Source organism: Thermococcus henrietii (assembly GCF_900198835.1).
GTDB lineage: Archaea > Methanobacteriota_B > Thermococci > Thermococcales > Thermococcaceae > Thermococcus > Thermococcus henrietii.
In genome coordinates, this window is the sequence record NZ_LT900021.1 from 1,765,489 (window position 1) to 2,155,760 (window position 390,272).

Annotated in this window: 418 protein-coding genes, 8 tRNA genes, 1 rRNA gene, 4 pseudogenes and 4 CRISPR repeat arrays (1 of these 435 running past the window's edge); of the genes and pseudogenes, 195 read left to right on the top strand and 236 right to left on the bottom strand. The window is 55.0% G+C overall.

What is annotated here, in order from left to right; translation table 11 throughout:
* Positions 1 to 723 carry the 5' portion of an ATP-dependent helicase gene (locus tag CS910_RS09670; RefSeq protein ID WP_099211562.1) on the bottom strand. It extends 1,872 nt beyond the left edge of the window, so the window shows 723 of its 2,595 coding nt (coding positions 1–723); it begins with the start codon at positions 721 to 723; the stop codon falls past the left edge of the window.
* A 90-nt stretch (positions 724 to 813) separates the two neighbouring features.
* Here CS910_RS09670 and CS910_RS09675 point away from each other — a divergent pair, with 90 nt between their 5' ends.
* The 5 genes from CS910_RS09675 to CS910_RS09695 all read left to right on the top strand — a co-directional run bounded on the left by CS910_RS09675 (position 814) and on the right by CS910_RS09695 (position 5,432).
* Positions 814 to 1,104, top strand: coding sequence for a hypothetical protein (locus tag CS910_RS09675; protein WP_099211564.1), 291 nt, complete (start codon positions 814 to 816; stop codon positions 1,102 to 1,104).
* Positions 1,105 to 1,202: 98 nt separating this feature from the next.
* Positions 1,203 to 3,401: an elongation factor EF-2 gene (locus tag CS910_RS09680; RefSeq protein WP_099211566.1), complete on the top strand. Its 2,199-nt coding sequence runs from the start codon at positions 1,203 to 1,205 to the stop codon at positions 3,399 to 3,401.
* 290 nt (positions 3,402 to 3,691) lie between these two features.
* The gene (tuf, locus tag CS910_RS09685; protein WP_099211568.1) at positions 3,692 to 4,978 is read left to right on the top strand and encodes a translation elongation factor EF-1 subunit alpha; all 1,287 of its coding nucleotides are present in this window, start codon (positions 3,692 to 3,694) and stop codon (positions 4,976 to 4,978) included.
* 46 nt (positions 4,979 to 5,024) lie between these two features.
* Positions 5,025 to 5,333, top strand: coding sequence for a 30S ribosomal protein S10 (gene rpsJ, locus CS910_RS09690; protein WP_042690543.1), 309 nt, complete (start codon positions 5,025 to 5,027; stop codon positions 5,331 to 5,333).
* Positions 5,334 to 5,345: 12 nt separating this feature from the next.
* Positions 5,346 to 5,432, top strand: a tRNA-Ser gene (locus CS910_RS09695).
* 764 nt (positions 5,433 to 6,196) lie between these two features.
* On the opposite strand, the gene CS910_RS09700 is transcribed toward CS910_RS09695, so the two are convergent.
* The 6 genes from CS910_RS09700 to CS910_RS09725 all read right to left on the bottom strand — a co-directional run bounded on the left by CS910_RS09700 (position 6,197) and on the right by CS910_RS09725 (position 13,246).
* Positions 6,197 to 7,030 carry a restriction endonuclease subunit S domain-containing protein gene (locus CS910_RS09700; RefSeq protein ID WP_099211570.1) on the bottom strand — a complete coding sequence of 278 codons (834 nt, stop codon included), beginning with the start codon at positions 7,028 to 7,030 and terminating at the stop codon, positions 6,197 to 6,199.
* Positions 7,027 to 8,727, bottom strand: a complete 1,701-nt coding sequence (locus CS910_RS09705) for an N-6 DNA methylase (RefSeq protein WP_099211572.1) — start codon at positions 8,725 to 8,727, stop codon at positions 7,027 to 7,029. The genes CS910_RS09700 and CS910_RS09705 overlap by 4 nt, the downstream gene beginning before the upstream one ends.
* 313 nt (positions 8,728 to 9,040) lie before the next feature.
* Positions 9,041 to 10,195 carry a hypothetical protein gene (locus CS910_RS09710; protein ID WP_099211574.1) on the bottom strand — a complete coding sequence of 385 codons (1,155 nt, stop codon included), beginning with the start codon at positions 10,193 to 10,195 and terminating at the stop codon, positions 9,041 to 9,043.
* A 631-nt stretch (positions 10,196 to 10,826) separates the two neighbouring features.
* Entirely contained in the window at positions 10,827 to 11,750 is a 924-nt protein-coding gene (locus tag CS910_RS09715) for an integrase (protein WP_099211576.1), read from the bottom strand.
* A gap of 138 nt (positions 11,751 to 11,888) precedes the next feature.
* A complete protein-coding gene (locus CS910_RS09720; RefSeq protein WP_099211578.1) occupies positions 11,889 to 13,097 on the bottom strand; it encodes a DEAD/DEAH box helicase in 1,209 nt (402 codons plus the stop codon).
* A gap of 71 nt (positions 13,098 to 13,168) precedes the next feature.
* Positions 13,169 to 13,246: transfer RNA gene (locus tag CS910_RS09725), tRNA-Lys, on the bottom strand.
* Positions 13,247 to 13,327: 81 nt separating this feature from the next.
* Between CS910_RS09725 and CS910_RS09730 the strand changes: the two genes are divergently transcribed.
* Together CS910_RS09730 and CS910_RS09735 are read left to right on the top strand one after the other, a co-directional pair.
* Positions 13,328 to 14,098, top strand: coding sequence for a DUF835 domain-containing protein (locus CS910_RS09730; RefSeq protein WP_099211580.1), 771 nt, complete (start codon positions 13,328 to 13,330; stop codon positions 14,096 to 14,098).
* A 37-nt stretch (positions 14,099 to 14,135) separates the two neighbouring features.
* Positions 14,136 to 14,223: transfer RNA gene (locus CS910_RS09735), tRNA-Leu, on the top strand.
* Positions 14,224 to 16,066: 1,843 nt separating this feature from the next.
* Here the strand turns inward: CS910_RS09735 and CS910_RS09740 are convergent.
* From CS910_RS09740 to CS910_RS09760, 5 genes are all read right to left on the bottom strand, one after another.
* Positions 16,067 to 16,175: transfer RNA gene (locus CS910_RS09740), tRNA-Met, on the bottom strand.
* A gap of 52 nt (positions 16,176 to 16,227) precedes the next feature.
* Entirely contained in the window at positions 16,228 to 16,842 is a 615-nt protein-coding gene (locus tag CS910_RS09745; RefSeq protein WP_099211582.1) for a rhomboid family intramembrane serine protease, read from the bottom strand.
* Positions 16,832 to 17,602, bottom strand: coding sequence for a bifunctional fructose-bisphosphatase/inositol-phosphate phosphatase (locus CS910_RS09750; RefSeq protein WP_099211583.1), 771 nt, complete (start codon positions 17,600 to 17,602; stop codon positions 16,832 to 16,834). Before CS910_RS09750 ends, CS910_RS09745 begins: the two co-directional genes overlap by 11 nt.
* Positions 17,603 to 17,612: 10 nt before the next feature.
* Complete coding sequence (locus tag CS910_RS09755) at positions 17,613 to 18,422, bottom strand: DUF63 family protein (protein ID WP_099211585.1); 810 nt, start codon at positions 18,420 to 18,422, stop codon at positions 17,613 to 17,615.
* A 31-nt stretch (positions 18,423 to 18,453) separates the two neighbouring features.
* Positions 18,454 to 19,707: an ATP-binding protein gene (locus tag CS910_RS09760; protein ID WP_099211587.1), complete on the bottom strand. Its 1,254-nt coding sequence runs from the start codon at positions 19,705 to 19,707 to the stop codon at positions 18,454 to 18,456.
* Between the two features lie 185 nt (positions 19,708 to 19,892).
* On the opposite strand from CS910_RS09760, the gene CS910_RS09765 reads away from it, so the two are divergent.
* Both CS910_RS09765 and CS910_RS09770 read left to right on the top strand, forming a co-directional pair.
* Entirely contained in the window at positions 19,893 to 20,945 is a 1,053-nt protein-coding gene (locus CS910_RS09765) for an NAD(P)-dependent glycerol-1-phosphate dehydrogenase (RefSeq protein ID WP_099211589.1), read from the top strand.
* A gap of 34 nt (positions 20,946 to 20,979) precedes the next feature.
* On the top strand, positions 20,980 to 21,414 hold the full coding sequence (locus tag CS910_RS09770) for a UPF0179 family protein (RefSeq protein WP_042690696.1): 435 nt from the start codon (positions 20,980 to 20,982) through the stop codon (positions 21,412 to 21,414).
* On the opposite strand, the gene CS910_RS09775 is transcribed toward CS910_RS09770, so the two are convergent.
* From CS910_RS09775 to CS910_RS09785, 3 genes are read right to left on the bottom strand one after another with little or no spacing between them, the layout of a single operon-like run.
* On the bottom strand, positions 21,415 to 22,407 hold the full coding sequence (locus CS910_RS09775) for a 5-oxoprolinase subunit C family protein (protein ID WP_099211591.1): 993 nt from the start codon (positions 22,405 to 22,407) through the stop codon (positions 21,415 to 21,417). It lies immediately after the preceding gene.
* Entirely contained in the window at positions 22,400 to 23,086 is a 687-nt protein-coding gene (gene pxpB / locus CS910_RS09780) for a 5-oxoprolinase subunit PxpB (protein ID WP_099211594.1), read from the bottom strand. The genes CS910_RS09775 and pxpB overlap by 8 nt, the downstream gene beginning before the upstream one ends.
* Before the next feature lie 4 nt (positions 23,087 to 23,090).
* A complete protein-coding gene (locus CS910_RS09785) occupies positions 23,091 to 23,858 on the bottom strand; it encodes a LamB/YcsF family protein (RefSeq protein ID WP_099211596.1) in 768 nt (255 codons plus the stop codon).
* A 58-nt stretch (positions 23,859 to 23,916) separates the two neighbouring features.
* Between CS910_RS09785 and CS910_RS09790 the strand changes: the two genes are divergently transcribed.
* The gene (locus tag CS910_RS09790; RefSeq protein ID WP_099211599.1) at positions 23,917 to 24,402 is read left to right on the top strand and encodes a type II toxin-antitoxin system VapC family toxin; all 486 of its coding nucleotides are present in this window, start codon (positions 23,917 to 23,919) and stop codon (positions 24,400 to 24,402) included.
* Here the strand turns inward: CS910_RS09790 and CS910_RS09795 are convergent.
* Positions 24,387 to 24,920: an adenylate kinase family protein gene (locus CS910_RS09795; RefSeq protein ID WP_099211601.1), complete on the bottom strand. Its 534-nt coding sequence runs from the start codon at positions 24,918 to 24,920 to the stop codon at positions 24,387 to 24,389. The genes CS910_RS09790 and CS910_RS09795 overlap by 16 nt on opposite strands.
* 57 nt (positions 24,921 to 24,977) lie before the next feature.
* Between CS910_RS09795 and CS910_RS09800 the strand changes: the two genes are divergently transcribed.
* Positions 24,978 to 26,057, top strand: a complete 1,080-nt coding sequence (locus tag CS910_RS09800; RefSeq protein WP_099211603.1) for a DUF512 domain-containing protein — start codon at positions 24,978 to 24,980, stop codon at positions 26,055 to 26,057.
* A gap of 145 nt (positions 26,058 to 26,202) precedes the next feature.
* Here the strand turns inward: CS910_RS09800 and CS910_RS09805 are convergent, their stop codons facing one another.
* The 5 genes from CS910_RS09805 to CS910_RS09820 are packed head-to-tail and all read right to left on the bottom strand — an operon-like array spanning position 26,203 to position 28,271.
* A complete protein-coding gene (locus tag CS910_RS09805) occupies positions 26,203 to 26,598 on the bottom strand; it encodes a hypothetical protein (RefSeq protein ID WP_099211605.1) in 396 nt (131 codons plus the stop codon).
* Positions 26,595 to 26,939, bottom strand: coding sequence for a hypothetical protein (locus CS910_RS09810; protein WP_099211607.1), 345 nt, complete (start codon positions 26,937 to 26,939; stop codon positions 26,595 to 26,597). The genes CS910_RS09805 and CS910_RS09810 overlap by 4 nt, the downstream gene beginning before the upstream one ends.
* A gap of 31 nt (positions 26,940 to 26,970) precedes the next feature.
* Positions 26,971 to 27,129 (bottom strand): hypothetical protein, encoded by a 159-nt coding sequence (locus CS910_RS12000; RefSeq protein ID WP_173866250.1) that lies wholly within the window; start codon positions 27,127 to 27,129, stop codon positions 26,971 to 26,973.
* A 21-nt stretch (positions 27,130 to 27,150) separates the two neighbouring features.
* Positions 27,151 to 27,996: a DNA-3-methyladenine glycosylase family protein gene (locus tag CS910_RS09815; protein WP_099211609.1), complete on the bottom strand. Its 846-nt coding sequence runs from the start codon at positions 27,994 to 27,996 to the stop codon at positions 27,151 to 27,153.
* Positions 27,963 to 28,271: a hypothetical protein gene (locus CS910_RS09820; RefSeq protein ID WP_099211611.1), complete on the bottom strand. Its 309-nt coding sequence runs from the start codon at positions 28,269 to 28,271 to the stop codon at positions 27,963 to 27,965. The genes CS910_RS09815 and CS910_RS09820 overlap by 34 nt, the downstream gene beginning before the upstream one ends.
* 98 nt (positions 28,272 to 28,369) lie before the next feature.
* Between CS910_RS09820 and CS910_RS09825 the strand changes: the two genes are divergently transcribed.
* From CS910_RS09825 to CS910_RS09850, 6 genes are all read left to right on the top strand, one after another.
* Positions 28,370 to 29,701 carry an NfeD family protein gene (locus CS910_RS09825; RefSeq protein WP_394346620.1) on the top strand — a complete coding sequence of 444 codons (1,332 nt, stop codon included), beginning with the start codon at positions 28,370 to 28,372 and terminating at the stop codon, positions 29,699 to 29,701.
* Positions 29,698 to 30,510 (top strand): slipin family protein, encoded by an 813-nt coding sequence (locus CS910_RS09830; protein WP_099211615.1) that lies wholly within the window; start codon positions 29,698 to 29,700, stop codon positions 30,508 to 30,510. The genes CS910_RS09825 and CS910_RS09830 overlap by 4 nt, the downstream gene beginning before the upstream one ends.
* Positions 30,511 to 30,642: 132 nt before the next feature.
* Positions 30,643 to 31,422, top strand: a complete 780-nt coding sequence (minD, locus tag CS910_RS09835; RefSeq protein ID WP_099211617.1) for a cell division ATPase MinD — start codon at positions 30,643 to 30,645, stop codon at positions 31,420 to 31,422.
* Positions 31,422 to 31,670 (top strand): hypothetical protein, encoded by a 249-nt coding sequence (locus tag CS910_RS09840; RefSeq protein WP_173866252.1) that lies wholly within the window; start codon positions 31,422 to 31,424, stop codon positions 31,668 to 31,670. Before minD ends, CS910_RS09840 begins: the two co-directional genes overlap by 1 nt.
* An 87-nt stretch (positions 31,671 to 31,757) precedes the next feature.
* Entirely contained in the window at positions 31,758 to 32,006 is a 249-nt protein-coding gene (locus CS910_RS09845; RefSeq protein WP_099211621.1) for a hypothetical protein, read from the top strand.
* 113 nt (positions 32,007 to 32,119) lie between these two features.
* A complete protein-coding gene (locus CS910_RS09850) occupies positions 32,120 to 33,631 on the top strand; it encodes an AMP phosphorylase (RefSeq protein WP_099211623.1) in 1,512 nt (503 codons plus the stop codon).
* A gap of 5 nt (positions 33,632 to 33,636) precedes the next feature.
* Here the strand turns inward: CS910_RS09850 and CS910_RS09855 are convergent, their stop codons facing one another.
* From CS910_RS09855 to CS910_RS09865, 3 genes are all read right to left on the bottom strand, one after another.
* Positions 33,637 to 34,149, bottom strand: a complete 513-nt coding sequence (locus tag CS910_RS09855) for a hypothetical protein (protein WP_099211625.1) — start codon at positions 34,147 to 34,149, stop codon at positions 33,637 to 33,639.
* Positions 34,150 to 34,197: 48 nt separating this feature from the next.
* Positions 34,198 to 34,662 carry a cyclic pyranopterin monophosphate synthase MoaC gene (gene moaC / locus CS910_RS09860; protein ID WP_099211627.1) on the bottom strand — a complete coding sequence of 155 codons (465 nt, stop codon included), beginning with the start codon at positions 34,660 to 34,662 and terminating at the stop codon, positions 34,198 to 34,200.
* 88 nt (positions 34,663 to 34,750) lie between these two features.
* Positions 34,751 to 35,917: a CRISPR direct-repeat array (repeat unit 28 nt; unit sequence GTTTCCACTCTTCTAGAGGTTCGGAAAC).
* Positions 35,918 to 35,964: 47 nt separating this feature from the next.
* Positions 35,965 to 38,847, bottom strand: a complete 2,883-nt coding sequence (locus tag CS910_RS09865; RefSeq protein ID WP_099211629.1) for an intein-containing RctB family protein — start codon at positions 38,845 to 38,847, stop codon at positions 35,965 to 35,967.
* 99 nt (positions 38,848 to 38,946) lie between these two features.
* On the opposite strand from CS910_RS09865, the gene CS910_RS09870 reads away from it, so the two are divergent.
* Complete coding sequence (locus CS910_RS09870) at positions 38,947 to 40,350, top strand: flippase (protein ID WP_099211631.1); 1,404 nt, start codon at positions 38,947 to 38,949, stop codon at positions 40,348 to 40,350.
* Here CS910_RS09870 and CS910_RS09875 read toward each other — a convergent pair.
* The 5 genes from CS910_RS09875 to CS910_RS09895 are packed head-to-tail and all read right to left on the bottom strand — an operon-like array spanning position 40,347 to position 42,844.
* Positions 40,347 to 40,787 carry a methyltransferase RsmF C-terminal domain-like protein gene (locus CS910_RS09875; RefSeq protein ID WP_099211633.1) on the bottom strand — a complete coding sequence of 147 codons (441 nt, stop codon included), beginning with the start codon at positions 40,785 to 40,787 and terminating at the stop codon, positions 40,347 to 40,349. The two genes, CS910_RS09870 and CS910_RS09875, sit on opposite strands and share 4 nt — an antisense overlap.
* Positions 40,784 to 41,719: a tRNA (cytosine(49)-C(5))-methyltransferase gene (locus tag CS910_RS09880; RefSeq protein ID WP_099211635.1), complete on the bottom strand. Its 936-nt coding sequence runs from the start codon at positions 41,717 to 41,719 to the stop codon at positions 40,784 to 40,786. Before CS910_RS09880 ends, CS910_RS09875 begins: the two co-directional genes overlap by 4 nt.
* Before the next feature lie 9 nt (positions 41,720 to 41,728).
* Positions 41,729 to 42,154: an archease gene (locus tag CS910_RS09885; RefSeq protein WP_099211637.1), complete on the bottom strand. Its 426-nt coding sequence runs from the start codon at positions 42,152 to 42,154 to the stop codon at positions 41,729 to 41,731.
* Positions 42,151 to 42,615 carry a type II toxin-antitoxin system VapC family toxin gene (locus CS910_RS09890; protein ID WP_099211639.1) on the bottom strand — a complete coding sequence of 155 codons (465 nt, stop codon included), beginning with the start codon at positions 42,613 to 42,615 and terminating at the stop codon, positions 42,151 to 42,153. The genes CS910_RS09885 and CS910_RS09890 overlap by 4 nt, the downstream gene beginning before the upstream one ends.
* Positions 42,584 to 42,844, bottom strand: coding sequence for a ribbon-helix-helix protein, CopG family (locus CS910_RS09895; protein ID WP_099211641.1), 261 nt, complete (start codon positions 42,842 to 42,844; stop codon positions 42,584 to 42,586). The genes CS910_RS09890 and CS910_RS09895 overlap by 32 nt, the downstream gene beginning before the upstream one ends.
* A gap of 89 nt (positions 42,845 to 42,933) precedes the next feature.
* Here CS910_RS09895 and panB point away from each other — a divergent pair, with 89 nt between their 5' ends.
* Together panB and CS910_RS09905 are read left to right on the top strand one after the other, a co-directional pair.
* Complete coding sequence (panB, locus tag CS910_RS09900; protein ID WP_099211643.1) at positions 42,934 to 43,785, top strand: 3-methyl-2-oxobutanoate hydroxymethyltransferase; 852 nt, start codon at positions 42,934 to 42,936, stop codon at positions 43,783 to 43,785.
* A 138-nt stretch (positions 43,786 to 43,923) separates the two neighbouring features.
* The gene (locus CS910_RS09905) at positions 43,924 to 44,340 is read left to right on the top strand and encodes a hypothetical protein (protein WP_099211645.1); all 417 of its coding nucleotides are present in this window, start codon (positions 43,924 to 43,926) and stop codon (positions 44,338 to 44,340) included.
* On the opposite strand, the gene CS910_RS09910 is transcribed toward CS910_RS09905, so the two are convergent.
* Both CS910_RS09910 and CS910_RS09915 read right to left on the bottom strand, forming a co-directional pair.
* A tRNA-Thr gene (locus tag CS910_RS09910) sits at positions 44,341 to 44,417 on the bottom strand. It abuts the gene before it with no gap.
* A gap of 39 nt (positions 44,418 to 44,456) precedes the next feature.
* The gene (locus CS910_RS09915) at positions 44,457 to 45,272 is read right to left on the bottom strand and encodes a phosphatase PAP2 family protein (RefSeq protein WP_099211648.1); all 816 of its coding nucleotides are present in this window, start codon (positions 45,270 to 45,272) and stop codon (positions 44,457 to 44,459) included.
* 103 nt (positions 45,273 to 45,375) lie between these two features.
* Here CS910_RS09915 and CS910_RS09920 point away from each other — a divergent pair, with 103 nt between their 5' ends.
* Together CS910_RS09920 and CS910_RS09925 are read left to right on the top strand one after the other, a co-directional pair.
* A complete protein-coding gene (locus CS910_RS09920; RefSeq protein WP_099211650.1) occupies positions 45,376 to 45,822 on the top strand; it encodes an HAD family hydrolase in 447 nt (148 codons plus the stop codon).
* 1 nt (position 45,823) lies between these two features.
* The gene (locus CS910_RS09925) at positions 45,824 to 46,447 is read left to right on the top strand and encodes a YigZ family protein (protein ID WP_099211652.1); all 624 of its coding nucleotides are present in this window, start codon (positions 45,824 to 45,826) and stop codon (positions 46,445 to 46,447) included.
* 95 nt (positions 46,448 to 46,542) lie between these two features.
* On the opposite strand, the gene CS910_RS09930 is transcribed toward CS910_RS09925, so the two are convergent.
* The 3 genes from CS910_RS09930 to CS910_RS09940 all read right to left on the bottom strand — a co-directional run bounded on the left by CS910_RS09930 (position 46,543) and on the right by CS910_RS09940 (position 47,776).
* Positions 46,543 to 47,109, bottom strand: a complete 567-nt coding sequence (locus CS910_RS09930; RefSeq protein WP_099211654.1) for a zinc metalloprotease — start codon at positions 47,107 to 47,109, stop codon at positions 46,543 to 46,545.
* 118 nt (positions 47,110 to 47,227) lie between these two features.
* Positions 47,228 to 47,464 (bottom strand): hypothetical protein, encoded by a 237-nt coding sequence (locus tag CS910_RS09935; protein WP_145955408.1) that lies wholly within the window; start codon positions 47,462 to 47,464, stop codon positions 47,228 to 47,230.
* A 45-nt stretch (positions 47,465 to 47,509) separates the two neighbouring features.
* Positions 47,510 to 47,776 (bottom strand): hypothetical protein, encoded by a 267-nt coding sequence (locus tag CS910_RS09940; protein ID WP_099211658.1) that lies wholly within the window; start codon positions 47,774 to 47,776, stop codon positions 47,510 to 47,512.
* A gap of 245 nt (positions 47,777 to 48,021) precedes the next feature.
* Here CS910_RS09940 and CS910_RS09945 point away from each other — a divergent pair.
* Positions 48,022 to 48,099 (top strand) — tRNA-Pro (locus tag CS910_RS09945).
* 398 nt (positions 48,100 to 48,497) lie between these two features.
* Here CS910_RS09945 and CS910_RS09950 read toward each other — a convergent pair.
* The 4 genes from CS910_RS09950 to cas6 (CS910_RS09965) form a co-directional block, all read right to left on the bottom strand.
* Positions 48,498 to 49,955, bottom strand: a complete 1,458-nt coding sequence (locus tag CS910_RS09950) for a hypothetical protein (protein WP_099211660.1) — start codon at positions 49,953 to 49,955, stop codon at positions 48,498 to 48,500.
* 4 nt (positions 49,956 to 49,959) lie between these two features.
* Positions 49,960 to 51,240, bottom strand: coding sequence for a hypothetical protein (locus CS910_RS09955; RefSeq protein ID WP_099211662.1), 1,281 nt, complete (start codon positions 51,238 to 51,240; stop codon positions 49,960 to 49,962).
* Between the two features lie 11 nt (positions 51,241 to 51,251).
* On the bottom strand, positions 51,252 to 51,977 hold the full coding sequence (gene cas6 / locus CS910_RS09960) for a CRISPR-associated endoribonuclease Cas6 (RefSeq protein WP_099211664.1): 726 nt from the start codon (positions 51,975 to 51,977) through the stop codon (positions 51,252 to 51,254).
* A 211-nt stretch (positions 51,978 to 52,188) separates the two neighbouring features.
* Positions 52,189 to 52,932, bottom strand: a complete 744-nt coding sequence (gene cas6 / locus CS910_RS09965; RefSeq protein WP_099211666.1) for a CRISPR-associated endoribonuclease Cas6 — start codon at positions 52,930 to 52,932, stop codon at positions 52,189 to 52,191.
* Positions 52,933 to 53,710: 778 nt separating this feature from the next.
* Positions 53,711 to 54,606: direct repeats of the CRISPR family, unit length 28 nt; unit sequence GTTTCCGAACCTCTAGAAGAGTGGAAAC.
* Between the two features lie 151 nt (positions 54,607 to 54,757).
* Here cas6 (CS910_RS09965) and CS910_RS09970 point away from each other — a divergent pair.
* The 3 genes from CS910_RS09970 to cas1 all read left to right on the top strand — a co-directional run bounded on the left by CS910_RS09970 (position 54,758) and on the right by cas1 (position 58,308).
* Positions 54,758 to 56,050: a hypothetical protein gene (locus CS910_RS09970; RefSeq protein ID WP_145955409.1), complete on the top strand. Its 1,293-nt coding sequence runs from the start codon at positions 54,758 to 54,760 to the stop codon at positions 56,048 to 56,050.
* Positions 56,051 to 57,163 (top strand): hypothetical protein, encoded by a 1,113-nt coding sequence (locus CS910_RS09975; protein WP_099211671.1) that lies wholly within the window; start codon positions 56,051 to 56,053, stop codon positions 57,161 to 57,163. It begins immediately after the preceding gene.
* 185 nt (positions 57,164 to 57,348) lie between these two features.
* Complete coding sequence (gene cas1 / locus CS910_RS09980) at positions 57,349 to 58,308, top strand: CRISPR-associated endonuclease Cas1 (protein ID WP_223211957.1); 960 nt, start codon at positions 57,349 to 57,351, stop codon at positions 58,306 to 58,308.
* A gap of 58 nt (positions 58,309 to 58,366) precedes the next feature.
* Positions 58,367 to 58,854: direct repeats of the CRISPR family, unit length 28 nt; unit sequence GTTTCCACTCTTCTAGAGGTTCGGAAAC.
* A 665-nt stretch (positions 58,855 to 59,519) separates the two neighbouring features.
* On the opposite strand, the gene cas2 is transcribed toward cas1, so the two are convergent.
* Genes cas2 through cmr1 form a run of 8 tightly spaced genes read right to left on the bottom strand, consistent with a single transcriptional unit; the run spans position 59,520 to position 68,816 of the window.
* A complete protein-coding gene (gene cas2 / locus CS910_RS09985) occupies positions 59,520 to 59,786 on the bottom strand; it encodes a CRISPR-associated endonuclease Cas2 (RefSeq protein ID WP_099211675.1) in 267 nt (88 codons plus the stop codon).
* Between the two features lie 25 nt (positions 59,787 to 59,811).
* A complete protein-coding gene (cmr6, locus tag CS910_RS09990) occupies positions 59,812 to 60,855 on the bottom strand; it encodes a type III-B CRISPR module RAMP protein Cmr6 (RefSeq protein ID WP_223211980.1) in 1,044 nt (347 codons plus the stop codon).
* A 5-nt stretch (positions 60,856 to 60,860) separates the two neighbouring features.
* On the bottom strand, positions 60,861 to 61,298 hold the full coding sequence (gene cmr5, locus CS910_RS09995; protein WP_099211677.1) for a type III-B CRISPR module-associated protein Cmr5: 438 nt from the start codon (positions 61,296 to 61,298) through the stop codon (positions 60,861 to 60,863).
* A 10-nt stretch (positions 61,299 to 61,308) separates the two neighbouring features.
* Positions 61,309 to 62,175, bottom strand: a complete 867-nt coding sequence (cmr4, locus tag CS910_RS10000; RefSeq protein WP_099211679.1) for a type III-B CRISPR module RAMP protein Cmr4 — start codon at positions 62,173 to 62,175, stop codon at positions 61,309 to 61,311.
* On the bottom strand, positions 62,175 to 63,617 hold the full coding sequence (csx1, locus tag CS910_RS10005; RefSeq protein ID WP_099211681.1) for a CRISPR-associated CARF protein Csx1: 1,443 nt from the start codon (positions 63,615 to 63,617) through the stop codon (positions 62,175 to 62,177). The genes cmr4 and csx1 overlap by 1 nt, the downstream gene beginning before the upstream one ends.
* Positions 63,617 to 64,654 carry a type III-B CRISPR module-associated protein Cmr3 gene (cmr3, locus tag CS910_RS10010; protein WP_099211683.1) on the bottom strand — a complete coding sequence of 346 codons (1,038 nt, stop codon included), beginning with the start codon at positions 64,652 to 64,654 and terminating at the stop codon, positions 63,617 to 63,619. The genes csx1 and cmr3 overlap by 1 nt, the downstream gene beginning before the upstream one ends.
* The gene (gene cas10 / locus CS910_RS10015) at positions 64,651 to 67,551 is read right to left on the bottom strand and encodes a type III-B CRISPR-associated protein Cas10/Cmr2 (protein WP_099211685.1); all 2,901 of its coding nucleotides are present in this window, start codon (positions 67,549 to 67,551) and stop codon (positions 64,651 to 64,653) included. The genes cmr3 and cas10 overlap by 4 nt, the downstream gene beginning before the upstream one ends.
* Entirely contained in the window at positions 67,548 to 68,816 is a 1,269-nt protein-coding gene (gene cmr1 / locus CS910_RS10020) for a type III-B CRISPR module RAMP protein Cmr1 (RefSeq protein WP_099211687.1), read from the bottom strand. Before cmr1 ends, cas10 begins: the two co-directional genes overlap by 4 nt.
* A 244-nt stretch (positions 68,817 to 69,060) precedes the next feature.
* Between cmr1 and CS910_RS10025 the strand changes: the two genes are divergently transcribed.
* The 7 genes from CS910_RS10025 to CS910_RS10055 all read left to right on the top strand — a co-directional run bounded on the left by CS910_RS10025 (position 69,061) and on the right by CS910_RS10055 (position 78,306).
* Positions 69,061 to 70,830 carry a ribosome biogenesis/translation initiation ATPase RLI gene (locus CS910_RS10025; RefSeq protein ID WP_099211689.1) on the top strand — a complete coding sequence of 590 codons (1,770 nt, stop codon included), beginning with the start codon at positions 69,061 to 69,063 and terminating at the stop codon, positions 70,828 to 70,830.
* 44 nt (positions 70,831 to 70,874) lie between these two features.
* Complete coding sequence (locus CS910_RS10030) at positions 70,875 to 71,954, top strand: cell wall-binding repeat-containing protein (RefSeq protein WP_158523834.1); 1,080 nt, start codon at positions 70,875 to 70,877, stop codon at positions 71,952 to 71,954.
* A gap of 6 nt (positions 71,955 to 71,960) precedes the next feature.
* Positions 71,961 to 72,956, top strand: coding sequence for an AIR synthase family protein (locus tag CS910_RS10035; protein WP_099211693.1), 996 nt, complete (start codon positions 71,961 to 71,963; stop codon positions 72,954 to 72,956).
* A 128-nt stretch (positions 72,957 to 73,084) separates the two neighbouring features.
* Positions 73,085 to 74,461, top strand: coding sequence for an acetate--CoA ligase family protein (locus CS910_RS10040; protein WP_099211695.1), 1,377 nt, complete (start codon positions 73,085 to 73,087; stop codon positions 74,459 to 74,461).
* A 40-nt stretch (positions 74,462 to 74,501) separates the two neighbouring features.
* Positions 74,502 to 76,448, top strand: a complete 1,947-nt coding sequence (gene iorA / locus CS910_RS10045) for an indolepyruvate ferredoxin oxidoreductase subunit alpha (protein WP_099211697.1) — start codon at positions 74,502 to 74,504, stop codon at positions 76,446 to 76,448.
* A 5-nt stretch (positions 76,449 to 76,453) separates the two neighbouring features.
* Positions 76,454 to 77,062, top strand: a complete 609-nt coding sequence (locus tag CS910_RS10050; protein ID WP_099212508.1) for an indolepyruvate oxidoreductase subunit beta — start codon at positions 76,454 to 76,456, stop codon at positions 77,060 to 77,062.
* 119 nt (positions 77,063 to 77,181) lie between these two features.
* Positions 77,182 to 78,306, top strand: a complete 1,125-nt coding sequence (locus tag CS910_RS10055; RefSeq protein WP_099211699.1) for an AAA family ATPase — start codon at positions 77,182 to 77,184, stop codon at positions 78,304 to 78,306.
* A gap of 1 nt (position 78,307) precedes the next feature.
* Here CS910_RS10055 and CS910_RS10060 read toward each other — a convergent pair whose 3' ends face one another.
* From CS910_RS10060 to CS910_RS10070, 3 genes are all read right to left on the bottom strand, one after another.
* Positions 78,308 to 79,309 carry a histone deacetylase family protein gene (locus tag CS910_RS10060; protein WP_099211701.1) on the bottom strand — a complete coding sequence of 334 codons (1,002 nt, stop codon included), beginning with the start codon at positions 79,307 to 79,309 and terminating at the stop codon, positions 78,308 to 78,310.
* A gap of 6 nt (positions 79,310 to 79,315) precedes the next feature.
* On the bottom strand, positions 79,316 to 79,888 hold the full coding sequence (locus CS910_RS10065; protein WP_042691874.1) for a TATA-box-binding protein: 573 nt from the start codon (positions 79,886 to 79,888) through the stop codon (positions 79,316 to 79,318).
* A gap of 102 nt (positions 79,889 to 79,990) precedes the next feature.
* Positions 79,991 to 81,694, bottom strand: a complete 1,704-nt coding sequence (locus CS910_RS10070; RefSeq protein ID WP_099211703.1) for a DUF505 family protein — start codon at positions 81,692 to 81,694, stop codon at positions 79,991 to 79,993.
* 137 nt (positions 81,695 to 81,831) lie between these two features.
* Between CS910_RS10070 and CS910_RS10075 the strand changes: the two genes are divergently transcribed.
* Positions 81,832 to 82,260, top strand: a complete 429-nt coding sequence (locus CS910_RS10075; protein ID WP_099211705.1) for a DUF356 domain-containing protein — start codon at positions 81,832 to 81,834, stop codon at positions 82,258 to 82,260.
* Between the two features lies 1 nt (position 82,261).
* Here CS910_RS10075 and CS910_RS10080 read toward each other — a convergent pair whose 3' ends face one another.
* Positions 82,262 to 82,795: a multiprotein bridging factor aMBF1 gene (locus CS910_RS10080; protein WP_099211707.1), complete on the bottom strand. Its 534-nt coding sequence runs from the start codon at positions 82,793 to 82,795 to the stop codon at positions 82,262 to 82,264.
* Between the two features lie 67 nt (positions 82,796 to 82,862).
* Here CS910_RS10080 and CS910_RS10085 point away from each other — a divergent pair, with 67 nt between their 5' ends.
* Both CS910_RS10085 and CS910_RS10090 read left to right on the top strand, forming a co-directional pair.
* Positions 82,863 to 83,360 carry a GNAT family N-acetyltransferase gene (locus CS910_RS10085; protein WP_394346621.1) on the top strand — a complete coding sequence of 166 codons (498 nt, stop codon included), beginning with the start codon at positions 82,863 to 82,865 and terminating at the stop codon, positions 83,358 to 83,360.
* 17 nt (positions 83,361 to 83,377) lie between these two features.
* Positions 83,378 to 83,668 carry a hypothetical protein gene (locus CS910_RS10090; protein WP_099211709.1) on the top strand — a complete coding sequence of 97 codons (291 nt, stop codon included), beginning with the start codon at positions 83,378 to 83,380 and terminating at the stop codon, positions 83,666 to 83,668.
* Between the two features lie 67 nt (positions 83,669 to 83,735).
* Here the strand turns inward: CS910_RS10090 and CS910_RS10095 are convergent, their stop codons facing one another.
* From CS910_RS10095 to CS910_RS10120, 6 genes are all read right to left on the bottom strand, one after another.
* Positions 83,736 to 84,140, bottom strand: a complete 405-nt coding sequence (locus CS910_RS10095; RefSeq protein ID WP_099211712.1) for a Zn-ribbon domain-containing OB-fold protein — start codon at positions 84,138 to 84,140, stop codon at positions 83,736 to 83,738.
* 2 nt (positions 84,141 to 84,142) lie between these two features.
* Entirely contained in the window at positions 84,143 to 85,303 is a 1,161-nt protein-coding gene (locus CS910_RS10100; protein WP_099211714.1) for a thiolase domain-containing protein, read from the bottom strand.
* Positions 85,304 to 85,313: 10 nt separating this feature from the next.
* Positions 85,314 to 86,366 carry a hydroxymethylglutaryl-CoA synthase gene (locus CS910_RS10105; RefSeq protein ID WP_014123187.1) on the bottom strand — a complete coding sequence of 351 codons (1,053 nt, stop codon included), beginning with the start codon at positions 86,364 to 86,366 and terminating at the stop codon, positions 85,314 to 85,316.
* A gap of 99 nt (positions 86,367 to 86,465) precedes the next feature.
* Positions 86,466 to 87,146 (bottom strand): fibrillarin-like rRNA/tRNA 2'-O-methyltransferase, encoded by a 681-nt coding sequence (locus tag CS910_RS10110; protein ID WP_014123188.1) that lies wholly within the window; start codon positions 87,144 to 87,146, stop codon positions 86,466 to 86,468.
* A gap of 5 nt (positions 87,147 to 87,151) precedes the next feature.
* Positions 87,152 to 88,420 (bottom strand): C/D box methylation guide ribonucleoprotein complex aNOP56 subunit, encoded by a 1,269-nt coding sequence (locus CS910_RS10115; protein ID WP_099211717.1) that lies wholly within the window; start codon positions 88,418 to 88,420, stop codon positions 87,152 to 87,154.
* A gap of 79 nt (positions 88,421 to 88,499) precedes the next feature.
* A complete protein-coding gene (locus CS910_RS10120) occupies positions 88,500 to 89,468 on the bottom strand; it encodes a ribose 1,5-bisphosphate isomerase (RefSeq protein WP_099211719.1) in 969 nt (322 codons plus the stop codon).
* A gap of 268 nt (positions 89,469 to 89,736) precedes the next feature.
* Between CS910_RS10120 and CS910_RS10125 the strand changes: the two genes are divergently transcribed.
* Positions 89,737 to 90,993, top strand: a complete 1,257-nt coding sequence (locus CS910_RS10125; RefSeq protein ID WP_099211722.1) for an aminotransferase-like domain-containing protein — start codon at positions 89,737 to 89,739, stop codon at positions 90,991 to 90,993.
* 48 nt (positions 90,994 to 91,041) lie between these two features.
* Positions 91,042 to 91,881: a gamma-glutamyl-gamma-aminobutyrate hydrolase family protein gene (locus tag CS910_RS10130; RefSeq protein ID WP_099211724.1), complete on the top strand. Its 840-nt coding sequence runs from the start codon at positions 91,042 to 91,044 to the stop codon at positions 91,879 to 91,881.
* Here CS910_RS10130 and CS910_RS10135 read toward each other — a convergent pair.
* Positions 91,811 to 92,650: an SPL family radical SAM protein gene (locus tag CS910_RS10135; RefSeq protein ID WP_099211727.1), complete on the bottom strand. Its 840-nt coding sequence runs from the start codon at positions 92,648 to 92,650 to the stop codon at positions 91,811 to 91,813. The genes CS910_RS10130 and CS910_RS10135 overlap by 71 nt on opposite strands.
* A gap of 56 nt (positions 92,651 to 92,706) precedes the next feature.
* Here CS910_RS10135 and CS910_RS10140 point away from each other — a divergent pair, with 56 nt between their 5' ends.
* Positions 92,707 to 93,117 (top strand): OsmC family protein, encoded by a 411-nt coding sequence (locus CS910_RS10140; RefSeq protein WP_099211729.1) that lies wholly within the window; start codon positions 92,707 to 92,709, stop codon positions 93,115 to 93,117.
* A 30-nt stretch (positions 93,118 to 93,147) separates the two neighbouring features.
* Here the strand turns inward: CS910_RS10140 and CS910_RS10145 are convergent.
* The 9 genes and pseudogenes from CS910_RS10145 to purS form a co-directional block, all read right to left on the bottom strand.
* A pseudogene (locus CS910_RS10145) lies at positions 93,148 to 94,457 on the bottom strand (RNA-guided endonuclease InsQ/TnpB family protein).
* A gap of 178 nt (positions 94,458 to 94,635) precedes the next feature.
* Complete coding sequence (locus tag CS910_RS10150; RefSeq protein WP_099211731.1) at positions 94,636 to 95,202, bottom strand: GMP synthase subunit A; 567 nt, start codon at positions 95,200 to 95,202, stop codon at positions 94,636 to 94,638.
* Complete coding sequence (locus tag CS910_RS10155; protein ID WP_099211733.1) at positions 95,199 to 95,645, bottom strand: type II toxin-antitoxin system VapC family toxin; 447 nt, start codon at positions 95,643 to 95,645, stop codon at positions 95,199 to 95,201. Before CS910_RS10155 ends, CS910_RS10150 begins: the two co-directional genes overlap by 4 nt.
* Entirely contained in the window at positions 95,642 to 95,851 is a 210-nt protein-coding gene (locus tag CS910_RS10160; protein ID WP_042691927.1) for an antitoxin family protein, read from the bottom strand. The genes CS910_RS10155 and CS910_RS10160 overlap by 4 nt, the downstream gene beginning before the upstream one ends.
* A gap of 41 nt (positions 95,852 to 95,892) precedes the next feature.
* Positions 95,893 to 96,816 (bottom strand): glutamine-hydrolyzing GMP synthase, encoded by a 924-nt coding sequence (gene guaA / locus CS910_RS10165; RefSeq protein ID WP_099211735.1) that lies wholly within the window; start codon positions 96,814 to 96,816, stop codon positions 95,893 to 95,895.
* Between the two features lie 62 nt (positions 96,817 to 96,878).
* Positions 96,879 to 97,874, bottom strand: a complete 996-nt coding sequence (locus CS910_RS10170) for a formate--phosphoribosylaminoimidazolecarboxamide ligase (RefSeq protein ID WP_099211737.1) — start codon at positions 97,872 to 97,874, stop codon at positions 96,879 to 96,881.
* A complete protein-coding gene (gene purL / locus CS910_RS10175; protein ID WP_099211739.1) occupies positions 97,871 to 100,009 on the bottom strand; it encodes a phosphoribosylformylglycinamidine synthase subunit PurL in 2,139 nt (712 codons plus the stop codon). The genes CS910_RS10170 and purL overlap by 4 nt, the downstream gene beginning before the upstream one ends.
* Before the next feature lie 4 nt (positions 100,010 to 100,013).
* Positions 100,014 to 100,685, bottom strand: coding sequence for a phosphoribosylformylglycinamidine synthase I (purQ, locus tag CS910_RS10180; RefSeq protein WP_099211741.1), 672 nt, complete (start codon positions 100,683 to 100,685; stop codon positions 100,014 to 100,016).
* Position 100,686: 1 nt separating this feature from the next.
* Positions 100,687 to 100,929 (bottom strand): phosphoribosylformylglycinamidine synthase subunit PurS, encoded by a 243-nt coding sequence (gene purS, locus CS910_RS10185; protein ID WP_099211743.1) that lies wholly within the window; start codon positions 100,927 to 100,929, stop codon positions 100,687 to 100,689.
* Positions 100,930 to 101,413: 484 nt separating this feature from the next.
* On the opposite strand from purS, the gene CS910_RS10190 reads away from it, so the two are divergent.
* Both CS910_RS10190 and CS910_RS10195 read left to right on the top strand, forming a co-directional pair.
* The gene (locus tag CS910_RS10190) at positions 101,414 to 102,478 is read left to right on the top strand and encodes a hypothetical protein (protein ID WP_145955411.1); all 1,065 of its coding nucleotides are present in this window, start codon (positions 101,414 to 101,416) and stop codon (positions 102,476 to 102,478) included.
* An 11-nt stretch (positions 102,479 to 102,489) separates the two neighbouring features.
* A complete protein-coding gene (locus CS910_RS10195; RefSeq protein ID WP_099211747.1) occupies positions 102,490 to 104,325 on the top strand; it encodes a hypothetical protein in 1,836 nt (611 codons plus the stop codon).
* A 44-nt stretch (positions 104,326 to 104,369) separates the two neighbouring features.
* Here the strand turns inward: CS910_RS10195 and CS910_RS10200 are convergent, their stop codons facing one another.
* On the bottom strand, positions 104,370 to 105,512 hold the full coding sequence (locus CS910_RS10200) for a formate--phosphoribosylaminoimidazolecarboxamide ligase family protein (protein WP_099211749.1): 1,143 nt from the start codon (positions 105,510 to 105,512) through the stop codon (positions 104,370 to 104,372).
* 10 nt (positions 105,513 to 105,522) lie between these two features.
* Positions 105,523 to 106,839, bottom strand: coding sequence for a phosphoribosylamine--glycine ligase (purD, locus tag CS910_RS10205; protein ID WP_099211751.1), 1,317 nt, complete (start codon positions 106,837 to 106,839; stop codon positions 105,523 to 105,525).
* Positions 106,840 to 106,987: 148 nt separating this feature from the next.
* On the opposite strand from purD, the gene CS910_RS10210 reads away from it, so the two are divergent.
* From CS910_RS10210 to purE, 3 genes are all read left to right on the top strand, one after another.
* Positions 106,988 to 107,650: a hypothetical protein gene (locus CS910_RS10210; RefSeq protein WP_099211753.1), complete on the top strand. Its 663-nt coding sequence runs from the start codon at positions 106,988 to 106,990 to the stop codon at positions 107,648 to 107,650.
* Positions 107,651 to 108,412, top strand: coding sequence for a hypothetical protein (locus CS910_RS10215; RefSeq protein WP_099211754.1), 762 nt, complete (start codon positions 107,651 to 107,653; stop codon positions 108,410 to 108,412).
* A gap of 67 nt (positions 108,413 to 108,479) precedes the next feature.
* On the top strand, positions 108,480 to 108,914 hold the full coding sequence (purE, locus tag CS910_RS10220; RefSeq protein WP_099211756.1) for a 5-(carboxyamino)imidazole ribonucleotide mutase: 435 nt from the start codon (positions 108,480 to 108,482) through the stop codon (positions 108,912 to 108,914).
* A gap of 307 nt (positions 108,915 to 109,221) precedes the next feature.
* Here purE and purT read toward each other — a convergent pair whose 3' ends face one another.
* On the bottom strand, positions 109,222 to 110,511 hold the full coding sequence (gene purT, locus CS910_RS10225; RefSeq protein WP_099211758.1) for a phosphoribosylglycinamide formyltransferase 2: 1,290 nt from the start codon (positions 110,509 to 110,511) through the stop codon (positions 109,222 to 109,224).
* A 240-nt stretch (positions 110,512 to 110,751) separates the two neighbouring features.
* On the opposite strand from purT, the gene CS910_RS10230 reads away from it, so the two are divergent.
* The 5 genes from CS910_RS10230 to CS910_RS12005 all read left to right on the top strand — a co-directional run bounded on the left by CS910_RS10230 (position 110,752) and on the right by CS910_RS12005 (position 116,298).
* Positions 110,752 to 112,005: a DUF4855 domain-containing protein gene (locus CS910_RS10230; protein ID WP_099211760.1), complete on the top strand. Its 1,254-nt coding sequence runs from the start codon at positions 110,752 to 110,754 to the stop codon at positions 112,003 to 112,005.
* On the top strand, positions 111,990 to 113,939 hold the full coding sequence (locus tag CS910_RS10235; RefSeq protein ID WP_099211762.1) for a CGP-CTERM sorting domain-containing protein: 1,950 nt from the start codon (positions 111,990 to 111,992) through the stop codon (positions 113,937 to 113,939). Before CS910_RS10230 ends, CS910_RS10235 begins: the two co-directional genes overlap by 16 nt.
* Before the next feature lie 96 nt (positions 113,940 to 114,035).
* Positions 114,036 to 115,040 (top strand): phosphoribosylformylglycinamidine cyclo-ligase, encoded by a 1,005-nt coding sequence (gene purM / locus CS910_RS10240; protein WP_099211764.1) that lies wholly within the window; start codon positions 114,036 to 114,038, stop codon positions 115,038 to 115,040.
* A gap of 32 nt (positions 115,041 to 115,072) precedes the next feature.
* Positions 115,073 to 116,137, top strand: a complete 1,065-nt coding sequence (locus tag CS910_RS10245) for a DUF835 domain-containing protein (protein WP_099211766.1) — start codon at positions 115,073 to 115,075, stop codon at positions 116,135 to 116,137.
* The gene (locus CS910_RS12005) at positions 116,134 to 116,298 is read left to right on the top strand and encodes a hypothetical protein (RefSeq protein ID WP_173866253.1); all 165 of its coding nucleotides are present in this window, start codon (positions 116,134 to 116,136) and stop codon (positions 116,296 to 116,298) included. The genes CS910_RS10245 and CS910_RS12005 overlap by 4 nt, the downstream gene beginning before the upstream one ends.
* Here CS910_RS12005 and purC read toward each other — a convergent pair.
* Entirely contained in the window at positions 116,270 to 116,977 is a 708-nt protein-coding gene (purC, locus tag CS910_RS10250) for a phosphoribosylaminoimidazolesuccinocarboxamide synthase (protein ID WP_099211768.1), read from the bottom strand. The genes CS910_RS12005 and purC overlap by 29 nt on opposite strands.
* A 154-nt stretch (positions 116,978 to 117,131) precedes the next feature.
* Here purC and purF point away from each other — a divergent pair, with 154 nt between their 5' ends.
* Complete coding sequence (gene purF, locus CS910_RS10255) at positions 117,132 to 118,466, top strand: amidophosphoribosyltransferase (RefSeq protein WP_099211770.1); 1,335 nt, start codon at positions 117,132 to 117,134, stop codon at positions 118,464 to 118,466.
* Here purF and fdhF read toward each other — a convergent pair.
* A complete protein-coding gene (gene fdhF, locus CS910_RS10260; protein WP_099211772.1) occupies positions 118,456 to 120,441 on the bottom strand; it encodes a formate dehydrogenase subunit alpha in 1,986 nt (661 codons plus the stop codon). The two genes, purF and fdhF, sit on opposite strands and share 11 nt — an antisense overlap.
* Before the next feature lie 198 nt (positions 120,442 to 120,639).
* Between fdhF and CS910_RS11935 the strand changes: the two genes are divergently transcribed.
* Together CS910_RS11935 and CS910_RS10265 are read left to right on the top strand one after the other, a co-directional pair.
* Complete coding sequence (locus CS910_RS11935; RefSeq protein ID WP_158523835.1) at positions 120,640 to 120,804, top strand: hypothetical protein; 165 nt, start codon at positions 120,640 to 120,642, stop codon at positions 120,802 to 120,804.
* Positions 120,805 to 120,819: 15 nt separating this feature from the next.
* A complete protein-coding gene (locus CS910_RS10265) occupies positions 120,820 to 121,806 on the top strand; it encodes a CGP-CTERM sorting domain-containing protein (RefSeq protein ID WP_145955412.1) in 987 nt (328 codons plus the stop codon).
* On the opposite strand, the gene pdxT is transcribed toward CS910_RS10265, so the two are convergent.
* The 11 genes from pdxT to guaB all read right to left on the bottom strand — a co-directional run bounded on the left by pdxT (position 121,776) and on the right by guaB (position 133,534).
* Positions 121,776 to 122,369: a pyridoxal 5'-phosphate synthase glutaminase subunit PdxT gene (gene pdxT, locus CS910_RS10270; protein ID WP_099211776.1), complete on the bottom strand. Its 594-nt coding sequence runs from the start codon at positions 122,367 to 122,369 to the stop codon at positions 121,776 to 121,778. The genes CS910_RS10265 and pdxT overlap by 31 nt on opposite strands.
* A 33-nt stretch (positions 122,370 to 122,402) precedes the next feature.
* Positions 122,403 to 123,410 (bottom strand): pyridoxal 5'-phosphate synthase lyase subunit PdxS, encoded by a 1,008-nt coding sequence (gene pdxS, locus CS910_RS10275; RefSeq protein ID WP_099211778.1) that lies wholly within the window; start codon positions 123,408 to 123,410, stop codon positions 122,403 to 122,405.
* Positions 123,411 to 123,520: 110 nt separating this feature from the next.
* Positions 123,521 to 124,357 carry a carboxylating nicotinate-nucleotide diphosphorylase gene (gene nadC, locus CS910_RS10280; RefSeq protein WP_099212512.1) on the bottom strand — a complete coding sequence of 279 codons (837 nt, stop codon included), beginning with the start codon at positions 124,355 to 124,357 and terminating at the stop codon, positions 123,521 to 123,523.
* Between the two features lie 2 nt (positions 124,358 to 124,359).
* Entirely contained in the window at positions 124,360 to 125,655 is a 1,296-nt protein-coding gene (locus tag CS910_RS10285) for an ATP-binding protein (protein ID WP_099211780.1), read from the bottom strand.
* A gap of 85 nt (positions 125,656 to 125,740) precedes the next feature.
* Positions 125,741 to 126,649, bottom strand: coding sequence for a quinolinate synthase NadA (gene nadA / locus CS910_RS10290; RefSeq protein WP_099211782.1), 909 nt, complete (start codon positions 126,647 to 126,649; stop codon positions 125,741 to 125,743).
* Positions 126,650 to 126,727: 78 nt separating this feature from the next.
* Positions 126,728 to 126,916, bottom strand: a complete 189-nt coding sequence (locus tag CS910_RS10295) for a hypothetical protein (RefSeq protein ID WP_197704281.1) — start codon at positions 126,914 to 126,916, stop codon at positions 126,728 to 126,730.
* A gap of 57 nt (positions 126,917 to 126,973) precedes the next feature.
* Entirely contained in the window at positions 126,974 to 128,371 is a 1,398-nt protein-coding gene (locus CS910_RS10300) for an L-aspartate oxidase (protein ID WP_099211784.1), read from the bottom strand.
* A 51-nt stretch (positions 128,372 to 128,422) separates the two neighbouring features.
* On the bottom strand, positions 128,423 to 129,586 hold the full coding sequence (locus CS910_RS10305) for an ABC transporter permease (RefSeq protein ID WP_099211786.1): 1,164 nt from the start codon (positions 129,584 to 129,586) through the stop codon (positions 128,423 to 128,425).
* Positions 129,579 to 130,328, bottom strand: a complete 750-nt coding sequence (locus CS910_RS10310; RefSeq protein WP_099211788.1) for an ABC transporter ATP-binding protein — start codon at positions 130,326 to 130,328, stop codon at positions 129,579 to 129,581. The genes CS910_RS10305 and CS910_RS10310 overlap by 8 nt, the downstream gene beginning before the upstream one ends.
* Positions 130,329 to 130,422: 94 nt before the next feature.
* A complete protein-coding gene (locus tag CS910_RS10315; protein WP_099211790.1) occupies positions 130,423 to 131,964 on the bottom strand; it encodes a DUF4932 domain-containing protein in 1,542 nt (513 codons plus the stop codon).
* 112 nt (positions 131,965 to 132,076) lie between these two features.
* The gene (guaB, locus tag CS910_RS10320) at positions 132,077 to 133,534 is read right to left on the bottom strand and encodes an IMP dehydrogenase (RefSeq protein WP_099211792.1); all 1,458 of its coding nucleotides are present in this window, start codon (positions 133,532 to 133,534) and stop codon (positions 132,077 to 132,079) included.
* Between the two features lie 303 nt (positions 133,535 to 133,837).
* On the opposite strand from guaB, the gene CS910_RS10325 reads away from it, so the two are divergent.
* The 3 genes from CS910_RS10325 (at position 133,838) to taw3 (ending at position 137,031) form a co-directional block, all read left to right on the top strand.
* The gene (locus CS910_RS10325) at positions 133,838 to 134,098 is read left to right on the top strand and encodes a hypothetical protein (protein ID WP_223211958.1); all 261 of its coding nucleotides are present in this window, start codon (positions 133,838 to 133,840) and stop codon (positions 134,096 to 134,098) included.
* Positions 134,099 to 134,229: 131 nt separating this feature from the next.
* Positions 134,230 to 136,368 carry an IGHMBP2 family helicase gene (locus CS910_RS10330; RefSeq protein WP_099211794.1) on the top strand — a complete coding sequence of 713 codons (2,139 nt, stop codon included), beginning with the start codon at positions 134,230 to 134,232 and terminating at the stop codon, positions 136,366 to 136,368.
* A gap of 63 nt (positions 136,369 to 136,431) precedes the next feature.
* The gene (gene taw3, locus CS910_RS10335) at positions 136,432 to 137,031 is read left to right on the top strand and encodes a tRNA(Phe) 7-((3-amino-3-carboxypropyl)-4-demethylwyosine(37)-N(4))-methyltransferase Taw3 (protein ID WP_099211796.1); all 600 of its coding nucleotides are present in this window, start codon (positions 136,432 to 136,434) and stop codon (positions 137,029 to 137,031) included.
* Here the strand turns inward: taw3 and CS910_RS10340 are convergent.
* The 4 genes from CS910_RS10340 to thsB all read right to left on the bottom strand — a co-directional run bounded on the left by CS910_RS10340 (position 137,015) and on the right by thsB (position 141,463).
* Positions 137,015 to 138,160 carry a hypothetical protein gene (locus CS910_RS10340; protein WP_099211797.1) on the bottom strand — a complete coding sequence of 382 codons (1,146 nt, stop codon included), beginning with the start codon at positions 138,158 to 138,160 and terminating at the stop codon, positions 137,015 to 137,017. The two genes, taw3 and CS910_RS10340, sit on opposite strands and share 17 nt — an antisense overlap.
* Before the next feature lie 47 nt (positions 138,161 to 138,207).
* A complete protein-coding gene (locus CS910_RS10345; protein ID WP_099211799.1) occupies positions 138,208 to 138,891 on the bottom strand; it encodes a multidrug transporter in 684 nt (227 codons plus the stop codon).
* Positions 138,875 to 139,756, bottom strand: coding sequence for an ABC transporter ATP-binding protein (locus tag CS910_RS10350; RefSeq protein ID WP_099211801.1), 882 nt, complete (start codon positions 139,754 to 139,756; stop codon positions 138,875 to 138,877). Before CS910_RS10350 ends, CS910_RS10345 begins: the two co-directional genes overlap by 17 nt.
* Positions 139,757 to 139,822: 66 nt before the next feature.
* On the bottom strand, positions 139,823 to 141,463 hold the full coding sequence (gene thsB / locus CS910_RS10355) for a thermosome subunit beta (protein ID WP_099211803.1): 1,641 nt from the start codon (positions 141,461 to 141,463) through the stop codon (positions 139,823 to 139,825).
* A gap of 150 nt (positions 141,464 to 141,613) precedes the next feature.
* Here thsB and CS910_RS10360 point away from each other — a divergent pair, with 150 nt between their 5' ends.
* Positions 141,614 to 142,336 carry a hypothetical protein gene (locus CS910_RS10360; protein WP_099211804.1) on the top strand — a complete coding sequence of 241 codons (723 nt, stop codon included), beginning with the start codon at positions 141,614 to 141,616 and terminating at the stop codon, positions 142,334 to 142,336.
* On the opposite strand, the gene CS910_RS10365 is transcribed toward CS910_RS10360, so the two are convergent.
* A complete protein-coding gene (locus CS910_RS10365) occupies positions 142,279 to 143,025 on the bottom strand; it encodes an anaerobic ribonucleoside-triphosphate reductase activating protein (RefSeq protein ID WP_099211806.1) in 747 nt (248 codons plus the stop codon). The two genes, CS910_RS10360 and CS910_RS10365, sit on opposite strands and share 58 nt — an antisense overlap.
* Before the next feature lie 22 nt (positions 143,026 to 143,047).
* The gene (locus CS910_RS10370; RefSeq protein ID WP_099211808.1) at positions 143,048 to 144,892 is read right to left on the bottom strand and encodes an anaerobic ribonucleoside triphosphate reductase; all 1,845 of its coding nucleotides are present in this window, start codon (positions 144,890 to 144,892) and stop codon (positions 143,048 to 143,050) included.
* 315 nt (positions 144,893 to 145,207) lie between these two features.
* Here CS910_RS10370 and CS910_RS10375 point away from each other — a divergent pair, with 315 nt between their 5' ends.
* Positions 145,208 to 146,230, top strand: a complete 1,023-nt coding sequence (locus CS910_RS10375; protein WP_099211810.1) for a tetratricopeptide repeat protein — start codon at positions 145,208 to 145,210, stop codon at positions 146,228 to 146,230.
* On the opposite strand, the gene CS910_RS12200 is transcribed toward CS910_RS10375, so the two are convergent.
* From CS910_RS12200 to CS910_RS10390, 3 genes are all read right to left on the bottom strand, one after another.
* Positions 146,227 to 146,421 carry a DUF2283 domain-containing protein gene (locus tag CS910_RS12200; RefSeq protein ID WP_197704292.1) on the bottom strand — a complete coding sequence of 65 codons (195 nt, stop codon included), beginning with the start codon at positions 146,419 to 146,421 and terminating at the stop codon, positions 146,227 to 146,229. The genes CS910_RS10375 and CS910_RS12200 overlap by 4 nt on opposite strands.
* A gap of 86 nt (positions 146,422 to 146,507) precedes the next feature.
* Positions 146,508 to 146,783, bottom strand: coding sequence for an elongation factor 1-beta (locus CS910_RS10385; RefSeq protein ID WP_099211812.1), 276 nt, complete (start codon positions 146,781 to 146,783; stop codon positions 146,508 to 146,510).
* A gap of 17 nt (positions 146,784 to 146,800) precedes the next feature.
* Positions 146,801 to 146,974 carry a zinc finger domain-containing protein gene (locus tag CS910_RS10390; RefSeq protein ID WP_050003902.1) on the bottom strand — a complete coding sequence of 58 codons (174 nt, stop codon included), beginning with the start codon at positions 146,972 to 146,974 and terminating at the stop codon, positions 146,801 to 146,803.
* A gap of 152 nt (positions 146,975 to 147,126) precedes the next feature.
* Here CS910_RS10390 and CS910_RS10395 point away from each other — a divergent pair, with 152 nt between their 5' ends.
* Positions 147,127 to 147,489, top strand: coding sequence for a hypothetical protein (locus CS910_RS10395; RefSeq protein ID WP_099211814.1), 363 nt, complete (start codon positions 147,127 to 147,129; stop codon positions 147,487 to 147,489).
* Here CS910_RS10395 and CS910_RS10400 read toward each other — a convergent pair.
* Positions 147,476 to 149,398, bottom strand: coding sequence for a helicase C-terminal domain-containing protein (locus CS910_RS10400; RefSeq protein WP_223211959.1), 1,923 nt, complete (start codon positions 149,396 to 149,398; stop codon positions 147,476 to 147,478). The two genes, CS910_RS10395 and CS910_RS10400, sit on opposite strands and share 14 nt — an antisense overlap.
* A 46-nt stretch (positions 149,399 to 149,444) precedes the next feature.
* Between CS910_RS10400 and CS910_RS10405 the strand changes: the two genes are divergently transcribed.
* Positions 149,445 to 149,702: a hypothetical protein gene (locus CS910_RS10405; protein WP_099211819.1), complete on the top strand. Its 258-nt coding sequence runs from the start codon at positions 149,445 to 149,447 to the stop codon at positions 149,700 to 149,702.
* Here CS910_RS10405 and CS910_RS10410 read toward each other — a convergent pair.
* The 3 genes from CS910_RS10410 to CS910_RS10420 all read right to left on the bottom strand — a co-directional run bounded on the left by CS910_RS10410 (position 149,652) and on the right by CS910_RS10420 (position 152,857).
* Positions 149,652 to 150,353, bottom strand: coding sequence for a hypothetical protein (locus tag CS910_RS10410; protein ID WP_099211821.1), 702 nt, complete (start codon positions 150,351 to 150,353; stop codon positions 149,652 to 149,654). The genes CS910_RS10405 and CS910_RS10410 overlap by 51 nt on opposite strands.
* A 65-nt stretch (positions 150,354 to 150,418) precedes the next feature.
* A complete protein-coding gene (locus CS910_RS10415; RefSeq protein WP_099211823.1) occupies positions 150,419 to 151,465 on the bottom strand; it encodes a M42 family metallopeptidase in 1,047 nt (348 codons plus the stop codon).
* 36 nt (positions 151,466 to 151,501) lie between these two features.
* Positions 151,502 to 152,857 (bottom strand): ATP-binding protein, encoded by a 1,356-nt coding sequence (locus CS910_RS10420; RefSeq protein ID WP_099211825.1) that lies wholly within the window; start codon positions 152,855 to 152,857, stop codon positions 151,502 to 151,504.
* 83 nt (positions 152,858 to 152,940) lie between these two features.
* On the opposite strand from CS910_RS10420, the gene sfsA reads away from it, so the two are divergent.
* Genes sfsA through xerA form a run of 3 tightly spaced genes read left to right on the top strand, consistent with a single transcriptional unit; the run spans position 152,941 to position 155,432 of the window.
* Positions 152,941 to 153,651 carry a DNA/RNA nuclease SfsA gene (gene sfsA / locus CS910_RS10425; protein ID WP_099211827.1) on the top strand — a complete coding sequence of 237 codons (711 nt, stop codon included), beginning with the start codon at positions 152,941 to 152,943 and terminating at the stop codon, positions 153,649 to 153,651.
* Positions 153,652 to 153,694: 43 nt separating this feature from the next.
* On the top strand, positions 153,695 to 154,585 hold the full coding sequence (locus CS910_RS10430) for a toprim domain-containing protein (protein WP_099211829.1): 891 nt from the start codon (positions 153,695 to 153,697) through the stop codon (positions 154,583 to 154,585).
* Between the two features lie 10 nt (positions 154,586 to 154,595).
* Positions 154,596 to 155,432 (top strand): site-specific tyrosine recombinase/integron integrase, encoded by an 837-nt coding sequence (gene xerA, locus CS910_RS10435; protein ID WP_099211831.1) that lies wholly within the window; start codon positions 154,596 to 154,598, stop codon positions 155,430 to 155,432.
* Here the strand turns inward: xerA and CS910_RS10440 are convergent.
* The 3 genes from CS910_RS10440 to CS910_RS10450 form a co-directional block, all read right to left on the bottom strand.
* Positions 155,410 to 156,699 carry an ATP-binding protein gene (locus CS910_RS10440; RefSeq protein ID WP_099211833.1) on the bottom strand — a complete coding sequence of 430 codons (1,290 nt, stop codon included), beginning with the start codon at positions 156,697 to 156,699 and terminating at the stop codon, positions 155,410 to 155,412. The genes xerA and CS910_RS10440 overlap by 23 nt on opposite strands.
* A gap of 153 nt (positions 156,700 to 156,852) precedes the next feature.
* A complete protein-coding gene (pfkC, locus tag CS910_RS10445) occupies positions 156,853 to 158,235 on the bottom strand; it encodes an ADP-specific phosphofructokinase (RefSeq protein ID WP_099211835.1) in 1,383 nt (460 codons plus the stop codon).
* A gap of 102 nt (positions 158,236 to 158,337) precedes the next feature.
* Complete coding sequence (locus CS910_RS10450) at positions 158,338 to 159,051, bottom strand: maleate cis-trans isomerase family protein (RefSeq protein ID WP_099211837.1); 714 nt, start codon at positions 159,049 to 159,051, stop codon at positions 158,338 to 158,340.
* A 94-nt stretch (positions 159,052 to 159,145) separates the two neighbouring features.
* On the opposite strand from CS910_RS10450, the gene CS910_RS10455 reads away from it, so the two are divergent.
* The 7 genes from CS910_RS10455 to CS910_RS10485 all read left to right on the top strand — a co-directional run bounded on the left by CS910_RS10455 (position 159,146) and on the right by CS910_RS10485 (position 163,772).
* Positions 159,146 to 159,754, top strand: coding sequence for a nitroreductase family protein (locus CS910_RS10455; protein ID WP_099211839.1), 609 nt, complete (start codon positions 159,146 to 159,148; stop codon positions 159,752 to 159,754).
* A gap of 38 nt (positions 159,755 to 159,792) precedes the next feature.
* The gene (locus CS910_RS10460; protein ID WP_099211841.1) at positions 159,793 to 160,116 is read left to right on the top strand and encodes a hypothetical protein; all 324 of its coding nucleotides are present in this window, start codon (positions 159,793 to 159,795) and stop codon (positions 160,114 to 160,116) included.
* Between the two features lie 4 nt (positions 160,117 to 160,120).
* Positions 160,121 to 161,263: a tRNA uracil 4-sulfurtransferase ThiI gene (gene thiI / locus CS910_RS10465; RefSeq protein ID WP_099211843.1), complete on the top strand. Its 1,143-nt coding sequence runs from the start codon at positions 160,121 to 160,123 to the stop codon at positions 161,261 to 161,263.
* Positions 161,264 to 161,273: 10 nt separating this feature from the next.
* Positions 161,274 to 161,822, top strand: a complete 549-nt coding sequence (locus CS910_RS10470) for a DUF998 domain-containing protein (protein ID WP_099211845.1) — start codon at positions 161,274 to 161,276, stop codon at positions 161,820 to 161,822.
* A gap of 41 nt (positions 161,823 to 161,863) precedes the next feature.
* Positions 161,864 to 162,436, top strand: coding sequence for an adenine nucleotide alpha hydrolase family protein (locus tag CS910_RS10475; RefSeq protein WP_099211847.1), 573 nt, complete (start codon positions 161,864 to 161,866; stop codon positions 162,434 to 162,436).
* Between the two features lie 155 nt (positions 162,437 to 162,591).
* Entirely contained in the window at positions 162,592 to 163,377 is a 786-nt protein-coding gene (locus tag CS910_RS10480; protein WP_099211849.1) for a PLP-dependent cysteine synthase family protein, read from the top strand.
* A gap of 38 nt (positions 163,378 to 163,415) precedes the next feature.
* Positions 163,416 to 163,772: a hypothetical protein gene (locus CS910_RS10485; RefSeq protein ID WP_099211851.1), complete on the top strand. Its 357-nt coding sequence runs from the start codon at positions 163,416 to 163,418 to the stop codon at positions 163,770 to 163,772.
* Here CS910_RS10485 and CS910_RS10490 read toward each other — a convergent pair.
* The 3 genes from CS910_RS10490 to CS910_RS10500 form a co-directional block, all read right to left on the bottom strand.
* On the bottom strand, positions 163,769 to 164,530 hold the full coding sequence (locus tag CS910_RS10490; protein WP_099211853.1) for an acetate--CoA ligase family protein: 762 nt from the start codon (positions 164,528 to 164,530) through the stop codon (positions 163,769 to 163,771). The two genes, CS910_RS10485 and CS910_RS10490, sit on opposite strands and share 4 nt — an antisense overlap.
* 24 nt (positions 164,531 to 164,554) lie before the next feature.
* Positions 164,555 to 165,979 (bottom strand): acetate--CoA ligase family protein, encoded by a 1,425-nt coding sequence (locus CS910_RS10495; protein WP_099211855.1) that lies wholly within the window; start codon positions 165,977 to 165,979, stop codon positions 164,555 to 164,557.
* A gap of 87 nt (positions 165,980 to 166,066) precedes the next feature.
* Positions 166,067 to 166,840 (bottom strand): sugar phosphate isomerase/epimerase family protein, encoded by a 774-nt coding sequence (locus CS910_RS10500; protein ID WP_099211857.1) that lies wholly within the window; start codon positions 166,838 to 166,840, stop codon positions 166,067 to 166,069.
* A 109-nt stretch (positions 166,841 to 166,949) separates the two neighbouring features.
* Here CS910_RS10500 and CS910_RS10505 point away from each other — a divergent pair, with 109 nt between their 5' ends.
* Positions 166,950 to 167,555 (top strand): potassium channel family protein, encoded by a 606-nt coding sequence (locus CS910_RS10505; protein ID WP_099211859.1) that lies wholly within the window; start codon positions 166,950 to 166,952, stop codon positions 167,553 to 167,555.
* Positions 167,548 to 168,123: a potassium channel family protein gene (locus CS910_RS10510; protein ID WP_099211861.1), complete on the top strand. Its 576-nt coding sequence runs from the start codon at positions 167,548 to 167,550 to the stop codon at positions 168,121 to 168,123. Before CS910_RS10505 ends, CS910_RS10510 begins: the two co-directional genes overlap by 8 nt.
* An 8-nt stretch (positions 168,124 to 168,131) precedes the next feature.
* Here CS910_RS10510 and CS910_RS10515 read toward each other — a convergent pair whose 3' ends face one another.
* From CS910_RS10515 to CS910_RS10530, 4 genes are read right to left on the bottom strand one after another with little or no spacing between them, the layout of a single operon-like run.
* Positions 168,132 to 168,845, bottom strand: coding sequence for an endonuclease III domain-containing protein (locus tag CS910_RS10515; protein ID WP_099211863.1), 714 nt, complete (start codon positions 168,843 to 168,845; stop codon positions 168,132 to 168,134).
* Positions 168,814 to 169,242, bottom strand: a complete 429-nt coding sequence (locus tag CS910_RS10520) for a DUF6849 domain-containing protein (RefSeq protein ID WP_099211865.1) — start codon at positions 169,240 to 169,242, stop codon at positions 168,814 to 168,816. Before CS910_RS10520 ends, CS910_RS10515 begins: the two co-directional genes overlap by 32 nt.
* A gap of 38 nt (positions 169,243 to 169,280) precedes the next feature.
* Complete coding sequence (locus CS910_RS10525; RefSeq protein ID WP_099211867.1) at positions 169,281 to 171,044, bottom strand: glycosyl hydrolase family 18 protein; 1,764 nt, start codon at positions 171,042 to 171,044, stop codon at positions 169,281 to 169,283.
* 36 nt (positions 171,045 to 171,080) lie between these two features.
* Entirely contained in the window at positions 171,081 to 175,880 is a 4,800-nt protein-coding gene (locus CS910_RS10530) for a glycosyl hydrolase family 18 protein (protein WP_145955413.1), read from the bottom strand.
* A 263-nt stretch (positions 175,881 to 176,143) separates the two neighbouring features.
* On the opposite strand from CS910_RS10530, the gene CS910_RS10535 reads away from it, so the two are divergent.
* The gene (locus tag CS910_RS10535; protein WP_223211960.1) at positions 176,144 to 176,563 is read left to right on the top strand and encodes a 4Fe-4S dicluster domain-containing protein; all 420 of its coding nucleotides are present in this window, start codon (positions 176,144 to 176,146) and stop codon (positions 176,561 to 176,563) included.
* 43 nt (positions 176,564 to 176,606) lie between these two features.
* On the top strand, positions 176,607 to 177,083 hold the full coding sequence (locus CS910_RS10540) for a PadR family transcriptional regulator (RefSeq protein WP_099211871.1): 477 nt from the start codon (positions 176,607 to 176,609) through the stop codon (positions 177,081 to 177,083).
* Here CS910_RS10540 and CS910_RS10545 read toward each other — a convergent pair.
* Positions 177,065 to 178,285, bottom strand: coding sequence for a phosphoglycerate kinase (locus tag CS910_RS10545; protein ID WP_099211873.1), 1,221 nt, complete (start codon positions 178,283 to 178,285; stop codon positions 177,065 to 177,067). The two genes, CS910_RS10540 and CS910_RS10545, sit on opposite strands and share 19 nt — an antisense overlap.
* A gap of 124 nt (positions 178,286 to 178,409) precedes the next feature.
* Between CS910_RS10545 and CS910_RS10550 the strand changes: the two genes are divergently transcribed.
* Entirely contained in the window at positions 178,410 to 180,530 is a 2,121-nt protein-coding gene (locus CS910_RS10550) for a restriction endonuclease (protein ID WP_099211875.1), read from the top strand.
* On the opposite strand, the gene CS910_RS10555 is transcribed toward CS910_RS10550, so the two are convergent.
* From CS910_RS10555 to CS910_RS10570, 4 genes are all read right to left on the bottom strand, one after another.
* Positions 180,531 to 181,142 carry a hypothetical protein gene (locus CS910_RS10555; RefSeq protein WP_099211877.1) on the bottom strand — a complete coding sequence of 204 codons (612 nt, stop codon included), beginning with the start codon at positions 181,140 to 181,142 and terminating at the stop codon, positions 180,531 to 180,533.
* Between the two features lie 167 nt (positions 181,143 to 181,309).
* Positions 181,310 to 182,998: an acyl-CoA mutase large subunit family protein gene (locus CS910_RS10560; RefSeq protein WP_099211879.1), complete on the bottom strand. Its 1,689-nt coding sequence runs from the start codon at positions 182,996 to 182,998 to the stop codon at positions 181,310 to 181,312.
* A gap of 86 nt (positions 182,999 to 183,084) precedes the next feature.
* On the bottom strand, positions 183,085 to 183,855 hold the full coding sequence (locus CS910_RS10565) for an ABC transporter permease (RefSeq protein ID WP_099211881.1): 771 nt from the start codon (positions 183,853 to 183,855) through the stop codon (positions 183,085 to 183,087).
* Positions 183,852 to 184,790, bottom strand: coding sequence for an ABC transporter ATP-binding protein (locus CS910_RS10570; RefSeq protein WP_099211883.1), 939 nt, complete (start codon positions 184,788 to 184,790; stop codon positions 183,852 to 183,854). Before CS910_RS10570 ends, CS910_RS10565 begins: the two co-directional genes overlap by 4 nt.
* A 202-nt stretch (positions 184,791 to 184,992) precedes the next feature.
* Here CS910_RS10570 and CS910_RS10575 point away from each other — a divergent pair, with 202 nt between their 5' ends.
* From CS910_RS10575 to CS910_RS10600, 6 genes are all read left to right on the top strand, one after another.
* Positions 184,993 to 185,280, top strand: coding sequence for a hypothetical protein (locus CS910_RS10575; protein WP_099211885.1), 288 nt, complete (start codon positions 184,993 to 184,995; stop codon positions 185,278 to 185,280).
* Between the two features lie 30 nt (positions 185,281 to 185,310).
* A complete protein-coding gene (locus CS910_RS10580) occupies positions 185,311 to 186,168 on the top strand; it encodes an MBL fold metallo-hydrolase (protein WP_099211887.1) in 858 nt (285 codons plus the stop codon).
* Between the two features lie 96 nt (positions 186,169 to 186,264).
* Positions 186,265 to 186,747, top strand: coding sequence for an Hsp20/alpha crystallin family protein (locus CS910_RS10585; RefSeq protein WP_099211889.1), 483 nt, complete (start codon positions 186,265 to 186,267; stop codon positions 186,745 to 186,747).
* A gap of 96 nt (positions 186,748 to 186,843) precedes the next feature.
* Positions 186,844 to 189,234: a CDC48 family AAA ATPase gene (locus CS910_RS10590; protein ID WP_099211891.1), complete on the top strand. Its 2,391-nt coding sequence runs from the start codon at positions 186,844 to 186,846 to the stop codon at positions 189,232 to 189,234.
* A gap of 56 nt (positions 189,235 to 189,290) precedes the next feature.
* On the top strand, positions 189,291 to 189,749 hold the full coding sequence (locus tag CS910_RS10595; protein WP_099211893.1) for a transposase: 459 nt from the start codon (positions 189,291 to 189,293) through the stop codon (positions 189,747 to 189,749).
* A gap of 4 nt (positions 189,750 to 189,753) precedes the next feature.
* On the top strand, positions 189,754 to 189,999 hold the full coding sequence (locus CS910_RS10600; protein ID WP_099211895.1) for a hypothetical protein: 246 nt from the start codon (positions 189,754 to 189,756) through the stop codon (positions 189,997 to 189,999).
* A 115-nt stretch (positions 190,000 to 190,114) separates the two neighbouring features.
* On the opposite strand, the gene CS910_RS12010 is transcribed toward CS910_RS10600, so the two are convergent.
* Together CS910_RS12010 and CS910_RS12015 are read right to left on the bottom strand one after the other, a co-directional pair.
* Positions 190,115 to 190,264 carry a hypothetical protein gene (locus CS910_RS12010; RefSeq protein WP_167728081.1) on the bottom strand — a complete coding sequence of 50 codons (150 nt, stop codon included), beginning with the start codon at positions 190,262 to 190,264 and terminating at the stop codon, positions 190,115 to 190,117.
* 176 nt (positions 190,265 to 190,440) lie between these two features.
* Positions 190,441 to 190,590 (bottom strand): hypothetical protein, encoded by a 150-nt coding sequence (locus tag CS910_RS12015; RefSeq protein WP_173866255.1) that lies wholly within the window; start codon positions 190,588 to 190,590, stop codon positions 190,441 to 190,443.
* A 64-nt stretch (positions 190,591 to 190,654) separates the two neighbouring features.
* Between CS910_RS12015 and CS910_RS10605 the strand changes: the two genes are divergently transcribed.
* Positions 190,655 to 191,140 (top strand): M67 family metallopeptidase, encoded by a 486-nt coding sequence (locus CS910_RS10605; protein ID WP_099211897.1) that lies wholly within the window; start codon positions 190,655 to 190,657, stop codon positions 191,138 to 191,140.
* On the opposite strand, the gene mobB is transcribed toward CS910_RS10605, so the two are convergent.
* The gene (mobB, locus tag CS910_RS10610) at positions 191,137 to 191,871 is read right to left on the bottom strand and encodes a molybdopterin-guanine dinucleotide biosynthesis protein B (protein WP_099211899.1); all 735 of its coding nucleotides are present in this window, start codon (positions 191,869 to 191,871) and stop codon (positions 191,137 to 191,139) included. The genes CS910_RS10605 and mobB overlap by 4 nt on opposite strands.
* 9 nt (positions 191,872 to 191,880) lie before the next feature.
* Positions 191,881 to 192,096: an LSm family protein gene (locus CS910_RS10615; protein ID WP_099211901.1), complete on the bottom strand. Its 216-nt coding sequence runs from the start codon at positions 192,094 to 192,096 to the stop codon at positions 191,881 to 191,883.
* Between the two features lie 265 nt (positions 192,097 to 192,361).
* On the opposite strand from CS910_RS10615, the gene CS910_RS10620 reads away from it, so the two are divergent.
* Together CS910_RS10620 and CS910_RS10625 are read left to right on the top strand one after the other, a co-directional pair.
* Positions 192,362 to 193,189 carry a hypothetical protein gene (locus CS910_RS10620; protein ID WP_099211903.1) on the top strand — a complete coding sequence of 276 codons (828 nt, stop codon included), beginning with the start codon at positions 192,362 to 192,364 and terminating at the stop codon, positions 193,187 to 193,189.
* A gap of 128 nt (positions 193,190 to 193,317) precedes the next feature.
* On the top strand, positions 193,318 to 194,625 hold the full coding sequence (locus CS910_RS10625; RefSeq protein ID WP_099211905.1) for an ATP-binding protein: 1,308 nt from the start codon (positions 193,318 to 193,320) through the stop codon (positions 194,623 to 194,625).
* Here the strand turns inward: CS910_RS10625 and CS910_RS10630 are convergent.
* The gene (locus CS910_RS10630) at positions 194,622 to 195,335 is read right to left on the bottom strand and encodes a 6-hydroxymethylpterin diphosphokinase MptE-like protein (RefSeq protein ID WP_099211907.1); all 714 of its coding nucleotides are present in this window, start codon (positions 195,333 to 195,335) and stop codon (positions 194,622 to 194,624) included. The two genes, CS910_RS10625 and CS910_RS10630, sit on opposite strands and share 4 nt — an antisense overlap.
* 157 nt (positions 195,336 to 195,492) lie before the next feature.
* Between CS910_RS10630 and CS910_RS10635 the strand changes: the two genes are divergently transcribed.
* The 5 genes from CS910_RS10635 to CS910_RS10655 are packed head-to-tail and all read left to right on the top strand — an operon-like array spanning position 195,493 to position 200,947.
* Positions 195,493 to 197,082 carry an ABC transporter substrate-binding protein gene (locus CS910_RS10635; RefSeq protein WP_099211909.1) on the top strand — a complete coding sequence of 530 codons (1,590 nt, stop codon included), beginning with the start codon at positions 195,493 to 195,495 and terminating at the stop codon, positions 197,080 to 197,082.
* A gap of 36 nt (positions 197,083 to 197,118) precedes the next feature.
* The gene (locus CS910_RS10640; RefSeq protein ID WP_099211911.1) at positions 197,119 to 198,141 is read left to right on the top strand and encodes an ABC transporter permease; all 1,023 of its coding nucleotides are present in this window, start codon (positions 197,119 to 197,121) and stop codon (positions 198,139 to 198,141) included.
* Between the two features lie 10 nt (positions 198,142 to 198,151).
* The gene (locus tag CS910_RS10645) at positions 198,152 to 199,000 is read left to right on the top strand and encodes an ABC transporter permease (protein WP_099211913.1); all 849 of its coding nucleotides are present in this window, start codon (positions 198,152 to 198,154) and stop codon (positions 198,998 to 199,000) included.
* Between the two features lie 5 nt (positions 199,001 to 199,005).
* Complete coding sequence (locus tag CS910_RS10650; protein WP_173866288.1) at positions 199,006 to 199,965, top strand: ABC transporter ATP-binding protein; 960 nt, start codon at positions 199,006 to 199,008, stop codon at positions 199,963 to 199,965.
* Positions 199,958 to 200,947 carry an ABC transporter ATP-binding protein gene (locus tag CS910_RS10655; protein ID WP_042690774.1) on the top strand — a complete coding sequence of 330 codons (990 nt, stop codon included), beginning with the start codon at positions 199,958 to 199,960 and terminating at the stop codon, positions 200,945 to 200,947. The genes CS910_RS10650 and CS910_RS10655 overlap by 8 nt, the downstream gene beginning before the upstream one ends.
* On the opposite strand, the gene CS910_RS10660 is transcribed toward CS910_RS10655, so the two are convergent.
* Positions 200,941 to 201,402, bottom strand: a complete 462-nt coding sequence (locus tag CS910_RS10660; RefSeq protein ID WP_099211917.1) for a Mut7-C RNAse domain-containing protein — start codon at positions 201,400 to 201,402, stop codon at positions 200,941 to 200,943. The two genes, CS910_RS10655 and CS910_RS10660, sit on opposite strands and share 7 nt — an antisense overlap.
* Positions 201,403 to 201,476: 74 nt before the next feature.
* Here CS910_RS10660 and CS910_RS10665 point away from each other — a divergent pair, with 74 nt between their 5' ends.
* Entirely contained in the window at positions 201,477 to 202,226 is a 750-nt protein-coding gene (locus CS910_RS10665) for an MBL fold metallo-hydrolase (RefSeq protein ID WP_099211919.1), read from the top strand.
* Here the strand turns inward: CS910_RS10665 and CS910_RS10670 are convergent.
* A complete protein-coding gene (locus CS910_RS10670; RefSeq protein ID WP_223211961.1) occupies positions 202,223 to 203,050 on the bottom strand; it encodes a hypothetical protein in 828 nt (275 codons plus the stop codon). The two genes, CS910_RS10665 and CS910_RS10670, sit on opposite strands and share 4 nt — an antisense overlap.
* Before the next feature lie 134 nt (positions 203,051 to 203,184).
* Here CS910_RS10670 and CS910_RS10675 point away from each other — a divergent pair, with 134 nt between their 5' ends.
* From CS910_RS10675 to aroC, 14 genes are all read left to right on the top strand, one after another.
* On the top strand, positions 203,185 to 204,033 hold the full coding sequence (locus tag CS910_RS10675) for a hypothetical protein (protein ID WP_145955414.1): 849 nt from the start codon (positions 203,185 to 203,187) through the stop codon (positions 204,031 to 204,033).
* Between the two features lie 98 nt (positions 204,034 to 204,131).
* Positions 204,132 to 204,695: a nitroreductase family protein gene (locus CS910_RS10680; protein WP_099211923.1), complete on the top strand. Its 564-nt coding sequence runs from the start codon at positions 204,132 to 204,134 to the stop codon at positions 204,693 to 204,695.
* A 109-nt stretch (positions 204,696 to 204,804) separates the two neighbouring features.
* Entirely contained in the window at positions 204,805 to 205,965 is a 1,161-nt protein-coding gene (locus CS910_RS10685; RefSeq protein ID WP_099211925.1) for an aminotransferase-like domain-containing protein, read from the top strand.
* A 209-nt stretch (positions 205,966 to 206,174) separates the two neighbouring features.
* Entirely contained in the window at positions 206,175 to 206,438 is a 264-nt protein-coding gene (locus CS910_RS10690; RefSeq protein WP_223211981.1) for a hypothetical protein, read from the top strand.
* Between the two features lie 409 nt (positions 206,439 to 206,847).
* A complete protein-coding gene (locus CS910_RS10695) occupies positions 206,848 to 207,162 on the top strand; it encodes a hypothetical protein (protein ID WP_099211927.1) in 315 nt (104 codons plus the stop codon).
* On the top strand, positions 207,155 to 207,811 hold the full coding sequence (locus tag CS910_RS10700) for a thiamine pyrophosphate-dependent enzyme (protein ID WP_099211929.1): 657 nt from the start codon (positions 207,155 to 207,157) through the stop codon (positions 207,809 to 207,811). The genes CS910_RS10695 and CS910_RS10700 overlap by 8 nt, the downstream gene beginning before the upstream one ends.
* Positions 207,808 to 208,725, top strand: a complete 918-nt coding sequence (locus CS910_RS10705; RefSeq protein ID WP_099211931.1) for a transketolase family protein — start codon at positions 207,808 to 207,810, stop codon at positions 208,723 to 208,725. The genes CS910_RS10700 and CS910_RS10705 overlap by 4 nt, the downstream gene beginning before the upstream one ends.
* The gene (gene aroF, locus CS910_RS10710) at positions 208,726 to 209,514 is read left to right on the top strand and encodes a 3-deoxy-7-phosphoheptulonate synthase (RefSeq protein WP_099211933.1); all 789 of its coding nucleotides are present in this window, start codon (positions 208,726 to 208,728) and stop codon (positions 209,512 to 209,514) included.
* A complete protein-coding gene (gene aroB / locus CS910_RS10715; RefSeq protein WP_099211935.1) occupies positions 209,502 to 210,485 on the top strand; it encodes a 3-dehydroquinate synthase in 984 nt (327 codons plus the stop codon). Before aroF ends, aroB begins: the two co-directional genes overlap by 13 nt.
* Entirely contained in the window at positions 210,482 to 211,123 is a 642-nt protein-coding gene (locus tag CS910_RS10720; RefSeq protein WP_099211937.1) for a 3-dehydroquinate dehydratase, read from the top strand. Before aroB ends, CS910_RS10720 begins: the two co-directional genes overlap by 4 nt.
* Positions 211,113 to 211,931 (top strand): shikimate dehydrogenase, encoded by an 819-nt coding sequence (locus tag CS910_RS10725; protein WP_099211939.1) that lies wholly within the window; start codon positions 211,113 to 211,115, stop codon positions 211,929 to 211,931. The genes CS910_RS10720 and CS910_RS10725 overlap by 11 nt, the downstream gene beginning before the upstream one ends.
* Positions 211,906 to 212,727 (top strand): shikimate kinase, encoded by an 822-nt coding sequence (locus tag CS910_RS10730; protein WP_099211941.1) that lies wholly within the window; start codon positions 211,906 to 211,908, stop codon positions 212,725 to 212,727. Before CS910_RS10725 ends, CS910_RS10730 begins: the two co-directional genes overlap by 26 nt.
* Before the next feature lie 4 nt (positions 212,728 to 212,731).
* On the top strand, positions 212,732 to 213,928 hold the full coding sequence (aroA, locus tag CS910_RS10735; RefSeq protein WP_099211943.1) for a 3-phosphoshikimate 1-carboxyvinyltransferase: 1,197 nt from the start codon (positions 212,732 to 212,734) through the stop codon (positions 213,926 to 213,928).
* Positions 213,925 to 215,001, top strand: a complete 1,077-nt coding sequence (gene aroC / locus CS910_RS10740; RefSeq protein WP_099211945.1) for a chorismate synthase — start codon at positions 213,925 to 213,927, stop codon at positions 214,999 to 215,001. Before aroA ends, aroC begins: the two co-directional genes overlap by 4 nt.
* A 5-nt stretch (positions 215,002 to 215,006) precedes the next feature.
* On the opposite strand, the gene trpA is transcribed toward aroC, so the two are convergent.
* The 8 genes from trpA to CS910_RS10785 all read right to left on the bottom strand — a co-directional run bounded on the left by trpA (position 215,007) and on the right by CS910_RS10785 (position 222,172).
* Entirely contained in the window at positions 215,007 to 215,753 is a 747-nt protein-coding gene (gene trpA, locus CS910_RS10745) for a tryptophan synthase subunit alpha (protein ID WP_099211947.1), read from the bottom strand.
* Complete coding sequence (gene trpB, locus CS910_RS10750) at positions 215,746 to 216,909, bottom strand: tryptophan synthase subunit beta (protein ID WP_099211949.1); 1,164 nt, start codon at positions 216,907 to 216,909, stop codon at positions 215,746 to 215,748. Before trpB ends, trpA begins: the two co-directional genes overlap by 8 nt.
* Complete coding sequence (locus CS910_RS10755) at positions 216,896 to 217,522, bottom strand: phosphoribosylanthranilate isomerase (protein WP_099212520.1); 627 nt, start codon at positions 217,520 to 217,522, stop codon at positions 216,896 to 216,898. Before CS910_RS10755 ends, trpB begins: the two co-directional genes overlap by 14 nt.
* Complete coding sequence (locus tag CS910_RS10760) at positions 217,522 to 218,094, bottom strand: aminodeoxychorismate/anthranilate synthase component II (protein WP_099211951.1); 573 nt, start codon at positions 218,092 to 218,094, stop codon at positions 217,522 to 217,524. The genes CS910_RS10755 and CS910_RS10760 overlap by 1 nt, the downstream gene beginning before the upstream one ends.
* On the bottom strand, positions 218,091 to 219,386 hold the full coding sequence (locus tag CS910_RS10765; RefSeq protein ID WP_099211953.1) for an anthranilate synthase component I: 1,296 nt from the start codon (positions 219,384 to 219,386) through the stop codon (positions 218,091 to 218,093). The genes CS910_RS10760 and CS910_RS10765 overlap by 4 nt, the downstream gene beginning before the upstream one ends.
* Positions 219,368 to 220,348 (bottom strand): anthranilate phosphoribosyltransferase, encoded by a 981-nt coding sequence (gene trpD, locus CS910_RS10770; RefSeq protein ID WP_099211955.1) that lies wholly within the window; start codon positions 220,346 to 220,348, stop codon positions 219,368 to 219,370. The genes CS910_RS10765 and trpD overlap by 19 nt, the downstream gene beginning before the upstream one ends.
* Positions 220,345 to 221,031, bottom strand: a complete 687-nt coding sequence (gene trpC, locus CS910_RS10775) for an indole-3-glycerol phosphate synthase TrpC (protein WP_099211957.1) — start codon at positions 221,029 to 221,031, stop codon at positions 220,345 to 220,347. Before trpC ends, trpD begins: the two co-directional genes overlap by 4 nt.
* A 691-nt stretch (positions 221,032 to 221,722) precedes the next feature.
* A complete protein-coding gene (locus tag CS910_RS10785) occupies positions 221,723 to 222,172 on the bottom strand; it encodes a protein-tyrosine phosphatase family protein (protein ID WP_099211961.1) in 450 nt (149 codons plus the stop codon).
* 161 nt (positions 222,173 to 222,333) lie between these two features.
* On the opposite strand from CS910_RS10785, the gene CS910_RS12205 reads away from it, so the two are divergent.
* From CS910_RS12205 to CS910_RS10795, 3 genes are all read left to right on the top strand, one after another.
* Entirely contained in the window at positions 222,334 to 222,603 is a 270-nt protein-coding gene (locus CS910_RS12205) for a hypothetical protein (protein WP_317450604.1), read from the top strand.
* 44 nt (positions 222,604 to 222,647) lie between these two features.
* On the top strand, positions 222,648 to 223,082 hold the full coding sequence (locus CS910_RS12210; protein WP_317450607.1) for a DUF2202 domain-containing protein: 435 nt from the start codon (positions 222,648 to 222,650) through the stop codon (positions 223,080 to 223,082).
* 324 nt (positions 223,083 to 223,406) lie between these two features.
* A complete protein-coding gene (locus tag CS910_RS10795) occupies positions 223,407 to 224,615 on the top strand; it encodes an ammonium transporter (protein ID WP_099211963.1) in 1,209 nt (402 codons plus the stop codon).
* Here CS910_RS10795 and CS910_RS10800 read toward each other — a convergent pair.
* From CS910_RS10800 to CS910_RS10820, 5 genes are read right to left on the bottom strand one after another with little or no spacing between them, the layout of a single operon-like run.
* A complete protein-coding gene (locus CS910_RS10800) occupies positions 224,600 to 225,307 on the bottom strand; it encodes a carbon-nitrogen hydrolase family protein (RefSeq protein WP_099211965.1) in 708 nt (235 codons plus the stop codon). The two genes, CS910_RS10795 and CS910_RS10800, sit on opposite strands and share 16 nt — an antisense overlap.
* Positions 225,304 to 225,903 carry a class I SAM-dependent methyltransferase gene (locus tag CS910_RS10805; protein ID WP_223211982.1) on the bottom strand — a complete coding sequence of 200 codons (600 nt, stop codon included), beginning with the start codon at positions 225,901 to 225,903 and terminating at the stop codon, positions 225,304 to 225,306. Before CS910_RS10805 ends, CS910_RS10800 begins: the two co-directional genes overlap by 4 nt.
* A gap of 13 nt (positions 225,904 to 225,916) precedes the next feature.
* Positions 225,917 to 226,240, bottom strand: coding sequence for a hypothetical protein (locus tag CS910_RS10810; RefSeq protein ID WP_099211969.1), 324 nt, complete (start codon positions 226,238 to 226,240; stop codon positions 225,917 to 225,919).
* A complete protein-coding gene (locus tag CS910_RS10815) occupies positions 226,237 to 227,439 on the bottom strand; it encodes a TldD/PmbA family protein (RefSeq protein WP_099211971.1) in 1,203 nt (400 codons plus the stop codon). Before CS910_RS10815 ends, CS910_RS10810 begins: the two co-directional genes overlap by 4 nt.
* Positions 227,440 to 228,768, bottom strand: coding sequence for a TldD/PmbA family protein (locus CS910_RS10820; protein ID WP_158523837.1), 1,329 nt, complete (start codon positions 228,766 to 228,768; stop codon positions 227,440 to 227,442). It lies immediately after the preceding gene.
* Between the two features lie 70 nt (positions 228,769 to 228,838).
* Between CS910_RS10820 and CS910_RS10825 the strand changes: the two genes are divergently transcribed.
* Genes CS910_RS10825 through CS910_RS10835 form a run of 3 tightly spaced genes read left to right on the top strand, consistent with a single transcriptional unit; the run spans position 228,839 to position 231,613 of the window.
* Positions 228,839 to 229,561: a class I SAM-dependent methyltransferase gene (locus CS910_RS10825; protein WP_099211975.1), complete on the top strand. Its 723-nt coding sequence runs from the start codon at positions 228,839 to 228,841 to the stop codon at positions 229,559 to 229,561.
* A gap of 37 nt (positions 229,562 to 229,598) precedes the next feature.
* A complete protein-coding gene (locus tag CS910_RS10830; protein ID WP_099211977.1) occupies positions 229,599 to 230,693 on the top strand; it encodes an AAA family ATPase in 1,095 nt (364 codons plus the stop codon).
* Positions 230,690 to 231,613, top strand: a complete 924-nt coding sequence (locus CS910_RS10835; protein WP_099211979.1) for a hypothetical protein — start codon at positions 230,690 to 230,692, stop codon at positions 231,611 to 231,613. The genes CS910_RS10830 and CS910_RS10835 overlap by 4 nt, the downstream gene beginning before the upstream one ends.
* Here CS910_RS10835 and CS910_RS10840 read toward each other — a convergent pair.
* A complete protein-coding gene (locus CS910_RS10840; protein WP_223211983.1) occupies positions 231,594 to 232,433 on the bottom strand; it encodes a CPBP family intramembrane glutamic endopeptidase in 840 nt (279 codons plus the stop codon). The genes CS910_RS10835 and CS910_RS10840 overlap by 20 nt on opposite strands.
* A gap of 70 nt (positions 232,434 to 232,503) precedes the next feature.
* Between CS910_RS10840 and CS910_RS12085 the strand changes: the two genes are divergently transcribed.
* From CS910_RS12085 to CS910_RS10860, 5 genes are all read left to right on the top strand, one after another.
* Positions 232,504 to 232,731 (top strand): hypothetical protein, encoded by a 228-nt coding sequence (locus tag CS910_RS12085; RefSeq protein WP_223211962.1) that lies wholly within the window; start codon positions 232,504 to 232,506, stop codon positions 232,729 to 232,731.
* A gap of 2 nt (positions 232,732 to 232,733) precedes the next feature.
* Entirely contained in the window at positions 232,734 to 233,039 is a 306-nt protein-coding gene (locus tag CS910_RS12090; protein WP_262926575.1) for a GNAT family N-acetyltransferase, read from the top strand.
* Positions 233,032 to 234,177 (top strand): M1 aminopeptidase family protein, encoded by a 1,146-nt coding sequence (locus CS910_RS10850; RefSeq protein WP_099211983.1) that lies wholly within the window; start codon positions 233,032 to 233,034, stop codon positions 234,175 to 234,177. The genes CS910_RS12090 and CS910_RS10850 overlap by 8 nt, the downstream gene beginning before the upstream one ends.
* Positions 234,178 to 234,566: 389 nt before the next feature.
* A complete protein-coding gene (locus CS910_RS10855; protein WP_099211985.1) occupies positions 234,567 to 235,214 on the top strand; it encodes a tetratricopeptide repeat protein in 648 nt (215 codons plus the stop codon).
* 123 nt (positions 235,215 to 235,337) lie between these two features.
* A complete protein-coding gene (locus CS910_RS10860; protein WP_158523839.1) occupies positions 235,338 to 235,610 on the top strand; it encodes a class I SAM-dependent methyltransferase in 273 nt (90 codons plus the stop codon).
* Positions 235,611 to 235,957: 347 nt separating this feature from the next.
* Here CS910_RS10860 and CS910_RS10865 read toward each other — a convergent pair whose 3' ends face one another.
* Genes CS910_RS10865 through CS910_RS10880 form a run of 4 tightly spaced genes read right to left on the bottom strand, consistent with a single transcriptional unit; the run spans position 235,958 to position 237,737 of the window.
* Entirely contained in the window at positions 235,958 to 236,167 is a 210-nt protein-coding gene (locus CS910_RS10865) for a hypothetical protein (protein ID WP_099211989.1), read from the bottom strand.
* Entirely contained in the window at positions 236,164 to 236,661 is a 498-nt protein-coding gene (locus tag CS910_RS10870) for a hypothetical protein (protein ID WP_099211991.1), read from the bottom strand. Before CS910_RS10870 ends, CS910_RS10865 begins: the two co-directional genes overlap by 4 nt.
* Entirely contained in the window at positions 236,633 to 237,109 is a 477-nt protein-coding gene (locus tag CS910_RS10875; RefSeq protein WP_099211993.1) for a winged helix-turn-helix domain-containing protein, read from the bottom strand. Before CS910_RS10875 ends, CS910_RS10870 begins: the two co-directional genes overlap by 29 nt.
* A 25-nt stretch (positions 237,110 to 237,134) precedes the next feature.
* Positions 237,135 to 237,737 carry a class I SAM-dependent methyltransferase gene (locus tag CS910_RS10880; RefSeq protein WP_099211995.1) on the bottom strand — a complete coding sequence of 201 codons (603 nt, stop codon included), beginning with the start codon at positions 237,735 to 237,737 and terminating at the stop codon, positions 237,135 to 237,137.
* Between the two features lie 60 nt (positions 237,738 to 237,797).
* Between CS910_RS10880 and CS910_RS10885 the strand changes: the two genes are divergently transcribed.
* Positions 237,798 to 238,964 (top strand): MFS transporter, encoded by a 1,167-nt coding sequence (locus CS910_RS10885; RefSeq protein ID WP_099211997.1) that lies wholly within the window; start codon positions 237,798 to 237,800, stop codon positions 238,962 to 238,964.
* Here the strand turns inward: CS910_RS10885 and CS910_RS10890 are convergent.
* Entirely contained in the window at positions 238,936 to 239,436 is a 501-nt protein-coding gene (locus tag CS910_RS10890; RefSeq protein WP_099211999.1) for a hypothetical protein, read from the bottom strand. The two genes, CS910_RS10885 and CS910_RS10890, sit on opposite strands and share 29 nt — an antisense overlap.
* A gap of 67 nt (positions 239,437 to 239,503) precedes the next feature.
* On the opposite strand from CS910_RS10890, the gene CS910_RS10895 reads away from it, so the two are divergent.
* Genes CS910_RS10895 through CS910_RS10905 form a run of 3 tightly spaced genes read left to right on the top strand, consistent with a single transcriptional unit; the run spans position 239,504 to position 241,999 of the window.
* Positions 239,504 to 240,307, top strand: coding sequence for a GNAT family N-acetyltransferase (locus CS910_RS10895; RefSeq protein ID WP_099212001.1), 804 nt, complete (start codon positions 239,504 to 239,506; stop codon positions 240,305 to 240,307).
* Positions 240,308 to 240,320: 13 nt separating this feature from the next.
* Entirely contained in the window at positions 240,321 to 240,782 is a 462-nt protein-coding gene (locus tag CS910_RS10900; protein WP_099212003.1) for a GNAT family N-acetyltransferase, read from the top strand.
* A 32-nt stretch (positions 240,783 to 240,814) separates the two neighbouring features.
* Positions 240,815 to 241,999: an MFS transporter gene (locus CS910_RS10905; protein WP_099212005.1), complete on the top strand. Its 1,185-nt coding sequence runs from the start codon at positions 240,815 to 240,817 to the stop codon at positions 241,997 to 241,999.
* A gap of 161 nt (positions 242,000 to 242,160) precedes the next feature.
* Here the strand turns inward: CS910_RS10905 and CS910_RS10910 are convergent, their stop codons facing one another.
* The 11 genes from CS910_RS10910 to CS910_RS10950 all read right to left on the bottom strand — a co-directional run bounded on the left by CS910_RS10910 (position 242,161) and on the right by CS910_RS10950 (position 249,168).
* On the bottom strand, positions 242,161 to 242,916 hold the full coding sequence (locus CS910_RS10910; protein ID WP_099212007.1) for a nucleotidyltransferase domain-containing protein: 756 nt from the start codon (positions 242,914 to 242,916) through the stop codon (positions 242,161 to 242,163).
* Positions 242,917 to 242,922: 6 nt separating this feature from the next.
* Positions 242,923 to 243,810, bottom strand: a complete 888-nt coding sequence (locus CS910_RS10915; RefSeq protein ID WP_099212009.1) for an ABC transporter ATP-binding protein — start codon at positions 243,808 to 243,810, stop codon at positions 242,923 to 242,925.
* Between the two features lie 9 nt (positions 243,811 to 243,819).
* Positions 243,820 to 243,987, bottom strand: coding sequence for a hypothetical protein (locus tag CS910_RS11940; RefSeq protein WP_158523840.1), 168 nt, complete (start codon positions 243,985 to 243,987; stop codon positions 243,820 to 243,822).
* Positions 243,988 to 244,067: 80 nt separating this feature from the next.
* Complete coding sequence (locus CS910_RS10920) at positions 244,068 to 244,499, bottom strand: hypothetical protein (protein WP_099212011.1); 432 nt, start codon at positions 244,497 to 244,499, stop codon at positions 244,068 to 244,070.
* A gap of 126 nt (positions 244,500 to 244,625) precedes the next feature.
* Positions 244,626 to 245,336, bottom strand: a complete 711-nt coding sequence (locus tag CS910_RS10925) for a hypothetical protein (protein WP_197704283.1) — start codon at positions 245,334 to 245,336, stop codon at positions 244,626 to 244,628.
* Positions 245,329 to 246,174, bottom strand: a complete 846-nt coding sequence (locus CS910_RS10930) for an ABC transporter ATP-binding protein (RefSeq protein ID WP_223211985.1) — start codon at positions 246,172 to 246,174, stop codon at positions 245,329 to 245,331. The genes CS910_RS10925 and CS910_RS10930 overlap by 8 nt, the downstream gene beginning before the upstream one ends.
* Positions 246,111 to 246,251: a hypothetical protein gene (locus CS910_RS12095; RefSeq protein WP_223211963.1), complete on the bottom strand. Its 141-nt coding sequence runs from the start codon at positions 246,249 to 246,251 to the stop codon at positions 246,111 to 246,113. Before CS910_RS12095 ends, CS910_RS10930 begins: the two co-directional genes overlap by 64 nt.
* 494 nt (positions 246,252 to 246,745) lie before the next feature.
* Positions 246,746 to 247,414 carry a hypothetical protein gene (locus tag CS910_RS10935; RefSeq protein ID WP_099212013.1) on the bottom strand — a complete coding sequence of 223 codons (669 nt, stop codon included), beginning with the start codon at positions 247,412 to 247,414 and terminating at the stop codon, positions 246,746 to 246,748.
* 112 nt (positions 247,415 to 247,526) lie between these two features.
* On the bottom strand, positions 247,527 to 248,093 hold the full coding sequence (locus CS910_RS10940; protein ID WP_099212015.1) for a nicotinamide-nucleotide adenylyltransferase: 567 nt from the start codon (positions 248,091 to 248,093) through the stop codon (positions 247,527 to 247,529).
* A 53-nt stretch (positions 248,094 to 248,146) separates the two neighbouring features.
* Positions 248,147 to 248,353, bottom strand: a complete 207-nt coding sequence (locus CS910_RS10945) for a hypothetical protein (protein WP_099212017.1) — start codon at positions 248,351 to 248,353, stop codon at positions 248,147 to 248,149.
* Positions 248,354 to 248,397: 44 nt separating this feature from the next.
* Positions 248,398 to 249,168: an SAM hydrolase/SAM-dependent halogenase family protein gene (locus CS910_RS10950; protein WP_099212019.1), complete on the bottom strand. Its 771-nt coding sequence runs from the start codon at positions 249,166 to 249,168 to the stop codon at positions 248,398 to 248,400.
* 49 nt (positions 249,169 to 249,217) lie between these two features.
* Here CS910_RS10950 and CS910_RS10955 point away from each other — a divergent pair, with 49 nt between their 5' ends.
* Genes CS910_RS10955 through pgsA form a run of 3 tightly spaced genes read left to right on the top strand, consistent with a single transcriptional unit; the run spans position 249,218 to position 251,933 of the window.
* Positions 249,218 to 250,822, top strand: coding sequence for a transglutaminase domain-containing protein (locus tag CS910_RS10955; protein ID WP_099212021.1), 1,605 nt, complete (start codon positions 249,218 to 249,220; stop codon positions 250,820 to 250,822).
* A complete protein-coding gene (locus CS910_RS10960) occupies positions 250,822 to 251,358 on the top strand; it encodes a tRNA (cytidine(56)-2'-O)-methyltransferase (RefSeq protein ID WP_099212023.1) in 537 nt (178 codons plus the stop codon). The genes CS910_RS10955 and CS910_RS10960 overlap by 1 nt, the downstream gene beginning before the upstream one ends.
* A gap of 5 nt (positions 251,359 to 251,363) precedes the next feature.
* The gene (gene pgsA / locus CS910_RS10965; protein WP_099212025.1) at positions 251,364 to 251,933 is read left to right on the top strand and encodes an archaetidylinositol phosphate synthase; all 570 of its coding nucleotides are present in this window, start codon (positions 251,364 to 251,366) and stop codon (positions 251,931 to 251,933) included.
* Between the two features lie 70 nt (positions 251,934 to 252,003).
* Here pgsA and CS910_RS10970 read toward each other — a convergent pair whose 3' ends face one another.
* Positions 252,004 to 252,708: a TIGR02253 family HAD-type hydrolase gene (locus CS910_RS10970; RefSeq protein WP_099212027.1), complete on the bottom strand. Its 705-nt coding sequence runs from the start codon at positions 252,706 to 252,708 to the stop codon at positions 252,004 to 252,006.
* A gap of 142 nt (positions 252,709 to 252,850) precedes the next feature.
* On the opposite strand from CS910_RS10970, the gene CS910_RS10975 reads away from it, so the two are divergent.
* A complete protein-coding gene (locus CS910_RS10975) occupies positions 252,851 to 253,141 on the top strand; it encodes a hypothetical protein (protein ID WP_099212029.1) in 291 nt (96 codons plus the stop codon).
* Here CS910_RS10975 and CS910_RS10980 read toward each other — a convergent pair.
* Together CS910_RS10980 and CS910_RS10985 are read right to left on the bottom strand one after the other, a co-directional pair.
* The gene (locus tag CS910_RS10980; RefSeq protein WP_099212031.1) at positions 253,122 to 253,691 is read right to left on the bottom strand and encodes an ASCH domain-containing protein; all 570 of its coding nucleotides are present in this window, start codon (positions 253,689 to 253,691) and stop codon (positions 253,122 to 253,124) included. The two genes, CS910_RS10975 and CS910_RS10980, sit on opposite strands and share 20 nt — an antisense overlap.
* Positions 253,688 to 254,026, bottom strand: coding sequence for an ASCH domain-containing protein (locus CS910_RS10985; RefSeq protein ID WP_099212033.1), 339 nt, complete (start codon positions 254,024 to 254,026; stop codon positions 253,688 to 253,690). Before CS910_RS10985 ends, CS910_RS10980 begins: the two co-directional genes overlap by 4 nt.
* Positions 254,027 to 254,082: 56 nt before the next feature.
* Here CS910_RS10985 and CS910_RS10990 point away from each other — a divergent pair, with 56 nt between their 5' ends.
* Positions 254,083 to 254,259: a class III signal peptide-containing protein gene (locus CS910_RS10990; RefSeq protein WP_394346609.1), complete on the top strand. Its 177-nt coding sequence runs from the start codon at positions 254,083 to 254,085 to the stop codon at positions 254,257 to 254,259.
* A gap of 9 nt (positions 254,260 to 254,268) precedes the next feature.
* On the top strand, positions 254,269 to 255,486 hold the full coding sequence (locus CS910_RS10995) for an A24 family peptidase C-terminal domain-containing protein (RefSeq protein ID WP_099212035.1): 1,218 nt from the start codon (positions 254,269 to 254,271) through the stop codon (positions 255,484 to 255,486).
* A gap of 135 nt (positions 255,487 to 255,621) precedes the next feature.
* On the opposite strand, the gene CS910_RS11000 is transcribed toward CS910_RS10995, so the two are convergent.
* The 17 genes from CS910_RS11000 to CS910_RS11945 all read right to left on the bottom strand — a co-directional run bounded on the left by CS910_RS11000 (position 255,622) and on the right by CS910_RS11945 (position 270,455).
* Positions 255,622 to 256,242, bottom strand: a complete 621-nt coding sequence (locus tag CS910_RS11000) for an HAD-IB family phosphatase (protein WP_099212037.1) — start codon at positions 256,240 to 256,242, stop codon at positions 255,622 to 255,624.
* A gap of 39 nt (positions 256,243 to 256,281) precedes the next feature.
* Entirely contained in the window at positions 256,282 to 256,932 is a 651-nt protein-coding gene (locus CS910_RS11005; protein WP_099212039.1) for a protein-L-isoaspartate(D-aspartate) O-methyltransferase, read from the bottom strand.
* Between the two features lie 41 nt (positions 256,933 to 256,973).
* Positions 256,974 to 258,947 (bottom strand): COG1470 family protein, encoded by a 1,974-nt coding sequence (locus CS910_RS11010; protein ID WP_099212041.1) that lies wholly within the window; start codon positions 258,945 to 258,947, stop codon positions 256,974 to 256,976.
* Complete coding sequence (gene flaJ, locus CS910_RS11015) at positions 258,944 to 260,689, bottom strand: archaellar assembly protein FlaJ (RefSeq protein ID WP_099212043.1); 1,746 nt, start codon at positions 260,687 to 260,689, stop codon at positions 258,944 to 258,946. The genes CS910_RS11010 and flaJ overlap by 4 nt, the downstream gene beginning before the upstream one ends.
* A gap of 10 nt (positions 260,690 to 260,699) precedes the next feature.
* On the bottom strand, positions 260,700 to 262,340 hold the full coding sequence (locus CS910_RS11020) for a type II/IV secretion system ATPase subunit (protein ID WP_099212045.1): 1,641 nt from the start codon (positions 262,338 to 262,340) through the stop codon (positions 260,700 to 260,702).
* Position 262,341: 1 nt separating this feature from the next.
* Positions 262,342 to 263,040, bottom strand: coding sequence for an ATPase domain-containing protein (locus CS910_RS11025; protein WP_099212047.1), 699 nt, complete (start codon positions 263,038 to 263,040; stop codon positions 262,342 to 262,344).
* A gap of 46 nt (positions 263,041 to 263,086) precedes the next feature.
* Positions 263,087 to 263,542, bottom strand: coding sequence for a flagellar protein G (locus tag CS910_RS11030; RefSeq protein ID WP_099212048.1), 456 nt, complete (start codon positions 263,540 to 263,542; stop codon positions 263,087 to 263,089).
* On the bottom strand, positions 263,542 to 264,063 hold the full coding sequence (locus CS910_RS11035; RefSeq protein ID WP_099212050.1) for a flagella: 522 nt from the start codon (positions 264,061 to 264,063) through the stop codon (positions 263,542 to 263,544). The genes CS910_RS11030 and CS910_RS11035 overlap by 1 nt, the downstream gene beginning before the upstream one ends.
* A gap of 20 nt (positions 264,064 to 264,083) precedes the next feature.
* Positions 264,084 to 265,517 carry a FlaD/FlaE family flagellar protein gene (locus CS910_RS11040; RefSeq protein WP_099212052.1) on the bottom strand — a complete coding sequence of 478 codons (1,434 nt, stop codon included), beginning with the start codon at positions 265,515 to 265,517 and terminating at the stop codon, positions 264,084 to 264,086.
* A gap of 3 nt (positions 265,518 to 265,520) precedes the next feature.
* Positions 265,521 to 266,000: a flagella accessory protein C gene (locus CS910_RS11045; RefSeq protein WP_099212054.1), complete on the bottom strand. Its 480-nt coding sequence runs from the start codon at positions 265,998 to 266,000 to the stop codon at positions 265,521 to 265,523.
* Positions 266,001 to 266,012: 12 nt separating this feature from the next.
* Complete coding sequence (locus CS910_RS11050) at positions 266,013 to 266,789, bottom strand: flagellin (protein ID WP_099212056.1); 777 nt, start codon at positions 266,787 to 266,789, stop codon at positions 266,013 to 266,015.
* Positions 266,790 to 266,799: 10 nt separating this feature from the next.
* Positions 266,800 to 267,465 carry a flagellin gene (locus CS910_RS11055; RefSeq protein ID WP_099212059.1) on the bottom strand — a complete coding sequence of 222 codons (666 nt, stop codon included), beginning with the start codon at positions 267,463 to 267,465 and terminating at the stop codon, positions 266,800 to 266,802.
* 54 nt (positions 267,466 to 267,519) lie between these two features.
* A complete protein-coding gene (locus CS910_RS11060) occupies positions 267,520 to 268,155 on the bottom strand; it encodes a flagellin (protein ID WP_099212061.1) in 636 nt (211 codons plus the stop codon).
* A gap of 13 nt (positions 268,156 to 268,168) precedes the next feature.
* Positions 268,169 to 268,804, bottom strand: coding sequence for a flagellin (locus CS910_RS11065; RefSeq protein ID WP_099212063.1), 636 nt, complete (start codon positions 268,802 to 268,804; stop codon positions 268,169 to 268,171).
* A gap of 146 nt (positions 268,805 to 268,950) precedes the next feature.
* Positions 268,951 to 269,904: a class I SAM-dependent methyltransferase gene (locus CS910_RS11070; RefSeq protein WP_099212065.1), complete on the bottom strand. Its 954-nt coding sequence runs from the start codon at positions 269,902 to 269,904 to the stop codon at positions 268,951 to 268,953.
* A gap of 9 nt (positions 269,905 to 269,913) precedes the next feature.
* The gene (locus tag CS910_RS11075; RefSeq protein WP_042690868.1) at positions 269,914 to 270,243 is read right to left on the bottom strand and encodes a helix-turn-helix domain-containing protein; all 330 of its coding nucleotides are present in this window, start codon (positions 270,241 to 270,243) and stop codon (positions 269,914 to 269,916) included.
* On the bottom strand, positions 270,240 to 270,455 hold the full coding sequence (locus CS910_RS11945) for a hypothetical protein (protein WP_158523841.1): 216 nt from the start codon (positions 270,453 to 270,455) through the stop codon (positions 270,240 to 270,242). The genes CS910_RS11075 and CS910_RS11945 overlap by 4 nt, the downstream gene beginning before the upstream one ends.
* A gap of 84 nt (positions 270,456 to 270,539) precedes the next feature.
* Between CS910_RS11945 and CS910_RS11080 the strand changes: the two genes are divergently transcribed.
* Entirely contained in the window at positions 270,540 to 271,586 is a 1,047-nt protein-coding gene (locus tag CS910_RS11080) for a hypothetical protein (RefSeq protein WP_099212067.1), read from the top strand.
* Here CS910_RS11080 and CS910_RS11085 read toward each other — a convergent pair.
* Both CS910_RS11085 and CS910_RS11090 read right to left on the bottom strand, forming a co-directional pair.
* Positions 271,583 to 272,023: a chemotaxis protein CheW gene (locus CS910_RS11085; RefSeq protein WP_099212069.1), complete on the bottom strand. Its 441-nt coding sequence runs from the start codon at positions 272,021 to 272,023 to the stop codon at positions 271,583 to 271,585. The genes CS910_RS11080 and CS910_RS11085 overlap by 4 nt on opposite strands.
* 4 nt (positions 272,024 to 272,027) lie before the next feature.
* Positions 272,028 to 273,236, bottom strand: coding sequence for a methyl-accepting chemotaxis protein (locus CS910_RS11090; protein WP_099212071.1), 1,209 nt, complete (start codon positions 273,234 to 273,236; stop codon positions 272,028 to 272,030).
* A 245-nt stretch (positions 273,237 to 273,481) separates the two neighbouring features.
* On the opposite strand from CS910_RS11090, the gene CS910_RS11095 reads away from it, so the two are divergent.
* From CS910_RS11095 to CS910_RS11140, 10 genes are read left to right on the top strand one after another with little or no spacing between them, the layout of a single operon-like run.
* A complete protein-coding gene (locus tag CS910_RS11095; protein ID WP_099212073.1) occupies positions 273,482 to 274,345 on the top strand; it encodes a CheR family methyltransferase in 864 nt (287 codons plus the stop codon).
* The gene (locus CS910_RS11100; RefSeq protein WP_042690875.1) at positions 274,320 to 274,682 is read left to right on the top strand and encodes a response regulator; all 363 of its coding nucleotides are present in this window, start codon (positions 274,320 to 274,322) and stop codon (positions 274,680 to 274,682) included. The genes CS910_RS11095 and CS910_RS11100 overlap by 26 nt, the downstream gene beginning before the upstream one ends.
* Positions 274,683 to 274,693: 11 nt before the next feature.
* Positions 274,694 to 275,803 carry a protein-glutamate methylesterase/protein-glutamine glutaminase gene (locus CS910_RS11105; protein WP_099212075.1) on the top strand — a complete coding sequence of 370 codons (1,110 nt, stop codon included), beginning with the start codon at positions 274,694 to 274,696 and terminating at the stop codon, positions 275,801 to 275,803.
* Entirely contained in the window at positions 275,778 to 278,135 is a 2,358-nt protein-coding gene (locus CS910_RS11110; RefSeq protein ID WP_099212077.1) for a chemotaxis protein CheW, read from the top strand. Before CS910_RS11105 ends, CS910_RS11110 begins: the two co-directional genes overlap by 26 nt.
* A complete protein-coding gene (locus CS910_RS11115; RefSeq protein ID WP_099212079.1) occupies positions 278,125 to 278,757 on the top strand; it encodes a chemotaxis protein CheC in 633 nt (210 codons plus the stop codon). The genes CS910_RS11110 and CS910_RS11115 overlap by 11 nt, the downstream gene beginning before the upstream one ends.
* Positions 278,754 to 279,527 (top strand): chemotaxis protein CheC, encoded by a 774-nt coding sequence (locus CS910_RS11120; RefSeq protein WP_099212081.1) that lies wholly within the window; start codon positions 278,754 to 278,756, stop codon positions 279,525 to 279,527. Before CS910_RS11115 ends, CS910_RS11120 begins: the two co-directional genes overlap by 4 nt.
* 9 nt (positions 279,528 to 279,536) lie before the next feature.
* Positions 279,537 to 280,022, top strand: a complete 486-nt coding sequence (locus CS910_RS11125) for a chemotaxis protein CheD (protein ID WP_099212083.1) — start codon at positions 279,537 to 279,539, stop codon at positions 280,020 to 280,022.
* 25 nt (positions 280,023 to 280,047) lie between these two features.
* Positions 280,048 to 282,291: a methyl-accepting chemotaxis protein gene (locus CS910_RS11130; protein WP_099212085.1), complete on the top strand. Its 2,244-nt coding sequence runs from the start codon at positions 280,048 to 280,050 to the stop codon at positions 282,289 to 282,291.
* A gap of 40 nt (positions 282,292 to 282,331) precedes the next feature.
* Positions 282,332 to 283,072, top strand: a complete 741-nt coding sequence (locus CS910_RS11135) for a hypothetical protein (RefSeq protein WP_099212087.1) — start codon at positions 282,332 to 282,334, stop codon at positions 283,070 to 283,072.
* A gap of 18 nt (positions 283,073 to 283,090) precedes the next feature.
* Positions 283,091 to 284,116, top strand: a complete 1,026-nt coding sequence (locus CS910_RS11140; RefSeq protein ID WP_099212089.1) for a CheF family chemotaxis protein — start codon at positions 283,091 to 283,093, stop codon at positions 284,114 to 284,116.
* On the opposite strand, the gene CS910_RS11145 is transcribed toward CS910_RS11140, so the two are convergent.
* Complete coding sequence (locus tag CS910_RS11145) at positions 284,109 to 285,380, bottom strand: outer membrane protein assembly factor BamB family protein (protein WP_099212091.1); 1,272 nt, start codon at positions 285,378 to 285,380, stop codon at positions 284,109 to 284,111. The genes CS910_RS11140 and CS910_RS11145 overlap by 8 nt on opposite strands.
* A gap of 69 nt (positions 285,381 to 285,449) precedes the next feature.
* Between CS910_RS11145 and CS910_RS11150 the strand changes: the two genes are divergently transcribed.
* Complete coding sequence (locus tag CS910_RS11150; RefSeq protein WP_099212094.1) at positions 285,450 to 286,193, top strand: PH0542 domain-containing protein; 744 nt, start codon at positions 285,450 to 285,452, stop codon at positions 286,191 to 286,193.
* Here CS910_RS11150 and CS910_RS11155 read toward each other — a convergent pair.
* Together CS910_RS11155 and rrf are read right to left on the bottom strand one after the other, a co-directional pair.
* On the bottom strand, positions 286,173 to 287,207 hold the full coding sequence (locus tag CS910_RS11155; RefSeq protein ID WP_099212096.1) for a coiled-coil domain-containing protein: 1,035 nt from the start codon (positions 287,205 to 287,207) through the stop codon (positions 286,173 to 286,175). The genes CS910_RS11150 and CS910_RS11155 overlap by 21 nt on opposite strands.
* Before the next feature lie 73 nt (positions 287,208 to 287,280).
* Positions 287,281 to 287,402 (bottom strand): 5S ribosomal RNA (gene rrf, locus CS910_RS11160).
* Positions 287,403 to 287,455: 53 nt separating this feature from the next.
* Between rrf and CS910_RS11165 the strand changes: the two genes are divergently transcribed.
* Together CS910_RS11165 and CS910_RS11170 are read left to right on the top strand one after the other, a co-directional pair.
* The gene (locus tag CS910_RS11165; RefSeq protein ID WP_099212098.1) at positions 287,456 to 288,943 is read left to right on the top strand and encodes a hypothetical protein; all 1,488 of its coding nucleotides are present in this window, start codon (positions 287,456 to 287,458) and stop codon (positions 288,941 to 288,943) included.
* Position 288,944: 1 nt separating this feature from the next.
* Positions 288,945 to 289,307 carry a ribonuclease P protein component 4 gene (locus CS910_RS11170; protein WP_099212100.1) on the top strand — a complete coding sequence of 121 codons (363 nt, stop codon included), beginning with the start codon at positions 288,945 to 288,947 and terminating at the stop codon, positions 289,305 to 289,307.
* Here CS910_RS11170 and CS910_RS11175 read toward each other — a convergent pair whose 3' ends face one another.
* Together CS910_RS11175 and CS910_RS11180 are read right to left on the bottom strand one after the other, a co-directional pair.
* On the bottom strand, positions 289,308 to 290,468 hold the full coding sequence (locus CS910_RS11175) for a cell wall-binding repeat-containing protein (protein ID WP_099212102.1): 1,161 nt from the start codon (positions 290,466 to 290,468) through the stop codon (positions 289,308 to 289,310).
* Positions 290,469 to 290,691: 223 nt separating this feature from the next.
* The gene (locus tag CS910_RS11180; RefSeq protein ID WP_099212104.1) at positions 290,692 to 291,264 is read right to left on the bottom strand and encodes a cyclase family protein; all 573 of its coding nucleotides are present in this window, start codon (positions 291,262 to 291,264) and stop codon (positions 290,692 to 290,694) included.
* Positions 291,265 to 291,317: 53 nt separating this feature from the next.
* Between CS910_RS11180 and CS910_RS11185 the strand changes: the two genes are divergently transcribed.
* A complete protein-coding gene (locus tag CS910_RS11185; RefSeq protein ID WP_099212106.1) occupies positions 291,318 to 292,583 on the top strand; it encodes an adenosylhomocysteinase in 1,266 nt (421 codons plus the stop codon).
* A gap of 33 nt (positions 292,584 to 292,616) precedes the next feature.
* The gene (gene tsaA / locus CS910_RS11190) at positions 292,617 to 293,273 is read left to right on the top strand and encodes a tRNA (N6-threonylcarbamoyladenosine(37)-N6)-methyltransferase TrmO (RefSeq protein ID WP_099212108.1); all 657 of its coding nucleotides are present in this window, start codon (positions 292,617 to 292,619) and stop codon (positions 293,271 to 293,273) included.
* Here tsaA and wtpC read toward each other — a convergent pair.
* From wtpC to wtpA, 3 genes are read right to left on the bottom strand one after another with little or no spacing between them, the layout of a single operon-like run.
* Positions 293,245 to 294,279: a tungstate ABC transporter ATP-binding protein WtpC gene (gene wtpC / locus CS910_RS11195; protein WP_099212110.1), complete on the bottom strand. Its 1,035-nt coding sequence runs from the start codon at positions 294,277 to 294,279 to the stop codon at positions 293,245 to 293,247. The genes tsaA and wtpC overlap by 29 nt on opposite strands.
* Complete coding sequence (gene wtpB / locus CS910_RS11200; protein ID WP_099212112.1) at positions 294,266 to 295,018, bottom strand: tungstate ABC transporter permease WtpB; 753 nt, start codon at positions 295,016 to 295,018, stop codon at positions 294,266 to 294,268. Before wtpB ends, wtpC begins: the two co-directional genes overlap by 14 nt.
* Before the next feature lie 37 nt (positions 295,019 to 295,055).
* A complete protein-coding gene (gene wtpA / locus CS910_RS11205; RefSeq protein WP_099212114.1) occupies positions 295,056 to 296,114 on the bottom strand; it encodes a tungstate ABC transporter substrate-binding protein WtpA in 1,059 nt (352 codons plus the stop codon).
* A 150-nt stretch (positions 296,115 to 296,264) separates the two neighbouring features.
* On the opposite strand from wtpA, the gene CS910_RS11210 reads away from it, so the two are divergent.
* Positions 296,265 to 297,581, top strand: a complete 1,317-nt coding sequence (locus CS910_RS11210; RefSeq protein ID WP_099212116.1) for an ATP-binding protein — start codon at positions 296,265 to 296,267, stop codon at positions 297,579 to 297,581.
* Positions 297,582 to 297,613: 32 nt separating this feature from the next.
* Here CS910_RS11210 and CS910_RS11215 read toward each other — a convergent pair whose 3' ends face one another.
* Both CS910_RS11215 and CS910_RS11220 read right to left on the bottom strand, forming a co-directional pair.
* Positions 297,614 to 298,171, bottom strand: a complete 558-nt coding sequence (locus tag CS910_RS11215) for an HD domain-containing protein (protein WP_099212118.1) — start codon at positions 298,169 to 298,171, stop codon at positions 297,614 to 297,616.
* 2 nt (positions 298,172 to 298,173) lie between these two features.
* The gene (locus tag CS910_RS11220) at positions 298,174 to 298,482 is read right to left on the bottom strand and encodes a GTP-binding protein (protein WP_099212120.1); all 309 of its coding nucleotides are present in this window, start codon (positions 298,480 to 298,482) and stop codon (positions 298,174 to 298,176) included.
* A 49-nt stretch (positions 298,483 to 298,531) separates the two neighbouring features.
* Between CS910_RS11220 and CS910_RS11225 the strand changes: the two genes are divergently transcribed.
* On the top strand, positions 298,532 to 299,089 hold the full coding sequence (locus CS910_RS11225) for an Era-like GTP-binding protein (protein WP_099212122.1): 558 nt from the start codon (positions 298,532 to 298,534) through the stop codon (positions 299,087 to 299,089).
* On the opposite strand, the gene CS910_RS11230 is transcribed toward CS910_RS11225, so the two are convergent.
* Genes CS910_RS11230 through CS910_RS11240 form a run of 3 tightly spaced genes read right to left on the bottom strand, consistent with a single transcriptional unit; the run spans position 299,090 to position 301,051 of the window.
* On the bottom strand, positions 299,090 to 299,512 hold the full coding sequence (locus CS910_RS11230; RefSeq protein ID WP_099212124.1) for a secondary thiamine-phosphate synthase enzyme YjbQ: 423 nt from the start codon (positions 299,510 to 299,512) through the stop codon (positions 299,090 to 299,092).
* Positions 299,513 to 299,517: 5 nt separating this feature from the next.
* A complete protein-coding gene (locus tag CS910_RS11235; protein ID WP_099212126.1) occupies positions 299,518 to 299,799 on the bottom strand; it encodes a hypothetical protein in 282 nt (93 codons plus the stop codon).
* Positions 299,753 to 301,051, bottom strand: coding sequence for a prenyltransferase (locus tag CS910_RS11240; protein WP_099212128.1), 1,299 nt, complete (start codon positions 301,049 to 301,051; stop codon positions 299,753 to 299,755). The genes CS910_RS11235 and CS910_RS11240 overlap by 47 nt, the downstream gene beginning before the upstream one ends.
* Positions 301,052 to 301,120: 69 nt before the next feature.
* On the opposite strand from CS910_RS11240, the gene CS910_RS11245 reads away from it, so the two are divergent.
* Complete coding sequence (locus tag CS910_RS11245; RefSeq protein WP_099212130.1) at positions 301,121 to 302,221, top strand: TRM11 family SAM-dependent methyltransferase; 1,101 nt, start codon at positions 301,121 to 301,123, stop codon at positions 302,219 to 302,221.
* On the opposite strand, the gene CS910_RS11250 is transcribed toward CS910_RS11245, so the two are convergent.
* From CS910_RS11250 to cgi121, 4 genes are all read right to left on the bottom strand, one after another.
* Positions 302,218 to 303,411 (bottom strand): MFS transporter, encoded by a 1,194-nt coding sequence (locus CS910_RS11250; RefSeq protein WP_099212132.1) that lies wholly within the window; start codon positions 303,409 to 303,411, stop codon positions 302,218 to 302,220. The two genes, CS910_RS11245 and CS910_RS11250, sit on opposite strands and share 4 nt — an antisense overlap.
* A gap of 11 nt (positions 303,412 to 303,422) precedes the next feature.
* A complete protein-coding gene (locus CS910_RS11255; protein ID WP_099212134.1) occupies positions 303,423 to 303,689 on the bottom strand; it encodes a TMEM165/GDT1 family protein in 267 nt (88 codons plus the stop codon).
* Between the two features lie 9 nt (positions 303,690 to 303,698).
* The gene (locus tag CS910_RS11260; protein ID WP_099212136.1) at positions 303,699 to 304,877 is read right to left on the bottom strand and encodes a pyridoxal phosphate-dependent aminotransferase; all 1,179 of its coding nucleotides are present in this window, start codon (positions 304,875 to 304,877) and stop codon (positions 303,699 to 303,701) included.
* Between the two features lie 88 nt (positions 304,878 to 304,965).
* Entirely contained in the window at positions 304,966 to 305,373 is a 408-nt protein-coding gene (cgi121, locus tag CS910_RS11265) for a KEOPS complex subunit Cgi121 (protein WP_099212138.1), read from the bottom strand.
* A 159-nt stretch (positions 305,374 to 305,532) separates the two neighbouring features.
* On the opposite strand from cgi121, the gene CS910_RS11270 reads away from it, so the two are divergent.
* The 4 genes from CS910_RS11270 to CS910_RS11285 all read left to right on the top strand — a co-directional run bounded on the left by CS910_RS11270 (position 305,533) and on the right by CS910_RS11285 (position 308,133).
* A complete protein-coding gene (locus tag CS910_RS11270) occupies positions 305,533 to 305,724 on the top strand; it encodes a ribbon-helix-helix domain-containing protein (protein WP_099212140.1) in 192 nt (63 codons plus the stop codon).
* A gap of 68 nt (positions 305,725 to 305,792) precedes the next feature.
* Positions 305,793 to 307,028, top strand: a complete 1,236-nt coding sequence (gene ftsZ / locus CS910_RS11275) for a cell division protein FtsZ (protein WP_099212142.1) — start codon at positions 305,793 to 305,795, stop codon at positions 307,026 to 307,028.
* A gap of 27 nt (positions 307,029 to 307,055) precedes the next feature.
* Positions 307,056 to 307,826: a ParA family protein gene (locus CS910_RS11280; protein WP_099212144.1), complete on the top strand. Its 771-nt coding sequence runs from the start codon at positions 307,056 to 307,058 to the stop codon at positions 307,824 to 307,826.
* Positions 307,813 to 308,133 (top strand): CopG family transcriptional regulator, encoded by a 321-nt coding sequence (locus CS910_RS11285; RefSeq protein ID WP_099212146.1) that lies wholly within the window; start codon positions 307,813 to 307,815, stop codon positions 308,131 to 308,133. Before CS910_RS11280 ends, CS910_RS11285 begins: the two co-directional genes overlap by 14 nt.
* A 57-nt stretch (positions 308,134 to 308,190) precedes the next feature.
* Here the strand turns inward: CS910_RS11285 and CS910_RS11290 are convergent, their stop codons facing one another.
* The 7 genes from CS910_RS11290 to CS910_RS11320 form a co-directional block, all read right to left on the bottom strand.
* On the bottom strand, positions 308,191 to 308,643 hold the full coding sequence (locus CS910_RS11290; protein WP_099212148.1) for an adenylyltransferase/cytidyltransferase family protein: 453 nt from the start codon (positions 308,641 to 308,643) through the stop codon (positions 308,191 to 308,193).
* A 1-nt stretch (position 308,644) separates the two neighbouring features.
* Entirely contained in the window at positions 308,645 to 309,163 is a 519-nt protein-coding gene (locus CS910_RS11295) for an RNA-binding protein (RefSeq protein WP_014122395.1), read from the bottom strand.
* Positions 309,154 to 309,795: an orotidine-5'-phosphate decarboxylase gene (gene pyrF / locus CS910_RS11300; protein WP_099212150.1), complete on the bottom strand. Its 642-nt coding sequence runs from the start codon at positions 309,793 to 309,795 to the stop codon at positions 309,154 to 309,156. The genes CS910_RS11295 and pyrF overlap by 10 nt, the downstream gene beginning before the upstream one ends.
* A gap of 4 nt (positions 309,796 to 309,799) precedes the next feature.
* The gene (locus CS910_RS11305) at positions 309,800 to 310,393 is read right to left on the bottom strand and encodes a DUF4443 domain-containing protein (protein WP_099212152.1); all 594 of its coding nucleotides are present in this window, start codon (positions 310,391 to 310,393) and stop codon (positions 309,800 to 309,802) included.
* A 46-nt stretch (positions 310,394 to 310,439) separates the two neighbouring features.
* Complete coding sequence (locus CS910_RS11310; protein ID WP_099212154.1) at positions 310,440 to 311,588, bottom strand: inositol-3-phosphate synthase; 1,149 nt, start codon at positions 311,586 to 311,588, stop codon at positions 310,440 to 310,442.
* 130 nt (positions 311,589 to 311,718) lie between these two features.
* Complete coding sequence (locus CS910_RS11315; RefSeq protein WP_099212156.1) at positions 311,719 to 313,026, bottom strand: RNA-guided endonuclease InsQ/TnpB family protein; 1,308 nt, start codon at positions 313,024 to 313,026, stop codon at positions 311,719 to 311,721.
* A gap of 69 nt (positions 313,027 to 313,095) precedes the next feature.
* A complete protein-coding gene (locus CS910_RS11320) occupies positions 313,096 to 314,400 on the bottom strand; it encodes a bifunctional L-myo-inositol-1-phosphate cytidylyltransferase/CDP-L-myo-inositol myo-inositolphosphotransferase (RefSeq protein ID WP_099212158.1) in 1,305 nt (434 codons plus the stop codon).
* 92 nt (positions 314,401 to 314,492) lie between these two features.
* Between CS910_RS11320 and CS910_RS11325 the strand changes: the two genes are divergently transcribed.
* Genes CS910_RS11325 through CS910_RS11335 form a run of 3 tightly spaced genes read left to right on the top strand, consistent with a single transcriptional unit; the run spans position 314,493 to position 315,843 of the window.
* On the top strand, positions 314,493 to 315,176 hold the full coding sequence (locus CS910_RS11325; RefSeq protein WP_099212160.1) for a diphthine--ammonia ligase: 684 nt from the start codon (positions 314,493 to 314,495) through the stop codon (positions 315,174 to 315,176).
* A 32-nt stretch (positions 315,177 to 315,208) separates the two neighbouring features.
* Positions 315,209 to 315,397, top strand: coding sequence for an antitoxin family protein (locus tag CS910_RS11330; protein WP_099212162.1), 189 nt, complete (start codon positions 315,209 to 315,211; stop codon positions 315,395 to 315,397).
* A complete protein-coding gene (locus tag CS910_RS11335; RefSeq protein ID WP_099212164.1) occupies positions 315,394 to 315,843 on the top strand; it encodes a type II toxin-antitoxin system VapC family toxin in 450 nt (149 codons plus the stop codon). The genes CS910_RS11330 and CS910_RS11335 overlap by 4 nt, the downstream gene beginning before the upstream one ends.
* Here the strand turns inward: CS910_RS11335 and CS910_RS11340 are convergent.
* Positions 315,827 to 318,352 carry a hypothetical protein gene (locus CS910_RS11340; protein ID WP_099212166.1) on the bottom strand — a complete coding sequence of 842 codons (2,526 nt, stop codon included), beginning with the start codon at positions 318,350 to 318,352 and terminating at the stop codon, positions 315,827 to 315,829. The genes CS910_RS11335 and CS910_RS11340 overlap by 17 nt on opposite strands.
* A 156-nt stretch (positions 318,353 to 318,508) precedes the next feature.
* Between CS910_RS11340 and CS910_RS11345 the strand changes: the two genes are divergently transcribed.
* A complete protein-coding gene (locus CS910_RS11345; protein WP_099212168.1) occupies positions 318,509 to 319,270 on the top strand; it encodes an ABC transporter ATP-binding protein in 762 nt (253 codons plus the stop codon).
* The gene (locus tag CS910_RS11350) at positions 319,270 to 320,724 is read left to right on the top strand and encodes a hypothetical protein (RefSeq protein WP_099212170.1); all 1,455 of its coding nucleotides are present in this window, start codon (positions 319,270 to 319,272) and stop codon (positions 320,722 to 320,724) included. The genes CS910_RS11345 and CS910_RS11350 overlap by 1 nt, the downstream gene beginning before the upstream one ends.
* On the opposite strand, the gene CS910_RS11355 is transcribed toward CS910_RS11350, so the two are convergent.
* The 4 genes from CS910_RS11355 to CS910_RS11370 all read right to left on the bottom strand — a co-directional run bounded on the left by CS910_RS11355 (position 320,714) and on the right by CS910_RS11370 (position 323,160).
* Positions 320,714 to 321,070, bottom strand: a complete 357-nt coding sequence (locus tag CS910_RS11355) for an Mth938-like domain-containing protein (RefSeq protein WP_099212172.1) — start codon at positions 321,068 to 321,070, stop codon at positions 320,714 to 320,716. The genes CS910_RS11350 and CS910_RS11355 overlap by 11 nt on opposite strands.
* On the bottom strand, positions 321,060 to 321,743 hold the full coding sequence (locus CS910_RS11360; protein WP_099212174.1) for a nuclease-related domain-containing protein: 684 nt from the start codon (positions 321,741 to 321,743) through the stop codon (positions 321,060 to 321,062). The genes CS910_RS11355 and CS910_RS11360 overlap by 11 nt, the downstream gene beginning before the upstream one ends.
* A gap of 4 nt (positions 321,744 to 321,747) precedes the next feature.
* Complete coding sequence (locus CS910_RS11365; protein WP_099212522.1) at positions 321,748 to 322,251, bottom strand: NUDIX domain-containing protein; 504 nt, start codon at positions 322,249 to 322,251, stop codon at positions 321,748 to 321,750.
* Positions 322,252 to 322,329: 78 nt separating this feature from the next.
* Positions 322,330 to 323,160, bottom strand: coding sequence for a carbohydrate kinase family protein (locus tag CS910_RS11370; RefSeq protein ID WP_317450608.1), 831 nt, complete (start codon positions 323,158 to 323,160; stop codon positions 322,330 to 322,332).
* A 118-nt stretch (positions 323,161 to 323,278) separates the two neighbouring features.
* On the opposite strand from CS910_RS11370, the gene CS910_RS11375 reads away from it, so the two are divergent.
* Genes CS910_RS11375 through CS910_RS11385 form a run of 3 tightly spaced genes read left to right on the top strand, consistent with a single transcriptional unit; the run spans position 323,279 to position 325,010 of the window.
* Complete coding sequence (locus CS910_RS11375) at positions 323,279 to 323,602, top strand: Gar1/Naf1 family protein (protein ID WP_099212178.1); 324 nt, start codon at positions 323,279 to 323,281, stop codon at positions 323,600 to 323,602.
* A 5-nt stretch (positions 323,603 to 323,607) separates the two neighbouring features.
* The gene (locus CS910_RS11380) at positions 323,608 to 324,519 is read left to right on the top strand and encodes a transcription initiation factor IIB (protein WP_042693272.1); all 912 of its coding nucleotides are present in this window, start codon (positions 323,608 to 323,610) and stop codon (positions 324,517 to 324,519) included.
* Between the two features lie 2 nt (positions 324,520 to 324,521).
* Complete coding sequence (locus CS910_RS11385; RefSeq protein ID WP_099212180.1) at positions 324,522 to 325,010, top strand: metallophosphoesterase; 489 nt, start codon at positions 324,522 to 324,524, stop codon at positions 325,008 to 325,010.
* A gap of 26 nt (positions 325,011 to 325,036) precedes the next feature.
* Here the strand turns inward: CS910_RS11385 and hpkB are convergent, their stop codons facing one another.
* A complete protein-coding gene (gene hpkB, locus CS910_RS11390; protein WP_011251239.1) occupies positions 325,037 to 325,240 on the bottom strand; it encodes an archaeal histone HpkB in 204 nt (67 codons plus the stop codon).
* 352 nt (positions 325,241 to 325,592) lie between these two features.
* Between hpkB and rbcL the strand changes: the two genes are divergently transcribed.
* Positions 325,593 to 326,927, top strand: a complete 1,335-nt coding sequence (gene rbcL, locus CS910_RS11395) for a type III ribulose-bisphosphate carboxylase (protein ID WP_099212182.1) — start codon at positions 325,593 to 325,595, stop codon at positions 326,925 to 326,927.
* A gap of 96 nt (positions 326,928 to 327,023) precedes the next feature.
* Complete coding sequence (locus CS910_RS11400) at positions 327,024 to 327,602, top strand: thymidine kinase (RefSeq protein ID WP_099212184.1); 579 nt, start codon at positions 327,024 to 327,026, stop codon at positions 327,600 to 327,602.
* On the opposite strand, the gene thrC is transcribed toward CS910_RS11400, so the two are convergent.
* Positions 327,582 to 328,763 (bottom strand): threonine synthase, encoded by a 1,182-nt coding sequence (thrC, locus tag CS910_RS11405; protein ID WP_099212186.1) that lies wholly within the window; start codon positions 328,761 to 328,763, stop codon positions 327,582 to 327,584. The genes CS910_RS11400 and thrC overlap by 21 nt on opposite strands.
* Before the next feature lie 113 nt (positions 328,764 to 328,876).
* Between thrC and CS910_RS11410 the strand changes: the two genes are divergently transcribed.
* Positions 328,877 to 329,470, top strand: a complete 594-nt coding sequence (locus tag CS910_RS11410; protein ID WP_099212189.1) for an ArsR/SmtB family transcription factor — start codon at positions 328,877 to 328,879, stop codon at positions 329,468 to 329,470.
* Positions 329,471 to 329,497: 27 nt separating this feature from the next.
* Here CS910_RS11410 and CS910_RS11415 read toward each other — a convergent pair whose 3' ends face one another.
* Entirely contained in the window at positions 329,498 to 329,701 is a 204-nt protein-coding gene (locus CS910_RS11415; RefSeq protein WP_042691737.1) for a 30S ribosomal protein S17e, read from the bottom strand.
* Positions 329,702 to 329,809: 108 nt separating this feature from the next.
* Between CS910_RS11415 and CS910_RS11420 the strand changes: the two genes are divergently transcribed.
* From CS910_RS11420 to CS910_RS11440, 4 genes are all read left to right on the top strand, one after another.
* Positions 329,810 to 330,235, top strand: coding sequence for a DUF371 domain-containing protein (locus CS910_RS11420; protein ID WP_099212191.1), 426 nt, complete (start codon positions 329,810 to 329,812; stop codon positions 330,233 to 330,235).
* Positions 330,236 to 330,271: 36 nt separating this feature from the next.
* The gene (locus tag CS910_RS11425) at positions 330,272 to 330,940 is read left to right on the top strand and encodes a TIGR00703 family protein (protein ID WP_099212193.1); all 669 of its coding nucleotides are present in this window, start codon (positions 330,272 to 330,274) and stop codon (positions 330,938 to 330,940) included.
* A gap of 29 nt (positions 330,941 to 330,969) precedes the next feature.
* Entirely contained in the window at positions 330,970 to 332,289 is a 1,320-nt protein-coding gene (locus CS910_RS11430) for a glycerate kinase type-2 family protein (protein ID WP_099212195.1), read from the top strand.
* A gap of 468 nt (positions 332,290 to 332,757) precedes the next feature.
* Entirely contained in the window at positions 332,758 to 333,321 is a 564-nt protein-coding gene (locus tag CS910_RS11440; RefSeq protein ID WP_223211964.1) for a diacylglycerol/polyprenol kinase family protein, read from the top strand.
* Here CS910_RS11440 and CS910_RS11445 read toward each other — a convergent pair whose 3' ends face one another.
* Positions 333,322 to 334,122: an SPL family radical SAM protein gene (locus CS910_RS11445; protein ID WP_173866256.1), complete on the bottom strand. Its 801-nt coding sequence runs from the start codon at positions 334,120 to 334,122 to the stop codon at positions 333,322 to 333,324.
* 37 nt (positions 334,123 to 334,159) lie between these two features.
* Between CS910_RS11445 and CS910_RS11450 the strand changes: the two genes are divergently transcribed.
* Both CS910_RS11450 and CS910_RS11455 read left to right on the top strand, forming a co-directional pair.
* Positions 334,160 to 334,807, top strand: coding sequence for a M48 family metallopeptidase (locus CS910_RS11450; RefSeq protein WP_099212199.1), 648 nt, complete (start codon positions 334,160 to 334,162; stop codon positions 334,805 to 334,807).
* Positions 334,804 to 335,202 carry an NfeD family protein gene (locus CS910_RS11455; RefSeq protein WP_394346610.1) on the top strand — a complete coding sequence of 133 codons (399 nt, stop codon included), beginning with the start codon at positions 334,804 to 334,806 and terminating at the stop codon, positions 335,200 to 335,202. The genes CS910_RS11450 and CS910_RS11455 overlap by 4 nt, the downstream gene beginning before the upstream one ends.
* Here the strand turns inward: CS910_RS11455 and CS910_RS11460 are convergent.
* Entirely contained in the window at positions 335,159 to 335,593 is a 435-nt protein-coding gene (locus tag CS910_RS11460) for a hypothetical protein (RefSeq protein WP_099212201.1), read from the bottom strand. The genes CS910_RS11455 and CS910_RS11460 overlap by 44 nt on opposite strands.
* A 64-nt stretch (positions 335,594 to 335,657) precedes the next feature.
* On the opposite strand from CS910_RS11460, the gene CS910_RS11465 reads away from it, so the two are divergent.
* Positions 335,658 to 336,089 (top strand): CoA-binding protein, encoded by a 432-nt coding sequence (locus tag CS910_RS11465; protein ID WP_099212203.1) that lies wholly within the window; start codon positions 335,658 to 335,660, stop codon positions 336,087 to 336,089.
* 947 nt (positions 336,090 to 337,036) lie between these two features.
* Here CS910_RS11465 and CS910_RS11470 read toward each other — a convergent pair.
* Positions 337,037 to 337,124, bottom strand: a tRNA-Leu gene (locus CS910_RS11470).
* 101 nt (positions 337,125 to 337,225) lie between these two features.
* On the opposite strand from CS910_RS11470, the gene CS910_RS11475 reads away from it, so the two are divergent.
* Genes CS910_RS11475 through CS910_RS11495 form a run of 5 tightly spaced genes read left to right on the top strand, consistent with a single transcriptional unit; the run spans position 337,226 to position 340,200 of the window.
* Entirely contained in the window at positions 337,226 to 337,606 is a 381-nt protein-coding gene (locus CS910_RS11475; RefSeq protein ID WP_099212205.1) for a DUF2178 domain-containing protein, read from the top strand.
* Positions 337,607 to 337,972 carry a hypothetical protein gene (locus CS910_RS11480; protein ID WP_099212207.1) on the top strand — a complete coding sequence of 122 codons (366 nt, stop codon included), beginning with the start codon at positions 337,607 to 337,609 and terminating at the stop codon, positions 337,970 to 337,972.
* Positions 337,972 to 338,181, top strand: coding sequence for a helix-turn-helix transcriptional regulator (locus CS910_RS11485; protein WP_042691776.1), 210 nt, complete (start codon positions 337,972 to 337,974; stop codon positions 338,179 to 338,181). Before CS910_RS11480 ends, CS910_RS11485 begins: the two co-directional genes overlap by 1 nt.
* Positions 338,171 to 338,926, top strand: coding sequence for an ABC transporter ATP-binding protein (locus CS910_RS11490; RefSeq protein ID WP_099212209.1), 756 nt, complete (start codon positions 338,171 to 338,173; stop codon positions 338,924 to 338,926). Before CS910_RS11485 ends, CS910_RS11490 begins: the two co-directional genes overlap by 11 nt.
* The gene (locus CS910_RS11495; protein WP_099212211.1) at positions 338,923 to 340,200 is read left to right on the top strand and encodes an ABC transporter permease; all 1,278 of its coding nucleotides are present in this window, start codon (positions 338,923 to 338,925) and stop codon (positions 340,198 to 340,200) included. Before CS910_RS11490 ends, CS910_RS11495 begins: the two co-directional genes overlap by 4 nt.
* Before the next feature lie 10 nt (positions 340,201 to 340,210).
* A CRISPR array of direct repeats spans positions 340,211 to 340,977; the repeat unit is 30 nt; unit sequence CTTTCAATTCTCCTAGAGTCTTATTGCAAC.
* Between the two features lie 465 nt (positions 340,978 to 341,442).
* Here the strand turns inward: CS910_RS11495 and CS910_RS11500 are convergent.
* Complete coding sequence (locus CS910_RS11500) at positions 341,443 to 341,859, bottom strand: RNA-binding domain-containing protein (RefSeq protein ID WP_099212213.1); 417 nt, start codon at positions 341,857 to 341,859, stop codon at positions 341,443 to 341,445.
* Between the two features lie 70 nt (positions 341,860 to 341,929).
* On the opposite strand from CS910_RS11500, the gene CS910_RS11505 reads away from it, so the two are divergent.
* Complete coding sequence (locus CS910_RS11505; RefSeq protein ID WP_099212215.1) at positions 341,930 to 342,736, top strand: ZIP family metal transporter; 807 nt, start codon at positions 341,930 to 341,932, stop codon at positions 342,734 to 342,736.
* Here the strand turns inward: CS910_RS11505 and CS910_RS11510 are convergent.
* The 4 genes and pseudogenes from CS910_RS11510 to CS910_RS12225 all read right to left on the bottom strand — a co-directional run.
* Positions 342,705 to 343,277 (bottom strand): dephospho-CoA kinase, encoded by a 573-nt coding sequence (locus CS910_RS11510; protein WP_099212217.1) that lies wholly within the window; start codon positions 343,275 to 343,277, stop codon positions 342,705 to 342,707. The two genes, CS910_RS11505 and CS910_RS11510, sit on opposite strands and share 32 nt — an antisense overlap.
* Before the next feature lie 45 nt (positions 343,278 to 343,322).
* Positions 343,323 to 344,492, bottom strand: a pseudogene (locus CS910_RS12215) (helix-hairpin-helix domain-containing protein); the annotation flags it as partial.
* Between the two features lie 180 nt (positions 344,493 to 344,672).
* Positions 344,673 to 345,698 (bottom strand): annotated as a pseudogene (locus CS910_RS12220) (LAGLIDADG family homing endonuclease); the annotation flags it as partial.
* Positions 345,681 to 346,694, bottom strand: a pseudogene (locus CS910_RS12225) (DEAD/DEAH box helicase); the annotation flags it as partial. The pseudogenes CS910_RS12225 and CS910_RS12220, both read right to left, overlap by 18 nt.
* Before the next feature lie 44 nt (positions 346,695 to 346,738).
* Here CS910_RS12225 and CS910_RS11530 point away from each other — a divergent pair.
* Positions 346,739 to 347,389, top strand: a complete 651-nt coding sequence (locus CS910_RS11530; protein ID WP_145955415.1) for a hypothetical protein — start codon at positions 346,739 to 346,741, stop codon at positions 347,387 to 347,389.
* Here CS910_RS11530 and CS910_RS11535 read toward each other — a convergent pair.
* Genes CS910_RS11535 through CS910_RS11555 form a run of 5 tightly spaced genes read right to left on the bottom strand, consistent with a single transcriptional unit; the run spans position 347,356 to position 353,813 of the window.
* The gene (locus CS910_RS11535) at positions 347,356 to 348,330 is read right to left on the bottom strand and encodes an ABC transporter ATP-binding protein (protein WP_099212221.1); all 975 of its coding nucleotides are present in this window, start codon (positions 348,328 to 348,330) and stop codon (positions 347,356 to 347,358) included. The genes CS910_RS11530 and CS910_RS11535 overlap by 34 nt on opposite strands.
* 7 nt (positions 348,331 to 348,337) lie before the next feature.
* Positions 348,338 to 349,318, bottom strand: coding sequence for an ABC transporter ATP-binding protein (locus CS910_RS11540; protein WP_099212223.1), 981 nt, complete (start codon positions 349,316 to 349,318; stop codon positions 348,338 to 348,340).
* Complete coding sequence (locus CS910_RS11545) at positions 349,311 to 350,516, bottom strand: ABC transporter permease (RefSeq protein ID WP_099212225.1); 1,206 nt, start codon at positions 350,514 to 350,516, stop codon at positions 349,311 to 349,313. Before CS910_RS11545 ends, CS910_RS11540 begins: the two co-directional genes overlap by 8 nt.
* Before the next feature lie 10 nt (positions 350,517 to 350,526).
* Positions 350,527 to 351,528 (bottom strand): ABC transporter permease, encoded by a 1,002-nt coding sequence (locus tag CS910_RS11550; protein ID WP_099212227.1) that lies wholly within the window; start codon positions 351,526 to 351,528, stop codon positions 350,527 to 350,529.
* Between the two features lie 56 nt (positions 351,529 to 351,584).
* Positions 351,585 to 353,813 (bottom strand): ABC transporter substrate-binding protein, encoded by a 2,229-nt coding sequence (locus CS910_RS11555; protein ID WP_099212229.1) that lies wholly within the window; start codon positions 353,811 to 353,813, stop codon positions 351,585 to 351,587.
* A 194-nt stretch (positions 353,814 to 354,007) separates the two neighbouring features.
* Here CS910_RS11555 and CS910_RS11560 point away from each other — a divergent pair, with 194 nt between their 5' ends.
* Positions 354,008 to 354,250 (top strand): Lrp/AsnC family transcriptional regulator, encoded by a 243-nt coding sequence (locus CS910_RS11560; protein WP_042691796.1) that lies wholly within the window; start codon positions 354,008 to 354,010, stop codon positions 354,248 to 354,250.
* Here CS910_RS11560 and CS910_RS11565 read toward each other — a convergent pair whose 3' ends face one another.
* The gene (locus CS910_RS11565; RefSeq protein WP_099212231.1) at positions 354,251 to 354,583 is read right to left on the bottom strand and encodes a signal recognition particle protein Srp19; all 333 of its coding nucleotides are present in this window, start codon (positions 354,581 to 354,583) and stop codon (positions 354,251 to 354,253) included.
* Between the two features lie 57 nt (positions 354,584 to 354,640).
* On the opposite strand from CS910_RS11565, the gene CS910_RS11570 reads away from it, so the two are divergent.
* Together CS910_RS11570 and CS910_RS11575 are read left to right on the top strand one after the other, a co-directional pair.
* The gene (locus tag CS910_RS11570; RefSeq protein ID WP_099212233.1) at positions 354,641 to 355,261 is read left to right on the top strand and encodes a DUF257 family protein; all 621 of its coding nucleotides are present in this window, start codon (positions 354,641 to 354,643) and stop codon (positions 355,259 to 355,261) included.
* Positions 355,254 to 356,015: a tRNA (adenine-N1)-methyltransferase gene (locus CS910_RS11575; protein ID WP_099212235.1), complete on the top strand. Its 762-nt coding sequence runs from the start codon at positions 355,254 to 355,256 to the stop codon at positions 356,013 to 356,015. The genes CS910_RS11570 and CS910_RS11575 overlap by 8 nt, the downstream gene beginning before the upstream one ends.
* Here the strand turns inward: CS910_RS11575 and CS910_RS11580 are convergent.
* Complete coding sequence (locus CS910_RS11580) at positions 356,002 to 356,220, bottom strand: hypothetical protein (RefSeq protein ID WP_099212237.1); 219 nt, start codon at positions 356,218 to 356,220, stop codon at positions 356,002 to 356,004. The genes CS910_RS11575 and CS910_RS11580 overlap by 14 nt on opposite strands.
* A gap of 168 nt (positions 356,221 to 356,388) precedes the next feature.
* Between CS910_RS11580 and CS910_RS11585 the strand changes: the two genes are divergently transcribed.
* From CS910_RS11585 to CS910_RS11600, 4 genes are all read left to right on the top strand, one after another.
* Entirely contained in the window at positions 356,389 to 357,255 is an 867-nt protein-coding gene (locus CS910_RS11585) for a sulfide/dihydroorotate dehydrogenase-like FAD/NAD-binding protein (protein ID WP_099212239.1), read from the top strand.
* The gene (gene gltA, locus CS910_RS11590; RefSeq protein ID WP_099212241.1) at positions 357,255 to 358,697 is read left to right on the top strand and encodes an NADPH-dependent glutamate synthase; all 1,443 of its coding nucleotides are present in this window, start codon (positions 357,255 to 357,257) and stop codon (positions 358,695 to 358,697) included. The genes CS910_RS11585 and gltA overlap by 1 nt, the downstream gene beginning before the upstream one ends.
* Before the next feature lie 86 nt (positions 358,698 to 358,783).
* The gene (locus tag CS910_RS11595; protein ID WP_099212243.1) at positions 358,784 to 359,089 is read left to right on the top strand and encodes a nucleotidyltransferase domain-containing protein; all 306 of its coding nucleotides are present in this window, start codon (positions 358,784 to 358,786) and stop codon (positions 359,087 to 359,089) included.
* Complete coding sequence (locus CS910_RS11600; protein ID WP_099212245.1) at positions 359,082 to 359,462, top strand: HEPN domain-containing protein; 381 nt, start codon at positions 359,082 to 359,084, stop codon at positions 359,460 to 359,462. The genes CS910_RS11595 and CS910_RS11600 overlap by 8 nt, the downstream gene beginning before the upstream one ends.
* On the opposite strand, the gene CS910_RS11605 is transcribed toward CS910_RS11600, so the two are convergent.
* The 3 genes from CS910_RS11605 to gcvH form a co-directional block, all read right to left on the bottom strand.
* Positions 359,455 to 360,555, bottom strand: a complete 1,101-nt coding sequence (locus tag CS910_RS11605) for an AAA family ATPase (protein WP_099212247.1) — start codon at positions 360,553 to 360,555, stop codon at positions 359,455 to 359,457. The genes CS910_RS11600 and CS910_RS11605 overlap by 8 nt on opposite strands.
* Before the next feature lie 233 nt (positions 360,556 to 360,788).
* Positions 360,789 to 361,127, bottom strand: a complete 339-nt coding sequence (locus CS910_RS11610; RefSeq protein ID WP_099212249.1) for a DUF7132 family protein — start codon at positions 361,125 to 361,127, stop codon at positions 360,789 to 360,791.
* Positions 361,128 to 361,184: 57 nt separating this feature from the next.
* Positions 361,185 to 361,589: a glycine cleavage system protein GcvH gene (gene gcvH / locus CS910_RS11615; protein WP_099212252.1), complete on the bottom strand. Its 405-nt coding sequence runs from the start codon at positions 361,587 to 361,589 to the stop codon at positions 361,185 to 361,187.
* 110 nt (positions 361,590 to 361,699) lie between these two features.
* Between gcvH and CS910_RS11620 the strand changes: the two genes are divergently transcribed.
* Together CS910_RS11620 and CS910_RS11625 are read left to right on the top strand one after the other, a co-directional pair.
* The gene (locus CS910_RS11620; protein WP_099212254.1) at positions 361,700 to 362,827 is read left to right on the top strand and encodes a cation:proton antiporter; all 1,128 of its coding nucleotides are present in this window, start codon (positions 361,700 to 361,702) and stop codon (positions 362,825 to 362,827) included.
* A 72-nt stretch (positions 362,828 to 362,899) separates the two neighbouring features.
* Positions 362,900 to 363,373 (top strand): pyruvoyl-dependent arginine decarboxylase, encoded by a 474-nt coding sequence (locus CS910_RS11625; RefSeq protein ID WP_099212257.1) that lies wholly within the window; start codon positions 362,900 to 362,902, stop codon positions 363,371 to 363,373.
* On the opposite strand, the gene CS910_RS11630 is transcribed toward CS910_RS11625, so the two are convergent.
* Positions 363,367 to 363,843, bottom strand: coding sequence for a hypothetical protein (locus tag CS910_RS11630; RefSeq protein WP_099212260.1), 477 nt, complete (start codon positions 363,841 to 363,843; stop codon positions 363,367 to 363,369). The two genes, CS910_RS11625 and CS910_RS11630, sit on opposite strands and share 7 nt — an antisense overlap.
* Positions 363,844 to 363,936: 93 nt before the next feature.
* Between CS910_RS11630 and speE the strand changes: the two genes are divergently transcribed.
* Genes speE through CS910_RS11660 form a run of 6 tightly spaced genes read left to right on the top strand, consistent with a single transcriptional unit; the run spans position 363,937 to position 368,087 of the window.
* On the top strand, positions 363,937 to 364,782 hold the full coding sequence (gene speE, locus CS910_RS11635) for a polyamine aminopropyltransferase (protein ID WP_099212263.1): 846 nt from the start codon (positions 363,937 to 363,939) through the stop codon (positions 364,780 to 364,782).
* A 5-nt stretch (positions 364,783 to 364,787) separates the two neighbouring features.
* Positions 364,788 to 365,663 (top strand): lysylphosphatidylglycerol synthase domain-containing protein, encoded by an 876-nt coding sequence (locus CS910_RS11640; protein WP_158523842.1) that lies wholly within the window; start codon positions 364,788 to 364,790, stop codon positions 365,661 to 365,663.
* 42 nt (positions 365,664 to 365,705) lie between these two features.
* Positions 365,706 to 366,437, top strand: coding sequence for a creatininase family protein (locus CS910_RS11645; protein WP_099212268.1), 732 nt, complete (start codon positions 365,706 to 365,708; stop codon positions 366,435 to 366,437).
* Positions 366,415 to 367,095 (top strand): hypothetical protein, encoded by a 681-nt coding sequence (locus CS910_RS11650; protein ID WP_099212271.1) that lies wholly within the window; start codon positions 366,415 to 366,417, stop codon positions 367,093 to 367,095. The genes CS910_RS11645 and CS910_RS11650 overlap by 23 nt, the downstream gene beginning before the upstream one ends.
* On the top strand, positions 367,085 to 367,897 hold the full coding sequence (locus CS910_RS11655) for a hypothetical protein (RefSeq protein ID WP_099212274.1): 813 nt from the start codon (positions 367,085 to 367,087) through the stop codon (positions 367,895 to 367,897). Before CS910_RS11650 ends, CS910_RS11655 begins: the two co-directional genes overlap by 11 nt.
* 46 nt (positions 367,898 to 367,943) lie before the next feature.
* A complete protein-coding gene (locus CS910_RS11660; protein WP_099212277.1) occupies positions 367,944 to 368,087 on the top strand; it encodes a C2H2-type zinc finger protein in 144 nt (47 codons plus the stop codon).
* A gap of 74 nt (positions 368,088 to 368,161) precedes the next feature.
* Here CS910_RS11660 and CS910_RS11665 read toward each other — a convergent pair whose 3' ends face one another.
* Genes CS910_RS11665 through CS910_RS11675 form a run of 3 tightly spaced genes read right to left on the bottom strand, consistent with a single transcriptional unit; the run spans position 368,162 to position 370,811 of the window.
* Entirely contained in the window at positions 368,162 to 369,178 is a 1,017-nt protein-coding gene (locus tag CS910_RS11665) for a cell wall-binding repeat-containing protein (RefSeq protein ID WP_099212280.1), read from the bottom strand.
* A gap of 45 nt (positions 369,179 to 369,223) precedes the next feature.
* Entirely contained in the window at positions 369,224 to 369,898 is a 675-nt protein-coding gene (locus CS910_RS11670; RefSeq protein WP_099212283.1) for a metal-dependent hydrolase, read from the bottom strand.
* Positions 369,899 to 369,947: 49 nt separating this feature from the next.
* Entirely contained in the window at positions 369,948 to 370,811 is an 864-nt protein-coding gene (locus tag CS910_RS11675; protein WP_099212287.1) for a type I restriction endonuclease, read from the bottom strand.
* Between the two features lie 60 nt (positions 370,812 to 370,871).
* On the opposite strand from CS910_RS11675, the gene CS910_RS11680 reads away from it, so the two are divergent.
* The 3 genes from CS910_RS11680 to CS910_RS11690 are packed head-to-tail and all read left to right on the top strand — an operon-like array spanning position 370,872 to position 373,608.
* Positions 370,872 to 371,675 (top strand): class II glutamine amidotransferase, encoded by an 804-nt coding sequence (locus CS910_RS11680; protein ID WP_099212289.1) that lies wholly within the window; start codon positions 370,872 to 370,874, stop codon positions 371,673 to 371,675.
* Between the two features lie 4 nt (positions 371,676 to 371,679).
* Positions 371,680 to 372,087, top strand: coding sequence for a CBS domain-containing protein (locus CS910_RS11685; RefSeq protein ID WP_042690647.1), 408 nt, complete (start codon positions 371,680 to 371,682; stop codon positions 372,085 to 372,087).
* 6 nt (positions 372,088 to 372,093) lie between these two features.
* Positions 372,094 to 373,608, top strand: a complete 1,515-nt coding sequence (locus CS910_RS11690; RefSeq protein ID WP_173866257.1) for a metallophosphoesterase family protein — start codon at positions 372,094 to 372,096, stop codon at positions 373,606 to 373,608.
* Here CS910_RS11690 and CS910_RS11695 read toward each other — a convergent pair.
* On the bottom strand, positions 373,580 to 374,440 hold the full coding sequence (locus CS910_RS11695) for a 2-phosphoglycerate kinase (RefSeq protein WP_099212291.1): 861 nt from the start codon (positions 374,438 to 374,440) through the stop codon (positions 373,580 to 373,582). The genes CS910_RS11690 and CS910_RS11695 overlap by 29 nt on opposite strands.
* On the bottom strand, positions 374,437 to 375,738 hold the full coding sequence (locus CS910_RS11700; protein ID WP_099212294.1) for a 2,3-diphosphoglycerate synthetase: 1,302 nt from the start codon (positions 375,736 to 375,738) through the stop codon (positions 374,437 to 374,439). The genes CS910_RS11695 and CS910_RS11700 overlap by 4 nt, the downstream gene beginning before the upstream one ends.
* A 136-nt stretch (positions 375,739 to 375,874) precedes the next feature.
* On the opposite strand from CS910_RS11700, the gene CS910_RS11705 reads away from it, so the two are divergent.
* Positions 375,875 to 376,054 carry a hypothetical protein gene (locus CS910_RS11705; protein WP_099212296.1) on the top strand — a complete coding sequence of 60 codons (180 nt, stop codon included), beginning with the start codon at positions 375,875 to 375,877 and terminating at the stop codon, positions 376,052 to 376,054.
* Between the two features lie 62 nt (positions 376,055 to 376,116).
* Complete coding sequence (locus CS910_RS11710) at positions 376,117 to 376,992, top strand: MBL fold metallo-hydrolase (protein ID WP_099212299.1); 876 nt, start codon at positions 376,117 to 376,119, stop codon at positions 376,990 to 376,992.
* Here CS910_RS11710 and CS910_RS11715 read toward each other — a convergent pair.
* The 3 genes from CS910_RS11715 to CS910_RS11725 all read right to left on the bottom strand — a co-directional run bounded on the left by CS910_RS11715 (position 376,926) and on the right by CS910_RS11725 (position 379,460).
* Positions 376,926 to 378,251 carry an ATP-binding protein gene (locus CS910_RS11715; protein ID WP_099212301.1) on the bottom strand — a complete coding sequence of 442 codons (1,326 nt, stop codon included), beginning with the start codon at positions 378,249 to 378,251 and terminating at the stop codon, positions 376,926 to 376,928. The two genes, CS910_RS11710 and CS910_RS11715, sit on opposite strands and share 67 nt — an antisense overlap.
* 87 nt (positions 378,252 to 378,338) lie before the next feature.
* The gene (gene cas4, locus CS910_RS11720; RefSeq protein WP_099212302.1) at positions 378,339 to 379,004 is read right to left on the bottom strand and encodes a CRISPR-associated protein Cas4; all 666 of its coding nucleotides are present in this window, start codon (positions 379,002 to 379,004) and stop codon (positions 378,339 to 378,341) included.
* Positions 379,005 to 379,124: 120 nt separating this feature from the next.
* Positions 379,125 to 379,460 (bottom strand): hypothetical protein, encoded by a 336-nt coding sequence (locus CS910_RS11725; protein WP_099212527.1) that lies wholly within the window; start codon positions 379,458 to 379,460, stop codon positions 379,125 to 379,127.
* An 89-nt stretch (positions 379,461 to 379,549) separates the two neighbouring features.
* Between CS910_RS11725 and taw2 the strand changes: the two genes are divergently transcribed.
* Both taw2 and CS910_RS11735 read left to right on the top strand, forming a co-directional pair.
* The gene (gene taw2 / locus CS910_RS11730) at positions 379,550 to 380,395 is read left to right on the top strand and encodes a tRNA(Phe) (4-demethylwyosine(37)-C(7)) aminocarboxypropyltransferase Taw2 (RefSeq protein ID WP_099212305.1); all 846 of its coding nucleotides are present in this window, start codon (positions 379,550 to 379,552) and stop codon (positions 380,393 to 380,395) included.
* A gap of 28 nt (positions 380,396 to 380,423) precedes the next feature.
* On the top strand, positions 380,424 to 381,668 hold the full coding sequence (locus tag CS910_RS11735; protein WP_223211966.1) for an ATP-binding protein: 1,245 nt from the start codon (positions 380,424 to 380,426) through the stop codon (positions 381,666 to 381,668).
* Here the strand turns inward: CS910_RS11735 and CS910_RS11960 are convergent.
* The 4 genes from CS910_RS11960 to CS910_RS11750 form a co-directional block, all read right to left on the bottom strand.
* On the bottom strand, positions 381,651 to 381,812 hold the full coding sequence (locus CS910_RS11960; protein ID WP_158523843.1) for a hypothetical protein: 162 nt from the start codon (positions 381,810 to 381,812) through the stop codon (positions 381,651 to 381,653). The genes CS910_RS11735 and CS910_RS11960 overlap by 18 nt on opposite strands.
* Before the next feature lie 33 nt (positions 381,813 to 381,845).
* Positions 381,846 to 383,765, bottom strand: a complete 1,920-nt coding sequence (locus CS910_RS11740) for an aldehyde ferredoxin oxidoreductase family protein (protein ID WP_099212312.1) — start codon at positions 383,763 to 383,765, stop codon at positions 381,846 to 381,848.
* A 908-nt stretch (positions 383,766 to 384,673) separates the two neighbouring features.
* Positions 384,674 to 384,751: transfer RNA gene (locus CS910_RS11745), tRNA-Gly, on the bottom strand.
* 13 nt (positions 384,752 to 384,764) lie between these two features.
* Positions 384,765 to 385,397: a class I SAM-dependent methyltransferase gene (locus CS910_RS11750; protein ID WP_099212314.1), complete on the bottom strand. Its 633-nt coding sequence runs from the start codon at positions 385,395 to 385,397 to the stop codon at positions 384,765 to 384,767.
* A gap of 58 nt (positions 385,398 to 385,455) precedes the next feature.
* On the opposite strand from CS910_RS11750, the gene CS910_RS11755 reads away from it, so the two are divergent.
* Positions 385,456 to 386,091 carry a hypothetical protein gene (locus CS910_RS11755; RefSeq protein WP_099212316.1) on the top strand — a complete coding sequence of 212 codons (636 nt, stop codon included), beginning with the start codon at positions 385,456 to 385,458 and terminating at the stop codon, positions 386,089 to 386,091.
* On the opposite strand, the gene CS910_RS11760 is transcribed toward CS910_RS11755, so the two are convergent.
* From CS910_RS11760 to CS910_RS11775, 4 genes are all read right to left on the bottom strand, one after another.
* Positions 386,056 to 387,465 (bottom strand): DUF2079 domain-containing protein, encoded by a 1,410-nt coding sequence (locus CS910_RS11760; protein ID WP_099212528.1) that lies wholly within the window; start codon positions 387,463 to 387,465, stop codon positions 386,056 to 386,058. The genes CS910_RS11755 and CS910_RS11760 overlap by 36 nt on opposite strands.
* Before the next feature lie 28 nt (positions 387,466 to 387,493).
* Positions 387,494 to 387,790, bottom strand: a complete 297-nt coding sequence (locus tag CS910_RS11765; protein WP_042693335.1) for a DUF2103 domain-containing protein — start codon at positions 387,788 to 387,790, stop codon at positions 387,494 to 387,496.
* 30 nt (positions 387,791 to 387,820) lie between these two features.
* Complete coding sequence (arcS, locus tag CS910_RS11770) at positions 387,821 to 389,527, bottom strand: archaeosine synthase subunit alpha (protein ID WP_099212319.1); 1,707 nt, start codon at positions 389,525 to 389,527, stop codon at positions 387,821 to 387,823.
* A 5-nt stretch (positions 389,528 to 389,532) separates the two neighbouring features.
* The coding region (locus tag CS910_RS11775) for a coiled-coil protein (RefSeq protein ID WP_099212322.1) at positions 389,533 to 390,272 on the bottom strand (740 nt) is incomplete at its 5' end.

Consider the following 390,272-nt stretch of genomic DNA (forward strand, 5'->3'; position numbering starts at 1 on the left):
CGGCCTCGGCTCCCCGTCGTCATCGAAGCCGAAGACGAACTTCGCTATCTCTTCGAGCGGGTGTATCGTCGCGCTGAGACCGATTCTCACGAACCTCTCCTCGGCCATCTCCTGGAGTCTCTCAACGCTCAAAGCCAAGTGGGAACCGCGTTTGTTTTCAGCCAAGGCGTGAACCTCGTCTATGATGAGGTATTTAACCGTCTTCAGCCTCTCGCGGAACTTGGGGGCGTTTAGAGCTATCGCAAGGCTTTCCGGGGTGGTTATTAGAATGTGGGGCGGTTTCTTCACCATCTTGCTTTTCTCGTAGCTCGACGTGTCGCTCGTCCTTATGCCGACGCGGATTTCGGGTAAATCGTAGCCGAGCTCCTTAGCCACTTCCTTGATTTCGGCCAAGGGCCCCTCCAGGTTGCGCTTTATATCGTTGTTCAAAGCCCTCAGCGGTGAGACGTAGAGGACGTAGATTTTATCCTCAAGCTTTCCCTCCTTTCCGAGGAGAATCAACTCGTTTATGGCCGAGAGGAAAGCGGAGAGCGTTTTTCCAGAGCCAGTCGGCGAGGAGATGAGCACGTTCTCGCCTTTGTGAATCTCAATGACCGCGTAGCGCTGTGGGGGCGTGAAACTCCCGAACTTTCGCCTGAACCACTCCCTAACCGGCTCGCTGAGGATTGAGAATATCTCCTCGTCAGAGTATTCCTTTCTCGCCCACCTTATACGCCTCGCCATCGGCCACCCGTTGGACTTTCGGTTTTTAAACTATTCGGTTGGTTAAGCAAACTTTTTAAGTGGGCTTAGCGAACTAAACCCGGTGGGAGAATGGAGGTCGAGGAGAAGCTCAGGAAGGTTCTCGACGAGTTCAACCGCCTCCACGGTAGTGAGGCCAGCGCGAGGATTCTAAAGCTCGAGGGAGACGAGGTAATCATAGAGTTTGAGGGTTCCTTCTGCGCCACCTGCGGGCTGTACGACTACTTCGACGACATCAAGTGGGAGGCGATGGATTTTGGCCTTGAGCTTGAGCCGGTCGAGGTCCTCGAGGCCGAGGAAGACTATTTCGAGCACGGTCGCTACGTAGTGAGGTACCGGCTCCCACCCAAAAGGCTTAAGTAGTTTGACCGCCCAGAGTCCGGCTTCATTCTCGACCGGGAAAAGCTTTATAACCGGGCCTTTTAAGTTAAGCCGACAAGCTCATCCAAAGGTGGTGCGTTATGGGAAGAAGGGAAGAGATGATTGCGAAGATTAAGGAACTCATGACCCAGCCTGAGAGAATCAGGAACATGGGTATCGCCGCTCACATTGACCACGGTAAGACCACGCTGAGCGATAACCTGCTCGCCGGTGCCGGAATGATAAGCGAGGAGCTCGCCGGAAAGCAGCTCGTCCTCGATTTCGACGAGCAGGAGCAGGCGAGAGGTATTACAATCAACGCGGCCAACGTTTCGATGGTCCACAACTACGAGGGCCAGGACTACCTCATCAACCTCATCGACACCCCGGGTCACGTTGACTTCGGTGGTGACGTTACCAGGGCCATGCGTGCCATAGACGGTGCCATCATCGTCGTTGACGCCGTTGAGGGTGTCATGCCCCAGACCGAGACCGTTCTCAGGCAGGCCCTTCGCGAGTACGTCAAGCCGGTTCTCTTCATCAACAAGGTTGACCGTCTCATCAAGGAGCTCAAGCTCGGCCCGAATGAGATACTCAACCGCTTCGCCAAGATAATCACCGACGTTAACAGGCTCATCAAGCGCTACGCCCCCGAGGAGTTCAAGAGCGAGTGGATGGTCAAGGTTGAAGATGGAAGCGTCGCCTTCGGAAGCGCTTACTACAACTGGGCCCTCAGCGTTCCGTACATGAAGAAGACCGGCGTTTCCTTCAAGGACATCGTCGAGCTCACCAACGCCGGTGACCTCAAGACCCTCAGGCAGAAGGCCCCGCTCCACGTCGTCGTCCTCGATATGGTCGTCAGGCACCTTCCGAACCCGCTCGAGGCCCAGAAGTACAGGATTCCGCACCTCTGGCAGGGCGACATAAACAGTGAGGTCGGCCAGGCCATGCTCAAGTGTGACCCGAAGGGCAAGATGGTCATGGTCGTCACCAAGATAATCATCGACAAGCACGCCGGTGAGGTTGCTACCGGCCGTGTCTGGAGCGGTACCGTCAAGAGCGGTAAGGAAGTTTACCTCATCAACAGCAAGAGGAAGGCCAGAATTCAGCAGGTTGGTATCTACATGGGTCCCGAGAGGATTAACATGGAGGCCGTTCCGGCTGGAAACATCGTCGCCGTTACCGGTCTGAGGGACGCCATGGCCGGTGAGACCGTCGCCGAGGAGCCGATTGAGCCGTTCGAGGCCCTCCACTACGTCAGCGAGCCGGTCGTTACCGTTGCCATCGAGGCTAAGAACGTCAAGGACCTCCCGAGGCTCATCGAGGCCCTCCGCCAGCTCGCCAAGGAGGACCCGACCCTTCACGTCAAGATTGACGAGGAGACCGGCCAGCACCTCCTCAGTGGTATGGGTGAGCTCCACCTCGAGGTCAAGCTCGTCAAGCTCAAGGAAGACTGGAAGATTGACGTCGACGTTTCCCCGCCGATAGTCGTCTACCGCGAGAGCGTCACCAAGCAGAGCCCAATCGTCGAAGGAAAGTCCCCGAACAAGCACAACAGGTTCTACATCACCGTCGAGCCGATGCCCGACGAGATTTACGAGGCAATAAGGGAGGGCATAATCCCCGAGGGCAGGCCCAAGAACCCGAAGGAGGTCGCCAAGAAGTTGGCGGAGCTCGGCATGGACTACGAGATGGCCAAGGGCATCGTCGACGTCTACAACGGCAACATGTTCTTCGACAACACCAAGGGTATCCAGTACCTCAACGAGGTCATGGACCTCCTGGTTGACGGATTCCACATGGCGATGGACGAGGGACCGCTCGCCAAGGAGCCGGTCATGAAGGTCATCGTCAGGCTCCACGATGCCAAGATACACGAGGACAACGTCCACCGCGGTCCGGCCCAGATTTACCCGGCCATCAGGACTGCCATCCACTGCGCCATGATGAAAGCCAACCCCGTCCTCTACGAGCCGTACCAGAAGGTCATCATCAACGTTCCCTACGAGTACATGGGTGCCGTCAGCAGGGAAATCAACCAGAGGCGCGGCCAGCTCATTGACATGCGCCAGGAGGGCGAGGTCATGATTATCATCGCCGAGGCCCCAGTCGCCGAGATGTTCGGATTCGCCGGCGCGATTCGTGGAGCGACCAGCGGAAGGGCCCTCTGGAGCACCGAGCACGCGGGCTTCAAGCGCGTCCCGAGCGAACTTGCAGTCAACATCATCAGGCAGATACGCCAGAGGAAGGGCCTCGACCCGAACCCGCCAACCGAGAAGGACGTCTGCCCGCAGCAGTAAAGCCGTCCCGCTTCCCATTTCTTCACCTTTCTTGAATTTTGATGTTGGTTCGCATTTCGGTCCGTTCTCCAGCCCAATCCCTTCGCTCCGAGAATAGAAGGCCCAATTTTGACAGATACGCGTTCAAGGGCGATTAGTTAACTTTTTAAACTCGCCCCTCAAGTTAGGGTCAGAACTCATGAGGTCCCCCCGTAAACGGCGGGTTCCCCGCCCGAGGGGACCGAGGTTCGAAAGATTTAAAAAGCCATCCTACTCAGCCCGAGTAGACCAAAAACTGGAGGTGTTTGAAAATGGCTAAGGAGAAGCCGCACGTTAACATCGTCTTTATAGGCCACGTCGACCACGGAAAGAGCACCACCATCGGTAGGCTGCTCTTTGACACCGCCAACATACCGGAGAACATCATCAAGAAGTTCGAGGAGATGGGTGAGAAGGGTAAGTCCTTCAAGTTCGCTTGGGTCATGGACAGGCTCAAGGAGGAGCGCGAGAGGGGTATCACCATCGACGTCGCCCACACCAAGTTCGAGACCCCGCACAGGTACATCACCATCATCGACGCTCCGGGCCACAGGGACTTCGTTAAGAACATGATTACCGGTGCCAGCCAGGCTGACGCCGCCGTTCTCATCGTCGCCGCCACCGACGGTGTCATGCCCCAGACCAAGGAGCACGCCTTCCTTGCCAGGACCCTCGGTATCGGCCACATCATAGTCGCCATCAACAAGATGGACATGGTCAACTACGACCAGAAGGCCTTCGAGAAGGTCAAGGCCCAGGTCGAGAAGCTCCTCAAGATGCTCGGCTACAAGGACTTCCCGGTCATCCCGATTAGCGCCTGGGAGGGCGACAACGTCGTCAAGAAGAGCGACAAGATGCCCTGGTACAACGGCCCGACCCTCATCGAGGCCCTCGACCAGATACCCGAGCCGCCGAAGCCGACCGACAAGCCGCTCCGCATTCCGATTCAGGACGTCTACTCCATCAAGGGTGTCGGTACCGTCCCGGTCGGCCGTGTCGAGACCGGTATCCTCCGCGTTGGCGACGTCGTCATCTTCGAGCCGGCCAGCACCATCTTCCACAAGCCCATCCAGGGTGAGGTTAAGTCCATTGAGATGCACCACGAGCCCATGCAGGAAGCTTACCCGGGTGACAACATCGGATTCAACGTCCGTGGCGTTGGTAAGAACGACATAAAGCGCGGTGACGTTGCCGGACACACCAACAACCCGCCGACCGTCGTCAGGCCGAAGGACACCTTCAAGGCCCAGATAATCGTCCTCAACCACCCGACCGCCATCACCGTCGGATACACTCCGGTCCTCCACGCCCACACCACCCAGGTCGCCGTCAGGTTCGAGCAGCTCCTCGCCAAGCTCGACCCGAGGACCGGTAACGTCCTCGAGGAGAACCCGCAGTTCATCAAGACCGGTGACTCCGCCATCGTCATCCTCAGGCCGACCAAGGCCATGGTCATCGAACCGGTCAAGGAGATACCGCAGCTCGGCAGGTTCGCCATCCGTGACATGGGCCAGACCGTCGCTGCTGGTATGGTTATCTCCATCCAGAAGGCCGAGTGATTTCTTCGGCCTTTCCTTTACTTCCTAAACTTTAGGAGGGACGGAAATGCAGAAGGCGAGGATTAAGCTTGCGAGCACCAACATTAAGGCCCTCAACGAAGTCACCGACCAGATTAGACAGATTGCCGAGAGGACCGGCGTTAGGATGAGCGGCCCAATCCCGCTCCCGACCAAGAGGATAAGGATTACCACCAGGAAGAGCCCGGACGGAGAGGGCTCGGCAACCTTCGACCGCTGGGAGCTTCGCGTTCACAAGAGGCTCGTTGACATTGAGGCCGACGAGAGGGCCATGCGCCAGATTATGCGCATCCGCGTTCCCGAGGATGTCACCATCGAGATTGAGCTCATCTCCTGATTTCCTTTATGCGCCGGGGTAGCCTAGCCTGGGAAGGCGCGGGCCTGGAGAGTCCGTGGGCGCATGCCCGCCAGGGTTCAAATCCCTGCCCCGGCGCCAAACTCCTTCTATCGAATGTGAATGGCGCCGAAATGTTATTTGCGATTCTATGGGGCCCACATTTCCCACGTCCTCTCCAGCCCCGCCCCTTCCCAGGCTAAGGCTCCTCCTGCTCTGTACAGAACTCTGTACAGATTGAGCGGATGGTTCGGCAACGTAGAGGATGATGGCCTCTTTTCCTCCAAGAACCGTCCGTTCCATGCTTACCTCTTTCCCTATCAAATCGGCCCACTCTTTAGGCATCCTCAAAATAGGATACACATTCCCCTTCCCATCCTTCAACTTCCCGATTCTCCGTCCCTTCATAACATCACCTTTCATACTCTGAACTTCAACATCCTTAACATTTTCTGGGAAGGGTTTATTTCTTTAGTTAGACAACATAGGAGACAGGAACTTTTGTCATACCTGATTTTTGATTGGAGAATTTGGCTGAAAATTCTTAAAATCCCGAAATTAGAATTGTCCCAATTTCCTATTAAGCCTTAGACAATCTTTATTTTGTTTTTATCTCTTCTTAGAATCCATAAAATCAAGAATGGGGCCCTATACTGCATTTTCGTTCATATCTGTTAGACAAAGGTTCCCACGGATGTTGGCATTTTGGTTACCCAATAGTGCACTATCACCATATCAGGTTCAACTTTAAAATCACACATTTTTATTATCCCATCACTCTTGGCTTTATTTTCCTTTTCGTCTGTGATTCCTTTGGTTTTAGCATTCCATACTCACAGTTTAATTTAAAAAGAAAAAATACTAGTTTATTTCACCTTAAGGGTAGATTGTATGTTTGCTATGTCGTTTTCCTTTTCTTTAATTAGTTTTTGTATCGTGTAATCTTTTATAATAACCCCACATACCTCTTTCGCAATTTCTTGTCTCAAACTGGCACTCTCGGGAACTGGCACAGGTAAATGTTTAAGTTGCTCCCATTTTACTCTGTGCCTACCTGTTACTCCCTTCATTAGCCCTTTTACGTATGATCTGACAAAGTTACTCCGTAGATATATCCATAGATACCATGAGGTAACCATCTTAGAATCAATTTGTAAATTAACATCGGGATACTCATTCTCAATAAGTTCAATTAATTGTTTGTCTTCTATTATTTTCTTTTTTGGCCTTAGCACCATGAACTCTTTGGTCACATAATGATCATTGAGATCTTCGGGTATAATAGCTACTGCACCGTTAACGATGTCTATTCTGGATAACACAACATCCCATGCTGAAACTTTGAGCAGAGTTGGATATTTTGTTGTTATTGGACTCATCCGTGATTTTTTGTGGAGCTTTTCACTTCTCCTAATAGCTTTTCCTTCAAATGTTATTGAGAGTAAAGGTATCCCCTCTTTCCCCTGAATCGTGCTAGTCTTAACGACATTATTCACATTCCTAATGACATGTCCTAGAGGTAGTATTTCAAAGCCTAATTCTTCCCAATCCTTTTTGAGGTCATCTAATTGTTTTTTTCTGATAACTAACTCCGCATGTTTTACATCAATCCTACCCAATTCACGTAGCGTATCCCACTCAATCAAAAAAATTAATGGGGAATCAGAGAGCAATTGGAATTCTAGAGCATCCTCTTTCATTTTGAATCCCCCCAAAATCCAATGTCTTTCACGAATTTTCTCCACTCTTGGACAATTATAGGAAGGTCGTTCTTTGAGATTCTTTTTCCAGATGTGTCAAATCCAACAAATTCAGCCTCAGCCATGAATACCTTTTTCGTTTCTGGTATCTCTGGACTAGGTTTCTGTATTATCAAAATATTAGTTTTTGAATTGGCTCCATAAGGCTTGAAGGCGTCCCTAGGTAGGCTTATAATTCCTCTAACGTAGGCATTATTGTTTAGGAATTCAATGAATCTCTCATTGTTTTCTAATGCATCCTCTGACATTATTGTTACCATTAATCCTCCCGGCTTAAGAAACTCTAGCCCTCTCTCAACAAACAAGACTTGGGATAATTGTCTAGGTAGTCCCTTTCCTGTTTCGAATTGGTCCAAGATTTTCCTGTCCTCTTCATACAGACCCAGTGGGGGATTTGTTAGTATAATATCAAACATTTCCTTCTCTAATCCATAAGACTTTAGTTCCTTCCAGGGGGCTAAAGCATTTGCTATTTTTATATTACTATGTGAATCATCACTGAGAATCATTGAAGAAATAGCAGCTTGGGCTACTTCTGGTGAAACTTCAATTCCGTAAATTTGATAATGGGCGACTTCAAATAGCCTCTCTCTAAGTGCTATTGAATTTAGGCCATACTTCTTGATCATCTTTTCCCTCACATAAAATAACGAGTACAATAAGAAACCTCCAGTACCACAAGCGGGATCTAGTATTTTATGGTCCTCTCCAGGATCCGCAATCTCTACCATGGCCTTAGTAATTTCTCTAGGCGTAAAATACTGACCGAGATCTCCACGCATATTAGAATCCAGAAAATGCTGGTATGCTTCTCCTTTTATGTCTAGATCAGTATCCCTAAGGGAATATTTGCCAAGTAGTTTTGCTATTTTGAAAAGGGTCAGATCATTTGATACTTCCAAATCTTCCGGGAAAATACTTGGTTCCCGTTTTCTAGCACGTGAGTATAACTTTCTTATTCTGTCCGCAACATCCGTTATGCTCTCTGCATACCCAGCTTGGAATGAATAATACTCTTCTCTTCCAGTAGTTTTCTCATCATAAACTTTTGCATATATTAACCGTGAAGCTACCTTAAAAGCTTCATGTAGTGCTTTCTTTTCGACATTTCTAATTATATCATGGACATGCTTCATTAACTTCTTAAATTCATCTGAATCTCTGATTGGAACTAGAGGCATTCCAATACCATTCCCATATTTCAGTTTTTTCCCGTACTTGTGGGCCAATGGGATATCAGATATTGGTTCTTCAACATGAGTGTCTTTGGTGTATTGGATGTACACAACTTCAAAGTCATCCCCATTAGTCCATTTTGCATATTTTGCGCCTAAAGATACCGCATATGAAATAGCTTGCTTTAGTCCCTTTTTCTTATCAGGTGATTTAGTCTCTATCACTATTAGGGGAACCTTCTTAGAGGTGGACTTGTAAACCACTATATCAGCCTCTTTAATCGAAGAGCCCATTTGAACTGGAACAAAAGCTTCTATCTGGGTAGGATCATATCCGTACTCATTTACCAACGTTTTTATTTCCTTTATCATTACGGTTTTTTCTTTTTTTATTCCTTTCTTTGATGCTAGAGAATCAACTTTTTTAATCAGCTTGTCTAATGTACTCCCCCTAACAACCATGAGTTCCCACCTTAATTAACATCCAGCTTCACATTTTAATGCTTTTCTCTCGGATTATATGGTTAGTGACTTCTTAATACCCTCTTCTCTATATTCTGCTAGTTATCGCTAACTAAGAACATTTTATCTTAGTAGTCGTCTAATTTACACCGTGTTTTTGAACACCACATCCTTCTTTTCCCCCTTTTATACTTTTATACTATCCTTTACTTATACCCTCGTCCCTCCTTAAGAAGGGATTAACCCATGCTGACTTTGTTACTGTCATCACCGTCAAAAAATTGGGAAAAACTGGAGGGCCTGATGACAACCCTCACATTGCACTTTCCACTTCGGGTTCTGTTGTCTCGATGCCGTCCCACATTTCAAAGGGCTGAAATCCAAGTACGTTCTGGTCTCTGTCCACCACCAATACTCCTTTGCTATCAATTTCGAGTGTTTTAATTCTCCTTCCTTCGTCGCTATACACAACATACAAAATCTCCTGGATGATTTGTTTCATGAATCGTTTGTTTTCTGGCGTGTAATAAAGTGGCTTGTTCACAAAGACTCTCAATATTTCGATACCATATTTCTTTTCAAATTCATCTAACTTTACTTCCAGCATGTCCACCTGCTCTCCCGCATGAAGCCATACGTAAACTTTTCTGAATCCGGATAAATGTTTCAAGGCCTCAACATGCATCTGATATTGTATTTCCGCCTCTCTCTTTCCACATAGGATTTCCCATCCTGTTTTTATCAAATTTCTACTAAGCTTTCTTCTCTTTCTGCCTGGTATTCTTCCACTCTTTACTCGGGAAAGGATTATATCGAGCCCCTCATCGCTAACAGTTGCTGGTAATTTTCTTGCTTGCTCCTCCACGTCGTATTGGCCAGAATAGTGTTCCCAGAAATTTTTGAGTTCAATTACAATTAGTGTTCTACTGCTCCAATCTATTACAAGAACATCTGCTATTTTATCGGCATCTGATTTTCTGCCCCTCCTCTCTTTCTCATCTGTTCCTGGCCTCGTTCGTATTTTGTAAATAGGAAGTACAATGATGTCTTTGCCTCTCTCTATATGTTCCTCTAACATTTCTTCCAGACTCTCATATACCAAGTCTTCTAAGAACCGTCCTTTCCAAAACGCGGTTTTGTTCTTGGGAAGCTCTCGATTTTCAATACGTTTTCTTAAGGCTTCATAGAACTCTTCCTTTATCTCAGAATACATGTCTAAAATATCGCTTATGTAATGGTACATAGTTTTCGTGTCTTTTATCTCCACTTCCATTTCTTTATCTCTCTGGAACTCTTCAATCATTTCCTCGGGTAACATTCCCTCTCTTAACATCTCCAGCATTGCATGAACTAACACTTCCCAATGTTTGAACATCTTGTGTCTATATCTTTTCTTAACACATTCTTCAAGTTCTTCTCTACTCCCTTCTCTAATCCTACTCTCCACTAACCCTCCACTTCTAACCATACTACCACCTCAGGAAGGAGTTTTCAAGAAAAGGGGCCGCTGTATCCAGACTTCACTACCACAGTATTTTGAATCTTCTTGAATCTTATTTAATTAATAAGTTCCATTAATATCATCCCTGTCCGCTGGGCTTCATCCTTCTCATAAGGGAAAAGTGAAAGTGAGTGTGTATAGAGATGGTAGTGTAAGTAGAGTGTAGTATGTGTGAGTGTATGAGTCATAAGAAAGTTAAAGATTCATAGTGCCCCATATATAATAGGGAAGAAATAAAGCAAATTAGTTAATTTTCGTTTTTTGTTACCTTTAAATGCTTTATGGTTCTAATCACCCTATTCGTTACTTATATCCTCCTTTCTATACCTTACCGTCTTATTTAGTTCTTATACTCGTACTCACTCTCATTCCATCAATCCTTCTTACCTTGTTACTTATACTCCCTTTAACCCCTACTTCACCTTACTTACTATCCTCTCATTCTATCTCTTTCTACTTACTCTCTTCCTCTCTTATCTACCATTCATTAAACACCTACATGGATATACGTTCCAAAATTTCAAATATAGGAAGGGGACAGTGAAACCATTCGAGAAATGGTCGAATGAAAACTTGAAAGAAAGTGAGAATTTGGAATTCAAAAAACAACCTTCTTCCCCATGATTTCTGGGAGGGTGGGATTCAAAGATTGTTCAAGGTACTTGTATGAACGAGCGTATTCCCTTTTGGCCTGGTTGAATAAGTCGAGATAGTGAAGACTCATTATCGAACCCGTCGAATGGCCGACCATGTACTTAACCACACTCTCCGGAACTCGGGCCTCGAACATCTTGTTGATGAACCATTTTCTGGCGTACTTGAGACGAACGCCCTTCCTTTTGGATAGGTAGGAGCGTAGAGTTACGTAGGTAGTGTTGGGAAATGGTTTGAGGAGTGAGGCAACGTAGGGAGGCATGAAGGCAACGAAGGAGTTTTTAGTTCTGCGAGTCCATGATAGTTGGTAGTATGAGATGGTGGTTCTGTTTACCTTTTCCGTCTTTAGACGGTTCTCATCGAATTCCGTTACTATCTTCAATGCTTCCTTTATCCTTATCCCTCCAAAAACCACCAACAACGCAACCAATAACGCATCTTCCCTCTTGCTTACCGCTCTAAGCCAGCTCTGAATCTCATCGTCCGTCGGGAAGTACAAATCCGGCTTTGCATCGTGAGTCTTAAGGAGTCTCTTCAACTTTATGGCCGTCTCCTCCGACATCCAGTCGTTTTCAAGGTAGAAGTTTATCAGGTTCCTTATCGCCAAACTCAAATGATGCTTTCCGACCTTCGTGTTGTCCATCAACCTTCTCAAATCCTCGATTCCCCAAATCTCGGTGTCTCCAAAATATCTATCAAGGGAAGAGATATACTTCCTTCTTGTCTCCTCTGTTACTCTATTCTCAAGCCATTTTGCGAATTCTCTTCTGATAGGGCTGTATATCAAAATTGGAGCCCCTGGAGAGTCCGTGGGCGTTAGCCCGCCAGGGTTCAAATCCCTGCCCCGGCGCCAAACTCCTTTTGTCATCTCCCCTCATTGGGGCTGTTCTCGTGTGGTGATTTACTGAGCAAATACCAAACACAGAAAAGTACGTTTTCGGATTCAACATTCTCAATGGAGTGGAGTTAATAAGTGTGAAGATAAAAGAACAGAGACCAAGTGGACTCAGTAGCGCCTTCTCCTCTGTCTCGGCCTCTTCTTGCCCCACCTGTGCCTATACTCGTTCTCAAGCTCGTCGCGCCGAACCATTTCCCTGTACTCCTTCGGAAGTTCTTCGCTCAGCTCCGACTTCCTGACGTCAACTCCGGCCTGCCTCGCTATGTACCTGAGTCTCCTGAGCTCACCGGGCGCGATGAAGGTTATGGCCTTCCCCTTCTTCCCCATTCTACCTGTTCTTCCAATCCTGTGAATGTACTGCTCTGCGTTCATGGGGATTGAGTAGTTGACAACGTGGCTTATCTCAGGGACATCAATTCCCCTCGCGGCAACGTCCGTCGCCACGAGAATCTCGGTCTTCCCGCGCTTGAACCTTCCGAAGGTCCTCTCTCTTGAGGGCTGGCTCATGTCCCCGTTGAGGGCCTCGGCCTTAAAACCGTCCCTCCTGAGCCTCTCCGCGAGCTCCCGCGTCTCGACCTTTGTCTGGCAGAAGATTATGCCGTAGAAGTCCTCGCTCAGGATTTTCTTGAGGATTCCGTAGCGCCTCGCCGGGACGGCCTCTATGAACTCCTGCTCAACCTCTCCTGGAACCAGCTCGTCCCTGCTCACGATGACAACTTCGGGGTTCTTCATGTACTTCTTGGCGAGCAACAGAACGTCCATCGGCATCGTCGCCGAGAACATCATCACGCGCTTTTCCCTGGGAGTGGCCCGGAAGATTGCTTCAATGTCCTCCTGAAATCCCATGTCAAGCATTCTGTCGGCCTCGTCGAGGACGAAGAAGCGGAGCGAGTCGAGCCTGAGCGTCCCGCGCCTTATGTGATCGAGCACCCTGCCGGGCGTTCCGACGACGATTTGAGCCCTCTCAAGGGCCCTTATCTGGGGTCCTATTGGCTGGCCTCCGTAGATGGCGTAAATGTCTATCTTCCGCTTCCCGCGTAGCGAGCGGAGTTCCTCGCTTACCTGTATTGCCAGCTCTCTCGTCGGCGTTAGAATGAGTGCCTGAACTTCCTTTCTGCTCTCATCAACAAGGTCGAGGATTGGGAGGCCAAAGGCCGCGGTTTTACCGCTTCCGGTCTTTGATTGACCAACGACGTCGCTCTTTCCGTCGAGAATGAGCGGTATAACTTCCCTCTGAACGTCTGTGGGTTCTGAGAAACCCTTTCTCTCAACGGCCTCAACGGAGGCCTTCGATAAGCCAAGCTCCTTAAAACTCATTTTTCAAGTCTCCTTAACGCTGAAGTCTCAAACGCGCTCCTTCTCAGAACGCGCCGAGGAGAAACGCGTTTTGGCGGGCCGGGGGGGATTCGAACCCCCGACCTGCGGATTAAGAGTCCGCCGCTCTAACCAGGCTAAGCTACCGGCCCACGACCCGAAACCATAGAGGGGAAGTGTATTTATAAATTTTTCGGTTCGCAACCGTTATTAGTCCCAAAAACAAAGAGAACATGGGGGCGGAGTGGTTGGCTGGGGAATTTCAAACGGTTAAGCTTCTTGCCGAGATTGTTGCCTTCGCCACCCTTACCTCCGCCGTTGTGGTAGCCTACTCGCTCCGCGACATTCTAGCAAGCTACGTGGATAGGAAAACTCTGAGGGGAGTTTTTCTAGGAATATTTATCTTCTGGCTCGGCTACCTTGAGAACGTTTTTAACGACCTGTACAAGACGGAGCTCACGAAGGTTCTTGACGACGTTCTCGTTGCCGTTGGTATGACAATCATCGTCGTGACGGCGTTTCAAATGAAGAAACAAATCAGAGCGGTAAGACCAAAAGTCGTGACCAAAGGACCGAGTTTTCTAAAACCTGGAGCGTACATAACAGGTCTTGTGGTGCCATCGAAGATACTACCTCTCCTCCAGGGAAAACAGCTTCTTGCAATCACGAGACACCCAAAACCGTACGAAGAGCATGGTATCCCTTATATCTGGATTAGCAACGTTCCCGCTGAAAACACCGTAAGGCCGACGGAACTTGCCCCCCTCCTTCACAGGGTGCTCTCAAACGCAGATGAGAACACGTTCATAATCGTGGACGGGCTTGAGTACTTAATCCTGAACAACGGCTTTGAGCCAGTTATGAAGTTCCTCATGAACCTGAAGGACAACCTTCTCACGAGGAATGCAGGAATGGTCGTGATAGTTGACCCGAAGACCCTCGATGACAGACAGATGAACATGCTGATGAGGGAGTTCGAGAGGTTGCCCCTCCAGAAACCGTAAAATTTATAAAGGCCCCAACGCCCTTATATCTGGCAACGCGGGGGTTGCCGAGCCTGGTCAAAGGCGCGGGATTGAGGGTCCCGTCCCGTAGGGGTTCCGGGGTTCAAATCCCCGCCCCCGCACCACAACAGCCCTTGCTTGCGCAAGCGCTGGCGGAAGGTTAAGTGCCTTTTTTAAGAGTGCAAGTTTTGAAGGGGTTTCTGTCAAATTTGCTTCATTTCCAAGAGTTTCACTCTGAGAAGGCGCCCGAAGGGCGCCGATGGTAAGTTGAAACTATCTCAAGGAGTTTTGGTGTAGTGTTAAACCCCCGCTGGTTGCTCTTTTGTTAGTGCACGACTGACCTCTTGCTCTTTGGTAAGAAGGGCGCTTATTTCGCCAGCCTTTCTTAAAGGCTGTGGGCAAAGTTTCATCAAAGTGAAGCATGCTTTTTTAAAGGGTTCATTTTCGGGTGGGTTTGCTCTTAAATTTGCCATTCTTGAACGTGTTTCCTTCATTAGCGCCCTTTGGGCGCGTTTCGAGTTTAAACACCTTTTCCAAGAGCCCTTGTTAAAGCAAACCCAAAAACCAATGAGTTACTTTAAGAGGCATGCACTCTATCTTTACCCCCTGTGAGGGTTTAACCATTTTGGTCAAGCTTTCCCAAAGCTTGCTCGTGAGTGTTTCGCTCTTTGAAGGCGCCCTCGGGCGTCGATGATAAGTTGAAACTGTTTGAAAAAGGTTTGTTTGGGGGATTAACCCCATTCCACATTTGCAGTAGTTAATTAGTGCATGACTGACTTTTTGCCCGTTGGTAAGAATGGCGTTCTTTTCGCCGGCCTTTTTCAAAGGCTGTGTAAAAGTTTCATCAAAGTTTGTGATTCTTTTTGTAGGGGCTCCGTTGGGAATGTTTGCGCTTTTAACGGCTTTTTGGAATGCGAATTCCTAAATTTTAGAAGCTTTCTCGCTTGGGTTTGCTTTTTTTCTCGCGCTCCGGAGGAGCGCTTCTCAGAGAAACCCCTTCCAGAGGGTTCCTTGAAGAGAATTCTTTGAGAGCACTGGCACTTGAGAGTGCAAACTTCTTAGAATTGCATTCTTAGAAGAGAATCACCGACCTTGGTCAAACTCTGCGGGACTTTCATCCCTCGCGTCGAGCAGAGCTCGACGTCGCACAGGCGAACAAGCTTTAAGAAAGCTTGACCAAAGAGTGTCCTCCTTACTCATAGGCAAAAAGTCAGTCGTGCACTGTTCGAATGCAAGTTTAGAAGGGGTTTAATATCAAACAGGGTTTTTCAAGCAGTTCCAACTTTGTTATTGGCGTCCGAGGGACGCCGTTTAAAGAATGGAACACTCACCAAAAAGCAAGTGAATGAGAAACCCACTTGGAAATGAATACTTCAAAAAAGGCACTTACTCTTCCGCCAGCGCTTGCGAAGGAAGCTTTTGGAAAAAGCTTCACCAAAAGCTCGTAGCTCTCGCTCAAAGGCTCAAATAGAGCGGATTTTACTGGAAAAATCGAGCTTTACAAGAGAGAACCAGCCAAAACAGCCCTTTCAAAGGGTTTATTTTCCTTTGACGCCCTTCGGGCGTCGATTTTAAATGTAAACCCATACAAAGGGAGTAATTTGAAAAGTTCTCACACTCAAAACAATCAATTAGAGGGGAAATCACTCGAAATATCGCTTTCCAAAAGGAGCTACGAACTTTGATGAAACTTTGCAACAGCCTTTGGAAAAGGCTGGCAAAAAGAGCGCCTTTCTCACCAACGAGCAAAAAGTCAGCAGTGCACTAACCAAACGGCAAATTCATAGGGGTTTAGCTTCAAGCCTCTCTCTCCAATAGTTTCAACTTCATATCGGCGCCCGAAGGGCGCCTTCAAAGAGAGAAACACTCACCAAAACATACAAGTGAACGGAAAACCTCTTCTAAAACCTACAATTTTTAGAGAAGCACCTAACCTTCCGCCAGCGCTTTCGTCAGAAAGGGCTGTTATGGTGCCGGGGCGGGGCTTTGAACCCCGGACCTCTCGGTTTCTCAGGCTCCCCCGAAGGGGGAGCGGCCCTATGAGCCGAGCGCTCTGACCAGGCTAAGCTACCCCGGCACTGCCCGAGCGCTCGACCTATACCTTCCGGCGGGCGTTTTTAAATCTTTCGCTAATAGTAGTCGTACGCGTAGGCCCACGTAAGCTTCCTCTTTATGACCTTGCCGTAGTAGTAGCCTATGAGGATTCCGGCGAGAAGTCCGCCGAGGTGGGCGTAGGCGTTAACCCCAGGCAGAAAGCTGTTGATTAGGAACAGCACGAAGGCGTTCATAAGGGCCATCTGCATGTTTCCGCCGACGACACCTGTGATGGTTATCAGCGCCCCCGCGATACCGAAGAGCGCCCCGCTCGCGCCTGCACTGACGACGTTGGGGGGCATGAGGAACAGCGTCAGTAGGTTTCCAGCCAAGCCAGAGACTATGTAAATCATGGCGACCCGCTTGGGCCCGAGTATTCTTTCGAGCTGGCTCCCCATGACGAGGAGGAAGTACATGTTGAAGAAGATGTGAATTATGTTCACGTGGACGAACATCGCCGTGAAGGGTTGCCACCAGGCCCCGAGGTGCAGAACCGCGTAGTTCCACTGGCCGAGGGTCGCTAAGACGTTCCCGCTGATGCTTATCGGGTTCCTGCTCAGGATTGCCTCGACGGCGTAGACGGCGACGTTTATGAGGAAGAGCGTGAAGGTTGCCTTTCCGTAGCGGTTGAAGTAGCGCTCAAGGCTCATTCTCCAGCTCCTCCAGGATTATTTTAAGGATTCTCTCGTTCGCGACGGCGATAACGTTGGTGTTAACCTCAGCCTTCAGCTCGAACTCAAGAGGCTTTCCCTTCTCGTCGGTCACCAGTCCACCGGCTTCCCTCACGAGCATAACCCCGGCCGCTATGTCCGTCGGCCTCACGTAGTTCCTTATGTCGAAGACCCCGTCGAGCGAGCCCTTGGCGGTGTAGGCCATCTCTACTGCTATCGCTCCGAGAACACGGACCCGCTTAACTCTTCTCACGAGTCCGAGGCATCTTCCGCGCGTGTAGAAGCTTATCGCCTCCTTCCCCGGCTCTGGCTCGTTGACGTGAATCCGCCTTCCGTTGAGGTAAGCCCCCTCACCAGGAATCGCTTCGTAGAAGGCCTTCGGGAAGAACTCGTAGATTGCCCCGTAAATGGGTTCCCTTCCCCTGAAGACGGCGAAGCTGAAGGCGAATATCGGGATTCCCATCGAGAAGTTGTAGGAGCCGTCGAGGGGGTCAACGACAACTGTATAGTCGCTTCCGACGTCTATCTCCCCGACCTCCTCGCTCACTATGTTGACGCCGAGCGGTTTGAGGTGCCTTATAATCAGGTCTTCCGCGACCTTGTCAACGTATTTCGTCACGTCACCGCTCACGTTCGTTCCAACGTTTTCCCCGGCCTTCTTCGTGCCGAAGAGGGGCATTATCGTTTTCTCCAAATCCTTCGCCATGTTGAGGGCAATCTCGTTCCAAGCGAACTCCATATTCACCACCTCAGCTTAACAGGGCTATGAGCAGATTCCTCGTTCCCGGGCCGAATCCGAGGATGAAGACCGTCAGCTTGACGAAGTTTATAAGCTCGGGGTCTTCCTCGGTCATCAGCCTGTCGAGAACGTAAACCACGAGCGTGATTATAACGAGCTTCTCGAGGTACATAACGGCGGGCGTTCCAAACAGGTTCATCAGCGTCCTCGCGAGAACGTGCTGTTCCCAGAAGCCGAAGAACTGGATTCCAACGAATGTCGTTGTCGCGTCATAGAAGTGGGTGTAGAAGAGTATCCTGTTGTTCCTAACGAGCTCGAACTTCCTTGAGAGGAGCCAGATGAAGGATTCCGCAACGAGGAGGCTTGGGATGAAGTACTTGAAGTAGTCCCACCTGACCGAAAACTTCTCCCAGTTGATGACCGCTATGAAGAGCAGTCCCCCAACGAGGACCCACCCGAAGTCGCGGTAGATTGGGTAGAGCCTGTCGTCCGGTCCGAGATGCCTCCAGACGGCGAATAGGGACGCTATCGCGAAGCCCGCTATGACGAAGTAACCGCCAGGGCTGACGGTCAGGTAGGTTCTTGGGAGAGCACCGAGGTCAGTTATGCTCCTCATCAGCGGGCCGAGGAGTATGTAGGGCATCAGGGCGACGAAGAACCGCTCGTCTACCTTTATCCCCATCTTTTTGAGCATCTTATACAGGAGCAGAACGGCGACGCCGAGGATTATGGCGTAAACGAGGGTGTTCACGACGTTGTAACCCTGATTGTACTTTATAGGTTCAACGAAATAGCGGTAAAAAAACTCCCCAAAGCTCATTCGACCACCATAGACGGTTGTTCCGATAGCCTTAAAGCTTTTCCGTGAGGAAGCACCAGAGCGGAACGAAGCGGATTCCATCTTTCTCGTCTCTGTAGTCCCACGTTATCACCGTTAGGCTCTCCACGCCCAGTTTTCTGCCGGCGGACTTCAGGGCCTCGACTTCCCTCGACCTTACGTCTCCAGCGTCCAGCGCGTACGTGACCTGAATCAACTCGACGGGCTGGCCTCTCTTAGCTACCACGAAGTCAACCTCCCTGTGGTTCTTGTAGTGATAAACCTCCGCTTCCCGTCTCTTCAGTTCGAGGAACACCGCGAGCTCCATGAGCCTACTTGTGTCGGGTGTGAACGAGAAAAGCCGCGTAAAGCCGGCGTCAACCGGGTATACCTTTGGAATCGAAAGCTCCGAGGTTTTTAGGGAATAGCTGAACTTCTTCACCAGAAAGACGCTCATTGAATCCTCAAGGTAGCCGAGGTACTCGTAGAGGACTCCCTTGCTGACCTTTATCCCCTGGGACTTGAGGGCATTGTAGAAGGCGTGAACGCTGAACTCCTTGGCGAAGGAACGCATCAGCGAGCGGAGGAGGAGCTTCATCACGTGGAGGTTTCTAACGCCGTAGCGCTCCACGACGTCCTTGTAGAGAACCATGTCAAGATACTCTTCGAGGAGCTTCTCCCTAATCATCTCGTTATCCTCAAGGACGACCCTTGGAAAGCCCCCCCACTCGAGGTACTCTCTGAGGAGGGCCTTAAGCTCAGCTTCCCGCTTTGAACTCAGGGGTCGTCTCACACGGTATTCCCTCGCCCTCAGGAACTCCCGAAACGAGAAGGGGAGTATAGTGTATGTCAGCGTTCTTCCCCTCAGCCTTGAGGCTATCTCCATGGAGAGGAGCTTTGAGGAGGAGCCGGTTACGAAAACTGAATACCCCTCGTCGTGGAGATACCTGACCATTCGCTCCCAGCCCTTGACAGCCTGAACCTCGTCGAGAAAGACGTAAGCCGGCTCGCCAAAGGCCTCACGATGGAGTTTAAGGACGTCCATGATGTCCCTTGACTCAAATCCCTCGAAGATGGGATGCTCGAAGTCTATGTAGAGAACGTCCTCGCGCGGGAGTTCTTTAATGAGCTGGTAGAAGTAGAAGGTTTTTCCGCTCCGCCGCGGCCCGATTAGGGTTATGATTTGCCCGCTCTTTAGGGGAACTCTCAATTCACGCTCAACGGCTTCTGGGAGCTTTTTCTCTTGGAAGTCCGCCAGGTACTGGAGGGTTAAATCTTTGTCAATCATAGTCTTTTATGAGAGGAAATATTATTTAAATATTTCCTTATGTGGAAGACCAAAATTGAACTCTTGAGCAAGCCACGCTGGGTCTCCAAAGGGACTCAAGAAGTCTCTGGACTTTTTAAGGTCGCCATAGACGGTTGTTCCGATAGCCTTAAAGCTTTTCCTTCCGAGAGGTTAGGGGTGGGAGAATGAAGGGACTTCACCTGATGCAGCTTCCCCGCGAGGTTCTGCTGGGCGAGGACCTTAAAGGGGAAGTTGTGAACGTTGCGAGACGGCTGGGCCTCGGCGAGAAGGCCCTCATACTCTACGGGCCGAGAACGAAGGAGATAGCTGGTAAGGACGTTGAGGAGAGCCTTAAATCCGAGTACGAAGTCGTTCCACTCACCGTCAGAAAGGGCGCGACGATGGAGGAAGTTGAGAGGACGATAGACCTGATAAAGGACGAGAGCGTCGACTGGGTCATAGCGGTTGGCGGGGGGAGCATAATAGACGTCGCCAAGCTCGCCTCGTTCAAAACGGGCGTTCCCTTCATCAGCTTCCCGACTACGGCCTCCCACGACGGCATAGCGAGCGCCAACGCCTCGATAAGGGATTTGGGCGCCAAAACTTCAGTCAAGGCCGTCCCGCCGATAGCGGTCATAGCGGACGTCAAGGTTATCAAAACTGCACCATACCGCTACCTCGCGGCGGGAGTTGGCGATACGATAAGCAACCTGACGGCCGTAAGGGACTGGCAGTTAGCGCACAGGATTCGTGGCGAATACTACAGCGAGTACGCGGCCTCGCTCAGTCTAATGAGCGCGAAGATGGTCATGAGGAACGCCGACATAATACGGCTCGGCAACGAGGAGAGCGTTAGGAAAGTTATAAAGGCCCTAATTTCCACGGGCGTCGCCATGAGCATAGCCGGCTCTTCAAGACCCGCGAGCGGTGCGGAGCACCTCTTCAGCCACGCCCTTGACATGCTCCTCGACAAACCGGCTCTGCATGGTGAGCAGACGGGACTCGGGACGATTATAATGGCCTACCTTCACGGCATGAAGTGGGAGCGCGTTAGGGAAACCTTAAAGAGGGTCGGCGCACCAACTACAGCATACGAGCTCGGAATCGAGCCGGAAATTATAATTGAGGCCCTAACTATCGCCCACACAATAAGGCCCGAGCGCTACACAATCCTTGGAAAGGACGGCCTCACCCGCGAAGCGGCCGAGAAAGCCGCTAAAATCACCGGAGTTATCTGACTATCATCTCTCACAACCTTAGGAGGTGTTTGGAATGGCCATAATCACGTTAGTCGGTGAAAAGCTTGCGAAACCGGGTGTTGAGTTCATATTCTACGGACCGGCCGAGCCGTGCAAAACCTGCAAGCTGGCTGGAGTCTGCGTTGGAAACCTTGAACCGGGCAGGAGGTACAAGATTCTGCGCGTGAGGAGCATGCCGTCGCACTCCTGTCCACTGCACGAGGGCAAAGTTCGCGTCGTTGAGGTCGTCGAGCCGAGCGTCGAGGTGGCGATAGAGCCGAGATTAGCCATAGTCGGCTCGATAATCCAGCTGAAGTTCGAGGAGTGCAGTGACCCCAAGAAGAGGGACCTCTTCAAGCCGGAGGGCCTCTTTGAAGGCGACCACGTGAAAATCATTGAGATAACGGGAGAAATCGAGTGCGACGGAAAGACCTACAAGATTGCCAAGGTAATGCGCAAGAAGGAGTGATTACTTCCCTGCGAATGCTATCGTCTCCGCTTTTTCGGTTTTTATTCTGTAGACCCTCATTCTCCCGGCAAGGAAAAGCCTTATCGCCTCAAGCGTCTTCTCCTTCTTCAGGAGCTCGTTTCTGGCATCTTCGACGCTCGTCTCCCTAAAGCGCACCCTAAAGCCCGGCCTCAGCTGGGCGAGCCGGTGCAGATAAGCGCTCGCAACGACGCCAATCCTCGCGTAACCGCCGGTGGTTTGAGCGTCGCGCATCATCACGATTGGCTTTCCGTTGGCCGGAACCTGAACCGTCCCGGGGACGAGCGGGCCAGTGACTATCCCCGCTCCCCTCTCGGAGTGCTCTATCGCTTTTCCGTCGAGGCGGTAGCCCATCCTGTCCGATTCCGGCGTTACGGTGTAGGCCTCGCTCAGGAACGTTTCAATTCCCTTCTCTGTGAAATGGTCCAAATCCGGGCCGAGAACGACACCGATGGTTATCTCCTCCGCCGAGTAGTCCGGTCTCAGCTCCTCAGGAAGTCTGCGCCCTTCTCTGCCAGTCAGTATCGCGTAGCCGAGAGTAAGTTTATCGCCGGCTTTTAAAGGCCGCCCTAAACCCGCTTTGGCGTAGGTCGAACAACTGCCCAAGAGCTTTTCGCACTTTATCACCCCGGCGAGGGCGATGTAGCCGTAGAGACTGCTCTTCAGCGTCCCGACCTCGAGGACGTCTCCCCTCTTCGCCCAGTGGCTCGTCCAGGGTTCGATGGGAACGCCGTTGAGTCTCACCTCAACGTCGCCGGCAACGGCGAAAACGGCAGAGGAATTGAACCTCAGCGTTGGTCCCCTCAGGAGGAACTCCAAAAGCGGGGCATTGCCGGGGTTTCCAACGAGGTAGTTGGCTATTCTCGCGGAATAGTCGTCCATGTATCCGGAAACAGGGGTGCCGAGCTTTCTGTAGCCCCTTCTGCCGGAGTCCTGAACCGTCAGCAACGAGGGAACGCGGAGGAGTTCAATCATTTTCGTGCCCCCATTCGGCTTTGTATAGCTCCTCGAACTCCTCCTCGCCAATCGGCGCAAACTTTACCCTGTCGCCGGGCCTCAGGAGCGTTGGCGGTTCCTTCGATGGGTTGAAGAGCCTCAGCGGTGTTCTGCCGATGAGCCTCCAGCCCCCGGGGCTTTCGAGGGGATAGATGCCTGTCTGCTTCCCCGCTATCCCAACGGAGCCTGCTGGCACCTTCAGTCTGGGCTTCTCAAGGCGCGGCGTCTCTATGCGCTCGTCCATTCCACCCAGGTAGGCAAAGCCGGGCAGGAAGCCGAGGAAGTAGACGCGGTAAACCGGTTTTGAGTGGATTTCGATGACCTCTTCAGGGGTTAGGCCATTGTATTCCGCTACGAACTCCAAATCCGGGCCGTGCTCACCGCCGTAAAGAACTGGAATCTCAACGAGCCTCCCCTCGAACTTCTCGGCCGAGAACTCAAGCCCCTGGATTGCCCGCTTGACCCCTTCGAAGTCGATGAGCCCGGGGTCGTAGATTACCGCGAGGGAAGAGTAGGCCGGAACGACTTCAATTAGCCACTCGAAGTTGGCTTTTTCTATCGCCCCAGCGAGGGCGTGAACGCGGTCGTTTGTCTCTTCGTCGATGACCTCTCCGAAGGAGACGAGTAACGCCGAGTCGCCGAGGGGTTTGAAGTTCATGGTCTCACCTGATGAACTCTTTCATAGGCACTACCTTAACTCCTTCCCGCTCAAGGACCTCCCGGATGTGCTTCGCTATCTCAACGGCCTTCGGGTTGTCGCCGTGAACGCAGATTGTATCGGCTTTAAGCTCAATCCACTCGCCGTTGATTGCTCTAACCCCACCGTCCTTGACCATCGAGATAACGCGCTCCGCTATCTCCTCCTTGTCGTGGATTACAGCGTTAGGCTTCGAGCGCGGGACGAGCGTTCCGTCGGGGTTGTAGGCCCTGTCGGCGAAGACCTCGTGGGCAACCTTGACGCCCATCTCCTCCGCTATTTCTGCTGGTTTCGAGCCTGAGAGCGTTACGAATATCAGGTTCTTGTCAAAATCAGCTATTCCCTCTATCAGGGCCCTCGCAAGCTCCTCCTCTTTAACGAGGGCGTTGTAAAGTGCCCCGTGCGGCTTGACGTGCTGGAGTTCGAGGCCTTCAGCCATCGTGAACGCGTAGAGCGCTCCAATCTGGTAGAGGATGTAGTTCCTCGCCTCCTCGGGTGTGAGCTTCATGTACCTCCTTCCGAAACCCATCAAATCGGGGTAGCCAGGATGAGCCCCAACTGCAACCCCTTTCTCCTTCGCGAGCCTGACTGTCTTTCTCATAACCAGCGGGTCGCCGGCGTGCCAGCCCGTAGCGACGTTGGCGCTCGTGATGTAGTTCATGACCTCCTCGTCGAGGCCCAGCTTGTATCTGCCAAAGCTCTCCCCGAGGTCGGAGTTCAAATCCACCCTCATGCTCCCACCGGCCTCATTTCGACGGAAATCTAAAAAAGGCTTTCCCGGAGCTTGAACCATGCAGGTAATAGACACCGCCATCTTCATCCAGGGGATGGACGTCGAGGGCTTCACGACGCCAAAGGTCGTTGAAGAGGTCAAGGATCCCGAGTCGAGGCTCTTCCTCGAGGGACTGATAAGCGCGGGGAAGGTTAAGGTTCTCGTCCCTTCAAAGGGGAGCGTTGAGGCCGTTAAGGAAGCGGCTAGGAAAACGGGTGAGCTCAACGAGCTCAGCGAGGCTGACGTTGAGGTTCTCGCCCTGGCGTACGAGCTTAAGGCTGTCCTTCTCACCGACGACTACAACCTCCAGAACATAGCTAGAACCCTCGGGATTCCCTTCAAGACCCTAAAGCGCGGAATTAAGCGCGTGATACGCTGGAACTACGTCTGCATCGGCTGCGGGAAGCACTTTTCAGAGATGCCCCCTGAAGGAGTCTGCCCTGACTGTGGCAGTCCCGTTAAGCTCATACCGAGGAAAAAGAGGAGGCGTCAGAGGCGCAGGTAGGGAATCACCTCGTCGTAGACCTCGCTCCAGTCCACAACGCCGACTCTTTTCCTGACACCTTTTTCAATCAGCCCTAAAATCTCGTTCACAACCTCTTCCGGCGTCTTTCCGGTCGTGTCAACCTCTACGACGTTCTCGTTCTCCTCAAGGGCCTCGACAAGAATGACATCAACTAACTCGGCCTCGACGTTTTCTCCAATTTTCTCCTTCGAATAGCCCCTCTCCTTCAGCCTTTCACCGATTAGCTTCGGATGTGCCCTAAGCACAACCACGAGGTCTGCGTTGAGGAAGTGGCTCAGATGTCCGTCAACGACGACGTTCCTCCCCTTGAAGTCCCGCTCGAAGTTGTAAGCAAGCTCGTCAACCTCGACCTCGAGCTCGTCCCCCTTCATCTCACCGATGCCCTTTTCCATCGCATAGTCCCTTAAACTGACGTACTCGTAGCCGAGCCTTTCCGCCAAAAGCTTCGAAATCGTCGTCTTCCCGGCCCCCGGCGTTCCGGTTACCGCTATTATCATGCCACCACCGTACCGGGTTCACATTAAGCTTTTAAAAACCCAGCCCGAGTTTCGAGCATGTACGAGTTCACCGAGGACTTCAAGCTAAGGAGAATCACCAAGTACGAGCTGGACGGCATTGATGAGCGGGACGATTTAGTCGTCATTCCGCCATCGAGCAGGGCCGGCCCGTGCGGGAGCCACTGCCTCTTCTGCTACCTCCGGCAGAATCCGCCCGAGATGATTTACCGCGTTTCCTTCCACGACACCCTGAACGACCCGGAGCTTGAGAAGAGGATTGCCTACGTGAGCGAGCACTATCCCGAGCTATGGATTCGAGTTACCGACACTGCCGGAAACGTCGGGCTCGACGAGAAAAGGATTGAGAGCCTTCAAAAGGCCGGCCTCGATGAGATGCAGATTTCCGTCCACACGACGAAGAAGGAAAAGAGGATTGCCCTCATGAGGAGCCCGCTCGCCGGTAAACTGATAGACCTCCTTCCCCTCGTGGCAGAGACTTTCAGGGTAATAGCAGACATAATCCTGACGCCCGGCTACAACGTCGACGACATCGGGGAGATAATCCGGGATCTGGCCTCGACGGGCGTTGCCGAGGTCAGGCTTTTCCCCGTTGGGGTGACGAGATACAACCGGGACGTTAGGCCCCTAACGAGGGACGAGCTAATCTTCGTCAAGGAAACGGCTCTCGATGTCGGAAATGAGACCGGAATAAATGTCGTAATTCCGCCAATCTTCAAGGCTTTACTCGGGGAGTTCCGGCTCGACCTTGGCCCCTTTGAACTTGAGCCAGAGATGCCGACCTACATACTGACGGGCGAGCTGGCCTATCCTGAGCTGAGGCGAATCTTCCCGAGGATTCCGGTTGTGGCGGTTAAAAACGAGTTCTTCGGTGGGAACATAGGAACGGCGGGCCTGCTCACGGGCAGGGACGTTCTCAAGACCGTTGAAAAGCTTCCGGAGGTCGACCTCGGCCTGCTTCTTCTGCCGGAGCTGATGTTCTACGGCGACAGAACACTGGACGGCTTCACGCGGGAGGAGCTCGTTTCGAGAATCCTCGTGGAGAAGGGCTACATCGTCGAGAGCGCCCTCGAGCCGGTTGAGATACCGCGCGTTCTTGAGAAGGTTGGGGCTATTTAGCGCCCCGGACCGGCTCGGCGCTCATAGGGTATATCATCGCCTCTGCTCATCCCGTCTTGGATTCCTCACGGCCGGCCCGGGACGGCGTCAGGGCCAGTCCTCGTCATCACAGCGTTCGGTGCAATTCGCTGTCATCATCCGCGCTTCAACCTTGAAGGTAGTAGGATATAAGCTTTCTCAGCTCGATGTTCCTGTTCGGGGGGAGCCTCAAGAAGCGTCTCAGCCCGTTGTTCTCCGCTATCAGGCCGGAGAGCTCGATTGCGAGGATTTTATTATCCTCACTCAGGCCGTAGGCTTTGTAACGGAGCGGAGCGTACTCCTTTTCGAGCTCCCAGACCTTCTTTTCAAGCTCCTCGGCCTTTCTCTCGAGCTCTTCAAGCTCCCCCTTCGACTCCCTGAACTCTCCTGTAAGGGCGAGTTCAATAATCCTCTCTGGAGGGACGCCGTAGCGCTCCGCAAGCTTCTCAATCTCGGCCGAGAGCTCGCCGAGCTCGACCTCAACCTTTCCGAAGCCCCTATCTGGTTTGATTGTGAGCTTCATATTCGTTCACGCTCCGTGAACGAGTCGTTCACAGTTTGTGAACTTCTCTTCTCATCCAACTTTTTCCTGAGTTCCTCGTTCTCCTTTCTCAGCTTATCTCGCTCGGCTATCATGAGTTCCTTGTCATTCAAGGCCTTCTCGTAGAACTCCCTCAGCTCGCCGAGCTGGTTCTCCATTTCCCGGAGCTTCTCCTCGAGCTTCCCAATTTTCTCCCGAAGGAACTCCTCCCGCTCGGCCTTGAGGGTTTCCTCGACTTTAGGAAGGTTCTCCTCGATTAGGGCCCTAACGTCCCTTCCCTTCAGGGACTTGAACTTCTCGCGGGGCAGGATAATCTCAACCATTCTCTCACCGCGTCAAAATTGTTAATGCCTCTTACTCTTTCCTCAGTTTCCTAATCAGCTCCACGCTGGTCATGCCCTCGGGCAGTTTTCCCTCGAGTATGCCCAGCATTCTCTTGGCGGAGCCCTTCTTTGCCCTCTTCTTGGCCCGCACTTCCATCAAAACGGAGAGGGTCTTCATGTCAACGAGCATTGTCCCACCGCCTTATTTTCCTCAAATCCGTATTTTAACCTTCCTCTCCATCTCGGTCTTCCTGTCGTAGCAGAGAATGTAAAAGGCCAGAAGACCCTTCCACTTTCCATAGGGTTCAATGATTTCCCTAACGTCCCTCTCCTTAACCTCTTTCGGCCTTTTGCCAAAAATCTTCGCGATTCCCCGCCTCAGCCCGAGGTCTCCCGCGGGATAGACGTTCTTCCTCAGACCGTAGGCCAAGAACAGCTCGGCACTCCACTTCCCTATCCCGCGAAACCTCGTGAGGTACTTGATGGCCTCATCAACATCCCGGTCCCAGAGTTCGAGGTTCAGCTCGCCCTTCAAGTAGGACTCCGTGAGGGACTTTATATAGCCGGCGCGGTAGCCGAGTCTGGCTTCCTTTAGCTCCTCCTCGCTCAGCCTGGCAATCCGCTCGGCGGTCGGAAAGGCGTAGAGCTCTCCAACGGGTTCTCCGGCGAGTTTGACGAGGTTTCTAATCGTCCGCTGGGCAAACTCGTAGTTAACCTGCTGTTGAGCTATCACCTCGACAAGGGCCTGATATGGGCTCGGTGATGCGGGAATCGTTAGGCCGTAGAACTCCTCGATGAGGAACGCGAAGGGCGAATCGCCTATCTCGGCGTAGAATGAATCCAAATCTGTGTCGAGGCCGAGAACGAAAGTTAGCTTTTCCCTCGCTTCCTTCCTCTCGCTCCTTCCCCAGTCCTCAGGGAAGCGGAAGTCACCGTCGTAGGCGACCACTCCAATCTTTCCGTTACTCAGCCTCAGGGCCTGGTAGAACGTGCCGTCCCTGAAGGTCCAGGTGCCGTTGCGTATCATTTCCTTTGCGGTTTTTTCAACGCTAACCATCGGTCGAGCTTTACGGGGTTGCGCCTTATATCCCTTAGGGTCAAGATCCAGAGTCTCTTCCCGTCGGATGAGCGCCTTATCTCGATTTCCCCGTTCTCTTCGAGGAAGAGCATTACCTCTTTAACCTTCTCCGGCTTCAGGTTGAGCTTTCTCACCTCGTCCCAGAACGGCTCTCTATGGGAGTACCTGGAGAGTTTCATCACGAGTTCTCTGGCGAGCTTTCTCTTTTCGTCACCCTTCGCAAGGCGATAGCGCCTGTAAGTTTCTGCCAGCATGTTCCCCGTTGGAGATTTGGTCTATAAATGGCTTTCCTAACTCTAACCCGCAGGCAAAAGTTTTAAACGTTTAAGTGGTATCACCTTTGATGAGAGCCATGAGACGTGCCCTGCTCGTAGTCCTGTTCGTTTCAATGTTGCTTCTCCCCGGCGTTTCCGCCGACAAGAAAGTTGTCTACGTGGGTAAGGTAGAGGGCACGATAACTCAGTACACCGCCGACCAGTTCGCGAGCTACATAAAGACTGCAGAAGGACATCACGCGGAGGCGCTGATTGTCGAGCTCAACACACCCGGCGGCCAGGGAGACGCGATGATGCGCATCGTTTCCCTGATTCAGAACTCGACGGTCCCCGTGATAATCTACGTTTATCCAAGGGGGGCAATAGCGGCCTCCGCTGGAACTTACATCGCGATGAGCGCTCACCTTATAGCCATGGCCCCCGGAACGAGCATAGGGGCCTGCGAGCCAATACTCGGCTACGCCGCAAACGGAAGTATAATCCGAGCTCCTGCAAAGATTAGGAACTTCTACACCGCTTACATGCGTTCTCTGGCAGAGGAGAGCGGCAGAAACGTTACGGCCGCCGAGAAGTTCGTTATGGAGGACCTAAGCCTAACGCCCGAGGAGGCTCTGAAGGCCCACGTGATTGAGGTGATTGCGGACGACGTTCCCGACCTCCTTCGGAAGGCCAACGGGATGAGGACAAAGGTTCCCGTGGCTGGAAAAGGCTACGTCACGTTAAACTTTACGAACGTCGAGATAAGGGAGCTTAACCCCTCAATAAGCTACCGCATAGTCACGTTCCTCGCCAACCCTGCCGTTTCTTATCTCCTCTTTGTCGTTGGAATGCTCGGCCTCGTCTTCGGCTTCCTGACTCCCGGCTGGCACGTTCCGGAGACGCTCGGTGCAATCCTGCTCGTTCTCGGCATCATTGGAATGGGCTACTTCGGCTACAACGAGGCAGGTCTCGTGCTGGTAATCCTCGGCATGATTTTCTTCATCGCGGAGGCGCTGACACCGACGTTCGGACTCTTCACGATTGCTGGTCTCGTTAGCTTCATCCTTGGGGGCCTAATACTCTTCGGCAAAGGTGGAGGAGGTGTCTACCTCGTGAGCGCTTCAACCTTCGAGACCCTTAGGATTGCAATCATAGTCACGGGCGTCTTGCTGGCGCTGTTCTTCCTCTTCGGAATGGCCGCAGTTGTCAGAGCTCACCGCAGAAAGCCCGAAACCGGAAGGGAAGAGCTCGTAGGAGAAATCGGAAAGGTCGTTGAGGACCTCAACCCCGAGGGAGTCATAAAGGTTCGTGGGGAGCTCTGGAAGGCCGTCTCAAAGGACGGTTCGACGATTAAGGTCGGGGAAAGGGTTAGGGTCCTTAAGGTGAAGGGGCTGACTCTCATAGTTGAGAAGGTTAGGGGTGGTGAATGATGGCGATTGGAACCATCGTTTTGGGAATAGTTTTGCTTTTTGTTTTGATTATACTGGCGAGCGCAATAAAAATCGTCAAAGAGTACGAGAGGGCCGTTATCTTCCGTCTCGGTAGGGTCGTCGGTGCCAGGGGCCCTGGGCTGTTCTTCATCATACCGATTTTCGAAAAGGCCGTTATAGTTGACCTCCGTACGAGGGTTCTCGACGTTCCTGTCCAGGAGACCATAACCAAGGACAACGTCCCGGTCAGGGTAAACGCGGTCGTTTACTTCAGGGTTATTGACCCGATTAAGGCCGTCACCCAGGTCAGCAACTACATAATGGCAACCAGTCAGATTGCCCAGACCACCCTGAGGAGTGTCATCGGACAGGCTCACCTCGACGAACTGCTCAGTGAGAGAGAAAAGCTCAACCTCCAGCTCCAGAAGATTATAGACGAGGCCACAGACCCGTGGGGCATCAAGGTGACCACGGTGGAGATAAAGGACGTCGAGCTTCCGAGCGGAATGCAGAAGGCTATGGCGAGACAGGCCGAGGCAGAGAGGGAGAGGAGGGCGAGGATTCTACTCGCTGAGGCCGAAAGGCAGGCGGCCGAGAAGCTCCGCGAGGCTGCGGAGATTATCAGCGAACACCCAATGGCACTCCAGCTCAGGACGCTCCAGACGATAAGCGACGTCGCGGGAGACAAGAGCAACGTCATAGTCCTGCCGCTTCCGATGGAGATGCTGAAGCTGTTTCAAGCCGTCGGGGATGCAGCGAGGACGTACACGGCTAAGGTAAAGGAAGAGAAGGAAGAGACCGCCGAATGAACATTTCTGGCGATTACTTCTTTTTATTTCCACCGCAAAAGCTAAAAGCACTTTTCCTTAAGCGATAATCGCAGTGCACCATAGGCCTTAAATTAGAGCATGCCTGTCATGATTTTACCGGAGGTGTCGGCTTTGGAAGGGCGTTCAATAGTTTTTGCATCCGGAAAGGGTGGAACGGGTAAAACGACAACGGTCGCCAACTTAGGTGTGGCTTTAGCCCAGTTCGGCAAGGAAGTGATTCTCCTCGACGCTGACCTGACCATGGCAAACCTCAGCCTCGTCCTCGGAATGGAGGACATACCAATCACGCTCCACGACGTCCTCGCGAGGGAGGCCGACCTTAAGGATGCCATCTACGAGGGGCCAGCGGGAGTCAAGGTTATACCCGGTGGATTGAGCCTGGAAAAGGTCAAGAAGGCAAAGCCGGAGAGACTCAGGGAACTCATGAGGGAAATCGGCCAGATGGCTGACTTCGTACTCATTGACGCGCCAGCGGGACTTGAGATGACCTCTGTTACCGCTCTCCTCATCGGTAAGGAGCTCATCATAGTTACCAACCCGGAAATCTCCGCTATAACTGACTCGCTCAAGACCAAGCTAATCGCCGAGAAGCTTGGAACCCTCCCGCTCGGCGTCGTTCTCAACAGGGTCACCAACGAAAAGACCGAACTCAGCAAGGAGGAAATAGAGGCCATCCTCGAGGTTCCTGTTCTTGCTATGATTCCTGAGGACCCCGAAGTGAAGAGGGCCAGTGCCTACGGTGTCCCACTCGTCATCAAGAACCCAACCAGTCCAGCGGCCATCGCCATCAAACAGCTCGCGGCCAAACTCGCCGGAATCAAGTGGCAGCCGCCCGAGCCGGAGAGCCCGATTAAGAGGGTCTTCAAAGCCATATTTGGAGGGAAGAAGTGATGGCTGAGGTTATCCTTTACGGACTCGTTATAATCCTCCTGATACTCGTCATAATACTTGCAATGCTCTACATGTCCGCCAAGAGCAACCCATACTACGTCGTCTACGATGAAGAGACCAAGACTGCCCTCAAGAGGCGTGTCATGAGCCTTAAGGAGGAGCTCGAGGGCGAGCTGGAGCAGTTCGACGTTGACGACTGGGAGAGGACCCTCGAGGAGTCAATAGACGAGGAAGTCAGGAACCTCTGACCTTCTCTCACCCATTGTTATTAAACTTTTTTTGAGCGTTAAATTTTAAAACCTCCATTATACTTCCTATTCTGGAGGTGGGGGGCGATGAGAACCAAGTTAGGATACGAAGACAAACTCGTGGAGATAAACGGGGGCGAGGTTCTAGTCTTTGCCGGAAAGCTCTACACCGCCCCCCTGGAGGAAGTTGTCAAGTACTACCTCTCAGGCTCGGGGGTTCTACCCTCCGCCATCAGGGACGTGAGCCATGACGTTATCCGGCTCCTTTTAAGAACCGGCGAGCTCGAGACGATAATACACTCCAAGGTTCAGTACGGTGAGAGCCTCTCGGACTAATTCTACAAGTCCCTGGCTATTGAAATTTTCACATCGTTTTCTTTTGGCGCGCTCTTCTCGAAAACATTTAAGTAAGCTTTGACAGAGAAGATAAATTCACAGGGGGTGAAAGAATGAGGGCAAAGGTCAGGATTCTCGACTTCTACAGCGGCCGGTACTCGGTTCTCATAAACGAGGAGGACGCCAAGGAGGCCAAGCTCCACCCGGATGACCTCGTGAAGCTCGAAGCCGGGAAGAAGACGGTCTACGGAAGCGTCGTCATAAGCAACCTCGTGGAGAGGGGAGAAGTTGGAGTTAGCAGGGACGTCCTTGAGCTCCACAGCTTTTCCGAAGGGGAAACCGTTGCAGTTATCCCCGCTGGAACCCCGGAGAGCGTCCGCTACATAAAGAAGAAGATGAACGGCGAGAAGCTCAGGAAGGTCGAGATTGAGGCCATAATCAGGGACATCGTCGACAGGAAGCTCAGAGACATTGAGATAAGCGCGTTCGTGACCTCACTTGAGATAAACGGCCTCGACATGGACGAGATTGCGGCTCTAACCATAGCGATGGCCGAAACCGGTGACATGCTCGACATCGACAGGAAGCCGATAATGGACGTCCACAGCATCGGTGGCGTTCCTGGTAACAAGACCAACATACTCGTCGTTCCGATTGTGGCCGCCGCCGGTTTAACAATCCCGAAGACCAGCTCAAGGGCCATAACCAGCGCCGCAGGAACGGCCGACGTCGTTGAGGTCTTCGCCGACGTCAGCTTCTCCCTCGACGAAATCAAGAGGATAGTCGAGAAGGTCGGTGCGTGCCTCGTCTGGGGAGGGGCTTTGAACCTCGCCCCCGCCGACGACATCACAATCAAGGCCGAGCGCGCGCTCAGCATCGACCCGACCGGGCTTATGCTCGCGAGCATAATGTCCAAGAAGTACGCCATGGGAAGCCAGTACGTTCTCATTGATATACCAACCGGAAAGGGCGTCAAGGTCGAGACCGTCGAGCAGGCAAGGACCCTCGCGAGGGACTTCATAGAGCTCGGCAAGAGGCTCGGTCAGTACGTTGAGGTGGCCATAACCTACGGTGGCCAGCCGATAGGACACACAGTCGGCCCGGCGCTCGAGGCTAGGGAAGCCCTGATGACGCTCATGACCGGAAAGGGCCCGGGAAGCCTAATCGAGAAGGCCACCGGACTGGCTGGAATCCTGCTCGAGATGGGTGGAGTTGCCCCGCAGGGACTGGGCAAGAAGATGGCCAGGGAAATCCTCGAGAGCGGAAAGGCCTGGGAGAAAATGAAGGAAATCATCGAGGCCCAGGGAGGGGACCCCAACATCAAGCCCGAGGAGATTCCGATAGGCGACAAGACCTACACATTCACCGCCCCGACTAGCGGCTACGTCACCGCGATAGACAACAGGGCGATAACTGCCATCGCGAGGGCCGCCGGAGCTCCTGAGGACAAGGGAGCCGGCTTGGAGCTCTACGTCAAGGTCGGCGAAAAGGTCAAGGAAGGCGACCCGCTCTTCACGATTCACGCCGAGCACGAGGCGAGGCTCGACCAGGCGATAGTCCTCGCAAGGAGGGCCGAGCCGATAAGAATAGAGGGAATGGTCCTCCAGCGAATCGGAAACATCTGAACCTTTCATTCTTTCAGCTTTTCCAGCTCTTTTCTGAACTCCTCCCGACTCATGCAGGGCTGGTTCCTCTTCAGCCTGACCGCGGCAATCTTGTAATTACCCTTTCCGACGAACCTGCAGACTTTGTCCGGCTCGTCCACGAGTCTCGCGACCGCGTAGGTGATTCCGTCCCTTTCAACGTAGTCTATAACCGTGTCTTGGAAGCCGGTGAAGATTACGACGCACTTCCTGCTCGGGTTGAAGGGCTTCAAATCCTCGTCTATGGGTGGCAGTCTCTTTACCACGCACTCGCTCGGAAAATCGTGCGCTTTAACGCGCCTTATCAGTTCGGGCATCTCGCCGGTTTCCTCGAAGCGCTCGAGCTCCTCCCTCGAAATCTCGACGGGCTTCGGCGAGTAGCAGAGGAACTCCTCGTCGTGGAACATCATGTAGGTTCCGTCCTTCAGGAACATGAAGGCTATCCTCTCCCTCGGAAGGTCGAAGACGTAGCCTGACTTGCTCTTCTTGACCTCGTACATTTTCCTCACCGGACCAACTCCACAGGTGTCATTTATAACCCTTACTGGTCATTTCTGTTTAATCTTTTCCACCACATGGACGTCTTCGATTCTGGTCACCGGGTACTGGCCGTTCTCGTCCTTCTCGACGGCCTTCACCATGTCCCATATCGTGAGCAGCGCGACCGTTACGCCGGTTAAGGCCTCCATCTCGACGCCGGTCTTGTAGTACGCCCTGACCTCACAGGTGGCCTCTATGTAGTCCTCGCCGAACTCGAAGGAGATGTCAACACCGGTCAGCGGTATCGGGTGGCAGAGGGGAATCAACTCGGGCGTCTTCTTGACAGCGAGAATCCCCGCAATCTGGGCCGCCGCTATCACGTTGCCCTTCTTTGTCTTGCCTGCCTTAATGAGCTCTATCGTTTCCGGTTTGAGTTTAATCCTCCCCTTCGCAACGGCCTTTCGGAAAACGACGTCCTTATGCCCGACCTCGACCATCTTCACGCCCTTCTCATCAACGTGCGTCAGCTCCATGGGACCACCCTCGGAGAATTGGTTTGGAAGCTTATAAGAATAGTCAAGCCGTTTACCAGCCAGACCCGAAAGGGCCTCAGTTCCACCAGTTCCCGCTCTTCTAGAGGTTCGGAAACTAATAAGTTGATAAAACACCCGGTAGGGGATACGGAGATGGCCCGACGGTTTCCACTCTTCTAGAGGTTCGGAAACACGAGGTGCTTGCTCGCCCAGAGAACAGGGAAATACTGAAGTACGTCCTCAAGTTTCCACTCTTCTAGAGGTTCGGAAACTTGGCTCCGCATTGAAAGCGCGGATAGAGGGGTCTTCGATTTTCTCCGTTTCCACTCTTCTAGAGGTTCGGAAACAGTGACTCCCTACCCCACTTTTCTTGGTACAGTTCTATTTCGGGTGTTTCCACTCTTCTAGAGGTTCGGAAACGGTTTGTAAAACCAATATATCTTGAGTGATTTTTCTCTTTTACTTCCAAGTTTCCACTCTTCTAGAGGTTCGGAAACTGGTGCAGCGTTCGGAATAATTGACAATGTCTTCATGAAGAGCACGGCACCCGGTGAGTTTCCACTCTTCTAGAGGTTCGGAAACCGAACTCCTGAAGACCGGGTACGCCCTTACGAACAAGACATTGGTTTCCACTCTTCTAGAGGTTCGGAAACATCTCATCCATATTGTCCGTTGAAACGGCGGACATAAAGGCTTCGTGAATGTTTCCACTCTTCTAGAGGTTCGGAAACTTAGCGTGAACAAGACACAATTACCGAGGATTGTTGCATGTTTCCACTCTTCTAGAGGTTCGGAAACCTCGACGCCACAGACTTCCCGATAAGTAAGATACTCTCCCTCGTGAACAACGTTTCCACTCTTCTAGAGGTTCGGAAACGCAGATGGTTTTCACGCTGACAACCTCGGCGATGGTGTTTCCACTCTTCTAGAGGTTCGGAAACTTTGAGGAAGGAGAATTGACTGGGAACTTCCTCAGTGTGGATTACAAGTTTCCACTCTTCTAGAGGTTCGGAAACGGGCTACAAAATCCACTTCGACCCACGTGGACGCGTTTCCGAACCTGTTTCCACTCTTCTAGAGGTTCGGAAACCATCCGCAAGTATAATCATCTCAATTATACACATAATTTTGCCCTGGTTTTTGTGTTTCCACTCTTCTAGAGGTTCGGAAACCGAAGAGAACACTATAACCACATCCGTGCTGTCTATGCCAGCATACATATTCCTTGTTTCCACTCTTCTAGAGGTTCGGAAACATTAAACGCTGCTAGGCGATTTTTTAATACAACAAAAATGGGGGAAATCAGCCCTTCGCGACGCCCATCGGGCGCATCCTCGCGACGAGCTTCGCTATTCCCGCCTGGTGGACGACGTTGACAACGTTATCAACGCTCTTATACGCGCCAGGCGCCTCCTCCGCGACGACTCTGAGAGAAGCCGCGCGGACGTAGATTCCCCTTCTCATGAGCTCGTTCCTGAGCCTGTCACCGCGGTACTGCCTCGTTGCGGCCTTCCTGCTGAGCAACCTTCCGGCGCCGTGGCAGGAGCTTCCGAAGGTTTCTCTCATCGAGCCCTCGGCTCCGGCTAAAACGTAGCTCGCGGTTCCCATCGAGCCCGGAATGAGGACCGGCTGTCCTACATCGCGGTAAGCTTTTGGAATCTCCGGGTGGCCGGCCGGGAAGGCCCTCGTCGCTCCCTTCCTGTGGACGACGACCTTGACCTTCCTCCCATCGACCTCGTGCTCCTCTACCTTCGCTATGTTGTGGGCGACGTCGTAGACGATGTGCATCTCCATATCTTCCGCCTTACGCTTGAAGACCTCCTCAAAGCTCTCCCTGACCCAGTGGGTTATCATCTGCCTGTTGGCCCAGGCGAAGTTCGCGGCGGCTTTCATCGCGGAGAAATAGCGCTGCCCCTCCTCGCTCCCGAAGGGAACGCTCACCAGTTCGCGGTCAGGCCAGGGGATTCCGTACTTCCTGTTGGCCTTCTCCATTATCCTGAGGTAGTCGCTCGCCACCTGGTGGCCGAGACCGCGCGAACCGGTGTGGACCATTACCACGACCTGCCCCTCGAAGAGGCCGTACGCCTTGGCTATCTCCTCGTCGTAGATTTTGTCAACGACCTGAACCTCAAGGAAGTGGTTTCCGGAGCCGAGGGAGCCAAGCTGTGGCGCCCCCCTCTGCTTCGCCCTCTGGCTGACGGCGTTCGGGTCGGCACCTTCCATCCTCCCGCCTTCTTCAAGGTGCTCCAAATCCTCCTTCCAGCCGTAGCCGTTGTCAACGGCCCACTTGGCGCCATCGGCGAGGACGTCGTCGAGCTGGGTCCAGTGGAGCCTCACCCTTCCCTTGCTTCCAAGCCCGCTCGGGACGTTCTTGAAGAGGGTGTCAACGAGCTCCTTGATGCGGGGTCTTACCTCCTTCTCGGTGAGGTTGGTTCTGATGAGCCTGACGCCACAGTTGTGAACAACCACTCCGTTGGCTATGAAGTTGTGCGCCCTGTGGTAGACGCCGATGTCATAGAACTTCTCATAGCTTGGCCTGACTCTCTCGACTTTAACGACCTTCTCGGCGACAAAACCACCGTCGTAACCCCTCTCGCGCGCGAACTCCTCAAAGGTCGGGAAGTCCTTGGGGACGCGCGGTTCTTTCTCACCCTCATATATTGCCCTCTCGACAAAGCGCTTGTTGACGACGTCCTTGACGGCCTCGTGGGCCTTTGCTACGCTTCCGGTCTCGGCGTAAACCCTTCTCGAGATTTCAGCGGCTCTCTTCCTCTCGGCCCTAACGCGCTCCTTGAACTTCAGGTAGGCGTAGGCGATTAGGCCTTTCGCCTTCTTCTCGAGGTCGTACTCGTAGTTTATTCTTCCGAGGAAGTTCCTGATGCTGTCCTCTCCAACAAGGGCCAGCCGGTATGTTATGCCCTTCTTCGACTTGACCCTGTAAACCGTCGTCCTGACGCCGAATTCCGCTAAAAGCCCCGCTATCTCGTCCATGAACTCTCTAAGGTTTTCTTCAAGTTCCTTGGTCTTCGACTGTGTGAAGTTTATCGGCAGTGGCGTGTTACCCTTGAACTCGATGATGCTTCCGTCGGCCGCGAAGAGTCCTGCCAAGAAGTTCCTCTTCACCCAGAGGGGGGCTCTCTTAATCCACTCTGGAACGCTGTAAGCGGTTTCCGCTTTTCTACCTCTCGGCATTCCAAGCTTCTCCATGAGCAGGGCGAAGCTCCTCGAGGTGACCCTCAGCTCCGCCAAAACGCTCCTGCCCTCGTACTCGCCGCTCACAGTTTCGATGTGGTAGTCCCTCTCGCGCACGTAGAGGTTCGCGCTGATGCCGAGCCTCTCAAGGTCTTTCTTGAGCTCCTTCAGCGTCTCCTCCTTTCCGTAGAAGCTCAGGTAGAGCCTTCCGTCCATCTCGCCGAGGTGACCATCGCCGAAGGCGAAGCCGAGGATTCTCGCGAGGGTTCCTATCCTCGGGTCCTCCCAGCGAAGCGGCAGTAGCTTCCTCTCGCGCAGGAACTTCACTATTTGTCCGTCCTCGCCCTTAAAGTCCTCCTCGCTTAGGAGAACGCCCCTCCGCTCCTCAAACTCAACGCCCTCGAACGGATAAACGAGAACCTCATCTCCCTCACTGACGTTGCCGAGGTAAACGTATCCCAGAGGGGTTAGAACCGGGTGGTCCTCGCTGCCCTCGATGACCTTTCCTGACTCGGTGACGATTCTCACCGCGAGCTCGTTCTCATCAACGTCCCTCTCGGCCACGAAGGCAACCTCTGAAAAATCATTGTGGCCCTCGTCAACGTCGTAGACTCTCAGTCCCTGGAGCTTGAACTTTTCGGGCATCTCCTCAACCTTAACCCAGTATCCGTGCTCCGTGAGAACTTTTGAGCCCGGAGCAAGGCAGTTGATGTCGTATCCGACGCCTCCGGGGCTTATTACGCCCTCTTTAACGTCAAAAGCGGCCACTCCGCCGATTGGGAAGCCGTAGCCCTGATGACCGTCGGGCATGACGATTGAGTACTTGTATATGCCGGGGAGCATGGCGACGTTGGCGGCCTGCTCCAGCGTCCTGTCCTGACGCATCTTCTCGATGAGCTGGTCGTCAGCGTAAACCCTTCCCGGAACGCGCATCCGCCTGTCAAACTTTGGAATCTCCCAGCGGATTTTGTCAATTCTCTTCAACGGCACCATGGTTCTCACCCTTAGGGTATTCTAACGCCGGAACTTTAAAACCTTAGCACCGAATTTCCAACCGCTACCCCTTTATACCACCTTCCCGAAAATCCTTCGATGGCCGGGAACCTGCTCAAGAACATCGGACACCTGATGGCGGGTAGCTTCGCGAGAAGCATGATAATGGTCGTCTTCACGATTTACATAATCAGGGTTATCAGCGTTCAGGACTTTGGAATCTACTCGACGGTTCTCGCTTTCTCGGCCATAACAACGGCCTTCGTCAACTTCGGCCTCGACACTTATCTCACCCGCGAGGCCAGCAGGGAGAGGGATGTTTTTATCCCACTCCTCAAAGCGGTTACGAAGGCCCGCTTTCTGCTCTTCGCCCTCTCCGAGGTTCTCCTCTACGCGCTCCTGAAAGTCCTCGGCTATCCAGAAGAGGTTATCCTCCTCACCCTCGTCTTCGCCTTCGACCCCCTCCTCTGCTTCCTCCTCGATTCCATCTACTCAATCCTCTACATCGAGGGCAGAACGCACCCGGTGGCGCTGGCCGAGTTTGGAAAAAGGGCCCTTCTCCTCATCTTCGTGCTCTTCACTGCTCGCTACGGCCTCTTCTGGATTGTTGTTTCGTACATCGTGGCCGACCTCATAGTCCTCGCCTTCCTCTACATTGACTACAGGAAGCTCGTGAAGAACTTTCCGCGGGGAAGCGGGGTCCCCCTGAGGGAGGTCCTCCGGAAGAGCCTTCCCTTTTCCCTCCAGACTTTAACCGGCCTCTTCTTCTGGAACGTGGACATAATGATGGTGTCAAAGCTCCTCGGAGCCGTCGCGACGGGATTCTACAACGTCGGCGCGACGATTTTCAAGGCGATATACTTCATTCCCCAGTCCTTCGGCTCGGTCCTCTTCCCCAAGATGAGCGAGGCCCACCACGAGGGCAACCTCGAAAGGCTCCGCGGGCCAATCCTTGAGTCCACCAAGAGCCTTCTCTTAATAGCGGTCGGCATCGTGCTCTACTCCCAGACGAGCCTTCCCTACTACATTCCCCTGCTCTTCGGCGATAAGTACGCGCCGGCGATGAAGCTCATGGGGCCGATGTCTCTCATAGTGCTCTTCTACTTTCCGGCCTTCATCGGTCAGAACCTCCTCATGGCAATCGGGCGCGAGAAGGAAGCCGTCAACACGCTGGTCTTCGCGAACATCGCCAACTTCGTCCTGAACCTGATTTTCATAAGGCTATTCGGACTTCTCGGTGCCGTCTACGGAACGGTGGTCAGCCAGGCCCTCTTCCTCGGGGCGACGGTCTACTACCTCCGCGACGTCCTCCCGAAGGTTCTTCCCCCGATGGAGCTCGCGAGGGGTCTCGTCTGGGGGACCCTTGCGTGGGTTCTCACTGCCCTGGCCGTCCTCTGGCTGGAGAACTACGTAAAGCCGGACTGGGCCGACAACCTGTACTTCCTGACGCTCTACCTGCTCTACAAGACGGGGATCATAAAGGTAGAGGGTTTCAGAATCTAATCCCGCCTTAGCCTCCTCTCCTTCGGGACGTAGTTGAGTAGCCTGCTGTTTTTCGCCTTGGCGGAGCCGAGGTAGTAGGAGCGCCATTTGAGGAGCACCCAGCCGTCCGGCGCGTCAACCTCGACACTCTCTCCAGCTAAGTACCGCTTCGCCCCCTCATCGTCCAGCTCGACGAGGTTTTTGGTTGCCTTCGGTCCAACGAGGAAGGCACCCTCAATCGTCAGCCTTATGCCGTCGCTCTCTATCCTGCCGAAGTAGATTCCCCTCCTGCCGGTGTCGCTTATCTTCAGCCCACAGGGCTTGTAGGCGTAGACCTTGCTGTGGTTGCCCCTTATCTCGTAGATTAGCTCCGGGGCATAACCGTAGTTCTCGAGGAGGAGCCTTTTAACGAGCTCGGCATCGCCGGTTTTCCCAATCTCGTCCCTCGGGTTGCTCATTTCCCATCACCCGGCTTGACTATCCTAGCTATGAAGAACGCCTCTGTGTCGTTGTCGTTCGGGTGTATGCGCAGAGCCTTTTTCAGCTCGTCCGAGTAGGTCTTCCCCTCCCACTCAAGGACGGGCTCGCTCGTCTTCACGGGCAGGTTTATCTTTTCAAGCCTCGCGTCGGTCTTCCTCAGGAGGTAGTCAACGACTTCCTCGTTCTCCAGCGGGTCTATCGTGCAGGTCGAATATACCATGACCCCTCCGGGCTTCAGCGCCTTGTAACCGGCCAGGATGAGCCTCTTCTGAATGTTCATGTACTTGACGACTGCCTTCTCACGCCACTCCCTCAGGAAGCGCCAGCTCTTTCGTATCATTCCGACAGAGGAGCACGGTGCATCTAATAGAACCCTGTCGAAGGTATTCTCGAAGCGCGCGAATTTGGCCCCGTCCCTCGTCGTTACCCTCGCTATCAGAACCCCCATCCTGTTGAGGTTCGCTATCAGGACGTTGGCCCTGTCCCTGTTGGGGTCGTTTGCTATTATACAGCCTTCGTTCTCCATGTACTGGGCTATCTGGCCGGTCTTCGAGCCCGGCGCGGCGGCCATATCCAAAACCAGCTCCCCCGGCCTCGGTTCGAGAACCACCGGCGGAATCATTGAGCTGGCTTCCTGGCCGAAGATTAAGCCGAGGCCGTGCTCCGGAACCTTCGCGAGGTTGTCAACGTTGATGAAGAACCCCTCCCTGACCCAGGGAATCGGCTCGAGCTCGAACTCCTCTTTGAGTCTCTCAACCACAACCTCCAGCGGTGCCTTGAGCGTGTTCACCCTGATGCTCTGCCTGAGGGGTTTAACCATGAACTCCCAGAACTCGTCCGAATCATCGAGCTTTGAGTAGCGCTCGTAAAATGCAGGATTGGTTTCCCTGATAACGTCCCTCGCGCTCATCCAATCACCTCACAGGTCGGGGACGAACTGCGCCATCCAGCGCCCGTCCGGCAGTTTCTCAATCCTCATGTCGTGGTAGGTTATCGCCTTAACTTCCTCCTTCGGCTCGTGCTTCTCGCTCAAAGGTTCGCCGCAGGCCTTCGCTTTGAGGCGGTAGCCGTCCTCGGTTTTCTCTATCTTGAGCCTGATGTCGCCGAAGACCAGCCCCTCCATGTCGTGAAGCACCAGGAGTTCCTCAAGGAAGCTGTACAGGAGCGCCTCCAGGTCCTCTTCCTCAACCTCAATCTCGCGACACTCCCTCGGCTCGACCTTCCTCACGTTCACCATCACGTCAAAGAGTCCCAACGCGACCGCCTCGAAGGCCTCCTCCAGCGTTGAGCCGTAACCGCGAACGCCTATGTCAGCGGTGTGCTCGTAGTGCTCCCAGGTTCTCATTCTCTCACCCCCAGGAGGATTGAGTTCAGGCCCTCTCTAAGGGCCACCTCGTGAAGCCTCTTATCTGCGGTGTAAAAGGCATCGGCCTTTACGTACTTCGCCGAAACTATTTGCAAGGCGTCTGCCTGATAAATGTGATACCTCTCAATCAGCTCCCACGCATCGGCGAGGAGCAGGGAATGGACGGGAACGACCTCAAGGACACCCAGCCTCGTGAACCGCTTTACCTCCGCCAGGAAGCCCCTTTTCAGGAAGTTGAACTCCTCCTCGGTGAGCTGGCCTCTCCTCAGCTTTTTGTCGAATATCCCGATTACCTCACCTATATTCCAGAAGCTGAAGGCCAGCTTCACCTCACCCCTGTAGGCGTCCCTGAAGGCTTTCTTCACGACGTCACTTCCGTTTTCGTTCAGATACCTCTTCAAGATTGCGCTACTGTCCAAGTAAACGCTCCTCGCGCTCATCCCTCATCTCCCTCAGGAGCTTTTCACTGCTCTCGCCACCAACGTCGAGTGGCTCGAACCACAGGGGAACTTCGGAGTCGTCAACATCCTTCAAGACCTCGTTTATGAGGTAGTTCATCAGCGCCTCCTCCAGCAGTCTGCTGACCTCGCTCCCCTCCCGGACGGCCAGCTCTTTAAATTCCCTCCACAGCTCCTCATCGACGTAAACGCTCGTTTTTACCCTGCCCATGTCACCACCTGTAGGTAATTACCGATGTCGGTATAAAACCCTATCGAAACCGTTAATTAGACCGCCGTCGAAACGAAGGCGGTGGTGGCATGAGGGAGGTAACGCCCAAGAAAATCCGCGAGATGAAGGGGAAGGAGAAAATCACGATGGTGACGGCCTACGATTACCCCTCGGCGCTCCTGGCGGATAAAGCGGGAATTGACATCGTTTTCGTTGGCGATTCCCTTGGCATGGTCGTTTACGGCGAGGAGAACACGCTTAACGTGACGATGGAGCAGATGGTATTCCACACGAGGGCCGTTGCAAGGGCCGTTAAGCAGGCGCTCGTCCTGGCAGATATGCCCTTCTCCAGCTACGAAGTCAGCGTCGAGGAGGGCGTTAAGAACGCCGTTCGGTTGATTCAGGCCGGTGCCGATGCTGTGAAGATTGAAGGCGGTGCCGACCACGAAAAGCTCGTCAGGAAGCTCGTCAGGATGGGAATTCCGGTTATGGGGCACACCGGTTTAACTCCCCAGCGCTATCTAAGGCTCGGTGGCTACAGAATCACCGGCGAGACGGAGGAGGAAATCGAGGAAATCCTGCGCGACGCGAAGGCCCTTGAGCGGGCAGGGGCCTTCGCGGTCGTTCTGGAGTTCGTTTTGGCCGATGTTGCGAAGCTCGTAACGGAGGAGGTCTCGATTCCGACGATAGGAATTGGGGCGGGTCCGTACGTTGACGGTCAGGTTCTGGTCTGGCACGACCTTCTTGGAATCTATGAAAACTCACCGCCCTTCGCCAAGCGCTACGCCGAGCTGGGTGGGATTATCTTGGAGGCCCTAAATCAGTACAACCGCGAGGTCAAGGCTGGAGAATTCCCGAGCGAGGAGTACTACTGGGAGTACGGGGACAAGGAAGACTTTGAGAGGAAGGCAAAAAACGCCCTCAGAAGGCTTGACTTCTGAGTTCTTTCGGCGACTTTTTGGATTCCTTCCAATTTTGTGTGTTTCCAGCCCTTCTTTGTAACCACTCCGTAGTTTTGGATTGTTTAAACTTCAAGGTTTATAAGGGATTATTGTGGAATATTCAATGGGGGCAGTGGAATGTTCAACGTAACGAGGGGTGCAAGGGGCAACAAGCGGCTCTTAGCGATGGTCTTCGCGTTCTCAGTGGTGGCAGGGGTGTTCATCGGTTTCGTAGCGGCCACTGGCTCAAGCGTCACTTACCATGTGACTCTAAGCCCCAATTCTCCTTACTATTTTTCAATTTCTGGAAGCTTTCTAACGGTCTCCGTAGAGGTTTCCTCTTCTGAACCTGTTACGGTCTGTATAACTGACGCCACGGGGCTTGCAAAGTTAAAGGCGGGCGAAAAAGCCCTGTGCTACATGTACGCGGGGAACGTGAAGGACCTGAAGAGGGTTTGGAGAAGTCCCAACGACGGCCAGTTCTACCTCGTGATACTATCTGACAAGCCCGCAGAAGCGACGGTTACCATAGAGCGCGGAATCCTCGTAAAATGATGGAGCCGGGACCGGGATTTGAACCCGGGACCTGGGGATTACGAGTCCCCCGCCCTGCCGAGCTAGGCTACCCCGGCACCGTTCTAAGGAACAGGCCCGGGATTTATAAGCTTTTCTCAGGGCTGGCCGAGGATGCTCCGGATTACCATCAGCCACTTCTGGGGGTCGAGGGCAACGAGGAAGGCAAGCGTGGCAAGTAGGACGTTGAAAGCCGTTATCGCCCCAAGGGACTTGAGCTCCCACCGGTAGAAGCACTCTGGAACGCGCGCCATCCAGCCATCGGTCGCCCTTGAAACCGCCCACGCCAAGAGGAATCCGGTGAGAACATCGTATATCCAGTGGTGAGCCAAGAACACCGTCGCAAAGGGAATCAGAGTGTTTATCGCTATCAATGCTTTTCCACCTATGCGCTTTCTGTACTTCCAGATTGTTATGATGTTTATCGCCGCAAAGGTGTTGTGGAGGGAAGGCAGCACGAACTCCTGCCTCGTCAGCAGGGTATTGTCAACCGAGTAGCCGGGGATGTGGTAGACGTAGTGGGGAGCGTGGATGTGGAAGATTAAGTAGACTGTCCCAGCCCCAGCGTACGCCATCAGATACCTCGCAAGGAGTTCGTCCGAGGTTTTAAGGTCACGCAGGTAAAGCAGAACGTAGAGGACCATGAACCCTATTGAACCGGCAAAGCCGAAGTAGTAGACCCACCTCAGGGTCATGTAGAGAGGGGGTATCGACTTTGTAAAGCTCAACAAGCCGAGAACGAGGGAGCGGGAAGTCAGAGGAAGCTTAAGGAACTCCCTGGTCGCGTCGATGCTCCACCTGCCGAGGTAGCCGTACAGGATTCCAAAGGCTATCCACCCGAAGTAGCTGAGAATGAAGGCGTTCAACCTCACGAGAACTTCCCTGTCGCGAAGCCTCGCAAGGAGTGGGTTCATTTCTTATCCCCCGAAGTGATTGCTTAACTCGTCCGTTATGTATCGGGATGTATTGGGACCAACCCTTTAAAAACTTTGCACTTAACCCCGGAAGGGTGGTATCATGGAAGTACCCGGCTACGGAAAGATTGAGTTCAACGCCGTCCTCTTCGACCTGAACGGCACACTGGGGGTCGAGGGGAAGGTCCCCGACGACGTGAAGGAACTTCTTGCGAAACTCGCCGACCGCTACACGGTGGTTGTTCTCAGCGCGGACACCTTCGGAACCCTGGAGGAGGAGTTCAAAGGTTTACCCGTTAGAATCGAGAGGGTCTCAAGCGGTGTCGAAAAGGCCGAGATTGCTGAAGGCTACGCACCCTACGCCGCCGTTGGAAACGGAAACAACGACGTTGCCATGCTTGAGAAGGCGGAGCTGGCCTTCTGCGTGATTGGGCGGGAAGGGGCGAGCGTTGACGCGCTACTCGCGAGCGATGTAGTAGTCACGGATGTCAAGGACGCGATAGAGATGCTCCTCAACGAGAAGAAGCTAATAGCGACGCTGAGGAGGTAGCATGAGGACTCTAAAAGGCGTCGGGACGGCCAGACTCGTTGTGAAGAAGTCGGTCTTCATCGGCTACGCCTCGCCCGCTAAAAATGAGGAGGAAGCCAAGGCATTTATCGTAAAAATTAAGGCCCACCACAGCGACGCTAACCACAACGTCTCCGCCTACGTCATAAACGACGGGCGGAACTTCGCGGTCCGCTACGATGACGACGGCGAGCCGAAGGGGAGCGCCGGAAAGCCCGTCCTAAAGGTCATTCAGAACAAAGGCCTGAGCAACGTGGTCGTAGTGGTCACGCGCTACTTCGGCGGGATAAAGCTCGGCTACGGCGGCCTAGTTAAGGCCTACAGCGAGGCCGCCAGCAGGGCCATAGAGAACGCGGGAATCGTTGAGGTCTACGAGACGGAGCGCTTTCAGGTTACCTTTTCCTACAGCCTGTTCCACACCGTTAGGGAAACCATCGAAAAAGCCGGCGCGAGGGTCGTCGGCGAGGACTACTCCGGGAGCGTCACCTTCACCGTCGAGACGAGAAAAGGGGACGCGGAAGGACTGATGAGGCTCCTCGTTGAAAAAACGAGGGGAAAGGCAAGGGTAAGGAGGCTGTTCATGGGGACCTTTAACGGAAAGCTCTAGAGATAAGTAGAAAACACGGAAGACGTAACTCTGCCGTTTAGTAGGGTCATCGAGAAGTACCCAAAACAACAGAGGGGAGCATACTATACGCCCCCTCACAGCCAGGCGATTAGGAACAGCGCCAGACCGTACGCGACTACGAGCGCATAAACCCGCTTGCTCCACGATAGAACCTTACCCCCGTCGAAAAACCTGAAGGGAAGAAGGTTGCACAGCCCCATGAGCGTGTTGATGCCGTACACTGCCGCGATTTCCATGCTACTGTTGAAAAACGCCAAGACGAAGAACACCGTTGCAAAGGCGAGGTTGGCGAGAGGACCCGCGAGGGCTATTTTCCCCACTTCCCCCACATCGTAATGGGGCTTCCAGGTTGTCCCATCCACCTTGGGGGCTACCTCAAAAACCCCCGGTGCAAAAAAGATTGCACTCCCAAGGGTTGCCAGATACAGGAGTATAGAAACCACGATTACAGTCGGAGAGAGCCGATACCCCCCAGCGTACCCAAACTTATTCCCAACGTACTTGTGCCCCAGTTCGTAAAGAGCGAACGCCGTCAGAAGGGGTATTGCGTAGAACTCGGCACTTGAAAGGCTCGTCCACGACAGCATGCCGAGAATCAAAAAGTAGGCAACCGTTAGATGTACCATCTCTACCATGTCCATGAAACCACCGAAGTACCATCGGCGTTAAGCACAAAAATTTTTCTCCTAAAGGGTCTGCTGAGACCAACCCTTACCATTCGAAGGCCCTCAAGGGACCTCAAAGGGGAAATAAAGGAAGTCAAATTAGACGGTTTATCTCTTCCTCCATTCTTACCCTCTCTGCGAAAGCCCGAAGAAGCTCGTAGAGGGCTTTGGCGTTCTCCCGCGTGTAGGAGACCCTGACCGGTTTGAACATGGGTGGTGCAAAGCTGACCGCGTCTTTTTCAAACACGAACTCGGCAGGATACTTTATCGGCGAGAACGTGAAAGAGTCAAAACATTCCAACACGACACGGGTTTTCTTAACCCTTTTCACACCCACAAGAATCACCTCCCAGCTTCTTGAAAAGAAAAGAAAGCTTCAGAGGGCGGGAACGGGGTCGGAAACCTCGCGGGGAACGTTCATACCTTCAACGTGTCTCATATACTTCCAGTAAAGATATGCCAGTTTCTGAACGTTCTCGCGGGTGTATTTGATGAGAAGCTGGCTCGAAAAGTTCTCGCTCGTAATTGTGAGTTTCAGGTACTTGGGTTCAAACTCGGCTTTTATTGTTACAGTTTCAGAAGGGCCGTCAAGCTCAAGAAGGTAGCAATCAAACTCGTATCCAAAATTAAGGGCACGCACCATTCCGCACCACCAGAAACGCTACCTCCAGTCCCGAGGAGGTCCGGAAACGGCGAGAGTAATAAAGCAAGTTTAAATTTATAAATCTTTCGGTCCATGGAACATGCCACCAAACTCATGTGAAGATGTAGCTTTCAAAAAGGTGTCCTCTTAGGGTTCCTAGAACGCATTAATCCTTTGATTCATCGTTCAACATCCGCATCCAGGAAAAAGTTTAAAAGGTTCCGTCATGAGTAGACCGCGGGTTAGGGGCCGTAGGGTAGCTTGGCCCATCCTGCGGGCTTTGGGAGCCCGTGACCCGGGTTCAAATCCCGGCGGCCCCACCACACTCTTCACGTTTCTACGTTCCAGTCCCATCGGTAACGTCTCGCGTGAGAAACTAACGCGGGTTACAATATTGGGGTCAGTATAGTCCCAGTGCAAGTGTTGGCATGCAACGAAACGCGAAACACTTGAATGAAAGGGAGGCGTAGGTACCTGTATCACCCCCCAATCGAGATATTACCGTTTCAGGTGTTGCACGACTGTTTCATGGATGAAACAAACGCATCTACTTGTTGGTTTTTGTTTTCGTTTTTCTGTTCCACGAGAGGATACGGTGTTATGATGCCAGAACAAACGTCTGGAATTCGCACTTGGGAATGCAACAAAATAATAAAAATGAACCCCTACGGTGTTGCACAGATGCAACGATGCAACGTCCTGCACCGAACGTCTTGATGTTCTATGAGTTACTTTCAAAAATCCTAAGCAATCGACCGTACTCGAAGCCGTTCAGCCGAAGTCTCTCCGTCTCCCAGTCCTCCGTTTTCTTGCCCTTCCATACACCGTACAGCTTGTAGTGGGCAAAGTTAAGCTCGCCGAGAACTACGGCGAGGGTATAGAGTGTATCCCTGAGGTCCTCCCAGCGCCCCTTAAGTGTCTTTCCAAAAACATCCTCCCACTCAAGCTTGAACGGTATCAGTCCAGAGCCGCTCAGGGCTTTCATCTCGGCGTAGGCCCTATCGTCCAGGGTAACGACAAGAACGTTCACGTCCTTCCTCTCGGCGTAGCTTCTGTAATCAAGGGCTATCCTTGTATCCCCCTCCTCATTTCCCCCACTGTCAACTAGTTCCGCACCGCTTGACTTCAACTTCTGAAGCTCCACCAAGCCCAGCGTTGCAAACCTTGCCAGCGGGGTTGGCTGGTTGGAGAACACTCCCAAAGCGGTGTTGTAGCGTAGCTTTTTGTTCAGGTGTCTTCCAACTTCATCCATGACACCCTTGGCGTACAGGAAGTCGAAAATCAAGTTTCCGTTTCTGTAAAAGTCATCCTCAGCTAGAATCTTCGAGGGAACTCTGAAGTAGAGAGCGTTCGTGTCAAAGCCCACGTAGAGGGGTCGTCCATCCTCAAGGAGAGAGAAGACTTTTTTCCTGAGCTCGTCCCAGTTCCTGAACTTGGCCATTCCTCCGGCCACTATCGCCTCGCGGACCTTCGAGGGGTCACCGTGAACGGTATCATTGACATGAACCCTCTGGGAGACCTTGAGCTCCGCTTTTTCACCGAGCCTAACTTTTCCTATTGGAATGCTCCTCAACGAGACGTCGAACGCGGTTTTACCATCGAGGTAGAGGGAGTTGAGAACCCTCATGAGGGCTCCCCGGGTTATGAAGTAGCTACCTGAAGACTCCTTTCCAGACCTCCTCGGTCTGAGAAAACCCTTATTCCCGGTGAGTTCTCTCGTTGTAAAGAGCTTTTGTTTCACCATTGGGACGTCAAAGAGAAGCCTCCCCGTGTAGCTTAAATCGTCTAGATGGAGGTACGTCACCTCGTCGGCGTTCTCTGACATGGCCGCGCTGAGGAGGAGGGCGCTCATGAACTTCCTGCCTGGAGTGATGTCCACAACAACCTCGTAACCCTTACTCTTCAGTGAGTTGATGAGGGAGCCGGCTTTTTCCCTGAACTCGACGGGGTTCTCCTCGTTGAACCTCAGGTTCTCTCCCGCAACAACTTTTACGCCAGCCCCGTACGTCTTAGATAGTTCTTTGATTAGCTCCTTTGCTTTTTCTAACTGTTCCCTGACGTCATCGTTCCAGAGAAGGTACACCATATTCGGTAACCAGGAGTAAACCTCGGAGAGATACCAGAGTGGATTGATAACGGCCTCAACGCTCGTTCCAACTGTTGTTATGTAAGCCCTCATGCAATCACCCCGCTATCCAGCCGATTCCAAAACCGACCCAGAGACCCGATAAGAAAGCGGAGATGATTAGGAACCACGAGTATGGAACCGTGAGACCAAGGGCCATGACCCTTGGAAGCCCCAGTAATCCATTGATTTTGTCCTTCAGTATATCCCAGAGGAACACGGCGTAGTACCAGACGGCCAGCAAGAGGGCCATTCCAAGGGCGAGCCTGTGGTGGTCGAGGACGCTCCACAGCTTGAAGAGGAGGAGCAACGAGACGGCATCCGCGAGAAGGAAAATCCCGCTCTCCCAGCGCTCGAAGTCTATGGAGCTCCGCCTCTCGTAGTGCAGTCTTGGGACCCTCAGGGCCTTCCAAGCCAGAACTATAAGACCCACAAAACCGGCGAGGGTGACTAACATTGACAAGTTCGTGTAACCAGAGTCGGAGAGGACCTCCACAACGACGGCCAGCAGGGAGAGCCCGAAGAGTGGGGCTATTACAGCCGTCATCACGCCTGCAACAATCTCCACCGCGTTCATGCCTTCGTTTGAGAGCACTCTAATTAGATGGAAACCCAGCCAGAATAACGTCAGGAGCCCCACAATAACTCCAAGGCTTGAATGGGGGACGCCGTGGTACTGAACGTAGAGAAGCCAGTCCGGCAGTTTGGAGTCCCACTGGTCGAGGATTGGCTTGAAGAGGGGAACCGCGACCGTAAACATTGCGGGGCCGACCGGCCAGCGGTTCTCCTTCGCAAAGAGGGTTCTTCCGGTTACGTTCTGGAAAGCGAAGGGCACCAGCGCTAAGGGTCCAAGGGCCATGAAGTAGAGGGCTATCATTATCGGGTCTCCCTCCGCCATCTCCTCCACAACGGCATTCTCAACGATTCCCGCCATGAGGCCAACGACCATCCAGGCGATTGCACTCGAAGGGGGCACCAGGTAAGAGTTCACCAGTGCGAGCGGGACAGATAGCACGAAGAGAAGCGTCGCGAGCCTCTCACTGTTCCTCCTCATCAGGTATATGAACACTAGATAGAGGATATCCATAGGAATGGCGTAGAACACACCCTCTAAATCCGCGGCGAGGAAGCCTATCAGTATCGCCAGTCCGTATGTTATGTCAATGGCGAAGTAAACGTAGTCCGTCCACGCGTAGAGCAGGAGGACCAGCCCGACGACAGCCGAGAACGGCAGGTCACTGCCCGAGCTCATCACGGCACCAACGAAGGACAGGAAGGTGAAGCTCGCGAACAGGAGAACGAAAAACCCCACGGTTCTTCCGACTCTGTACCTGTCCAACCTTCCACCCCCTACTCTCTCAGGGGATTGAGGAAGCCAAAGCCGAGGCTGTTAAGAACTCCCAATCCGGCGTCCATGAGGAAGGCGTAGAAGTCCCTGTTGTTATCGTTCAGGTCCACTTCGAGCCTCTCCCAGTTCGAGCCGGGAACGTCGAAGTGCTTGCCCCTAACGCTGACCCTGACGTAAACGTCAATCCATCCGTTCCGCCTCACCTTGGGAACCATCTTCCTGAAGAGGGGGCCTTCGAGCTCAAAATCTTCCCCTGTAAAAGCCCTGTACTTGCTGAGGGCGTTCTCCTTCAGCCGTTCCCTGAAGTACTCAACGTCCCCGTGCTCGTGGAAGGTGAAGTACCTTCCTGCTCCCTCGGGTGCCCTGACGACGACGGGTGAACCAGTTGCGAACGTGCTCCTTGGCTTCAGCCTGAACTTCTTTAGTTTCTCGACGGTCAGCGTGTACCGTCCCAGAACGACCTTTTCCACACCGCTCAGCCTCTCGTAGAGGGTCTCTATGAAGGCCTCATCAGGGGAACTTATCAGAAGGTTTTTCGGCTTCTCCCTCCTGAAGTCACCCCCGGGGAACAGGTCAGAGAAGCAGAAGAACTTGAAGCCGGGCCTGTCGTTGATGTCCTCGTACTCGGTTCCACGGAGGTGGTAGTAAATCATCGACTGGATTGAGTGCTTTCCAACGGCCCACCGGGGGAAGTTCCTTTCAGGCCTGAGCGTCAGGAGAAGCCTCATATCAACACCTCATTGCAATCCCTGAAAATTCAACCCAAAGGTTTAATAAAAAACTTTTGCCCGGGAGGAACCCCCTAATCGGCAACACGTGTCGCATCCCCGCAACGTTCGGACGCAATATACATGCAACGGGTTGGTCGTTATGAATTTCCCGGGTGAAAACCAGTACACCCCAAAGTTCCAGTAATCTGAAGGGGCCGTTTTGCACGGTTCATCGACGCTGGGAACGTTGCTTATCATTTACAGGGTTGATGAAGCCAAAGCCAAGGCTGTTTAGAACGCCCAAACCCGCGTCCATCAGGAAGGTGTAGAAGTCACGGTCCCCATTACGGGGCACCTCAAGGTACTCCCAGTTGGTCCCCGGGACATCGAAGTACCTCCCACGAATGTTAACGCGAACGTAGACGTCGAACCAACCTTTCCGCCGTATCCGAGGAACCATTCTCGTGAACAAAGGACCGTCGAGCTGGAAGGGTTCGCCAATAAAGGCAGAGTACTTCGCGACGGCGTTCTCGGTGAGCCTATCCACGAAGTAGGCGAGGCTGTTGAAGTGGTGGAACGTGAAGAACCTTCCCTTTCCTTCGGGAGCATTGAGGACGATGGGGGAGCCCGTTATGAAGGCCCTCCTCGGCCGGAGTTTGAGCTTTTTAAGGGACCTCAGGTTAAGGGAATGCTTTCCAAGGTAAATCCTCTCGTTTGGAAAGAGCCTCTCGTAGAGCACCTCTATGAAGCTATCGTCTGGGGAGCTCACTATCAGCCTCTTAACAACGCCCGGCTTGTACGGCCCGCTGGGGAACACGTCAGAGAAACAGAAGAACTTGAAGCCCCTTCCATCGTGCACCCTCTCGTAGGGCGTTCCTGTTAGGTGGGTGTATATCATCGCCTGAAACGCGTGCTTTCCGAAGGCCCAGTCCGGAAACTCTTCGTCGGATTCGAGCTCGAGGAGGAGCCTCATGTTGACACCTCCAGCTGTAATGGGCTTCGGACTATTAAGGGTTTTGGTCCGGCCATCCGAGTGAAGCTTTGCCGTCCACACGAGAAGCGCCCCAAACCCATTAAACATGAGTTGAACCGGCGAGCCCGCGGGGTTTGTTTGGTTGTTGGTTTGTAGGCCTGTTTTCCGGCTGAAAGCCCCTGATTTTTCTGGTTTTTCAGTTGTGTTCATTGTGGGTGGGCGGTTCTCGTGGTTTTTAAGACGGAATGAAGGGTTTACACGGCTTGCGGATGGTTGAATGGGGGTGGATTCGCCTTGAAGGGTTTTTTAGAGCTCTTAAATCGGATATCTGGTTTCCATAATTTCCCATGGTAATTTGATGTACGTGTTTGAAATCCAGGGCGTTTGGTGCCGGTTTTAACGAGCTACAGGTACATTGAAGCTTTTTCGGGTCAGAGGAGGTAGATGCGCTGGTTTTTGGGTTGGGTGTTAATGGAGGTTTTTGAGGGGCTTTTCTGGGGTTTGGGGGCTTTTCCGCGGAGTGCGGTGGATTGAAAATGATGGACAAGCGAGTGTGGGCTGAAATGAATTGTTATATGGCTTTTAGGGGTTTTTCCGGGCTTTTTGATGGTTTTTTGCGGGTTACGGCCTCTCGGGATTGTCCGTTGGCATGTTTAGAACTAACGGTGGTAACAAATTGGCCTTGGCGGGGGTGTTTTTAGGGGGTTTTCCGGGCGAAAAATTTATATAAGGCTTCCTGGTTAAGGTTTATTGTTGGAATGAAGGGAATTTCCGGACCGTTTCCGAACCTCTAGAAGAGTGGAAACCCCGAAAGCCTTTCCCCGATAGTGGCACCCGTGATCTCATTCGTTTCCGAACCTCTAGAAGAGTGGAAACGTCTTTGTCCCTCGGGTGGGGCGGAAATTCATCTATAAGCCACTGGTTTCCGAACCTCTAGAAGAGTGGAAACCCCGTCTCTATTTCTGCAACATCGGTTTTGATGCGGATTATATCTCCATCGGTTTCCGAACCTCTAGAAGAGTGGAAACACACCCAATAAATTTCTCCATCTGTTGAATTTACATATTGTCCAGTTTCCGAACCTCTAGAAGAGTGGAAACCTTGTACTTGCTTTCGGACTTCCTGACAAGCTCATCGAGTGGGATTATGTTTCCGAACCTCTAGAAGAGTGGAAACCTCGGGGCGCTCGAAGGCGGCCCCTTTTCTTACGGCCGCCACCACAGTTTCCGAACCTCTAGAAGAGTGGAAACGCTCTTTGAATCATTGAAAATCACCTCTCGTACAGGGGTTGCGGCTGAAGTTTCCGAACCTCTAGAAGAGTGGAAACATGGGAGGAACAATCCCAGCGGGTCGGGCGGCAGTTCGCAAATCAAGTTTCCGAACCTCTAGAAGAGTGGAAACCTGGTCCGCAGCCTTTTGAGCGGCAGACCAGATTGAGGCCGCGCCCTTCGCCTGTTTCTGAACCTCTAGAAGAGTGGAAACGCGGAGAAGAAAAGCACGTAGGGCAAAAATGCGGAAGAAAAGAAAGCGGTAGTGGTTTGAAAAAAGAGTTTCCGAACCTCTAGAAGAGTGGAAACCTGGCACTGCCCAGAAGTTACCCTCCTCGTCCATAACATATACTGGGAGTCCCATTACTGAATCTTTGAGTTTCCGAACCTCTAGAAGAGTGGAAACTGGCTGTTCCCGTGGAGCGTTCTGGGGGAGTTCTGTGTTATTCTCACTGTTGCTGAGGTTTCCGAACCTCTAGAAAACTGGCTTGATTTGGATTGTGAAATGAGGAACTCCTGCATAACGTTAATAAGGTCGAGTTGTGGAAAAGCTCACCATGTCAAATGAAGGGCTGTCCCAGGACCAGAGGAAGTGGGTTGTCTTCTTCCTCCTGAACCTTGGGTTGGTTCCCCTTATAGTTGTAAGAGCCGAGAGCGTTTACTCGGGCGACTACATGCCCTTCCTTGGAGTCACCACGCTCCTGTTCCTTCTCTCCGTGGCCCTCGCGTTGGGGGCGGGCTGGGGCCTGTGCGGGAAATCCATGGGACGGAATAATGAAAAGGGGGATGAGCCCAAACTCCTCGACTTCCTTCGCTTCTTCCTCCTCCGGTACTTCGTAGGTGAGGCCCTCCGCTCAATCTACGGCCTCTACATCTTCGTTCTCTTCGCCGTTACACTAACGGCTTGGCTCCCGGATGGTTTCGAGAACGGCAACGTGCCGTTTATCCTCGCATCTGTGCTGTACTTCCTCTCGTCGGTTTTCTTCACGGCGTGGGTCTATGGTCCGCCGGAGAGGAAGGGCTCTGATGTCGAGGTTCTTGTGTTTCCCCTGAGTATTCCAAACTGGACGCCAGAGGACCTTGACCCGCAAAAAGACCCCCGCGTGTGTGAGAAGCTCTGCAGGAACGAGGGGACGAGGAACATCGTGGTTCCCCTACTGGCGCACCTTGCAAGGCACCCAACAATACGTACCGTCGTCTTCCTCGTTACGGACACGGTTTATAACGGTGCCAGGAGTTTTCCCGGGCTGAAAACCGAGGAGGGGAGGGAGTACATCAGGGCTCTCGTGAAGGTCATTGAGACGTGCAGGTTCTGTTGGTCGAATTGCATCAAAACCGGCGCGGAACTAACGAAATCAAAGACGTTCAACTGCGGTGGATTTGACTGGGACATCAAATGGGATGACCTTGAAGATGACGACGTTGGGATAGACTTACCTAACGATGGAAAAAACGGCCTAACCGTGCGGTTCGTTAGGATAGGGAAGGCCAACAACCTTCACGAGATAAAGAGAAGGATAAACCGGGCGTTTTCTAAAATTGAAGACAAAAACAGTTCAAAGGTTCTCTTCGATATAACGGGAGGGACCGCCGTCGTGAGCGCCGCCATAATCCTTGAGGCCATTAAAGGCGACTACCGAGCCGGCTACGTGGCCCTCCCGCAGGGTACCGTTGGCGTTGAAGAAGCCAGGAAAAAGCTCAAGTCCAACGGCATCAACCCACCCGAGGAGCTCGTGGATAAGTGCCCCATAGCAGGAATGGTAGAGGAGATTCCGATAAGCGTGTTCAGCTTTGAGGATATTGCCAACGAACTGCAAAAATACTTTGAAAGGGCCTACGGAGGGAGGTGAATGGATAAGAAGGTGCTCCTCGCGACGCTCCTCCTACTCATCCCGATTTCCTTCCAGTTCACGAACCAGCTTTCCAAGTGGAGGCTCGTGGCTGTTGTCCTCGTCCTTCTGCTGTCCGCTTTGCTCTTCTGGAGGAAACTCAAGAAGGGCGAAAGAAGGGTCAGCCTCTCAGCCTTCGTCCACGCCTACTTCATAAACCTGATAATAGGGAACGTGAAGTCCCTGTTTGGAATATTCGTCTTCATCCTCCTAGCGGCGGTTCTGACCCAGTGGCTTCCCGACGCCATAGAGTCGGGCTCCCTCTACTGGGCAAGCTGGAACCTCGCCTACCTGCTCTCAATACTACTCCTGACATACTGGGTGGCCGTTCCAGAGGAGAGGAAAGAGGAGGGCCTTAGGAAGACCAAGTACCTCGTCTTCGCCCTGAGCTGGCCGAGCTGGAGCCCCAGCTCCGTGACCGGGGCGAACTGCAACGAACTTTTCACGAACTCCCCCGCCCTGGCGGGGGGTGGGGGAAAGCCCCCCAACGTGGCCCCCCTCTTCGTGGCGGTGAAGTACCACCTCGAAAGGCTCGAACGCGTTTACCTTCTGGTTTCCAGCTCGGAGATGGGCTACAGGTTCAAGAATGAGGGCGAAAGGGAATACGTCAGAACGTACCTGACCTCGAAAGGGATAAGTCCCGAAGGCCACGACTTCAGGGACCTGGTCAGGCTACTGCTCGTAAAGCTCTCCGAGTGCACGGGGAGGGGCATCACCGTTGAATGGACCGACGGAACCGCCGAGGAGCTAACCGGAAAGGATGTGACGTTTAAGCTCGCGGTGGCGGGTGACTTCGACGACGTGGACAAGTGCAGGGAAGTGATAAGAAGTCTAACTGATGAAATAATAAAGCGTGAGAGTGAGGAGCTGACGTTCGACCTTACCGGCGGAAAAACGCTGGTTAGCGTTGCGATGGCGCTGACCGCGATAAGGCGGGACTGTCAGGCCGAGTACCTGAGGCAGAACGTCTACGGCAGGGAGCCAGAAAAGCTACTCAAGAAAGTGAACCTGGACATATTCACGGTTGAGGACATCCTTGAGGAGCTCAGGGATGCGTTTGAGTACGGAAATTAACGGTTCCTGACTTTTGCACTCCCCATTTAAGGCCTGTGTAAAAGACTCAGTGCAAATGATTCCTATTCCTAAGTTGACAATCCTCTAAAGGACAAGAAACGACCTTGAATGGTTGCTCACATCGAGGACTTCATAAGGTCCAATTCGCCGAAAAACGTTTTAATTCACGTTCGTGATTAACGAGGGTGGCCATCGTGAAAAAGCCCCTGTTCATAACCCAGCACGGAAAGCTCGAGAGGGAGAAAGGAGCCCTCGTCTTTACCGGCCAGCTCGCCAAGAGGCCGGTCCCCCTGGCCCAAGTAAGCGAAATCCACTGCCTAGCCCGCGTTTCTCTGACGAGCGGGGCCATAGAGCTCCTCAGCGAGAGGAGGATTCCTGTCCATTTCTACACAACCAGGGGCGATTACAGGGGCTCCCTAATAAACGACGCCTCGCCGAGGGGAAAGCTTCACCTGGCACAGGCCGAGCACCACCTAATTCCTGAGAAGAGGCTTTTCCTGGCCAAAGCAATCGTTGAAGGGATACAGAACGTCATGGCATTCGTTCTGGCCGGGTGGGGTATTAACCCGGTGAAGCTCAACTCCATCAGAGTTGATGGAAAAACCGTCGATGAAATCATGGGGAAAGAAGCCGAGCTCTGGAGCAACTTCTACCGCTACTTTGGGGAAGCCATAGGTCTCGACGGTTTCAGGAGAACTAGACGGCCTCCAGAGGACGAGGTGAACGCGCTGATAAGCTACGCCAACGCCGTGACATATGGATTGGCATTTTCTTCGGCCATAAAAGCCGGTCTTGACCCCGCGATAGGCTACCTCCACGCGGTTAACGACAGGAGACACTCGCTTCCACTGGACTTAGCCGACATCTTCAAGCCGCTCTACGTCTTTACGACGATTCACAGGCTCTACACCGGAGGAAAGCTCAGAAAGGGACACTTCTCGAGGAAGGGAAAAGCCGTTTACCTGAGCAGGGAGGGGAAAAGGTTGCTCCTCGGCGAGCTGACTGCCACGCTCATGACGACGGTTTACTATGGGAGGTGGAAGAGGAATGTGAGCTACCGCTCCATGCTCGACATGGAGGCGAGAAGGCTCAAGAAGCACGTCCTCGGCGAGGAAACCTACAGGCCCTTCAGGCCGTGGTGGTAGGCCCCGGAAATTGATGAGCACGCCTCTGGCCCGGCTTCAGACCGGTTACATTTTTTCAGTTTCCACTCTTCTAGAGGTTCGGAAACTTGACATATTTCTGGAGAAGTTCAGGAAGAAAAATCCAAGTGTCAGGTTTCCACTCTTCTAGAGGTTCGGAAACCCTGTCATCACCATCAAGGGAGGAAGGTACATCATCGGCAACGAGGAGCTCTGTTTCCACTCTTCTAGAGGTTCGGAAACTCCAAATTCATCACTACCACCATAATAGTTATTCTTTTGTGCACTTGTTTCCACTCTTCTAGAGGTTCGGAAACCTGGAACGTATTGAACTATCTTGTCAATCCACTTATTCACGCCCTTTCACCAGTGTTTCCACTCTTCTAGAGGTTCGGAAACGGCCATAAAGAACGGGGGTCTCATTCTGGAGACCCCACAGGGTAGTTTCCACTCTTCTAGAGGTTCGGAAACTCATACCTCTCTCCATAAACCGCCCCTCAACACAAAACGAAAACCTCTTAGTTTCCACTCTTCTAGAGGTTCGGAAACGGTCCGGAAATTCCCTTCATTCCAACAACAAACCTTAATCAGGAAGTCTTATATAAATTTTTCGCCTGGAAAAGCTCCTAAAAAACAAAAACCACACCACTCCCCTCAAACCACTAACAATAGTAAAAAGGCAAAGTAACCAACCAAAAAACCCGAAAAAGCCAACAGAAGAATCACAAGCAATAACCAGCCCAACCAAAAGACTACAAAACTCGAAACTAAAAACAAAGCCTCTTACAGAATTTTTAACCCACCGCAAAGGCCAGAAAACCCACCATCAGCTAAAAGAAACCCGTCAGAACCCCCCGAAAACACCCAACTCAAAAACCAGCACATACTAACTTTTAAGCCTCAAATCGACCGTTACGCCCTTCTTCAAGCATTCAAACGAATATCCTAACTCTTTTGCAAAACATGTACATGCTAACACTCTTATGTAACGTAAAAACCAAATACCCCGTTTAAGGGCTTTAAACTGCTCTTCAAGACGAATCCACCCCCATTCAACCATCCGCAAGCCGTGTAAACCCTCCATTCCGTCTTAAAAACCACGAGAACCGCCCACCCACAATGAACACAACTGAAAAAACAAAAACCTCCAAGGAGTACTGAACTAAAACCCAAACTCAAAACGCCCAACCACCAACAGAGGCCAGCTCACCGGCTCAAATTACGTTATCGAATTCCTCCGCTGGTTTTCCTAGGTGGAAAGTTGTGAAGCATTTGTCGTCAGGCAGGGAGTAGAAGAGCACGCTGTCTTCCTCCTCTTTTATGACCCGGGACAGCTTCCTCTTCAGCTCCGCCACTTCATTCCGTCCAAGCCATCCCTCGAAGACGCTTCTCTGCCTCCACTGGAGGTACTGTCTGAGTACGTCGTGCACCTTTTTAACGCGCTTCTCGTTCACGTCGTAGACGACGATGTAGTACCTCATGGCCACCACCAAGGGAAAAAAGAGATCAGTGGAACCTCCCGTATCCCAGACTGGTCTTCGCACCCACGCCGTGATGTCTCAGGGCAAGGCGCAGGAGTTTCTCCGCGACGCCCCTTTCATCCCCTCCGACCGCGAAGACGAAGGGAACGCCTTTCCTCACGGTCAGGAAGAGAACCGGCACAGGACTGTGCCAGTCCCCGGGTGCTTCGCCCTTCTGGTAGTAGGGACCGTAGTGGGGGTTCATTATATCGAACTCTATGGCGTCCTTAAGCTTGCCCCTGAGCTGCGAGATGAGCTTCTCTCTGTCCGTCGGAGCCTTCACCGGGCTCGGCAGGGCGTCGAAGAAGACGGCCGAGCCTCCTTCCGTTGTTGTCCCGAAGATTCTCACCAGGCGCTCTGCAAGCTCGCGGGCGTTAACGACTGAGCCGGGTTTGGCCTCAACTCCGAGTGCATTCAGGAATTCCACGAGGTGTCTCGAGGGGTTTATTAGCCCCACCGCCTCCGGAAACTTTTCGGTTTCCCCCGCGTTGAGCAGTCCTTGAACTTCCTTGGCCCTCTCAAAGGAGTCCCCTTTAAAACCATCGGCCCCGCCGAGGAGTTCCGTCATCATCTCCACTGCCCAGGCTTTGGTTACTCCCTTCAGGGCTGAGCCCGGTATGTACGGAACGCCATAGTTCCTCAGGAGCCTTATACTGGTTTCATAGACGCTCTCGTCGCCGAGGCCAGCCACAAGCCTCGACCTCGTTTCAAGCACGAAGGTTCTCCCTGCCTTCGCCACGACCCTAAGATAGGTGTCGAGGTAAACCGCGTAGTCCTCGATGACGTTCTCAAGGGACGGCTTGAAGTTGAGCCTCTTCAGCATGGACACCGTTGCCTTGTATGCCCCCTTCTCCCTCACAAACGGTGCGTACTTCTGGAGCAAAAGGGATAGGTTGCTGACATTCTCTATTGGATTCCTAATCGCGGTTATGCTGTCCTTTGGCACCACGTACCTCGGTGGCTCGGCGTTTTTACTCCTCCGCTTGTACTTCCTGGGCGGGCGGTTCCCGTGTCCACCTCCGGGCCTCATTTCACTCACCGCTGCTCCTTTTCCTTCCTCAGCATTGCGTCGGCGAAGCGCTTGAGCCAGCTGAGGAGCGCTATCGTCTCGTCGGTCAGCCTTATCGCGCTCATTCCGTCATGCTCCATGTAGTACTTAAGCGGGTCCTCGCCGTTGGTCACCCTCTTGGCGAGCCACTCCGCTATGTGCCTGTAAAGGTAGGCGTACGCCATCTTGTCGCCCTTTGGAAACCCTTTGGGGTTTATGGCTTTGTAGTCAACGTTTATCGGCTTGTCAAGCTTGGACAGGTAGAACGCGAGCGCCTGTCCGAGGCCGTTGGTGAGGATTAACACGGGAGCACTCTTGACGTAGGAGACGTAGCGTCCCTGGGTGTCCTCGTCCTCTCTCCTGACTTCACTGACCTTCTCGTAGGCGAACTTTGCCCTCTCCTGCTCCAGGGTTCTGAAGTCCATCTTCACCACCTCAGACGAGTTTCGCCAGGACGAATCCTTTTCCAACGGTTTCGTCCCCACCAATCTGGAGATAGCCGGCCGATTCAATGAAGTTCCTGAGCTCAGTTGAAACCTCCTCCGCGCTACTGAGCGTTCCCCCCTTAGGCTTGCCCACGGCTATGACCGAGTACAACAACGTCTCGCTCGGAAGGAACTCCTCGTACCAGAGGCCACCCCTCTTGACGGTTCCCGTCCCCGCGTCTATCGCGACCCTCGCAACCACCTCCGTCGAGAATCTGACGAAGGCCGAGAAGACATCGTCGGGAACTATCGCGAGCCTCTTCTTCACATCAACGTCCCCGGGAAGGAGGGGTTCTATTGCACCAACAACTTTGCTCAGGTCCCTTGGTTCAGCCTTGAGCGCAACCTCTTCAAAGACCACGGAATCCTTAAGCTTCAGGACACTGGAAACATCGACGATGGCCCTTCCTTCACCGGGTACTAGTTCCTTCGGGTTAAAGCCCACTGATTTCCCGGCAAGCTCCATATCACGTTTGAATCTCTCAAGCACGAAGGGGCTGGTAACGTAGGCGAAGACCCCCCTAGCACTCCTGACCGGGAAGAGCAGGACCCTTGCGTCTCCAACCGCTATCGCCCCCGCGTGCTCGTGGGCCTTATCCGTGTCCGGGCCGAATATCGAACGCACTATGCCCTTATCCTTCCCCGCCTTTTCAAACGCATGCCTCAGGACTCCTTTGAGGCTCTGGCCCCATACAACCGGAAAGCCCGTGTGGCGCTCCCTCTGAATGGGGAGGTCTATTACGCTAACCTCAGAGCCGCTACCCGCGTGGACGGGCGAAACCGCGTATATTCCCAAAACGAGTTTTTCCGCATACATCAACAAGTCACCTCCTCGTCCCTGTAACTCAGCGCTTCTATTGAGAGCCGCATAACAGCTTCAGGGTCCGAGTAAGAGAAAACGAAAACCTTCTCCACATTACTTCCCCTTATAACGTCCTCGACCTTAACCCGGGTCAGGTTGAACTCGAAGCCCGAGTGGGCTATGAAATTCCTGACCTTTAGCTTGGGGTTGTGGCTCCTGCCCCCAGAGCTATAACGGAACTTTACCCCGTCGTAGAGCTCCGCTAGGGAAATTCCACCATTCTCAAGCTTTCTCCTGACCTCTTTTCTAATCATGCTCCTACCCCTTTTCTTAAGCTCAAAGTTCACCTTTTCCTGTAGCCTTTTCAAGTTACACAGCTGGTCCTCGACAACTATGCCAATCCTGGGCATGTTCACGAAGAGCGTTCTCGTTATCCGGAACAGGTCGTCGAGGGTAACGCTTTTCTTCGGATACTCGCCATCTAGCACTCCCTTGAAGACCCTGAGCATGTAGTAGAGCTTTACCGCCGTCCTGAAGTCCTCGCTTAAGGCCGTTTTTCTTTTTATATGTGCCTTTTTCACCTTAGCCTTATCGTTTTTTACCTCAATGTCAATTTCCTCCAGAAACTTCGAAAACGCATTGTCAACGTACTTCTTTACCTTGTTCACATCGGGGTAGAACGTCGCAAACGCCAGAGGAAAGCCGTTCGTCACGGAGCTTATGAAGGCGCTCCATTCGGGCTTATCCGACACGGTGGAATAAAGGGGCTTTGGCATTATCTCAACTGTCTCAACGGGCCTTATGTGGAGCACGAGGTTTTTGAGAATCTTCTCCTTCCACTCTCTATCTCCCTGCGGGAACGGCTCGGAATTTACTACGTAGAGCTTCGTCTTTCTAACGTAAGCTAAGAGACCGAGGAGGTTCTTGAGGGCCCTGTAAGTCAGGACGGGCATGAAGTTTATGCCGTGCGTTAGGTCGAGGAACACCTCAGTGTCTCCAGTAGGCAACTCCTCGGCGAGAACCCTGAGGACACTGGAATAGAAGTCGAGGACGTCCCCCTCGACGCTCACGTTGTTGAACTCCCCCACACCAGGCAAAACTACGATTTTTACACTGTCAAGGAGTCCCCGGTCCTTCTCTTCCATGAGCGGCTTAACCCGGTTCTCAATGAACCACCTAACCCTCTCCTCAATGTCCCCAACAACGTCCTCATAGGAGTTCAGTTCATTGGGCTTAACGTCGTTTTTCAACGTTAGGTTGACAAGCGTGTCCAGGACGAGGATTATTGTTTTACGTGGCTTAAGTGCCTTCAGCAAGACAGGTAGCGTGCTAACGTTGCCCCGCTCCCCATCGACGTTCTCACAATCTTTGGCTCCCAACTGCGAGCAGTCAACACTGTATCTGACCTCCTCCCACTGGAATGGATTCCCCCAGGTAGCCACGAGGACCCGCTCCATCAAAACTCCCCCGCAATGGTTAACCCATACCCGAACTCCCTCATGAGTCCAGCCTTTTGCACCCTCTCAACCTCAAGGTCCTCAATAGCCCTGAGCCACACCACCGTTCCAGCGGGATATGCGTAGAGCGTTGCCTTGGGCATCTTCGCCATCATATCCCATCCGGTAACGCGAACCTTCCTATCCGTAAACACCCGCACGACATCGGCGTTAATCCCCATCTCCCTTAGCAGGGACTCCAGAGAGCCGTTGGGTATCAACGGAGTGGCGAAGTAAAGTCTCATCATGGAGCCCTTTTCAACGTGAAGCGTTCCCGAGAATGGAAAATCCCTCTCAACGTGAACGAACCTCGCGAACCTCGATTCACCACCGAGCTTGATGAGTCCCTCTTTCCCAATTGCACTGATTAGACCCTCCTCGTTTTCCTCAAAGTAAACCTGAATGCTCGCTTCCTTGCTCATCCTGAGGTTCAAAGTGCGGTACAGTAACCCCTCCTCGGTGACCTTCCCTTCGGTGAGGCCTATGCCAATGCGTTCCTCTAGGGTGTAAACTCTCCCCACGTCAATTTCCGTGAACTCTCTCAGTTTTCCAGCAAGGTACCTGGAGAGCTCACTTGCAGAGACGAAACACCTTGCAGGTTTGAAATGGAGCGTTCTGGTTTCATCCGATACGGGTGCAACGACGACCTCCCCAACGGGGGTTTCAGCCGGTTCTACTGGAACGAGGTGCTCAATCCCGTCCTCACCTTTAACCGACACCACGTCCTTTGGGAGCGAAAAGACCGGAGAGCCGTTAAGGGCGAAGAACGTTCCGAGTATTGAAAACCCCGGCCTCCAGTTCTCTGGTTTTCTCACCTCATCATTGCTCCCCTCAAGGTTCAAAATAGCAAAGGCCCCACTTTCAAAGGCGACCGCCATGAGAGCCCCCGCTATCGTGTGGGGAAGCGGTTCGGTGGTAACGGCTACGTGACCCTCCCCGGCGGAGAAGTCCCGACTCTCCCTAAAGAGAAGAACGTCGTTGGGGTAAATCTCAATCATGCTCTCACCCCCGTTTCCAGGAAAATCTTGAGTAGCCTGGACGCCCCTTTAATCTGTTTTTTAACGATAATACCCGCTATCTCTGCCGAAACGTCCGGCAGGTTGAGAGCCTGAAGCGTTGAGGATAGCCTTTTCCTAAGCTCCTCAAACCAGGTAACCCTTTCAGTTTCCACGTTGGTTAAAATAGCCTTTGCCAGCCCCTTAACGTCCTCAAACGAATCGCTGGGCTCTTCATTCTCAGGGTCGTCCACTACAACCTCACGTATCGTCTCATTGATTCTCCCGACGACGTCTTTGTTTTGGGTAACTCCCAGTTCCTCAAGTTCATTGGCCGTTATCTCGCTCCTAACGTTCCTCACCAACCATAGGAGTTCGGCGAAGTGCTCTAGCCTTTTGGCATCTTCACCTTTCTTGTAGTTGGAGTGCCTCAGAAACTCGTACTTCAAGAGCATTAAAGCCGCGTAGGCATCGTTTGGCCAGGTTTCAGTGTTCAACTCGTAGATAAACTTGGTACTGATTTTGCCATTTCTCACACCTTCAAGAAAGTCCGCGTAGTGCCCATCTTCAAGCGCCCTCCAGTTGAGTACAACCCTGTGATAAGAGCCGCTGTGCTTGAGGTAGCCTATTGCGATAGCGTTCCTTCCAGATTCCTTGGCTAGATGCTCTAACTCGTTAACACGTCTCACAGCGAGATAAAACGGCTCCTTGTAGTGGAGTATTAGCACTCCCGCACTCATGCTCCTAGTTTTACCCTGGAGGTAACTGAAATCCTTCCAGTCCTCACGGAAGGAATCCTGTATCTCAAACGCCAGACTGAAGACCCTATCAGTCGGCACTATGGCAAAAACGTCATCACCACCCGCATAAAGGAGCTCCCCTCCGTGCTCTTCGGAGAGTTTTGGTACGAAATTGACGGCAAACTCGCTGAGGGAGCGGGTTATGGCTATGTGCACCGTTGGAGTTACTGGCCTCTTAACGTCACTCTCAAGTCCTTTCACGGCCAGATAATCAGTAAGTGGCTTAACGGACTTACTTCCACTTATCACCTTCCCCATGTTGTCCCCATCCATCTTGAGGATGGCGTAGTACTTAGGAGCGTCACCGAGGATTCCAGAAACGTTGGATAGCTCCTTAGCAATAACCTCCGGCGAGGTTCCAGAAGGCAGTTCACTCTCCGGAACACCGTAGACCTTAGCCAGGGCTTTTTTATCCCTCAGGTTTTCGGGGTAGAGAACCTCACTGTTGGGGCCGAGTTTCCTGAACGTGGGCATCAAGGCAGATGACAGGGCCATGAGTCCCTTGATGAACTCCCCTGCTTTGGTGCCCTTGAACTTCGGCTCCTCAACCTCCCCCCTCCATTCATTCCTTGCCCCAGTGTGGAATACGGTGTAGAGAAAGACGTCGTGCCAGGTAACGGGCTTTCCATCTGTGTTGAGTTCCCCCTTATCCTTCAGTTGCAGGGCTTTCTCGGTAGGTCTCCTCATGGCAACCTCACTCACCGAAGCGAAGCGCTTGAGCCTCACCGAGCCCCGCCTGTGTTCTTCCCTGGCCTCGTAGTTTATCTCCTCGGGGGACCTTGAGAGCCAGCCGTAATCATCCTTCCACAGGGAGTAAAACCTCGGGTAGAAGCGCTTTGCAAGACAGAGTGGGCAGAGCCTTTCGCCCTCCTTTATGTCGTATACTCCTCTTTTTCTAAGTTTATCCCTGATGGAATCCCACCTATCCTTAACAACACTGTGGTCATCGTTTCCCCCGATAGCCAAGTTCTCACCGCACAGAGTGCACTTGAAGCCCATCGGCTGTTCAGGCGGGAAGTGCTGGGCCGATTTGAAATCGGTTCTCTGGTCGAGTATCGTAAAGAGCTCGGAATAATAATGAACATCGCCTTCGAATCCATCCGGAAGCTCGAAAAGGTATTCCTTCAAGCCCTTCTCAATGACGTCCGGGAGTTTTGTAAGGGGAACTGTCTCAACCGTTATCGAGAAGTACTCCCTGATAGTTTTCACGTACTCCTTCCTTAGGTTCAAAACGGCCCCTAAACCGTAGAATTCCCACGCAGAGCGGAACAGTCTCTCCAACAGGTCTTGGATTTTGGCTCTGATATTACTTGAGAGCGAATCGACGTTGGCATCCTCAGGAATTAGGGCAAGGACTTTGTTGGGTATGTTCGCCACGTCGAGTTTATCTGGGTCTTCAATCTCCCCCAACTCATGCTCGAAGAAGGGTTGGCCGCGGAGGTGTGGGAATATCAAGGCGTTTGGACCATAGAGCTTCCAAATTTCCGATATCGCGGTGTAAGTAAGGAGGCCGAGCATGTGGCTTCCAGCCCACAAATCCTTCTCGGTCCTCGCGTTGCCAATGAACCCCTGAACCGGAGAAATCTTGAAGCGAAGGAGTTTAACTTTTCCGTTTTTTAGCTGAGCGTAAACGTCAAGTCTGCTGAGCCAGTCGTGGTCTGGCACGTAGGGGTCCGCAGGGAAGTGAACGAGTTCTCCCGCGATTGCCGGGCTCAGTCCAATCCCCTCAAGAGCCTTTTCGTACTCCTCCCGCAAGAGTTCCGGCAGATTGTTCCAGAGCTTGGCGAACTTCTCCACAGACCCAGAGTCTTTGAGTTTCCTTGCAACGCTCTCTTCAGCTTTTCTCAGTGCATCTATGAACTTCAGCTTTTCCTCGTCAGTTGAATTGAACCAGAAACTGCTGAGCTTTTTGAGAGGTTTCTCCTTCGCGCTTATCGGGTGCTTGAGGACGAACTTTTCAAGAGTAAACTTCCCTGTAACAGGAAAACTCGACAGATGCTTCCACCTTTCTGGAAGTTCGTACTCCCCGAGCAGGGAAGCGAGAATTCTCGACGGGGCAACCTCAAGAAGGGCCCAAGTGTAAGATTCCCACGGGTTCATTGGAACACCTCCTCGGAGCCGTAAACGGGGGTAAACTTAGTGGAGAGAGATAAGGAGAGCTCTCTCAAGTACTTCAGGTATTCAACTTCACCATCCTGCCCCCTCTCGATGATAAAGAGGGCTCCCGCGGCGTTGGCAACTTTCTCCCTTCCCTTGTACACTCCCCCTCTGTACCTCACTGGGCCCTCGTAACCCGGCAAGAACTTGTACCTGAAGAGGGTTATCACTGGGTAGTATTCAGTGGCGTTCTGGCTTTTCACGGCGTTTACCGTGAACAGTAAACAGGATGCCCTTCTATCGGCATTCCAATGGTCAACTGTGAATTTAACGGATTCCGTCCCAAACGACTTGTAGAACGGGATTGGCAAGCCTAAGAAAGGCCTCCTCTCGGGAGCTACATCTATGCTCCCGATTCTCTCCTCCCCCTGCTGGTACTTTTCATGAATCTTGTGGGGAATCCTCCTGTTGGCGTACTTGAACCTGAAGCCTCCCTCGAACTTACCTCCCTTCCCCACAGTTCCGAGGTACCATTCACCAACGTCTTTTATGGCCTCGCTGACGTCCCCCTTAGGGTCGCCAACTACGATCAGTGAGTGCTCTCGATTGAGTACCGGGTACTCGGGTAACCTCCCGTATCGGGGTCCCGGCTTGAAGCCCATATCCCTCAGTATCTTGGAGAACTCTGACGTGATGTTTCTTTCCCCCTCGAACACCCCCTTGTAGAATTCCTCAACGTCCTGCCCCGGAACAAAGGATATATCAAGGTTCACGTCTCCTCCTGGTTCCTTTTTGGGGAACAGCGAACCCCCAAACTTCCTCGACCTAGAACCGAACCCACCGAGGTGTAGAGCAGTCCACAGGGAGAGGACAGCAAGTTTCAGTGAATCCTCATCGCGACCCTCCAACGTAATGGTGAGGGTAAGTCCGGGGAGAACGGCACCCCGTGAATTACGGCCCGTTTGAGAGAACCAGAAGTAACTCTCATACTCGTTCTTCGGGGAGTACTCACCATTAGACTCAACGGGTTCCACCTCAACGATCACTGCGCTCCTCCTCGTCCCGCCACCTCCAGCGCACCCGAAGACCCTGCACTCGGCTTCCCTAAGCTTTGCAATGTTGTTTCCAAAGTAGCTCCCGGCTAAAGCCCTGAACCACCAGCGCATGACGCCTTTGATGCTTGCGGAGCGAAATTCAGCTTTTCTCTGGTCTGCACCACGCATAAAAAGAGGAGTTATAGTTTCAAGCTCAAATGTGGCTTCGTACATACGAGCACCCCCGTACTAAATAAAGAGGAGTCCTCAAATTAACCCTGCCTAAAATGACAATTGGCATGTATAAAAATTTTGCGGGATGATTCAGTAATGACGTGAACGAACACATCAACTCGTGGATGAGACATTTCCTGACACTACCTCAAAACAAGGGAAACAACAGAAGATTAGTACCCTTCAAAGAGTAAACCCCGCAACCCTTTAAAATCCTCGCCCTCAGCTTAGCCCGGTGGTGAAGATGCGCGTTGCGGTCATCGACTACGACAAGTGCAACCCGGACAAGTGCGGTCACTTCCTCTGCGAGCGAGTCTGCCCTGTCAACCGAATGGGCGGTGAGGCGATAATCATAGACGAGGAGAACTACCGGCCGGTCATACAGGAGGCCAGCTGTACGGGCTGTGGAATCTGCGTCCACAAGTGCCCCTTCAACGCGATAACAATCGTAAACCTTCCAGAACAGCTCGACGAGGACTGCGTCCACCGCTACGGAATCAATGGCTTCGTCCTCTACCGCCTCCCGGTTGTCAAGGAAGGAATGGTCGTCGGAATCCTCGGTCCCAATGGAACCGGTAAGACGACCGCCGTTAAGATACTCTCCGGCCAGCTCCTGCCGAACCTCTGCGGCGACAACGACTCCTGGGACAACGTGATTAAGGCCTTCCGAGGAAACGAGCTCCAGACGTACTTTGAGAGGCTGAAGAACGGGGAGATTCGACCCGTCGTGAAGCCCCAGTACGTTGACCTGATTCCCAAGGCCGTTAAGGGAAAGGTCCGCGACCTGCTCAGGAAGGCCGACGAGAGCGGAAGGTTCGACGAGGTTGTTAAAGAGCTGGAACTTGAGGGAATCCTCGACAGGGACATAAGACAGCTCTCCGGCGGTGAGCTCCAGCGCGTTGCCATAGCCGCGGCCCTGCTCAGGAACGCGGAGTTCTACTTCTTCGACGAGCCGTCGAGCTACCTCGACATAAGGCAGAGGCTCAAGGTCGCCAAAATCATCAGGAACCTCGCCGACTCGGGAAAGAACGTCCTGGCGGTCGAGCACGACCTTGCTATCCTCGACTACATGAGCGACATAATCCACGTCGTCTACGGCAAGCCCGGTGCCTACGGTATCTTTTCACAGCCCAAGTCAACGAGAAACGGCATAAACGAGTTCCTTAGGGGCTATTTGAGGGACGAGAACGTCCGCTTCAGGCCCTACGAGATAAACTTCAGCAAGAAGAGCGAGCGCAAGAGCCAGGAGGGAGAAATACTCGTCGAGTATCCGAGGCTCGTCAAGGACTACAGCTCCTTCAAGCTCGAGGCCGAGGGTGGGGAGCTCTACATCGGCGAGGTCGTCGGAATCGTCGGCCCGAACGGAATAGGTAAGACGACCTTCGTGAAGATGCTCGCCGGAGTCGAGAAGCCAACGGAGGGCGAGATAGACTGGTCGCTGACAGTCTCTTACAAGCCCCAGTACATAAAGACGGACTACGACGGAACGGTTTACGAGCTCCTCAGCAAGATTGACGCGAGCAAGCTCATGAGCAGTTTCTACAAGAGCGAGCTCCTGAACCCGCTGGGCATTCCGGAGCTCTACGACAAGCGCGTGGACGAACTGAGCGGCGGTGAGCTCCAGCGCGTTGCCATAGTGGCCTGCCTGATAAGGGACGCCGACCTGTATCTCCTCGACGAGCCCTCGGCGCATCTCGACGTCGAGCAGAGGCTGGCGGTTTCGAAGGCAATCCGCTCGCTGATGGCCAAGAACGAGAAGACGGCACTGATAGTCGAGCACGACGTCATGATGGTTGACTACCTGAGCGACAGGCTGATTGTGTTCGAGGGTCAGCCCGGCAAGTTCGGTAAGGCAAGCAAGCCGATGGGTATGCGCGAGGGAATGAACCGCTTCCTGGCCTCGGTTGGCATAACCTTCAGGCGCGACCCCGACACAGGAAGGCCGAGGGCCAACAAGGAAGGCTCCGTAAAGGACAGGGAGCAGAAGGAGAGGGGCGAGTACTACTATGCGTGAAATCCTCGGAACCCTTATATAATTTTACGTTTTACATTCCCTGGGTGAGTGGTATGAAGAAGTTGGCCTCATTCGTCATCATGCTGATGTTGCTCACTTGGGGAGCCGCGTTCAGCACGGCCACAGCGTCCGGGAGCGGTTCTGATACCGTAATACTCGTCAGCGACAATCCGGCCGACCTTGTGATGGCCGAGCTCGTCTCGAATCTAACGGGATATCCAATTGTCGTTGCCCCCTGGGGCATATACGACCCTGGTGTAACCGCGAAGGTTCTCTCGAAGTCCCCGCGGAAGGTCATAATAATCGGCGGACCCCTGGCGGTTCTCCCTGACTACGCGGCGGATTTGAACGCCTCAAACGTTACTGTTATAAGATGGGGCGGCAGGACGAGGTACGACACGAACAGAGACGTCATCAAAGGACTGGAGGAGCTTGGGATAAACCTCAAAAAGCAGGTTTTTGCCGTCGGTTCTGACCCGGCCTGCGTTCAAACGGCCCTCAAGCTAGCCCTCGAGGAAAGGGCCGCGGTGGTCTACCTGACGAAACCCACCGAAAACACCAGCGACGGAAAGCTCGTCGTACCCCAGTGGGTCAACGTCTCAGGCCCGGAGGTAGTGAAGGTGAAGGTAACGAACTGGACCGCGGAGATGAGGATTAAAGAGGTTGAGGGAAAGCTGAACTTCCTCCTAAGCTTCATCAACGGAACACCAGGAAAAGTTCTGGGGAAGTACGTTGATAGCGCCAAGAAACTGCTCGCGGAGGCAAAGGAGGCATACACAAGGGGGGACTACGCTGAGGCTTACAGACTCGCGAACCTTGCCGGGGAAAAGGTTGAACTTGCGATAAAGCAGGCCGCCCTCGACCCAAACGTGAAGGCTGACTTTGATGTATCGCTCATGGAGTTCTACATGCATGGAATGAAGCCCCTAACCCCGGAACAGCAGGAGGAGCTCCAGAAGCTCATGACGGAACTCGAAGAGGCCCTCAAAAACCATGACTACGAAAAGGCGAGGAGAATCCGCCTGATAATCATAACGAGGTTCCTTCGCGTTTACGGGCGGTTCGGAGGGGTTATATCTCCGATTATATCCCCAAACCTCAACGACCTAAACCTTGACAAGTGATGACCCATGCATCCAGGAAAACTTCCTCCGGAACTCCTTGAAAAGCTGGTCCTCTCCAGGCTCCCGACAGGAGGGAAGGGGGTTATCTTAGGCCCGGGAACCGGAATAGACGGCGCAGCTGTGAACGTCGAGGGTACCCTCGTCGCTTCCAGCGACCCCATAACGGGTGCAACGAAGAGAATCGGCTTCTACGCCGTCCACGTCAACGCGAACGATGTGGCAGTAATGGGCGCGGAGCCGAGGTGGTTCCTGACGACGGTGCTCCTTCCAGGGAACACCGATGAGGAGCTTTTAGAAAACATCATCGAGGAAATCTCACGCGAAGCTAAGAAGCTCGGCGTTGCGGTCGTCGGTGGGCACACGGAAGTAACTCCCGGTCTCGACAGACCGATAGTCGTTGGAACGATGCTCGGCGAGGCTGAGAGGCTCGTCAGAACCGACGGAGCGAAGCCCGGTGATGCCATAGTGATGACGAAGTGGGCGGGCATCGAAGGAACCGCCATAATCGCGGAGGAGCTCAGGGGGAGGCTCGCCCCGATACTCGGTGAGGAGTTCCTTGAGGTTGCCTCGTCTCTGATTGAGTACCTGAGCGTCCTTCCCGAGGCGAGGATTCTCAGGAAGGTGGCCAACGCAATGCACGACCCGACCGAGGGAGGAATACTCAACGGTCTCCATGAGATGGCCGACGCTTCCGGTTTGGGTTTCAGGCTTTACGCCGAGAGGATTCCAATCCGGGAGGAAACGAAAACCCTCTGCAACTACCTCCACCTGAACCCGCTCGGTCTGATAAGCTCGGGCGTTCTTCTCGCCTCTGTTCCAAGGGATTACGCGAAAAAGGCCGTTGAAGAGCTTTTGAGCCATGGCATAACCGCGAGCATCATAGGGGAGTTTTTGGCCGAAGAGAAACGCGTCATAGTCGAGGAGAACGAAGAGAGGCCCGCGTGGAGACCAGAGAGCGACGAGCTGTGGAAGGTCGTGGGTAGCCAAAAAAGCACTCAGTGAGACATCTTCACTAACGTCTTTTTTCGAGCATTGTAACCATAAGATGGTCTCTAATGCCCGTATCTACCTCGATGTAGCTTTTGGGAAAGCTTATATACGATTCCACGGAGATTTTAACGGTGAGGTTCATGAACCTGGACTACTTCTTCAAACCGAAGGGTATAGCCGTCATCGGTGCATCGAACGACCCGATGAAGCTCGGCTACGAAGTTTTCAAGAACCTCAAGAAGTACAAGGAGGGCAAGGTTTACCCCGTCAACGTCAAGGACGAGGTCGTTCAGGGCGTTAAGGCCTACAAGAACGTCAAGGACATCCCCGACGAGGTTGACCTCGCGATAATCGTAGTTCCCAAGCGCTTCGTGAAGCAGTCGATAATAGACTGCGGTGAGAAGGGAGTTAAGGGAGCGGTCATCATAACGGCCGGCTTCGGCGAGACTGGTGAAGAGGGCAAGAAGGAGGAGAGGGAACTCGTTGAGATTGCCCACAAGTACGGAATGCGCCTGATAGGCCCGAACTGCGTCGGCGTCATGAACACCCACAACGACATGAACGCGACCTTCATAATGGACGCCAAGAAGGGGAGCATAGCCTTCGTGAGCCAGAGTGGAGCTTTGGGAGCTGGAATCGTCTACAAGACCGTCAAGGAGGGAATCGGCTTCTCCAAGTTCATCAGCGTCGGCAACATGGCGGACCTCGACTTCGCGGAGCTCATGGAGTACCTGGCGGACACCGAGGAGGACAAGGCAATCGCGCTTTACATCGAGGGAATCAAGGACGGAAGGAAGTTCATCGAGGTCGCCAAGAAGGCCACCAGGAAGAAGCCCGTCATAGCCCTTAAGGCTGGAAAGAGCGAGAGCGGAGCGAGGGCAGCATCAAGCCATACGGGTTCCCTTGCCGGAAGCTGGAAGATTTACGAAGCCGCTTTCAAGCAGAGCGGAGTTCTCATCGCCGAGACAATCGACGATATGCTCAGCATGGCGCGGGCTTTCACCCAGCCGTTGCCGAAAGGCAAGCGCGTCGCGATAATGACCAACGCCGGAGGACCGGGCGTTTTAACCGCCGACCAGATTGACAAGAGGGGCCTTAAGCTGGCCGACCTCGAGGAGAAGACGATAGAGGAGCTCCGCTCGTTCCTCCCGCCGATGGCGGCAGTGAAGAACCCCGTCGACATGATAGCTTCCGCGAGGGGTGAGGACTACTACAGAACCGCCAAGGCCCTCCTCCAGGACCCGAACGTCGACATGCTCATAGCGATATGCGTCGTCCCGACCTTCGCGGGAATGACTCCAACGGAGCACGCTGAGGGCGTTATCAGGGCAATCAAGGAAGTCAACAACGGCAAGCCAGTTCTCGGCCTATTCATGGCCGGCTACGTCAGCGAGAAGGCGAAGGAGCTCCTCGAAGAGAACGGAATCCCGAGCTATGAGAGGCCGGAGGACGTTGCCGCTGGAGCTTACGCGCTCGTCCAGCAGGCGAGGAACGCTGGTATCTTGGAGGATGAGTGACTTTCATTTTTCATTGACTTAATTTCGGAGGTGTTGTTTGATGGCGAAGGTGACGGACATAGTGCTGTGGGATAAGCCCGGGGAGAGGGTTCTCCTCCTCGGAAACCAAGCAATAGCGCGCGGAGCTTTGGAGGCCAACATAGCAGTTTTCGCGGCTTATCCCGGAACCCCGAGTTCGGAACTGACCGATACGATGGCGATGGTGGCCAAGAAAGCAGGAGTTTACATGGAGTACTCCACCAACGAGAAGGTCGCCTTTGAGACCGCGCTCTCAGCTGCCTGGAGCGGTCTCAGGGCCATGACGGCCATGAAGCACGTCGGACTGAACGTTGCAGCGGATACGTTCCTCAGCGCAGTCGGCATGGGCGTTGAGGGCGGTTTCGTCATAATGGTCGCCGACGACCCGAGCATGTGGAGCAGTCAGAACGAGCAGGACACGAGGGTTTACGCCAAGTTCGCCAACGTGCCGGTTTTTGAGCCGATTTCACCCCACGAGGCCAAGGAGATGACGAAGTACGCCTTCGAGCTCAGCGAGAAGTTCAAGCACTTCGTCATCCTGAGGACGACCACGAGGAGCTCCCACGCGAGGGGCGATGTCGTTCTCGGAGAGCTTCCGGAGGAGATAAAGACCGGCAAGAGGAAGTTCGGGAACTTCAAAAAGAATCCGGAGAGGTTTGTTGACATTCCCGCCCATTCACGGAAGTTCCACCCGCAGATTCTCGAGAAGATTGAGAAGATTCGCGAGGAGCTCAACAACTGCCCCTTCAACTGGATTGAGGGCGACGAGAACGCGAAGGTCGGTATAATCGCTCCGGGTCTCGCCTACGCCTACGTCAAGGAGGCCTTGGCCTGGCTCGGCGTCGAGAACGTCAAGATACTCAAGCTCGGAACGCCCTTCCCCGTCCCCTACGGACTGCTTGAGAAGTTCCTCGACGGACTTGAGAAGGTTCTCATCGTTGAGGAGCTTGAGCCGGTCGTTGAGGAGCAGGTAAAGACTTGGGCCTACGACAAGGGCTTAACGATTCCGATTCACGGCAAGGACCTCGTGCCGAGGGTTTACGAGATGACCACGAGGAGGGCGGTAACGGCCATAGCGAAGTTCCTCGGCCTCGAAACCCCTGTGAACTTCGAGGAGCTCGACCAGAAGTACGAGAAGGTAAAGGGCATGGTCCCGCCGAGGCCCCCCTCGTTGTGCCCGGCCTGTCCGCACAGGAACACCTTCTACGCGATTAGAAGGGCCGCAACTCCGAGGGCAATCTTCCCGAGCGACATAGGCTGTTACACCCTCGGCGTCCTTCCACCGCTCAAGACCGTTGACACAACCGTTGCGATGGGCGGTTCGATTGGAGTTGCCCACGGCCTCAGCATCGCCCTGAACGGTTCCGTTGCCGAGGAAGAGCACAAGACGGGCAAGGAGAAGAAGGTAATCGTCGCCACGATAGGCGACTCAACGTTCTTCCACACGGGACTTCCGGCTTTGGCAAACGCCATCTACAACCGCTCCAATGTCGTCATAGTCGTCCTCGACAACCTTGTCACGGCCATGACCGGCGACCAGCCCAACCCGGGAACCGGCGAGACTCCACACGGTCCGGGCAAGCAGATTAAGATTGAAGAGGTCGCGAAGGCCCTCGGTGCCGATTACGTCGCCGTCGTTGACCCATACGACATAAAGGCCGTCGAGAGGACCATAAAGGAGGCCCTGGCCGTTGAAGGCGTGAGCGTCGTCGTCGCTAGGCGCGTCTGTGCGCTCTATAGGATAGGCCAGCTCAGGCGCGAGGGCAAGCAGTGGCCGCTCTACCAGGTCAACGAGGACAAGTGTACAGGCTGTAAGATCTGTATCAACGCCTACGGATGTCCGGCAATCTACTGGGACGCCGAGAAGAAGAAGGCTAAGATTGACCCGACGATGTGCTGGGGCTGCGGCGGCTGTGCCCAGGTCTGTCCGTTCGACGCCTTCGAGAAGGTGAGGGAGGGAGAGCTATGAGCGAGATGAGGGAGTACAACATCGTTATCACCGGAGTTGGCGGTCAGGGAATCCTTACCGCGGCGAATCTGCTCGGCTGGGCGGCCCTTCACGCCGGCTACAAGGTGCGCGTTGGTGAGGTTCACGGCATGAGCCAGCGCTTTGGAAGCGTTATCGCCTACGTCCGCTTTGGAGAGGACGTCTACGGCGCGATGGTTCCCGAGGGCAAGGCGGACGTCATACTGAGCTTCGAGCCTGTCGAAGCTTTGCGCTACATCAACTACCTCAAGAAAGGCGGTCTGGTCTTCACCAACGCGAGGCCGATTCCGCCGGTTCAGGTCTCGATGGGCCTCGCCAAGTACCCGAGCCTGGAGGAGATTAGAAAGGTCGTCGAGGAGGACTTCGAGGCCAAGTTCATGGCCTTCGACGCCGAGAAGCTCGCTATGGAGGCCGGCAACATCATAACCACCAACGTCGTCCTCATCGGAGCGCTGACTCAGACGCCGGGCTTCCCGCTCTCAGCGGAGCACGTCAGGGAGGTCATAAAGGTCAGTGTGCCGAAGAAGGCCGTTGACGTCAACATGAAGGCCTTTGACCTCGGAATCAAGGCCGCGAAGGAGATGCTGGGGCTTTGATGCCCTCTCTTCCTTTTTGACGTGTTTTTAGTCCGTAGATGTAACTAGCTACTGTACCTGTAAGAGACAGGGAAACCCTTATAACTTACCCCGGGGTAAGTAACTTACGGTGGGGTAAGTTGCTGTTCGACCTCCAGCCCAAGAGGAGAAGAGAAGACCTCTACGATAGGGAAGACGAGCTCAGGGAGTTTTCTGAAGCCGTTGAACTCGGAGAAACGCTCGTTCTTCTGCTCGGCATCAGGAGACTCGGTAAAAGCTCCCTCCTCAACGTTGCCCTTTCCGAATCGGGAAAACCTTTCTCCAAGATTGACGTTCGCTCGCTCTACTTTACCCACGGCTCGATTCCTCAAGAGTTGCTCGCGAGAAAACTCCTCGAAGGTCTCCTCAAGTCCCTGAAGGGAACGGACAAAGTGCGGGTAGAACTCATGAAAGCCCTCTCAAGGATTAAGGGGGTTAGAGTTTCGGGTCTTCAGGTGGAGTTTGATGAAAAGCCCGACCTTGCGGAGCTCCTTGAGAGGCTCGACCTCTGGGCCGAGAAAACTGAGAGAAGAGTTATAATCGCCTTCGACGAGGCCCAGTATCTGAGGCTTTCGGGGATACAGTACGATGGGCTCATAGCGTACGCCGTGGACAACCTGCCGAACCTGACGTTTGTGCTGACCGGCTCCGAGGTCGGAATGCTCCACGATTTTATCGGACTCGACAACCCCAAAAAGCCCCTCTTTGGCAGGTACGCGAGGGAGATAACGCTGAAGAGGTTTTCGAAGGAGCAGAGCATGGACTTCCTGAGAAGAGGATTCGACGAGCTTGGAGTAAAGGTTCAGGAGGAGGAAATTGAGAGGGTCGTTGAGAGGCTCGACGGAATTGTCGGATGGCTGACCCTATACGGCTACCTCAGGGGAGTTAGAACGCTCTCCGAAAAAGAGGCACTCAACGAGCTCTTTGAGAGGGCCAAAGCGCTTGTCCTCGACGAAATTTCGACCCTTACGAAGTACAGCGCGAGGTACTGGTTCATCTTGAAGGCCGTTGCCCTCGGAAACGATTCATGGAGCTCCATAAAGGAGTACGTGGAGTTCAAGGCGGGAAAGATAAACGACGCAAAATTCTCGGGCCTGCTGAAGAACCTCGTCAAGTACGGCTACCTTGAAAAGACAGAGGATGGCTACTCCATCCCCGACCCAGTCGTTAAGGAAGTCATAAAGAAGACCAACTTACCCCCGGGTAAGCTACTTACCCTCCCGTAAGTCAAAACTTCCACCACTCTGACTGTATCTCTTTCACCCTCGCCACCGTTCTAAGGGCCTCGTACGATGGACTGACCGGAACCTCGCGGATTTCCCCGCTGAGGTAGCCCCTGATGAACGCAGGAAGGCCTTTGTCAAGACCGACCGAGTAGCCACCCTCAAAAATCACCGCGAGCGGATAGCGCGAGAGCGTTGAACCCGCGTAGGCGAAGAAGAGTTCACTGAGACGAAGCGTCGTCAGGTTCTCGCCGAGGAAGCCGTCAAATCCCGCCGAGACGACCACGAGCTTCGGCCTGAACTGGGCAAGAACTGGGAGAACAACCTCGTTCCAGGCGTAGATGAAGTCGTCGTCTCCGGAGTAGTGGGGCATCGGCAGGTTGATTTTCGTCCCCTCGGCATTCTTCCCGCCGACGTCGTGCTCGTAGCCACTCCAGGGGTAAATATCACGCTCGTGAAGGTCTACATGCACCGCGTTGGGGTCGTTCCAGAGTATCTCCTGCGTCCCGTTGCCGTGATGGGCGTCAAAGTCTATGACCAGAACCTTTCCAGCGAGCTCCTCAGCCGATTTGGCCGCGTAGGCCGCGTTGTTGAAGATGCAGAAGCCGAGCGTTGAGGCGTTGAAGGCCCTTCCAGATTTTCCGGCGTGGTGGCCAGGTGGCCTGACGAGGGCAAGGTGGAGGCCTCCAAACTTCAGGGCCAGCTCAACGGCGAGCCTTGACGCCCCGAAGGCGAGGAGCGAGGCCTCCCACGTGCCGGGGGAAACGTAGGTGTCCGGGTCGAGGTACGAGAAGGTTCTGCTGCTCTCGCGGACGAGTTCAACGTAGTCCCTTGAGTGGACCTTCAGGAGTTCCTCCTCCGGAACGGGAACCGGCTCGATGGGCTTCCACAGGTCCAACCGCTGGAGGGCCTTTACTGCCCTCAACAACCGGTCTGGGTTTTCAGGGTGATAGTTCTCGGGTCTGTGCTCGAGAAAAACGGGAGAATAGATAACGGAGAAGGCCAAGCCCCCTCACCACTCCTCCTCTTCCTCGATTAGACCGTACTTCTCAAGCTCGCGGAGGAGCTTTCTAACGGCCTCCCAGGCATCGTGCTCGCTCTTGGCGCCGGAGCAGACGATTTTACCGGAGGAGAAGAGCAGTATGACAGCTCTCGGCTCCTTTACACGGTAGATGACGCCGGGGAACTGCTCGGGCTCGTACTCACAGTTGGGCAGGCTCAAAGCGACTGCGTCGAGGTTGAACTCCATGCCGATGTCACCGCTGAAGACCATGTTCTGTATGTCAATCTGGGGAGCGCGGTGGAACTTGGCGCCGATTTTCTTGAGCATCTGGATGAGCTTGTTGACGGCCCTCTCGATGTCCTCGACGCTTTTAGCACCTGTAACGACGAGCTTCCCGGAGCTGAATATAAGCAGGGCAACCTTTGGCTCATCGAAGCGACAGATGATTCCGGGGAACTCCTCCGGGTTGTACTTCGAGTTGGGGCATATTTCAATAACCTTCTCAAGGTTCAGCTCCGTAAAGAGGTCAACAGAAGCGACGATGTTCTCAATCCTGAGCTTTACATTGCTCATGTCCACCAAGGTTTACACCTCCGGATGGTGGGTTTAAAAACCCCTTTATAAATGAGGGCCGTCGCTTTTTAAAGCTTTATGCTCAAAAGGGAACATCGAAGAAGAAAAAGTTCAAAGGTAGGCCTCAACGAGGACCTTTCCAGCTTCGGTCAGGCTCTTGCTTCCGAGGAAGCCGAGCTGGCGGAGCATCGTCAGGGCCTTCTTTATCTCGTCGTCGCTGAGGCTGAGGTGCTTCCTGATAACGTCCACTTCCTCCATCTTGTAGCCCTTGACCTCTCCCTTCTCCTTCCAGATTCTGTTGAAGGTCTCGATGTTGTCGTAGATTACCTTGAGCACGTTGTAGAGGGTCGGCGTGACGCTGAACTTGACCTTGACTATCTCCTGGAGCTTGGCGTTCTCGAGGGCGGTCTTAACTTTATCTCCGAGTTCGGTCAGCTTGACCATACCGTTCTGGAGCTCAACGACAAAGCCCTTCGCTTCCGCCTCGCCGATTGCCCTGATGATTTCCTTCTCGTCTCCGCCGACGTAGTCCTTAACCAACTCGACGAGCTCATCCCTGTGGATGTACTTCTTCCTCGGGGTCTTGGCGAGTATAGCGGCGTCGTATCTTGTGAGGAACGGCTTCCTCTTTATGCTCCTGCTGAGCTTGAGGTAGAACCTGCCCTTGTCGGTGACGCCGGCCTTGACGACTCCCTCCTCCTGGGCCCTGATGACCCACTCGGCTATTGGCACATCGCCGCTTTCGGCGTAGGTTACCGCCTTCATGGCATCGGGACTGACGGTTCCGAAGGTTATGGCCTCTTTACCCCACTCGGTGAGCCAGTAGGTGTCCTTGTTCTTGACGAGCTTCCTCTCGACCAGCTCCTTGCTCTCGAGGAGATGCAAGATAGCTCCAAGGTCCTCGACCTTAACGCGCCTGGCGATTTCCTTCTCCGTTGGCAAGATGTCGGGGTTGGTCTCGTACTTCTCCTCAATCTCCTTGATGGCCTTGAGGACCGCAAGTCCGTCGTCGAGCAGGTAAATCGGGAGAACCTTCTCCTCAACCCTGCCCATCGCCTCGTAGGTCTCCATCACGGCCTTTCCGAACTCGGTGGTTCCCTTCTCGTCGGTGAGCCCCATGCTCTCCAGCTCGGCGTTGCTCCTTCCGGCCTTCAGGGCCTCGAAGTCCTCCTTCCTGAGGACTATCGCCCTCGCAAATACCGGAATCATGCCCACGGCTTTGAGGGCGAGCTTCGCCGCGGGAGTGGTTGCGAAGGCCCTTCCCTTCTCGGTCGGCGGTGAAATCAGGAGCAGGCGCATCGCCTGGAGGGCGTTCACGATGTTGTCGCCGTAGAGCTTGGAGTTCTTGTAGGTTACAAGCTCGTCGAGGGTGCCGATTTTTGGCATTCCCCTGAGGAACGAGACTATCTCAGGGGTCAGGTAAACGACGGGGTGGGTCTCGCGGTAAAGCACAAGAAGCGCCTTTCCGAACTCGGTGAGGCCGTTCTCATCGGCGAGCTTTCTCTCCTTCAGCTTCTCGAGCCAGCTCTCGGGGACCTTTCCGGTCTCCTCGAGGAGCTCAAGCATCTTCATTATCTCGGTATCGGCTATGACCTCCGGAAGCTCGTCGAGGTTCAGGGAGTCGCTTATCTCGAGGAGATTCCTTCCGGCATCGGTAAGCTTAATCTTTCCACCATCAAGCTCGGCAAACCCGAGAATGTAGAGCTCGATTGCCCTTATCTGGAACTCCTCCGGCAGTTTGGCCTCAATCTCGGCCTGGCTCTCGGTCTTCTTCATTTCCCTGAGTATCTCAAGGTGCCTCTTCTTCAGATACATGTTATCACCCCTCCACTTCCGTTTTGATGCTTAAAAAGCCTCCGACATTTTTAGAAACGCAAAGTTTTTAAAACTTTCGGTAACTAAAATCGGCTAAGGTTTAAAAGGCAACCCGTTGAGTGGGGGGTGGTGAGAACATGAGAAACACGATTGTCTTAGTTAGAACCGACAACTTTCAGAAGGCGAGCGTGGCTTTGGCCGACCTCGTGAGATACGGGGGCATGAGAATTCGCGGTGACCCGAGGATAATCCCGCCGGCCCTTTCGGACTGGGCTTTCGAAAAGATTAGCGGAGAGAAGCCGAGAAAGCGCTTTAAAGCCCACGTCGTGGCTCAGATTGACCTCCCTCCGAAGAAGGCCATAGGCAGGCTGATGGACATTCACCCGCCGGCCCATGTCCTCGTAATTCCGCCGGATTCTGAAGTCTGGGAGGAGTTAATGCGCCTCTGGGGGGGTTTTGAGAAGCTCCGCGGCTTCCACCCGCCCAAGAGAACACGGGCCGAAGAAGCCCGGCGGAAGGCCGAGAAGAGGAGAGAGAAGGAAGAGTGGGGGTTCGAGGAGGTTTAGTTCACTTCTTCCTCTTCCGTATCCTGATGTTGGCGATGTCGCCGAGGGTTGGCTCGTAGTCCTTTGGAATCGTCTTCTTCTCCTTTACCTCCTCCTCCTCGACGCGCTCGATGAGCGTAATCTTGAAGTAGCGCTCGAGCTTCTTGGCTTCCTTAATCGTCGGCTCGCGGTAACCGTGCGCTATGGCTCTCAAATCGTTCACCGAAAGCCCAATCTCGTGGGACAGCTCCTCGTAGCTTTTACCGCTCCTCTGTATAGCTTTGTAAACCCTCTCGGCGAAGTCCTCGACTATTTCCTCGGTGTAGAGCGGTCTCTCGCGGTAGGGCTTCGGCTCCCTCTTCGGCCTCGGAGCTGGAGCTCTTCTCCTCGGCTCCCTTCCGGTGGGCATTATGCTGAAGCCGGACTTCTTTCGGCCGTACTTCTCGTAACAGCGGTCGCAGACGAGGACCTCGGCGCCTTCGAGCCTTATCCTGTGGCCCGGGCCCCTTATGGGCGCACCACAAATCTCGCAGTAGCGTGGCTTGGCCTTGCTCATAGCTACCACCTTCTCTACCGCTCAAAGCTCGGAGTCAGGCTTTTTAAACCCGACGATGAGGGTATGGATGATGACGGAAGTGAAGATAGAGAAGCTACAAAAGCTCGACCAGGAAACGCTGGAGAGGCTGATAGAGATTTACATGAACGCCTACGAGGGAATGCGCGAGTACGGCGGGGAGGGCGAGAGCTACGCGAAGCGCTACCTGCGATGGTGCTGGAGCAAAGCTAAAGACGGCTTCTTCGTTGCCAAAATCGACGACGAGATAGTCGGTTTCATCGTCTGCGACGACGACTGGTACAGCAAGTACGAGGGAAAAACGGTTGGGGCCATACACGAGTTCGCCGTGGACAAAAACTATCAGGGGCACGGAATCGGGCGGAAGCTCATGGAGAAGTGCCTCGAGTACCTGAAGGGAAAGAAAATCGAGCTCTGGGTCGGCGAGAAGAACGAGAGAGCAAAGAGGTTTTACGAGGAGTACGGTTTCAAAGAGGCTGGAAAGCATGGTATCTGGGTGAGAATGGTTAAGCCTGCCGAAAAGGTGATAAGCGCGGACGAGAAGTAGGTTTATTGGTGGTTGCAATGCCCTGCATTCATCCACCCGGCACAGACAGGGTGAAGGAAATGAAAGAGGAGAGCTTCATAAGGGAAGGAAAGGGAAAGCTGAAGGTCACGATAGAGGGAAGTGAGACCCTCGAAACTACGATGAGCGGAAGGCTGAAGAGCGTCGAGGAAGTTGCCGAGATGCTCGGCGTCGAAGCGAAGGACGGGAAGATAGAGGCCGTAGTTGACGGAGTTAAGGTGAAGATGGAGAAGGGCAAGCTCGAGCTTGAGTTCGAGAGCGGGGACAGGATGAGGATTGAGAAGGCCTGACGGCATTCAATGCCTAATTCTTTTCTGAAGCCAAAACAGGTTAAAAAGCAGAGTAAGAGAAAGGAAATCACTTCAAAACGGGCCTGAACTTGTAGCCGTAGAGGATTATGCCATCCTCCTCAAACTCTCTGACCTTTCTGGTCACGACCTCAACTTCCATGCCCTCGTGGATTTCCTCCGGGTCAACGTCCGTCAGCTGGGCCAGAACAACGGGCCCTTCCTCGAGCTGAACCAAGGCCAATGGATAGGGCTTGTAGTACTCGAACCCGCTCGGCGGGTTTCTCACTATCGTCCAGGTGAGCACCTTGCCCCTTCCGCTGAACTCGTATTCCTCGACGTTCTTTGAACCGCAGACGGGGCAAACCTGCCTGTAGGGGAAGAAGACGTGGCCGTTCTCGCACTTTCCGCCTATGAGCCTGTACTTCTCGCGGAAGTGCCTCCAGTAGCGGGAAACCTGCATCGGACGGGCCATCTTCACACCCTCCTGAAGATGCTAACGGTTATGTTCGAACCGGTCCCACCGATGTTCTGGGTCAGGCCGACCTCCGCATCTGGAACCTGGTTCGGCGCCTCACCGCGGAGCTGGAGAACCGCCTCGACCGTCTGGTAAACTCCAGTAGCTCCAACGGGATGACCGCGAGCTTTGAGTCCTCCCATCGTCTGTATCGGATAATCTGCGTCAATCGCTATCTGGCCCTCCCTGGCGAGCTTCGCTCCTTCTCCTTTCTTCGCGACGCCGAGGGCTTCCAAGCTCAGCGCGGCCATGACAGTGAAGGCGTCGTGAACCTCGAAGAAGTCTATGTCCTTTGCCTCGACTCCGGCCATCTTGTAGGCTTTCTCTGCTGCTATCTTCGCCGCCTTGAGGGTGAGCAAATCTTCCCTGTTGGCGAGGTTTATGGTGTCTATGGCGCGCGCCATTCCAGCGACCTCAACCCACTTCTCCTTCGGAACGCCGAGCTCCTCGGCCTTCTCGGGGGTGGTTATTATCACCGCCGCTGCTCCGTCGCAGACCGGGGAAGCATCGAAGAGCTTGAGCGGGTCTGCTATGTAGGGGCTCTTCAGGACGGTCTCAACCTTGATGGGCCTCTTGAACATCGCGTAGGGGTTCTTGGCGCCGTTGGCGTGGGCGTTGACGGCGAAGAGGGCCAAATCCTCCTCGGTGTAGCCGTAGGTCTTCATGTAGTGCCTCATGATGAGCGCGTTCAAAGCTACGAAGCTGGCCCCGTGGAAGAGCTCCCACTCGGCATCGGCGGCGTAAGCCAGGTAGCGGGTCGCGTCGCTCGGCCAGGCGTCGGTCATCTTCTCGACGCCGACGACGGCGACAACATCCTCCAGTCCGCTGAGGACGGCCTTAACACCCTCCTGAACGGCGGCACCACCGGAGGCGCACGCTGCCTCAATTTTAACCGCCGGAATGTTCCCGAGACCTGCCCAGTCCGCTATGAGCGCGCCGAGGTTCTCCTGCTCGACGAAGGGGCCTGAAACCATGTTGCCGACGTAGAGGGAGTCAACCTTATCAACGCCGGCATCGTCCATCGCCTTGAGAAGGGCCTCAACGGCCAAATCCCTGAGGGAGAGCTTCCAGTGCTCGCCAACGGGCGTCATGCCAGCCCCAATTATGACCGCCTTCCTCATCTCCACCACCTCACAGTATGAACTTCCTCCTCGCCTTGGCGTAGAGGGCGTAGTCTATGTACTTCTTCCTCTCGACGTAGTCCCTAACCTTCGGCGCGAGGTCCCTCTTCTCCTCTATGGCGTCCTGAACGACGATGCTGAAGGCGTCGCTTCCGGCTCCGGAACCGAAGGAAACCCACAGAATCCTGTCGCCGGGCTTGGCTATGTCGAGAACCGCTGAAACGCCGACCATCGTTGCACCGCTGTAGGTGTTTCCAATCTTGCCGGTGAGAAGTCCCGGAAGAACCTTCTCCTTCGGGATTCCAAGGATTTTAGCAGCGGTGAGCGGGAACTTGACGTTGGGCTGGTGGAAGACCGCGTAGTCGAAGTCGTTGACGGTAAGACCGAGCTCCTCCATCAGCGTTTTTGCCGCGTTGATTATGTGGTGGAAGTATGCCGGCTCTCCTGTAAAGCGGTTTCCGTGCCTCGGGTAGTGCTCGTGTTGCCTTCTCCAGAAGTCCGGAGTATCGGTAACGTATGAGTAGCTTCCCTCGAAGTAGGCAACCGTCTCGGAGCTCTTGGGACCAACTATGAAGGCAGCTCCGCCCGCTCCGGCGGTGAACTCGAGGTGGTCGCCGGGCCTTCCCTGGGCGGTATCGGCTCCGATGGCCATCGCGTAGTCGGCCATCTCGGAGCCAACGAAGCCGATAGCTGTTTGCAGAGCCTCGGTTCCGGCCTTGCATGCGAACTCGAAGTCGGCAGTGCTAACGTCGGGAGTTGCTCCGATTGCCTCGGCTATGACCGTTCCGGTCGGCTTCACAGCGTATGGCTTGCTCTCCGAGCCGAACCAGACCGCCCTTATGAGCTTGGGGTCAATTCCTGCCCTCTTGAGCGCGTTTCTGGCAGCTTCAAGCCCTATGGTGAGCGCGTCCTCGTCGAGACCGGGAACGGCCTTTTCCTCTATTGGAAAGCTCGAAACGCCCCAGACCCTTCCTATCTCCTCGGCCTTGATTCTATACATCGGAACGTAGGCACCGTAGCCGACGATGCCCACTTCCCTCTTCGGCTTCAGTAGCTTCCTCATGGGCATCACCTTGAGAACTGACTGCCGGGGGTTGGAACGGGCCTTATAAAAGCCTTTCGGTAAAAGTGAAAAAGAGTTTAGACGATTGACGAGGAAAGCTCAGGGTTTCCTCACGACGAAGAGCGCGTGGTCCTTCTCGTAGGGCTCCAAACTAAGGCGCTCGACGACCTCAAAGTACTCGGAAAGCTCCCTCTCGACCTCCTTGAAGACCTCCTCAGGCTCCTTGGTAACGTCGATGCTCCTGCTCTTGACCGAAATCATGCCATAGCCGCCGCTCTTCAGGAAGACCTTTGCGTTGTCGATGAGGATTTTCGCCTGCGTCGGCTGGGCGACGTCCTCGAAGATGACGTCAACCTTCGGGACGAGGGCGCGGTAGCCTTCGGGCTTCGTTGCGTCGCCGAGTATAGGAACGATGTTCCTCCTCTCTTCAACGATTGGAACTAGCTCCCTCAGAACCCTCGGCGAGAACTCGACGCCGAATATCTTGCCCTCCCAGCCGACGATGTCGCTGACGTGGGAAGCGGTTGTTCCGCTCGCTATTCCGAGGTAAAGAACGGTTGAGCCGGGCTTAATCGGGAAGTTCTTGAGGCCGTTGAGTATTGCCGCGCCGAGCTTTGAACGGCTCGGGTTCCAAATCCTGTACTCCTCGCCCTCGAACTTGATGACCCTCTCCCCGTAAACCCTCTGGCCGGGGACGAGGTTCTTGGTTGCAATCTTCTCGCTCCCGTCGTCATCGATGACGATGTAAACGCCCGGGAACCTGTGCTTCTTAACCTTCATCTACCTCACCTCTTGCCCTTCTTTTTCTTCTTACCCCTCTTATCGGGCTTGCCCTTACCCTTCTTCTCCTTCCTGCCCTTCTCGTGCTTCTTGCCCTTCTTGTCCTTGCCCTTGAACTTCTTCTTTTTCTTCTTCTCGGGCTTGGCCTCCCTCTTGGGCGGGTTCGGGTACTTCTCCTTGATTTCCTTGATTCTCTGCTCGAGCTCCTTCTTGAGCTCCTCGCCGATGTATTCACCCGAGAAGTAGTCAACCCTCGCCGCTATGGCCAGCTTTCCGGCCAAAGCCCTCGCAATCTTACCCCTCTGCCACCAAGGCGAGCGGTTTATTGCAGGGTACTGGAAGATTACGCCGTGCTTGGGTGGCTTGGCACCAGTTCTTAAGTGTCTGAAGAGGGCCTTTTCAGCGCCAAGAACCTGTATCGTTGAGGCAGGCATCATGGCGAGCTCCTTAAGGCCTCCAGCGAGGCTCATGAGCCTTGCGGCGAGCTTCGCACCGACGAGGGCCTTCAGGTTCGGAGCAACTTCACCAACCGCGGTCTCAAGGTAGTCCTCAATCTGCTCCCTCAGCTTGTAGAGGTCGGAAATCTCGCTGGCGAGCTTCCTTATGATTTCACTGTCGAACTTGCCGAGCGGTGCTCCCATAGACTTCTCGGCCGCCTTGAGAATCTTCTCAACCTTGCCCTCCGAGAAGCCGAGCTTTTCAAGCTTCTCCCTGCTGACGTTCTCCCTCGGGCCGATTTCCTTGACGAAGGCAACGTACTGCGGGTGCTTGGGCAGGATTTCGTCCAGCTCGGGGAAGTGAAGGCCGTACCACTCCCTAAGGCGTGAAACGAGCAGGTTAATGACTTTGTCGATGTCATCGAGCGCCTCTATCGCCTGTATAATCATCTTGTCGCGCGCACCGCTCTGCTCCTGTATGCGGAGCCTCGTCAAAGCGACGCCGACGGTGTAGTACTCGTCGAACCAGTTCTCGCCGAGGAACTCTTCCGGGCTTGAGCGGAGCTTTTCTCCCGCTAAGTTCGGGAACTCGGCGGTGGCGTTGTAGCCGAGCTCCTTGAGCTTCCTGCTCAGCTCGGTGTCCTCGACGACGAATTCCTCGTAGCCCTCTCCGCCCAGCTCGTCGAGAAGAACTAAAAGCTCGTCGCTCGGTTCGCCTTTCAAAAGCCTGTCGAGGCTTACCTCCGGCTTCCCGCTGAAGGGTTTGCTCGCGATGAGCTTCCCGCTCTCGTCGAAGGCGTAAACCCCCCTGACGTTCTCGGCAATGTAAACCTTCATGAGCATCACCTTCCTTTCTTTCCTCAGGTATAGAAGGGCGAGGAGTTTTAAACGGTATCGGTGGAAAAAGAGGGAAAAGTCAGTCCTCCCAGGGCTCGCGGTACTTGAGCGCCCAGCCGAACTCCTCCTTGAGGATGTCTATGGCGGCACTCGGTGGAATGACCCCGCGCTCGGTGATGATGACGTCAACGTACTCGGGCGGAGTAACGTCGAACGCCGGATTCCACACCTCGATGTTCTTCGGCCAGGTCTTGAGTTCTTCCTCGGGAATGACCTCCGTTGGATCGCGCATCTCAATCTCGACGAGCTGGCCGAGCATCGTCTCGGGGTGGAACTTGTAGGTTTCAGCGGCAATCATCGTCCAAACCCTGTGCTCCTTAGCGGTAAGCGCTATCAGGGCCGTTCCAATCTTGTTTATCACCGCGCCGTTGACCGTTATGCTGTCTGCCCCCATGACGACCTTGTCCGTCATCTTCATGTAGTGCCTCGCCGCCGAATCGACGACGTATATGACCGGAATTCCGTAGGAAGCCAGCTCCTTGGCGGTAATCTTGCCCTGCCACTTGGGCCTCGTCTCGGTCACGATGACCTTGATGTCTTTGCCCTGCTCCCAGGCAGTCTTCATGACGCTTATCGCGGCCTTGCTGTGGCAATGGGTCATTATGACGTCGCCGTCCTCTATGCGCTTCGCCCCTATCTCGCCTATCCTCTTGACCGCGTTCTCGGAGTTGTGTATGAACTCCTTGGCGGCGTTGATGACTATGAAGCGGAGCTGTTCGAGGTCGGCACCGCTTGAGTAGGCAATCTTACCCCTGTGCATAACGTAACGGAGGGCGTTGGGCAGGGAAACCGCGGTTGGCCTCGTCTCGTAGAGTATCTTCGCGGCCTGCTTCATCTCCTTCCAGAACTCGTCAACGGTCTTGGCCTTACTTTTTTCTGCCTGTATCTGAAGCGCGTAGGCCGCTGAACGGGCTATCTTTCCGGCACCGCGTATCTCCATGTTCCTTATCTTCTCCGCTATTTCAAGGACTTCCTTCACCACTGGCATCGCTATCACCTCCCGGTAAACTCAGGTTTAGGAGACAGGGTTTATATTCTTTCTGAAAAGACAGGAGAATTCCGAAGGAGCTTTAAGGTGTTTTTAGTGCATCAATGTCACCAAAAGTCCTTCAGTGTCCTTAAATTGCCGAGGAAAGCCGTGTTTACCTTTGTAAAGGCCAAATCTGGGCGTTGGGAAAGGTTTATAACGAAAGACCCGAAGTTCTTAGTGTATAGATTTGATGACGTGCTCAGGCATGTTCATTGGGGTGGTGGCTATGCAGGAGAAACTAGAAAGGAAACTCGCATCCGAACCGTTGAACTTCGAGTCATTCTTCTCCGAGAAGGCCCTTCAGATGAAGGCTTCGGAGATTAGGGAGCTCCTTAAGCTTGTCGAGACGAGCGATGTTATCAGCTTGGCCGGCGGTTTGCCCGCTCCCGAGACCTTCCCGGTTGAGATTATCAAGAAGATTGCCCAGGAGGTCCTCACGGAGCACGCCGACAAGGCCCTGCAGTACGGAACGACCAAGGGGTTCACCCCGCTCCGCCTCGCCCTCGCGAAGTGGATGGAGAACCGCTACGGCATCCCGATGAGCAAGGTCGAGATAATGATGGTTGCCGGCTCACAGCAGGCCCTCGACCTCATTGGTAGGGTTTTCATAAACCCCGGGGATGTTGTCGTCGTCGAGGCTCCGACTTACCTCGCGGCGCTCAACGCGTTCAAGTACTACGAGCCCGAGTTCGTGAGCATTCCTATGGACCACGACGGAATGAGGATTGACCTCCTCGAGGAGAAGCTTGAGGAGCTGAAGAGGGAAGGAAAGCGCGTTAAGTTCGTCTACACCGTCTCGACCTTCCAGAACCCGATGGGCGTCACCATGAGCCTCGACAGGAGGAAGAGGCTCATAGAGCTCGCCAAGGAGTACGACTTCCTCATCGTTGAGGACAGCCCCTACAGCGAGCTCCGCTACTCTGGTGAACCGATTCCGCCGATAAAGCACTTCGACGACGAGGGCAGGGTCATCTACCTCGGAACGTTCTCGAAGATACTCGCCCCCGGCTTCCGCCTCGGATGGGTTTCAGCTCACCCGCACTTCATAAGGAAGATGGAGATAGCAAAGCAGGCCGTTGACCTCTGCGCCAACACCCTCGCCCAGGTTATAGCGTGGAAGTACGTTGAGGCAGGCTACCTTGACGAGCACATCCCGAAGATAATCGAGTTCTACAGGCCGAGGCGCGATGCAATGCTCGAGGCCCTTGAGGAGTTCATGCCGGAGGGCGTCGAGTGGACCAAGCCCGACGGAGGAATGTTCGTCTGGGTCACCCTGCCGGAGGGAATCGACACCAAGCTCATGATGGAGAAGGCCGTCGCCAAGGGCGTCGCCTACGTTCCCGGTGAGGCCTTCTTCGCCCACCGCGACGTCAAGAACACCCTCAGGCTGAACTTCACCTACGTCCCGGAGGACACCATCAGGGAGGGCGTTAAGCGCCTTGCGGAGGTCATTGAGGAAGAAATCAAGGCCCTCAAGAAGTGAGGAAAAGCTTTTTACCCTTTTCTTTCTCAGATTTCCATCGGTGGTGGCATGAAACCCCTGATAGCAATCATAGGTTCTCCCTGGAGCGAGTCCCTTTCAGCCGGCAGGGCGCACATAAAGCGTGTTATAGAGGCCGGCGGACTTCCAGCAGTGTTCAGCCCCGAAATCGAGCCCGAGGACATCATAGAAGTCGCCGACGGGATACTGCTCATTGAAGGACCCGACGTCCATCCGCGTTTCTACGGGGAGGACCCCTCGCCGAGCCTCAGGGAAGTCGACGTTCTTCGAGACGAGTTCGAGATTGGGCTGGTAAAGCTTGCCGTCGAGGCTGGAATTCCAATCCTCGGGGTAGGAAGGGGAATGCACGTAATCAACGTCGCCCTCGGCGGAACGCTCTATCAGGACATCTACGACATCCCCAAGGCGATAAAACACGACTGGAGCTTTGGAAGCACAAGACCGGAGCAGAGGCTTCATACCATTAGAATAAAGGCGGACTCAAGGCTATACTCCATCCTGCGCGAGAGCCTGAACATCGAGGGAACCAACGAGGGATGGGCGTGGGTAAACAGCTTCCACCACCAGGCCGTGAAGAGGGTTGGAGAAGGACTCAGACAGGTTGCCTTTGCCGTTGATGGCCTGATAGAAGCCATAGAGGGCAAAGAGGGCTTCGTTCTCGGCGTCCAGTGGCAGCCGGAGCACCTGCCCGAGATGCTTTCCCTGTACAGGGCCCTGGTTGGGGCCTCATTGAAGAGGCACAAGGAAAACGATGAGATGAGGAGAAGGGCCATTGAAGCCGAAATCCGCGAGGAGCTCGCTAAGGAACAAGATGAGAGCCGTCACAGCTCGGAAACGAGTGATAACTCTCCCGACACGAACCAAACGTGATGCCCCTCTCGGTTATCTTTTTCTCAGCCTCGCGTAAAATCTGGAAGCGTAGCTCCCTCGGAAGGTAATAGTAACCACCAATCCTCTCGCCCCTCTCGTAGAGTGGCCACAGCTTTTCCATAAGCTCCGGAAACTTCGCAAACATTCTCTTCTTGGAGTCTGGCCTCAGCTTGAGGGTTGAAACTGTGATATGGCTCACAAAGCTTAGAGCGTCGAGAGTCTCGTCAAAATCCTCCCAGGTGTAGAACGGAATTATCGGGTCTATCCTCGCGTAAACAGGAATCCCCGCTTTATTAGCCTTCTTAAGAGCCCTTATCCGCGCCTTCGGCGATGGGGCGTTGGGCTCAAGGAGCCTCGCCTTCCTCTCGTCAACCGTAGTCACGGTGACTCCGACGGCACAGCGGAGCTCGCTCAGAACCTCTATGTCGCGCTCGAAGATGTCTGACTTGGTGAGGAGCAGACAGCGGACGTCGTAGCGTTTGAATAGCTCAAGGACCTTCCGCGTTATCCCGAGCTCGCGTTCCACCGTCGGATAGGGGTCGGAGGAGTAGGAGAGGGCTATGATGTAGCGCCGGTCGAACTTCCTGAGTTCCTTCTCCAGCTTTGGTAAGAGGTTCTCCTTCGTTCTCACGCGGAAGGCGTTGGGAATATAGCTCGTTATGTAGCAGTAAACGCATGCATGATTGCAACCGGTGTAAACGTTCAGCGTGTACTTGAAAGGGCACGTGCAGAGCTTCGCCTTCCAGGGGTCGAAGGGTCGAATGTACATACCGGACGTTAAGGAAAGGGCTTTAAAACTCACGCGGTAGGGACTACGGTGATTGCATGAGCGTGAAGGGTCGTGTCAAGTGGGTTGAGGGGATGCAGTTCGTCGGCTCGATGGAGGACGGTGGGTGCTCGATAATCCTGGGGAACGGTGGGATAAGCCCGATGAGGCTTCTCCTCCTAAGCGTCGCTGGATGTACCGCCTACGACGTCGTCATGATTCTCAAGAAGATGCGCGAGCCGATTGAGGGTCTTAAAGTCGAGATTTCCGGCGAGAGAAGGGAGGAATACCCGAAGGTCTACACCAGGGTCCACATTCACTACAGGATTTACGGAAACGTTAAGGAGGAAAAGGCGAGAAGAGCCATAGAGCTGAGTCAGGACAAGTACTGCTCCGCCTCGGCCCAGGTCAAGCTGAGCGGTGCCGAGCTGACTTACTCCCTTGAGATAGTGCGGGGCGATGATGACTGACCTCCTCCTCTGCCAAGGCGAGGGTTCGGCTTAACCCCTCGCCAACGGCAGGGAGGTTCGAGGAGTCTCATTTAGACCCAAGATAAAGTGGTCTTCAACCCCTCCGGCCGGGTCTTCGGCCAGTTACCCCTCCTCTGAGCGTAAAGCCCGCTCAGATTCGGGGTTATGGTTTTCACAACCCTCTTCAAAATATTAAACGCTCCAACAAGGTCAGCGTTGAAGACAAGCCCCGTTGCGGGACACGAATAAAGACCACGAACAAAGCGAGCCCCATCGTGGGGCTTCCCGCAAACGGGACAAGTCTTAGAAGTGAAAGCCTCATTCACAACCAAAACCCGAATACCATACTCCTCCGCAACCTCAGTCAAGCGTTTGATAACGTAATTAAACCGCCAAACGTGGGATAAAAGGAAGTTTTGCTTACTGCCCTTATCAGAGTTCCGGGCTATTCCCTTTGGGTAACCAATCACAATCTTAGAAACCCCCAAATCGTAAAGCTTCCTCACGGTTTGCCTTACTGCCGTGTTAAGGTAGTGTTTAGCCTGAAGTTTGGCCTTCTCATGCATTCTCTTGAGCTTCCTACTCTTTTTAGCCCCAGACTTGTTAAGTTTTGATTGGTACTCGGCGATTCTTCTCCGCCAGTAGAAGTCGATGCTTTTAAGCGGTCTTCCATTCACGAGGAAGCTTTCCCCGTTTTCCACATAAACAGCCATGAGATTGTTTACTCCCAAGTCAATTCCCGCCGAAAGGCTTCCTTTTGAGGTTCTCGGGAGTTTAACCCATTCTCCGCCCTCAAGCTTTTCTTCAACCGTGAAGCTTAGATAAGCATACCATTTCCTCTTAACGTCGTCATAAGTGATTTCTAAGCGTCCTTGCTTTCCCTTTAAGTGGATTCTTCCCTTGAATTGAATTTCAAGGCGTCTGAACTTTCCAAGGCCTTTTAGAATTAGTTTGTTACCTTCAATCTTGTACTGGTCGTTTCTCAGGACGATTAAGGGTTTTCTCATTCCGTCTTCTTTCAGATAGTTTGGTGGTTTGGGCTTAAGCCAGTTGGGGAGTTCTCCGTTGCGCTTTTTGCGAAGGAGGGAGAAGAAGCTCCGCCAAGCTTCCGCATTTTTGCGACATATTTGCTGGACGGTTGCAGAGCCGATTTCCCGTTTAAACTCCTCGTAAGCGGTCTTCTCAGTTTTATTGAAGTCCACGATTTGCTCTTGGAAGTATTGTTGCCTCCTCAGGTAGTTTACTCGGTTCCAGACTTTGGCTCCAGTGTCGGCTAACTGGTGGAGAATTTTCGCCTGTTCTTTTGAGGGCTGGAGTTTAACCGTTACTGTCCGCTTCATTGTTCCTCACTTTCAACTTTTTTAATCCAGAGTTTCATTGCTTCCGTTACCGCAACGCCTAAGGCCCCTCGAATCTTCCCGTATTTCTTCTCCACGAGTTCCCTGAACTTTTTTCAACATCATCAACGGAGACTGTAAATCCGTTGCGGAAATGTGAAGAGAGGACCGACTAGCTGAGCTAAAGCTCCCCGCAGAGCCTCGCGAAGTTCCTGTAGACCTCGGCCCCGCGTTCGGTGTGCGCCACCTCCGGATGGAACTGGACGCCGTAGATTGGAAGGCTCTCGTGTTTCATAGCTTCAACCGGGCAGGTCTCACTCCTCGCGAGCAGTTTAAAGCCCGGCGGGAGCTCCTTCACCTCGTCCATGTGGCTCTCCCACACCTTCAGCCTCTTCGGGAAGCCTTCAAAGAGGTCGTTCTCCTCGATTATTTCAATCTCGACAAGGCTGTACTCGGCCTTCTCGCCCCTGCCGACCTTCCCGCCGAAGTGCCTCGCTATGAGCTGGTGGCCGAGGCAGATTCCGAGGATTGGGACGTTGAACTCGTCGTAGTGCTCCAGAATGGCCTCACAGTTGCCGGTTCTGTTTATGTCGGGGCCACCTGAGAAGATTATTCCTTTCGGCTCCATCGCCTTGATTTCCTCGAGCGGGGTGGTGTTGGGGATTATCTTCGCCTCAACACCCAGATAGCGGAGCGTTCTCCAAATCCTGTGGACGTACTGCCCTCCGTTGTCCATTATAACTATCATGAGCCCACCTCCAGGAGTTTGAAGAATGCATCTGATTCCTCAACGAGATAAAACGCCCTCAAACCGAGGGACTTGGCCAGCCCGGCCATCTTCCTGTCGTTAGTAACAAGAACCGCGTCAAGGTAACGGGCGGTCGCGATGAAATAGATATCAGAAGCCTTGTGATGCGTCTGAAAAGCCACTTCTCGAAGCTCCTCGATGAGCAGTTCCTTAGGAACCCACGCAACTATTTCGCTGTAATACCTTAGCGCCTTCTCAACCTGCTCCCGCTCAAAATACCTTGAGAGAACAGCAACGAACTCAACTTCCCCCAAGCGGGGAGCGTAAAGCTCGAGCGAGCCCAACTGTGCATGCTCTATGATTCTTTCGGCGACTTCTGCCCTCTCAGGGTAGAAGCTGGAAAACAGATGGAAAACAACGGAGGTGTCAACCACGACCCTCATGTTTCCTCCTCCCTTAAGCGAAGGAGATAGTCCGTCGGGTCTTCCCTGAACTTTTCGGGCGTTACCTGCTTCCTCATCTCCCTCGCCAGCTCAAGGAAGTCCTCGTGGTAAATCCTCACCCTGAGCCTCTGCCCCTCCTTCAGCTTGAGGGGCCTGAGGGGCTTCAGCACGCCGTTCTCGTAAATCACCTCGATAATCTCGCCCATGCTCCCACCGCTTAAAGTTGGAAACGAAGGTAAATAAGCCTTCACTCGAACTCAATCGTTGCCGGAGGCTTGTTGGTGATGTCGTAGAGAACCCTTCCGACCTCGGGAATCTCGCTGGTTATGCGGAATGCTATCCTCTGAAGGACGTCGAAGGGGACGTTCATGGCATTAGCGGTCATTCCGTCGAGGCTCTCAACCACCCTAACCGCTATCGTTTCCTTGTAGGCCCTTATGTCGCCCTGAACGCCAACTGTCTTGACGCCCAAAAGCACGGCAAAGGCCTGCCAGGGTTTTAAGCCGGCTTTCTCGATTTCCTCCTCGACTATCGCGTTGGCTTCTCTGACTATCGCTATCTTCTCCGGCGTGACCTCCCCAAGGACGCGAACGGCCAGCCCCGGTCCCGGGAAGGGCATTCTGTTGTAAATCTTCTCCGGAAGGCCGAGCTCCTTCGCCAGCTCCCGAACCTCGTCCTTGTAGAGGTCGCGGAGCGGTTCTATGAGCTTGAGGTTGAGCCTCTCCGGCAGGCCTCCAACGTTGTGGTGGCTCTTGATTTTCCCCTTGCTCTCAATCCAGTCCGGGGCGATGGTTCCCTGAATCAGGAAGTCGGCGTTGATTTCCTTCGCGACCTCCTCAAAGACCTCGATGAAAACGCGGCCTATTATCTTCCTCTTCTCCTCGGGGTCGGTAACGCCCTTCAAAGCCTTGAAAAAGCGCTCGCTCGCGTCAACGTAGTGCAGGTTGAGCCCGAACTCGTCGCGGAAGGTCTTGACAACGAACTCGGGCTCGCCTTTCCTCATGAAGCCGGTGTTGACAAAGACGGCGTGAAGCCTGTCGCCTATAGCCTTGTGCGCGAGTATCGCGGCGGTTGAGCTGTCAACGCCACCGCTGAGCGCTATTATCGCCTTCCCGTCGCCGACGGTCTTCCTAATCTCCTCAACCTTCTCCCTGATGAAGTCCTCCCACATGAGCACCACCTTTTACACCCGCTTTGGAATCCGCTTTATAAACCTAACCCGCTTAAACACTTTCACGTCAAAATCTCGTCAAGCCTGTCCTCCTCAAGCCCCTGCCTCAGCTCCATCGCTATCCTCCTGCCGGTGCTCACCGGGAAATCATAGCGGAGCCAGCTGTAGGGGGAGCCGTGGACGAAGGGGTTCGTTCCGGCAACTATCCTCGCCGAAATCTCGAAGACTACAAACTCCAGCTCCTCGGTGAATACACCTTCAAGGCAGAAAGGACCCCAGAGACCGCCCATGAGCTTTTCGGCAGTCTGTACTACCCTTTCACCGGCCTCAATGACGTCCATGAGCAGGCTCTCGCGCAGGACGAGTGGAATGTTGCCGATAACAGTGTAGTTCGTGGCCAGCTCGATGTCCAGTTGCTCTTTCGCGGGAATCCTGCCTACCGCGTCGGCGTTCGACTCATAACGACGGTCGATGCTCATCAATTCGAGCTCGCGGTTCAGCTTTGAGTAGAAGTAGTGCGGATAAACCGGAACTCCAATCACGTACTCCTGAATCTGGATTCCGCCCAGGTCTTCCTTGTCCCTGATGCCGAGCCTCTCGGCCTTCCTCCAGAAGTCCTCAGGGCTTTTTGCCAGAAAATAACCCTTTCCTCCCTTCGCCCCGAAGGGCTTGACTATCACAGGGCCGTCTATATCGTCGGGGTCGTCGTAGACCCTCGGAAGGCGTAGCTTCGCCTCTTCGAGCCACTTCCTCTCGAGCGAGCGGTCGCTCTCCCACCTCAGCACCTCTTTGTTGCCGTAGTAGGGGACGCGCATCTTCTCGACGAGCTCAACGCCGAGGTGCGCCACAAAGGAGCCGGTGGGGATAACCACAGCGTCAAGATTAAGGAGTTCTTCCTCGGGGTAGCTCCCCTCGATGAAGTAATCGGCAACCGGAAAGTACTTCGTGTAGAGCGGTCTAACCCGGGCCTTTCCGAAGGCTACTGTCTCAAAGCCTTCCTGCTTCGCCCCCTTCAAAATCTGAAGGGCCGAGTGGGAGGCATACGTTGCTACTCTCATTCCTCCTCACCCAAAAGCCTTGGTAGGGACTCGTGAACGGCTCTGAGCTCCGAAATGGGTTTTCTGAGGAGTTCCCGCCCGTTCCAGAGGAAGACCGCATCGCTCCCGCCGGTCCTTCCGATGATGGTAAAGTGCTTGAATAGACCCTTGAGCTCCTCAAGGTTTTCCTCTGGGAACGTCACGATGTATCTTGAGTGGCTCTCGCTGAAGGCGACTTCGATTGGGCTGGAGGTTTCAGAGGGAACCTTCGAGAGGTCGGCCGTGAAGCCTGCATTTCCGGCAACGGCCATCTCCGTCAAAGCGACCGCCAGGCCACCCCTACTAACGTCGTGGACGGCCCTGACGAGGCCCCCCCTTATCGCCTCAAGGATTCCATTCGCGTTGGCTTTTTCCTCCTCAAGGTCTACGCGCGGTGCGAGGCCACCTTCAACGCCGAGCCTCGCGAAGAGCTCGGAACCGCCGAGTTCGGGCTTCGTGAGGCCGACTACCCCGATGAAGAGGCCCTCCTCGAAAGCCCCGTGCGGAATACCCTCAAGCTTCACCTTCCCGAGGCCGGCAACGACGGGAGTCGGCTTTATCGGCCTGTCAACGACCTCGTTGTAGAAGCTCACGTTCCCGCTGACGTACGCCAGGCCGAAGGCCCTCGCCGCGTCCGCCAGGCCTTTAACAGTTTCGGCAAAGCTCCAGTAGACCTCGGGCCTCTCTGGCGAGGCGAAGTTGAGGTTGTCAACCAGGGCCAGAGGCTCGGCCCCAACGCTGACGAGGTTCCTCACCACCTCTGCAACGGCCCCCATCGCGCCGTGGTAGGGGTTCAGGTAGCTGTGGTTCGGATTCCCGTCGGCGACGAAAGCCAAACCGTACTCGTCGTTTATCTTAAGAACCGCCGCGTCCCTGCCCGGTTTAAGGACGGTTCTCCCCTGGACCTCGTGGTCGTACTGCTCCCAGACCCAGCGTTTGCTCAAGATGTTCGGACTGCCCCAGACGAGGTCGAAGGCTTCTCCAAAAGAAACGTCCGGCGTCTCGACCGGTCTCTCGGCGCTGTAAGGTTTCAGCTCCCACTCTATCGTAGGAACGTCAGTTAAGAGCTCTATCGGCAAATCCGCAACTTTCTCGCCCCTCCAGTAGACGACGAAGCATGGCTTCTCAATCGTCTCGCCGACGACGGTCCACTCGAGCTCGTACTCCTCGAAAATTCTGCCTATTTCCTCGATGTCCTCTGGCCTAACCGCGAAGAGCATCCTCTCCTGGCTCTCTGAAATCATAACCTCGGTCGGACTCATTCCCGGCTCGCGGAGAGGGACCCTGTCCGCGTATATTACTGCACCAAAGCCCTTCTTGCCCGCCATTTCAGAGGAGGCGCAGGCCAGTCCCCCGCCTCCCAAATCCTTGAGCGCCTTAACTTTGCCGGTGTAAACGGCCTCGAGGGTGGCCTCGATGAGGAGCTTCTCGGTGAAGGGGTCTGGAATCTGAACGGCCGAGCGGTCTTCTTCGGTCTTCTCGCCCAGCTCCTCGCTCGCGAAGGTTACGCCGTGAATCCCGTCCCTGCCGGTCCTGTTGCCGACGAGGATTAGCTTGAGGCCAGGTTCGGTCACGTAGCTGTGGATGAGGTACTCCGGCCTCATGATGCCAACGCAGGCGACGTTGACGAGCGTGTAGTTATCGAGGCTTTCGTCGAACTCGGTCTCGCCTCCAACGGTCGGAACGCCTATCCTGTTGCCGTAATCGGCTATTCCCTTAACAACCCCCTCGAAGAGGTAACGGTTTCTCTCCTTCTCCAGCGGGCCGAAGCGTATGGGGTCGAGAAGCGCTATTGGCCTCGCGCCCATGCAGAGTATGTCCCTCACTATCCCGCCGACTCCGGTTGCAGAACCGCCATAGGGCTCGACCGCGCTCGGGTGGTTGTGGCTCTCGATTCCAACGACTATCCACATCTTGTCGTCGAACCTCACTATTCCTGCGTCTTCGCCGGGGCCTAAAATCACGTGCTCGTTCTCCGTCGGGAGGAGCTTGAGCCAAGGCCTGCTTGATTTGTACGATGCATGCTCGCTCCACATAACTTCGAGCATCGCCCACTCGAGCTCGTTCGGCTCCCTCTTCAGGCGCTCACGGATGAGCTTCTCCTCGTGCGGGAACATTTCCTCACCTCCTCGCCCACTCAACCATGCTCCTGAACAGCCTCAGGCCGTCCTCACTCCCCAGAAAGCGGTCGCTCGCGCGCTCAGGATGAGGCATCGTCCCGAGAACGTTGCCACGCTCGTTGGCTATCGCCGCTATGTTCAGAACCGAGCCGTTGGGGTTGGCTTCTTCGCTCACGTTTCCCTTTTCGTCGCTGTACTGGAAGACTATTCTGACCTTTGAGGGGTCGTCGGTGTAGTAATTGCCCTCCGCGTGGGCAATCGGCATCCTTATGACCTCTCCCGGCTCGTAGAGGGAAGTGAAAGGAGTTTCCGTGTCGTTTACTCGGAGGTGAACCCACCTGCAGAGAAAGCGCGGAACCCTGTTGGGTCTCAAAGCCCCGGGCAGAAGGCCCGCCTCGGTGAGGATTTGAAAGCCGTTGCAGATTCCAAGGACCGGCCGTCCCTCCTCGGCGAACTCCTTCACTTCCTCCATTATCTCCTGACGGGCGGCTATCGCACCGGCGCGAAGGTAATCGGCGTAGCTGAAGCCACCCGGCAAAACCACGCCGTCGAAGTCCCTAAGGCTCGTTTTATACCAGACGCGCTCCGCCTCGGCTCCGGCCTTCCTTATGGCCCGCTCCGTCTCGAAGTCGCAGTTGGTTCCAGGGAACACCACCACAGCAAAGCGCACCATCTCAGCTCACCGGCTCTATCCTGTACTCCCAGCTGTGGATGAGCGGGTTGGCGAGGAGCTTCCGGCACATCTCCTCCACCTCTTCCTCCGGTCTCTCACTTTCAAGCTCAAACTCGAAGCACTTCGGAACGCGCAGGCCTTCAACGGCGTAACCGAGGTTTCTGAGGGCCTTCCCTATGACCCTCCCCTCAGGGTCGTTGAGTCCCTCCTTGAGGCGAACGGTAACGGTAACCCTCCACTTCATCTCCACCACCTTGTCAGAAAAGTGTAAAAATTGGGAGTTTTTAAGGCTTATTTTGACAGAAAAATGTCAATATAATCCCTTCACTTTTTAATACCTTAGAGCACAAATTTTATAAAATCTTAGAATACCCAACATTGGTGATTTAAATAAAAAACTATAGTACGTATATTTATCGTTATGTTAATACTTGAATTGACTGTAAATCATGCACTTGTGTCAGGAGAAGCAACACAAGGTATAGAACAACAACTGGGAACATCAGAAGGGTATCATGTCGTAGTAAAGGGGGTCCCCTTGTCGTATTTGCACTCCCCGGAGAAGACGGAAAAGTGCCGACCAAAGAAGAAGTTATTGCAATAACATCTTGAGGACCTGATTGCATATTGAGCCCATTTGAAGGATGATGCTGTCAATTTACTGTCGATTTCTAGTCTTTTCTTTTTTAGGAATAAAATTTATAAGTTATATTATCAGAACTAATCTGGTGATTTGCTTGAAAAGAGCTGTAGGAGCAATTATATTAATTTTAATATTCGGGCTAACAGTAAATCCGGCACTTGCCACAGGGAGTGCAGTTCAGCGGACAGAAGAGGGGATAATCACATATGAAATTGAAATTTATGAAGTTCCGACAAAGGTAACTATAGCAGAAAACTCAATCCTGAAAACCCCCGAGGAAGTTAAAGCCTTCATCGAAAGTCATCTAAGTAAGGAAGAGTTCATAAACGGCGCTGTAGTTGATGTTTCAGAGGCCCCCTTGAAAAAACAGAGGCAAAATGAGATTATCACTGCGAATTTTTATAAGCCTATCAGCACTGCCTCGATTGGTACAGTTATTTCGGGAATTGTGGAAGTTTTCTCTGTGGGATGGTTCATCTTAACAGGACCATACGCTCTGTTTGCGATGGCAATAATAGTAGCGGGCATCGCAGCCGCATATGCCGTCTATAAATACAGTGATGAAATTCGTGAAAAGCTCGACAGCGCTTATCAGTACTTCTATAACTACGTAGAAGAGAGAAAAATGGATGAGAAGACAATCCACATCTATGAAAGGAGCTTTTATGGTGGACTCCCTAAAAGAATTTATGTGAAAGACTTTGTTCATAAAAGAGACTTTAAGGTTACCATTGGAGAATTGGTTGAAGTCATTGTTGATGTTCCTTCTGGTAAGCTTGCCCTTAATGCAACCGTGAAAAATTTAAAGGAAGGCAACTGGAAATTAGCGGCTTTAAAGGGGATCAGGTTCATCATTGGGGCTACTGGAGAGGCCGTGGCATATCTTGCAATGATAAAACCCGAAGCATACGGGCCATCAGTTATAAACATAACGCCCCGCTCGAATGCAAAAGGTCCAGATTTTATTTATGTAAAAAGCACAAAGATTCCCTCCGATTTGACTAAATGGGAAGCAAAAGGAACCACAGTTTTCAGGGTCACCTCATTAATTCGAGACGGATACAACCGTAATTTGGAAGGTCAGCCAGGTATCGTTTCCGTTTACAGGATGAAAGGATCAAATCTTTATGTGGCATTCATACACGGGTAGGAGGAATAAAAATGCACATGCACACGATACGGATGCAGGCTGTGCTGTTCAACTACACCTCCAGAAAGCGGTTGCTCGAGGAGATCCTAAGCAGGAAAGCGGATCATCCGCTACGTGGGATTATTGAGGAGCTTTTTCAAGCGGTCATAGGATTCTTTGGTGCTGGGGAGTGGGAACTCTGCTCAGAGGCATGCTCCTATCTCAGACGCCTTGAAGATCATTTAAAAAATAAAGGAGAGAACTTAGAAGACCACATGGATCAGTTCCTTGGACCATATCCTGAACTTGTCAGGCTCCTCTGCAGGATACTCCCCGTCATGAGATGCGAGGGCGTTCCCGAAAAAGAGGATCTGGAACGATTGAAGGAACTGTCTAGAAGCAGATATCTTATCTTCCCTGACCTCGTTAGAGATGCCTTTGTAGCCCTCCGAAAGCACCTGAAAGAAAAGGCACCAGATGAGGTTCTTGAGGAAATAGAAGTTCCTCCAGTTCCTCAGCCAACGGAAGCCCCCGAAATGACTCTCAACATGCAAATTACAAGCCTTAGGCTGGAGTTTAGCACTGCAAAACTATGGATGGAAAAGCTTCTCTCAGGGGATGTAGATGAGGCAGAGATTGGTTACTACATCCTTAAACTTACAAGAGACTTTTCCCGCGCCTTTGAACTGTTCTTTGCACTTGGAGAAGACGAAAGCACGAGGAAAACGTGGGAGGTCATCGAGAGGCTCAAAAAATTGAGCAGGGAGCATTCTCTAAGCCTGACCATAGACCCAGCTGTCTATTGCCCCCTTCAAAAGGCCGAGGCACTCCACGAACTCTGGTCCTTCATGGAAAAGTCTATGCCGGTTCCAAGTGAGACGCTGTCCCGAGTTCTTGCCGTTCTTTATGGTAGGACACCGCTCCAAAGGGAGGCTCTCCTCCGAATCAAAGAGTACCTTGAATCCCAAGGCTATGAAGTTCCAGAAGAACTCATGGAAGCTTTGGACAGGTTCCCCAAACCCAGAGAGGTTGATTACTGGGAGGAATACCAGAAAACGCTGAAAGAATTCGAGGAAAAGGGTGAAAAGTTCCATAAGAAGGCAAAGAAGGGGTGGGAGCTCGTGGAGAGCGGAAGCGCTGAAGATCCAACAGGCTCCCTCCAGGAGATAATCTGGAACCTGAGCGAGGCCGTTGTTTACAACTTTGCCATGCGAAAGTTTAAGCTGGTGAAGGAAGCTTATGAAATCTTTCTTAAAGCATACGAATTTGCGAAAGAAAACAACCTGTTCATGTTCAAGGCAAGGCTCAGCGAAGATATCTGGCTCGGAAAGCTCAAACGCGTGAACCTCAAGTGGGGCAACGACGTAAAATGGTACGAAGATTACCGGGTCATCTCCAACAGGATAATCCGGCTGACAAGAATTGCGGAATTTATGATGTGGAAGCGCAGGATTCCGGAATTCCTATATGCCAATCCCTACACCAACCTCGGTGGGGATTACGAGGAGAACGACCCCCCGCTGTGGGCTCTAACCAGAGGGCTTATGATGATACTGAACTACAACCGCTCCAGAGGAGTTCTCCCAAGTGCAGGGCTCCAAGAGGAAGTCCTGAACTACGCCCTGAGGCTCAACCTTCTGTGGCCCGAAAAAACCGAGGTCTGGGAGTGCAGGGATGGAATCTGCGCCGTCTTTAGAGGAGAGCTCAACGGGGAAGCGATTAAAAAGTTAGAGAGGGACGTCTGGGATGACGACATCGTGTTCTACCATGGAAAGGACATCGTGATAGGTTACTCAAGGAAAAGAAAGCTTGGGTACGTGTGCACAAAAGGTGAAGATGAAAAAGAACTGACGTACTTCATACCCTAAAAGAAAACGCAAGGGCGCTGGGAGCTTCCCCCTCATTTTGCCCGTCAGGTTACCACCTTCTCAAGCTCGTCGAGCTCGATAGCGCGCTTTATCTCCAAGGCAATCCTCCGTCCGGTGCTCATGGGCTTCCTCCAGAGGGCGTTGCCGTAGGGGTGTCCCATCGCCATGTGGATGTTAGTTCCACCGCCGGTTCTCGGGGCGACGTCGTAGATGTAGAAGTTCAGGTCTTTGTCAACCGCCGTCTGGAGCGTGAACGGCCCGATTATTCCCGGCTTGTAGTATTCCTGCGTCGCCTTAACGTACTTCTCGGCCATGTCGAAGACCTTCTCCAAAAGCGACTCGCGGAGGGTCGATGAAGCGTGGCCCGTTACGGTGTATTCCGGCTCGAACTGCCACTCGGGAAGGGTCAACTGCTGGGAAGCGGGAAGCCTTACGTGGCCGTCCAAGCTCGTTTCGAAGCGCCAGTCTATTCCCAGGAGCTCAATCTCCCCGTCAATAGGCGAGTAGAAGAAGTCGAAGTTGAACACAGGCCCGATGATGTAGCGCTCGATTCTGGCTTTAGCGAGGTCCTCCTCCGTGATTACGCCGAGTTTAATGAGCTTCTCAGCCTTCTCGCGGAACTCTTTATATGATGCCGCCGTGAAGAATCCGCGCTCAAGCCTCTTCTTGGCGTGCGGAAGCTTGACTATGACGAGGCCGACCTCGTCAATCTCCTCCGGCTCAACCGGCTCGGGGTAGGGGAGTCCAGCCTTCTCAAGCAACCAGTAGTAGCTCTTCTCCTCGCTCCTCTCCTCGCTTCTGAGCAGGTTCCTGCTCCCGAAGAGCGGAACCCTGAACTCGTTCTCCACCCTGCCTATGCCGGTGTAAACCACGAAGGAGCGGTTGGGGACGAAGATAACGTTTCTCCTAATGAGCTCGTCTTGAACGTCTATTATCTGGGCAAACTTTTCAAGAACGATGACTTCATCGATGAAGCCCTTGGTCAGGCCGTCCTTCGTCTTCCTCAGCCTGAAGTACTCGGCGTAAGTCCTGTGCCTGCCTCTCTGGGCGACGACGAGGACGGGCAAACCTTCCTCCTTAGCCCCATCGGCTATGTCAAGAGCTGAATGGCTTCCAAGGACGCCGACTGTTATCTTCTCGGGGTCGTACCTCTCGAGTATTCCCAAAATTTCATCGCGGCTTATCATTCCCATCACCTCAGCACGGGTTCGGCTCGAACTCCTTTCCAAACTCCTTCATCAGCCCAATCCTCTTCTCGACGCTCTCCCTGGTTCCAACGTCGCGCCTGTAGAACAGCTCACCCTTTATGTGGGGAATCGCTCCCTGAGCTATCCTCTCGGCCTCTTCCAGAGTCTCCGCAATTCCGACGACGGCTATGGCCCTCGAGCCGAGTAGCGTGAAGTTCTCGTCAATTGAGGCGTAGTAGAGCCTCGCACCGACCTCTTCAACGGCCTTCTCGTCGACTTCTACCTTCACGCCCCTGACTGGGTTCGTTGGATAACCTTTCGGCGCGAGGTACTTGACGACCGTCGCTTTACTTTCGAACTCCGCCCTCTGGAGGTTGCCGTCAACTATTCCCTCGGCTATTTCGAGGAGGCTCGTCCTGAGGAGCGGAAGGACGTTTATCGCCTCGGGGTCGCCGAAGCGGGCGTTGTACTCTATGAGAACCGGCCCGTCCTTGCTGAGCATGAACTGGCCGTAGAGGATTCCCTTGTAGGGTGTCCCCTCCTTCCTCATGGCCTCGACGGTGGCTTTAAGCGTTTCAAGGGCCTTCTCGTAGTCTTCCCGCATCACGAAAGGAAGCAGGCCGTTGGAACAGGAGTAGCTCCCCATCCCACCGGTTATCGGGCCCTCATCGTTCTCGTAGGCGTGGGGATAGTCCTGAACGAGGGGCATGGGAAGGATTCTCTTCCCGTCGCTGAAGACCTGTAACGTGAACTCGACGCCGTCTGTCCTCTCCTCGATGAGAACCCTTCCGTCGCGCCTGATTAGCTCCTCGGCGTAGGCTTTGGCTTCCTCGTTGTCCCTCAGCTGATAGCCGACGACCTTAACGCCCTTCCCGCCGGTCAGGCCGATGGGCTTAACAACGACGGGCCTTCCGAAGTCGTCAACCCACGAGCGCATCTCCGAAACGTCGGTAAAAACGCGGAAGACCTTTCTTCCGGGGATTTCGTTGCGCTCCATGAAGGCCCTCGCGAAGGCCTTGTCGGTTTCGAGCTTAGCGGCTTCCCTGCTCGGCCCGACCGTTGGAATGCCGTTTTCCTCGAGGGTGTCAACGATACCCTTCTCCAGGGGCGCCTCGGGGCCGATGAACGCCAGCTCGACGCCGAATTTTTCGGCGTACTCAAGAACCTTTTCGATGTCCGTCTCCTTCGCCAGGCCGTAGCCCTTCGCGAGCCTCGCGAGGCCGGGGTTTTTGTGCTTCGAGACGACGTAGAGCTCGGCACCTCCTCTCACGAGGGCCTCCCCAATCGCGTGCTCCCTTCCTCCTCCGCCGACGAGCAGAACCTTCATGAGCTTCACCATTTATCTGTCAAAAACTTAGCTTTTTAAGGTTTATTTTTAGTTTTTTATGTTAATCAAATTAGTGGCCAGCAGTGGACATTAACGGTCTGGAAAGGCATTTATAATCCAAAGGTGTATACCCTACAGGGGATGAACCATGGGCGGGGCCGAGCAAGTACTTAGGATGCTCCCAAGGGGAGGTGTGCTCTCACTGATTCAAGCTGACCTAGAGTCCAATGGAGAGCTCTTCTCACTCATGGCACTCCGCTGGCTACTTGAGCGGGGGGACTCCGTTTTTTTATTCCTCTATGAGCCATTCAGGGTCTTCGAGAACAACGCAAGGAACGTTGGACTTGACGTTAAGGAGTACTTGGGAAGAAACCTCCACGTGTTTGATGCGTTCGGGAGCGTATACCACATTCCCCGTGAGGAGGAGGGAATTCATCAACTCTCAGGCTACCTTGACGACTCTGTTTTTATAATAAAGCTGCGGGAGTGGGCATTGAGAACCCTCGAATCAAGGGAGTGGCGGAACCTCTGGATTTTCACGTACACATCAACTGGAGTATGCAAACTGTTCAGAAGGCCGTACCTCGTGTACAGGATGATTTGGGCAATGAGGGAGCTCTTACTCAACAGTGCCGACAACAGGGGGACCGTTTTAACACTGTCCGAGCCGGAGTGTCCAGAGATAAGTAGCCTAGCATACATAACCTCGGACGTTGTTATTGAAACACACGTGGTCGGCGGCAGAAGGGTCGGCATAGTGACCAAGGGGCCGAACGAGGGGAGGGTGTTTGAACTGTTCGGGGGTGAGTGAATGCCATCATGGGAAATCCCAGCACTCGACGAAACGCTTGGAGAACTCAAGAAGTACTCCTTCGTTTTAATACATGAAGTGGACCCGAGGGCAAGGGGAAAGGAAATCCTCCTACACATCCTCAGGGAAAAGCTCAAGCGAGGAGACCTCGTGGGGTACTTTAACATCTCCTATCCCATACACATCCTCATGAAGGCCTTTGAAGTCTCTGGAATAGACGCAAGAAAGTACCTGAATGAGGAAAACCTAGCGATAATAGACACCTTCGGAAGTTTTTACGACGTCGTCAGCAACCTTGGCGGTGTCTGGTACCTAAGGGGGTCCCTCTCGGCGGACGTTCTTCCAGCCAAGTACGTAGAGGTTGTTGAGGCCCATAAGAAGCGATGGGCTAAGCTCAAAATGTTCCAGGGGCGGGAGCTCTACGGGTTCGCAATGGACGTATCGGACTACATAGACATGCTCGGTGGAGAGTCCGAGACCTTGCGCTACCTCGAAATCTCGGCCGAGCTGAGGGCCAACGCGAGGGCCTACAGAGAATACCCAAAGGGAACGAACTTCTGGCTTTGGGGAAGGAAGGGAGGTTTAAGGGTGCTCGCCTCGGTTTACAGGCGCGCAACCTACGTCCTGCGCGTGAGGAGCGAACTCAGCGGGGACAGAGTGGTAAGGTACCTGGAGGTCCTTAAGGCACCGGACATTGGAGGAGAAGTCATCAAGTTTGCATATCACTTTGAGAACGGTGTTCCTGTCCTAAGAAGGGTTTAACCCAAATCTGATAATTTTTTAGGAAATTTTTTAAAGTTTTAACTTTTTTATGTCAACGGTGGTGACCGTGAAGGTTCTGGTTGTTATGGGAAGCAAGAGCGACGGCCACATAGCCGAAAAGGTTACGGCGGTCCTCGACGAGTTTGGTGTTGAGTACGACGTTGAAGTTGCCTCCGCTCACAGAAACCCGAAAAAAGTTGAGGAGCTGGCAAAGAAGGACGACTACGACGTCTTCATAGCCATAGCAGGTCTCAGTGCCGCCCTGCCCGGGGTTATAGCGGCACACACGATTAAGCCCGTTATTGGCGTCCCCGTCTCGGCAAAGCTGGGTGGACTCGACGCGCTCCTCAGCATAGCACAGCTCCCACCTGGAGTACCCGTTGCCACGGTGGGGATAGACAACGGCAAGAACGCCGCCCTGCTAGCAATAGAAATTCTCGCACTGAAGGATGAGGGACTCAAGAAGAAACTTGAGGAATACCGGGAGAAAATGAGAGGCTGATTCTCAACAACATCAGCTTGATTCCCAGTGTTTTCTTAATTTTAAAATCAGAGAAGCCTGATTCAAAACGGGGGATGAAGGGAAACCCCCCGATTCTTAATTCCACCCCTTCTTTATTCGAGCCCTCTCCTCGATTACAACTTCCTTATTCTCAACCCTCAGGCCTGATTTCATCCCAAGGGTTCACGCCATATTGATGGCCATAGGATTTTTTAAATTTTTCGGATATCCTCCAACGAATTAGAACGAATCCGCACATGTGCTCAATGTACGGAATTTAACATAATGAACAAATGAAAACAAAAGGTCAGAGGAGGTGCTTCCTCTTCTCGTAATCCTGTCCGTGCCAGTCAGAGGAGCGCGTTCTGAGCTCTATCATGTGGGCAACCATCTCGGCCTTCCTCTTGGCTTCCTCCACATCCTTATCCCAGGCTATCGCAACGCCTAAACGCCTTCCCGGATAAGCCTCTGGCTTACCGAAGAGCCTCACCGTCGCGTTCGGGACGCTCAGGGTCTTGGTCAACCCGCGGAACCTCGGCGAGTAGCCGGAGACGTTGGCCTTGATGACGTGCGTTGCCGCGGGAGTCAGGAGCGGGAACAGACGATAGCCGTCGACCCACTCGCCCGGAATCGGGAGGCCGAGAACGGCCCTTAGGTGAAGCCCGAACTCGGAGAAGCCGGTCGGGTGGGAAGCCAAAGTCACCATTCCGGTGTCGTGGGGCCTCGGTGAGACCTCGTTGGCCCAGACCCTATCGCCCTTCACGAACATCTCGACGCCAAACAGTCCGAGACCGCCGAGGACGTCGGTGATGCGCTTCGCTATCCTGTAAACCTCGCGCTCCGCCTTCTCCGATATTTCAGCAGGCTGCCAGCTGGAGTGGTAGTCGCCGTCGATCTGGTAGTGGCCGACCGGCTTCGGGAAGGTGGTAACTACCTCACCGTTCTCGTCGTAGTGCCTCACCGCGAGCTCCGTAACCTCGACGTCGAAGTCTATGTGCTCCTCGACGATTATCTTGTCGGCGCTGCCGCGGGCTTTCTTCTTGGCAACTTCCCAGGCCTTGGGTATGTCTTCGGGACCTTTAACGAAGTAGGAGCCCTTGCCCGAGGAGCTCATTATGGCCTTGGTGTGGCAGGGGTAGCCTACCTTCTCGCAGGCCTCGTAGAGTTCGTCGAGCGTGGTCGCGTAGGCGTAGCGGGAAGTTGGAACCTTCGCTTTCTTCGCCAGCGTTTCCCTCGTCCTCTCGCGGTGCATGGCTATCCACGTCGCCTTCGCGTTCGGAACCACGAAGTAGCCGTCCTTCTCGAGCTCGAAGAGGGCATCAAGGTTAATCGCCTCAATCTCAGGGATTATCGCGTTGGGCTTCTCCCTCTCGACGACCGAGAATAGAAAGTCCGCGTTCCTCATGTCTCCCACGTAGGAGCGGTGGGCGACCTGCATAGCTGGAGCGTTGGCGTAGCGGTCAACGGCTACAACCTCCACGCCGAGCCTCTGGGCCTCAATCGCTATCTCCTTTCCGAGTTCTCCACTCCCGAGGAGGAGTATCTTTTGAGCCGAATCAGTCATGGCTGTTCCGAGCTCATCACGGGGCTTAATCATCCGCACCACCTCAAACGTCACAGTGTTTGACGTTTTGATGTTAAAAACTTATGGTATTTAAGCCTTTTTTTAACAGAAAAATGGTGACAATCACACACTTCTTCATGGATACCGAGGAGTAATCGGTTACCACCATTATAATTTCAACCAATTTTGGAACTTTTAGAACGTTTTTAGTGGTTTTATTTAACCAAAAGGTTTTTATATGGGTGCCTAACTACTTGAAATTGGTTGTTCCTTATGTCAAAGTTTGGATTGTGGTGGATTAAGTGGAACGGTTCCGGGTACGAGTCGAGGATGACCCGGGGAGGGAGGAGACTGTACGACAGCAATGAGGTTGTGGATGAGTTTGCGAAGAGGGGTTTTGACAGGATTGTGTTCCTTGGGTCATTGGGCTTCGGCGGCCCCCACGTCCCAGAAAGCGGTACTAACCAAGATAGGTACGACAAGCTCAATGAGTACGTTCGTGCTCTCTGCGAAGGGCGCTACGACTGGGGCATAGATAAGGACAATCCTAACTGGGGGGAGTCAAGATACAAAGTTGGTCGCTCCGATGGGCGTCACTTCGCGCGATGGGCTTCCACAAAAACAGGTTCCATGAAATACTACGTTCCGATACCTTTCTCCTATGACCTGCAAAACAAGATAATCTATAAGGACAAGAAGGACAAGGAGTACCCTGCCCCCCCAAGGGACTGCCCGATGAACGGTTTTGACGATTCCTACTGGCAGGGCTGGATTGACGGTGTTCTTGACATCTCTGACAACAACAGAATCGGCTTCTACTGGAGTTACGAGAGCTGCTTTCAGGGCACTAATTATGACTCAAACTTTTATGATTGCTTTGGACCAATGTGCAAGATCAACTCAGAGAAGTGCGTAAATAAATACATAAAATTCATTAAAAACATGTCAGATTACATCCACGACCACAACCTAGAATTCATCTGGATTCCTGCAACAGGTGGCAGGGGTGTAACGTACTTGCATAAGGATGCTTTTGACGGAATTCTCAAAATTGGAGGTTGCTTTGATTACGTTTTTGTACAGCCGAACTATTATGAGTACCCTGAATGCGTAGAATACATTAACGGCACTAAACAATCATTTCCTTACTCGTATGAAAAGTTAGTTGAGAAAATTCGGTTCATTCACGGAGAACTCACAGAAACAGTGAGAGAACAAAATCCCAACACAAAAGTCTCAATAGAAATGGAAGCCGACAATGCTGTCCTTCCGGGTCAAAATGGACATTGCGCCTCGTGCAAGCATGGAAACCAGTACAAATGCAACGAAGAAGATAACGAAAAGTGCCTTGAGCGTGCTTGTCAATACGTTTGGGCGATACTGGAAGTGTACTCGGAGGTTTTTAATAGGCGGCCACCCATTCCCCCAGACCGTGCCATCAACACACTCTTCCCGGACAGGGCCTACTACTTTGGCACGGACTTCACGGTAATTGACAAGGTGAGGGAAACATGTCCAGAGTGGTAGCGGTTCTTTTAACTTTCCTTCTCCTGGCTCCAATTTTTCTTCATGAGGTCAACGCCGCAAACATTCAGAGCTTCCAAGCTTATCAAATCACAATCAAAGGATTAACTTACCCCGACGTAGGAGTCTTCCTAATCCCATCAATAACTCCCTACTGGCGGGTGAATGGTTCGTTTCCGGGCGAGTACCGCCTCCTCTACTTCGCGTACCCCTCTTACCATAACATCACCAACTGGACCATCAAGTACATGAACCTCACGAACCTCCCCGGAATCACGCACAAACTCAAAAACACAACACTCCCCTGGCCAACAAACAGATTCGACGTGTTCACATACCGCATGGATTCAATTCTCCACTGGTGGGCAAGAAACGGCACAACCTACGACTACCTCTTTGAAATGGGGGGAACAATTACGTCCAATGAAACAGTGCTACCCATAATCGCCAAGTACGGGCCAGTCAATCACCAACTGGTTGGACGTGTGGAAGGCGAGTACATCATTTTCAATGGCTCACAAGGATTCAAAATTCCAGTCAGTGGGCTCTTGAGGTATTATCCGAAGCAACTCCTGAACGACCTCGTGGGAGTGCTTTACCAAGACGTGATCACAACTTCCTCTGACATGACCATCCACAGGGAAGCCCTCCTCATCTACCCCCGCCACTTAAGCTACTGGAAAACCAACGGAAAAATTTACGTGGGCGTTAACTTTTCGACTGGCGTTGAACTGAACGCTAATCAATCAATCCCAATCCTCCTCTACTCGAAGGGAAAGTTGAAGCCAATAGTAGACGTTCTAAGGTTAATTACTCCCCAAGGCGACCCCCTCAGAAACCTGAAAAACCCAATCATCACACTAACATCCCAAACATGGATAACCCCAGCAACCGAGAGCAAGCTCGTTGACATCCTCTATGACAACATCTCTGAATTCTACGAGCTTCAATACTCCCTCGTCTCGAACGGGACTTCTGCAATCCTAATCGTTACAAGCGGTGATGCCTTCGTTCCTCCTTTAGGTGAAGAACCCCCCTCAGTGATTCCCTCCTACTACCCTTACCTTGTCGTGAACGGTGTTCCGCGGTTTTTGAACCTTTCACCCACTGTTAGGCAATTCAATCTCTCAGACTGGTCACTCTACCAATTCAAGTTCAGCGTTTGGAGGAGTCATTATGAGCTCCTCTGGGAGGAGTCTCCTCCAATGTTGAACTCTTCCATTGCTTACGTTCTCAACGGAACTTGCTGGAGGTTAATTAACAACTTTCACAACTCTCCCGGCTTCGTCGCCAACGGAACCGTTGAAGGAAACTATATGGTTTTCCGGTTTAACAGGACCACTCTAAGGATTCCACTCAGAGAATTAGCAAAGTATTACCCGCCAAAGGTTTGGGAGTGGCAGTTAGCCGCGGCGAAAGACGGGAACGGCTACCTAATAATCCCAACCGCAGGATTTGATTATGGTGTTGTTCCCCTGATATTCGGTCCAGGAAATTTTCTCCTGCCGGTGGATACTTCCTCCGAGGTTTATACATCGGGTGTTTATGCTCTTTATTATGTGGATGGGAGTTTGAAGCCGGTTTTTGATTTGCTTAGGCTTATGAGCCCCCAGGGAGACTTAGTCAGGAACCTGCCGAACCCGTTTAACTCCAGCGTGAGTTTTGGGTTGTGCAGTGCTGAAAGGAGGGGGAATGCCAATAGCTCAACGATAAGGGTGAGCAGAAACACGACCACGACCATTCGGGAGAATACGACACTCCCCAGCACGAACACCACAGGGGGAGCAAATGAAACGCCCGTACACTCAAACAAAACACGAACAAACACAACCACAACCCCAACATCAACAACCACAAAAGAAAAAAACATCTGCGGACCCGGACTCGTAGTCATAACTGCCATCTTGCCCCTCCTTCTGAGGCGTCCTCAGAATTAACATCAATCTGTCTAATTCTTGAGCTTTTATCTTCTCTTTTACCACAAACACGGCAAACCTTTTAAGCCCCCGGTGGAACTCCCACCGGTGATGCTCATGCTGACCTACGCCCAGGCCGGAGTTGATGACGAGAAAACTGCTAAAGCTTTGGGAAGCATAATAGGCCTTGCGAGGGAGACGTTCAGGTTCAGGAGGGGAAAGCCCGGGAAGCCAGCGGAGAACCTCGGCCACTACTCGGCCCTGCTCGACTTCGGGAGCTTCTACCTCGCCATCACGACAGACGGCGTCGGAACGAAGGTTCTCGTCGCGGAAGCGGTTGGAAAGTTCGACACGATAGGGATAGACATGATAGCGATGAACGTGAACGACCTCCTCTGCGTTGGCGCTGAACCGGTCGCGCTCGTTGACTACCTCGCAGTGAAGGAGCCGGACGAGAAAATCTTTGCCGAGATAGCGAAGGGCCTCTACGCTGGAGCGGAGCAGGCGGGGATAGCGATAGTGGGCGGGGAAACGGCTGTGATGCCTGACCTCATAAACGGCTTCGATTTGGCCGGAACGGCAATCGGAATCGTCGAGAATGGGAAGGTAATCACGGGGGAGATGATAAAGCCCGGCGACGCTGTAATAGGAATTTCGAGCTCGGGAATCCACTCAAACGGCCTGACCCTCGCGAGGAAGCTCCTCATTCCGAAGTACGGCCTCGACTACGAGTACGGGGGCAGGAAACTCTGGGAGTGGCTTTTGGAGCCGACAAGGATTTACGTGAAGGCGGTTCTTGAACTGCTCGAAAGGGTGGAAGTCCACGGTCTGGCCCACATAACCGGCGGCGGCCTTACAAACCTCAAGCGCCTCACGAACTACGGCTTCTCCCTTGAGATGCCCCCGATTGAGGGGATATTCAAGCTCATCCACGAGAACGGCGTTCCGCTGGAGGAGATGTTCAGGGTCTTCAACATGGGTGTGGGCTTCGTCGCGATTGTTCCCCAGGAGGAGAAGGAAGAGGCCCTGGAGATTCTCAACAAGCATTACGAGAGCTTTGAGCTCGGAAGGGTTACGGAGGGGCCCGGAATAAGGGTCGAGAACTTCGGCGTAAGACTTTAATTTAGGCAGACCAAAAGAGACCAGGTGGTGGAATGAACCCCCTGCTCGCGGGCCAGCTCTTCAGTTTTTCCCTCAAGGTGACGGCGGGGTTAGTCCTGCTTGCAGGCTGGAGGCGATACCGGAGGAACTCACTCCTCCTCTGGTCGCTCTTCTTCCTGAGTTCATCTCTCTCAATAGTCTCAGAGCTCCTTGGCTTCAATCTGGGGGTTCCCCTTTTCCAGGCAATCGGCGTTTCGTTCCTGGCAGGAGGCGTTGTTTCCCTCCTCGATGAGGAGGCCGTTGGGTTCCCCATACACTCCCTCAGGCTCGCGGCGCTAACGTTGCCGTTTCTGGTTTCCGTCTATATCGTCCTATACGCCAAAGTGGTGGCGGACCCAAAGCCAATATACCTGTCCTACGGTGTAGCCGGAATCTTCTACGCCTTTGCAGGAGTTGTCCTCTGGGGTGTTAGGAGGTTCTATCCCCGCTCTGGAACGCTCCTGAGTGCCATAATAACCCTTCACGGAATTCACAAGATGGACTACCCATTCCTCAGGCCCGTCGAGTGGTTCGCGCCCATCGGGTTCACCCTCGGGGCAACGCTGAACGCCCTTGAGGTTATAGCCTTCATCCACGTCGTCCTCTCCGAGAGGTTCAGGAACGTCGTCGAAGCCGAGAAACCGGAGGTCGTGAAAAAAGGCATCTTCATAGTGTCCCCGGATAGGTTCAGGACGTACGTCGAGGCGCTCTCCGACTTCCCGGTTCTGGCCTTCGCGAGAAGAAGGGACTTTCCGGAGAGGTGGGAGGTTCACCTGCTGACGACCGTCGAAGGGCCTGGCAACATCGGGCCGACCCAGCTTCACAGAATAATCGAGAGAACCCGCTCCTATCTGGCGGAGGCCCACCGCGAGAACGTGACGGGAGTGGTCGTCATCGAAGGGCTGGAGTATCTGATGATGTACAACGACTTCCGCTCGGTGCTGAAGTTCCTCGCGACGCTCGCTGACTACATAGCCCTCTACGGTGGAATGCTGGTCTTAGTTCTCGACGAGAAGAGCTTTGACGAGAGGCAGCTTAAAACCCTCAGGCAGGTTCTCAACGTGGGGGAGGTCGGATGATTCTGACCGCGAAGAAAAAGGCCTTCCTTGAGGAGCTTCCAAGGGTTGTAGGGGAGGCCGTTGAAACTTACGGAATCCGGCTGAGGAAAATAGAGATAGAGGAGGACGAGAAGGGTTGCTACACGGTTTTAATCACTTACGATTCGGAGTTCCACCTGTGAGCCTCTCGTAGAGCTTCTCGTAGGCTGAAATCAGGTCCCCTTTGTCAAAGCGGAAGACGTCCTTATCAAGGCTCTCCTTCGTCTCTGCGTCCCAGAAGCGGCAGGTGTCCGGGCTAATCTCATCCCCGAGGACTATCTCTCCCCTCTCGTTCTTCCCGAACTCGAGCTTGAAGTCCACGAGAATTATCCCGCGCTCGGCGAAGTACTTCCTGAGAACCTCGTTAACCTTGAGGGCGATTCTCTCTATCTCCCTGACTTCCTCCTCGCTTATCCCCAAGACCTTGGCGTGGTAGTGATTAATCATCGGGTCGCCGAGGCTGTCGTCCTTGTAGTAGAGCTCAACTATCGGCTCCGGAAGTTCAGTTCCTTCCTCGAGCGGGAGGCGCTTCTTCAAACTTCCTGCGACGACGTTCCTGACGACGACCTCGAGGGGGTACATCTTGAGCCTCTCAACGATGAGCCTGTTGTCGCCGGCGACGCCTATGAAGTGGGTCTTGATTCCGTTCTCCTCAAGAACCTTGAAGAGAACCGCGCTAATCTGGGCGTTGAGCCAGCCCTTACCCTTGAACTGGGCCCTCTTCTTGCCGTCGAAGGCGGTGGCATCGTCTTTGAACTCCATTATCGCCTTCCCATTGTCGAGCGGGATTACCTTCTTGGCCTTACCCTCGTAGACCTCCACCCGAATCACCAGTTTTATGTAAAACTAGCCCACTTTTAAGGATTTTTTTGCCATTTTAATGTCAAAACATGGGCAAAGCTTTTAAACACGGATGACTAAATTCGACCGGCTTAACGGAATGCCATTAACTTTCACATGTCAACCGGTGGTGGCGATGCGAGAGAAGTGCGGAATCTTTGCAACGCTCTCAGAGAACTCCGCAAAGAAGGCCTACTACGCCCTGCTCGCCCTCCAGCACCGCGGACAGGAGAGCGCGGGAATAAGCGTCTGGCGGGGCAGGATAAGAACGGTTTCAGGCCTCGGTCTCGTCACCGACGTTTTCAAAGGAAAGGAGCTCGCAAAGCTCCGTTCAAACCTCGCCATAGCCCACGTCCGCTACTCCACCTCCGGCTCGCTCAACGAGACCCAGCCCCTTGAGACGGAGTGCTGTGGAATGAGAATCGCGGTGGCGCACAACGGGACGCTCACCAACTTCAGGCCCCTCCGCGAGAGGTATGAAAAGCTCGGCGTCAGGTTCCGCCACTCGGTTGACTCCGAACTGCTCGGGATTTCCTTTCTCTGGCACCTCCGCGAGACGGGAGACGAGTTCGAGGCCATGAAGGAGGTTTTTAACGAGGTTAAAGGTGCATACTCCGTTGCACTCCTCTTCGACGGCAAAATCCTCGTGGCAAGGGACCCCGTTGGCTTCAGACCCTTGAGCTACGGAACTGGAGATGGCCACTACTTCGCGAGCGAAGATTCGGCATTGAAGCTCTTCGTGGAGGAAACGAGGGACGTGAGGCCTGGTGAGGTGTTCCTTCTCTCGGAGAATGGTGTTGAGAGCAGGGTCCTCGTCAGGGAAAGTCACCACCACTGCGTTTTTGAGTACATCTACTTCGCAAGGCCGGACAGCGTCCTTGATGGGACAAACGTTTACAGCGCGCGGGTCAGGATGGGACAGGAGCTGGCGAGGGAGAGCCCGGCTGAGGGCGACGTCGTCATAGCGGTTCCCGACTCCGGAAGGGCCGCCGCTCTGGGCTTCTCGCAGGAGAGCGGGATTCCCTACGCTGAGGGCCTGATAAAGAACCGCTACATCGGGAGGACCTTTATAATGCCGGGCCAGTTCAACCGCGAGCTGAAGGTTAAGCTCAAGCTCTCGCCGGTTAGGGAAGTCGTCGCCGGGAAGAGAGTCGTCTTAGTTGACGATTCCATAGTCAGGGGCACGACGATGAAGAGAATCGTCGCGATGCTGAGGAAGGCCGGCGCGAGGGAAGTCCACGTCAGAATCGCCTCACCGCCGATAAGGTACCCCTGCTACATGGGCATCGACATCCCCACGAGGCACGAGCTCATAGCGGCCTTCGGGGGAGTTGAAAAGGTGAAGGAAGCGATAGGGGCAGACAGCTTAGCTTACCTCAGCGTTGAGGGCCTGAAGAGGGCCGTCGGCAGGGAAGACCTCTGCACGGCCTGTCTAACCGGCGAGTATCCCGAGTGGGCGTTCAAGTTCTGACTTTCCTAACCCGGCACGCCGAGAACTTGAACGCCGGGGTTCCAGCCTTGTTGAGCGCTGAACTCGTGAGCCTGTTCGCCTTGAAGTGGAAGGGAACCACGACGAGGCCCTCCTGAACCTTCCCGACCTTCGCGCGCATCCTTATCCTTCCGCGCCGTGTTTCAATCTCCACCCAGTCACCGTCGCGGATTCCGAGCCTTTCCGCGTCGCGCTTGCTTATCAGCGCCCTAGGCTCGCCCATGAGCTTCACGAGGGAGGGACTCCTCCGCGTCATCTCGCCGGTGTTGTAGTGGCTTATCAGCCTGACGGTCGTTAGAACCATCGGGAACTCCCCGTTCGGCTCCTCCCAGGGTGAGATTCTCTCGACGGCCATGAAGTGGGCCTTTCCATCGGGCGTTGCGAACTCCCAGGTGTGAAGTCTCTTCCTGGGCAGAAAGATTCCATCGCCGTTCTTGAGTTCCTCAACGTCCCTCTCCTCAAGCTCCGGGAAGAGACGGAAGTACTCTGCCGTTATCTCCTCAACCTTGGTGTAGTCGAAGCCCGGAAGTCCGAGCGCCCGACCGAGCATCGTCAAAATCTCCCAGTCGGGCCTTGAGTCGACGTAGGGCTCGCAGACTTTGTGGCTCCACTGGATTCTCCGCTCGCTGTTCATGTAACTGCCGGCCTTCTCGCAGAAAGCCGATGCCGGGAGGATGTAGTGGGCGTAGCGCGCCGTTCTCGTCATGAAGATGTCCTGAACCACGAGTAGGTCGAGCTTTCTGAGGGCTTTTCTTACGTGGTCAAAGTTCGCCTCGCTCACAGCCGGATTCTCGCCGACGATGTAGAGGGCCTTAACGTCACCCTCTTCTATTGCCTCCCACAGCTCGGTGAGGTAGAGGCCCCTGTCCGTTGGTATGTCCTCGACTCCCCACACGTCGGCAACGCGCTTCCGGAAGCGTTCGTCAGTCAGCGGGACGTAGCCCGGCAGAAACTCACTCAGCGCGCCCATGTATGCCGCTCCCTGGACGTTGTTCTGCCCGCGCATAGGATAGAGGCCACCGCGCTCGCCGATGTAGCCGAGGAGCAGAGCGAGGTTTATCACCGCTAGAACGTTCTCAACTCCAGAAACGTGCTGGGTTAGGCCCATCCCCCACATTATCGCCCCGCTCCCTGCCAGCGCGAAGGCCCTCGCAACTTCCCTTATCGTCTCCGCTGGAATTCCAGTTACGCTCTCGGCGTACTCGGGGGTATACTTCGTAACCCCCATCCTGACCTCGGAGAACCCGCTCGTCCTCATCCTGATGAACTCCTCGTTGTGGAGACCCTCCTTGATTATAACGTGGGCAATCGCGTTGGCCAGGACTATGTCTGTCCCGGGCTTTATGACGAGTTTGTAATCCGCAAAGGCCATCGTCCGCGTTTCCCTGACGTCCACGACGATTACCCTGGCCCCTCTCCTCTTGGCCCTCAGAATGTAGTCCATGACGACGGGGTGCGTTTCAGCGGGATTGTAGCCCCATATCAGGACGGCGTTGAAGCGCTCGATGTCCTCGTAGGGGTTCGTCTGCGCCCCGGTTCCAACGGTCAGCTTGAGCGCGTGAACGCTCGCCTCGTGGCACAACCTCGCGCAGTTGTCTATGTTGTTCGTGCCGAAGAGGCGGGCAATCTTCTGGAGGAGGTAGTTCTCCTCGTTGCTCACCTTCGAGGACGAGAGGAACGCCACCGCGTCGGGGCCGTAAAGCTCCCTTATCTCGAGCAGTCTGTTGGCTATCTCCTCTATAGCAACCCCCCAGCTGATTGGGACCATCGCCGAACCAACCCTCTTGAGGGGTCTCTTCAGCCTTCCAGGGGAGCGGACGAACTCGAGCGAGTAGAGGCCCTTGGGGCAGAGCTTTCCCCTGTTCGGCTCGCCGGGATAGGGCTTGACCCTCATGCTCTTCTCGTCAACGAGGAGCCTGCACCCAAAACCGCAGAAGGGGCACACAACAGTCTTCACGCTACCACCGTATTGGCAAGAAAAAGTCAAAATTAAAAAGTTTTCTGGCCAAAATTGAGTAGAATTCGTTAATTACGAGGATGCTAATTAAAGTCTACAATTAGTTATATAACTATATACTAAATCACTTAACAATAAACAAATGCAAAAATTAAAGACAAAAACTTTAAATATAAATTTAATAAGTAAAACGTGGTGATGCATGTGACTGCATTTGGACTATGGTGGATTGGTTGGGATGAAGGGAAAGAAGGGTATTTCTCCAGGATGAAAAACGGAAACGAAAACCTAACAACAAATGATTTTAAAAAGAGAGGCTTTGAATACGCAATAGTAGCAGATAGCGCCCGTGGACAAAGTTAGGGAGGCGTGCTTAGAATGGTAAGAAAGACACTTTTGTTTTTTCTGATATCTATTTCTGTTCTCTCTGTAATTCCATACATCTCGGCCGACGTCGTTGTAATCCCGGGAAAGAGTGATGCCTTTATCGTGCACTGGTGGGCCGGCGAAAACGGGGAACTCGGGATGGACTTCTACCACTTCATCAACGGGACCCTTCAGCCCTTTTACCGCACCTGCCTCTTCTGCAACGGCAACGGAATTATAAACGACTGGGCTAGGCTCATTCCGAACGGGAGTTCGTGGATATTCCTGCGGAGCTTCTACGTTCCCAAAAACGATACGCGGGTTGTTGAGGCCTACCGCGTTCAGGGAAAGGACTGCGCCCTCATTGGAAGGGTTTCGTTCCTCCTGCCCCCAGAAACGGAGCCGAGGATTGTGGTTTACTACCAGAGGAAGGCCTTTGCAGTGTATTTTGAAAACGGGAGCGAAATTATTTCAAAGAAGTTCCTGATTCGAGATTCGCTCACACCGGTTAACTTCTCCGGTTTTCCAGAGGAGACGCCCGTCTATTACGCGATGGAAGAGGGCGTCCCCTTGGGTGGATTCTACGTCAGAGGGGACGGCTATGCCTACAATGGGAGCAGGATTGTTCTCGTTCCGTTGAACGTCGTCGGGGAAGTCGTATCGCTCCTGAAAGTCAAGGGAGACATCAGAGGTTTTGCATCGGCCGTTCTGAAAGACGGGGTTATCCTGTACTATCCTTACAGCTATCATGTCAACGGTTCCCCTGTAACATACAAGGAGCTTCGCCTCTTCTACTATCCAACCAACGGCGGGAAGCTCAAGGTTTTCAAGCTCGAAAAGTTTCAGAACGGCTCGGGCTTTGCCCCAGGAATCGTCTGCTCAGAGAAGCCAGAAGAGAAAAGGCCGGAAAAGGGAAACTCCGGGATATGTGGTCCTGCGAGCTTAGTGGTGCTGACCCTGATACCAGCTTACAGGGCTTTCCGCAGGAAGTACTCGTGAACCCTCGTGTCGTCCGTCAGCTCGGGATGGAACTCGAGGCCGATTAAATTGCCCTGCTCGACGCCGACAACCCTGTCGCCGAGCCACGCGATGGGCTTCACATTATCACTGAGGAGCTCCACTATCCTCGGGGCGCGTATGAAGACACCGGGAAACGGCTCGTCGCTGAAGGCAAGCTTTATCGGCGCCTCGAAGCTGTCCACCTGCCTTCCGTATGCGTTTCTGTTCACTTTAACGTCGAGGAGTTCAAGGAACCTCTGCTCCGGCGTTGCCCCGATGACGTCTTTGGAGAGCATTATGAGACCGGCGCACGTTCCCATTATGGGCAGTCCCTCTTCGCCGAGCTTCTTAACCGGCTCGAGGAGGCCGTTCTTAACCATGAGCCTCGAGATTGTTGTGCTCTCGCCACCGGGGATTATTATAGCAGAGATTCCCTCGAGCTGTTCCGGCTTTCTGAGCCAGATTACTTCACCAGTGACGCCAAGGTTCTCAAGGGCCCTTTTGCTCGCCTCGATGTGCTCACTGACGTCTCCTTGGAGGCCTATAACGCCTACCTTGACCATTTCAATCCCCCCAAGTGTGAAAAAGGAGAAGAGTCAGACGCCCCTCTCCTCAAGGCGAACCTCAAGCTCCTCGATGTCCTGACCCTTCATGGGCTCGCCGATTTCCTTGCTTATCTCGACGAGAACGTCGGGCTCGTCCCAGTGGTTGACGGCCTCGACTATAGCCCTGGCCATCTTCTCAGGGTTGGAGCTCTTGAAGATTCCAGAGCCGACGAAGACGCCGTCCATGCCCATCTGCATCATCAGTGCGGCGTCAGCTGGAGTCGCGACTCCACCCGCCGCGAAGTTAACGACTGGCAACCTGCCGAGCTTCTTTATCTCAAGGAGAACCTTGTAGAGGCCGTCAACAATCTCGCGGTAGGTGTAGTGGCCGTAAACAGGCTCGTTCTCGAGAACCCTTACCGGAAGCCCGGCTATCTCCTTGACGTTGAGGGCAAGCCTGAGGTAGGGCTCCGCGAACTTTTCAGCCACTCCGTAGACCTGCTCGTCGGTCATGGCCTGAATCTGCCTTATTCCCTCCGCAACGAGGCGGACGTGCCTGACGGCCTCGACGATGTTGCCGGTTCCGGCTTCGCCCTTGGTTCTAATCATGGCCGAGCCTTCCCATATCCTCCTCACGGCCTCACCAAGGTTCCTGGCACCGCAGACGAAGGGAACGGCAAATTCCCTCTTGTCGATGTGGAAGAACGGGTCCGATGGCGTTAGAACCTCGCTCTCATCAATCATGTCAACGCCAAGGGCTTCGAGTATTTTCGCCTCGGCGACGTGGCCGATTCTGACCTTAGCCATGACAGGAATCGTAACCGCGTCCATTATCTCCTGAATCTTCTCAATTGGCGCCATCCTCGCGACTCCACCGGCTTTCCTGATGTCGGCCGGAACGCGGTGGAGGGCCATCACCGAAACGGCTCCCGCCTCTTCCGCAATCCTCGCCTGCTCGGCGTTGGTGACGTCCATAATGACTCCGCCCTTGACCATCTTGGCGAAGCCCCTCTTGAGCCTCTCCGTTCCCTTGGCTTCGATAACCTTCAGCTTGTCCATCCTCACCACCTCATTCAGATGAACGTTTTAGTGGATTATAAGCCTTGCCACCAGCAATGACGGATTTTCGTAAAAAATGTTCAAAAAATGGCACGAAAAGCCGAAAAGGTTCACTCAAGTTTTGACAGAACCTCAAGGCTCACGTCGAAGTTCTTAACCGAGTGGGTGAGGTAGCCGAGGCTTATGACGTCGATGTCGAGCCCTGCATACTCCTCAATGTTCTCCGGCGTTATGCCCCCAGAGACCTCGATTTTCACCCTATCGCGCAGGCCTTCGCGCTTTAGAGCCTCAATCGTCTCCACTATCTCGGCTGGACTCATGTTGTCGAGCATTATCACGTCCGCCCCGGCCCTTGCCGCTTTGAGAGCATCTTCAAGGCTCTCGACCTCGACCTCCACGACCTTGTAAACGCTGAAGGCTTTAGCGCGCCTTATTGCTTCTTCCAGCGGGACTAAAGCGAGGTGGTTGTCCTTGATGAGTATCGCGTCGCTCAGCGAGAAGCGGTGTGGCTCGCCGCCGCCGATGAGTATGGCCCTCTTGTCTATCGGCCTGAGAAGGCTCTTCCTCGTGCCAGCTACACGGACCTTCGGGTTCACGGCTCTAACTTTCTCGACGAGGTTTCTAACCTCGGTCGCGATACCGCTCATCCTGCCCATGACGTTTAACGCTGTTCTCTCGACGAGCAGAATGGCTCTCGCGTCCCCCTCAAGCTCGAGGATTACGTCTCCCCTATTCACAGCCTCGCCGTCGCGTTTTCTGACCGAAACCTTAACGCTAAAGTACTCGAAGAGGGCTTTAGCTTCTTCAACGCCCGCTATAATTCCGTCCTCCTTGGCTATGATTACGGCCCTGGCTTTAGTTCCCTCGGGAATCACCGCCTCGCTCGTCACGTCGCCAAAGGGTGCATCCTCCTCGATGAACCTGAGGAGGTATGAAACATGTATCATCCTCATTCACCTCCCAGCAGGAACTTCCAGAGGGGCACGAGCCGAACCTTCTTCCCCTCCACCTCGATTGTATCGTCGCGCTCCCAGTTTATTATCGTTAGGTTATCACAGTTGAGCTTCTCAGAGGCGCTCATGAGCGCCGAAACCTCCCGCTCAAACGTTTCGGGTTCATCAATGGAATAGCTCACCTGTATCAGCCCGGAAACAATGCCGTCCTCAACCACCACGAAATCAACCTCCCCTCCCCGCTCGTCCTTGAAGTAGTAAAGCTCCTTCTCCTGCCTCCTGAGTTCAAGGAAAACGGCATTCTCCATCAGCCTGCCGATACTCCCTCCCGAACGGGGGGAGTAGGCGTTTATCAAACCAGAATCAATTATGTAAACCTTTGGAAGGCTCTTCTCAATCTCCCTAAGGTTGTGGGAGAACTTCCTGAGCGGGAAAACGAGATAGGCCTCTTCAAAGTACTCGAAGTAGCTGTAGAGGGTGTTTCTGCTCACCTCGACCCCCATTCCCTTCATGTATCTGGCCGTTTTGTTTACCGAAAACTCCTTGGCAAAGGATGCCATGAGGAGCTTCAAAAACAGTCGAATTGCCTTCAGATTCTTCACGTTGTGCCTCTCGACCACGTCGCGGTAGAGCATCACATCAATGTACTCCGAGAGGGTCTTCCTCTTGAGGAATGGGTCATCGAGCAGAACGACCTCGGGGAAGCCACCGAACTCAAGGTACTCCCTCAGAAAGGCCTTTATCCTTGCCTCGTCTCTCGTGGAGATGTATCTGCTCGGGGTAAAGCCCTTCGCCCTCAGGAACTCACGGAAGGAGAATGGAAACATCTCGAAGGTGAGCGTTCTTCCACGCAGTGCCGTTGCGATTTCCCTGCTCAGGAGCTTTGAAGAAGAACCCGTTAGATAGACCCTGAAGCCGTCCCTCTCAAGGGCTCTCTTGACGAAGAGCTCCCAGTTTTCAACCTCCTGGACCTCATCAAGGAAGAGGTACTTCTCCTCGGCATCGGGAAAGAGCTCGTAGAAGACCTTTACAAGGGTTGAGAGGTCGTCAAGGCTCGGGGGATATATCCTGTCGTCGTCGAGGGGGAAGAAAACGGCCGCCTTACCTTCATTTCTCAGCTTGGAGAACTTTTGTAGGATGTAGAATGTCTTTCCAGCTCTCCTCGGCCCGATTATAGCTACTGCCTTGTTCACCGCCAGCTCATCGGGAACGCTAAGCTCACGTTCGATACCATCAACGCTGAGATTGAGGTAGTCCATCACTACCTGTGCTATGACTCCCTCACGGCTCATGTTAAGTGAAAAGGTAAAAATCCTTAAAAAGTTTCCCTCTTAACTTAACAAAAATCCAGGAATCTTGCACTCTCAACTTAACACCTCAGCTCATCTCAAGCATTTTCTCGATGGCCTTCCTGGCCTTCTCGGCTATCTCAGCTGGAACCTCAACGCGGTATTTCACCTCCCTGAGAGACTCGTAGACACTCTGGAGCGTTATCGCCTTCATTCCAACGCAGACGGCGTCCTCCCTCGCGGGATAGAACTTTATGTTCGGGTAGAGCTTGCTCAGCCGGTAGACCATCTCCCTCTCGGTGAAGACGACCCACTCGTCGTGCTCGGGCGCGTGCCGTATCATTCCGCCGGTTGATACGATTATGTTGGCCCTTTCCTGAACTTCTGGCTCGCACTCTGGGTGAACCATCAGCTTGGCGTTTGGGTGGAGCTTCCTCGCGCGCTCAACGTCTTCGACGGTGAACTTCCTGTGGACGTAGCAGTGGCCGTTGGGAGGGACTGGGATTACCTTCTTCCCGGTCATCCTCGCCACGTAGCTCGCCAGGTTCTTGTCCGGGCCGAAGATGACGACGTCGGAATCGAGCTTTTCGACGATTTTGACAGCGTTGGCGGAGGTAACGGTCACGTCGGCGTAGGCCTTCGCCTCGGCGGTTGTGTTTACGTAGAGGACGACGGGAGCGTCTGGATACTGCCTCTTAGCTTCAAGTATGTGCTCGACCTTGAGCATGTTGGCCATCGCACAGGTGGCCCTTCTCTCGGGCAGGAGAACGGTCTTCTCCGGGTTGAGGATTTTAGCGGTCTCGGCCATGAAATCAACGCCCGCGAAGACTATGACGTCGGCATCAACGTTTATGGCCTTCCTCGCGAGCTCGAGGCTGTCCCCAAGGAAATCCGCCACGTCCTGAACCTCGGGGAGCTGGTAGTTGTGGGCCATGATTATCGCGTTGCGCTCCTCCTTAAGCCTCTCAATCTCGGCAATCAGCTTCTCCTTATCCATTTCACACCCCTCAGCGGGGGTAGAAAAGGGGAATTAAAAGGGTTTTTGAACACCTTTGGTTATGGGGGACTCAGAACATCAGTGAGATGCTCTTCTTTGGTCTCCCCTCACAGAATCAAGGGTTTCATCAACGTTCTCCCTTGCCTCAAGCTCCAGCTCATCAATGAGCTCAGAGAACTTTTTCTCTTCAATGTAAATCACTATTCGCTTTGATGGAAGCGAGAGGGGTTTGAGAGGCTTTATAACACCATTCATAAACGGCCTCAATCACCTTAGGCAGTTTCTCACCATCAAAACTTCGACTTGAATTTAAAAGGTAAATGGTCACAGCCTGCACTTCCCATCGAAGAAGCTCGGTCTCTCGAAGGTCTTTCTCATAGCTGGAAAGTCCTCGCGGTAGTGGCTTCCCCTGCTCTCTTCCCTCGCGAGTGCGCACTCGAGAACGCCTCTCGCGACCAGTTTCAGCCTCGGGTCGGCCTCGATGTCCTCGAGTTTCTTGAGACCTTCTCTCAGCGTTTTGGCGCTCCTGATGATTCCAGCGTGACTCCAGAGCAGTTCCCTCAGCGCGTCAACGTCCCCGGGCTCGTAGCCGTGGTAGGCCGGCTCCTTGACTTCTCTGCACCTCGGCCTTTCCCTCGCTATCGTCCTCGCAACTTCAAGGCCGGAAACAAGGCACTCGAGGAGGGAGTTGCTGGCCAGTCTGTTCGCCCCGTGGAAGCCGTTGCAGGAAGCTTCACCTATCGCGTAGAGGTTCCTCACGGGCGTTCTGTACCAGAGGTCAACCGCTATTCCTCCCATAGTGTAGTGGGCTATCGGCGAGACTGGGATTGAGTCCTTCGAGGGGTCTATCCCGTCCTTCCGCAGGAAGGCGTATATCTGCGGGAAGCGCCTCTTGAAGTTCTCTATCCCGGTCGCGTCGAGGAAGACTTTCTTCCCCTCTTGCATCTGGCGGTAGATTGCCCTCGCCACGATGTCCCTCGTCGCCAATTCGTTCACGAAGCGCTCTCCCTCGTCCGTTACGAGCTTGGCACCGGCTCCCCTAACGGCCTCGCTTATCAGGAAGACGCCGTTCTTTCCGATGTACCCGGTTGGGTGGAACTGGACGAACTCCAAATCCCTCGCCGGAGCGCCTTTCATGAGCGCGTCGCCGATGAGAAGGCCGGTGTTCTCCGGGGAGCCCGCTGTAAACTTGAAGAGCCCCGAGAAACCGCCGGAAGCTATAACAGTCGCGTCGAAGCGGAGGAACTCACCCTCGACGAAGACGCCGTAGGCCTTTCGGTGTTTAACGGCAAGCTCATCAACTTTCCCCCTGACGAAGTTAACGCCGAGCTCCCTAGCACGGAGCTGGAGGAGCTTCGTAACGTGCTTGCCGGTCTCGTTCCTAATCGTGAAGACCCTGCCGAACGAGTGGCCCCCTTCGGTCTCGCTCGCCTCGAACTTCAGGCCGAGGGAGAGCAGGAAGTCGTAGGCCTCGCTCCCCTTCGAGATTACGTTCCAAACAACCTCGCGGTCGTTGATGTACTTTCCGGCTTTGATTGTGTCGAGAACATGAGCTTCAAGCGAATCCCCTTCGAGAACAGGAAAGGCTATCCCAGCTTGAGCAAGGTAGGAGTTGCTCCTCCTGATTCCGGGGCCTATGAGAGTGACCTCAAAGCCCCTCTTGGCGAGCGCTATGGCCGAGGTCAGACCGGCTATTCCATCGCCAACGATTCCAATTTTCATCCCACCACCCAGGAAAAGAAGAGATTGAGAGCTTAAACGGTTTTTGCACCCTCAAATCTTCACCCTCACCAGCCACCTGAGCTTGCCCGCGTCTATGCTCTTCGTCATCAGAGCACCGCTCTCGAAGACCCACACCGCGAGCCTGAGCACCACCGCGTTCCACAGGAGGAGGTAGAAGAGCGCCCCGAGGGCCGTTATGTAGTTGCCACTCGTTGCGCTCAGGAACGCAAGTATCGGGGCGTAGCCGGGGTCGGCCTTCACGAGCAGACCGGCAACGCCGGAAACGTCGAGCCCGAAGAAGATGACGAAGATGGGGGCAAGATAGAGCACCTCGACGAGCCCGGCCACGCTGAGGGCGCTCCTGACGTCGAGGGTGAAGAGGGAAACTAAGAGGCTCGTCAGGAGCATCAGGACGAAGAGCAGAAAGGTCCCGGCGGAGAGGAAGATTAGGGGAACTGCCCCGACCGAAACGCCGGCGGAGTGCCCTGAAGAATGCTTTGAAAACAGTGAGGCCAGACAGAACGAAGCCGATAGGGAAGCGAGCACGAGCAGGCTAAAAACCACAGAGGCGAGGATTTTTCCAAGGATTATTGACCTGCGCGAGACCGGGAGCGTGAGGAGGGTTTCAAGGGTCTTGCCCTCCTTCTCCATCGCGACCGAGGCCGCTATCGCCTGGGCAGCGTAGATTCCAATGGCAAAGAGCACGAAGGGGACCGCGAGGGCGCCCCTAAGGAGGGCTGAGACGTAGCGGGATGGCTCTATGCTGAGGACATCGTTTCCGACGTAGAGCCTGAACTCGGGCCGTATCGAGGGCAGAACGCCCTCCCCAAAGCGCAGGACCAGCGCCTTCAGCGTGCCGGCGAGCTTGACAGTCTTGAAATCAAAAACGGACGAGAGCCTCGTTCTTATGAGCAGGTGCGGGGAGCGACCTTCTTCAATCGCCTCGGAGAAACCCGCGGGGATTACGAGCGTAACCGGCGAGTTCTCGTCGATAGCGATTCCGTTCCTCTCGAGGAACGCGACGAGGGCCTTTGAGTACTTCCCGGAGTCCTCGTTGATAACGCTGACGGCAAGCTGGGAGGAGTGCGAGGAAGACTGGAAAACCCCAAACATAGCTGGTAGGAGGATTAGGGGAAGGATTACGGCCGTGACGAGACGCCTGTCCCGGAGGATGTCCATAAGCTCCTTCTGGAACATAATCCACAGCTCACTCATAGGCGACCCTCCGAGAGGCCCTTACAAAGACCTCTTCGAGGTTTTCGGCGTTGTGCCTCTCCCTCAGCTCCTCCGGCGTCCCGGCTTCCACAATCAGCCCCCTGTGTATTATCGCCACCCTGTCGCATAGGAACTCGACCTCGAGCATGTTGTGGCTCGAAACGAGGACTGAAACGCCTTCTTCATTGGAGAACTCCTTTATACGCTTCCTGATTTCATAGGCGTTTGCCACGTCGAGGCCGCTCGTCGGCTCGTCGAGGATGGCCAGCTCCGGTTTGACCATTAAAGCCCGCGCGAGGAGGAGCTTCCTCACCATTCCCTTCGAGTACGTCGCGACCCTGTCGTAGAGCCTCGCTCCGAGGCCCGCTATCTCGATTCCGAGCTCGAGCATCTCATCGGCGTCTTTTCCTGTCGCCCGGGAGTACAGCCCGGCCATGAAGCGGAGGTACTCGTAGCCCGTCATGCTCCTGTAGGCCCCCGCCTCCTCCGGCAGGTAGCTTATCAGCTTCCTGACCTTCTCGGGCTCCTTAACGACGTCGTGCCCCATCACTTCAGCTTTTCCCCTGTCCGGCGGGAGAAGCGTGGCGAGAATTTTCAGTGTGGTGCTCTTCCCTGCTCCGTTCGGCCCGATGAGGCCGAATATCTCGCCCTCCCGGATGGAGAAGCTCACACCCTTCAGAGCCCAAACGCGCCCGTAGGCCTTTTCGAGGTTTTTCACGAGGACCGCAGGCTCGCTGGACACTCCGCCCACCTCTGGGGGTTCCAAAGATGTCAGACTGAGAGTTGGATAGGATTACTTATAAGAATTGCGTTTCTTGTGTGTCCGCTTCCCTTTTTCACCCGAACGCGACGGTCCGCTTTAGGCTTGTTAGATAGACGAAGTAGTGGTAGTTCATCAGGTCCTCGCCGCTGTTTTCCGAGGGCTTTTTGTTGAAAACATCAGGCGTCCCGGTTATCAGCAGGATATAACCCCCTCCCTTCGGGTTCCTCAGGGCCTCAACGAGGAAAACTCCTTCAGAATATTCAACCCCATCAAGAACGACGGAGCTGTTCCTCATCTCCACGTATCTGCTGAGCCCGCGGACAGCGGGGGAGTTCAGCGGTGCGATGACAATAACGTTGCCGCTTTCGAGCCCCTTCGTGAAGGTTACCTTAAAACCAGCCTTTTTGAGCATCTCAACGTAGCTTTTAACGTATTCGCTGTTCGAGAGATTTCCGGCAACGTACAGCTTAACGCCCTCCGTTTTAAACGCCATAAAGGCCATTCTAATGGTCGGTTCCGGGGAAACGTTCTTCCAGAAGCCCTCCTTATACCAGTTGCCCATCAATCTCGCGAGCTCGGGCATGAAGCTCTCGAAGGTGGGGTATTTTTCTTTATTGGGTATGTATTCCGTTAGGTACGCCCGATAAACCCTCCCAACGAGGTAGAACCCAAGGGCTTCCTGGCCCTTTATGAACCTCTCAGCGCTCTGGTTTCCCTCCGTTTTGAGGATGTAGTAAGCTTCAAACGCCCGGACAAAGGTCTCATCAAGGTAGGTCTTCCAGCTGGCGTATCCCATAGAAGTCATGACATCTTTCACCGGCGAGAACATTTCCTCATACTCCTTAAACTCCCGGTAGTGTCTCCCCACCGCGGGATTGACGAAGCTGTGGGCAAGCTCGTGGGTGGAAGCACTGCAGTAGGAATAAGTCCCGTTGGAGAACGAGCAGACGCCGAGGAACGCGTAAACGGTATCGTTCGTCCACCCGCCGTAGCTGTAGTACACTTCCAGAGGCTGAAGGACAAAAATCCAGCGGCTCTTTTTCTCCCCAAAGAAATTCTCCTCGAAGCGGGGGAGGCTGAAAACGTCCGGATTCTCCTTAAGGAACAGCCCTATCTGCTCCCTGTAAAACTCTTTGTGGCTCTCGTAGAAGGCTGAAAAGTTCGAGTCCTGGGCGAAATCTTTTATGGCTGTGGCGAGTTCGTTGAGGAGCTTTTTATCCCCGTGAACTCTTCTCACTAGGTATGCACTCCACTCCGTGGAGTTCAGCTCCATTGCAAACTTGGGAATGGCGTCGTACCCCAAACCCTCCCTCAGGGCGTTTTTAGCGAGGAGCACCGCCCTGTGGTTTCTGTAAGGAGAAAAGTAAGACCCAGCCTCCCGGGAGTAGGGAGTAGCGTTGTTGGAGTTCCAGCCAGCGAGGTGGAAAACAACGTTTGTCAGCTCGGTGTAGGGGTTCACCTCGACACAGACGTTGCCGGAGCACTCGGAAACCGGGGAGAGGTTGAGCTGAAAGTCCGGCTTCGGTGGAACGTGCGATTGGGCAAGGTAAAAGGCGAAGAGGAGCGCAAGCAGAGACAGGGGGACGAGCACGTGTTTGGCCCGGGGCATTCTCATTCCTCCTCTCTGGCGTTTGAATTTCTTAGCATGCCCATGATTCTTGAATTGTTTTTCTTTTAATCTTTTAAGACTTCCAGAGAAAAGAAGTGGAACAAAGCGGGATTGAGAATCACTTCCCAAGCGGATAGTTCGGGGCCTCGTTTGTGATGAGTATGTCGTGCGGGTGGCTCTCCTTAACTCCCGCCTGCGTTATGATGACGAACTCGCCCTTCTCCTTCAGCTCTTCGATGTTTCTCGCCCCGACGTATCCCATTCCCGAGCGCAGGCCGCCGACGAGCTGGTAGAGAACGTCGCTCACGCTTCCCTTGTAGGGAACGACGCCCTCAACGCCCTCCGGAACGAACTTCCTGGTCTTCATGTGGCCCTTCTGGTAGTACCTCTCGGCCCCGCCCTTCATCATGGCCCCGAGGGAACCCATTCCGCGGTACTGCTTGTAGCGCCGTCCGTTGATTACGACCTCCTTGCCCGGCGCCTCCTTGGTTCCGGCTAAGAGGGAGCCCAGCATGACCGCGTCTGCTCCGGCCGCTATGGCCTTGACTATGTCGCCGGAGTAGCGGATTCCGCCGTCGGCTATAACGTGAAGCCCGTACTCGCTAGCTTTGTCCGCTACGAGCGCTATCGCTGTAACCTGAGGGACGCCAACGCCGGCCACGACGCGGGTGGTGCATATACTTCCGGGCCCGATTCCGACTTTAACAGCGTCGGCGAAGGTTAAATCATCGACGGCCTTCGGGTTGGCGATGTTTCCAACGATAAGGTCTGCATCGACAGCTTTCCTTATTTCCTTCATGGCCTTGATGGCCTTGAGGTTGTGAGCGTGAGCTGTATCGATGACGATGACGTCAGCCCCAGCCCTGTCGAGGGCCTTGGCCCTTTCAAGGTCAAATGGACCAACGGCAGCAGCAACCACCAAATCGCCGTTCTCGTCCCTGACGGCGTTCTTGTACTTTCTTCTCCTCGCCAAATCGCTCATCGTGATTATGCCAACGAGCTTCCCTTCCGAGTTCACAACAGGAAGCCTGTCAATCCTGTGCTCGAACATTAGATTGAGGGCTTCCTCTGCCGTTACGCTCTCGGGAACCGTTATCGGCTCGCCGGTCATTACTTCCCTCACGAGCTTTCCAGGCTTGACGGCTATGTCCTTCTTGCTGATGACACCAACTACTTTTCCGTCCTCGACGACGGGCAGGCCGTCGATGTCGTTTTTCTCCATCAGAAAGAGGGCGTAGTCAATCGTCTCGTCGGGTGAAATCGAGATGACGTCCTCAACGATGAAGCGCTCGGCGCGCTTGACCTTCCTGACCTGCTCGACCTGTTCGCTTATGCTCATGTTCCTGTGGATTACCCCCAGTCCCCCTTCCCGGGCCATCGCGACGGCCATCTCCCACTCCGTCACAGTGTCCATCGCGGCGCTGAGAATCGGAATGTTGAGCCTTATCTTCGGCGTAATCCTCGTCGAGACGTCAACGTCCTTCGGCTCGACCTCGGTCGGCTGGGGTATGAGAAGAACGTCGTCGAAGGTGTAGCCCTTAATAGCATTAACAAGTTTGTGTTCAAACTTTCCCATTTTCGCCGGACCTCCGCGTCCTTTTTAACATGAACTTGGAGGGCATTTTTAAGGGTTTCGAGCGAGTGATGGCCTGTAAATTCGTCACGTCTGACCGCAGTAATGTGACATTATGACAAAGGAGTAGGGATTTCCGGTGAAGATTCCGTCTAGTGTACAAAAAAGCTCCCGAAAAGCCAATATAGAACATTGTAGTCCGCTCTACGGTGATTGCCATGAGGAGGGGTTACGAAATTCAAAGGAGGGCTTCAGAAAAGCTCAGGGGGGAGGGCCAAACCATTCGTTAGCGCAAGGTCCGAGGAGTTGCTTTTCGAGATTCTAAAGGAAGGTCTCTTCTGGGCCGCCCTCGGGAAACCGTCGGAGGTCATGCCGTTTCTGAGGGGGAAGTTGCTGGGCAACGGATTGAGCGAAAGCTCCAAGAGACAGCTTGAGTGGCTTCTCGACGAGCTTGAGAGGTTCTACGAGCGCGTCGCCTGCTGTGGCAGGGTCGAAGAAAAGCACGTCAGGGCAATCAGGTCCTTCCACAGGGACATCGTCTCGGTGATAGAAACGGACAGGGCTTAGCTTTTTAACCCCTTCCTTCTACCCTCTCAGGGATGATGAGGGAAGTTTCGTCCGAGCGGTGAGGAAACTCGCATGGGCTGACCACCCTCAACCTTTTAAACGGCTCTTCTCTTCGCCCTTCGGGAAGAAAAATGAGCGAAAACGAGAAGCTTTCAAAGTTCATCGCCAAGCTCAAGGTTCTCATCGAGATGGAGCGGAAGGCCGAGATAGAGGCCATGAGAGCAGAGATGAGACGGCTCAGCGGTCGCGAGAGGGAGAAGGTTGGAAGGGCCGTTCTCGGCCTCAACGGAAAGGTAATCGGCGAGGAGCTCGGCTACTTCCTCGTCAGATACGGGCGCGAGAGGGAAATCAAGACGGAGATAAGCGTCGGCGACTTGGTCGTGATAAGCAAACGAGACCCGCTGAAAAGCGATTTGGTTGGAACCGTCGTCGAGAAGGGGAAGCGGTTCATAACAGTGGCTTTAGAGACCGTCCCGGAGTGGGCGCTGAAAAGCGTTAGGATAGACCTCTACGCCAACGACATAACCTTCAAGCGCTGGCTTGAGAACCTTGAAAACCTCCGGGAGAGCGGGAGGAAGGCTTTAGAGCTCTACCTTGGCAGGGGGGAGCCTGAAGAGGGCGAGGAAGTAGAGTTCATGCCCTTTGATAAGAGTTTAAACGCGAGCCAGAGGAGGGCAATAGCGAATGCCCTCGGAAGCCCGGACTTCTTCCTGATTCACGGGCCGTTCGGGACCGGAAAGACAAGGACACTCGTCGAGCTGATACGGCAGGAGGTGGCGAGGGGGAACAGGGTTTTAGCAACTGCCGAGAGCAACGTGGCCGTTGACAACCTCGTCGAGAGGCTGGTTGATTCCGGTCTGAAGGTCGTCCGCGTCGGACACCCGAGCAGGGTCTCCAAAAAGCTCCACGAGACGACCTTAGCTTACCTAATGACCCAGCACGAGCTCTACGGCGAGCTGAGGGAGCTTCGCGTAATCGGGGAGAACCTGAAGGAGAAGCGAGACACCTTTACCAAACCGGCTCCGAAGTACAGACGCGGGCTGACCGATAGGCAGATTCTCCGCCTGGCAGAGAAGGGTATAGGGGCAAGGGGCGTTCCAGCCCGGTTAATCCGCGAGATGGCCCAGTGGCTCAAAATCAACGAGCAGGTGCAGAAGACCTTCGACGATGCGAGAAAGCTGGAGGAAAGGATAGCGAGGGAGATAATAAGGGAAGCCGACGTCGTTCTGACTACGAACTCTTCGGCCGGGCTGGAAGTGGTTGACTACGGCTCCTATGACGTTGCGATAATAGACGAGGCCACGCAGGCGACGATACCGAGCGTGCTCATCCCAATCAACCGCGCAGGGCGCTTCGTTTTGGCAGGCGACCACAGGCAGTTGCCCCCCACGATACTCAGCGAGAAGGCAAAGGAGCTGAGCAAGACTCTCTTCGAGGGCTTAATCGAGCGTTATCCCGGAAAGAGCGAGATGCTTACAGTTCAGTACAGAATGAACGAAAGGCTCATGGAGTTTCCCAGCAGGGAATTTTACGAGGGCAGAATCGAGGCGGACGAGAGCGTCAGGGGAATAACGCTGGCCGATTTGGGGGTAAACTCGCCGGAAGAGGGAACTGCGTGGACCGACGTGCTTAAACCGAAGAACGTGCTCGTCTTCATAGACACGGCCGGAAGAGAAGACCGCTTCGAGAGACAGAGGTATGGAAGCGAGAGCAGGGAGAACCCGCTCGAGGCGAGGCTCGTGAAGGAAGCCGTTGAAGGTCTCCTGAGACTCGGGGTTAAGCCCGAATGGATTGGCGTCATAACACCCTACGATGACCAGCGCGATTTGATAAGCTCGCTTTTGCCTGAAGAAATAGAGGTCAAGACGGTGGACGGTTACCAGGGCAGAGAGAAGGAAGTCATAGTTCTCTCCTTCGTCCGCTCGAACAGGAAGGGTGAGCTGGGCTTTTTGAAGGATTTGAGGAGGTTGAACGTCTCGCTGACGAGGGCGAAGAGAAAGCTGATTCTGATAGGCGACTCCTCGACGCTGAGCTCGCACCCGACTTACAGGAGACTGGTGGAGTTCGTGAGGAAGATGGGAACTATTGTTAATGCAAAAGAACTAATCGAACCCCCAGCAGGTATGTCCGCAGACAATGTGAGGAAGATTCTCGGGATTTCGGAGACGAAAGACTCAATAGACGTTCCAGAAGATGCTGAAAAAGTCAGGGAAAAGGACAGGGGCAGAATGCGGTCAATATATGGGGGCACATCCTACAATCCTTTTTAATGGATACCCCCGGAACATGTTTCGAGGGTACACTCTGACAAAATAGACGGGCAGGTGTGAAAAATGTTCCTCTACACCAAGAACTTCGACGAGCAGAAGGCGAAGGCGATGGAGAGCCTCAGGCAGGCCTTGGCGGAGGGCAAGGTTGACGAGGACATAATCGCCCTGCTTGAGAAAATCAACGCGCTTGAGAACTACTTCACAACGAGCTCTTGCTCGGGCAGGATTTCGGTCATGGAGATGCCCCACTTCGGCGACAAGGTCAATTCCGCCTGGCTCGGCAAGTGGCACAGGGAAGTCACCGTCGAGGAGGTCCTTGAAGCGGTTGGAAGGCACTCGACCGGTCAGCTCTGGTTTCTTGTCCGGAGTCCTATCCTTCACGTCGGGGCGAGAACGCTTGATGATGCCGTTAAGTTGCTTAACCTCGCGATAGGGCTGGGCTTCAAGTACAGCAACATCAAGAGCGTGAGCCACAAGAAGCTCCTCGTCGAGATTCGCTCGACCGAGAGAATGGACGTCCCGCTCGGCGCGGACGGCGAGTTGTGGGTGAGCGAGGACTACATTGAGAGAATTGTAAACATAGCGAACGACCAGCTGAGAAGGTTTAAGAGAAAGCTCAAGAGGCTGGAGGAAAAGGTCGAAAAGCTTAGCCAGAGCCAGTAAGAAGGGCCATGATTACGCTTATCGCTATCGAAACGAGTTCCAGTAGCTCATCGGAGCGCAGGGGAATTGCCCTTATCGTTTCAAGAGCCCTCTCAATTTCATCGAGTAGCTCGTAGGCCTTCTCGTTCCCACCGGAGTTTATTAAGCCAATCCTGATTTTGTGAAGGTAAGTAATGGTCTCTTCTTTTATCGCGGAGACAAAACTCGACGCCATGTGCATTAGCACCCCAAAGAGTACTAAAGAACCCAACAGAAAGCCCCAACCGGAGATTAGTCCTGCATCGTTTTGGGGTATGCTTGTATACTCTGTAACCACCACGTAAACAGCCGAGAGTACTGAAACGGCGAGCAGAGCGGAAGCCACCGAGAGCCCGGGTCCGAACAGCTCTTTAACGTGCCTCCCAAGCTCAACAAAACTCCCGGCGATATTCGTCAAATGTCGGATACAGTTGGTGGGAGCCATCAGACAGGGGCTGTTCTTTGAGTCAGCAAGTTTACCGAGCTCCACAACGGGTGAAACCTTTGTCGAGTTCAGGGACAGTATGACAGAGAGGTAACCAACAAAATACGCCATAAATGAGGCCCAGTATGCGTATATCCACACCAAAAGGGCGTAGTAGGTTAGACTTAGGACAACACGAAGATAAAACGCCCAAGGAGCGTGGGCCCTAACGTACGGGGAAAGGTAACCAAGAAAGTCCACCCAGCCGCTGAGACCCAAACGAAGGATGTCAAGAAGGATAACCCCAATCATTACGAGTACAGAACCCAGGACAATTTTATCATGGTACTCCCATGTTTTTAAACGTTCCTTGGGGATACCTAAGAGCTCAACGCCTCGATTGGCCTCTCTAGAACGTGAACCTTCATTTTTCCAGCGCTCCAGATTCTCAATGAGGTTAGTTGCGGGCTTGGAGAAGATTATAATTCCGATGATTGTGACGAGAATAGGACCGTAGGGAGTGTCTAGGTTCAATTTGATAAACGGGAAGTGCGGCTTACCCGAGGAGAGCACCGAGAGAACGAGCGAAATAATAAGTTCAATCAGGACAATCCTCCAGTACCTTTTGGAAAGACCAAACCATTTGGGGTCTCCTGTGGATATATCCTTGAAATTCGGCACGGACATCCACACACCTCCAAACTTCAATTGGAAAAGCGGTTTTAAAGCCGTTTTCACTCCTCAAGCCCTGCAAACCTAAGGAGGAGTGACAGACCAAGAACTCCCCAGAGGAACGTTGTTATGAGGGATGCACTTCCTCCCGTCCCAGAAAGGACCTGGGAGGCACTCACGGTCGGGAGGAATACCAAGATTTTTGCAAGCCACCCCGGGAGAACGCTCGCGGGATAGTAAACCGGCGGAAAGACCGTCAGTCCAGTAACGAGGAGGTTTGAGAGCCTCATCACCTGAACCGGCTCTTTCCCCTTAACCCCCAGGAGGAAGCCAATTCCAGCGCTCCAGAGCCACAGCGCCACTACCGCCGCGAGCATTCCTGGAAAAGCCCCAACTCCGAGCCTCCAGACAAGTATCGCCGTTAACAGGACGACGTAGGGGAAGGCCGGAACGCTCATTCCGACTGAGATTCCGAGGGCCTTCCTCCAGTTGCTCCCCGGCAGGCTCATGATGACGTCGTAGAACCGCGAGCGGGTCTTCATCCCGACCAGCTCTATCGCCAAATCCGCTACGCCAACTCCAACGACGAAGCCCACCAGCGCACCGGCCAAGGCGGTGTTCAGGAACCTTCCCCCGCTGACGACGTAGACTATGAAGATGAAGGAGATGGGCTGGAGTGCGAAGCTGATGAGCGAGAACCTGCCCCTCGTCAGTGCCCTCGCGTAGTACTCAACGATGGCCACCATCAAGACCCCCCGCAATGAAGACGTCCTCTATGCTGAGTTCCTCTACTTTGAAGGGCACGCCGGCCCTTTCAAGGGCCTCAATGGCTTCCCTCTCCTCAGCCCCCGAGCGGGTGTAGACGTAGGTGTTCCTCCCCGCTTTTCTCGTCAGGAAACCATCAAGGCGAACCTCGCCGAAGGCGACGACCTTTGAATGAAGCCCCCTCAGGTATTCGCCCGCAATCCTCTCCGGCCTTCCGAAGGCCTTTATCTTCCCGTCCTTCAGGAGGAGGACGCGGTCGCAGACGCTTGATACCTCGTTGAGGTAGTGGCTGGTGAGAACTATCGTCGCCTCCTTGGCCCTCTCTCGGAGAGCCTCCCAGAGTCTGAGCCTGCTCTCCACGTCGAGGCCGACGGTCGGCTCGTCGAGGAAGTAAAGCCCGGCATCGGCGGATAGCACCATCGCGAGGAGGACCTTCCGCATCATGCCCCCGGAGAGCGTTGAGACCTGCTCGTCAGCGTAGCCTATTTCGAACTCTTCAAGCGCCCTTCCGGCCCTTATTCGAGCCTCACTCCGCCCAAGGCCGCGCATCCTGAGGTAGTGGTAGACGTAGTCCCTTGGCGTGAGCGTGTAGAAGTGGGCCTTGACGTCCTGAGGAAGGAGGGCGAAGAGTTCTTTCGCCTCGCAGGGGTTCCTTCCAAAAACCCTGACCTCGCCGGAGTCGGGCTTCAAAAGGCACGTCAGAATTCTTATCAGCGTCGTCTTTCCGGCCCCGTTCGGCCCGATTACGCCGACTATCTCGCCCTCGTTAATCGAGAAGGAAACGCCCTCGAGGGCCACCTTTGGGCCGTAGGACTTCGAAAGGCCTTGAACCTCAACGGCGGACATACGAGAAGAGTCCCCGCGGAACTAAAAAAGGGTTTCGGGAATTAAAGGGGAGAGGAATCAAAGCCTTCAGTCGAGGTCGCTACCGAAGTCGCTGCTTCCGCCCTTCTCGCCCTCCTTGTCCTTCTCGAGCTTGCTGGCGGCTATGACGTCGTCGATGCGGAGTATCATTATGGCAGCTTCGCTGGCGCTCTTGATGGCCTGCTTGGTAACCCTGAGCGGGGCGATGACTCCCTTCTCCATCATGTCGGCCGGCTCGCCCTCGAAGACGTCGACACCGACGCTGGCACCCCTGTCCTTGTGGGCGGCGATGACCTTGACGAGGGTCTCGACCGGGTCGAGTCCGGCGTTCTCGGCGAGGGTCCTCGGTATGACCTTAAGGGCCTCCGCGAAGGCCTCGATGGCGAGCTGCTCCTTGCCGCCGACCTCCTTGGCGTACTCGTCGAGCCTTATGCTCAGCTCAATCTCAGGAGCACCGCCGGCCGGGAGTATCTTGCCGTCCTCAACGATGTCCTTGACGACCTTGACGGCGTCCTCGAGGGCCCTCTCGACCTCGTCAACCACGTGCTCGGTACCGCCCCTGATGAGTATTGTCACGGCCTTCGGGTTCTTGCAGCCCTCGACGAATATCATGTTCTCGCCGGCGACCTTCCTCTGCTCGACGAGCTCGGCCTCACCGAGGTCCTCCGGGGTGAGGTCGCGGACGTTGGTGACAATCTTTGCTCCGGTGGCCTTGGCGAGCTTCTCCATGTCGCTCTTCTTGACCCTTCTGACTGCAAGGATGCCGTACTTGGCGAGGTAGTGCTGGGCGAGGTCGTCGATGCCCTTCTGGACGAAGACGACGTTCGCTCCGACCTCCTTGATCTTGTCAACCATCTCCTTGAGCATGCGCTCCTCCTGCTCGAGGAAGGCCTGGAGCTGCTCCGGGCTGGTGATCCTTATCTCGGCGTCGGTCTCGGTCTCCTTGACCTCGAGGGCATCGTTGATGAGAGCAATCTTGGCGTTCTCAACCCTCTTCGGCATGCCGGGGTGAACGACCTCCTTGTCGATGACGACACCGCGGATGAGCTGGGTCTCCCTAACGCTCGCTCCCTCCTTCTTCTCGAACTTGATGTTGTCGAGGTCGACCTTGTACTTGTCGCCGACCTTCTCGGCGACCTGCCTGACGGCCTCAACGGCTATGCCCGCGAGGTACTCGCGCTCCTCCTCGGCGGCCTTTCCGGTGATTGAAGTCACAGCGGCCTTCTTGAGGGTCTCAACGTCGTCCGGGCTGACCTCCTTGGCGATGCCCTCAAGAATCTCCTGGGCCTTCTCGGCGGCGAGGGCGTAACCCTTGATGATTATGCTCGGGTGAATGTTCTGGTCGAGAAGCTCCTCAGCCTTCTTGAGAAGCTCACCGGCGATGACGACGGCAGTGGTGGTTCCATCACCAGCCTCCTTGTCCTGGGTCTTCGCAACCTCAACCATCATCTTCGCGGCCGGGTGCTGGATGTCCATCTCGTCAAGGATGGTGGCACCGTCGTTGGTGATGACGATGTCCCCGAGGCTGTCAACCAGCATCTTGTCCATACCCTTCGGGCCGAGGGTGGTCCTTATGGTCTCGGCAACGATTCTAGCGGCGAGGATGTTGAGCCTCTGGGCGTCCCTTCCGACGTACCTCTGGGTCCCCTCAGGCAGAATAACGACCGGCTGTCCAGCGAGCTGGGCCATCTCCCCTCACCCCCTCCCTTTTTCTTTTTTACGGGATGAGGTCTTTTAATAACCTTAAGTGCTTCCGCGTTATCATTCCTTTGGCCTATTTATAAAGTTTTCGGTGAACTGTCAGACAAGACTTATAAATCCCTACTAGAAGGAGTAATCATGAGCATGAGGAAGCTAATCCCAATTGTGGTACTCACCCTCGCCGTGGCATTGGTAGCGTATAGCCAATTTCAAGCTGGCGGGCTGGAAAAATACCTTGAGGACATCAACCAAAACCTCGACTACGTAGCCGTCGTCAGAGTAGACAACTTCACGACCCTCGTCCTCAAAGAGGAAAATCACTATCTCGTGGTTGAAGAACCCGACGCATCGGGAATGTGGAGCCTGTTCAACGGGACCGGGAAGACAGTCAGGTGGACGATATGTGGCAGGGGCGGCCAGAACAACGGAACCCAAGAGATTCTGGGGCCGATTGTCTTTATGAACTACCTCCTTCCGATCCTCAACGGAAGTCCACTCTACGACAGGAACGTCACTTGGGGGAACCCGATTGAGGTCACGCTCGTCAGAAAACCCGGAGTTCCACCTTACAAGAACGTCACAATAAATGACACCAAATACGGCCCTCAGACGTTGCAAATCCCAGTGAATGACTGGATTAGGGCCAACTTAACAGTCTCGGACGGGAGGCTGAAGAAGGCAGTGATAACCTCAAAGTACCCCGACTACTTCAACTTCAGCACAAGCACCGTCAAGGTCGAGATAGAAATCGTGTATCGGGGAGAAAAAGACTACGAAAAGCTGAAAGCGCGCGTTGTGGAGCGCTACATGGAACTGCTAAGGGCCTGTCCGGGCGAACCCTCCATAAACTGGTTAACATGAACGGCAATGCCAAGTTCCTCAAGCCTCTCCCGCAGTTCCTCAACCTCTCTCCCCGGCCAGCAGTGTTCCGAGCACCAGTCCTCGTCCCTGGGGTTCGTTAAAGGCCTTCCAACGAGTGGATTCAGGACAACGTAGAAGTCAGTCTTCACCCTCCTAAGACCCTCTTCAATGTAAGGCCACGCGTCAAAGCCCTTCGCCACAGGAATTCTGAGTTCGAGAGGGATTCCGTAGTCCGAAACGACCTCAAGACCCCTCAGGAAGAGCCTCCAGAGCTTTTCCGCGGGCTTTTCGGGGAGACCATATAGTACCGGAGGAGCCTTGAGGTCGGTAGCTATATGGTCCACCAGGTCAGCCTTCAGGAGCTTTTCAAGAGGTCCAACGAGGGTCAGGTTCGTGTTGAGGCTCACGGGAACATTGAGGAGCTTACCCTCCGCGAAGAGCGAGCTTAGCTCCCTCCACTGCATCAGCGGTTCACCGCCGGTGACGTGGAAGTAGTCGACGAGAAACGCGCTCGCCTCAAGCTCGTCGAGGAGGGCTTTTCTGTCGAGGGGAAAGCAGTCAAGGCCTTCAGCTATGCGCCAGTTGTGGCAGAAGGGACATTTAAGGTTGCATCCGCAGAGCCATAGCGTAAAGGTAACCTTTCCATGAACGTCGACCATGCTGACGCTCTTCCACCCGCTCGTGAGCATGGGAACACCCCCAGAAAAGGAATCAGGAGGAGTAGTGCCTCCTCGTCCAGAACTCCTTCTTCCTGAAGGGGTTCCAGTTCTTGAGGGGCCTGTAGTAGCCGATTATCCTGCTCCACACCTCGACGTTCTCGCTCCCGCAGCGCGGGCAGTGGGTGTGCAGACCGGTAGTTGAGTACCCGCAGGCGTTGCAGACGGTTATTGCGGGAGTGTAGCTCCAGTAGACGAGCTCCGTCCTCATGAGCCTCTTAGTGAGCTTTGCAAGGGCTTCGGGGTCCGGCTCCTCCCCAAGGAAGATGTGCATCATCACTCCACCGGTAAAGCTTTTCTGGACCTTCTCCTCCACCCGTATCCTGTCTGCCAGCTCAAGTGCTCCGTAGTAGGGCGCCACGCTGGTCGAGTAAATGGGGTTCTCGGGGTCGCTGAGGTACTCTTTAAGCTCCGGGAACTCGCGGAGGTCCTTTATAGCCAACTTCGCCGCGGCGCTTTCACCGGGCACCTCTTCCACGTTCCAGGGTGTTCCGGTTTCCTTCATCCACTCCCTCGCTTTGGCCGTCGCGAACTCCACCATCTCCTTCATCAGCTCGGCCGCTTTCAGCCAGTCCTTTCTCGTTCCCTCCTCCCAGAGCTTCGGCTCGTTGAGGTAAATCGAGGCCGCCTCTGGAAGGCCGAGGATTCCGACGGTGTTGAAGTGACTGCTCGGAAACTCCTCAAGGTATAGGTGAATCATGCTGTACATATGCCGGTAAGCCGTGATAAGCCTCACGTAGCGCTCCCTGAACCAGTCCGTTGTTCTCCTCACGACCTCGAGAACCCTCTCGTACTCCTCCCAGAACCTGTCGTCGTCCCCCCTGGCCTTAAGGGCGAGCCTCGGGAGGTTCACGGTTGTAACGTTCACCGAGCCGGTGACGTCGGGCATCGCCCAGAGCCCGCCGAAGCGTCCCCTCTCAAGCCTCTCCAGCGCTTCCTCCTCGGCGCTCTTCCCGGAGACGCCGAAAGCAAAGGCCATCTCCGTCTTGTCGATGGCAATCCTGCAGCACATCGCGTAGCTCGCGTCCGGGTCAACGACGTTCGTGTTCAGCCAGTAGAAGCTCCCGCGCTTCGACGCCGTTCCAAAGACAGCCTCAAAGACCTCCGGGTAGTCCCAGAGCATCTTGGCAGTGACCATCAGTGTCGGAATCGGGAAGGTGAAGGGCTGGCCGAGCGCGTCTCCCTCGCGGAGAACCTCAGTTAGGGCTATGAAAAACTCCTTGGCTTCCCTCTCGTACTCGCCGAGCGGTTCGACCTTCTCTCCAGCGTAAACCGCGTGGTCGCCCTCGAGCATCTTTTTGGGGGCGTCGAGCGTTACGGTGAAGTTTGTAAATGGAGTTTGAAGGCCTATTCTCGTGGGGTAGTTGAGGTTATAAACCAGCCTTTGAATCTGCTGTCTGATTTTACGCCTGTCCAGGCTTTCTTTCCTTATGAACGGCCCAGCGTACCACTCGACCGAGCTTAAGGCCTGGGCACCGCTGAAGTAGTGCTGCATAGTAATGAGGTAGTTCGCTATGTGGTCCACGTAGGTGTCGAAGTGCCTCGCCGGCCGAGAAACAATCGTCGGCGTCTTGAGGCCCTTTTCGAGTAGCCTCGCGGTGCTGTGACCGGTGCAGTAGGGGATGTAGAGGCTGTAGGGGAGCTTGTGGATGTATATATCGCCAGAGAAGTGCGCCTCCCTGCCCTCCTTTGGGACGAGCGAGATGCTCTCTTTCAATGCCTCCTCCATCACATAGGCGAAGAAGCCCGTCGGGCCAGGGTATCGGTTGGCGTTCTCCAGAACGTCCAGACTGCTCCAGCCCGCGTACTCATGAATGATATCACGCTTTACCGTTTCCATCTTAATCACCTGGATAAATTGTCCATATCTGTGAAAGCCGTTAAGTCCCTATAACAGTTCCCGTTGGACAAGTGGTCGTATTGACTGGTAACTTGCGATACTTGTGGACAAACGACAACTGGATAAAAAATCCAGAGAAGAACGACGAACAAGATGACGGAGACAGTTACCCACCCAAACAAATTCGACGATGAATCGTCGCTTGTCCAAAAGATTATTGACGATTTTAGCGAAATTTCCCCAGGTTCTGGATTCCGGGATTGAGATACCATACGTTTTTAACCCGTCCTGCCAACCGAAGGGCGGTGATGTGAAATGGACATCAAGAAAGAGTGGGAAAAAGCTTTGAGCGAGAAGGACTGTGAGAAACTGCTCGAGCTCTTTGACGATTACATCGACTCGATAGAGACCGAGGAAGAGCTCAGGGAAGAGCTCAAGAGGCTCGGAGAGGTTGCCGTTCAGTGCGACGACCCCTACGACCTGCTCCACGAGATTGGACACGTTTACGCTCACCTCGACGACGTCGAGAGCGCGATAGAGCTCCACAAGCGGGTCGTTGAGAGGAAGAAGGACGACCCCGAGGAGTACGCGACGGCGCTCTACTATCTCGCCGATGCCTACGAGCACTTCGGAATGCCGGAGAAGGCGATAGAGACGTACCAGAAACTCCTTGAGCACGAGGAGAACGTCCTGAAGAACGACAGGGAGATAGCGCTGACTTTAGCGAACCTCGCGGTGAACTACGACGAGCTCGGCGAAACGGAGAAGGCCATAGAGCTGATGGAGCGTGCGAGAGAAATATTCGAGCGCATAAACGACGAAAAGAACAGGCTCATAAGCCTCCTCGACTTGGCACACTTCCACTACGAGCTCGGGGACTACGACACCGCCGAGGCGCTGATTAAGGAAGTCTTAAGGAACCCGCACGACGACGAGATTGAGATAAACGCCAAGCTTGTCGAGGCCGAGATTCACGCTGGCAGGGAAGACTACGACAAAGCCTTCAAGGCCCTCCGCGAGGCCCTGCTCAAGGCAATCAACGTGAGCGACGATATATTTGGCGTCGTCTTCGACACGCTGGTTGACTTCATCGAGGGGCTGTTCAACGAGAACGCCTACGACACGATAGCGAGGAACATGGAGGCCTTTGCCGAGCTCTTCGAGGACGACACAAGGCATTTCTTCAGGGCGATAGCAGAGCTGGCGCGCTGGCGCGCCGGAGACGAAGAAGCAAAGAAGCGCTTCGACGAGCTTTACGCGAAGGTGGAAAACGAGGAGCTCCGCTCGATACTCAACGAGTGGAAGAGGCCGAAGCTGAGCCTGAGTTTGGGGCTTTAAGTTTTTGCCTCTTCTTTCAATCCCTTTGTATAACGCTCTATCTCAAGGAGACTCCTCCGAATTACGTTCTCGCCGGCGTTCAAAATCTCCATCCCGATTACGTTTCCCTGCTCATCGTACTCGAACCAGATGTCCTCATCTACCTCATCGGTATCCGCTACAGGACTCTCCTTGAGGAGAATGTAGAGAATATCGGCCTTGGGTCATATCTAATCTTCATAACGAGCAAATCACAAAAAGAGCTCAAAAATGTTACTCAATAAGAAATAGAGGGAATTCAAATCCTCGAAACGGTCTCGACCTCGGCGCTCTCGACGTTCTCGACGTTCCTAAAGGCCTCAAGGACCTGGTCGAGGTCGTAGCCCTCCTCGTCCTTAGCCAGGACGTAGAACTTGAGGGCGACGAGACCGAACGCTATGGGCTCACGCTCGACCTTGGCGAGGCCGAACCTTTCGGGAAGAGCCTCCTTGAGCTTGGCCTCGAGCTCGTCGAGGTTGACCTCGGGGTCGGTTGGCATGACCTTAACAACCGCAACCATGTTGTAGTCGCTCATCTTCTTCACCTCCTAATTCACGGCCCCTCCCATCCGCACTTGGGGCACTTGTAGGGAACGCTAAGGACCCTGCAGGATTCGCAGCGCCAGATGATAGCTTCGCCGCAGTTCGGGCAGACGAAGTGAGTGGCGTGCTCCCTTGGGGTTATCTCCTTTCCGCATGAGGTGCATACGGGTATCTCGAACTTCATTTCCTCAGCCACTGCAAACACCTCCAAGAAAGGTGGTTTTAACCTCTGGTGAGCGTTGCCAGACTGATTTATAAGCTTTTCCCATTGAAATGCCGTTTGAACCGTGGAACTTAGAAAATTATTTAAGTAACGACGTAGCACAAAAATGTTTGATGAAGATTGTTAAAGTACCCTCCGATGACAAAGTCGGTGTCATAAACGTCGGCGCACCACCGGAGGTCGAGCTCGACATCGACGTCAAGCCCCGGAAGGGAGAACTCGTCGTCTGGGTAACGAACCCAAACACCTTCAAGGTCGAGACGGACAACGAGATTGAGCTCTACGAGTACGTCGGTTTCTGGCAGAGGCTTGACCCGGGGATAGTGTTTCTAAACCGCAAAATCGTCCTAATCCCCGGTGAAACGATAGAGCAGAAGTTACCAGTGGAGCTCCCGCCGGGGAGATACAAGGTCGTCAAAGTGGCCTACGTGAATGGTGCCAAGGTCAGGGTCGAAAAGGAGTTTACGGTCCGCTGAGCCAGAAGCGTTTCAGGTACAGCCGCATCCTCGCCAGGTCAACGGGCCTCATGGTTTCCACCATCCAGTCCGGGAAGTCCTTCCTGACGTTCCTCCAGAGGACGCGGTAGTCGAGGATTATTATCGAGCCCTTCTCCTCCGCAGAGCGGTGAACCCTGCCCGCTGCCTGAACCAGTTTCCTGTGGGCCGGCAGGTAGTAGCCGTAGTAGCGGCCCTTCCCCGGGAACTTCCGCTCGAAGTACCTTATCTGGGCCTGAACGCGCGGAGTTGGCCTCGCGTAGGGAATCCCGACCAGGATAACCCCGTTCATCTCATCACCGCTGTAATCCTGTCCCTCGCTGTTCCTCCCGCCCATGACGCCGAGCAGAACCGCCCCGTTGCCCCTCGCGTGGGCTTTAAACGAGGCAACCATCGCGTCGTTCTCGGCAGAGCTTACTCCCTGCCTCTCGATGAATATCGCCTTTCCCGTTCCCTCAAGCCGAACCTCAAGGTTGGCCGAGAGGAGGCCCTGGAGAACCTCATAGGAGGCCGTAAAAACGCCAACGTTCTTGGGAATTAGCTTAACGGCCTCGACGATATAATCGACCATCTTCCTGTAAACCTGGAGCGAGCGCTCCTCACCGCGCGTCGATACATCTTTGGCGACCAGAACCTGCGCGTTTTCGCGCTTTACCATCCTCGGAAACTTCTTCAGCCTGGCATTCTCGATGCCCATGACGTCGCGGAAGGCCTCGAGCGGGGTGAGCGTTCCTGAGATGAAGAAGGCGCTGTGAACTTCCCTGAGAAAGGTCAACGCCTTCGACGGGTCCAGGGCAACAAGCTCAAGGCTCAAACCCTTCTCCCTGCTGAGCAGGAAGAGGTAGTCCTCCCTTCCGATTAGCGAGAACCAGAGGAGCAGGAACTCGCCAACGCGACCGATGTAGCTCCTTGGAGGTTTGCCCTTCTCTATCCTGTCCTCCCTTATCGCCTCGCCGATTGAGACCATCTCGTTGAGGGTCTTTACCAGCCAGCGCTCGCTTATCCCGAGGGTTCTCATGAGGTGAACGAAGACCAGCTCCGGCTGAATCGGCGTTTCCTGAATTTCCCTGTCGGCGAGCTTCTCGCGGAAGAGCAACTCAAGGCCCCTGCCGAGTATGCTCAGAAAGTTGGCTATCTCGTTCTCTTTGTACTCGTCGGCCTCCTTAATGGCCCTGTTGATTGTATGAATGCTCAGCCTGTCGCTCAAAGCCGAGATGGCCTGGTCCGGCAGATTGTGGGCCTCGTCGAAGACGATTATCAGGTCCGAATAATCCACGCCGAGTGAGCTTATCAGGCTCTCCCTTATGCTGGGGCTTATCGCGTAGAGGTAGCTGGCGACGATGACGTCTGCCTTCTCGGCTATCTTCCTCGTCAGGTCGTAGGGGCAGAGCTCGAGCGTCTCCGCGTAGCTCAGGATTTCAGAGGGGTGGGACGGACTCTCGAGGAAGAAGTTGACCAGCTCGTTGAACTCGGCCTTTTTCTTCTTCTCGTTCTCGTAGAAGGGGCACTTTCCAAGCTTCTTCAGGTTCTTGCAGACCACCATGGCTGTGTAGGCGTCGCTCGTGAACTGGGTGAGGTAGTTGTGGAGGCACAGCTCCTTCCTGCTCCTGAGCTCAACCCCGGAAACCCTCGCCTTCCGGTTTATCGCCTTGAGCTCCTCTATAACTCTGTCCATCTGCCTGTGCGTTCGGGCTAAGTAGAGAACCTTGAGGCCGAGTTCCTCGGCAACTGGAAGAACGCCGGCCAGAACGCTCACGGTCTTACCGAAGCCTGTAGGTGCCTCGACTATGGCGTTCTCTCCCCTCTCGGCAGTTTCGCGCACGAGCTCGATGAACTCCGCCTGATTGGGCCTGAGGGTGTCGTAGGGAAAGTACTGGAGGTCTGGTTGCATGGGAAGAGTTTTTAACGGGTCGCTTTTAACCTTTCCCGTGGTGAAGATGGAAGAGCGAGAGAAGAAGCTGGTCGAATACAGCATCGAGGCGGTTATTATAGCGTGGCTCGGCTACCTGTTCCTCTACCAGAACTACTTGCTCCACGAATGGCACCGCGGGCTCCCACTGCCGAGCAAATGGCCCTTCGCCTTAGGGGGGATAGCAATCGGATTGGCCTTTCTGGTCTACGAGCTGTGGAAGCTTGAGAAGAGGTCACCGACGGAGAACACTGAGGAAGTACTCTCCCCCGAGCTCGAGGCCTGAGAAGTCATCTTCACCGACGCCAAGCAGGGGCTTGTTAACTTCGACTATCGCGCTTCCACCCGAGCTCTCGTGCTCGATGCTTTTCACCACGTCGTTCTCGACGGTTATCCTGAACTCCTCGCCGTTGCCCTTTCCGCAGAGGGAGAACGTCCCGTTCCCGAGGCTGAAGCGGAGGTACCTGAGAAGGTGGGGAAGGTCATCAGATGCCATGTCCTTTGTATAAAACGCCCCCTCCCCCGTCGGAAGGATTTTTCCGACGATTCTTCGGTAGCTTTCCGAGAAACGACAGACCGCCAGAGCGAAGCCGTTGACGAGGGCTTCCAGCTTTCGGCCGAGAAAGCGCTCGACGAGGTCGGCGGAGGCCCTCGACAGGAGGACATCCCCGTCAACGCTTGCCGAGAGAATCAGTAGTCCCTTCGGGCCCTTCATCACGTAGGTGGCCGTTGAATCTGCAAATGCCACGTTCATTCGGCCGGAGAACTCAAATTTAAATAATCTTCTCCTGATTCGTATTTGAACGTCGAACGGCTCTTCTCCCGATACCTCGGCCTCGAAGGGCAGGGACTTGAAGAGTTCCCTCGGCTTCGATGTCACCCACCTAACGGCCTCCCAGTCCGCCGAGAAAGGCATCTCTGCCGTCCTTGATTCCATCGCTGGACACCCTTGAGCAGTGCTGGAGAAAATTTGAAGGGAGGCTTATAAAATTTAAGGGAGAATCAGAACTTCAGGTTCGGAATCTCCTCGATGACCTTGGTCGTCAGCTTGACCGCGGCATCGACGTCGCGCTCGTCAACGACCTCGGTGTTGGAGTGGATGTATCTTGCTGGAATGCTTATGCCACCGCTCGGAACGCCGGCCTTGTTGAGGTGTATGGCTCCTGCGTCGGTTCCTCCGCCAGTTAAGATGTCCCACTGGTAGGGTATCTCGTACTTCTTCGCGAGCTCCTCCATCCACCTCACAATCGTCGGGTGGCAGATGACGGAGCGGTCCATTATCTTAATCGCAACGCCCTTTCCGAGCTGGGTTATCTGCTTGTGCTCCGGGGTTCCTGGAACGTCGGCCGCTATGGTGACGTCGAGGGCAAAGCCGTAGTCCGGGTCTATGCCAAAGGCCGAAACCTTCGCTCCCCTGAGTCCGACCTCCTCCTGAGCAGTTGCGACGAAGTAAACATCCGCATCGGTCTCGCTTAACTGCCTGGCCGCCTCAACGAGGGTGTAAACGGCTATCCTGTCGTCGTGGGCGATGCTGACGAGCCTGTGCTTCCCGAGCCTCTCCAAGCGACCGTCCCAGGTGATGACGGTGCCTATCTTCACACCCATCTCCTCGGCCTCTTCCTTGCTCTCGGCACCGATGTCGATGAAAATCTGGTCCCAGGTCGGGGCCTTGTTCCTCTGCTCCGGCTTCTGAATGTGGGGCGGAACGCTTCCACCGACGCCGTAGATGAACTCGTTCGGGCCAATCCAGACCTTGAAGCGCTGGGCTATGAGCGTCCTCGGGTCAACACCGCCGACCGGTGCAACGCGGAGGAAGCCGTTCTTCTCGATGTGGGTCACCATAAGGCCAATCTGGTCCATATGTCCAGCGAGCATGACCTTAGGACCCTTTCCTTCCTTGTGCGCTATGACGTTTCCGAGCTTGTCAACCCTAATCTCGTCGACGTAGGGCTTGAAGGCCTCGATTACAACGTCCCTGACGCCGAGAAACTCAAAGCCGGAAACACCCGGGGCTTCAACGATTTTCTTGAGCAGTTCGAAGTCCACCATCGGCACCACCGTTTAGATAGTCATCGTAATGAGCTTTTAAGGGTTTAGGTGGGTGAGCAGTTCCTCAACCGTTACGCAGTCCTCGCACCTGCGCCGGAAGCCCCTCGCGATCAGCAGGTAATTCCTCTCACCTTTCCACGGGGCCAAGCTGGCCTTGGCAATTAACCTGCCAAGCTCCCTCGGACCGTCGAGGGATGTTCCCCACTTGGTCTCTATGAAAGTTGCCCTCCTCTCGGCCCTGTTGATTGCCACGAGGTCAATCTCGTAGTTTCTTCCCCACTGGGGGCCGAGCTCGTCGAAGGTCAGAAACTCTCCGTTCAAATCCCACAGGACGTCGGCAACCGCCCTTTCGAAGGCCCTTCCAAGGAACGAGGTCAGGTTTTCATCGAGAAAGCGTTCGAAGGAACCGATGTCGCCGGCTTCAATGTTCTTGAGCTGGGGTTCAATCATGCTGAACCAGAAGTTGAGGAAGTTGTCCCGTATTACGTATCTCGAGCGCCTGCCTCCCAGCACCGGAACCTCGCGGGCAACGATGCCGTAGTAGCCGATGAGGGAGTCGAGGTACTTCGAGAGGCTACCCGGTTTTGTCCCGAGAACGTTTGCAATCTCCACGAGCCGGTTCTTTCCGCTCGCTATCGCCCGAAGTATCGAGTAATAGGTCCTGTACGCCCGTCCGAACTCGTCCATTAGAAGGCCTTCGCCCTCCGAAACAAGGAACGTGGAGTACCGAACCGCCTCAAGGAGGAGCCCCCGAAGGGTCTTCTTTCCGAGGAGCTCAACGAGCTCGTAATATTTTGGGACCCCTCCGAAGACCGAGTAGAACGCCAGCTTCTCCCCAGAATCCTCAACGCCGAGGTCGTCGAGCATCTGGAAAACGTGGCGCGGTCGAAGGGGCTTCAATTCCATGAAAACGGTGCTTCTCCCGTAGAGGGGCGCCTTCCTCGATGCAAAGAGGCGCTTCATCATGCCGATGTACGAACCGGAAATCACCATGAGTAACGGCTTGGACTCGTTACGGTCTACGAACCTCTGGAGGTCAAAGGCCATCGCAGGGTTCACCCTGAGAACGTTCTGGAATTCGTCGAAGAAGACCGCCCTCACATCGAGGCGCTCTAAATATTTCAGGAACTCTCCAAAGTTCTCAAACCTCGGCGAATAGCCAGTTAGTCGCTCGACTTCACTGGCAAAGTCTTCTATAAGGAGCTTTTCGCTTTTAACGCTGACGAACAGGTCCAGGAAGTCTATCCCCTCCCGCCTGAAGAACTCCCTCACGAGCCTCGTCTTTCCAACCCTTCTCCTGCCCGTGAGGACGACGAGGACGAGCCTTGAATCCGAAAGTGCGAGGGCTTTCCTCAACGTTTCCATCTCGCTGGCCCTGTCGTAGAACTTCATTATTATCCACCAACTGGATTATCCTGTTTCTGGATAAAAATGTAGCGGTCAAAGTTTATATCCCACCCCTCAAAGAGTGAAGCATGAAGGAAGTCCTGCTGAAGCTCAACGTGGTTCCCTGCAAGTTCGTGGAGAGGCTCAACCGCTTCGTTGCTCTGGTCGAGGTGAACGGCGAAATCAGAAAGGCCCTTCTCACCAACACCGGTCGCCTGGAGGAGTTTATGATTCCGGGACGAAAGGTCTTCTGCACGCCTAAGAGCGGGGGAAAGACAGACTTCGTTCTAATAGCCTTCGAGGATTTAGGGGGGAAGGGAGCGATAGTGGACACGAGGACTCAGGCGAAGGCCTTTGAAAGGGCGGTTGAGCTCGGCCTCGTCCCCTGGCTGAAGGACTGCTCGATAAAGCGGAAGGAAGTTCGCGTTGGCAACTCCCGCCTCGACTACCTCTTCGAGTGTCCCGGTGGAGAACTCTACGGCGAGATGAAGAGCGCCGTCCTGAGGGGAGGCGAGAGGGGCGAATACGCGATGTATCCCGACTGTCCGACTTTACGCGGACAGAGGCATGTTAGGGAGCTAATCGAGCTCGCCAAAGCCGGAAAGGACGCGATAATCTTCTTCATCGGTGCGATGCCCGGCGTCGAGAAGTTCAGGCCCTACGAGAAGGGCGACCCGGAACTCGCGAGACTTTTGAGGGAGGCGAAAAAGGCTGGAGTGCGAATTGAAGGCCTCTCGATTTCGCTCCTGCCCGACGGAAGGGTAATCCTCGAGAGGCCCAAGCTGAAGGTCGAGCTATGAGAACGGTTTTAAACCGGGGCGAGAATTATTGACGGTGGTGAGCATGGCGATAGTTGACGTTAGGATTCTCGTTGAAGGGGCGAGCGACGTTGAGGTCGTCAGCAAGGCCCTGCAGGGGCTCGCGTTGGGGAGCGAGTACAACATCACAATCTCCGCCATAATCCCGACGACCAACGTGGACATAGCCAAGAGTGCCGCGGCAGGCGCCGACCTTCTCATCATAGCGACCGACGCCGACCGCGTGGGAAGGGAGCTCGCGGAGAGACTCTTCAACGAGCTCGGCGAGATGGTCGGGCACATCGAGAGGATGAAGCTTCCCCTCGGCCACGACCTTGAGCACGTCGATGTGGAGCTCGTGAGGAAGGAACTGAAGAACACCCTCGTCAGGGCAGGACTGAAGAGCCTGCAGGTCCTTCCGGAGTACATGGAGCTCAGGAAACAGCTCCTCGACGTGAAGGGCAAGTACGACCAGCTCGCGAACGAGTACGAGAGCCTTTACAAGGAGCACGAGGAGCTCCAGAAGAAGTACGAGGAACTGCACGCCGAGTACGTCAGGCTGAGGAACGAGAACGAAGGCCTGAGAGAGCTCCTCGACAAGAAGAGCAGGCCGGTTAAGATTGAAGAAGCGTGGACAAACCTCTTCCCGGCCGAACCCGTTCCGGACGAGAGGATTTTTGCCATAGCGGTTGAGAAGCTCGGCCTTGCCGGAAAGGTCGTGGTCGGCCAGGGCTACGTATTCGCCGAGGAGAAGGAGCTCGTGGAGGAACTCATGAAGACCGTTTACCTGAGCCTCGCCATAAAGGAGGGCCTTGAGGAGAAAGCCGAGAGCGAGGAAACCGTTGAGCGGAAGGAGGAAAAGCCCGAACCCGGGGAGAAAGCCGGGGAAGAAATCGAAATCATCGAGGCAGAGCTCAAACCGGACGAACTGCTCTAAGGGCTGAGCGATGGACGAGGTTATAGAGGAGTTCGAGACATACCTCGACCTCGAGGGCAAGAGCCCGAACACGATTAGGATGTACTCCTACTACGTCAGGCGATACCTCGAATGGGGTGGAGCTTTGAACGCGCGCTCCGCCCTCCGCTTCTTGGCGAGGTTAAGGAGGGAGGGCTACTCCAACAGGAGCTTAAACCTCGTCGTCCAGGCTTTGAGGGCCTACTTCCGCTTCGAGGGCTACGATGAGGAAGCGGAGAAGCTGAAGCCACCGAAGGTGCCGAGGAGCCTGCCGAAAGCTTTGACGCGCGAAGAGGTCAAGAAGCTTCTCTCCGTCATTCCACCTACGCGAAAGAGGGACAGGCTGATAGTTCTGTTACTCTACGGGGCGGGTCTTCGTGTCAGCGAGCTCTGCAACCTGAAGAAGAGTGAAGTCGACTTGGAGAGGGGCATAATAGTCGTCCGCGGTGGAAAAGGGGCCAAGGACAGGGTCGTGCCGATTCCGGAGTTCCTGGTGGAGAAAATCCGTTCCTACCTCGAAACGCGCTCCGATTCGAGCGAATATTTACTCGTAGAGGAGTGGAGGAAGAACAAGGACAAACTGTCAACGAAAACCGTCTGGTACCTTTTGAAGAAGTACGGGAAGAGGGCGGGCGTTGAAGTCACGCCCCACAGGCTTCGCCACAGCTTCGCAACGCACATGCTCGAGCGCGGGGTTGACATAAGGGCCATTCAAGAACTTCTCGGCCACTCCAACCTCTCAACAACTCAGATTTACACGAAGGTCACCGTCGAGCACCTCAGGAAAGCCCAGGAAAAGGCGAGGCTCATGGAGGGGCTGGTGGAGTGAGCCCAAGCAGGAACTTCCAGAGGGGAACTACCCTTATCTTCCGCCCCTCAAACTCCAGCACGTCTTCTTCGTCGAGAGTAACGACCGTGAGGTTCTTGCAATTGAGCGTTTTGGACGCGCGGATAAGGGCTGAAATCTCTCGTTCCCTGGCATCTTCAAGGCTTAGGGTGACCTGAATCAGTTCAACGACTCTCCCGGATTCAGAAACCACGAAATCAACCTCCTTCTCGCCGGAACCGCCATAGTAGTGAATCTCCAGGAGAGGATTGAAGTAGTGCTTCCTCCTGAGTAGCTCAAGGAAGACCGCGTTTTCCATGTCCCTTCCGGCCTCTTTACGCGAGAAGAGGGCAAGGCCAGTGTCCACGAGGTAGACCTTCTTCGGCGCCCTGAGGGATTCCTTCTCGGAGCGGGCGAACTTGGGGAGGAAGAAAACGAAGAACGAGTCTTCCAAAGCCCTGAGGTACTCAAGAACGGTCGTCTTCGACGTCCCGAACTCCGACTTGAGGAAGCGGTGTATCGCGCTGTACGACGTGTACTTGGCGTAGCTCGCCAGGAGAAGCTTGACTATGGCCTCAACGAGGGCCACGTTCCTTATCCCATGCCTCTCAACGACGTCCCTCGTTATCATCACCGAGAGATACTCTTCAAGGATTCTAACCCTGTCCTCGAACAGCGCCACTTCCGGAAAAGCGCCATAATAAAGGTACTCGTCGAGCAGTTTCCGCACTCGATTGGCGGTTCTGCCGTAGAGGTCCTTCCGCTCAAAGGATAAGCCCCTGAACCTCAGGAACTCCCTGAAGGATAGGGGAAGCAGAGTGTACGCTACCCCCCGTCCCCTGAGCTGGGTGGCAACTTCCCTCGACAGCAACCGCGACGAAGAGCCGGTAACCGCCACGAGGAAACCCTCATCAAGGAGGTATCTAACGCCGATTTCCCAGTCAGGGACGTTTTGAACCTCGTCGAGCAAAAAGTGAACCTTCTTCCCGATGTTTTCGGGGTAGAGGTCGAAGTAAGCATCAACGAGTTTTGGAAAGTCACGTCCGGTTATTCCAAAGAGAAAGGGATTTTCAAAGTTCAGGTAAACATAGCGCTCCCGTTCTTCACCTATAAACGAGTAGAGGAGGTACGTCTTCCCCGAGCGCCTCGGGCCGACAATCGCGGTTGCTTTGCCTGGAATGAACGTGAGCTTGAGTTCCCTCTCGATTACCTCAGGAAGTTCACGCTCGTGGAAGAGCCTTATGTATCGCTTGACGTCCTCGGGGTTCATGGTACTATACACTGTACCAATACTTAAAAGGGTTTGGTACTCTTTACTGTACCAAAAACAGCTTTTCTTGGTACATCGCACAGTACCAATCAAAGGCATGTCTAAAGGTCCCCTAGAGAGCCCTAGAGAGAACAAGAAAACATTAAGAAGACGTCAAAGCGCGCCCTTCTCCCTCAGAAGCGCGAGGTAGCTCGTGAAGGCTCCCGTCGAGATTGTATCGCCGAGGCCGACCGTCGAAACAGGGTTCTTAACGAGCCTCGTCGGGATTATCACGACCTTGTACTCCCTCGTGCGGAGCCTCCTCTTGGCCTCCTCAAAGCGGAGCTTGACGTACTCCCCGCGCTCGTTGTAGGGGACGCTCAGACCGACCTTGAAGTCCTCGGGCGAGCGGACGTCGCCGAGCGAGGCCCTCGCGGCCGCTAAAGTCGTCGCCAGCTCAAGACTCTTTCTGAGCTCGTCCTCGCTCAACGGGTTGTCGGCGTGGGTGATGTACATGAGGTAGTAAATCGTGTGGATTTGCAAAACTTCGAGGTTCATCTCGTCTATGAGGATTTTTCCGCCCAAGACAGTGTCCTCGATGCGGTTGTAGGTGAATATCCTGTCGGCGAGCTTGGAGTAACCGAGGGCACTCAGGACGTAGGCTATCTCAGACTCGTCCATACCGACACTGTCAACGAGCGGGAAGAGGTTGTAGATGACCTTCTTCCTGAGTTCCCTGCTCTGTATCGAGGCGAACTCGAGGTGGACCTTGACGTCCTTCTCGCGCTTGAGCAGGAGGATGTCCTTCTTCGCCTCCCTAAGGTAGTAGTTCGCGTCCTTCCCGTCGGAATAGCGAAGCCTTATCCCCTGATAGCCTGAAAGAATAGCGCCGTCAACCTGGAGGCCAATCTCTGGTAGGAACGGCTTAAGCTTCTCCTCCGTGTAAATCCTTATGCTCTCGAAGCGGGCCGAAACGATGAAGCGACCAGAGTAAGGAACTGTAATAGTCTCGTCGCCCAGCCTGAAGGTCGTTCCGGCGCGGAACTCGAAAATCCTGTTCACCTTGACCGGGTCGTTCTCGCGGTAGGCCTCGCGGGGGTGCTTCAGAACGAGCTTTCCGTTCTCAACGACGGGGTAGAAGAGGTTCTTCTTTGGAACGAACATCTCGGCCTGCCTCTTCGCGAGGTGTGGGGTGTAGACGATTACCTTCCTGAAGTCGAGGTTGGCCAAGAGGTTCGCTATTATTCCCGCCTGACCTCCGATTCTCTCAACGTCGTACTTGAAGTGGGTGTCAAACCAGCCCTGGAGCTCCTCGTTGACGAGTGGAACCGCCATCGGCTTACCCGTCTTGAGCGCATGAACGAGCCTCGCAACGAAGTCAATCGGCTCCTCAATCTGCCTGGGGAACTCTTCCATCCTCCTCCTGACGGCATCGGCGCCGAACTCGTCTATGAGCCTCTGAACGGTTTCGCCCTTGAGGTAGACTATCGCGTCAACGTTAGCGTTGTAGGCCGTGAAAATCGACAGCTTCCTTGCCTCGTCGAGGAGCTCCATCATTTGTATCACCCTCAGTGACTAACTATGGAGGAGTTGAGGGAGGACTCTTAAAAGGGTTTCGTTTTAAATTAGGAAAGCAAAAAAGAGTTAGGGGAAGCCGGGTCAATACTCGGTGAAGAGCCTCCCGAGGCTCGGAATCCGCTCCATGACGTCCATCTCCCTTAAAGCCAGCCAGAGGGAGGCCTGGTTGCTGGTAACGACCGGAACGCCAAGGTCGTTCTCAAGGGTCTCGATGATTTCGAAGGTCCTCCAGTTGGTGCAACTTATGAAAATCGCCTCCGCCTCGTCGGTGAAGCTCGCCTTCGCGAGGCGGTAAGCGGTGTAGGGCTCAAGCTTGCCGATTGCCCCGTTGTCCTCGAGGCCGAGACCTCTGATGTCGAGAACCGTGAACTCGTTGGCCTCAAGGAACTCCTTCTCGCGCTGGTTAATCTCGTCGGTGTAGGGCGTTACCACGAGTATTTCTCTCGCGTCGAGCATCTTGAGGGCCTCTATCACCGCGGTGCTCGTGCTTATCACCGGGACGTTCACCTCGTCCTCGATTTCCATCTCAAGCTTTTTCTCGTAGTCCTTTCCGCCGATGAAGGAACCGCTCGTGCACCCGTAGAGTATCAGCTCAACGCCCGCGTCTCTGAGCAGTCTGGCGCTCTCGACTGCCAAAGTGTTCATCTTCACGAGCTCCTCTTCGGTGACGTTCCTGAGCGGAACCCTGGCGGTGTGAAGCGAAACGCCCTCCGGCAGGTAATCGTGAAGCTCCATCTCCATCGTGGTGTTCGAGGAGGGAACTATAAGGCCAAGCCTTCCTCTCCATCCGTACATACTTTCACCCTCCGGGGTTTCTCGGCGCTTCTATTAAACCTTTGGTTTCGAAAAGGGATTAATAAAGGAATCCCCAACGGTGACCGGTGGGAACATGGAACTGGACGAGGCGATAATGAAGAGGACCTCCGTGCGCTACTTCCTCGAAAAGCCCGTGCCGGAGGAAGATGTGAGAAAGCTCATCGAGAGCGCAATAAGGGCCCCAACCGCGAGCGGACTTGAGAACTGGCTCTTCGTTGTTTTCAGGAGCGAGGAGGCGAGGAAGAAGCTCTACGAGCTCATAGCGGAGGGTATGGAGGTTTATTACCGCGCCGTCAACCTGCCGGAGGAGAAGATAGAGAAGCTCAGGAAGAGGATGTACGAGGAGGGCATGTTCAGGGCGCCGGTTTACATAGCAGTCTTCATAGACAAGAGGGTTCGCTTCCTTCCGGGAAAGGAGTTCGACGAGGTTGAGTTCATCTGGAGCGTCGAGAGCGCATCGATGGCCATTCAGAACCTCATGCTCAAGGCGGTGGAGCTCGGCCTCGGCACGGTCTACATCGGCGTGACGAGCTTCAGGGGAATCGAGGAGAAAGTCAGAGAGCTCGCGGGTCTCGACGAGAATCACTACCTCGTGGGAGTCATTCCCGTCGGCTATCCGAAGAGCGAGCCCAAGCCGAGGAAGAGGAAGAAGGGCGTCGATAACGTAACGAGGTTCATCTAAACTTTTTTATCCCCTTTATCCAAGCAAGGACGATAGCCATGATAGAGTTCGTAATCCTCCTCGGGGTCATCGGTGGCTGGCTCGTGATGACGTCAACGCTCTTCCTCATGCTCGCCTTCGGCAAGATGTGGGGATTAGTCGGGGTGCTCTTCCTCGTGGGGTTCATCGTCATGAACCAGAGCTGGAAGGTCCGCTACATGCGCGCCATAGTCGACGCCACCCCGAGGGCGAAGGAACTGGCGAGGCACATCTTTGAGATGAACGAGCTGATTCTGCTCTCATCTTACCTGATGTCCCTCGTGCTCTACACGGTCATCCAGAAATACATAGAGATTGTTGTCAAGTTCCCGGTGGCGAGGTGATTCCATGAACGTCGTCATAGTCCGCTACGGTGAGATTGGAACGAAGTCGAGGCAGACGAGGAGATGGTTCGAGAACATACTCATGAACAACATACGCGAGGCTCTCGTGAGCGAAGGAATCGAGTTTAAAAAGGTCGAGGCCAAGCACGGGAGGATTCTCGTGAGGACGAACAAAGCCAAAGAGGCCGTTGAGGTCCTTACGAGGATTTTTGGCATAGTCTCGCTCTCGCCGGCGATGGAAGTCGAGGCGAACCTTGAGAAAATAAACAAAACCGCGCTAAAGCTCTTCAGGAGGAAGAAGAGGGAGCTTGGCCTTGAGAGGCCGAAGTTCCGCGTCACGGCGAGGAGAATCACCAAGGAGTTCCCTCTGAAGAGCCCCGAGGTTCAGGCCAAGGTTGGGGAGTACATACTCGAGAACGAGGAGAGCGAGGTTGACCTTCACAACTACGATATCGAGGTCGGCGTCGAGCTGATGGAGGGCAAAGCGTACGTCTTCGTTGACAAGGTTAAAGCCTGGGGGGGACTGCCGATAGGCACGCAGGGCAAGGTCGTTGCGCTCCTCAGCGGGGGCATAGACTCGCCGGTCGCCGCTTTCCTGATGATGAAGCGCGGTGTCGAAGTGATTCCAGTCCACATTTACATGGGCGAGAAGACCCTTGAGAAGGTCAGGAAAATCTGGAACCAGCTGAAGAAGTACCACTACGGCGGAAAGGCCGAGCTTATAGTTGTCAAGCCGAAGGAGCGCGAGAGAATCCTCGAGAAGCTGAAGGAACTTAAGAAGGAAAAGTACACCTGCGTGTTCTGCAAGTTCATGATGGTGAGGCACGCGGATAAGATAGCCAAGGACTTCGGCGCGAAGGGCATCGTGATGGGCGACTCCCTCGGGCAGGTTGCCAGCCAGACGCTCGAAAACATGTACATCGTCAGCCAGGCGAGCGACTTACCGATTTATAGGCCGTTGATAGGCATGGACAAGGAGGAGATAGTCAGGATAGCGAAGAGAATCGGAACCTTCGAGCTTTCAACGCTTCCCGAGGACGAGATACCCTTCATTCCAAAGCACCCGATAATTAGGGGCTCGTGGGAGGAGTTCAGGAAGCTCTACAGGGTGGTCTTTGGCGAGGAGCCGAGGAAGAGGGAGTGCTGAGGTGGTCGTGGTGGAACTCGAACGCTTCGCTTCCTACGTAGCCCTCTCCCTGCCCATCATCTTCATCGTGGGCCTTGCAATAGTCATCCACGCCAACCCGTGGTTCTCCTTCACGAACAACGCGCTGAGCGACATGGGCTCGCTCAAGAACCCCAACCGCTGGCTCTTCAACGGATTCCTGATGTTCTTCGCGGTAGTTGCAATGGTTCCGTCCGTTGTAGCCTTCAAGCACGGCCTATCCTACCTGATGCCCTTCGCTCTGGTATTCCTGTTCCTCGTCGGGGTTTTTCCGGAGGAGACCCCTTACCACACCCCCTCGGCGGTTCTGTTCTACGTTCTGGCTTTAGCTGATATAGCGCTCGTCGGGATAAAGCTCGGGCGGGAAAACCCTATCAACTACCTCTGGAGTGTCCTCTCGGTTGTCGTGTTCCTCACGATGCTCTACCTGATTAGGGCGAGGGTCTTCAAGGGGCTGGCGATTCCGGAGTTGATAGGGGCATCGCTAATCCTCGCGTGGTTCGTCTACATCGGCCTTCTCCTCAAAGGTTTAAAACCCTGAGTTGAAGAAAGCCTCATAAAAGCCCGCCCGAAGTTCCAGTCATGAAGACCGTCGCACTGCTCAGCTCGGGCATCGACTCACCCGTGGCAATCTACCTGATGCTCCGGAAGGGTGTGGAAGTAGTTCCGGTTCACTTCAGGCAGGATTCCATCAAGGAGGAGAAGGTCCACGAGCTCTGGGAGGTTCTGAGTAAATACGGGGAGCTCGACGAGTTAATCACGGTGGACTTCACGGAGGAGCACGTGCCGGTGTTTGAGAGGCTGAAGGAGCTCAAGAAGGAGCGCTGGACCTGCGTCTTCTGCAAGTGGCTGATGCTTAGAAGGGCCTGCAGGATTGGGCACGAGGTCGGGGCGAGCGCGATAATAACCGGCGACTCCCTCGGACAGGTCGCTTCACAGACGCTCGATAACCTCCTAATCGTCAGCCGGGCGAGTGATTTGCCGGTTCTGAGGCCTTTAATCGGACTCGACAAGGAGGAAATCGTCAGGATAGCGAAGAAAATCGGAACCTTCGAGATAAGCGCCCGCGAGGAGCCTGGCTGTCCATTCACGCCGAGGTATCCGATAGTCAGGGGTTCGGCGGGCGAGTTCGAGAGGATTAGGGGCCTGCTGTGATTACCCATTTTTGTCCACAACTGAACGTTTTAGGAAGGTTTTTAAGGAAACCCCCAAACCCCTCCCGGTGACGGCCATGAACGTGTTCGAGAACAGTATCGAGCTGTTCGAGAGGTACAAGCCGACGCCCCTCCTCAGGCTGAGGACGAGGGGGGATGTCTTTTGCCAAGTTAGAGTTCTTTAACCCGTTCAGCAGGAGCATAAAGGACAGAACGGCCTACAAACTGCTCTTCTCGGCCCTTGAAAACGGAAACGTTGGGAGCGTTTTTGAGGCAAGCTCCGGCAACACGGCAATAGCACTCGCCTCGCTGAGCAACGTGCTCGGTGTAAAGTTCAGGGCCTACCTGCCGAGGCCAACGCCAAAATCTACACGCGTTCTGCTCGGCGTTCTCGGGGCGGAGGTCATTCTAACGGACTTCGAGACGATAGACCGGGAGATGGTGGAGTTCGTCAGGGGAGAAGCTGAGAGGAGCGGAGCTCTAAACCTGAACCAGTACGAGAACGAGAACAACTTCATGGCCCACAGGGAAACCGGAAGGGAGATAGCAGAGCAACTGGAGAGCATCGGGAAGAGGCCCGACCTCCTTATAGCGGGAGTTGGCACCTCTGGGCACATCGCCGGGATTGGGAGCTACCTGAAGGAGCGCTACGGAACGAGGGTCGTGGGCGTCGTTCCTGCGAAGGGTGAGAGGATTCCCGGGATAAAAGGCCTCGACACCGGGCCGAAGTGGATAAGCTATGTTGACGAGGTCGTCGAGGTTACCCTTGAGGAAGCTATTGCCGGGGTCAGGGAAGTTGCAAGGCTCAACGGAATCCTCGTTGGGTTGAGCTCCGGCGCAGTTTACCGGGCGATGAAGGAGCTAAAGCCGGAAGGAACGACTGTCCTAATCTTCCCGGACGACGGCTTCAAGTACGTCGAGATTTTTGAGAGGTTCTCCTGACGGAGGAAAGGCTTTAAAGGCCCCCTCCAACTTTTTCCATGCTCAACCTCAAGCCACCAAGGCTCGCCACGTACCTGCTCACCATCAACGGAATACTCCTCCTCGGCTACGCCTACTACTGGAGCTCGGTTACGTACCTGTTCTTCGGCCTGCTCAACCTCGTCCTGGCTTACGGCGTCGGGCGGGAGAACAGGAGGGCGATAAAGGTTGCACTGGTCTATATAGCGATAGAGTTCTTCTTAGCGTTGTTCTACTTAATCTCCGGCGACATATACTCGGCTGTGGACGCGGCGATAAGCTTTTTCATAATGCACGACATACTGAGCTACATCGAGCTCGTCTACAAGGAGGAAAAAGAAGCTGAGGAAATGGGAGAAAAGACGGAAAGCGATTAAGCGCACCTCTCATTGTACTCCGAGCTTACCTCAGGCTTCTTCTCCTTCGGCTCCTTGAGGATGATTCTCGCGTCGACCACAACCGCGCCCTTGCCCTTCTCGTAGAGGAAGACGGGGTTGAGGTCCATCTCCTTGATGTAGTCCCTGAGCTCGTCGACAAGCTGGCTGACCTTGAGGAGCAGGTCAACGATGGCGTCTATGTCTGCCGGCTCCTCTCCACGCGCCCCAGCTAAAATCGGGTAGCTCTTGATTTCTTTAATCATCTTCCTCGCATCGCGCTCGGTTATTGGGATAATGCGGAAGGTGACGTCCTTGAGAACCTCGACGAAGATTCCGCCGAGACCGAACATTATCGCGTGGCCGAACTGCGGGTCCTCGGTGACGCCTATGATTATCTCCCTGCCGGGCTTGAGCATCGGGGCGACCAAGACGCCGAGGATTTCGGCGTCGGGACGGTATCTCCTTGCGTTCTCGTGTATCTCCCCCCACTTCTGCCTGAGCTCCTCGGGGCTCTTGATGTTGAGAAGGACTACCTTCGCGTCGCTCTTGTGGAGTATCTGAGGCGACATCAGTTTCAGGGCAACGGGGTAGCCTATCTCCTCCGCGTACTTCAAAGCCTCATCGAGGGTCTTGGCGAGCTTCTCCTCCGGCACTGGGAGGCCGTAAGCTTTTAAAACCTGCTTGGCCTCGAACTCAACCATGGCCGTCCTGCCCTGGGACAGGACGGACTCAATAACTTTGAGCGCCTCCTCCCTCATGGTATCACCACCGGTGAGTAAACATCATTCCTCTTTAACTTTTTTCACATATTGGGCGTATCTAACGAGACCTGCTAAAGCGCGGACGCCCCTCTCGGGGGTCGGGTAAACTGGAACGCCCTTCTCCTCCAGCATTTTGGCGTAGCGGTCGGTCTTCTTACCGCCCATCGCAACGGCCACAATCGGCTTGTCGCTCTTCTTCTGGTAGTCGGCTATGATGTTGATGACCTTCTCCTCCTCGAGGAGTGGAACCTGGAAGAGCACTATGACGAGTATAGCGTCAACGTTCGGGTCCTTGGTGAAGGCTTCAAGGGCAAGCCTGTAGCGCTCCGCGTCGGTATCTCCAACGACGTCAGTGGGGTTGCCGACGACCGCGTGCGGTGGGAACTTCTCCTTGAGGAACTTGACGGTTTCCTCGCTGAGGTCCGCCATCTTGAGGCCGAACTTCGCTACCGCGTCGCTGGCCATGACTCCAGCGCCACCGCCGTCGGTGATGATGCCTATCCTATCGCCCTTTGGAAGCTTGTCCTTGAGCTCGGCGAAAGCCTTGGCCAGGTCGAACATATGCTCGAAGTCCTCGGCGCGGATTATACCCGTCTGCTTGAAGACGGCATCGTAAATCGTGTCGGCTCCAGCGAGAGAGCCGGTGTGGCTTGATGCCGCTTTGGCTCCGTACTCGGTCCTTCCGCTCTTGAGGGCTATCACCGGCTTGACCTTCGTTATCCTCTTGGCCGCCTCTATGAACTTCCTTCCGTCCTTGACGCCCTCGATGTAGAAGGTGACGACGTTTATCTCGTCGTCGTGGATGAAGTAGTCCATCAAATCGGCGTCATCAACGTCGAGCTTGTTTCCGTAGCTGACCATCTTGCCGATTCCTATGCCCGCTCCGGCGGCCCAGTCGAGCATCGCAGCGGCGAAGGCACCGCTCTGGCTGACGAACGCTATCGGCCCGCTCTCGGGCCTGTCCATCTTGCTCTCCGGCAGGAAGACGGTGTCAACGCCGGTGTCTGGAACGTAAACGCCGACGCAGTTCGGGCCGATGACGCGTATGCCGTTGGCCTTGGCTATCTCGTAGATTTCCCTTTCGAGCTTCTTTCCTTCCTCGCCAAGCTCTCCGAAACCGCCGGTGATGATGATGACGGCCTTTATGCCCTTCTCCGCTATGTCCCTCATCGTGGCCGGGACGTAGGGAGCTGGAATCGATATAACGGCCAAATCGGTATCGTCCGGGAGCTCCTTAACGCTGTGATAAACCTTGTATCCGTCAATCTCGTCGAGTTTGGGGTTCACGGGATAGACCTTCCCCTTGAAGACCCCGCGCTCCCTGTTCATCCTGAAGTTCTCGAAGATGACGTTACCAACCTTCCCCTTCTTGTTGGTTGCACCGATGATAGCGACCGCCTTCGGGTCGAAGAAGGGCTTCAGTTCCTCCACTATCTTCTCAGCCATGCTCGTCCCTCCAGAAGTTATCCGGGAGTTCCTTCGGTGGGGATGTATAAAAGGGTTGCGTTTTGTAAAAGTGGACCTCAATGAACTTCAAAGCTCACCAATGTCTCTGAGAAAGGTCAGACTAACCCGAGCGTCGTTGAGGCTCGAGACCTCGAGGGCACGGCTGAACTTCATAAGCCGGGGCAGGACCTTCCGCCAGGGGACGGTTCCCTTCCCGAGGGGCAGGTGCTCGTCGCTCTTCCCGGAGTTGTCATGAAGGTGGACGTGAACGATTCTATCGCCGAGGAGCTCCGTAAAGCGCTCGAAGGGAAAGCCGACGGTGTTGAGGTGGCCGACGTCGAGGGTGACGCCGAGGCCGATGCCATCCAGAAGTTCGGCCAGTCTCTCGGGGGTTTGGGCGTCGAGTATCGGAAAGCTCGGCATGTTCTCAACGCCAACCTTAACGCCGAACTCCTCGGAAAGCCCCTCAAGTTCCCGAAGGGACTCCCTGTGGACGCGGTTGTAGTCGTCGCGGAACTTCCTACTCGCCGGCGAGCAGTGGCCGGGGTGAACCGTAACCACGAGCGCGTTCAAGCGGGAAGCAACGTCAAGCGTCTCCCGCAGGACTTCGATGGAAGCCCTCCTGAGCCTCTCGTTGAGCGAGCCTATGTTGACGTCGCTGAAGGGAGCGTGGACGGTAACCCCAAGCTCGAAGCTACCGAGAACGTCGGCATAGGCCCTCCACGTTTCCCCCGTTAGGAAGTTCGGCCACTCGCTGACCAGCTCGACGAAGTCGAAGCCAAGCCCCTCCGCTTCCTCAAGCCAGCGTTCGAACTCCTCAGGAGTCCTACCCGTGTAAGACGTCATCGAGAGCCCTATCATGCTCCCACCACTGCAGTGGTATCCACCACACCAAAAGGCAACTCCACTTAAATGCTTTGGCCGAAAAATTAAATAGGCTTTCTTCAAAGCTTTAAACGGTGACGCTGAGGTGGAGGAGTGGGATGAGGTAGAGGTTCCAGACAACGTCAAGGACATATTCATCGAAATGAAGAACACTGCAGAGCTGATGGTTGATTTAGCCTATTCAGCCGTTCTCTTCAAGGAGAAAGAGATGGCTGAGGAGGTTCTCGAACTCGAAGAGTATCTCGACATACTCAATTACAACCTCGCGGTGAGGGCTGTTTTAGCTGCGAGAAACATGAGGGAGGCGGAGCAGATAACTTCCATCCTCCAGATGGCCCGCTCCATAGATGACATCTCAAACGCGGCGGGCGATTTGGCTAAGATGGTACTTGAGGAAAAGCTCCACCCGCTGATTACCGAGGTAATCCTCGAGAGTGAGGAGACGATAGGCAAAATCGTTGTTTCGCCCGAGTCCGCCCTCGTTGGAAAGACCCTTGAAGAACTCGACCTTGCGACTAACACTGGGGTCTGGGTGATAGCGATAAGGCGTGGCAAGCGGTGGATTTTCGACCCCGACGAGGACACAAAGATACTTCCAAACGACATCCTCATCGGCAGGGGAACGAGGACGGCCCTAGACTACCTGAAGGAGATAGCGAGGGGCAACATCAAGGTGATGCCCAATGAGTGAGGAAGAAATCCGCAACTGCCTCGTTGAGATGAAGGACCTGTCCGCCCTCATGATTGATTTGGCTTTCTCGTCAGTCATGTACAACAGCGAGGACATAGCGGAGGAAGTCTATCTCTTGGAGGAGAAGATGGACGACCTCACGCTGAAGGTCAAGAAGCTCGCCCTGAGACTCGCCAAGAAGGAGGAGGACCCCGAGAGCCTGCTGAGCATCATAGATTTGGCGGACATCAACGAGCGCATAAGCGATGCCGCCTACGGAATAGCGGACATAATCCTCCGCGACATCGAGCCCCACCCGATTATTCAGAAGATAATGGAGGACACCGAGGAGGAGCTGGGAAGGGTAACCGTCAGGCCCGGTTCGGTTCTAATCGGCAGGACCCTCGAACAGCTCAAGCTTCCGAGCAAGATAGGCACGAGGATTCTGGCAATAAAGCGCGGCGAGCGCTACATCTACAACCCCGGAAGGAAGGACACGATTGAAGAAGGCGACGTCCTCATAGCGGTCAGCTCAGACATGGACAAGCTGAGAAAGCTGGCGGGCGAGGAAGTGGAAGAGGAGGAGTAACCCCTTTCTCATTTTATATCCTCGTCCCTGACGAGTCCCTTCGCGTAGGGGCACAGCTCCTTCAGCGGACAGCTTTCGCACTTCGGCCTTATCGGCTTGCATATGCTCCTCCCGTGGTCGACCATCGCGTGGTTCACGTAAATCCACTTGTCCCCCGGAATCAGCTCCATCAGGTACTCCTCGACCTTCTCAGGGGAAACCCTCGGAGGAGCGAGGCCGAGGCGCTTGCTTATCCTGTTCACGTGAGTGTCAACCGGAATGGCCCGCTTTCCAAAGCCGTAAGCCAGAACGATGTTGGCGCACTTCCGGCCTATGCCCGGCAGTTTCATCAGCTCGTTGATGTCGTCCGGAACCTTTCCACCGTACTTCTCAAGGATTATCCGCGATGCCTTCACAATCCACTCGCCCTTCGTCTTCCAGAGGCCGACGCCCCTCTTTCTGAGGAACTCGCGCATCTCGTCAACCGGCGTGCTAGCTATTGTCTCGATGTCCTTGTACTTCTCGAAGAGCTCCTCCCAGACGCGGTAGGTGACCTCGTCCCTCATGCGCTGCGAGATTATGCAGTGAACCAGCGTCCTGTAGGGGTCGCCGATTAGGAGCTTCTCCCTCGGGTGGGTCTTCATGAGGATTTCAACGATTTTTTCGGCCCTTCTCCTCTTCTCCTCCCAGCTCTCCTCGAAGGTGAAGCCCTCAAGGCTCAACGACAGTGACTTTCTCGCCATGCACTACCACCACCTTTTCCCCGGCGGCTCTAACCTTTTTCAGGTTCTCGAACTCCCTGCTATAAACCTTTTGCCCGCTCCAGTTGTAGATTCGAACCTCGCTCCCGATGACGAGGACGAGGCCCTTTGCGAAGGGAATGGCGTCATCTACCTCCCCCTCGAACTCAAGCGTGAACTCCTCGACCTCCCCAGCGGAGAACTCGATTTTCGTCCCCTTGTCCACCTTCAGGGGGCTCGGCTCGGCCAAGAGAACCTTAAACGGCAGGGGCTTTCCGAGGAGTTCCACCTCGACGGTCTCTCCAGTCTTCAGCTCCCTGCCCCTGAGCTTCTCCCTCACTATATCCTCGAAACCGGCTGGAAGTTCAGCCTCGAAGAGCGGCTTTAGGACGACCTTCATGGAACCACCAAAAGGGATTGGGAAGGGAGGAAAAAAGGTTAGCGCCTCCGCGTGGTTAGCGGAAGGACTGCAAGGGCAAGGAGCAGGACTGCACCGGGTCCGCAGATTCCGCTGGACGTCTCTGGCGGCGAGGCCGTCGTCGGCCGCTGAACCTCGACGTGAACCTGCCTGCTGACTCCAAGGACGTGCTCATCGGGAATCCACGCCGGAGGCTTCTCGCCGAGCGTTCTGAGAATTGCGGCGAGGAGAGGATGGCTCTTGGTCTTAGGCTTCCTGTCCGCAGTGATTTCCCAGACCATAACACCCCCCAGAGTGTGGTTGAGGGCGTAGCTCACTTTTATGGCTATGCTCTTAGGGTCGTCGTAGGTTATGAAAACGCCCCTGCAGTAGGCCCAGGGCACCCTTGAGACGTTGCTCCAGTAGCGGGTGCACTTTCCGCTCGCTATCCTGCCGGCTATGTCCCAGTAGTCCATGACGCCGTGCGTCTCGCTCGCGGGTCCCCACGTTCCGGCAGGGGTGCCGCTGAACCTCTGGTAGAGACCGTGATTTGCCGGCGGAACGTTGGCAAAGGCCCTACCGTAGAAGGGAACCCCGAGGACGAGCTTCTCGCCGGGAACCCTCTTCAGGTACCAGCTTATCGTTTCATTGACGCTCCCGAGCCCAGGCCCGTTGGGGTCCTGGTAGAGGGGCGCGTTGAAGTAGGTAACGTTCAGCCAGGGTCCCGCGTAGTCGTAGGCCATGACGTCTATGAAATCAACGATTTTGGAAACCTCCTCCCAGTTCACCCGAGACGCTATGGTCGTGTTGGCAGGGGCGGCGACCGTTAGGAGGTAATGCTTCCACGTGCTCGCGTTGTCAAGGGCTTTCCTGATGGTTTTGAGGAGGAGGACGAAGTTCTTTCCGTCGTCGGGTCTGACGTGGTTCCCCTCCTTACCCCCACCTCCGGGGTACTCCCAGTCGATATCAACGCCGTCGAAGCCGTACTTTTTGAGTATCCCCACGACGCTCCTCGCGAAGTTCTCACGCTTGACGGGGTCGGCGGCTATGTCGGAGAAATACTTGCTCAGAGTCCAACCACCAACGGAGACAAGGATTTTGACGGCCGGATACTCCTTTTTGAGTCTCTTAAAGGCCTCAAAGTTCATTGGGTCCGCATACGAGTCGGCCCACGTGACGGTTCCGTTCGGAAGGGGCTTCAGGAAGGCGTAGAGCACGTGGGTGACGTTCTCGAAGGGAATGTCATAGGGTGAGAACGCCCTCGCATAGATGCCCCAAGAGATGTAGTAGACGACGATGCGGTACGGCTGGGGAGGTGTTTTCACTATTAAGACGTTGGAGGGCCTTCCAAGCTTGCCACCCTCGAAAACCGGCCGGATGAAGTAGTAGTAGGTCGTGTTTCCGTGGAGGGAGTCATCAACGAAATTAGTGGCCGGGATTATCGGACCGAGCCTCTCCCAGTCTCCGCTCCCAGGAGGACTGGACGTGACGCGCTTGGCCCTCCAGAGTGAGCCGTTGTACTGAACGACCTCACCCTTAAGGTACGCCTCGCCCGGCGTAAAGCTTGAGTAGTTGCTCCAGTTCACGGTCACTATGGGACTATCAGTCACGTTGTCTCGGGAAGTACTCCGGTAAACGCGGTACGCTATTGCACCTTTAACGGGACTCCACGTGAGGTTCACTGCGTCCCAACCGAGTATCCCAGCCTTCAGAGAGGGACCCGACCCAGCATAGACGGGACGGTTGGTCATGGGAAGAACGCCGATGAGGAGGATAACGAGAAAGGGCACGAGAATCCGCCTCATGAATCTCACCTCGAGGGGAGGATAAAAGAAAAGAACTCAAATGGGGACCACGGCCGCCTCTGCGGCTCCCGAGTGAACTTTGACAAAGGCGTTCATGAACTCCACGAAGACGTGGCTGTAAGCCCAGTCCGGGTTGCTGGTACCGCTGTTGGTCGGCGAAACCTGTCCTTCCTGCCCGGGGTGGTCACGGTCGACGCTCCAGAAGGAGAGGGAGCGTATCTTGTGCTCTATGGCCCACTCCACGAGCTTCCTAGCGTCGCTGAGAGTGAAGACGCTGTGGTCGTCGTTTGTTCCTATCATCGGGGTGAGGCCAATCATGCCCCAAATCTCCGAGTCGCTCTTGTTTGGATAGAGCTTCTTAAGCTGGCTGAACAGGTGCTCGGCCACCTTTATGGCATTGTCTGCGTTCGATGGGGTCCAGTAGTAATCCATGGTCATGGCGTTCACCCGGTCAATTCTGACGCCTTTCTCAACCATCGTTTGGATTATTGAGTAGCCGCTTCCAACGAGACCCGCTCCAGGGTCTGTGGGTAGGGTGAAGCTTATCCGTATCCCCGGCCTCTCGCGCTGAACGATGAGCAGTGCATCCGCGAGGAGGTCTGCGTTTATTGAGGATTCAATGTCAAAATCAATGTAGCTGACGTTGTAAGTGTCAATCACCTGGAGGTACCACTTTGCGAGCTGTTCGGCACTCTGAGCCTGCTGACAGAGGTAGGGGCCAACGGCGCCACCGAAGCTTATTATCACATCGCCACCGGCCTTCCTAAGCTGTTTGACCTCGTCAACGTACTTGTCAAGCGGTAGCTTTCCTCCCCAGCTCGGACCGTTGTACGCGGAGCCGTAAAGGACGAAGGCGAGGGTGAAATATGGAGTTCCCGTGAGCTTGTAATACTCGACCAGCGGCTTGTGGACGCCAGTGAGGGTCATGTCTATGTAGGGCGCAAAGAAGTGCTCCGGAAGTCCAGGACCTGCAGGAACGTAGGTGTTGTTGCCCGGAGCAGGAGTCGGAGTCGTGTTGTTGCTCGGCGTGCCGTTTCCTGGTGACGGTGCGGGGGTTGAGTTGCTCTGGTTCTGCGCCGGAACGGAGCTTCCCTCTGGCCAGACGTCCCAGACCTTGCCGTTTACCTCGAGAACCATCTGCTCAACGGGCTTGCTCCCACTTGCTATGAAGCCGAAGGTCGCTGTGGGGCCGCGGTTCCAGCTCACGGGTGTCAGGACTATCCAGCCGTCTTTCTTGGCTTTATTCACACTCCATATGCTGGTTATTCTGGAGCCATCCCTGAGCTTAACCTTGACGACCCAGTCGTACTGACCGCCGAGGTTCAGGGTAACATCGTACTCGGTGCTTCCCCAATCCGTAACGCGAACGCTTATCGCACCAGGCTTCAGCACGCTACCGTTGCTCGGAGAGGGAGTTGGTGCTGGAGTGGTGTTGTTGGCCGGTGTGGTGTTGCTCTGGTTACCCGGAGTGGGAGCGGTTCCGTTGCTCGGGGCCGTTTGGTTCTGAGAGGGAGTCGAGTTTGTTTGATTGCCAACGCCCGGGTTCGTAACGTTGCTGGGCATCGGAATCGGACCGAGCTCGGGCGTGAAGTTCAAGGGAGGAAGGCCGCTCTGGTTTGTGTACCGGTTGAATATCCTGCTGAACTCGTAGTCCTGGATGTTGGGAAGGCTTGAGTGGTGGGGTGAAACGCCACTGCTTCCCGGGTGGTCCCTGGTCATTGACCACATTGAAAGCATTCCGACCCCGGTTTTGTTCGCCCACGCGAGGAGCTTCCAGGCATCACTTGGGTAGAAGACCTCGCTGGTGACGTCGTTGACGCCAATCATCGGCGTTATGCTAATCATTTCCCAAATCTCGGCGTCGCTCTTGTTGGGGAACAGCTCCTTGAGCTGTTTGAAGGTGTTTTGAGCGGCTTGAATGGCGTAGTCGCCCATCTTGCCGTCCGGATTTGGAGCCGCCCAGTCACCGTAGTCCATGGCCATTATATCAACCCTGTCAATCCTGACGCCGTTCTTGATGGCGTCCTTGAGGAGGTCTATTCCAGGCTGGGTAAGACCACTCGGGAGAACGGGAAGGGTAAAGCCTATGTGGACGTTCGGGAAATCCTTCTGAACTATCGCCAGAGCCTTGGCACGCCTGTCGTTCTCCTGGGCGTTCTGGAGGTAGGCACCCTCGACGTCGAAGGTGAGCCACGTGGCGTTGTACGTCGTGATGACTTCCTCGATGGCCTTCGCGAGCTCCTCTGGGGTTGAACACTTCTCCGCGAGGTACGGCCCGTTGGCGCCGCCGAATGCTATCTCGACGTCGCCGCCCATCTCGCGAACCTTGTTGATTTCATCAACGTAGAAGCCACTGCTAACCGGATAAGCACCCGCCCAAGCCGGCGTGCAGGTACCGTTGTTCGAGGCAATGATAAAGGCGAGGTTGAAGAACCTTACACCGGTCTTCTTCATCATTTCACTTATCGAGGGCGTTGGCCAGAGGGTTATGTCCACGTAGGGCGAGAATACACGGTTCGGCCACTGAACCTTCGAGGCAACGGCAACCTTGGAGTTCGTCGGCGTTGTTGGGGAGTTGTCGGTCGAACCACCGCCCAATCCGCGGAACTCGGATGGAACGGGGGTCCCCTTGGGCCAAACGTCCCAAACGGCGTTGTTAACGACGAGAACCATGACGGCGCTCTTAACGCTTCCGGTGTACGTGAACCCAAAGCTCGCCGTTGGTCCCCTGTTCCAGCTCCGCGGTGTGAAGACCACCCAGCTTCCGTTGGCTGATTTGTAGGCGCTCCAGTAGCTGGCGACCGTTGCCCCGTCAAGCTTAACGTAGAGCTTCCAGTCGTACTGGCCTCCAAGGTTGAGCGTAATGTCGTACTCGCCGCCAGTTCCCCAGCTGGAGTGGTGAACCTCGATTGCGCCCGGCTTCAGAGGGGTGGTGTTGGTGCCGTTTGAGGGAGCAGGAGTCGGAGTCGTGTTTGTTTGATTCTGGGAGGGAGCAGGATTTGTCTGGTTCTGGGAAGGTGTCGAGTTGGTCTGGTTACCCTGAGAGGGGAAGGTTTCATTGCTCGGTGTAGTGTTCGTCTGGTTGTTGCCTGGAGTTGTTCCGTTGTAAACCGGAACGGGAACGGTGAGGTTTGACGGAACGTTTGAGCCTATGTAGTATATGTCGGGAATCCATGCCGGCGGCTTCTCCCTGAGGTGCTCGAGGATTGCGTCGAGAAGCGGGTGGTTGCTGGTTCCTGGCTTCCTGTCCGCGGTGATTTCCCAGACCATAACGCCCCCAAGGCTGTTCTTCAGCATGTAATCGACTTTTATCCCGATGCTCTTGGGATTGTCAAAGGTTATGAAGACCTTGCTCGAGGGACAGTACGCGTAGGGCTCCATTGTAACGTTGTCCCAGTAGAGATGGCAGCTTCCGCTCGCTATCTTGTCGGCTATGTCCCAGTAGTCCATGACGCCGTAGGTCTCGCTCGCAGGTCCCCAGGTACCGTCGGGAGTGCCTTTGAAAGGCTGGTACAGTCCATTGTTGGTGGACGGAACGTTGGCGAAGCTCCTACCATAGAAGGGCAGGCCGATTACGAGCTTTGTCCTGTCGGGAACATGCTTGAGGTACCAGTGGACGGTGTAGTTGACGTTGAACTCCCACTTTACAACGGGGTCCTTGTAAGGGGCGTTCGGGTCGGCGTAGAGCGGGGCGAGGAACCCGGTAACGTTGTCCCATGCACCGTGGTAGTCATAGGTCATTATGTCTATGAAGTTAAGGTACTTGCTAGCCTCGGTCCAGTTGATGCGGGCCGCTTTGACTGGGTCCGCGGGGGCCGCGACGGTGACAAGATAATCCTTGTGGTCGTGCTTGCTGGCGTTGTTAAAGACCTCCCTTATGGTCTTGAGGAGGAGAACGAAGTTCTTCCCGTCATCGGGCCTAACGTGGTTGCCGGTAAGCCCGCCCCCACCGGGGTACTCCCAGTCGATGTCAACTCCGTCAAGGTCGTACTGGCGGATTATCTTAAGGACACTCTCGGCAAAACGGAGCCTCTTCGCAGGGTCTGCGGCTATGTCGGAGAAGTACTTGCTTAGCGTCCAGCCGCCAACGCTGACGAGGACTTTAACCGCTGGGTATTTTTGCTTGTACTTCTTCAGCTCCTCAAGGTTGAGCGGGTCAGCGTAGGTGTCGTAGAATGTGACGCTACCGTTCTCGTTCGGCTTCAGAAAGGCGTAGAGAACGTCGGTAACCTTGGTCCAGGGGATGTCGCTCACGTAGAACTTCCTCGCGTAGCGACCCCAGGAGATGTAGTAAACTACGACGCGGTACGGTTGCTCGGGAGTTCTTAACTGGAGCACGCCGGAGGGGGTTCCAGTGGAACCATCTTTGAGTACCGGAACGACCGCGTAGAAGTACGTTGTATTGGCCTTAAGGTGGTACTGGTCAAGGTAGTGGGTCGTGGGAGTTGCATCGCCAACGAGCTCCCATGCATCCCCGCCCGGAGCGCTCTGGGTCCAGTACTTGGCGCGCCAGATTTTACCGTTGTACTCAACCATGTCACCCTGGAGATACGTCTTACCCGGCTCATATGGAGGGTAGCTACTCCAGTTGACGACAACGAGGAGGTTGTCAGGGCTGATGATGTTCGTCGGGTCCGTGGAGCGGTAGATTTCATAAGCCTTGGCATTCTCAGCCGGTGTCCAAGTTAGGTTAACCACGTCCCAAGCAATCGCTTTTCCGCTCAGCTGGATTTGAGACGATGCCGAAACAAACCCAAAGAAGGGCACAACTGCAGGCACCACCGCCAACAGCATAACGGCCACGACGGCCATGCTCAAAAACTGCCTCCGGTTCAAATGTGGTCACCTCCCCATGGGTGCTCATTATTTATCAACAACGTACACTTTATAAATTTCCCGGTTTTTGTAATCTTGTCAAAACTTGGAAATCTTCTTAGATTTGTGTACATAATCCTACCCGGTCGACGGTTAAATGCTCAAATTCTTCCAATACCTTGGAAAATCCACAAACACAGAAACCACAAGCCTTTTAAGCAATATATCACTCGATATGTCACAACAAAACATGTTTAAAAAATGAATATTTGGGGGTCACAGGAGTGGCTGCGGATAAGGATAAACTTGAGAACGCACCGGACTGGAGGGAGTACTACGAAAAAATGAAAGAGACCGCCCCACTCATCATACATTACCCCCTCTGCGGTGGGGGAGAGGAATGCATCTTCGTATGTCCGTTCAGCGATAAAATCTGGGAAGTCGTCCCGATGAAGGTTAGCCTCTTCGGCTTCAAGTACAAGGTAAGGCTCAGGCCCTTCATGGCCAATCCGGAAAACTGTAAGAAGTGTTACATCTGCGTCCAGGCATGCCCGACCGGAGCGCTGAGGCCCGTCGAGAAGCCCGTAAGGCATCCTGCCCTCGTCCTGCTGTACAATACCCTAAAACTGCCCTTCAAGAAGAAGTACGGCATCAAGTTTGTGTTCCGGAAGGAGCACGGAGAAAAGTTCAGGAAGAACAACTGAAAGCTTTTAAACCAACATGTCGAACGATATATCGGTGAATTAAATGGAGAGACCGAACTTCAGGGGTCAGCTCAAGCTCCTAATCCTCAAGATGCTCGAGGAGAAACCGATGCACGGTTACGGGATAATGGCCGAGCTCGAGAAGCGCTACGGCGTTCCTCACCCCAGCCCGGGAACCGTTTACCCGATTCTGGCATCACTCCGGAGGGCAGGACTAATCGAGACCGTTGGCTCGGGTAAGCGGGAGAAAAAGCTTTATCAGACCACTGAGAAGGGAAGAGAATACCTGCGGGAGCACGAGGAGGAACTCCAGAACGTCCTGAGCCTTGCTGAAAAGTTCATAGAGTTCAGAAAGATTGGAGGTTTTGAGCTCGCCAGGGCGCTGAAAGATGTATTTAACTCGGTTAACGAGCTGAGCGAGGAGCAGAAGAGGGCCCTCGCCGAGGAGTTCATTGACTTCACCAAGCGGGTCAGGCTGATTCTCCTCGGGGAAACAAAGGGTCAGGAAAAGAGCTCGTAGCTTATCCTGAAGGCCTCAAGAACGGGAAGCTTTTCCCCTGCGAAGAAGCTTAGCATCGCCCCACCGCCGGTCGAGACGTGGCTTATGCCCTTTATGTTGTACCTGTAGATGCTCGCTATCGAGTGGCCACCGCCGACGACGCTGAACGCTCTGCTCTCGGCTATCGCCCGGAAAACGCCCACAGTCCCGACCGCGAACTCTTCCCTCTCGAAGACGCCCATCGGGCCGTTGGCAACGATGATTTTCGCGTTCAGGAGAATCTCGCGGTACTTCTCCACCGTCCGGGAACCGATGTCAAGGATTGGGTAGCGGTCGAAGAGCCACTTCTCGTCGCTCAGCAGGTCAACCTCGAAGCGCTCCCCACCGCGGTCAACGGCAAAGTCAACAGGGGTTCTCACGTAGGGATAGAACTCGTCGAGTATCCTCTCGGCCCAGTCAACAAGCTCGAGGAGGCCCTTCTTTTCCATGAACTCAAGGTTGGCATCTCCAAGGTTGAAGCCCTTCGCGAGGGTAAACACGTGGCCGACGAGACCGCCTGTGAGGATTAGGTCAGCCTTTCCCTTCCGAAGGACGTTTTCCGCCACCCTGAGCGAGTCGTCAACCTTCGCACCGCCGAGCACGTAAACCCTTGGCCTCTCGTCGCTCTCGTAGGCCTTGCTGAGGGCATCTATCTCCTTTTCCATCAGGTGGCCCATCACCATAGGCTTCAGCCGGGCGAAGCCAACGAGAGAGGGCTGACTCCTGTGTGCCGCGGCGAAGGCGTCGTTGACGACGTAGTCTATGAGCGGGGCGAGCTTTCTCACGAAGAACGTCCTCTCGCACTCCTCAAGGGGCCGGTAGAAGACCTCTTCGGCCGAGAAGCGGAGGTTTTCAAGCATGAGAACTTCTCCGGGTTTCATGGCCCTTATTCTATCCCTCGCGAGCTTCCCAAAGATGTCCTCGACGTACTCAACGTTCACCCCGAGAAGCTCACCGAGGATTTGGGCGTGTTGCTCCGTTGTTATGTAGTCGCCCTTGTAGGGCCTGCTCTGGTGGGTTCCTATTACGACCTTCGCCCCGTCTTCGACGAGGTGCTTCACCGTCGGAAGAACTGCCCTGAAGCGCGCGTCACTCGTAATCCGTCCGTTCTCAACCGGAGAGTTCAAATCCACCCTCAGAAACACCGTTTTGCCGTGAAAGTTGAAGTCGGTGAGCCTGAACATTGCATCACCGGGAAAATGTTAAATATGGCCATTAATAAAGCTTATTTGGACACTCCCAGTGAATAATGGGGCTCAAGTAAGTTCTTAAGGGGAACCCCTTATTCGGTATGGGAAGGTGAACGCTATGACTTGGACGGCTGAACTCGTGAGAAAGCTTCCCCGCGAGACGCTCATCGATTACATAATCGAAGTTCTAGGGAGGATGGGCTTCAAGAACTACGAACGCGTCAGCGATCGAGGACGGTGGGGTATAGACATAGTCGCAATTAGAGACGACCCCATAGCGGGGATGGAAAAGCTAATTATAAAAGTTCACACGGACTCCCTTGCCTCTGCCAAGGACATCAACGTCTTCGGCGACCTTCTTGACAAGTACAAAGCCGACAGGGGAATCCTGGTGGCCCCGATAGGCTTTACGAAGGACGCGAGGAGCACCGTTGCGAAGGAGTACCGCGGGAGAATCGTCATGTGGGACGCCGACAAGCTCGCCGTTACATTCTCAAACTACGGCCTAGAGGCTCCGAAGATTGAAGAGGAGAAGGACGAGGAAGAGGAAAAGAGCCCGCTCGAAGAGTTCGAGCTTGACGCACCGCTCCTCTACGAGTTCTCGCCCGAGGAGATAACAAGGCTCATAGCAAAGAAGGCGAGCACCGAGTACCCCGTCAAGCCCGCCGAGCTGAGGATAAAATCAATGAAGGTCGTTCTCACGAGCGCTTACATACTCTCCTGGAGCGTTGACGAGAAAAACGAACGCGATAAAGCCGTCGTGTTCTCGAAGGAGAACGTGGTTCCGAAGGCCCTCTCAAGCGAACTCGCCACCCCGGTTAAGAAGGCCCTCCTCAACGACAGTTCTACGATAAAAGCCACCGAGAGGGAAATAATAAACCAGATAAGCCCCAGCGAGTCCGTGATAATCCTCAAAGAGAGGCTCGCGAAGGAGCTCGGCGTTACAGAGGGACAGGTCAGGATACAGGACCGAAAGAAGGTGTACATCCCGGAGAGCGTTGAAGTCGAGCTCCAGGTCGGGGAGAACGAGGGGAAGGCGAGGGTCAACCCCGTCACCGGTGAAGTGGAGTTCGAGATGAAGCCCCTGCCGGAGGAGTTCTTTGAGGAGAAGGTAAGAGAAATAGTGGAAAATCGCATTGGCGAGAGTCCTGAAACGATGGAGCTCACCAGGGAGGGCTGGAAGGTAAAGGTAACCGGAAAAACAAAGCGCTTTACCTTCGAGTTCAAGTTCAACGCCTACACCGGAAAAATATTGATAGCAGAGACTGTTTTAACAGACGAAGCGCTGAAAGAACTTCTCACAAGGACGTATCCTGAGGGCGAAATCCTGAGCCTTGAGAAGGGCAAGAAGGTGGCCGTCGCCGACGTCAAGCTCAGGGACGGGATAGCGGTCGTTGAGGTCAACCTCGAGAACGGAAGCCTGAAGGAGGTCAGAAAGCTCCCCTCACCTGAGGAGGCCCTCGACAACGCAAGGAGGGTCATCGAGGAGAACTTCCCGCTGAGAAACCTTGAGATGAAGGGAAGCAGGGTCATAGAGCACAAGTTCCTTGAACTCGAACTTGAGGGCGAAGGTGGGAAGGCCCTCGTAAAGGTTGACGGCGCGACGAGGGACGTTCTTGACTACATCGTCGAGATAACCCCGGAGAAGGCTAAAGAGCTGGTGAAGGAGAAGTATCCGGACTTCAAGGTAAGGGACGTTGAGGAGAAAGAGGCTTCCTACCTCGTCACCGCAGAGAACGAAAGGCACGCGATAAAGGTTAAGGTCAGCAAGGACGGCAAGCTGATAGAGGAAACCGACCGCGTTCTGCTCGAGGACGTTGCGAGGGAAATAGCGGTTGAGAAGGTTAAGCAAATCGACGAGACGGCGGAGCTCAAGTCGTTAAAGCTTGAAAACGACTGGGTTGCAGAGTTCCAGGGCGGAACGAAGGTCGGAAAGCTAATCCTCGACAGGAAGACCGGCGAGGTCAAGGAGGAAGACGTCCGCTTCACGGAGGTTGCCCTCGAGAACAGCTTCCACGAGCACATACGGAAGATTTACGGCGAAACCGAGCTGAGAACCGAGAGGCTGACCCACTACAAGGAGCAGAATTACATCCACATAAAGGTCGCGGGCAAAGACCACCTCTACTACGCGAGGATTGACACGAGAACGGGGAAGATAATAAGCGAGGACAGGGCCCCGGCGAAGGGCCTGACGGCGAAGCTCAAACAGCTCCAGCTGGAGAGCAAGTACAAGTGACTACGCCATCAGCATGTTCTCTATCATCTTTATTGCTTCCACTATCTTTTTCTCGGGCTTGTCCTCGTTGCGCGGTATCTCAAGGTTTATTACCAGCCTCTCCTCCTTGCCGTCGTCGAAGTCGTAAATCTCAAGCTCCTCAACCTCAACGTCCTCAAAGATGCTCTCGAGTTCGGGACTGAGGATTTTGCCCTCGTTGCCGTAGACTTCCACGCGGACGACGTCGTCGGTCGTTGAAGCCACCACGACAATCTCGTAGGGGCCGACCTTCTTGACGAAGCGGAGGACGCTTCCGTAGCCCTCGACCGCCTCTTTGAAGCCGAGCTGGAGCATCGTCGAGCGTATCGCCTCGGTCTTGCTCCTAATCCTGTTGAGTATTCTCTCGCGGAGCTTGTAGCTCTCCTCAAGGGCCTTCTTTATGCCCTCTCCGGCCCTCTCAACGGGCCCCTCCCATATGCCGATGACCTTTATGCCAGATGAGGTCGGCTTGAGCTCAATCTTGAGGGAATCAACGTCAAAGTCTCTCAAATCATCAATCTTAAGCTCGCCGAGGGTGAGTATATCGAACTCAATCCTCACGACGTTTCCGAAGGCCTTGCCTTTGAACTTCACCCCCATCACCAAGGGACGCTCAAAGCTACGGTTTAAAAACCCTTCCATGCCGGTCGGGTGAAAGCTACCTCTTCCGAAGGTTTTTCGAGAAAAATCGGGAAAACGGCGGGGTTTGGAAAGGCCATACAGGTTTGATTTTTCTGAAAATAAAGATACGGGGGAGAACCTCAGAATATCAATGGCGCCCTGTACTCGCCCCAGACCTCGCGAAGGACATCGGTGACCTCGCCGAGGGTCGCGAGGTGCCTGTGGGCCTCGATGATGTAGGGCATGAGGTTCTCGTCGTCGGTTTCGGCCGCGTTTCTGAGCTTATCGAGAGCTTCTTCAACCTTCTTGCTGTCCCTCTCGGAGCGAAGCTTCTTGAGGCGCTCAATCTGCTTCTCGCGGATGCTCGGGTTGACCTTGAGTATCTCGACCTCAAGGGGTTCATCCGTCTGGAACTTGTTGACGCCGACGATTATCCTCTTGCCCTCCTCGATTTCCTTCTGGTACTTGTAGGCGGCATCGGCAATCTCCTTCTGAATGTAGCCCCTCTCGATTGCCCTCATCATTCCACCCATCTTCTGAATCTTCTCGATGTACTTCAGAGCTTCTTCGTAGATGTGGTCGGTGAGCCACTCGATGTAGTAGGCACCTCCGAGCGGGTCAACGGTGTCAACGACACCGCTCTCGTAGGCGATAATCTGCTGGGTCCTCAGGGCAATCCTTACGCTCTTCTCGGTCGGGAGCGAGAGGGCCTCGTCGTAGGAGTTGGTGTGTAAACTCTGGGTTCCGCCGAGAACCGCCGCGAGGGCCTGAATGGCAACGCGGATGATGTTGTTCTCAGGCTGTTGAGCCGTAAGGGTTGAACCTGCCGTCTGGGTGTGGAAGCGGAGCATCATGGAGCGCGGGTTCTTGGCGTTGAACCACTCCTTCATGATGTAGGCCCAGAGCCTCCTCGCGGCCCTAAACTTCGCAATCTCCTCGAGGAAGTTGTTGTGAGCGTTGAAGAAGAAGCTCAGCCTTCCGGCGAACTTGTCAACGTCCATACCGCGCTCGATGACGGCCTTGACGTACTCGATACCGTCAGCCAGGGTGAAGGCAACCTCCTGGACCGCGTTGGCTCCGGCCTCTCTGATATGGTAACCACTTATGCTTATCGAGTTCCACTTCGGTATGTTCTCGGCACAGTACATTATGATGTCCGTTGTAAGGCGCATGCTCGGCCCGGGCGGGAAGATGTAGGTTCCCCTCGCTATGTACTCCTTCAGGATGTCGTTCTGAACCGTTCCGCGGAGCTTCTCCTGGGGAACGCCCTGCTCTTCGGCAACCAGAATGTACATCGCGAGCAGGTTTGCCGCGGTCGAGTTAATCGTCATGCTCGTTGAGACCTTGTCGAGAGGAATGCCGTCGAAGAGAATCCTCATGTCCCAGAGCGAATCAATGGCAACGCCGACCTTTCCGACCTCTCCCTCGGCCATGGGGTGGTCGGAATCGTAGCCGAGCTGAGTCGGCAGGTCAAAGGCGACGCTCAAACCGGTCTGCCCCTGCTCGAGGAGGTACTTGTAGCGCTTGTTGCTCTCCTCGGCGGTGGCGTAGCCCGCGTACTGCCTCATCGTCCAGAATCTGCCACGGTACATCGTTGCGTAGACACCGCGCGTGAAGGGATACTCGCCGGGGAATCCGAGCTTCTCAAGGTAGTCCCAGTCCTCGCCGAGGTCAGCGGGAGTGTAGAGCCTCTTAATCTCGAAACCGTCATCTGTCATGAACTTCTCCTTTCTCTCTGGTCTCTTCTCGATGAACTTCTTGACAGTGGTCTCCTCCCAGCGCTTCTCCTCCTCGCGAATCTTGGCGAGCTTCTCCTTATCGAAGGTCATATCAACCACCGCTTAGGGTAGGGCGGGGAACTATAAAAACCTTTTACATAGCGAAAGGAAGCATTTGGCATTGGATAAAAAGTCCATCAGTCCGGAAACTCCCCTTTGACGAGGAGGAGCCACGTGGCGGAGAGCAGGCCGGCGGAGGCAACTGCAAAGGCCACCACAGTCTTCCAGGGCGTTCCGGCCACGCTCAGGTTTTCAAAGCTCATCTTCAACATCACGAGGGCCTGATAGCCGAGGGTCAGCCTCTCGGGGTGCTCGAAGTAGGGAACCTGCGGAAGGAGGAACTGGCCGAGGAAGAGTATCCCGAACGTGGCGAGGGTTGCGTAGAGGGGCCTCCTGACGAGGACCGCCAAAAACATCGAGAGCGCCCCGAGAAAGGCCAGGATTACGGCGGTCGAAGCGAGGACCGCCCCAAAGTCAACGGCGAGGGCCTTAACCCCGGCCAAACCCGCGCGGTAGGGAAGGGGAGCGTAGAGCCAGACCACCGCGTAGGGGATTCCGAAGAGCACGAGGAGTGCAGATAAACCCGCGAGGAACTTCCCGGCAAGGAACTCGCCGATTCCGATGGGCCTCGCGAGGATTAGCCTTATCGTGCCCCTGTCAATCTCTCCGGCGATGAGGTCGCTCATTATTATGACCGCTATGAGCTGGCCGATTATCCCGAGCCAGTAGTTTGGAAGCAGGTCGGCGAAGATGCCCTCAAAGCCCTTCTTAAGAGGTTCAACCCCCGTCCCGCTCGCGTTGGGGCTGAGCAGGTAGATTACCGCCGGGAAAATCGTAACGAGGAAGAGCAGCTTGAACTTCCGCGAGCGGATTAGCCTTAGAAACTCGGTCTCGAAAACCGGCGTCATTCCTCCCACCCCGCGTTGAAGCGCTTCATGAGGATTCTCTCCAGCGGACTCGTGTGGGGCTTGAAGAGCTTCAGCGCGAGGCCGTTCTCGCCTATAAACCGAGGAACCTCCGTGAAGAACCTCTCCGCGAAGCGCTCGTCGAGGCGAACCCGCAGGATTCCCTCTTCCTCCCAGACCTCGCGCACGTAAACCTTGTCGCGCAGGAACTCCATCAGCCGGGCGTTGTCCGAGACGACCACGTCGTAGTCGTTGCTCTCGAACCTCGTCAGGTCTTTGACGCGCCCCTGCTCTATCATCTGGCCGTCCTTGATTATGCCCACGTAGTTGCACGTCCTCTCGATTTCGCTGACTATGTGGCTCGACAGGAAGACCGTCTTTCCAGCCTTCGCCAGCTCGAGAACCTTTCCTATGAACTCTATCCTGCCGATGGGGTCGAGGTTGCTGGTCGGCTCGTCGAGGATGAGCAGTTCGGGGTCGCCGATTAGGGCGGACGCGAAGGAAACCCTCTGCCTCTGCCCGCTCGAGAGCTCCCTCACCCTGTTGAAGGCGAGCCTTCCGACGCCGGTGTAGGACATCAGCTCCCTCGCCCGCGCCCTCGCCTCCTCCCGCCCAAGGCCGGAGAGCCTGCCCATATAAACCAGAAACTCGAAAACAGTCATGTCCTCGTATGCCAAGGGCTTCTCGGGCATATAGCCGACCTTCCTCATGATTTCAACCCTCTCACGGGGCATCTCAAGGCCCAGAATCCTAATCTCACCGTAGGTCGGCTTCAGCGCGCCGGTGAGCATCTTGATTGTCGTCGTCTTTCCTGCCCCGTTCGGCCCGAGGAAGCCGTAAACGACCCCCTTCGGAACCCTAAGGTCGAGGTTGTAGACGACGTTGCGCTTTCCGAAGAACTTGGTGAGCCTGAGGGTCTCAATGGCGTAGTCGGCCATCTTAACACCTAAATTGAAATCGAAGCGATGCTAATAAGCTTTGTGCCGACGTCCCGACAAAATTGGCGGGTTTGATTATCATTTTGACAAAGAGCCAGCCGGGGGCGCTCTCTCAGTTGAACATTTTACAAAAACCCACCCGAAATCCTAATAATCTTCGAATACTACCCCAAATTTCGAAAAACTTTGCGGAGGTGATGGCGTGCAGAGCGTAGCCAGGAGGGCGCGCTCCAAGTGGGTCACTGGGTTGAGGCCCCGGCTGGAGGAAGCCTTTTCGCGCGGGGCCTTCGAGGGGACCCTCTTTGGCAGGGCCGAGCTCAAGGGGCTCGACATGCTGGAGGTCGTTGAGATAAAGCTCGTCCCCGGAAAGCCCGAGGGACCTTCCTTCGAGGTCTCGGGTAGAATCGTGACGTTCAAGTTCCCCGTGGAGAAGGGGGAGAGCCTTGACGACGTTTACTACCCCCTGATGGGCATGCTCAACAGGGTTTAAAGCTTTAAGCTCCCTCCCCAAGTTTTTCTGATGCTCGTCAAAGGTATCGGCCTCGACAGCTCGGCTCGCTTCACCTTCCAGAGCCACGCCCACAGTGACCACTTCGTTAGCGGGGAGGTTATCTTCGCGACCAGGGCGACGAAGTTCCTCAGCCACCTCCGCAAGGGCGGGTTCTACCGCGAGGTCGGGTTCAGGAAGACCTTCTACATCGGCGATGTTAAGGCGAAGCTCTATCCAGCTGGACATATGCTCGGTTCGGCCGGAATAAAGCTCTGGCTCGATACCGGAACGCTCTTCTACACCGGCGACACCAAGTGGTTCAAGCTGAGAACGGCAGAGAAGAGTCGCTTCCCGAGGGCAGACTTCCTGATAATCGAGGCCACCTTCGGCGTTCCAGCTTTCACGTTCCCAACTCCAAGGGAAGCGGAGAAGAAGCTGGTCGCCTTCGTCGAAGAAGCGCTTGACAGGGGAAAGAGGCCCGTTCTCTACGTGAACCAGACCGGGAAGGCGCAGGAGGTTATGAAGATACTCGACGTCCACGGGATAACCGTAAGGCCCTCGCGCGAGATGATAAAAGTGGCGAGGGTTTACTCCAAGTTCGGAGTTCGCTTTGGCAACATCGAGAGGGATGGGGAGGTAATCCTCCGCTCCTACCGCTCGCCGAGGGTCGAGAACTCTTTAAGCCCCTGGGAGCTAACCGTTTCCGGCTTCGGGAGGCTGAGACTCAGCAACCACGCCGACTTCTGGGAGCTGGTGAGGATAGTGGAAAGGGTGAAGCCTGAGAGAATCTTCACCGTCTACGGCTTTGCCCGGGAGTTCGCCGAAATCCTCAGGGGGCTCGGCTACGATGCCGAACCCGCGGAAAGAACATCAGAGCTCACAGTTTAACTAACCTCATGGAACTAAAATCGAAAAGTTTATAAAGGGTTGACTTTTTAGTAACTACTGGTAACCAAAATAAAGGCCGTCGGGAGGTGATGCCCGATGGTCTGGAGGAGGGACCGCTACTGGGACCCGTTTGACATAATGAGGGAAATCCAGGAGGAGATTGACGCCATATTCCGCGACTTCATGAGGGGCCCAAGGCTCTGGAGCTACCGCGAGCCGGAGCGCATTGAAATCAGCGAAACCTGGAGAGAGCCCTTCGTGGACATCTTTGACAGGGGAGACAGGTTCGTCATCACCGTCGAGCTCCCCGGAGTCAGAAAGGAGGACATCAAGCTCAGGGTTACGGAAGACACCGTCTACATCGAGGCCCAGATAAAGCGCGAGAAGGAGCTCGAGGAGGAGGGCGCGATAAGAATCGAGCGCTACTACAGCGGTTACAGAAGGGTCATCAGGCTTCCTGAGGAGGTCATCCCCGAGAAAGCCAGGGCCCGCTACAACAACGGCGTCCTCGAAATCGAGCTTCCCAAGAAGGCCCCGAAGAAGACCGAGGACGAGGGCTTCGAGGTCAAGATTGAGTGAAATTGGCTCTTTCGTTGTTTTTCATTTGAAGGGGCTCCGCCCCCAGGTAAAATAAAGCCCATCACAATCATCGCTCACAAAACGGAGGTGGTGTATATGAGCGAGAGGAAGGAAATCAAGCTTAAGGTCGCGTCCGCTTATCAGAGGGACGTTGGAAGGGGAATCGTCAGGATTGACAGGACCGCCATGCGCGAGCTCAACGTCCAGCCGGGCGACATAGTCGAGATTATCGGAACCAAGAACACCGCAGCGGTCGTCTGGCCCGCTTACCCGGAGGACGAGGGACTCAACATCATCAGAATGGACGGAACCATCAGGAAGAACGCCGGCGTCGGACTCGGCGACGAGGTTACGGTTAGGAAGGCCGACGTTAAGGAGGCTAAAAAGGTCATCGTTGCCCCGACCGAGCCGATTAGGTTTGGAAGGGACTTCGTCGAGTGGCTCCACAGCAGGCTCGTCGGCAGGCCCGTCGTCAGGGGAGACTACATCAAGATAGGAATCCTCGGTCAGGAACTCACGTTCGTCGTCACCGCGACAACTCCGGCCGGAATAGTCCAGATAACCGAGTTCACCGACTTCCAGGTCAGCGAGAAGCCCGTCAAGGAGGTCGCCAAGACCGCAACGCTCGGCGTTACCTACGAGGACATCGGTGGCCTGAAGGACGTCATCCAGAAGGTCAGGGAGATGATTGAGCTCCCGCTCAAGCACCCGGAGATATTCGAGAAGCTCGGCATCGAGCCTCCGAAGGGTGTCCTGCTCTACGGTCCTCCGGGAACGGGTAAGACCCTCCTCGCGAAGGCCGTCGCCAACGAGGCAAACGCCCACTTCATAGCCATCAACGGGCCGGAGATAATGAGCAAGTACTACGGTGAGAGCGAAGAGAGGCTCAGGGAGGTCTTCAAGGAGGCCGAGGAGAACGCACCGGCGATAATCTTCATCGACGAGATTGATGCCATCGCTCCAAAGAGAGAGGAGACCCACGGTGAGGTTGAGAAGCGCGTCGTCAGCCAGCTCCTGACGCTGATGGACGGTCTCAAGAGCAGGGGCAAGGTCATAGTCATCGGTGCCACCAACAGGCCCGACGCCATCGACCCGGCTCTCAGGAGACCCGGAAGGTTTGACAGGGAGCTTGAGGTCGGCGTCCCGGACAAGCAGGGCAGAAAGGAGATACTCCAGATACACACCAGAGGAATGCCCATCGAGCCAGACTTCAGGAGGGACAAGGTGATAGAGATACTCGAGAAGCTCCGCGGTGACGAGAGGTTCAGGGACGTTATCGACAGGGCTATAGAGAAGGTCGAGAAGGCGAAGGACGAGGAGGAAATAAAGAGGGCCCTCAGGGAGCTCGACGAGAGGCTCTACGACGAGGTCAAGGCGAGGCTCATCGACGCGCTCCTCGAGGAGCTGGCCGAGGTCACCCACGGCTTCGTCGGAGCGGACCTCGCGGCTCTGGCGAGAGAGGCGGCGATGGCGGCGCTCAGGAGGCTCATCAAGGAGGGCAAGATTGACTTCGAGGCCGAGCACATACCCAGGGAAGTCCTCGAGGATCTCAAGGTCACCAGGAAGGACTTCTACGAGGCCCTCAAGATGGTCGAGCCGTCAGCGCTCAGGGAGGTCCTCCTCGAGGTGCCGAACGTCCGCTGGGAGGACATCGGAGGTCTCGAAGACGTCAAGCAGGAGCTCCGCGAGGCAGTAGAATGGCCACTCAAGTACCCGGAGGCCTTCATGGGACTCGGAATCACCCCGCCGAAGGGAATCCTGCTCTACGGTCCGCCGGGAACCGGTAAAACGTTACTCGCCAAGGCCGTGGCGAACGAGAGCGAGGCCAACTTCATCGCCATCAAGGGTCCAGAGGTGCTCAGCAAGTGGGTCGGCGAGAGCGAGAAGAACATCAGGGAGATATTCAGGAAGGCCAGGCAGGCGGCTCCAACGGTGATATTCATCGACGAGATTGACGCAATAGCTCCGCGCAGGGGAACCGACGTCAACCGCGTAACCGACAGGCTCATCAACCAGCTCCTCACCGAGATGGATGGAATCCAGGAGAACAGCGGTGTCGTCGTCATAGGTGCCACCAACAGGCCGGACATCATCGACCCGGCCCTGCTCAGGCCAGGAAGGTTCGACAGGCTGATACTCGTGCCAGCGCCGGACGAGAAGGCCAGGCTGGAAATATTCAAGGTGCACACCAGGAAGGTCCCGCTCGCGGAGGACGTGAACCTCGAGGAGCTCGCCAAGAGAACAGAGGGCTACACCGGTGCCGACATCGAGGCCGTCGTCAGAGAGGCCGCGATGCTCGCCATGAGGAGAGCGCTCCAGGAGGGCATCATCAAGCCCGGCATGAAGGCCGACGAAATCAGGAGAAAGGTCAAGGTCACCATGAAGGACTTCGAGGAGGCCCTGAAAAAGATTGGGCCGTCGGTGAGCAAGGAGACGATGGAGTACTACAGGAAGATACAGGAGCAGTTCAAGCAGTCCCGCGGTTGACCGCGTGGCACCTTCACATTTTTAACTTCTTCCTTTCTACCCTCTGAGGTGGTTCGATGAGGAGGAAGCTTGCGGTTTTGGTTTTTCTGGCGGTATTTCTGATGATGTACCTCTACCCCCTCTCGATAGTCCCGCTCCTGCTCCTCGCGAGGGAGTGGGAGGAATTCCGGGAGGAGTGGAGAAAGTCTGTCCTCTTCATAGGGCTCTCGATACCGCTCTACGGGGCGAAGATTGCCCTCGGCATCTCAGGCTGGGCCAAGACCCTTGGAATAACGCCGGTTCACGTTTCGCCTGCAATATGGTGGGCGGTTTATCTGGCCTTCACGGCACTCCAAACGCTGGCGGTTTACTACGTCTACCGCGTCGGAAAGGGGCTGGGCGACTACGCGAGAACCGGTGGGCTCGTAATGCTGATTGCCGTTCCGCTACACCTGCTCAGCCTCAAGCTGTACTTCATCCTCACGTGGACCGGGTTACTCCTCTTCCTGCTCGGTCTTGAAAAGGAAAGGAGGTGATAGGATGATTTACGGAGTCCTGCTTAGCATACCCGCGAAGTTCGTGACCAAGTATGAGGACGAGGTCAGGAAGACCATCGGCTACGGCATAGCGAGGGGCGACATAATAAGCTTCACCGAGGCCCGATACAAGGGCGACGTCGCCTTCGTGATGCTCGCCCGCTCCAACAGGGCCGCGGAGAGGGTAGCAAACGAGCTCAAGGAACTGCCAATAAACGTCAAGGTCATTGAGATTGAAGGCGAGAGCTGATTTGCCCCCTACTTTTTATTGCGCTCGTTTTCTTTTTGGACAATCCGGGAAAGAGAACGGGAAAAGTTCTGGCTAGACCAAGGGGCATGAAGGACGGCCGGTTCAACAGACTTGATTAAGCAACCCATTCGAGCTCGTAGCCCCTCGCGCGGAGCTTTACCATTTCCTCCCTCGCTATTCTCTCGGCCTTCTTTATGTCGTTGGTGACGACTATCTTTTCCTTGGGCAGGGTGTTGTTCATGTAGTAGACAATCCTCACAAGCATGCCATCACCCCTATGTATCACTGACAGTGAGGAGTTGATGCATGGTTTTAAAAACATTATTGACCATAATAAAACATCAGTGAACATAATAGTGCGAACAAAAAAGTGCAATAGAGAACATTTAAAAACATGAGAACCAATGTGCTGAGGTATGCAGGGAAGTTAAGAAATAGAAGTCACTCGAGCTTCTCAAGCTCGTAAACCACAGCGTCCTTCCGCTTAAGTTCCCGAACGGCTATTCTCCTCGCCTCGTCGGCCGTTTCGGCCTCGAACACTATCGTCTTCCCGCTCTCCTCCCCGCCGTGGAGGGTGAGGGCCCACCTCATGGTATCACCGCAAGGTTTGTCATATTGTCAAACTTTATAAGTTTATTGGGGTCAGATTTGTCACATGAGGCTCATCATAAGGCGTGAGATTATCAAAATGCTCATCGAGATGGCCAAAAACGCCAACGTTGAGGTCTGCGGCTTCCTGCTTGGACAAAAGGAGAGCCTAAATGAGATAAACCTTTCGGTCATCGAAGCTAGACAGATACGGAACAGGCTCAACTCCCCAAACGCCTTTGGGATGGAACCGGAGGAGATGGTCAGGGTTCTCGATGAGGCAGAAACGAGGGGCCTCGAAGTCGTCGGAATCTTCCACTCCCACCTCAAATGCCCACCAGTGCTGAGCGAGCGCGACTTGGAGGGAATGAAGAACTGGCCGGTTGTGTGGCTCATTGTCACACCGGAAGGGGAAGTTAGGGCGTGGGTTCTGGGGAAGGGAGGAGTGGAGGAAGTTGAAATCATAGATGAAGCTAATAACGTCCGGGAAGGGGGACGAACGAGGAATTCAGAAAACGGAGACTTGAGACACTCACACAGAGGGACCCGTTAATCCTCCCTAATCACTATCTCTATCCTCCTGCCCTCGCGGTAGCCCTTCATGGCCGAAAGCATGCCCTTTATCGTCTTCTCTACCAGTTCCTGAACCCAGTCCTTCATCGGCAGAACCTGTCCGTCTATCTTGACCGTGACTTTGGGCTTCGAACTCAGCACAACGCAGTCCTTGAGAGTTTTCTCGCCCCTAACTATCATCCTCGCCATCTCGGCGCACTTGAAGCCACAGAGGCCACAGTCTATGTTGGGAAGCATGAAAGCCTTTTCCTCAACGAGGTCTGCGAGCCTTTCGGGTTCCTTCGTCGCATCAATGACGGGGAGACCGTCAATTTCCTCAACCCCCGTCGAAGCTATGACCCCGCTCACCGCTATGGCAAGGCCGTCGTTGAGCTCCCTAACGTCCTCCTCGCTCCTCGCGCATATCACCTTGGGGACGTGCTGTATCGATTTGAACCCCTCAAGCAGGAGGAAGTCTGCCGAAACCATTGAGAAGAGCGCGTTTATGTCCTTGGCCTTGAAGAGCACCGCGTCGGTGTCGTGGGCGTGAACTATAACCTCATCGGCAACCTTCGAGAACCGCCAGGTGTCGCTTCCCTCCCTGTCGAAGTCGGCATGCATGCTCTTCGCTATCGCGACGCGATAGTTTCTCTCCTTCAAAACCCTCGCGACGGCCTCAACCGTAGTCGTCTTTCCGCTCTTCTTGAAGCCGACGAAGGCAACGGCCTTCATGCTCTCACCTCACAGCAGGGTTATCCAGTTGAGGTCGTCTATCTTGACTATCAGCTCCTTGGCCCTGTTGCCGGCGTAGTCGTTGACGTCCCTTAGGAGGATTACCTCTTCGTCGAAGTCCTCGAGGATTCCCGAAAAGCTGGTCTCGCTTCCAACGCCGACCGCTACTCTCTTACCCTTCCAGCGCTCCAGCGTCTTGTCGAGCAGGTACTGCTTCTCGCTCATAGCCATCCCTGCCGTTGCTATGTTAGGGGCTTTTAATACTTTCCCGGGTGCCAGACACGGTAACAAGACACTATGACGAGAGGAGAACGGAAAAGTTTATTAACCTCAATGGTCGCCGATAATATGGTACCACTGTCAGTGATACCAAAGGCCGCGGCCAGGTACCGTCACCCGCCTCCCCTTTCTTTTCCCTGCCATTTCTACCGTGAAAGACAGGTTTCAAAAAGGATATAAACAAACCACCGTTCCCCCTTCAGGTGGTTGTATGAGACTCGTCACAAAGAACGAAGCCATCAGAAGGTCGCTCATCGAAGAGCTCAGGAAGGAGGGGATACGCTTCGAGGTCCGCTCAAGGGAGGGCTACGAGGCCTTCGTCGGCTATCTCATTGAAGGAACGCTCAGGGAAATCGAGGAGAAGATTGAGAACCTTGAGGGGGCCGACGTCGAGGCGATAAAAGAGGGCTTCCTCTCGTTCAGGGAGAGCCTCAACCACGTCCTTGAGCACCTCAAGGCCGGCGAGAAGGCCGACGAGCTCCTCAAAGAGGGCCTCTGGGTTGCGGAGCTTCTCGACCAGCTCTACCGCAACGGGGCGATAGAGTACGACGGCGTCAACGTCAGGCTCAAGGAGGGAATCAACGTCGATGAACTGAAGTTCGAGTTCAAGTTCCCCTTCAACCTCGTCCACAACCCAGAGGCAGTGGAGAAGCAGGTGAAGCAGTTCGCCTTCGTTGATTTGGTCATAGAGCACGAGTTCGAAATCCTTGAGCTGAACATCGCCAAGGTGAACGCCCTCGGAAAGATAGCGAGCAAGTACTTCCCCGAGGACTACCTGCTGAGGGTTTACTTCGCCCTCGTCGGCAGGGCAATCCTCGCTGAGGAAATCCTGAAGGCCCTCGGCGACAAGAAAATCCCAGAGGAGGAGCTCGTCAGGGGCTTCCTAAGGGCGTCGCCGATAGCGGTGCCAACGCCGAAGGGGACGCTCGTCATCAACTACTCGCGCGACTCCTTCGAGGAGACCCTCAGGCTCCTCAAGAGGCTCGGCTACGTCGAGATAAAGGGCGGAAAGGTCAGGAAGCTCAAGGATTTGAGCTGATTTTCCCGTCTCTGATTTTAGAGCAAAAACAGCCTTTTCCTGTTCTTATTCCTGCCCTCGCACTTCAGCTTGTCCATTGGGGCAACCTTTATAAGTTTGGTCATTCAAATGACCAAAATGGTGGTGCTATGGTTCAACCTGATGACTTTATTTTGGAGCACCTCCTCAACACCCAAAACCTGCTCGCTCCGTACAACAAGCCTCACAGAAGGGAGCTGTATCGCTGGCTTTCCTCAAAACTGAAAGCGTATCTTGAAAATGAAACTCCGGACACGGTTCTTCTGCTCGGCATAAGGGGAGTTGGGAAAACAACCCTTCTCGCCCAGCTGTACTTTGAGGCCATAAAGAGAACGAGCCCAAACAACATACTCTACCTCTCGCTCGACAGGCTGAAGGCCCTTGGTCTGGAACTGTTGGAGGTAATTGACGCCTACCGGCGTCTTGTTCGACCAAAGAACGCGGTGCTCCTGCTCGACGAGGTGCAGTACGAAAGGGACTGGGATTTAAAGCTCAAACTCCTCCATGATGAGAGGCGGTTCCTCATAATTGCCACCGGTTCATCGGCGATAAAGCTCAGGGAGAGCCCGGACCTTGCGAGACGGGCACTGCACAGGGAGCTGTTCCCGATGACGTTCAGGGAATACCACCTCCTCAAAACCGGTCGCAAACTTCCCGAACTAATTGGGAGAATCCTTCGGGGGCAGGGGGTTTCAATGCCCCCAATAACGGAAGATGTGGAACTCTACGTAAGGGCCGGCTCGATGCCACTGATTCTCGAAATGGAAGAGTGGGAGGTCTACGAGCGCCTGACCGCGATGCTCGACAGGGTTATCTACCGCGACCTCAGGGACGTGCACGAGTTCGATGCAGAAACACTTGACAAAACCCTTGACCTCCTCCACCTGCTTGCAACGCCAAAAGGAGAACGCTTCAGCTACGAGAGGCTCTCAAAGACCCTTGGTCTTGCCAAGGGAACCGTTATGAAGCTGATTGATGCCCTTGAGAAGGCAGGCCTCGTGCAGAGGATTCTCCCGTGCGGTTCTCTCTCAAAAGCAAAGAGGAAAAGCCCGAAAATCAAGTTTATAGCGGTTCCGATAAAGTCAGCCCTGCTCTTTGGCTCCGGCTTCAGCCTGGGGAAGAAGGAAGTCTTTGCCTCGTTGCTTGAAGATATCGTGGCGTTCTATCTGTTCCTCCTCGCAAAGTCCAGAAACGGCAAACTCTGCTACGAACCCGGCAAAGGAGGAGCAGACTTTGTTCTCGAGGTGGGTGGAGAGAAGGTCGTAGTGGAAGTCGGTCTCGGCAAGGTCAGAAAAGACCAAGTTGAAAGGAGTATGGAGCGTCTAAATGCAAAGAAAGGCATCGTATTGGGTAGCAAGTACGAGGTGGGCGATAGGATAGTGTTTTATCCCTGGCAGATGTTCGTGGCAGGATTTTAATCCATGAGCTCCGGGGAAAGGTACTCAATCCTCGCCCTTCCGTTTTTCTCCAGCCACTCCAACAGTTCCCTCGCGAACTCGAACTTCTTGCGCTTGCTCTCCCAGACCGGCGAGTGCTCCTTCAGCGAGGGCTTGCTCCACTTCCCAACGGTCTCGCCGAAGTCGAAGCCGACCAGCGTTATCTCCCTGGCCCCGAGCTCTTCCGCCAGAAAGACCGCCCTGTCTCCGTCGGTAAAGCCCCCGAAGTTGTAAATTATGTCCAGAGGCTCGGTCTGGCAGGTGCCGAGGATTCTCGACAGGAACGGGACGTAGGAGACGAGCTTATCCCGGTTGTCCCCGTGGGCGTGGACGACGAGGAAGGAACCTCTATCGTTGGTGAGCTTTATGTCCGAAATCCTTCCGTCGAGGTCCGTGACGATTACATCGGGGACGAGGCCGAAGTCAAGCAAAGCCGTCGTCGCGCCGTCAGCAGATATGAGCGTCCCGTCCGAGAAGTCGAACTCTTTCAATGCGTTTTCAAGACTTGGACCCGCTCCAAAGACGTAGGCTTTCCGCCCAATTACCGCCTCAAGCTCCTCGCGGAGGAGGTACTCATCACCTTCAAGAAGGAGTGAGCGGAGTAGCTCGGCCGACTTCCGGTCTTCCTTGATTGAATAGCCCATCTCCCTCACGATGCGGAGGTAGAAGGGTTTCCAGTCCTCCCACCGCATGGGTGCAATTTTGACTTCCCGCTTATGAAGGTTTCTTTATAAATAGAACCAAGTTCAAGTTACAGGTTTGTAAAACAAAGTGCATTGTCGTTTGAACAAAGCCATTCACGAAAGGTTTAAAACATTAACGAACATAAAAGAACACTCGGTGACAACCATGAGACGGTCAAAACTGGGACTATTGATTGCGTTTTTGGTTCTTTTTTCGGTAGTGGCCAGCGGCTGTATAAGCAGTGGTGGTAGCTCTTCAACGAGCCCATCTTCGGCCCCAACTGCAGCGAGCTCCGAGAAGGACACGATAATAATCGGCGTCACAGATAAGGTGACCGACCTCGACCCCGCAAACGCCTACGACTTCTACACGTGGGAGGTTCTCAACAACGTTATGGAAGGCCTCGTCAAGTACAAGCCGGGAACGCTGGAGATAGAACCTGCCCTCGCGGAGAACTGGACAGTAAACAAGGACTCAACCGTTTGGACGTTCCACCTCAGAAAGGACCTCAAGTTCGATGACGGGACGCCTCTAACAGCGAAGGACGTCGTCAGGAGCATCGAGAGGGTAATGACGATTAAGGGCGACCCCTCCTGGCTCGTCACGAGCTTCGTGAAAAAGGTCGAGGCCAAGGACGACTACACGGTCGTCTTCTACCTCAAGCACCCGACCGCTTACTTCCTCGCGCTCCTCACAACCCCGCCCTACTTCCCAGTCAGCCCGAAGTACGACAACAACAAGATTGACAGCGATGCAACCTACGGAGGCGTTGGGCCCTACAGAATAGTCAAGTGGGTCCGCGACCAGGAGCTCGTCCTCGAGGCGAACCCCTACTACTACGGCCCCAAGCCAAAGACCAAGAAGATAATCATCAAGTTCTACAACGACGCCTCAACCATGCGCCTTGCCCTCCAGAACGGCGAGATTGATGTAGCTTGGAGGACGCTGAGGCCGACCGACATAAAGAGCCTCAAGGAGAGCGGAAAGTTCAACGTCATCGAGGTTCCCGGTGGATTCATCCGCTACGTCTGTTTGAACACTAAGATTGACCCGACGAAGGAGGTAAAGGTCAGGCAGGCCCTCGCGGCGGCCGTTGACAGGAACGAGATTTCCAAGATAGTCTACCAGGGAACCGTTGAGCCCCTCTACAGCCTGATTCCGAACGGAATGTGGAGCCACCTCGACGTCTTCAAGGAGAAGTACGGCGACGGCAACATCGAGCTGGCGAAGAAGCTCCTCCAGGAGGCCGGCTACTCAGAGAGCAACCCGCTCCAGATAACCCTCTGGTACACACCGACCCACTACGGCGACACCGAGGCATCGCTCGCGCAGGTTCTCAAGAGCGAGTGGGAGAAGACCGGAATGATTAAGGTCACCATCAAGAGCGCCGAGTGGAACACTTACACAGACTACGCGAGGAAGGGCCAGATGATGGTCTACCTCCTCGGCTGGTACCCAGACTACCTCGACCCCGACGACTACACCACGCCGTTCCTTGACAGCGATGCCAACGGCTGGGCCGGAACCGGCTACGAGAACGAGCAGGTGAACGAGCTCCTCAGGAAGGCCCAGACCATAACCGACAAGAACGAAAGGGCCAAGCTCTACGAGCAGGTTCAGCAGATACTCGCCCAGGACGTTCCCTACATACCCCTCGTCCAGGGCAAGCTCTTCGTCGTTACCCAGAAGAACGTCAAGGGCGTTGTAATCGGCCCGGACATGATATTCCGCTACTCCACCCTCTACAAGGAGTGATTTCCTTTTCTTTTCCCACTTTGGTGAGGTGATAGAATGGCAAGGGGACTCGGCAGGTACATCCTTATCAGGGCTTTAATGATAATCCCGATGATACTCATTCTCTACACAATCGTATTCTTTTTCCTGAGAATCCTTCCCGGAAACCCGATTTTGGCGGTCGTCGGAACGAAGAATATTCCACCGGAGCAGTTGAAGCACCTCGAACACCTGGCCGGTCTCGATAAGCCCCTCTACGTCCAGTACTTCGACTACCTCTGGAAGATGCTTCACGGCGACCTCGGCGTTACGCTCGCCTCCCCGATGGGCAAGCCCGTTTCGAGCTACATAGCGCTCCGCCTTCCCGCGACGATAGAGCTGACCATATTCGCCTTCACAGTCAGCGTGCTCCTCGGAATAGCCACAGGCGTTCTCGGCGCGGTCAGAAAGGGCACAAAAACCGACACCGCGATGAGGGTCTACAGCATAGTGGCTTACACCCTCTTCATTCCCTGGTTCGGCATGATGCTCCAGTACCTCTTCGGCGTCAAGCTCCACTGGTTGCCGACCTCGGGCAGGATTGACCCCTCGATAACGTCGTTCCACCCGATAACGGGCCTCTACATCCTTGACAGCATAATCCAGGGCAACTGGACGGCCCTCGGAAGCGTGCTCGAACACCTGATTCTGCCGAGCCTCACCCTCGGAATAGTGCTCAGCGGTGCCTACACGAGGCTCGTGAGAAACAACCTCGTTGACGTCCTCAGTCAGGACTTCGTGAGGGCCTACAAAGCGAGGGGCGTCCCCGATAGAAAGGTCCTGCTCTACGCGCTCAAGAACGCCTTCATTCCCGTCGTCACGCTCATGGGCCTCCAGTTCGCGATACTCCTCGGCGGAGCCGTTCTGACCGAGACGACCTTCAACTGGCCGGGGATGGGAACGTTCATAATGGACAGGATAAGCTACCGCGACTACAACTCGATACAGGGGGCGGTGATAGTGTTCGCCTTCTTCGTCGGCGTAATCAGCCTCATCGTCGACGTCATCTACGCCCTCCTCGACCCGAGGGTGGAGTACTGAGGTGGTAACGATGATGGTCATCGAAGGGTTCGTCAAGCTCCTCCGCGAGAGGAAGCCCGGGAGGGGTCTCTTCATATTCGGCTTCTCCATAGTGCTCATCGTAATCCTGATGGCGATTTTTGCGCCCTGGATAGCGCCCCACAACCCGACTGAGATAAGCGCCGACATATTCCAGCCCCCGAGCTGGAAGCATCCGATGGGCACCAACAACCTCGGCCAGGACGTCTTTTCAAGGATAGTCTGGGGCTCGCGCGTAATCCTCTACGTCGTCGCCGTTGCGACAACGCTCTCAATCGCCATAGGCGTCCCCCTCGGCCTGCTCTCTGGCTACCGGGGAGGCAAGATAGACAGGACGCTCAGCATGATTATGGACAGCATCTACTCCTTCCCGTCGCTCATCCTAGCCATAGTCATCGCCGTCGTCCTCGGCCCCAGTCCAATAAACACCGCCGTCGCGATAAGCTTCGTCTACGTGCCAACGTACTTCAGAATGGTTCGTGGGCAGACCCTCAGCCTTAAGGGCCAGCTCTTTGTCGAGGCCGCAAGGGCCCTCGGCGTCAAGGACTGGGAGACCATGAAAAAGTACATCCTCCCCAACGTCCTGCCGACGGTTCTCGTCGTCTTCACTCTCAGCGTAGCGGATGCCATACTGACGGAAGCAGGCCTGAGCTTCCTCGGGCTCTCTGTAACCCCACCAACGCCCGACTGGGGCTACGACCTGCGCGTTGGACAGCCATTCCTGCTCGACGGCTACTGGTGGCTGGCCTTCTTCCCGGGAGTCATGATAATGCTCCTCGCGATGGGCTTTGCCATGATCGGAGAGGCCATCAACGAGAGGCTCTCCCTTGGAACGAGGTGATGAGGATGCTCCTTGAGGTCAGAAACCTTAGCATTTACTACTATACCCTCTCCGGAGTCGTCAAGGGGGCGGAAGGGGTCAGCTTCAACGTCGAGGAGGGAGAGTGGATAACATTCGTCGGCGAGAGCGGGAGCGGGAAGTCAACCGTTGCCCACGCCGTCATGAACCTCGTTCCGTCGCCGGGAAAGGTTGTCTCCGGAGAGGTAATCTTCGAGGGGAAGGACATACTCAAGCTCTCCAAGGAGGAGCTGAGACAAATCAGAGGAAAAGAGATGACGATGGTCTTCCAGGACCCGATGACGAGCCTCGACCCCCTGCGGACGATAGACGACCAGATGATTGAGGCCATGACGGTCCACGGCGTCCCCGAGGACGAGGCGAGGGAGAGGGCCAAGGAGCTCCTCCAGAGAGTTAATCTGCCTCCCGACAGGCTCGATTACTACCCGCACCAGCTCTCCGGTGGTCAGAGACAGCGCGTTAGCATAGCTATCGCGATGGCCTTCAGGCCAAAGCTTCTCATAGCGGACGAGCCGACGACTGCCCTCGACGTCATCGTCCAGGACTCGATAATGGATTTACTCGACGAGATGAAGGCCGAGGGGACGAGCATCTACTTCGTAACCCACGATATATCGCTCGCGGTCGAGAGAAGCGATAGGATAGCGGTGATGTACGCGGGCAAGCTCGTTGAACTCGGAACGGTTGAGCAGATAGTTGAGAACCCGCTTCACCCCTATACGAAAGCTCTCATAGACGCGGTTCCCGACCTGTGGAGCGAGAAGCCGGTTAAGGCGATACCAGGCTATCCGCCGGACCTCAGGAACCCGCCGAAGGGATGCCGCTTCCACCCGAGATGCCCGCTCGCAAAAGCCGGCATCTGCGACGCGGAGGAGCCGGAGCTGAGGGAGGTCGAGCGCTATCACTTCGTCGCCTGCCACTTCCCAGGGGGTGCAAAGGATGAGTGAGCCACTCCTAAAAGTCGAGAACCTCAAAAAGTACTTCCCTGTCAGGAGAAGCCTCATCGAGTCACTGAAGAAAGTCCCACCGAAGTACGTGAAGGCCGTTGACGGAATAAGCTTCGAGATAGCGAGGGGAGAGGTCTTGGCTCTCATCGGCGAAAGCGGTTGCGGAAAAACCACCGCCGGGAGGACGGTGCTCAGGCTGATAGAGCCGACAGACGGGAGGGTAATCTTTGATGGGACCGACATAACGAAGCTGAGCCAGGAGGAGCTGAGGCCTTTCAGGCGGAGGATGCAGATTATCTTCCAAGACCCATACTCAAGCCTGAGCCCGAGGATGAAGATTGGCGACGCCATAGCGCACCCGCTCCTCGTTCACGGCCTCGCGGAGAAGGAAGAGGCCAAGGAGATGGCCCTGAAGATGCTCAAGCGCGTCGGATTAACCCCGGAGGAGGAGTTCTACGAGCGCTATCCGCACCACCTCAGCGGCGGCCAGAGGCAGCGCGTCGTCATAGCGAGGGCGATGATACTCAAGCCCGAGTTCGTGGTCGCCGATGAAGCGGTCTCGATGATAGACGTCTCGATGCGCGCCTCAATCCTTGAGCTCCTTGAGTCCTTCAGGGAGGAGTACAACCTCAGCCAGCTCTTCATAACCCACGACATAGCGGTCGGAAAGCTCATAGCCGACAGGATAGCTGTGATGTACCTCGGGAAGATAGTCGAGATTGGGCCGACCGACGAGGTGCTGAAGAACCCGGCTCACCCATACACGAAGGCCCTCATAGACGCCGTTCCCTCGATAGCGCGCAGGAAGAAGGGCAGAAAGTTCAGGGTGAAAGGCGAGGTCCCAAACGCGGTGGACGTTCCGCCCGGATGCCGGTTCCACCCGAGGTGCCCGTTCGCGACCGAGGAGTGCAGAACCAAGGAGCCGGAGCTCGTTGAGGTTAGCCACAACCACTTCGTCGCCTGCCACCACCCGCTTCACTGACCCCTCAGCTTTTTATCCATTTTCAGCATCTCCCGCCACTGTTTTCCGGGCCAGTAGATTTGTCCACAGTTCTGACAGACGTAGAATTCGTTGTAATCCTCGTAGACCCCCGGTGGAACCTTGCCCTTAACGGCTTCCTTTGGAACCGCTTTTATGGGCCCGTTGCACTTCGGACAGCGCGCGTTAGCTGGAAAGAGCTCCTCAAACTGGACGCCAAGGCGCTTCAGTTCTTCAACCTGTCCCTCAAGCGAGTTGGAGCGGAGGAGAAAAGCTTTGGCGCCGAGCCTTTCGGCTCTCCGGGCGAGAGCGACGTCCTTGGTGAGGACTACCCTGCCCTCTTTCTGGGCAACCTCGATTATCTCATCGTCGTCCTCGATTCCGTAGAGCGTATCGTAGCCGTAGAGGCGCAACCAGCGGGCGAGCCTTCCGAGCATCATGTCGGCGATGAACTTCATCGGAAGGGGTTACGGGAGAACCCTTATAAACTCAGCCACTATTTCACGACCATAAAATAAAACCGGTGATTGCTATGCTCGTCTACTTCATCGGCACCGGGGGGAGCGAGGGAATTCCTGCTCACCTCTGCACCTGCTCGACCTGCAACGAGGCGAGAAAGTTCGGCTTCGCCCAGAGGAAGCCCTCAACGCTCGCGGTAATTACTGACAACAGGAAGGCCGTTCTCTTCGACGTCGGGACCGATATAAGGGACTTCCTCAACGTCCCGCTTGAGGCCATCTTCCTGACCCACTGGCACCACGACCACATCTACGGCCTCTACAAGCTCCGCTGGATGGCGAGGAAAACGGTTCTTTATGCACCGGAAGGGAGCGCCGACGCGCTAATCCTGCAGGACCCGAAGAACCTCCGCCCGAGAACGCTCAGGCCCTTCGAAACGGTCGAGCTCGACACGCTGAGGATTACTGCGTTAAAGCTCAACCACGGCGTTGAAACCCTCGGCTACCTCATCGAGGAGGACGGAAAGGGCGTGGCTCTGCTCTACGACACCAAGGGCCTTCCTGAGGAGACGTGGGAGTTTTTGGAAGAGAGGGCCCCGCTCAGGCTGGCGATTGTAGATGCCACCTATCCACCCGGCTTCGACGACCCCTACCACAACAACGTTGACGAAGCGGCCGAACTCGGGCTTAGATTAGCTGAGAGAACCGTTCTGAGCCATATCTCTCACAAGAACCTGCCGTTCCTTGAGCTGACCGACTACGTGCGGAAGAGGTGGGGAAACAAAGTTCTCGTCGCATACGACGGCATGGTGTTCTACGTTTAGTCACCCTCCGGAACCCCGAGAAAGGCTATCGCCGTCATGGAAGTCGTCTCGGTGTTCGGGTCTCCGACGGGAATTATCCTCCCATCTTTGACCTCATAGCCCGTCACAATCCCGCCGTCCTTCGACTGGAGCGCCGTCAGAATCCGGGAGCAGGATAGGTAAACGCTTCTTCCCTCCCCCGGCTCTCCAAGGGCACGGTAGAGGTAGACGAAGAGGGCGCACTTGTAGGACTGGTAGACGCCGGAGAAGGCCCTGTCCCTGAAACCGCTGCCGTCCCACATGGAGAGCAGACGGGAGTAGAGGCGAAGGGCCCCACTCCGGTTTCCCCAGAGGAGGTCGCTCAGAGCACCGTAAACGACCAAATCGGCGTAGGAGCGCCAGTCACGCATAACGCACGAGTGGTTCGCGGTTTCGAGCTTCAGCGTGAAGGTCGCGTTGAACTTCCAGGAGTAGACCTTTCCAAGGGTTCTGACCTCGGGGCAGTAAAAGCCGTTGAGCGGTCTGCCGAGGAGGGGGTCAACCCTGCCGTTGTAGGAGACGCAGTAGGCCGCGAGTGAACGGCTCACGTTCCTCCAGAGAGTTGAGTTGAGGAGTTTCAGTGCCCTAACGGCCAGAATGTTGTCGTTTGCGAGCCATATCGTCTCGTTGTCCGGATATGAGGTTACTGAAGCCCTCAGGAGGCCCGCTTCGGGGACGTACTGGGACTGGAGGAAGGCCCTCATCGCGGAGGCATCGGGAGTAGGAGCTCGGGCTGGGGGCTCGATTAGGGGGATGGCAACGAGGAGGATGAATAAGAGCGCGAGCAGAGCGAGCTTCCGGGTCATCAAAGGCAATTGGGGTGGGAGAATAAAGGGCTTGCGGTCGCTGACTTTACACCACGACCAAAAGATTATTAACTACCGCAGAGCTATGTGCGAATAACACTTTTTAAAGTACTACGGGGAATCACAAAATCCGGGTGACGAGGATGGGGGTTGGGGAGCTTATAACCGCAGGAAGGCTCGAAGATGCGGAGACAATGCTCCGGAGCGTGAACCGAGCGGGACTTGACGAAATGAAGCTGCTCAACTACACCCATAACGTTGTGGAGCTTGCACTCGCTTTCCTTCAGAGGGATGGGCTTGAAAGGGCCGTCAATACGGTTCTATCACTCATCGATGCCCCCGATGACATTTCATGGGGACTCGAGCGGATTTTTGAGGAATACCTGGTGGAGTGCACACCCGAGCGCGCCCGCAGAGTGTGGAGGAGAGTTCACCTCATTCCAGAACCGGAGAAGAAGGTCGAAGTCCTGCTGAAAGTTTTGGACTGTCTGGATGGCGAAGAAGAGAGGAGGAAGGTTCTCTCTGAAGCGTTCGGATGGGCCCTTCGAGTTAGGGGACGCTCCTGGAGAACTTACATGCTCTCAAGGGTTCTCTACAGGGTTCACGACCTCGAATACTACGACATGATGCTAGAGCTCTGCAGAAGGATAAGATGGCGGGAGAGGCGGCTCGTATTCGAGGACTTTCTCTTCGAAGACGAGAACGCGGAAACATGCGAGGAGTTCGTTGAGACCCTGAGGAAACGCCACGAGGCCTCGGAGAGGGCCCTCGATACCGTCATCGAGGTTCACCTGAAGTACGAAAAGGAGCTCCTGCGAGCAAAGGGGCTCGACCCGAGGTTTTACAAGCTCATCTCTCGGAGGACTCCGGAGGGTGTTATCTTTTACGCCGTTCCAAAACCTCTCTATCCCCTAGCGGTGCTCTACCTGCGGCTGAGGAGTATCGCTGGGAGACGGAGAGTTCGGGTAGTGAAGGCCGATTAAAACCCCGATGAGGCCGAGGGGAAGGCACCTCGAATTGAATTCCCTCAGGACACCCAAACCCCTAAAACTGCCGACCCCTATTTTATCCCGGTGGTGCCATGCGAGTCTTTGAGCTGGCGAGGCGAAGGAAGACCGTGAGGAGTTTTCTCCCAGATAAACCGCCGAGGGAGGACATCCTAAAGGCCCTAAAGGCTGCAAAGGAAGCGCCGAGCGGAATGAACGCCCAGCCCTGGAGGTTTGTTGTTATTGACGACGACTGGCTGAAGGGAAAAATACGGGAGCTCTGCGAGAGAGAAGAGGAGAAGTTCTACTCAAGGACGAAGGGCGACCTGATGGCATGGCTCAACGCCAAGGGCTTCAAACCGGAGAAGCCGTTCCTGAGCGAGGCGCCCTATCTGATTCTCGTCTTCGGTCACACCAAGGCACCGTACTGGCCCCAATCGACGTGGATTGCCGTCGGGTACCTACTCCTCGCGCTCGAAGAGCTTGGCCTCGGAACCGTAGCATACACTCCACCAAATCCGAAGCCGGTCGAGGAGCTCCTGAACGTCCCGCAGGATTACAAGCTCCAGACGATTCTGCCCGTCGGCTACCCAGCGGACCCGAAGCCGAAGTACGGGAGGAAGAAGCTTGAGGAGGTCGTGAGTTTCAACGAGTTCTGATGTTTTGACTAATTTTTCACGCGATTCCGACAGTAGTTTGTCAAAACGACAGAGGAATACCGAAAAGGTTTATCATTTTAAGGTATAAATTCGGGTTTTAGGTGATGCTATGTTCTCACGGAGAATTCAAAATGTTGATACGAGCGCCCTCAGGAGGGTTCTGTCGCTTGTAAGCAGCGGGGAGGTCATATCCTTCGCAGGTGGAGTGCCGAGCGCGGAGCTGTTCCCAATGGGGGAGCTGAGGGAGCTCGTGGCAGAGGCGAGTGAAAATCCCCTCGCCTTCCAGTACGGCTCCGCCCTCGGGCTGAAGGAGCTCAGGGACGAGATAGCGCGCTACATGGAGAGATGGGGCGTCAGAACCTCCGCGGGTGAAATCATGGTGACCCACGGCTCCCAGCAGGGGATTGACGCCGTTGCGAGGGCCTTCGTGAACCCGGGCGACGTGGTTATAGTTGAGGCGCCGACCTACTTCGTGGCCCTCAACACGTTCCAGATTTACGAGCCGGCCTTCCAGCAGGTGCCGCTCGACGGGGAGGGGATTGACGTTGAAAGGCTCGAAGACCTGCTGAGAAGGCTGAAGGCCGAAGGAAAAACCGTTAGGCTCCTCTACACGGTGCCGACGTTCCAGAACCCTGCCGGGGTTACGATGAGCGAGGAGCGCAGAAAGGCCCTTGCCGAGCTCGCCGAAGCTTACGACTTCCTCATCGTGGAGGACAACCCCTACGGTGAGCTGAGATACAGAGGAAAGGCCGTCAAAGCCGTCAGGGCATTTGTGCCCGACAGGACCGTCTACCTTGGGAGCTTTTCCAAGGTCTTCGTGCCCGGCTTCAGGATAGCGTGGCTGAACGCGCCGGAAGAGCTCATGGAGCGCCTCGAAGTGGCCAAGCAGACCGCCGACGTTTGCACTAACAGCTTCGGCCAGTACGTGACGCTCCTCTTCATGAAGAAGGGCCTCCTCGAGCGGCAGATAGAGAGACTGAGGGAGGCCTACGGGCCCAAGATGGAGGCGATGCTTGAGGCGCTCGAGGAGTTCATGCCTGAAAACGTCGAGTGGACGGAGCCCGAGGGCGGGATGTTCGTGTGGCTGAGGACGGGGAAGAACACGGACGAGCTCCTCGAGGAGGCGGTAAAGCGGGGAGTGGCATACGTCCCGGGGAGTGCGTTCTACGCCCTCGACCCGAGGGGGGACGAGATGCGCCTGAACTTCACGTTTGAGCAGATTGACAGGATACATGAGGGCGTAAAGCTTCTCGCCGGGCTCCTCTCCTGAACCTCCCTATTTGGAAAGGTCGTCCTTTACCCGCCCCCGCTTTTTTACATCCCTCCAGAATTATTCGGAAAATTGGCAATAAACTGAAGAGATATTTTCGAAATTTCTTAGTTTCAAAAATTTATTCGATAAACAAGGCAAATCATCGAGAAATTTATATAACACCCGCGGTGATGAGTGGTGGGTGATGCCTATTAAGCGTGAAAATAATGGTGCTCAACTCAACGCTGAGGGAAGGGGAGCAGACACAGGGAGTGAACTTTTCGCATGAGAACAGACTGAGGATAGGGGTTGCCCTCGACGAGGTCGGCGTTGATTTTATAGAGGCCGGCGCGACCCTCGTCGATGCGACCGTGAACGGTATCGGGGAGAGGGCCAGAATAGTTGACCTCGCGCAGCTCTTAGGGGTTCTCCACTACCACTACGGGGTCGAGAAGCTCTACCCCCCCTCAGCAGGCTTGTGGAGGAGATAACCGGCGTGAGAACCAGCCGAACTGGCCGATAGTCGGTGAAAACGCGTTCACCCACAAGGCGGACCTGCACGTCTCGGCCGTCGTTAGGGACCCAGCCCTTTAAATCCTCAAACCACCGCCTTTTCGATGTTTCTACGCGTCGCTATGACCTCGTGCCCCACCTCACTCAGGGCCCTTGCAACGGCTTCACCGATACTCCCTACCATATCACCGGCGTGCATTTTACATCACCAGATAACGTTTTTGGACATTTGTTTGTCATAATGACTAGAAACTGAAGAATTTTGGGCGGTTTTTGAATAAATTGACAGTCTCGTGCCTTTTAGAGGCCAATGGACAGCCCAACCTGTCGAAGGATTTAAATAAGCTTCCCTACTCCTCAGTTTCGGTGATCGGTGATGTCCCGCCAATGGATAATGCCTCACCAATATTGATGGGTCCTGATGGGGACGAAGTGATAAGAAAGCTGATTCTGAGGGCTTTGAACGAGAACCAGAGGCTAATACTGAGGAGCATCAACGGCAAACACCGTTCCCTCAACTCCCTTCTTGAGGAGCTCAGCAGGCGCGAAAACAGGCCCCTCTCCACCCTGAAGCTGAACGCAAGGATACTCAAGGAGCTGGGATTAATTGACTACGGCACGAAAAGCAACCCGAGGCCCGTTAGACTTACCGAGCACGGAATGCTTGTTCTCAGCATTCTAGAGGTGAGTAAAAATGAGTGAGGCCATGAGGGAAACCAAGCTTAGGGCCATGCTCGGGGGGGTTAACAACTTCCACCTTGACTCCTCCGAGACCTGCCTGGATATACTAGCCGCGGTTCTCAGGAGAAAGAAACCGGAGGACATCGTTATACTGAGCAAGGGACACTCAGCTCCCGCGTTCTACGTGATGCTCCATGAGATGGGTCTGCTGAGTGACGAGGAGCTCTACAGCTTCGCGGACATTGATGGCCTGCCGAGCCACGTCATGCGTGGGCTGCCGTTCATAGAGGTCTCCAGCGGCTCCCTCGGCCAGGGGCTTTCGGTGGCCAACGGGATAGCCCTCGCGAAGCGCATGGACGGAGAGGAGGGCAGGATATACGTCATCCTTGGAGATGGAGAGCTCGACGAAGGACAGGTCTGGGAGGCCGCGATGACTGCCGCACACCACAAGCTTGACAGTGTCATAGCAATCGTTGACAGGAACTATTTCCAACTCACGGGGAAGACGGAGGAGATTCTCAACAAGGAGCCCATCGCTGAGAAGTGGCGGGCCTTCGGATGGGTGGTCATTGAGGTCCCGAACAGGGAGGACGCGATAGCGGAGGCGCTCGACTACGCGGAGAGCATAAAGGGCAGGCCAAAGGTCATAATCGTGAGGTGGGAGGGGTGATAGAGAGCTTCAGAGAGGCCTTTGGAAGGGCACTGGTCGAGCTCGGGAAAGAGAACGAAAGGCTCGTGGTGCTGGATGCAGACGTCAAGAGCTCCACGAAGACGATATACTTCGAGAGGGCCTTTCCCGAACGCTTTATTCAGGTCGGGATAAGCGAGCAGGACATGGTGTCAACGGCGGCAGGTCTCGCGATAGCGGGAAAGGTTCCAGTGGTTTCAGCCTTCGCAGCCTTCCTCATGAGGGCTTGGGAGCAGATAAGGAACACCGTGGCGAGAGACAACCTCAACGTCAAACTCATACCGACGCACTCGGGCTTTTCCGACCACATGGACGGCTCCTCCCACCAGTGCCTCGAGGACATAGCCCTGATGCGCGTGCTGCCGAACATGACGGTTGTCGTGCCCGCGGACGCTCCATCCGTTCCCGTCCTGCTCAAGCAGGTTATAGAGCACGAGGGGCCAGTTTACATGAGGCTCGGCAGGGACCACGCGGTGAGGGTCTACGAAAACCCCGAGCTGGAACTCGGGAGGGCGAGCGTCCTCAGGGAGGGGAGCGACGTCCTCATAGTAGCAAACGGCGTGATGGTTTCGGTGGCGCTGGAGGTTGCCAAAGCGCTGGAGGGGAGGAACGTCGAGGCAGGGGTGATAGACATGCACACGGTGAAGCCCCTCGACGAGAGAACCCTCCTCAGGATGGCGAGGAAGGTCGGTACCGTCATCACGATGGAGGAGCACAGCGTCTACGGCGGCCTCGGGGGGGCCGTTGCGGAGGTGCTCTCGGAGAAGCTCTCGAGGAGGGTGGTTAGGATAGGCACGACCGAGTTCGGAAGGTCGAGCAGGGACTACTTCTCCCTGCTGAGGCGCTACGGCCTCACGACCGAGTCCGTGGTGAAAAGGATTGAAGGGGTGGTCTGAGTGAAGTACAGCAGGGAGTACAGGGATAAAACCGTGGTGAAGGTTGGGGACGTTAAAATAGGTGATGGCTTCACGATAATGGCCGGCCCCTGCGCCGTCGAGAGCGAGGAGATGATAACGAAGGTGGCCGGCTTCCTCGCGGAGATGGGCGTGAAGGTTCTGAGGGGCGGCGCCTTCAAACCCAGGACGAGCCCCTACTCCTTCCAGGGCCACGGCGAGAAGGCCCTCAAATGGATGAGGAAGGCCGCCGACGAGTACGGGCTCGTGACGGTGACGGAGGTAATGGACACCAGGCAGGTTCCCCTCGTCGCGGAGTACTCGGACATAGTCCAGATCGGCGCAAGGAACGCCCAGAACTTCGAGCTCCTCAAGGAGGTCGGGAGGATAGACAATCCCGTGCTGCTCAAGAGGGGCATGGGCAACACGGTTCAGGAGCTCCTCTACTCGGCAGAGTACATAATGAGCGAGGGCAACGAGAACGTGATCCTCTGCGAGCGCGGCATAAGGACGTTCGAGACCTCAACGCGCTTCACCCTCGACATCTCGGCGGTGCCGGTTGCCAAGGAGCTCACCCACCTCCCGATCGTCGTCGACCCATCACATCCCGCCGGGAGGAGGAGCCTCGTCATCCCGCTGGCTAAGGCGGCCTACGCCGTTGGGGCAGACGGCATCATCGTCGAGGTTCACCCCGAGCCGGAAAAGGCCGTCTCGGACTCGGCCCAGCAGCTAACCTTTGACGGCTTCGCCAAACTCCTCGAGGAGCTGGAGGGCCTCGGATGGAAGGGGTGAAGTTCGGGACCCTCTCCGACCTTTCTTCCCTCGTTTCCGAGCTTTCCCCGTACAGGACCGTCGTGCTGACCAACACGACAGTTGAGAGGCTGTGGCTCGGAAAGCTGGAGGGGATTGACGCGGAGACAATAGTCATTCCAGACGGCGAGGAGCACAAGAACATCGAAACGGTGAAGGAGATCTGGGCGAGGCTGCAGGGGCTGGGCTTCACGCGGAAGTCCCTCCTAATAGGCCTCGGCGGAGGTGTCATCACAGACATAGCGGGCTTTGTGGCGTCAACGTACATGCGCGGAACGATGCTCGGCCTCGTGCCGACCACGCTCCTGGCCCAGGTGGACGCCGCCATAGGCGGAAAGACCGGCGTCAACTTCAACGGCAAGAACATGATCGGCACGTTTTACCTCCCGGACTTCGTGCTGATAGCCCACGAAACGCTCTCCACCCTCCCGAGGGAGGAACTCCTGAACGGGATGGCCGAGGTGGTCAAGTACGGCGTCCTCGACGGCAACGTCCATTCCCTCCTGAAAAGGCTCGACTCCGTGGATGACGTCAACCCGGAGCTCGTGAGGGCCTGCGCCGGGGTTAAGCTGAGGGTCGTTGAGGAGGACCTGAGGGAGGGCGGTAAGAGGCGCGTCCTGAACCTCGGGCACACCACTGCCCACGCCATAGAGAAGCTCTCAAACTACACGATAAAGCACGGCTTCGCGGTCTCGATAGGCCTGATGGTGGCGGCGAAGGTCGGCGAAACCATGTACGGCTTCGACCCCGGGAAGGTGGGGGAGCTCCTCGAGAAGTTCGGACTGCCCACGAGGCTCCCATTCGAACCGGACGAAGTGCTGAGGGAGATGCGGCTCGACAAGAAGTCGTGGTACGGAAAGCTGACCTTCGTCGTCCCGGTTGACATCGGCGAGGTAACCGTTGAGGAAGTGGAAGAGGACGTTGTGAGGAGGGCCCTGGAGGCGGTGAGATGATAGCGGGTGTTGTGCTGGCCAGAGACGCCAGGGAAGCGGCAGCAAAGATAGAGGGAAGCAGAGCCGACCTCTACGAGGTCAGGCTCGACCACTTCGAATCCTTCGACCTCTCCCCGCTCAAGCCCTATGCGGAGCGGCTGATCCTCACGGTCAGGCGGGCCGAGGAGGGGGGATACAGAAGGATCCCCGAGGAGGAGAGGCTCGAGCTTTACAGAAGGGCGATGGAGCTGGGACCGAGGTACGTTGACGTCGAAGTTTACTCCGGGATAGCGGGCGAGGTCATTGAGGAGGCGAGGAGGAAAAAGGTGGGCGTCATCCTCTCCCACCACGACTTTGAAAAGACCCCCACCTTCGGGGGGCTGATAGGGGTCCTCGACGACATGGAGGAGATGGACCCTGACGTGATAAAGATAGTTCCCACGGCGAGGGAGCTCAGGGACAACGTGAGGGTTCTGAGGCTTTATGAGCAGGCCGACAACCTGGTGGCCTTCTGCATGGGGCCTCTCGGGAGGATATCCCGGCTGTTCAGCGCGCTGCTCGCCCCGTTCACCTACGCCTCCATCGACGGCTCCGCGGCGCCCGGCCAGATGAGCGTGGAGGAGCTCGAGAGGCTCCTGGTGATGCTGAATGGACGCTGAGACAAGACTATACGGCGTAATCGGGTTCCCTGTCAGGCACTCCCTCAGTCCGGCGATGCACAACGCAGCATTCAGGGAGCTCGGGATAAACGCTGTCTACCTCGCCTTCGAGGTCCCCCCCGAGCGGCTCGGAATGGCAGTTGATGGCGTCAGGGGGCTGGGGGTGAAGGGCCTGAACGTCACGATGCCGCACAAGACGGCCGTAATGGAGCACATCGACGGGCTCTCTGGAGACGCGGAGGAGATAGGGAGCGTGAACACCATAGTCAACGAGGGCGAGCTGCTCGGCTACAACACGGACGGTATCGGCGCGAGGCGGGCCCTCGAGATGGTGACGCGGCTGGAGGGGAAGGACGTCCTCGTGCTCGGTGCGGGAGGAGCCGGGAGGGCCATAGCCTACGAGCTCTCGAAGACGTCCAACGTTGTTGTCCTCAACAGGACCCCCGGGAAGGCCAGGGCCCTCGAGCGCTTCGGCGTCATTGGGGATGCCCTGACGGCCGACAACCTGAGGCGCTACATCAGAGAGGCCGACATCCTCATCAACGCCACGTCCGTCGGCATGAACTCCGACGAGAGCCCGGTTCCGGCGGACCTCCTGAGGGAGGGGCTGGTGGTCATGGACGTAGTCTACAAACCCCTGCGGACGAGGCTCCTGCGGGAGGCGGCCGAGAGGGGCTGCGTAACGGTCGACGGCCTCTGGATGCTCGTGCACCAGGGCGCCGAGAGCTTCCGGCTGTGGACAGGAAAAAAGGTGGATCCAGAGCTGATGAGGGGGGCCGCCCTTGAGGGGCTACGGAAGGGCTGGTAGCGCCGTCACAGTTGTTAACGCCTTCGCCACCGGAAAGGGCGCGGCCGTTGGGATAGACCTCTGGACCGAGGCGAGGGTGAGGCTCACGGACGGGGGGATATCTGGGAGCATAACCGTTAGAGGGGAGAGCTACGGGGACACACGGCTCGTTGAGGCGGTCGTTGACGTGGTGAGACGTGAGACCGGGGAGGACTTCGGGATCGAGTTCGAGATCAGCTCCGAAATCCCCGTCGGAAAGGGCCTCAAGAGCAGCTCCGCCGCTGCAAACGCCCTCGTTCTGGCGCTCTGCGATGCCCTCGGAATCGAGATCGAGCCAGTTGAAGCCGTGAGGCTCGGGGTGAAGGCGGCGAGGCTCGCGGGGGTCACAATCACCGGGGCCTTTGACGACGCGTCAGCCTCCCTTCTCGGGGGCCTCTGCCTGACCGACAACGCGAGGGACGAGCTGATTAAGCGGGAGGAAGTTGAACCAGAGCCCGTCGTCCTCCTGATACCCGAGGAGACCCTGATGACCGCTGACCTCTCCGGCCTGGACTTCTCGTCCATAGCCCCCTACATCGGGAAGGCCTTCGAGATAGCCGCCCGGGGCGAGTGGAGGAGGGCCCTCGTGATCAACGGGCTGGTGTACTCGGTCTTTCTCGGCCACCCCACGGAACCCATCGGGACCGCCCTGCGGCTTGGAGCGGTTGCCGGGCTCAGCGGGAAGGGGCCCGCTTTCTTCGCCCTGACCGATGAGCCGGAGACCCTCTCGGAGGAGTGGGGGCGGTTCGGGAGGGTGGAGATAACGAGCCTGAGGTGATACCTTGAGGATAGAGCCAGTTGACCGCCTGGAAGGGACGATCAGGGCGCCGCCGTCGAAGAGCTACACCCACAGGGCCTTCTTTCTCGCGCTCCTGGCGGATGGCGAGAGCAGAATAGAGGAACCCCTCGTGAGCGACGACACGGAGGCAACGCTGAGCGCGGTCAGGGCCTTTGGAGCCGAGGCGGACTGGAACCGGGTGATTCCCCCGGAGGAGATCCGGCCGGCAATGATAAACGCCAGGGAGTCGGGGACAACAGCGAGGATAAGCGTCGCCGTGGCCTCCCTCGCGAGGGGAAGGAGCGTGATCGACGGCGAGGGGAGGCTGCGGGAGAGGCCCTTCGCCCCGCTCGTCCGCGCCCTGCTCTCGCTCGGCGTGAGGGTGAGGGGCGAGAAACTCCCCATCGAGGTGTCCGGGGGGAGCCTTGGAAGCGGGGTGAGGGTGGACGCGTCCATCTCCTCCCAGTTCGTGACGGCCCTCCTGATACTCGCGTCCCGAGCCGGAATTCGCGTTGAGTTCGACAACGCTGTGTCGAGACCCTACGTGGAGATGACGCTCAGAACGATGGAGGCCTTTGGCGTTGATTTCGAGCGGGACGGCGGCATCACGGTCTTCCCGGGTGTCAGCGGAACGGACTTCCACGTCCCCGGTGACTACTCGAGCGCCGCCTTTTTCCTCGCCGCGGGGGCTCTGTACGGGAAGGTCAGGGTGGAGAACCTCGACCCGAAGGACGTCCAGGCCGACCGCGCCATCGTCGAAATTCTAGAGGGCATCGGGGCGGGGGTCAGGGTAGGGAGGGACTACGTGGAGGTCGAGAGGGGAGATCTGAGGGGATTTGAGGTGGACTGCTCCGACTTCCCTGACCTGTTCCCTATTCTCACGGTTTTGGCCGCTTACGCCGACGGGAGTAGCGTCATAAGGGGCAGACAGCTCAGGTACAAGGAGAGCGACAGGGTTCGGGCGATGGCGCTCAACCTCGCGAGGGCGGGGGTGAAGGTGAGGGAGCTGAGGGACGGCCTGGAGATCCGGGGCGGGAGGCCGAGGGGGGTTACCGTTGAGGACTTCAACGATCACAGGGTGGCGATGGCCATGGCGATACTCGGCCTCGGGGCCCGCGGGGAAACCGTCATTGAGAACGAAGGGGTCGTCGCCAAGTCCTACCCCGGATTTTTCGATGACCTGAGGGGGTTGCTTAAATGAAGGGGAGACTGCTTAGCTTCACGCTCTTCGGGGAGAGCCACGGGAAGGCGGTGGGGGTTCTGGTGGAGGGGCTGCCGCCGGGAATCGAGGTGGACGTTGAGGAGATGAAGGCCGAGCTCGGGAGGCGAAAGGGAATCCCAAGGTTCTCGACCAAGAGGAAGGAGAGCGATGAGCCGGTGATACTCTCCGGCGTCTTCAACGGTTTCACAACGGGGACGCCGGTAGCGGTCATGGTGTGGAACCGGGATGTGGATTCATCCTACTACGAGGAGATAAGGAACACCCCGAGGCCGGGCCACGCGGACTATCCCGCCAAGCTGAAGTTCTTCGGCTACAACGACTACCGCGGCGGCGGTCACTTCTCCGGCAGGCTAACGGTTGGAACCGTCATAGCCGGCTACTTCGCCAAGAAGCTCCTCGAGAGGTACAACGTGAGGATAAGGGCCTATCTCAGGCGCATAGGCTCCGTGGAGTGCCCATCTCTTGAGCCGGAGGAGCTACTCGCCTCGACCAACCCATACTGCCCGGACGAGGATGCCTTTGAGGGAATGCTCCGTGAGATGGAGGACGCGAGGAGGAAAGGGGACAGCGTGGGCGGTGTAGTCGAGGCCGTGGTGGTGAACGTTCCCCCCGGCCTAGGCGGACCCTGGGAGGAGGACATTGAGGCCGATCTGGCCTCTGCGCTCTTCAGAATTCCGGCAGTTAAGGGCGTCGAGTTCGGCCTTGGCTTTAAGTTCGCGGAGATGAGGGGGAGCGAGGCGAACGACCCCTTCGTCATCAGGGACGGGAAGGTCGTCACCGAAACGAACAACCACGGCGGCGTCCTCGGCGGCATAACGACCGGAATGCCCCTCGTAGTCAGAATAGCGTTCAAGCCAACCCCCTCCGTATACCTGCCCCAGAGGACCGTCGACCTCGAGAGGATGGAGGAGGTTGAGCTGAGGCTGAGGGGCCGCTTCGACTCCTGCATCGTCCCCAAAGCGCTCCCGGTGGTTGAAGCGGTAATCGCCTTTGTTCTTGCCGACCACCTTCTGAGGAGGAAGGCGTGGGAGGGGGTAGAAAAAGCCCAGTAAAGAACTTAGAGCCCTGAGAGCTCTTTCACGGTTTCTCTCAGGAGAGGGGCCGCCCCCTCCCCGTGCTCCTCTATGAGCCTTATGAGGGCGCTTCCCACCACAACCCCGTCTGCACCGCTCCGGAGGAGCCTCTCAACGTGCTCCCTCCGCGAGACGCCGAATCCAACCGCTAGTTTTCTGCTGCACATGGCCCTGGCCCGCCTCAACAGCTGGAAAGCCGTCTCGGGTATCTCCTCCCTCGCGCCGGTGGTTCCGTAGAGGGAGATCAGATAGACGAAGCCCGTTGATGCCCTGCATATCTCCCTCAGCCTCTCGTCCGGGGTATTGGGTGCCGCGAGGAAGACCGTCTTTATCCCCTCATCTTTGGCAGTCTCCAAAAGCTCCCCCGCGTGGCTCACGGGAAGGTCAACGACGAGGATCCCATCAACCCCGCTGGCCTTCGCCGAGCCAAGGAACTCCCTGATGCCCGTCCGGTAAACCGGGTTGTAGTAGGTCATAAGGACCAGCGGTGTGTCGTAGTCCCTCCTGAACTCCCTCACGAGGGGGAAGAGGTCCCTCAGCCTGAAGCCGCCCCTGAGAGCCCTTTCGTGAGACGCCTGTATGGTCTTCCCGTCGGCCATGGGGTCGCTGAAGGGGAGCCCCAGCTCTATCGCCCCGGAGTACTCCGCGATCGAGTCGAGAAACTCCAGGGTGGCCCCAACGCTCGGGTCGCCGGCCGTTATGTAGGGTATAACCGAGCCCCTCTCAAACATCTCCGCTCACCTTCATGACTATTCCGAGGTCCTTGTCGCCCCTGCCCGAGAGGTTCACGATTATTACCTCGTCCCGCTCCATCTCCCCCGCGAGCTTCATGGCGTACGCAACCGCGTGTGCCGACTCGAGTGCAGGCAGGATGCCCTCGGTCCGGGAGAGCTCGTGGAAGGCCCTCAGAGCCTCGTCATCCGTGACCGTGACGTACTCCGCCCTGCCGCTCTCCATCATCTGCGCGTGCTCCGGTCCGACGCCGGGGTAGTCCAGGCCGGCCGAGACGCTGTGGGTCGGCGTTATCTGCCCCTCCTCGTTCTGGAGGAAGTAGCTCAGCATGCCGTGGAAGACGCCCTCCTCACCGGCGTTGAGCGACGCGGCGTGGAGACCCGTCTCAAGGCCCTTTCCACCCGCCTCGACGCCTACCAGCCTGACATCATCATTTACGAAGGGGTAGAAGATGCCCATCGCGTTGCTCCCGCCGCCCACGCAGGCCACTATGGCGTCCGGAAGCCTTCCCTCGGCCTCGAGTATCTGCGCCCTCGCCTCCCTCCCTATCACGGACTGGAAATCCCTCACGATGATGGGGTAGGGGTGAGGTCCGACGACCGAACCTATGAGGTAGTGAGAGTACTCGAAGCTCGCGACCCAGTCCCTCAGGGCCTCGTTTATCGCATCTTTGAGGGTCTTCGAGCCGGAATGGACCGGAATGACGTTCGCCCCGAGGAGCTTCATCCTGAAGACGTTCATGGACTGCCTCTCCACGTCCTCCGCCCCCATGTAAACGTCGACGCTCATCCCAAGGAGCGCACCAGCCATCGCCGTCGCGACCCCGTGCTGACCGGCCCCGGTCTCCGCTATGAGCCTGCTCTTGCCCATGAACTTCGCAAGCAGGGCCTGCCCTATCGCGTTGTTCGTCTTATGTGCACCGCCGTGAAGCAGGTCCTCCCTCTTGAGGTATATCCTGGCCCCGCCTATCTTCTCGCTCAGCCTCCTGGCGTAGTAGAGCGGGGTCGGCCTGCCGGCCCAGGTTCTGAGGTAGTAGTTTAGGGTCCTGTTGAACTCCTCATCGTCCTTGAGCTCGTTGTAGGCCTTCTCAAGCTCCCTCAGAGGCTCCATTAACGTCTCGGGGACGAACTGCCCCCCGAACCTACCGAACCACATTTTTTACCCTCCCAACGAATTCCTCTATAAGCGTTCTGTCCTTCACGCCGTTCCGCTCAACGCCGCTCGAGACGTCCACGCCGGCCGGTTTGACCCACCTCAGCGCCTCCTCAACGTTCTCCGGCGTTAGACCGCCCGCGAGGACTATCGGATACCTCCTTGCAACGATGGCGCTCACGCGGTAGTCGTGCCTCCTGCCGCTCCCTGCCCCCGTGTCGAGGAGGATCCTGTCAACCTCGTACTGGGCGATGAGCTCGAGGAGCCTCTCCGCGTCCTCCTCCGGGGAATCGCTCTCCCTCGGGACAGTGAAGGCCTTCATTACCGAGACACCGTACTCGGAGACCAGCCTCTCGACCGTCTTCGGATGCGCGTTGGAGTGCACCTGGACGTACTCCGCCCCGGTTCTTTCGATGGCGTTGGCCCACTCGGAGAAGCCGACCATGGTTGAGACCAGGTATATCGGGATCTCCGATTCCTCTATCAGGCCCCTGGCAACCGTCAGCGGAACCCTTCTCCGGGAGTTCGAGTTCACCACTACCCCGGTCGCGTCCACGTACCTCTCCACGAGCCTCAGTTCGTCCGGGTTTCTGACACCGCATATCTTCACGAACATCATCTCGTCATCTCCACGAAGTTTTTGATTATCTTGAGCCCCTCCCGGCTCTCCCACTCGGTCAGAACGCTTTCGGGATGGAACTGAACACCCTCGATGGGCAGCCTTCTGTGCCTTATCCCCATGATGACGCCGTCGTCGAGGGAGACGGCCGTTACCCTGAACCCCCTGGGAACCTCGAGGACGGCCAGGGAGTGGTAGCGGCCGGCTTTCAGGGGGTTCTTAACCCCCCTGAAGACACCCCTTCCATCGTGCCTGACCGGGCTGGCCTTGCCGTGCCTCGGGTTCACCCTGCCGACCCTTCCGCCAAAGACCTCCGCTATTATCTGGTGGCCGAGGCAGACTCCCAGCACCGGAACCTCCGCCTCGAGGACGATCTCCGGCGAGTTGCCGACCTCCCTCCTGTCCGAGGGGGAGCCGGGCCCGGGGGAGATGATTATCCCGTCCGGATCGAGCCGCCTCACCTCGGCCGGCGTGAGGGTGTTGGGAACAACCCTAACCTCGTCGAAGAGGGAAGCGTACTCGGCTAAGTTCCAGACGAAGGAGTCCCTGTTGTCCACGAGGACTATCATCCCACCACCCCCAGGGCCTTCAGGACGGCCCTCATCTTGTTCTCGGTCTCCTCGTACTCCCGCTCCGGAACCGAATCTGCCACTATTCCGGCCCCGGCCCTGACCCTCGCAACGCGGTCTATCTCCGCCATCCTGATCGCTATCGCGAGGTCCGCGTCACCGGTGGCCGAGAAGTAGCCCACCGCCCCCCCGTAGACGCGCCTCCTGCTCCTCTCCAGCTCGTCTATGATCTCCATCGCCCTTATCTTCGGCGCTCCGGTCAGGGTTCCCGCCGGAAACGCCGCTTCCATGGCATCGAAGGAGGTAAGCCCTTCCCTGAGTTCCCCGACGACCTCGCTCTCTATGTGCTGGACGTGGCTGTACCGGAGGACGTCGAAGAAGCGGACAAGCCTCACGCTTCCCGCCTTCGAGACCCTCCTGACGTCGTTCCTCGCGAGGTCCACGAGCATGACGTGCTCCGCCCTCTCCTTCTCGTCGTTTAGGAGGCGTCTCCGGATTTCCTCGTCCTCCTCCGGGGTTCTGCCGCGGGGGGCGGTGCCCGCTATCGGGTTTATCCTGAAGGTCTTTCCCTCGACGGAGCCCATCGTCTCGGGCGATGCCCCGACGACGGTCTTGCCGAACTCGAGGAGGAAGGTGTAGGGGCTGGGGTTTATGGAAACGAGGCGCTCGTACACCTCCAGGGAGTCGAGGTCAGTCTCAACGCGGTATTCCCTGGAGAGAACGACCTGAAAGACGTCGCCCGAGCGGATGTACTCCTTCCCCCTCTCCACCATCTCCACGAACTCCTCAATCCCGGCGTCGGTAGAGACGATGGAGGAACCACCTCCGGACCGCTTCCCCCTTCCTGCCCTCCGCACCACGGCCTCGGGGTCGAACGGCGGCTCCCGGAGGTAGAAGAACCCGAAGGTGTTCCTCACGTGGTCGTACACGAAGACCCAGGGGTAGTAGCCGAAGACCGAAGGCTCCTCGATGTCCCCCTCAACGTAGTTGTGAACAGCGTCGTAGGCGATGTACCCAACGAAGCCGCCGAGGAAGCGGTTGCCCTCGACGCTGTCCCTCATGAGGCCCTTCAGGGCGCGGAAGGGGTTGGTCTCGTCCGACATCCTCTCGCCGTCCACTAACGTGCCCCCACCCGAGACCTCAACCCTGAACTCGGGCATCGCCGAGACGTAGGTGAACCTGGCCTTCCTGTCCCCCTTCTCGGCGGAGCGGAGGATGAAGGGCATGTCGAAGTCCCTGAGGGCGGAGTACAGGTCAACGGGATCGACGTACCTCAGGACCTTGAAAGGCACGCTATCGCCCCCAGCCTCTCCAGCATTTTCTCCCCGAGGGCGCTCTCTGCAATCTCAACGCCTTCCCTGAAATCCCCGGCAACCCCAGCCGCGTACAGGGCGGCGGAGGCGTTCACCAGAACGAAGTTCCTGTCCTCCTCCCTCCCGCCCCCTGCCAGAACGGCCTTTATGCGCCGGGCGCTCTCCTCCGGGGAGGCGCAGGGGACGGGCTTCACCGGCTTCAGCCCGAAGTCCTCGGGCGAGACCGTGTAGGATTCCGCGCGTTTGCCCCTGACCTCAACGACGCTCGTTTCGGAGAAGGGACTCACCTCGTCCATCCCGCTTCCGTGGACGACGAGGGCCCGTTTGACCCCGAGGAAAGAGAGGGCCTCCGCCATGAGCTCCAGGAGGTCGGGGGAGTTCACGCCGACGATCTGGTATGCTGGCTCCGCTGGATTCGCGAGGGGGCCGAGGACGTTGAACACTGTCCTCACACCGAGGGCCCGCCGGACGGGCATTATGGGTCTGAGGGCCGGGTGGTACAGCGGCGCGAAGAGGAACGTAAAGCCCGTCTTCTCCACCATCTCCCTCGCCCTTTCCGGCCCGATCTCTGGGTTTATCTCGAGGGCCCTGAGGAGGTCGGCCGAGCCGCTCTTGGACGTTACAGACGTGTTCCCGTGCTTTGCGACGCGGGTGAATGAGGAGAGGATGAGGGCAGAGGCCGTGCTAACGTTTATCGTTGAGCTCCCGTCCCCGCCGGTGCCGGCGGTATCGGCCACCTCGCCGAGGTCAACCTTCACCGCAGCGTCGCGCATCGCCTTCGCGAGGCCCGCTATCTCCTCCCCCGTGTAACCCTTGGTCTGGAGCGCCGCTAGATAAGCCGCTATTCGAACCTCGCTCTCCTTCTCAAGCTCATGGAAGAGACCGTAGGCTTCCTCGAAGCTGAGGTTCTCTCCCGAGATTATTCTTTCAAGAAGGCTCATACCTCCACCTCCACGAACTTCCTGAGGAGCTCCCCGGGATCCTCTGCCTTCATGAGCGCCGTGCCTATCAACGCCGCGTCCGTCAGCCTGAGGGCCCTCCTGAGGTCATCAACCGTGGATATGCCGCTCTCGCTGACCCTGACGTATTTCTTCGGGATCAGGGGGGCGAGCCTTTCGGTCAGGGAAACGTTCCCGTCGTCGAGCTCGAGCTTTCTTATGTCCCTGTTGTTGATGCCTATCATCGTCGTGCTGGTTTCCAGGGCCCCCCTCAGCTCCCCCTCGCTGTGCACCTCAACGAGCGTGTCCAGCCCGTGCTCCTTCGCCAGATCCACCAGCTCGGCCAGATCCTCCCCGAGGAGCCTTGCTATCAGGAGAACCGCGGACGCCCCCGCCTCTGCGGTCCTTTCAACGTCCTCCCCTGTCGTTATGAAGTCCTTCCTGAGAACCGGCAGTTCGGTCTCCCTGCAGAGCCTCCTGAGGAACTCGAAGCTTCCCCTGAAGTACCTCGGCTCGGTTATGTACGAAATTCCGACGGCCCCGGCACGTTCATACGCCCTCAGAATCTCAAAGGGATCGCGGCCTCTCAGAAGGTCGCCGTACTTCGGAGAATGGACCTTAAGCTCAGCTATTATGGCGTTTTTCTTTGAGCTTCTAATTGCCCTGCTCAGGCCAAAAGCCATCACCCGTCATTGGAAATCACCGGGATGGCGTGGGAGCGTGAATATTTAACAGTTTGGACAGGTGTGTCCATCCAGCGGCCAAAAATTATCACTCAACTCATAAGGAATATACAGGATTGCGGTGTGAAGATTGCGGAGGAAAAGCGGAGCATTGCCAAACTTGTCAAGGAACTCGTGGGGACACAGCCGGCAGTTAAGGAGTGCATGAGCCTTGGGATAGTCAATGGAAGAACGCACTCTCTCCATCTTCTTGGAGGGCTCTTTGAGGTTGGGCCGAGACGGTACCCTTCTCCGCGGTTATGGCCGTGAGATTCGATTGAGGTGAGATTACTGTTCTAGGTCCTCCTCTCAAGCTCGTCAGTGAAGAGCAAGGCCAGGTGCTGTAGGCTTACACAGGACGTTGAGACGTTCGTGATAACAGTTTCCAGAGAGGACAAGGACACCCCCTTGAAGCTACTAAGAGGGTGTCCTCAAGGTCATTGAGGATAGCCACTAGTTCTGGTAAACCCAAAACTTTCATAACCTCTTCCCGCCTCCAACTGCATCAACACAACGTCAACATAACGTGCAGGTCATCTCCTACCACCGGGACACCATTCTCGTCCTCGACGCGAACTTGGCCTCGAGCTCTCAAAGGTCCTGCTGTGGAAGGTCGATAAGGCCTTCGGGGTCAGGGACTTTCGGAGTACCGGAGTCAGGCCAACAAAACCCGTTCGAGCTCCCTAAGAACCTCAAGCTGCTCCCCGGTCTCAACCGCGCACGGTCTGAGCCTCCTGACGCGGTAGAGAGCTTCCCTGAGGGTCGAGCGCCGGGAGTACATCAACCACGCCACCGCAACCGTCCCACTCCGCCCGCATCCACCAAGGCAGTGGACGAGGACTTTCTTCCTCTCCCCAACCTTGGCTTCAATCCAGCGGAGGATTTCAAGGAGCTGACTCAAAGGAGGAGAGCTAAAATCCGGGATTGGGCTGTGGAAGACCTCAACTCCCCGCCTTTTCCACTCCTCAAGCGAATACGGGAGCTCGAAGTCCTCAACGAGGACCACCACCGCGTCGAAGGTTTCGGCAACTTCGTCCAGCTCTTTCCCCATAGGCATCCGCGAGAAGGCGACGTCCTCATCGATGAAGACCACGGGGAGATACATGCTCTCACCGCTGAAAACTATACAGGAGAGTAGATAAACTTTTGGAAAACCGTTAAAAATTCGAACGTCGAAGTATTACAGGTGGAATCGAGAAACCAAAAGGTTTTTAAATAGAGAGACATATGTAATAATAAAGTTGCATATGGAGAGGTGAAAGAACCATGAGGAGATTCTTTGGCGTTCTGCTGGTTGGCATACTGCTCCTCAGCGTCCTGGGAGCAGGCTGCATAAGCACAGGGACAACCACTGGAACCAAAACAAGCGGCGGAGGGGCTGGAAAGAGAAGCGCCGACCAGTTGCCCAACGCCGTCAACGAGAACGGCAACGTAAACACGGGGGATTTGAAATCGTACATTGACTCGGTGCCAGCCGGTACCTTAACCCCGGAGGAGAAGGACGGCCTGCTTTACATGGTTGAGGAGGAAAGCTAGCACACGACGTTTACATTAAACTCTACGAGAAGTGGGGGCTTACGATATTCAAAAACATCGCCGAGAGCGAGAGCACACACGTGAACGCCGTTCGCTCGCTCCTTGAGAAGTACAACATAACCGACCCAACTGCCAACGAGCCCGTTGGAGTGTTCACCAATCCTGACTTACAGGCGCTTTATGACCAGCTGATTGAGATGGGTAGCAAGAGCGAGGTTGATGCACTCATGGTTGGAGCCCTGATAGAGGAGACAGACATCATCGACCTCCAGGAGAGAATTGACCAGACTAACAAGCTCGACATAATAGCGGTTTACGAGAACCTCATGAAGGGAAGCAGAAACCACCTCCGTTCGTTCGTCAAGACTCTCTCCAGTTATGGGGTGACCTACGAGCCCCAGCTCCTTAGCAAGGCCGAGTACGAGGAGATAATAGGCTCGGAGATGGAGACGGGGCAGGGAAAGGGCAAAGGGCACTGACGCAGTTCAGGTCCATGAGTCGTCCAAAAGATTTTTCATGACTTTTTGAATATTTTTCGACAAAACTTTTCTATTATGCAATATCAAATTGTTAGATTATTCCCCCCAGAAACGCCGTTAAAAGGCCCTAATGACATGACATCTCGTCAAAAAAATATATGAAAGATTAGTCTAAAGTTATTCAAAGATAACAAAGGACAACAATATAACACAAAATAACAAAATAAGCTTTGATATAGACAGATGAACCAAAAGTAGTATAACACACAGTTACGAACATTTTTCGAAGGTTCCTCTGGAACAAATCGCACGGTGGTGGCAAAGATGTTCAGTCCAGGTAGCGACGGTTTTATGCTGATAGCGGCTGCGCTGGTGTTTATAATGACCCCCGGTTTGGCTTTGTTCTACGGGGGTATGGTCAACAAGAAGAACGCGGTAACGATGATGATGCAGAACTTCTTCTCTGCTGGGTGGACGACTGTAATCTGGGTCCTCTTCGGTTTCAGCCTAGCCTTTGGACCTGACGTCAAAGGTATAATCGGAAACGCCCACTACTTCTTCCTGAACAACATAACCCCGAGCACCCTCTACCCAGGGAACCATGTAATCAGCATGTACACATTCATGGTCTACCAGCTCATGTTCGCCATAATCACCCCGGTTCTCATGACGGGAGCCTTCGCCGACAGAATGCGCTTCAAGGCCTTCATCGTCTTCATGACCCTCTGGCTGTTCCTCGTGTACTTCCCCTTCGCCCACTGGCTCTGGGGCGGTGGCTTCCTGCAGAAGTGGGGCGTTGAGGACTTCGCCGGTGGAATAGTCGTCCACACGAGCGCCGGTTTCGGTGCCCTTGCAGTGATAGCTTACCTCGGCGCGAGAAAGCACGTAAAGGAAGGGAACCACAGCCTCCCGCTGATACTCATCGGAACGGCCCTGCTCTGGTTCGGCTGGTTCGGCTTCAACGCTGGCTCGGCTTTGAGGGTCAACGTCGACACCAACGTGGCATTCGTCAACACGATGGAGGCGGCCGCCTTCGCCGCGGTTACGTGGATGTTCCTCGACTACTGGAGAACCGGAAAGTGGAGCGCCCTCGGTTTCATGACGGGCTCGATAGCGGGCCTCGCGACAGTTACCCCCACGGCGGGATTCATAAGCCCGCAGGCCGCGATGATTGTCGGCGTTCTCTCGGCAATAATCTGCCACCTGGCGGTTGACTTCAAGAACAAGAGAGGCTGGGACGATGCCCTCGACGTCTGGGGCGTTCACGGCATCGGTGGTTTCTCCGGAATAATCCTCCTTGGAATCTTCGGAAGCTCGGCGATACTCGGAAGCAACGGTTTACTCCATGGGGACGCCACTTTCTTCGCCAAGCAGGTCGCCGCGGCGGTCTTCTGTGCAATCTACGCCTTCGTGGTGACCTACATCCTGATATGGATAACTGACAAGATAACCCCCGTCCGCGTTCCCGAGGAGGCCGAGAAGACCGGTCTTGACGCCTACGAGTGGGCCGAGGCGACCTACGTGGACGCCTGACCCCTCTTTCTGTTCTTTTCACTTTCCTCAGAGTCGTAGAGGAGCATCCCTTCCCGTCGGGAAGAGGCCAGGAGCTCACCGTTCTTATCGAAGACCCACGCGCCTCCCGGAGGGTAGCTGTTGACGATGAACGCCTTAACGCCGAGCAACTTTACCCGCTCCGCCATCGCCCTAACGTCATCTTCGTTAAGCTCCCCGTAGTCAGGCGAGTACTCCATCGGCACGAACAGGTAGTCCGGCCCCTTCCGCTTAACCCACTTCGCTATCCTCTTGTTGTAGAGGTCGCCACAGATGATTACCGCCACCTTTCCGAACTCCGTCTTCGCGGTCCGGACGGTGTTGCCGGTGCAGAACTTCATCGGCTCCTGGAACTTCCTGTGCTTGAGGAGGACCTCGCCGTTGCGCCCGATGAGAAGGGCCGAGTTGTAGACGCAGTTCTTGTAGGGCTCGGGGAGGCCGAAGACGACGTAGACTCCCGCCTCCCGTGCGAGCACGCTCACCCTCTCGACTATCTCGCCGTAAAGCCCCGCCCCGCTGAAGTCCCACTCCTCAAAGCCTGTCAGGCAGTACTCGGGGAAGACGAGGAAGTCCGGCCCGCGTTTCAGCGCCTCGTTGAAGCGCCTCTCGAACTCCCTCCAGTTGGCCTCGAAGTTTCCGACTTCAACGCGCATCGGGATTAGCGCCACTTTCATTTTCTCACCCTCCCGAGAACGAGCAAGAAGGCGTCACACTCCCTGCCGTGGCTAAACGCCCGTCCAAGTGTCAGCTCCTCCCCAGCCTCCAGCCCGTAGTGCCCGGCAAGTCCCTTAACCTTTTCCCTAATGCCGTTGATGTCGAAATCGCCCACGATGATTCTGCCGTCTGGCTTCAACAGTTCAAGGGCTCTCTTGAGGAACGGCCCCGGTTCGATATCGTGGAGGATGTAGGAGAAAACGACGACGTCAAAGTCCCTGCCGACGTCATCTCTGAAAAAATCCGCGTTGATGAACCTCAGCCGTTCGTTCTCAAGCCGCCCGAGGAAGGGAAAGAAGTCCGGGGCTCTCTCAATCCCGATAACGGTTCCCCTCTCGGAGAGCGCGAGGGCAAGCAACCCGGAGCCGGAACCGACGTCGAGAATTCTTCCTTTCGCCCGCTTCACGATTTCTTCCATGGTCTTCAGCCTCAGCCTTATTTCCTCCCTGTGGGCCGGAAATAGCGCCAGCCTCGAGCCGACCAGCCACATCAGCTCTTCCTCGGTTCCGCCAGACTCCCTGAAGGCATCAAGAGCCTTGGAATAAAACGTCTCCATGACTTTCACGGTCTCACCTCCTCCCGTTTGTCCGGGCTTTTGCGTTGTGCCTCCTCCACAACCCCCTCGTGGCTTCGAGTCCGAGGAGAAGTAGCCCGAGCGCGAGCCCCTGCCACAGGGGTTCCCCAAACTTCTTCATGAGGAGACCCATCACCAGCAGGAAGAACGCCACGTCGATGACCGATTCAACCCTTTTAAGGCCCCTCCTTTCCACAGCGTAGAGCGCGAGGAGGTAGATGACAACGAGGAGGAAGTAGAGCGGCCCGATGTAGTAAGCTGGCAGAAAGAAGAGAGCGATGAAGAAAAGAACCACGAGGACCGCCAGGGAGTCCCTCATACCACCACCTCTGTCCGGAGGAGGGGGAGCGATATGGAAAATCCCTCGTCGAACCATGCCCTCGTTAGCTCCCTCCCGATGCCCGTGGCGTTTTTGAGAAGCCCCCAGACGTTCCCCCTGAGCCCAAGGCGTGAGAAACCAACAACCTCGCCCCGCTCGACGACGAGAGCCGGCGTTACGACGACCGAGAAGTCGCCGGTGGCGCGGTCAATGGCGTTCGCGCCCCGGAGGCCGAGGGCAATAAAGCCCCTATCAATTTCCGAAATCAGCCCTTCCAGTGTCTTGTTTCCCGGTACAATGGTTAAGTTATGTGAACCGGCGATGATTCTCTCCTCGATTCTTATCCCGTCCCCAGTGCTCTCCCTACCAGCCTTCCATGCGCTGTGGCTGTCCCAGAGCAGACCCCTGACGATGCCATTCCCAATCAGGACGTTCTTCCTCGCCCTAACCCCCTCGTCGTCCGCCCTCACGTAGCGGAGGGAATTTTCATTGAGCGGGTCGTCGAGGAGCGTGACGAGCGGCGAGGCGATTGCTTCCCCCGGCTTTGCTGCCGTGCCTCCTTTCACCTCAACGCTCCCGCAGAACTTCCGGAGGGCCGCGGGAAGGAGGAGGTCTGAGAGGGGCGACGGTGCTACGATGGCCTCCATTCTCCCCTCTGGAGGCTTGACGGCCCCGAGACCTTCGACGAGGTTGAGGTACGGGTTGAGGAGTTCTTCAAGCTCCATTCGTTTGGAAGAGCCCGCATAGACCTGAAACGGAGCCTTCCCTCCAATTTCAAGCTCGGCCATCATGAAGGAGTATGAACCTTCAACGTCCGCCCCCGCGGTGCTCTCGACCGAGAAGCGCCTCGTTATAAGCTCAACCGTCCCGGAGAGCGAGAACCCCCGCTTTTCCAGTTCACCGGCCAGCGCGGAGAGCTCGCAGGCGAGGTCTTCTACATCTACCTCAAACGTCCTGTCCCAGCGAGCCCTGCAACCGGCCGGGAGGTGGTAGTCCTCCTCCTTTGAAAAGCGGAGCGTCTCGCGGGCGAGCCTCAAAGCCTCCCCCTCATCTTTACCTTCGGCGAGCGCCGAACCCACCTTCCCGTTCTCGATGAGCCTCACCGCTGTGAACTCCCTAACGCGGGCGAAGGGCTTGAGGCTCCCCTCGAGGGAAACGCCGGTCCGCTCCCCCCTCAGGCGGTAAACCTCGCGCTCCATTCACACCACCCGGATTCCCTTTTCGAAGAGGACGTGAGGTCCTCCCATGCTCACCCTCACCACCTGACCCTTTCCGCAGTAGCAGTTCTCAAAGTCGAGTTCCCTTCCAAGCCCCCTGATTCCGGGGAGCGCGTCGAGGGCTTTCCCGCTCGCCGTCGCGCCGAAGATTGGCTCGGCTATCTCACCGTCCCTGATGACGTAGCCCTCCAAAATTCCAACGGTAAACGAGGAGTCGAGGCCGGTCTGTCCCGGACCGGCGCTCACGAGGTAGTAGCCAAGCTTGATTTCCTCGAGCAGTTCCTCAAACGTCCAGTCCCCGGGTTCAAAGTAGGTGTTCCTCATCCTCACCATCGGCTCGAAGGCGTAGCTCTCGGCCCTCGCGTGGCCGTTCGGTTCGATGCCGAGCAGAAAAGCCCGCTCCCTGTCCACGAGGGGCTCGTTGAAAACTCCATCCTTCAGGATTTCGACCTTCCTAACTGGAACGCCCTCGTCGTCGTAGAGGTCGTTTCCGTGGCCGTCTTCAACGTTTCCGTCGCTCAAGCCCACGAACTCCGGTGCAATCCTCTCGCCGAGCTTATCAGCTAAAGGCGTGTTCGGCAGTTCGTCCGCCTCTGCGAGGTGTCCCAAAGCCTCGTGGGCAATCATCCCAGCGAAGCGCGGCGAGAGGAGAACCGGGACGTCTCCCAGCTTTGGCCTTCCTCCGCGGAGGAAGCAGTCCATCTGACCGCGGATTTCAGTGAGGATTTTCTCCGTCATGGCATCAACGGCCTCGAAGCCCCTCTCGATTGAGCCGGTTAGGCTGAAGAGCTCTGCACTTCGTCCGTTTGAGGAGGCCGTTAAATAGGTTATGAAGGAGATTCCCGCCAGCTCCCACTCGATTTCGGTCCCTTCGCTCGTGATTAGCCTTTTGACGCCTGAGAAGTCGGAGTACCTGACGACCTTCCTCTGCGCCCCTGGAAGCCCGTTGAGGAGCCCCCGGACAGCCTCAACCTTTTCCTCGAGCGGCACTTCTGGAGGCTTAACCTTCATCCTGCTTCTTACCCTGTCTCTAACTGGTTTTATCTCGGCGAGCCTAACGCCCCCTTCCCCGACCCGTGCGAGCTTCACCGCTTTTCCAACGGCCCACTCAAGGTCCTCCCTGGAGTTCACCGAGACAAAGCCCCACGAACCGTTCGCAAGAACCCTAACGCCGAAGCCTCCAATGGAGCGGGTGGAGACGGTTACCTCCTCTGAACCCGTGATTTCGGTTCTGAGGAGCCGTTCCTCCCTCACCTCAGCATACTCCGCGCCGAGGGACAGCGCGAGCTCAACTGCTCCTTCAACGTCCACCTCAAACACCTGAATTCCAAATCAAGGATAATCCTTAAAAACAATTCGGAGTTGTAAATACGGTGGTGGCATGTTCCGGAACCTCGGGATAACCTTCGAGCCGACCTACGAGGAGAAACCCTGGCTCTACGATCCGAGGAGTGAAACCGGACGGAAGAGGCTCAAACGGATGAAGGAACTCCTCAGGGACGTTCTTCCCCGGCTTGGCGGGAAGGCCCTCGACGTAGGGTGCGGCATGGGGGTTTCAACCCTCACCCTCGAGGAGCTGGGCTTTGAGGTTGTGGGAATAGACACCCAAGAGGAGCTCGTAAAGAACGCGGGAGAAATCGCCCGGGAGCTCGGCTATAGAGCGGAGTTCAGGGTCATGGACGCTAGGAACCTCGATTTTCCAGATGAGAGCTTTGACCTCGTTGCCTTCCTCGGCAATCTCCTACCACATATGAGCATCTACGACTTTGACTCAGCCGTGGGGGAGGCCTTCCGCGTTTTGAAGCGGGGAGGGGTTTTGGTCGTCGAGTACGCCGACTGGGTCAGGCTGCTCCACGAGAACTACCGCGAGGTGCTGGTGGAAGAGCCCTTCACCTCGTTCCACGTTCGCCTCGACACGCTCACCGGGACCGCGGAGAGACTCTTTGTAAACTTCGAGAAAGGCTACTTCTTCAGGACTAAAATCAACGTCTGGGCCCCTTGGATAGTCGAGTTCGTTCTGAGGAAGGCCGGTTTCGACGTGAGAACCCACTACAGAAGTATTTTCAGCGTTGTGACCGTCGGGACAAAGCCGGGCAACATTTAAATACTCTCAAAAGTAAAGTTAGGCTCAGGGGTGAACCATGGTTCGGGGTCGAAATCCGTTTAAGCTCAGAACGCTGAGTAGGAGAGCAGAGCTCTTTGGGGAAAGCCATAAAAAAGCGTTGGAGGAACTGGAGTCCCTCATCCTTGAAGGCGAGCCCGTAGTCTTGCTAGGACCGAGGAGGGTGGGAAAGACCAGCCTCCTAAACATAGCCCTGAACGAGAACAAAAACAGAATCTGCTACCTGTACTACGACCTCAGCCCGTTCATGGGGCAGAGAGCGGTAAACGTTTCCCAGCTCGTCGTTACGAAGTCGAACCTGCTGGCTTTCAGTGAGAAAGCAGGCTTTCGCGTAAACCTCAAAATAATCGAAGGATGGAGGGAAAGGGTAACGACATCGGAGTACTCAAGGGAGCTTCTCAACCTCCTCAGGGAACTCCACGAGCGGTGTGACCACGGGGCGATAATCTTCGATGAAGCCCAGACCCTGGCTTTTCTCAGGGGCCTTGACTTCAGGGGGGTCTTCCAGCTCATCATGAACTCCTACGATAATATAAGCCTCGTTTTGACCGGTTCAATGCCCGGAATCCTCTCGAACTATCTCAATCCGGAGGCGGAAGAGGCGGGATTTTCGAGGTTTTTCAACGAAATATCTGTCAGCAGGTGGGATTCCAAGACAACCGAGGAATACCTCAGGAAGCACATAGACATTGATGAGGGCGAGGTTAGAGAAGTCTCCCTGAGTCTATCGAACGTTCCCGGTTTCGTCGCCATGTACGGCCACCTCAGATGGAGGGGACTCAGCCACTCGGAGGCCCTTTCAAGGGTGTACGAAAAGGCGGTGAGCCTCTGGAAAAGCGACGTTAGAAAGTTCCTGACGGTCTACAGCTCCCACACCTACTACTACCTCCTCCTGGCATTGGCAGTTGGGCCGCCCATAGGGTTGAGGTACTCCGAGCTTATGGAAAGCGCGTTTGAAGTTGCCCAAAAAATGGGGGGCTCTTTCAGTGAATCGAGCTTTAAAAGGGCCCTGAGGCGCCTGAGGGACGCTGGCTTCATTGAAGAGACCGAAACGGGGAGGTATTTAATTCCCGAGCCCCCACTCAGAGAAGCCCTCAGGAGGCTGAGGTTATGAGAACATACTCCTTCGGCACCGAAACAGTCCCCGTCGCCCTCGCCGGCGACCTGCTCGTTGGAATCGTCCACGACGGGAAAAACTACCGGATAATGCTCGCAAGGCTCGACGGGGTAGAGATAGTTGAGACTCGCTTTTTGGCTGGAGAGAACGACTGGGAGGGCCACAGCGGGGTTAAGCTCGACGACGGCTACCTCATCGGTGGGGCGGTTGAGGGAATTGCAACGCCCGATGGCGGCGAGGGCTGGAAGGCATACCTCGCTAAGCTTGATGGGAACTTAAACGTTCTATGGGAGCTGAAGCTCGACGTTAGAAGCAACGGGGCCGTTCACTCAATCCTGCCCGCGGGGGAGGGAATCATCATAGCGGACGAAACCGGGAGGCCGGGAAACAGGGGCTTCTTCATGGGAAAGGTCTCCCCGAAAGGCGAGCTCCTCTGGCTGAAGGATTTTGGGAGCTGGGACGACGTCCTCTTCACGGCCCTTCTTCCATCGGGGAACGGTCTAAAACTCATCGGGAGCGTCAAAGAGGGACGCTGGGAGGTCAGAGCCTTTGACTTCGATGAAAACGGCGAGCTTCGCTGGGAGGAAGCCCTCGCGGAGGGGATAGCGCTGACGGCCTGCTCCTGGAACGGAGAGCTCGTCCTGGCCGGCTACCGCGGGGAGAACTTCTGGCTCAGGATCGGTGAAAGAGACGTTGAGCTCGGGAAGGGTAGCGCGACCTCGCTTCTGCCCCTCAAAAATAAGCTCCTCGTTGGCGGCGAGCTCGAAGGGAACGCGGTCGTCGTTGAAATCGTCGAGGGGAAAGAACCGAAGGTTCAGAAGCTCTGGAGGAACGGCTGGGTCGAGGTTTTGGGTGAGGGAATTGCAGCGGGCGTTACAAGGGAGTGGAAAATGGTCATCACCCGCCTTTCCCCTTGAGGGCTATTATCCCGGCGTAGACGACGCCCAGCATGGCGAAGCCGAGTATAACACCCCACAGGAGGCTCGAGAGCGAGAAGACATCGCGGAGGTACGAGATAAGCCCCGAGGTCACCTCCCAGAAGACCAGCGGAGAGAGGAGGGAAAGCGGTACAGCTACCGCGATGATCCTTCTCGCCCTCTCATACTTGATGTAGAGCTCAGGAAGCAGGTTGTCAAGCCAGTGGACGGCCATTACGACGAGCAAACTTTTCGTGTAAATGTAGCCGAGGCCGAAAACGAGTCCTCCAAGGGTCGCCGAAAGTAGCTTTCTCCAGCTCCAGGTGGAGTGGGAGAACCTGTGGCTCAGCCCGAAGAAAACCGAAATCGCAACCAGCCCGGCGAAGGGATTCCAGAGCGAGAGCAGGCCGAGGAAAACGTAGCGGAAGCTGAGCTCCTCTGGAAGGGCGGAGCTTATCACCTGAAGGAAGGCGAGCTTAGGGAGGCTTGAGTTTTCGATGAACTCGACCACCTTCCTGTCTTCTTCCGTCTCCGGGTTGAGGAAGCGCCCCAACTCATCAATCGACGGCAGAAAGCTGAGGACTGAAAGGGCGAACAGCACGAGGAAGGCCTTAACGGGGAAGTCCCAGCGGACGAAGTAAACCGCGGGACAGAGAAGCGTCACAAGAACCGCGAGGAGAACCTCGGCAGCGGAAACAACGCCCCAGTAGGCCACTATCTCGTCCGTCCATCTGCTGAGGCTTTTCACCAGAGGGCTTAGGTAAAGCCCCTTGGAGAGCCAGAGGAGGAAGGCCAAGGCGAAGACCGCGAGCGGGTTCATCGGCACCACTGAAACCAACGTCATGGAAAACGCTTAAAACTCTTTCGCGTTGTAATAATTGGGGATTTTCATGCGACCGGTAATCGTGAAGGGGGAGAGAGTGTCCCTTGCAGTTATCCTCAAAGAAGACCTTAGGAAAAGCTGGGAATGGTACAACGAGAGAAGCACGGTCAGGAACTTCTTTAACTCTGCTTACTTCACGCTCCCGGAGGAAGAGGAGGAATTCTATGAAGAGCTGAAGAAGAACAAGGAAAGGCGCCTGCATTTGCCGTCATCAAAAACGATGGAACCCTCATAGGCATCGCGGGCTTCAACTGGGTCAACTGGAGCGCGAGGTGGGGCGAGCTGTTCTACTACCTCGCACCGGAGGAGAGGGGAAAGGGTTATGGAACGGAAGTCGTGAGGCTCCTATGCGAATACGCCTTCAGGCACCTAAACCTGCGTAAGGTCTGGGCGAAGGTTCACAGCGACAACATTCCTTCAATCCGCGTTCTCGAGAAGAACGGCTTCTCATTGAGCGGACGGTTCCGGGAGCACGTCTGGAGCGACGAGAGGTACTTAGACGAGCTGATTTACGAGAAGTTCAGGAGGGATGAAAATGATTGAGCACTTGGAACTCCATCTAAACCTCGACTTCAAAAAGGGAGCGCTGGAAGGAAAGGCAACGTTAAAGCTGGCCGGAAAAGCGGGAATCTTCCTCCTCAACAGAGGCCTGAAAGTGGACTCCGCGAGCGTCCCGTTTTCATGGCGCTTGGAGGGTCTGAGGGGCTTTGAGGCTTTTGAGGTCGGCGTCGTTCGGCTTGAGAATCCCCTCAAGGAAGTCAAGCTTAGCTATTCGGGAAGGCTTGAGAGCTATGAAAGCGTCCTCCCCTACCTCAAGGACTCCATAAGCCGGGAGTACACCCTACTCAGAACGGACTCGCTCTTTTATCCAATCCCGTCGGAGCCAGACTTTGAAAGCCTCATAAAGTCGGTCGTGGGCTCCGAATTTAACGCGGAAATAACGGTTGAGGGCGTTCCAGAAGGGCTGGTAGTGGCGTTTGGCGGAGAAATTGGGGGAAACCGACTGAGAATCGATGGCACAAACAGGCTCGACATTGCGGTGGCACCTTTTAAGGTCATTGAAAAGGGCCCCTTCAGGCTCTTCGTTCTGGGCGAGGAAGGAATCGGCAGAACCCTCGAACTGCTTGAGAAGGCATACTGGTTTTATTCGTCCATCTTGGGACGCAGGACGAATAAGTTCACCGTCATCGAGACGCCAGAGAACTACGGCGGGCAGGCCGGGAAGGGCTATGCGCTCGTCTCCGGAAGCTCGCTCAGGGCTGAGATACCCGCAAACCTCTACCACGAGCTCGCCCACCTCTGGAACCCGAGGGCAACACCCGAGGCGCACCTGAGCAGGTTCTTCGACGAGGCCTTCGCCAACTATCTAACGGCGCTTGCTATTGGGGAGATACACGGCGAGGAAGCGTTCAACCGCTTCATCGAGGGCCTGAGAAGGGACTACGAGGCCATCGTCGGGCGCTTTCCGGAGGCGGAGAAGCTCAGACCGTCGGAGTGGGGAAGGCTCGGCCTATGGGAGCTATCGTACACGAAAGGGGCCTTAATCCTTTACGACCTTCACCTGCTAATGGAGGATTCCTTCTACGACGTCCTGAGGGAGATTGTAGAGAAGGAAAGCGTAGATTTCGAGAGGTTCAGAGAAATAATCAAGGACGTATCAGGGATTGAAATCAATGTGTAGCTCCCAAAAAGCTTCCACGAGTGCTGGTCCCAAATGAAAAAGACGTGTAAGGCACGGGGGTAAGTGTAGTCTATTTGGCTTTTATTTATTTGGTTTAATATGTACCCTTATTTATTATTTTAAAGAGAGTTAAAGGAAGATATAATAATTCCGTAGGTTTTAGAGGAGCTTGTAAGAGTGACTCCGTCTTGTTTGGAATACTATTTTTTATAAAGACAAAAAAAGTTTAAGAGGATAAAATATTTAAAATTTCTATGCACAAGCTGTTAAGATGAGCTATCTTCAAATCTCCGACCACACCTTTGAACCAATGTCCTCCCTGTCCTGAAAGGAGGGAGTATCCAAAAAAAGGAAAAACAAGACGTGATAGTAAGAGGAGATGATGGATAATGAACAAGGCTGATAGTATTTTAAAACGTATTGAAAACATCTTGTGGTCTATTGAAGTCAAGGGAGACTTTTTGAAAGCAAGAGAAAAATACATGGAAGTGCTTGGGGAAATAAAAGAGCTCCCAGAAAGTGAAGAGAAATTTAAGCTTATGTCATTTTGTATGATGCGAATTGCGAATGTGGAAAATGCATTGGGAAACATTGAGGATGCAGAAGAGTTTGCAAGAGAGGCACTTAAATATGCTACTAAGTCCGGAGAAAAAGTAAGTCAGGGACGAGTATTACTTGTTCTTAGTTCAATCCTCAATACAAAGCAGAAATTTGAAGAAGCCCTAACTTATGTCCAAAAAGCCAAACTTCTATTCAAAGAATCATATAAGGAGGTGCCGGAATTCGATGCTATACAAGGTTACGGATGGGCGCTTCTTCTGGAAGGGAGTATTCTTTTGAATATGGGGAAAATCCAAAAAGCGGAAGGCGCGGCAAAAGAAGCTTTGAAAGTTCTAGAAGGCATTAACAATATCCCCGGGATTATTAATGCATATGAAGTTCTCGCTAGGGTATATGATAGGGCAGGTAGGCTAGAAGAAAAACGAAGAACTGAAGAAGAAATCAAGAGGCTGAAAGAAAATCTGGATGGGGGCTAAATGTTTAGATATCTTAGGGAAGGTACTGATATGTACTACAAGGCCCTTCCTAATACATAGGATGCAACTACTGAAATTGGAGAGAAGAGGATTATAAAGCCAAAAAGAAGTCTTAAGGGATATTTGCCTATAAAAAGAGAAAAAGCTCCGGATGTTGGCTGTGGCACAGGAATTTCGACGTTTGCCTTAGAGGGACTCGGCTTTGATATTGTTGGAATAGATATTAGAGAAGAGACAATTCAAAAAGCCAAGGAAATTGCAAAGAGAAGAAGATCAAAGGCGAAGTTTTACTTTATGGATGCCAAAATATTGGAATTTGAGCATGAAAGTTTTGATCTTGTAGCTTTATTGGTTCTCCCCTGCCACATTTTAGTGTTTATGAGTTTGACGAAATAATTAAGGAAGCCTACCGAGCGAGTCTTAAAGCCAGAGGAGTGCTTGTAGTTGAATACGCAGATACGGTAAAAGGACTTTATAACTGGCACAGAGATGTTTTTGTAGAGGGTTCGCTGATCTCTATTCACAAGAGCTTTAAGTTTATTGAAAGTTTGGAAGAAAGGTTTTTCGTAGATTTGGACAACGGGACAACTTTTAGTGTCAAGTTTTACATCTGGTCTCCGTGGATTGTGGAGTTTACTTTAAGAAAAGCTGGCTTTAAAGTGGAGAGTCATTACATAATTACATAAGTGAGAGGATGGTTGTAACAGCGGGGATAAAATCGTAATTTAGATGGGGGGTATGGCTCATGTCTTTCTCCTCAAAAACTTCTTCCACTCAACGTCCGGGACAAGACCTTCAACGAGGACTTCAATGATATCCTCTGGAAGACCCTCCTTTCTGAGGACCCTTCTAAAGCCCCGCCTCGCCCGGTTGGTTATCCTCACGAGCCCGGAGATTCTAAATGCAATCACCGGAAGGCGGAGAAAAAAGCGGAGAAAGGAAAGAGGGTTCATTCACTGCCCCCGTCGGTCTTTCTCTCCCCCCCAAACCCCTGAGAAAAGCCCGGAATCTGGAACTTCCCGCCGTGTCCCTTTATAAGGCCGCCGAGCATCTCCATGAGCTTCTTACCTGGGTTTATCGAGTCCATGTACTCCTTGGTGAGCTCAAGCGCCGCCTCCTTGTCCATGCCCGCCTCGACGAGGTTCTTGTAGAACTCAGCCACGCTCTTCCCCATCGCCTGAACCCTCTCCGGGCTGTAGAGCTCGTTGAGGAGCTCCTTCAGCGGCTGGAGGATGTCCTCCACCATGTCGCCAACCTTCTCCATGAGGAGGGGTATCTTCTCCAAGTCCTTGTCGCCCTCGTAGGCCTCGATGAGGTCTTCAAGCACTCTCGCCTTCTTCCTGAGAACCTCAAGCTCCTCCGGCGTCTTCGCGTTCCTCATCTCTTCAACAATCTCGTTCAGGAGTTCCTCCAGCTTCTCAGGTGCTCCAACCTTCTCGTTCACCATACCAACCACCTCGATAATCATTAGCCCGGTCAAGGTTAATCGGGATTCCGATTATTTCAAGCCACTTTTTGACCACTCGCCTGGAGAGGGCGTAGACCTTCCCCCTCTCACCCGGAACCTCAACGACGATTCCCATCTCCCGAAGCTCGGTCAGCCTTGCCCTCACGGTGTTCCGCGAGGCCTTTCCGCGCCTGCCCTTCAGCTCCCGCGCTATCTCGCTCACGTTTGCCCGCTTGAGGTCGAAGAGAATCCGGACGATTTCCCTCGATATCGGGTCTGTAACCTCGGGAACGGCCACCTCTATTCCCAGCCCACCGTACTGGGCATAGAGGTTGATAAGCCGAAGGTAAGCCTGTGCCAGCTGGGAAACGAGAGCAAAGCTCTCCCTGAGCTCTTCGAGCGCCTTCCTGAGCTCCTGCACTTCCCTAGCGAGTTCCTCATCGGGCATGGTTAATGATTGGGTGGTCAATCATTTAGCCTTTCCGGTCAGTGGTGAACAGTTCCGCAATCCAGACGTAGCGGTTGAGCCTTTCAAACCGGCACTCCAGCCCGAGCCCGGCGCATATCCTCCCCAGCCCCTCGACGGTGGTGAAGTACTCGTCCCCTATCTCCTCGGCAAGACCGTCCTCCTCGCCAATGAGCCTCTTCGCCTCCTCCGACTCGAACATTACGTCCGCTATTATGATTTTACCGCCGGGCCTCAGGACGCGGAGCATCTCCTTAATCGCGTCCCGCTTTTCCTCGTCGGGCACGTGGTGAAAGGCATAGGTCGTTATCACGGTATCGACACTCCCGTCTGGGAGAGGAATCCTCAGGAAGTGCCCGCCGAGGGGCTCGAACCCGTGCTTCTCCCTGAACTTCCTGCGCATCCCCGCGGAGGGCTCGACGCCGATGTAGTTTTCCGGGTCGAGGAAGCGCAAAATATTGCCCGTTCCACAGCCGACGTCGAGGACGAGCCCTTGGGCCCGCTCAGCAACAAGCCTCAGAACCCTCCAGTAGCCGCGGTGTATCCAGTCCTCCGTCTCGACGTCCTCGTCGTAGCTTTCGGCCCAGCCGTCGAAGTCCCAGCGCTCCATGAGCTCACCAATGAAATCCGCTTCACAATATCTTTTAAAACCCTCCCCCAAAGTCCGGCCATGAAGCGAACCCTTTACCACCTCCAGCTCCTCACGTCAGCCCTTAGAACAGCGGGAGACGCCATCGAGAGCGTTGCCCTGCCCTGGGGCATCCTCCAGAACACCGGCTCGCTCCTCAGCATCGGCAGCTTCGCCCTCTTCTCCCACCTGCCCTGGGTTATCCTCCCGCCCCTCCTCGGAAGGGCGCTCGACAGGACGGCCAAGAAGGTCAGGCTGGCCTTCCTCGCGCTCATCCTCCAGTCTACTCTCGCGGTCCTTATAATTCCACTCTCATCGAACGTCACTGCGTTCTACCTCATCGTCTCCGGAATCTCCGCCCTCGACATCCTCCACCGCTACTATGGCTTCTCGCTGGTTGCTTCGATGACCCTCGACCCGTCGGAGCTCCAAAGCCTCAACGCAAAACTCGCCACCGTTGGAAACGCCGTTTCGCTGGTGGCTTTCCCGCTTGCCGGCTTTCTGTCATACCACTTTGGGATAAGAGCAATGCTCCTCGATGCGGTTCTCCTTCTCACCGGTGCGCTCGCGCTGGTTCCCTATCTTAATGTTGAGGTGAGAGGGAAGAGCAGGGAACCCCCGCTGGAGAGCTCCAGTGGGAGGGTAACCATTGAGAGACGGCTCGTCATCGGAGTTCTCGCCTCCGTGCTCCTCTTCAACTTCGCCCTCGGCTCGTTCAGGATTTTCATCTTCGCATCGCTGAGGAAGCTGAGCGCGGGGGAGTTCTTCTACGGCCTCCTGCAGTCGCTCACTACGGGTGGGAGCCTTATCGCCGTCGTGATTATTGCCCTTCTCGCAAAAAAGAGTGGCGTTGGTCTCAAGAGGCCGTTGATGGCTGGGATGCTCCTCCAGAGCATCGCGCTCCTCATCGTGGGCATTCCAGAGGTTATAGCGCTGTTCCCCGCGGTTCTGATCCTGGGCTTTGGCGGGGAGCTCCTCAACGTCTCGTTCGACAGCCTGATGCAGAGGTTCATTTCCCCGGAGAGCCTCGGGACCGCGAGGGGTCTCTTCGACGCCCTCGCGACGCTGGTCATCCCGCTGTCGCAACTGACGTTCGCGTGGTTGATTGGGAGGGCGACATGGCTGAACCTTCCGGTCGGTGCCTTCCTCCTTGGGGTTCTCGCGCTGGGAACCCTCGCGTTCACCACGAGAGGCCTTTCGTTAGGTTGACCAGCCGGTCCGTCTGGCTTCCGCTCAAACTGCCCTTCAGCTCCGCTTTGTAGGCCTCTGAAAAGGAGCTACCGAGGGCAACGAGGGCATCGACGTTTTTGAGGAGGAGCCCCCTCGGCTCTCCGCTGTTTCTCACGTGGCTGAAGAAAACCGCGAGGTTTGACGCGGCAACGTGGAGATTCCGGTAGCTTTCATCTCCCGTGAGTTCGTAGAGAGACTCGGAAGCCTCGCTGAGGGCCAGCGCGCAGTAGGCGTACCTTCCGGCGCGCTCCTTCAGCAGACTCGCGCTCGCGTTGTACTCAATCGCCGTCTTAAAGGCCCCCATGTCGCTCAGACAGAAGAGGGATGACGCTGATATCGAGAGCAGGGCGGATTCCGAGTCCTTCACCTCAACGCTCTTTCTGTGGTAGGCGTATCCGAAGAAGGTGGAAACGAGAAGGAGAGCGAGGATGACCGCCAAGAGGCGCTTCATTAACACCACCGGACGTAGTTGAGAAAGGGCCTTAAAAGGTTTCCCAAACTTAAGGACGGTGGGGTTCATGCTCATACGCGAGGCAAGGCCGGAGGATAGACCGTTCATTGAGGAGATAGCGAGGCTGACCTGGGACGGCGAGGACTACCTAGCGCGGGTCTTCGACGAGTGGCTCGGCGACAACTTCTACGTGCTCGAACTCGATGGCAGAGTCATCGGGACGGCAAAACTAACCGTTCTGCCCGGAAAGGTCGGCTGGCTCGAGGGGCTGAGAGTCCACCCGGAATACAGGGGCAGGGGCTATGGGAGGCTTTTGCACGACTTCCTGCTCGAACTCGGCGAGAGACTCGCGGAGGAAGGCAAAATCGGGGCCCTTAAGTTCGCGACCTACTTCCTCAACCGCGGGAGCGTCTCGATGGCACAAAAGACCGGCTTTCATGTGAAGGCGAAGTTCTTCGTCTTCGGGGCGAAAACCGAGGGATTCCAGCCGGAGAAGCCCGAGAAAATCGAGCCGGAGCTGAGCGACCTGACCCTCGGCCTCATTCCGGTCGGCTGGCGCTTCGTGGGGAGGAGCGAAGAGGCTTTAGAGTGGATTCGGGAAAACGCCCACTTTTACGACTTCAACGGCTTCCGCTTCCTCGTCTCGAAGAAGGGAGCGACGTTCACGCCCCTCGACGTCGGCCTGGCCACGCTTAAGGCTATGCTCCCCGCCATAGCGTGGGTCGCCGAGGAGCGCGGGAGGGAGAGCTTCGACGTTATGCTCCCGAGCGGGATCAAGCCGCTCCTGCCCGGACTCAGAAGGCTCGGGCTTACCCTCTGGGACGAGACTGAGGAGCCGAACGTTCTGGTCTTCAGGAAGAGGCTGGTTTAGGTGGCGGAGGGTAATGTGGATTAAACCCCTTCAAACTGAAAATGAGAGGGAGAGCTGTCTCGAAATAGCCAGAGCTTTGCCGGAGTGGTTCAACGAGGCCGGCCTTAGGGCTATCGGGCGGGACTTAAAGACAGAGAAGACCTTCGTTGCCGTTGAGGGAAGCGACGTCCTCGGCTTCGTAACCGTAAAGCCCCTCAATGAAAAGGCCCTCGAAATCCTCTGGATGGCCGTTAAGAGGGAGCTGAGAGGCCAGGGGATTGGAACCAGACTGGTCGAGTTCGTTGAGGAGTGGGCGAGGGAAAGATGCTTCGAGCTACTCGTCGTCAAGACGTCGGGTGATTTGAGCTACAGGCCCTACGACGAGACGAGGCGCTTCTACGAGCGGAGGGGCTTCGTGAGAATCGCGCTGATTGACCAGTATCCCGAGTGGAACGAGCCGGCGCTGATTTACGCCAAGTGTCCGAGAAACGTTTAAAAATTTCCGTTGTAATCTGAAAGGGGCTTCAAATGCGCTGGAGCGAGATTCCCCGCGACGCCAAAGCCTACATGCTCTACCACACGCTCATCGCTCCCGGCCTGATAGTCTGGATACTCTTCCCTCTCTACCTCATGGAGACCGGCTACTCAATCTTAGAGGTCGGGGCGTTCTTTACGGCGGTCAACATAATCGCGATTCCTCTAACTTACCTCTTCGGCCGGCTCTTCAACCGCTGGGACATCAAGAAGGGCCTCATCGCGATAGATGTCCTCGACGGCATCGCCTACGTTTTGTACGGCCTCGCGAAGGGAGCTATGGCTCCGCTGATGCTCTTCGCAGGGAGGACAATCGAGAAGCTCTCAACGGTTCTCTACCCCCTCTATCGAGCTTACGAGCAGGTAATCTACCCGGAGGACAAGTACGAGGAAATCTTCGCCTGGCATCTCCGCCTTCCCGAGATATCAAGGTTGATTACATTTCCGATTATGGGTTACATCCTCGGCTACGTCTATCCTGGGCCGGAGAGCTACCGATGGGCGTTTCTGCTCTTCGGTCTCTTCTCGGCCGTCACGGTAGCGTACATCTGGCGGTTCCTTCCCTCCGTTGGCCGGGAGGAGCGGATAACGCCGGAGGGCTTCACCTTCAAGGCAGGCGAGTTCAAGGTCCTCCTCGCATTTGAAGCGTTGCTCACACTCGCCTGGTCCTTAGCTCCTGAAATCGTGCTGATTAACTACGTCGTCTTCGTGCTCCATAAAACGGTCTTTGAGGTGACGCTGATAGCCTGTGCGAGCAGTCTGGCCTCAATAATAGGAACCTACGCGAGCGAGAGGGTTCCAAAGGGGAGGGGCTTCCAGGCGATAGGGGCCGGCATGCTGATTAACGCCTTCTACGCGCTGGTGATGGCCCTCTCGCCACCCTTCTGGCTCGCTCTCATCGTCTACGCGGTCGGCGAATTCGGGGGCACATTCTGGTTCCCCTTCTACCGCTCCTGGATGTTCAAACTCATTCCAAAGGAGAAGGCCAGCGAGTTCCACTCGGCGATATCAAGCTACCGGAAGCTCCTCGCCCTCTTCACTCCCTTCGTTGCGGGAGCGCTGGCGAGCATTCACGCTACACTGCCCTACGCGGCGAGCTTCGGGCTGTTCCTTCTGGCCGGGACGATGTTCTGGTGGCTGGCGCGCGGAACTCTAAAGAGAGAGCCCAAAACCAATTGACGCCGTTTATCATGAGAGCTCTAATCTTAGAGCAAGAGTTGGAACTTTAGGGTCCCACTTTCTTATGTTCTTGGTACCTTAATTTTACCTCATCGGGGATTTTAGAGGAGCCGTCAGACGAAACCTTGCACTGGCGGGATATGGAACCAGATGCTAAATCGCTAAATCTTAACCCGAGTTCTCAGCCTCCAGCCGTCTATGTTGAAACCGCCCATCTTCTCAAGGACGTGGGTTATCAAAGCCTCGGCGTTCCCGGTTCTGACGTCTTCAATGGCCCTGAGGAAGAGGGCAACGAATTCATCATCTGGAAAATTTGGAAAGAGATAAGCCCTTCTGAAGGCCCCGTCGCTGAAGAGCCGATAAACTTTGTCCGCAGGGGGTATCTCGGCCTCCAAAAACCAGGCGTAGGACTCAAGCGCTCTCCTCAGAGCCAGATGGTAGAGGTAAGCGTAGCTCGGGTCTCCCCTCTCCTCGGCATCCTTCAGGCTATCGAGGGCGTCCCAGAGGAAGTACTTGGCCAGCTCGACTTTCACCGGGTCTGGCTTTGGAAACGGCTTCCTCATGTACTCCTCGGCCTCGGCCCGGAGGGCCTCTGCGATACCCCTCTTGTCGAAGAGGACTTTTCCGGTTAGGATTATCCTCGCGGTGCTCCTGCTGTTCTGGGCCAGCTCCTCCTCGAGGTACCGCCTTATCTGCCTTACAGGATTCGCAAAATATTCAATCAAAAAGCCGTCCACGAAAACGTTTCCCCTCTCCCGCCAGCCCACTTCATCGGAGAGGATAATGTAAACGTCCACGTCCGAGCGGGAAGTTTGAAGACTGAGGGCGTAGCTTCCAGTGAGGATAGCGGTCTCAACGACCTCGCTTTCTTCCCAGGGCTTGAGGAACTTTCCGAGGGCGACTTCCCAGGGACGCACCCCAAATCACCCCTCGTGGAGCCTCGCGTAGACCTCCTCAAGGCTTGGCTCCGTCCGTTTAATCTCATCAACCCTCAGGCCGGCTTTCACAAGGAGGGCGTTCACCTCCGACGGCTCGGCGTTCTTCAGGGCTATGTAACCATTCACGACCTTTGGGGAATAGCCCTTCTCCCGGAGAACCGCGATGGCCCTCTCAACATCGGCCACCTTCACGAGGACGGCCTCTTCCGTCGGCGCGCTCCTCCTGAACTCCTCCAGGCTCCCTGAGAAGAGAACCCGTCCTTCGCGGATTACCGTCACGGTGTCGCAGACCTCATCGACGTCGCTGAGGATGTGCGTCGAGAAAACGATGGAGGCGTCGTTCTTCCTTGCGTACTCCCTCAGGAACCGCTTGAACCTCAGCCTCCACTCGGGGTCGAGGCCCCTCGTCGGCTCGTCGAGGATTAGAACCGCGGGGCTTCCGAGGAATGCACGCGCTATCGCGACCCTCCTCTGCGTCCCGCTGGAGAGGGAAGAAGCCTTTTTGCCTGTGTATTCGCGGAGTTCGAAGAAGTCGAAGAGTTCTCCAAGCTCCTTCTCGTCGTAAACCCCCTTCAGCAGGGCGTAGCGCCTGAGGTTGTCGAGGACGGTGATGTTTGGATAGAGGAGGTCGTACTCCGGGAGGTATCCAATTCTCGCCCTCACCTCCGGGTTCTTGAGCGGGTTGACGCCGAGCACCTCAACCCTGCCAGAGTCCGGGACGAGGAGACCGAGAACCAGCCGGAAGGTCGTTGTCTTGCCGGCCCCGTTGTGGCCGAGGTAGGCGTGGATTTGGCCCGGCTTTACGGTCAAGCTTACCCCGCGGAGGACTTCCTTTCCCTTTATGAACTTCCGGACGTTCTCAAGGACTATCATGGAATCACCTCACACCAGTACCATCCTCTCAGCGAGCTCCTCTCCAGAGGTGTGGATGATTAAGTAAGAGATAATTAACGCCCCCGCCGACAGCAGGAGCGATAACACCAGTGCGGTTTCCAGCGAGAGGCCAACTCCGAAGTACTTGGGGATGTACATTGGCCCAAAGAAAGCCACGAAGAAGATTATAGACTTCGCTATATCAAGGTACTTTGACTGAAAGAGGAGCGTTATCAGGATTATGAGGAACGTAAAGCTTAGGAGGGGGAAATTGAAACCAGAATCCCAAAGAACATTGTTGTTAAGGGTATTGAATTGCCAGCATGCCCGACGAGGAAGCATCCCGCGGCACTCCCCAGTGCAATTCCCGCGATTCCGATAACGAAGCTCGCGAGGGTCTTAAGTAGCATGAGTTGAACGGGGCTAATGGGGAGACCTAGAAGCATCTCATGGATTCCGAGGAGTTTTTCTCTGACAACTGGACCGCTGAAGAAGAGGGAAATCATAACCGCGATTGAAACGCTTGAGATTCCAACGATGGCATCGCTCGTAAGGGGAGTCCAGCTCGTGAAGAGGTAAATCACCGCCACCAACCCGGGAATCCAGATGAGATTGAATCCAACTTGTTTTGCAGTGTACTTAACTTCGTACGTAACTTCCTCAATGAGCCGGGCTAGTGCCAATTTCATTTTCTCACCTCTATGAATTCCTTCCATACTGGGCAAGAGTTTGGAGCGATATTGAGAGATCTAACCACAGCGCGGCACATAGTGCACGCTCCTTTTAGGGAACAATCTCCTCATGGCTCATTTAATCTAAAAGGGTTTTTCTAGCATGTAGGGGTTTCTCAGCTGTTTGTCTGCATAGATGCACAACAAAATAGTTAAAACCACAGAGACTGCTAGAGATACCATGGAAAGTTTTTCAAGTGCCAAAGACGCCCTCAGAACGTTTAGAAGATGAGTCACTGGATTCAACAGCAATATTTTGGAGGATGATTTGTAATATGCAGGTGAAAGTAGTGTTAATATCCAGGGCAGAATACTTGTGAATGCCTGAACCTTATATGGGTTCCTGATTGTCGTTCCCAAAACTATTGCCATACTTCCGAGCTCTCCAGCAATTAATGCAAGTGATATCAAGAGAAGCGGGATGTTAATGGCGCGGGAATATTTAATAAGCAGGAGTAGAGCAATAAGTGTCTGGGGCATCCCCAAGAGAACATATGTTAAAAACATTGATAATATAACTTTTTTAATACTCACAGGCAAGGTTGAATACAGCTCTAAAAACCTAGGTTCAAATACTGTACTGACTCTAATTGACAGCATCAGCAACAACACCCCAACAAAAGATATTACTATAAATCCCGAAATGAGATATGCCTTTAAGGTGTCTGGGGCACCCTTTGAATTTATGAGGATAAGCGCCAGAAAGGACAAAGGCACTACAAGTAGACTTACAATTATCTGCAGCATGTAAATCCTCATGCCCTTAAGTTCCATTGAGATCAGAGCTCTAATCATTATTTTTCCCTCCAATAAGCGTCATTATTGCTTTTTCGAATGACGGAGAATCAACCTCCAGATATTCAATCCCCGAAGTCTTCAAAATGTGTTGAATAGCATTTAAAGCACTTTCAAGATCTTCAAAAGCCATTTCATAAATGTTTCCTCTTTTTTCATATACGATGCTAAACTCTTCTAAAAGGTGCTTAAAATCTTGGGTCTCCTGAGGAATCAGTCTTATCTCTGTTGGCGTTTTTAATAGCTTTGAAATCTCCCCGGGTGTTCCACTTGCAACAATTCTTCCGTTGGTTATAACATAGATTCTATCACAAATTTTCTTTACCTCATTTAGGTCATGGCTTGCTAAAAGAACTCCTTCCCTTCTGTTTTTCTGTATGGTTTCCCATATCCGGAACTTGGTATTTATGTCGACCATGCTCGTTGGTTCATCTAAAATTAAAAGCTGCGGTTCTTGTATTAGTGCCATAGATAAGAGAAGGGATTTCATCATCCCCCCTGAAAGCTGGTAACCGTAAAATTTTCTCGCTGAGTCAAGGTTTGTTAATTTCAAAACACTGTTTAGTCTTTTTTCAAGTTCTTTTTTATTTCTAATCCCTTTCATAAGCAAAATATAGTGTAGGATTTCCTCGACAGTTAGGGAAGGGTAATATAAAGGGTATTGGGGAACATACCCAACAATTCCCCTAATTTTTTCTGGTTTCTCTGAAACGTTAATTCCCATAACTTCTATCTTACCTCTTGTTGGCTTTAAAAGTCCCAGAATCTGTCGTATCAGGGTGGTTTTCCTGCTCCTTTTGGTCCGATTAAGCCTACTATTTCCCCTTTTCTTACAAATATTGCTATATTATCATTAGCTTTTTTGCCATTTGGATAAATTTTAGTGAGATTTTGGATATTAATAACCTCCTTCATTGTATTGCCTCCAGCTGCCTTTTGTACTTTGAATTAACATATATCTTCAAAAACTTTTGAAGATCTCTGAAGTGCTCAATGTTGCATACACCTTTAAAATCATTCATAATTCCCATCCATTTGCATCCCCCGTAGCACACCGGGGCAAATTTACATGTATTAACACAGGTAGGTTCAAAGTTTATTAATTTGTACCATCTTGGGTTCGTTATTATCAGCTTTCCATCGGGGGATATTTTGATCCTCTGGCATACCTATTACCTCCTTTCTTTTTTGCTATGCCTCATTGTTGCCCCGACATATTTTTTGAGAAATGTTTATACTTAAGCTTTTCTTAAACTGAGGGTTAATAATATAGAGTTAGTATATTCTCAAAAAAAAAGTAACTCTCAAAAGCCCCACTTCAAAAATACCAATTCAGAAATACTGAGAATGTAAAATTTTATAACTCTCAATAGTCCCACCGATTTTAGGGTTATCAAACATCGAAAGCGTCACACCAGCACCATCCTCTCGGCGAGGCGGTCGCCCAGGGACCTCACGATTGTGAGTGAGGGAATTGAAATCCCAGCCGAGATGGCAAGGGACAATACGAGGGCGAGCTTCAAGGACAGAACGTTCCCGAAGTATCGCGGGACGTAGAGGGGAACGATGAACGCCACGAAACCCACGGCAACTTTCACGGCGCTGAACCACGCGGACTGGAAGAGGAGCGTCGTTAGAATCACGAAGAAAGTGAAGGTGAAGAGCAGGGGCATTGAAATCAGCAGACCGGAGAACATGAGGGTCAACGGAATGTGAGCCCCGCTGTGCCAGGCGAGAAACAGTCCGACGAAGCTTCCCAGGAGGATTCCAGTCACTTCAATGACGAACCCGGCAAGCGTTTTGAGTAGAAGGAGGCGCGTGGGAGGAAACGGGAGCGAGAGAAGGAGCTCGTGAATGCCAAGGAGTTTCTCCCGGAAAACCGCCCCACTGAAGAAGAGCGGGAACATTATGGCGAGCGAAACGCTCGCAAGGCCGACGATTGTCCCGCTCGAAACTGGAAACCAGCTAGACAGCCAGTAGATTGTCGCCGTTACCCAGGGGATGGAAATAAGGTTAAGCCCTACCTGCTTCGCGGTGTACTTGACCTCCTCGCGGAGCTGGGTGAGTGTCAAAGCCACAGTCTCACCTGCCCGAAAAGATGTGCTGAATTTCACGTTTGTCAATCGTGTTTTGTCCGGGAAGAGTTAAAAGATTAACCCTCCAGTAGAGAAAACAGAAAGGGAGAACTGGTCAGAACTCCGGAATCCTTATCGGCGCCTGCAACTCTTTCTCGTTCTTCTCAAGGTTGGTCGCGAGCATTCTGATTCTCTCGCAACCCTTGATTTCCCGAATGAACTCGGCGACGCTCCTCGGCACCAAATCCTCCCATGGCTTCCCCTCGACCATGCGCTTCCTTATCTCCGTCGCCGAGAGGATATCCTTCCTGAACATCGGCTGAACGATGACCTCGTAGCCTTTCTCGCGGAAGAGCTGTGCAACCAGAGAGTTCCCGGTGAAGACGACGTCGAAGCGGGGCACCATGCTAACCACATAGGTCGCCCAGATGGCGTTGAAGTTGATGTCCGGGAGCGGAATCAGGTAGTAGCGCTTCTTTGGGAACTCCGCCTCATCGAGGGCCCTTATCAGCATCTCCATCCTCTCGCTCGTCGTGAAGGGGTTCTTGAGCGTGTGGCTAGCCTGAGCGCTTCCGATTCCGATGATGACCTCGTCCACCTGCGAGAAGACGAACTCCAGAGCCTTCATGTGCCCGTTGTGGACGGGCTGGAAACGACCGACGAAGAGACCGCGTTTGACCATGCAACCACCTCGTTCAACCTTTTTGAACAACCCGTTCAGTTTCGCCGAACGAATCACGGAAAGAAGAAGAGCTCCTCATAGGCCTCAAGCCTCATTTCCTTGGCGGATTTATTGGTTGGCATCATACCAAAGACATCGTCAACGGTAACCTTAGGCTTCTCGGACAAACGCCTCAATCCCCTTACCAGTGCATCCAGTTCCTTCTCAAAAATCTCCTCAAGGCCCTCGGGAATTAGGACCTTAATCTTTATCTCCTCCATTTTCTCACCAGATACCTTTTGTTTTTGCAGTTGATAACATTTTCTCAGAGCAGCCTCACCCTGACCTCATCCCCAACCTTCAGGCCGAGCTTTTCAGCGGCGCTCCCCCGGTTGACGGCAATCTCGAGGTAGTCGTGGCTTCCCGGAAGTGCAAGCAGTTCTCCGGGCTTCACGTAGCCGTAGGCATCTCTGTAGGGAATCCTCAGCCCAAAGTCTGGGAGCTCAACCGCCTTCGGCCTTCCGTAGTTCTCAAGGTTGAGGATGACGTTGCCAAAGTCGTCCACGTAGATTACCTTGAGCAGCCAGAGGTCGCCTTCCCTTCTTGCCTCGACGTCGAGCTTGATGAGAGAATCGAGCGGAATCTCTTCCGCGAACTCCTCTGGAGAAACCCCCCTCTCTATGAGCGCGCCGGCCGGCCCAAAGACGTCCCTGCCGTGGAAGGTAGAGCTTATCCTCCAGCCGGTGAAGCGCTTAATCCTCTCAAAGTCTATCTCCCAGGCGCGTCTCGGGTTTATGTGCTTGAGCGGAAGCGTTGCCAGCCCGTTGTCCGGAACAACCAGCCACTGGTCGCCTTCGATGATTACCGCCTTCCTCTCGGTCCCGACGCCAGGGTCTATGACGCCAACGTGAACCGTTCCGGGAGGAGAGTACTTAACCACCTGCTCCATGATGAAGGAGCCCTCGATTATCGAGTGTCTCGTCACCGCGTGGGTGACGTCGACGAGTTTGGCGTTCGGGTTGACGCGGAGCATCGCGACCTTCATCTCGCCGACGTAGGGACCTTTGAGCCCGAAGTCCGTCGTCAGCGTTATCATTCGCACCACCTAAAGCTTATTAACGGTTCGAGCTTTAAAGGGTTTGGAGATGAAGGTGAGGAGAGAAGCCCTCGTTTTAAGTATCGTCATGATAATCTTCGCATCGGGATGCCTTGTAAGACAGCCCGCCAAGGTAACGTTCTCGATAGACAAAACCGTTGTTCAGCCGGGTGGTACAATCCACCTAATCGTGACGATAAACAATACGGGCAAGGTTGGATTGGTCGGCGCCACGCTTATCCTGGGCAACGACAACTTTCAAATCGTGCAGACCCCAACGTTCCCCTCGGTTCTTAAGGTCGGCCAGTCGGTTCAGCTCATATGGATACTCCGGGCCCCATCTAGGCCCGGCAAGTACTCCCTTCCCGTGTCCCTAGAGCTAAGGGACGAATTGAAGAGAACCTGGACCGGCTTCTACGGCCACTTCATGGTGGTCGTCTCGAAGAGCGGAACGCCCGCACCGGGCATAAACATCACGGTAAACGCCCCCGACACCGTTAGGGGTGGGGAGAACTTCCCGGTCACCGTTGAGATATCCAACAACTACGATTCGGCCATAACCCTCGTTTCGGTATCGCTCAGGCTGCTCCCGGGGATGCGCGTCTTGAGCTCACCGACCGTACCAACCCAGCTCTCCCCCCACCAGAACGTCACGCTGACCTACGCCGTCTCCGCCCCGTACGCGTACAGAAGTGGCCTCGCCTCGGTGGTCGTCGAGTACATAGCTGATAACGTGAGGGAGAGCATGGTGAAGAGCTTCAACGTGACGGTTCTGTGGCAACCGTGGAAGGCCAAAGAAAGCACCCTAAAGGCCGCCTATGGAAAGTACTACGCTTTCGTAACGTCTCGCTACATAGTGGACGCCTACTGGAATGAAAAATTCAAATCGACATCCCATTTCAACCCCGAGGACCTGAAACCCAAGGCCCTCTCCATAATTCACGGGGCAAAATCCGCATCCGATGCGGGAGTACAGTTGTACGACTGGATTCTGTCAAGCTACTACCTCAACAACTACACGACAACACTGCAACCGAGCGAGATATTGAACAGGACTGAGATAAGCTACGCTGAGGCCCAGATTCTAATGACCGCGATGCTCCGCTCCCTGAACATACCGGCGAGGGTAGTCAGCCTCTTCAACGGAACGGACTGCACGATTGACCCAATCACCGAGTTCTACACGGGCGGCGGATGGTACGTGGCAGATTTCCGCCACGGCTTCATAGGAACCCTCGACGAATACCTGGCAAGCCCGTACTTCCCGAGAATTTATCAGCGGGTTACCGTCGATGGATACCGCATAGTCGCCCAGGACCCCACTAAGCTGAGGGGACACGAACACGTAGACGTCACCGACCAGTTCCTGAACGATTTAGAGGACAGGCTCACGAACGTCGTCATGAGCAGGCTAAAACCACAGCTCCGCTCAAAGCTTGACCTCGTACTCGCGGGAATGCCGCCGTCGGAACAGCTCTACGCCCTCTTCGTATTCGCGTCTGCGCCAAACGAGGCGAGCCTGAACGAAATCTTCGAGACGTGGAGTGTAAAGAGGATACAGGAAAATATAAAAGCCCTCTACGAGTTCTACCACAACCTACCCTGGAAGGACGACTTCACTTACTACTGGAGGGTCTTCACGGGTGAGGTGTGATGATAGCGGTGCTAAGACTCGGTCATAGGCCGGAGAGGGATAAGCGAATCACAACGCACGTGGCCCTGACGGCGAGGGCATTCGGAGCCGATAAAATCATAATCTCGGCGGAGGAAGACGAGCACGTTAAGGAGAGCGTCGAGGACGTCGTGAGGCGCTGGGGCGGGCCGTTCGAGATAACCTTTGACCCCAGCTGGAAGAAAATCCTGAGGGAGTGGCGCGAGAAGGGCGTTATAGTCCACCTGACGATGTACGGGGTGCACATAGACGACGCGATGCCAAAGCTTAAGGAGGAGCTGAGGGCAGGAAAGGACTTCCTCATCGTCGTCGGCGCCGAGAAGGTTCCGAGAGACGTTTACGAGCTGGCCCACTACAACGTGGCAGTTGGCAACCAGCCCCACAGCGAGGTGGCGGCGCTGGCGGTTTTCCTCGACAGGCTTCTTGACGGTGATGGCCTGAGGAGGGAATTCGAGGGAGCGAAGCTCAAAATAATTCCGCAGGAGAGGGGGAAGAAGGTAATCCAGCTCGACGGGTGAAGGAAATGGTCCTCAACAGGTATCGAGAGAACGTCAGGGGCTACCTCGAGGCTATAGTTAAACCCCTCGCGAGGGCAGGGCTGACGCCGAACGCGGTTACTGTGATAGGCCTTCTCATGAGTCTCCTCGCGGCCTACCTCTACTACCTCCACGAGCCGAGGTTAGCAGCTTTAACCCTCCTGATAGGTTCTCTCATTGACGCCCTCGACGGAACTTTAGCGAGGCTGACAGGGAAGACGAGCCGCTTCGGGGCCTTCCTCGACTCAACCTTCGACAGGATAAGCGACGGCGCGGTGCTCTTAGGAATAGCGCTCGGAAGTCTCGTCGACTGGCGCGTTGCCTTCCTAACGTTCATGGGAAGCTACTTGGTGAGCTACGAGCGCTGTAGGGCCGAACTGGCCGGCTCCGGAAAGCTCGCAGTGGGGATAGCAGAGAGGGCGGAGAGGCTGATAATCCTGATGGCTTTCTCGTTCCTCGGAATTAACTACGTCAAGTACGGCGTCTACATAGTCGGAATACTCGCGTGGATAACCGTCGTCCAGAGGTTTTACGCCGCCTACCAGCGGCTGAAGTGAAGAAGAGGGGAATGACGAAAATTTCGCTATCTGAGGCTCCGATGAAGAGCCCTGCCGTTGCCGACCCCCATCATTTTTCCATCAGACCCTTCACGATTTCAACGACGTCGCTGAGTTTCAAAACGACGAAGTCGCAGTTGCCCCAGAGCTCCCTCTTCTCGGCCTTCGGGTCGAGGAGGACGCTCGTCATGCCGACGTTCTTGGCTCCGACGCAGTCTTTCCTCGGGTTGTCGCCGACGTAGAGGGCCTCCTCCGGCTTTACACCCGCCTTTTCAAGGGCCAGCTGGAAGGGCCTCGGGTGGGGCTTGAAGTAGCCGGCTTCCTCGCTGGTGGTTATCGAGTCGAAGAGGTCGTAGATTCCGAGTGCTTTTAGGTGGCTCTCGATGTAGTCGTTGTCCGAGTCGGTTATGATTCCCACGTGGAGGCCAAGCGCCTTGAGCGCCTCAATCGTCTCCACCGCATCGGGGAAGAGTTCACCGTATTTGGCGTGCATCTCGAGGCTGATTTCCCAGAATTCCTCGGGAACGCTGAAGCCGTATTTTTCAGCGACGCGCCTTAAAGCTTCCGTATCGACCTCACGGATTTTCCTCGCCTCTTTACCGGCCAGCTCGCTGAAGAGCTTCGAGCTTTCCTCCTCGTAGGCCCTCCAGACTTCCTCGGCGTCAAGGTCGGCGTTGGCCCTCCTGAGGACCTCGCGGATTATGTTGAGGTGCGTCACGTTTTCGCCGTCCTTCGTTATGAGCGTCCCGACGAAGTCGAAGAAGACCGCCTTCATTTTCACCACCGTTTTTAGGTTCCATAAGGGCGTTAAAACGCTTCCCGCCGAGAAGACGAATTTCACCCGAAAATATTTCGAAGGGTTGTAGGTTTGACGGAAAAAGCTGAGAAAGGCTTTTATCGTAGGACAACCCCCTTTTATGGCGGAGGTGAGGAAAATCGAGGCGGTACTCCTCGTCTGGGGCGTTAGGGACGAGGTTTTGGAGAAGCTCCCCGTGAGCGGCCAGTGGCTCTACGGGGAGTACGACTTCATAGCCAAGGTGGACTTCGCAGACGAGAAGGAGATGGAGGAGTTTGAGAAGACCCTCAGGCGCCTCATCAACGGTAACACCTTCAAGCTCATGCCGGTTAAGCTCTCGGCCGTTAAGAGGGAGGTCGAAGGGGAGGAGACGATAGCGCTCCTCGAGAGCGTTAAAGCTTCGGCCCCATGATTCCTTTCTTCTTCAGCTCCTCGTAGGCCCTCCTGAGGGCGTCCCTTATCAGGTAGCGCTTGTTTAGACCACCGAGCCTGTAGGCGGCTTTCCTGAGGCTTCCCGTTTTGAGGAAAAGCTCTATCAGCTTCCTGTCCTCTTCGGGCAGGTCGAGGTACTTTAACGCCTTCTCGGCTATCTCAACCGGCAGGTTTCCCTCGTAGGCGTAGTCCGAGCTCATAACCGGTTTGTCAAACTTCTCCACGAGGCGGAAGACTATCACGTGGGCCCTGGAGTCGTCGTTTACGTACTTGTAGTGCTCCTTCAAAGCCCTAATCAGCTCCTCCCTGCTCGAGAAGCCGTCGAGGAGTGCATCTTCATCTGTGAGCTCCTTCACAGTTTTGCTCTCAACCCTCTCGATTACGGCCTTTCCAAGGGCGTAGCCGCCGGCGTGGATTAGAACCGTGTCCCCCTCCCTGAGGTTCGGTTTTCTGCCCAGTCTCACCGTCGCCCTCTTCTTCCCCTTCAGTATCGCATCAGCATAGCGACCATCGAACTCGAGGTGCTTCATCGCCCCTCACCGATGAGCTTGAACTTTATGGCGATAACACCGTAGCGGTTCTCCTTCCACTTGGGGTAGAGGTTGTGGAACCTCTTTACCGCCCTCTCAAAGCTCGGCTCGTCGGGAAAGATTTTCTTTATCGGCTCCTGCCGGAGAACCTGTCTAAATGTCTCGTAGCGCTTGACCTCGGTAACAACGGCCGGAACCGAGTCGTTGAAGATGAGCTTGTCCCCGGGCTGAATTTTCCTGAGTTGCGGGTAAGCGACGCGGACCTCTATCCTCTTCTGGCCGGACTTTATGAAGTCCAGGTACTCATCCCTGACGAACAGTCTGTAAACCTTCATCTCCGCTCCCGAAAAAAGTTCGGGGAAACTTTTAAAGGCTTTGGGGCGTAACCTTATTGGGAGGGACCATGAGAAGGGCTCAAACTGCGCTGGAGTACCTGTTCATGCTGGCCGCGGTTCTCGTGCTCGTCCTCGTAGCCACGAGGGTCATCTTCAACTCAATGAAAGACCTCAACAGGAACGTCAACAACTACGTTGACAGCGTCAGGAAACAGCTCCTCGAAAACCTGTGAGGTGAAAGTATGGAAACGGTTCCACTTCTGGTTGGGCTAGTTATGGGTTTGGTCACCTCGTACACCGACCTGAAGACCGGCTTCATCTTCGACAACCACGTCTCGGTTCTTTTAGCGCTCATCGGAAAGTTCCTCGGCTGGGATGAGGGCGAAGAGGAGGTTCCCCTCTCGAAGTGGCTCGTCAAACTGCCGGTTCCGGCCGTTGAAATTGGAATCCTCTACTATCTTTACAAGGGACTGAGTGAGGGCAGCGTTTTGGTTGCCCTCTCAGGAATAATAGCCCTAGTCGTTGGGCTGATTCTCGGTCTGCTCCTATTCTACATCGGGGCATGGGCGAGCGGCGACGCGGTTATACTGGCCGGCTTCTCCGCGCTCCTGCCGTACCCGCCCGACACAGCCAAAATAACCGCCCCCTACTACCTCCACTACCCGCTCTACCCAATAGCAATCCTCCTCAACGGCCTCATCGCAGTGTTCCCGTTCATCTTCATCTACGCCTTTGGCGTCATAATCCTGAGGAAGCGCTTCTCGGAGCTCAGAGAGATATTCGTCTCGGGAGCGGGCCTCACCGTGGAGCTGTCCCTCTGGATTATGGGCGCCTTCGGCGTTCGGGTAATCCTCGAGAAAGGTCTCGGTCTCTCACTGAACCCCGTCGTCGGCTGGCTCCTCGCGATAGTTCTCATAACGGTCTTCGGCATGCTGAGAAAGGTCGGGGACGTTGTTGGAGCGCTCGTCCTGGCGTATCTCGTCTACCTATCACCAGAGAGCACGATTTTCGCCTTCTTAAGGCTCCTCGCGTTTCTCTATGCCTTCAAGGTGTTCCTGGCACTCGTCAAGTTCATAAGGCGGGAGGTGCTCGTGGAGGAGGTGCCGGTTGAGGAGCTGAGGGAGTGGGACATACTGGGAGAAACAGTCTTCGAGAAGGACGGAGAAATCGGACGCGACAGAACCGACCCCTTCGAGAGGCTCAAGGTCGCACTCCTGAAGGCGGACCTTTCGCTCCTCAAGCCGGACCACGGGAAGGTCATAGCATCACCAACGGCAGAGGGACTAACGAAGGAGCAGATTGAGGAACTCAAGAGACTCGTGGAGGAAGGAAAGCTGGAGAACAGGTTCCTTAGAAAGAAGGCGATGCCCTTCGCCCCGGCGATATTCCTCGGCTTCCTGATAAGCTACTTCATCGGCGACCTGTTCTGGCTCCTCGAGCTCAAGTTGATGGGCCTTTAAAGTTTTAAGGCCTTCCCCCAATTTTCCACCGGCCCGGCGCCCGCCCTCCCTGGGGAATCGTGAACCGGGGGTTCCGGTCGGGCCGACAGGGGGATGACGAGCTTTTGCTTTGCCGAGCGGTGAGGAGCACGCCCTTCACCGACCCCCTATTAAGCCCTCGATTATCTCCTGCACTTCCCTCAGGCTCTCGACGACGTGGTCGCCCTCAACACCCTCGTGCGGGTTTATCGCTATCGCCACGTCTGCCTCGCGGAACATGCTAAGGTCGTTGAAGCCGTCGCCAACGGCCACCGTCAGCTCTGGCTTAAGCTCCTCCTTGAGCCTTCTGAGTATCGCGCCCTTCCCCTCGAAGTCCACAGCGGGAACGACGCCGGCAACTTTTCCGTCCTTGAAGACCAGCTCGTTGGCGAAAACGTAGTCCGCCTTAAGCTCCCTCGCGACCCTTCCGGCCAGGCACATCAGCCCGCTCGAGAGGAGGGCTATTTTGAAGCCGTTCTCGCGCAGAAAGTCCATCAGCTCAAAGGCGTAGTCGTTGTACTCAACCGAGTCCGCCCACTCGAGGATTTCTTCCTTTTTTCTGCCGAGCCAGAGGGAAGCGTCCAGCTCCGCCCACTTCGCGTAGTCTATCTTTCCGGCAAAGAACAGCTCCGCGTACTCCTTCCCCTTCTCCCACGTGCCGAACTTCTTGTGGAGCTCAACCCAGCTCGAGCGCGCCTTTACGAGGGTTCCCTCGACGTCGAAAGCTATGAGCCTCATTCTATCACCGGGTTATGAAGAGGGACCGAACTTAAAAGCCTACTCCCTCCAGCCGTGTTCCCCGATGAGGGGCACGAAGGCAACGCCCCCGTGGTTCTTCACCTTAATCGAGCCGTCTTCGAGCTTGATTACCTCAAGCAAATCCTGCCAGAGGTGGTAGCTTCCGACGGGGATTATGAGCTTTCCGCCGGGCTTGAGCTGTTCCACCAAGGGCTTCGGTATGTCCGGCGCTCCAGCGGTTACGATTATCCTGTCGTAGGGAGCCTTCGGCGGGAAGCCGAGCGTCCCGTCGCCGGGAATCACGTGAACGTTTTTCACGCCGGCCCTTTCAAGGTTCCTTCTCGCAAACTCAACAAGCTCTGGAATTCTCTCGACGGTGTAGACGTCGGTCTTGACGAGCTCCGAGATGAGAGAAGCGTTCCACCCGCTCCCTGTTCCTATTTCGAGGACGTTCATGCCGGGTTTGAGTTCGGCCAGCTCAAGCATTATCGCGACCATGTGGGGGGCGCTTACCGTCTGCCCGGCCGGAATCGGCAGCGGCTCGTCGAGGTGGGCGTACTTCCGGTATTTCCCCTCAACGAAGAGGTAGCGGGGATACTTTAGAAAGGCCCGTCTAACGGCTTCGCTCCTTATTATTCCCTCGCGAACGAGGTTCTCAACCGTCCTTCTCCACAGCTCGTCAAGGTTCATGCAGACCCCCTGCGAAGGTTAGGAAGAAGGGAATAAAAGGGTCACGACGACCTGGCCTGATACCAGGCTATCGCTATTATCGCACCGGCACCGATGAGGGACCCAAGGACCAGCCAGATTAACTTTGTCCTGAGCGGTGTGTAGGGGACGCTTGAGGTGGTCGTTGAGGTTACGGTCTTCGTTTTGTACTCGGTTTTGGTAACCGTGACTTCCTTCCCCGGAACCGTGGACGTTGTGACCGTGCCGTTGCAGGGGGCCGAGACCGTTACAACGCCCCCCTTCGGAGTACTCACGTTCAACGTTATGGAGGTCGTGTTCAGGAGGCCGGTCAGCGATGAAACCCGGGCGGTGATTTTTGCCGTTCCGTTGACGTATGGGACAACGTTCAGTTTGAGCTTTCTGACCTCCCCCGGCTTCAGCTCGACCGCGAGGAGAACGCTGCCGTTCACAACCTTGAGCCCCGACGACGACTCGACCGCGAGGCCCGCGGGAATCCTGACGCTCACGTTCGCGGGAACCTTAACGTTGCCAGTGTTCCTAACGGTCACCACGAGGGGGAACGCCGACCCGACTTCTGCCTTGGGGGGAGCTGAGAGGGCAATCGAATACGCGAGGGCAGACGTTCTAACCCTCACCGCGGGGTCGTTGGAGGTGAAGTGGAGCACCGTACAGTGGCTGCAGGCAAGCTCGAAGGGCGCCAGCGCAACGGCCGTGGCCGTGCCGAGCTTAAGCGTCCCCCCCTTCATTGGAAGGACCCGGAGGTGTAGGACGAGCGTTTTGTTGGGTGGCAGTGAGGCTATCTCAAAGCTGTCGCTTCCCAGAACCCGGAAGCCCGCTCCTGGACTGAAAACCACGGAGATGTGCGACAGGGGAACCGTTCCTGTGTTCATCAGCGTCAGGTTCACGTTCATAGGCACGTACTGGCGGCCCTCCCCAACTTTCAGGGTCATGAGGAGGTTGGCGGTTTTGGTTACGTTCGGAAACTCGGACGGGTTCAGGAAGCCGTAGAACGTAGCCGTTCCATCAGAGGCAACTGAATCGAGCGCGATGACGACGCCGCCGTAGTAGAGAACGGCCGATATCGTGGAGTTCGTGAGCTTCGCTCCGGTAATCTTCTGCCCGCAGTTGTTCATGAGCTCAACTTGGGCGGAAGAGGAGAACGGGTAGAGGTACTTGAAGAGGTACGGCCCCACGTTCCTCGTCTGGCCGGGCTGGAGGGAGAACTCGAAGTCTGGAACTGTTTTGACGGCAAGGGAAGCCCCTATGAAGTTCACGGTTACGTCGGCGTAGCTTGAACACGCGACGCAGGACTCGGACGTGGAGTTCGTGACGACGACCAAATCTTTCACATCGACGTGGAAAACCCCCACGTCCGCTTTCTCGCCCGCCGTCAGTGTGTAGTTCTTTCCATCCACGTTGAAGAGAAGCTTCTTAACGAGGGTTCCAGTCGAGTTCTCAACCCATGCCTTCTCGAACACGAGGTAGTGGCCATCAACGTGAATCTCCTCCCCGACCTTTAGGTAACCGTTAAAGACCTCTGGGTAAGCGGATACGGTAACGGAAACGTGGCCGACCTTGAAGCTGGAAGCCGTAAAATCCTTCTCAGTCCCTAGGTAGTACGCCCTTATCGTTGCTCCGTTTGGACCAACGGCGATGACCTGGAAGCGGTAGTATCCAAGGGTGACCGACTCCCCCACGGTCAGGTTCAGGAAGTCAAAGCCGACCAGAACTGCCATCTTAGAGCCAACGAAGGCCTTGTAGTAGTGGAGCACGACGTTGCCGACCTTGAACTCGGAGCCGGGTCTTAAGGCAAAGTCGCCGTAGTAGGTACCGTTAACGAAGGCCCTCCCCAGGAGCTCGCCAGTCAGGGATACGTCTTCAAAATGGAGCGTGACGTTGTTGGCGGAGACCGTTCCCGGGACGTAGACCCACCCGCTGAAGGATGACGCGCTGGCCCCGTGGAGCGTTACGAGGAACGCGAGCATGAGGAGTGAGAACAGAACGACCCGCTTCATGGAATCACCCCCGCGAGGCTTAGAAGGTATGCCACCATCTGACCGCTCGCCCCACCCGCGCCCACGTTCATCATCTTGGCCATGAGGCTCTGGCCGAGGTACATTCCAACCGCGAATATCCATGCCAGTATGACGAAGTACCTTGAGGAGCCGAGGATGTGCCCGCCATCGGCGAGCTTGATAACCATGCTGGCGAGCAGGGAGTGAAGGACCATCAGGACGAGCATTATGTACGTTAGGAACGCCATCCCCGAGGGAGGAATCACGTGAATGAGGTTGCCGATGTAGTTGTTGGCGACGTTTAAGTTCATCCCGGAGAACATCTTGCTTATCGAGACCGCAACCTGGAACGATGCAGCGAGGGAGAACGCGAAGGCACCGGTTAGACCGTAGATTATGCCTATGAAGCTCGCTATGCTCTGCTGTCTCTTCCTCCTGAGGCGGACGAGCCTCTCAAAGTTCCTGCTGATGATAAGGCCAACGTAATCCGGCTCCGCACCCATCCTGAGGCTCTCGCGGAATATCTCTGAGAATATACCGATTAACCAGCTCCCCGTTCCGGCTATGAAGAAGTCCCAGGCCCTGTCCCTGTCAACACGGATGGCGAGCCTTCTGTACAGTGCCTTAATGTCGTCCGTGAGCGAACCGAAGTCGTGGGCGCTGAGGTACTTCAGGACGAGCACGAGTGAGGCACCGCTCGCGGCAAGGGACGAGCTCAGACTCCTAATGAAGGCCGGAAAGTTCTCGTCCTTCCTGAATATGGACTTCTCCTCCTTATCCACAACCCGCCCGAGGTAATAGAGGGGGGTCAGGATTAGCGCGAGGGCGAAGGGAGAAGGCAGGGCAAAGCGGGGCTTTATGATGAGCACGTACACCAGCGCCGTAATGACCATTGCAATGAGAGAGTAAATCGCGGCGCGCTTTATACGCTCCCTGCGCGGGTCCTTTATCCCCCTGCTGTCCGCCCATATCGGGTCCTCGGGCATTCTGAACTTGACGACGAGCAGGATTCCCAGCTCGGCCGCGAGGGTCATGGCAACGGCGTAGAGGCCCATCCTGCCGATGTCCATACCGGTGATTATTGGACCGATGATAACGAACGAGGCTATGAAGACGACCGAGATGATGATTGACTCGTAAATCTCCTTGAAGATGTCGAGGTCGTAGAGGGCGCCTTCATAGAAGGTTTGATAGTCGTCCATGACCGTCTGCTGCTCCTGGAAGAGGTACTCCTTCAGGTCGACACCGCTGTCGAGGGAGTAAGCCAGCCTGTCAAGGAAGTCGGCGAACATCTGGCTCGGAGTTCTCCTAGCGAGGAAGCGGAACGCTTCCGGCATCGAAAGGTGGAGCTTGTTGACGATTGTGTGAACCTTCTTGAGCTCGCCGGCTATTGCACCGAGCTTCGGGTCCTGGGCGAGGATTCTTATGAGGTCGGAACGGCCCATCTCACTCGTTGAGAGCACCGCGAAGTACGTGATGAAGTAGGGCATCTTCGAGTTGATTGAAATCTTTTTGGAATCTGCCACGATGTAGGGGTAAACGGCCGCGTAGATGAGGAGGATAAGAGGAATCATGAAGAGGAGAACTTTAATGCCAGTTGGGACTGGAAAAAGCCTTGAGATTAGCCCAACGACGATGAACAGAACCGCGGAAATACCCAGGTAGGGCAGCAGGACCTTCCTGAGGTACGCCTCCATGTTTAGGTCGGCCTTTGTGAAGATGCTGATTTTCTCGTCGGCCATTGCCATCACCTCAGACCCTGAAGCTGAGGCCCTCGAGACCCCTGAGGTAGAAGGCCTTGATTTCCTTGTAGACGTCCCAGTAGTTGGTTATGCCGAGCTCGACCATCCTCTGGAGAATTCTCGCGCGCAGGAAGAGCTCATTGTAGATGTCCTTGGGGTCTTCGTAGCCGGCAATCTCGGCTATCTTCCTCTCAAGGATGTAGGAGTTGTTGAAACCCCTGAAGATGTGCTTGTCCGCAACGGGGTCCCACTCGAAGACGTTCCTCGTCGCAACTCCTCCGAGCTCCTCGTAGTAGCCCTCAATCTCGACGACACTCACCGTTCTCCTCAGGAACTTACCCCTGACGTAGACCGCCTGCTGGAAGACCGCTATGTTGAGGTTGTCAATGAAGGTTATCGGGACGTTTATCGGATGGCCGGTGAAACGCTGTATCATCTTCTTGATGTCGCCCGCGTGGAAGGTGCTCATGACAGGGTGACCGGTCTGCATTGCCTGGAACGCGATGGCACCCTCGGCACCACGAATCTCACCGACGATGATGTAGTTCGGCCTCGAACGCAGGGCCGCCTTGAGGAGGTCGAACAGGGTAACACGGCTCTCCTCGGGACCGCGCTCACGCGTGATGAGCCTCTGCCAGACGGGGTGGGGAACCTGAACCTCCGGCGTATCCTCAGCGGTGAATATCTTCGAACCGGGCTTGATGAAGGGAATAATCGAGTTGAGGAGGGTGGTCTTACCGGAAGCCGTCTCACCACAGACGAAGACGCTCATACCGTACTCGAGGGCTATCCAGAGGTAGGCGGCGACCTCGGCACTCAGCGTTCCCCACGCTATCAGCTGGGTGATGCTTATCGGCGTCGCCGAGAACTTACGGATTGTCGCGCTCGGACCCTTGATGGAGATGTCCGGCGAGTAGATTATGTTTATACGCGAACCGTCTGGCAGGGCACCGTCAACTATCGGGTTCCTGTCGCTGACGGGCCTTCCAATGCGCTCGGCTATGTTCTTGAAGTAGTCCGCGAGCTTCACGTCGTCGCCGAAGCTTATGTTGGTCTGCATCATCTCGAATATCTTGTGGACGAGGGAGATGTTGTTGGCGCCGATGATGTGGATATCCTCTATGTACGGGTCCCTCGCGAGGGGCTCAAGGGGACCTATACCTATGATGTCTCTCTTGATGAGGTAGCGGAACTTCTCCATCTCCTCCTTGGTGATGACGAAGCCCTTTCCCTTTCCGAGCCCCTTCCTACCCCCAGACTTTACAAGGCCGAGGACTGCTTCATCGAAGAGTGCATCGAGGAATCTCTCGAACTCCTCCTGCTCCTCAGGGATGTCCCGGGTCGGAGCTATCTCAAGGATTTTGTCGCGAATCATGTTGTACTTCTCTTCCTCCTCCCTGCTCTCTATCCTTGGCTCGATGACTATGTAGCGCTTTTCGGCGGTAGCCGGGTCGGCGTAGATGTGGATGAATATCGGGTCTCCCACCGGGTAGATGATGTTGGGGTACATTATGTCCTTCATGTCCCTGCTGAGCTGGGCGTAGAACTCCGGCATCTTGCCGTACTTCTTTCTAAACTGGTCAATGTACTTGCGAAGGTGGGGGTTCCTCGCCATTGCCTCCTCAAGGGTGTCGCTGACCACCTGCGCCATATCACACCACCGCCGCTATCTCTACTATCAGCCCCACCTTCGGCTCGACGCGGAAGGGTATAATCTTCTGGAAGACACCCTTGGCGTTGTTGTACTTGACTATCGTCGCCGAGTTCTTCAAATCCCCACCGAAGACCTTCACGCTCAGCCTCAGGAGCATCGTGGCCGCTTCTTCAAGGACGAAGAGAGAGTCGCGGTCAATTTCCTCGGTGTTCGCGGTGAGTATAATCACCTTGTCCAGGGAAGCCATCTTCTTCACGTAGAGGAGGAAGTCCCTAACGGCGGAAGGGTCCTGCTCGCGCGAGAGGAGGGATGAGAATGAATCGATTATCATTATATCCGGTTCCCAGAGGCGGGGCTCACCGAAAAGCCTGCTCAGGAACTTCCTCTTCTCACTCACACCGCTCAGGAGGGGGTAAAGGGAGACGAATATGAGCTTCTTCCTGATTAGAAAGGGGATAACGCTGTACCCGAGGGACTCCATCTGCTTTATGTACTCAACGGTGGTGTACTGGCTTGAGATGTAGCTCGCGGTGTAGCCGTTCATGAGGAACCCGTAGAGGAGCCTCTGGACGAAGATGGATTTACCGCTACCCCTGTCGCCTTCGACGAGCATTATTGTTCCAGCGGGGATTCCGCCGCCGAGACGCCTGTGGAGCTCGTCGCCCTTGAGCTCTATCTTGAGCAGTTCCTCGACCAAGGTGACCACCGCCTAGACAGTAGTTATCACTCCTCAAAGTAGGGTATCAGATTTTAAACACTAGAGAGCGCTTTATGCCATTCTCAAGGACCACTGTAATAGTGTGGTAACCGGGGTTAAGGGCATACTTTATTTTTATCTCCCCCACTTGATAAGGACTAATGTACGTTGAGGGTTCAAACGTTAGATTAGCTGAAGGTACGAGTAGACCATCAATTAATACCTGAACTGAATTTGAGTTAAAGGGTATCGAAACTTGGCCGATGTTTTTAATATAAAACGTGTAAGTATAAGGAGTGGTGGAGGTATTAACAGGTATATTGTTGGGGTCGTTTATTATCGCGAAATTTGTCCGAAGTTCATTCGAAAGCATAGACCCCTTTATGTGTATTCCCTGGGCTATGTCGTTGGTAACGTAGGCCAGTGCCCCAGCAACGCTCCCAGCAACGAGCACGGCAACTATGAACATTATGAGTTCGCTTGCAGGCCCACCTGCCCCCATCAGCTCACCTCCGTTGGACAGCCCCTCGATGTGGTAACGTACACCGAGTTCGTCGTTGTGTTGTAGTACCAGTTGAACCTGACCCAGCACCCATTGCCGAAGACTACGTTCAGCGTGTGGTGAGTGCTATCGAGGGGTATGTACGTAACGTTCAGCAGGACCTCACCGCCAGGGAGGAGATAGGTGTAATTGGAGAGGAAACCAACGTTATCGTCGTTAACGTTGTAAAGTGTAACCAGCTTTCCATCATACGTTCCGCTCCAGTGGGGAACGTATAGGGTAATCCCATTGCTCCGAATTGCGAGGGTTATGTTGTAATATGTAGTCCCCGTACTGACACTACTGTTCTTAGCGTTTAGAGAGGACAGAGTGTTCAACTGTGAAAGCTTGAGGTTGTACCAATACTCGCGGGCGGCCTGAACGTTGGCGTAGGCGTTGTCCCAGGCTGTGTAGAGCGTCCCAGCCATCATCAAAAATGAAATGAAGATTATCGCTGCACTCGCTGAGACGCTGAACCCCATAGGCCGCCCCCTCCAAGCCCTCAGATGCCGTAGAACTCATCGAGCGTCTTTTCCAGCATCTTGATTTCCCTTTCAAGTTTGTCAAGGACGTTTCTGTTAATCCTAAGTCCCCTGAGACGCTCGATGAACAGCAGGCTTATGAGGTGGTCCTGAACGGTGAGCTTCTCGGCCGGCTTCCACTCCGGGTCCCTGTGGTGCGGTCTGGTGCCCTTGGCGTAGCGGAGCAGCTGGTTGAGCACTTCCTCGCTTATCCAGCCGATTTCGTAGTAGAACTCTAGAACCCTCTCGAGGTTCTGTATGCCGACCCTGTCGATGAGGAATCCGAGCCACTTGAGCGCTATCATGGTGGAAACGATGTCCTCGGGTAGCTTCTCAAGCCTGGCCTTCCTTGGCTCCTCCTCGAAGAGAAGGCTCGCGATGTCCTCGGGAATCTGAAGCTTTTCAGCCATGCCAACACCACCTTCCTTCTTTTCTTCAACAACCTCATGAGCGGGAACTTCTTCAATCGAAATTTCCTCAACCCCCTCCTCGGGGACGACCTCAACTTCTTCGGGCGTTTCTTCTGTGGGAGCCTCAACTTCCTCAACTTTGACCTCTTCGGGTACTTCCTCGACGACCTCCTGTTGCCCCGCCTCTTCGGAAACCTCCTCCGCGGGTTTTTCCTCGACTTCTTCGACCTCCTCGACGGTCTCCGGCACCTCCTCAACCTTGAGTTCCTCGACCTCTTCCTCTTCGACAGGGGCCTCTTGGACCTCGGCTACTTCTTCAACCTCCGAAACCTCGGGAACTTCCTCGATTTCCACAACTGGCCCGGCCTCTTCGGCCTTCTCCTCCTCTTGGGCAAGCTCTGCCTGGGCCTCTGCAACGGCCTGCTCAGCCGCGGCGAGCTCCTCCTCGCTGACCTCTTCGCCGGCCTCAATCTTGGCCTGGAGCTCTTCAAGCCTCTCCTGAGCCTCCTCAAGCTTCTCACTTGCAGTCTTCTCCTCAACCTTCTCCGCGAGCTCCTCAACCTTCTTGTGGAGCTCCTCAAGCTTTTCGACGAGCTCGGAGGGAGTCTCTTCTTTCTCCTCCTCTTCAAGGAGCTCCTCAAGCTTGCCAATCTTCTCGTGGACTTCCTCAACCTTCTTCGAGACGGATTCGGCCTTTTTCTCATGAACATCGAACTTGGCCGTTTCAAGGGTCTCAACGAGCCTGCTCAGCTGCATACTGAGGTCCGTAAGCCTTTTGCCCAGCTCGTCAACGCGCTTGCTGAGCTGTTCGTACTTGGTAACCTGGTTGCCGTAGGTTTCGAGGACCTTCTGGATTATCTTCTCAAGCTGTTCGTAGGTGAGGTTCTCCTTTCTCGCTATCAGCTTCTCCCGGAGGTCGTTTATGACGACGCTGGGAACCTTGCCCTTGAGCTCTGCGAGCTTTGCGTTGATGTCTGCCTCTGTGACCAGCCTTGCCATCTCCATGCGTCACACCTCCGCAAGCACCTCATAGATTATCGAGTCGAGGTCAACGCCGTAACCGGCGAGCACCTTTATGTCATTCTTTATCTGGGCAATCTCAAGCTTTAAGTCTTCCAGTTCCTTCCGGATTTCCTGTATCTCACTGGTGAGCGGGTTCTCCTGTCCCATCTGCTCCTTGAAGGGGTTTATCTCCTGACTGATGACCTCGTAGAGCATCATGACGTCCTTGATGGTCTTGTCAAGCCTGTCTATGTCGTCGCGGAGCTCCTGTATCTGCTTCTTGAGGGTGTCAATGCTTATCTTTATCCTCGGGATGTCGTTCTCAATCTCGTTTATCCTCTCGAGTATCTGTGTAATCTGCTCGTTCTCCTGCCTGCTCTCAACCTCTTCTTCGAGCTCCTCAACTTCCAAGGGCTCTGAGGAGGGGGCAGGTTCTTCCTTGGTTTTTTTCTTTCCAAATAAAGATGAAAGGAACGCTAAGGCCATCGTCCCACCCCCTCACTGCAACTGTATGATGTTCTGTGTGTAAGTGTTGGGCGTTGTGAAGTCAATGACACCGCCTGCGCCGTTCTCTGGAATGACCTTTCCAGTGACTTTAGTGGCCGGTGGAAGGCCGAACTTGTCCCCTCCCTTGAAGGGCGTCATCCATATCAGGAGCGCCGCTATGTCACCCCAGCTCAAGGTGGGGTTGTCCGGGTTGTCGGAGATACTGCCATCGTAATCCTGAACGGCCACGATGCCGAAGATGAGGTGACCGTTTACAGTGGCGTTGTACAGGTTCTCCCAGAGCTGGGTGATGTTGTCGGCAACCTTGAGGGTCGTCGATTTGTTGCCGTAGGGCAGGTATGAGGTGTTGTACTGGAAGATGTTCTCGATGTCGCCGGCGTAGTGGAAGTATGTGGCGTTGACCTTCACGCCGCTGATGTTCTCGTCCTCGCTCGGGTTGTAGTACCTGAACACGGCCATCTGCTTGCCGTTGCTTATGACCACCTTAACGTGGGCGAGGTTTATGCCCCCACTTCCGGCGTTGGGACTGACGTAGATGACTAGGCGGGTTATGTTGTGGCCGGACGGCGGGTTGCCGTAAACGTAGCCGTAGATGTTCATTACCTTTATTCCACTCGCAACCTCCTGGGTGGTCTCCCTACCCGTCGCCATGGCTTTCTGTTGCAGGTAGCCGCTCGTGCTTATGAGCACACCGGCGGCCACTGCGGCAACTAGGACCATTGCAATGAACACGATGAGCGTGCCAATACCAATCGCACCGCGTCTCATCTCCATCACCTCACTGGAGCACCATCACGTTGTAGTTGAACGTGGCTGGAGTGGTGAAGTCTATAACTCCCGCCGCACCGACCTCTGGTATGACTTTGCCCACTATCTTGGTCGCCGGGCCAATGCCCGCCCTGCCATCCTCGGTCCTGAACACCGTTGTCTTGAGGAGCAACGCCACCATGTCGCCCCACTCGAGGTTCGGATGCCTTACGTCCATCTTGCTGCCTCCGTCGTGGATTACCGCTATTGCAAACGTTGTGTTCGTGAGGTTCGGGTTGTCCCAAACCTGCTTTGTGATGTTGGTGCCGTTGAAGAGGTCGTCTATGATGCCCCGATACAGGATTTCGCTGTAGTTGTAGACGACGAGTCTAACACCGTCGCTTAGGACTATCTTGACGTTGCTGAGGTCTATGCCCTCGCTACCCGAGTTGGGCGCTATGAATATCGCCATCTTCGTTATTGTCCCCTTGCTCGGTGGCGTTGTGTTCACGTAGCCGTAGATGTTAACGACCTTGAGACCGCTCGCAACCTCCTGGGTGGTCTGCCTCCCTGCAGCTTGAGCCTTCTGCTCGAGATAGCCCGCTGTGCCGATGATAACTCCTGCCGCCACTGCCGCGACGAGCACCATTGCAATGAAGACTATCAGCGTGCCAATGCCTATTGCTCCCCTCCGCAAGGTATCACCTCCTGAAAATTGTCAAAGAACGAAAGCCAAAGGGGAAGAGAAGCGTCACTGGAGGTTGATGACCTCGGTAGTGTAGGTGCTTGGAGTGGTGAAGTCGATGACGCCCGGGGCACCAAACTCTGGGATAACCTTGCCGGTTATGTGGGTCCTAACGGGTATTCCGGTACCAAACACAGCGGTCGCGTTGACGAGGAGGGCCGCTATGTCGCCCTTGTTGAGCGTGGTTCCCTTGATGGCTGACTTGTCGTAGTCCTGTATTATCAGGGCAACGTACTTGGTGGAGCTGGTGTTGGTCCAGAGGTTCGGGTCGAACACGTTCGAGACGTCAGTGCCATCGATACTGTTGTTGTACGTGAGGTAGACCTGGGTTGCGTTGTTGGCGAGGAGTATCTTGGTGGTCTTGAGGTCGATTCCGGCGCTGCCCGCGTTCGGAGTAACGTAGATAGCGAGCTGGGTTATGAGGGTCTTGTCGGCGTTGGTGTGGCCGACCACGTGCAGGACCTGTATTCCGCTGGCGACCTGCTCAGTGCTCTCCCTGCCAGTGCTGGAAGCCTTCTGCTGCAGATAACCACTCGTGTTGATAAGCACTGCCGCGGCAACAGCCGCGACGAGGACCATGGCGATGAAGACTATAAGGGTGCCAATACCAACGGCACCCCTCCTCTTTCTAACGAGCCTCACTCACATCACCCCCTCACTGTAGCTGCACCACCGCGGTTGTGTAAGTGCTCGGAGTCGTGAAGTCGATAACACCCGGAGCTCCGAACTCTGGAACGACCTGTCCGGTGATGTGAGTCCTGACCGGTATCGCTCCAAAGAGGTCGCCAACGTCAACGGTAAGGACGACGATGTCACCGGCGTTCATGGTCGGGGAGTCCTTCTTAACGCTGTGGTCGTAGTCCTGTATGACGATGATACCAAAGTTGGTCTTGTAAGTAACGTTCGGCCAAGCGGTGGAGCCGAAGATGTTGTTTGAGGTGTTGTCATAGAACTTCGAGTTGTACTTGAGAACCGCCTGAGCGGTACCGTTGCTGAGGATTATCTTGGTGTTGTTGAGGTCGATTCCGGCGCTGCCCGCGTTCGGAGTAACGTAGATAGCGAGCTTGGTCAGTCCGTTGTCCGCCGCGTTGTAGTAACCAACCACCTGCATGACCTGTATTCCGCTGGCGACCTGCTCAGTGCTCTCCCTGCCAGTGCTGGAAGCCTTCTGCTGCAGATAACCACTCGTGTTGATAAGCACTGCCGCGGCAACTGCCGCCACTAGAACCATTGCTATGAACACAATCAGGGTACCGATACCCACGGCACCTCTTCTGGTCCTGGCCTTCATTCACCACGCACCCCCATAGGGTTATTTGCGTTAGTGGTTACGCCCGAAAAATATAAAGCCCTTTTTTGTTCTTAGTAGTGTAGGTGATTGTGTAGGTGCATATGTAGGTACTAAAAAAAGAACCCAACGACAGCGGCTGGGGGGAGTTATAGTTTTTCAAGAACGAGGAGGCTCTTACCGGGCCGCTCAACGCGCACGGTGAAGCCCAACTTTTCAACGGCCTTTAAAATCTCCTGAGTCATTGGAAAGCCCACGAAATCCCTGTTGAGGGCCTCAAAGAACTCAAGGGCCGAAACGTTCTCAAAGGCGTCCCTAAAGGGTTCCACTATCACCAGCTTACCCCCATCTTTCAAGGTTTCCAAAGCGTTCTTGAGGACTTTAGCCCTGTCCGGGATGTACTCGAGAACAAAGCTCATCAGAACGGCGTCGTACTCGTTGACGGGCCGTATAAGCCGAGCGTCGAGCTCTTTAAGGGAAATGGGGAGGTTTTTTTCCTCGGCCCTGGAGCGGGCTATCTCAAGGAGCGCCGGTGAGTAGTCGAGGCCGAGGTAGAGACCATCGTAGCCCACAATCCTGCCGAAGAACTCCGGTGAGACTGAACCACATCCTATATCGAGAACCGCCGAACCAGGCTTTAGGCCGGCAACGTCGGCCATGACCTCTCGGTAGGCCCTCGCGAAGGAGGTGCTCATCCTCATGTCCCAGAAGTCGGCGTCCTTGTCAAAGTCCATGAGGATGTGTGGATGGGTGGGAGTTATGAAGGCGTAGTCAACCATTCGATAAATCTCCTCGTGAATGGAAACCCAGTCCGGGAGAAGGAGGTCATACTTATCTGGAGGAATCTCGAGGGTATATGAAAAACCGTTGAGGTGGAGCCTCCCGGCGCGAACCTCGATGATTCGGAGGTCCTGCAACGTAGAGATGAACCTCACGAGCAGGGCCCTGTTTGGAAGACCTACTCCCTCAAGGAGCTCTTGGAGGGTGGGCTCCTTCGCAAGGAGGGAAAATATACCGTGTTTCGTACCGAGGGAAACAATCTGGAGTATGGCAATCCTGACCATGTGGTCTATGTTGGTGTCAACGACCCTTGGGGAGGTCATCTCCCCACCTCACAGGAACCGCCTGTAGTAGCGGTAGTATTCCTTCAGGTAATCCACGACCTTCTTGCCGTATTCTGTAAGGCGGTAGTACTTGAAGCCGTTGCTCGCTATCTCCTCAACGAGACCGAGGTAAACCAGGGAGCTCTCACCGTTGTAGCGGTTACCAAGACCAACAAGAGCCCCCCTCACGTTCGACGGGTCAGAGCCAACGACCCTTGCAATCTCCGACAGGTACGTTGCGGACGGATATATCTCGTTCAGGTACATCAGTATCTTCTTCCTGAGCTCACTGCGGTGCAATGACCTGAGCACCTGCGGGTCTATCACCACCGAGTTCATTCCTCCACCACCCCGGGTTTTTCTGAGCCTGATTGTAGCCCGCTGAAGTTTATGTAGCTAAGCGTGCAGGTGCACCGTATTATTGTTAGCGCTTGGAAGATATATAACGTTTTCGCATGGAGAATGTCCCTTAACCAATACAAAACCCACTGAATTGAAAAATCATCACAACATTTCGATGATGGTGGAATATTGGGCCCTTCACCCATCATCTTGGAAAAAATCTAAAGAGGGTTCAAAAAAGGTTTAAAACATCGTTGCCCATATTAGTTCCACGGGCTCCGCGGGTGGTAATCATGTGGGAAGCGATTGCAGTAACGGCAGTGGTTGCAGTGGCGCTCGTTCTCTACGTTAGGGACGTCACGAACAAGGTTCTCGTGAGGTACTTCGAACTCAAGGACAACCTCATGGAGCTCGAAGAGAACTTCACCGGCTTCCGTTCTGCCATTGAAAAGAGAATTTCAGAACTGAGGAGCTCCGAGAGAGGTCCAACCCAGCTTCCGGAGCTGAAGGAGATTAGGGAAAAGATAACCTCGCTCGAGAAATCCCTGAGGGAGTTCAAGAAGTTCGAGACGAAGTTCGACTTCGAGATTGGGAGCGTTAAGAACGGTCTTGAGAGGCTCGAGAGCAGGGTTGACCGGCTCGAAAAGGAAGTTGAGGAGAGCAGGGAGCTTATAAAGGAGGAGCTCAGGGAGGAAATCATCAGGGAGCTTGAGGAGGAGATAGAGCACCTCGAAGAGGTCATCGAGAGGCGGAAGAACGAGGAAGTTGAGGAGTTCCTTGAGGTCATCAAGGCCGCGATAACACTACAACCAGAGAAGCTCCGCGAGGGCCTTCTTGAAGCCAAGCGCGCACTCCTCTCGCTCAGGGACATCGCGAAGGTCTACGTCCTGACCGGAAAGGGGCAGAAGGAGTTTAGGGAGCTCAAGGAGAACCTCGTAGAACTCCTCAAGAACCTGAGGAAGCTGGCAATCGTCTCCGTCCCGGACGAGAACGTTTACTCCAAGTTCAACGAGGTCATAGTCAAAACCAAGAGGCTCGAACTGCCAATGAAACGCGGGGATAAAGAACTCTCGCCCGAGAAGAGCTTCATTGAGATACACAGGATAACCTACGAGCTGGCCGGGGAGATTGACAGGATTGCCGAGATGCTCGGAGAGCCCGTCCCCGTGACGCCCGTGGAGAAGGAGTTCTATGAGAAGCTGCGCTACCAGTTCGAGGAGCTGAGACGGCTGGAGGAGCAGGTGCAAAAGTTAATGCTCAAGCTCGGAGCCGTTAATAAGGAGCCCGAAGAGAAGAAAGACGACATAGAGGAAATTCTAAAGGACCTCAACCTCCTCTAAAACTCGTCGCCGAGGAGCTTGTCGAGGTCAATCATTATGAGAAGCCTTTCGCCGTCGTTTATCTTGGCGATGCCCTTTATGTAGCGTATGTCCACCCTGCTGGCGAGGGTCTTCGGAGGCTGTTCTATCTGGTCCTCGGTGAGGGTTATGACATCCGAGACGGCGTCAACGATTATGCCGACAACCTCGTCCTTGACCTCGGCGATGATAATCTTCTTCTTGGAGAGGTCCTCGTCCGGGTCGTAGTAGCCGAGGAGCTTCTTGAGGTTGACGACGGTGGTAATCTGACCGCGCAGGTTTATGACGCCCTCAACGAAGTCCGGCGCGTTGGGAACGCGTGTTATGGGCATCATCTCCTTGATTTCCCTGACCTTGGAGATGTCAAGGCAGAACTCCTCGTTGCCGACCATGAAAGCCACAACCTGAATCTCCCCCAAAGTATCACCCCCCAACCCTTTCAAGGAGTTCACGTGAACGCGAAACCGATTCGGCAAGCTCCTTAAGACCCTTTCTAATCTCCTCCAGCCTCGTCTGCACGTCGGAGATGAAGGCCGTGAAGTTATCAACCTCGGCGGAGAGGTCCTCCTGAACCTTGTAAACGCTGTCCAAAGTGTCCATCAGCATTTGAACAGACTGGGCCTGACCCTCAATGCTGTCGGAGAGCTCCTTTATCATGTTGGCCGTCTCGTTGGCGCGTCTCGCTATATCGTCGAAGGCCGCAATGAGCTCTTGAACGGCGTCCTTTATCTCCTCAGTGACCGTGAACTCTTTCTTTATTGAGCCGACGACCTTGTCAATGCTCTCCTGCATGTTCCTAATCAGCTCTGCAATCTGGTCGGTTGACTTCTTGGACTGGTCGGCCAGCTCGCGGATGTTCTCAGCCACCACCGCGAAGCCCCTTCCGTGCTCTCCGCTCCTCGCGGCCTCTATTGCGGCGTTGAGAGCCAAAAGGTTCGTCTGCTCCGCGATGTTGCCGATGACCTCGACGATTTCGCCAATTCTGCGTGAGTGCTCGACGAGTAGCGACAGGGCCTTCTCCATATCCTGGTTGACCTCGTTGATGCTCGCGACGTTCAAAGCCACGTTGTCGGAAATCTGCTTGCCCTTCTCAGCCATGTTAGCCGTTTCGAGGGCGTAATCGGTCAGCGCCTGAGCTTGGGTGTTCATTTCCTCTATGCCCGCCGTAAGTGTCTGGATGTAGTCCCCGAGCTCTGCCACGCGGGAGCGCTCCTCTTGGATGAGCGTGAGCAGACCGTTGGAGTCAAGGGAAACCCCAAAGTCCGCGCTCTCCAGAAGCGACGTTGCCTTCTCGTCGGCGTTCTTGAGCTCTTCAAGGACATCACGAACTTCCTTCGGAACGCCTACCCTCTCAATCCTGACCTCCCTCTTTGACTTGGCTTTCTCAGCTATGCGGAGAAGACGGGAAGCGGTTTCCGAATCAAAGCCCTCAAGGGGGACGTGCTCTCCATCGATGAGCCTCTCAAGAACGTCGAGGAGGTCTTCCCTTCTGGGACTGGAAGAGAGGTAGAGTCCAACGACCAGAGCAGTGCCGATGCCCGCTATTGCACCCACCGCTAGAGAAACCGCAGAACCCGCGAGCGTGACCACTGGAACCGATAGCACCGAGGCGAGAGTTACTGACCTGCCCATGGGCGCACCCCCTGACTGGTACTTATTGTCACTTCAGGGATAAAAGACTTTCGTATGTATGTAATAACCAAAGCTACGAGTCACCATAATAACCCTTGGATTCGTAACGACCTGCGTATGCACCTACACAACCATCTACACTAAAGGCTTTTTACGAGAAAAAGCCCATAAACTTGTAGGGAATTTCGTTGAGCCCCCAACGGGCTCGCCTTCATCCCGGACATTCACCAAGGTGAGTGAGCCGTATGATGGACTACAAGGACCCCGGCTACCTGAAGATTAAGGAGGAGCTCTTTCGGCACCTCAAGGTTAGCAGTGACGCCTACAAGGATTCATACCTCATGCGAAGAATACGCGCGAGGATGAGAAAGCTGGGGATTACGAACTTCATGGAGTATTACCGCCTGATTAGGACCAACAAAAAGGAGCTAGACGAACTGCTCCTGACGGTGGCCATAAACGTGACCGAGTTCTTCCGGGACCCCGTCGTGTGGAAGACCTTCGAGAGAAAGGTCATACCCGAGCTCGTGAAGATAAAGAGGGAACAACACAGCTCCTCGCTCAAGATATGGAGCGCGGCCTGCTCCACGGGACAGGAGCCCTACTCAATAGCGATGACCCTCTACGAGGCCCTTGGAGAGAACCTCGGCGGCTTCAGGGTGCAGATACTCGCGACCGACATAGACAGGGAAGCCCTTGCAGTCGCGATGCGCGGCGAATACCCGGTTGACGTCGTTGAGAAGCAGGTTCCGAGGCACATGATACCTAAGTACTTCACGAGGGTCAGCGACGAGCGCTACCGCGTCTCACCGAAGGTGAAGAGGCTCGTTAAGTTCCAGCAGTTCAACCTCTTCAGCCCGAGGTATCCAACGGGTTTCGACGTCATATTCATCCGCAACGTGCTGATTTACATCAAGAGGGAGGCGCAGGAGGAGATATTTGCCAAGCTGTACGACTCCCTCGAAGACCACGGTTTCCTGATTCTGGGTAAAACCGAGACGATACTCGGAAACGCGGCAAAGCTGTTCAAATTGTACGACCTCGTCGCGAGGATTTATCGCAAGAACCTGGAGGTGAAGAAGCATGGCTCGGGTTTTGGTCGTAGATGACGCCGCCTTTATGCGCATGCTCCTGAAGAAGATACTGACCCAGGGCGGCCACCAGGTGGTTGGCGAAGCCAGCAACGGAAAGGAGGCCGTTCAGAAATACCAGGAGCTCAAGCCCGACGTGGTAACGATGGACATAGTCATGCCGGAGATGGACGGAATAACGGCCGTCCGCGAGATAAAGAAAATCGACCCCAACGCCAAGATAATCATGATTACCGCCGTCGGGCAGGAGAGCAAGGTCATGGAAGCCCTCAAGGCCGGCGCCTCTGGATACATCGTCAAGCCCTTCCAGGCCCCGAAGGTGCTTGAGGAAATCAACCGCGTACTGTCGAGTTAGGGTGAGTGATGATGCCCCTGAGCTCACCCAAGAAAAAGATTAGGGTACTCGTCGTTGATGACTCCGCCTTCATGCGCAAGATACTCAGGGATATAATCAACTCCGACCCCGAGCTAGAAGTCTGTTGCGAAGCCCGTGATGGAATCGAGGCCATAAACATGGTCAAGCTCCACAAGCCCGACGTGGTAACGCTCGACATTGAGATGCCACGAATGAACGGCCTCGACGCCCTCAGGGTTATAATGAAGCAGAGCCCGACGCCGGTAATCATGGTGAGCGCACTCACGCAGGAGGGGGCCGAGGCAACGATAAAGGCCCTCGAGTACGGGGCGATTGACTTCATCCCCAAGCCCAGCTCTTCCATTTCCCTCAGCATGAAGGAGATGAAGGACGAGATAATCGCGAAAATCAAGGAGGCAGCGAAGGTTCCAAGGAGATTCCTTGAGCTCAAGAGGACGAGACTGCTGAGGGCCCAGAAGAGCAAGGTCAAGAGGAAAGGGGTTCCCGCGAGGATTGCGGTTGCAATGGCGGCCTCAACCGGTGGACCGCAGTCCCTCCTCAAGGTTTTCCCCAAGTTCCCCGAGCACCTCGGCGCGGCAATCCTGCTCGTCCAGCACATGCCCCCCGGCTTCACGAAGTCCTTCGCCAAGAGGCTCGACAGCGTCAGCAAGCTCAACGTGAAGGAGGCGGAAGACGGCGAGCCCATCGAGGAGGACTGGGCCTACGTTGCACCGGGCGACTACCACATGGAGGTCGAGCTGAGGCGCGGAAAGCCCGTGATAACCCTCAACAAGAAGCCGAAGATACACGGTGTAAGGCCTGCCGCCGACCCGATGATGATTACCGCCGCGGAGGTCTTCGGCAGGAGAACCGTCGGCGTCGTCATGACGGGAATGGGACGAGACGGGGCCCAGGGAATAGTCGCCATCAAGAAGAAGGGCGGAATCACCATCGCGCAGGACAAGGAGACCTCGATAATCTACGGAATGCCAAAGGCGGCCGCCGAGACGGGCATGGTTGACTACATCGTGCCGCTCGATAAAATCGCCGACACCGTTGTGATGGCAGTGAACAAGATAAAGCGGGGTGGTGGCGGTGGAGGACCTTTCACAGTACCTTGATGAGTTCCTCGCCGACGCGAGGGATAGGATAGACAGCCTCAGCAACGCCATACTCACGCTGGAGAAGATAGTCAAGGAAGGTGGCAGTGAGGAAGAGAAGAAGGCAATGATAGACCAGATTTTCCGCGACGCCCACACGCTCAAGGGTACGGCCGCGACGATGGGCTTCATGAAGCTCAGCGAAGTGGCCCACAAGATGGAGAACCTCTTCGACCTCGTCAGGAGCGGTAAGATTGAGCCAACTCCCGAGCTTATAGACGTTCTCCTCGAATTTCTCGACATAATAGAGGCGATGGTCGACAACATCGAGGAGACCGGGGAGGAGGGCGACTTCGACGTTGACGAGCTCTTCGAAAAGGCCCAGAAGTTCTTCGACCAGGCGGGGGCAGGCGGTGGAAAGAAGGAAGAGGAAAAGGAGGGGAAAGAGGAGAAAGCCCCCGAAGAGGGAGAATCTGAAGAAGCTGGGGCGCCAGAAGCTCCCCCCGCCGGCAACCGCTACCTCGTGAAGGTCTACTTCCAGAAGGACGCCCCCCTGAGGGGGGTCAGGGCTTTTCTCATTCTCTCCGACCTGGAGGAGCTTGGAGTCGTCGTCGAGACCAACCCCGAGAGGAAGGTCATCGAGGACGGAAAGGCAGACGTTGATGTGCTCGAGTTCGTCATAGAGACCGAAGAGGACCCGGAGAAGATTAAAACAGTCGTTTCTCGGCATCCCGAGGTTGAGAAGGTCGAGGTTCAGACGCTCGGCGGCGAGACAGTTGCGAGCGGAGAGGGCGCAAAGGTTGAGGGAGGAGAAAAGAAATACGAGGTCACCGTTTACCTCCAGAAGGACGCCCCACTCAAAGGTGTTCGCTCTTATCTCGTTCTCCAGGACCTTCAGAAGGTTGGCCTCGTTGAGAAGACCGAACCAAATGAGATTGACATCCAGAACGGCGAGCTGATTGACGGTTACTACTTCAGGGTCATTCTGAGGACGAACCTCAACAAGGAGGACATAGTTAAGATAATCACCAAGCACCCGGACGTCGAGAGCGCCGACGTTAGGGAAGTAGGAGAGGGCGCTCCGGCCCAGGCCCAGCCCAAAGCCGAAAAGAAGGAGGCGAAAAAGGAAGAGAAGGCCGAAAAGAAAGGGAAAAAGGCCATAAAAGGCCCGATAAAGACGCCAAAGGTCAAGATTTCCAAGATAATCAAGGTGGACGTGGGGCACCTAGACAGGCTGATGAACCTCGTCGGTGAGCTCGTCATCACCAAGGGAAGGCTTGAGCAGATAGCGGAGAGGCTCGGCGACAGGGAGCTTCTCGAGACGCTGTCAACGCTCTCAAGGCTCCTCACCGAGCTGCAGGACGAGATAATGGAGATGCGTCTCACACCGGTCGCAGAGGTCTTCAACAAGTTCCCGAGGATGGTCCGTGAGCTCGCGAGGAAGATGGGCAAGGAAGTTGAGTTCATCATCGAGGGAGCGGACATCGAGGTTGACAGGACGATACTCGACAAGCTCGGTGACGTTCTCGTCCACCTCCTCAGGAACGCCATAGACCACGGCATTGAGCCACCGGAGGAGCGCGAGAAGCTCGGCAAGCCGAGGGCGGGAAGGCTTGAGCTCATAGCAAAGCGCGAGAGGAGCCACGTCGAAATAATCGTCAGGGACGACGGAAGGGGGATAGACCCTGAGAAGATTAAGAGGAAGGCCGTGGAGAAGGGCCTCATAACCCCGGAGCAGGCCGCGGAGATGAGCGACGAGGAGGCGATAAACCTAATCTTCCTGCCGGGCTTCAGCACCAAGGACCAGGTCACGGACGTTTCTGGAAGAGGAGTTGGTATGGACGTCGTCAAGGAGGTCGTCAAGAGCCTCAACGGAAGCATAGCCGTTTACAGCGAGGTCGGAAAGGGAACGACCTTCGTGCTCAAGCTGCCCGTGAGCATGGCCATCATCCAGGCGCTCCTCATCAAGGTGCAGGACGAGGTCTACGCGGTTCCGATAAACAACATCCTTGAGAGCATCGAGATAAAGCGCGAGAACCTCAAGAGCATCGGCGGAAAGGAGGTCATAGTTCTCCGCGGTGAGATTATACCTGTCATAATGCTCCACGAGCTCTTCGGCCTGCCGATGCCCGAGCTTGAGGAGTTCCCGGCCTTGGTTGTTGACCTCGGCGCCCAGAAGGTGGCCATAGGAGTTGACGAGCTTCTCCACAAGAAGGACATCGTCATCAAGAGCCTCGGCAAGATGCTCTCGCACATCAGCGGCTTCGCAGGAGCGACCATACTCGGTGACGGTAGCGTCGTGCTGATTATCGAGATTAACGGTCTCCTCGGAGGTGGGCGTGGTGGAATCTGAGAACTACGAGGAGTACATAAAGAACCTCGACGAGGTCGCAAAGAGCGCGCTGGTCGAGACCTTCAACATAGGTGCCTCCAGGGCGGCTGACGCGCTCAGCGAGATGACAGGTTTGACGGTGAACATCACGGTTCCGGAGATAGAGATAACCTCCATCAAGTCCGTCCCAGAGAAGGTCGGTGAGGACGTTAAGGTGGCAGTCTACATACAGCTCAGCGGGGGCTTCGAGGGCCACGCGTTCTTTTTCCTCGACTTTGAGGATGCTCTCAGGATATTCGACCTCATGATGGGCCAAGAACCCGGGACGACGACCGAGTTTGACGATATGGTTGCGTCGGCCGTCATGGAGATGGGAAACATCCTAATCTCTGCCTTCGCCAACGCCCTCAGCGAGTTTCTCGGAACGGAAATCAACCAGACGCCGCCGGACATTGCGATTGACTTCACCCCAGCGATACTGGACTTCGCGCTGGCCGACGTTGCCCAGCACTGCGACTACACGATGCTCCTCAAAACCGAGATGAAGATTGAGGGAATAGAGTTCAAGGAGCACTTCACGATTATCCCGCATCCGGCCTCGATGAAGAAGATTGTTGATACCCTGCTGGGGGGATTCGTATGAGCGGGCACAAGAACTGGTTTTCGGAGTGGTATCAGGACATATTTAGGGAAGCCTCCAACATAGCGATGAGCCACGCTCTCACGGCGCTCTCGAACATGATAGGCGAGATAGAGATGGAGCCCCCGACCGTCAGCGTAATTCCCAGGGCAAAGTTCCTCCACGAGCTCGCAAGCAAGGGAATAACGAACAGTTTCGTTGTGATGTTCGACATAACCGAGGGGCTCAGCGGTTTGACGATACTCCAGTTCCCCAAGGAGAGTGCCAAAGCGCTCGTCATGACGCTCCTTGGAATGGACCCCGGCGACGAGGGAATAGACGAGATGGGACGCTCGGCGATAATGGAGATAGGCAACATACTGATTTCGGTTTACACGGACATCCTCGCCAAGCTCATTGAGGAGCCGGTGTCGCTGAGCCCGCCAAAGCCAGCCGAGAGCCTCTACGACGTTGAAAAGGAGCTGTCAAGGCCCGACCTCAGGGATGTCACCGAGGTCATAATGTTCAAGACACGCTTCTATCAGAAGGACACGGGAATAGAGAGCCTGTTCTACCTTGTGCCAACCAAAGACGCCTTTGACAAGCTCGTCGGCAAGCTTGAGGCCCAGGTGAAGGACATCGAGCCCGAGATACCGCCCGAAGAGACGATAGAGCCCGGGGAAGAGGTAGGGGAGAGCAAGGTTGAGGAAACCACCGAAAGCCCCCAGGAGGAAGCCCAGGAAAGCACCACGGAAGGTTCCGAGCCTACAATCAACGAGCAGACAGAGGGTTGAACCTTGCCGATGGAGATAAAGGTCGGCATCGGCGACTACGCGGTCGGCAAGAAGGAGGGGATAATCAGCACCTACGGGTTAGGTAGCTGTGTCGGTATAACCCTCTACGACCGCCTAACCAAGGTTGGCGGTCTGCTCCACGCGCTCCTGCCGGAGGCGAGCTACTACGGCAACAAGGGAAACCCGGCCAAGTACGTCGATACCGGCCTGCAGTTGCTCATCAGGGACATCCAGAAGCTCGGCGGAAACCCGAGGAGGGCCGAGGCAAAGCTCTTCGGGGGGGCGCACATGTTCACCAACGTGACCAACGAGAAGCTGATGATAGGGCAGAGAAACGTCGAAGTGGCGAAGCGGGAGCTCAAGAAATACGGCATAAGACTGGTCGCGGAGGACACAGGCGGAAAGGGCGGAAGGACGATTTACCTCGACCTATCAACGGGTAAAGTCAGGATGAGGAAGGTTTCAGGTGGAAAAGTCATCGAGAAGATTTATTGAATCAGGAACACGAGGGGGTGATTCGATGAACTTCAGGACGAAAATTGTTGGTATCGTTGTCGTTTCGCTGTTCCTCGTGGCAGTGATAGCCAGCGCCATGATGCTGTACACGGGAAACCACACAAGCGACATAATCCAGCAGAAGCTAGCACCAGAGGTGGACTACCAGGCCAAGGAAATGACTATGGCGCAGGCAAACGCACTCGCGGAACAGTTCAGCGGGTTCTTCAGGGAGGTCGAAGCCCTCGGACGGGCCACGCAACAGCTCACCATAATATCGCTGAACGACCTGAACAAGACTGGGACGCCATTTGGAAGTCCCGGCTACGCTGAAAAGCTGAAGCCCCTGCTCCTCGAACGCTTTTCAACGATAGCCAAAGCGGAGCCAAAGCTCAGCGCGGTGTACTTCGGCGACGTGAACGGCAACATGTACATTTATCCTGAGCAGAAGCTTCCGGCCGGTTACGACCCGAGGAAGAGGCCGTGGTACCAGGAGGCAGTCCAGAAGAACGGACCGGTCTGGAGCCAGCCCTATCGCGACGCCTCAACCGGAAAGTGGGTCGTGACTTACGCCGTTCCAGTCTATTACAACGGTAAACTCGTTGGTGTCATTGGTCTGGATGTGTTCATAGACACGCTCGCAAAGGCCGTTACAAGCGTTAAGATAGGAAAAACGGGCTACGCGTACGTCGTCGGTCCAAACGGCCTGATATACATCCACCCCGACCCCCAGATTGAGATGAAGCTCAATGTCTTCAAAGAGCCCAGCCTCAAACCCGTCGCCGAGATAATCAAGAGCGGAGAACCAAACGCCACGACGATATACACATGGGAAGGGGTGCGCGCCGTCGCCGCGGGTGTTAAGATTCCCGAAACGGGATGGTACGTCTTCGCCAAGGTCCCAGTCAGCGAGATAAGTGCGGGCATAATAAAGGCGGTGGACGACACGAGGAAGACAACCCAGAGGGCGGCACTGTACATGACGCTCATAATCCTCGCGATATCCGCCGTTCTCGTTGGCGCCGCATACAAGATTACCCAGAGCTCGATAAAGCCCCTGGAGGAGCTCAAGCGCGTGGCGCAGGCTTTGGCTGAGGGCCGGCTGAGTGAGGTGAATAGGGAGCTTAAGAGGATTCGGTACTTGGAGGACGATGAGATTGGTGCGCTCATCAAGGCCTTCGAGGCCGTAGGAAAGGACCTCGTTGGAACCTTAAACACGATAGCGACAAAACTCGAACGCCTCGCCGAGGGTGATTTAAGCAACGGCCTCAGCATGGAGGCCAAGGGTGAACTCAAAGAAATCCTCGAAGACCTCAAAGACACCAACGAGAAACTCAAGGGACTAATCGGCGAAATAGTCAACGTTACCGACGAACTTGAAAAGAAGGCGAACACCCTCGCCCAGATTTCAAAGGATGTTACAGAGGCGATTAACCAGGTCAACGAGGCCGTTCAGCAGGTCAGCATTGAAGCGCAGAGACAGCAGGAGCACATCAACGAAATAACCGAGGGAATGCGCTTCGTTGCAGAAACCAGCGCCGAAAGCGTCAGGGCAATGGAGGAGTTCGAAGGAGCCGTTGGAGAGGTAGTGAACATCGCCAACGAAGGCAGGGAGAAGAGCGAGGTCTCGGCCCAGCAGATAGAGAGCATCCAGGAGACCATGAGCAAGATTGAGCACGCCGTTACAAAGGTCGCGGAGATGAGCAGGAGTATTGAGGAGATTACGGATGTGATTACGAATATTGCCGAGCAGACGAACCTCCTTGCCCTCAACGCGGCTATTGAGGCGGCTAGGGCTGGGGAAGCTGGTAGGGGTTTTGCCGTCGTTGCCCAGGAGATTAGGAAGCTTGCCGAGGAGAGCAAGCAGGCTGCAGACAACATCAAGAACATAATCGACCAAATAACCACCGAAATCAGGGACGCAGTGGAGAGCACGGAGAAGGGCGTTGAAGTGGTTGGCGAGAGTGCCGAGACCCTCAGGGAGACGATAACCTACCTCGGCAACATCGCCGACCTCCTCCAGGAGGCCAGTGGTCGGATGGGTGAGGTGAAGGAGCAGATTATCCGCACGCAGGAGGAGGTTGATAAGGCGTTGCGTGCTTTGGAGAATTTGGCTGCGAGTGCTGAAGAAACTACAGCCAGTGCTGAGGAGGTTAGTTCTGCCGTTGAAGAGCAGACTGCTGCCACTGAGGAGCTTGAGAGGGCCGCTAACGACTTGAAGAGAATCGTCGAACAACTCAGGGAAATCATCAGCAAATTCAAACTGTGACTTTCGTTGTTTCCCTTTCCCACTTTGAGGGGGTGAGAACGTGGACTGGGTAATGATTGCAGTCATCGCGGTCGTGGTGTTGCTCGGCATGGTGGTTACAGCGTACATCATCACCAACGCCATTAGCAACCAGATGGGAGAACTCTACGCGGCGCTGCTCGAGCGGGAGCTGAAGAGCGAGAGCCCCGCCCCGAAAAGGGAGGAGCCCAAGAGAGTCCCCAAGGAGGAGAAGAAGCAGATGAGCGTCTCGGGGGTTAACGAGGAGGAGCTCATCAAGAAGCTTCGCCAGGTCATCGACGAGAAAGTCCAGCGCGTCCTCGACGAGGCCAGGCACAAGAAGGAGAGGCTCCTCATGCTCCTCGACGTCGCGAGAGGCTACACCCTTGGATACATAAGCGAGGACGAGTACAACGCGTTCCTCATGAAGGTCCTTGCCGAGCTCGACGAGTTCAAGAAGCTCTGGCTTGCGCGCTTCCCGAGCCAGAAGGACAAGGAGAAGCTCAACCAGGTGATAGCGTACGTCGCGAGGACGAAGCTCCCGATTACGGTCAAGAGCAAGGACGGCAAGACGGCCGTTAAGCTCCCGCCGGAGGAAGCCCTTATAAGGATAACGAGTAGCATCAACAACGCTATAAACATCCTCGACGAAATGATATCCTCGCGCGGCGGGAACCCAGCGGTAACGCCCCTCGAGGTTAAGCTCTCGCAGGAGTGCGAGAAGCTCCGCGCGAAGGTTGAGAAGCTGGAGAAGCAACTCGAAGAGTACCAGGCCCTCACGTGAGGGCGGAAGGGATGAGCCATGGCCGTCACAGAAACCCGGGTCAAGGTAGCCATAATCTCGTCATGGAAGGGCTCTGGTAGGGTAAACTGGCGCGATGCCCTCGGGGTTATTCAGCACGATAGGCTTATTCTGAAGTATCTTCACATGGGGGAGGTCGTTGGCGAGGACAACTTCCCGTTCTCGTCCCTGACGGACCTGGCCGTGAACGTTCCCGACAACTATAAGCTCAACCCGGAGAAGGAGCACTTCGGGATGAAGTTCTACGTCCCCGGAAGGGGCGACCTCACGCTCATCCTGACGATAGGCGACAACCTGCTCATATACGACGAGAAGAAGTTTCAGGAGTTCGTCCACACGATTTTCGAGACGCTTATAAACGGAAAGGCCGTGAGACTACAGCTCGCGAGGATTAAGGGCGGAGCGATAAACATGGACTCCAAGTGGCAGGACGGTTCGCTGAGGATAGTCTCCGTCAAGTCCGCCAAGAAGGGAAAAACCGAGAGGAACATCGTGGTTCTCGACCCCGACATGAGGCCCATCCCGATATTCTCGGACGTTGAGGACATGGACGTCGAGGAAGTTGACATGGACGGTAAGAAGGTTCAGGCGTGGAAGATAAAGCACTTCTACGTGAGCGAGACCGTAACGTCCTACCTCTACATCCCCGAGAAGAAGACGAGGCTCTTCATCCTGCGCTACCTGCTCAAGTACATACCAGGCTACTTTGAGTTCATCATGAAGGTCTCGAAGGAGTTCCCAACGCTCCAGGCGGAGTTCAAGGAGGTAATGGAGAAAGAACTTAAAGAACTTGAAAGCCTCGACGAGACGGAGAAGCAAATACTCATGGCGCTCTACTCCGGTCTAAACCCGCTCGAGATACACCAGTTCCTCGGCCTCAGCGAGAGGGAAATCGAAGAAATCTACGACAGGATGATAGACAAGGGGCTCCTCAAGATAGTCATGATAAGGAAGGTCGTAGACCTCACGAGGGAAGGAAGAAAAATAGTGAACAAGCTAATCGAATACGGCCTCGTCTCTATGTGAACCTCCTCAGGAGTAGCACCGCAACGGCGAGGAGAACTATGAACCCAGGCCCGCATATCGAACTCTTCTGGCTTCCTTTCATTGCATCGACGTTGACCACGTAGAACGTTGAACTCGCGGTTCCAATTACCGCCTCGTTGCCCCTCACCGCTATGCTCCTAACGTAGCCCGTGTTCGGGAGCTCGCCGAGGGTCTTTCCGTCCTTCGGGTTGATGGCGTAGAGGTTTCCGACGCTGTAAACGTAGGTCGTTCCGTTCTCGGCCTTGCTCACGAACCTACCGGTTCCAGCCAAGAGAACGCCGTCGGTGTAGGCAAGGACCTTAACGCGGTAGGGGAACTTCCGCTCCCAAAGGGTTTTTCCGGAGGGCAGTTCAACGGCGACGAGCGTTCCGTTTTTGCCGTCGTAACCACTGACGTAAGCCGTATCGTTGAGAATCAGAATGTCTTCGGTGTAGAAGAGGCTCTCGTTGAGGAGCACCTTTCCACTCGGGGAGACCACGTAGAGACGGCCCTTGGAGTTGTCCCAGCCGGTTCCAAGGACCGCGTTGCCCTTCCAAACCTCCAAATCCCTGACCCAGTGACCGAAGCTCACGTTCCAGAGAAGCTTTCCTTGGCGGGAAATTCCGTAGAGCGAGCCGAACTGCCACTTTCCAACGTAGCCCGAGGGAAAGCCTGAGCTCGCGTAGATTACCCCCCCAACACGAATCCGGGTGAGCATGTCGTTGAAGGTGATGTTCCAGAGGGGGGTGAAGTTCCCGTTGAGCTTTACGGCGTAAACGTGACCCCTGTACGAGGTCCGGTTACCTGAGACGTAGAAGTCGCCGTCCACGAGGTAAGCGGTTTCCCCTGAGATTGCGAAGTCGTAGAGCTTGTTAAGGACGTCGTATGTGGCCACGACACGACCCAGGTTGTTGAACTTCAGGAGACCACCGAAGCTCCCCACGAGAAGACCTCCCCGAACGGGTACAAGCTTAACTGTGTAGCCGGAGGAGTTCTGCCACAGTTTGGTTCCGTTGAGCGAAAAAGCCGCGAGGTTACCCAGGTAGTAGATTTCAACGAGGCCCTTTGAACCCACCACCTGTCTGTAGGAGCAGGCGGCGTAAACTGTCCCATTCGTGAGGGCAACTGCCTCTATGCTCTTCTGGTACTTCACGTTCTCGCAGAGGGTTCCCTTCCACAGCACTGGATTCTGAGACGCTGAAACGCTTCCGAGCAGAAGAAACGCCAGTAAAGCCACTAAAATCACTGGAACGCTTCTCTTCATGGCCAATCCCCCAAAAGGAGTGGTGAAAAGCTTATATAAACCTTTGCCGTACTCCACTTGGTGGAAGAGATGGAGGAGGAGTTCGACCTAAGGGAGGCACTGGCGACGGGAGAGAGGCTCCAGGAAATCGTGGCAAGGGCTTCCATAGACAAGGAATTCCTCAAGGAAGTTCTTGAGCTTCTCGACGATGACCTCTGGACGGTTCAGAAGAACGCCCTCCGAGTCGTCGTCGAGGTCCTGAGGGACATGCCGGAGCTCCATGAGTCACTCCTGACGAAGCTGATGGTTATGCTCAGGAAAAGTGAGGCTGTGCCTTTAACCCAGGAGATAGCCAGGGCCTTCGGCGTTCTGGCCGAGATTGCACCGGAGAAGGTGAGCAAGGTCGTTCCGGTAATCTTTGCGAACTACCGCATAGGCGACCCCAAGATTAAGGTGAACTCAACGTACGTCCTCGAGGAGATTATGAAGGCCAGACCAAGCCTGCTCGGCAACGTTTTCAGGGACATAGGATTCATGCTGATTTCAAAGGACACATCCGACAAGCTCGCCGCTTTGAACTTCATAGCGGCGCTGAGTGAGAACGGTCTGCGCTACGTAACGCCGTTCTTGCCGAAGCTCTTCGCACTCCTCCAGGATGAGGACGACCTCGTGCGCGCTAGTGCCGTTGAAACCCTGGTCGCCCTCGGGGAGAAGAACGACAAGCTGAGAAAGGTCGTGATATCGAAGCTCCAGTCGATAGAGAAAGACAAAAGCGACCTCGTCCAGAAGAGGCTGAAGGAGGGCATGAAACGGCTACTCCTCCTGGAGAGGTGATTCCCCGCCTTCCAACCGCTCTTGGAGGATTGTCTTGAGGGCCTCTTTGAGCTTCTCGTTCTCCCGCCTGAGGCGCTCGTTCTCCTCCTTCAGGGACTCAACCTCGGCCAGCGCGGACTTTATCTCCCGAACGGTTTGCTCGAACCGGGATTTGGGAACGAAGTCCTTCTTCAAAACCTCAACAGCCGACCGGGCGTCCTTCGCCCCAGTTAGTGAGACGAGCTCCCGCTCAATCGTCTTTATTTCCTTGAGCCTCTCCTCGTACTTCCCAATCTTCTCGCTCAGGGCATCAACGCGCTTTGCCATCTCCTGGAACAGTGCAAGCCTTTTCTTGAGCTCCTCCAGCTCACGCTCGCGCTCAACGAGTCTCTTTCTTAGCCTCTCGTTCTCCTTCGCCAGACCCCTGAGCCGGACGTTTTCCTCGACGAGCTTCTCGTAGTGCTCCTGAAGGTCCCTAAGGGCACGGGAAAGGTCAACGCTTATGCCAAAGACCTCCCGCTTCAGCTCCTCTCTCAGGGACTCGAGGCGCTCCTCAAGTATGCGGTGAAGGTGCTCGTCGACCTTTTTACCGTAGGCATCCTCAACGCGCTTGAAGAGTTCAGCCGGAAGCCGGTCAAGTCTTTCCTCCAGCTCGTTTATCCTCGGCACTATGGCCTCAACGCCCTCCAGAAAGAGCGTCCTCTGCTCCAGCTCTGAGATTCTGCTCTCAAGTTCCTTGAACTGCTTCTCCACGGAGTAGCTGAGCTCCCGGTGTGAGGTCCCGAGCTCCTCGAGCTTCCGGTTTATGGTCTCAATCTTCTCGCTGAGGAAAGAGCGCTCAATCCTGAGCTCTCGGATTACCGCAGCAATCGCCTCGAGTGCCAGAAGGGAGTAGTCACCGAGCGTCTCTGACTCTGGAATCGCGGACTTAACCTCGTCCCAGTTGCGAAGGGTTTTAAGCTCACCGATAACTTCGGAGTGTCTGTCCTTTATGTAGTCCCAGCTCAACCTGCCCCTCGCTGACTTCTTGAGCATGACTACCGACCGTAAAAAATAGCTACAAACCGCTTAAATAGCTTTTGTGTAGGTGGTTACGAGAGAATTTAGTGGCCGGCGGCGTTCCCGGTTTCCCGCCCCCTCTCGGAGGGCAGTACACCCGGGAACGCAGGCGGGCTTAACTTCCGGGGTCGAAACGAGACCGGGTGTAACCCCGCCGCTATGGCCGCCGTGCCGATAACACCTTCAGAGATGACTTTATAAACTTTGCGGTCCTTCAGGCTTCGATGGAGGAGTTACTCGCACTAATCAGGGAGGAGCGCAGGGAACCCTTAACACCGGAAGTCAGGGTTAGGGATTTCCTTCGCGAAATCCAGGGGAGGAACGGGGAGGAGGTCGAAGTCGAAGGCTTCCTTCTACTCAGACAACCACCGAACGCGCCGAGGGACGCGGTTTACTACCTGCTCTCTCCCCTCTCACCGGAAGAACTGAAGAAGAGCAGGCTCAGGGCGTACCTCGTTCTGAGGATAGATGAAGCGAGCGCGATTGAGGATAGCGTTTATTCCGGCGCCTACGTGAGGGTCAGGGGAATACTTGACGCCTACCCCTACGGAAACCTTAGGCTTCTCCGCGTCATCGAGCTGAAGGAAACCCCTTACGAGAACCGCTGGCTCCGCTACGAGGGCTATACGCTGAGCCGGGGCGAGCTTGAGAGCCTCATTTCGAGCACGGTCTACGCGAACTACGAGACGGAGAGGGCGATAATATACTCCCTCCTGAGCGCCCCGACCGTCATAGGGGCGGGGAACTGGGGGGAGGGGGTGACGTTCTCGGCCTTTAAAGGAGAGCGCGAGCGCTCGGTTCTCTCACTCTGGGAGGCGTTAAAATACCTCCACTCACTCCTCCCGGAGGAGTTGAAGCTCAGGAGGGACAGGTGGGCGGAGTTCGACGACGATTTCTTGGGCCTTGACTTCAGATTCGCGAGGCCAAGGGCGAAGTTGGCCTACTACGTCCCCCACACGAGGACCATGCTGAAGAGGCCCAGGCCGGTGCCCAAGTGGGTGGAGGAGCACTTCAGGGAAAAGAGCGCAGGCTTTCTCAGCCCGAGGCTCGTTATGAAGCCCGAGGACGAAACCGCAACTCTCGGAGAGGCCCCGCTCGTAATAACCGAGGACGTTGCCTACGAGCGAAACCAAGAACTTGAGGAGCTGATGCCCAACGTCGTCGCCACCGTCATGGTCGCCAGAAGGCGCGTTGGAGTTTTAAACCTCGGCGAGATGGAGGACTACCGCTACCGCTTCGAGGCATTCCTGATGAGAAACCGGAACGAATACGGGGAGCTCTTCGATGCCTTAACTCTCTCGGGCAAGGTCTTCAACGTCGGGCTTAGGTACAGGCTTGGGGCGAGGCTTCTCGGCGCGATGGGGCGCTTCGAGGGAAAACTCGGAAGGGGCCTCATAAGCGACCTGCTCGGGCTGTACCAGGAGATAACCGACACGTGGATAAACGAACTTCCCGACAGGGAAAAGCTGAGGCTCCTGAGGGAGTACGAGCGCTACATAGGAAACTCCAGGGTGGCGGAGATTGGCGTCAGAATCTTTGAAGACCTCGAGGCGACATCCATTGACGGCACGGTCAGGAGGGAGGAGTTCTTAAAGGCCCTCATCGAGGCCGGTTTCAGGAGGGAGCACGCGGGGGAGACCCTTGAGAAGCTGCTCCGCGAGGGCTACCTCTACGAACCGTTTCCCGGAAAGCTGAAGCTGGTGAGGTGGTAACGTGGGGAAGAAGTTCCTGAGGAAGAAGGAGCAGAGGGAGAAAAAACGGATAGCGAGGGAGCGCGTTGAGACGCTCTTCACCCTCGCGGAGAGGGTTTTTCCGTACAGCCCGGAGCTGGCGGACAGATACGTTGAGATAGCCCTTGCCGTCCAGCAGAAGGCCAAGATAAGACTCCCGAGGAAGTGGAAGCGTCGCTACTGCAAGCGCTGTCACTCATTCCTCGTCCCGGGAAAGAACGCGCGCGTGAGGCTGAGGAGCAAACCCTACCCCCACGTCGTCATAAAGTGTCTCAACTGCGGGCACATAATGCGCTACCCGTACCTGCGGGAGAAAAAAGCGAGGAGAAAAGGGGAGGAACCCTAATCAGTGCCTTCCGCTCTTCTCGGGCTTTGAACCCATTCCCGGGTTCATCTTAACGGTTTCCCTGTTCGTCATGTAAAGCTCGTGGAGGGCCTTCTTGGCATCCTTGAGGAGCACCCTGGCAACGCTGTAGTTCCCCGCATCAATTGCCTCCTTGACCTTGTCAAGGATTGTCTGAACGGAGCTAACGTTAACTCCTGCCTTCTCAAGGACCTCAAGCTGGGCCTCAATTTTCTCGAGCTCCATCTCAAGGGCGAGCTTTCCGTTCTTTTCCATGGCCCTGTGGAGCTCCTTGTTGGCCTCCTTGAGGGCGAACTCGGTCTTCACCTGAAGCTTAAGGGCCAAAGCGTAGGCTCCGGTGACGTTTCCTGCCTGAAGGCTTGCGTTAGCCTGCTCCATGAGCTGGAGCATCTCCCTAACCTGCTCCATAAGCTGAGTGGAGTTCGTGGTGTTCGCTATCCCCTCGATGGCCATGAGCCTCTCGCGGACCTGCTCCATAATCATCCTAACCTGCTCGGCCGTAACGTTGGCCTGAACCTGCTTGGTGGTGCAGTTGCAGGCCTTGAGCTCCCTGGAGACCTTTTCCATGACCTTCTCAGAGGCCTTGCTCTTGACCATTACCATCTCCCTGACCTGGAACCTCTCCATGAGCCTGGTGACGTTGGTCGACTGGTTGACGTATACTATCATCGCACGGTTCTGGACGGCGAGCCTAAGAGCGGTCTGGACTGCAAGGCTGTCGTTGCCGGCAACGACGACGCTGGCGTTGAACTTGATTCCAAAGAGCTTGCTGGCGTTGCCCATAACCGCGAGGTCAGTCTCGTACCTGTTGGCTCCCCACCAGCGGTAAACAGTTATGTTGTACTCTTCAAGGTCGGTAACGTACTCGCTCACAACCGCGTCGGGACCGCCTATTATTATAACCTGGTCCGGGGCGTAGCTCAGTATCTCCGCTGTAACGTTCGGGTCGTAGGTGCCCCAGGTGGTCGTCACGACGACCGCACCGGTCAGGTTGGCGAGGTACTGAGCTATCGCGTTGTCTGCGGCATTGTCGCTGACGAGGATTACTGTGACGGTCTCTTCCGCCGAGGCACCGCCAACACTGAATGCCATTCCAATCATAAGCAGTCCGAACAGGACTGCCACCAACTTCTTACCCATCATGGCTCATCACCATTACCAACTACGAAAAAGCCCTATTTAAGCTTTTTTCACGAAATTAAGGGCAGATAGACGGTTTCTTAAAAATTCGGGGGATTTCGTTTGTTCTTTTGCTTCCCACACCGAACCACAGAGGTTTTCATCGTTCCAAATCGTTCCAAACGCCAAGTTAGCACCCACTAATCCAAAAGGGGGCATGACAATTCTCCAGAAACCAAAAGGAACGTTAATCTCCGATTATTGCTACCGCCCTAACAGGGCTTCCAGAGCCACCCTCGATTCTCAAGGGGAGGCCTATGAACGTGAAGGTTCTCCCAACCAGGGCCTCAAGGTTGACGAGGTTCTCGAATATCGGAACTTCTTCGCTGAGGAGAATGGTGTGAACGGTCTCGTCGCCGATGCTCATCGCGTCGGTGCCGACGGCTTTAACTCCCTCGGCCACGAGGAAGAGCGCGACCTCCGGCGAGAGCTCCCTCCCGCCCGTAAGGAAGAGGACAATCCTACCGCGATAACCGGAGTCGGGAATCTCATCGAGCTTAACGGTTCCCTCGCCATTGCGAACGTCCACCACGAAGGCCTCACCGATGAACTTCTCAAGGGGCATCTCGTCTATCGTCTTTCCGCCGGGAATGAAGTGAGCCGGAGCGTCAACGTGCGTCCCCGAGTGCTCGCCGAGCTTGAGGGCGTTCATGTAGTAGCCGTCGCGCTCGATGAAGGCCCAGGGCTTGACCTTTACCTCCGGGTCGCCGGGGTAAACCGGCGTGTCCTCTCCCAGGGGGAGCGAGAGGTCGACTATCATAACAACACCAACCCTTTTTAACTCCAGAAATTAAAAACCCACCGGTGGTTGGTATGGACTGCACGAAGGATTACTGCGTCAAGGACATCTCCCTTGCCCCGAGCGGGGAGAAGAAGATTGACTGGGTCTCGCGCTTCATGCCCGTTCTCCAGACGATAAGGCGGGAGTTCGAGAGGGAGAAGCCCTTCAAGGGCGTCAGAATCGCCACGACGCTCCACCTTGAGATGAAGACGGCCTTCCTGCTCCTGACCCTTAAGGCCGGGGGAGCGGAGGTTTCTGCCGCCGCCAGCAACCCGCTGAGCACTCAAGATGATGTCGTCGCGGCCTTGGCGAAGGCCGGCGTCAAGGTCTATGCCATCAGGGGGGAGAGCAGGGAGGAGTACTACGAGAACATGCACAAGGCTCTGGATATAAGGCCCAACATCATCATAGACGACGGCGCGGATATGATAAGCACCGTTCACCGCGAAAGGCAGGAGTTAATAGACGAAATCTGGGGCGCGAGCGAGGAAACAACGACAGGGGTAATAAGGCTCCGCGCGATGGAGAAGGACGGGGTTCTTAGGTTCCCAATCATAGCGGTCAACGACAGCTATACCAAATACCTCTTTGACAACCGCTACGGAACCGGCCAGTCCACGTGGGACGGCATAATAAGGACGACCAACCTGCTCGTCGCCGGAAAGAACGTCGTCGTCGTTGGCTACGGCTGGTGCGGAAGGGGAATAGCGATGAGGGCAAGGGGCCTCGGCGCCACTGTTATAGTCGTCGAGGTTGACCCGATTAGGGCACTGGAGGCAAGGATGGACGGCTTCCTCGTCATGGACATGAAGGAGGCGGCAAAGGTAGGCGACATCTTCGTGACATCGACCGGCAACATCAAGTGCATTCGCAGAGAGCACTTCGAGCTGATGAAGGACGGCGTCATAATGGCCAACGCCGGCCACTTCGACGTTGAGATATGGAAGCCCGACCTGGAGGAGCTCGCCGTTGAGATAAGCGAGCCGAGGCCCAACATCAGGGAGTACAAGCTTAAGGACGGAAGGAGGCTCTACCTCCTGGCCGATGGAAGGCTAGTCAATTTAGCGGCGGCAGACGGCCACCCGGCGGAGATTATGGACATGAGCTTTGCCCTTCAGGCGAAGGCGGCGCAGTACATCAAGGAGAACCATGAGAGGCTTGAGCCCAAAGTTTACGTCCTGCCGAGGGAGATTGACGAGATGGTAGCGAGGATTAAACTTTCAGCCATGGGAATAAAGATTGAGGAGCTCACCGAGGAGCAGAAGGAATACCTTGAGAGCTGGGAGCACGGGACCTGATTCCCTTTTTCGCTTTCATTCTTGGTGATGCCTATGAACTTCGAACCCTTCAAAATAACCCCCGTCGGCTTCGTAAGGAAGGAGCCGGAAACGCACATCGAAATCCTGCCCGAGTTCTGGGAGGCAACGGAGGGCCTCAGGGAGGGCGACTGGGTCAAGCTCGTCCTCTGGTTCCACGGGAGCGACACGCCGGCAAGGAGAAGAATCCTCAAGGTGCACCCCTACGGGAACCCGAAGAACCCGCTCACCGGCGTCTTCGCGACGCGCTCGCCCTACAGGCCGAATCCAATAGCTCTTTACACCGTCAGAATTCACCGCATCGAGGAGGGCAGGCTCTACATAGACGAGATTGACGCCCTCGACGGAACGCCGGTGGTGGACATCAAGATTTTCGTCGAGCGCTACGACTGCCCCAAGGAAGTGCCGATAGAGGAGCGGGAAGCCGAGATACCCAAGGGCAGAATGATTGGCGAGGTGAACCTAATCCCGAGGAAAGCGGAGCACCTGGACGAGCTTGAGGAGGTCTCGCCGGAGGAATACGACGCGCTGATACTCGAAATCGGCCCGAAGACAACGACGTTGACGGCTAAAGAACTCGTCGAGCTCATCGATGCCCTCAATGAGGTCTACGAGAGCCTGCCGGTGGAGATAAGGGACAAGCTCAGAACACGTGAAGCGCGCTCGCCTTGAAGCTGACGTAGACCTCTTTTCCCTTCTCTATCCCGAGTTCGAGCATCGATGAGCGGGTTATGAAAGCAGTAAGGGTTATATCGCCGAGGGAAAGGTGAACCCTCACGAGCGGACCGAGCTCCTCGATTGACTCAACGACCGCTTTAAACTCGTTTCTGGCGGAGCTCTTTATCGGCTCGGTCGAGATTATTATGTCCTCCGGTCTTAAGCCGACCCTGACCCGTCCTTTGGCTTCGACCGGAAGCTCAATTTCAACACCGTTGACCCCGAGCTTTCTACCTTCGGCGATTCCCTCTATTATGTTCTCGAAGCCGAGGAAGCGAGCAACTTCCTCACTCACCGGCCTTGAGAAGACGTCCCTGACCCTACCAACCTGAACGAGCCTGCCGTCGAGCATCACCCCAACGCGGTCGCCGAGGCTTATGGCCTCCTCAAAGGAGTGAGTCACGTGCAGGGCTGTGAAGCCCAGCTCTCGCTTCCAGCGCTTCATCTCGGTTAACAGCTTCGCCCTCGTCTGGACGTCGAGGTTCGCGAAGGGCTCGTCGAGGAGGATTAAAGATGGCTCGACGACGAGCGCCCTCGCTAAAGCTACCCTCTGTTGCTCCCCACCGCTCAGCGTCCTCGGCTTTCTGTGGAGGAGGTGTTCTATCCTAAGGACCTCGGAGATTTCTCGCACTTTGCGCTCTATTTCGGGCTTTGGCACCTTCCTGACCTTCAGGCCAAAGGCTATGTTGTCGTAGACGCTCATGTTCGGGAAGAGGGCGTAGTTCTGGGGGACGTAGGCTAAACCGCGCTTCTCGGGCGGAAGGTCAGTAACGTCCCTCCCGCCGAGGTAAACCCTCCCCGAGTCCGGCTCTATTATCCCCGCGATTATCTCAAGGAGAACCGTCTTTCCCGCACCGCTCGGCCCGAGGATTATGAAGTGCTCGCCCTCTTTAACCTCGAGGGTTATATCCCTGAGGTAGAACTCCTTCCAGTCCTTGGAGATTCCCTCAGCCCTGAGCATTGGCCCGCCTCCCTATCAGCCACCTGAGGACGACGAAGATGCCGAGGCTTATCGTGACCATGAGGACCGCTATCGGCCGGGAAGCCCTCAGGCCGTAGTTGTTGAAGTACTCAAGGATTAGAACCTGAGCCGTCATCGGGTAGTAGGCCACAATCAGGATTGAGCCGACCTCGCTTATTGCCCTTGCCCACGTCATTATGGCCCCGCTCGCTATGCTCGGGAAGGCCATCGGAAGGGAAATCGAGAAGAAGGCCCTCAGCCGTGAAGCTCCAAGGGTCCTCGCAACCGCCTCAAGCTTCTCGTCAACAGCCAAGAAGCCGTCCCTGGCGGAGTTTATCGTGAAGGACGCCGAGACGAAGAGCATGGCCCCTATTATGCCCTTGTAGTTGTCGAGAATGTAGGTGGAGTACGTAACGAGGAGCATTATGCCCACGACGGAGTGGGGAATCACTATCGGAACGTCAACGACCGCCTGAACGAGGCTCTTCCCAGGGAAGTCCTTCCTGGCCAGAACGTAGCCGAGGGGGACGCCGAAGAGGAGCGCTATCAAAGCGGTCGCCGTGGCCGTTAAAAGGGAGCGCTTGACTGCAGAAATCACAACCGGGTCGTGGAGGGTCCTGACGAAGGCATGAAAATCCTGGGCCTGCCTGAAGTAAATCATGGCGAGGGGCAGGAGTATGTAGACGATTAGAAAGCTCCCCAGTGCCGCGAAGAAGTAGAGGGTGTAGTCGCGCCTCATTGCACTCCCCCTAAATAGGGAGAGGGGAATAAAAAGCTCACCCCTCGACCTTCACCTCGTCCTTGATTCCCTCGGGAACGTTGCCAAACGCTATCGGCGGGTTGAGGAAGTCCTGGTAGTTCTTCTCAAATATCTCCCTGCCCTGCTGGCCGAGCCAGAACTTGAGGAACTCAAGGGCGAGCTCCCTGTGGGGGGCGTTCTTCAGCACGGTGACGCCGTAGACGATGGGCTTGGCCTTGATGGTCTTGCCGGTGGAGCCTAGGGTTATCTCGACCTGGCCGTAGTAGTCCGCGAGCTTGAAGTCCGCCAGGTTAATCTGGTCCGGCAGCGTTATGTAGCGGAGGTGGTGCTGCTCGGCGACGCTCTTGTATATGAAGAAGTAGTCAATCGCCCCGCTCTCGACGAGGCCTACCAGGTCGGTTTCCTTCGGCCTTATGACGACCTTGTCGGTCTTGAGCTGAATCTCCTTGGGCGCGTAGATGTGCGTTCCGTTGGCGTAGATGTTGGTGTTCTTCTCGACGAGGGTCTCGAAGATGGGCTTGCCGTAGTAGAGGTCGGCCAGCTTCATGACCATGACAGAGCGGTAGCCACAGGGGTCGTCGTTCGGATTGCTGAAGCCGAAGCGGACGCCGGGTTTCGCCAGAATCTCGTACCAGTTCGTCGAGTTAATCTCGTTCGCGTACTTGCTCTTGTTGGTGAAGGCTATGACTATCTGGTTGGTCGCGAAGAGGACGTAGAAGTCAGTGTAGTTGGGAACGAGCATCTGGGGGATAAGCGTGTAGTCGGCGGTCGCGACTATGTCGGCCTTTTTGTGGAGGTCAGTAACCTTCCGGCAGGCCATAACGCTACCGCTCGCCTCATCCTGGAACTTCACCTTAACCCCAAGGTTTTCCTCGGCGTACTTGGCGAACTCGGATTCCAGTTGCTGGAGCGGGACGCTCAGCGAACCGGCGTGGAAGATTATCAGGGTTTCCTCCGTGAGGGGCTTTGAAGTTCCCGTTGAGGCGGAGCCGGAGCTACTTGACGATGATATACACCCCGCCGCGAGAACCGAGAGTATGAGGAGCCCCATCAACGGGAAAACCGCCTTCCTCATAGAGACCACCGGTATAAGGGACGGAAACGGGTATTTAAACATTTTGAGCAAACAGATGCGTTAACGTAAATGAAAGTGTTTTCGTGAATTGGGGCGGAATAGTCGAAACGCATTTATATATAATCGTGTTTATACTATTTGGTGAAAGCCGTGGAGTTCATAGACCGCGAGAGGGAAATGGGAGTTCTCGAGCGGGAGTGGGAGAATCGGCCGTCATTCGTCGTCCTCTACGGCAGGAGAAGGGTTGGAAAGACGAGGCTGATGCGCGAGTTCTCCAAGGGCAGGAATACCTTCTTCTTCACGTTCCCCGAGGCGATAAGGAAAGTGCAGATGAAGGAATTCAAGCGCGCCCTTGCCTCGTTCTTCGGGGACGGACTGATACTGAAGGTTGAGACCGATAACTGGTTCGACCTCCTGAGCTATCTCGCCAAGAGGGCAGACGACTGTCTCATAGTCCTTGACGAGTTCACCTACGCCATAAAGTCCGACCGGAAGATTCTGAGCGACCTCCAGAGGGCCTGGGACGGAATTTTGAGCGAGAAAAACGTCATGCTCGTCATCTCCGGTTCATTACTCGGCATGATGTGGGACGACGTTCTGAGCCACGCTTCGCCCCTCTACGGCAGGAGGACGAGGAGCATTCACCTAAGGCCCTTAGATTACCCCAACGCCCTGAAGTTTTTCCAAGACAGGGAATATGGAATACGAGCTTACATGCTCGTTGGGGGGATTCCACCCTATCTGAGGCTCGCTTCCCGCTACTCCTCGATTGAGGAGTTCGTTAGAGAGGAGTTCTTGAGCGACTACGGCCTGTTCTACGACGAACCCTACATAATCCTCGGAGAGGAGCTGAGGGAGCTGAAAAGCTATTTCTCCATCCTCAGGGCGATTGCAGAGGGCAACAGGAGGCTTGAGAGGATTGCGAACTACCTCGGCCTTCCGGCGAGGAGCGTTTACCCCTACATCGAGACCCTCATGAGACTCGGCTTCGTCGAGAAGGAAACACCAATCCTCGGGAGCAGGAAGGTAAGCCTGTATCGGATAAGCGACCCGGTTCTGCTGAGCTGGTTCGTTCTGACTTACCCCCAGATGGCCGAGATAGCCTCTGGAACCGCCAAGCTCGATGGCCTCTACAAGGTTTTCTCGGTTCGCTTTGAGGACCTCGCGAGGGAGTTCCTTCTCCTCAAGAGGCCGGTCGAGTTCGAGGCCCTCGGCAGGTGGTGGTTCAGGGGCGAAGAAATCGACATCGTGGCGTTGGGCAAAGATGAGGTCAGCCTGATTGAGGTCAAGTGGAAGGACCTGGGCGAAAGGGACGCGAGGAGGGTTTTAGGAGAGCTGGAGGGCAAGGCAAAGCTCGTCCGCTTTGACGGTGCTTTCAGGTTTGGCCTCATCGCGAAGAGTGTCGGAGGAAAAGAGGAGCTGAGGAATGAAGGCTACCTCGTCTGGGACTTGGAGGACTTCCTCTGAAGGAAGTTTGAAATTGTTGCACCGCGGTTAGACTAACCACGATGCAAATTCTCTCTCATCTCAACGAGTCCCTCAACGAGCTCCCGGAAGTAGTTGTAGAACTCGCTCTCACGGAGCTTTTCGAGGGTTCCCCAGAACTCGTCGAGGTTCCTGAAGCCGGCCTTCTCGTACTCGTAGGCCTGAATCAGCATCTCCAGCCTATCGGCGAACTTCACGAGCTTTCCTTCTGTGCTCGTCTCCTCCTCGTACTCGCGCCACAGCTTGAAGTACTCCTTCGGTTTTGGCGATGAAAGCAGAAGCTCCATAACCGCTTTCTTCTCGGCCTTGCCCTTGTCAAGGTAGTACTGGGCAGTCTTCGGGATATCTGTTATCCTCGCCTCGCCGACGTCGTGGAGGAGGGCTATCTTCAAGGCTTTCTCGACGTCGATTTCGACCCCTTTCGCCTTCAGCTCGTCCGCGAGGAAGAGAGTTATTAAAGCGACGCGGTAGCTGTGCTCGGCCACGCTCTCCGGGTTTGGAACGCCCCTGAGGAGCCAGCCCGTCCTTGGGAGCCTCTTGAGGTTGCCGAGCTCGATTAGGAGGTCGAGCATGCTCACTCCTCCGTTGTGAAGAGGGCCCTCTCTGTCTCGATGGCGGTCGCTATTATCGCGTCCCCGAGGAAGCGACCGTAGACCTTAACGGTGTCGCCCTTGCCTATGCAGGGACTCCCCGCGAAGTCAACCCTTACCCCGTGGATTTTGAAGGTCGTCCTCCAGCTCGGCAGTTCCATCGGCAGGAACTCGATGACGGGCTTGTCCTCGATTTTGCCTTCGAGGACGACGTTTTTGCCCCTCAGCTTCCCGTTCAGGTCATCGGGAGTGACGACGTAGTAATAGTGATGACCGAGCTTGACGCGCCTCATGCCAATCACCTTTAAATTCAACCGCTGAGTTGAATTAGGGGGTGAAGAGATGATAAAGGTTGCGATAATCGGTGCCGAAAACGTCGGCAAATCAACCCTCATGAACGCACTCGTGGGCGGGAAGGTGAGCGAGGTGGAGGATTTACCCGGGACGACGAAGGGGCTCGTGAGGAGGCGCTTTGGAAAGCTGAAGATACCCAAGGGTATGAAGAACCCCTTTGGAGGGGCAGATGAGTTCGTGCTCATAGACACGGCCGGTCTCTTCGACCCGAGGCTCGAGCTCCGCGGGAAGGTCCTCAGCGAGGAGAAGTTCAAAGAGCTCATAGACGAGATAGTCTCGGCGGACATAATAATCCACATGGTCGACGCGACCGTCGGCCTTCACAGGGGCATGGAGAAGCTCCACCACATGCTCAAGATGCGCTACGACAAGCCGATAATCGTCGTCATCAACAAGATTGACCTCGTTCCAAGGGAGCGCGTGGAGGAGTTGAGAGAAATCATAAAGAAGAGGCTGGAGCAGGAGCCACTGGCGTTATCGCTGGTTACCTACGAGGGCTTCAACGAGCTCCTTGAAAGGATTGCCCACATGGCGATGTACGTCTAATCACTCCTCCGGCATCTCTGGACAGGGACATATCATGACGTAGACCTTCCTGTGCCTCGGGCCGTCGAGCTCGACGAAGAGAATCCTCTGCCAAGTGCCGAGGTTGAGCTCAGCCTGGTCTATGGGAACGACCACCTCGGGGTTGAGGAAGATGCTCGCCTTTATGTGCGCGTGCGCGTTCCTGTCAATCCTGTCGTGGGCGTAGGAACCTTCCCTCGGCACGAGCTCGGCCATCTTGCCCGTGATGTCCTCGATTAAGCCCGGCTCGTACTCGTTTATGAAGAGGCCCGTCGTCGTGTGGTGGGTGAAGACGACCGCTATCCCGTGCTTCACCTTGGAGCGGTAGACGAGCCTCTGGACCTCGTCAGTTATATCAACAACCTGACAGCGCTCCTTCGTCTCGATACTTATCTCGTACAGCATAACAATCACCCCAGCTCGGCGAGGAGCCTTCTGAGGAGGTGCTCCCTTTCGAGTTTCTCCTTAAAAACAACGGCCTTTAATACCACCGCGGTTTCGTATGCATCGAGGAGTTCAAATTTGCCGGAGCGAACTTCCTCCTTTAAAACCGAGTAAATCTCCTCGATGGCGTCCTTAAAGACGGGCTCATGAGAATAAACGTCGCTTCCCGCGAGGAGGAGCCCCACCAGGTCCTTAACGAAGTCAAGTCCTTCTCCGCGCCTCCCCATCAGAGCCTTCAACCTCTCCATGACCAGACCCCTCAACTTCTTTCTCAACGGCCTTTATGAGTATTTCCGACATCAGCAGAGAGGCAAACCGAGCGTCGCGGACTTCAAGGGCGGTGTCTATGGCTTCCTCAACCCGTCCGAGTTTGAGGTAGTGGTGGGCAACGTCGGCCATGACAATCGAACGAAGTTTGGGGTTCTGTAGAAACGCCCCTATTCCTCGAGCCGACTCAACGTCACCAATGAGAACGTAAAAGCGCGCGACTTTGGCTAGCATCTCCTCAGACCGGACGAACCTCGCTATGGTGTTCACGATTCTCTTCTTCTCTGGGGAGGGCTCCTCGAGAATCCTGTTCATTAAAACCCTGCCAACTTCGAGGGCCTCTTCGTGGGAGAGCGCCGAGAGCAACTCCTTAAGTGCGGAGGGGTTCTTATCGAGAACATCCAAGGCAACACGCTTAATGGACTCGAGTCCAAGCTTTCTCAAAAGCCCGACCGCAAGCTCCCCCCTCCCCGCGAGTGCGAGGGCAGTGGCCAGCTCGACCCAAAACTCCTCTCCAAATTTGCGGGATAACCCCTCTGCCAGGGACACGAACGATTCAACATAGCGTTCTATAACCCCCAGCTCGCTTAACCTGAACGCCAGCTCTTTGAAAGCCTGCTTTGCCCATTCACGTGACCCCATGGCCTCGACCGCAGAGAAGGCATCCCCGTAACTCCCCAAAGATATCAACCCCTTAGAGAGCTCTAAAAGGGCCTTGGAGCGGTATGGCTCATCCGTTATGTACTCCATGGCAAGCTTAATCTTTCTAATGCGGTAAGCGGTCTTCAGGGAGTTCCTCTCAAGGGAGCGGGACGCGGCCCTAACCACGGCCACGAGGGTAGACTGCCTCAAATCCCCGTTCGAGATTTCGAGGGCAAAGTTAATTGCCTCACCTACGTCCCCGAAGGAGACGAGGGCGAGGGAAGCCGTGCGGAGTATCTCATCCCTCTGGGGGTGGGTAAGGAACCTCGATTCGTTTAAAATCCTCGCAAAAACTCTCTTATACGCCTTGAGTCCAGAACGACCAAGGGAACTCCCTATTGAAATCAGCGCCTTCATCAGGGCATAGGGGTCATCGATGCCACCCAGGGATTCAAAGGCGCTGAGAAACGCTTCCCGATAAAGGGGATTTCGAGCGACGGCGAGCTTTTCACCCATCTTCGCGTAGGTAACGGCCCTGACGTAGGGGTCCGGGATGGCCGCAACTGATTTGAGGGCTTCCTCGATGAGCATGTTGACCACCGCTTTAAAGCTGACCTTATTACTCGGAAGCTTTTTAAAAACTTACCCAAAGCGCAATCCATGTATGGAGTGATATTAGGCAAGAATCCCGAGCTTGGAAGAGCGGAGTTCTTCTCATTCGCGAGACGCTTTGGCCTAAAGGTCAAACCTATTGAGGAAGGAAAAAACTGGATTGTTTTCGAGTCAAAGCCCTCGATAGAGAGACACTTCCGCTGGCTCGGCGGGTCGCTCAAGCTCGTGAGAATCGTTGGAGAAGGCGAGGAAGCGATAAAGGACCTCGAATACGCTAAGCTCTTTACGGTCAGCCTCTACGGAAAGGATGACTGGAGGCTCTGGCGGAAGCTGGGGAGCGCCGTAAAGAGGGAGTTCAAGAGGGAAGGCCCAGCAAAGTTCTTCAAGCCGGCAAAGGTCTACTCCATGCCTGCCGAGCTGATTCTGAAGGGTTTTCCAGAGGTCAAGGACATCGTCTTCCTGTTCAGGGACGACGGAAGCTTCCTCGTGGGCGAGACGGTCAAGGTTACCGACCCCTTCGAGCTGAAGAAGCTTGACGTGGAAAGGCCGGTTCAGAGGCCAATCCTCTCGATTCCGCCGAGGCTGGCGAGGATAATGGTGAACCTCACGGAGGTAAGGAAGGGCCTCTTCCTCGACCCCTTCTGCGGCATCGGAACGGTCCTTCAGGAGTTCGTCCTCCAGGGGTTGCCAGCTTACGGAAGCGACAGAGATACTGACAGGGTGAGGGAAGCGAGGCGAAACATCGAGTGGCTCAGAAAAGAGTTCAGGCCCAGGAACTCGGCGAGGATAGAGGTCTGCGACGCGAGAAAGCTGAAGCGCTGTTTCCGCGAGCGCTTTGATGCCATAGTCACCGAACCCTACCTCGGAAAGCCCCTGAAGAGGAACCCTGGCAGGGGCGAGGCGATAAAGCTCGCTAACGAACTGGACAGGCTGTACTTTTCGGTCTTCGAGAGCTTTAGCGATGTGCTCAAGAGAAACGGAAGGATAGTCTTCGTCTTCCCTGCCTACAGGCTGAGGGACGGGAGCATCTACCGGAAGGAGAGGAGATGGCTCGGAAAACTGGGCTTCGAGGTTATATCCAGGCACCTCGACTACGAAGAAAGGCACCGCTTAGTTAGGGATATCCATGTAATAAAGAAAAGGGGTTAGGAGAGCTCCTCGACGGGGAGCCTCATCCTGCTCGATGCCAGCAGGAGGAGTATTCCGAGCAGGGCCATCGCGAGGTAGATTATCATCCCCGTCGTGACGCCCTTCACGAGGACGAACATGACGTTCGGGGCTACCGCGTTGGCAGAGTTCGAGATTAGGCCCAGGGCGAAGCTGGCCTCTGGATAGATTTCCTTCGGGTAGGCCGCTGGGGCGGTGGTCCAGAAGGCCGGACCCGTTCCCTGGACGATTCCGGTTATCGCTATTCCGAGGAGTGCCAGCGTGTAGTCGTTGGCGAGTATCGCCTTCCAGACAATGAAGATTCCCGCGAAGGTTACCGCGTAGGAGAGAGTCATGACGCTGACGATGGCCTTGAAGAGACCGCGGTTGCTGGTGTTCTTAACCGAGAGGCGGTAGCCGAGGTAGCCCATGATTATCGACCACAGGCCCATTGAGACCTCAAGGGTCATGACGAGGTTGGCTACCTGGGAGCTGCTGAAGTGGACCCTGTTGAGGGTGAATGAACCGAGGGTGAAGATAATCCAGAGCGCCGGGAAGAAAGTGAAACCGAATACCCAAGTGAAGGGCATCTTCCAGACGTTGCCCTTGGAGGAGCGCTTCTCCTTTGGAATCTCGAAGTCCTCAATGAAGAGCCACCAGATTGCCAGCATGACGTACATGAGGACCGCAGAGATTAGGAAGGCTTCCCTGACTGAGGACCAGCTTGCTTTACTTCCACCGGCCCACTTGGCAAGGTTTATGCCGTAGATTCCACCCCAGAAGATTCCCGACAGTATTACACCTTTAGCGAAGGGCCTCTCGGCCACGAAGAGCCTTCCAATCTGGTTGCTGAAGACCGCTATTAGCGCGACGATGAAGCCCTGGAAGAAGCGGAGCGCAACCACACCCCACCAGCTGGGCATGAAGGGAATCAGGAACTGCGGAATCGCTGCGAAGCTAACTATTAGAGCCACGCTCCTCTTGAAGGAGCCCTTAAAAAGGCTCGTTCCACCGAGGAGGAAAGCGACGAAGAGACCGACGACGTACGCGGTCTGCTGGTAGCTCATCATTGCCTCGGTAATTCCGTAGTGAGTCAAAACCGCGTCCTTAAACTTCTCGAGCATGTGCATCGTTCCAAAGCCGGAAGCAAGGAGAACGGTGTTAAGCAATACCGTTGACCACCTCTTGTCCATGGCAACCACCTCTAAAGCTTTCCAAGTAACATGAGGACGCCGAAGACTATGAAGAGCATCCCGGCGCCCTTCCTAATCAGCGATGCGGGCAACATGTTACCAAGCTCTTGGCCAATGAGGGCACCTATCAGATTAACGGCCGCAAGGCCGAGGATTGCACCTAAGAAAGCAGTTTTCCATCCGTACTTCGAGGCGAAGGCTATGGTAGTCAGCTGGGTCTTATCCCCAAACTCGGCCAAAAAAGTTGTAATAAAAATCATGAGGAGGACGTTTTCCATCGAACCACCTCACAGCTTGGAGAGCGCTGACTTCATCCTCTCCATTGCCTCGATGAGCTTCTCCTTCTCGGTCGCGTAGCTTATCCTGACCCAGCCCTCACCCTGTTTTCCAAAGGCGGTTCCGGGGATTACCACGACCCCAGCGTTTTCAAGGAGCCAGTCCGCGAAATCCTCGCTCGTCATGTCGAGCTCCGGGTCAATCTTGACCCAGACGTAGAAGGCACCCTTTGGTTTGAAGGCCTCGAGGTGCGGCACTTCACTGAGATGCTTCAGAACGAGCTTCCTTCTCTCGTCGTAGACCTGCCTCATCCTCTCAACGGCTTCCCAGCTCCTCTTGTCGCGGAGTGCCGTTATGCCCGCAATCTGGACGAAGGACGTAACGTTACCGACGACGTAGGCGTGGAGCTTAATCATATCCCTGATGACCTGCTTAGGAGCGATGGCGAAGCCGAGGCGCCAGCCGGTCATGGCAAAGGTCTTCGAGAAGGAGTTCGCGAGAATTGTGTTGTCCGGAGCGTACTTAATCATCGGGTAGTGCTTCGCCCCCTCGTAGAGGAAGTGCTCGTAGGGCTCGTCGCTGAGGATGTAAATGTTGTAGTCCTGAGCTATGTCGGCTATGGCCTTGACGACAGACTTCTTCATAACGGCCCCGGTCGGGTTGTTGGGGTAGTTGATTACGATCATCCTCGTCCTCTTCGTTATAGCCTCGACGAGCTCGTCCGGGTTGAGGCGGAACTTGTACTCCTCGCGGAGGGGGATCCTGATGATGCCCGCCTCGGCTATCTTCGCGTCCTCCACGTAGCAGACGAAGGCCGGGTCCGGGATGATAACGTCATCGCCCTGTTCGAGGATGCTTTGGAAGGCCAAATAAGTTGCCTCGTAAGCGCCAGCGGTAACGATAATGTTCTCAGTCTCAACATCAACGTTGTAGAATTCCTTGTAGTACTCCGCTATGGCCTCCCTAAACTCGGGAATGCCCGCGTTGGGTGTGTAATGCGTGTAGCCCTCGTCGAGGGCTCTCTTAGCGGCCTCCTTAATAACTTCCGGCGTGTCGAAGTCCGGTTCGCCTATTCCGAGGGAGATAACGTTTTCCATCTTCCGGGCCTTCTCGAAGAGCTCCCTAATCTTCGAGCGCTGGATTATGTTTATCCTTCCGGCGAGGAAGTATTTTCTCTTCTTGTAGCGCATTCATCATCCCCCCGGGCACTGCGGGGGTGTAAAAGGGGCGGTATATAAACCTATCCTTAACCAAACGTTGGAACAAGGGAAATTTCACCTACAAAACTTCGACGAGGGCTGATTTTTCAAAAAAAGTTTTCGTGATTTCGTCGGGGCACTCATCGATGGGAAGCTCTTCCAATCCAAGGTCCTCAAGGACACGCTTCGTGTCAGCCTCGTCCCCAAAGACGACGAGGTAATTCTCACCAGGTTTCACACCCACTTCCATTATCGCGTCCTTAATCTGGAGTGTTCCAGCCAAGCGAAGGAGCAGTTCTCCTCCTAGGGTCTTTGCGTGGTTGGTTTTTCGCTCAAAAGCCCTCAAAGCCAGTATCGAGGCGAACGCAACGGCTCTCCAACAGTTGGTATTGACCAGCTGAACGTCACTTCCAAGGTAAGGAAGGACTGCCTCAACGTTTCGAACCAAAACCCTCGTAATGAACACTCCATCCGTTACGCGAATCACTCTCGAACCACCATCTTTTCGTTTAGATTCGAACCTTAAAAGAGTTTTTCAAAAAATTTTTGAAATTAATATTATCATAATATTAAAACCAAAGCACAAAGTATTTAACTAATTAATCACTATCTACTCCAGCGGCTTAATGAACGTGGTGGTGCAGGAATGAGCAGGATGAGAATCATAAGTGTTCAGCTCCCGCAGGGGCTCATAAACGCGATGGACCAGCTCGTTAAGAAGGGTGTTTACCCCAACAGAAGTGAAATCATTCGCGAGGCTATACGCGAGCTTCTGAAAAAGGAACTGTACCGCCTTGAGGCTGAAAACCGCTCAACGCCTGACTACATCATAAAATAAGCCGCTTTAAATCAGGTTTTAAATCAGGGCATTAAACCCACGCCATACTTAACATGGGGGTTGGGGCGATGGTGTTTAAACTGCTTGAGCAGGCGGGAATAAAGATAGACCTCGACGACGAGCCAAAGAGGCCAAAGATGGAAGAGAGTCTCATGGAGGATGACGACGACTTGATAAAGATTGTAATCGTTGGTGTTGGTGGCTCCGGTAACAACACCATAACGCGCCTGTACGAGCTCGGCGTCCAGGGGGCAGAGCTCATAGCGATGAACACCGACGCGCAGGCGCTGAAGCACGCAAAAGCCCATAAAAAACTCCTCCTCGGTAAGGAGATAACGCAGGGTAAAGGCTCGGGTGGAGACCCGGAGATAGGCTACCGCGCGGCTGAGGCGAGCGCCCACGAGATTGCCGAGACCATCGGTGACGCCGACCTCGTCTTCATAACCGCCGGAATGGGCAACGGAACCGGAACCGGGGCGGCACCTGTTGTGGCGAGGGTCATCAAGGAGCGCGCCAGGCACAACGGTAGGTTTAGGGAGCCCCTCGTCGTGAGCGTTGTAACGTTCCCCTTCAAGAACGAGGGCAAGTTGAGAATTGAGAAAGCGAGGGCAGGAATAAAGGCACTCCTCTACTACTCGGACACCGTTGTGATAATCGAGAACGACAAGCTCCTCCAGCTCGTTCCCAAATTGCCGATAAACGCGGCCTTCCGCTTCGCCGATGAGATAATAGCCAGGATGGTCAAGGGCATAACCGAGACGATTAAGCTCCCGTCGATGGTGAACATCGACTTCGCGGATGTTTACAGCGTTATGAAGAACGGTGGAGCGGCTTTGATTGGAATCGGCGAGAGCGATTCAAGCAACAGGGCCGTCGATGCAGTCAAGAACGCCCTCCAGAACAAGCTCCTCGACGTCGAGTACGGGAGCGGTGAGAAGGCACTCGTTCACTTCACCGTTGGTCCGGATGTCAGCCTTGGAGAAATCAACGAGGCCATGAACATCGTCTATGAGAAACTCGGTGAGAAGAGCGAAATCAAGTGGGGTGCAAGGATTGACGAGGACATGGGCAAGATGGTCAGGGCCATGGTGATAATGACCGGCGTCAAGAGCCCACACATTCTTGGAGGCGAAACGGCACTCCAGCTCGCACCAAAGGAGTCCCTCCTGCCCGCAAAGCCCAAGAAGACCTTTGAGTCCTTCGAGGACAAGCTCTACAAGACCATAGCCAGGAGGGAAGAGTCAAAGGGTGGGCTTCCAACCTACGTGAGCAGGGTCCTTGACGACTTCGAGGACCTTTCCTGACTCTTTTTAACTCATCGGGTGAAAACCATGGCAGTGGTAATCAGCGTTGCCAATCAGAAGGGGGGAGTCGGGAAGACAACCCTGACGATGAACCTCGGCTACGCCCTAGCCGATATGGGCAAGAGAGTCCTACTCGTTGATGTTGACCCGCAGTTCAACCTGACCTTTGGTTTAATCGGAATGAGGGTTCTCGACTACGCCGAAAGGCACGTCGGAACGCTCATGACAAGGGAGAGCGAAATAGACGAGAGCCTGATAAACGTCCGGGAGAACCTTGACCTTATTCCGAGCCACCTGAACCTCTCGGCCAAGGAAATCGAGATAATCAACGCCTACAACCGCGAGAGGAGGCTTGAGAAGGCCCTACTGCCGGTTCTGCCGGACTACGACTACGTCCTCATAGACAACCCACCGAGCATGGGAATCTTCCTCGTCAACTCGCTCACCGCTTCCGACTACGTGCTCATCCCGCTCGAGCTCAGCTACTTCGGTGTCATAGGGATGCAGCTCATGTTCAACCTCATGAGGATGATTCGCGAGGAGACCAACGAGAACCTGAAACTGCTTGGCCTCGTTCCCAACAAGTTCACCAAGCAGACCAAGGTTCCGAAGCTCCGCCTCAAGGAGCTCAAGGAGACCTACCCGGACGCGCCGATACTGACGACGATTCCAAAGGCAATAGCCCTTGAGAAGGCCCAGAGTGAGGGTAAGAGCATATTCGAGTTCGACGGCAAGAGTCGCGCCGCGAAGGCCTTCCTAAAGCTCGCGAAAGAGGTGGTTGAGATTGCCGAGGGATAAAATTCCAAAGCTCTTTGACGGCTCGATAGACGAGCTCACGAAACCGAGTAAGCCCAAGAAGGAGCGCAACCTGAAGAAGGAGAAGATGCAGAAAACGCTCTACGTCAGCAGGGACATGAACATGAAACTAATTCAGCTCTACGCCGAGGAAGGGAGGAGGCAGAGCGCCATCGTTGAAGACGCCGTCAACCTCTACTACTACCTCCGCCTCGCCCTCGGGGAGAAGAAGTTCGAGGAGCTTTTAAGCGCGGTAAAGCGGGAGGACCCCGAGTTCCTTCGCGATTACATCTCAAAACTGAGACCCTGAACTCAGGGCCCCACCCCGGGTGAGGTCAAATCAGGGCGAATAAAATAAGCCCTCAAATCATTCGCAGAACTCCTCGACTATTCTCCTTATTATCTTGCTCGTCTTCGCCCGGTCGCTCTTGTAGAGGTAGGGAACTCGTATTACCTCAGCGTTTATGCCGTGCTTCCTCAGCTCCTCCTTGAGCTTCTCGCAGTTGAAGTTCTGGTCCGGGCCGATGGCTATAACGTCCGGGTTTATGCGCTTCACGAGCTCGAAGTCTATCCCGCCGGGCGAGCCGATGTAAACCTCGTCCACGTATTTTATCGCCCTCAGCAGTTCAGCCCTGTCCTCGGCCGGGTTTATCGGGTTCCTCCGCTTGTTCCTCCTAACGGTCTCATCGTGGGCTACTATGACTATAAGCTCATCGCCCAGCTCTTTCGCCTGCTTTAAAAAGTGTATATGCCCGACGTGGAGGATGTCAAAGACTCCACCGGCTAAAACGCGGATTCTCCGGCCTTTAGATTCCCCCATCTCATCCCACCGTGACGTTCCAGATTTTATCCTTGGCGTGATGGATGTTCTTCACTGCCTTCCCCTTGGGCTTCTCCTTCATCGCCTTACCGCTCATGAGGGCTATGCCTATCGCGAGGGGCCTTCCGTACTGCTCCTCAACCACGAAGACGAAGTCGCCCTCCTTGATGTTCTCATCGGCATCAACTATGCCAGCGGCCATGACATCGGCGCCGTTGATGATGTATGGAACCGCCCCTTCGTCAACGACAACGCGCCTCGGCCACTTCCTTAAGTCTTCCTCGTTGGACAGCTCGTAGAGCGCTATGACAAGCGGGAAAATCAGGCCCTTTCTCCGTATGAAGAAGGGCTTTCCGTTGACGAGGAGGATTTCTGTTGTCTTGTCGAACTCCGCAACCTCAACGCGGTCCTTCTTGCTCAGCATCTTCTCGGCTATCTCCTCTCCAAAAATCTCGGCCATCTCGCGGATTATGGCCTTTACCTCCTTCTTGCTGAGGGGGTGCTTGACCTTCAGCTCCACGCTCTCACCTCCTCGTAAATCTGTCTCGCGCTCTCCCTCGGGTTATCGCTCGCGTAAATCGAACGGCCTACGATGATGTAGTCGGCACCGGCCTTTAAAACCTCGCCCGCCTTTCCGCCTTGGGCGCCAACTCCGGGGGTTAGGATTTTGATTCCCGGCTTGAGCCTCGAGCGGATGTAATTGACACGCTCGGGCCTCGTGGCCGGAGCTATGACCCCAAAGGGCTCGAGCCGGTTGGCGAGCTCTATTAGCCTATCCGTCACGGGCTGTATGAACTCCCTCGCCCCCGGATGGCTCATCTCGACGACGATTATCGTCTTCCCGAGCTCCATAACCGCCTCAACGCTGTCGCTCCCGACGAAGCCGTGCGCTATGATGTAATCCGCCCCCGCTTCGAAAACCTTCCCCGCTATCAGCCGGTTGGTGTTGGGAATGTCCGCGAGCTTGAGGTCGGCTATGACCGGAAGACCGGTCTCCTCCTTGAGTTCGGGGATTATGTCCAGCCCGGAACCGATGATGAGGGGCCAGTTCACCTTAATCGCCCAGAGGTAGTCCGCCGTTTCGCGGGCTATCTCAAGGGCCCTCTCGCGCTCGTAGACGTCAAGGGCAAGGATAAGCCTGCTCTCGGCCATCGGCTCACCTCACGAGGGACTTTATCTCCTCCGGCACGTCCTTGAGGAAAACCGCCACGTGGTAGGCGCTTTTCATGGCATCAGCCGGGTTCTCGGCCCAAGTAACGACGACCATGTCTCCATCATCAGGCCCAAGAACGGAGAGCTTCTCCGCCAGCTCGGGCATGGTCTCCCGCAGGGGCCTGCCGTCCTCTGGGAATACTACCTCCCCGTTTTTAACGACGAGAATCATCGCACCCTTGGCGAAGAACCTTATTGCCTCGTCGCGAAGCTCGATGCTCTTGAACTCAGGAGGGTTCCTGACGATTAGGGCGTAGGCCGGAAAGCCCTCAACCCTTCCAACCGCGTGAACCTCCGAAAAGGCCCGCGAAAGCCTCTCAACGAGCTCCCTGCCTTTCCCACTGAGGACGTGGCCCCTCTGGGAGGACTCTATGAGTTCCATCCTCGAAAGCTTTCTCAAAAGCGTTCTAACGCTCCCCTCGCCGAGGTCAAGGAGCTCTGAAATCGTCTTCCTCCCAACGGGATTCCTCATCAGGAACAGAACCGCGACCGCGTCTTCAATCGTGAACTCAGGATACGCTCCCCTCTTCCAGCTCATTCTCACCCACCGAGAAAAGTAGGAAAAGGGAGTTAAAAGCTTGCCGTCAGAGCCACTTGGGCTGGAGTCCGGCCCAGATGCGCATCTTCTCGTGGGCAATGATGCGCGGGATGTTGTGCATCTCCTTCGGTCCCGGGTTCTTCATGTAGAAGGCGTTGACCTCGTAAACGGTTCCGAAGGCCTTCTTCTCGACGGCAATCTTTCCGAGCCTGACGAGGTCGACGAGCAGACCTGCCAGAGCCGGGCTGTCGTTTATCCTTCCAGTTATGACGAGCTCGTCGTGGGCGCCGTTGAAGCTGATGTACTCGATGTGCATGGCGATGAACTTCTTGTCGCCGAGGGGTTCGAGGAAGCCGGTCGGCTTGATGTAGTGCGGGGCGTCGTAGCCGAGGAGGTCTTTGACGATGGAGCTCTTGGTGAACTCCTTGCTCTTGTTGCGCTCCTTGTCGGTGAGAGCCAGGAAGTCCTGGTTTCCGCCGATGTTGAACTGGGCGATGTCGAGGACGTAGCGGTTCCTCTGGGCGAGGTGCGCGAGGACGTCAGCCGTCAGCGGGGTGGCGCCGGTGGCTCCGTCGTCGCCGAAGATAACGAGGTTGCTCTCCTTCGCGAGCTCGACGAAGGCCGAGTCGTTGGCGATGAGGGTTGGAATCGCGTTGACGAAGGCCGCACCGCCGACCTCCTTGGCGTACTTGGCGGCCGCGTAGGCGTAGACCTGGGTAGCTGTGAGCCTGTCCTTCCTGTCCTCGACGATGGCCTTCTCAAGCTCCTCCCTGTTCTCGAAGGGAACGAAGGCCTCGGTGGTGCAGACGTTGACGAAAACGTCAGGCTTGAGCTCCTTCCACTCGTTGACGAGGTGCTCAACGGCCTCGCTGAGGGTCATCTCGTCGTCGAGACCCGTCGCTTCGAGCGGGAGGTTCCTGAGGCTTCCGAGGTGTATTCCCTTCCTGACGGTGATGCCCTTGAGGCTCTCCGGGGCCTCGGGGTCGTAGGCCTTGACGACCTCGTAGAGGTCCTTGCCGACCTTGGCCTTGTCAACGTCGTATGAACCGACGATTTCGATATCCTTAATCTTAATCGGGAGCTCGTCCGCCAGCGGGACGCCGTAGGGCTCGAGCTTTCCGGCCTTTATCTTCTCAAGACCGCTCGCGAATATGCTTGCAACGTAACCCTGGCCAAGTATAACAACCCTGACCATTTCACCCACCTCCTTTTCGTTGTTCTCAAATATTTTACAGTGGTTAAATAGTTTTTGGTCGCGAAACCTTTCTGGATATGAGCTGACCTCCTCCCTGCCCTGAAGGGCAAGGGTTCCAGCGAGGAATCTCCTACCCAACTGGCAGAGAGGTTCGAGGGGTTCTCATCAAGGAACCCGTTACAACGGGTTCTTCGAACCCCTCTGGCCTGGTCTTCGGCCAGTTACCCCTCCCCTGAGCATAAAGCCCGCTCAGATTCGGGGTTATGGTCGTCACAACCTTCCTCAAAATGTTGAAAGCTCCAACTAAGTCCGCATTAAACACAAGCCCCGTTGCGGGACACTTAAACAATCCTCTAACAAAGCGAGCCCCCTCGTGGGGCTTCCCGCAAACGGGGCAAAGCTTAGAAGTGAAAGCCTCATCAACAACTACAACCCGAATACCATACTCTTCCGCAACCTCTGTGAGGCGTTTAATGACATAATTGAACCGCCAGACGTGGGAGAGGAGAAAGTTTTGCTTTTTGCCCTTATCAGAATTCCTCGCTATTCCCTTTGGATAACCAACGATGATTCTACTAACTCCCAAATCGTAGAGCTTCTTAACAGTTTGCCTTACTGCCGTGTTAATGTAGTGCTTCGCCTGAAGTTTGGCCCTCTCATGCATTCTCTTGAGTTTTCTACTCGTTTTGGCTCCACTCTTGTTGAGTTTCGACTGATACTCAGCAATCTTCTTCCGCCAGTAGAAGTCAATGCTCTTTAACGGTCTCCCATTGACCAGAAAGCTTTCTCCATTCTCCACATAAGCGACCATCAAATTGTTCACTCCAAGGTCTATTCCCGCAGAGAGGTTTCCTCTTGGAGTTCTTGGGAGTTTAATCCACTCCCCACTCTCAAGTTTTTCCTCGACTGCGAGGCTTACGTGAGCATACCACTTCCGCTTTACAGGGTCGTAAGTGATTTCTAAGCGACCCTGCTTCCCCTTCAAGTGTATTCTACCCTTGAACTGGATTTCGAGGCGTCCGAATTTGCCAAGACCCTTTAGAATGAGCTTATTCCCTTCAATCCTGTACTGGTCGTTTCTAAGAACGATTAATGGTTTCCTCCTTCCGTCTTCTTTGAGGTAGTTTGGTGGTTTGGGCTTAAGCCAAGAGGGAAGTTCACCATTCCGCTTCTTCCGGAGGAGTGAGAAGAATGAACGCCAAGCTTCAGCGTTTTTGCGACAGATTTGTTGAACGGTTGCTGAACCGATTTCCCGCTTAAACTCTTCATAAACGGTTTTCTCAGTCTTGTTAAAGTCCACGATTTGTTCTTTGAAGAATTGTTGTCGTCTGAGATAGTTTACTTGGTTCCAGACTTTAGCTTCAGTGTCCGCTAACTGTTGGAGGGTTTTCGCCTGCTCTTTTGAGGGTTGGAGTTTAAGCGTTACAGTTCGCTTCATTTCAAAGTATGGTATGAATTTTAGGCTTTAAAAGAGTGTTGTTTTCTCGCTTAAAGACTGTTGGGTTGTTTACTGCATCCCCGTCCTAAAGGACGAGGCATTCAAAAGAATAAAGTAAACCGTCGCCCCGACGCGGAGGTTTGTCAGGACTGCGAGGAGCGCGAAGAGCGCCCTGACGGCGAGACCTGAAGGAACGAGCAGGAACAGCATCGTCAGGAAGACCCTCTCGTCCCTCTTTCCCGGGAGCTTTCTGAGTGCCGGGACTTCCCGGTAGGCGTCCCTGCAGAAGGCCCCCTTAAAGCGCTCGGTCGAGTAGCTCACCATGACCGAACCGAGCAGAGCTAAGAGCGCGACCAGATACCAGAGGGGCTCTTTCAAAGCTGAGTAGGCAAGGAGCGCGAGGAAAGAGCCGTCAACGTAGCGGTCGAGGATTGAATCCACGTAGCCACCGAGCCTGCTCGTCCTCAGCTGGGCCCTCGCGAGCTCGCCGTCAACGCCGTCGAGAATTGAGCTCAGCTGGTAGAGGATTCCGGCTAAAGGCAGGCTGACGAGCGTTAGGAAGGCCGAGAGCACGCCGAGGGCGAAGGTGACGACCGTCATCTGGTTTGGAGTGACCTTCTCAACGAGGAGATAGCTGATTCTCGTCGAGATTTTTCTGTTGAGGTGTCTGCTGATGAACCCGTCGCCGGTTCCCTTGACGGCCGTGAAGACGAGCATCTTTCGGGCCCTCTTGAGCTCCTCCGGCGTATCCACGTCGGTCCAGCCGAGGCCGTCAACGAAGGTAACCGGAAGCTTAGCACGCCCGACGACCTCGCTGAGTGAGTAGTCACCGTTTTTCTCGTTTTCAAGCCCTTCCGTCACCTTGAAAATCCCTTCATCGAGGACGAAGAAGCCGGTATCAACCGCGTCCCAGTCTTTAAGGCCCTTCCCGATTCGCTCGACCCGGCCGTCCTTCACCTTAACCTTCGTCGCCTCGTCAACGTCAATCCACCCCGGCCTTCGGTCCGCTATGAGGCCGTTTCCCGTTATGGCCTCCGCAACGAAGGCCTCGCTGTAGACGTGGTCGCTCATGACAAGGACGAACCGCCCGGAGAGGTGGCCTTTGGCGAGGTGGAGAGAGTGACCGTTGCCCTTGTCGGGCTCGGGGTTTATCACGAGCTCGGCGTTGAAGCCGTTCCTCTCAACGAACTCGCGGTAAAGGGGGGCGTACCGCTCGTTGGTGACGATTACGAACCTCTCAACGCCGTTCCTCTGGAGGAGGTGCATCGTTCGGTACAGAATCTCCCTTCCGGCAACCCTGACGAGGCCCTTTGGCCTTCCGCCCATCCTCGTCCCAAGGCCTGCCGCGAGAATCACTGCAGTTTTTGGAGTCATCGGCATCACCTTTTTAAGGCCCTTGATAAGGCCTCATCAAGAGAACCGAGATTAAATTAACCGCAGGTAATTTAAAGCTTTCGGTGGTGGAAATGCGCGTGGCGGTCCTTTACTCGGGGGGCAAGGACTCGAACTACGCCCTCTACTGGGCGCTCAAGCAGGGGTTCGAGGTCAAGTACCTCGTCTCGATGGTGAGCGAGAGGGAAGACAGCTACATGTACCACGTGCCCAACATTCACCTCACGGAACTGCAGGCGAGGGCGATAGGTATTCCACTCGTCAAGGGCTTCACGAGTGGCGAGAAGGAAAAAGAGGTAGAGGACATGAAGGCAGTCCTCGAGGGGCTGAAGATTGACGGCGTCGTTGCCGGAGCTTTGGCCAGCGAGTACCAGAAGCAGAGGGTGGACAGGGTGGCAAAGGAACTCGGCATCGAGAGCTTCGCGCCGGCCTGGCACAGGGACCCCGTTGACTACATGCGCGAGCTGATTGGAATCTTCGACATCGTAATGGTCGGAGTTTCGGCCTACGGGTTGGACGAGCGCTGGCTCGGGCGGAGGATTGACAAGAAAGCTTTGGAGGAGCTGGTGAAGCTCCACGAGAGGTACAAAATCCACGTGGCCGGAGAGGGCGGTGAGTTCGAGACCTTCGTCCGCGACGCGCCGTTCTTCAAGGCCAGAATAGTCTTCGACGAGGTAGAAAAGCGGTGGAACGACTGCAACTATTCGGGGGTGCTTGAGGTCAAGAGGGCGCACCTCGAGAGAAAGGACAACCTTTAATTTTCCTTCCGCGAAGTTTTATCGGTGGGAGCATGGAGGTTATTGAAGCCGTCTACGACCACGGGGTTCTGAAACCCCTGAAGAAGGTGGACCTAAAGGAAGGCGAGAAAGTTCGCATAGTCCTCAAGAGGTCCCTCTACGAAGTTATCTCGGAACTTGAGAAGGAGTTCGAGGACGTAGATGAAGACCTCGGGGAAGTTCTCGTGAGGGAGAGAAAGTGATAGTTCTTGATGCATCTCTGATTATCGACTCCCTTCTTCCAAAACTTGGGGATAGGCATAAACTCGCTAAAGAGTTGCTTAAGGCAGTCTCAGAGGGCAACATTGTGGTTACAATGCCAAGAATAGCGAAGATTGAGATGCTGAGCGTCTTTAGCAGGAAAATAGGAATGAGGGCAATTCAGGTTGTTGAGACCTTAGGAGAGGGCGTTGAGTTCGTTGGAGAAGAGGAGTTTTACCAAGTTGCGGAGGCTATTGCGCCCAAAATTCATGGGAGGGCCGTGGATACATACTACATAGCACTCGCTTTCAAGAACTCAGCTATTCTGCTCTCATGTGACAGACGACAGGTAGAAAACGCCAGAGTTGCGGGCGTTGAGGCATACTATGTCCCCGAAGAATTTGACAAGGCAATGAAAAGAATAAATGAACTCAGGGCTTCACCCTGACCCAGAACCACGCCTTCGAGCAACCGCCCGAAACGCCACAGCTCGAGAACTCAAGGCTCCACTCCTTGGTCGGAATCGCCGAATCCGGCTCCCAGTCGAAGTAGTCGTCGTCGAAGAGGAGCGTTATGGAAACCTGCCCCATCGGGTCGTCGTCGTTGCCCCAGTTTCCGGCATCTTCTTCCCAGCCGTCGTATTCGAGGTACAGGAACGGCACGTCCGCCCTCGTGTGGCCGATAATCAGAATCTGCGGTCTCGTAGTGAACCTGTTGCCCGACAGCACTCCAGACTTTGGATACCTATTGACGGGCTGAACCGGCGCCATTCCCGTCGTCCTCTCGGCCGTTACGTCCGGAACGTCCACTTCCTCCGGCTTGAAGGAGATGAACCCGCTCGCGTAGAGGTAGTACTCGTCGTCGCCGAGTTCAGTATCCTTCGTGAACTGAACGGTGTCGAGGTAGGCCTGAAGGGTGTTGTAGCGGAGCGTCCTCGGGACTTCCACGGTTTGGACGAGATAGGTAACCCTCATGTTGCCGTCCGTTGACCAGACCTCGATGAGAACCCCGTCGCTGTAATCGGCCCTCGCGTCTATCGTGTAGCCGGAGTAGCCGACCATATCCGGCTCGGTTCCGAAAACGGCCAGAATCCTTGAGCCGTAGAACTCGCTCGCGCTTTCTCCGGTAACGAGCTGGTTGATGAACATTACCCCGTTGTAGCCGTACTTCATCGCGGTTCCAATTTCGCCGGTGGCGAGGCCTAAAGCAGTATCAACGAGGAAGCCGACGCCCATCGTGACGTACTTTCCGGGACTGTCGATGTCCCAGCCAGCTGTGTGGACGTAGATTTTCCTGTATTCCCTAACCTCGTCAAGGGGCATCGCGAAAATCGGGTAGCCGTTGATGAAGGGGTAGCCCACGCTTATAGCCCTATCATCGTGGTATAAAAGCCGGCTGTGGTCGTCCGCCTCGACCCAGCGCTTTGCTGGATAGCCGACAGCGTAAATCGGCCCGTACTTCCAGTTCAGGTCGTTCTCGTGCTCCCAGTAAACAGGGAAAGCCCACGAGACGAGCTGAATCTCGCCCTCCGCGCTGTCCTTGTTGCCCTTTATGTAGACGTCCTCGACGACGATGACGAGGTAGCGGTCGACGTCTTTCTCTATGCTGAGCCCGTTGGTGGCGTTCACCCACAGGTTGCTATGGGACGGGAAGCGGGGCTTCAGCGAAGGCGCGTAAACCTGGCCCGAGAACCAGAGGCGGAAGTAGCGCCAGGGGACGAGGGAGAAGAAGTTCTCGATGGTGAACTCGACGACGTGCCGGTCGTTTTCGATGTAAGTGCTCACATTCCCCTCGCGGTAGACGCTTCCGTGCGCGTCCCTCAACTTAAAGGAGTCCTCGTCTACGTAGGCAATCCAGTCGGCCTCGCCGTTGTCGGTGCTGTCGAAGAAGACCTTCATAGGCATCATGTCGCGGTACTTGCGGTCGTCGAGATAGAGCCTTATCATCAGGTCGTAGCCCCTCGCCTCCATGTAGAGCTTTCCTTCCTCCGTAAAGAAGCTGGCCGGCGAGTAGTAGTCAATCCAGCCCTTCCCGGCCTCGATTACGAAGCTCCCGGTGTAGGGATAGACGAGGCTCGGGCTCTTGTCGGCCATAGTACTCCCGTAGATTCTGAGGTAAACCCTCTCCGGGAAAATTTCCGAGAAGTTCTCGATTGTGAAGCTCACGCGCCTTCCGTCGAGCTGGACGTTTCCGGCCCCCACTTCAACCGACCCCTCCCCGGTCAGCTCGTAGAGCCTAAAGCCCGTGGAGTAAAGATGGAGCTCCCAGATTCTCCCGAACTCGTCGCCTTCATCAAAGCGGAGAACCGTTGGCGGATAGGTATACTTCCTGCCCGAGAGGTCGATGAAAACTGGAATGTGGACGTAGGCGTTGGCCAGGCTCTCGTTCTCGAAGGTTATCGTGAGCTTAACGCTCCTTCCGGGGTCGGTCGAGGACGTTAGGAGCGAGACCCGCTCTATAACCTTCCCGTTCGGCTCGAAGGCGTCGCTCCAGAGTGGCCCGGCATATGTGAAGTTGGCAGTGAGCCTGTAAACGGGGATTATCACAGGCTCGAGCGTGACGTTGAGAAGCCCTATCAAAAAGCCCGGCCCGGTTCCGTTCCCGTTGGTCTCCCCGGCCTCGCAACCGGAATCGGGGTCGGAGCTTTCATCGCAGAGAACTTTTCCATCCTCGTCGTACTGAAGGCTCGCGTTCGATGAGGGCGTCTCGGTTGGCGTTGGTGTCTCGGTTTGGGTTCCGGTTTGCGTTTCCGTCGCAGTTGAAGTCTGGGTTTCCGTTGTAGTGCCTGTCGGAGAATCGGTGTCAGAGTGCGCTCCGACATCTTCAGAAGATGAGCTTCCGGTATCGCCGTCCTCAGTTCCAGTCGGAACACCGATGCCGTTCCCGCCGAGACAACCGCCAACCAGCACTAACCCTGTCAGAAGAAGGAGGAGCAAAACCCGTGAGAATTTTCTCATATACACACCTCCAACCCACACCTCGGCAAGAAAAGAAAGCCACACCGGTCTGGATTGTAGATAGTTAGGCGCTCATTCTATTTAGGGCTTTTCATGAATGTCTCTTCACACAGAAAAGTTATTAAAGGAAGTGTAGAATTTACCCCGGGTGGTGGTGTGATAGAAGTTGAGAACCTCGTCAAGCGCTTCGGCGGGAAGGTTGCGCTCAAGGGAATCTCCTTCACCGTCCGCGACGGCGAAATCTACGGCCTCTTGGGCCCAAACGGGAGCGGTAAGAGCACCACGATGAGGATTCTGGCCGGGATTATCCCGCCAAGCGAAGGAAAAGTCCTGGTCGAGGGGATAAACGTCGCCGAGAACCCGATTGAGGTGAAGAAAATAACCGGCTACATACCCGAAACGCCGGTTCTCTACGAGAGCCTGACCCCGATGGAGTTCTTTTCCTTCGTGGGAAGCATAAGGGGGATTCCAAAGGGGGAGCTTGAGGAGCGCGTTGAAAGGCTTGTCAAGGCCTTCGGAATCGAGGAATACCTCGGCGAGCTGATAGGGACGCTCAGCTTCGGAACCCAGCAGAAGGTTTCGATAATAGCCGGTCTTCTCCACGACCCGAAGGCCCTAATCCTCGACGAGGCTATCAACGGCCTCGACCCCAAGAGCGCGCGCATAATGAAAGAGCTTCTCAACGGCTTCAAGGAGGAAGGAAAGAGCATAGTCTTTTCGACACACATTCTCGCGGTTGCCGAGGCGTTGTGCGATAGAATAGGCATAATCTACAACGGCGAATTGATAGCAGAGGGAACCCCTGAGGAGCTCAAGCGCTTCGCCCACGAGGAGAGCCTTGAGGACGTCTTCCTCAAGCTGACCGAGAGCCAAGAGGAGGTAAGCTCCCTCGTCAGGGCCCTAAGGGAGGCCTTCTGATGGAGTGGGAGATAGTAAACGTCCTCTACCGCGAGATGACCTATAAACGGCTGAAGGCCAACCCCCAGCTCTCAACGGACTGGAACAAGTTCATCAAGGCCTTCAAGCGGAGCGGGAGCCTCAAGAGAACCCTGCTAAGCCAGTCAATCCTCTTCGGAATCTTCGGCCTCATGCTCTTTCCGGGCGTCTACTACGTCAAAGACCCCTCAGGCTCGGCGGTAATCTACGCGAGCTACTGCATGCTCCCGCTGATAATGGCCCTCTACGGAACGGCAGTTACGGCCCAGTACGCGGTTTCGCTCGGCCTCTTTGAGCCTCTACTCTCGCTCCCGGTTCGCGTCGGCGGAAAGTACCTCAGCGTAATGCTTTTGATTACACAGCTTCCATCGGTTCTCTTCCTCCTCCCCCCGGCAGTGGCCTTATCCCTCAAGCTCGGGCCCGTTGCTGGAGTCCTCGGCTTCGCTTGGGCGTTCATCGGGACAATGCTCGGCCACACCCTCGGTCTGCTCATCTACGACCGCTTTGGAAAGGCCTCCGGCGGGAAGTTCTCCGGCCTCAAAACAGCCTTCAAGGCCTTTGGAATACTCCTCGTGATGTCGCTTTTCTACGGCCTGAACTACCTCCAGCGCTACGTTGCAAGCCACTATGAAACGCTTAAGGGCGTTTTCGAGAGGTACTCGGTGGCGTATCCATTCTCGGTCTCTACGGTCGAGAAACCCCTCCTCTCGCTCGGCCTCCTGGCCGTTTACGGCCTTGTGATTGGAGTGGTCTACGTTTCAACAGTCAGGAGACTCTGGAGAAGGATAAGCGAGGGAACGGCAACCGAGAGGAGAGGTGGCAGGGCGAGGCTCTCGCTCCACAGCCCGGCCCTGGCGCTGGCGCTCAAGGACTTCAAGATAGCAACGAGGAACACGTCCCTCCTAACGGGCCTGCTGATGCCCGTCGTGGTCATCATCCCATCCCTCGCCGGTGCGTTGAAGTCGGGAAGCGAGGACTCGGCCCTTGGCTTTGTCCTGGCCGTTGGCTGGACCTCCGCCATAGCGATAGACGCAGTTCTGAAGATAGACGGCAGGGCCTTTGAAGTCCTTCACTCGCTCCCGCTGAGCCTCAGGACGTTTCTGAGGGGCAAGCTCGTGACCATGACCGCCGTTCCGGTAACTGCGGGCCTGCTGGCGGTTCTGGGTCTCTCGCTCATGAACCCGGGCTCACTGAAGGTCCTTCCCCTCGCGCTCCTCCTGCCGGTTTCAACGGCGGGAACGACGCTGACGGTGTTCTACTGGGGAATCAGGGAGGTGGCACTACCCCAGACAACGTGGAAAAAGATGCTCCTCGCCCTGTTCGCAAACGGGCTGATAATTGGAGCTACAGCTGGGCTGTGGTACGTTGAGTGGTTCCTCTCGCTCCCCTTCGTGCTCCTCGTCGATGTGCTGTTGCTCTGGCACCTCAGCAGGTGACGTGGAAGATTCCAAGGACTCTTTTCTTTTCGTTGAGCTCGTTGAATAGCTCCACCGCTTTCCCGGTGGGGAGCTCATAGACTTCCTTGTCCTTCACCAGCTCCCTGCTCTCGGGGAGTAGCGAGAGGTAACCGTAGTAGCCGGTGCCGACGATTAGAACCTCGAAGTCCTCAATAAGGTACTCCCTGAGCTCGTCGGGGTCAAGTTTGTGGCTCGTTCCGTGTTTGTTTTTGCTCAGCCACTTCTTTCTCTTTTCAACCCTTCCGCTCGGATAAACCACGATGTCGTGCTCATAGGTTCTTCCGTCAACCACTATCCTCCCGAAGGAGGGGTATTCAAGGTGCATTTTTCCCTACCTCCATAATGTGCCGAGCGTATCTCGCTAACAGGTCTGACAACCGTGCGACCTCCTGCTTGGAGAGAGTTCGGGGAAGGGAGCACACGTACTCGCATATCTGAGAAGGAAACAAAACCGGAACAGTAGCCCGGCCTTCAAACACAGTGGCTCCAGAAAACACAAGCATGGGATTAACAAAATACCTCTCCCCATACCGCTCCCTTAGAAATTTTGAAAGTATAGCAGCATTTCTTTTTGCCAACCTGCTCAGACTCTTTGTAGGGATTATCTTTCCAGACATTGTTTCATAATACCATGTATCCCCATCTGCCTTATAGATCCCGGTGTATGCTTTGGTTTCAATCGCGAAAATCCCTCTGTCACATACAAGAACGTGATCTATATTGGCAGTTGCGCCAGGGAGCATTAAATCAGAAAGAAGAACTCCATTAAAGCACTTGCACTCAGAAAGAGCCTCAATAACGTAGTATTCCCCTTCAAATCCTGTTGCCCATCTTTTAGATTTATCGTGAGCATGTTTGGATATCAACACTGACACAAATGCCGCTAGAAAGAACAGTTTGGACAAGAATACACCTAAACCCAAAAATAAAACGGCCATCACAGAGGAAATTTTGTACACCCACCGCCATTTGATTGCCTCTTCTCCCGTGTAAATCATTCTTTCACCTCGGGCCCAGCGCGTCCCTCAAAATCCTCGCGTGGTCAAAGGCCAGCGGAAGCTTCTCAACCTCATCAATCGGAACAACCTCGACTTCCTTCGCATCGTCGCCGGCTTTAAGTTCCCCTTCGCCGATGCAGAGAAAGGCAACCGAAACGGTGTGTCCCCTCGGGTCTCTGCCAGGGTCGGAGTAAACGCCCACCAGTTTGAGGATTCTGACGTCCAGGCCGGTCTCTTCCTTCATCTCCCTCTTCAGGGCTTCCTCAACGGTCTCGCCGTACTCGACGAAACCACCGGGAAGGGCAAAATGGTTCTTAAAGGGCTCGTTCTTTCGCTTTATGAGAACGACACCGCCCCGATAGAGTATGACGCCGTCAACGGTGAGTCCTATGCACCGATGGAGCTCGGCCTTGAAACCGTGTTTTTCTGCGAGGGCCTTAACCTCCTCGCGGAATTCGCTTACATCAGCCCCCTTTGGGGCCTTGACGAGCAGAACGTAGCGGTCCATCTTTTTCACCTCAGGGAAGTCCCTTCTCATCAGCGTTCAGCGTGCTGACGTTTCATCATCGGCCGGTTGGAGTTATGTCTAATCACTTAAAGCCTCAACGGTTACACCCCTTGCGAGCTCGCCAATCTTGTCGAGGTCAAAATCTACGGAGCGATACCTGAGGAACAGCGCCGTGAAGGCGACAGCCCGCTTTAGGGACTGGATAAAGGGACACTCCAGGTAAAAACCGGTGAAAGCTCCAAGGAAGACGTCTCCCGCGCCCGTTGATTCATCTACTTCAACCTTCAGAGGAACGAAACGGTAGGGCCTTCCGTGGAGGTAGGCCTTTCCAGGGTTAGGACCGTCCGAGAGGAGGAGAACCCCAACAGAGCCGGGGTCAAGGTTCACGTGGGGGAACTCCGCGACGTCGGCGTGCAGGATGCCGACTCCGCGAAGGAACGACCCGTCGCGCTCGACAAGCTTTACGGGGCCCTTCTCAGGGGAGCGTATGAAACCCTGAAGGTCGGCCGAGACGAGCCCCGCCCGGTTTAAGGCTTCCCTCACGATGTCCTCTGGAATCTCGTTGGCAACGGGGTTGAGGATTATCGCGTCGTACTTCTGGGCCGGGAATTCAGTAATAGGGGAGGCGCGCGAAATCAGTCTCAGCTCCCTTCTGTTGGAGTCCAGGTAAGTCAGCTCGTAGGACGTTGTTTCATCGGAGGGCAGGACTGTCAGTTTGCCCAGGGAGCGGAGCTCGTCAATCCACTCCTCCGGGAGCTGAGAAAAGCTCGTGAGAATCTCAACGTCGCAGAAGCGCGAAAGTGCCAGGGCGGAGTAGTAGGCTCCGCCGCCGAGTCTCTCTTCGATTTTCGAACCGCGCCTTATTACATCCCTGACGACGTGGCCGACGACGAGGCACTTCATTTTCACCAGTCCCAATCTTATACTGTTTGTGAGTGGATATTAAAAACCTTTCCCAAATTACCGAAAGGCTTTTAAGGGAGAAAAGCGAAAAGTTTAAAAGGAGATGTCGTTTTGGGGTGGGGCTATGAAGCGCTTAGGGAAGGTTTCTCACTACGCGAAGCAGGGCTTCCTCATAGTCAGAACGAACTGGGTTCCATCGCTCAACGAGCCCGTCGTTGACAAGGATTTGAAGCCGGTAGGCATTGTTAAGGATGTTTTTGGTCCCGTTAATTACCCCTATGTTGCCGTTAAACCCCGTGTTAAGGACCCCGAGAGGTACGTCGGTGCTCTTCTGTACGTGGACAAGAGGAGGAAGGATAAAAGACCAGGTAAGAAGGCTAAAGTCAGAGGCTCTAAGGGTTCTAAGAGGCCCAAGCGTTCTCGCCCCGCCCCCAGGAGAAGGGGGTGAGAGCGATTACTCCGAAAAGGGTTTGTCCCGTGTGCGGGTCAACCGAGTTTATATACGACCCCAGGAGGGGTGAGATAGTCTGCAAGGTCTGTGGCTACGTCATCGAGGAAAACGTAGTCGATGAAGGGCCGGAATGGAGGGCCTTCGACCCGGACCAGAGGGCCAAGCGCGCGAGAACCGGCGCGCCGATGACGCTGATGATACACGACAAGGGGCTCTCGACCGATATAGACTGGCGCGACAAGGACATACACGGCAACCAGATAACGGGAATGTACAGGAGCAAGATGAGAAGGCTCCGCATGTGGCAGAGGAGGATGCGCATAAACGACGCCGCGGAAAGGAACCTCGCCTTCGCGCTGAGCGAGCTCGACAGAATGGCCGCTCAAATGCGCCTCCCGAGGCGCGTCAAGGAGGTTGCGGCTTCTCTATACAGGAAGGCCGTCATGAAGAAGCTCATTCGCGGCCGCTCGATAGAGGGCATGGTTTCCGCCGCTCTCTACGCAGCGTGCAGAATGGAGGGAATTCCGAGGACCCTTGACGAGATTGCGGCGGTTTCAAAGGTCACGAAGAAGGAAATCGGGAGGAGCTACCGCTTCCTTGCGAGGGGTCTCAACCTGAACCTCCGCCCGACGAGCCCGATAGAGTACGTTGACCGCTTTGGAGACGCCCTCGGCGTCAGCTCGAGGACCAAGGAGAGGGCGAAGGAAATCCTCCGCGAGGCCATAAAGCGCGGTATAACCAGCGGAAAAGGCCCAACCGGATTAGCCGCGGCGGCGCTCTACGTTGCTTCACTCCTTGAGGGCGAGAAGAAGACCCAGCGCGAGGTCGCCGAGGTTGCTCACGTCACCGAGGTCACCGTCAGGAACAGGTACAAGGAGCTCGTAGAAAAGCTCGGTATAAACGTGCCGATGTGACGATGATAGCGGTTTTAAGCGACACCCACGTGGGGGACAAGGCAAAGGCCCTCCCAATTCCCCTTTTGGAGAAGTTTGAGGAGATTAATCCAGAGCTCATTCTCCACGCCGGCGATGTAACGTCACCGGAGGTCCTCGAGACTCTTGAGGAGATAGCGCCCGTGATAGCGGTCAGGGGAAACGTTGACCACCTCAGTCTTCCGGAGGAGGAGATTGTTGAAGCGGGAGGAATGAGAATCGGCGTGATTCACGGGCATCAGCTTCTAAGCCTCAACGCGCAGTTTTTGGGCCTTAAAGCCCTCGACATGGAGGTTGACCTGCTCGTCTTCGGCCACACCCACCGCTTCTACTTTGACTCCTTCAGCGTCTACGGGAGAAGGGTTTACCTCCTGAACCCGGGCTCGCCGACGTTTCCACGGTGGGACGAGGCCGGCTTCGCGGTTCTGAAGCCCGGAGAAGAACCGAGCGTTAAAAGGGTTAAGCTCTGGTAAACGGAAAAGAGAACGGGAAAAGGACATCAGCTCTTGATGGCGAGCTTGATGTCCTCGGCCTTGACGGTCTTCCTGCCGGCGTGCTGGGCGAGGGCGACTGCCTTCTTGGCAATCTCGAGGGCCTTCTCCTCAAGGTGCTCGGCGAGGACCTTGGCGGCCTCCTCGCTGACGCGGGCGGCACCGGCCTTCCTTATAAGCCTGTCAACCGGGGCAATTGGAAGCTCGGCCATTCACAACACCTCCTACTTTCTTTTTGCAGGTTTCTGCGTTCTATTCTAGGAGCGAAGGCCTATATAAACCTTTCGGAAACGGAGCCCTCTGGGTGGGCCTATCGGCGGGATTTCAGTTAATCGTCGAGAATTCCCAATCCGTCGGGCCCATCACTATTTTACACGGAAATGGCAACCCGCCCGGGAAGATTAAAAAGGGGCCAGAGAACGCTCCAAAAGTCCCGCGGTGGCTCGAAAATCCTTCAAAAAGAGCTTCACTTATGTAAAAATCAGTCCATCACTCCTCAAAATTTGCCAGTAGGGTTTTTATAGTCATGGGTGATATAGAGTGTTTACCAAGGAGGTGTTGTGAATGGTCGAGAAGTTCGACAAGATATACGACTACTACGTGGACAAGGGCTACGAGCCGAACAAGAAGAGAGACGTCGTGGCCGTTTTTAGGGTAACCCCCGCGAAGGGCTTTACAATCGAGCAGGCCGCTGGGGCGGTAGCGGCAGAGAGCTCGACGGGAACCTGGACGACCCTCTACCCCTGGTACGAGCAGGAGCGTTGGTCTGACCTCTCAGCTAAAGCCTACGACTTCGTTCAGGTGGGAGACAACGAGTGGATAGTCAGGATAGCCTACCCGGTTCACATCTTCGAGGAGTGGAACATGCCCGGCTTCCTCGCGAGCGTCGCGGGCAACGTCTTCGGAATGAAGCGCGTCGAGTGGCTCCGCCTCGAGGACCTCTACCTTCCAGAGAGGTTCCTCAGGGACTTCAAGGGACCGGCCTTCGGTATCAAGGGCGTCAGGAAGAAGCTCGGCATCGAGAAGAGGCCCCTCTACGGCGTCGTCCCCAAGCCCAAGGTCGGCTACTCCCCGGAGGAGGTTGAGCACCTCGCCTACGAGCTGTTCTCCGGCGGAGCGGACTTCCTCAAGGACGACGAGAACATAACGAGCCCCTGGTACAACCGCTTCGAGGAGAGGGCCGAGAGGATAACGAAGGTCATGGAGAAGGTCGAGAACGAGACCGGCGAGAAGAAGACCTGGTTCGCCAACATCACCGCCGACATTCGCGAGATGGAGAGAAGACTGGAAATCCTGGCCGACCTCGGAAATCCGCACGCGATGGTCGACGTCGTCATAACCGGCTGGGCCGCCCTGGAGTACATTCGCGACCTGGCGGAGGACTACGATATTGCGATACACGCCCACAGGGCCATGCACGCGGCCTTCGACAGGAACCCCAAGCACGGCATCTCGATGTTCGTCCTGGCGAAGCTCTTCCGCGTCATAGGCGTTGACCAGCTCCACATCGGAACGGCCGGCGTCGGAAAGCTTGAGGGTGGCAAGTGGGACGTCATTCAGAACAAGCGCATAATCACCGAGAGCCACTACAAGCCGGAGGAGAACGACGTCATTCACATGGAGCAGAAGTTCTACCACATGAAGCCGGTCTTCCCGACGAGCTCCGGTGGACTTCACCCCGGCAACATTGAGCCCGTCATAAGGACCCTCGGAACCGACCTCGTCCTCCAGCTCGGCGGCGGAACGATGGGCCACCCGGACGGACCGAGGGCGGGAGCAATGGCCGCGAGGCAGGCAATCGACGCCATAATGGAAGGTATCCCCCTCGACGAGTACGCCAAGACCCACAAGGAGCTTGCCAGGGCCTTAGAGAAGTGGGGCCACGTCACGCCGGTCTGATGACCTGTCCGGCTTCAGCTTTTCTTTTCGTCTTCCGTTCAAACTTTTCTCCAAAGGTGATTTAACGCACCCTTCCGTAGTTGCCCCGGTGGTTCCATGCATCCGGAGGGATTCCTTGAGGTCATAACCGGCCCGATGTTCGCCGGAAAGACGAGCGAGCTGATAAAGAGAATCGAGAGGCAGGCCTACGCCAAGCGGAAGGTCGCCCTCTTCAAGCCGAGCATAGACGACCGCTATTCGCGAAGCGACGTGGTTGCCCACAACGGCCTCAGGTACAGGGCCTACGTCGTCCCCACGAGCGAGGAAGGAGTCAGGAGTATAGTCGAGCTGACGAGAAAGGAGGGCTTTGATGTAATCGGGATTGACGAGGTTCAGTTCTTCCCGATGGGTATCGTTGACGCGCTCAACGAACTCGCTGACGAGGGCGTTTACGTCATAGCGAGCGGTCTGAACCTCGACTTCAAGGCGGAACCGTTTCCCGTAATGAAGGAGCTCCTCGTCAGGGCAGACAACATCGTTTACCTTACCGCCGTTTGCACGGTCTGCGGAAGACCTGCAACGAGAAGTCAGAGGCTGATAGACGGAAAGCCGGCCCCGAGAGACTCGCCGGTAATAATGGTGGGAGGAAAGGAAAGCTACGAGGCGAGGTGCAGGCTACACCACGAAGTCCCCTGAGAGGACCTTCTCCCACGTCTTCACGTCCTTGAGGCCGTGCCCGGTTGCAACTACAACCACGGTTTCATCTTTGTCTATTACGCCCTCTTCGCGCATCTTCTTGGCGAGGGCAAGGGCCGTTGCCGAGGACGGCTCGACGAAGATTCCCTCCCTTCCGAGGAGCATGCCCGCCTCCGCCGTCTCCCTGTTGGTGACCGTGTCGAGGTGGCCGTCGCTCTCTTTCACCGCTTTTATGACGTTCTCGCCATCGACGGGCTTCTTGACCGCTATGGCACTCGCTATCGTCGGAACCTTCTTCTGAACCCTCTCAATCGGCTTGCCCGTCTTCCAGGCCCTCACTATCGCGTCATAGCCCTCTATCTGGGCACCGGCAATCCTCGGCAGGTCCTCAACGAGGCCGACTTTATAGAACTCCTTAACCCCCTTCCAGATAGCTCTCAGGTGAGTTCCCGCTCCGATTGGAACAATAATCCAGTCCGGAACGTTGTAGCGGAGCTGGTCGAGGATTTCGAAGCCTGTCGTCTTCTGCCCCTCGACGCGGTAGTGGTAGTTGCCGGTCAGGTAATAGTCCTCCTCCATCGCCTTCCGCTCGGCCTCCGCCAAAGCTTCATCGTAGGTCTTCCCGAAGACCTCGACTTTCGCCCCGTACATCCTCGCCTGGGTGAGCTTCTCCTCAGGAGTTCCCTCCGGGACGACGATGGTAACCTCGAGTCCGGCTTTGGCGCCGTAGGCAGAAACGCTCGCCGCCATGTTGCCGGTTGAGGCCACTATAACCTTCCTCGCGTGGAACTCGAGGGCCTTGGTTATCTCGACGCTCGAACCCCTGTCCTTGAAGGCTCCCGTCGGGTTCTCGCCTTCGTACTTGACGTAGAGCTTTCCAAAGCCGAGCTTCTCCTCAAGGCGTTTGAGCCTGTAAAGCCTCGTTCCGCCCTCGTTGAGCGTGACGATTCTCTTGAGGTTTGAAACCGGAAGGAACATCCAGTACTTCCATACGTGCGGGCTCTCCCGGAACCAAGGGTCGTCGTCCTCGATTAGGTTCGCTATGTCGTCGTAGTGGTAGGTAACATCGAGCGGGGCGCCACACTTGGGGCATTTGTAGATTCCGGAAGCGAGCGGGTATTCGGCACCGCAGTGGGTACACACGAGCTTTGCCTCGAACATCTCAACCACCTTGGTTTACATAGGATAAGGTGGGTTTTTAAATTCAGCTTTTAAACCGAAAAAGGTTTAAAGGCTATTTTCTAACTTCAAGTTAGGGAAAGGGGGGTGAGAGCATGGAATCGGGCGAGATGGGAAAACTGCTCGACATACTCGGAAACGAAACCCGGAGGAGAATTCTCATCCTTCTCACCAAGAGACCGTACTTCGTCAGCGAGCTGAGTCAGGAACTCGGAGTCGGACAGAAGGCCGTCCTTGAGCACCTGAGAATCCTCGAAAAGGCCGGACTCATAGAGGGCCGAACGGAAAAGATACCCCGCGGAAGGCCGAGGAAGTACTACACCATAAAGCGCGGCTTCAGGCTTGAGGTACTGCTTACCCCCTACACGTTCGGCACCGAGATGTACGAGCCGAAGAAGCCGAGGCAGACCGCCGAGTACGCCCAGGCGAGACAGCTTATAAAATCAACAGAGCCCGCTGAGACGAAGATAGGGGAGCTCCTCCAGTTCCTCGGCGAGATAGAGAGGCGCGTTGATGAGGTTATGAGAACCAAGCAGGAGCTCGAAGAGGTGAGACTGCTCATAGAGACCTACATAGAGAACCTCCTCAGGAGGATAGCCCAGGAGAACGAGAGGGAATTCGAGAGGCTCATGCGCGAGTTCGGTCCGAGGCTTCCGAGGAAGATAGTGGAAGACCTGAACGACTTTTAGGAAGCGGATAGAGAATAAAGAGGGCCGTTAAAGTATCTTGCCCTCTTCCTTCATCCTGACGAGCCTGGTTATGTAACCGGCAATCCTGTTTCTGATGGTCTTGCTCGTGACGTTGGTGAGCTCCTGAACCATCTTCTTGTTGTGCTCGAAGTCCCTGGTGAACTTGTCCGGATACCTGTCAAAGAGCTCGCGAGCGGTCCTCTTGATGAAGGTCTGCTTTATGTTCCCCATTTCCATCACCTCTAACTGACCCTGTGGCCGTATCTCAAATCAAGGGCATCTTTTAAAAGTTTTCCCACGTGGCTAAAGGGTTTTATAGTGCCGCGAAAAGCACAACCCATGCTGAGGGAGGTAATCCACTGCAGGGGGCACGAGAACGTAAGGGCAACTCACCGCTCGACGCTCGAGATAACGACCGAGGACTTTCTAACGCCCCGGGGAGACTGCATAATCTGCGTTTCTGCCGACAAGGCTTTGAGCGACCTCAGCGAGGAGTTCAAGGACGCCCTGAGGAGGGGCGCGAGGCTCCGCGTGGTCATACGCGCCGGAAACCTTTCCGATGAGCTCACCGCATATGGGAGTCCGAACCTGAAGCTCGAAAGCCCGGTTTCGATGGTGATAAGGAGGAGCGACTACATAGACGCCAGAACCCTCGCGATAAAAGCTACTAAGTCCGCGAAGGACATCAAAAGGGAGCTCGTCGAGCTCCTCAGGAACCCCGAAACCATTGTCACGGTCGAGCTCATAATCGAGGAAAAAGCTTAAAAGCCCCGACTCTTTTATTTACTTGAGGTGAAGAAAATGCTCGAGGGCTACTACATAGTCGAGAACACCGGAGTCGTTCCGGCCGAGAGGAGGTTCAAGTTCAAGGACCTGAAGGCGTGGGGCTACGACCTGCACCTCGGAACGATAGACGGAAAGGAGGCTTACTTCGTCTCAAGGACGGGAACCCACGAGGAGGGCGAGACCTACACGCAGGACGGCAGGGAGTACCACATCAGCGAGACCCAGAGGGAGATACCGAAGAACGCAAGGCTTTTGGCGAGAATCGTCATAGAGCGCGGTCAGCCCTACCTTGAGTTCTGGCTCGATACGGAAGAAGCCAGCTACCCGCTCGCCAAGGAGGACCCGAGGCTAATCCTGCACCGCTTCTGGACGGCCAAGAAGTTCAACCAGCTCGAGAAGCATGTCGGGAGCGTCGGCCTGACCACGGACTTCTTCAAGGACAGGGTTTTTGTGAAGAGCCTCCCACTGCCCTTCGAGGAGTATCCGCCTAAGGTGAGGAGGGTTCTGAGGGAGGTCAGAGACGTCCACCGCGACCTGACCGGCTTCGGAAGGTTTGTCTTCCAGTACTACGGCGAGGAAGACAAGACTCACAACTACCGTCTCTGGTGGCTCCTGCCGACGATACACCTCTTCGACGTCGAGGTCTCGAACGAGGTCGACAAGGTCCTCGCGATGCTCGACTGATTTTTAAGGTTTCCCTTCAATTTTATCCCATGAGGGACGTCGCCCTTGAACTCGTTCAAACTGCCATACGCTCGGCAGACCCGTACTTCTCGGTAAAGCGAAGCTTCAACTTTGATGGAAGAAAGATCACCGTTCTGGGCAGAGAGTTTGAGGTAAAGGGCAAAGTTCACATCCTCGCCATCGGAAAGGCCTCCTGTAGAATGGCGAAAGCGATTTTTGAGACATTTCCCCAGGGGCTGGTTGGAGACGCGCTGATAGTTACGAAGCACGGCTATGCAAGGGACTGCGATGGAATTGAAGCGAGGATAATCGAAGCAGGCCACCCGATTCCGGACGAAAATTCCCTGTTGGCGGGAAAGCTGGGCCTTGAGCTCGCGGAAAAGGTCGGCAGAGACGACATCCTTCTAACCCTTATCTCAGGAGGCGGGAGCGCGCTCTTCGTTTATCCCGCTGAGGGGATAAGCCTCGAAGACCTCATCAGGACGAACGAGCTCCTTTTGCGGAGTGGAGCGACGATAAGGGAAATCAACACCGTCAGAAAGCACCTGTCTAAAGTCAAGGGTGGAAGGCTGGCAAAGGCTGTGAAGGGAACCGTAATTGGCCTGCTCGTGTCGGATGTTGTCGGTGACGACCCGAGCTTCATAGCATCGGGCCCAACCGTGCCGGACCCGACAACTTACCGCGACGCCTACGAAATCCTCGTGAGGTGCGGAATCTGGGACAGAGTCCCGGAGAGCGTGAGAAGAGTCATTGAGCGGGGCATGCGCGGGGAAATCGAGGAGACGCCAAAGGAACTCGGCAACGTCCACAACTTCATAATCGCGGGCAACTCAAAGGCGTGTGAGGCCGTGGCGAGGAAAGCTGAAGAGCTCGGCTTCAACTCGGCGGTGATGACGACGACGCTTGAGGGCGAAGCTAAGGAAGTCGCTTTGGCGGTCGGCTCGATAATAGAGGAGGTAGCAAAGCGGGACAGGCCCGTTAAAAAGCCCGCCGTCCTTGTCTTTGGAGGCGAGTGGACAGTGACCGTTGGAGACGCGAAGGGCCTCGGCGGGCCCAACCAGGAGTTCGCGCTGAGCATCGCCCGGAAAATAGCTGGACTCAACGTTACCATTGTGGCCTTCGACACCGATGGAACTGACGGGCCGACAGATGTAGCGGGAGGAATCGTGGACGGGGAGACGTTGAAGAGGCTTGAGGAAGCGGGCGTTGACGTTGAGGAAGCCCTTAGAGACCACGACAGCTACCGCGCCCTCGAAAGGGCCGGCGCGCTTCTCAAGACCGGCCCAACCGGGACGAACGTGAACTCGATGGTCATAGCGGTTGTGGAAACTTCAAAAGAAAACCGATAAATACTCCAATCCCGATGATTTTAGGGTGCAATCAATGGGCTTGAGCAGAAGGGAGCTTGTAAGAAAGCTCTGGCACGTTTCGCCCGGAATCCTCGGGGCCCCGATAATACTCTTCACGCCGAGATGGGTCACTTTACCACCCCACAAGCCTTAAAACACCGAAACCCTTTTAAGTCTTGCAAGCGTAATAGAATCTCGAAGAAGCCACCGTAAAACAACCCGACGGGATGAGGGGTTTCACGTTACCCTCCAGCATTGGAGGGTTGACGCCGTGAGGCGTCCTTTCAAGAACTGCCCGTTGTGGCAGTCAAAAACTCTAATGGTGGCCTCAGAAACCATAACCCCGAGCCGGGCTTGCCGGTAGGGGTAATGGGCCGAAGAACCGGCCCGCGGGCTGAACCAAAAGGGACAACCCGAGTAAGTAATGGGCCCGCAAACCGAACCGCCAACCGGCGGGGGGTTAACTCGTTGGAACCCTCGCCCTTCAGGGCGGGGAGGAGGTCCGTCGTCGTCTGGTCGCTGGCTTTCCTCTACACACTTCAGCACCTCAAGCTCCTCCGGGGATGGAAGTTCACCGTTCCAGTGGCAGATTTAAGCTACAAAACGATGGCACGGGAAGACGAGCGCGACAACTTCCTCGGGAGCTTCCTCTTCTGGGTGACGATGGGAATCATCTGCACGGTCTTTCCAAAGCTCATGGCGCTCTCGGCCCTATGGGTCTCGACCTTCGGCGACTGCTTCAACGCCATAACCGGGCAGGCCCTCGGCGGACCGAGGATTCCCTGGAACCCGCGGAAGACCCTAGTCGGAAGCGCAACGATGTTCATTGTTTCAGTTCTGGCCCTCTGGGGTGCACACAGGGTCCTCTCGCTCGACCCGAGCTGGGGCATTATCGCCGGCATTGCCCTCGTCGCCACTTTGCTTGAGAGCCTTCCCCTCCGCTCGGCCTACGACGAGTTCACGGTTCCCTTCGCGACAGCTTTCCTCCTGTGGCTCGCCTACGGCGGGCCCCTCCTGTCGTCGGTGTGGTGATTAAACCCGCACAAAACCCCAGCCCCTGAAGTGCGTCTCTATACCCTCCGTTTTTACCCTCAGCGAGCGAACCTCGTCGCGGAGCTCCGAGAGAAAAGCCCTGAAAAGCTCCTCGCTGGTTAGAACCCGGTAGCTCTCGGGAAACTCGGAGCGAAGCGTTTCCCGAAATTCATCTCCTGCCTTTTTGAGGTTTAGAACCTCGAAGAAGTAGTAATCGACAAAACCTTTCGTTTCCTCAACAACCCTCGAAACGTCGGTGACGCCCGGTATTATCGGGCTGACGAAGGCGTACGTTCTTATTCCCTCCTCGTGAAGCCCCTGAAGGGCGTTGAAGCGGGCTTTCATAACCGGTGTCAGCGGCTCGAGGAGAGCCTTTTCACGGCCCTCAAAGGAGTTGAGAGTTAAGCCGACCTCAATCGAACGGAAGAGCTTGAAAATCTCGACGTCGCGCGTTACCAGCGGTGATTTGGTGAGTACTGAGAGCTCGTTCCTTTTGTCCATGAACCGGAGCGTCGAGCGGGTGAGCTTTAGCCCGGCCTCGACCGGCTGGTAGGGGTCGCTCACCGTGGACATCACAACCTTTCCGCTCACGTGCTTCCTCGCAAGTTCAGGCGCGTTGATTTTGGCTATCACCCAGCTTCCCCACTCCCTCTCTCTGAACTCCCGAACGACGCTCCTGGCGTAGCAGTAGGGGCAGGCGAAGGAACAGCCAACGTACTGGTTGGCGCTCCAGGAAACGCCGGGGATCCGCGAGCGCGTGTAGAGTGATTTGACCCTCCGCTTTACAACCTCAACCTTCATAAGCGCGGGTACGAATTCATCCTTAAAAGGTGGTCGCATGGAGGTAGAGGTTCGCCGCCGGCCGGTGAGGTACGCGAGGCTCGAGATCAAACCCGACGGGAGAATCGTCGTCACCGCGCCGGAGGGCTTCGACGTTAGCGCTTTCCTCAAAAAGCACGAGAGGTGGCTGAAGGGCAGGCTGAGGGAGCTCGGGGAAGTGAGGAGAGAATCCTCAAGAGGTTTCCCCTTCTTCGGCGAGTTCTACCGGCTCGAGCTGGGGAACGTTCGGGGAATTGAGCGCAGGGACGGCGAGCTAATCCTCCCCGCCGAGCGCGAGCGGGCGCGGAAGGCCCTGAAGGAGCTCCTGCGAGGCAGGGTAACGGCGCTCGTCGCCCTCTACTCCGTCCTGATGGGCCTTTCCCCGGGCAAAATCTACATCAGGAACCAGAGAACGAAGTGGGCGAGCTGTTCGAGCAGGGGAAACCTGAGCTTCAACCTCCGCCTCGCGGCTTTACCCGAGAGGCTGATTGAGTACGTCGTAATCCATGAGCTGGCGCACCTGCGCTACCTCGACCACTCTAAGGCTTTCTGGAGGCTCGTGGGGAGATTTTATCCCGACTATATGACCGCGAGACGAGAGCTGAAGCGCTGGTGGGGGATAATCGAGGTCAACGAGGGGTGGAGACGGCTGGAGGGAAGGGAGTGATTGGGAGAATCCTTAAGCTCATCGCACTGATGGCGGATGAGATAATCGTTGCCATAGTTCTGCTCGCGGTTCTTCCAGCCCTTGGAATAGACGTGCCGGCCCTCATCACGGGGCTGATTCTGGGAATCCTCCTCGTCAAGGACGTTCTGATAGCTCCGTACGTGCTCGGAGGCGGGCTCGAAAAACGGCCCCAGACGGGGCCAGAATCGCTCGTCGGCAGAACCGCTATGGTCGTGGAGGACCTCTCGCCCGAGGGCCTTGTGAAGCTCGACGGTGAACTCTGGCGCGCGAAATGCCTTCACGGAACGGCGGGAAAGGGAGAGAAGGTCAGTGTCGTGGGGGTTGAGGGGACTAAGCTCCTCGTTGAACCCCCAGCGAGCGAAGAACCTCCGTGAGCTCCTCCGGGTGGTTGGTCGAGAACGAGACATCCCAGCCCTTCCGCCTCTTGAGGTAGACGCAGGCCCTCGCAGGCAGGGTGAAGTGAATCTTCGCCGGACAGCTCGTCCAGCCTTCCCTGACCGCGAACCACTCGATTTCGTCAATCCTAATGGTTTTTCTGATGAAGAAACCGAGGAAACCGCTGAGAAAGATTCCCTCCTCGTAAACCCTCACACGGAAGGCCATCGCCTCAAGGATTACCGCTATTGTGAGGGCCGTTGCAACGGTCATTATGAGGACGCCCTGACCGGTGGCAAAGCTCTCGTAGAGGCCGATTGACATGCCGATTATCGGCGGAAGCAGCAGGATGGTTATCCACCTGGAGTAGAGCGTCTCCTCGTAGAGCATGGTCCATCGATATAGGTTCCCGCCAACGCTTTAAACCCCTTCTCAAACCTATGGTGGTGATACGATGGTTAGGATTATGCCCGTTGACAGGCTGACCGACGATGACGTGAGGGAGATTCTGACGAAGTACCGGAAGATAGCCCTCGTTGGAGCTTCTCCGAAGCCCGAGCGCGACGCGAATGAGGTCATGCGCTACCTCATCGAGAAGGGCTACGAGGTCTATCCCGTCAACCCCCGCTACTCCGAGGTTCTCGGGCAGAAGTGCTACCCAAGCGTCCTCGACATTCCCGACGAGGTCGAGATAGTTGACCTCTTTGTAAGGCCAGAGTTCACGAAGGACTACGTTGAGCAGGCGATAAAGAAGGGCGCGAAGGTTGTCTGGTTCCAGTTCGGGACCTACGATAGAGAGGCCTTCAAGAGGGCAAAGGAGGCGGGCCTTATCGCCGTCGCCCACCGCTGTATCAAGCAGGAGCACGCGAGGCTCATCGGGGACTGATATTGGCCTTTAATCCAACTTTTTCCAGCATTGGATAGCATCTTCTCAAAGCGAACCCCTCTCCAAGCAAGCTTTTTCCCAAAAGCTTCACTAAGAAACTTTGCAACAGCCTTTGGGAAAGGCTGGCGAAAGAAATGCTCCTTCTAGCCAAAGAGCAGAAAACAGTCGTGCAATAATCAATCAAAACTTTGAAAGGGGTTTAATCCCTCAAACAAACATTTTTCAAGCAGTTTCACATTTTTATCGGTGCCCTCTGGGCGCTTTTTCAGAGTGAAACACTCACCAAAGGGCAAGTTGAGTAGAAACCCATCTCAGAACTTGCCAATTCTTAGAAAGGCACGCATCTTCCGCCAGCGCTGAAGCTTTTGGAAAAAGCTTCACCAAAGAAACTTTGCCCGGCAAAGTTTCATCAAAGTTTGTGATTCTTTTTGTAGGGGCTCCGGTGAGAGTGTTTGCGCTTTTAATGGGCTCTTGTAGTGTGGCGAATTCCTAAATTTTGGAAGCTTTCTCACGCGGGTTTACATTTCCCCGCGCTCCGAAGGAACGCCTCCTAGAGAAACCCCTCCTAAATAACTCCTTTTAAAGAGAATTCCTTGAGAGTACTGCCACTTAAGAGTACAAACTCCTTAAAATTTCATTCTTAGAGAAGAATCACGAACCTTGGTCAAACTTCGCGCTCAGCCTTTGAGAAAGGCTGGCGAAAAGAACGCCCTTCTTCTCAAAAAGCAAAAAGTCAGTCGTGCACTGACCGAGTGCAAGTTTAGACCGGGTTTAACACCAAACAAGACCTTTCAAGCAGTTCCAACTTTGTCATTGGCGTCCTTCGGACGCCGTTTAAAGAATGGAACACTCGCCAAAAAGCAAGTGAATGAGAAACCCACTAAGAAATGAATACCTCAAAAAGGCACATCATCTTCCACCAGCGCTTGCGCAAGCAAGGGCTGTTGTGGTGCGGGGGCCGGGATTTGAACCCGGGAACCCCTGCGGGACGGGACCCTAAATCCCGCGCCTTTGGCCAGGCTCGGCTACCCCCGCGCGGAAGGGAGTTTTCGCTCCACCTTTAAAAGCTTTGAGGGGAAAGCCTTATAAGGATGTAAAGGAAACTTTACGTAAAGGAAACTTTACATGGTGGGAGCATGGATAGGTGGAAGCTCATTGGGTACGCAATCCCCACAACAACGGCCCTCCTGCTGAGCCTCGCACTGTGGAAGGGAAGTGTTCTTCTGGCCTTCGGCGTCCTAGCGGCCTCAATTGCATCTTCGTTCCTCTACGCGGAGTGGCTCCAAAAACGCGGTGAGGTCATAAGCGATGAAAGAACACTCCGCATCGAGGAGGCCGCCTCGCGGAGAACTCTCCAGGTGGTCGTGCTGGCAATGGCATTTTCCGTAGTGGTCCTTTCGGTTCTCTCCAAGAGGGAGCCTGGCCTGAGGAGCGCCTACTACCTCGCCCTTGCCCTGATGGTTTTAACGTCTGTCCTCAAGCTGTGCATGAGGCACTACTACTCGCGGGTGATGTGAATGGGATTCAAAACAATCCACTTCCTGTTTCTCTTCGCGACTATGTTGCTAATGAGCTACTATTCCGGGATAAACACCTACATGAGCTGGCTCTTCTTCACAATCACATGGCTCGGGGCGTGGCTCCTCCTGAAGGTGTACAACAAGAGGGAACCAATAACCGACGAGAGGACAGAGCTGATAACCATGAAGAGCCTCTACAACGGAATGGGGATTGGTCTCGTGGTCTTCGGCTACGAGCTGATATGGCTTATTAGCCATGACAGCGAAACGGCGGTTCTGCTTTCCAAGTGGCTCATTTTACCCCTGCTTGCAGGCGTTTTGGCCGCGGCAATTCTGAAAGCCTACTACGAGAGGGTGATGTGATGCGCAACAGGTTGCGCGACCTTAGGGAGGCGAAAGGGCTAACTCAAGAAGAGCTCGCAAGGGCCTTAGGGGTTACGAGGCAGACGATTATTGCGATTGAGAAAGGGAAATACGACCCCTCCCTAAGGCTGGCCTTCAAGATAGCGCGGTTCTTCGGCGTTAAAATCGAGGACATCTTCATCTACGAGGGTGATGAAAATGCTCGTTGAGGTTGAGAACCTTGAGAAGGATTACGGAAAGGTCAAGGCCCTGAAGGGGGTAAGCTTCTCCATCAGGGAGGGCGAAATCTTTGGCCTCATCGGGCCGAACGGGGCCGGAAAGAGCACGACCCTCAAAATCCTCGCTACCCTGCTAAGGCCAACCGGGGGGACGGCGAGAATAGCGGGCTACGACGTCGTTAAGGAAGCCGACAGGGTCAGGGCACTAATCAGCTACCTGCCCGAAGAGGCCGGAGCGTACAAGAACCTCACCGGGAGGGAGTACCTGGAGTTCATGGCGAGGCTTTACGCCAAAGACGAGCGGAAAGCCCGGGAAATGCTCCAGCTCGGCGCTGAGCTCGCCGGCCTTGGGGAGAGGCTTGACGACAAGGTCTCAACCTACTCCAAGGGAATGACGCGCAAGCTGTTGATAGCGAGGGCCCTCATGGTGAGGCCGAAGCTGGCAATCCTCGACGAGCCGGCGAGCGGGCTCGACATAGTGAACGCCTACGAGATAAGGAAGACGATAAGGCGCTTCGCGAGGAGCGAAGGAACGACGTTCCTGATTTCAAGCCACAACATGCTTGAGGTCGAGTTCCTCTGCGACCGCGTTGCCATGATTGCCGGCGGAAGAATCGTGGAAATTGGAACGCCGGAGGAGCTGAAAACCAAATACGGCGCCGAGAACCTCGAGGAGGTCTTCATGAGGGCCATCGGCGTGAGCATCCCAGAGCCGGTCGGGGGTGAGGGCTCATGAGCGATTTTCTCGTCCTGGCCAAGAAGGAGATAAAGAACCTGATGCGGGACAGAAAGCTGATTTTCGGCCTCATAATCGTGCCCCTAATCGTCTACCCGGCCCTTGGAAAGATGATGCAGTTCGGATTCGAGAGTGCCGCCAGTACCACCCACGTGGCGATAGTCAACTTCGACGATGGAAAGTACGGCGAGCTGCTGATAAAGGCCCTGAACGTCACCCCCAACGTCACCGTAACGGTCATAAGCGCCGGCTCGGTTGATGATGCCCTGCGGAAGGCGCTCCGGGAGAATCAGAATGTCTTGGTCGTGATTCCCCCCAACTTCAGCGAGAGCATTGAGTCCGATGAGGCCGCTGTGGTCCAGATATACGGGGTTTTCAAGGGTGTCGGCTCGGGGATGAGGGAGAGCGTGAGCGAGGGCAGGATTAACGCCGTGATAAACGTTCTCTCGGAGGAGATAGCGAAGCTCAAGGTTCAGGAACTCGGCGCGAAGAACCCGGACGCGGTTCTGCACCCGATAAGGGCGGAGAGCAAGTCGTACCTCCTTGGCAGAATCGTTGACGTTCCCCCAACGGTTGTCTCGCAGGTCCTGGCTTCCCAATCCTACGGACTGCCCCTCATAGTCTTCCTGATGGTCATGATAACGTCCCAGATGTCGGCGGGGGCTGTGGCGAGTGAAAAGGAGAACAAAACCCTTGAGACGCTCCTGACGCTCCCGGTGAGAAGGACGACGATTGTGGCATCGAAGATAACTGGAACGGCAGTGATGGGCGTCATAGCGGCCTTAGCCTATATGATTGGCCTCAAGCAGTACATGGCGGGGTTCGGGACCCAGACGGGCGTCTCGCTGAGTGAACTCGGCCTCTCGATAACACCAGCCGGCATGGCACTCTTCGGCGTCGTCGTCTTCCTGACGATAGCCTTTTCGCTGAGCCTCGCGATGCTATTGGCTGTCTTCGCCGAGGACGTTCAGAGCGCCAACACGGTGGTCAGCTCGGTCATACTGCCCCTTGCCTTCCCCTCGTTCGTCCTGATGTTCGTTGATATTAGCCAGCTCCCGGCCCTCTGGAAGTACCTGCTCCTCGCCAGCCCCTTCACTCACCCTGTCGTGGACTACCGCTACGTGATAGCGAAGGACTACACGGCCCTCGGTGCGAGCATAGCTTACCTCGCCATCGTCGCCGGTGCAACGCTCTACGTAACCGCAAGGGTCTTCGCCAGCGAGAAAATCCTGACCGCAAGGCTCGGATGGGGAAGGCGGAAGGGGAGAGAGTGAGGGGTTTTCTTTTCTAATTCTCTTTGAGTCTTATTGCAACCAACTTAGCAAAAGACAACCGCATAACCGAATACGACTTTCAATTCTCCTAGAGTCTTATTGCAACTTTGATGTTTCGCAGTTTGGGGCTCAGTATGACACTGCTTTCAATTCTCCTAGAGTCTTATTGCAACTTTCGTTCTGCTCGTCATCTATGCATCGAAGCTCATCTTTCAATTCTCCTAGAGTCTTATTGCAACTCAAAGAGAACGGCTTATGTCTCTGAAAAGATTAAAGCTTTCAATTCTCCTAGAGTCTTATTGCAACAGCCACGCTCAAACCCGAGACCAAACACGAACAGAAAACTTTCAATTCTCCTAGAGTCTTATTGCAACGTGGAAAAGTTGGGTCGTGTGGGGCTGGAACTTGGCTCTTTCAATTCTCCTAGAGTCTTATTGCAACGTGAACGCCAACCAGAAGGCGAACGTTACCGTTACAGCTTTCAATTCTCCTAGAGTCTTATTGCAACAGCGTTAGAGAAATCGCCGACGTTAAAGAGCCTCTCACTTTCAATTCTCCTAGAGTCTTATTGCAACTCAAAGAGAAAAGAGTCAAACTTATTCTCCGTAAGGGCTTTCAATTCTCCTAGAGTCTTATTGCAACCTCCCGAGGAAAGACCTCAAAATTTACGAGAGAGTCGCTTTCAATTCTCCTAGAGTCTTATTGCAACTTTGGGTGAGCCGTGTGGAGCTAAGGCCAATATCAACCCTTTCAATTCTCCTAGAGTCTTATTGCAACAGGGGGCGAAACTCGTCCTTTCGCCCAACAAAGGAAGAAGGACCTCTCGATATTTAAGCCTTTCTGGAAATCGGGCTTTAACCCTGGCCTTTTGTGGCTTGTCCAAACCGCTTGATGGGCACTCCCACAAGTGCAAGCAACCTGATTAGCGCTTCCCCCAGTCGAGGGAATAGCTTACCGCGATTTCCCGAGGTGTTACTGACCTCTGTTGGGTCGTCCAACGGCTATCCTGCGTTTCTCCCAAAAACAATTTGATTTAAACAGGTTTTACGGTCGTTTAGGCGTTGGAAAGGCATCATTAAAACTGTCCGAAAATATCTCGTTACACAGACCAACAAAATCATTCCAATAAGTTACGTCTACATAACCATAAAAATCGATTTCCGGGGTGGGCCTGTAAGAGCATTCTCCAGAGGAAGGCTAAAGTGGGCCGGAAAATTGTGGAAAACAGCACTCATCCGGATATCACTCAATCGGCACGCCGTCCTTGGTCCTTGGGGCGAGCCACTTCATGAGCTTCCTCGGGTTCTTCGTGCGGATTATTATCGTTATGGGGCCCAACGGGGATTCCTCGTTGAAGTTCACAACTCCAGCGTAAGCGGCCTGTTTGTTCACCTTGACTATTATCTCCTCGCCAAAGTAGCCCTCCTCGAGGAAGGAGCGCGCGGTGTCGAGTATCGCCTGCCCCCTGAAAAGCTCGTAGAGCCTGCTCAGCGCTTTCCTGCTCCTCGTCTTCCCGGTGAGGATTACGTAATCGCCCCGGTCAAAGGCCTCGAACTCCAAATCGGGCACGAGGTTCAGCATCGCCCTCTTTACCTTCTCAAGGCTTTCGGTCGGGTAAACGTACGCCTCAAGCTCGACTTCCTCAAACAGCTCCTCCATGCTCTCACCGGGCTAAGGTCGAAAGAAGGCTTATAAACCCAACCGCCCAAATAATTAGGGTGGCCTAAATATGTTAGAAGGTTTCATCGAGGGGCTCGCGAGGTACCTCCTCAAACTCAGCGGGGGAAGCCCAATCTGGGTGTCCTTCTACGCGGGCCTCTTCGTCGCGCTCATGACGTCGCTCGGAGCCATGGTGGCACTCTTCGCCAAACGGATTCCCGAGGGTGGCGTTGACTTCTCGCTCAGCTTCGCGGCAGGGGTTATGATTGTGGCATCTTTCACCTCGCTCATTCTGCCGGGAATAGAGAGCGCCGGGTTTCCGCCCGTGGCCGTTGGGATAGCCCTCGGCGTCCTGCTGATTTACGCCGTTGACAGGCTTCTGCCCCACGAGCACCTCGTCAAGGGTTATGAGGGGCCGAAGGGAATGAAGGAACGCCTCAGAAAGGTCTGGCTCCTCGTTTTCGCGCTCATAATCCACAACCTGCCCGAGGGGCTGGCGGTTGGAACGTCCCTCGTCTACAACCTCGAAGTCGGCCTCGTTACGGCCATAGCGATAGGCATTCAGGACTTCCCCGAGGGAACCGTCGTCTCGCTCCCGCTCGCGGTCATACAGAAGAAGAGCCTCGGCCCGGTTCTCATTGGAGTGCTGAGCGGTTTAGCTGAGATGGTCATGGTAATCCTCGGGGCGGTCTTCTTTACGACCTTCTCATGGAGCCTGCCCTACGGCCTCGGCCTTGCAGGAGGGGCAATGCTCTACGTCACAGTGAAGGAAATGATTCCAGAGATATACAGGGGAGAGAAGAGCGAGACCCTCGTCACGCTGGGCTTCTTCGCGGGCTTCTACGTCATGCTCCTCCTCGATTCAGCCCTCGGATGATTTCCTCGACGAGGGCCTCTACCTTCTCCTCGTACTCCTCCTTGCTCCCGTCGTTTATCAGCATGTGGTCGGCCATCGCTATAACGCCACCGATTCCAAAGCGGAGCTCCTTCCAGTCCCTCTCCTCAAAGTCCTCCCAACTCTGGGGGTCGTCGTGCCTTCCCCTGGCCTTCAACCTCTCGAAGCGGAGCTTCGGCGGTGTGTGGACAGCGACGATGATGAGTTCTTCCTCCGGAAAGGCTCCCCTGAAGGTCCCCACCTCGTCAAGGGAGCGAACGCCGTCTATGACCACTAACGGGCTCTCCCCCAGAAGGGCCCTCACCTTCTCGACCGCGAGCTTGGCAACGGCGTTCTGACCGAGCTCCTGCCTCAGGCGAATGCTGACCTTGGCAACGTTCTCCTTGGTGAGCTCGAGGCCCCGCTTTAGGGTCTCCTCGCGGACGATGTCGCCGAGAGAAACGCTTGGAAATCCCCTCTCCTCAAAGGCCTTGACGATTTTGCTCTTACCTGAACCGGGCATTCCAGTGACTATTACTATCATTGAGCCCACCCCGAGTAGCTCGGAGGGGATTTAAAAAGATAACCATCATCGAAGAAAGTCCTCCAGAGTCCCCTTTCTCTTCGGCTTTTCTTCCGTTACTCTTTTCTCGATTCCGAGGTAGCGGTAGATTCCGTCGAGGATTTTGGCACCTATGCCCTCGACTTCGAGAAGCTCCGCAGGTTTTGCGTTCGCTATCGCCTCAACGCTCGTAAAACCGGCGTTGTAAAGGGCTCTCGCCCTCTTCCTTCCGATGTTGGGAAGTTTGACAAGTTCGAGGAGCTCCTCGCGGACGCCGTGCTTCAGGCGAAGGTGCAGGTCGCGGAGGTAGTTCAGGATTTCCTCCTTCGGCTCGAAGAGCTTGTAGAGCTCGATGAGCGAGTACATGAGCCAGTCAGCAAGCTCAAGGAGCCTGTAGAGGTCGCCGGGGTCTATGAGGTATGTCTCGTAAATCCTCGCCTCAGGAACCTCGTTAATCCAGTCGAGGAGAACCTTCGCCGTCTTCACCTGTCCGAGGAAGCCCTGGAAGCGCGAATCCTCGTAGTATGGTATGCTCGCGTAGAGCTTGTCCTCGAGTTCGTAGGCCAGGTCAAGGTAGTCCTCCATCTCGCGCCTCCTCGCTGTTAAATTCGCCATGTCAGGGGTTGAGGCTATGAGCTGGAAGATTCCGAAGGGGTTCGGATTCTGCTCGATTGCCGGAAAGGCGTCCTTGAACTTCTTGGCCGTGAGCGGGTCTATGTAGAGCTGAGACGTTCTCCTGCCGAAGGGTAACGGCATGAAGCTGTCATCGAGGTCAAGGTCGATGAACTCGTTCTCTATGAGGAAGTAAACAACCTCTTTCGCTTTGTACTCGAGCGAGCTCAAATCCTTCCTTTGGTGGGCGTAGAAGGTCCTCTCAAGGAAGCGGACGAGCTCGGGGAAGTTTTTGATTCCGAAGTTGGTGATTAAGGCCAAAACCTGACTCCTGAAGGCCTGCTCGTTGGCGAGCATCGAGAAGAGCTTCTCAGGCTTCCCGCGGATGTAGCGCTCCATAAGCTTGCCCGGCTCGTCAGTTCTGGCAACTATTATCGCCTCGCCGTACTTGTCGTACCTCGGCCTTCCCGCTCTTCCCATCATCTGCTGGATTTCCAGAACGGGAATGTCGGTCCAGCCGAAGCCGGCGTAGCGCTTGGTGTCGCGGATTATTACTCTGAATGAGGGTAAATTTACGCCCGCCGAATTGTGCACGATAAAGCCAACACTATAACTCTCATCGTCCTCGACTTCAAGGTTGTAGACCTCACCCTCGTAAAACTCTTCCTCAACGGAGCGAACTTTGAAGAGAAGATAACCGTTCCAGATTGTGTTCACGTTGTAGGTCCTGTTTCCTTTCGGGGGAACCTCAAGACCAAGTTCACCAAGTAATTCATAGTAGGAGCGTCCGCTGATTTTGACTTCGTAAATCGGTTTTCTGCTCTTTCCAATTCCCGGCCTCCGCACACTTCTCGAAATTGAAGACACGTATCCAAGGGAGCCGATGAGGAGCTGAAGTTGATACGCTAAAGTTGAGGAGACCGTTGTGTAGTTTACATAGTTAGCTCTTCTGACATCATCTTTTCTAACGTAGCCGTCCCCCTCAATGAGGCCCCTCAGAAGGCCGAGTCTAACTTCCCTGCTCGCGTTAAACAGGAGCACATCAGGAATCCTCTTCTCATGGGCTTGATGGCCAATGTTCTCCCTGAGCCATCCTGCAAATCTCTTGTTGCAGAAGCGGACTACCCTCCTATTCCGCTCGTGGTCTTCCACAACAACGTTAGCATGTGGGAAATACTTCCTAATGGTCTCCATGAGGAACTCCGTAATCTCTTCTTCGTGGGAGCCAATGTCGAACTTTATAACTCCAGTTTTAGAAGTTGAACCTTCGGCAATCCACAGGCCTAACAGCCTCGCAGTTTCAAAGTTTAGTGGTAAGAACTCGGGGGTTCTCCTCACAGAGGGGTGCAATTTATCCGTTTTTCCAAACTGATTTGAGACATAACTCGGTTTCCGCAGAGGGATTCTGTCCACCATAACTTTCGGCTCTGGAATTGGCTGAAGGAGCATGTACGATACCTTTTCGTCCCCGTTGTTTTCAACGAGTTCCTTGAGTTCTTGAGCGGTTATCCACTCCGGCCCCTTGAACTCCCACCATATCACCTGCCTTCCATCGGAGTAGTGGGCCTTGTGGCGAATTCTTTTAACGACCCACACCATGTGCTCGGGTGTTATCCTCACAGGAAGGGTGCCTCTCGCCTTGATTACAAGCATCCTGCCCCTATGTGGCCGTTTGATGGGGGAGATGACTCTCTTAAAATTGCCGCTGTGGGTCAGAACTTCATCTCTTTCACTGAGCTCACTTACTTTTTTAACGCCGTTTTTTGTGATTACTGGCGTTTCTGGGTGCATACAGAGGGTCGGCGTCGCCGTGATTACCTTGATTAAACCGTCCCGGAAGGCGTCCTCGATGAGGGTTCTCTCTGCCCTGCTCAGCCCGGCGTGATGGAAGGCAACACCGCCCCTGAGGGCCCGCTTTAGCTTCTCGCTCGTGGGGTTGTCCTCGAGCTGATTGGCAAGGCTTTCCAAGGCTCGCTTTTCGGGCTTGGTCAGGTGAGACGATACGAGCTTCGAGAGAGCCACGGCTTCCTTCTCGGCCGAGCGCCTCGTGTTGACGAAGACGAGCGCGCCCTTGCCCCTCTTTACGGCATCGGTGACGAGAGAGTACCAGTTCTCGGGATAGCTTTGAACCTTCCCGTCCTCCCAGATGAGCGTTCCGAGGTGGAAAACACCTTTTCTCAGCTGAACCGGTCTCCAGTCGCTGACCACCAGCGAAGCGTCAAGCCACTCAGCCAGCTCCTCCGCGTTGCCGACGGTGGCGCTCAAGGCCAATATCTGCGCCCTGTCGAGCATGTGGGTTAGAATCATTTCCAGAGTCGCACCCCTGTCGTAGGAGCCGATTAGGTGAACCTCGTCGGCAACCACGAGCTTAACGTCGTCAATCCACCTCGCGCCGTGCCTGAGAAGGGAGTCGAACTTCTCAGCTGTGGCGACTATTATGTCGTACCTCCCGAGCCAGTCGTCGGTCGAGTCATAATCGCCTGTTGTAGCGGCAACTTTCAAACCCAGCTTCTCCCACTCCTTGAACTCGCGGTACTTCTCCTCGGCGAGGGCCTTGAGGGGAACCAGATAAACCGCCTTGCCCCCCTCACGGAGGAGCTTGTTCACCATGACTATCTCGCTCACGAGGGTTTTTCCGCTCGCCGTTGGAATTGCTAAAACGAGGTTTTTACCTTCTAATACACCGCTCTTCAAGGCTTCAGCCTGCGGTGGGTAAAGCTCCTCTATTCCCCTCTCCTTGATGACGGCCTTAAGTCTCTCGTCAACGGGAAGTTCGTCAACCTTCATTTCGACCGCAATCCTTATTGAGGGAGCGGTTAAATAGGTTTGGGATGGGTATGGAAGTTCCGTACGTTGTTTTTGAAGTCTGGAAGAAAGACCGGGGAAGAGGCACTTATGCCATTGACGCATACTTCACGGAGTTTGTTTCTCTGACCCCCAGGAAGGTAACGCTTGTTAGGGATGCTAGGTCGCTCAGAGCAGTCAAGGCAACAAATCCCCTCCCCGTTCTACTGGGAAGGCCAGTTGAAGAACTCCTAAAAGAGCTTTATATGGTCCTGCAGGGTGCATCCATCGAGGCTCGGGAGAAGAGAGTCGGCCATATGAGGCGCTGGAACGTCTGGAGAATACTTGGAATTCCAACGGGTCACGGCAGACACATAGCAATAGACGAGGAGCTTGCCAAGGTCGAGCGTGAGAATACACTCGGACTAGCGCTCCTTGGGAAAATCCTCGGAGTAAAAGGAGAAAGTGAGCTGACCGAGGTTAGGGTGAGGGAGAAGGGCGTTGTCTACCGCAGGCTGTGGCTTGAAGGGGGCGAGGTCGTAGGTGACGGGGGAACCGATAAGGTCTACACCAACCTTCTGAGGATGGACCCAACATTCAGAACGGCGTTCTATTCGGCCATTCTCGGAAAAATAGCTCTAACGGAAGAAATAAGAAAGGGGGCTCAAGCCTTTGCGTACAGCCAGCAGGCAACGTAGTGGTCCTGCTCTACCTCAACCATTGGAGGCTCCTGCTTGTCACAGAGCCCTGCCTTCGCGAGGGGACACCTCGGGTGGAAGCGGCACCCCTTCGGCGGGTTAATCGGACTCGGCGGCTCGCCTTTGATTTCCATTTTCTTCTTCTTTCTTGCCAGCTCCGGGTCGGGAATTGGTATGGCCGAGAGAAGCATCTGGGTGTAAGGATGGAGTGGGTTCTCGAAGATTTTCTCGGCTGGACCGACCTCGACGAGCTTTCCAAGGTACATAACGCCCATCTTGTGGCTCATGTACTTAACGACACCGAGGTCGTGGCTTATGAAGAGGTACGAGAAGCCGTGCCTTCTCTGGAGGTCCTTGAGGGTGTTGAGTATGTTCGCCTGCACCGAAACGTCTAAAGCTGATGTCGGCTCGTCGAGGACGACGAAATCAGGCTGGAGGGCGAGTATCTTCGCCAGCGCTATCCTCTGCCTCTGACCGCCGCTGAACTCGTGGGGGTAGCGGTAGAGGTGCATCTCGTTGAGGCCGACGCTCTCGAGTAGCCTTATCACGAACTCCTCCGGGTCGTCAACCTCGATGCCGTGGAACTTAACCGGCTCCATTATGATGTTGAAGACCGTCTGCCTCGGGTCGAGCGACGAGTAGGGGTCCTGGAACATTATCTGGGCGTGCCTCCTGAACCAGAGGAGCTCCTTGCCCTTGAGCTTGGTCACGTCCCTGCCCTTGAAGGTTATCTTTCCGTCGGTCGGCTCGATTAGCCTGAGGATTGTCCTCCCCGTGGTGGTCTTTCCACAACCGCTCTCGCCGACGAGTCCAAAGGTTTCTCCGGGCTGAATCTCGAAGCTGACGCCGTCAACGGCCTTAACCCACGCCACCGTCCTAAGGAGGCTCCTAACAGGGAAGTGCTTCTTGAGGTTTTCAACCTTGAGCACTGGCTCCATCATCATCACCTCAGTACCTGTGGCAGGCCACGAAGTGACCCGGCTCTATCTCCTTGAGCTCTGGAACCTCTTTCCTGCACCTCTCCTCGGCCAACGGGCACCTCGGGTGGAAGCGACAGCCCTTCGGTGGCGTTATGAGGTTCGGCACCGTTCCCGGGATGCTCTCGAGCTTCTCTATCTTTCCGAGCGGGTTCGGGACGGCCCTGAGGAGCGCCGCGGTGTAGGGGTGAAGCGGGTTGTGGAATATCTGGTCGACTGTTCCTATCTCGACGACCTTCCCGGCGTACATGACGACGACGCGCTGGGCTGTCTCGGCGACGACACCGAGGTTGTGGGTTATCATGAGCACAGTCGCGTTGTACTTCCTCTTCAGCTCGTTGAGTAGCTCGAGTATCTGGGCCTGAACCGTGACGTCTAAGGCCGTCGTCGGCTCGTCCGCTATAAGTAGGCGCGGGTTGTTGGCTATTCCAATTCCTATGACGACCCTCTGCTTCATACCACCGCTGAGCTCGTGCGGGTAGTTCTTCACCCTGTTCTCCGGGTCTGGAATTAGAACCTCGCGGAGTATGTTGACGGCCTTCACTATGCCCTCCTTGATGTTCTTGACCTTTCCGTGAACCTCCATAGCTTCTCCAATCTGGTAGCCGACGGTGTAGAGCGGGTCTAGGGAGGAATGCGGGTCCTGGAATATGTAGGCTATCTCGTTACCGCGGATTTCCCTGATTTCCTCATCGCTCAGCTTGAGCAAATCAACGGTTGAGCCGTCGTCGCGGTGGTAGATGACCTGTCCGTTCACTATCTTTCCCGGACTCTCGATGAGCTTGGTTATCGCCCTTGATGTGACGCTCTTTCCACAGCCGGTCTCGCCGACCAGTGCCAGGGTTTCACCACGGTATATGTCAAATGAGACGTTCTCGATTGCCTTGACCACTCCCGCGTAAGTGTAAAAGTAAACGCTGAGGTTTCTAATCTCTATGATTGGTTCAGGCACTGGCCTCACCTCCAGTGGACTTCTTCTTGAGCTTGAACTCGAGGCTCCTCCTCGTTCTCGGGTCGAGTATGTCCCTCAAACCATCGCCGAGGAGGTTCCAGCCAAGAACCACGGTGACTATGACTATTCCCGGGAAGGCGACCAGCCACCACGCCTGTGGGAACTGCTGAGAGCCCTGGTTGATGAGGTTACCCCAGTCCGGTATCGGTGGAACCGCACCGAGTCCAAGGAAGCTCAGGCCGGCCTCGGTTAAGATGATTCCACCGAAGTCCATTGTAATCATAACCAGTATCGGGCCGATGATGTTCGGAAGAATGTGCCTGAAGAGTATCGTCCTCGTTGGCAGACCTATAGCACGGGCGGCTTCGACGTAGAGGTTCTCCTTTTCGGTCAGCGTCGAACCACGCGTTATCCTCGCGTAACCCGGCCACCAGACTATGACAAGGGCAACGAAGACGGCCAGCAGTTTTCCGAGGTTGTTAACGTCCCTTGGATGGAGTGCGAACAGCTTGAGCACGAGGGTTTGCGCCCATGCGTGTGCGTTGAGGAAGTTCTGAATCCTGCCGGGCAGAACTGCGGAGAGGGCTATTGCGAGGATTAATCCAGGGAAGGCAAGGAACATGTCTGTTATACGCATTATGAGCTCGTCAATCTTGCCGCCGTAGTAGCCGGAGATTAAGCCGAGGATTATACCTATCGTCGGGCCTATCAGGATGATGAAGATGTCCAGCACTAGTGCCGTCCTCGCACCGGCGAGCAGGATGCTGACGAGGTCCCTTCCGTAGGTGTCGGAGCCGAGGAGGTAGTGAATGTGAGTCGTGTAGTGGACTATGTAGCCGTTCTCTATCGTCGTCACGTTGAGGAAATACGTTGAGCCGGGAGGCGCGAGTTGGGCGGAGTAGTTGTAGTTGACGGGGAAGAAGTCGTAGGGCCACGGGGCCAGATATGGGCCAAAGATTCCGATGAAGATGTAGATGATAACGATGAAGAGCCCTAAGAGCGTCGGCGGTGAGCGGTTTATGGCGTAGGCCATCAGCTTCCATTCCTTTATCTTGGACTGGTTCTTACGCTTCCAGTCCTTTTTGATGTGATCCATAAAGGACGCAAAGCCGTCTATTAGCTTGTCGCTGAACCTGTCAAGTATGCCCATCTCGTATTCTTCCCTCGTCTCGTACTCCTCAACCTTGGTATCGGCCATGGCAACCACCTCAGAACCTCACCCTCGGGTCTATGACCGCGTAGAGGATGTCTGCAACGAGGTTGGCGGTAACGAAGACTATGGCGTAGAGGAAGGTCACACCTATGAGCGCTGGGAAGTCGAGGTACATTATCGCCTGGAGCGCGTAGCGACCGATTCCGGGGAGGTTGAAGACGGTCTCGGTAATCGGCGTTCCTGCGAGCAGTCCTCCGAACTGGAGGGCGAGGATTGTTATGACGGGGACGAGGGCGTTCTTGAGAACGTGCCTGTAGAGCCTGCTCTTTGGAACTCCTTTGGCTTTGAGGAAGAGCGTGCTGTCCCTGCTGTATGCCTCAAGGAAGGAGTTCCTCGTGAACCTCATGAGGACACCCGCCGCGGCGATTCCAAGCGTAAAGCCCGGGAGCCAGAAGCGCTTGACCTGCTCGACGAAGTTGCCCCAGTTGAGCGTTAGTATGTCGTCTATGACGGGGATGTGGGTTATCTTGTGGGGCGGACCCGGCGGAATTCCCGCGAGTGTCGTCATGTTCCAGTGAATGAAGAAGAGCCATATGAAGAGGTAGGCTATAACGTAGATTGGCGTTGAGATGAATATCAAAGCTATTATCCTGAGAACCATGTCAGTGGTTGTGTTCCTCTTAAGCGCGGAGATTATACCCAACGGGAGGCCCATTAGGACCACGAACAGGAACGCAAACAACGCCAGTTGGAACGTTACAACGAAACGATTGCCTATGTTCGTAAAAACCGGCTCCTGATTCAGGGGGTCGAGCAGGGAGTTCGTAAAGAGACCCTTAACAAGGAAAATGTACTGGTCGTACCAAGGCTGGTCGAGGTGGTACTCCTTTTTAATCATCTCGATTGCGGCCTGAGAAGCCTTCTCACCCCCGGCCCAGGCTCGGACGGGATTGGCCGGGATTACGTAGGCTATTACAAAAACGATGAGCGTGACTCCGATGAGGGTTGGGATAAAAGTCAGTGCCCTTCTAACGAGGAACTTTCCAAGCCCTGCCACGTCCTTTCCCTCCTTTAGCTTCTACGTTTAGAACAATCGAAAGAAAAGAAAGGGAATCAGCCGTTTATAACCTCGTAGTTGAGGCTGTCGAAGACAACCGCACTCTGGAGGAACGGGCCAATGTAGTCGTCCGGGTCGAGGAAGTCCGGGGCCCATCCGACAATGTAGACGTCGAAGTCACCGCTGGCCGTCTTGCTGAGGAGGGTCGGCCAGGAGAGCGGCGTCACTGAAATCTTGAAGCCGAGCTGTCCCCAGCTGTTCTGGAGGAGCGTTGCCAGCTTCTCACGCTGTGAGTTTCCAGTGTTGTAGTAGATGCTTATCGTGTACTTCTTCGGGTCGATTCCCGACTTCTTTATGAGCTCAAGGGCCTTGGCGAGGTTGTAGGTGTACTTGGTAACGCCGTAGGTCGTATAGCCGAGCCATCCAATCGGAATCGGTCCGTAGTTGGGCACCATGTAGCCTTTGTAGACGGCCTGGTAAATCTGCTGGTACGGGGTTGCCCATGCGAGAGCCTCCCTGACGAGCTGGTTGTCGAAGGGCTTCTTCTGGACGTTGAGGACTATGAAGAGCATGTCCGGAGTTACGAAGGAGTCAATCTTGGACTGGAAGTTGCCGAGCTTGAGGTTCTTGACGGCATTGAGCCTGTCAACTGGGACGGCGGCGATGTCTGCAACACCCTTCTGGAAGAGGCTTATCCTCGTGGTGGCGTCGTTGGAGATGACGTAGATGACGCGCTTGGTGGTAACGTAGTTCGGGTACTTCTCCTCAAGCTTCTTCCAGACGCTGGAGTTCCAGTAGTACGGGTTCCTCTCGAGGATTATGTAGCTGTTCTGCTTGGCGGCCTTGATGTAGAACGGCCCGGTGAAGACACCGATGAGGTTGTTCTGGAGCATCTTGTGAATCGGGTCGTTGGAACCCTGCTGGATGTACTTGTTCCAGGCCTCGGGGTTCCTGCCCCAGTCCGCCGCCTTCATGGCCTCCTCGTACTTGTCACCGAGCATGTACTTGGCCGGGATGACCATGAGGTACGGGTCCGCGAGAACGCTGAGTATTCCACCGTACGGCTGCGGCAGGACGAGCTTGTAAACGCCGGCGGTGGGTCCGCTGTAGCCGAAGAACTGGAGGAGCTCCTTAAGGCTCTTAACCTCCTTGGTCTTGCCGTTGTAGTCGGCTATTATTCCGCCCTTGGAGAGGACCTCGTTAAACTCCTGGTCGCTCATGGCGTAGCTCTTCTTGAGGTCGGTGTAGGTAGCAAGCATCCAGTTGACGGAGTAGCCAGCCCTGAGGATGCGCCAGAACTCGAACTCGACGTCGGTGGCGTTAATCGGGTAGAGTTTGCCGGTCTTGGGGTCGTAGGCCTTGACTCCACCGCGGATGACGAAGTACCAGACGGTTCCGTTCTTGTTGTGAGCCCAAGCAACCGCAAGGTCGGGTGAGACCTTCTTGGTCTCGCTCTCCCAGTAGGTAACGAGCGTGTCACCAACGTTGTGGTAGAGGGCCCATCCGAAGGTCTCGTAGTCGAAGGCCGGGTCGAAGGAGCTCGGCCATCCGATGGTGGTTTCAACTATCGTTCCAGGCTCGTTCTCGTAGTTGCCTATTCCAATCTGCACCTTGGGGGCGTTCTTGTCCTCCATAACGAGGTCCCAGCGCGCGGCGAGAACCGGGTTGTAGTACCAGTTGTGGACCCAGTTCCAGTAAACACGGGTTGCTTTGTTGTCACCGATGATTATCTCGGGAACGAGCTTGTTGGCGAGGATGTAGAGGGCGTTGTAGAGGGCACCCCTAAGGGTTGGGTCGGTAACCTTCCTCGCTACCTGGATGAGGGCATCGAGGTCAGGGTCGCGCATGAAGGCGGGGTTAATCTGACCGAAACCCTGCTGGTTCTTCATGAGCTCCTGAATGGTCGGGGTCTTCTGCTCGTTGACCTTGTAGGAGACGACTACAACGGGCTTGTTCGGCAGGTTGCTAACCTTCGCACCGCTTCCCGCAGGACCAACGACAACCACGTACTTCGGGGTATCAACAACGGTCGCCTTGGAGAGGTGCTCCTCTATGTACTTAACCGCTTTGGACTGCTGGACGGTTGTGGTAGTTGTCCCAGCCGAGGAGCTTGAAGTTGTGCTTGAAGCGCTTGAGCTCGCGCTGGACTGGCTGGATGAGGAGCTTGGGGAAGCCGGACTAACGGTCGTCTTGCTAACACTGCTTCCTCCAATACAGCCGCTGGCCACTACAGAAAACGCAACCAAAAAAACTACCAAAAGCACTACTGCGGTTTTACCTTTCATAAATGCCCACCTCTGTCTATTGAGGCAATAAGAATTGTGTTGATGAAGTAATAAAGCTTTCGCTGAACGTTTCATCATGGTGATGAACTACTAACCCCAGTAATGATGTCCATCTGGACTCAAGACATTTACAGAAAAGCTTAAATGAGCGGCCCTCCAATTAAAGAACGAAGAAAATTTCGGCGGTGATGCCAATGGTCAGGTCGTATGTTTTGTTGACTGTAGAAATTGGAAAAGTTGAGAGCGTTATCGAGGCCCTCAAGCAGATACCGGGCGTTACCAAGGCCGACGCCGTCACCGGCCCCTACGATGCCATCGTCCACATCGAGGCCAAGGACCTCGGTGAGCTGACGAGGAGAATCCTCCACGACATCCACAACATCGACGGCGTTATAGACACCACTACCGCCATCGTCGTTGAGATGGAGGAGGAGTGATTACCTTCTCTTCCTCTTAGCCTTGCCCTTCTTGGACTTTGCTCTCGAACGGAGTCCTCTAATCTTCTCCGCAATCATTTTGAGGCTCTTCCCTTTTCCATAGGGGCTCTCAACCCTCAGAAAACCGTAGGTTCTGAGCTCCTCGTCGAGACCCGAGAGACGGGGGTTGAGCTTGCTGTGGTCCTTTTCAATGACCTTCATCCCGAGGATTAGAACGGCGTCCTCTATCTCGGAGAGCTTTGGAGCGTCAACCGCGACGTTCTTGGGAACCGTTCTCCCGTACTTCCTGCTGAGTCTCGCGTCGAGCTCGCTCGGCCACACCGCGAACTTCATCTTCCCACCCGGCAAGATTTAAAAGACCGGCCGTTAAAAACCCTTTTGGTGAAGGTCATGGTCATCAAAAACCTTGAGAAAGACGTGCTCAGCTTCATGACCCCCGGAGACGTTGTTTTAATCGAGTACCAGTCGCGAGAACCAATAGAGAACCTTGCGTGGGGCGAGCTGTTACCTGCCATAAACGCCGGCGGGGTAGTCGTGGTTGACTTCTTTGGAATGGGCGAGATTCTCCTCAGGAAGTTCATGAGGAGGGGAGATGTTGATTACTTCGGTGTTCTGGAGCTCCTCAAAGACCTAAGGGTCGTAAGGGTCGGGCCAGGAACGGTAACCTACGGCGAAATCCTTGAGGACGTTGTGCCGAGCTACGACCCGCACACGTTCCTGAGGAGCTACCACTCCATCATGAGCAAGATATCAAGGCTTCCCCAGAAGCCGAAGTACATGGTAACCTTCGGACTCGGCCACTACATCCACTTCAACCCCGAGAACGCCATCAAGTCGATACTTACGGCGGTGAGCACGATTCCAGCGGAGGACCTCATCATAATCAACTTCGTGAACGCCGACGTCATAAAGCGCGCCCACCTCGCGATACTCGAGGAACTCAGCACGGCAATAGTGGAGGTCTCCGGAGGGGAGTTCAAAGTCTACAAGGACGGTGGGATTGGTGATTGAGGAGGGAAGCAGGGTTCTTCTCGTCGATAAGAGGGGAAAGCGCTACATCGTGAAGGTTGAGAACAGGGAGTTCCACACCGACCTCGGAATCCTCCGGCTAGGGGAGCTCATAGGAAGGCCCTACGGGAGCAGGATAGAGAGCCACAAGGGTGAAACCTTCGTGGCGCTCAAGCCGGACATCAACGACATAATAGCGAAGATGAAACGGGGGCCACAGATAGTCCACCCCAAAGACGCAGGCATAATAATAGCCTACGCAGGCATTTCACCCGGCAACACCGTCATAGAGGCCGGCGCCGGGAGCGGGGCTTTGACGATATTCCTCGCCAACGCCGTCGGGCCGGAGGGAAAAGTGATAAGCTACGAGGTCAGGAGGGACTTCTACGAGATAGCGAAGAGGAACATCGAGCTCGCTGGCTTCTCGGACAGGGTTGTTCTGAAGAACAGGAGCATCTACGACGGAATAGAGGAGGAGACCGCCGACCACATCGTCTTAGATTTACCGCAACCGGAGAACGTCCTTCCGCACGCGGTTGACGTTTTAAGGCCGGGTGGATACTTCGTGGCCTACACGCCCTGCATGAACCAGGTTCACCGCTTCTTCAGGGCGCTGGAGGAGTACAGGGAGCACTTCATGAGGCCGAGGGTCGTCGAGGTCCTCGTCAGAGAACAGGAAGTAAAGAGGGACTGCATGAGGCCGAAAACGACGATGCTGGCTCACACAGGATATATAACCTTCCTCAGGAAGCTGTAAGCTCTTCTCTCTTTCCGTCTCCAAACGTGAGATAGGCTATTAACCAGCTGAGTGTTATCACCGTCACTGATTTAATGAGGGGATTGCTCCCGAGGAGTTCCCTGACGATGGGCACCGCCCCGTAGAGGAGGGGCAGAAACATCCCCAGGGCCGCCACAATCACGGCGATGTGATACACAACCCGCTTCCATTTCATTTTCAGCACCGCAATAACCTCCATACCAGCATTAAAAAGCGTTTCCTTCAGGTTTCAAAGTCCTCCCTCGAAATCCCTTCGGAGTTCTTAACCAAAGGTTGAGCACATCTTTATAAACACTAAAGGTTCTGAACCTTTAGATGTCCAACTTTGGGCTCATGCACGGAGGTGTTCATCGTGTACCGGATACTCGAGAAGAAGGAGCTCTCCATGAGGAACATCTGGTATAAGATTGAGGCCCCCCACGTGGCCAAGAAGGTCCAGCCCGGCCAGTTCGTCATCGTGAGGGCCTTCCCGAACGGCGAAAGGATTCCCCTCACACCGGTGATGTGGGATCGCGAGGAGGGCTGGATTGTCCTGATAACCTTCATCCGCGGAAAGACAACCATGAGAATGGCCAACGAGCTCAAGCCCGGCGATTCAATTCTCAACATAGCCGGCCCCCTCGGAAACCCTGCCGAGATGGAGAAGTTCGGTAAGGTTCTCGCCATTGGAGCATACACTGGAATAGTTGAGGTCTATCCGATAGCCAAGGCCTGGCAGGAGCTCGGAAACGACGTCACGACGCTCCACGTCACCTTTGAACCGATGGTCGTTCTCAGGGATGAGCTTGAGAAGGCCGTTGGAAGGCACGTTCTCGAGACCGTTCCCATTGACCCGAACCTTGACTTCCCGACCAACATGAAGAACGTCACCAAGAGGCTCGTTGAGAAGGTTCGCGAGATGCTTGAAAAAGAGGATTACGACCTCGTCTTCATGGTCGGTCCTGCCGGCGACCAGAAGGCCGTCTTCGAGGTCGTCAAGGAGTTCGGAGTCCCGATGAAGGCCGACCTGCACCCGATTATGGTGGACGGAACCGGCATGTGCGGTGCCTGCCGTGTTACTGTTGGCGGTGAGGTCAAGTTCGCCTGTATAGACGGCCCCGAGTTCGACGCCTATCAGGTCGACTGGGACGTTCTCATAGCGAGGACCGGTTATTACACTGACATGGAGATGAGGGCGTTTCAGGAGTACATGAAAGCCATCCAGGGAGGTGAGCAGTGATGGCTGTCAAGAGGAAGCTCATCAAGGAGCGCGTTCCGACGCCGGAGAGGCCGGCAGAGGAGAGGATTAGGGACTTCAAGGAGGTCAACCTTGGCTACACCTTTGAGCTTGCCGTTAAGGAAGCCGAGCGCTGCCTCCAGTGTCCGGCAAACTACGCCCCCTGTATAAAGGGCTGTCCCGTCCACATAGACATTCCGGGCTTCATCGGCAAGCTCGTCCAGTACCGCGACGACCCAGATAAGGCTGTAAAGGAGGCCCTCCAGGTCATCTGGGCCTGCAACTCCCTCCCGGCCACAACCGGTCGCGTCTGCCCGCAGGAAGACCAGTGTGAGATGAACTGTGTCATGGGTAAGGTGGGAGACAAGGTCAACATCGGCAAGCTTGAACGCTTCGTTGCCGACTACGCCCGCGAGAAGGGCATAGACGAGGAGCTCCTCTTCGAGATGGTGCCGAAGATAGAGAAGAAGGGACAGCGCGTAGCAATCATCGGAGCCGGTCCGGCCGGACTTACGGCAGCGGGAGAGCTGGCGAAGCTTGGCTACGACGTTACAATCTACGAGGCCCTGCACGAGCCCGGAGGAGTCTTGATGTACGGAATTCCCGAGTTCAGGCTCCCCAAGAGCATCGTCGAGAGCGAGATTGACAAGCTCAGGAAGCTCGGCGTCAAAATACTCACCGACCACATCGTCGGAAAGACCGTTACCATCGAGGAACTCCTTGAAGAGTACGACGCCGTTTTCATAGGCTCGGGCGCCGGTACGCCAAGGCTCATCAACGCTCCCGGCATAAACCTCAACGGAATCTACACGGCCAACGAGTTCCTGACGAGGGTTAACCTCATGAAGGCCTACCTGTTCCCCGAGTATGACACTCCGGTCAAGGTCGGAAAGCGCGTCGTGGTCATCGGAGCCGGAAACACCGCCATGGACGCCGCGAGGAGCGCGAGGCGCTTCGGCGCCGAGGTCATCATCGCGTACAGGCGCGGTGAGGAGGACGTTTCCGCCAGGGAGGAAGAGGTTGAACACGCCAAGGAAGAGGGCATAAAATTCGAGTATTTCATCAACCCGGTCGAGTTCATAGGCGACGAGAACGGCAACGTCAAAGCCGTTAAGTTCGAGAAGATGAAGGCCCTCGACGAGCGCGACAGCAGGGGCAAGAGGAAGATAGTCGGAACCGGCGAGTACGTGACGATTGAGGCGGACACCGTCATAATAGCAATCGGCAAGCACCCCAACAGGCTCATCATCAACACGCCCGGCCTGAAGGTCGAGCGCGGAAGAATCGTCGTTGACGAGAACCTCATGACGAGCATTCCGGGAGTCTTCGCAGGTGGAGACGCGATAAGGGGCGAGGCGACGGTTATCCTCGCGATGGGCGACGGAAGAAGGGCCGCGAAGGCAATCCACGAGTACCTCACAAAGAAGAGAAACGAAAACGCGTGAGGGTTTCGCCACACCCTTCCTCTCTTTTCCAGGTTTTCATAATCTTTCCCGAAAGTGTTTTTAGGGGCTGTGCTTCAGTATCGAACATGGGAAAGCAAGAGGCCGTTGAGTACTTCGTGGAGCTCCTGAAAGAGAGGTTTGGAGAAAGAATAAAGGAAGTTATCCTCTTCGGCTCCGTAGCGAGGGGAGACGCCGAGGAGGACAGCGACATAGACGTTCTCGTCATAGGAGAAGGGATAACCCAGAGAGAAATCTCGGAACTGACGTGGGAGGTTCTAATGGAAACTGGGGAGGTCGTGTCCGCCATAGTGGAAAGCCCAGACGAGTTCGAGCGGACGAAGAACAGTTCGTTTCACAAGACGGTTCTCAGGGAGGGCGTTCCAGTTGGATGAGGTTTCCAGGAACCTGGCTCTCTCGGAGGAGAACCTCAGCGAAGCGAGACTCCTCTTGGAGCACGGCTACTATAGGGGAGCGGTTTCACGGGCCTATTACGCCATGTTTCACGCCACAAAGGCGCTCCTTCTGATGAAGGATTACAACCCCAGAAAGCACGCGGGAGTTTTGAAAATACTTGGGCTGGAATTCGTGAAGGAAGGCTACATTGAGGAAACCTACGCAAAGGCCTTCAAGTACGCCTTTGATATGAGAAGCAAGGCGGACTACAACGTGATGGTCGAGATTGACGAGGAAACCGCAGAAGAACTAGTTGAAGAAGCCGAGAGATTCATTGAGGCAGTTAAAAAAGCCCTGAAAAAGCTCACTTGAACACCGCCTCAAGCACCGGGTCAGGGATTTTGTAATGGACGTTCCGACCGTTTCTGACCTTCTGGAGGAAGGAGGAATCTACGAGTGCTTTTAAAAGTCTCGCCAGCACGCTGTCGGCTATGCTCTTGCCCTCTTTCCGTTCGAGGTGCTCTTTTATCTCTTCCCACGTGTTCCATCCGCTCGCAACTGCGCGCATTATCTCCAGGTAGCGTTTCCTCGCGGCAGGTCTCTTAGAGAGGAAGTTCTCAAACTCCTCCAGCGTGAGTCTCTTGGCCTCTTCAAAGACCTCTTCGACCACTTCACTGGAGGAACTCTTCTCGAGAACCCTCCTACCAAAGAGGACGAGCCAGCCGACGATGCCGTCGAGCTTCTCCACTGCGTCCTCGATTAGCTCTTCTGGAGGGGTAACCCCAACCTGCTCGAACCCCTTAATAAGGAAGTCCCTGCTCTGCTCCCGCGTGAACCTTGAGAGTGTAACCTCGTGGAAGTACCTGCCGTAGAGGGGCGCCTTGGGGTCGTCCACGCCGAGGTAGTCGTGGAGCAGGCCAACTTCGGAGCCGGTCATGACGATTCTCAGGTTCGAGTAGTCATAGAGGTGAGCGATTAAACCAGAGAACTCGCTTCCGACGGGGCCCCTCAAATACTGCACCTCATCGAAGGCCAGAACGACGTCGTGCTTCTCAAGCTCCCGGAATAGGGCTACCAAGTCCGTTTTCTCCTCGCGCCAAGAGAGGTTGACGCCGAAGCTCAGAACTCGAAGGCCCGTTATGGTTCTGAGGTTCTCCTTGAGTTCCTCCCAGAGGCTGCGGTTCTCGCGGAAGAAGAAGAAGTTTAACGCGCTTTCTATTCGCTTGTAGACGTCCATTCTGGAGTTCGGGTTCACCCCCCTGAAGTCCACGAGGATATAAGGTACGCCGAGTTCGTTCAGTCCAACGAGGAGGAGAGAGGTTTTCCCCAGCCTCCGGATTCCCGTGATGACCGTGAGGGGATTGTTTGAGCGGAGAGAGTTTTCAAAGTCGCTCAGCTCTTTCTCCCGGTCGTACAAATCCTCGCGCTTCCTCTTGGGTCGGGTATCGAAGTACGTAACTACCACCCCAGTAGTTAACTACTGGGGCAGAAGTTATAAGGGTTTGGTTTTTAAGTCGCGGGTAGGAGTAGGGAAGGCGATGACGAGCCTCACGGTAGCTGAAGAATGATGAAGGGTATACTGACGGAGCCGTTAGGCTTTTATCCTTCCCTTCTTGAAAGAAACCGAGCGATGACGACCTCTAGGGTATCTGATTCCGTATTTTACACGGCAAAAATGATGAAAGCCAAGGGCCGAGCTCACTCCTCCATCTCCTCGATTTCCTCAAGGATTTCCTCGAACTTCTTGAAGTCCTCGGTTTGGGCGAGGAGCGTTATGAAGTCGTCTATCTCCTTTTTCTCAAGGAACGCTCCAGCTAAGAGCTTTCCGGTGTAGCGGTTGTTCTTAATCTCCCAGAACATGTAGAACTCCGGGAAGTTCTCCTTTATCTTCCTGTAAGCAACGCCGTACTTTGAATCCTTGAGCGGGTTCTGTTCGAGGTAGAAGTGCCCCGGCTCCAGTTCAATCATGTGGAGAATCGCTCCCCTCTTTGTCTTAACAAGCTTCACCTTAACGTCCCATTCCTTCAGAACCTTCATAGTAACCACCAAGAAGAATAGGCAAGAAGATACTTAACGGTTGCGGAAAGGAGAGGGTCAGAGGCTCTCGAGGTACTTCGCGTAGGCTTCGGCGTCCATGAGCTCCTTGAGCTCCTCGTCGAGGTTGCTGGGCTTGAGCTTAGCAATCCAGTGCTCGTAGGGGTCCTCGTTGAGAACCTCGGGGCTGTCCTCAAGTTCTTCGTTGACCTCAATGACCTCGCCGCTGACGGGGGCGTAAACCTCGCTGACCGCTTTGACGCTCTCGAGTTCACAGAGAACGTCGCCTTTGTTGACCTCGGTTCCGACCTCGGGAAGCTCAACGTAGGCCAAATCGCCCAACTCCTTCTGGGCGTAGTCGCTTATGCCGACGAGAACGGTTCCGTCGTCAAGGACCTGAACCCACTCGTGGTCCTTGGTGTAGTAGAGACCTTCCTTAACTTTGTACTCCCCGACTTCAATCATGAACATCACCGTCCACCCTAACAACTTTGGGCATTTAAACCTTTCTCGAAACGGAAGGCTTATATCGCACCACGCCCAGAGTTTAGGGGACTCTAAAGCGAGGTGGGCCGATGCAGATTATAGGCTACGTTCTCATCATCATAGCCCTGTGCAGGTTCCTCGCAGAGCTCTTCGAGAGGCTCGGCTACCCGGGAATAGTGGGCGAGATAGCGGCCGGCCTGATACTGGGCTACGTTCTGAGCGGCGTTCCCTCCAACGAGATGAACCTCCTCGCAGAGTTCGGTATATTCTTCCTCATGATTTCGGCGGGGCTTGAGATAACGCCGGAGGAACTCCACATAGGCGGGAGAAAGGCCCTGCCGGTCTATGGGGTGACGTTTGGCATCATGCTCCTAATCACCCTACCCTTCACGGATTACAGCATCGGAACCGGAAACGTGCTTGCCGCGGCAATCCTAGCGGTTGCTAGCGCGCCGATAGTGGTCAAGCTCAAGCGCTTCTTCGGCGACGACTACCTACACGTTGCCCTGTCCTACGCGATAATCAGTGAGGTCTCAATACTGATATTAGTGTACATCCTGGCGAACTTCAAGGGGGCAGAGAGCACCCCGAATCTCTTGACGACGATAGCGAAGCAGGTTCTCTTCATCGGTGGCGTGCTCTACATCAATTATAAAATCGGAATCCAGCACAAGGTGTGGCTCATAAAACAGCTCAGAAAGCTGAAGAGCGACGAGGCCGTCTTCGGTATCTTCATGGTCTTCGCGGCGACCCTCGGATTCATAAGTGAGGAAGTGGGAATGCACTTTACAATCGGCGGTTTCCTCGCAGGGTTGCTCCTCCACAGCGATTTGGTTGGTACAAAGCAGTACGAAAGGCTTGAAACGATTCTAAGCGGTGTAACCAGCGGAATCTTTGCACCCATATTCTTCGCCTGGCGTGGGATGAACTTTAGGGCGGAGATAACCCCCGTGGTGCTCTACGGGTTCCTCGTGGTGTATTCCGTCCGCTTTCTGCTGACTGTAATCCTCGAGTGGGATGGGCGGCCAGTCAGTTCGCTCGCCAAGGCAACGGGACTCGTCAGCTTTGGAATTCTCGGCCTGCTCGTGGCGGACCTCGGAAACAGCTACGGCGTTTTAACTGGAACCCTCTACTCGATAACCGCATTCACCTCAGTCGCGGGGATATTCCTATCCGCCACGGTTGGAAGAATCCTCAGCGCGGTCCAGAAACCCTAAGGATTTTTGGGCAAGGTTTATAAGCTCGCCGCTAACCGGTGGAGTGATTGAAGAAGTTTTAAGGTGGTGAAAATGAGCTGGACTACCCCGAAGAGGGCATTCATGGGCGCCGCCGCCGCAGAGGGCGGAACCAAGCTCAACGCCTTCGACAACGCACTCCTTAAGCTCGGCATCGGAAACGTCAACCTCGTCAAGCTCAGCAGCGTTATTCCGGCACACATCGAGTGGATGGAGAAGGTCCACGACGTTCCGATTGGAATGCTCCTGCCGACTGTCTACGCACACATCGAGAGTGACGAGCCGGGTATGACCATCAGCGCGGCCCTTGGAGTCGGAATAAGCAAGAACAACGAGGGTGGACTCATCTACGAGTACGCGGGCTACTGCAGTGAGGAGGAGGCTAAGGAAATCGTCAGGAAGATGGTGGAGGAAGGCTTTGCAAACCGCGGTTGGGAGCTTGGGGAGTTCAAGGTGGCGAGCGCCGAGATAACAGTCAAGGATAAGCCCGCCGCGGCCATAGCGGTCGTCGTCATGTTCCCCTACTGAACCCTTCTCTTTTCAACGAGGGTGAACTCCCTCTCCCCTGTCCTTTCAAACACCATCTCGTATCGGACCTTTCCCTTGACAGCCCAGACCTCAACGATTGAATCCCCAGTCATCCAGAGAACGTCGAAGCCGAGCTTTCTCAGCGCCTCACCTAAGGGGCCTTCAAGCCTTACACCGGGAAGGAGAAGCCTCGGGACGCCCTTTCCTTGAAGGAAGCGCCATAGCGACACGAAGAGTGCCCTCGGACTGCCCTCGTCAGCGGGAAAGACGAAGAAGAGGACCCCATCGTCGAGGAAGCGCTCGAGGCGGTAGTCATCGAAGAAGGCAACGTTTAACTCAACGCTCAATTCCTCGCCACCGCTAATCTCTCCTACTAAGTGCGGGATTCCAGTCCGGGCTTCCTCACTGATTTCAGCCCAGAGTTCGGCAATCCTTTGCGCCAAAAGCCGTCTGAGCTCCGACTCAGCCATCGCTACCAACTCGCGGGAGGGCTTTAATAACTTTGCCCCGTGAAAACCCATAGGTTTAAAACCCGAAGGGCGAGCTAAGCTCAGGTGAGGTTCATGGGCTACAGCGAGGAGGAGAGGGCCTTTATCGAGTGGTATCCGAGGGGCTACGGCGTCGGTTTCAAGGTTAAGGAGAGACTCTTCGAGACGCAGACGAAATACCAGAGGCTCGAGCTCTACCAGACGGAGGGATTCGGCAAACTGCTCGTCCTCGACGGGACTGTTCAGCTCGTTGAGATAGGCGAGGAGAGCTACCACGAGGTTCTCGTTCACCCGGTCATGCTCGCGCACCCGAACCCGAGGAGGGTGCTCATCATAGGCGGTGGCGACGGCGGGACGCTGAGGGAGGTGCTCAGGCACGAGAGCGTTGAGAAGGCCACGATGGTCGAGATTGACGAGACCGTCGTCGAGGTCTCGAGGATTTACCTCGGCATAGACAGGGGCGCCTTCGACGACCCGAGGGCCGAGCTGATAATCGGCGACGGCGTGGAGTATCTGAGGAATATCAAAGAGAGCTTCGACGTCATAATCGTCGATTCAACCGACCCCGTCGGCCCGGCGAAGCTCCTCTTCTCCGAGGAGTTCTACCGCTCGGCCTACGAGAGGCTCAACGAGAAGGGCCTCTACATCACCCAGGCAGGGAGCGTCTACCTCTTCACCAACGAGCTCATAGACGCTTACAAAGCGATGAAGAAGGTCTTCGACAGGGTTTACTACTTCAGCTTCCCGGTGATAGGCTACGCGTCCCCCTGGAGCTTCCTCGTGGGGGTTAAGGGAGACGTGGACTTCAGGAAGGTGGACGTGAGCAGGGCCCCGGAGAAGCTCTACTACTACGACCCCGAGAGGCACGAGACGCTATTCCAGATGCCACGCTACGTCAGGGAACTCCTTGAGAAGGAGTGAAGGGTGTGAACTGGAAAAAACTGGCAACGCTGTTGCTCACAGTCGTTATAACCGCCTACCTGCTCCACAAGGTCCAGGCCGAAGCCTCCAGGGTTAGCCTTAGCCTCTCAACCCTTCTCTCTCCATACTTTCTCCTGGCGGTTCTCATGGGTCTAACCGGTTACCTCCTCTACACGCTCCTCTGGTACGTCTACGTCCACCACGCCTCGGGGGTTTCGTTCAGGAGAACCCTCTTGGCGACGCTCTCAGGAACGTACCTCGGCTTCTCGCTCAACAACGCGGTTGGAGTTCTCGTGAAGGTCAAGCTCCTGGGCACCGATTACTGGTACACGATGGGCGTCGGCCTGCTTGCGATAGCAACCGAGTTCCTGTCGGGTCTGCTCCTGGTTGCCCTCATCGGAAGGAACCCCGTGGCCCTCGTTCTGGCCGTTGCGCTTATGGTGGCCATGGTCTTCGATGCCGTGACGTACTACACGCTCGCCCCGATATTCAAGCTCCTCCGGGCTGGAGAAACATTGGACAAGATGTTTTCGGGCTGGCACAGGGTAAGGGGCGACACACGGACGGTGCTGTTGGCCATCGGAGCAGGGATGGCTCTTTCTCTCAACAACGCGGCCACCCTTTATCTCGTCGGACGGGCAATGGGACTGACGTTCCCGTATCTAAAGGCAGTTGAGGCGATACTCTACTCAAACTTCCTGGGCGGAATCCTTGGGACCCCCGGCGGTGTGGGTGCCAACGAACTCGGCGTCACGATGGCGATAGGCGACAATCCAGACGGAATCGTAACGGCCTTCCTCTACAAGTTCATAACACAGTACGCCTACGCAATCATCGGCGCGGTCGCTTTCTACCGGGTCGTTTCAAAGGAGCTGGAGTGAAAACCTAATTAACCATAACCTCGAGCTTAAACCGGTGGTACCATGAGACTCGAGGAACTCACGTGGCCAGAGTTTGAGAGTGTTAAGAAGAAGGTAAAGGCCGTTATACTCCCCATCGGAAGCGTCGAAGCCCACGGGAGGCACCTACCCCTCGGCACTGACGTCTTCGCGCCGGTGGAGATAGCGAATCGCGTTGATGAGAAGCTGAAGGAGAAAGGGATTGATATTCTCGTGGCCCCTCCGGTGTGGTACGGGCATACATTCGTTCTCAACGTCTACCCCGGGACGATAAACGTCTCAGCCGATGCGCTGAAGGCCTACGTGGCCGAAATCCTGCGCGAGTTCGCAAGGGAAGGCTTTAGAAGGCTCGTTCTCCTCAACGGGCACGGCGGAAACCACTCCCCGCTGGTTCTGGCATCGGAGGAAGTTGCGGAGGAGTTCGACGTCGAAATATGGCTGATAAACTGGTGGCTCGATTTCAGGGAGGAAATCCTTGAGGTCTGCTCAAGCCAGGGGCACGCAGGTGAGGACGAGACGTCGGTAATCCTCGCGATAAGACCCGAACTCGTGAAGATGGAAGAGGCCAGAGGAGAGAGGAGAACGAGGAAAGTCCGGGTCATAAGGAGGGACATCGGTTTCGAGCTCTTTCCGGATGGTGTCAACGACGACCCAAGGAAAGCGAGCGCTGAAAAGGGTGAGGTGATACTCGAAAGGGTCAGCGAGAGGATAGCCGAACTCCTGGTGGAAGCGGATGAGGAAGGAAATGGTTCTTGAGGAGATTGACAGGCGGATAAAGCGCCTTCAGGCAGAGATAGAGATAGCCGAGACAGGATTAAAGAGAATTGAGGAGCTTGGCGCCAGGGCAAAGGGGCCGGAGGTGAAGGACTACTCCCCCTATTACCTCGCGGGAATGCTCCTCTGGTTCGCAATAGGCCTCGTTCTCCTCGTGGTCATCTCAAGGAGGGCCCCCTCAGGTGTTAAGATACCCACCGGGCTCTACGCGCTGATGATTATCGCCTTCAGCGTGCCCCTTGCCTACTACCTCCTGACGAGGGAGCGGAAGGAGGAGCCCGGAAAAGACCTTCTCGAAAGGGAGAGGATGGCAAGGCTCGTTCTCAAGGCCTTCTACGAGCCCCTGAGAAGGGCCGTGGAGATGGACGACAGGAAGGCCCTCGAGACCCTTGCGGATGAGCTCCTGAGGAATCCAGCACTCGCGAGCGCAATCGAGAGGCTCGGTGAGGGCGACCCGAAGGTCATCGCCTACGCCCTGCTCCTCTACGCGAACTTCAGGGATGGCCTTGAGAACGAGGTTGCGGAAACTGCGGAAAGGGTTCACAACAAGCCCGTAAAGGCCCTCCTTCAGTCCCTGTTTGAGCCGAAAGGTTATAACGGTGAAGGGAGCTCGATAGAGGGGGAAGACCATGAGGTTTGAAGTTCTCACCAAGGACGATATGAACGCCCTCTCGCGCGAGCTCAGCAGGGCGGGAATAATGAACAGGACGAAGGAAGAAACCAGGGCCGAGATTGAGCACTACGTTGTAATCCGGGGCACCTACGCCGAGCTCGTCGAGGTGGCCTCAGAGGTTCCGGCCATAGGTGAGGAGCTTGAGGCCGTCAAGCTGGCCTACGACGAACTTCTCGAAAACTGGGAGCCCAGCGAGGTTAAGGAGCTCGGAACCCTCTTTGAAGAGCCCGACTTGCCAAAGCTCTCGGTTGTGAGCGCACTGATTGAATCCGGGGCGATAGAGGAAACTGACGAGAGCTTCCTGCTGAAGGAAAGAGTTCCCCTTGACGCGCTGAGCCTTGAGCTGCGCTTCCCGATTGAGGAAATCGGCGACGAGCTTGAGGAACTTGAGGAAAGGTTAAGGGCAACACTCGTAACCGAATACACCCTTGAGAAGCGCTACTACGTTGAGGTTTTGGAGGTCGAGAGGGAGCTGATAGAGACGGCCCTTGAGGTGGCGGAGGACTACGCGACCGAGGAGAGCTACGTCGAGGCGATGTTCGACGGAATAGCCCGCTCCGTTTTGGCGGAGAGAATCCTTGAGCTGGCCGAAAAGTATCGGAGGAAGAACGAGCTCATCGAGGCAGTCATGGAGCTCGAACCGATAACCGTCGAGGGCAGGAACGAGAGGATAAACATCTACTACGACGAGGACGCGATAGAGGACTTCTTGAAGGTTCTTCAAACGCTCGGCTACCTCAAGGTCAAGGGCAATAGGATATGGATTTAGCAAAGTTTAAAAGCCCGAACCAAAACTCCGCTCGGGGGTGGAGGAGATGGCGGTGTTGAAGGCCATCAAGATTAAGGACAGGGACGGGGAGATAGTCTTCCGCTGTCCGAGGTGCGGAATGGTCTTCCGCGATGCCAAGGCCTTCACGAGGCACGTGAACAGGGCTCACGGCCATCTCTTCCGCAGGTGATTTCCTTCTTTTCTTGCGGGATGAAGAAACAGCCAGGACCCTGAAAAGTGATGAGCGGAGGGCTTAGCCGACCGCTACTCGCGCATGACGATTTCCTTCGTGAGGCGGACTATGAAGGTTTTCCCGACCTTTTCCCTCTCGACGAGCTGTTTCTTCTCGAGCTCCTGAATGATTCTGCTTATCGTCGGCCTTGAGTAACCCGTCAGTTCTGGCAGTTCCTCCTGCTTTACTGTTCCGCCCTTGTCGAGGATTGCCTTAACGACTATGCGCTCCTTCTCGGTCAAAACCTCGATTGGAACCTTGTTGGCGGACCACTTCTTCTTGGCGTAGTAGAGTGAAGCCGGAATCGCGACCGCGAGGGTGAGGATTACCGCACCGATGACGAGGGTCCAGTTGGTTCTCGCGGGCGGTGTCGTCGGAGTAATCGTTATCTTCAGGTTCTCCTTGACCCAGTAGGTTTGGTACCCGAGGTGCTGTAGCTCGGTTTCGACGTTCTTTGACATGCCCGCGCCGATGAGGACCACGAGGTTGGGGTGGAGCTGCTTAAGGGCCGTGATGACGGACTGGGAAAGGTTGTCCGGGTTGGTGAGGAGGAGAGGGTTGTTGTAGTTCATCGCCCATCTGGCCGCGGCGAGAGCAGAGCCGTAGTCGCTTGCACTCGCGAGGATTACAGTCTTGGCGCCATTTGGGTAGAACTCCTCCGCGAGCTTAACGGCCGTGTCAACCCTTGTGGCGCCGCCTATTCTCGTGACTTGGAACCCCAGGTTGATGAGCTGCTCTTGAACGGTTTGACTTATGGCCTTGTAGTCACCTATGACGAGTACCTTGTACCAGCCGAACTGTTCATAGCTCTGGAGCTGGGCAAGGGTCGTTGAATCAAGCTTTTGGGGATTCACGGGGAGTATAGGGACTCCGAGCAGCTTTGAATATGGAAGCGCAACTATGTAATCTATCAGGTTATCGTTTCGGACGATTATAAGGTCATACGGTGGGGTTTCGCCCGTGGACTGAGCGAGAACTGGACGGGTGAGCGGGAGGAGAAACACAAAAACCAGCACGATTACCGCGAAAACCCGAACGTACCTTCCCATTTCACCACCTGAAAAGGAGATAAAGGGAGGCTCTTAAAAGGTTTTTCAAAGCTCAAGCTCCTCGCCGGGCTTGAGGATAACGACCTCGGCCTTGTCTCCAACGAGCCTCTTGAACTCCTCGGGGTCGGCCGAAATCGGGGGCCAGGTGTTGTAGTGCATCGGAACGACCTTCTTGGGCTTGAGCAGTTCGACGGCCTTTGCCGCTTCCCTCGGGCCCATCGTGAAGTGTCCGCCTATCGGGAGCAGGGCAACGTCAATCGGGCCGTAGAGCTCGCTGAACAGGCCCATGTCGAGGAAGACGAAGGTGTCGCCGGCGTGGTAAATCGTCTTTCCATCGAGCTTGACTATGTAACCGCAGGGGTTGCCGATGCTGTGAACGCCGTCGCTGCTGGAGTGCCAGGCCGGAACCTGGACGATTCCGACGCCGTCAACCTCGGTGGGGCCGTAGTTCATGCCGATGACCTCAACTCCCTCGGCCTTCTGAGCGATGTAGTTCGCAACGTCGAACATGGCGACTATCTTTGCACCGGTCCTCTTGGCTATCTCGACCGCGTCTCCAACGTGGTCACCGTGGGCGTGGGTAACGAGTATTAGGTCGGCCTCAACCTCCTCCGGCTTCACCGCAGCCTGCGGGTTGTCACTGAGGAACGGGTCTATCAGGATTTTCTTGCTCCCTTCAATCAGAAAAGCCGCGTGTCCAAGGAACTTCACCTTCACCATGACCATCACCTCGAAGATAAAATAACCAAAGCACACTTAAATGTTTCGACTAAACTTCCACCCCAATCTTTATTCCCTCGTCCTTCTCTATCTCACGGAGGAAGAGAACGACCTTCTCGGGTGGAAGCTCCATCCCAGCGAGCAGTTTCTTGGCTTTTCTAACCTCTTCCCGCTTTTCTCCGCTTGACCTTCCCTCAAGGTAGTCAAGAATCGCCAGGAGGGCCCCTTTAAGGCTCCTGTCGCCGAGGGGTAGGGGTTTCCAGCCGTTTTCATGAACGTAGACTGCCTTCGGAACCTCAACGCCCGACAGCTTGTCCACGGGCACTATTGAGGGTTTGCCCCTCGCGCGGAGGTAGTTCAGCAGGGTTTCTTCGTCGAACCCCTCGTTTACCAGGCTCTTGTAGGCTATTTCAAAGGCGTTAAGAAGCGTAGCGAGGCGCTCCAATTTCCCTATCCTGTCCTTGGAGAGCAGGGAAAGCTTTACGAGCACCCGCTCAAGGGGTTCCTCCTCCAAATCTACCGTGAAGAGAATTCTGTCCCTGAGGGAAGTTCCCTCGGCAAAGGCCTTGGCAACAACCCACTTGGCACCGTTGGTGAGGATTCCGTAGCGGACGCCCCTGCTGAAGCAGTAGCGGGCGAGCTGGCGGAGCGGTTCGTCGCGTTTTATGACGTTCACCGAAAGGTTCTTCGCCTCAAGGAAAGCCACAATCTCGCCGTTGAGGAGGAGCGCGTAGTCGGCCCTCCCGTCCTCGGTCCTCTCCTCTGGCCTGACCTCCTCGGGGTTGTTCCAGTCCCAGCCGAGGGCCGTCATTATCTCGCCTATCAGGTGTTGCTTAACAGCTTCCTCGTTCCTCTCGTAGAGCTTCCTGTGTAGACCAATCCGCGACATAACGTTGAGAACCGCGCGCTCCATTCCCTCACCTTTTCCCCGTTGGTAAGGCCACCTAAAAGCTTTTGGGGTTTGGGGACGTAGATGATTGAGGTGGACACCGTGTGCAGGATACTCTTTGCCATGGGGCCGGGGGAGGGGATTGAGCCCCTCGCCAGGGCGTTCATGAAGTCCGCCGAGAACGACCCCTACCGCGCGAGGAGGGGCGGTAAGAACCAGCACCGCGACGGCTGGGGTTACGTCCTCCTGAGCGATGGAAGCGTTCATCACTACCGCTCGGCGAGGGCAGTATTTGAGGATGGGAAGGGATTTTCAGGGCTCGTTGGGCTCCTTCGGGAAAGCGATAATGCCGTTCTCCTCGCCCACGCGAGGGCATCCTCCCAGGGCTCGCTCGGGCTCTTCAACGTCCAGCCCTTCGCCTTCTCCACGAGGCGCGGTTTTTCCTTCTGGTTCCTCCACAACGGCGACCTCGACAAGGAGAAGATTATCGAGCTGGCGGAGTTCGAGGGGGAGGACCTGAGGGACACCTCGGACAGCTACGCCTTTTCAGCCTACCTGTGCAGGGCCCTTCAGAGGCCTGAAAATGAAGAACTCCTGAAACACTACTCCCTCGGGGCGTCGCTGACAAAGACGACCTTCAACACGGCCACGCTCTTCCTCCTTCCCGACGGGGGCTGGAGGGCCTTCGTGACGGCATACATGACCGACGATTACTGGAAGAACGACCTCCACAGGGACTACGCGAGGTTGATTGAGCTCGACGGCGACGTTTTTGTGGTTGCGAGCTCGACCCTTGAGCTCTACCACAAAGCGGATTGGAAGGACATCCCAAATGGCACTGCACTCCTAATAACGCCGGATGGAATCGAACGCCTTCCCCTGGGGTGATGGTATGGACGAGAACGCCCCGATTCGGGTTTACATGACGCGAAAACTCATTGGCGTTTCGCCTGAGGATACGGTAAAGCGGGCCTGCGAGGTCATGATGGAGTTCGACATAGGCTCGCTCGTCGTTGTGGAGAACAACGAGGTCGTGGGCTTCTTCACGAAAACCGACGTCATACGGCGCGTTGTGATTCCAGGGAAGCCTAACACGACACCGGTTCGGGAGATAATGACCCGGGAGCTCGTTACGGTAGACGCCAACACCCCGCTCCGCGAGGTTCTCGACATAATGGCCAAGAAGGGCATAAAGCACATGCTCGTGAGCGAGAACCGGAAAATCGTCGGGATATTCAGCCTCAGCGATTTGCTGAGTGCGAGCAGGAGAAAGCTTGAAACCGCCATAGCGGCGGAGTGATGTGCCATGATAAGGATTGCCCACATAAGCGACACCCATATCACCGGCGAGAGTGCCTACAAGGGCTACGCCTACGACCTGATAGCCAACGAGGTGAACAGGCTGAACTTTGACTTCGTCGTCCACACCGGCGACGTCACCAACAACGGCCTCCGCGAGGAGTACGAGAGGGCCGAGTACGAGCTCAAGAAGATTCAGAAGCCCCTCGTCGTCGTTCCGGGCAACCATGACGTCAGGAACGTCGGCTACGACTTATTTGAGGACTTCATCGGCCCGCTCAACGGCGTCTACGAGTTCAAGGACGGCGTCCTCATCTGGGTGGACTCGACAATACCGGATTTAAGCGACGGCAGAATCGGGAAGCACAAGTTCCGCTGGCTGAAGGAGAAGCTCGAGGAGTACTCCGACAGGAGAATCAAGATAGTGGCTTCTCATCACCACCTCGTTCCACTCCCGAACACCGGGCGCGAGAGAAACGTCCTTTTCAACGCTGGCGACGTCCTTGATTTGCTCCTCAGGAACGATGTCACGCTCTACCTCTGCGGTCACAAGCACGTCCCCAACGTCTACCGCGTCGAAGACCTCGTCGTGGACAACGCCGGATGTACCTCCTGCCGGAAGACGAGGCGCGGTGACGTCAACAGCTACAACATCGTCACGATACACGACGATGGCAAAGTGGAAGTCACGATACGGCGCGTCACGGGCGAGGAGGTTAAAGCTCAGCACAGGCCGGTTAAGCCAAAGCTCTTCGTCCCCAGGGGGAGGAGGCTCCTAAGGATAGTCCAGCTCAGCGAGAGCAAGGTCTCGGACAGGGTTTACTTCAGGAGGAAGGTGCTCGAGAACGTGGTGAACCTGATAAACAACCGTCTCAAGCCGGATATCGTCGTCCACAACGGCGACGTCGTCGACATGGGCATCGAGCGGAACTTCCAGCGGGCCAGGGAGCTATGGGATAAGATTGAGAGGCCGAAGCTCGTCGTCCCCGGCCACAGCGACATGACCTACCTCGGCTACGAGCTCTTCCCCGAGTACTTCGGCGAACCTGAACCGCTCTCCTTCGACGGATTCACTTTCATTCCGGTCTCAACACCGCAGTACGAGACCGAGATAGGCGTCGTGGGGAGGTTCGGCCAGAGGAAGCTGGCGGAGGAAATTGAGGAGGCCGAGAACTTTCGGGTTGTCTTCATGCACCACAACGTCGTTCCAATACCAAGGAGCAGGGAGCGCGGGTTCCTTGAGGACGCGGGTGACGTGCTGAAGCTCCTGACCGAGAAGGGAGTTGAACTCGTCCTGACAGGCCACGGGGGCAACGCCTTTGCAGTTCGCGTAGAAAACACAATCGTCATAAACGCCGGCTCGGTCAGCTGGGAGCTCCACAGGAACCCCTTTGGAAACAGCTTCAACGTTATAGACGTCTACCCGTGCATGGTGATAGCCTTCGAGGTTCAGGCGACGTGGGGGAGCAGGAGGCTCCTCGGGGTGTGGAAGCTCAAAGGCTCTCGCGGAGGCGCTCCATGAGGTCCTCCATTATTTCGTTCACGGTCTTTTCGAGCTCAACGTTCTCTATGACCTTTACCCCGTGCTCCTTGGCCCTTCTGACTATGTACTCCTGAAGCCAGAGAATCTCGTCGAGGTGCTCGAGGTAGTACTCGGCCGGCCTCTTGCTGTAGCGCGAGCGCTCGTAGAAATGGGCCTCCAAAGCCTTCCTGTCGCTCACCGTCAGGATGTACATGAAGGCGTTCTCATTGGTCTCGATGAAGCCCGGAATTAGGTGTATTCCCTCGATTATCGCGTTCATCCCCTCGCGCTGAACCCTGTCGAGGACGGCCTTAACGCCCACAGAAACGTGCCTAACCTGGCTCTCGAAGCCCTCAATCAGACTGCTCGCCCCCTTGAGCTCGCGCCATGCTAAAAACGATGAGGCGTGCAAATCGGGCAGAAGCTCCCTCGCGATTATCTTCCTCATGACCTCGCGAACGGTGTCGGTGCCGATTATCGTCCTTATCGAGAGCCTGAAAGCCAATTCCGTCGCTATCGTGGACTTTCCGACGCCGGTAACGCCCCCGAGGAGGACGACGAGCGGAATCTTTTTCCTCCTGAATTCGCGCCAGAAGAGGTAGCGCTCTGCTTCTTTCTTGAGCCCGTGTTCGATGAGCTTCCGGTAGGTGAGCTCCCTTATCTCGTCAGTGCTAACAACCCTTTTCCTCTTCTCCACGAGCTCCCGCTGAACCTCGCTCGCGATTATGTAGGCTATGCCCACATCCACCCCGGCTAGGGTTATAGAACGCGTGAGTATTCCGCGCGAAAACGGCAGTTGAACCCTTCTCTCTGGGTCCGTGACGATTATCATCTCCCCACCACCCTCCTGGCGAGCTCCAGAACTGCCTTTCTAAGGTTCTTGCCGTCCACGTTGACCGGCTCGTTGGCGAGGTAGATTACCTCGATGCCCCTCTCAAGGGCCCACCTCGTCATGACGTCAACGGCGGCCGCCTTCAGCTCAACGAGGACTGCCTCAACCCCCGCTTTTCTTCCGAGTTCCGCGAGGTCCTTCTCGAGTGCGGGCCTCTTCGAGAGGTTTCCGCTGGTGAAGACAACCTCGGCACCGAGGCTCTCGATATCCCCAACGGCCCTCTCAATCGCCTTCCACGATGTTGTGAAGAGCGCAACCCTCTTCCCCGAGACCTCGCCGAGCGGTTTCGGCGTGAACCGGACCAAGTGGACGTCAGCGTTGGGATTAACCCACCTCACGAAGTCCCGGAACTCCTCGGCCTTCCGGGGCTCAACGTCCGCCATGGTGATTATCGCTATATCCGCCAGACCAATCCTGAAGGGCCCGAAGAAGCCCTCGACGGTTTCCCTTGGCTGGAGGGCGCTGAGGACGGTGATGTAGCCGTCCGCCAAAACCGGTGGAATCGTTGCCCCGCTTCCCTCTGCGATTATGAGGTCGTGAGGAAGCTCCTCCGCGAGTTTTATTCCCTCGTAGACGATATGAAAGAACGGAAAGCCCGCCATTCCTCCTCCACAGCGCCGGCATCCTATGGTCGTCACTCCAGCGACGAGTGCGTCCTCGTAGTGGTCCGAAGCGGCGTGCTTGCCCATCTCCGCGAGTTTTAGAAGGTTCTCGGGCGTCAGCTCTTCCCTCTCGCCGTCTATGAGCTCCGGCCTCTCCGGCCCGCCCCTTCCCATCGTGACAACCACGGGACGGTACCTCTCCTTCAGAACCCTCGCGACGAAGCCCCCTATTGCCGTCTTTCCGACGCGCTTTCCGAGGCCGAGGACGCTTATCGTGGGTTTTGACGGCTTTATCAGCTCTCCGGGCCTGAACTCGAAGTCGGCCCCTCTGTATGCAACTCCATTGCGCAGGCAGATTGACGCTATCTGAAACCTCGCGCTATAATCTACGACTGGCTCGTCGCTCAGGTCAACGACCTCGTCAACATCGTTCTCTAAAAGCGCCAGTTCAAGGGCTTTCAAAGGGTCCTCATCAACGTAAAGCCTTACCCCAAGCTCTTCCGCAAGCTTCTCGGGCGAGCCTATCTTTTCACCACCCCCGAGGAAGACCGCACAGCACACGTCGCCGAGTTTTTCAATCGCCCACCTCGTCACAGGCGGGTAGTGCTCGCCATCGATTAGGGCGAGCCTCCTCATTCCCTCACCTCATACTCGATTACCTCGGGTTAATTTAACCTTTTCCGTTTTTCCAAGCACTCTCGGAGGAGAAAAGTTATAAAGGGGAACGATGAACTAAGGACGGCCTTAAAGGCCAGATAAGGAGGTGTGTAAAATGGCCGAGTTGATTGTTAAGTCCAAGGTTAAGGAGCTCGTTAAGAACATCGACCCCGAGATGAGGGTCAGCCCGGAGTTCTACGACGCCCTTGAGGAGGAGCTCAAGGTCCTCGTCGAGAAGGCCGTCAAGAGGGCCAAGGCCGAGGGGAGGAAGACCCTCTACGCCAGGCACGTCTGATGCCCCTTTTCTTTCCTTCCAAAGCCTTTTATTGATTGGTCCCTAACTTCTTCGGTGGTAGTATGGCGTTGAGAAAACTCGGCGATTCTGCTTACCTTTACCCCGGAAGTCCGTCAACTCTCCTTCGGGTCGTCGATGGAGGGGCCGTTCTCGTTGACCCTGGCCACGGGAGCGGGAGGCACAAGGACCTCAGGCGAGAATTGCGGAAGCTCGGTCTCCCCCTCAAAGCCCAGCTTGCGACGCACGGTCATGCAGACCACGTAGCGGTTTCTCCGAAACTCGACGCTCCCCTTTTCGTTCACCGATTCGAGTTCTCCATAGCCGAGAGCCCCCTCAACAGGGAAATCCTGACCTTCGGTTCGAGGGCACCGAGGGGTTTTCTGGCGTACTCTGCCGGTGAAGTGAAGGTTCACGCGGTCTTCGAGTGGGGTGATGAGCTTTTTGGACTGGAGGCCTTAAAGCTGAACGGCCACTCCCCGGGAATGACTGGGTTCCTTGATGAGGAGAACAGTCTTCTCTACGCGGGAGACTCCTTCTTCGGCGAAAAGCTCATCGGTGCGGTTGGCGTTCCATACCTCGTGGATTGGGCCCTTTTCAGGGAGTCCCTCACAACGCTCAGGGGCTTTGCCGAGAAGGGCTACCTGCTCATTCCCTCGCACGGAAGGCCCGTGAAGGGCGACGAAGCCGTTGAAACGCTCGAATTCAACCTCAATCGCCTGGAGGAAGTTGAGAAGCTCGCCCTTGAGTTCCTCCGGAAGCCGATGACCGTTGAAGAGCTCGCGCTCGGAATAATGGGCCACTACCGCGTCGAGGTTACCCCGCAAAAGCTCGCCCTGAACCTCGTGCCCCTCCGGGCCCTTATAGCCGAACTCTACAACCGCGGGCTCATTGAGGCGGTGGTCGATAACGGGCTCAGGTGGGTTGTGAAGAGGGAATGAGCCGTTAAAAACTTCCACAGGGGCACAACCTCGACTGCAACCCCGTCCTTTACCAGCTTTTCTTCGTCCTCCCACGTGACAACGAGACCCCTCTTAACCCTCAGCGCTTTTGCGACCCGAAAGAGGTTGCCGAGCTCCCTGTCGGACGTTCCCTCCAAAGAGAACGTCACTTGGATGGGGAGCATTCCGTCCGCCCGCAAAATGAAGTCAACTTCTCCCTTTTCGTCCCTCCAGTAAAAGAGCTCTCCCTGCGTCAGCGAGTAGCTGAGCTGACGTTTAAGCTCCAAAAACACCGCGAGCTCAATCAACTTGCCGCGCGATGGATGGCTCTTGAGCGACATCGCCGTTGCGAGTCCGGTATCAACTGGATAGACCTTTCTCGGGGCCAAGAGCTGTCCCTTCGGCTTGAACGAAAACCGCCTGAGCTGGAATATCAGATAAGCGTCCTCAAGATAGGAGACATAGTCCCTGACGGTGTGAATGTCTTTGAGGCTAACTATGGAGCCGAGCTTGGAATATGTAAACTCGGAGGAGTAGTTGGAGAGCAGGTATAGGGCAAGCTCCCTTAACGCGCTTCTGTGCCTTACCCCGTGCCTCAGAATCACGTCCTTTTCGACCACATCCCGGTATATCTGGTTCAGGTATATCCTTCCGAACTTTAGAGCCTCGGGAAAGCCCCCGATGTTGAGGTATTCCTCTAAGAGCCGTTTGACCCTGCTGACTTCCCTGTCCGAGTACTTCCATTCTTTTGAGAGCCCAACCCCCCTGAACGAAAGGAACTCCCTGAAGGAGAAGGGATAGAGCGTAATTGGGAAGTGCCTTCCGGTCAGATAAGTTGCCAGCTCGCCGGAGAGCAGGCGAGAGGACGAGCCAGTAACGATGACCCTTTTGTTAAGCCTCAGTCTCGAAACGAACCTCTCCCAGCCCTCAACTTCCTGAACCTCGTCGAGAACAACGAAATCAACCTCGCTCCAGAGTTCCCTTGAAGCGTTTAGGAGCCTTTCAAAGTCTCCACTTGTAAAGCCCGTTAACCTCTCGTCAAAGAAGTTCACGTAGAGGAACTTATCACCGGCCAAACGCCAGGCCATAACTGATTTTCCGGAGCGCCTCACGCCCAGTATTGCCAAGACGTTCGGGGTGGAAAGAAGTGACTTCGCGCTTTCCTCTGCTTCCCTCGGGATTATTCTCTCACGTTCCATGAACTCAAGCATTTCCTCCCTCTGGGAGATGAGTATCCTTTTCAACTCTTCAACCCGCATGAACCCTTTTGGGCATCGATGCCCTTAAACTTTGTGGTCACAAATCCCAAAGATTGGCAGGAACTTTGTGATTACCAACCACAAAATTCACTCGTCCCCTGGATAGCAGAGGTAGCGGTAGGGACAGAACTTACAGGCGTAGCTCCTCCAGCCCTCTGGCGGTTTCCCTTTCTCGTAGGCCTTTTTGACCGAATAGAAGTGCCTTAGGGTTTCTTTGAAGAGCTTACCGTCGTAGGGAATCTCAAAGGCCCTGAAGTTCGGGCCTTTTATCACCGGAAAGTTCGACATGTCGAGCTTGCCGATTATCTTCGTCGGCTCGTCGTGGAGTTTAATATAATATAGGTATCCGTATTCCGCCTCGGCCCACCGCAGGTAGACGTTGAGCTGGGCCAGATGGTAGTCGTAGGGCACCTTCGGTAGGCTCGTCTTCCCCTTAATCTCGATTGGAAACTCACGAAACGCATCTATTCTCCCGTGAATCTCGAAACCGAGCTTCCTTGAGCGCAGGACGAGATGCCTCTCAAGCTCGAAGCCGAAACGTTTGCTAAGAATCTGCCCAAGGACCTCGTGGGTTTTAACGCCCTGGTTCAGCCTAACCTTGACGTTCTCGGGCCACCTCGGAGGGTAGCCCTTCAGGCGGAAGTATATCCTCCTCGGACAGGTTAAAGCCTCGCTCGCGTAGAACTCCATCAGCCCGTCGTTTTCAGCGCTTCCGTTGTTTCCCACTTCTCTTCCCTCCGGTGGGCGGTTCATCGGTCCGCGAACCTCCCCGCCCCTGCGTCAGCTAATACCGACGTCATCACAGTTCAGACTGGGCAAGGGTCGTCATCCGCGAAGAGAGGTAGAAGGGAAGAATTTAAAGCTTCTGGTCTGTTAGAGAATCATTCTCTTCTTTTTCTTAATCGAGTAGCTGAGCCCGTAGGCCGGCCAGATGCTCGGGGGTTGCTCGTAGTGGTGAAGGTTTCTCAAAATCTTCTCGGCCGACCTCTTGTCCCGGGCCTTAACCCTCAGGACGCCTTTGTCGAGCTCGACAACCCCATCAGCGAGGCGAATCGTCAGCTTCGAGCCGTCCACCTCGGGCCTGGCGCGCATAAGAAGCCTGCGGTAGTCTTCATAAGCCTCTTCGCTCAGCCTCTGCTCAAGAAGTGCCTCCTCCTTACGGCCAAACAGCCTCGAAAACAGCCCACTATTCGGGGGCTCGTCCTCCATATCGTTCATCGACCTCCGATGGTTCTCACCCTAAATCCGTCCTTTAAGTTTTTAAGGCTTTCCTATCGCTTTTTGACGAAGGGACCAAGATGAGAGCGAAGCGAACCCAGGTCATAAAACCCCGCATACGGGAGATGCTCTCGAAGGAGCTTCCGGCCGGGCTGGTTAATTTGCTCCCCAAGCACTGGGTCCAGATTGGCGACGTCCTGATTCTGCCCCTCAGGCCGGAACTTGAGCCCTACAAACACAGGATAGCCGAGGTTTACGCGGAAGTTCTGGGCGTTAAAACCGTCCTCAGGAAGGGCCACATACACGGCGAGACCAGGAAGCCGGACTACGAGGTTCTCTACGGCAGGGACACCGTTACCGTTCACGTTGAAAACGGCGTCAAGTACAAGCTCGACGTGGCGAAGGTCATGTTCTCGCCGGCCAACGTCAAGGAGCGCGTCAGAATGGCGGAGGTGGCGAGACCGGGCGAGCTGGTCGTTGACATGTTCGCGGGAATAGGCCATCTAAGCCTCCCGATGGCCGTCCACAAGGGGGCGAGGGTCATAGCGATTGAGAAGGACCCCTACACCTTCCGCTTCCTGGTCGAGAGCATCTGGCTGAACAACGTCCAGGACCTGATGACGCCCTACAACATCGACAACCGCGACTTTCCAGGCGAGAACATAGCCGACAGGATTCTGATGGGCTACGTTGTGAAGACCGCCGAGTTCATACCGAAAGCTCTGAGCATAGCGAAGGACGAGGCGATTGTTCATTACCACAACACCGTGCCAGAGAGGCTGATGCCCGAGGAACCCTTTGCGACCTTCAGGAGGATAGCGAGGGAGCACGGCTACGAGGCCGAGAAACTAAAAGAGCTGATTATCAAGCGCTACGCCCCCGGCGTCTGGCACGTGGTCGTTGACGTTAGGGTGTTCAAGCGTTAGGCTTTTAAGAATAAGCAGAATTAGTATAATGGTGGTTATACTAATGGCCATTATAGAAAGGTCCGAACTCGACGTTGCCCTCAAAGCGAAGTGGTTGCTCCTCTACGGGCGCAGAAAGACGGGAAAGACGTTCTACGTCCGCGAAAGGGGAAACTATGCGAGATACTTCATCGTTACGAGGGGCTCGGAACTCATCGATGTGGAGACTGGAGAGAGAATGACCCTTGACGAGTTCATGAAGTTTCTTCCGCTCCTTCTCCAAACAGGTAGAATAGTCGTTGACGAGTTTCACCGCCTTGGAGAACCGTTCTTCTCGCTTCTCCAGGGCCTGTCAGGGAAGGGTGAACTGACCCTCATAACCTCGACGAGGCATTACTTCAGGAGGTTCCTCGGGGAGAGCAGTCCATTGCTGGGCCTCCTCCACGCCCATGAGGTGGGTCTCGTCAGGCCTTCTGACGCCCTGAAGTTCGTTCACGCCATTGGTTTTGAAGGCAAGCCTCTCGTTGAACTCGCCGTTCTCGTTCAGGAACCGTGGCTCGCTCCTACGGTGGAATCCTACGGCGTCGAAACCTTTGACGTCCTCGGTACCGTTCTCAAGGACTACGTTCCCGGCCTCGTGGGTGAGATATTCACCGAGGAGGAGCGCGAGCTTACCCGGAGATACTGGGCAATCCTCGAGGCCGTTGCCGGGGGAAAGGTAAGCACTGGGGAAATAGCGGGGGAGCTATCTTCCCGGGGATTGATGGAGAACGCTTCCCCGGGAGCTGTAGCGCCATACCTCGAAACCCTCGCGGGAATGGGCTTGCTTGAGAGAATCCCAGTCTTTGGAAAGAGGAGAAAGGTCTACCGCTACCGCCACGTATCGCCCCTCGTGGACTTCGCGTACTACCTGAATTCAAAATACGGTTTCTTCGAGACGGGTCTTCCCCAGAAAACCGTCCACAGATTGCTGGAGGAAAAACTGCCCCGCTACGTAGAGGTGTTCTTTGAACGTCTCTTCGCCCAGCACTACGGCCTTCAGCCAGTCAGGATTGAGAAGCCGGAACTTGAGCTCGACGTTGCCCTTGTGAAGAACAGGAGGCTCTACTTGGTTGCCGAGGTCAAGTGGAAGGCGAAGCTCAGAGAAAGGGACCTTAGAAAAGCCGAAAACAAGTTTGAGAGTGCTGGAGCTGAGGTTAACCTCCTCGTCGTTCCGGACAGGAGCGTCCTCCCACGGGAGCCCGAGAATGCAAGGGTCTTTGACTGGAGGGACGCTTTAGCGCTCGCCCCATAACGGCTCCCAATCCTCACACACGAAGTTCATGTGGACGGTCTTCATGTGCTTCCTGCACATTCCGTAGGTCAGGAAGTAGGAATCAATCGGCCCGAACCAGCGACAGTTCTTGCAGGCCTTGAGATTTTCGTCCATTTCCTTCACCTAGGAGAATAAGAGGGGAGGGAATAAAAACCTTCAGATTCCCGCTCCGATGTCGTCCGCGATGTCCGGCAGGTCGAGGGCCATGAGCTTGGCCTTGGTCGGGATTCCGTCCCTGCTCCAGCCCCTTGCCTGGTAGTACTCGTCGAGCATCCTGTCGAGCTCCCACGGCGGGACGTGCAGGCCCTTGCTCGGTCCCTCTGGAATCGGCTCCCACATAATCCTGTAAGGCAGGGTGTCGTCCTTCCTGGTGAAGCCCTCGCGGACGTTGAAGGCGCGAGCGATGTTCATTATCCTCTCTCCGATGACCATCAGCTCGGCCTCGCCGATGTTCATGCCGGTGACGGCCTCAACGAGCTCAGGGAAGCCCTCAAGGAAGTACATGTGCCTTGAGAACTTACAGACACCGGTGGCGTCGTAGATTGCCATGAGGTTCTCGTGGAAGGCAATCTCGAAGCCCTTGTTCTCGCCCTTGGTCCTGTCAACGCCCTCGAACTTCCACCACTTGCCGACGAGCTCGGTTCCGTAGGCACCGCTGGTGAGGTGGTCGGCGCCGCGGACGTTGACCGCGAAAGCCAAAGCCATTCCCTTTATACCGCGGACGTCGTAAGCTGGAGGCTCCATGCCCTTGACGTGCATGGCGAACTTCTCGCTTCCCCTGCCGAGCCTCTCGCTTGCCCTTTTAACACCGTCGGCGAGAAGCTTTCCAAGGTTGCCCTCACGGTAGGCCATCTTCTTGAGCGCCTCGACTGCGGCCTCGCCGTTGCCGAAGGTCAGCTCAAGGCCGTCCGCCTCTTCTTTGGTGAGCAACCCTCTCTCGTAGGCCTCCATGGCCCAGGCGATTGTGACACCGGCGGAGATTGTGTCGAGGCCGAGCTCGTCCGCGAGGTAGTTGAGATACGCGACGGTCTCGAAGTCGTCGAGCTCGAGCGCGCCACCGAAGGAGTAGAGGGTCTCGTACTCCGGACCGTCGGTCATGAAGGTGCCCCACTTCTCGCTCTCAACCTTAACGTACTGGCTGCAGGGCTTGTTACACATTGGACAGGGTCTTCTTCCGACGCGGTACTTGGGCGCCCAGTAGTAGGGGTCAATCTCAATGTGAACCCTGAACTGCAGTCCCTTCTCCTGCATTTCCTTGAGCCTTTCGTAGGCCTTCTTGAAGAAGCCCATCTGCCAGTTCCTAGTCGGGAAGGTTCCCCTCTCCCTGTTCATCCAGTCGAGGAACTCACCGCTTCCGTAGTCCATGTCCGCCTTGGTCGCAGGGTGGTCCTTGAATATCATGGCCCACTTCTTGATGAGCTCGCGGAGCTTCTCAGGCTCGGCAATCGGTATCTTCTTGGTGCCCTTGACGACGATTCCCTTGAGCTTCTTGCTTCCGAGAACTGCTCCGGGACCGCCCCTACCGGCCTGTCTCTCGTCGGTGTCCACCGTCGCGATGAGGCTGAGGTTCTCGCCGGCCGGACCGATGAAAGCGGTCGCGAAGCCCGGGTACTCCTCCTTGGCCTTCTTTCTCGCCTCGCCGGTGGTGAGGCCCCAGTACTCGTTTGCCGGAACGAGCTTGACCTCATCGTCCTTGATGTAGAGAAGAACCGGCTCCTCACTCTGCCCCTCGATTATGAGAACGTCGTAACCGGCCTTCTTGAGCTCCTCACCCATTTTAGCACCGGCCATCGAACGGCCGTAGGCACCGGTGAGCGGGCTCTTGAAGTTGAAAGCGGTTTTGGAACCGGTTCCGATTCCGGTTCCAACGAAGAGACCGGGGGTGATAATCATCTTGTTCTCGGGTCCGAGCGGGTCGGCTCCGGCCGGAACCTCGTCGTAGAGAAGTCTCGTTCCAAAGCCGACGCCGCCGAGGTACTTCCTCGGGAAGTGCCCGGGAAGGGGCTCGACCTTAATCTCCCCCGTTGTCAGGTTGACTCTCAGAATCTTACCCCAGTAACCACCTTTAACTTCCATGCGGTATCACCTCGAAGATTTTTCGGGGAGGGGAATATAAGGGCTTCGAAAAGGGGTACATTTGACAAAACTGGGGGAGTTAAGTCCATTCGTTAACTTGAGCGAACTTTCATGTACATTATCATTCAAAGAACTGGGAAGGGAGAGTTGATCATGAATAGAGTCTCAAAGTTAGTTCATGAGGTTTCAAAACCCAACATAAGAGGACAGAATGTACACTAACCAAGTGCAACTTTGACTGGGGTTTAACACTAAACAATGATTTTTTGTTTTTGGCGTCCAAAGGACGCCTTCTTCAAGTGAAACACTTGCCAAGCAAGCTTTTGGGAAAAGCTTGACCAAGGAAACTTTGCCTTCGCAAAGCTTCATCAAAGTTTGTGATTCTTTTAACGGGGTGTTTTGAGAGGGTTTGCGCTTTTAACGGGCTCTTGTAGAATGTGAATTCCCAGATTTTGGAAGCTTTCTCATTTAGGTTTGCTTTTCTCGCGCTCCCCCGGAGCGCTTCTTAGAGAAACCCCATCTTAAGCCCCTCTTAAAGATAATTCCCCCAAGAAAATGGCCGTTTAAGAGTGCAAACTCCTTAGAATTGCCCCTTAGTGGAATCACGAACCTTGGTCAAACTTCGCGCAGGCGAACAAACTTTGCAAAGCAAAGTTTGACCAAAGGAATGCCCTTCTTACCCATAGCAAAAAGTCAGTCGTGCACTGCTTAAGTACAACCGACACATGGGTTTAACTTTTAAATTAGTCATTCAAGCAGTTTCATATTTTTATCGACGCCCAAAGGGCGCCTTTAGAGAGTGAAACACTCATAAAGGAGCAAGTAAATAAAAACCCATTTCAAAACCAACTAATTCTCAGAAAAGCACTCAATCTTCCGCCAGCGCTTTCGTCAGAAAAGGGCTGTAATGGTGCGGTGGCCGGGATTTGAACCCGGGTTACCGGCTTGGGAGGCCGGTGTCCTGGACCAGGCTAGACTACCACCGCACGCCCGTTATTCTTAAGGGGAGGGAGCTTTAAAAGTTTTACTCTCAGCGGGCTTCCGCGCGACGATTAAACGGACGATTCCGCGGTAATAGCGCTCCTCGCACTCGATTTCAAAGTGCTTCGAGACCAGTTTATGCGTCTCCCTGAGGGGGTCGTCATCGAGGAGCAACTTCAACGGCAACTTCAGGGGAAGGAGAAAGAGGTAGTCGAGCAAAATCGAGTCGCTCTTCGTGTGCTCGAGGAAAATCGCCCTTCCCCCAGGCTTTAAAACGCGGAGGATTTCTCTCATCCCCATCTCGGGGTTCGGAACGGTGCAGAAGACGAAGGAGCTCAGAACTGTGTCAAAACTACCGTCGGGAAAAGGAAGCTTCTCAACGTCGGCAACCTCGAAACAGGCGTCCAGGTTAAGCCTTCTTGCGTTTTCCCGGGCGATTTCAATGACCTCGGGAACGGCATCAACGGCGCAGAGCTCAACGTCTTTTGGATAATAGCGCAACGTTTTCCCAACGCCAACACCGACCTCAAGGGTCTTCCCCCCGACAAAGGAAACCGCCCTCTCGCGCAGGGGGCAGAAGAACCTGTCGAGGGGTTTCTCGAGGGTCTCGTAGTGTCTGGCAATGCGCGAGTACTTCTCCCTGAACGACATGGCCTAACTTGGGAAGAGCTTTTAAAAAGTTGAACCCAAAGCCGGGCGGTGAGAGAGCATGCCGTACCTCGTCATAGAGCACCTCGAGGAGATAAGCGACTGGCTGTGGCTGGAGTACAAGCACGTGAGCGAGTGGTGGAAGGATAAGCTGATTTTCACCAACGTCCTGCCTGAGGAAAGGGAAAAACTTGCAAAGCTTGGGAGCGTCATAGGTGAAAGCGTCACGAAGTTCCCCTTTGACCGCTCAAAAATCATAGTCCTCGACCTTCAGGCGGAGGAAGAGCTGAAGCCGGAAGACATTGATGAGGACACGATAATAGTCGTCGGAGGAATCCTCGGCGATGCCATTCCGAGGGGAAGAACCAAGGAGTTCATAACGTCGAAGATGGAAGGCGTTAAGGTCAGGCACATCGGAAAACCTCAGTTCTCGATTGACGGGGCAAGCATAGTGGCCAAGCTAATCGCGGACGGCAAGAGGCTGGAGGAGATTGAGTACGAGGAGAACCCGACGATAAGGCTCGACGAGTTCAGCGAGATAACGCTCCACTATGCGGTTCCGAAGCTGGACGGGAGGCTTTTGCTCACGCCGGGCCTCATTGAGTTGCAGAAGAGGGAGCTCGGCTACACCGAGGCGGACGAAGAAATAAGCGATGAGGAGCTAATTGAGTTCTTTGAGGGGAAGCGGGAGCTTTAAACCCGACCTTGCGTACAGTTCAATTCCATTTTTTGAATAAACGAGAACGTAGTTATTCCTCACCATCTCCCTAAGTCTCTTCAGGTAGAGCCTCCCGTGATACGTCCTCACGTCCACGAACACCAAATCCGGCTTAATCCCTGCTGGATAAACATAGACATTCTCCTTAACCGCCAAGGCTGGATAAAAAGCAGGCTGGGTGTAAATTGAGAGGTTCGTCTTCAGAAGAACGTCTATAACTTCCCAAGCAGTTTTGTATCCGGGGAGCGGCTCAAGAATTGAATAGTAGACAAGAGAGAACGGCTCTTTGGGTGGAGTCTCCGCGATAGGCATAGTAGCCCACGATGTTATAAACCCAAGCACGAGGAGCACTGATAGAATCCTTTTGAGATGCCTGAATTCAAGCTCTTTCAGGACGTAGACTGTGCCCAGGAAGGAAAGCGGGACGAGCATGTAAGGATAATGGAAGCCGAAGGAGTACTGGCTGGCCCTTGAGGCGAGGAGGTTCTCAAGCCAAGGAAGGGTAAGGAGGACCCAGTTTCTCGGGAGGAAGAGTGGAAGGAGACCAAAGCTTAGATTAAAGAGTAAGAAGTAGGCAAGCTTTCTGCCGGTTAGATGGACGTGTTTGTAAAGACTACCGTAGATGTAGCCCTTCCCGAAATGGGGGATTATAAGCTTGATGACGATTACGCCGTAGAGCACGGATAGGGCCGCAAAAACAAGAAAGCGGCGGTTTTTCTTCAGTTCCTCGATGGAAAAGCCATCGCGAAAGGCCCACCACAGCGAAAGCGAAGCCACGCCGAGAAACGTGTCTTCCTTCACTGAGAGCAAGATGACCGAGGTTGCGAAAAACTCACGTTCCCTGCCGTCAACGAGGAGAACTGCCGCAAGAAGGAAGAGCGGAACCGCGAGGGAAACGGGGTGAAACTCAAAGAGGTTGATTCCAATGAGGGAGGAGTTGAAGGCGTAGAGCCCCGTCAGCGCGAGCGCCAGCCTCTCGTTCAGAACCTTCTTGGCGAGGAGGTAAGCGAGGAAAACTGACGTGCCGAGTGCAAGACTCTGAACCACGAGAAGGGTCTTCGCGGATGGGAATAGCTTGAAAAGGGGAATAAGGGCGTACATTATCGGCTGGAAGTGAACACCGAAGTGGCTGGTAACGCCGTGAACCTGCCACTCCACAGTGTTGAACCACGGACGACCGTGGAGGAAGCCCGCGAAGGACTGCGTAAAGATTCCAAGGTCAAAGCTGGTGTAGCGGAAGTATTTGAACTTAAGGAGGCTAAGATGAATCATAACGAGCGAATAGAATAGGGCTATGAGAACCGCAGTAATGTCGTAAGCTGATAACCGGGTTTTAAATTTGAGGTTCACCATCATGAATAGTTAAAAACCGAACTTAAAATTATTTCGCCCACTCATCAGCAAGATGCTTTATCTCTTCGCGAACCCTGGCCCGGTCGGCCTTGTCAACGACGAGAAAAACCTCTTGAACGCTCCCATCGCTCTTGGCGACGAGCTTAAGGCCGGTCTGCGTTTCCCGCGTCACCTTAATCTCAAATCCCCGGGAATCGCTTGCGTAAATCCTGCCCGGGATTACCTTCTTGACGCCGGGAATCGAGGCTATCTCCTCGAGAGGTTTCTCAAGGCCCTTGAGGAAGTGGTGCTCCCTCTTGACGCCTTTGCGGAAGTACTTGGGCATGAGAAAAGGTAGGGGAGGAACTTTAAAATTTTAAGCCCGCTTCCTCACCTTGACGGCGACGCCCTTCTTTGCCCTAATCATTTCCTCTCCCGCGAGAACGGCCTTGCCGACGCCGACTACCTTCTCGTCCCTCACGACACCAACTATGTCGTCAGGACGAATCCTCTCGTCGGCCTCGTTCACGCCGACCGCGAAGACGTCGCCGCGCAGGTCGAAGTCAATCTTCACCCAGTAAGCTTTGAGCGAGTCGTAAATCCTCTGCATTCCGAAGGGCGTGACGCTTATGACGCCATCCCTGAAGGTTCCCGTCTGCTGGTTTTCAACGAAGAGGCGGAGCATCTTTGAGCCCTTGACGTGGCCGTTATCGGGAAGGACGGCCTCTCCTGCTCCAGCGCCAAAGTAGAAGTCGAAGACCTTCCTTATGTTCTCGAAGTAGCGGTAGGTTCTGTCCTCCTTCGTCCCCTCAAGGTGGAACTCCCTCAGAGTCTCGGTGAGAGAGTTCAGGCTTTCCTTGCTCGTCGTTCCGTTCTCAACGCGGGTGAAGATTATCTCCCTGCCCGAGAGCTCACTTGCGAGCCTCGCTATCTCGACGTAGGCCTCGTCGAGGTGCGCTACTATCGGAACGTCCTTCGGGTACTTCTCGAGGGTCTTCGCGAGTAGCTCTGCCGCAGGTTTGATTTCCTCCTCGCTCCAGTGGCCGGTGACGACTATGTCGTACTTCGCCAGCCACTCCCACTCCCTCGGAACGACACCGAAGGGGGAAGTGAGGATTAGCTCATGAACCCTGGCCGTTCCGGAGCCTAAAGCTTCCTTCACGGCGCGCCTGTAGAGGGTGTGCGAGCGGGAGAAGGAGTAGGGCTTCTTGGCCGAACAGGGGAAGAGGAGGACCAGCTCGGTGTTCTTTGGAGGGGTGAAGCGCTCGAGGACGCGAGAGTGCCAGCGCTTAACTTCAGGCCTCCTGATGGAGGCGTCGCTGATGAAGTAGACCGTCTCCTTCTGAATCGGCGTGTACTTCTCGAGGTAATCGGCGTGCTCCAAATCCGCTATGCGGAGAATTCCCGCGTGGTACTGGGTGTAGAACAGGTTCTCCACGAGGTAACGGAGCTTACCGGTTTCGAGGGCCTTCCTCACGAGAAGGATAGTTTCTCTCGCGAAGTCGAGGGAGTTGGGTTCTTTGCCCCAGAGGAACGGGCTGTACTGGGTGAAGCCCTTGCCCTCGAAGTCGTAGAGCTTGAGCGAGCGCGTGTCGAAGGCATCGACGCCGAGATAAACGGCGAGTGGGTAGAAGAACGGCTCCAAATCCGCTATAATCATGACGTTGGGGAACCTCTCACGGAGGGCGCGGAGGATTTTAACGAAGTAGCGGTACTCCTTGACGAGGATTTTGGAGTTGCCGAGGTAGACGGCATCGAAGTTGTAGCGCTCGATTATCTTGAAGAACTTCTCGAGGTACTCGGTTCTCCTCAGGGCTGGCAAATAGAAGGCGTTGAAGCCGTCATAGTTAACGCTCCACAGCCTTCCAAGAGCCTTCTCAATGACTTCCGCCGGTGTGTAGAAGCCGAGCGGGATTGAAGGAGCTAAGTTGAAGTCGTAGTCGCCGGGCTCGCTGGGGTGGAAGAAGGAGTTGAAGGGGGAGAGCGTGAAGTCTACCCCTGCCAAGGCGGGGGTCCTGAAGGAGTAGTCTCCTAAGCGAACTAACCCCAACCTTCCAGGCCCTTCGTGTTTGATGACTTCCATGGGCATCACACGAGGTTGTAGCGCTGGAGGAGCAGCAGCTCGTCGAGGGTGAGCTTCTCACCGCGCTTGAACTTCTCAAGGGCCTCAACTGCCCTCTCGAAGCTGGCGTCCTTCTTGGCGCGCATTCTCGCGACGAGCCTGTAAGCTATGAGCTCCTTGTGCTTCTCGTCGTACTCGCGAATCTTCCTCTCGATTTCCCTGAGCTCCCTTCTGACTTCCCTGACCTTCTCGCGGAGCTCGACGACCTTGGCGTGGTACTCGTCGGCCTCCTTCTTGACCTCGTCGGCCTTGTTGAAGGCCTGAATCATCTGCTCGTGGTACTGCTGGCTCTGGTTGGCGAGCTTCTGTATCTCAAGGCTTATGGCCTTCCTGGCCTTCTTGAGCTGGTCAACCTTCTTCCTCGTCTCGACGAGCTTCTTGTGGAACCTGTCGGCCTGCTGGATTATCTCAAGCTCGGTCGCGAGAACCTGTATCTGGTCGACTATCTGCTTCTCCCTCTCAGGGGTGATGTTCGGGTTGGTCTGGAGCTCCCACTCGAGCTTCTCTATCCTCTCCTGTATCTTCTCGGGGCTCATCTTGAGCCTTCTGAGCTGGTTGTACTCGTCCCTCTTCGTCCTGTACTCCAGGATTTCCTGGTAGAGGAGGTCGAGCTTGGCGTTGATTTCCTCCCTGTTCTTCTTGAGCTCCTTTATCTTCTGGTTTATCTCGTCCCTCTTCGCCTTGTACTCCCTGCCCTTCTGCCTCA

Coding starts and splice junctions, on each gene's coding strand:
- CS910_RS09675 (WP_099211564.1), top strand. CDS start 814: ATGGAGGTCGAGGAGAAGCTCAGGAAGGTTCTCGACGAGTTCAACCGC.
- CS910_RS09680 (WP_099211566.1), top strand. CDS start 1,203: ATGGGAAGAAGGGAAGAGATGATTGCGAAGATTAAGGAACTCATGACC.
- tuf (WP_099211568.1), top strand. CDS start 3,692: ATGGCTAAGGAGAAGCCGCACGTTAACATCGTCTTTATAGGCCACGTC.
- rpsJ (WP_042690543.1), top strand. CDS start 5,025: ATGCAGAAGGCGAGGATTAAGCTTGCGAGCACCAACATTAAGGCCCTC.
- CS910_RS09700 (WP_099211570.1), bottom strand. CDS start 7,030: ATGAAAGAGGATGCTCTAGAATTCCAATTGCTCTCTGATTCCCCATTA.
- CS910_RS09705 (WP_099211572.1), bottom strand. CDS start 8,727: ATGGTTGTTAGGGGGAGTACATTAGACAAGCTGATTAAAAAAGTTGAT.
- CS910_RS09710 (WP_099211574.1), bottom strand. CDS start 10,195: ATGGTTAGAAGTGGAGGGTTAGTGGAGAGTAGGATTAGAGAAGGGAGT.
- CS910_RS09715 (WP_099211576.1), bottom strand. CDS start 11,750: ATGACAAAAGGAGTTTGGCGCCGGGGCAGGGATTTGAACCCTGGCGGG.
- CS910_RS09720 (WP_099211578.1), bottom strand. CDS start 13,097: ATGAGTTTTAAGGAGCTTGGCTTATCGAAGGCCTCCGTTGAGGCCGTT.
- CS910_RS09730 (WP_099211580.1), top strand. CDS start 13,328: ATGGGGGCGGAGTGGTTGGCTGGGGAATTTCAAACGGTTAAGCTTCTT.
- CS910_RS09745 (WP_099211582.1), bottom strand. CDS start 16,842: ATGAGCCTTGAGCGCTACTTCAACCGCTACGGAAAGGCAACCTTCACG.
- CS910_RS09750 (WP_099211583.1), bottom strand. CDS start 17,602: ATGGAGTTCGCTTGGAACGAGATTGCCCTCAACATGGCGAAGGATTTG.
- CS910_RS09755 (WP_099211585.1), bottom strand. CDS start 18,422: ATGAGCTTTGGGGAGTTTTTTTACCGCTATTTCGTTGAACCTATAAAG.
- CS910_RS09760 (WP_099211587.1), bottom strand. CDS start 19,707: ATGATTGACAAAGATTTAACCCTCCAGTACCTGGCGGACTTCCAAGAG.
- CS910_RS09765 (WP_099211589.1), top strand. CDS start 19,893: ATGAAGGGACTTCACCTGATGCAGCTTCCCCGCGAGGTTCTGCTGGGC.
- CS910_RS09770 (WP_042690696.1), top strand. CDS start 20,980: ATGGCCATAATCACGTTAGTCGGTGAAAAGCTTGCGAAACCGGGTGTT.
- CS910_RS09775 (WP_099211591.1), bottom strand. CDS start 22,407: ATGATTGAACTCCTCCGCGTTCCCTCGTTGCTGACGGTTCAGGACTCC.
- pxpB (WP_099211594.1), bottom strand. CDS start 23,086: ATGAACTTCAAACCCCTCGGCGACTCGGCGTTACTCGTCTCCTTCGGA.
- CS910_RS09785 (WP_099211596.1), bottom strand. CDS start 23,858: ATGAGGGTGGATTTGAACTCCGACCTCGGGGAGAGCTTTGGCAGATAC.
- CS910_RS09790 (WP_099211599.1), top strand. CDS start 23,917: ATGCAGGTAATAGACACCGCCATCTTCATCCAGGGGATGGACGTCGAG.
- CS910_RS09795 (WP_099211601.1), bottom strand. CDS start 24,920: ATGATAATAGCGGTAACCGGAACGCCGGGGGCCGGGAAGACGACGATT.
- CS910_RS09800 (WP_099211603.1), top strand. CDS start 24,978: ATGTACGAGTTCACCGAGGACTTCAAGCTAAGGAGAATCACCAAGTAC.
- CS910_RS09805 (WP_099211605.1), bottom strand. CDS start 26,598: ATGAAGCTCACAATCAAACCAGATAGGGGCTTCGGAAAGGTTGAGGTC.
- CS910_RS09810 (WP_099211607.1), bottom strand. CDS start 26,939: ATGGTTGAGATTATCCTGCCCCGCGAGAAGTTCAAGTCCCTGAAGGGA.
- CS910_RS12000 (WP_173866250.1), bottom strand. CDS start 27,129: ATGCTCGTTGACATGAAGACCCTCTCCGTTTTGATGGAAGTGCGGGCC.
- CS910_RS09815 (WP_099211609.1), bottom strand. CDS start 27,996: ATGGTTAGCGTTGAAAAAACCGCAAAGGAAATGATACGCAACGGCACC.
- CS910_RS09820 (WP_099211611.1), bottom strand. CDS start 28,271: ATGCTGGCAGAAACTTACAGGCGCTATCGCCTTGCGAAGGGTGACGAA.
- CS910_RS09825 (WP_394346620.1), top strand. CDS start 28,370: ATGAGACGTGCCCTGCTCGTAGTCCTGTTCGTTTCAATGTTGCTTCTC.
- CS910_RS09830 (WP_099211615.1), top strand. CDS start 29,698: ATGATGGCGATTGGAACCATCGTTTTGGGAATAGTTTTGCTTTTTGTT.
- CS910_RS09840 (WP_173866252.1), top strand. CDS start 31,422: ATGGCTGAGGTTATCCTTTACGGACTCGTTATAATCCTCCTGATACTC.
- CS910_RS09845 (WP_099211621.1), top strand. CDS start 31,758: ATGAGAACCAAGTTAGGATACGAAGACAAACTCGTGGAGATAAACGGG.
- CS910_RS09850 (WP_099211623.1), top strand. CDS start 32,120: ATGAGGGCAAAGGTCAGGATTCTCGACTTCTACAGCGGCCGGTACTCG.
- CS910_RS09855 (WP_099211625.1), bottom strand. CDS start 34,149: ATGTACGAGGTCAAGAAGAGCAAGTCAGGCTACGTCTTCGACCTTCCG.
- moaC (WP_099211627.1), bottom strand. CDS start 34,662: ATGGAGCTGACGCACGTTGATGAGAAGGGCGTGAAGATGGTCGAGGTC.
- CS910_RS09865 (WP_099211629.1), bottom strand. CDS start 38,847: ATGGTGCCGTTGAAGAGAATTGACAAAATCCGCTGGGAGATTCCAAAG.
- CS910_RS09870 (WP_099211631.1), top strand. CDS start 38,947: ATGGCCGGGAACCTGCTCAAGAACATCGGACACCTGATGGCGGGTAGC.
- CS910_RS09875 (WP_099211633.1), bottom strand. CDS start 40,787: ATGAGCAACCCGAGGGACGAGATTGGGAAAACCGGCGATGCCGAGCTC.
- CS910_RS09880 (WP_099211635.1), bottom strand. CDS start 41,719: ATGAGCGCGAGGGACGTTATCAGGGAAACCAATCCTGCATTTTACGAG.
- CS910_RS09885 (WP_099211637.1), bottom strand. CDS start 42,154: ATGAGAACCTGGGAGCACTACGAGCACACCGCTGACATAGGCGTTCGC.
- CS910_RS09890 (WP_099211639.1), bottom strand. CDS start 42,615: ATGAGCGCGAGGAGCGTTTACTTGGACAGTAGCGCAATCTTGAAGAGG.
- CS910_RS09895 (WP_099211641.1), bottom strand. CDS start 42,844: ATGGGCAGGGTAAAAACGAGCGTTTACGTCGATGAGGAGCTGTGGAGG.
- panB (WP_099211643.1), top strand. CDS start 42,934: ATGAGGGAGGTAACGCCCAAGAAAATCCGCGAGATGAAGGGGAAGGAG.
- CS910_RS09905 (WP_099211645.1), top strand. CDS start 43,924: ATGTTCAACGTAACGAGGGGTGCAAGGGGCAACAAGCGGCTCTTAGCG.
- CS910_RS09915 (WP_099211648.1), bottom strand. CDS start 45,272: ATGAACCCACTCCTTGCGAGGCTTCGCGACAGGGAAGTTCTCGTGAGG.
- CS910_RS09920 (WP_099211650.1), top strand. CDS start 45,376: ATGGAAGTACCCGGCTACGGAAAGATTGAGTTCAACGCCGTCCTCTTC.
- CS910_RS09925 (WP_099211652.1), top strand. CDS start 45,824: ATGAGGACTCTAAAAGGCGTCGGGACGGCCAGACTCGTTGTGAAGAAG.
- CS910_RS09930 (WP_099211654.1), bottom strand. CDS start 47,109: ATGGACATGGTAGAGATGGTACATCTAACGGTTGCCTACTTTTTGATT.
- CS910_RS09940 (WP_099211658.1), bottom strand. CDS start 47,776: ATGGTGCGTGCCCTTAATTTTGGATACGAGTTTGATTGCTACCTTCTT.
- CS910_RS09950 (WP_099211660.1), bottom strand. CDS start 49,955: ATGAGGGCTTACATAACAACAGTTGGAACGAGCGTTGAGGCCGTTATC.
- cas6 (WP_099211664.1), bottom strand. CDS start 51,977: ATGAGGCTTCTCCTGACGCTCAGGCCTGAAAGGAACTTCCCCCGGTGG.
- cas6 (WP_099211666.1), bottom strand. CDS start 52,932: ATGAGGCTCCTCCTCGAGCTCGAATCCGACGAAGAGTTTCCGGACTGG.
- CS910_RS09970 (WP_145955409.1), top strand. CDS start 54,758: ATGTCAAATGAAGGGCTGTCCCAGGACCAGAGGAAGTGGGTTGTCTTC.
- CS910_RS09975 (WP_099211671.1), top strand. CDS start 56,051: ATGGATAAGAAGGTGCTCCTCGCGACGCTCCTCCTACTCATCCCGATT.
- cas2 (WP_099211675.1), bottom strand. CDS start 59,786: ATGAGGTACTACATCGTCGTCTACGACGTGAACGAGAAGCGCGTTAAA.
- cmr6 (WP_223211980.1), bottom strand. CDS start 60,855: ATGAGGCCCGGAGGTGGACACGGGAACCGCCCGCCCAGGAAGTACAAG.
- cmr5 (WP_099211677.1), bottom strand. CDS start 61,298: ATGGACTTCAGAACCCTGGAGCAGGAGAGGGCAAAGTTCGCCTACGAG.
- cmr4 (WP_099211679.1), bottom strand. CDS start 62,175: ATGTATGCGGAAAAACTCGTTTTGGGAATATACGCGGTTTCGCCCGTC.
- csx1 (WP_099211681.1), bottom strand. CDS start 63,617: ATGGAGCGGGTCCTCGTGGCTACCTGGGGGAATCCATTCCAGTGGGAG.
- cmr3 (WP_099211683.1), bottom strand. CDS start 64,654: ATGATTGAGATTTACCCCAACGACGTTCTTCTCTTTAGGGAGAGTCGG.
- cas10 (WP_099211685.1), bottom strand. CDS start 67,551: ATGAACCCGTGGGAATCTTACACTTGGGCCCTTCTTGAGGTTGCCCCG.
- cmr1 (WP_099211687.1), bottom strand. CDS start 68,816: ATGTACGAAGCCACATTTGAGCTTGAAACTATAACTCCTCTTTTTATG.
- CS910_RS10025 (WP_099211689.1), top strand. CDS start 69,061: ATGCGCGTTGCGGTCATCGACTACGACAAGTGCAACCCGGACAAGTGC.
- CS910_RS10035 (WP_099211693.1), top strand. CDS start 71,961: ATGCATCCAGGAAAACTTCCTCCGGAACTCCTTGAAAAGCTGGTCCTC.
- CS910_RS10040 (WP_099211695.1), top strand. CDS start 73,085: ATGAACCTGGACTACTTCTTCAAACCGAAGGGTATAGCCGTCATCGGT.
- iorA (WP_099211697.1), top strand. CDS start 74,502: ATGGCGAAGGTGACGGACATAGTGCTGTGGGATAAGCCCGGGGAGAGG.
- CS910_RS10050 (WP_099212508.1), top strand. CDS start 76,454: ATGAGGGAGTACAACATCGTTATCACCGGAGTTGGCGGTCAGGGAATC.
- CS910_RS10070 (WP_099211703.1), bottom strand. CDS start 81,694: ATGTATCTGAAGAAGAGGCACCTTGAGATACTCAGGGAAATGAAGAAG.
- CS910_RS10075 (WP_099211705.1), top strand. CDS start 81,832: ATGAGAAACACGATTGTCTTAGTTAGAACCGACAACTTTCAGAAGGCG.
- CS910_RS10080 (WP_099211707.1), bottom strand. CDS start 82,795: ATGAGCAAGGCCAAGCCACGCTACTGCGAGATTTGTGGTGCGCCCATA.
- CS910_RS10085 (WP_394346621.1), top strand. CDS start 82,863: ATGATGACGGAAGTGAAGATAGAGAAGCTACAAAAGCTCGACCAGGAA.
- CS910_RS10090 (WP_099211709.1), top strand. CDS start 83,378: ATGCCCTGCATTCATCCACCCGGCACAGACAGGGTGAAGGAAATGAAA.
- CS910_RS10095 (WP_099211712.1), bottom strand. CDS start 84,140: ATGGCCCGTCCGATGCAGGTTTCCCGCTACTGGAGGCACTTCCGCGAG.
- CS910_RS10100 (WP_099211714.1), bottom strand. CDS start 85,303: ATGAGGAAGGCGGTCATAATTGGGGCTGGCATGACGCCCGTTGGCGAG.
- CS910_RS10105 (WP_014123187.1), bottom strand. CDS start 86,366: ATGAGGAAGCTACTGAAGCCGAAGAGGGAAGTGGGCATCGTCGGCTAC.
- CS910_RS10110 (WP_014123188.1), bottom strand. CDS start 87,146: ATGAAGGTTAAGAAGCACAGGTTCCCGGGCGTTTACATCGTCATCGAT.
- CS910_RS10115 (WP_099211717.1), bottom strand. CDS start 88,420: ATGAAGGTTTACATTGCCGAGAACGTCAGGGGGGTTTACGCCTTCGAC.
- CS910_RS10120 (WP_099211719.1), bottom strand. CDS start 89,468: ATGCCAGTGGTGAAGGAAGTCCTTGAAATAGCGGAGAAGATAAGGAAC.
- CS910_RS10125 (WP_099211722.1), top strand. CDS start 89,737: ATGCAGGAGAAACTAGAAAGGAAACTCGCATCCGAACCGTTGAACTTC.
- CS910_RS10130 (WP_099211724.1), top strand. CDS start 91,042: ATGAAACCCCTGATAGCAATCATAGGTTCTCCCTGGAGCGAGTCCCTT.
- CS910_RS10135 (WP_099211727.1), bottom strand. CDS start 92,650: ATGTACATTCGACCCTTCGACCCCTGGAAGGCGAAGCTCTGCACGTGC.
- CS910_RS10140 (WP_099211729.1), top strand. CDS start 92,707: ATGAGCGTGAAGGGTCGTGTCAAGTGGGTTGAGGGGATGCAGTTCGTC.
- CS910_RS10150 (WP_099211731.1), bottom strand. CDS start 95,202: ATGATAGTTATAATGGACAACGGAGGGCAGTACGTCCACAGGATTTGG.
- CS910_RS10155 (WP_099211733.1), bottom strand. CDS start 95,645: ATGAGGGTCGTGGTTGACACCTCCGTTGTTTTCCATCTGTTTTCCAGC.
- CS910_RS10160 (WP_042691927.1), bottom strand. CDS start 95,851: ATGGGCGAGATTATCGAGGTGATTTACGAGAACGGCGTGCTGAAGCCC.
- guaA (WP_099211735.1), bottom strand. CDS start 96,816: ATGTGGGAGGACTTCATCAGGGAGAAGGTTGAGGAGATTAGGAAGACC.
- CS910_RS10170 (WP_099211737.1), bottom strand. CDS start 97,874: ATGAGAGTAGCAACGTATGCCTCCCACTCGGCCCTTCAGATTTTGAAG.
- purL (WP_099211739.1), bottom strand. CDS start 100,009: ATGTTCCCGCACGAGGAGAAGCTCATCCGTGAGCGCCTGAAGAGGGAG.
- purQ (WP_099211741.1), bottom strand. CDS start 100,685: ATGGTGCGCTTTGCTGTGGTGGTGTTCCCTGGAACCAACTGCGACTTC.
- purS (WP_099211743.1), bottom strand. CDS start 100,929: ATGAAGTGGAGGGTTACCGTTACCGTTCGCCTCAAGGAGGGACTCAAC.
- CS910_RS10195 (WP_099211747.1), top strand. CDS start 102,490: ATGCACATGCACACGATACGGATGCAGGCTGTGCTGTTCAACTACACC.
- CS910_RS10200 (WP_099211749.1), bottom strand. CDS start 105,512: ATGATAAGCCGCGATGAAATTTTGGGAATACTCGAGAGGTACGACCCC.
- purD (WP_099211751.1), bottom strand. CDS start 106,839: ATGAAGGTTCTGCTCGTCGGCGGAGGAGGAAGGGAGCACGCGATTGGG.
- CS910_RS10210 (WP_099211753.1), top strand. CDS start 106,988: ATGGGCGGGGCCGAGCAAGTACTTAGGATGCTCCCAAGGGGAGGTGTG.
- CS910_RS10215 (WP_099211754.1), top strand. CDS start 107,651: ATGCCATCATGGGAAATCCCAGCACTCGACGAAACGCTTGGAGAACTC.
- purT (WP_099211758.1), bottom strand. CDS start 110,511: ATGATTAAGCCCCGTGATGAGCTCGGAACAGCCATGACTGATTCGGCT.
- CS910_RS10230 (WP_099211760.1), top strand. CDS start 110,752: ATGTCAAAGTTTGGATTGTGGTGGATTAAGTGGAACGGTTCCGGGTAC.
- CS910_RS10235 (WP_099211762.1), top strand. CDS start 111,990: ATGTCCAGAGTGGTAGCGGTTCTTTTAACTTTCCTTCTCCTGGCTCCA.
- purM (WP_099211764.1), top strand. CDS start 114,036: ATGCTGACCTACGCCCAGGCCGGAGTTGATGACGAGAAAACTGCTAAA.
- CS910_RS10245 (WP_099211766.1), top strand. CDS start 115,073: ATGAACCCCCTGCTCGCGGGCCAGCTCTTCAGTTTTTCCCTCAAGGTG.
- CS910_RS12005 (WP_173866253.1), top strand. CDS start 116,134: ATGATTCTGACCGCGAAGAAAAAGGCCTTCCTTGAGGAGCTTCCAAGG.
- purF (WP_099211770.1), top strand. CDS start 117,132: ATGCGAGAGAAGTGCGGAATCTTTGCAACGCTCTCAGAGAACTCCGCA.
- CS910_RS11935 (WP_158523835.1), top strand. CDS start 120,640: ATGCATGTGACTGCATTTGGACTATGGTGGATTGGTTGGGATGAAGGG.
- CS910_RS10265 (WP_145955412.1), top strand. CDS start 120,820: ATGGTAAGAAAGACACTTTTGTTTTTTCTGATATCTATTTCTGTTCTC.
- pdxT (WP_099211776.1), bottom strand. CDS start 122,369: ATGGTCAAGGTAGGCGTTATAGGCCTCCAAGGAGACGTCAGTGAGCAC.
- pdxS (WP_099211778.1), bottom strand. CDS start 123,410: ATGGACAAGCTGAAGGTTATCGAAGCCAAGGGAACGGAGAGGCTCAAG.
- nadC (WP_099212512.1), bottom strand. CDS start 124,357: ATGATACATGTTTCATACCTCCTCAGGTTCATCGAGGAGGATGCACCC.
- CS910_RS10285 (WP_099211780.1), bottom strand. CDS start 125,655: ATGAGCCGTGAGGGAGTCATAGCACAGGTAGTGATGGACTACCTCAAT.
- nadA (WP_099211782.1), bottom strand. CDS start 126,649: ATGGATAAGGAGAAGCTGATTGCCGAGATTGAGAGGCTTAAGGAGGAG.
- CS910_RS10300 (WP_099211784.1), bottom strand. CDS start 128,371: ATGAAAATTGGAATCGTTGGCGATGGAATAGCCGGTCTGACCTCGGCC.
- CS910_RS10305 (WP_099211786.1), bottom strand. CDS start 129,586: ATGAGTGAGCTGTGGATTATGTTCCAGAAGGAGCTTATGGACATCCTC.
- CS910_RS10315 (WP_099211790.1), bottom strand. CDS start 131,964: ATGAGAATGCCCCGGGCCAAACACGTGCTCGTCCCCCTGTCTCTGCTT.
- guaB (WP_099211792.1), bottom strand. CDS start 133,534: ATGGGAAAGTTTGAACACAAACTTGTTAATGCTATTAAGGGCTACACC.
- CS910_RS10330 (WP_099211794.1), top strand. CDS start 134,230: ATGAGCGAAAACGAGAAGCTTTCAAAGTTCATCGCCAAGCTCAAGGTT.
- taw3 (WP_099211796.1), top strand. CDS start 136,432: ATGTTCCTCTACACCAAGAACTTCGACGAGCAGAAGGCGAAGGCGATG.
- CS910_RS10340 (WP_099211797.1), bottom strand. CDS start 138,160: ATGTCCGTGCCGAATTTCAAGGATATATCCACAGGAGACCCCAAATGG.
- CS910_RS10345 (WP_099211799.1), bottom strand. CDS start 138,891: ATGGTGGCCATCGTTGAGTACTACGCGAGGGCACTGACGAGGGGCAGG.
- CS910_RS10350 (WP_099211801.1), bottom strand. CDS start 139,756: ATGTCCGCCGTTGAGGTTCAAGGCCTTTCGAAGTCCTACGGCCCAAAG.
- thsB (WP_099211803.1), bottom strand. CDS start 141,463: ATGGCCCAGCTCGCTGGACAGCCGGTCGTTATTCTGCCTGAGGGGACC.
- CS910_RS10360 (WP_099211804.1), top strand. CDS start 141,614: ATGAGCATGAGGAAGCTAATCCCAATTGTGGTACTCACCCTCGCCGTG.
- CS910_RS10365 (WP_099211806.1), bottom strand. CDS start 143,025: ATGCTCACGAGCGGGTGGAAGAGCGTCAGCATGGTCGACGTTCATGGA.
- CS910_RS10370 (WP_099211808.1), bottom strand. CDS start 144,892: ATGGAAACGGTAAAGCGTGATATCATTCATGAGTACGCGGGCTGGAGC.
- CS910_RS10375 (WP_099211810.1), top strand. CDS start 145,208: ATGGACATCAAGAAAGAGTGGGAAAAAGCTTTGAGCGAGAAGGACTGT.
- CS910_RS10385 (WP_099211812.1), bottom strand. CDS start 146,783: ATGAGCGACTACAACATGGTTGCGGTTGTTAAGGTCATGCCAACCGAC.
- CS910_RS10390 (WP_050003902.1), bottom strand. CDS start 146,974: ATGAAGTTCGAGATACCCGTATGCACCTCATGCGGAAAGGAGATAACC.
- CS910_RS10395 (WP_099211814.1), top strand. CDS start 147,127: ATGAAGATTGTTAAAGTACCCTCCGATGACAAAGTCGGTGTCATAAAC.
- CS910_RS10400 (WP_223211959.1), bottom strand. CDS start 149,398: ATGCAACCAGACCTCCAGTACTTTCCCTACGACACCCTCAGGCCCAAT.
- CS910_RS10405 (WP_099211819.1), top strand. CDS start 149,445: ATGGAAGAGCGAGAGAAGAAGCTGGTCGAATACAGCATCGAGGCGGTT.
- CS910_RS10410 (WP_099211821.1), bottom strand. CDS start 150,353: ATGGAATCAAGGACGGCAGAGATGCCTTTCTCGGCGGACTGGGAGGCC.
- CS910_RS10415 (WP_099211823.1), bottom strand. CDS start 151,465: ATGGTGGACTTCGAACTGCTCAAGAAAATCGTTGAAGCCCCGGGTGTT.
- CS910_RS10420 (WP_099211825.1), bottom strand. CDS start 152,857: ATGAAGTTCTACGACAGGGCCAGCGAGATGGAAACGTTGAGGAAAGCC.
- sfsA (WP_099211827.1), top strand. CDS start 152,941: ATGAAGGAAGTCCTGCTGAAGCTCAACGTGGTTCCCTGCAAGTTCGTG.
- CS910_RS10430 (WP_099211829.1), top strand. CDS start 153,695: ATGGCGATAGTTGACGTTAGGATTCTCGTTGAAGGGGCGAGCGACGTT.
- xerA (WP_099211831.1), top strand. CDS start 154,596: ATGGACGAGGTTATAGAGGAGTTCGAGACATACCTCGACCTCGAGGGC.
- CS910_RS10440 (WP_099211833.1), bottom strand. CDS start 156,699: ATGAACCCCGAGGACGTCAAGCGATACATAAGGCTCTTCCACGAGCGT.
- pfkC (WP_099211835.1), bottom strand. CDS start 158,235: ATGATGGAGCTCCTCGACGAGGCAAGGAAGCTGTCGATTTTCACGGCC.
- CS910_RS10450 (WP_099211837.1), bottom strand. CDS start 159,051: ATGTACGGATGGAGAGGAAGGCTTGGCCTTATAGTTCCCTCCTCGAAC.
- CS910_RS10455 (WP_099211839.1), top strand. CDS start 159,146: ATGGAACTGGACGAGGCGATAATGAAGAGGACCTCCGTGCGCTACTTC.
- CS910_RS10460 (WP_099211841.1), top strand. CDS start 159,793: ATGATAGAGTTCGTAATCCTCCTCGGGGTCATCGGTGGCTGGCTCGTG.
- thiI (WP_099211843.1), top strand. CDS start 160,121: ATGAACGTCGTCATAGTCCGCTACGGTGAGATTGGAACGAAGTCGAGG.
- CS910_RS10475 (WP_099211847.1), top strand. CDS start 161,864: ATGAAGACCGTCGCACTGCTCAGCTCGGGCATCGACTCACCCGTGGCA.
- CS910_RS10480 (WP_099211849.1), top strand. CDS start 162,592: ATGTCTTTTGCCAAGTTAGAGTTCTTTAACCCGTTCAGCAGGAGCATA.
- CS910_RS10485 (WP_099211851.1), top strand. CDS start 163,416: ATGCTCAACCTCAAGCCACCAAGGCTCGCCACGTACCTGCTCACCATC.
- CS910_RS10490 (WP_099211853.1), bottom strand. CDS start 164,530: ATGAGGGAGGAGGCGCTCAAAGTTATTGAGTCCGTCCTGTCCCAGGGC.
- CS910_RS10495 (WP_099211855.1), bottom strand. CDS start 165,979: ATGGCTGAGAAGATAGTGGAGGAACTGAAGCCCTTCTTCGACCCGAAG.
- CS910_RS10500 (WP_099211857.1), bottom strand. CDS start 166,840: ATGATAGGGCTCTCGATGACGTCTTACACGGGTAGGACTCCTGAGGAG.
- CS910_RS10510 (WP_099211861.1), top strand. CDS start 167,548: ATGAGTGAGGAAGAAATCCGCAACTGCCTCGTTGAGATGAAGGACCTG.
- CS910_RS10515 (WP_099211863.1), bottom strand. CDS start 168,845: ATGGCGAGAAAGTCACTGTCGTTGAGCCTTGAGGGCTTCACCTTCGAG.
- CS910_RS10520 (WP_099211865.1), bottom strand. CDS start 169,242: ATGAAGGTCGTCCTAAAGCCGCTCTTCGAGGCTGAACTTCCAGCCGGT.
- CS910_RS10525 (WP_099211867.1), bottom strand. CDS start 171,044: ATGAGGCGGATTCTCGTGCCCTTTCTCGTTATCCTCCTCATCGGCGTT.
- CS910_RS10540 (WP_099211871.1), top strand. CDS start 176,607: ATGGAGAGACCGAACTTCAGGGGTCAGCTCAAGCTCCTAATCCTCAAG.
- CS910_RS10545 (WP_099211873.1), bottom strand. CDS start 178,285: ATGTTCAGGCTCACCGACTTCAACTTTCACGGCAAAACGGTGTTTCTG.
- CS910_RS10550 (WP_099211875.1), top strand. CDS start 178,410: ATGACTTGGACGGCTGAACTCGTGAGAAAGCTTCCCCGCGAGACGCTC.
- CS910_RS10560 (WP_099211879.1), bottom strand. CDS start 182,998: ATGACCTTCGATAAGGAGAAGCTCGCCAAGATTCGCGAGGAGGAGAAG.
- CS910_RS10565 (WP_099211881.1), bottom strand. CDS start 183,855: ATGACGCCGGTTTTCGAGACCGAGTTTCTAAGGCTAATCCGCTCGCGG.
- CS910_RS10570 (WP_099211883.1), bottom strand. CDS start 184,790: ATGGCCGACTACGCCATTGAGACCCTCAGGCTCACCAAGTTCTTCGGA.
- CS910_RS10580 (WP_099211887.1), top strand. CDS start 185,311: ATGCTCGTCAAAGGTATCGGCCTCGACAGCTCGGCTCGCTTCACCTTC.
- CS910_RS10585 (WP_099211889.1), top strand. CDS start 186,265: ATGGTCTGGAGGAGGGACCGCTACTGGGACCCGTTTGACATAATGAGG.
- CS910_RS10590 (WP_099211891.1), top strand. CDS start 186,844: ATGAGCGAGAGGAAGGAAATCAAGCTTAAGGTCGCGTCCGCTTATCAG.
- CS910_RS10595 (WP_099211893.1), top strand. CDS start 189,291: ATGAGGAGGAAGCTTGCGGTTTTGGTTTTTCTGGCGGTATTTCTGATG.
- CS910_RS10600 (WP_099211895.1), top strand. CDS start 189,754: ATGATTTACGGAGTCCTGCTTAGCATACCCGCGAAGTTCGTGACCAAG.
- CS910_RS12010 (WP_167728081.1), bottom strand. CDS start 190,264: ATGCTTGTGAGGATTGTCTACTACATGAACAACACCCTGCCCAAGGAA.
- CS910_RS12015 (WP_173866255.1), bottom strand. CDS start 190,590: ATGAGGTGGGCCCTCACCCTCCACGGCGGGGAGGAGAGCGGGAAGACG.
- CS910_RS10605 (WP_099211897.1), top strand. CDS start 190,655: ATGAGGCTCATCATAAGGCGTGAGATTATCAAAATGCTCATCGAGATG.
- mobB (WP_099211899.1), bottom strand. CDS start 191,871: ATGAAGGCCGTTGCCTTCGTCGGCTTCAAGAAGAGCGGAAAGACGACT.
- CS910_RS10615 (WP_099211901.1), bottom strand. CDS start 192,096: ATGAGCGAGAAGCAGTACCTGCTCGACAAGACGCTGGAGCGCTGGAAG.
- CS910_RS10620 (WP_099211903.1), top strand. CDS start 192,362: ATGAGACTCGTCACAAAGAACGAAGCCATCAGAAGGTCGCTCATCGAA.
- CS910_RS10625 (WP_099211905.1), top strand. CDS start 193,318: ATGGTTCAACCTGATGACTTTATTTTGGAGCACCTCCTCAACACCCAA.
- CS910_RS10630 (WP_099211907.1), bottom strand. CDS start 195,335: ATGCGGTGGGAGGACTGGAAACCCTTCTACCTCCGCATCGTGAGGGAG.
- CS910_RS10635 (WP_099211909.1), top strand. CDS start 195,493: ATGAGACGGTCAAAACTGGGACTATTGATTGCGTTTTTGGTTCTTTTT.
- CS910_RS10640 (WP_099211911.1), top strand. CDS start 197,119: ATGGCAAGGGGACTCGGCAGGTACATCCTTATCAGGGCTTTAATGATA.
- CS910_RS10645 (WP_099211913.1), top strand. CDS start 198,152: ATGATGGTCATCGAAGGGTTCGTCAAGCTCCTCCGCGAGAGGAAGCCC.
- CS910_RS10650 (WP_173866288.1), top strand. CDS start 199,006: ATGCTCCTTGAGGTCAGAAACCTTAGCATTTACTACTATACCCTCTCC.
- CS910_RS10655 (WP_042690774.1), top strand. CDS start 199,958: ATGAGTGAGCCACTCCTAAAAGTCGAGAACCTCAAAAAGTACTTCCCT.
- CS910_RS10660 (WP_099211917.1), bottom strand. CDS start 201,402: ATGAAGTTCATCGCCGACATGATGCTCGGAAGGCTCGCCCGCTGGTTG.
- CS910_RS10665 (WP_099211919.1), top strand. CDS start 201,477: ATGCTCGTCTACTTCATCGGCACCGGGGGGAGCGAGGGAATTCCTGCT.
- CS910_RS10670 (WP_223211961.1), bottom strand. CDS start 203,050: ATGACCCGGAAGCTCGCTCTGCTCGCGCTCTTATTCATCCTCCTCGTT.
- CS910_RS10680 (WP_099211923.1), top strand. CDS start 204,132: ATGCGAGTCTTTGAGCTGGCGAGGCGAAGGAAGACCGTGAGGAGTTTT.
- CS910_RS10685 (WP_099211925.1), top strand. CDS start 204,805: ATGTTCTCACGGAGAATTCAAAATGTTGATACGAGCGCCCTCAGGAGG.
- CS910_RS10690 (WP_223211981.1), top strand. CDS start 206,175: ATGGTGCTCAACTCAACGCTGAGGGAAGGGGAGCAGACACAGGGAGTG.
- CS910_RS10695 (WP_099211927.1), top strand. CDS start 206,848: ATGGATAATGCCTCACCAATATTGATGGGTCCTGATGGGGACGAAGTG.
- CS910_RS10700 (WP_099211929.1), top strand. CDS start 207,155: ATGAGTGAGGCCATGAGGGAAACCAAGCTTAGGGCCATGCTCGGGGGG.
- aroB (WP_099211935.1), top strand. CDS start 209,502: ATGGAAGGGGTGAAGTTCGGGACCCTCTCCGACCTTTCTTCCCTCGTT.
- CS910_RS10720 (WP_099211937.1), top strand. CDS start 210,482: ATGATAGCGGGTGTTGTGCTGGCCAGAGACGCCAGGGAAGCGGCAGCA.
- CS910_RS10725 (WP_099211939.1), top strand. CDS start 211,113: ATGGACGCTGAGACAAGACTATACGGCGTAATCGGGTTCCCTGTCAGG.
- aroC (WP_099211945.1), top strand. CDS start 213,925: ATGAAGGGGAGACTGCTTAGCTTCACGCTCTTCGGGGAGAGCCACGGG.
- trpA (WP_099211947.1), bottom strand. CDS start 215,753: ATGTTTGAGAGGGGCTCGGTTATACCCTACATAACGGCCGGCGACCCG.
- trpB (WP_099211949.1), bottom strand. CDS start 216,909: ATGTGGTTCGGTAGGTTCGGGGGGCAGTTCGTCCCCGAGACGTTAATG.
- CS910_RS10755 (WP_099212520.1), bottom strand. CDS start 217,522: ATGTTCGTGAAGATATGCGGTGTCAGAAACCCGGACGAACTGAGGCTC.
- CS910_RS10760 (WP_099211951.1), bottom strand. CDS start 218,094: ATGATAGTCCTCGTGGACAACAGGGACTCCTTCGTCTGGAACTTAGCC.
- trpD (WP_099211955.1), bottom strand. CDS start 220,348: ATGAGCCTTCTTGAAAGAATAATCTCGGGAGAGAACCTCAGCTTCGAG.
- CS910_RS10785 (WP_099211961.1), bottom strand. CDS start 222,172: ATGTATCTCCCCGTGGTCTTCATCGATGAGGACGTCGCCTTCTCGCGG.
- CS910_RS12205 (WP_317450604.1), top strand. CDS start 222,334: ATGAGGAGATTCTTTGGCGTTCTGCTGGTTGGCATACTGCTCCTCAGC.
- CS910_RS10795 (WP_099211963.1), top strand. CDS start 223,407: ATGTTCAGTCCAGGTAGCGACGGTTTTATGCTGATAGCGGCTGCGCTG.
- CS910_RS10800 (WP_099211965.1), bottom strand. CDS start 225,307: ATGAAAGTGGCGCTAATCCCGATGCGCGTTGAAGTCGGAAACTTCGAG.
- CS910_RS10805 (WP_223211982.1), bottom strand. CDS start 225,903: ATGGAGACGTTTTATTCCAAGGCTCTTGATGCCTTCAGGGAGTCTGGC.
- CS910_RS10810 (WP_099211969.1), bottom strand. CDS start 226,240: ATGAGGGACTCCCTGGCGGTCCTCGTGGTTCTTTTCTTCATCGCTCTC.
- CS910_RS10815 (WP_099211971.1), bottom strand. CDS start 227,439: ATGGAGCGCGAGGTTTACCGCCTGAGGGGGGAGCGGACCGGCGTTTCC.
- CS910_RS10825 (WP_099211975.1), top strand. CDS start 228,839: ATGTTCCGGAACCTCGGGATAACCTTCGAGCCGACCTACGAGGAGAAA.
- CS910_RS10830 (WP_099211977.1), top strand. CDS start 229,599: ATGGTTCGGGGTCGAAATCCGTTTAAGCTCAGAACGCTGAGTAGGAGA.
- CS910_RS10835 (WP_099211979.1), top strand. CDS start 230,690: ATGAGAACATACTCCTTCGGCACCGAAACAGTCCCCGTCGCCCTCGCC.
- CS910_RS10840 (WP_223211983.1), bottom strand. CDS start 232,433: ATGAACCCGCTCGCGGTCTTCGCCTTGGCCTTCCTCCTCTGGCTCTCC.
- CS910_RS12085 (WP_223211962.1), top strand. CDS start 232,504: ATGCGACCGGTAATCGTGAAGGGGGAGAGAGTGTCCCTTGCAGTTATC.
- CS910_RS10850 (WP_099211983.1), top strand. CDS start 233,032: ATGATTGAGCACTTGGAACTCCATCTAAACCTCGACTTCAAAAAGGGA.
- CS910_RS10855 (WP_099211985.1), top strand. CDS start 234,567: ATGAACAAGGCTGATAGTATTTTAAAACGTATTGAAAACATCTTGTGG.
- CS910_RS10865 (WP_099211989.1), bottom strand. CDS start 236,167: ATGAACCCTCTTTCCTTTCTCCGCTTTTTTCTCCGCCTTCCGGTGATT.
- CS910_RS10870 (WP_099211991.1), bottom strand. CDS start 236,661: ATGGTGAACGAGAAGGTTGGAGCACCTGAGAAGCTGGAGGAACTCCTG.
- CS910_RS10875 (WP_099211993.1), bottom strand. CDS start 237,109: ATGCCCGATGAGGAACTCGCTAGGGAAGTGCAGGAGCTCAGGAAGGCG.
- CS910_RS10880 (WP_099211995.1), bottom strand. CDS start 237,737: ATGGAGCGCTGGGACTTCGACGGCTGGGCCGAAAGCTACGACGAGGAC.
- CS910_RS10885 (WP_099211997.1), top strand. CDS start 237,798: ATGAAGCGAACCCTTTACCACCTCCAGCTCCTCACGTCAGCCCTTAGA.
- CS910_RS10890 (WP_099211999.1), bottom strand. CDS start 239,436: ATGAAGCGCCTCTTGGCGGTCATCCTCGCTCTCCTTCTCGTTTCCACC.
- CS910_RS10895 (WP_099212001.1), top strand. CDS start 239,504: ATGCTCATACGCGAGGCAAGGCCGGAGGATAGACCGTTCATTGAGGAG.
- CS910_RS10900 (WP_099212003.1), top strand. CDS start 240,321: ATGTGGATTAAACCCCTTCAAACTGAAAATGAGAGGGAGAGCTGTCTC.
- CS910_RS10905 (WP_099212005.1), top strand. CDS start 240,815: ATGCGCTGGAGCGAGATTCCCCGCGACGCCAAAGCCTACATGCTCTAC.
- CS910_RS10915 (WP_099212009.1), bottom strand. CDS start 243,810: ATGATAGTCCTTGAGAACGTCCGGAAGTTCATAAAGGGAAAGGAAGTC.
- CS910_RS10920 (WP_099212011.1), bottom strand. CDS start 244,499: ATGAAATTGGCACTAGCCCGGCTCATTGAGGAAGTTACGTACGAAGTT.
- CS910_RS10925 (WP_197704283.1), bottom strand. CDS start 245,336: ATGATTAGAGCTCTGATCTCAATGGAACTTAAGGGCATGAGGATTTAC.
- CS910_RS12095 (WP_223211963.1), bottom strand. CDS start 246,251: ATGAAGGAGGTTATTAATATCCAAAATCTCACTAAAATTTATCCAAAT.
- CS910_RS10940 (WP_099212015.1), bottom strand. CDS start 248,093: ATGGTCAAACGCGGTCTCTTCGTCGGTCGTTTCCAGCCCGTCCACAAC.
- CS910_RS10945 (WP_099212017.1), bottom strand. CDS start 248,353: ATGGAGGAGATAAAGATTAAGGTCCTAATTCCCGAGGGCCTTGAGGAG.
- CS910_RS10950 (WP_099212019.1), bottom strand. CDS start 249,168: ATGATAACGCTGACGACGGACTTCGGGCTCAAAGGTCCCTACGTCGGC.
- CS910_RS10955 (WP_099212021.1), top strand. CDS start 249,218: ATGAAGGTGAGGAGAGAAGCCCTCGTTTTAAGTATCGTCATGATAATC.
- CS910_RS10960 (WP_099212023.1), top strand. CDS start 250,822: ATGATAGCGGTGCTAAGACTCGGTCATAGGCCGGAGAGGGATAAGCGA.
- pgsA (WP_099212025.1), top strand. CDS start 251,364: ATGGTCCTCAACAGGTATCGAGAGAACGTCAGGGGCTACCTCGAGGCT.
- CS910_RS10970 (WP_099212027.1), bottom strand. CDS start 252,708: ATGAAGGCGGTCTTCTTCGACTTCGTCGGGACGCTCATAACGAAGGAC.
- CS910_RS10975 (WP_099212029.1), top strand. CDS start 252,851: ATGGCGGAGGTGAGGAAAATCGAGGCGGTACTCCTCGTCTGGGGCGTT.
- CS910_RS10980 (WP_099212031.1), bottom strand. CDS start 253,691: ATGAAGCACCTCGAGTTCGATGGTCGCTATGCTGATGCGATACTGAAG.
- CS910_RS10985 (WP_099212033.1), bottom strand. CDS start 254,026: ATGAAGGTTTACAGACTGTTCGTCAGGGATGAGTACCTGGACTTCATA.
- CS910_RS10995 (WP_099212035.1), top strand. CDS start 254,269: ATGGAAACGGTTCCACTTCTGGTTGGGCTAGTTATGGGTTTGGTCACC.
- CS910_RS11000 (WP_099212037.1), bottom strand. CDS start 256,242: ATGAGGCTCATAGCTTTCGACGTCGAGGGAACCCTCGTAAAGGCGCGC.
- CS910_RS11005 (WP_099212039.1), bottom strand. CDS start 256,932: ATGAACCTTGACGAGCTGTGGAGAAGGACGGTTGAGAACCTCGTTCGC.
- CS910_RS11010 (WP_099212041.1), bottom strand. CDS start 258,947: ATGAAGCGGGTCGTTCTGTTCTCACTCCTCATGCTCGCGTTCCTCGTA.
- flaJ (WP_099212043.1), bottom strand. CDS start 260,689: ATGGCCGACGAGAAAATCAGCATCTTCACAAAGGCCGACCTAAACATG.
- CS910_RS11020 (WP_099212045.1), bottom strand. CDS start 262,340: ATGGCGCAGGTGGTCAGCGACACCCTTGAGGAGGCAATGGCGAGGAAC.
- CS910_RS11030 (WP_099212048.1), bottom strand. CDS start 263,542: ATGGGGGCAGGTGGGCCTGCAAGCGAACTCATAATGTTCATAGTTGCC.
- CS910_RS11035 (WP_099212050.1), bottom strand. CDS start 264,063: ATGGGGTTCAGCGTCTCAGCGAGTGCAGCGATAATCTTCATTTCATTT.
- CS910_RS11040 (WP_099212052.1), bottom strand. CDS start 265,517: ATGGAGATGGCAAGGCTGGTCACAGAGGCAGACATCAACGCAAAGCTC.
- CS910_RS11045 (WP_099212054.1), bottom strand. CDS start 266,000: ATGGCCTTAGCGTTCCTTTCATCTTTATTTGGAAAGAAAAAAACCAAG.
- CS910_RS11050 (WP_099212056.1), bottom strand. CDS start 266,789: ATGAGACGCGGTGCGATTGGTATTGGCACGCTCATCGTGTTCATTGCA.
- CS910_RS11065 (WP_099212063.1), bottom strand. CDS start 268,804: ATGAAGGCCAGGACCAGAAGAGGTGCCGTGGGTATCGGTACCCTGATT.
- CS910_RS11070 (WP_099212065.1), bottom strand. CDS start 269,904: ATGACCTCCCCAAGGGTCGTTGACACCAACATAGACCACATGGTCAGG.
- CS910_RS11075 (WP_042690868.1), bottom strand. CDS start 270,243: ATGAACTCGGTGGTGATAGACCCGCAGGTGCTCAGGTCATTGCACCGC.
- CS910_RS11945 (WP_158523841.1), bottom strand. CDS start 270,455: ATGATGGGTGAAGGGCCCAATATTCCACCATCATCGAAATGTTGTGAT.
- CS910_RS11080 (WP_099212067.1), top strand. CDS start 270,540: ATGTGGGAAGCGATTGCAGTAACGGCAGTGGTTGCAGTGGCGCTCGTT.
- CS910_RS11090 (WP_099212071.1), bottom strand. CDS start 273,236: ATGGGCAGGTCAGTAACTCTCGCCTCGGTGCTATCGGTTCCAGTGGTC.
- CS910_RS11095 (WP_099212073.1), top strand. CDS start 273,482: ATGATGGACTACAAGGACCCCGGCTACCTGAAGATTAAGGAGGAGCTC.
- CS910_RS11100 (WP_042690875.1), top strand. CDS start 274,320: ATGGCTCGGGTTTTGGTCGTAGATGACGCCGCCTTTATGCGCATGCTC.
- CS910_RS11105 (WP_099212075.1), top strand. CDS start 274,694: ATGCCCCTGAGCTCACCCAAGAAAAAGATTAGGGTACTCGTCGTTGAT.
- CS910_RS11120 (WP_099212081.1), top strand. CDS start 278,754: ATGAGCGGGCACAAGAACTGGTTTTCGGAGTGGTATCAGGACATATTT.
- CS910_RS11125 (WP_099212083.1), top strand. CDS start 279,537: ATGGAGATAAAGGTCGGCATCGGCGACTACGCGGTCGGCAAGAAGGAG.
- CS910_RS11130 (WP_099212085.1), top strand. CDS start 280,048: ATGAACTTCAGGACGAAAATTGTTGGTATCGTTGTCGTTTCGCTGTTC.
- CS910_RS11140 (WP_099212089.1), top strand. CDS start 283,091: ATGGCCGTCACAGAAACCCGGGTCAAGGTAGCCATAATCTCGTCATGG.
- CS910_RS11145 (WP_099212091.1), bottom strand. CDS start 285,380: ATGAAGAGAAGCGTTCCAGTGATTTTAGTGGCTTTACTGGCGTTTCTT.
- CS910_RS11150 (WP_099212094.1), top strand. CDS start 285,450: ATGGAGGAGGAGTTCGACCTAAGGGAGGCACTGGCGACGGGAGAGAGG.
- CS910_RS11155 (WP_099212096.1), bottom strand. CDS start 287,207: ATGCTCAAGAAGTCAGCGAGGGGCAGGTTGAGCTGGGACTACATAAAG.
- CS910_RS11165 (WP_099212098.1), top strand. CDS start 287,456: ATGGAGGAGTTACTCGCACTAATCAGGGAGGAGCGCAGGGAACCCTTA.
- CS910_RS11175 (WP_099212102.1), bottom strand. CDS start 290,468: ATGATGGGTAAGAAGTTGGTGGCAGTCCTGTTCGGACTGCTTATGATT.
- CS910_RS11180 (WP_099212104.1), bottom strand. CDS start 291,264: ATGATAGTCGACCTCTCGCTCCCCCTGGGAGAGGACACGCCGGTTTAC.
- CS910_RS11185 (WP_099212106.1), top strand. CDS start 291,318: ATGGACTGCACGAAGGATTACTGCGTCAAGGACATCTCCCTTGCCCCG.
- tsaA (WP_099212108.1), top strand. CDS start 292,617: ATGAACTTCGAACCCTTCAAAATAACCCCCGTCGGCTTCGTAAGGAAG.
- wtpC (WP_099212110.1), bottom strand. CDS start 294,279: ATGCTCAGGGCTGAGGGAATCTCCAAGGACTGGAAGGAGTTCTACCTC.
- wtpB (WP_099212112.1), bottom strand. CDS start 295,018: ATGAGGCGCGACTACACCCTCTACTTCTTCGCGGCACTGGGGAGCTTT.
- wtpA (WP_099212114.1), bottom strand. CDS start 296,114: ATGAGGAAGGCGGTTTTCCCGTTGATGGGGCTCCTCATACTCTCGGTT.
- CS910_RS11215 (WP_099212118.1), bottom strand. CDS start 298,171: ATGCTCGACCTCCTAATCGAGCTCGGCAACCTCAAGAGGCTCCCAAGG.
- CS910_RS11220 (WP_099212120.1), bottom strand. CDS start 298,482: ATGAGGCGCGTCAAGCTCGGTCATCACTATTACTACGTCGTCACTCCC.
- CS910_RS11225 (WP_099212122.1), top strand. CDS start 298,532: ATGATAAAGGTTGCGATAATCGGTGCCGAAAACGTCGGCAAATCAACC.
- CS910_RS11230 (WP_099212124.1), bottom strand. CDS start 299,512: ATGCTGTACGAGATAAGTATCGAGACGAAGGAGCGCTGTCAGGTTGTT.
- CS910_RS11235 (WP_099212126.1), bottom strand. CDS start 299,799: ATGGAGAGGTTGAAGGCTCTGATGGGGAGGCGCGGAGAAGGACTTGAC.
- CS910_RS11240 (WP_099212128.1), bottom strand. CDS start 301,051: ATGCTCATCGAGGAAGCCCTCAAATCAGTTGCGGCCATCCCGGACCCC.
- CS910_RS11245 (WP_099212130.1), top strand. CDS start 301,121: ATGTATGGAGTGATATTAGGCAAGAATCCCGAGCTTGGAAGAGCGGAG.
- CS910_RS11250 (WP_099212132.1), bottom strand. CDS start 303,411: ATGGACAAGAGGTGGTCAACGGTATTGCTTAACACCGTTCTCCTTGCT.
- CS910_RS11255 (WP_099212134.1), bottom strand. CDS start 303,689: ATGGAAAACGTCCTCCTCATGATTTTTATTACAACTTTTTTGGCCGAG.
- CS910_RS11260 (WP_099212136.1), bottom strand. CDS start 304,877: ATGCGCTACAAGAAGAGAAAATACTTCCTCGCCGGAAGGATAAACATA.
- CS910_RS11270 (WP_099212140.1), top strand. CDS start 305,533: ATGAGCAGGATGAGAATCATAAGTGTTCAGCTCCCGCAGGGGCTCATA.
- ftsZ (WP_099212142.1), top strand. CDS start 305,793: ATGGTGTTTAAACTGCTTGAGCAGGCGGGAATAAAGATAGACCTCGAC.
- CS910_RS11280 (WP_099212144.1), top strand. CDS start 307,056: ATGGCAGTGGTAATCAGCGTTGCCAATCAGAAGGGGGGAGTCGGGAAG.
- CS910_RS11290 (WP_099212148.1), bottom strand. CDS start 308,643: ATGGGGGAATCTAAAGGCCGGAGAATCCGCGTTTTAGCCGGTGGAGTC.
- pyrF (WP_099212150.1), bottom strand. CDS start 309,795: ATGGCCGAGAGCAGGCTTATCCTTGCCCTTGACGTCTACGAGCGCGAG.
- CS910_RS11305 (WP_099212152.1), bottom strand. CDS start 310,393: ATGAGCTGGAAGAGGGGAGCGTATCCTGAGTTCACGATTGAAGACGCG.
- CS910_RS11310 (WP_099212154.1), bottom strand. CDS start 311,588: ATGGTCAGGGTTGTTATACTTGGCCAGGGTTACGTTGCAAGCATATTC.
- CS910_RS11315 (WP_099212156.1), bottom strand. CDS start 313,026: ATGAAGCGAACTGTAACGCTTAAACTCCAACCCTCAAAAGAGCAGGCG.
- CS910_RS11320 (WP_099212158.1), bottom strand. CDS start 314,400: ATGACTCCAAAAACTGCAGTGATTCTCGCGGCAGGCCTTGGGACGAGG.
- CS910_RS11325 (WP_099212160.1), top strand. CDS start 314,493: ATGCGCGTGGCGGTCCTTTACTCGGGGGGCAAGGACTCGAACTACGCC.
- CS910_RS11330 (WP_099212162.1), top strand. CDS start 315,209: ATGGAGGTTATTGAAGCCGTCTACGACCACGGGGTTCTGAAACCCCTG.
- CS910_RS11340 (WP_099212166.1), bottom strand. CDS start 318,352: ATGAGAAAATTCTCACGGGTTTTGCTCCTCCTTCTTCTGACAGGGTTA.
- CS910_RS11350 (WP_099212170.1), top strand. CDS start 319,270: ATGGAGTGGGAGATAGTAAACGTCCTCTACCGCGAGATGACCTATAAA.
- CS910_RS11355 (WP_099212172.1), bottom strand. CDS start 321,070: ATGCACCTTGAATACCCCTCCTTCGGGAGGATAGTGGTTGACGGAAGA.
- CS910_RS11360 (WP_099212174.1), bottom strand. CDS start 321,743: ATGATTTACACGGGAGAAGAGGCAATCAAATGGCGGTGGGTGTACAAA.
- CS910_RS11365 (WP_099212522.1), bottom strand. CDS start 322,251: ATGGACCGCTACGTTCTGCTCGTCAAGGCCCCAAAGGGGGCTGATGTA.
- CS910_RS11375 (WP_099212178.1), top strand. CDS start 323,279: ATGAAGCGCTTAGGGAAGGTTTCTCACTACGCGAAGCAGGGCTTCCTC.
- CS910_RS11385 (WP_099212180.1), top strand. CDS start 324,522: ATGATAGCGGTTTTAAGCGACACCCACGTGGGGGACAAGGCAAAGGCC.
- hpkB (WP_011251239.1), bottom strand. CDS start 325,240: ATGGCCGAGCTTCCAATTGCCCCGGTTGACAGGCTTATAAGGAAGGCC.
- rbcL (WP_099212182.1), top strand. CDS start 325,593: ATGGTCGAGAAGTTCGACAAGATATACGACTACTACGTGGACAAGGGC.
- CS910_RS11400 (WP_099212184.1), top strand. CDS start 327,024: ATGCATCCGGAGGGATTCCTTGAGGTCATAACCGGCCCGATGTTCGCC.
- thrC (WP_099212186.1), bottom strand. CDS start 328,763: ATGTTCGAGGCAAAGCTCGTGTGTACCCACTGCGGTGCCGAATACCCG.
- CS910_RS11410 (WP_099212189.1), top strand. CDS start 328,877: ATGGAATCGGGCGAGATGGGAAAACTGCTCGACATACTCGGAAACGAA.
- CS910_RS11415 (WP_042691737.1), bottom strand. CDS start 329,701: ATGGGGAACATAAAGCAGACCTTCATCAAGAGGACCGCTCGCGAGCTC.
- CS910_RS11420 (WP_099212191.1), top strand. CDS start 329,810: ATGCTGAGGGAGGTAATCCACTGCAGGGGGCACGAGAACGTAAGGGCA.
- CS910_RS11425 (WP_099212193.1), top strand. CDS start 330,272: ATGCTCGAGGGCTACTACATAGTCGAGAACACCGGAGTCGTTCCGGCC.
- CS910_RS11430 (WP_099212195.1), top strand. CDS start 330,970: ATGAGGGACGTCGCCCTTGAACTCGTTCAAACTGCCATACGCTCGGCA.
- CS910_RS11445 (WP_173866256.1), bottom strand. CDS start 334,122: ATGAAGGTTGAGGTTGTAAAGCGGAGGGTCAAATCACTCTACACGCGC.
- CS910_RS11450 (WP_099212199.1), top strand. CDS start 334,160: ATGGAGGTAGAGGTTCGCCGCCGGCCGGTGAGGTACGCGAGGCTCGAG.
- CS910_RS11460 (WP_099212201.1), bottom strand. CDS start 335,593: ATGCTCTACGAGGAGACGCTCTACTCCAGGTGGATAACCATCCTGCTG.
- CS910_RS11465 (WP_099212203.1), top strand. CDS start 335,658: ATGGTTAGGATTATGCCCGTTGACAGGCTGACCGACGATGACGTGAGG.
- CS910_RS11475 (WP_099212205.1), top strand. CDS start 337,226: ATGGATAGGTGGAAGCTCATTGGGTACGCAATCCCCACAACAACGGCC.
- CS910_RS11480 (WP_099212207.1), top strand. CDS start 337,607: ATGGGATTCAAAACAATCCACTTCCTGTTTCTCTTCGCGACTATGTTG.
- CS910_RS11485 (WP_042691776.1), top strand. CDS start 337,972: ATGCGCAACAGGTTGCGCGACCTTAGGGAGGCGAAAGGGCTAACTCAA.
- CS910_RS11490 (WP_099212209.1), top strand. CDS start 338,171: ATGCTCGTTGAGGTTGAGAACCTTGAGAAGGATTACGGAAAGGTCAAG.
- CS910_RS11495 (WP_099212211.1), top strand. CDS start 338,923: ATGAGCGATTTTCTCGTCCTGGCCAAGAAGGAGATAAAGAACCTGATG.
- CS910_RS11500 (WP_099212213.1), bottom strand. CDS start 341,859: ATGGAGGAGCTGTTTGAGGAAGTCGAGCTTGAGGCGTACGTTTACCCG.
- CS910_RS11505 (WP_099212215.1), top strand. CDS start 341,930: ATGTTAGAAGGTTTCATCGAGGGGCTCGCGAGGTACCTCCTCAAACTC.
- CS910_RS11510 (WP_099212217.1), bottom strand. CDS start 343,277: ATGATAGTAATAGTCACTGGAATGCCCGGTTCAGGTAAGAGCAAAATC.
- CS910_RS11530 (WP_145955415.1), top strand. CDS start 346,739: ATGGGTATGGAAGTTCCGTACGTTGTTTTTGAAGTCTGGAAGAAAGAC.
- CS910_RS11535 (WP_099212221.1), bottom strand. CDS start 348,330: ATGATGGAGCCAGTGCTCAAGGTTGAAAACCTCAAGAAGCACTTCCCT.
- CS910_RS11545 (WP_099212225.1), bottom strand. CDS start 350,516: ATGGCCGATACCAAGGTTGAGGAGTACGAGACGAGGGAAGAATACGAG.
- CS910_RS11555 (WP_099212229.1), bottom strand. CDS start 353,813: ATGAAAGGTAAAACCGCAGTAGTGCTTTTGGTAGTTTTTTTGGTTGCG.
- CS910_RS11560 (WP_042691796.1), top strand. CDS start 354,008: ATGGTCAGGTCGTATGTTTTGTTGACTGTAGAAATTGGAAAAGTTGAG.
- CS910_RS11565 (WP_099212231.1), bottom strand. CDS start 354,583: ATGAAGTTCGCGGTGTGGCCGAGCGAGCTCGACGCGAGACTCAGCAGG.
- CS910_RS11570 (WP_099212233.1), top strand. CDS start 354,641: ATGGTCATCAAAAACCTTGAGAAAGACGTGCTCAGCTTCATGACCCCC.
- gltA (WP_099212241.1), top strand. CDS start 357,255: ATGGCTGTCAAGAGGAAGCTCATCAAGGAGCGCGTTCCGACGCCGGAG.
- CS910_RS11595 (WP_099212243.1), top strand. CDS start 358,784: ATGGGAAAGCAAGAGGCCGTTGAGTACTTCGTGGAGCTCCTGAAAGAG.
- CS910_RS11610 (WP_099212249.1), bottom strand. CDS start 361,127: ATGAAGGTTCTGAAGGAATGGGACGTTAAGGTGAAGCTTGTTAAGACA.
- gcvH (WP_099212252.1), bottom strand. CDS start 361,589: ATGATTGAAGTCGGGGAGTACAAAGTTAAGGAAGGTCTCTACTACACC.
- CS910_RS11620 (WP_099212254.1), top strand. CDS start 361,700: ATGCAGATTATAGGCTACGTTCTCATCATCATAGCCCTGTGCAGGTTC.
- CS910_RS11625 (WP_099212257.1), top strand. CDS start 362,900: ATGAGCTGGACTACCCCGAAGAGGGCATTCATGGGCGCCGCCGCCGCA.
- CS910_RS11630 (WP_099212260.1), bottom strand. CDS start 363,843: ATGGCTGAGTCGGAGCTCAGACGGCTTTTGGCGCAAAGGATTGCCGAA.
- speE (WP_099212263.1), top strand. CDS start 363,937: ATGGGCTACAGCGAGGAGGAGAGGGCCTTTATCGAGTGGTATCCGAGG.
- CS910_RS11645 (WP_099212268.1), top strand. CDS start 365,706: ATGAGACTCGAGGAACTCACGTGGCCAGAGTTTGAGAGTGTTAAGAAG.
- CS910_RS11650 (WP_099212271.1), top strand. CDS start 366,415: ATGAGGAAGGAAATGGTTCTTGAGGAGATTGACAGGCGGATAAAGCGC.
- CS910_RS11655 (WP_099212274.1), top strand. CDS start 367,085: ATGAGGTTTGAAGTTCTCACCAAGGACGATATGAACGCCCTCTCGCGC.
- CS910_RS11660 (WP_099212277.1), top strand. CDS start 367,944: ATGGCGGTGTTGAAGGCCATCAAGATTAAGGACAGGGACGGGGAGATA.
- CS910_RS11665 (WP_099212280.1), bottom strand. CDS start 369,178: ATGGGAAGGTACGTTCGGGTTTTCGCGGTAATCGTGCTGGTTTTTGTG.
- CS910_RS11670 (WP_099212283.1), bottom strand. CDS start 369,898: ATGGTGAAGGTGAAGTTCCTTGGACACGCGGCTTTTCTGATTGAAGGG.
- CS910_RS11675 (WP_099212287.1), bottom strand. CDS start 370,811: ATGGAGCGCGCGGTTCTCAACGTTATGTCGCGGATTGGTCTACACAGG.
- CS910_RS11680 (WP_099212289.1), top strand. CDS start 370,872: ATGATTGAGGTGGACACCGTGTGCAGGATACTCTTTGCCATGGGGCCG.
- CS910_RS11685 (WP_042690647.1), top strand. CDS start 371,680: ATGGACGAGAACGCCCCGATTCGGGTTTACATGACGCGAAAACTCATT.
- CS910_RS11690 (WP_173866257.1), top strand. CDS start 372,094: ATGATAAGGATTGCCCACATAAGCGACACCCATATCACCGGCGAGAGT.
- CS910_RS11695 (WP_099212291.1), bottom strand. CDS start 374,440: ATGATAATCGTCACGGACCCAGAGAGAAGGGTTCAACTGCCGTTTTCG.
- CS910_RS11700 (WP_099212294.1), bottom strand. CDS start 375,738: ATGAGGAGGCTCGCCCTAATCGATGGCGAGCACTACCCGCCTGTGACG.
- CS910_RS11705 (WP_099212296.1), top strand. CDS start 375,875: ATGGCCGAGTTGATTGTTAAGTCCAAGGTTAAGGAGCTCGTTAAGAAC.
- CS910_RS11710 (WP_099212299.1), top strand. CDS start 376,117: ATGGCGTTGAGAAAACTCGGCGATTCTGCTTACCTTTACCCCGGAAGT.
- CS910_RS11715 (WP_099212301.1), bottom strand. CDS start 378,251: ATGCGGGTTGAAGAGTTGAAAAGGATACTCATCTCCCAGAGGGAGGAA.
- cas4 (WP_099212302.1), bottom strand. CDS start 379,004: ATGAACCGCCCACCGGAGGGAAGAGAAGTGGGAAACAACGGAAGCGCT.
- CS910_RS11725 (WP_099212527.1), bottom strand. CDS start 379,460: ATGGAGGACGAGCCCCCGAATAGTGGGCTGTTTTCGAGGCTGTTTGGC.
- taw2 (WP_099212305.1), top strand. CDS start 379,550: ATGAGAGCGAAGCGAACCCAGGTCATAAAACCCCGCATACGGGAGATG.
- CS910_RS11735 (WP_223211966.1), top strand. CDS start 380,424: ATGGTGGTTATACTAATGGCCATTATAGAAAGGTCCGAACTCGACGTT.
- CS910_RS11740 (WP_099212312.1), bottom strand. CDS start 383,765: ATGGAAGTTAAAGGTGGTTACTGGGGTAAGATTCTGAGAGTCAACCTG.
- CS910_RS11750 (WP_099212314.1), bottom strand. CDS start 385,397: ATGTCGTTCAGGGAGAAGTACTCGCGCATTGCCAGACACTACGAGACC.
- CS910_RS11755 (WP_099212316.1), top strand. CDS start 385,456: ATGCCGTACCTCGTCATAGAGCACCTCGAGGAGATAAGCGACTGGCTG.
- CS910_RS11760 (WP_099212528.1), bottom strand. CDS start 387,465: ATGGTGAACCTCAAATTTAAAACCCGGTTATCAGCTTACGACATTACT.
- CS910_RS11765 (WP_042693335.1), bottom strand. CDS start 387,790: ATGCCCAAGTACTTCCGCAAAGGCGTCAAGAGGGAGCACCACTTCCTC.
- arcS (WP_099212319.1), bottom strand. CDS start 389,527: ATGGAAGTCATCAAACACGAAGGGCCTGGAAGGTTGGGGTTAGTTCGC.